360 protein-coding genes, 2 tRNA genes and 2 pseudogenes (1 of these 364 only partly in view) are annotated in these 461,373 nt (G+C 32.9%); 185 read left to right on the forward strand and 179 right to left on the reverse strand.

All coding sequences use genetic code 11. The features are described 5' to 3' along the window. Positions 1-2,337, forward strand: a 2,337-nt coding sequence (locus Q0921_RS15065; protein ID WP_299258247.1) for an Ig-like domain-containing protein, incomplete at its 5' end; no start/stop codon positions are given. Positions 2,338-2,693: 356 nt separating this feature from the next. Here the strand turns inward: Q0921_RS15065 and Q0921_RS15070 are convergent. Then, positions 2,694-3,947, reverse strand: coding sequence for an ABC transporter permease (locus tag Q0921_RS15070; RefSeq protein ID WP_299258249.1), 1,254 nt, complete (start codon positions 3,945-3,947; stop codon positions 2,694-2,696). Between the two features lie 139 nt (positions 3,948-4,086). On the opposite strand from Q0921_RS15070, the gene purH reads away from it, so the two are divergent. The 6 genes from purH to rodA all read left to right on the forward strand — a co-directional run bounded on the left by purH (position 4,087) and on the right by rodA (position 11,275). Next, positions 4,087-5,619, forward strand: coding sequence for a bifunctional phosphoribosylaminoimidazolecarboxamide formyltransferase/IMP cyclohydrolase (purH, locus tag Q0921_RS15075; RefSeq protein WP_299258251.1), 1,533 nt, complete (start codon positions 4,087-4,089; stop codon positions 5,617-5,619). 43 nt (positions 5,620-5,662) lie between these two features. After that, positions 5,663-6,691, forward strand: a complete 1,029-nt coding sequence (locus Q0921_RS15080) for a rod shape-determining protein (RefSeq protein WP_118459234.1) — start codon at positions 5,663-5,665, stop codon at positions 6,689-6,691. Between the two features lie 139 nt (positions 6,692-6,830). Then, positions 6,831-7,658, forward strand: coding sequence for a rod shape-determining protein MreC (gene mreC, locus Q0921_RS15085; protein WP_299258253.1), 828 nt, complete (start codon positions 6,831-6,833; stop codon positions 7,656-7,658). After that, positions 7,651-8,157 (forward strand): rod shape-determining protein MreD, encoded by a 507-nt coding sequence (gene mreD / locus Q0921_RS15090; RefSeq protein ID WP_299258255.1) that lies wholly within the window; start codon positions 7,651-7,653, stop codon positions 8,155-8,157. Before mreC ends, mreD begins: the two co-directional genes overlap by 8 nt. Next, positions 8,154-10,022: a penicillin-binding protein 2 gene (mrdA, locus tag Q0921_RS15095; protein ID WP_299258257.1), complete on the forward strand. Its 1,869-nt coding sequence runs from the start codon at positions 8,154-8,156 to the stop codon at positions 10,020-10,022. The genes mreD and mrdA overlap by 4 nt, the downstream gene beginning before the upstream one ends. After that, entirely contained in the window at positions 10,022-11,275 is a 1,254-nt protein-coding gene (gene rodA / locus Q0921_RS15100) for a rod shape-determining protein RodA (protein ID WP_299258259.1), read from the forward strand. The genes mrdA and rodA overlap by 1 nt, the downstream gene beginning before the upstream one ends. A 4-nt stretch (positions 11,276-11,279) precedes the next feature. On the opposite strand, the gene Q0921_RS15105 is transcribed toward rodA, so the two are convergent. Beyond that, entirely contained in the window at positions 11,280-12,083 is an 804-nt protein-coding gene (locus Q0921_RS15105) for a DNA/RNA non-specific endonuclease (RefSeq protein ID WP_299258261.1), read from the reverse strand. Between the two features lie 471 nt (positions 12,084-12,554). On the opposite strand from Q0921_RS15105, the gene Q0921_RS15110 reads away from it, so the two are divergent. The 4 genes from Q0921_RS15110 (at position 12,555) to Q0921_RS15125 (ending at position 15,107) form a co-directional block, all read left to right on the forward strand. Continuing rightward, positions 12,555-14,150 (forward strand): vitamin K epoxide reductase family protein, encoded by a 1,596-nt coding sequence (locus tag Q0921_RS15110; protein WP_299258263.1) that lies wholly within the window; start codon positions 12,555-12,557, stop codon positions 14,148-14,150. Between the two features lie 31 nt (positions 14,151-14,181). Then, the gene (locus tag Q0921_RS15115; RefSeq protein ID WP_299258265.1) at positions 14,182-14,388 is read left to right on the forward strand and encodes a hypothetical protein; all 207 of its coding nucleotides are present in this window, start codon (positions 14,182-14,184) and stop codon (positions 14,386-14,388) included. A gap of 162 nt (positions 14,389-14,550) precedes the next feature. Continuing rightward, a complete protein-coding gene (locus Q0921_RS15120) occupies positions 14,551-14,757 on the forward strand; it encodes a hypothetical protein (protein WP_299258267.1) in 207 nt (68 codons plus the stop codon). 170 nt (positions 14,758-14,927) lie between these two features. Beyond that, positions 14,928-15,107 carry a hypothetical protein gene (locus Q0921_RS15125; RefSeq protein WP_299258283.1) on the forward strand — a complete coding sequence of 60 codons (180 nt, stop codon included), beginning with the start codon at positions 14,928-14,930 and terminating at the stop codon, positions 15,105-15,107. A gap of 94 nt (positions 15,108-15,201) precedes the next feature. Here Q0921_RS15125 and Q0921_RS15130 read toward each other — a convergent pair whose 3' ends face one another. Together Q0921_RS15130 and Q0921_RS15135 are read right to left on the reverse strand one after the other, a co-directional pair. Next, positions 15,202-16,314 (reverse strand): ABC transporter permease, encoded by a 1,113-nt coding sequence (locus Q0921_RS15130; RefSeq protein ID WP_299258285.1) that lies wholly within the window; start codon positions 16,312-16,314, stop codon positions 15,202-15,204. A gap of 9 nt (positions 16,315-16,323) precedes the next feature. After that, on the reverse strand, positions 16,324-18,459 hold the full coding sequence (locus Q0921_RS15135) for a carboxy terminal-processing peptidase (RefSeq protein WP_299258287.1): 2,136 nt from the start codon (positions 18,457-18,459) through the stop codon (positions 16,324-16,326). A gap of 172 nt (positions 18,460-18,631) precedes the next feature. On the opposite strand from Q0921_RS15135, the gene surE reads away from it, so the two are divergent. The 6 genes from surE (at position 18,632) to Q0921_RS15165 (ending at position 24,418) form a co-directional block, all read left to right on the forward strand. Beyond that, complete coding sequence (surE, locus tag Q0921_RS15140) at positions 18,632-19,414, forward strand: 5'/3'-nucleotidase SurE (RefSeq protein WP_299258289.1); 783 nt, start codon at positions 18,632-18,634, stop codon at positions 19,412-19,414. Next, complete coding sequence (locus Q0921_RS15145) at positions 19,407-19,688, forward strand: hypothetical protein (protein ID WP_299258291.1); 282 nt, start codon at positions 19,407-19,409, stop codon at positions 19,686-19,688. The genes surE and Q0921_RS15145 overlap by 8 nt, the downstream gene beginning before the upstream one ends. A gap of 23 nt (positions 19,689-19,711) precedes the next feature. Beyond that, on the forward strand, positions 19,712-20,821 hold the full coding sequence (gene lpxB / locus Q0921_RS15150) for a lipid-A-disaccharide synthase (RefSeq protein WP_299258293.1): 1,110 nt from the start codon (positions 19,712-19,714) through the stop codon (positions 20,819-20,821). 11 nt (positions 20,822-20,832) lie between these two features. Next, the gene (locus Q0921_RS15155; protein ID WP_299258296.1) at positions 20,833-21,348 is read left to right on the forward strand and encodes a C40 family peptidase; all 516 of its coding nucleotides are present in this window, start codon (positions 20,833-20,835) and stop codon (positions 21,346-21,348) included. Between the two features lie 83 nt (positions 21,349-21,431). Beyond that, entirely contained in the window at positions 21,432-21,986 is a 555-nt protein-coding gene (locus Q0921_RS15160) for a hypothetical protein (protein ID WP_299258299.1), read from the forward strand. A 383-nt stretch (positions 21,987-22,369) separates the two neighbouring features. Continuing rightward, on the forward strand, positions 22,370-24,418 hold the full coding sequence (locus Q0921_RS15165; protein ID WP_299258301.1) for a ComEC/Rec2 family competence protein: 2,049 nt from the start codon (positions 22,370-22,372) through the stop codon (positions 24,416-24,418). 7 nt (positions 24,419-24,425) lie between these two features. Here the strand turns inward: Q0921_RS15165 and Q0921_RS15170 are convergent, their stop codons facing one another. The 6 genes and pseudogenes from Q0921_RS15170 to Q0921_RS15195 form a co-directional block, all read right to left on the reverse strand. Beyond that, a complete protein-coding gene (locus Q0921_RS15170; RefSeq protein WP_299258303.1) occupies positions 24,426-25,715 on the reverse strand; it encodes a serine hydrolase in 1,290 nt (429 codons plus the stop codon). A gap of 255 nt (positions 25,716-25,970) precedes the next feature. After that, a complete protein-coding gene (locus Q0921_RS15175) occupies positions 25,971-26,309 on the reverse strand; it encodes a hypothetical protein (RefSeq protein WP_299258305.1) in 339 nt (112 codons plus the stop codon). A 385-nt stretch (positions 26,310-26,694) separates the two neighbouring features. Continuing rightward, positions 26,695-27,234, reverse strand: coding sequence for a thioredoxin fold domain-containing protein (locus tag Q0921_RS15180; RefSeq protein WP_299258307.1), 540 nt, complete (start codon positions 27,232-27,234; stop codon positions 26,695-26,697). A gap of 153 nt (positions 27,235-27,387) precedes the next feature. After that, positions 27,388-27,885 (reverse strand): annotated as a pseudogene (locus Q0921_RS15185) (oligopeptide:H+ symporter); the annotation flags it as partial. Positions 27,886-27,892: 7 nt separating this feature from the next. Next, positions 27,893-29,284: a peptide MFS transporter gene (locus Q0921_RS15190; protein ID WP_299258309.1), complete on the reverse strand. Its 1,392-nt coding sequence runs from the start codon at positions 29,282-29,284 to the stop codon at positions 27,893-27,895. A 35-nt stretch (positions 29,285-29,319) separates the two neighbouring features. Then, on the reverse strand, positions 29,320-31,491 hold the full coding sequence (locus tag Q0921_RS15195; protein ID WP_299258311.1) for a S9 family peptidase: 2,172 nt from the start codon (positions 31,489-31,491) through the stop codon (positions 29,320-29,322). Positions 31,492-31,741: 250 nt separating this feature from the next. Here Q0921_RS15195 and Q0921_RS15200 point away from each other — a divergent pair, with 250 nt between their 5' ends. The 3 genes from Q0921_RS15200 (at position 31,742) to Q0921_RS15210 (ending at position 37,023) form a co-directional block, all read left to right on the forward strand. Next, positions 31,742-33,058 carry a hydroxymethylglutaryl-CoA reductase, degradative gene (locus tag Q0921_RS15200; RefSeq protein WP_299258313.1) on the forward strand — a complete coding sequence of 439 codons (1,317 nt, stop codon included), beginning with the start codon at positions 31,742-31,744 and terminating at the stop codon, positions 33,056-33,058. Positions 33,059-33,065: 7 nt separating this feature from the next. Continuing rightward, positions 33,066-34,010, forward strand: coding sequence for a GYDIA family GHMP kinase (locus Q0921_RS15205; protein WP_299258315.1), 945 nt, complete (start codon positions 33,066-33,068; stop codon positions 34,008-34,010). Positions 34,011-34,491: 481 nt separating this feature from the next. Continuing rightward, entirely contained in the window at positions 34,492-37,023 is a 2,532-nt protein-coding gene (locus Q0921_RS15210; RefSeq protein WP_299258317.1) for a glycoside hydrolase family 9 protein, read from the forward strand. Positions 37,024-37,100: 77 nt separating this feature from the next. Here the strand turns inward: Q0921_RS15210 and lpxD are convergent, their stop codons facing one another. The 3 genes from lpxD to Q0921_RS15225 all read right to left on the reverse strand — a co-directional run bounded on the left by lpxD (position 37,101) and on the right by Q0921_RS15225 (position 42,489). Further along, positions 37,101-38,090 (reverse strand): UDP-3-O-(3-hydroxymyristoyl)glucosamine N-acyltransferase, encoded by a 990-nt coding sequence (gene lpxD, locus Q0921_RS15215; RefSeq protein WP_299258319.1) that lies wholly within the window; start codon positions 38,088-38,090, stop codon positions 37,101-37,103. A gap of 348 nt (positions 38,091-38,438) precedes the next feature. Continuing rightward, the gene (odhB, locus tag Q0921_RS15220; RefSeq protein WP_299258321.1) at positions 38,439-39,656 is read right to left on the reverse strand and encodes a 2-oxoglutarate dehydrogenase complex dihydrolipoyllysine-residue succinyltransferase; all 1,218 of its coding nucleotides are present in this window, start codon (positions 39,654-39,656) and stop codon (positions 38,439-38,441) included. A gap of 52 nt (positions 39,657-39,708) precedes the next feature. Next, complete coding sequence (locus tag Q0921_RS15225) at positions 39,709-42,489, reverse strand: 2-oxoglutarate dehydrogenase E1 component (protein WP_299258323.1); 2,781 nt, start codon at positions 42,487-42,489, stop codon at positions 39,709-39,711. A gap of 114 nt (positions 42,490-42,603) precedes the next feature. On the opposite strand from Q0921_RS15225, the gene Q0921_RS15230 reads away from it, so the two are divergent. Together Q0921_RS15230 and Q0921_RS15235 are read left to right on the forward strand one after the other, a co-directional pair. Continuing rightward, the gene (locus Q0921_RS15230) at positions 42,604-43,125 is read left to right on the forward strand and encodes an alpha-ketoglutarate decarboxylase (RefSeq protein WP_299258325.1); all 522 of its coding nucleotides are present in this window, start codon (positions 42,604-42,606) and stop codon (positions 43,123-43,125) included. Positions 43,126-43,266: 141 nt separating this feature from the next. Next, positions 43,267-43,638 (forward strand): hypothetical protein, encoded by a 372-nt coding sequence (locus Q0921_RS15235; RefSeq protein ID WP_299258327.1) that lies wholly within the window; start codon positions 43,267-43,269, stop codon positions 43,636-43,638. Positions 43,639-43,654: 16 nt separating this feature from the next. On the opposite strand, the gene Q0921_RS15240 is transcribed toward Q0921_RS15235, so the two are convergent. Genes Q0921_RS15240 through Q0921_RS15250 form a run of 3 tightly spaced genes read right to left on the reverse strand, consistent with a single transcriptional unit; the run spans position 43,655 to position 45,620 of the window. Then, on the reverse strand, positions 43,655-44,281 hold the full coding sequence (locus tag Q0921_RS15240) for a hypothetical protein (RefSeq protein ID WP_299258329.1): 627 nt from the start codon (positions 44,279-44,281) through the stop codon (positions 43,655-43,657). 15 nt (positions 44,282-44,296) lie between these two features. Beyond that, on the reverse strand, positions 44,297-44,653 hold the full coding sequence (locus tag Q0921_RS15245) for a hypothetical protein (protein WP_299258331.1): 357 nt from the start codon (positions 44,651-44,653) through the stop codon (positions 44,297-44,299). Beyond that, positions 44,646-45,620, reverse strand: coding sequence for a polyprenyl synthetase family protein (locus Q0921_RS15250; protein WP_299258333.1), 975 nt, complete (start codon positions 45,618-45,620; stop codon positions 44,646-44,648). The genes Q0921_RS15245 and Q0921_RS15250 overlap by 8 nt, the downstream gene beginning before the upstream one ends. Positions 45,621-45,803: 183 nt before the next feature. Here Q0921_RS15250 and Q0921_RS15255 point away from each other — a divergent pair, with 183 nt between their 5' ends. From Q0921_RS15255 to Q0921_RS15270, 4 genes are read left to right on the forward strand one after another with little or no spacing between them, the layout of a single operon-like run. Continuing rightward, on the forward strand, positions 45,804-46,403 hold the full coding sequence (locus tag Q0921_RS15255) for a TetR/AcrR family transcriptional regulator (protein ID WP_299258335.1): 600 nt from the start codon (positions 45,804-45,806) through the stop codon (positions 46,401-46,403). A 3-nt stretch (positions 46,404-46,406) separates the two neighbouring features. Continuing rightward, positions 46,407-47,771 carry a TolC family protein gene (locus tag Q0921_RS15260; protein ID WP_299258337.1) on the forward strand — a complete coding sequence of 455 codons (1,365 nt, stop codon included), beginning with the start codon at positions 46,407-46,409 and terminating at the stop codon, positions 47,769-47,771. Positions 47,772-47,780: 9 nt separating this feature from the next. Continuing rightward, positions 47,781-48,947 (forward strand): efflux RND transporter periplasmic adaptor subunit, encoded by a 1,167-nt coding sequence (locus Q0921_RS15265; RefSeq protein ID WP_299258339.1) that lies wholly within the window; start codon positions 47,781-47,783, stop codon positions 48,945-48,947. A gap of 5 nt (positions 48,948-48,952) precedes the next feature. Then, positions 48,953-52,456 (forward strand): efflux RND transporter permease subunit, encoded by a 3,504-nt coding sequence (locus Q0921_RS15270; protein ID WP_299258341.1) that lies wholly within the window; start codon positions 48,953-48,955, stop codon positions 52,454-52,456. Between the two features lie 81 nt (positions 52,457-52,537). Here Q0921_RS15270 and Q0921_RS15275 read toward each other — a convergent pair whose 3' ends face one another. After that, the gene (locus tag Q0921_RS15275) at positions 52,538-53,878 is read right to left on the reverse strand and encodes a RagB/SusD family nutrient uptake outer membrane protein (protein WP_299258343.1); all 1,341 of its coding nucleotides are present in this window, start codon (positions 53,876-53,878) and stop codon (positions 52,538-52,540) included. A gap of 10 nt (positions 53,879-53,888) precedes the next feature. Then, the gene (locus Q0921_RS15280; protein WP_299258345.1) at positions 53,889-56,819 is read right to left on the reverse strand and encodes a SusC/RagA family TonB-linked outer membrane protein; all 2,931 of its coding nucleotides are present in this window, start codon (positions 56,817-56,819) and stop codon (positions 53,889-53,891) included. Between the two features lie 244 nt (positions 56,820-57,063). Here Q0921_RS15280 and aspS point away from each other — a divergent pair, with 244 nt between their 5' ends. Beyond that, positions 57,064-58,812: an aspartate--tRNA ligase gene (gene aspS, locus Q0921_RS15285; RefSeq protein ID WP_299258347.1), complete on the forward strand. Its 1,749-nt coding sequence runs from the start codon at positions 57,064-57,066 to the stop codon at positions 58,810-58,812. 66 nt (positions 58,813-58,878) lie between these two features. Further along, the gene (locus Q0921_RS15290) at positions 58,879-60,663 is read left to right on the forward strand and encodes a chloride channel protein (RefSeq protein ID WP_299258349.1); all 1,785 of its coding nucleotides are present in this window, start codon (positions 58,879-58,881) and stop codon (positions 60,661-60,663) included. 95 nt (positions 60,664-60,758) lie between these two features. On the opposite strand, the gene Q0921_RS15295 is transcribed toward Q0921_RS15290, so the two are convergent. Continuing rightward, positions 60,759-62,708: an alpha-amylase family glycosyl hydrolase gene (locus Q0921_RS15295; protein ID WP_299258351.1), complete on the reverse strand. Its 1,950-nt coding sequence runs from the start codon at positions 62,706-62,708 to the stop codon at positions 60,759-60,761. 200 nt (positions 62,709-62,908) lie between these two features. Between Q0921_RS15295 and Q0921_RS15300 the strand changes: the two genes are divergently transcribed. Both Q0921_RS15300 and Q0921_RS15305 read left to right on the forward strand, forming a co-directional pair. Next, a complete protein-coding gene (locus Q0921_RS15300) occupies positions 62,909-63,166 on the forward strand; it encodes a hypothetical protein (protein ID WP_299258353.1) in 258 nt (85 codons plus the stop codon). 83 nt (positions 63,167-63,249) lie between these two features. Beyond that, entirely contained in the window at positions 63,250-63,447 is a 198-nt protein-coding gene (locus Q0921_RS15305) for a cold-shock protein (RefSeq protein ID WP_299258355.1), read from the forward strand. 50 nt (positions 63,448-63,497) lie between these two features. On the opposite strand, the gene Q0921_RS15310 is transcribed toward Q0921_RS15305, so the two are convergent. The 5 genes from Q0921_RS15310 to Q0921_RS15330 form a co-directional block, all read right to left on the reverse strand. After that, positions 63,498-64,277: a hypothetical protein gene (locus Q0921_RS15310; protein WP_299258357.1), complete on the reverse strand. Its 780-nt coding sequence runs from the start codon at positions 64,275-64,277 to the stop codon at positions 63,498-63,500. Positions 64,278-64,304: 27 nt separating this feature from the next. Then, positions 64,305-65,087 carry a hypothetical protein gene (locus Q0921_RS15315; RefSeq protein ID WP_299258358.1) on the reverse strand — a complete coding sequence of 261 codons (783 nt, stop codon included), beginning with the start codon at positions 65,085-65,087 and terminating at the stop codon, positions 64,305-64,307. Between the two features lie 253 nt (positions 65,088-65,340). Continuing rightward, complete coding sequence (locus Q0921_RS15320) at positions 65,341-66,003, reverse strand: 3'-5' exonuclease (protein WP_299258360.1); 663 nt, start codon at positions 66,001-66,003, stop codon at positions 65,341-65,343. Further along, a complete protein-coding gene (locus tag Q0921_RS15325; RefSeq protein ID WP_299258362.1) occupies positions 66,004-67,923 on the reverse strand; it encodes a DUF294 nucleotidyltransferase-like domain-containing protein in 1,920 nt (639 codons plus the stop codon). 16 nt (positions 67,924-67,939) lie between these two features. Beyond that, positions 67,940-68,389 (reverse strand): nucleoside deaminase, encoded by a 450-nt coding sequence (locus Q0921_RS15330; protein WP_299258364.1) that lies wholly within the window; start codon positions 68,387-68,389, stop codon positions 67,940-67,942. A gap of 190 nt (positions 68,390-68,579) precedes the next feature. Between Q0921_RS15330 and Q0921_RS15335 the strand changes: the two genes are divergently transcribed. Beyond that, positions 68,580-70,349, forward strand: a complete 1,770-nt coding sequence (locus Q0921_RS15335) for a 1-deoxy-D-xylulose-5-phosphate synthase (protein WP_299258366.1) — start codon at positions 68,580-68,582, stop codon at positions 70,347-70,349. A 171-nt stretch (positions 70,350-70,520) separates the two neighbouring features. Here the strand turns inward: Q0921_RS15335 and Q0921_RS15340 are convergent, their stop codons facing one another. After that, entirely contained in the window at positions 70,521-73,178 is a 2,658-nt protein-coding gene (locus Q0921_RS15340; RefSeq protein WP_299258368.1) for a T9SS-dependent M36 family metallopeptidase, read from the reverse strand. A gap of 960 nt (positions 73,179-74,138) precedes the next feature. Here Q0921_RS15340 and Q0921_RS15345 point away from each other — a divergent pair. Continuing rightward, entirely contained in the window at positions 74,139-74,591 is a 453-nt protein-coding gene (locus Q0921_RS15345) for a lipocalin family protein (protein WP_299258370.1), read from the forward strand. A gap of 50 nt (positions 74,592-74,641) precedes the next feature. Here Q0921_RS15345 and dgt read toward each other — a convergent pair whose 3' ends face one another. From dgt to Q0921_RS15370, 5 genes are all read right to left on the reverse strand, one after another. Next, a complete protein-coding gene (dgt, locus tag Q0921_RS15350; protein ID WP_299259125.1) occupies positions 74,642-75,985 on the reverse strand; it encodes a dGTP triphosphohydrolase in 1,344 nt (447 codons plus the stop codon). Between the two features lie 84 nt (positions 75,986-76,069). After that, positions 76,070-78,541, reverse strand: coding sequence for a ribonucleoside-diphosphate reductase subunit alpha (locus tag Q0921_RS15355; RefSeq protein ID WP_299258372.1), 2,472 nt, complete (start codon positions 78,539-78,541; stop codon positions 76,070-76,072). A 316-nt stretch (positions 78,542-78,857) separates the two neighbouring features. Then, positions 78,858-79,835 (reverse strand): ribonucleotide-diphosphate reductase subunit beta, encoded by a 978-nt coding sequence (locus tag Q0921_RS15360; RefSeq protein WP_299258374.1) that lies wholly within the window; start codon positions 79,833-79,835, stop codon positions 78,858-78,860. 437 nt (positions 79,836-80,272) lie between these two features. Further along, positions 80,273-81,007 (reverse strand): hypothetical protein, encoded by a 735-nt coding sequence (locus Q0921_RS15365; protein WP_299258376.1) that lies wholly within the window; start codon positions 81,005-81,007, stop codon positions 80,273-80,275. 88 nt (positions 81,008-81,095) lie between these two features. Further along, positions 81,096-82,451: an OmpA family protein gene (locus tag Q0921_RS15370; RefSeq protein WP_299258378.1), complete on the reverse strand. Its 1,356-nt coding sequence runs from the start codon at positions 82,449-82,451 to the stop codon at positions 81,096-81,098. 106 nt (positions 82,452-82,557) lie between these two features. Between Q0921_RS15370 and Q0921_RS15375 the strand changes: the two genes are divergently transcribed. Both Q0921_RS15375 and Q0921_RS15380 read left to right on the forward strand, forming a co-directional pair. Next, positions 82,558-83,100, forward strand: coding sequence for a sigma-70 family RNA polymerase sigma factor (locus Q0921_RS15375; RefSeq protein ID WP_299258380.1), 543 nt, complete (start codon positions 82,558-82,560; stop codon positions 83,098-83,100). Then, positions 83,101-83,835: a hypothetical protein gene (locus tag Q0921_RS15380; protein WP_299258382.1), complete on the forward strand. Its 735-nt coding sequence runs from the start codon at positions 83,101-83,103 to the stop codon at positions 83,833-83,835. Positions 83,836-83,840: 5 nt separating this feature from the next. Here the strand turns inward: Q0921_RS15380 and Q0921_RS15385 are convergent, their stop codons facing one another. The 3 genes from Q0921_RS15385 to Q0921_RS15395 form a co-directional block, all read right to left on the reverse strand. Continuing rightward, positions 83,841-86,516: a CHAT domain-containing protein gene (locus Q0921_RS15385; RefSeq protein WP_299258384.1), complete on the reverse strand. Its 2,676-nt coding sequence runs from the start codon at positions 86,514-86,516 to the stop codon at positions 83,841-83,843. A gap of 219 nt (positions 86,517-86,735) precedes the next feature. Then, positions 86,736-87,389 carry a hypothetical protein gene (locus Q0921_RS15390; protein WP_299258385.1) on the reverse strand — a complete coding sequence of 218 codons (654 nt, stop codon included), beginning with the start codon at positions 87,387-87,389 and terminating at the stop codon, positions 86,736-86,738. A gap of 80 nt (positions 87,390-87,469) precedes the next feature. Next, the gene (locus tag Q0921_RS15395; RefSeq protein ID WP_299258387.1) at positions 87,470-88,039 is read right to left on the reverse strand and encodes a DUF3109 family protein; all 570 of its coding nucleotides are present in this window, start codon (positions 88,037-88,039) and stop codon (positions 87,470-87,472) included. 114 nt (positions 88,040-88,153) lie between these two features. On the opposite strand from Q0921_RS15395, the gene Q0921_RS15400 reads away from it, so the two are divergent. Both Q0921_RS15400 and Q0921_RS15405 read left to right on the forward strand, forming a co-directional pair. After that, positions 88,154-88,726, forward strand: coding sequence for a MarC family protein (locus tag Q0921_RS15400; RefSeq protein WP_299258389.1), 573 nt, complete (start codon positions 88,154-88,156; stop codon positions 88,724-88,726). Continuing rightward, on the forward strand, positions 88,727-88,927 hold the full coding sequence (locus Q0921_RS15405; protein ID WP_299258391.1) for a hypothetical protein: 201 nt from the start codon (positions 88,727-88,729) through the stop codon (positions 88,925-88,927). It abuts the gene before it with no gap. An 18-nt stretch (positions 88,928-88,945) separates the two neighbouring features. Here the strand turns inward: Q0921_RS15405 and Q0921_RS15410 are convergent, their stop codons facing one another. From Q0921_RS15410 to Q0921_RS15430, 5 genes are all read right to left on the reverse strand, one after another. Further along, positions 88,946-89,260, reverse strand: a complete 315-nt coding sequence (locus tag Q0921_RS15410) for a hypothetical protein (RefSeq protein ID WP_299258393.1) — start codon at positions 89,258-89,260, stop codon at positions 88,946-88,948. A 48-nt stretch (positions 89,261-89,308) separates the two neighbouring features. Further along, positions 89,309-89,602 carry a hypothetical protein gene (locus tag Q0921_RS15415; protein WP_299258395.1) on the reverse strand — a complete coding sequence of 98 codons (294 nt, stop codon included), beginning with the start codon at positions 89,600-89,602 and terminating at the stop codon, positions 89,309-89,311. 15 nt (positions 89,603-89,617) lie between these two features. Next, a complete protein-coding gene (locus Q0921_RS15420; RefSeq protein ID WP_366520007.1) occupies positions 89,618-91,180 on the reverse strand; it encodes a S41 family peptidase in 1,563 nt (520 codons plus the stop codon). Positions 91,181-91,200: 20 nt separating this feature from the next. After that, on the reverse strand, positions 91,201-91,632 hold the full coding sequence (locus Q0921_RS15425; protein WP_299258399.1) for a dCMP deaminase family protein: 432 nt from the start codon (positions 91,630-91,632) through the stop codon (positions 91,201-91,203). 83 nt (positions 91,633-91,715) lie between these two features. Next, the gene (locus Q0921_RS15430; protein ID WP_299258401.1) at positions 91,716-92,300 is read right to left on the reverse strand and encodes a HupE/UreJ family protein; all 585 of its coding nucleotides are present in this window, start codon (positions 92,298-92,300) and stop codon (positions 91,716-91,718) included. A 218-nt stretch (positions 92,301-92,518) separates the two neighbouring features. On the opposite strand from Q0921_RS15430, the gene Q0921_RS15435 reads away from it, so the two are divergent. Next, positions 92,519-93,334, forward strand: a complete 816-nt coding sequence (locus Q0921_RS15435) for a mechanosensitive ion channel domain-containing protein (RefSeq protein WP_299258403.1) — start codon at positions 92,519-92,521, stop codon at positions 93,332-93,334. Positions 93,335-93,532: 198 nt separating this feature from the next. Next, positions 93,533-94,942 (forward strand): glucuronate isomerase, encoded by a 1,410-nt coding sequence (gene uxaC, locus Q0921_RS15440; RefSeq protein ID WP_299258405.1) that lies wholly within the window; start codon positions 93,533-93,535, stop codon positions 94,940-94,942. Positions 94,943-95,013: 71 nt separating this feature from the next. Here uxaC and Q0921_RS15445 read toward each other — a convergent pair whose 3' ends face one another. The 6 genes from Q0921_RS15445 to Q0921_RS15470 all read right to left on the reverse strand — a co-directional run bounded on the left by Q0921_RS15445 (position 95,014) and on the right by Q0921_RS15470 (position 109,382). After that, complete coding sequence (locus Q0921_RS15445; protein WP_299258407.1) at positions 95,014-97,431, reverse strand: glycoside hydrolase family 2 TIM barrel-domain containing protein; 2,418 nt, start codon at positions 97,429-97,431, stop codon at positions 95,014-95,016. A gap of 15 nt (positions 97,432-97,446) precedes the next feature. Then, on the reverse strand, positions 97,447-98,646 hold the full coding sequence (locus Q0921_RS15450; protein ID WP_299258409.1) for a glycoside hydrolase family 88 protein: 1,200 nt from the start codon (positions 98,644-98,646) through the stop codon (positions 97,447-97,449). Between the two features lie 12 nt (positions 98,647-98,658). Next, entirely contained in the window at positions 98,659-100,206 is a 1,548-nt protein-coding gene (locus tag Q0921_RS15455; RefSeq protein ID WP_299258411.1) for a RagB/SusD family nutrient uptake outer membrane protein, read from the reverse strand. Positions 100,207-100,228: 22 nt separating this feature from the next. Further along, on the reverse strand, positions 100,229-103,270 hold the full coding sequence (locus tag Q0921_RS15460; protein ID WP_299258412.1) for a TonB-dependent receptor: 3,042 nt from the start codon (positions 103,268-103,270) through the stop codon (positions 100,229-100,231). Positions 103,271-103,510: 240 nt separating this feature from the next. Further along, on the reverse strand, positions 103,511-107,614 hold the full coding sequence (locus tag Q0921_RS15465) for a two-component regulator propeller domain-containing protein (RefSeq protein ID WP_299258413.1): 4,104 nt from the start codon (positions 107,612-107,614) through the stop codon (positions 103,511-103,513). Positions 107,615-107,720: 106 nt separating this feature from the next. Beyond that, positions 107,721-109,382 (reverse strand): hypothetical protein, encoded by a 1,662-nt coding sequence (locus tag Q0921_RS15470; RefSeq protein WP_299258414.1) that lies wholly within the window; start codon positions 109,380-109,382, stop codon positions 107,721-107,723. Positions 109,383-109,860: 478 nt separating this feature from the next. On the opposite strand from Q0921_RS15470, the gene Q0921_RS15475 reads away from it, so the two are divergent. Genes Q0921_RS15475 through Q0921_RS15520 form a run of 10 tightly spaced genes read left to right on the forward strand, consistent with a single transcriptional unit; the run spans position 109,861 to position 119,203 of the window. Next, a complete protein-coding gene (locus tag Q0921_RS15475; protein ID WP_299258416.1) occupies positions 109,861-110,691 on the forward strand; it encodes an SDR family oxidoreductase in 831 nt (276 codons plus the stop codon). 9 nt (positions 110,692-110,700) lie between these two features. Further along, on the forward strand, positions 110,701-111,885 hold the full coding sequence (gene uxuA / locus Q0921_RS15480; RefSeq protein ID WP_299258418.1) for a mannonate dehydratase: 1,185 nt from the start codon (positions 110,701-110,703) through the stop codon (positions 111,883-111,885). Positions 111,886-111,904: 19 nt separating this feature from the next. Beyond that, complete coding sequence (gene kduI, locus Q0921_RS15485) at positions 111,905-112,744, forward strand: 5-dehydro-4-deoxy-D-glucuronate isomerase (protein ID WP_299258420.1); 840 nt, start codon at positions 111,905-111,907, stop codon at positions 112,742-112,744. An 8-nt stretch (positions 112,745-112,752) separates the two neighbouring features. Then, entirely contained in the window at positions 112,753-113,547 is a 795-nt protein-coding gene (locus Q0921_RS15490) for a gluconate 5-dehydrogenase (RefSeq protein WP_299258422.1), read from the forward strand. Next, positions 113,547-114,791, forward strand: a complete 1,245-nt coding sequence (locus tag Q0921_RS15495) for a DUF4861 domain-containing protein (protein WP_299258423.1) — start codon at positions 113,547-113,549, stop codon at positions 114,789-114,791. Before Q0921_RS15490 ends, Q0921_RS15495 begins: the two co-directional genes overlap by 1 nt. Before the next feature lies 1 nt (position 114,792). Then, a complete protein-coding gene (locus Q0921_RS15500) occupies positions 114,793-115,788 on the forward strand; it encodes a sugar kinase (RefSeq protein WP_299258424.1) in 996 nt (331 codons plus the stop codon). Beyond that, positions 115,789-116,454 (forward strand): bifunctional 4-hydroxy-2-oxoglutarate aldolase/2-dehydro-3-deoxy-phosphogluconate aldolase, encoded by a 666-nt coding sequence (locus tag Q0921_RS15505; protein WP_299258425.1) that lies wholly within the window; start codon positions 115,789-115,791, stop codon positions 116,452-116,454. It begins immediately after the preceding gene. 4 nt (positions 116,455-116,458) lie between these two features. Beyond that, positions 116,459-117,439: a TRAP transporter substrate-binding protein gene (locus Q0921_RS15510; protein WP_299258427.1), complete on the forward strand. Its 981-nt coding sequence runs from the start codon at positions 116,459-116,461 to the stop codon at positions 117,437-117,439. After that, positions 117,436-117,897, forward strand: coding sequence for a TRAP transporter small permease (locus Q0921_RS15515; RefSeq protein ID WP_299258428.1), 462 nt, complete (start codon positions 117,436-117,438; stop codon positions 117,895-117,897). The genes Q0921_RS15510 and Q0921_RS15515 overlap by 4 nt, the downstream gene beginning before the upstream one ends. Before the next feature lie 10 nt (positions 117,898-117,907). Then, positions 117,908-119,203 carry a TRAP transporter large permease gene (locus Q0921_RS15520; protein ID WP_299258430.1) on the forward strand — a complete coding sequence of 432 codons (1,296 nt, stop codon included), beginning with the start codon at positions 117,908-117,910 and terminating at the stop codon, positions 119,201-119,203. A 102-nt stretch (positions 119,204-119,305) separates the two neighbouring features. Here the strand turns inward: Q0921_RS15520 and Q0921_RS15525 are convergent, their stop codons facing one another. From Q0921_RS15525 to Q0921_RS15575, 11 genes are all read right to left on the reverse strand, one after another. Beyond that, complete coding sequence (locus Q0921_RS15525) at positions 119,306-123,484, reverse strand: G8 domain-containing protein (protein ID WP_299258432.1); 4,179 nt, start codon at positions 123,482-123,484, stop codon at positions 119,306-119,308. A gap of 763 nt (positions 123,485-124,247) precedes the next feature. Continuing rightward, positions 124,248-126,476 carry an Ig-like domain-containing protein gene (locus tag Q0921_RS15530; protein WP_299258434.1) on the reverse strand — a complete coding sequence of 743 codons (2,229 nt, stop codon included), beginning with the start codon at positions 126,474-126,476 and terminating at the stop codon, positions 124,248-124,250. 81 nt (positions 126,477-126,557) lie between these two features. Continuing rightward, positions 126,558-130,595 carry an Ig-like domain-containing protein gene (locus tag Q0921_RS15535; RefSeq protein ID WP_299258436.1) on the reverse strand — a complete coding sequence of 1,346 codons (4,038 nt, stop codon included), beginning with the start codon at positions 130,593-130,595 and terminating at the stop codon, positions 126,558-126,560. Positions 130,596-130,691: 96 nt separating this feature from the next. Beyond that, positions 130,692-133,409 carry an Ig-like domain-containing protein gene (locus tag Q0921_RS15540; protein WP_299258438.1) on the reverse strand — a complete coding sequence of 906 codons (2,718 nt, stop codon included), beginning with the start codon at positions 133,407-133,409 and terminating at the stop codon, positions 130,692-130,694. Positions 133,410-133,622: 213 nt separating this feature from the next. Next, positions 133,623-135,758 (reverse strand): Ig-like domain-containing protein, encoded by a 2,136-nt coding sequence (locus Q0921_RS15545; protein ID WP_299258440.1) that lies wholly within the window; start codon positions 135,756-135,758, stop codon positions 133,623-133,625. A gap of 85 nt (positions 135,759-135,843) precedes the next feature. After that, positions 135,844-138,090: a polysaccharide lyase gene (locus Q0921_RS15550; RefSeq protein ID WP_299258442.1), complete on the reverse strand. Its 2,247-nt coding sequence runs from the start codon at positions 138,088-138,090 to the stop codon at positions 135,844-135,846. Between the two features lie 43 nt (positions 138,091-138,133). After that, positions 138,134-139,996 carry a polysaccharide lyase gene (locus Q0921_RS15555; protein WP_299258444.1) on the reverse strand — a complete coding sequence of 621 codons (1,863 nt, stop codon included), beginning with the start codon at positions 139,994-139,996 and terminating at the stop codon, positions 138,134-138,136. An 82-nt stretch (positions 139,997-140,078) separates the two neighbouring features. Further along, positions 140,079-143,447 (reverse strand): cellulase family glycosylhydrolase, encoded by a 3,369-nt coding sequence (locus Q0921_RS15560; RefSeq protein WP_299258446.1) that lies wholly within the window; start codon positions 143,445-143,447, stop codon positions 140,079-140,081. A gap of 1,014 nt (positions 143,448-144,461) precedes the next feature. Next, positions 144,462-145,376: a PorP/SprF family type IX secretion system membrane protein gene (locus tag Q0921_RS15565; RefSeq protein ID WP_299258448.1), complete on the reverse strand. Its 915-nt coding sequence runs from the start codon at positions 145,374-145,376 to the stop codon at positions 144,462-144,464. 4 nt (positions 145,377-145,380) lie between these two features. After that, positions 145,381-152,556, reverse strand: a complete 7,176-nt coding sequence (locus Q0921_RS15570; RefSeq protein ID WP_299258450.1) for a BspA family leucine-rich repeat surface protein — start codon at positions 152,554-152,556, stop codon at positions 145,381-145,383. A 213-nt stretch (positions 152,557-152,769) separates the two neighbouring features. Then, entirely contained in the window at positions 152,770-154,287 is a 1,518-nt protein-coding gene (locus Q0921_RS15575) for an AraC family transcriptional regulator (protein WP_299258452.1), read from the reverse strand. 577 nt (positions 154,288-154,864) lie between these two features. On the opposite strand from Q0921_RS15575, the gene Q0921_RS15580 reads away from it, so the two are divergent. Both Q0921_RS15580 and Q0921_RS15585 read left to right on the forward strand, forming a co-directional pair. Further along, the gene (locus tag Q0921_RS15580) at positions 154,865-156,379 is read left to right on the forward strand and encodes an NADP-dependent isocitrate dehydrogenase (protein ID WP_299258453.1); all 1,515 of its coding nucleotides are present in this window, start codon (positions 154,865-154,867) and stop codon (positions 156,377-156,379) included. 223 nt (positions 156,380-156,602) lie between these two features. After that, on the forward strand, positions 156,603-156,890 hold the full coding sequence (locus Q0921_RS15585; RefSeq protein WP_299258454.1) for a hypothetical protein: 288 nt from the start codon (positions 156,603-156,605) through the stop codon (positions 156,888-156,890). 351 nt (positions 156,891-157,241) lie between these two features. On the opposite strand, the gene Q0921_RS15590 is transcribed toward Q0921_RS15585, so the two are convergent. Next, positions 157,242-157,323: transfer RNA gene (locus Q0921_RS15590), tRNA-Leu, on the reverse strand. 156 nt (positions 157,324-157,479) lie between these two features. Here Q0921_RS15590 and Q0921_RS15595 point away from each other — a divergent pair. The 6 genes from Q0921_RS15595 (at position 157,480) to Q0921_RS15620 (ending at position 164,256) form a co-directional block, all read left to right on the forward strand. Further along, entirely contained in the window at positions 157,480-158,421 is a 942-nt protein-coding gene (locus Q0921_RS15595) for a ribose-phosphate pyrophosphokinase (RefSeq protein ID WP_299258455.1), read from the forward strand. 26 nt (positions 158,422-158,447) lie between these two features. After that, complete coding sequence (locus tag Q0921_RS15600; protein WP_299258456.1) at positions 158,448-159,071, forward strand: 50S ribosomal protein L25/general stress protein Ctc; 624 nt, start codon at positions 158,448-158,450, stop codon at positions 159,069-159,071. A 209-nt stretch (positions 159,072-159,280) separates the two neighbouring features. Then, on the forward strand, positions 159,281-159,913 hold the full coding sequence (pth, locus tag Q0921_RS15605; protein WP_299258457.1) for an aminoacyl-tRNA hydrolase: 633 nt from the start codon (positions 159,281-159,283) through the stop codon (positions 159,911-159,913). Positions 159,914-160,122: 209 nt separating this feature from the next. Further along, positions 160,123-161,055: a bifunctional riboflavin kinase/FAD synthetase gene (locus Q0921_RS15610; RefSeq protein ID WP_299258459.1), complete on the forward strand. Its 933-nt coding sequence runs from the start codon at positions 160,123-160,125 to the stop codon at positions 161,053-161,055. Beyond that, the gene (locus tag Q0921_RS15615) at positions 161,052-162,371 is read left to right on the forward strand and encodes an HTTM domain-containing protein (protein ID WP_299258461.1); all 1,320 of its coding nucleotides are present in this window, start codon (positions 161,052-161,054) and stop codon (positions 162,369-162,371) included. The genes Q0921_RS15610 and Q0921_RS15615 overlap by 4 nt, the downstream gene beginning before the upstream one ends. Beyond that, entirely contained in the window at positions 162,361-164,256 is a 1,896-nt protein-coding gene (locus tag Q0921_RS15620; protein WP_299258463.1) for a histidine kinase, read from the forward strand. The genes Q0921_RS15615 and Q0921_RS15620 overlap by 11 nt, the downstream gene beginning before the upstream one ends. 519 nt (positions 164,257-164,775) lie before the next feature. Here the strand turns inward: Q0921_RS15620 and Q0921_RS15625 are convergent. Then, positions 164,776-165,102: a peptidoglycan DD-metalloendopeptidase family protein gene (locus Q0921_RS15625; protein ID WP_299258465.1), complete on the reverse strand. Its 327-nt coding sequence runs from the start codon at positions 165,100-165,102 to the stop codon at positions 164,776-164,778. Continuing rightward, the gene (locus Q0921_RS15630) at positions 165,062-165,268 is read right to left on the reverse strand and encodes a hypothetical protein (protein ID WP_299258467.1); all 207 of its coding nucleotides are present in this window, start codon (positions 165,266-165,268) and stop codon (positions 165,062-165,064) included. The genes Q0921_RS15625 and Q0921_RS15630 overlap by 41 nt, the downstream gene beginning before the upstream one ends. 318 nt (positions 165,269-165,586) lie before the next feature. Here Q0921_RS15630 and serS point away from each other — a divergent pair, with 318 nt between their 5' ends. The 9 genes from serS (at position 165,587) to Q0921_RS15675 (ending at position 174,608) form a co-directional block, all read left to right on the forward strand. Beyond that, positions 165,587-166,858 (forward strand): serine--tRNA ligase, encoded by a 1,272-nt coding sequence (gene serS / locus Q0921_RS15635; protein ID WP_299258469.1) that lies wholly within the window; start codon positions 165,587-165,589, stop codon positions 166,856-166,858. A 279-nt stretch (positions 166,859-167,137) separates the two neighbouring features. Then, a complete protein-coding gene (locus tag Q0921_RS15640) occupies positions 167,138-168,925 on the forward strand; it encodes a tetratricopeptide repeat protein (protein ID WP_299258471.1) in 1,788 nt (595 codons plus the stop codon). A 200-nt stretch (positions 168,926-169,125) separates the two neighbouring features. Then, positions 169,126-169,434, forward strand: a complete 309-nt coding sequence (locus Q0921_RS15645; RefSeq protein ID WP_299258473.1) for a DUF4286 family protein — start codon at positions 169,126-169,128, stop codon at positions 169,432-169,434. After that, on the forward strand, positions 169,431-169,859 hold the full coding sequence (locus Q0921_RS15650) for a hypothetical protein (protein WP_299258475.1): 429 nt from the start codon (positions 169,431-169,433) through the stop codon (positions 169,857-169,859). Before Q0921_RS15645 ends, Q0921_RS15650 begins: the two co-directional genes overlap by 4 nt. A 1-nt stretch (position 169,860) precedes the next feature. Further along, positions 169,861-170,727, forward strand: coding sequence for a 16S rRNA (adenine(1518)-N(6)/adenine(1519)-N(6))-dimethyltransferase RsmA (rsmA, locus tag Q0921_RS15655; protein ID WP_299258477.1), 867 nt, complete (start codon positions 169,861-169,863; stop codon positions 170,725-170,727). Positions 170,728-170,813: 86 nt separating this feature from the next. Beyond that, on the forward strand, positions 170,814-172,169 hold the full coding sequence (mgtE, locus tag Q0921_RS15660; protein WP_299258479.1) for a magnesium transporter: 1,356 nt from the start codon (positions 170,814-170,816) through the stop codon (positions 172,167-172,169). Positions 172,170-172,556: 387 nt separating this feature from the next. Further along, the gene (locus Q0921_RS15665; protein ID WP_366520006.1) at positions 172,557-172,952 is read left to right on the forward strand and encodes an acyl-CoA thioesterase; all 396 of its coding nucleotides are present in this window, start codon (positions 172,557-172,559) and stop codon (positions 172,950-172,952) included. A 16-nt stretch (positions 172,953-172,968) separates the two neighbouring features. Further along, a complete protein-coding gene (locus Q0921_RS15670) occupies positions 172,969-173,334 on the forward strand; it encodes a cupin domain-containing protein (RefSeq protein WP_299258481.1) in 366 nt (121 codons plus the stop codon). 185 nt (positions 173,335-173,519) lie between these two features. Beyond that, on the forward strand, positions 173,520-174,608 hold the full coding sequence (locus Q0921_RS15675; RefSeq protein ID WP_299258483.1) for a Gfo/Idh/MocA family oxidoreductase: 1,089 nt from the start codon (positions 173,520-173,522) through the stop codon (positions 174,606-174,608). 64 nt (positions 174,609-174,672) lie between these two features. On the opposite strand, the gene Q0921_RS15680 is transcribed toward Q0921_RS15675, so the two are convergent. Beyond that, entirely contained in the window at positions 174,673-175,107 is a 435-nt protein-coding gene (locus Q0921_RS15680) for a hypothetical protein (protein WP_299258485.1), read from the reverse strand. Positions 175,108-175,525: 418 nt separating this feature from the next. On the opposite strand from Q0921_RS15680, the gene Q0921_RS15685 reads away from it, so the two are divergent. From Q0921_RS15685 to Q0921_RS15720, 8 genes are all read left to right on the forward strand, one after another. Then, positions 175,526-176,308, forward strand: a complete 783-nt coding sequence (locus Q0921_RS15685; RefSeq protein WP_299258487.1) for a hypothetical protein — start codon at positions 175,526-175,528, stop codon at positions 176,306-176,308. Continuing rightward, entirely contained in the window at positions 176,305-176,922 is a 618-nt protein-coding gene (locus Q0921_RS15690) for a glycoside hydrolase family 19 protein (protein ID WP_299258489.1), read from the forward strand. The genes Q0921_RS15685 and Q0921_RS15690 overlap by 4 nt, the downstream gene beginning before the upstream one ends. 64 nt (positions 176,923-176,986) lie before the next feature. Continuing rightward, positions 176,987-177,949, forward strand: a complete 963-nt coding sequence (locus Q0921_RS15695) for a 2-hydroxyacid dehydrogenase (RefSeq protein ID WP_299258491.1) — start codon at positions 176,987-176,989, stop codon at positions 177,947-177,949. Further along, positions 177,943-178,563: a hypothetical protein gene (locus Q0921_RS15700; protein WP_299258493.1), complete on the forward strand. Its 621-nt coding sequence runs from the start codon at positions 177,943-177,945 to the stop codon at positions 178,561-178,563. The genes Q0921_RS15695 and Q0921_RS15700 overlap by 7 nt, the downstream gene beginning before the upstream one ends. 25 nt (positions 178,564-178,588) lie before the next feature. Continuing rightward, a complete protein-coding gene (locus Q0921_RS15705) occupies positions 178,589-179,005 on the forward strand; it encodes a response regulator transcription factor (RefSeq protein ID WP_299258495.1) in 417 nt (138 codons plus the stop codon). 151 nt (positions 179,006-179,156) lie between these two features. After that, positions 179,157-179,678, forward strand: coding sequence for a DUF4199 domain-containing protein (locus Q0921_RS15710; protein WP_299258497.1), 522 nt, complete (start codon positions 179,157-179,159; stop codon positions 179,676-179,678). Positions 179,679-179,689: 11 nt separating this feature from the next. Continuing rightward, on the forward strand, positions 179,690-180,148 hold the full coding sequence (locus Q0921_RS15715) for a DUF1801 domain-containing protein (protein ID WP_299258499.1): 459 nt from the start codon (positions 179,690-179,692) through the stop codon (positions 180,146-180,148). Between the two features lie 54 nt (positions 180,149-180,202). Then, entirely contained in the window at positions 180,203-180,586 is a 384-nt protein-coding gene (locus tag Q0921_RS15720) for a VOC family protein (protein WP_299258501.1), read from the forward strand. Between the two features lie 270 nt (positions 180,587-180,856). Here the strand turns inward: Q0921_RS15720 and Q0921_RS15725 are convergent, their stop codons facing one another. Next, entirely contained in the window at positions 180,857-181,279 is a 423-nt protein-coding gene (locus Q0921_RS15725) for a hypothetical protein (protein WP_299258503.1), read from the reverse strand. Between the two features lie 312 nt (positions 181,280-181,591). Between Q0921_RS15725 and Q0921_RS15730 the strand changes: the two genes are divergently transcribed. From Q0921_RS15730 to Q0921_RS15750, 5 genes are all read left to right on the forward strand, one after another. Then, on the forward strand, positions 181,592-182,005 hold the full coding sequence (locus tag Q0921_RS15730; RefSeq protein WP_299258505.1) for an NINE protein: 414 nt from the start codon (positions 181,592-181,594) through the stop codon (positions 182,003-182,005). Between the two features lie 85 nt (positions 182,006-182,090). Beyond that, positions 182,091-182,414 (forward strand): helix-turn-helix transcriptional regulator, encoded by a 324-nt coding sequence (locus Q0921_RS15735; RefSeq protein WP_298541941.1) that lies wholly within the window; start codon positions 182,091-182,093, stop codon positions 182,412-182,414. A gap of 34 nt (positions 182,415-182,448) precedes the next feature. Beyond that, positions 182,449-182,934 carry a DUF6428 family protein gene (locus tag Q0921_RS15740; protein ID WP_299258507.1) on the forward strand — a complete coding sequence of 162 codons (486 nt, stop codon included), beginning with the start codon at positions 182,449-182,451 and terminating at the stop codon, positions 182,932-182,934. Continuing rightward, positions 182,935-183,432, forward strand: coding sequence for a GNAT family N-acetyltransferase (locus Q0921_RS15745; protein ID WP_299258509.1), 498 nt, complete (start codon positions 182,935-182,937; stop codon positions 183,430-183,432). Between the two features lie 18 nt (positions 183,433-183,450). Continuing rightward, complete coding sequence (locus Q0921_RS15750) at positions 183,451-183,873, forward strand: arsenate reductase ArsC (protein WP_299258511.1); 423 nt, start codon at positions 183,451-183,453, stop codon at positions 183,871-183,873. A 19-nt stretch (positions 183,874-183,892) separates the two neighbouring features. Here the strand turns inward: Q0921_RS15750 and Q0921_RS15755 are convergent, their stop codons facing one another. The 4 genes from Q0921_RS15755 to Q0921_RS15770 all read right to left on the reverse strand — a co-directional run bounded on the left by Q0921_RS15755 (position 183,893) and on the right by Q0921_RS15770 (position 188,856). Beyond that, a complete protein-coding gene (locus Q0921_RS15755; protein ID WP_299258513.1) occupies positions 183,893-184,690 on the reverse strand; it encodes a mechanosensitive ion channel family protein in 798 nt (265 codons plus the stop codon). Between the two features lie 526 nt (positions 184,691-185,216). Then, positions 185,217-187,025, reverse strand: a complete 1,809-nt coding sequence (locus Q0921_RS15760) for a lysophospholipid acyltransferase family protein (protein WP_299258515.1) — start codon at positions 187,023-187,025, stop codon at positions 185,217-185,219. Between the two features lie 53 nt (positions 187,026-187,078). Further along, positions 187,079-188,332 carry an aspartate kinase gene (locus Q0921_RS15765; protein ID WP_299258517.1) on the reverse strand — a complete coding sequence of 418 codons (1,254 nt, stop codon included), beginning with the start codon at positions 188,330-188,332 and terminating at the stop codon, positions 187,079-187,081. Positions 188,333-188,376: 44 nt separating this feature from the next. Next, entirely contained in the window at positions 188,377-188,856 is a 480-nt protein-coding gene (locus Q0921_RS15770) for a GNAT family N-acetyltransferase (protein ID WP_299258519.1), read from the reverse strand. Between the two features lie 176 nt (positions 188,857-189,032). Here Q0921_RS15770 and fbp point away from each other — a divergent pair, with 176 nt between their 5' ends. The 5 genes from fbp to Q0921_RS15795 all read left to right on the forward strand — a co-directional run bounded on the left by fbp (position 189,033) and on the right by Q0921_RS15795 (position 193,571). Continuing rightward, positions 189,033-190,040 (forward strand): class 1 fructose-bisphosphatase, encoded by a 1,008-nt coding sequence (gene fbp, locus Q0921_RS15775; protein ID WP_299258521.1) that lies wholly within the window; start codon positions 189,033-189,035, stop codon positions 190,038-190,040. A 314-nt stretch (positions 190,041-190,354) separates the two neighbouring features. After that, complete coding sequence (locus tag Q0921_RS15780; RefSeq protein ID WP_299258523.1) at positions 190,355-190,708, forward strand: fructose 1,6-bisphosphatase; 354 nt, start codon at positions 190,355-190,357, stop codon at positions 190,706-190,708. Between the two features lie 17 nt (positions 190,709-190,725). Continuing rightward, a complete protein-coding gene (locus Q0921_RS15785) occupies positions 190,726-191,550 on the forward strand; it encodes a cell envelope biogenesis protein OmpA (RefSeq protein WP_299258525.1) in 825 nt (274 codons plus the stop codon). Then, the gene (locus Q0921_RS15790) at positions 191,537-192,028 is read left to right on the forward strand and encodes a Rab family GTPase (protein ID WP_299258527.1); all 492 of its coding nucleotides are present in this window, start codon (positions 191,537-191,539) and stop codon (positions 192,026-192,028) included. Before Q0921_RS15785 ends, Q0921_RS15790 begins: the two co-directional genes overlap by 14 nt. Before the next feature lie 4 nt (positions 192,029-192,032). Continuing rightward, complete coding sequence (locus Q0921_RS15795; RefSeq protein WP_299258529.1) at positions 192,033-193,571, forward strand: ATP-binding protein; 1,539 nt, start codon at positions 192,033-192,035, stop codon at positions 193,569-193,571. A 37-nt stretch (positions 193,572-193,608) separates the two neighbouring features. On the opposite strand, the gene Q0921_RS15800 is transcribed toward Q0921_RS15795, so the two are convergent. Next, on the reverse strand, positions 193,609-194,040 hold the full coding sequence (locus Q0921_RS15800) for a TerB family tellurite resistance protein (protein ID WP_299259129.1): 432 nt from the start codon (positions 194,038-194,040) through the stop codon (positions 193,609-193,611). A 220-nt stretch (positions 194,041-194,260) separates the two neighbouring features. Between Q0921_RS15800 and Q0921_RS15805 the strand changes: the two genes are divergently transcribed. The 9 genes from Q0921_RS15805 to Q0921_RS15845 all read left to right on the forward strand — a co-directional run bounded on the left by Q0921_RS15805 (position 194,261) and on the right by Q0921_RS15845 (position 209,714). Beyond that, positions 194,261-195,295, forward strand: coding sequence for a ligase-associated DNA damage response exonuclease (locus tag Q0921_RS15805; protein ID WP_299258530.1), 1,035 nt, complete (start codon positions 194,261-194,263; stop codon positions 195,293-195,295). Then, entirely contained in the window at positions 195,292-196,920 is a 1,629-nt protein-coding gene (locus Q0921_RS15810) for an ATP-dependent DNA ligase (protein ID WP_299258532.1), read from the forward strand. The genes Q0921_RS15805 and Q0921_RS15810 overlap by 4 nt, the downstream gene beginning before the upstream one ends. Further along, the gene (locus tag Q0921_RS15815; protein WP_299258534.1) at positions 196,917-199,385 is read left to right on the forward strand and encodes a ligase-associated DNA damage response DEXH box helicase; all 2,469 of its coding nucleotides are present in this window, start codon (positions 196,917-196,919) and stop codon (positions 199,383-199,385) included. The genes Q0921_RS15810 and Q0921_RS15815 overlap by 4 nt, the downstream gene beginning before the upstream one ends. Before the next feature lie 7 nt (positions 199,386-199,392). Continuing rightward, positions 199,393-200,034, forward strand: a complete 642-nt coding sequence (gene pdeM / locus Q0921_RS15820) for a ligase-associated DNA damage response endonuclease PdeM (RefSeq protein ID WP_299258536.1) — start codon at positions 199,393-199,395, stop codon at positions 200,032-200,034. A 9-nt stretch (positions 200,035-200,043) separates the two neighbouring features. Beyond that, on the forward strand, positions 200,044-201,186 hold the full coding sequence (locus Q0921_RS15825; protein ID WP_299258537.1) for an aminotransferase class V-fold PLP-dependent enzyme: 1,143 nt from the start codon (positions 200,044-200,046) through the stop codon (positions 201,184-201,186). A gap of 74 nt (positions 201,187-201,260) precedes the next feature. Beyond that, on the forward strand, positions 201,261-202,058 hold the full coding sequence (locus Q0921_RS15830; RefSeq protein WP_299258539.1) for a tryptophan-rich sensory protein: 798 nt from the start codon (positions 201,261-201,263) through the stop codon (positions 202,056-202,058). A 475-nt stretch (positions 202,059-202,533) separates the two neighbouring features. Then, entirely contained in the window at positions 202,534-205,686 is a 3,153-nt protein-coding gene (locus Q0921_RS15835; RefSeq protein WP_299258541.1) for a T9SS type A sorting domain-containing protein, read from the forward strand. Between the two features lie 188 nt (positions 205,687-205,874). After that, positions 205,875-209,240 (forward strand): transcription-repair coupling factor, encoded by a 3,366-nt coding sequence (mfd, locus tag Q0921_RS15840; RefSeq protein ID WP_299258543.1) that lies wholly within the window; start codon positions 205,875-205,877, stop codon positions 209,238-209,240. Positions 209,241-209,402: 162 nt separating this feature from the next. Further along, entirely contained in the window at positions 209,403-209,714 is a 312-nt protein-coding gene (locus Q0921_RS15845) for a hypothetical protein (RefSeq protein ID WP_299258545.1), read from the forward strand. Positions 209,715-209,781: 67 nt separating this feature from the next. Here the strand turns inward: Q0921_RS15845 and Q0921_RS15850 are convergent, their stop codons facing one another. Then, on the reverse strand, positions 209,782-210,771 hold the full coding sequence (locus tag Q0921_RS15850) for a hypothetical protein (RefSeq protein ID WP_299258547.1): 990 nt from the start codon (positions 210,769-210,771) through the stop codon (positions 209,782-209,784). A gap of 165 nt (positions 210,772-210,936) precedes the next feature. After that, a complete protein-coding gene (locus Q0921_RS15855; protein WP_299258549.1) occupies positions 210,937-211,989 on the reverse strand; it encodes a hypothetical protein in 1,053 nt (350 codons plus the stop codon). A gap of 292 nt (positions 211,990-212,281) precedes the next feature. On the opposite strand from Q0921_RS15855, the gene Q0921_RS15860 reads away from it, so the two are divergent. The 3 genes from Q0921_RS15860 (at position 212,282) to Q0921_RS15870 (ending at position 215,380) form a co-directional block, all read left to right on the forward strand. Continuing rightward, on the forward strand, positions 212,282-213,193 hold the full coding sequence (locus tag Q0921_RS15860) for a helix-turn-helix transcriptional regulator (protein ID WP_299258551.1): 912 nt from the start codon (positions 212,282-212,284) through the stop codon (positions 213,191-213,193). 81 nt (positions 213,194-213,274) lie between these two features. Next, positions 213,275-214,471 carry a serine hydrolase gene (locus tag Q0921_RS15865; RefSeq protein ID WP_299258553.1) on the forward strand — a complete coding sequence of 399 codons (1,197 nt, stop codon included), beginning with the start codon at positions 213,275-213,277 and terminating at the stop codon, positions 214,469-214,471. A gap of 3 nt (positions 214,472-214,474) precedes the next feature. Further along, positions 214,475-215,380 carry a DUF2268 domain-containing putative Zn-dependent protease gene (locus Q0921_RS15870; protein ID WP_299258555.1) on the forward strand — a complete coding sequence of 302 codons (906 nt, stop codon included), beginning with the start codon at positions 214,475-214,477 and terminating at the stop codon, positions 215,378-215,380. A gap of 73 nt (positions 215,381-215,453) precedes the next feature. On the opposite strand, the gene Q0921_RS15875 is transcribed toward Q0921_RS15870, so the two are convergent. The 11 genes from Q0921_RS15875 to Q0921_RS15925 all read right to left on the reverse strand — a co-directional run bounded on the left by Q0921_RS15875 (position 215,454) and on the right by Q0921_RS15925 (position 225,066). Beyond that, positions 215,454-215,624, reverse strand: a complete 171-nt coding sequence (locus Q0921_RS15875) for a hypothetical protein (protein ID WP_299258557.1) — start codon at positions 215,622-215,624, stop codon at positions 215,454-215,456. 88 nt (positions 215,625-215,712) lie between these two features. After that, complete coding sequence (locus tag Q0921_RS15880) at positions 215,713-216,627, reverse strand: SMP-30/gluconolactonase/LRE family protein (protein ID WP_299258559.1); 915 nt, start codon at positions 216,625-216,627, stop codon at positions 215,713-215,715. A gap of 80 nt (positions 216,628-216,707) precedes the next feature. After that, positions 216,708-217,826 carry an AraC family transcriptional regulator gene (locus Q0921_RS15885; RefSeq protein WP_299258561.1) on the reverse strand — a complete coding sequence of 373 codons (1,119 nt, stop codon included), beginning with the start codon at positions 217,824-217,826 and terminating at the stop codon, positions 216,708-216,710. Between the two features lie 271 nt (positions 217,827-218,097). After that, a complete protein-coding gene (locus tag Q0921_RS15890) occupies positions 218,098-218,325 on the reverse strand; it encodes a hypothetical protein (protein ID WP_299258563.1) in 228 nt (75 codons plus the stop codon). A 240-nt stretch (positions 218,326-218,565) separates the two neighbouring features. Then, positions 218,566-219,489 (reverse strand): hypothetical protein, encoded by a 924-nt coding sequence (locus Q0921_RS15895; protein ID WP_299258565.1) that lies wholly within the window; start codon positions 219,487-219,489, stop codon positions 218,566-218,568. Positions 219,490-219,713: 224 nt separating this feature from the next. Further along, positions 219,714-221,108 (reverse strand): serine hydrolase, encoded by a 1,395-nt coding sequence (locus tag Q0921_RS15900; protein WP_299258567.1) that lies wholly within the window; start codon positions 221,106-221,108, stop codon positions 219,714-219,716. Then, positions 221,089-221,565: a DUF4440 domain-containing protein gene (locus Q0921_RS15905; RefSeq protein ID WP_299258569.1), complete on the reverse strand. Its 477-nt coding sequence runs from the start codon at positions 221,563-221,565 to the stop codon at positions 221,089-221,091. Before Q0921_RS15905 ends, Q0921_RS15900 begins: the two co-directional genes overlap by 20 nt. A gap of 56 nt (positions 221,566-221,621) precedes the next feature. Then, the gene (locus tag Q0921_RS15910; RefSeq protein WP_299258571.1) at positions 221,622-222,746 is read right to left on the reverse strand and encodes an AraC family transcriptional regulator; all 1,125 of its coding nucleotides are present in this window, start codon (positions 222,744-222,746) and stop codon (positions 221,622-221,624) included. A gap of 135 nt (positions 222,747-222,881) precedes the next feature. Further along, positions 222,882-223,778: an aldo/keto reductase gene (locus tag Q0921_RS15915; RefSeq protein ID WP_299258573.1), complete on the reverse strand. Its 897-nt coding sequence runs from the start codon at positions 223,776-223,778 to the stop codon at positions 222,882-222,884. A 30-nt stretch (positions 223,779-223,808) separates the two neighbouring features. Continuing rightward, positions 223,809-224,168 carry a YraN family protein gene (locus tag Q0921_RS15920; RefSeq protein WP_299258575.1) on the reverse strand — a complete coding sequence of 120 codons (360 nt, stop codon included), beginning with the start codon at positions 224,166-224,168 and terminating at the stop codon, positions 223,809-223,811. 1 nt (position 224,169) lies between these two features. Continuing rightward, positions 224,170-225,066, reverse strand: coding sequence for an LD-carboxypeptidase (locus tag Q0921_RS15925; RefSeq protein ID WP_299258577.1), 897 nt, complete (start codon positions 225,064-225,066; stop codon positions 224,170-224,172). A 102-nt stretch (positions 225,067-225,168) separates the two neighbouring features. Between Q0921_RS15925 and Q0921_RS15930 the strand changes: the two genes are divergently transcribed. The 6 genes from Q0921_RS15930 to Q0921_RS15955 all read left to right on the forward strand — a co-directional run bounded on the left by Q0921_RS15930 (position 225,169) and on the right by Q0921_RS15955 (position 235,686). After that, positions 225,169-226,713: a DUF1800 domain-containing protein gene (locus Q0921_RS15930; RefSeq protein WP_299258579.1), complete on the forward strand. Its 1,545-nt coding sequence runs from the start codon at positions 225,169-225,171 to the stop codon at positions 226,711-226,713. A 6-nt stretch (positions 226,714-226,719) separates the two neighbouring features. Continuing rightward, positions 226,720-228,354 carry a DUF1501 domain-containing protein gene (locus Q0921_RS15935; protein ID WP_299258581.1) on the forward strand — a complete coding sequence of 545 codons (1,635 nt, stop codon included), beginning with the start codon at positions 226,720-226,722 and terminating at the stop codon, positions 228,352-228,354. A 391-nt stretch (positions 228,355-228,745) separates the two neighbouring features. Next, on the forward strand, positions 228,746-230,206 hold the full coding sequence (locus tag Q0921_RS15940) for a DUF1800 domain-containing protein (protein WP_299258583.1): 1,461 nt from the start codon (positions 228,746-228,748) through the stop codon (positions 230,204-230,206). A gap of 7 nt (positions 230,207-230,213) precedes the next feature. Beyond that, positions 230,214-231,827 (forward strand): DUF1501 domain-containing protein, encoded by a 1,614-nt coding sequence (locus Q0921_RS15945; protein WP_299258585.1) that lies wholly within the window; start codon positions 230,214-230,216, stop codon positions 231,825-231,827. A gap of 192 nt (positions 231,828-232,019) precedes the next feature. Further along, on the forward strand, positions 232,020-234,086 hold the full coding sequence (metG, locus tag Q0921_RS15950) for a methionine--tRNA ligase (protein WP_299258587.1): 2,067 nt from the start codon (positions 232,020-232,022) through the stop codon (positions 234,084-234,086). A 106-nt stretch (positions 234,087-234,192) separates the two neighbouring features. Then, entirely contained in the window at positions 234,193-235,686 is a 1,494-nt protein-coding gene (locus tag Q0921_RS15955) for a hypothetical protein (protein ID WP_299258589.1), read from the forward strand. Between the two features lie 99 nt (positions 235,687-235,785). Here the strand turns inward: Q0921_RS15955 and Q0921_RS15960 are convergent, their stop codons facing one another. Then, positions 235,786-237,048, reverse strand: a complete 1,263-nt coding sequence (locus Q0921_RS15960; RefSeq protein WP_299258591.1) for an MFS transporter — start codon at positions 237,046-237,048, stop codon at positions 235,786-235,788. 191 nt (positions 237,049-237,239) lie between these two features. Between Q0921_RS15960 and Q0921_RS15965 the strand changes: the two genes are divergently transcribed. From Q0921_RS15965 to Q0921_RS15985, 5 genes are all read left to right on the forward strand, one after another. Then, positions 237,240-238,736 carry a hypothetical protein gene (locus Q0921_RS15965; RefSeq protein ID WP_299258593.1) on the forward strand — a complete coding sequence of 499 codons (1,497 nt, stop codon included), beginning with the start codon at positions 237,240-237,242 and terminating at the stop codon, positions 238,734-238,736. A 6-nt stretch (positions 238,737-238,742) separates the two neighbouring features. Beyond that, complete coding sequence (locus tag Q0921_RS15970; RefSeq protein WP_299258595.1) at positions 238,743-239,645, forward strand: histone deacetylase; 903 nt, start codon at positions 238,743-238,745, stop codon at positions 239,643-239,645. 270 nt (positions 239,646-239,915) lie between these two features. Then, positions 239,916-241,391, forward strand: coding sequence for a cellulase family glycosylhydrolase (locus tag Q0921_RS15975; RefSeq protein WP_299258597.1), 1,476 nt, complete (start codon positions 239,916-239,918; stop codon positions 241,389-241,391). Positions 241,392-241,536: 145 nt separating this feature from the next. Further along, the gene (locus Q0921_RS15980) at positions 241,537-241,887 is read left to right on the forward strand and encodes a hypothetical protein (RefSeq protein WP_299258599.1); all 351 of its coding nucleotides are present in this window, start codon (positions 241,537-241,539) and stop codon (positions 241,885-241,887) included. A gap of 1 nt (position 241,888) precedes the next feature. Then, on the forward strand, positions 241,889-242,602 hold the full coding sequence (locus Q0921_RS15985; RefSeq protein ID WP_299258601.1) for a hypothetical protein: 714 nt from the start codon (positions 241,889-241,891) through the stop codon (positions 242,600-242,602). Positions 242,603-242,605: 3 nt separating this feature from the next. On the opposite strand, the gene Q0921_RS15990 is transcribed toward Q0921_RS15985, so the two are convergent. Continuing rightward, positions 242,606-243,076 (reverse strand): CBS domain-containing protein, encoded by a 471-nt coding sequence (locus Q0921_RS15990; RefSeq protein WP_299258603.1) that lies wholly within the window; start codon positions 243,074-243,076, stop codon positions 242,606-242,608. 311 nt (positions 243,077-243,387) lie between these two features. On the opposite strand from Q0921_RS15990, the gene Q0921_RS15995 reads away from it, so the two are divergent. Both Q0921_RS15995 and Q0921_RS16000 read left to right on the forward strand, forming a co-directional pair. After that, positions 243,388-245,790, forward strand: coding sequence for a M28 family peptidase (locus Q0921_RS15995; RefSeq protein ID WP_299258605.1), 2,403 nt, complete (start codon positions 243,388-243,390; stop codon positions 245,788-245,790). Further along, entirely contained in the window at positions 245,774-246,595 is an 822-nt protein-coding gene (locus Q0921_RS16000; RefSeq protein WP_299258607.1) for an NAD(P)H-binding protein, read from the forward strand. Before Q0921_RS15995 ends, Q0921_RS16000 begins: the two co-directional genes overlap by 17 nt. A gap of 45 nt (positions 246,596-246,640) precedes the next feature. Here Q0921_RS16000 and Q0921_RS16005 read toward each other — a convergent pair whose 3' ends face one another. The 3 genes from Q0921_RS16005 to Q0921_RS16015 are packed head-to-tail and all read right to left on the reverse strand — an operon-like array spanning position 246,641 to position 250,085. Next, a complete protein-coding gene (locus Q0921_RS16005) occupies positions 246,641-247,387 on the reverse strand; it encodes a succinate dehydrogenase/fumarate reductase iron-sulfur subunit (protein WP_299258610.1) in 747 nt (248 codons plus the stop codon). Positions 247,388-247,393: 6 nt separating this feature from the next. Continuing rightward, positions 247,394-249,409, reverse strand: a complete 2,016-nt coding sequence (locus Q0921_RS16010; RefSeq protein WP_299258612.1) for a fumarate reductase/succinate dehydrogenase flavoprotein subunit — start codon at positions 249,407-249,409, stop codon at positions 247,394-247,396. Between the two features lie 10 nt (positions 249,410-249,419). Then, entirely contained in the window at positions 249,420-250,085 is a 666-nt protein-coding gene (locus tag Q0921_RS16015; RefSeq protein WP_299258614.1) for a succinate dehydrogenase cytochrome b subunit, read from the reverse strand. A gap of 382 nt (positions 250,086-250,467) precedes the next feature. Here Q0921_RS16015 and Q0921_RS16020 point away from each other — a divergent pair, with 382 nt between their 5' ends. The 4 genes from Q0921_RS16020 to Q0921_RS16035 all read left to right on the forward strand — a co-directional run bounded on the left by Q0921_RS16020 (position 250,468) and on the right by Q0921_RS16035 (position 254,127). Next, positions 250,468-252,159, forward strand: coding sequence for a helix-turn-helix domain-containing protein (locus tag Q0921_RS16020; protein ID WP_299258616.1), 1,692 nt, complete (start codon positions 250,468-250,470; stop codon positions 252,157-252,159). A gap of 181 nt (positions 252,160-252,340) precedes the next feature. Then, positions 252,341-252,499, forward strand: coding sequence for a hypothetical protein (locus Q0921_RS16025; protein WP_299258618.1), 159 nt, complete (start codon positions 252,341-252,343; stop codon positions 252,497-252,499). A gap of 211 nt (positions 252,500-252,710) precedes the next feature. Continuing rightward, entirely contained in the window at positions 252,711-252,908 is a 198-nt protein-coding gene (locus tag Q0921_RS16030) for a hypothetical protein (protein WP_299258620.1), read from the forward strand. Between the two features lie 73 nt (positions 252,909-252,981). After that, positions 252,982-254,127 carry a methionine aminotransferase gene (locus Q0921_RS16035; protein WP_299258622.1) on the forward strand — a complete coding sequence of 382 codons (1,146 nt, stop codon included), beginning with the start codon at positions 252,982-252,984 and terminating at the stop codon, positions 254,125-254,127. A gap of 4 nt (positions 254,128-254,131) precedes the next feature. Here the strand turns inward: Q0921_RS16035 and Q0921_RS16040 are convergent, their stop codons facing one another. Together Q0921_RS16040 and dinB are read right to left on the reverse strand one after the other, a co-directional pair. Further along, a complete protein-coding gene (locus Q0921_RS16040) occupies positions 254,132-254,875 on the reverse strand; it encodes a hypothetical protein (protein WP_299258624.1) in 744 nt (247 codons plus the stop codon). 27 nt (positions 254,876-254,902) lie between these two features. Beyond that, positions 254,903-256,000: a DNA polymerase IV gene (dinB, locus tag Q0921_RS16045; protein WP_299258626.1), complete on the reverse strand. Its 1,098-nt coding sequence runs from the start codon at positions 255,998-256,000 to the stop codon at positions 254,903-254,905. Positions 256,001-256,215: 215 nt separating this feature from the next. Between dinB and Q0921_RS16050 the strand changes: the two genes are divergently transcribed. From Q0921_RS16050 to Q0921_RS16080, 7 genes are all read left to right on the forward strand, one after another. Beyond that, positions 256,216-256,728 carry a hypothetical protein gene (locus Q0921_RS16050; protein WP_299258628.1) on the forward strand — a complete coding sequence of 171 codons (513 nt, stop codon included), beginning with the start codon at positions 256,216-256,218 and terminating at the stop codon, positions 256,726-256,728. A 140-nt stretch (positions 256,729-256,868) separates the two neighbouring features. Beyond that, the gene (locus Q0921_RS16055; protein ID WP_299258630.1) at positions 256,869-257,537 is read left to right on the forward strand and encodes an NAD(P)H-binding protein; all 669 of its coding nucleotides are present in this window, start codon (positions 256,869-256,871) and stop codon (positions 257,535-257,537) included. Between the two features lie 106 nt (positions 257,538-257,643). Beyond that, entirely contained in the window at positions 257,644-258,342 is a 699-nt protein-coding gene (locus Q0921_RS16060; RefSeq protein WP_299258632.1) for a hypothetical protein, read from the forward strand. 71 nt (positions 258,343-258,413) lie between these two features. After that, positions 258,414-259,517, forward strand: coding sequence for a helix-turn-helix domain-containing protein (locus Q0921_RS16065; protein ID WP_299258634.1), 1,104 nt, complete (start codon positions 258,414-258,416; stop codon positions 259,515-259,517). Positions 259,518-259,540: 23 nt separating this feature from the next. Next, on the forward strand, positions 259,541-260,374 hold the full coding sequence (locus Q0921_RS16070) for a DUF2911 domain-containing protein (protein ID WP_299258636.1): 834 nt from the start codon (positions 259,541-259,543) through the stop codon (positions 260,372-260,374). An 81-nt stretch (positions 260,375-260,455) separates the two neighbouring features. Continuing rightward, positions 260,456-260,926, forward strand: coding sequence for a CYTH domain-containing protein (locus tag Q0921_RS16075; protein WP_299258638.1), 471 nt, complete (start codon positions 260,456-260,458; stop codon positions 260,924-260,926). A 287-nt stretch (positions 260,927-261,213) separates the two neighbouring features. Further along, positions 261,214-262,119, forward strand: coding sequence for a hypothetical protein (locus Q0921_RS16080; protein WP_299258640.1), 906 nt, complete (start codon positions 261,214-261,216; stop codon positions 262,117-262,119). Between the two features lie 61 nt (positions 262,120-262,180). Here Q0921_RS16080 and pbpC read toward each other — a convergent pair whose 3' ends face one another. Next, on the reverse strand, positions 262,181-264,532 hold the full coding sequence (gene pbpC, locus Q0921_RS16085; RefSeq protein WP_299259131.1) for a penicillin-binding protein 1C: 2,352 nt from the start codon (positions 264,530-264,532) through the stop codon (positions 262,181-262,183). Between the two features lie 260 nt (positions 264,533-264,792). Between pbpC and Q0921_RS16090 the strand changes: the two genes are divergently transcribed. The 10 genes from Q0921_RS16090 (at position 264,793) to Q0921_RS16135 (ending at position 278,378) form a co-directional block, all read left to right on the forward strand. Then, positions 264,793-267,009, forward strand: coding sequence for a response regulator (locus tag Q0921_RS16090; RefSeq protein WP_299258642.1), 2,217 nt, complete (start codon positions 264,793-264,795; stop codon positions 267,007-267,009). A 501-nt stretch (positions 267,010-267,510) separates the two neighbouring features. After that, complete coding sequence (locus Q0921_RS16095) at positions 267,511-269,730, forward strand: response regulator (RefSeq protein ID WP_299258644.1); 2,220 nt, start codon at positions 267,511-267,513, stop codon at positions 269,728-269,730. A 272-nt stretch (positions 269,731-270,002) separates the two neighbouring features. Next, positions 270,003-270,335: a hypothetical protein gene (locus tag Q0921_RS16100; RefSeq protein WP_299258646.1), complete on the forward strand. Its 333-nt coding sequence runs from the start codon at positions 270,003-270,005 to the stop codon at positions 270,333-270,335. A gap of 288 nt (positions 270,336-270,623) precedes the next feature. After that, entirely contained in the window at positions 270,624-271,172 is a 549-nt protein-coding gene (locus Q0921_RS16105; protein WP_299258648.1) for a hypothetical protein, read from the forward strand. 61 nt (positions 271,173-271,233) lie between these two features. After that, entirely contained in the window at positions 271,234-271,866 is a 633-nt protein-coding gene (locus Q0921_RS16110; RefSeq protein ID WP_299258650.1) for a hypothetical protein, read from the forward strand. A gap of 275 nt (positions 271,867-272,141) precedes the next feature. Next, the gene (locus Q0921_RS16115; protein WP_299258652.1) at positions 272,142-272,645 is read left to right on the forward strand and encodes a GNAT family N-acetyltransferase; all 504 of its coding nucleotides are present in this window, start codon (positions 272,142-272,144) and stop codon (positions 272,643-272,645) included. A 164-nt stretch (positions 272,646-272,809) separates the two neighbouring features. Continuing rightward, positions 272,810-274,558: an alpha/beta hydrolase-fold protein gene (locus Q0921_RS16120; RefSeq protein ID WP_299258654.1), complete on the forward strand. Its 1,749-nt coding sequence runs from the start codon at positions 272,810-272,812 to the stop codon at positions 274,556-274,558. A gap of 201 nt (positions 274,559-274,759) precedes the next feature. Next, positions 274,760-275,626: a DKNYY domain-containing protein gene (locus Q0921_RS16125; RefSeq protein ID WP_299258656.1), complete on the forward strand. Its 867-nt coding sequence runs from the start codon at positions 274,760-274,762 to the stop codon at positions 275,624-275,626. A 116-nt stretch (positions 275,627-275,742) separates the two neighbouring features. Next, positions 275,743-276,126 (forward strand): DUF6597 domain-containing transcriptional factor, encoded by a 384-nt coding sequence (locus Q0921_RS16130; RefSeq protein ID WP_299258658.1) that lies wholly within the window; start codon positions 275,743-275,745, stop codon positions 276,124-276,126. Between the two features lie 692 nt (positions 276,127-276,818). Beyond that, positions 276,819-278,378 (forward strand): response regulator, encoded by a 1,560-nt coding sequence (locus tag Q0921_RS16135; RefSeq protein WP_299258660.1) that lies wholly within the window; start codon positions 276,819-276,821, stop codon positions 278,376-278,378. Positions 278,379-278,428: 50 nt separating this feature from the next. Here the strand turns inward: Q0921_RS16135 and Q0921_RS16140 are convergent, their stop codons facing one another. From Q0921_RS16140 to Q0921_RS16150, 3 genes are all read right to left on the reverse strand, one after another. Next, complete coding sequence (locus Q0921_RS16140) at positions 278,429-283,957, reverse strand: MG2 domain-containing protein (protein ID WP_299258662.1); 5,529 nt, start codon at positions 283,955-283,957, stop codon at positions 278,429-278,431. Between the two features lie 315 nt (positions 283,958-284,272). After that, a complete protein-coding gene (locus Q0921_RS16145) occupies positions 284,273-284,641 on the reverse strand; it encodes a hypothetical protein (protein WP_299258664.1) in 369 nt (122 codons plus the stop codon). 187 nt (positions 284,642-284,828) lie between these two features. Beyond that, entirely contained in the window at positions 284,829-285,809 is a 981-nt protein-coding gene (locus Q0921_RS16150; protein ID WP_299258666.1) for a TIR domain-containing protein, read from the reverse strand. Between the two features lie 222 nt (positions 285,810-286,031). Here Q0921_RS16150 and Q0921_RS16155 point away from each other — a divergent pair, with 222 nt between their 5' ends. The 5 genes from Q0921_RS16155 (at position 286,032) to Q0921_RS16175 (ending at position 295,897) form a co-directional block, all read left to right on the forward strand. Further along, a complete protein-coding gene (locus Q0921_RS16155; RefSeq protein ID WP_299258668.1) occupies positions 286,032-287,105 on the forward strand; it encodes a PA0069 family radical SAM protein in 1,074 nt (357 codons plus the stop codon). A 51-nt stretch (positions 287,106-287,156) separates the two neighbouring features. Next, positions 287,157-288,908 (forward strand): AraC family transcriptional regulator, encoded by a 1,752-nt coding sequence (locus tag Q0921_RS16160; RefSeq protein ID WP_299258670.1) that lies wholly within the window; start codon positions 287,157-287,159, stop codon positions 288,906-288,908. A gap of 243 nt (positions 288,909-289,151) precedes the next feature. Further along, positions 289,152-289,532: a hypothetical protein gene (locus Q0921_RS16165; RefSeq protein WP_299258672.1), complete on the forward strand. Its 381-nt coding sequence runs from the start codon at positions 289,152-289,154 to the stop codon at positions 289,530-289,532. 731 nt (positions 289,533-290,263) lie between these two features. Continuing rightward, positions 290,264-292,279 carry a M12 family metallo-peptidase gene (locus Q0921_RS16170; RefSeq protein ID WP_299258673.1) on the forward strand — a complete coding sequence of 672 codons (2,016 nt, stop codon included), beginning with the start codon at positions 290,264-290,266 and terminating at the stop codon, positions 292,277-292,279. Positions 292,280-292,357: 78 nt separating this feature from the next. Then, complete coding sequence (locus Q0921_RS16175) at positions 292,358-295,897, forward strand: discoidin domain-containing protein (protein WP_299258675.1); 3,540 nt, start codon at positions 292,358-292,360, stop codon at positions 295,895-295,897. A gap of 106 nt (positions 295,898-296,003) precedes the next feature. On the opposite strand, the gene Q0921_RS16180 is transcribed toward Q0921_RS16175, so the two are convergent. The 4 genes from Q0921_RS16180 to Q0921_RS16195 all read right to left on the reverse strand — a co-directional run bounded on the left by Q0921_RS16180 (position 296,004) and on the right by Q0921_RS16195 (position 299,296). Then, on the reverse strand, positions 296,004-296,654 hold the full coding sequence (locus Q0921_RS16180) for an HD domain-containing protein (RefSeq protein ID WP_299258677.1): 651 nt from the start codon (positions 296,652-296,654) through the stop codon (positions 296,004-296,006). Between the two features lie 13 nt (positions 296,655-296,667). Then, a complete protein-coding gene (locus tag Q0921_RS16185) occupies positions 296,668-297,669 on the reverse strand; it encodes an acyl-ACP desaturase (protein ID WP_299258679.1) in 1,002 nt (333 codons plus the stop codon). Positions 297,670-297,679: 10 nt separating this feature from the next. Beyond that, the gene (locus tag Q0921_RS16190; RefSeq protein WP_299259133.1) at positions 297,680-298,423 is read right to left on the reverse strand and encodes a 1-acyl-sn-glycerol-3-phosphate acyltransferase; all 744 of its coding nucleotides are present in this window, start codon (positions 298,421-298,423) and stop codon (positions 297,680-297,682) included. A gap of 462 nt (positions 298,424-298,885) precedes the next feature. Then, positions 298,886-299,296, reverse strand: a complete 411-nt coding sequence (locus Q0921_RS16195; protein ID WP_299258681.1) for a BrxA/BrxB family bacilliredoxin — start codon at positions 299,294-299,296, stop codon at positions 298,886-298,888. Between the two features lie 208 nt (positions 299,297-299,504). Between Q0921_RS16195 and Q0921_RS16200 the strand changes: the two genes are divergently transcribed. The 3 genes from Q0921_RS16200 to Q0921_RS16210 all read left to right on the forward strand — a co-directional run bounded on the left by Q0921_RS16200 (position 299,505) and on the right by Q0921_RS16210 (position 302,403). Next, a complete protein-coding gene (locus Q0921_RS16200; RefSeq protein WP_299258683.1) occupies positions 299,505-300,239 on the forward strand; it encodes a TerB family tellurite resistance protein in 735 nt (244 codons plus the stop codon). 73 nt (positions 300,240-300,312) lie between these two features. After that, complete coding sequence (locus Q0921_RS16205; RefSeq protein ID WP_299258685.1) at positions 300,313-301,356, forward strand: transglutaminase-like domain-containing protein; 1,044 nt, start codon at positions 300,313-300,315, stop codon at positions 301,354-301,356. 15 nt (positions 301,357-301,371) lie between these two features. Next, positions 301,372-302,403 (forward strand): transglutaminase-like domain-containing protein, encoded by a 1,032-nt coding sequence (locus Q0921_RS16210; protein WP_299258687.1) that lies wholly within the window; start codon positions 301,372-301,374, stop codon positions 302,401-302,403. Between the two features lie 7 nt (positions 302,404-302,410). Here Q0921_RS16210 and Q0921_RS16215 read toward each other — a convergent pair whose 3' ends face one another. From Q0921_RS16215 to crtD, 3 genes are read right to left on the reverse strand one after another with little or no spacing between them, the layout of a single operon-like run. After that, a complete protein-coding gene (locus tag Q0921_RS16215) occupies positions 302,411-303,553 on the reverse strand; it encodes a lycopene cyclase family protein (RefSeq protein WP_299258689.1) in 1,143 nt (380 codons plus the stop codon). Further along, positions 303,554-304,180 (reverse strand): carotenoid biosynthesis protein, encoded by a 627-nt coding sequence (locus Q0921_RS16220; protein ID WP_299258691.1) that lies wholly within the window; start codon positions 304,178-304,180, stop codon positions 303,554-303,556. A gap of 4 nt (positions 304,181-304,184) precedes the next feature. Continuing rightward, entirely contained in the window at positions 304,185-305,666 is a 1,482-nt protein-coding gene (crtD, locus tag Q0921_RS16225) for a 1-hydroxycarotenoid 3,4-desaturase CrtD (RefSeq protein WP_299258693.1), read from the reverse strand. Positions 305,667-305,793: 127 nt separating this feature from the next. Between crtD and Q0921_RS16230 the strand changes: the two genes are divergently transcribed. From Q0921_RS16230 to Q0921_RS16240, 3 genes are read left to right on the forward strand one after another with little or no spacing between them, the layout of a single operon-like run. After that, positions 305,794-306,312, forward strand: coding sequence for a GNAT family protein (locus tag Q0921_RS16230; RefSeq protein WP_299258695.1), 519 nt, complete (start codon positions 305,794-305,796; stop codon positions 306,310-306,312). 18 nt (positions 306,313-306,330) lie between these two features. After that, positions 306,331-306,747, forward strand: a complete 417-nt coding sequence (locus Q0921_RS16235; RefSeq protein ID WP_299258697.1) for a hypothetical protein — start codon at positions 306,331-306,333, stop codon at positions 306,745-306,747. A 46-nt stretch (positions 306,748-306,793) separates the two neighbouring features. Then, complete coding sequence (locus tag Q0921_RS16240; protein ID WP_299258699.1) at positions 306,794-307,717, forward strand: DMT family transporter; 924 nt, start codon at positions 306,794-306,796, stop codon at positions 307,715-307,717. A gap of 230 nt (positions 307,718-307,947) precedes the next feature. On the opposite strand, the gene Q0921_RS16245 is transcribed toward Q0921_RS16240, so the two are convergent. From Q0921_RS16245 to Q0921_RS16255, 3 genes are read right to left on the reverse strand one after another with little or no spacing between them, the layout of a single operon-like run. Further along, complete coding sequence (locus tag Q0921_RS16245; protein ID WP_299258701.1) at positions 307,948-308,100, reverse strand: hypothetical protein; 153 nt, start codon at positions 308,098-308,100, stop codon at positions 307,948-307,950. A 39-nt stretch (positions 308,101-308,139) separates the two neighbouring features. Further along, entirely contained in the window at positions 308,140-310,236 is a 2,097-nt protein-coding gene (gene feoB, locus Q0921_RS16250) for a ferrous iron transport protein B (protein WP_299258703.1), read from the reverse strand. 14 nt (positions 310,237-310,250) lie between these two features. Next, a complete protein-coding gene (locus Q0921_RS16255) occupies positions 310,251-310,478 on the reverse strand; it encodes a FeoA family protein (RefSeq protein ID WP_299258705.1) in 228 nt (75 codons plus the stop codon). A gap of 329 nt (positions 310,479-310,807) precedes the next feature. On the opposite strand from Q0921_RS16255, the gene Q0921_RS16260 reads away from it, so the two are divergent. Further along, a complete protein-coding gene (locus Q0921_RS16260) occupies positions 310,808-312,286 on the forward strand; it encodes a hypothetical protein (protein WP_299258707.1) in 1,479 nt (492 codons plus the stop codon). A gap of 84 nt (positions 312,287-312,370) precedes the next feature. Here Q0921_RS16260 and Q0921_RS16265 read toward each other — a convergent pair whose 3' ends face one another. Further along, a complete protein-coding gene (locus Q0921_RS16265; RefSeq protein WP_299258709.1) occupies positions 312,371-313,048 on the reverse strand; it encodes an SCO family protein in 678 nt (225 codons plus the stop codon). Positions 313,049-313,204: 156 nt separating this feature from the next. On the opposite strand from Q0921_RS16265, the gene rseP reads away from it, so the two are divergent. Continuing rightward, entirely contained in the window at positions 313,205-314,518 is a 1,314-nt protein-coding gene (gene rseP, locus Q0921_RS16270) for an RIP metalloprotease RseP (protein WP_299258711.1), read from the forward strand. Between the two features lie 95 nt (positions 314,519-314,613). Further along, positions 314,614-314,687: transfer RNA gene (locus tag Q0921_RS16275), tRNA-Asn, on the forward strand. A gap of 296 nt (positions 314,688-314,983) precedes the next feature. On the opposite strand, the gene Q0921_RS16280 is transcribed toward Q0921_RS16275, so the two are convergent. From Q0921_RS16280 to Q0921_RS16295, 4 genes are all read right to left on the reverse strand, one after another. After that, positions 314,984-320,776: a glycosyl hydrolase family 18 protein gene (locus tag Q0921_RS16280; RefSeq protein ID WP_299258713.1), complete on the reverse strand. Its 5,793-nt coding sequence runs from the start codon at positions 320,774-320,776 to the stop codon at positions 314,984-314,986. 303 nt (positions 320,777-321,079) lie between these two features. Beyond that, the gene (locus tag Q0921_RS16285) at positions 321,080-322,888 is read right to left on the reverse strand and encodes a sodium:solute symporter family protein (protein WP_299258715.1); all 1,809 of its coding nucleotides are present in this window, start codon (positions 322,886-322,888) and stop codon (positions 321,080-321,082) included. A gap of 86 nt (positions 322,889-322,974) precedes the next feature. Next, positions 322,975-323,703 (reverse strand): LytTR family DNA-binding domain-containing protein, encoded by a 729-nt coding sequence (locus tag Q0921_RS16290; protein ID WP_299258717.1) that lies wholly within the window; start codon positions 323,701-323,703, stop codon positions 322,975-322,977. Then, the gene (locus tag Q0921_RS16295) at positions 323,700-324,761 is read right to left on the reverse strand and encodes a sensor histidine kinase (RefSeq protein ID WP_299258719.1); all 1,062 of its coding nucleotides are present in this window, start codon (positions 324,759-324,761) and stop codon (positions 323,700-323,702) included. The genes Q0921_RS16290 and Q0921_RS16295 overlap by 4 nt, the downstream gene beginning before the upstream one ends. Before the next feature lie 212 nt (positions 324,762-324,973). Here Q0921_RS16295 and Q0921_RS16300 point away from each other — a divergent pair, with 212 nt between their 5' ends. The 7 genes from Q0921_RS16300 to Q0921_RS16330 all read left to right on the forward strand — a co-directional run bounded on the left by Q0921_RS16300 (position 324,974) and on the right by Q0921_RS16330 (position 340,905). Then, on the forward strand, positions 324,974-328,096 hold the full coding sequence (locus Q0921_RS16300) for a SusC/RagA family TonB-linked outer membrane protein (protein ID WP_299258721.1): 3,123 nt from the start codon (positions 324,974-324,976) through the stop codon (positions 328,094-328,096). A gap of 30 nt (positions 328,097-328,126) precedes the next feature. Then, positions 328,127-329,662, forward strand: a complete 1,536-nt coding sequence (locus Q0921_RS16305; protein WP_299258723.1) for a SusD/RagB family nutrient-binding outer membrane lipoprotein — start codon at positions 328,127-328,129, stop codon at positions 329,660-329,662. A gap of 95 nt (positions 329,663-329,757) precedes the next feature. After that, positions 329,758-331,668: a glucosamine-6-phosphate deaminase gene (nagB, locus tag Q0921_RS16310; RefSeq protein WP_299258725.1), complete on the forward strand. Its 1,911-nt coding sequence runs from the start codon at positions 329,758-329,760 to the stop codon at positions 331,666-331,668. A 48-nt stretch (positions 331,669-331,716) separates the two neighbouring features. Beyond that, the gene (locus Q0921_RS16315; protein ID WP_299258727.1) at positions 331,717-332,589 is read left to right on the forward strand and encodes an N-acetylglucosamine kinase; all 873 of its coding nucleotides are present in this window, start codon (positions 331,717-331,719) and stop codon (positions 332,587-332,589) included. A 3-nt stretch (positions 332,590-332,592) separates the two neighbouring features. Then, positions 332,593-334,932: a family 20 glycosylhydrolase gene (locus Q0921_RS16320; RefSeq protein ID WP_299258729.1), complete on the forward strand. Its 2,340-nt coding sequence runs from the start codon at positions 332,593-332,595 to the stop codon at positions 334,930-334,932. Positions 334,933-334,996: 64 nt separating this feature from the next. Next, on the forward strand, positions 334,997-336,559 hold the full coding sequence (locus tag Q0921_RS16325) for a carbohydrate-binding protein (protein WP_299258731.1): 1,563 nt from the start codon (positions 334,997-334,999) through the stop codon (positions 336,557-336,559). A gap of 566 nt (positions 336,560-337,125) precedes the next feature. Next, positions 337,126-340,905, forward strand: coding sequence for a T9SS type A sorting domain-containing protein (locus tag Q0921_RS16330; RefSeq protein WP_299258733.1), 3,780 nt, complete (start codon positions 337,126-337,128; stop codon positions 340,903-340,905). A 231-nt stretch (positions 340,906-341,136) separates the two neighbouring features. Here Q0921_RS16330 and Q0921_RS16335 read toward each other — a convergent pair whose 3' ends face one another. The 16 genes from Q0921_RS16335 to Q0921_RS16410 all read right to left on the reverse strand — a co-directional run bounded on the left by Q0921_RS16335 (position 341,137) and on the right by Q0921_RS16410 (position 355,145). Next, positions 341,137-342,027: a thiopeptide-type bacteriocin biosynthesis protein gene (locus tag Q0921_RS16335; RefSeq protein ID WP_299258735.1), complete on the reverse strand. Its 891-nt coding sequence runs from the start codon at positions 342,025-342,027 to the stop codon at positions 341,137-341,139. Between the two features lie 2 nt (positions 342,028-342,029). Beyond that, entirely contained in the window at positions 342,030-344,264 is a 2,235-nt protein-coding gene (locus Q0921_RS16340; protein WP_299258737.1) for a lantibiotic dehydratase family protein, read from the reverse strand. A gap of 17 nt (positions 344,265-344,281) precedes the next feature. Next, complete coding sequence (locus Q0921_RS16345; RefSeq protein WP_299258739.1) at positions 344,282-345,505, reverse strand: lanthionine synthetase C family protein; 1,224 nt, start codon at positions 345,503-345,505, stop codon at positions 344,282-344,284. Between the two features lie 146 nt (positions 345,506-345,651). Further along, the gene (locus Q0921_RS16350) at positions 345,652-345,804 is read right to left on the reverse strand and encodes a hypothetical protein (RefSeq protein ID WP_299258741.1); all 153 of its coding nucleotides are present in this window, start codon (positions 345,802-345,804) and stop codon (positions 345,652-345,654) included. Between the two features lie 243 nt (positions 345,805-346,047). Next, entirely contained in the window at positions 346,048-346,206 is a 159-nt protein-coding gene (locus Q0921_RS16355) for a class I lanthipeptide (protein ID WP_299258743.1), read from the reverse strand. 161 nt (positions 346,207-346,367) lie between these two features. Beyond that, entirely contained in the window at positions 346,368-348,098 is a 1,731-nt protein-coding gene (locus Q0921_RS16360; protein ID WP_299258745.1) for a helix-turn-helix domain-containing protein, read from the reverse strand. Between the two features lie 461 nt (positions 348,099-348,559). Then, positions 348,560-348,742 (reverse strand): hypothetical protein, encoded by a 183-nt coding sequence (locus Q0921_RS16365; protein WP_299258747.1) that lies wholly within the window; start codon positions 348,740-348,742, stop codon positions 348,560-348,562. 171 nt (positions 348,743-348,913) lie between these two features. Continuing rightward, entirely contained in the window at positions 348,914-349,096 is a 183-nt protein-coding gene (locus Q0921_RS16370; protein ID WP_299258749.1) for a hypothetical protein, read from the reverse strand. A gap of 207 nt (positions 349,097-349,303) precedes the next feature. Continuing rightward, a complete protein-coding gene (locus tag Q0921_RS16375; RefSeq protein WP_299258751.1) occupies positions 349,304-349,447 on the reverse strand; it encodes a class I lanthipeptide in 144 nt (47 codons plus the stop codon). A gap of 142 nt (positions 349,448-349,589) precedes the next feature. Next, complete coding sequence (locus Q0921_RS16380; RefSeq protein WP_299258752.1) at positions 349,590-351,314, reverse strand: helix-turn-helix transcriptional regulator; 1,725 nt, start codon at positions 351,312-351,314, stop codon at positions 349,590-349,592. Between the two features lie 86 nt (positions 351,315-351,400). Continuing rightward, positions 351,401-351,787, reverse strand: coding sequence for a thiol-disulfide oxidoreductase DCC family protein (locus Q0921_RS16385; protein ID WP_299258753.1), 387 nt, complete (start codon positions 351,785-351,787; stop codon positions 351,401-351,403). 27 nt (positions 351,788-351,814) lie between these two features. Beyond that, entirely contained in the window at positions 351,815-352,483 is a 669-nt protein-coding gene (locus Q0921_RS16390) for an ABC transporter ATP-binding protein (protein WP_299258754.1), read from the reverse strand. Then, positions 352,480-353,682: an FtsX-like permease family protein gene (locus Q0921_RS16395; RefSeq protein ID WP_299258755.1), complete on the reverse strand. Its 1,203-nt coding sequence runs from the start codon at positions 353,680-353,682 to the stop codon at positions 352,480-352,482. The genes Q0921_RS16390 and Q0921_RS16395 overlap by 4 nt, the downstream gene beginning before the upstream one ends. Positions 353,683-353,771: 89 nt before the next feature. Beyond that, positions 353,772-354,134, reverse strand: a complete 363-nt coding sequence (locus tag Q0921_RS16400) for a TfoX/Sxy family protein (protein ID WP_299258756.1) — start codon at positions 354,132-354,134, stop codon at positions 353,772-353,774. A 136-nt stretch (positions 354,135-354,270) separates the two neighbouring features. Further along, positions 354,271-354,666, reverse strand: coding sequence for a DUF2461 family protein (locus Q0921_RS16405; RefSeq protein ID WP_299258757.1), 396 nt, complete (start codon positions 354,664-354,666; stop codon positions 354,271-354,273). Between the two features lie 116 nt (positions 354,667-354,782). Continuing rightward, the gene (locus Q0921_RS16410) at positions 354,783-355,145 is read right to left on the reverse strand and encodes a VOC family protein (RefSeq protein ID WP_299258759.1); all 363 of its coding nucleotides are present in this window, start codon (positions 355,143-355,145) and stop codon (positions 354,783-354,785) included. Positions 355,146-355,238: 93 nt separating this feature from the next. On the opposite strand from Q0921_RS16410, the gene Q0921_RS16415 reads away from it, so the two are divergent. The 4 genes from Q0921_RS16415 (at position 355,239) to Q0921_RS16430 (ending at position 359,190) form a co-directional block, all read left to right on the forward strand. After that, positions 355,239-356,630 carry a hypothetical protein gene (locus tag Q0921_RS16415; protein ID WP_299258761.1) on the forward strand — a complete coding sequence of 464 codons (1,392 nt, stop codon included), beginning with the start codon at positions 355,239-355,241 and terminating at the stop codon, positions 356,628-356,630. A gap of 302 nt (positions 356,631-356,932) precedes the next feature. Beyond that, positions 356,933-357,967, forward strand: coding sequence for a M12 family metallopeptidase (locus Q0921_RS16420; protein WP_299258764.1), 1,035 nt, complete (start codon positions 356,933-356,935; stop codon positions 357,965-357,967). A gap of 113 nt (positions 357,968-358,080) precedes the next feature. Continuing rightward, on the forward strand, positions 358,081-358,665 hold the full coding sequence (locus Q0921_RS16425) for a hypothetical protein (protein ID WP_299258766.1): 585 nt from the start codon (positions 358,081-358,083) through the stop codon (positions 358,663-358,665). A gap of 6 nt (positions 358,666-358,671) precedes the next feature. Then, complete coding sequence (locus tag Q0921_RS16430; protein WP_299258768.1) at positions 358,672-359,190, forward strand: nuclear transport factor 2 family protein; 519 nt, start codon at positions 358,672-358,674, stop codon at positions 359,188-359,190. Here Q0921_RS16430 and Q0921_RS16435 read toward each other — a convergent pair. The 6 genes from Q0921_RS16435 to Q0921_RS16460 form a co-directional block, all read right to left on the reverse strand. Next, positions 359,187-359,840, reverse strand: coding sequence for an HAD family hydrolase (locus Q0921_RS16435; protein WP_299258770.1), 654 nt, complete (start codon positions 359,838-359,840; stop codon positions 359,187-359,189). The genes Q0921_RS16430 and Q0921_RS16435 overlap by 4 nt on opposite strands. Before the next feature lie 15 nt (positions 359,841-359,855). Next, positions 359,856-362,264, reverse strand: coding sequence for a TonB-dependent receptor (locus Q0921_RS16440; protein ID WP_299258772.1), 2,409 nt, complete (start codon positions 362,262-362,264; stop codon positions 359,856-359,858). 3 nt (positions 362,265-362,267) lie between these two features. After that, positions 362,268-362,987: a DNA repair protein RecO gene (gene recO / locus Q0921_RS16445; RefSeq protein WP_299258774.1), complete on the reverse strand. Its 720-nt coding sequence runs from the start codon at positions 362,985-362,987 to the stop codon at positions 362,268-362,270. After that, positions 362,987-365,254, reverse strand: coding sequence for a two-component regulator propeller domain-containing protein (locus tag Q0921_RS16450; RefSeq protein WP_299258776.1), 2,268 nt, complete (start codon positions 365,252-365,254; stop codon positions 362,987-362,989). Before Q0921_RS16450 ends, recO begins: the two co-directional genes overlap by 1 nt. A 123-nt stretch (positions 365,255-365,377) precedes the next feature. Beyond that, positions 365,378-366,721 (reverse strand): NADP-specific glutamate dehydrogenase, encoded by a 1,344-nt coding sequence (gene gdhA, locus Q0921_RS16455; protein ID WP_299258778.1) that lies wholly within the window; start codon positions 366,719-366,721, stop codon positions 365,378-365,380. Positions 366,722-366,824: 103 nt separating this feature from the next. After that, a complete protein-coding gene (locus tag Q0921_RS16460; protein ID WP_299258780.1) occupies positions 366,825-367,964 on the reverse strand; it encodes a cystathionine gamma-synthase in 1,140 nt (379 codons plus the stop codon). A gap of 162 nt (positions 367,965-368,126) precedes the next feature. Here Q0921_RS16460 and Q0921_RS16465 point away from each other — a divergent pair, with 162 nt between their 5' ends. Next, positions 368,127-368,906 (forward strand): DUF3298 and DUF4163 domain-containing protein, encoded by a 780-nt coding sequence (locus tag Q0921_RS16465; RefSeq protein ID WP_299258782.1) that lies wholly within the window; start codon positions 368,127-368,129, stop codon positions 368,904-368,906. On the opposite strand, the gene Q0921_RS16470 is transcribed toward Q0921_RS16465, so the two are convergent. Next, positions 368,901-369,356, reverse strand: coding sequence for a DinB family protein (locus Q0921_RS16470; protein WP_299258784.1), 456 nt, complete (start codon positions 369,354-369,356; stop codon positions 368,901-368,903). The two genes, Q0921_RS16465 and Q0921_RS16470, sit on opposite strands and share 6 nt — an antisense overlap. A gap of 100 nt (positions 369,357-369,456) precedes the next feature. Between Q0921_RS16470 and Q0921_RS16475 the strand changes: the two genes are divergently transcribed. Beyond that, positions 369,457-369,810 carry an arsenate reductase family protein gene (locus tag Q0921_RS16475; RefSeq protein WP_299258786.1) on the forward strand — a complete coding sequence of 118 codons (354 nt, stop codon included), beginning with the start codon at positions 369,457-369,459 and terminating at the stop codon, positions 369,808-369,810. Further along, a complete protein-coding gene (locus Q0921_RS16480; RefSeq protein WP_299258788.1) occupies positions 369,803-370,696 on the forward strand; it encodes a DMT family transporter in 894 nt (297 codons plus the stop codon). The genes Q0921_RS16475 and Q0921_RS16480 overlap by 8 nt, the downstream gene beginning before the upstream one ends. On the opposite strand, the gene Q0921_RS16485 is transcribed toward Q0921_RS16480, so the two are convergent. Beyond that, positions 370,688-371,164, reverse strand: a complete 477-nt coding sequence (locus tag Q0921_RS16485) for a thioesterase family protein (protein WP_299258790.1) — start codon at positions 371,162-371,164, stop codon at positions 370,688-370,690. The two genes, Q0921_RS16480 and Q0921_RS16485, sit on opposite strands and share 9 nt — an antisense overlap. Before the next feature lie 219 nt (positions 371,165-371,383). On the opposite strand from Q0921_RS16485, the gene Q0921_RS16490 reads away from it, so the two are divergent. The 5 genes from Q0921_RS16490 (at position 371,384) to Q0921_RS16510 (ending at position 378,451) form a co-directional block, all read left to right on the forward strand. Beyond that, complete coding sequence (locus Q0921_RS16490; protein WP_299258792.1) at positions 371,384-372,385, forward strand: bestrophin family protein; 1,002 nt, start codon at positions 371,384-371,386, stop codon at positions 372,383-372,385. Beyond that, a complete protein-coding gene (locus Q0921_RS16495; protein WP_299258794.1) occupies positions 372,385-373,341 on the forward strand; it encodes an alpha/beta fold hydrolase in 957 nt (318 codons plus the stop codon). Before Q0921_RS16490 ends, Q0921_RS16495 begins: the two co-directional genes overlap by 1 nt. Positions 373,342-373,557: 216 nt before the next feature. Next, on the forward strand, positions 373,558-377,196 hold the full coding sequence (locus tag Q0921_RS16500) for a S8 family serine peptidase (RefSeq protein WP_299258796.1): 3,639 nt from the start codon (positions 373,558-373,560) through the stop codon (positions 377,194-377,196). A gap of 104 nt (positions 377,197-377,300) precedes the next feature. Then, entirely contained in the window at positions 377,301-377,810 is a 510-nt protein-coding gene (locus tag Q0921_RS16505; protein WP_299258797.1) for a GNAT family N-acetyltransferase, read from the forward strand. A gap of 476 nt (positions 377,811-378,286) precedes the next feature. Next, positions 378,287-378,451: a LytTR family transcriptional regulator DNA-binding domain-containing protein gene (locus Q0921_RS16510; RefSeq protein ID WP_299258798.1), complete on the forward strand. Its 165-nt coding sequence runs from the start codon at positions 378,287-378,289 to the stop codon at positions 378,449-378,451. Positions 378,452-379,054: 603 nt separating this feature from the next. Here Q0921_RS16510 and Q0921_RS16515 read toward each other — a convergent pair. From Q0921_RS16515 to Q0921_RS16550, 8 genes are all read right to left on the reverse strand, one after another. Then, positions 379,055-379,711: a CoA transferase subunit B gene (locus Q0921_RS16515; protein ID WP_299258799.1), complete on the reverse strand. Its 657-nt coding sequence runs from the start codon at positions 379,709-379,711 to the stop codon at positions 379,055-379,057. A 27-nt stretch (positions 379,712-379,738) separates the two neighbouring features. Continuing rightward, complete coding sequence (locus tag Q0921_RS16520; protein WP_299258800.1) at positions 379,739-380,380, reverse strand: peroxiredoxin; 642 nt, start codon at positions 380,378-380,380, stop codon at positions 379,739-379,741. Between the two features lie 37 nt (positions 380,381-380,417). Further along, the gene (locus tag Q0921_RS16525; protein ID WP_299258801.1) at positions 380,418-381,125 is read right to left on the reverse strand and encodes a CoA transferase subunit A; all 708 of its coding nucleotides are present in this window, start codon (positions 381,123-381,125) and stop codon (positions 380,418-380,420) included. Positions 381,126-381,224: 99 nt separating this feature from the next. Then, the gene (locus tag Q0921_RS16530; RefSeq protein ID WP_299258802.1) at positions 381,225-383,549 is read right to left on the reverse strand and encodes a transglycosylase domain-containing protein; all 2,325 of its coding nucleotides are present in this window, start codon (positions 383,547-383,549) and stop codon (positions 381,225-381,227) included. A gap of 23 nt (positions 383,550-383,572) precedes the next feature. Next, positions 383,573-385,903, reverse strand: coding sequence for a transglycosylase domain-containing protein (locus tag Q0921_RS16535; RefSeq protein ID WP_299258803.1), 2,331 nt, complete (start codon positions 385,901-385,903; stop codon positions 383,573-383,575). 1 nt (position 385,904) lies between these two features. Beyond that, on the reverse strand, positions 385,905-386,399 hold the full coding sequence (locus tag Q0921_RS16540) for a gliding motility lipoprotein GldH (protein WP_299258805.1): 495 nt from the start codon (positions 386,397-386,399) through the stop codon (positions 385,905-385,907). Next, positions 386,386-387,669 carry a regulatory iron-sulfur-containing complex subunit RicT gene (locus Q0921_RS16545; RefSeq protein ID WP_299258807.1) on the reverse strand — a complete coding sequence of 428 codons (1,284 nt, stop codon included), beginning with the start codon at positions 387,667-387,669 and terminating at the stop codon, positions 386,386-386,388. Before Q0921_RS16545 ends, Q0921_RS16540 begins: the two co-directional genes overlap by 14 nt. A gap of 146 nt (positions 387,670-387,815) precedes the next feature. Further along, complete coding sequence (locus tag Q0921_RS16550) at positions 387,816-388,847, reverse strand: rhodanese-related sulfurtransferase (RefSeq protein WP_299258808.1); 1,032 nt, start codon at positions 388,845-388,847, stop codon at positions 387,816-387,818. A gap of 489 nt (positions 388,848-389,336) precedes the next feature. Between Q0921_RS16550 and recA the strand changes: the two genes are divergently transcribed. The 4 genes from recA to Q0921_RS16570 all read left to right on the forward strand — a co-directional run bounded on the left by recA (position 389,337) and on the right by Q0921_RS16570 (position 393,251). Then, positions 389,337-390,350, forward strand: coding sequence for a recombinase RecA (recA, locus tag Q0921_RS16555; protein ID WP_299258809.1), 1,014 nt, complete (start codon positions 389,337-389,339; stop codon positions 390,348-390,350). A gap of 204 nt (positions 390,351-390,554) precedes the next feature. Further along, on the forward strand, positions 390,555-390,974 hold the full coding sequence (locus Q0921_RS16560; protein WP_299258810.1) for a hypothetical protein: 420 nt from the start codon (positions 390,555-390,557) through the stop codon (positions 390,972-390,974). 40 nt (positions 390,975-391,014) lie between these two features. After that, on the forward strand, positions 391,015-391,560 hold the full coding sequence (locus tag Q0921_RS16565; RefSeq protein ID WP_299258811.1) for an RNA polymerase sigma factor: 546 nt from the start codon (positions 391,015-391,017) through the stop codon (positions 391,558-391,560). Between the two features lie 2 nt (positions 391,561-391,562). Beyond that, positions 391,563-393,251 carry a hypothetical protein gene (locus tag Q0921_RS16570; protein ID WP_299258812.1) on the forward strand — a complete coding sequence of 563 codons (1,689 nt, stop codon included), beginning with the start codon at positions 391,563-391,565 and terminating at the stop codon, positions 393,249-393,251. Between the two features lie 122 nt (positions 393,252-393,373). Here Q0921_RS16570 and Q0921_RS16575 read toward each other — a convergent pair whose 3' ends face one another. Further along, positions 393,374-394,114 carry a 1-acyl-sn-glycerol-3-phosphate acyltransferase gene (locus Q0921_RS16575; RefSeq protein WP_299258813.1) on the reverse strand — a complete coding sequence of 247 codons (741 nt, stop codon included), beginning with the start codon at positions 394,112-394,114 and terminating at the stop codon, positions 393,374-393,376. 74 nt (positions 394,115-394,188) lie between these two features. Between Q0921_RS16575 and trpS the strand changes: the two genes are divergently transcribed. Then, on the forward strand, positions 394,189-395,157 hold the full coding sequence (gene trpS / locus Q0921_RS16580) for a tryptophan--tRNA ligase (protein WP_299258814.1): 969 nt from the start codon (positions 394,189-394,191) through the stop codon (positions 395,155-395,157). Between the two features lie 224 nt (positions 395,158-395,381). On the opposite strand, the gene Q0921_RS16585 is transcribed toward trpS, so the two are convergent. Continuing rightward, a complete protein-coding gene (locus Q0921_RS16585) occupies positions 395,382-396,851 on the reverse strand; it encodes a hypothetical protein (protein WP_299258816.1) in 1,470 nt (489 codons plus the stop codon). A gap of 222 nt (positions 396,852-397,073) precedes the next feature. Here Q0921_RS16585 and Q0921_RS16590 point away from each other — a divergent pair, with 222 nt between their 5' ends. Together Q0921_RS16590 and Q0921_RS16595 are read left to right on the forward strand one after the other, a co-directional pair. Continuing rightward, the gene (locus tag Q0921_RS16590) at positions 397,074-397,436 is read left to right on the forward strand and encodes a BlaI/MecI/CopY family transcriptional regulator (RefSeq protein ID WP_299258818.1); all 363 of its coding nucleotides are present in this window, start codon (positions 397,074-397,076) and stop codon (positions 397,434-397,436) included. 1 nt (position 397,437) lies between these two features. Then, a complete protein-coding gene (locus tag Q0921_RS16595) occupies positions 397,438-398,886 on the forward strand; it encodes a M56 family metallopeptidase (RefSeq protein ID WP_299258820.1) in 1,449 nt (482 codons plus the stop codon). A gap of 85 nt (positions 398,887-398,971) precedes the next feature. Here Q0921_RS16595 and Q0921_RS16600 read toward each other — a convergent pair whose 3' ends face one another. The 5 genes from Q0921_RS16600 to Q0921_RS16620 form a co-directional block, all read right to left on the reverse strand. Then, positions 398,972-399,589, reverse strand: coding sequence for a hypothetical protein (locus Q0921_RS16600; protein WP_299258822.1), 618 nt, complete (start codon positions 399,587-399,589; stop codon positions 398,972-398,974). Positions 399,590-399,757: 168 nt separating this feature from the next. Further along, complete coding sequence (locus Q0921_RS16605; RefSeq protein ID WP_299258824.1) at positions 399,758-400,153, reverse strand: hypothetical protein; 396 nt, start codon at positions 400,151-400,153, stop codon at positions 399,758-399,760. Continuing rightward, the gene (gene pheS, locus Q0921_RS16610) at positions 400,154-401,173 is read right to left on the reverse strand and encodes a phenylalanine--tRNA ligase subunit alpha (RefSeq protein WP_299258826.1); all 1,020 of its coding nucleotides are present in this window, start codon (positions 401,171-401,173) and stop codon (positions 400,154-400,156) included. A 1,004-nt stretch (positions 401,174-402,177) separates the two neighbouring features. Continuing rightward, complete coding sequence (locus Q0921_RS16615; protein ID WP_299258828.1) at positions 402,178-402,534, reverse strand: hypothetical protein; 357 nt, start codon at positions 402,532-402,534, stop codon at positions 402,178-402,180. A gap of 75 nt (positions 402,535-402,609) precedes the next feature. Continuing rightward, on the reverse strand, positions 402,610-403,329 hold the full coding sequence (locus Q0921_RS16620; RefSeq protein WP_299258830.1) for a toxin-antitoxin system YwqK family antitoxin: 720 nt from the start codon (positions 403,327-403,329) through the stop codon (positions 402,610-402,612). Between the two features lie 302 nt (positions 403,330-403,631). Here Q0921_RS16620 and Q0921_RS16625 point away from each other — a divergent pair, with 302 nt between their 5' ends. After that, entirely contained in the window at positions 403,632-404,144 is a 513-nt protein-coding gene (locus tag Q0921_RS16625) for a CvpA family protein (protein ID WP_299258832.1), read from the forward strand. A 142-nt stretch (positions 404,145-404,286) separates the two neighbouring features. On the opposite strand, the pseudogene Q0921_RS16630 reads toward Q0921_RS16625, so the two are convergent. The 4 genes and pseudogenes from Q0921_RS16630 to Q0921_RS16645 all read right to left on the reverse strand — a co-directional run. Continuing rightward, a pseudogene (locus Q0921_RS16630) lies at positions 404,287-404,513 on the reverse strand (SulP family inorganic anion transporter); the annotation flags it as partial. Positions 404,514-404,620: 107 nt separating this feature from the next. Continuing rightward, positions 404,621-405,253 carry a carbonic anhydrase family protein gene (locus Q0921_RS16635; RefSeq protein WP_299258834.1) on the reverse strand — a complete coding sequence of 211 codons (633 nt, stop codon included), beginning with the start codon at positions 405,251-405,253 and terminating at the stop codon, positions 404,621-404,623. A gap of 15 nt (positions 405,254-405,268) precedes the next feature. Further along, a complete protein-coding gene (locus tag Q0921_RS16640) occupies positions 405,269-406,861 on the reverse strand; it encodes a SulP family inorganic anion transporter (RefSeq protein ID WP_299259135.1) in 1,593 nt (530 codons plus the stop codon). A 125-nt stretch (positions 406,862-406,986) separates the two neighbouring features. Then, positions 406,987-407,319, reverse strand: coding sequence for a hypothetical protein (locus Q0921_RS16645; protein WP_299258836.1), 333 nt, complete (start codon positions 407,317-407,319; stop codon positions 406,987-406,989). 181 nt (positions 407,320-407,500) lie between these two features. Here Q0921_RS16645 and Q0921_RS16650 point away from each other — a divergent pair, with 181 nt between their 5' ends. Beyond that, positions 407,501-408,706, forward strand: a complete 1,206-nt coding sequence (locus Q0921_RS16650) for a DUF418 domain-containing protein (protein ID WP_299258838.1) — start codon at positions 407,501-407,503, stop codon at positions 408,704-408,706. Between the two features lie 3 nt (positions 408,707-408,709). Here Q0921_RS16650 and Q0921_RS16655 read toward each other — a convergent pair whose 3' ends face one another. The 9 genes from Q0921_RS16655 to Q0921_RS16695 all read right to left on the reverse strand — a co-directional run bounded on the left by Q0921_RS16655 (position 408,710) and on the right by Q0921_RS16695 (position 418,562). Further along, positions 408,710-409,459 carry a tetratricopeptide repeat protein gene (locus Q0921_RS16655; protein WP_299258840.1) on the reverse strand — a complete coding sequence of 250 codons (750 nt, stop codon included), beginning with the start codon at positions 409,457-409,459 and terminating at the stop codon, positions 408,710-408,712. A gap of 12 nt (positions 409,460-409,471) precedes the next feature. Further along, a complete protein-coding gene (locus Q0921_RS16660; protein ID WP_299258842.1) occupies positions 409,472-411,238 on the reverse strand; it encodes a BatD family protein in 1,767 nt (588 codons plus the stop codon). Between the two features lie 10 nt (positions 411,239-411,248). Next, on the reverse strand, positions 411,249-412,127 hold the full coding sequence (locus Q0921_RS16665) for a tetratricopeptide repeat protein (RefSeq protein ID WP_299258844.1): 879 nt from the start codon (positions 412,125-412,127) through the stop codon (positions 411,249-411,251). Positions 412,128-412,240: 113 nt separating this feature from the next. Further along, positions 412,241-413,275, reverse strand: a complete 1,035-nt coding sequence (locus tag Q0921_RS16670) for a VWA domain-containing protein (protein WP_299258846.1) — start codon at positions 413,273-413,275, stop codon at positions 412,241-412,243. An 86-nt stretch (positions 413,276-413,361) separates the two neighbouring features. Further along, positions 413,362-413,868, reverse strand: coding sequence for a flavodoxin family protein (locus tag Q0921_RS16675; RefSeq protein WP_299258848.1), 507 nt, complete (start codon positions 413,866-413,868; stop codon positions 413,362-413,364). Between the two features lie 58 nt (positions 413,869-413,926). After that, entirely contained in the window at positions 413,927-414,931 is a 1,005-nt protein-coding gene (locus tag Q0921_RS16680; RefSeq protein WP_299258850.1) for a VWA domain-containing protein, read from the reverse strand. 2 nt (positions 414,932-414,933) lie between these two features. Further along, positions 414,934-416,589, reverse strand: coding sequence for a DUF4381 domain-containing protein (locus tag Q0921_RS16685; RefSeq protein ID WP_299258852.1), 1,656 nt, complete (start codon positions 416,587-416,589; stop codon positions 414,934-414,936). 13 nt (positions 416,590-416,602) lie between these two features. After that, entirely contained in the window at positions 416,603-417,469 is an 867-nt protein-coding gene (locus Q0921_RS16690) for a DUF58 domain-containing protein (protein ID WP_299258854.1), read from the reverse strand. Between the two features lie 91 nt (positions 417,470-417,560). Beyond that, positions 417,561-418,562, reverse strand: a complete 1,002-nt coding sequence (locus Q0921_RS16695; RefSeq protein ID WP_299258856.1) for a MoxR family ATPase — start codon at positions 418,560-418,562, stop codon at positions 417,561-417,563. Positions 418,563-418,829: 267 nt separating this feature from the next. Here Q0921_RS16695 and Q0921_RS16700 point away from each other — a divergent pair, with 267 nt between their 5' ends. Beyond that, complete coding sequence (locus Q0921_RS16700; RefSeq protein WP_299258858.1) at positions 418,830-419,582, forward strand: SDR family NAD(P)-dependent oxidoreductase; 753 nt, start codon at positions 418,830-418,832, stop codon at positions 419,580-419,582. Positions 419,583-419,666: 84 nt separating this feature from the next. After that, the gene (locus tag Q0921_RS16705) at positions 419,667-420,806 is read left to right on the forward strand and encodes an ATP-binding protein (protein WP_299258860.1); all 1,140 of its coding nucleotides are present in this window, start codon (positions 419,667-419,669) and stop codon (positions 420,804-420,806) included. Between the two features lie 60 nt (positions 420,807-420,866). On the opposite strand, the gene Q0921_RS16710 is transcribed toward Q0921_RS16705, so the two are convergent. Further along, a complete protein-coding gene (locus tag Q0921_RS16710) occupies positions 420,867-421,772 on the reverse strand; it encodes a hypothetical protein (protein WP_299258862.1) in 906 nt (301 codons plus the stop codon). Between the two features lie 244 nt (positions 421,773-422,016). Here Q0921_RS16710 and Q0921_RS16715 point away from each other — a divergent pair, with 244 nt between their 5' ends. After that, the gene (locus Q0921_RS16715; protein ID WP_299258864.1) at positions 422,017-422,745 is read left to right on the forward strand and encodes a metallophosphoesterase; all 729 of its coding nucleotides are present in this window, start codon (positions 422,017-422,019) and stop codon (positions 422,743-422,745) included. A gap of 116 nt (positions 422,746-422,861) precedes the next feature. Next, entirely contained in the window at positions 422,862-423,569 is a 708-nt protein-coding gene (locus tag Q0921_RS16720; protein WP_299258866.1) for a hypothetical protein, read from the forward strand. 70 nt (positions 423,570-423,639) lie between these two features. On the opposite strand, the gene Q0921_RS16725 is transcribed toward Q0921_RS16720, so the two are convergent. From Q0921_RS16725 to hemB, 11 genes are all read right to left on the reverse strand, one after another. Continuing rightward, on the reverse strand, positions 423,640-424,353 hold the full coding sequence (locus Q0921_RS16725) for a 3'-5' exonuclease (protein WP_299258868.1): 714 nt from the start codon (positions 424,351-424,353) through the stop codon (positions 423,640-423,642). Then, positions 424,343-425,497: a serine hydrolase gene (locus tag Q0921_RS16730; RefSeq protein ID WP_299258870.1), complete on the reverse strand. Its 1,155-nt coding sequence runs from the start codon at positions 425,495-425,497 to the stop codon at positions 424,343-424,345. The genes Q0921_RS16725 and Q0921_RS16730 overlap by 11 nt, the downstream gene beginning before the upstream one ends. Positions 425,498-425,959: 462 nt before the next feature. After that, positions 425,960-426,709: a LytTR family DNA-binding domain-containing protein gene (locus Q0921_RS16735; protein ID WP_299258872.1), complete on the reverse strand. Its 750-nt coding sequence runs from the start codon at positions 426,707-426,709 to the stop codon at positions 425,960-425,962. Positions 426,710-426,717: 8 nt separating this feature from the next. Then, positions 426,718-428,685, reverse strand: coding sequence for a tetratricopeptide repeat protein (locus tag Q0921_RS16740; protein ID WP_299258874.1), 1,968 nt, complete (start codon positions 428,683-428,685; stop codon positions 426,718-426,720). Then, entirely contained in the window at positions 428,685-429,161 is a 477-nt protein-coding gene (locus Q0921_RS16745; protein ID WP_299259137.1) for a methylated-DNA--[protein]-cysteine S-methyltransferase, read from the reverse strand. The genes Q0921_RS16740 and Q0921_RS16745 overlap by 1 nt, the downstream gene beginning before the upstream one ends. Beyond that, the gene (locus tag Q0921_RS16750; RefSeq protein WP_299258876.1) at positions 429,161-430,279 is read right to left on the reverse strand and encodes a CNNM domain-containing protein; all 1,119 of its coding nucleotides are present in this window, start codon (positions 430,277-430,279) and stop codon (positions 429,161-429,163) included. Before Q0921_RS16750 ends, Q0921_RS16745 begins: the two co-directional genes overlap by 1 nt. 223 nt (positions 430,280-430,502) lie before the next feature. After that, on the reverse strand, positions 430,503-431,630 hold the full coding sequence (locus tag Q0921_RS16755) for a T9SS type A sorting domain-containing protein (protein WP_299258878.1): 1,128 nt from the start codon (positions 431,628-431,630) through the stop codon (positions 430,503-430,505). A gap of 269 nt (positions 431,631-431,899) precedes the next feature. Beyond that, positions 431,900-432,415, reverse strand: a complete 516-nt coding sequence (locus Q0921_RS16760) for a DinB family protein (protein WP_299258880.1) — start codon at positions 432,413-432,415, stop codon at positions 431,900-431,902. Continuing rightward, positions 432,415-432,810, reverse strand: coding sequence for a c-type cytochrome (locus Q0921_RS16765; RefSeq protein ID WP_299258882.1), 396 nt, complete (start codon positions 432,808-432,810; stop codon positions 432,415-432,417). The genes Q0921_RS16760 and Q0921_RS16765 overlap by 1 nt, the downstream gene beginning before the upstream one ends. Before the next feature lie 10 nt (positions 432,811-432,820). Beyond that, positions 432,821-433,201, reverse strand: coding sequence for a TerB family tellurite resistance protein (locus Q0921_RS16770; RefSeq protein ID WP_299258884.1), 381 nt, complete (start codon positions 433,199-433,201; stop codon positions 432,821-432,823). 19 nt (positions 433,202-433,220) lie between these two features. Beyond that, on the reverse strand, positions 433,221-434,195 hold the full coding sequence (hemB, locus tag Q0921_RS16775; protein ID WP_299258886.1) for a porphobilinogen synthase: 975 nt from the start codon (positions 434,193-434,195) through the stop codon (positions 433,221-433,223). Positions 434,196-434,351: 156 nt separating this feature from the next. Here hemB and Q0921_RS16780 point away from each other — a divergent pair, with 156 nt between their 5' ends. After that, complete coding sequence (locus Q0921_RS16780) at positions 434,352-435,233, forward strand: ABC transporter ATP-binding protein (protein ID WP_299258888.1); 882 nt, start codon at positions 434,352-434,354, stop codon at positions 435,231-435,233. A gap of 2 nt (positions 435,234-435,235) precedes the next feature. After that, positions 435,236-438,835, forward strand: coding sequence for a M1 family aminopeptidase (locus Q0921_RS16785; RefSeq protein WP_299258890.1), 3,600 nt, complete (start codon positions 435,236-435,238; stop codon positions 438,833-438,835). Between the two features lie 253 nt (positions 438,836-439,088). On the opposite strand, the gene Q0921_RS16790 is transcribed toward Q0921_RS16785, so the two are convergent. After that, on the reverse strand, positions 439,089-442,061 hold the full coding sequence (locus tag Q0921_RS16790) for a carboxypeptidase-like regulatory domain-containing protein (RefSeq protein ID WP_299258892.1): 2,973 nt from the start codon (positions 442,059-442,061) through the stop codon (positions 439,089-439,091). Positions 442,062-442,483: 422 nt separating this feature from the next. Between Q0921_RS16790 and Q0921_RS16795 the strand changes: the two genes are divergently transcribed. Continuing rightward, positions 442,484-443,992: a carboxypeptidase-like regulatory domain-containing protein gene (locus tag Q0921_RS16795; protein ID WP_299258894.1), complete on the forward strand. Its 1,509-nt coding sequence runs from the start codon at positions 442,484-442,486 to the stop codon at positions 443,990-443,992. A gap of 233 nt (positions 443,993-444,225) precedes the next feature. Continuing rightward, entirely contained in the window at positions 444,226-445,737 is a 1,512-nt protein-coding gene (locus Q0921_RS16800) for a carboxypeptidase-like regulatory domain-containing protein (protein ID WP_299258896.1), read from the forward strand. Between the two features lie 347 nt (positions 445,738-446,084). On the opposite strand, the gene Q0921_RS16805 is transcribed toward Q0921_RS16800, so the two are convergent. The 9 genes from Q0921_RS16805 to hemA form a co-directional block, all read right to left on the reverse strand. Beyond that, the gene (locus tag Q0921_RS16805) at positions 446,085-446,486 is read right to left on the reverse strand and encodes a hypothetical protein (RefSeq protein ID WP_299258898.1); all 402 of its coding nucleotides are present in this window, start codon (positions 446,484-446,486) and stop codon (positions 446,085-446,087) included. A gap of 161 nt (positions 446,487-446,647) precedes the next feature. Then, the gene (locus Q0921_RS16810; RefSeq protein ID WP_299258900.1) at positions 446,648-447,262 is read right to left on the reverse strand and encodes a hypothetical protein; all 615 of its coding nucleotides are present in this window, start codon (positions 447,260-447,262) and stop codon (positions 446,648-446,650) included. A gap of 160 nt (positions 447,263-447,422) precedes the next feature. Further along, positions 447,423-448,325, reverse strand: a complete 903-nt coding sequence (gene hemF / locus Q0921_RS16815; protein WP_299258902.1) for an oxygen-dependent coproporphyrinogen oxidase — start codon at positions 448,323-448,325, stop codon at positions 447,423-447,425. A 3-nt stretch (positions 448,326-448,328) separates the two neighbouring features. After that, entirely contained in the window at positions 448,329-449,120 is a 792-nt protein-coding gene (locus tag Q0921_RS16820; RefSeq protein ID WP_299258904.1) for an EI24 domain-containing protein, read from the reverse strand. A 71-nt stretch (positions 449,121-449,191) separates the two neighbouring features. Then, positions 449,192-449,689, reverse strand: coding sequence for a hypothetical protein (locus Q0921_RS16825; RefSeq protein WP_299258906.1), 498 nt, complete (start codon positions 449,687-449,689; stop codon positions 449,192-449,194). Beyond that, positions 449,690-450,715, reverse strand: coding sequence for a uroporphyrinogen decarboxylase (gene hemE, locus Q0921_RS16830; protein WP_299258908.1), 1,026 nt, complete (start codon positions 450,713-450,715; stop codon positions 449,690-449,692). Next, a complete protein-coding gene (locus Q0921_RS16835; RefSeq protein WP_299258910.1) occupies positions 450,712-451,374 on the reverse strand; it encodes a uroporphyrinogen-III synthase in 663 nt (220 codons plus the stop codon). The genes hemE and Q0921_RS16835 overlap by 4 nt, the downstream gene beginning before the upstream one ends. Further along, complete coding sequence (gene hemC, locus Q0921_RS16840) at positions 451,375-452,289, reverse strand: hydroxymethylbilane synthase (protein ID WP_299258912.1); 915 nt, start codon at positions 452,287-452,289, stop codon at positions 451,375-451,377. Further along, positions 452,289-453,539, reverse strand: coding sequence for a glutamyl-tRNA reductase (gene hemA / locus Q0921_RS16845; RefSeq protein ID WP_299258914.1), 1,251 nt, complete (start codon positions 453,537-453,539; stop codon positions 452,289-452,291). The genes hemC and hemA overlap by 1 nt, the downstream gene beginning before the upstream one ends. 199 nt (positions 453,540-453,738) lie before the next feature. On the opposite strand from hemA, the gene Q0921_RS16850 reads away from it, so the two are divergent. Next, positions 453,739-454,629 carry an AraC family transcriptional regulator gene (locus Q0921_RS16850; protein ID WP_299258916.1) on the forward strand — a complete coding sequence of 297 codons (891 nt, stop codon included), beginning with the start codon at positions 453,739-453,741 and terminating at the stop codon, positions 454,627-454,629. Between the two features lie 10 nt (positions 454,630-454,639). Here the strand turns inward: Q0921_RS16850 and Q0921_RS16855 are convergent, their stop codons facing one another. After that, the gene (locus Q0921_RS16855) at positions 454,640-454,813 is read right to left on the reverse strand and encodes a hypothetical protein (RefSeq protein ID WP_299258918.1); all 174 of its coding nucleotides are present in this window, start codon (positions 454,811-454,813) and stop codon (positions 454,640-454,642) included. 241 nt (positions 454,814-455,054) lie between these two features. On the opposite strand from Q0921_RS16855, the gene hemH reads away from it, so the two are divergent. The 5 genes from hemH to Q0921_RS16880 all read left to right on the forward strand — a co-directional run. Then, the gene (gene hemH, locus Q0921_RS16860; protein WP_299258920.1) at positions 455,055-456,092 is read left to right on the forward strand and encodes a ferrochelatase; all 1,038 of its coding nucleotides are present in this window, start codon (positions 455,055-455,057) and stop codon (positions 456,090-456,092) included. Beyond that, positions 456,092-457,480 (forward strand): MATE family efflux transporter, encoded by a 1,389-nt coding sequence (locus Q0921_RS16865; RefSeq protein WP_299258921.1) that lies wholly within the window; start codon positions 456,092-456,094, stop codon positions 457,478-457,480. The genes hemH and Q0921_RS16865 overlap by 1 nt, the downstream gene beginning before the upstream one ends. A 167-nt stretch (positions 457,481-457,647) precedes the next feature. Next, positions 457,648-460,758, forward strand: coding sequence for a glycosyl hydrolase (locus tag Q0921_RS16870; RefSeq protein WP_299258922.1), 3,111 nt, complete (start codon positions 457,648-457,650; stop codon positions 460,756-460,758). Then, the gene (locus Q0921_RS16875; RefSeq protein ID WP_299258923.1) at positions 460,759-461,310 is read left to right on the forward strand and encodes a CopD family protein; all 552 of its coding nucleotides are present in this window, start codon (positions 460,759-460,761) and stop codon (positions 461,308-461,310) included. Between the two features lie 21 nt (positions 461,311-461,331). Next, positions 461,332-461,373, forward strand: the 5' end (the start) of a protein-coding gene (locus Q0921_RS16880) for a GNAT family N-acetyltransferase (RefSeq protein ID WP_299258925.1). It continues 513 nt past the right edge of the window; 42 of the gene's 555 nt are visible here — the first part of the coding sequence; the start codon lies at positions 461,332-461,334; its stop codon lies beyond the right edge, outside the window.

Genomic DNA, 461,373 nt, shown 5'->3' on the forward strand with positions numbered 1-461,373 from the left:
TCTGGAAATCTAACCTATACTCCTGCTGCAGATGCTAGTGGATCTGCAACAGTAAATGTAGTGCTATCTGATGATGGGGGAACTGCTAATGGAGGTGATGATACGTTTGCTACACAACAATTTACCATTACAGTAAATACCGTAAACGATGAACCAAGTTTTACAGCTGGTGCTAATGAAAGTATAAATGAAGATGCTAGTGCACAAACCGTAAATGGATGGGCAACTGCTATTGATGATGGAGACTCAGACGCTGCACAAACACTTACTTTTACAGTAACAAATGACAATAACGCATTGTTTAGCACACAACCAGCTATTAATGCATCCGGAAATCTAACCTATACTCCTGCTGCAGATGCTAGTGGATCTGCAACAGTAAATGTAGTGCTATCAGACGATGGGGGAACTGCTAATGGAGGTGATGATACGTTTGCTACACAGCAATTTACCATCACAGTAAATACTGTAAACGATGAACCTAGTTTTACAGCTGGTGCTAATGAAAGTATAAATGAAGATGCTGGTGCACAAACCGTAAATGGATGGGCAACTGCTATTGATGATGGAGACTCAGACGCTACACAAACTATTTCTTTTACAGTAACAAATGACAATAACGCATTGTTTAGCACACAACCAGCTATTGATGCAACTGGAAACTTAACGTACACTCCGGCTACAAATGCTAGTGGTTCCGCAACCTTAGATGTAGTACTATCTGATGATGGAGGTACAGCCAATGGCGGTGATGATACGTTTGCTACACAGCAATTTACCATCACAATAAATACCGTAAACGATGAACCAAGTTTTACAGCTGGTGCTAATGAAAGTATAAATGAAGATGCAGGAGCACAAACCGTAAATGGATGGGCAACTGCTATTGATGATGGAGACTCAGACGCTACACAAACACTTACTTTTACAGTAACAAATGACAATAACGCATTGTTTAGCACACAACCAGCTATTAATGCATCTGGAAATCTAACCTATACTCCTGCTGCAGATGCTAGTGGATCTGCAACAGTAAATGTAGTGCTATCTGATGATGGAGGTACAGCCAATGGCGGTGATGATACGTTTGCTACACAACAATTTACCATTACAGTAAATACCGTAAACGATGAACCAAGTTTTACAGCTGGTGCTAATGAAAGTATAAATGAAGATGCTAGTGCACAAACCGTAAATGGATGGGCAACTGCTATTGATGATGGAGACTCAGACGCTGCACAAACACTTACTTTTACAGTAACAAATGACAATAACGCATTGTTTAGCACACAACCAGCTATTGATGCATCTGGAAATCTAACCTATACTCCTGCTGCAGATACTAGTGGATCTACAACAGTAAATGTAGTGATATCAGACGATGGGGGAACTGCTAATGGAGGTGATGATACGTTTGCTACACAGCAATTTACCATTACAGTAAATGCTGTAAACGATGAACCAAGTTTTACTGCAGGTGCTAATGAATCCGTTAATGAAGATGCAGGAGCACAAACCGTCAATGGATGGGCAACTGCAATAAACGACGGGGATCCTGAAGCTACACAAACACTTACTTTTACAGTAACAAATAGTAACAATGCTTTATTTAGCACACAACCGGTTATTGATGTGATGGGTAATCTAACGTATACTCCTGCTGCAGATGTTAGTGGATCTGCAATAGTAAATGTAGTGCTATCAGACGATGGAGGTACAGCCAATGGCGGTGATGATACGTTTGCTACACAGCAATTTACCATTACTATTGCTGATGCTACATCTCCGACAGTAGGTATTACTTCTACAGAACCTAATCCCACTAGTAACTCCTCATTTGAGGTAACTATTGGTTTTGATGAAGACGTAGTTGGTTTTGATTTAACGGACATCATTGTCGGAAACGGAACAGCCACTAATCTTACCGGTGGAGGATTGTCTTATAATGCTACAATTACTCCAACTATTTCGGGAATAGTAACTGTTGATATAAATGCAGATAGTGTAACCGATTTAGCCGGTAATGGAAATACAGCTGCAACTCAATTTAGTATTAATTTTGACACTACATTAGGTATAGATGATGAAATATTGGCAAATGGACTTACTGTTTATCCTATACCATCTAACAATACCATTAACATAACTGGAGAAATTAGTTTAGCTATAAAGCGTGCTGATATTTTTGATATTCAAGGAAAATTAGTGCTTTCTCAGAAATTGAATACAAGCAGTGTTATCAATACGATTGATATTTCTTCAATTCGTTCAGGTTTCTACTTAATGACTATTCATTCTGAAACAGGATCTGCAACTAAAAGAATAATTAAGCAGTAAAGGTACTTTTAATTTAATATTTAAAAAGTCGAGGTTTCACCTCGACTTTTTTTATCTGCAAGAATTCATAAACCAAAAAAAATAACTCTCAAATGATTTATGCGTAATAGTAAAAGCATCACAACTATATCGAATAAGAATACGTTATTATAAACAAGTATTTCTACCTATTTCCTTAACCTTTGATTCATAGTACCTTTGAACTATGACAATAACTATAATGGCCCCAAACAAAAAAAGAAATATTATGATGAAAGTAATTCCGATTGCCGTTTTGGTAATCATTCTGATCGCTCTAGTTATGAATATTTACCTATTATCGAGATTTGTATAAAAACTCAAGAGATTTATATATTTTACATTCCTGTTCTGATAGCCTCTACAGGATCTAACCTGGCAGCCATCCAAGCTGGAAAAATACCTGCAACCAAACCTATTAAGGTTGACCAAAACATTCCCCAAAACATATTGGAAGTAGAAAGTATAAATTCGAAATCGCCTGTCATGCTAGAAGCTCCTTTTGAGATTAACCAAACCAAAATTAACCCTATTAATCCTCCAAAAACTGCAAGTATTACCGCTTCAAATAAAAACTGAAGTAAAATAAATTTCCTTTTAGCTCCCAATGCTTTTTGAATTCCAATGAGATTAGTTCGTTCCTTTACACTAACGAACATTATATTGGCTATACCAAAACCACCAACCAACAGAGAAAACATACCAATAAAACCACCTATTTGAGACATGGTCCCTGTTATGTTATCTATAAAATCGGTAAACCCTTGTAACTGATTTATGAAAAAATCATCAATTTCATCAGGTTTTAAACCTCTATAAGAACGAACTTTTTGAGTTAAGGAAGCCACAAATTCTGGAACATCACTTCCCGTTTCGGGTTTAATAATGATCATAGGAAACGTAAACTTATTATTATCTCCATAAATTCTTCTCACAAGATTAACAGGCAATATTGCTGAAGTATCTTTGGATTCTCCAAAAAGACCACTCCCTTCTTTCTTTAAAACACCTATTACCGTAAACTTTCTACCATACACACGAATTTTTTTACCAATAGGATCACTGGTGTCAAATAAACTTTTGGCAATCTCATCTCCGATTACAATAACAGGAGCTCCACCATTGGACTCTTGTTCATTAAAAAACCTACCTTTAACTACCTGCAATTCTTCTATATCATAATAATCGTGAGTAACAGGAGCCATGCTCACATTACTAATGCTTTTATCATTGTATTTTATAACCTCCTGACCAACATTCAATAAAAAACTCGCTGCCTTCAGATCGGGCATCGTTCTTTTAACAAGTTGATATTCTTCAAAAGTAACATCCGGAAATTGTTCTCTTTTCCAATCAGGCACATCTGTAGGACCAAACGAAACTCTGGTAAGATATATAGTACTATTATCCAAAGAACTAATACTGCCCTTTATTTCTTTTTCCAAAGAATCAACAGCAGCAAGAACTCCAATGATGGAGAAAATACCAATCGTCACTCCTAACAAAGAAAGAAAAGTTCTTAATTTATTATTTCTAAGAGCATTAATCGCAAAATTAAAACTCTCTTTTAATACTCTAAGATAGATAAGCATGTGCTATTTTTTGAACAATATAAAGATAGGACGTTTTCCTTATAATTTTGTTACAAAATATCTAAAACAATTACTGATAATGGGTTGTCTAATTGGTAACTAAATTGCTACTTTTGCATTTTACTAACTAAAAACTGTCATGAGCAACACAAAAACCGCTAAATCTGCATTAATTTCCGTATTCAGTAAAGATGGATTGGCACCTATCGTAAAAAAATTAGATGAACTTGGTATTACTATTTATTCTACAGGTGGTACTGAAAAATTCATAAAAGATCAAGGAGTTAAGGTCATCCCAGTAGAAGATGTCACTTCATACCCTTCAATTCTTGGCGGAAGAGTAAAAACATTACACCCTAAAGTGTTTGGAGGAATCCTGAATCGTCAAAATAACGATAGTGATGTTGCAGAACTTGAGCAGTATGAAATTCCACAGATTGACATTGTAATTGTCGATTTATACCCTTTTGAAAAAACAGTTGCTTCTGGAGCTTCAGAGCAAGATATTATTGAAAAAATAGACATAGGAGGGATTTCTTTAATTAGAGCAGCTGCTAAGAATTTTGTTGATGTAACCTGTGTAGCTTCAGTTGATGACTATGCAGAGTTTTTAGAAATTATTTCTGAAGGTAATGGTAGTATTTCTCAAGAAGATCGTAAACGTTTTGCTGCAAAAGCTTTTAATATTTCTTCGCATTATGACAGTGCTATTTTTAATTATTTCAACAGTGATCACGAAATTGCTTCACTTAAAATAAGTGAGACCAAAGGAAAAGTATTACGCTACGGAGAAAATCCGCACCAAAAAGGGTTTTTCTTTGGAGATTTTGATGGAATGTTTGAAAAACTACACGGTAAGGAGTTATCATATAACAACCTTCTTGATGTAGATGCCGCTGTAAATTTGATGAATGAATTTAAAGGGGATGCACCAACTTTTGCAATCCTTAAGCACAACAATGCATGTGGTTTAGCGCAGCGCTCTAACGTGCATCAAGCATATATAGATGCATTAGCAGGTGACCCTGTTTCAGCTTTTGGCGGAGTACTGATTAGTAATTCTGAAATTGATACCGCTACCGCAGAAGAAATTCATAAATTATTCTGTGAAGTAGTAATCGCTCCTTCATATAGTGATAAAGCTTTAGAAATTTTAAAAGGAAAGAAAAACAGAATTATTCTGATTCAAAAAAATATTGAGTTGCCAAAAACGCAAGTTCGTTCTTGTCTTAATGGGGCTTTAGTGCAAGATAAAGACTTAAAAACTGATTCGAAAGAAGATTTAAAAACGGTGACTAAAGTTGCTCCAACCGATGCACAGGTAGACGATTTATTATTTGCTTCTAAAATTTGCAAGCATACCAAATCCAACACTATTGTGTTTACTAAAGGAAAGCAATTATTAGCAAGTGGAACAGGTCAAACATCTAGAGTTGATGCTTTAACACATTCTATTGAAAAAGCAAAATCATTCAATTTTGATCTTGACGGAGCTGTGATGGCAAGTGATGCGTTCTTCCCATTTCCTGATTGTGTGGAACTTGCAGACAATGCCGGAATCAAAGCTGTAATACAACCAGGTGGTTCTATAAAAGATCAATTGAGTATAGATTACTGTGATGCAAACGGAATTGCAATGGTAATGACCGGAACACGTCATTTTAAACATTAATTTTAGTACATTTACTCAATTCTAACCCTTTTTATTGTTTTATATGGGATTTTTCGACTTCTTTACTGAAGAAATTGCTATAGATTTAGGTACTGCGAACACCTTAGTTATTCATAACGATAAGGTGGTGGTCGATAGTCCATCTATTGTTGCTCGTGATATTGTTACGGGAAAAATAATTGCTGCTGGTAAAGAAGCGGCAATGATGCAAGGAAAAACACACGAAAATATAAAAACCATTCGACCACTTAAGGATGGAGTAATTGCAGATTTTGATGCCAGTGAAAAAATGATAAGTATGTTTATCAAAGATATTCCAGCATTGAAGAAAAAAATATTTACTCCTGCCCTGCGCATGGTGATCTGTATTCCTTCTGGTATTACCGAAGTAGAGATGCGAGCTGTAAAAGAAAGTGCAGAGCGTGTTAATGGTAAAGAAGTATATCTTATTCACGAGCCTATGGCAGCAGCTATTGGTATTGGTGTTGATATTATGCAACCTAAAGGGAATATGATTGTAGATATCGGTGGAGGAACAACTGAGATTGCTGTAATTGCTTTGGGAGGAATCGTTTGTGACAAATCCGTAAAGATTGCGGGTGATGTTTTCACAAACGATATCATATACTATATGCGTACACAACACAATTTATACGTAGGTGAACGTACTGCAGAAAAAATAAAAATACAAATAGGCGCAGCTACAGAAGACTTGGAATTACCGCCAGAAGAAATGAATGTTCAGGGGCGAGATCTTCTAACAGGAAAGCCAAAACAAGTACAGATTTCATTCCGTGAGATTGCAAAGGCTCTAGACAAATCAATTCTTAGAATTGAAGATGCAGTTATGGAAACACTATCTCAAACCCCTCCAGAACTTGCAGCAGATATATACAATACTGGAATTTACTTGGCAGGTGGAGGATCTATGCTAAGAGGACTTGACAAAAGATTATCTCAAAAAACCGATTTACCAGTTTATATTGCTGAAGACCCTTTAAGAGCGGTAGTTAGAGGAACAGGGATTACTCTGAAAAATATTAATCGTTATAAAAGCGTATTGATTAAATAATAGTTTTCAGAAAATTATAATTAGAATATACCTAAAATCTATTTTTTACGTTATTCTCCTTTGATTGTTTTTAATTATATCAAAACACTATTAAATAATAACGAGATCATTATTTTTAGAATTTAGTACCTCATAACCCATGCAGCAGATTATTAATTTTTTAATACGGAATAAAAACTTCCTATTATTTCTGCTTCTACTATTTTTATCCCTCATTCTAACTATACAATCACATAGTTATCATAAAAGTAAATTTATAAGTTCTACTAATTTCCTTACAGGTGGAGTTTATGGATGGAGATATTCTATAAATAACTATTTTGGACTTAAAAGTAAAAATGAGCGCTTACTAAAAGAAAATGAACAACTACGAAATCAAATAAGTTGGCTTACTGCAGACACCATTGCTACAAAGTTTATAGACACTACATCATTTAGCAAACCTTTTACTTTCATAAAGGGAAACGTATTCAAAAATGATTACAGCAAAATAGACAATTACATTTTAATTAATAAAGGAGAAAAAGATGGAATTGAAGAAGACATGGGAGTCATTACCGATAAAGGTATTATTGGTATTGTAGAAAACACTTCAAAAAACTACAGTAGAGTTATTTCTATTTTAAACAGCAACTCCAAAATTAATGCCGGTTTAAAAAATTCTAATCAATATGGGTCATTAGTCTGGAATGGTAAAGATCCTAATGTCGTGCAATTAGAAACTGTACCTAGACAAGCAGTTTTACAAAAGGGAGACACTATCGTTACCAACGGTCGTTCAACTATATTCCCACGTGGAATAGGAATTGGCACCATACTAAATTATAGGTTGGATCAAAATCAAAGTTATTTTTTAATTGACATACAACTATTTAATGACATGACTGATATTGGGTTCCTATACGCCATAAAAAGTAATGATGTTTTGGAAATCAAGTCTTTAGAAAAACCAAAAACAGATGAATAACAACATCCTTTTATACATTGGCAGATTCTTTAGCTTGGTTTTAGTTCAGGTTTTCATTCTCAATCATATTAATTTTCTGGGATACCTAAATCCATACATCTATATTATTTTTATATTATTAGCCCCAATTAATATAAACAAAAGCTTATTCCTTTTTCTTAGCTTTATTCTAGGGCTTACGATAGATATGTTTGGAGATTCTGGAGGTGTTCATGCTACAGCATGTTTAGTTATAACTTATATTCGTCCAGTTATTTTAAGATCGGTTTTTGGCTTAAGCTATGAATTTCAAACCGTTAAGTTAAGCAAAGTTGGTTTTGGACAGCGATTAGCATATGTAACTTTGATGGTTTTTATGCATCATATTATACTTTTTTCATTAGAAATATTTAACTATTCTCATACACTATTAATAGCAAAAAAAACGTTATTTTCTAGTCTATTCTCAATCATCGTAATTATGTTGGTTTTGGTATTGTTTAGAAGAAAAGATTCATGAGAAAATTATTACTTTATCTTATTATAATGAGCACTGGTATTATTTTTATTGCCAGACTCTTTTATCTGCAAATTTACAACACTTCTTTTTCCGCTCTCTCAGATGATAATGCTATCAAAGTGCTATATGATTATCCTCAGCGAGGAGCAATTTACGACAGGAATGGCAAACTTTTGGTAACTAACCAACCATCGTATGATGTTATGGTAATACCTAGAGAATTAAAACCTTTTGATACGTTAGAATTTTGTTCTATCCTTAAAATAACAAAAGAGAAGCTTGTAAAACAATTGCATAAAGCCAGAGTTTATTCTCCTCGTGTTCCTTCTGTAGTTATCCCTCAGTTAACAAAAGATGAGTATGCTTATTTACAGGAAAAAATGAGAAAATTTGATGGGTTCTATATCCAGAAACGTTCTCTTAGAGACTATCACACGGTAAATGCATCTAATGTACTCGGATATATTGCAGAAGTAAATGATGGATTAATAAAAAAAGATCCTTATTATCTTTCTGGTGATCTCATTGGAATGCAAGGTGTAGAAAAACAATATGAAAACGAACTTAGAGGAATAAAAGGAATTAAACGTATTCAAAAAGATAGATTTAACCGAGATATTGGTCCCTATAAAAACCGTAAATATGACACACTACCTGTTAATGGAAAAGATCTGACTATTACTATTGATGAGGAATTACAGGCATATGGACAAAAGCTAATGGAGAATAAACGTGGTGGTATCGTAGCACTAGATCCTTCTACCGGAGAAATCCTTACTTTAATTACTGCTCCAAGTTATAAACCAGAATTATTAGTAGGACGAAAAAGATCTCCCAATTACACAAGACTACATTATGATTCTATTTCCAGACCATTATTTGATCGAGGTGTAAAAGGTGAATATCCTCCGGGATCTCCATTCAAAGCTATTACTGCGCTAATTGGATTACAGGAAGGCGTTGTAGACACTAAAGAAAGCTTTTCCTGTAATCACGGGTTTCGATATGGAAAAAAGGCCAAACTTGGATGTCACTCTCATAGAAGCCCATTAAGCATGATACCAGGAATTGCACAATCCTGTAATGCATATTTTGCTAATGTATACCTAAGAAGCATTAACAAATACGATACTCCACAAGAAGGCATTGATAGCTGGGAAAAGCACGTAGAAAGCTTTGGGTTAGGAAATTATTTAGGCAACGATTTATCTAGTGGTAGTAAAGGCTTAGTACCCGATTCTAAATTTTATAACAAACAATTTAAATATCCTAAGTATAAATGGTATGCCACGGCTACCATATCAAATGCTATAGGTCAAGGAGCTGTATCCGCAACACCTATACAATTAGCTAATATGACTGCTGCTATAGCTAATAGAGGCTATTATTTCACACCTCATATTATCAAGGCCATTGACGGTCAACCGATAGAAATAGAAAACTTTACGAAGCCAAAATATACCACCATCAATAAAGAACATTTTGAACCAGTAATAGAAGGAATGTATCAGGTATACACCCAAGGTACTGCAAGATCATTACAGGTAGAAGGTATACAAATATGCGGTAAAACAGGTACTGCGGAGAACTACACTAGGATTAATGGCGAACGCATGCAACTTACAGATCATTCCGTTTTTGTAGCTTTTGCTCCTAAAGAAGATCCTAAAATAGCCATTGCAGTTTTTATCGAAAATGGATATTGGGGATCTAGATATGCCGGTAAGATCGCTAGTTTAATGATAGAAAAACACATAAAAGGCCCCATATCTAGGACAGATCTCGAGGATTGGGTATTAACTCATAGTCTTGAAGAGGAATATGCGAAACCATATAGCGGTGAACCTTTTAAAATTAACCAATAATGGCTAGATCTACTATTGTAGCCATAGATTGGTTAACCGTACTTATATTTTTATTATTAATCGGTTTTGGATGGGTAAATATATATTCTGCATCTTATGATGATGAAATTTTCTCTCTAACTGATTTTTCCCGACCATACGTAAAACAATTATACTGGATCGCCCTAAGCGTCATCATTATAATTATTACTCAAGCTATTGAAACCAAATTTTACGAACGATTTGCCGGTCTAATTTTTGTGATATCATTAGCCTCACTTCTAGGTCTTTTTATATTCGGAAAAAATGTAAATGGAGCTACATCCTGGTATGCCTTTGGTCCCGTTGGATTACAACCATCAGAATTTGCAAAAGCGGCCACGGCATTGGCCTTAGCAAAGTTCTTAAGTGATATGCAAACCAATATTAATTTGATTAATCATCAACTAAGAGCATTCTTAATTATAGCGCTACCTGCATTAATTATCATTCCTCAACCGGATCCTGGAAGCGCATTAGTATATGCTGCGTTTTTCTTTCCGTTATATAGAGAAGGCCTAGCAGCCACCTATCTAATTATTGGAGCATCTTCTGCTGCCCTATTCATACTAACTTTATTATTTACACCTTTATGGGTAGTTCTTGGGATTGGAGCCGTTATGCTGTTAATTCTAATTAAAAACAGGAAACAAAAACCAAGATATTCAAGATACTTACTCACCATTATTGTAATTACAGGATTTTGCTTTTCTGTAAACTATATTTTTAATAATGTTTTCGAACAAAGACATCGAGATCGTTTTAATATTGTTCTGGGAAAAGAAGTAGATTCTAAAGGTATTGGTTATAACACAAATCAAAGTCAAATAGCTATAGGTAGCGGAGGATGGACCGGAAAAGGATGGAAAGAGGGCACACAAACTAAGGGTGGTTTTGTACCAGAACAACATACAGATTATATTTTTAGCACGGTCGGAGAAGAGTGGGGTTTTCTTGGCGCATCTGCAGTGATTATACTATTTGCAGGCTTACTTATAAGACTCCTGTATTTAGCCGAACGACAGAAATCTCAATTCAGTAGAGTTTATGGATATAGCGTAGTAGGTATTCTATTTGTACATTTTGTAGTAAATGTAGGGATGGTTACAGGCTTATTTCCTACAGTAGGAATTCCACTTCCATTTTTTAGCTATGGTGGTTCTGGATTATGGGGATTCACACTACTCCTTTTCATCTTTATTAAACTTGATGCTAACCGAGTGAACGAATGGTAGTCATTTAGAATTTCCAGCCATTCTTATTAGAAGATGCTTCAAGTCTAGTTTCTATAGTATCTGGTAATTCCTGGAAGAAATCAATCCCCGTTAATTTTTCAATACTGTCAGTAGTAACAACAAAATCTTCTAATGGTTTATCCGTATCCTTATGAGGCATCAAAAATGCTATCATTTTTAAGTTTTGAGAGTTTTTATTGAGAATTACTTTATAAAAATATTTTGGCACAGAAACCGCTTCATAACCAATTGTCTCAAGATTATCAGTCAAAACCCCACCAGTTACTACATAAACACCATCGTACTTACTTGCCCAATATCTAACTTTTTGTTCTAGACTATTCCAAATACCAGCATTAAATTGGTGATTTTGAGGGGAAACATTAGATGTGAAAAAAGTTTCCTCAAAAGCATCATATGAAAATCTTCTGTCTCCTGCAGGACATAAATGACCTCTGTCATACCCAGAATTTTTATAGTTTCTCCAATCTGCTGAAGACGACCTCACCTTATTGTCTACTTCAAAAAACGGTCTCTTAAATTCATTTTTGACAAGATGTTCTTTTTTTAATTCATAAGCCACCCATTCTGGTTGTTCGTGTTTTTCAGAATAGGATAAAGAGTAGTTATCATGAGACACTACAACATCAGTTGTGGATGTCGGAAGATAAAAAAAACTAAGCTCTTTATTTTTACCCATCTGTTCAGTAGCTTCATTCATTTCAGCTACATCTATATTTTTTTCTATGTAATAGAAGCCAACAGTAACAATAAGAACCAATAACGGATATATAAACTTTCTTTTCAAATTTCAATTTTTTTATAATTTTTCAACAATCGATGCACAAAAGTATCAAAATCGACCCATATTCGGATATGGTTTAATTTTTTTAAACCATAATTAATCAAGAAAGTTATCGTCAGTTATTGAATGAAGCGTAAAGTGTCGAGTAAAATCAAAATTTAACACAAATCAAACGCTGGGTCTTAAGAGTGTTCTTTAAAATCATAAATAATTGATATACAATATTTTAATATATAAAATTAACATAAATAAACTCTAAAATTACGGTTATTCCATTTCTATTTTATGTAGTATCCACGTCGAGTATACGTTTTAAAATCTCTAATTTAGAAGGCTTTTAATTTTGAAAAATTATTTTTCAAAATATCTGATAGAAAAAAATTCATTAGATAAGTTGATATAGGGGCGATCAACTTTTATAGTATCTTTATCAGAAGTTAAGCACACGAAAACAAAATCATCTCAAAAGGATACATGAAAAATAACATTGAAAATATAGTTGAAACTGTTTTAATTCAAAATAGGATTAGCGACTACGACAAAAAGGATTTAGAATTACAATTACAGATACATCCCAATTACCCAAGTTTTCAATCTATTACAGATACACTAGATTATTTTAATATCGACAATATAGCTGTTGAAGTTCCTATAGAAGCTTTGGACCAACTCCCTAAAAGCTTTGTTTCATTAGTACAAAAGGAGAACGCAGAGGAGATTGTTTCCGTTATTAATAAAAATGGTAGTATTCAATTGAAACATACGGATCTTGAAAATACAAAATTTACATATGAAGAATTTAAAAAAATATGGGTTCCTAAGGTAATAGCCGTAGAGCATAACTCTGGAAAAAGTGCTGTTTTCTCAAAAGAATCTCTTATTCAGAATATTCTGTTTGGAGCTTTATTGGTAAGTTCAATTGTAGCCTTAGTCTTTAAACCATTTGATCTTTATCAAATACTATTTTTATTATTATCGATCTCCGGAGTTGTTTTTAGTCTTTTTGCCGTTAGAGAAAGTCTAGGCATACAATCTAATACTATGCATCAGTTTTGTACATCCGTAGGAAATTCTAACTGCGGAGATGTAATTAATAACAACACAGGAAAATTATTTAAGAATTTTTCTTTAGCAGATGCGAGTATTGTATTTTTCGGTATTCTCACTATATATCAACTATTTTATGGCTTTGATAGCACATTGTTATTACCAACACTTATCGGCATTCCTTTTATTGCGTATTCCATTTATTCCCAAGCATTTATTATAAAAAAATGGTGCGCAATATGTATTGCCATTAGCGCCATTTCTACTGGTTTAATTGTAGTTGCTTTGCTCGGTCTTGCTTTTAACTTTAGCTTAGTATCAATTGCTGCTTTTGTCATGGTTTCTGCACTAGCTACATTAGGCTATATTCATATTAAAGAGAATATGGTCGAGAATAAAGATTACAAAAGCGATAATATAAAGCTTAATCACTTTAAGCGTGATAGACAGATATTTGATCATTTATTAAGTATATCGGATAAAATAGAAGATAATACTTCAATTACAAATGAAATTATTCTAGGTAACCCTAATGCAAAATTTAAAATTACAAGTCTAACGAATCCAATGTGCGGTTTCTGTAAAGGCGCTTTTGAAGCCTACACACGCGTATTAAGAACAATGAGCGAGCAATTACAAATCGTTATACGATTAAAAGTATCATTAGATGATCTTGATAATCAAGCGACCCAAATAAGTTTACGATTAATGGAAATATATCACGATAACGGATCTGATAGTTTTATTTATGCATATAGCGAATGGTTTAATGATAGGACTTTCAGTACTTGGATAAAAAAATATGGAACTCCAAAAAACAGTGAGCACCATATTGAAGTTCTCAAAAATCAATCCGAATGGGCAGAAAAGAATAATCTATTCTATACTCCTGCTTCTCTTATAAACACCTCTATATACCCTAAAAAATATAGCTATGATGAATTTTTTCACTTTACTAGCATGATGATTGAAAATCAAAATGAGCACGATTATGAAATAGAAGAAAAATCAGTGGGTGTTTAATTGAAACACAATCCAACTTAAATCTAATTATATGTTATCAAAAATTCTATCAGTAAAAGGTGTTCAGGAACTGAACAAAAAACAACAAAGATCAGTAAAAGGAGGAATTACACTTCCTTCATCAGATGATTGTGGATGTATTGTTATGGGACGTAACGGATATCTTGAAATTATCGCAGTATCATGTAGCAGTACGTGCCCTGATGGTACTGATCCAATTGGTGGTTTAGGATTCTAAACCCTTATGGGTTTCCAAACCCGGAAACGAAACTTTTCTTTTAGAAAAGCTTTATTATGAAAAGAAGTATTGTATACTCTTTTTCTTCACACACTCACTCAGATATTTCCCCGAATATCTTTAAACTTTCGGGGATTTTTTTTAACTCTTAAACCTATAATTATGTTGCAATCAATTTTAAACCTTACAAAAGTTAGAAAATTAAACAAAATACAACAAAAATTAATTTCTGGAGGGTACATCCCTACCTTAGAACAATTCTGTTGTGGACCTCGTTCACAAGGGTGGTGGATTCAACAATATCCTTTTTTAGGAAATGACCCATATTATACTTGTTCAGACAATGTATGTAATGGAGGAGCTTGGTAAGCTATAATTTTTAAACAGAAAATAACTTAATACCAATTAAATAAAATATAGACTGTTTTGTCTTCTCAGTGATCAATTCGATTATAGAGAAGAACACTAGTGTGGTTCTTTATTGCGACGCTTGTTGGATTTACCGCCTTTCAATATCAAAACTCAAAAACCTAAAAATCATGAAACAAATTAAAATGTTAGAAGGAGCTAAATCACTCTCTAAGAAACAACAACAGGATATAACCGGTGGAGTATATATTCTTACTAAAAATCAAAATAGAAGAGGTCGTTGTGATCCTGCATTAAGTTGTTGCTATCACAATGGATATACATGGGTACAAGGACCTCCTTGTTTTTAAAAAGTAATTCGTTTTACTAAACAACAAAACACAATGTTTTGTATACAAGAGACTGAACTATTTGTTTTTAACTCATAATTCAGTCTTTTTTTGTTTACCCCTTTACGTCCAATGCATCTCTTAATGCATTACCGATAAGCATAAACGCCATAACAAGACTCATAATACCTAAACCAGGTATAATTGCCAAGTAAGCTTTTCCTAGAATGATATAAGAATAATGATCTTTAATCATAGCTCCCCAACTAGCCATTGGAGGTTGGGCCCCTATACCTAAGAAGCTCAATCCACTTTCTATTAAAATTGCTCCAGCAAAATTCGCAGCAGAAATTACAATTACCGGTGCTAAACTATTTGGTAACACGTGTTTTGTTATGATCCTAAAATGATCATACCCCAATGCTTTTGCAGCAGTTACATATTGCATTTGCTTTATACTTAAAACTTGCCCTCTAACGACTCTAGCCACCTCTACCCACATCGTAAGCCCAACGGCTATGAAAACCTGCCAGAAACCTTTTCCTAAAGCTAATGTAATAGCTATAACCAAAAGTAAGGTAGGTATAGACCAGGTTACATTAATCAACCACATAATTAAAACATCTGCCTTACCTCCAAAATAACCTGCTATGGCACCTAAAGATATCCCTAACAGCAAAGAAATCAATACCGCGACAAAACCTATTGAAAAAGAAATTCGAATTCCGATAAGCATTCTACTAAGTAAATCTCTTCCATATTTATCAGTACCCAAAATAAAGGTTCGACTTTTAATAAATTCTTGTTCGATTTCTTCTTTCTGAAAGTGATCAGGAAAACTTGCGAATTCAATATTTTTAGTAATCCCTGTAAGCTCTCCTTCGGTATACGGAGTAATTTCTATCGATGTTTCTTTGAACCTATACGCTTCAATAGGGATTTCGGTATCCATGTTTTTAGTGCCAAAGAATACTTTATCCAAGTAAGATTGATCATATCCTGTTCCAGAAGGTATTGTTAACATTTTTACAGAAAAACCCGGCCCTTTGGAATGAATGGATAAATGCATCTGATTTGCATTCTTAGAATTATCAGGTGCCAGCACATAGGCCATAATAGCGAATAATGCACAAATAACAATAAACCAAAAACTCAAAACGCCCCAAAAATTCTTCTTGAACTTTTGGAGCGCTAACTTTGATAATGAATTTGATTTTGTATTTTGCATTAAAGCAAATTAATTCTTTAGAGTAAGTGGATTTTTTGATTTACGTATATTGTTGATCTTCATATCCTCAAGTACACTCAACGCCTCCTCTACATAAACGTCTTTACTTAGGCTTTTATGCCATCTATTTCTCTTTTCTTTAAGGATGGAATCTTTTGCCATAAGATCTTTTTCATATGGTAATGATTCAAAAGTAAGATTAGTTTTGTAATCGTTTAGGCGCTCAAAACGTTCTGCTTGTTTTTCGTTTAATTCGATATTGGCTTTGTATTCATTATAATTTAATGAATATTTATTTATATCTCTCTTTTCTCTTACCCACTTAGCATTTTCTTCAATCAGTTTTAATTGCTCATTAGTAGCCATACGAGCTTTACTATTATTAATAGTTTGATTAAAATCAATATAACCATCCCACAAACTATAATCTGCAGCTGGGATTTTATCCCAAGGAAGTGGATTTTCCTGATCTTTTTCTCCTATATCAATATAACTATAGCGATCTGGAACTACCACATCACTCTTCACTCCTTCTAATTGAGTAGAACCACCATTTACACGATAAAATTTCTGAGTTGTTAATTTTAATGCTCCTAAGTCTCCAAAATCATTACTGCGCATCCATCGATTAAGGTCCATAACATTCTGTACAGTTCCTTTTCCATAGGTTTGCTTACTTCCAATGATAATTGCCCTCTTATAGTCTTGCATTGCAGCGGCTAAAATCTCTGAAGCTGAAGCAGAAAGTTCATTAACCAAAATAACTAATGGGCCATCCCATAAAATATTTCGATCTTTATCACTTAAAACCTCTGGAGATTCTCCTTTCGTTCTAACCTGAACAATAGGTCCTTTATCAATAAATAAACCTGCAATATCTACTACAGTCTGTAAAGATCCTCCTCCATTATCTCTAAGATCTATAACAAGACCTTCCATGTCCTGTTCTTTAAGACGAATAATTTCTTGTTTTACATCTTTTGCAGCATTACGCTGGTTGTAATCTTGCATATTAAAATAGAATTTCGGCAAATTGATTATACCAAAATTCTTATCATTTTTCTTAACTACAGAAGACTTTGCATAGGTCTCCTCTAGTTCAACAACATCTCTCACAATCTCGACATTCTCTATTGTTCCATCTACTTTCTTAACAGTTAAGACAACCTTAGTTCCTTTAGGACCTTTGATCAGACTAACTGCGTCATCAAGCCTCATCCCCACGATGCTTACAGGTTCGGTTTCCTCCTCTTGTTTTACTTTCATAATGAGATCTCCCACCTCTACTTTGTTACCTCTCCAAGCAGGTCCCCCAGAAATAATTTCAACAATTTTTACATTGTCATTTTTTTTCTGCAATCTAGCACCTATTCCTTCTAACTTACCAGACATGGCAATATCAAAGCGATCTTTATCTTGTGGAGCAAAATAGTATGTATGTGGATCAAATTCTTCTACTATAGAATTGATATAGATAGAAAACCAATCTTTTCTCTCTAGATCATCAGCAAACTCGAAATATTCTTTTAATGAAGTCTTTGTTAATTCACGAGATTCTTCTTCTAACAGTACAGCAGATTTTCTTTCAAACTCTTTATTTTTTGTTATAGAATCTACTTGTTCATCAACTTTGTCGTAATAACTGGATAATGCATTGAACTTTAGCTGTAATCTCCAGCGGTTCTTCATTTCCTCTTTATTACTAGCGTATGATAATTTATCATAATCTGTATTTATATCTTCCTTCTTTTCGAAATTAAAAGGTTGTTCTAATATTTCCTTATACAAAGATCTGGCCTCAGTCATTCTTTGTTGCAGTCTTTCATACGTAAGATTAAAGAAATCGATTTCCTTATCTCTGATTTGATCATCGATTAAAGCTTCAAATTTCTTAAATTCTTCTATATCACTTTTATAAAAATATCGTTTTAAAGGATCTAATGCATCTATATAATCAACAAAAACATTCTTAGAGAAATCATCATTAATATCCTTTGCATCATAATGACCTTTACTTAATACATAACTAATTAAATCAATCAGTATTCGATCTTTATCAGGATCATCGTCAACTTTTGTTGTAAAGCTACAAGAAGCAGCTGATACAATTATGGTAAGCATTAATACCAAAAAACTCTTTTTCATACGCTCATTTTTAATTTAGGGGATGTCTATGGCAAAATACACTAAAAATCGTGCCAATATCACGTAATAATACTAAATTTTTCTTAAAAGAACTAATAATCTACACTACTGATTATGAATAATATATTTAGAATAAAAAAAATGTATTTTTACCAGTGAAAAAAACAATTCTATGTCACAAAGAAAACCGTTGATTTTAGTCACTAATGATGATGGTATTACGGCTCCTGGAATAAGGACTCTGATTAGCATCATGAATGAAATCGGCGACGTATTTGTGGTGGCTCCCGACAGCCCTCAGAGTGCTATGGGTCACGCAATTACAATCAACAGCACTTTATACTGTGATCCTATCACTATTGACAAAAATGCACCCCAGAAGGAGTATAGTTGTTCTGGAACTCCTGTGGACTGCGTCAAAATGGCAACCAGAGAGATATTGAAACGAAAACCAGATTTATGTGTTAGTGGAATTAATCATGGATCTAATTCTGCTATTAATGTAATTTATTCAGGTACAATGAGTGCGGCTGTAGAGGCTGGAATCGAAGGGATTCCTGCCATTGGTTTTTCTTTATTGGATTATAGTATGAATGCCAACTTTGAGCCTTCTAAAAAGTTTGTAAAAGCAATCGTAGAAAATGTACTTAAAAATGGACTACCAAAAGGCATTGTTCTCAATGTTAATATCCCAAAGTTAGAAGAAAAAGACATAAAAGGTGTAAAAGTTTGTAGACAAGCAAATGCTCATTGGGTAGAAGAATTTGATAAAAGAACTAATCCTATGGGAAGAGATTATTATTGGCTGTCAGGAAAATTTATTAATGAAGATAAAGGGGAAGACACTGATGAATGGGCATTACACAATGGGTATGTTTCCATTGTTCCCACGCAATTTGATCTTACCGCACACCATTTTATACAAGAACTAAACAACTGGCCATTACATGATTAAAAAAGAAATTCTTATTGGTTTTTTTACAGGAATATTTGCGAATAGTGTTGGTATCATTTTATACATCTTATTATTTTCTGATTTGAGTATCATCGAAACATTAAAAGCTGCACAAGAAAATAATTTCCTAGGAAGTTTAATCGCTTTAGGAGCAATTCTTAATTTGATAATTTTCTTTTTATTTTTAAAACAAAACAAACCATACAGAGCACGTGGCGTGCTTCTTGCTACACTTATAGCAGCTGTTTGTATAGCAATTAGTAAATTTAGTTAATACATGAAGAAAGTATATTGAAGATGAAATATTATCTTATTGCAGGAGAAGCATCCGGTGATTTACATGGTGCCAACCTTATGAAATCAATTCTTAAAGAAGATCCCGACGCAGAATTCAGGTTTTGGGGAGGAGATTTAATGCAATCAGTAGGTGGTACTATGGTTCTGCATTACAAAGAAAGAGCCTTTATGGGGTTTTTCGAAGTTATTCTAAATCTCTTTAAAATTTTAGGCTTTATAAAACAATGTAAAAAAGACATTGAACGATATAATCCAGAGGCACTTATTTTAATAGATAACTCAGGTTTCAATCTTCGTATTGCCGAATGGGCTAAGCCAAAAGGTTATATTACTCATTACTATATTAGTCCCCAAGTATGGGCATCAAGAGCTGGAAGAGTGAAAACTATCAAGGCTAATGTAGATCATATGTATGTCATTCTACCATTTGTGTCTGATTTTTATAAAAAATATAACTATGAGGTAAATTTTGTTGGACATCCACTTATAGACGCTATTGCTGACCATCATCAAGTAACACCAAATCTTTTTAAAAAACAATATCAATTAGATGAGCGGCCAATTATTGCAATATTACCTGGAAGTAGAAAGCAAGAAATAAAAAAGATGCTGGAAGTCATGCTCAGTGTAGTTGATGATTTCCCATCTTATCAATTTGTAATTGCCGGCGCTCCTAGCCAAGAGGAGAAATTTTATGAGCCTTTTATAAAAAAAGAAGGAGTACATTTAATTATGAATCGTACTTATGATATTTTAAGTTTAAGTAATGTAGCTTTAGTAACTTCTGGAACCGCAACACTAGAAACTGCATTATTTAAAGTTCCACAAGTTGTTTGCTATAAAGGAAATACCATTTCATACCATATTGCCAAAAGAATTGTCAATCTGGAGTATATTTCTTTAGTAAATTTAATAATGGACAAACCTGTCGTTGCAGAGCTAATTCAAGATGATTTTAACACAAAAAAATTAAAAGAAGAGCTCACAAAAATATTAGATGATTATAACAGAGCTGTCATGTTTTTAGATTATTATGATTTAGAAAAAAAGCTTGGCGGAAAAGGAGCTAGTGATAAAACTGCTAACCTAATTGTAGAAACCACAAAATAAAGCACCCAAAAATGAATAAGTTATTTTATTTTTTACTTATAATTTGCATAACACTTTCTTCTTGTGGAGGTGCTAAAAAGAGTACTTCTGTTACTCATAGATCTAAAAACACGTCTAGCAAGAAAACACGAGTAAATCCTAAAGGTAAAAAGATCAAAAGTATTATAAACTATGCCAAAACTTTTGAAGGAACCCGATATAAATACGGAGGAACTACTAAAAAAGGAATGGATTGTTCGGGATTGATGTATACTTCATTTAAGAAAGGAGAAGTTGTGCTTCCTAGAACATCTAGAGCTATGTATAAGCAGGGAAATAAGGTTTCTCTAAAAAATGTAACAGTTGGAGATCTTTTATTTTTTAAAACTAATAAAAATAAAAATGTTATAAATCATGTAGGACTGGTAGTAGCTACTGGAAAACGTATTGAATTCATACACGCATCTGTTTCTAAAGGAGTGACTATATCAAATCTGGAAGAAAGATATTGGAATAAATGTTTTGCAGGCATTAGAAGAATTTTATAATAAAAAAATCTATTTCTTATTGACTTTTTTATTATAATCCCCCAAATACTTTTATATTAGTATACTACAAAATCATTTTTATTATGGAATACTCTTTAACACCTTCAGAAGTAAAAAAAATTATCGATGCCAAAGTAAATGGAGAAGAATACAATGAAGAACAATTTATTTACTACCATCTGAATAGAAATCTTTTTAATGTAAAAAAAGAGGTTACCACACTGACCCATTTGATGAGTAATAAATTTAGAGACAATAGAGGGTTCATTTGGGAGGAAGCTCCAAGATTTAAAAATTGGTTTCATACTCCTAAACCACAATATTTTGGTAGTCTTCTAGGATTTCAACCTTATAGTAGAAAATTCTTACGCCCTGATAATGAAACTGGTATTGGTGGTGAATTTGAAATGATCATCCGTCATGATGGAAAAAGAATAGATGCACTAACACACGAAGGGTATCAAGAAACCTATAACTTTGGTCCAACATCAAATTCGTCTCTACACATTCTTCTTGATGTGGATCCTCATGGTCCAAATCCCGATTACACTGTAAAAATTGATACCGGAAGAGTCACGATTATAAACAGAGAAATGAAATTAACAAGAAGAGGTCTAAGACCTGTTAATAGACAATAATTAATAAAAATAAATTATCAATTTCATAATATCTCTTAAAAGTACATACAGGGTATAAAAGGTTTTAGACACAAATTGCCGCAATTATCGCTTTAATTTAATATAGTCGTTGCTATTTAATCAAAAAAACTTTCCCTTCTTTAAATCTTACTTTTCGAGAAGATGCTCAAAAAATGCTCACCTTAAGGACAATTTATATTGGATATATCTCTATATATTGATCAAAAAAACATGTTGAAATTATCTACGTTAATCTAAACTAGAAACTTCTTTTATAACTTCTTTATCAAAAAAACCAAGATTTTACTGGTAACATATGCCTCTTAGATAACACGATTAATTGTAGGGACTAAAAACCCTCCACAATTAATCCTTTAGACTCTGTGCATAAATTACTTAATATTCCTTTTCTGATTCTTACTTTTTCATTGATCATTGGAATCGTCTTTGGTTATTACACTTCGATTAACCTTAGTTTAGCCATCATATCCCAAACAATAATTGTTATAGGTTTAGCAATCTCCTGGTGGCATGCAAAAAAGACATTTCGTAGCTCTTACACTTTTAGTGTTTTTGTAATCATTACTTTTATTTTTTTCGGAATTATCTTAGTACAAATTCACCATCCTAAAAACAGCTCTAACCATTACACGAACCTATCTCCAAAGGAATACCACGAAACTCCAGTAACTATTCGTTTTTACATTAAGGAGAGACTAAAACCCACCTCCTACTATGAAAAGTATATAATTACTGTTCAATCAATCGAAAACAAAAATGTAACAGGAAACCTGTTATTACAAATACCTAAAAACAGCATACAGCAGGCATTTATTACCGGAGAGTCCTATATAACATATACTCAAATATCACCTATACCAAAACCCTTAAACCCTAATCAATTTGATTATGCACATTATTTATCCAAACAATATATTTTTCATAAAGTCACAACGGATCATAGCCAGTTAATACACACGAACACTTCCGTATTTTCTATCTATCGTATAGCCGCTTTTATTAGAACCGACATTAATCAAAAACTTACCAATTATCATTTTAACCAAAAACAATTATCAATTATCAATGCATTACTATTAGGACAAAGACAACAAATTGATAATGAAACCTTTGCTGATTATAGAGATGCGGGAGCTATTCATATCCTTGCAGTTTCTGGTTTACATGTTGGCATACTTCTAATAATACTAAATCTTATTCTTAAACCTCTAAACCGATTTAGGAAGAATGGTAAGATTATCAAAACCATTATTATCATTTTATTACTTTGGTGTTTTGCAATTATGGCTGGTTTATCTCCATCGGTTCTTAGAGCCGTAACTATGTTTTCTTTTATCGCTATAGGAATGCATATTCGATCCAAAACGAGTATCTATAACGCACTAACTGTATCTATGTTTATTCTATTATGCATGCGCCCGTTATTATTATTTTCCGTTGGGTTTCAATTAAGTTATTTAGCTGTATTTACAATTGTTTGGATACAACCATCTTTTGTGAAGTTGTATAGTCCTAAATTTTATATTGATAGAATACTATGGGAAACCTTCACGGTTACAATAGCTGCTCAACTTGGTCTCTTACCTATAACATTATTTTATTTTCATCAGTTCCCTCTTTTATTTTTTATTGCGAACCTCATCATCATTCCTGTATTAGGCATCATACTTGGCTTTGGGATACTAGTAATCGTATTAGCGGAAGTCCAGATACTACCAAATTGGATTGCAGCCTCCTTTGGAACTTGTATCGATGCAATGAATACCATTGTCCATTGGGTTTCAAAACAGGAAGATTTTTTACTTACAGAAATTCCATTTTCGTGGAGAATGCTCGTAATTGGATATATTCTTATAATTTCATTAATATTTATGTTCAAAAAGTTTAAACCAAAGAGCATCATAGCAGTTATAGTAAGTATAGTTTTTTTATTGGTTAATTTGATTTATGAAAAACAACAAAATATTGAGAAAGAAGAGCTTATTATTTTTCACAACCAACGAAACACAACTTTAGGTATTCTGCAAAACCAATATCTCACTATTTACAGTAAAGATTCTGTTTCCACAATCTCCAAAAAATTTTTACTTAATGGTTATTTGATTGAAAATAATTCACGATTTACAGTTAATAAAAAACTAAACAATATTTATAACTATAAAGAGAAAACGATACTAATAATAGATAGTATGGGTATTTATAATATCAAAAAATTACACGCCGATGTCGTTATTTTAACCAACTCTCCAAAAATCCATTTAAACAGGGTAATTGAAACGCTTCAACCCAAACAAATTATTGCGGATGGAAGTAACTACAAAAGTTATCTTGATCAATGGGAATTAACTTGTACACAAAAAAAAGTCCCTTTTCATCGCACTGATAAAAAGGGAGCATATATTTTTAAATAAATATAGGTTACAATATATCTTTTAGGTCAGATACTTCTGCCAATAATTGTTCTTCTGGCATTTCCATTACTTGTTTAACAATTTTGTGAAGGTCAGGAATTACTGTTCTTGCTAATTTCGTAGGGCTATTGAAAAGGATTGTAATTCCAAGATCTTCTTGGGGAAATATAGCAATCTCACTTCTATAACTATTTACGTGCCCTCCATGATGAATCATTCTATTTGATTCTCCTGTTTCTCTGTTTTTAAAATCGTGAATACGCCATCCGTGCGCATAGTGTGATCCTTGATGTCCATCCCATCTCTGATAGTATTTACTTCTACCAGGAAGATTAATCACGGGATTAAAAACATTCTTTAGACCATCTGCACTCATCACACTAGGATTATGACCTAACAAAAATCGCATCCATTTAGCCATATCTGTTACACTCGCATTAACTCCTCCGGCTGGAATAGCATTATAATATTTTTGATTTAATTTTAAGGACTTCCAACGTCTACCATATTTTCTATGAGGCATTGCCACATTAGTAGATACTTTTAAGGAATTATAATCTGTAGATGCGGTATTCATCTTAAGCGGCTTAAAAATCTTTTCAGCGATTGCCTCGCCATATGATTTACCAGTTGCTTTTTCTATCATCTCACCGCTAAGTGCAAACACTGCATTTTGATAACTATATATTTTACCAGGCTTATCAATTGTTCTAATACTTTTAAACTGACCAGCAATTGTATTTAAATCTACACCATCTTCAACCAGATTAGTGAAACTATGATAAGGTAGTCCCGATGAATGAGATAATATATGTGAAAGCGTTACGCTATCGGTCCATTTTCTACTTGCCAACTGAAAAGATGGAACATAATCGTTTACCTTATCTTCCCAATTAAGTAATCCTTCTTCCACGTACATTCCAGAAAGTACCCCTGCAAAACCTTTAGAAACAGATCCAATTCTAAAAAGAGTTTCTTCATTTATTGTATCATTTAGGGAAGCATTTCTTTTTCCAAAACCACCTAAATAGATAACCGAATCACATTTTACTATACCTACACCAGCTCCTATAATTTTATGTTGTTTTAATGCTTGATGAAAATAGGATTCTATAGCCTCCACTAAAAGCTCTTTTTGCATATCCGAAATTGGATTCTTGAAAAAGTTAGTAGGTGGTTGAACTTGACTTAGTTCTTTAGATGGTTTCGAAGGCTCTATCTTATTTGCAGAAATAAGAGGGAAAAGCAATGCAATTAATAACAACATTGAAGGGGCAATGATGAAGCGTTTTTTCATAATAGGTTAAGCTCTGGATAAATATTTAAAACTTTAAAAAAATAGGGAGGGTTTTAAATACTTTAATTAAACGATTTGGTTTACTATTTATTTCAATTATGAACCAAATATAACGATTATATGCAAATATCATCGTTGAAATGCGTTTATTTTTAAAGTTTAACGTTTTACAATTAAAAATTTAAGGTTTTTAGTATTTTTTTGTAAGAAAAATCTTTCTTAAATCTAATTATTACTGTCCTTTTATAAACTGAATTATGCTAATTTAATATCTTCTTTAAAAAGCGTATGAATATATTCTGCGTGAATATCTGCATTATGTTTACTCTCAAGACAGTGAAATAACAAGTGAATTAACCCATAATCACCTAAACAATCACGATACTCATCCTGATCCTTATTTTTTACCCAAAGAATAAAACTACACAAATGCCCTATCTCCCCTAATTTATCGGGCTTCTTTAAACATTTTTTAAACTCATTCAAATCCATAAGAGCATATTCATCATACTTTTGCTTACAAAAGTTATAATCGAATGTGTGCTTATAAGATCTAAGCTTCCTGTTCTGTATTTCATACTTAATACCACTCATAAGGTATATTTCTTTAATTAGGTACTTCTGCTATACATACACTTAGTTTTACTCTACATTAGCAATATGTACTCCATAAATGTATTTTTAAGACTTTTTTAATGAAGTTTAACTAACCTCTAAGATTAGGAATTATTCCGAAACAAAGATACAGAATTAGGAATTATTCCAAGTTTGTTTATGTGTTTTATTTTATAAAGTTGGTTATAAAATAAGATGGAAAGTAGTGGGTTAGTTTAATATCAAACAAGCAGATTATAGCTGCCTTAATTTTCTAGTTAATTAATAAAACACGAACTAGCAGTTACAAAATCAGCAAAATAAAGTTCAAAAAAAACTTCTTTTACCAATTATAGTAAAAGAAGTTTTTTAGATAAAGTTTTTTTTAATTACTAAATGTACTCACAAATGATTGTTCATACTGCTGCCAAGCGTCAGCACTGGTCAATTTTTTATAATCATTAGTATGTATCATTTTTAAATAAATTTCTAACTGTTGTGGTGTCTTATAACCTACAACAGGAGCGATTAGATTTCCTTTTTCATCAAAGAATACTATACTTGGATATCCGCTAATTTTTAATGCATTCGCAAAAAAATGCTGGCTATTTCTTCCTTTTCTATCTGGATTATGATTAGGATTTGTGTAGGTAAAATCATTATAACTAATTTCCTCCGTCCCTTCTCCATTAAACTTTACAGCATAATAATTAGAATTTACATATTCAACTACATCTTTATTATGAAAAGTATTTTTGTCCAATAATTTACAAGGGCCGCACCAATCGGTATACACGTCCATAAAAATCTTCTTTGGAGTTTTCTCTTGTGCCTCCAGTGCTTCATTCATAGACATCCATTTGATTTCTTGTGCCTGAATAGGCAAAACAAAAAGAAATCCAATTAGAAAAAGTAGGTTTTTCATGTGTTTAAAATTTGTATTTACATATTAGTCGAAACAAAAACTGTTCCTTATTAAAAACTTCACCCGTTTTGGGTAACGGGTAAAGTTGTATTTTTAGTATTAACGGATTCCGTGCATTAGCTTCTTTAGCAATGGGTTCAAAACAATAATTAATGCTCCGTCATTCACTCCCATGTAAAATATGGTATACGCACCATCTTTTTTAGCATCATTGCCTTTATACATTTCTGAAATGATAGAAGTAATATTAGGTTTGAATAAACCTGTACCTATCACCAGTAACCCTAATCCAATATATAAAGTGGTTTCCGTTTCGAACGCCATGGAAGCATGACCTAGTGTCATAATCAAACAACCAATCGTAACTGCCCATCGATACCCAGTAATTTTATCTGCAATATAACCTCCTAGTATAGGAGTCAAGTATAATAGCGATGCATAGGTCCCAAATAATGCTAATGCATGTTCTCGTGGCCAATTTGCCCAACCTGGGTTTTCTCCGAACAATGGTTGGGTTAAAAAAATTACCAAAAGAATTCTGATCCCATAGAATGAAAATCGTTCCCACATTTCAGTAAAGAAAAGTACAAATAATCCCGAAGGATGCCCCAAAACCTTATCCTTAAATAAGTTTTCGATATCAGTATTCATAGATATATTATTGGTTGTCTGCTAATTCGAAACCTTCCGCTTCTTCGTTTAAAGTCCCTTCTTTATCTTCTACTCCGTGTGTCAATACTTCCAATTTCTTTCTAAATAACATTACCAAAAGGCCAAATATTACACAAAAAATAGCAATACCTGTAAATATAGTAAACTCCCCTAAACTCTCTGCAGACTCACCTAACAAGCCCGCTAATTTGTTACCAAATCCTGTCATCGCAAAATAAACACCCATCATTAGCGCTCCATACTTAACAGGAGCTAATTTTGTAATAAACGACAATGCAACAGGAGATATACAAAGCTCACCAATTGTATGGAACAAATATGCTAATACCAACCAATACATAGCCGAAGAACCTTCCGATTCAAATTCCATCGAAGCAGCAGTCATAAAAAAGAAACCTGTTCCCATTATAATAAGGCCTAAAATCATTTTAAACAACGAACTCGATACTTTTCCTTTTAATTTCCTATTAGCCCAATACCAAGCAACAGAAGTCCCTAAGAAAATAATAAACATTGCGTTTAAAGATTGAAACCAAGAAGCTGGAACTTCCCAACCCATAAACATTCGATCTGTTTTTCCACTTGCATAAAGATTCATTAACCCCCCTGCCTGTTCAAAAGCTCCCCAAAAAACAATAACTAACAAGAAAGAAATAAGTAAAACTATTATTCTATCTTTTTCAACTTTTGTTAAAGGTTTTTCCATAGCTTCTTTATCTTCAATTTTCTCTGAAGTTCCGAGGAAGTTTCCAACATTTTTCAGATATTTTTGCCCTAAAAGATATTGTAGCAGCCCCAAAGCCATTCCAATTCCGGCAAGACCAAATCCATAGTGCCAACCGTGTACTTCTCCGACATATCCAACAATCAAACTGGACAAAAACGCTCCTAAATTAATTCCTATATAAAAAATTGTAAAACCTTTATCTCTTCTAATATCACCTTGTTTGTACAGACCTCCAACCATTGTGGAAATATTTGGCTTTAACATCCCAACACCGGCTATAATTAAACCAAGTCCAGAATACCAAGCCCACATCTCCTCAATAGCCAAAATACTATGCCCTGCTACCAATAGAACTCCTCCTATTAAAACAGATTTTTTCTGACCCAACAACTTATCTGCTATCCATCCTCCAGGAATAGATGCCACGTAAACCAACATAGTATACCAACCATACAATGATAAAGCTTCTCCAGAAGACCAGCCCAAACCTGCATTTTCATCAATTGTTTTAGCCGTTAGATACAATACAAAGATTGCTCTCATACCATAATAAGAGAATCTTTCCCACATTTCTGTGAAAAATAATATGTATAATCCTACTGGATGTCCAAAAAGCTCTTTTTGATGAGCTGCCTTTACTGTATTTGTCATTATGTTAGTTTAATTAATATGAGTTGTTTAATGATTTATAAGTTCGCTTTAATAAAATTGGTCATCTTATTATATAGATGTAATCGAGTGTTACCTCCATAAATACCGTGATTCTTATCTGGATATATCGCCCAATCAAAATCTTTATTCTTCTGCACCAACGCTTCAATCAAACGCATAGTATTCTGTACGTGTACATTGTCATCTGCGCTACCATGTACTAATAAAAATTTACCTTTTAATCCATCTACAAAATTGATTGGAGAATTATCATCGTATCCTTTTGCATTCTCCTGCGGAGTCTTCAGATATCGTTCTGTATAAATCGTATCATAAAACCTCCAACTGGTAACCGGAGCCACAGCAATAGCCATTTTAAAAGTATCTGGTGCCTTAAACAAACAATTACTAGACATAAAACCTCCATAACTCCATCCCCATATTCCAATTCTTGACGCATCGATGTATTCTAATGCCCCTAACTGTTTTGCCGCTGCGATCTGATCCTGAACCTCTAAATTCCCTAAATCATTTTGCGTTACTTTCTTAAACTTAGCTCCTTTAAAACCAGTACCTCTTCCGTCTATACAAACAACAACATATCCTTGTTGTGCTAGCATCATATACCAATAATCATTACTTCTGTTCCAAGTATTGCTTACTGATTGAGATCCTGGTCCAGAATATTGATACATAAACAATGGATACTTCTTAGCAGGATCAAAATTCTTTGGCTTGATCGTCCACATATTTAATGTTTCGCCATTAATATCTATAGTAGAAAATTCTTTTGGCCTTACATCGTATTCTGTAAGCTTATCTTGTAAACCTTGATTATTTTTTATCTCACGAATCACTTCTCCATTCGCGGCGTTATTTAAAGTAAACTCATATGGAGTAGTAGCACTTGAGAAATAATTAATGTATTGACTGAAATCTGCACTGAAATCTGCATCATTTGTTCCTTCTTTTGTACTTAATCTCTTTTTACTTTTTCCGTCTAAACCAATTGAATAAATATCTCTATTGATATTTTTATTCTCTACACTTTGATATAAGATAGTTTTATTTTTAGCATCATATCCATAGTAATCCGTTACCTCCCAAGAACCGGTAGTAATTTGATTAATTAATTCTCCTGTTTCTTTATAATGGTAAATATGATTATATCCATCTTTTTCACTGGTCCAGATAAAACTATTATCTTCTAAAAAGGTAAGATTATCCGTAACATCAATATAAGCCTCATCTTTCTCATTTAGGACAATCTTTGGAGTTTTCGTTTTAGCATCTACAAAAATTAAATCCAGATTATTTTGGTGTCTATTTAAAACTTGTACACTCAAAATATCTGGATTGGCAGACCATTTTATTCTAGGGATATAGAAATCTTTATAATCTCCCAGATTTATTTTATCTAAAGACATACTTCCTAAGTCCGCTATATGCAATGAGACTTCTGCATTTTTCTCTCCAGCTTTAGGGTATTTAAACACATCCTGTTTTTGGTATAGCTCTGCGCCATATACATCCATAGAAAATTCTGGAACATCTTTCTCATTAAACCTAATAAAAGCCACTTTATTGCTATCTGCGCTCCAATCAAAAGCTCTTACAAAGGCAAACTCTTCCTCGTAAACCCAATCCGTAATACCGTTAATAATCTCATTTTTCTTGCCATCATCAGTTAACTGAATTTCTTCTCCAGTTACAAAATCGAGTACATAAATATTATTATCAAATACATATGCTAGTTTGTTTCCGTTAGGAGACAAAGCTGGGGATTGTATTTTCTTATCACTAATTTTAAAACTACTATTAGATGGGACATCAAAAATATGATATATTCCTCTTGATGAACGGCGATAGATTTGCTCTAGTTCACTAGCAAGTAAGATTCTTTTCTCATCTTTACTAAATTCATATCCCTGAATGTACTTAAGGTCTTCTATATTAGATGATTTAATTAATGTATTTGCTTTTTCTCCAGTTGCATAGTCGTAGACTTCTATGGATGTATCTCCACTAGTATCGTCTCTTTCTAAAACGGAATATTCCTTACCATTATTCATAGAGTGCAAGGATTGCAACCTTTCTGTTCTAAAAGTTCCACCCCATATTTCTTCTAGAGTAAAAGCTTTTTCCTGTGCAACAGTTGTAAGACCTATAAATAATACTATTCCTAAAAAGAATCTGGTAACCCTCATACTTTACTTTTATAAAAAATTTGTTAACGCCAAGAATACTAAAAAATCCGTGAAAAATACAACAATTGACGTTAAATACAATAAAATGGAATACGAGAAACGAATATTTATTAGCATATTATCAATCAAACCTTAAGAATTGATAGAATAATGTACTTTCTAAATAATGCAAATAGTATTTAAGAATTAGCAAAAATCGTTTGAAACAAAACAGAATAGTATCTTTGAGACCTGATAGTAAAAAAATAATATGGCTCCAGTAGTTTCTGGCTTTTCTAAGCTTTCTAAAGATGAAAAAATAAATTGGTTGGTAGAGCATCATTTTAACAATGATCAAAATACGATCGATATACTAAAAACCTATTGGAATTCTGATAATAAGCTCCAACAATTGCACGATGAATTTACAGAAAACACCATTTCTAACTATTACTTGCCATTTTCTGTAGCACCCAACTTTTTGATTAATGGTGAGAGATTCACTATCCCGATGGCTATTGAGGAGAGTTCTGTAGTCGCTGCAGCAAGCAAAGCAGCTAAATTCTGGCAGAATAGAGGTGGATTTAAGGCTGAAGTACTATCAACTGTGAAAGTTGGGCAAGTGCATTTTACATATACAGGAGATTTCAAAAAACTAAAAACATTTTTTGAAAGTATTAAATCTCATCTTATTTCCTCTGCTTCTCATATTACCAGAAATATGGATAAACGAGGTGGTGGTATTATTGATATAGAACTTAGAGATAAATCTTCAGAAATTGAAAATTACTATCAACTACACTGTACATTTGGCACCGCTGATGCCATGGGTGCAAACTTTATAAATTCTTGTTTAGAGCAATTTGCTGATTTTTTAACCAAAGCAGCTTCTAACTATAATGACTTTTCTGAAACGGAGAAGAGCATAGAAATCATTATGAGCATTCTCTCTAATTATGTTCCTGAATGCCTAGTAAGGGCATATGTTTCTTGCCCCATAAATGATTTGCCTAAAGTAGGAGAATTATCTTCTCTTCAATATGCAGAGAAATTTATAAGAGCAGTCCAAATAGCAAAAATAGAACCTTATAGAGCCGTAACACATAATAAAGGCATCATGAATGGTATTGATGCGGTTGTATTAGCGACTGGAAATGATTTTAGAGCTATCGAAGCTGGAGCACACGCATTTGCTTCAAAAGATGGGAAATACACAAGCCTAACAAAGGCTAAAATTGAAAATGATATTTTTCATTTCTCAATAGAAATACCATTAGCACTTGGAACTGTTGGTGGACTAACTGCATTACACCCTTTAGTAAAATTAGCACTACATTTACTAGGAAACCCAAACGCTAAAAAACTAATGGAGATTACAGCAGTAGCAGGTCTTGCACAAAATTTTGGTGCAATCAACTCACTTATTACCACAGGAATCCAACAAGGGCATATGAAAATGCACCTAATGAACATCCTAAATCAGTTTCAGGCCACCAATGAAGAAAAAGAGCAGTTAATAAACTATTTTAAGACCAATACCGTAACACATAGCGAAGTAGTACAACAAATCGAAAAACTGAGACGTTAACAAATTGATGAAAAAATCTTTTTATAGCCACGGTAAACTTCTTCTAACTTCAGAATATCTAGTTCTTGATGGTATCAAAGCACTTGCATTACCAACAAAAAAAGGGCAATGGTTAGTTATAGAAGAAAATGATTCTAAAAGCATTATTTGGAAAAGTCTTGATTACGAAGGTAACTGTTGGTTTGAAACCGAAATTAAGCTGCCTTTGCATCCATCTGAAGGCACTAACACATCCGAAAAATCGATTTTAACCGATGAAGAAGGTCTAGGTATTTCTGAAACACTTCTGGAAATATTACACGTTGCTAAAGAATTGAACCCTAATTTCCTTTCTAACGAAAAAGGATGTACTATCGAAACTCGATTAGAATTTGACCGCAAATGGGGATTAGGCTCCTCTTCTACCCTTATTAACAATATTGCTCAATGGGCAGAGGTAGATGCCTTTTTACTCCTAAAGAAAAGCTTTGGAGGAAGCGGTTATGATATTGCAAGTGCACAACACAAAACTCCCATACTGTACACGCGTAAGGAAGATAAACCTTTAGTTAAAGAAGCCAACTTCAATCCAGTTTTCAAAAGTCATCTATTTTTTGTGTATTTAAACCAAAAACAAGATAGTAAACAATGTATTAAGCATTATCAATCATTACCACTTAAAGATTTTGATAAAGCATCAGAAATAATAAAACAAATAACAGAAACCATATTAAATTGCTCTTCACTAACAGAATTCTGTGAACTTATCGATCAGCATGAAGAAGTGATTTCTAGAATCATTAGAACACCAACTGTAAAATCCACCTTATTTCCAGACTATATGGGCAGTATTAAAAGTTTGGGAGGCTGGGGAGGTGATTTTGTCTTAGCCACAGGTTCTGCATCTGAAATGGAATATTTCGAAAACAAGGGGTACACTACAATAATCCCTTATTCAGAAATGGTTTTATGATCAACTAATTTCGAATAAAACAAGAGTACTTATTATGGCTTTTTTCTTATTAAGTGCATACTTCCTTTATATAAAATATCTTTAATTTAGACATTTCATATCTCTAACATTTTTTTCCGAAACCCCAAATAAACCAGCTAATAAGGGAATTCTCGTTATTCTATTTTTGAAAAAACTATATGTACATAAAATGTTAAGATATTGACATGAATACAATACTATTATTCTTTTTTAACTTTACTTCTTAGCTTAACCTTAATTTTTATTAAATAATGCGCTAAAATGAAATTAAGCAGGGTTTTTTTAAGAAGATAAAAACAAATATTTATTTAAAATTAAACAAGGTCTTTTGTGGTTCTTTAAATTTCACTTTTCCGATGGCCTGCTAATAATCTAATTTTCAATATCAATTATGAAGTGTTAAATAAACTTAAACCAAAATCTTAAAAATCACCCTTAAAATCTTAAAAAAATTATCCCAATGAAAAAGAGAATCCTATTCACTACTGCCTTTTTATTATTTATAGTTCCGTTGATTAACGGACAAATTATCTACAGTGATAACTTTGATGAAGGCATTTTAAGCATTGAATCGTCTAGTTCATACTCATCTTCCCTAATGGGAGGTAATTTAGTAATTGAGGGGGATGGTACAGCTGGAGATTTTGATCCGATTGTTTATACTTTACATAATTCAGGTAATGAAATATCTGTTGATATATCTAACAACATCAAATTCTTTATAAAGGTTTCGGGAACCTCTAATCCCGATTTTAGAATTGATCTTCAAGATGAAGATGGTTTTGTAACCAATGCTAACTCGCAATCTCTTAGAATAAATAATTCATCTACGATTTATGAATTCGATTATACAAACAATTTACAAGATGGAGGTTTTGGGGGTTCTGATTGCACAACTGCTACAGCGCCCTGCCCTGTAGACCCTTCAAAAATAAAATTTGTTCAATTTTTTGTGAATCCAGGTACAAATTCAGGGAAATATGATGGTATTATTACTATAGATTGGATTTCTTTTGGAGAACCATTAGAAGCTATACCTCCTACTTCTGATTTTGATATTCGTTATAATCAAGTATCTTATTTAAAGGGAAAAGATAAAGTAATTAATGTAGTTGCTACGAGTAGTTTTACCAACAAACCATATACTGTTTATGATAGTAATGATAACGTTGTTATCTCTGGAATCACAGGACCTTCTTCCTTATGGAATGGATCTAATGAGTATGTAACGGTAGTTGATGTTTCTTCTGCGGATACAGAAGGTACATACCGTTTTGCAATTGATGAAATGGAAGTTTCATTTAACGTAAGCATAGATGGTTATGCAGAACTTCGTGAAGAAGCGTTTAAATACTATTATTACAATAGAGCATCGACCGCACTAGAAACAGAACACGCGGGAGTTTATGCTAGACCAACGGGAATTCCCGATAATGTTGTGAAAATACATTCTTCAGCAGCCTCGTCTGCAAGACCAGTTGGTACCGAAATCTCTGCACCCAAAGGTTGGTATGATGCTGGGGACTACAACAAATACATTGTGAATAGTGGAATTAGTACGTATACCTTATTAGCAGCGTTTGAACATTATAAAGAAAATTTTGAGGTTTTAGAATATAATATTCCCGAAAAAGGTGGTGATCTTCCAGATATACTAGATGAAACTTTATGGAATTTAGAATGGATGCTTGATATGCAAGATCCTAATGATGGTGGTGTATACCATAAATTGACTGGTCTTAATTTTTCCGGAAATGTAATGCCTCATCAATATAACGAAGAAAGATTTGTTGTACAAAAGTCTACTGCTGCCGCACTTAACTTTGCGGCTGTTACAGCTGTAGCATCAAGAATATTTGCAGACTATGAAAATGTAAAACCAGGATTTAGTGCGCAACTAGAGCAAGCAGCAAAAGATGCATACGCTTGGGCAAAAGCAAATCCAACGATATATTACCGAAATGGTCCAGGAACTGCCATCCCAGATGTTAGTACTGGAGAATATGGCGATGGAAATGTTTCTGATGAGTTCAGGTGGGCCGCTACCGAATTATTTATAACGACAGATGAAAATCAATATAGCAATGATATCAATGTAAACTCTATAGGTGGAGGAACTCCTTCTTGGCCATATTCTGATCCATTAGCATTAATCTCTATCGCACACCATTCAGCTAGCTTATCTGGAGATATTAATGTTACAACTGCGAATAACACTCTAATAGCAACAGCTGATCAATTAAGAAACACGGTTAATAGCTCTCCAATGCAAATCTCTATGTCTACCTCTAATTATGTCTGGGGAAGTAATGGAAATGCTGGAAATCAATTAATAATATTAATAAGAGCATATGAATTGACCGATGATAGTACTTATTTAGATGCTGCATACAAGGCAATGGATTATCTGTTCGGAAGAAACGGAACTGGATATTCTTTTGTTACCGGATTTGGTGATAGACAAGTTTTTGATCCTCATCATAGGATATCAGTATCAGATAATGTCTCTCTTCCGGTACCAGGTATGATTGTTGGAGGACCACAGAATGAAAACAATCCGGACACAGGTGATTGTTCTTCAACCCAAGGATATCCAACTAACTTACCTGCTTCTAAATATTTAGATCACTATTGTTCTTATTCTACAAACGAGATAACTATTAACTGGAATGCGCCTCTAGTGTATGCAATGCACGCATTGCATTTTTATCAAAATCAGTCTGCAACTTTATCAGTAGATGATCTTGAGGAAATCTCAGAAGTCTTTAAGGTATATCCTAATCCAACAAAAAAAACATTAAACATAAAAACTCCTATCTCTAAGGGATCTTCTAGTATAGAATTATATTCAATACAAGGAAAGAAAGTCTTTTCTAAAGAATTAAATAGTAATCAATCCAATCTCGATATTAGCAATTTATCAGCTGGATTATATTTGGTAAAAATCAATAGTAATACCAATAGTTATACAACAAAAATTATAAAGCAGTAAAACTGAATTTAAATACAAAGGGTTCAAAAATAAATTTATTTTTGAACCCTTTGTATTTAACAACCTAGTTATGTACTCTATTTAGACAGTTTACGCAAAGTAACCCATTGCTTAAGCATTTCTCTTGAATCACAAGCAGGATAACCTAAAACAGTTTTCCCAGCAGGAACATCATTCATAACACCCGAACCTGCAGCCACTGTAGCTCCAGAATGAATTGTTACATGATCTTTTATAGAAGCGCTACCTCCAATAACCACTCCATCACCCAAGGTAACAGAACCTGCCAAACCACTACTCCCCGCCATAATACAAAAACGCCCTAATACACAATTGTGGCCGATTTGCACTAAATTATCAATCTTACAACCATCACCTAGTATGGTAGAACTAAACTTCGCACGATCTACACAAGAATTAGCGCCAATTTCTACTCCGTTACCTATAATAACATTACCGATATGAGGTATTTTCATAAGCCCACGACCATCCTCACTAGGAAGATATCCAAACCCATCCGCTCCAATACTGACATTATTATGAAAAATACAATCGTTACCTATTTTAGAACGCTCCCTAATTACCGTACCAGACCAGATAATCGTATTATTACCTATTACAGAATCATCAAAAATAGTTACATTAGGATAAAGTACGACACCATCTCCCAAAACAACATCTTTACCTATGTAACAACCAGCACCAACCTTACTTCCAGCTCCTACAACTGCAGATTCATGGATCACCGCTGTAGGATGAACATCAATATCAAAAACTGGATCTTTAAGACGAAATACTTCTAGCAACTTAGACATTGCAATATCCGCATTCTTGACCATAATAAATGCTCGATCAGGACCAGGTTCAATATCTAAGTTATCATTTACAATGGCAACGCAAGCATTAGATGTGTCCCATAAACGTGCATACTTTATACTTCTGACAAAGGTAATCTGATCATTTTTTGCATTTTTTAATTGATCTAATCCAGTTATTCTTTGACTGGTATTACCTCTTAATTTCCCCTGTAGAATAGTATTAATTTCTTCTATTGTAAACGATATCATTTATTTTTTATTAATTGATTATTGGATTCTATGATCTATCATTTTTGAAAAATTCACGAAGTCGTTATAAACAATAATGCTATAAAAAATAATGAAGTATAAAAAAACAATACAAAAAATTCAATTTAGTTAATTTTTGACAAATATCATTTTAAAACAAAAAAAATGCCTCTTAATTTTAATTTTCCTTAATCATTTATTCATTTCAAAGACAGATTATCAATAACACTTAGAATAAACAACTCATTTATTTAATCATTTCATTTTTTATGATGAACCTATTTTAAATAAAAATACCTCAATCCCTAAAAGGATTGAGGTATTCAAAATATAAGACAAAACTATATATTACATTTCTAGTGCCTTGCTTATATTATTATCCATTAATAATTCTTCCGGGTTTTCTAGCGCCTCTTTTACAGCCACCAAGAAACCTACAGATTCCTTACCATCAATAATTCTATGATCATAAGACAGTGCAACATACATAATAGGAGCTACAACGATTTGACCATCTCTTACTATAGGTCTTTCTACAATATTATGCATTCCTAAAATAGCACTCTGTGGTGGATTAATGATTGGTGTAGATAGCATACTTCCAAAAACTCCTCCATTAGTAATTGTAAAAGTTCCGCCAGTCATCTCGTCTACAGTAATCTGTCCTTCTCGTGCTCTAATCGCCAATCTTTTCACTTCAGACTCGACACCTCTAAAACTTAAGTTTTCAGCATTTCTAATTACAGGAACCATTAATCCTTTCGGTCCTGAAACCGCGATACTGATATCCTGAAAATCAAAAGAAAGCATCTCTTTACCATCTATCATAGAATTTACAGAAGGATACATTTTTAAAGCACGTACACAAGCCAACGTAAAGAATGACATAAATCCTAGACTAACACCATGTTTACTTTTGAAAGCTTCTTTATACTGTTTTCTTAAGTCAAAAATAGGCTGCATATCCACTTCATTAAAAGTGGTTAACATAGCAGTTTCATTCTTAACTGAAACTAATCTTTCTGCCACTTTACGACGTAGCATTGATAGTTTTTTACGGGATTCTCCTCTAGTTCCAGGACCTGGTGTTCCCATCGACGGAGTAGCGTCTACAGCATCTGCTTTAGTAATACGACCATCACGTCCGGTTCCTTTAACCTGAGAAGTATCAATACCTTTTTCTGCTAATACCTTTTTCGCAGCTGGAGAAGCAGTACCTTTTGCGTAAGTTTCTGTTTTCGAAGAAGTTACCGGTGCGACAGGGGCAGAAGCTTCTTCTTTCTTGACCTCTTTTATTGGCTCTTCTGAAGCATCGCCATCTGGTTTAGCAGCATCTGTATCAATAAGACATACAACCTCACCTACAGCAACAGCGTCTCCCTCTTCTGCTTTTAGTGTTATAATACCACTAGCTTCTGCAGGAAGTTCTAATGTTGCTTTATCACTATCTACCTCAGCAATTGCCTGATCTTTTTCTACATAATCACCATCTTCTACAAGCCATTGAGCTATTTCTACTTCTGTAATGGATTCTCCCGGAGAAGGGACTTTCATTTCTAAAGCCATAATTCTAAGTTTATACTTTACATCGCTTTCGCGAAAATATTTCTATTTATAGTTACTTTTTTCTTTTTTGATTGTTCTTTGCTTTGTCAAAAACAAAATCAATTACTTCCTGATGCCTTCTTTTCGATCTTGTAGCACTACCAGCTGCTGGCGCTCCATAAGGTCTTCTACTTGCAAATCTAAATGTAGTCGCATCATCATGGTGCATTAAAATATGACTTAGCGCACCCATATTACGAGGTTCTTCTTGAGCCCAAACAACATCATCTGCCTTATATTTATTGATCAACTTATCCATCTCACTTACAGGAAGTGGAAATAATTGTTCAATACGTACTAAAGCAATATCGTTTCTTTCTGTTTTTCTTCTTTCTTTTAATAAATCATAATAAAACTTACCAGTACAGAAAACTAAGGTCTTAACATCAGAAGCTTTTACTTCTACATCATCTATTACAGTTTGAAAACTACCATCTGTAAAATCTTTTACCGAAGAAACAACTTCTTCATCCCTCAATAAACTTTTAGGTGTAAATACAATTAATGGCTTACGGTATGTTGCTTTCATCTGTCTACGAAGTAGATGAAACATATTTGCTGGAGTGGTTACATCTGCAATAAACATATTGTCTTTTGCACACAATTGAAGATAACGCTCCATTCTAGCAGAAGAATGCTCAGCTCCCTGACCTTCATATCCGTGTGGTAATAATAACACCAGTCCATTTTGTAATTTCCATTTATCTTCTGCAGAAGAAATGTATTGATCTATCATAATTTGGGCTCCATTACTAAAGTCTCCAAATTGAGCTTCCCAAATAGCCAATGTTTTAGGACTTGCCATGGCATAACCATAATCAAATCCTACTACTCCATATTCGGAAAGTAGTGAATTATAGATATAGAAATCACCTTGTTCTCCTTTTAGGTTATTTAACAACAATACTTCTTCTTCACTATCCTCTACCTTAATAACCGCGTGTCTGTGCGAGAATGTACCTCTTTCTACATCTTGTCCGGACATTCTTACATCATATCCTTCTTTAAGTAAGGAACCATATGCTAGTAATTCTCCCATAGACCAATCCAAAGCATCTGTCTCAAAGAACATCTCGTGTCTTTTGTCTACTATTTTCTGTATTTTACGCAGGAACTTTTTATCAGAAGGTAATTTAGTAATTACTTCTGCAATCTCAGTAAGATCTTTTTTAGGATATGTTGTATCCACAACCTCCATCATTTGATCCTCTTGTACTCTTGTAAAACCAATCCATTCATCATGCATAAATGGTGTAATAATGGTCTTTTCTTGTTTCCGAGAATCTTCTAATTCTTCTTCAAGAGAAGCTTTATATTCTTTCTCGAGTTCTTTTACGTGATCCTTATTAATAATCCCTTCAGAAATCAGCTTTTCGGCATAAATATCTCTTGGGTTATTGTGTTTAGCTATCGCTTTATATAACTTAGGTTGAGTGAAACGAGGCTCATCCCCTTCATTATGCCCATATTTTCTATATCCTAATAAATCAATAAACACATCTCGACCAAAATTCATTCTGAAATCTAATGCAAAATTAGTTGCGTGTACTACAGCTTCTGCATCATCCGCATTTACATGTAGCACCGGAGATAATGTTACTTTACCAACATCAGTACAATAAGTAGATGAACGTGCGTCCAAATAGTTAGTAGTAAATCCTATCTGGTTATTTACCACGATATGAATAGTCCCTCCCGTTTTATATCCATCCAATTGTGCCATCTGCACTATTTCATATACCAGTCCCTGTCCTGCAATTGCAGCATCACCATGAACTACAATAGGTAAAACTTGCGAGATATCATCTTTATAATATTTATCTTGTTTTGCTCTAGCTATACCCTCTAGAACTGCACCAACTGTTTCTAAATGTGATGGATTTGGAGCAATATTCATATTAATTGCCTTACCAGAATCGGTTTCACGTTTAGAAGTCCATCCTAAATGGTATTTCACATCTCCATCAAAAACGGCTTCCTCATAATCTTTACCATCAAACTCACTAAAGATATCTTTAGGACTTTTTCCAAAAATGTTTGTCAATGTACTTAAACGACCACGATGTGCCATCCCCATAACAAATTCCTTAACTCCCATATCGGCAGCCTTTTCTACTAAAGCATCCAAAGCAGGAATTAATGACTCTCCTCCTTCCAAAGAAAAGCGTTTTTGACCAACATATTTAGTATGTAAAAAACTTTCGAAAGAAACCGCTTGATTTAGTTTCTTAAGAATATGTTTTTTCTGGTCTGAAGAAAATTTAGTTCTATTGGTATTAAAGTTCACGCGACTTTGTATCCATTCTCTTTCTTCCGGATTACGAATATACATGTATTCAATCCCAATAGCATCACAGTATATTTGCTCTAAATGAACAATAATATTACTTAATGTATTAGGACCCACACCAATAATCTCTCCTGCATTAAAAACAGTATTAAGATCACCTTGACTTAAGCCAAAGTTTTCTAACGCCAGAGAAGGATGATATTTTCTTCGTTCTCTTACCGGATTTGTTTTGGTGAATAAATGTCCACGAGTTCTGTAGGCATCAATAAGACGTACTACCTGAAACTCCTTTTGGACATTTTCGGGAACGGTAACTGTGCCCTTTGAATCTTTTTCTATATAAATGGTTTCCCCGGAGTCATCTGCACTTTCTAATCCAAAATCAAATCCTTGAAAAAATGCTCTCCAACTAGGTTCTACGCTATCTGGGTTTTGCAAATATTGATCATATAAATCTGCAAAAAATGCGGTATTAGCCGCATTCAAAAATGAATATTTATCCATATGTAAGTATTCAACCGTCTTTTTATTATAAAACAACACAAAAATACAATAATTACAGTATATTGAGTATCGAATTATATATATTTATTACAACATTTTTTTAGAAATTTAACAATGAAAGTGTTTCTTATTCAGAAAATCAGATTCTTAATCTTAGTTACCTCAATTTTCTTTTCCTTACAAAATGGGTATTCTCAAGATGATAATTTTTGGTCACATGTTAGAATTGGAGGAAATATAGGAATTGGGTTTACTAACGATACTTTTAATGGCATCATAGCTCCTTCTGCGGTCTATGATTTTAATAATCAATTTAGTACGGGATTTGGACTTAATTTTGGATATACAAATTCTCGCAATTTTACTGCGACCAATTATGGTGCTAGCCTGATCACATTATACAACCCTTTTCCTTCATTGCAATTATCTGCAGAATTTGAGCAAATGGGGGTTAGTAGAAGTTTTGAGATTGAAGGACAAGATATCAATGATGATTATTGGTATCCTGCCTTATTTATTGGAGCAGGTTATAGAATTGGATTTGTAAGTGTCGGTCTTCGTTATGATGTTTTATATGATGATAATAAAAGTATTTATGCCAGTGCATATGCTCCTTTTATAAGAGTGTTTTTCTAAACAAAGTATAATAACATCATCAAAAGTGCGTTTTTTATCTATAAAAAAACACCAGTTATCTAATATCCAAGAGAATAACTAGGGATTTACTGTATTTTCTATATTTTTAGATGTTATTTACCATTAAAACCCCAAAATACAATGAAAAAATATATTCTAATGCTATCGATTGGGATAGCGATGTCATCTTGCTCGAGTAACAAAGAAACTTTAACCACAAAATTTGATCCTGACAACAATCCTTATTTTGTGAAAAAAGAAAAAAAAGGATTGAGTGAAGTAAGCGACCCAAAAGTACAAGGTAAAATTACCACTATCATAGAAAAACACCTTGGTATTTCTATATCTTCTATTGCTATATCTCCTATAACATTAACGGATTCTGGCTATCATTGGAAATTTATGAACGTAAGAAACGGTAAAACTTTTATCGGTTCAACCGATCTTAAGTTTGAGTCAGTTAAAATAATAAAGAACAACAAAAAATCAAATACTCAAATATCTGATTTTTAAAATTATTTAGATTAGACTACCAGATATGAAAAATACATTTAGGTTTTCGATTAGAATAACCATCTAATTTCTTTTCTGCTTTTCTGAGCAATCGATACTTATAACGTATTTCTTCAAAATCCTCAATACATTTGCCGTTTTCAAACGTCAACGTGTTAAAATATTCATGATCCCAATCTGAGAGTTTTTCTCCATGTTTTCTTTCAAAACATACCTTATTAAGGTTGTTTTTAAAAAACATTCTTTGTTCTGTAACTTCAATTACTTTCTCTACGCTTGTTGATGATATTCCTTGGCTACTTTCTTTATACAAAGTATTCATATGCATTTCTTCAGAAATTAAAGTCTTTATTTTCAGCGTATCATTTTCAACAAAATAATTCTCTAAGAATGTTTCGTTACCAAAACCTTGTTTATAAACATGAGTCATTAATGTTAACTCTTCGTTTTGATAATAAAACTCAATTCTTCCGGATAAGTCTTCAGAACATTTATAATATTTGGTTCTATTTTTTATTAAAGTATCCTTATCAGTTATTCTCCCTAAGAAAGCCTCGTAAACGTCATTGGTCTTATCAAAAACCTGCTGACAATAGCCTACATTTAACATGAACAAGAATAAAATACTACTACAAAGCTTCATTGATTTAATAAATTTTTACAATATATTTCTATAATATACTTTTTGCCATTCTCTTTTTAGAATCAAGTATGTAGCATACCGTCCAACAGTAACGCTTTCTTGCGAATTACATTTTTTTATATCTCTTTCTGAAACATCAACAGCATATAACAAATTTAAAAAATCGTTAAATGCATTGTTTATTTTTTCTAAAAGCAATTGTTCAATCTCTAAGAAAAGTTCTTTAAAAGTCGAATTTTTGTTTATTTCATAATCAATACCGGCTCTATTAAGATCTTTCTGAAGTTGTAAAATTAATTGAAGATATAGATCAGATCCAGAAACCTGCTCCATCAACTGCTCAACCGAAACAATATTTAACTGTTTAGACACTTCTATTCATTAATTGTTCTCCAAAAGCCTGCAAAACTTTCTTTTTATCTTCTGAAATAGATAAATCATCTAAAACTTCGAAAGCCTTATTTGTATATTTTTCGATTTCTAATCTTGTTTTTTCTTTAGCTCCAGTGGATTCAAAAATACCCTTTACAGTCTGAATCTTCTCTGAAGGATTTTCAGGGTTTAAAGAAAACAATCCTTCTAACTGTTTTTTCAAACTACCATCAGCATCTTCAATTGCCTTAAGATACAGAAAAGTCTTTTTATTTTCGATAATATCTCCACCAACTTGTTTACCAAATGTAGCAGGATCACCAAACGCATCTAGGTAATCATCTTGTAATTGAAATGCAAGTCCTAACAATCTTCCAAAATCATAAATTGCTGATTTACATGTTTCAGAAGCATCAGCAATGATTGCACCCATTTGCATAGCTGCAGCAACTAGCACAGCAGTTTTATACTCAATCATTTTTAAGTATTCTGGAATAGTAACATCATCTCTGGTTTCAAAATCAATATCATACTGTTGTCCTTCACATACTTCTATAGCAGTTTTAGTAAATAATTTGGCTAGTTCTTTAAACGTATCTCCATTATAGTTCTCGAAAAGCTGATACGCATTAATCAACATAGCATCTCCTGAAAGAATACCTGTATTAATATCCCACTTTTCATGTACTGTTTCCTTACCTCTCCGCAATGGAGCATCATCCATAATATCATCATGTATTAAAGAAAAGTTATGAAAAACTTCTATAGCTAAAGCAGCGTCAAGTGCTTTCTGGTAAGAACCTCCAAAAATTTCAGAGGTCATTAAAACCAATGTTGGCCTAAGTCTCTTTCCTCCAAGATTTAGAATATATGAGATAGGTTCATAAAGGTTTTTTGGCTCTTTTTGTATTGTATTTCTTGATAAGTATTCTAAAAAATATCCTTGATAATCTGAAATGGTATGCACTGTAAATTTTTTATGCTAAAGTAAACGAATCTTTTCAATTGATATATGTTAAAAACGAACTTCAATTCTATTCACTTAATAAACAATAGATTACTTCAATGTTAAAAAATTGTGAAACTTAGGAAACTTTTAATGTTTTTAAAGTTTCCTGACATATATTTGCCAAAATAAAATCACCCTTAGATGAAGGAAAAAATAATTGAAAAAGCAAATGATATGTTTTTGAACTTTGGCTTCAAAAGTGTCACTATGGATGATCTAGCTTCGGAAATGGGGATTTCTAAAAAAACAATTTATGCGCATTTTCAGAATAAAACAAAATTAGTAGAAGCTACTACTGACCATCTGTTTTGTACAATTAGTGGCGGCATTGATAGTATTTTAGAAGAAAACAAAGAACCCATAGAAGAATTATATGCAATCAAAGCTTTTGTGATGTATCACTTAAAAGATGACAAAACATCACCTCAATACCAGCTTCAGAAATACTACCCTAAAATACATAACAACCTGAAAATTAAACAGTTTGAAACCATGCAAGAGTGTGTTATCGAAAATCTGGAAAGAGGTATTAAAAAAGGAGTTTTTAGAGAGAATATTAATATCGAAATTATATCAAGACTCTATTTTATGGGAATGATTGGAATAAAAGATCAGGAAATGTTTCCTATACAAAATTTTCCAGTATCAAAATTAATGGCTGATTACCTCGAGTACCATGTGCGTGGTATCGCTACAGAAAAAGGATTAGAAATTTTAAACAAGCTAATAAAAGAACAATAAATTATGAGAAACAACCTTTGGTCTTTATGTTTCTTTAGCCTATTAACAGTATTTGGTTTTGCACAGGAAACTCCGGTTTCTTCTCAATATTCATTTACACTGGATGAGGCTATTGAATTTGCACTAGAGAATAGTTATCAGTCGATCAACGCTAGGCGTGATGTGGCTAAAGCTTTAAAACAAAAATGGGAAACTACGGCAACGGGGCTACCGCAAATTAGTGCAGCGATTGATTATCAAAACCAACTAAAACAACAACCGATTTTATTTCCAGAAGTAGATCAAACCACAGGACAACCTATTGATGGTCAGTTTCAAGAATTTTTTACTCCTCAGCAACAAGCTTCGGCAACCGCTACATTATCACAACTTTTATTTGACGGATCTTATCTAGTAGGATTAGAAGCTGCTAAAAGTTTTTTGCAATACAGTAATGATTCTGAAGAAAAAATAAAGGTGAACGTAAGAGAAAGTGTTATCAATGCGTATGGTAGTGTTTTGGTTTCTGAAGAAAGTATAAAGATTCTTCAAAATAACAAAGCTGCTTTAGAGAAAAACTACGAGGAGAGAAAAAAGATTTTCGAAAATGGTCTGGCGGAAGAAGAAGATGTAGAACAATTGCAAATTACACTGTTACAAATTACCAATCAATTAAAGAACGCTGAACGATTGACTAAAATAGCATTACAAATGTTTAATCTTACTATTGGCGTAGATGTTGACTCTAATACTATTTTATCCGATAACTTGGATAGCCTAACTGTTAAAAATGTAGATCAATCAGTAGGGAATAAACCTTTTATGATTGAAAATAATATTGATTATCGACTAGGTTATTTACTTACAGAACAAAGAAGACTGGAGCTAAAACTAGAAAAAAGTAAAGCTTTACCTAAATTATCTGCTTTTGTAAATTATGGAACGGCTGCTTTTGATAATGATTTTGTTTTTTTTGAAAGTGATACCAGATGGTTTCAATCCTCTGTTTTAGGAGTTAGTCTTAATATTCCAATTTTTAGTTCTTTAGGAAGAAGCGCGAAAACGCAAAGAGCTAGAATTGCTTTCGAACAAGCCAATACATCTTTTATCGAAGCACAGCAGCAAATACAACTTCAATATAACAGTACACTAAGCGATTATCAACTTTCTTTAGAAACTTATGAAACTTCTAAACAAAACCTTTCGCTAGCAGAAAGAATAGAAAATAAAAATCAAATCAAATATACTGAAGGATTAGCTTCCAGTTTTGAATTAAGACAAGCTCAATTGCAGTTATATAACGTACAGCAAGAAGTATTACAAGCCATGCTGACAATAATAAATAACAAAGCTAAACTGGAATCAATTTTAAATACACCAAAAAACTAAAACATACCCATGAAAAAGATACTTATCATATTATCTGTATTTCTTCTTATCCTTTCTTGTGGGCAAGAAGGCGGAAAATCTATAGAAAAAGTCATCGAAAAAGGTGATTTGACTGCAATTAGAGCTAAAAGAAGCGAAGTAGTTGCAGAACAGCAAGCTGTTGCTGATAAATTAAACCAATTAGATGCAGCAATTGCATCTTTGGATACTATTAAAAAACTTCCACTGATAACTACGATTACCGTTAAGGATACTTTATTCACTCATTATTTGGAATTACAAGGAAGCGTAGAAACTAAAAAAAATATCGTTTTATACCCTGAAGCTTCAGGCACATTAGTTAGGGTTTTAGTAAAAGAAGGTCAACGTGTCTCTAAGGGACAGACATTAGCAAGAATTGATGATGGTGGCCTTAGCCAACAAGTAGCACAAATGGAAGTTCAGTCAGAGTTGGCAAAAACTACTTTTGAACGTCAGAAAAAACTGTGGGAACAAAAAATAGGATCTGAAATTCAGTACCTACAAGCTAAAACAAGTTATGAATCCGCAAAAAATGGAGTTGAACAAATGAAACGTCAATTAGCAAAAGCAACGGTGAGTGCTCCATTTTCTGGAATTGTAGATGATGTAATGGCGGAACAAGGAAGCGTAGTAGCTCCTGGACAAACTGCACTGATTCGAATTGTCAATTTAGATGAAATGTATATAGATACAGAGGTCCCAGAAAGCTATATTGCCAGTATCACAAAAGGTAAAGAAACTCAAGTATATTTTCCAGTTTTAGGAAAAACAATAGACACAAAGATACGTCAGGTAGGAAACTATATCAATCCTAATAATCGCTCATTTACTGTAGAAATTGCCATACCTAATAAAGATGGAGTTATTAAACCAAATCTCACAGCAAAAGTTAAGATCAATGACTATACCAGTGAGAAAGCTATTTTGATTCCGCAAAGTATCATCTCTGAAAACTCAGAAGGGGATCAATACACCTATGTTACTTCTGGTAAAGATTCTAATAATATCGCACAAGCAAAACGTGTTATTGTAAAAACTGGAAAAACGCAAGGAGATTATATCGAGATTCTGGAAGGTATTAAGAATGGTGATGCACTTATAAGTGAAGGTGCCAGAAGTGTTAAGGATGGTCAGAAAGTACAAATCATAAACTAAATCCTATGGAAGTCAATAAGAAAAAAGTAGATAAGGAATTTAGATTATCATCTTGGGCAATAGATAACCCAACCACCATCTATGTGATGATGGCTATTTTCTTCGTTCTTGGATTGTCAGCATATTTTTCTATGCCGAGAGAGAATTTTCCTGAAATTAATGAAACGAAAATATACATTAGCGTTCCATATCCTGGGAACACCTCTGAAGATATAGAAAGATTGATTGTTGATCCTTTAGAGGATAAGCTAAAAAATCTTGGAGGCGTTGTCGAAATAACATCAACATCGCAAGAAGATTATGGAATTATAACTGTAGAATTTGAAGAAAAATTTACCGTTGCAGAAGCGAAACAAAAAGTTAAAGATGAAGTAGATTCTGAAAAATCTAACGAAGATTGGCCTACGTTTAACGGAGCAAAGGTAGAACCTAATGTTTTTGACCTTAGTATCTCTGAAGAAACTCCAATAATGAACATCAATATTACAGGGGATTATACTATAGAAAAGTTGAAATTATTTGGCGAACACTTAGAAGATGAGATTGAAGATCTTAAAGAAATCAAAGGTGTTGATATACGTGGTGCTCAAGAAAAGGAAGTAGAAGTTGCTGTAGATATTTATAAAATGATGGCAGCAAAAGTAAGTTTTGATGATGTTCTAAATACCATCAGAAATGGTAATGTAACCATGTCTGCAGGTAACATGATAACTAGTGGACAACGAAGAACGATTAGAATTCTTGGTGAAATTGATCGCCCTTCTGAACTAGACAATTTTGTAGTAAAATCTCAAGATGGGGCTGTGTATTTACGAGATATAGCAAAAGTAACCTTTAAAGAAGAAGATCGAACAACTTATGCCAGAGAATTTGGTGATAATGTGGTGATGCTAGAAGTAAAGAAACGTTCTGGAAAAAACATGGTAGAAGCAGCTGATAAAATTCTAAAAATTGTTGCTGATGCCGAGGAAAATGTGTTTCCAACCGATCTAAACATAAGTATCGCAAACGACCAATCGTCTAAAACTATTAATCAGGTAGATGATTTGGTAAATAACATCATTTTTGGGATTATTCTTGTGGTTAGTGTATTGATGTTCTTTCTAGGGTTTAGAAATGCATTATTTGTTGGATTTGCAATCCCTATGTCTATGTTCATTTCCTTTATGATTTTATCTCTATTAGGATATACTATGAATACTATGATCCTATTTGCTTTAATTATGGGATTAGGGATGCTCGTGGATAATGGTATTGTGGTTGTCGAGAATGTATTTCGTTTAATGGAAGAAGAAGGGATGTCTCGTATTGAAGCTGCCAAAAAAGGAATTGGCGAGATTGCGTTCCCGATTATTATATCTACATTAACCACGGTAGCAGCATTTGTTCCTTTAGGTATGTGGCCAGGTGTTATGGGACAATTTATGATATATTTCCCTATTACCTTGTCTGTGGTATTAGGTTCTTCCTTATTCGTAGCTATCTTCTTCAATTCCATGTTAGTTTCTAAGTTTATGGATATCGGAGAAAAAGAATTAACCTTAAAACAATTAATTCGCTTAACACTTATTCTATGTGGGTTTGGTATTTTCATTATGATTGTAGGAGGTGCAGCTAGAGGTCTTGGTTCACTAATGATTTTTACTGCTATTATGTTCTGGATTTATAAATATTTACTTAAAAGAATGGCTACTTTCTTCCAAAGAAAAATCTTAGTTTGGTTAGAAAACAGCTATCAGCGTTTCCTTTCTTTTGCTTTGAGAGGCTGGAGATCTTATGGATTTGTTTTTGGCACTTTTCTTTTGTTGTTTGCAGTATTTGCAATGTTTGGTGCTTCTGTAGGAAGTCAACGTACTAAAATTGAGTTTTTTCCAGATAATAAACCAAATCAGATTATTGTATATATAGAATACCCGCAAGGAACGGATATAGAAAAGACCAATAAAATTACCAAAGAAATTGAAGGTCGTGTTTATGCTGTCTTAAATGATAAGGAATATATCGAAGGAGAAGAATACAACTTCTTAGTAGAAGCAGCTGTATCGCAAGTTGGAGAAGGCGCTGGAAATCCCCAAACAGATGGAGGTAGTAGTGCAGAAATGCCACATCGTGCTAAAATCATTGCTGCAATGAGGGAATATAAGTTTCGAAAAAATAAAGATTCCGAAGAATTGAGATTCAAGGTACAAGAAGCCTTAAAAGGAATTTATCCCGGAGTTGCTATTTCTGTAGAAAAAGACGCTGTTGGTCCACCAGCAGGATACCCTATCAATATTGAGATCGAAGGAAAAGATTATGATCAGTTAATTACAGTTGCTGAACGTATGCGAAATTTCATTAATGAAAAGAATATCCCTGGTATCGAAGAACTAAAAATTGATGTTAATAAAGGTAAACCAGCTATGCAGGTAGTTGTTGACAGGCAAAAAGCAGGAGAATTAGGAGTGGCAGCGGGTCAAGTTGGTAATCAATTACGTCGTTCTATTTTTGGAGAAAAAGCTGGAGTCTATAAAAAAGAAGGTGAAGATTATGATATATACGTACGTTTTGACAAAAGTAACCGATATAATACGAGTGCTTTATTCAATCAAAATATTACGTTTAGAGATCAAGCATCAGGTAAACTAAAAGAAATTCCTGTTTCGGCAGTAGCCTCTAAAAAGAACACTTCTTCTTTTAGCGCTGTAAAACATAAAGATACGAAAAGGGTTGTAACGGTATATTCTGGATTACAACCAGGATATACGGATGCAGGAGCGATTGTAACTCAAATACAAACGGAAATGGCAAGTTTTACTGATTTACCAAGAGGAGTTAAAATTGATTATACTGGTCAGATTGAAGAACAAGGCAAACAAATGTCCTTTTTAATGGGCGCATTTTTTGCTGGACTAGGGCTCATCATGTTGATTTTAATTTTTCAGTTCGGCTCTATTTCCAAACCAACCATTATTATGATTGCTATCTTCTTAAGCTTCATTGGTGTGTTTGGGGGGATTTTGATTACAGGTGCAGCATTCGTAATTATGATGACCATGATGGGGATCATCTCTCTTGCTGGAATTGTAGTAAATAACGGAGTAGTATTATTGGATTACACACAATTATTGATCGATCGTAAAATAGTTGAACTAGATCTTCCTGAGAACGAATTATTACCCAATGAAGAAGTAATGAAACTTATCGTGAAAGGCGGTCGAGCGCGTCTTAGACCGGTTATATTAACAGCAATTACTACAGTATTAGGACTGATCCCATTAGCAATAGGTTTTAATATTGATTTCTTCTCACTATTCACTGAGTTTGATCCTAAAATCTATATTGGAGGAGATAACGTAATTTTTTGGGGACCATTGGCTTGGGCGGTTATTTATGGTTTGATTATCGCAACATTCTTAACCTTAATCATTGTGCCTTGCTTATTCTTTATAGTACATAAAGTGAAAGTACGATTTAGCAGTAAAAAAGTCTCAAAAACAGTAACTCCGGCTGCAACAGCAACTGTTTAGTTCTATTTATTTTACTCCCTTTATAAAACTAAAAACGCCGCAAAATTTGCGGCGTTTTATTATATCTAATAACAATTAATATTATTGATTTTCAGATAATGGTATTGGTAACACATTAAATACCTGATCCCCTGCTCTATCGATAGGCAAAGTATTAGACAACCCATATCTTCTCAAATCAAACATTCTATGGTTTTCTGCCCATAAAGAATAACGCCTTTGATTTAAAAGTTCAGTTGTTAAATCTGCAGTATTCTGGAGACCTCCATAATTAGGTAAACCAGATGCATTACGAATTACATTAAGTGCATCCTCTGCATCTTGTAAATTATTAGCCAAAATACTAGCTTCCGCGTAAACTAAAATTAACTCCTCATTTCTAATAATATCGACATCCGATACATTAGAAACATATAACCTAGTCTCATGAGTTCCTGTTAATCCATCCTGAATACTAGGATCTGGTCTAACAGCAGTTTTAGTAGTTACTCTAGTATCACCGGCTTCTGCTTCGTTAATCCAGCTATCATGTACAATGACTTGATCTCCATTATTAGGTTCTGTTGCGGAAACAGATGCAACTCTAAAAACAGGATTTGCTCGATCTCCTCCACCGCCTAATCCAAAAACATGCTTAGGACCTAAATCTAAATCACCTGAAACATTAAAATATGAAGCATTCAAAGCAGTTAAAGCAGCAGTGCCATCGCCATCATAAACTGATGCTACTGACAATGTTGCTCTGTTAAATTGAGCAAACGTTGTTGGTGTATTAAAACCATCAAAACCACTACTTAAAGAAAATGCAAATGACGATCCAGCATTACTTAAATCTGTATTCGCTTCATCCAATAAATTTCTCACAAATGTTAATACGGCTCCAATGTCAAGAAGAGCTCCTAAGTTATTCGGATCAGCTACATCTACTCTAGCCATTCCATAAGACTTCAAAATTTGAACTAATTCATAAGCTATTATCGTCTTGGCATATCCTAAATAACCTGCTCTTTCTTGATCTGTTACTGTTGTTGTATTGCTTGCTGCTTCTATTAAAATATTAGCATTTTTAATACACCTATAGCTTCCATTCCATTGAGAAGTACTGTAAAAAGAATTATTGTCAAGAGATATTCCTTCTTTACCTAATAAATCTCCAGTATTTCTGGGATCTGCATCAAACAAATATAGCTCTCTTGCCATAGTTCCACTTGCTGTGACTTCTACTCCTAAACCATTTCTGGTTGTAGACTCCACACCTACTGCTAATTCATTTAATTGAGCAACAGATGCATTAGTAAGAACTCCTCCAATACTAGGGCCATTAGGGTCAACTACTTCATCTATCGAACAAGAAGTAGTCATAAAAGCGAAAAGGAATAATGCAATTACAAACCTAGTCGCGATTTTAAATATATTTTTCATTTTCTTTCTATTAAAAATTAACATTTAAATGCAAATAAAATTGTTGCGAACTTGGGAAAGGAGTTACCTCTATACCACTAGATAAACCTGCTCCACCATTTACAGAAACTTCTGGATCATAACTACTATAATCAGTTATTGTAAATAAATTCCTTCCAGATAACCCAAGTTTAATATCACTTACGGTATCTCCAAAAAGAGATTTAATACTCTCAGAAGAAATACGATAGTAAATTGCCGCTTCTCTTAACCTTACATATCCTGCAGGCTCAACAAAACGTTCTGCATTTGCAGGGGTTGCTAAACGAGCCTGTCCTTCTGGAGTTTCTAAATCAGGACTAGTCCCTCCTAAATCTGTAAGAAATCTAGATAAATTTAAGTTGTCTCCTCCTTTTTTCCATTGTAATAGAAATGAAACATCCCATTGCTTAAATAAGGTAAGCTGATTATTAAAAGCCATTTGAAAATCTGGCTCTACATTTCCAACCTGAGTAAGGTTCCCATCTATATTACCTACTATTTGTGTTACAGGCTGACCTTCTTCTATAAAAAACGTACCCAATCCTGTTCCAAATCCAGCACCTGGTTGTGCAAAAGCAGGTACATCTAATCTCGTAACTTCGGATCTATTTAAGTAAAATTGAATCCCGGTATTCCAATAAAAATTATCCATATCCAGCACATCCGCTCTCAATGCTAATTCAATACCTTCATTTTTCAAGTCAGCTAAATTAGTTGTTTCCGTAGTAAAACCAGAAGATGCAGGTAAGGATCTTGATAAAATTAGATCCTTAACGTTTTTATTATAGTATGTTGCTTCCACAGAAACTCTACTATTTAAGAACCCAAGATCGAAACCAACTTCAAATTCACTAGCTGTTTCAGGCTCAACATCGGGATCTCCCTTTAATCCAGCTACAGATACACCTCCACTTCCTCCTGTATTAGAAGAACCTAAACTTGTAAAAGTCGCACCAAAAGCAGCTGGGTTTCCAGTTTCACCATAAGCAGCTCTCAGCTTTAATTGGTTCATTGCTTCTAAATTCCAAAAATCAAAACTAGCAACATTTATCGCCAAAGAAGCTTTTGGAAATCCATAAAACTCATTCGGATCACCATTTCTAGAAGATTTATCTAAACGGTATCCTAATGTAGCTATAAATTGATTTTTATAATTAGCTTCTATTTGACCAAAATAACCAAAATCCTCTTCACTAGATAAAAACTGATCTATAACCTGATTTACAGATTGGTCAACATTGGTTTGACCAACAGACAAATCAGCACCTCTACTATTAACCAAATTAGCTTCTTGATCTAAGTATGTAATACCCAATTGCGTTGTTAAATCAAGATCATCACCCAACATATCGTGATCCCAAATAGCAATAGCCTGAGCATTGATTTGAGTAAAATTATTTTTACCTTGAGAGATAAATCCTTCTTGCCCACCTACTTGTGCTTGATGGTCTTTCGGAACAAAAACATAAGTTTCATTTGCTAAGTAATCTAGACCTCCATTAATTAGAAATCGAACTCTATTTCTATCATTGGTAAAAAGCTTTGTATTTAATTTAAATCCTTGGATAATTCTATTATTAGTATCTTCATTTTTTGCTTGATCCCTCACAAATAATGGATTTCCTGGATAATTTGGGTTATTTGGGTAATTCCCATTAGCATCGGGAAATAAATTAACCCAAGGACGCGTAAATGCTAAAGTATACCCATAACTTAGTCCTCCTTCATTCTCATTACCTGTAAAACTTCTGCTTGAGTTACTTCTAACATAGTTAGTGGTAGACGTAAAATCAAATATTTCTGAAATTTTATGATCAATATTTGCTCTTAATGACAATCTATCGAATCCTGTGTTTTTTATAATTCCTTCTTCATCACGAAAAGAACCACCTACATAAAATTGTGTTTTTTCATTCCCACCCGTTACGTTTAATCGTGTATCAGTAATGAAACCGGTATTCCCATAAATTTCATCTTCATAATCGATAAGACCACCATTGCTTAAAGCATCTTCGAATCTTGCTCTCTCGGCTGCATCAAATGTATCTTCAACTGATTGTGCTGTCCAAGGTCTAAGTCCTAATCTATTTTGAATTACCGTAATTCCTGTGTCCTGACTAAAACTAATTTTAGTCTTACCGCCTTTACCTCTTTTTGTTGTAATTATTACTACCCCTGCATTACCTCTTTGTCCATAAATAGCTGCAGCTGAAGATCCTTTTAAAACTTCGATATTCTCGATATCATTTGGATCTAAATCTGCTAACCTATTTCCTGAATTCTCTTCATTCCCTCGGTTTCCACCAGATGCAAAACGCAATCCAGATGGAATCTCTACGTTGTTTATGTATACCCCATCGACGATAATCAATGGTTGATTATTACCATTAATAGAAGAGATACCTCTTAATCGTAATGCAAAACCTCCTCCAGGTGCTCCAGAAGAAGCCGTTATATTTACACCTGTTACCTTACCATATAAGGCTCCATCTACAGTAGTCTGACTCGTATTACCAACTAGTTCTTCAGAAGATACTGTAGAAACTGCATTTGCTAAATTCTTCCGTTTAATAGAAGAACCTAATCCAGTTACAACTATTTCATCCAACGCTTCTAATGATTCTTCCACCTGGATTGTAATTGCCCCCGCATTATCAACGTTAACCTTTTTAGTAGTAAACCCTATAGAAAATACTCTTAATGTTATAGGAAGGTTACCGACAGTAAGTGAAAAATTACCATCAATATCACTCGCAGTTCCGTTATTAGTTCCGTCTTCTACGATGTTAATAAAAGGCACTCCTTCTCCAGTACCTTCGTTAATTACCTTTCCGGTAATTGTCTCTTGTGCCAATAGCACAACCGGAAAGAAAAACAAGAATAGCAAAAGCCCCTTGCTAATTTGTGATTTTTTTTTCATAATGATTTGTTTATAAGTTTGGCTAAATCTATTAAAACATTCTTACAAAAAAAAGTTAAAGCTAACATATGTTAGTTCAGAACTCATTGATTATTAAACCGATATAAGCTTAAACCATAATTAAATTATGTTTAAACCATAATATTTTAATGGTAAATACGTTTTCACTTTACATCTTCATTTTACCTAAAACTCCATATATTTAATATTAAACTTCTTATTTTTGCAGCCTTAACAACTAGCTATGTATAGAAGTCATTCTTGTGGTGAATTACGCACCTCAGATATTAACAAAGAAGTTACCCTATCAGGATGGGTTCAAAAAACACGAGACAAAGGATTTATGATATGGGTAGATCTAAGAGATCGATATGGCATCACTCAATTAATCTTTGATGAAGAACGTACGCCATCGGATGTTGTGGATAAGGCCAAAACTCTGGGTCGTGAGTTTGTAATACAAGTTAAAGGAGACGTTATTGAACGTGAATCTAAAAATCCAAATATTCCTACAGGTGATATTGAGATTTTAGTAACGGAATTACAAATTCTTAATGAAGCACTGGTTCCACCATTTACAATAGAAGATGAAACTGATGGCGGTGAAGATATCAGAATGAAATATCGATACTTGGACATAAGACGAAATCCCGTAAAAAATAGTTTGATGTTTCGTCATCAAGTAGCGATGAAGGTTCGCAACTATTTATCAGAAGCGGATTTTATAGAAGTAGAAACGCCTTATCTAATTAAATCTACTCCAGAGGGAGCTCGAGATTTTGTAGTACCTTCTCGTATGAATCAAGGTCAGTTCTATGCATTACCTCAATCCCCACAAACTTTTAAGCAGTTGCTAATGGTTGGTGGAATGGACAAGTATTTCCAGATTGTAAAATGTTTTAGAGATGAAGATCTTAGAGCAGATAGACAACCAGAATTCACACAGATTGACTGTGAAATGGCTTTTGTGGAACAAGAAGACATCTTGAATATTTTTGAAGGACTTACTCGTCATTTAATTAAGGATATAAAAGGACAGGAAATTAATGATTTTCCTAGAATGACTTATGATGAAGCTATGCGAACCTATGGTAATGATAAACCAGATATTCGTTTTGGAATGAAATTCGGCGAACTTAATTCTGTAGCACAACATAAAGATTTTAAAGTTTTTAATGATGCAGAGCTTGTCATCGGGATTGCAGTTCCTGGCGGCGCTTCCTATACAAGAAAAGAAATCGATAAACTTGTTGACTGGGTAAAACGCCCTCAGGTTGGCGCTCTGGGAATGGTATATGCAAAATGTAATGAAGATGGAAGTTTTAAATCATCCGTAGATAAGTTTTATGATCAGGAAGATTTGTCAGAATGGGCTGAAACTACAGGTGCAAAAGCAGGAGACCTTATTTGCGTACTATCTGGTCAAGCTAATAAAGTTAGAGGACAGTTAAGTGCTTTGAGAATGGAACTAGCTGAGAGACTAGGATTAAGAAATCCAGAAGAATTTGCTCCATTATGGGTAGTAGATTTTCCATTATTAGAATGGGATGAGGATACAGAACGTTACCACGCGATGCATCATCCTTTTACTTCTCCAAAACCAGAAGATATTTCTCTTTTAGATTCTAAACCGGGTGATGTAAGAGCAAATGCATATGACTTGGTCTTAAACGGTAATGAAATAGGAGGCGGATCTATTCGTATTCATGATAAAGAAACCCAAGCTTTGATGTTTAATCATTTAGGATTTACTCCGGAAGAAGCAAAAGAACAATTTGGTTTCTTACTAGATGCTTTTCAATATGGTGCTCCCCCACACGGAGGCATTGCATTTGGATTCGATCGATTAGTTGCTATTCTTGGAGGTCAGGAAACCATACGAGATTTTATTGCGTTCCCAAAAAACAATAGTGGTAGGGATGTAATGATTGATGCTCCTGCCAATATAGATAACGTACAGCTTAAGGAATTACATATTCAACTAGATTTATAAAACAAAACATCCCGCCAAAAGCGGGATTTTTTGTTACCTTTAGTCTGAACCAAGACTAGCCTATACATGCCTACTAAAAAAAAGACACTACTTCATAGGTTTTTGATTTGGCGATACCGTCACATTTCTAATAAAAACTTTGTCCTTATACTAAGCATACTTGTTGGATTCTGTGCTGGCCTCATATCTCTTCTACTCAAGAATATAACACATTTAATCCAAGTAGTTCTGGAAAGTGATATCATTTCTTGGCAAACGTCATTCTATTTTGTCATTCCGATAATTGGACTTCTTATTGTATATATTGTTACTAAATTTATCATCAAAAAGGATGTAAAATCAGCCATTCCATTGATTTTGTATTCTCTTTCCAAAAAAGATGGGAAGATAAAACCATTGAGCGGATATCTGCCGCTTCTTCTCGCTCCCATCACTGTTGGATTTGGAGGTTCCGTTGGATTATTAGGACCTGCAGTAGGCTCGGGTTCAACTTTGAGTTCAAATATTAGTTCGTTATTTAAATTAGACAGTAAAACCCGATTTTTATTAATTGGTTGTGCAGCAGCAGGCGCTATCTCTGCTGTATTTAAATCTCCTTTAGCCGGTTTGGTTTTCGCAGTAGAAGTATTTAGTCTTGATTTGACTTTGGCTTCATTATTGCCCCTATTATTTGCTTCTGTATCTTCGATTATTACCTCCTATTTTTTTCTAGGAGATGAAGTACTATTTAGCTTTGATGTTATAGAAAAGTTTGATATTTATGATACTCCTTTTTATATAATTCTGGGAATTGGAACAGCCTTTGCTTCTATTTATTTCACCAAAATGTATTTTGGGATTCTCCATTTTTTTGATCGCTTTCCAAAAAAAATTCACCGCTTATTAATTGGTGGGGTTGCTATTGGAGTTATGCTATATTTTATCCCCCCACTTTATGGTGAAGGTTTAGGTTTTATAAATGATTTACTCAATGGAAATCACCTAGCCGCAATCGGAAATACTCCTTTTGACAATATGACCAGTAGTATTTGGATGATCATAGCATTATTAACAGGAATCACAATATTCAAAGCTATTGCGATGACCGCGACATTTGCTGCGGGAGGATCTGGAGGAATTATAATTCCTACGATGGTTATGGGCAGTTCTTTAGGCAATGTTGTTTCTAAAATAATAAACAATCTGGGTATGGGTTTTCAAGTATCCGAAGCTAATTTTACCTTACTAGGAATGGCTGGATTAATTGCCGGAGTACTACATGCCCCTCTTACTTCTATATTTCTTATTGCAGAAATTACTTCTAGTTACGAGTTATTTGTACCATTAATGATTACAACTGCAATATCCTTTATTATTTCCAAAAACAGAATTGAACATAATATTTATACTAGAGAACTTGCAGAACAAGGGCACTTACTAACTCACGATAAAGATCAGACTGTGCTTACTCTAATGAAATTAGATGACTGTATAGAAACTAATTTCATCCCTGTAAATCCAGAACATACGCTGAAACACTTACTAAGTGAAGCAGTTGCTAAATCTAATAGAAATTTATTTCCTGTTATTGATGAATCTAATATCTTGATAGGAATCGTGACACTCGATAATATAAGAGATATTATGTTTGACATTTCTTTATACCATAAAACTACTGTCGAAATGGTAATGACCCAAGTTGCTACGGCAATTATTTATGAAGATGATGATCCTAAAACTGCCATGCGTAAATTTCAGGATACTGGAGCCTGGAATCTACCGGTCATTAAAGATGGAAAATATCACGGTTTTATCTCTAAATCTAAATTATTAACCGCTTACAGGAGAAAGTTGATTAATTTCACTAGATAAAATCAGTTTTAATATCCATATAATCGAATTAATTACAAAAAAACCTACCAAAAATTCATCTCAGCAGGTTTTTTCAATACTTAATAAAATCGAAATTAATTTTTAATTAATTGAACTACTTGTGTTCGACCATTAAAAACTATTTTCATCAAATACATTCCTTTTATTAGATTAGGTGTTGCTACATCAATAGTATTTTGTTGAATATTGATCTGCTTATTTCCTAGAACTTTTTTACCTAAAATATCATACATCGCTACTTCTACTTCGTTCAATTTTACGTTCGATATCTGAAAAGAAATTTTTAATGAATTTGTAAAAGGATTAGGCCATGTTTTTACAAAATTTGGATTTGATGTATCGACTTCATCAACTCCAAGAGTTCGAGATGTAGGCTCTCCGATTAGTACTAATCCAAAAGTGGTTCCGAATGTAACTGTTCCATTAGAAACTGTTGCAAACGTCCCAGAAAAGTAATCCTGTAATTCTGTTCCTTCAGTCCAAATACCGAACACATCTAATGCTCCAGTAAAATCATTATCATTGCCCGTATAAATAAGAGCTTCATCATTAAAACCATTTTTAGTATACTCTCTTTTAAAAGTATATGGGCTATCCTGCAATTTACTATGTTTCCCAGCCCCTACAGAAATATGTTCTCTTCTGAATTTGCCTATTTTTTGATAATGTTTCAAAGTTAAAGAAGCTATAGAGTTCGGATTATTCAATTCATCAAAATTCATGTTTGATCTTAACGTGGCATCTCCACTAGCACCTCCGCCAGGATTTAATGTTCTAGCTGTTTCATCTCCATAATAAATCTGCGCTGGTCCTGGAGCTAATAATAGCTTAGTTCCCGCTTCAAAAGTTTTTTGTCGATTTCTATCAAATACCTCCTCAGTATCATGATTTGTCAAAAAATTCATGGCACTTTTACCATCTCCCAACTGGTTTTGTAATAAATTATCATATCTACTAAAGATGCTTTCTAAATCGTCATTGGCATTAAATCTAAACTCAAAGTTGATCAAATTGGCAAAACCATTATCATAGTAATCTACATTAAAACCATCTCCCGTAAAATTTCTCCCCATAGTTGGAGCATTATAATTAAACACTTCACCAGTCATCCAAAAATCGAGGTCATCTAATTTTTTATCAGGATTATTACTCTTCCATTCTCTTAAAGCGATAACTCCTTCAGTTTCTAGTTCTTTCCAAACGGCTTCTTCTACATGTTTTACTGTGTCCACTCTAAATCCATCAACCCCGTATTTCCTAATGTAATCAGTTAACCATTTAATAATATAATTTCTAGGAGATCTAGTTTTCCCTGTTCTTGTAAAAAAACTATTAAGTTCTGTTTCCTGCAACTCTTTTCTACCTTCCTGATTCCATTTATCCAATAACCAATCTGGTAAATTTACATTGTCATTAGAATCCGTTCTAATATCTGGCAAATTATTTACCAATTCACAAGGTATTGTTCCTTCAGGACCTTGAAAATTACAATCAGGATCTCTTCGTACCCATTCGTCTGGCCAAGATTGATTTTGATCCGTGCTTGTATCAGGTCCAACATGATTTAGCACCACATCTAATAATACTCTAATTCCATGCTCATGAGCAGTATCTACAAAAGTTCCGAAAAGTGCATTCGTTCCTAAATTTGCATCTATATTAGTCCAATCTTTTGCCCAATATCCGTGGAACCCATATCCAGCGCCTGGAACAGATCCGTAAATATTTTCAATGGGTGGTGTGATCCAAAGAGCATTTACTCCTAATTCATCAAAATATCCTTCCTCTATCTTATTAATCAATCCCTGAAGATCTCCTCCTTCATAATTTCTTAAAGGCGGTCCATCTTGTGGCCTGTTATATGAAAAATCATTAGTCGTATCTCCATTTTCGAAACGATCCGTAAGAACAAAATAAACCGTTGCGCTTTCCCAAACAAATGGTAAATTCTTATCAGCTTGTGAATAACCCCATTTTAATGCAGAAAACGTTGTCATTACTACGATTAGTAAGTTTTTTTTCATTGTGCAAATTTTTAATTTTAGTTTGTGTTTGATTTATGTATAAAGTCTAATTAGTTTAAATTTGAATCACATTTTAAGTAACTACATGGCTTCATTTAGGAAAACGGCTTTTTTATAAATCTATTAGATTGAGTTTTTACGAAAACCTTTGATTGTTAATAAATTACCTTAAAACCATTAAAAAAAGTAAATCACATACCATGAAATACATTATTCGAATTTTATTCATCGCTATTGTTACTCTTGTCGCTATTGGTTATTATTATAAAAATTCTGGAGATCACACCAATGGAGATAAATGGGTTGGAATCGGAATATTGAGTGCTTCTTTTATTCTAATGCCTCTATTTATCTATCATAGATGGAAAGACAAAAAGGTAAAAGACTATATGTTAACTGAAGAAAATATAAAAAAAATGAGGGATTTTAGCAATGAAGAAAAACCTGATAAAAACTAAAACTAAGCAAAAGTTTACATTTTGATAACAAATTTTATTGTATTAAAAGTTACCTTTATATTTAATATTATTATCTCATTATAATGGAAGGAACAGTAAAATTTTTCAATGAATCCAAAGGCTTCGGGTTCATTACCAACGATGAAACAGGAAAAGACATTTTTGTACACGCCTCAGGATTAAATGGCGAAACACTTAATGAAGGTGACAAAGTAGAGTACGAAGAAGAAGAAGGGAGAAAAGGAATTATAGCAGCTCAGATTCGCGTGATTCACTACTAAGATAAAACCTCTACTCTAAGTTTCACTGGCGCTATCTTATAGCGCTTTTTTTATTCATTTATAGTATATTTATTTCTAAACTTCTCGCTTTGATAAATCAGAAACTCTAGTATTTTTAGATTATCTTTTCTCATAAGAATAAACTTTAAACCTGTTTCTTCATCTAAGAAATCAAGAAAATTATAAAACTCTGTTTCAGGAATTTTCAACTCATTAATAAAAAACTCTTCCTTATAAAAATCTAGTACGTGAGTTTTGAAATCAATTTCTTTTGGTTTTTTGCTAAATGCTCCAGAAATCAGATTAATTAATAATCCCAAATCTATTGATATTGATGCTTGACTATTACCATTTCCTAAAACTAGGTTTTCTACTGGTGATTGTGCGTCAAGAGGTCTAGAGATTCCCATTTTCTTAAGTTGCTTAGCGTTCCAAAAAGGGAGGTTTTTTTCGTAAGTTGGAATATCCTCAATATCTTTCTCTATAACCCCTGATAAAGAATACTGAGATATCCGTACTTCATCTAATTCATTAATCGCTGGTTCCAAAAAAATACGCAAACTACCCGTTTGTAAATCCTCTTCTTTGACAATGTATTTTTGTAATTGAAATTGAACAGAAGAAAACACAATTGCATCCCCGACATTTGCAAGTATTTCAAAGTATCCAGATTCATCATTAATAGCACCTATTTCTTTGGTAAGATTGACAATATTTACGAATTCTAATTCTAATGTAGCCACAATGATTCTTCCTTTAAGTTCAAAAGATTTCTGACTAAAGCTCGAAAAGGTGATTAATAAAAAAGAAACATAAGTAATTTTCTGCATTCGATAATCAAATAAAAGACGGTTGTATCAATCTTTAGCTTTTAGTCTATTATTACTAAAAGTCTTACTTTCTTCAATAAGATATTCCAGTATTGATAATTTGTTTCTGGATTTAAGTATTTCATTTGTTTTAGGTTGTTGATTTATATAATCAAGAAAATTATATACTTCTGTTTCGGGTATTTTCAGCTCGTTAATCAAAAAATCGCCACTATAAAAATCTGATATATCAGGAATACGAACCTCTTTTGATTTCCCAGTATCTTTCTTCTTAAAAATACTTGCAATCATTCTACTGACTGCAATGATATTAATTGGTGTTGCATCCATTTCATCCGTGAGAACTTTATTTTTGACTGTTTTTGCACCTTTTTCGTGAATAAATGGAGTTTCATCTAACACCTTAGCGTTACGTAGTGGTAAAATATCTTCATATGTTTCTATTTTCTTAACATCTTCTTTAGATTCTCCTGAAAGATTATATTGTGAAATCGTAACTTCCTCTAATTCGTTTACTTTAATTTCTAATCGAATCGATAGGTTAGCCTGCTTTATATCTTGTTTAGTAACAATATGTGCTTTTCGTTGATGCTGAACAGAAGAAAAAATAATCGTATCTCCCTTTTTAGCTTCTATCTGAAAAAAACCAAAACTATCGTTAATTGTTCCAATACCTTTAGTAACGTTTATAATGTTTATGGGTTTAGATTGCAGCGTATCCGTTACTATTTTACCACGCAATATTTCTGCATCTTGAGAAAACCCAAAAAAACCTAATAAGGAAATCACAAAATATAGTGCCTTTTGCATTCGAGTTGATTCTACAAAAAAGACGTAGATTCTAAAGCACAGTTGCAAATAGGATTTGATTAACGTGAGTTCGATCTAAGGATTTGGTTTAAAAAAGCCGTCAAATTGATTTCTTGTAGTAAAACGGAAAGAAATTGTATCGAAATTAGGCTTTTGATTGAATATTTACTTGTCTTCGATACGCTTTTCTATCGAAAATCACTCTGATTGACGTAAATTTTCTTACATCGAACTCACGCTAATTATTCAAATATTAGAAAAGAATAGAAACTTTATCCGTTTTATTTACCTTCAATTTTGTTATAATTTTAAGAAATGCCATAGCGGTAATAAATGCGTCTCCAGAGGCGGTATGTCTATCACTTTTAGAGATCATTAGATCATCACATAATTCATCTAAACTGTAATTTGTGTGTTTTCGATGACTACGGTATACTAAGTGTTTCGTTTTACCAAAAAGAACACCTGTATCCAAAAACTTATTCTTTAAGGTTCCTAATCCATGCCTCTGTAAAATCTTATTTATCATATTTCTATCAAAATTAGCATGGTGTGCTATCAAAATAGAATTTCCAATATACTTAATAAACATCTCAATAGCCTGAGATTCTGATACAGTATCTAAACTATTATTTTTTCGAATTCCGTGAATCTCTACAGTATCCGAATTAAAAACATCTTGTTTTAAATATAGCTCCAGCTGGTCCACCACGTCAATGGCAGTATTATTTATAGCAACAGCTCCTATAGACAAAACTCTATCGTCTATATAATCAAAACCAGTAGTTTCTGTATCAAATGCAACAAAACGAACTTTATCAATCGGTAATTTTCGTTGTTTATTATCAAAAAGTGTAAGATAGTCTACCCAGAAACTGGGAACTTCTTTATTATTTTTTCTTGACCACAAACCCATCTACATAAATGTTTTAAGCTGAAAACGGACTCTTAATATTTCTTGTATATCTCGTATAGGTCTAAAGCATCTTTTAAGTCTTAGTTTATCTCTTTTGCTAAGTGTACTTAACTTGATAAATCTACCAGAGTCTTTATGCAGTAACCCTTGACGGGTTCTAAATTTAAGCAACACCCTAAATGCTTTTGCACAACTCTCAAAAAGTTCTTTATTATTAGGCTCTAATTCCGCAAGTTTTTCATAACGAAGTAATGTGTTATTTACTCCTTGTAAGTTATGATACAAGGTTAAAATTCGAGCACCATCAATAAGTACCATCATTGCTCTGGTCTTAATATCAAAAGTATCCTTATGTTCTCCATTTTGCTCTACTAAAAACTGTTTAAAAAACCCTAAAGGTGATGGTTTTTTTAACGCGCTAACTCCCAATAAAGCCAAAAACCTGTTACTTTTATTTACACCATCAAAAACCACATTTGATAGCTGATTTTCCATATTCGAATCTCCATAAACTAATTGAAAATCAAAGAAAATAGATGATAATAATGTACTTTCTTCTGTAGGGATTGTCATCCAGTCTCTAAATTGCGTTTCCCATTCTGAAACAGACATACACCATCTCGGATTACTTGCCATCATTTCTGCTGGGCAATATTCAAAACCAATAGTATGCAAACTTTTAGTGATTTTTCTAGCTAGCTCTAAAAAGTATGCTTGTACGGCTTCACGTTTCTCTTCACTAACATCTTCAAACACAATTGCATTATCTTGATCAGTCACTAATAACTGCTCTCTTCGGCCTTGACTTCCTAACACCAAAAAACTAAATTTTACAGGTATTGGTGAAGACATTTGTTTCAATGACAATTCTATTGTCCTTACTACTAATGCATCATTTATTTCAGAAATAAGATTTAGTATATGTAGTGTGGGTATATCCTGCTCTAAATATGTTTTAAGTAACTTTTCTACTTGTTTTCTTATATAACGAAGTCTTTCTATCTTCCTTACACGTTTAATTTCCTTTATCAGTACCGAAGGATTATTCCCAAAAGACACTAGTAAATCATGGTTAGAAAAAACACCTACCAATTTTGTATTACGGGTTCCGTCTTTAGTAATACACAAGTGACTTATATTATTTTTGATCAACGCAATCTGAGCCTCGGCAACAGTGATTTTCTTAGAATATGTTTTTACAGGAGCGGTCATTATCTCAGTAACTATAGATGTAGCAGGGAACAAACCAGTTGCAACTTTTGCTCTTAGGTTACTATCAGTTATAATACCCAAGGGATATTTATTTTCGTCCACTACCACTATAGAGTTTGCTTTATGAAGATTCATCTTTAAGGCAATATCTTTTACAATGACGTTTGGCGAACAAGTAAGTGGTTTCTTTCGATAAGAAACAGTACGTAATGTAGAAAGGTCTTTTGCTATATCAATCGAAATTGTATTATCAATCTTATTCCCTTTTGCAGTCTCCGTATAATAGTTCCTAGCATGTGCTGCAAAAGTTTCTAACAAGAATTTATTTACTTCTTTATTTTCATCAATAAAAGGTTTAAAAACCATTGATGGAATCGCATATACAATAGACTCTTCGTCTGCCTTGGCCGACATTCGGTAATCTTTCTTTATAATCATAATACGAAGTCCAAAAAGATCTCCAGAATCACATATATCAACTAAATCTTGCTCATTATCAGCATTGCGATATAATCCAATCGCCCCTTCTCTTACAATATAAAACTCATCATGACATTTTTCATCTTGCCTAAAAACATACTCCCCTTTTTCTAAATACAATACTCTAATTTGACTGGAAATCATAAGAAGCTCGTCCTTTTCTAACATACTAAAAGGAGGAAACTGTTTTAAAAAATCCTGAATTCGCTCTGCAATTGTATTTTTCATAGTTTCAAAACTGACATCAATTTAAATTACGTTTTTCAACAAAAAATCGTTTCAGTATATCCCCACACTCTTCCTCAAGTATACCTCCAGTCATTTTGGTTTTAGGATGTAGTTTTGTCCCCATGTTTATACATCCACGTTGCTCATCTCTTGCTCCATATACGATTTTACCTATTTGAGACCAAAATAAGGCTCCGGCACACATTTGGCAAGGTTCAATAGTTACGTATAATGTACATTCTTTAAGATATTTCCCTCCTAAAAAATTAGCTGCCGCTGTAATGGCTTGCATTTCTGCATGAGCAGTAACGTCGTTTAATAGTTCAGTAAGATTATGTGCTCTTGCGATAACTCTATCAGCTACTACTATTACCGCTCCAATAGGTATTTCTCCTTTATCATAAGCCGCCTCAGCTTCCTGAAGCGCTTTTCTCATAAAATGTGAATCGTCATATGGGTCGAACATATATTATTGAATTTTAAGTAAAACTAATAAATATAATCCTTCTTATTTCCATTGAATAAAAGTTTATCTAAACTATTCTATCAATTATTTTCAAACATCTTTCTAACCTTATCTATTATTAGTCCATAAACTACGCTAGTCGTTATAAACTTAATTATAACAGCTCATTTCAAAATAGTACTTTTACGGTATGAAAGACACATTACTTTCGCATATTGATTATCCTGAAGACCTTCGTAAACTTTCTATGGATCAGCTACCTGATTTAGCCAAAGAGTTACGAGATTTTGTGATTAATATTGTAGCAACCAAAGAAGGTCATTTAGGAGCAAGTCTAGGTGTTATAGAACTTACGATTGCTTTGCATTATTGTTTTGATACTCCTAACGACTTATTAGTTTGGGATGTAGGACATCAAGCATATCCGCATAAAATACTAACCGGTAGAAAGAATTCTTTTCATACAAATAGACAATTAAATGGGATTAGCGGTTTCCCAAAGCGTAATGAAAGTGAATATGACACCTTTGGTGTTGGACACTCTTCCACCTCTATTTCTGCTACTTTGGGAATGGCAATTGCTTCAAAATTAAAAGGAGCCATCGAAAAACAACACATCGCCGTCATTGGCGACGCTTCTATTGCAAGCGGAATGGCTTTCGAGGGACTGAATCATGCAGGAGTTACAGATGCCAATATGCTGATCATACTCAATGATAATTCTATCGGAATTGATCCAAGCGTAGGTGCTTTAAAAGAATACTTAACCAAAGCAAAAGTTGGATACAAACCCAAAACGGACAATATAATAGAAGCACTAAATTTTGCATATTTCGGACCTATTGATGGACATGATCTACCTAAACTTCTGGAAACTTTAGAAAAGTTAAAGACCCTAAAAGGGCCAAAGCTTTTGCATATTATAACAACCAAAGGCAAAGGATTAAAGCAAGCTGAAGAAAATCAAGTAACATATCACGCTCCTGGTAAATTTGATGCTGTTACTGGAGATTTACTCCCTAAAAAGAATACACAACAACCCCCTAAATTTCAGGATGTATTTGGATATACCATTATAGAATTAGCAAGAGAAAATAAAAAAATTATTGGTATCACCCCAGCTATGCCAACCGGTAGTTCGCTAAAATATATGATGGAAGAGATGCCAGATAGAGCATTTGACGTAGGTATAGCCGAACAACACGCAGTTACATTAGCTGCAGGGATGGCAACCCAGGGATTAGTTGTGTTTTGTACTATCTATTCTACCTTTTTACAACGTGCTTATGATCAATTGATCCACGATGTTGCTTTGCAAAACCTGCCTGTTATCTTCTGTATAGATCGTGCCGGATTAGTCGGTGCTGATGGAGCAACACATCACGGTATTTTTGATATTTCATATCTAAACTGTATCCCAAATATGCTTATAGCGGCTCCTGCTAATGAAATAGAATTAAGAAATCTTCTCTACACAGCTTCTTTAGGATTAAAACATCCGATTGCCATTAGATACCCAAGAGGAAGAGGTACTATTAAAGATTGGCAAATAGGTATGCAAAAAATGCCTATAGGAAAAGGGAAATGTATTACTAAATCAACATCAGAAATTGCAATGATATCTACTGGCACTATTGGAGCGAACGTTACTGATACTTTAAAAGCTATTGAAGAAAAAGTAAGTCACTATCATTTTTGCTTTATAAAACCTCTGGATTCAGATTTACTAAAAGAAATATTACTAAAATACAAAACCGTTATTACCGTCGAAGATGGCGCAATCAATGGTGGTTTTGGAAACACAATCATAACTTTCGCAAATCAAAACAATTTTTCTGTAAAAATTATAAATCTTGGAGTCCCTGATCAATTCATTCACCACGGAACAACACAAGAATTACAAGAAATTTGCGGTATTTCAGTTAAAGGAATCGCCAATACTATCCTTAAGTATATTTAGTAAATAATCCTCCAGGTAAACCCAATAGGTAATCATTGGGATTTCTCCCTTTTAAACTATTAACGCTTTTACTAGTGCCGAAAACCACAGAATATTTTCCTAATAAAAGAATAAAAAAAGAGGTTGTCTTTACAGACAACCTCTATATATTAAATCATAAGAATACTACCCTTACTGAATTACAATTTTAGAAGTTGAAACGGCAGTACCATTTTCTGCTTCTATTCTTAATAAATAGATTCCAGATCTAAGATTGGTATCTATTCTATGTGTACTCGTAAGTACAGTTTCATCCTTATAGACTACTCTTCCGTTTATATCAAATATTGATATTGTACTATTTCCTACATTTTCAGCAACTCTAATATCAAACGCTCCTGTAGAAGGATTTGGATATATTTGGAATACACCTTCATTTACATCATCAACACCTAAAGTGAAATCAGTACAATCTAATTGAGATGTTGGTGGTAAATCAAAAGCTGGTGTTTGATCAGCTCTACTAGAAGAAAGTCCTTGATCTGCACTAAATCCAACTCCTCTTTTCGCAAATACGCTCCAGATAAGACATTTATTATTATCACTATTTGGCAGTAAATCAGCAGCGGCAAGAATTCCATCTCTACCATCTACAAAACCTGGAGTACACGCTTGTAATTTTAAACCATCAATCACCAACTGCATTGCTAAGTTATTTCCACCTGTTCCATTATAAAGATCTGGATCAAAACCATCTCTGTCAATAAATGCCCATGTCATATCCCATAATATAGAAGCCCATACAGAACCTACTCCGTGAGGTATAGAAAATCTAGTATCATCACTAATACTAGCATAATCAACAGGGTTTGTAGTTGTATTCGTACTATATGGAAAAGGTCTAATTCCTCCTCCGGTAGTTGGCTGCCCTATAGCATAAGTACCAATACCTCTTGCTTCAGCACCTGTATCTCCAGATTGAATAGTCATCATCAATGCAAACCAGTCAGACCAACCTTCACCCATCTGCTCATCACCTCTCAAACAACCTGAATTAGAAGCTCCTCCAGTAAGACGTGTAGAAATTCCATGTCCAATTTCGTGAACTATAATACCATTATCAAATGAACCATCTGCACCAACGATCCAGTTTTCTCTTATCTCAGAAGCCAATGTAACATTTACCGCTCCACTTGCCAATTGTACTACAAGTGCTTCTCCATCTGCTTGATTGATACTAAACGCAGGAATGTTAATGAAATTACTACCATCACCACCCATGACTATATCACCAGGAACATTATTTACAAGTAACAAAGCAACTGCTCCGGCTCGTTGAGCTTCTAACACTTTAGCATCAAAATTACATTCTCCTCTTCTAACCACAGCAATATTCCCATTCATTTCTGCTGTATTTGTAATAACCGAACATGCATCATTCGGATCTGGGGTGGCATTATCATCTACTGTCAATACTAAATCTGCTGTAATCCCAGCAGGCGCAAAAGGTGGCTCAATAGAACCATTGTCAAAAGAATTATTTAGAACTCTATACGAACCTGCTAATGGTGTATTATTTACAGTAAATAAAAATTGATTCTCTGGGTTCCACAAAAACATTTGCATTCTTGGGTTAGCCCCATCTGGCGGAGTTCCAAAATTAGCATTGTTTATACCCGATCCATCTTGTCCATCTGCCAATACCTCATCACCTTCGACTCCTCCTTTACCGTAGTTATTAACCTGAAAATTTCCTGATTCTTCATCGAACCCATACTGATACCAAACATCATGTGTAACGTTACTTACATAAAACATATTCGTTATGGAAGCATCCTGATATGCAGAAATTGGCGCTGTGGGATCAAAAGGATAATCAAATATAAGATTCGCGCCTCCATCTGGTTGATTTCCTGGAGAATTATCTCCATTTAAATCATCTGCAGCCAAAACATTATTACCTTGTGTTGTCGTGAACTCTGCTCCAGCTGCTCCATTTGTATCATGCCATCCGAATGGAGACGCTACTGCATTTGCAGGATTTGTCTCCATAGTTCTACTACCATGATTAGGACTCTCTATTGCTGGAATTTTGAACACATTGTACGTACCATCCATTAATAATGGTGCGCTCTCAGATTTAGTGTTAAATCCAAATGAATTTGCTTTATTATTATTTACTCCTTTTTTAATAGAAGTATTATGATCAAAAGTACATTTAGTCATCCAATTGTCCTTACTAATCATTTCTCCACTGTTAGCATCAATTCTAACACTATACCAATTCTCACCGTCCTTCGCATGTATACTTAAATCCCAAGACAATAATAATTGATCTTCTCTTAATTCATATATCAGCTCTACTGGAATTTCATCAACAGAGATATTAGACTTAGATACCATTACTTTAGAAGCACTTGATTTATTGATAATCGTTATATTACCAATATCCGTAATATTAAGTGCTATTGCAGCTTTTTGAACCGCACTTGTCGCAGATAACTGTGCAGTTCCTGTATTAATCTTGGACTGCAAATCATTAATAAGTTTACCAGAAAAATGTACAACCTTCCCATCTTTAATAGCAAAATTACCTACGGTATTCTTAATAGGAAATCCATTATATTTTTGCACCACATAAACATTCGTTAAGTTCATGCTTTTTGAAAAAGATTGTGACTGTATCTCAAGATCACTAACATCTTTTTGATCCATTCCGGATGTGACTAAATAGTCTTTAATAACACTAACGTTATCCTGATTTTGGGCAAAACCAAAATGTACTCCAATTATAAAAATGAAGAGTTTAAAATAATTTTTATTCATAACAATAAAATAATTAAGTTTCATGAAAAAATATATTTTTAAGAATTGTCTTATCAAAATTTTCTTAAAAAAATACTAAATTTTAATTGCTAAAATATATAATTACCTTTCAATCACCCACTTTTATTGAATATTTTTTTGTCTATAAGCCCAAAAAGCTTTAAAAATTAACATATGTTCAACGAAATACACATAAATCAAAAGAATCATCAACACTCTCGATAATTATGAATAAGTCAAATTAGTTATAGAAGAATAACTAATTATAGACCTTTATATATTTAGTATCAACCATATTATAGCCTCATATATAGACGCAAATACCGCTAAATCTTCTTTGTTATTATCATTTTTAGAACTAGAACACGCAATTATCCTTAATTACATCTTAGACACAGCCATAATTATCAATTAGAAAGTTATTATAATTAAATTTCTAACCCATTAATCTTCTGAAATTTTAATAATGTATTTTCATCCGTGAAACTAATAACATACTTACTAATACTAATTAATCTAATATAAATATCATCGTTTTTATATCCAAAACTACTTCCTCCTGCTTTTAGAATTAACTTGTCATAATTAAAAGTTTTTTCTTCATTAAAATTATGATTTGCAGTACGGTATAGATCTAATAATGTGGCTAGAATCTAATATCTTACAACCTCTTTCTCTACAACCTCTTTCTCTACAACCTCTTTCTCTACAACCTCTTTCTCTACAACCTCTTTCTCTACAACCTCTGTATTTGATATATTTCGGCGATACTAAAATCAAAGACATCATACATTGAATCTTACACTACTTTTTCAAATAATAATAACAACACGAAAATAGGTTAGAAAAATTTCCGTGAAAATTTTTTCAAAAAAAATAGTAACATATTCGTGAATTCATACACTATTTAATGAGAAGATTTTTCAACAGATCAAAAAATACTTATTTCGCCAATTATTAATAAACAAAAACAACTTTTTAATTATGAAAAAGCTAAATCTATTTTTAACCTTACTATTGACAATTACTTTATTCTCTTGTGGTAGTGATGATGATGGTACAACCGAAACTTTTGAAATTACCGAAGCTAATTTAATTGGAGCGTGGAAATTAATTTCCGTAACTGAGAATGGAACAGCAATACAACTTGATGAATGTGATCTGCTTTACTCTGTACAATTATCTGTCGAACAGGGCGAAAATCGTGCTGTTTACACTGAGGCTGGACTTGAGGGTAATTCATGTACGATATTTACGAGTACCGATTATACGTGGTCTTTAACTTCTGATAATATTCTTAATACAGAGACTCTCGAAGGATCCGATCAAGATTCTGAAAAAATAATTGAATTGACAGCTATTACATTAAAATTAGAGTATATAGACACTGAAGGTTCAGATACATTTATTACCGTTGACACCTATACAAAACAATAACTCTCTTTAAAACAAAGCCGTCCTTTTTTATTCATAAAGTGGATGGCTTTTTATACCTGTAATCCACGTATTTTCTGAAATTTCAATAGTGCATTTCCATCTGTAAGACTGGCAACATAATTACTAATACTAATTAATCTGGTATACAGATCATCATTTTTATAGTCGAAATTACTTCCTTCGGCTTTTAGAATGAGTTTATCATAATTAGAGGCTCGCTCATTATTAAAATTATCCATCGCAGTACAATATCGATCCAATAAAGTAGCAAGAATCTCATATCCTGCAATCTCTTTCTCTACAACCTCCGAACTTTGATATATCTTATCTACACTAATCTTAATAATGTCATCAATCTGCGCTTGATACCTACTTTTATCAATCAATGCTATGTCAAAATTCCCTGATAATATTTCCTCCTCGTACTGAACAAAAGTATGTGAAGCTTCTTGTATCAATGTATTAATTGCTAATGCTCTTAAGTAACTCAAACGATCCGCAGTAGTGGTCAGACTGTTATATTTTGAAGTATTAATTGTGTCTTTTACTAACTTAATTAGATATTCTAAAGCGTATTCTTCTTGTATCAACCCTAAATTAATACCATCTTCAAAATCTATAATTGTATAACAAATATCATCTGCTGCTTCTACCAAAAATGTAAGCGGATGACGACTATAGGTCGTTTCATTTCCTATTTGATAAGAAAGCAACCCCACTTCATCTGCTACTTCTTTAAAAAAAGAACTTTCATTCTGAAAATACCCAAATTTCTTATGTGCAATATGCGAAGTTGGTTTCTTTGGCAAAGACTCTTTAGGATACTTCATAAAAGCTCCTAGTGTAGCATATGATAATCGTAACCCTCCTTCTATACCTTGTCTGGATTCAGTTAAAATTTTAAACCCATTAGCATTTCCTTCAAAATCTATAAGATCTTGATATTCCTTAGAGGTTAAAAGTTCTTTATATTTTTTTCCTTCACCTGTGGCAAAATATTCGCCAATAGCTTTTTCTCCAGAATGTCCAAAAGGAGGATTCCCAATATCGTGTGATAAGGAAGCTGCAGCGACAATTGCTCCAAAATCATTAAACTGATATCCATGAATAGTACTAAGATGTGGATGCTTTTCTAAAATCCTTTTCCCTACTACTCTACCCAAAGAACGTCCAACAACAGAAACTTCTAGACTATGTGTTAATCTAGTATGTACAAAACTGGTTTTGGATAATGGAATTACCTGAGTTTTATCCTGTAAACTTCTAAATGCCGAAGAAAATATGATTCTATCATAATCTACTTCAAAACCTAATCGAGTTTCATCTTGTTCTTTACGTAATCTTTTATTCGTATCTCCTTGTCTTTTTAAGGATAGGAGTTGTTCCCAGTTCATCATAATTTTAAGAAAAATCGAATATACAAAAAAGGGAAGCTTCTATACAGAAAACTTCCCTTTTGCCCTATATAAATGGTCTTTTTAAGACCCACACATTAAACAATCATCTCCCTCTGCTTCTTTTGATTGTGCAATAATCGCACGAAGCTCCTCCGGAGTCAAGGCTGTCCCTTCTGCAGCAACTTGCACTGCTTCAGGTTCTGGTTGTGTTTTGGGAGCAGATTGTGCTTCCATTACTTGTGCTGCTGCAACTGCTACTTGTTCTGCTTGCGGCTGTTCTTTCTTTTCCGTTTTAAGTGTAAACTTAATCGCATCTACAGCAGACTTAGTTCTCAGGTAATACATACCTGTTTTTAATCCACTCTTCCAAGCATAGAAATGCATTGAAGTAAGTTTTGCCATTGTAGCACCTTCCATAAATAGATTTAGTGATTGAGACTGATCAATAAAATACCCTCTGTGACGAGACATATCGATAATATCTTTCATACTCAATTCCCAAACTGTCTTATAAAGCTCTTTAAGATCCTGAGGGATGATATCTATATTTTGAATAGATCCATTAGCACGCATAATCGCATCCTTAAGATCATCACTCCATAAATTTAATTGTACAAGATCTTCTAAAAGGTGTTTATTTACTACAATAAATTCTCCTGATAATACGCGCCTTGTATATATATTACTTGTATATGGTTCAAAAGCTTCATTATTTCCTAAGATCTGAGAAGTTGATGCTGTTGGCATAGGAGCCACTAATAATGAGTTACGCACTCCATTCTCTTGTACTTCTTTTCTAAGACTAGACCAATCCCAACGACCACTTAGTTCTTCGTCTTTAATTCCCCATAAGTTATACTGGAATTCTCCTTTAGAAATAGGTGATCCTTCATATGTTTGATACGGTCCATCTGTTGTAGCTTCTTCCATAGATGCAGTAACAGCTGCAAAGTATAAGGTTTCAAAAATCTCTTGATTTAATTTTTTAGCCTCATCACTAGTAAAAGGTAAACGTAACTCGATAAAAGCATCTGCTAATCCCTGCACACCTAATCCAATAGGACGGTGACGCATATTAGAATTTTCAGCTTCTTTTACGGGATAATAATTACGATCAATTACCCTATTAAGATTTTTAGTAACTCTCTTTGTAATTCTAAAAAGTTCTTCGTGATCAAACGTTCCGTTTTTCACAAACATTGGCAATGCAATAGAAGCCAAATTACATACAGCTACTTCATCAGGGCTTGTATATTCTATGATCTCTGTACATAAATTAGAAGAACGGATTGTACCTAAATTCTGCTGATTGGATTTGCGATTTGCTGCATCTTTATACAACATATATGGAGTTCCAGTCTCGATCTGAGATTCTAGAATTTTTTCCCAAAGCTCTCTTGCTTTTATAGTTCTACGACCTTTTCCTGCTGCTTCGAAACTTAAATATGCTTCCTCAAACGCATCACTATGGATATCAAACAACCCAGGACATTCATTAGGACACATTAATGTCCATTCTGCATCATCCTGCACACGTTTCATAAATAAATCCGGAATCCACATTGCATAGAATAAATCACGTGCTCGCATTTCCTCTTTACCATGGTTTTTCTTAAGGTCTAAGAAATCAAAAATATCAGCATGCCAAGGTTCCACATAGATTGCGAAAGAACCTTTACGTTTTCCTCCACCTTGATCCACATAACGCGCTGTATCATTATACACTTGTAACATTGGAACAATTCCATTAGAAGTTCCATTTGTACCTGCAATATATGAACCTGTAGCACGAACATTATGTATAGATAATCCTATTCCACCCGCAGATTGAGAGATCTTAGCCGTTTGCTTTAGCGTATCATAAATACCATCAATACTATCATCTTTCATTGCTAAAAGGAAACAAGATGACATTTGTGGTTTTGGTGTTCCTGAATTAAATAATGTTGGTGTTGCGTGTGTAAAATATTTTTTAGACATCAACTCATACGTTTCTATTGCTGCATCCAGATCATTTAGATGAATCCCAATAGAAACTCTCATTAGCATATGCTGAGGACGTTCTGCAATCTTACCATTAATTTTTAATAAGTAAGAGCGCTCTAATGTTTTAAAACCAAAATAATCGTATCCAAAATCGCGGTTATATATAATCGTAGAGTCTAACTTTTCCTTGTTAGTCATAATTACATCATATACATCATCCGCAATTAGCGGACCTTTCTTACCATTTCTAGGATTTACATATTCATACAAATCTGTAACTACTTCAGAAAATGTCTTTTTCGTATTTTTATGTAGATTCGAAACCGAAATACGAGCAGCCAATTTAGCGTAATCAGGATGGGCAATCGTCATAGTAGCAGCAATTTCTGCAGCCAGATTATCCAGTTCACTAGTAGTTACCCCATCATACAATCCTTCAATCACTCTCATTGCTACTTTCACTGGATCGACAAGAGCATTTAATCCATAACATAACTTCCTTACCCTTGCGGTAATTTTGTCAAACATAATTGGCTCCTTGTGACCGTCTCTTTTTACTACATACATACGCTTTTGGTTTTATAAAATTCTCCTTCTGAAGAACGTGATATTAATTTGTGTTATTTTTCTCCTTTACTGAAATCCGTAATAGATAATTATAAGTGATTCCCCCAGAAATCAGATACTAAAAAGAAACCCCTGATAATAACCAGCGTTATTCTTATTAAGTAAAATATAATTATATGACTTTCGCCTTCTTTCGTTTTTTTTATAAAGCTTATAGAAAGCTTTATCAAACTGAGCTAATCATTATTCAAATAGAAGTTCTATTCTTGATTAGCTCAGAATGAATGTATTTTTATTTTAAAATGAATTTTAAAGCTTAAAAATCAGCATCAAAACTTATTTTATTTTCTCCTGTATCTTTATTAAGCACTCCTGCTTTTTGGTATTCTGAAACTCGTTTTTCAAAGAAATTAGTTTTCCCTTGTAACGAAATCATATCCATAAAATCAAACGGATTAGCAGTACCGTATTCTTTTTCACACTCTAGCTCTACTAATAATCTGTCAGTAACAAATTCTAAGTATTGCGTCATTAATTTAGAATTCATCCCAATCAAACTCACAGGAAGTGATTCAGTAACAAATTCTCTTTCTATATTTAAAGCATCTACTATAATCGAACGAATTCTTTCTTTAGGCACTTTATTTACCAAGTGTTTATTATGTAAATGCACTGCAAAATCACAATGCACACCTTCATCTCTAGAAATTAACTCATTAGAAAAAGTAAGACCTGGCATTAAACCACGTTTCTTTAACCAAAAAATTGAACAAAATGCTCCAGAAAAGAATATCCCTTCTACTGCAGCAAATGCAATTAAACGTTCTGCAAAAGAATCTGATTCAATCCATTTTAAAGCCCAATCTGCTTTTTTCTTAATTGCAGGAAAATTATCTATTGCTTTAAACAAAATATCTTTTTCCTTTTCATCTTTCACATAGGTGTCGATCAATAAAGAATAGGTTTCAGAATGGATATTCTCCATCATAATCTGAAAACCATAAAAGAATTTTGCTTCACTATACTGAACTTCGTTTACAAAATTCTCTGCAAGATTTTCATTTACAATTCCGTCTGAAGCGGCAAAGAATGCTAAAATATGTTTAATGAAATATCGCTCATCATTTGTTAATTTAGTTGCCCAATCAGTAATGTCCTGATGTAAATCAATTTCTTCAGCTGTCCAGAAACTAGCCTCTGATTTTTTGTACCAATCCCAAATATCATGATGTTTGATAGGAAAAATTACAAATCTGTCTTTATTTTCTTGCAAGATCGGCTCTACTGCATTCATCTTTTTTCTTTTAGCTAGTTTTATGTTTTTTTCTTTTCCGCTACGGACTAACAAAGATCAAAAAATGTGCTAGAAGTTTCACAAAAAGTTAGCAAACGTTTTCAACAAAGTTTTCAACACGACGGGAATTAACGGTTAAAATCCAGTAATTAACAAATTATACTTAAATCATTGATTATTAGATTTTTAATCATAAATAAAAAGATATAAACAACGTTGTTAGTAACCTCAGTAATTACTTATTTTTCACCTGCTAACACCGTTTTTTATAGTAAAAAAACAAAACCTAAAAACCATCGATTCTACGGTAAAACCACAGGCTAATAAATGCGAAAAAAAAACATTTTTTTTTAAATATTTATAATAAAAAAAGGAAAAATCATATACAAATGATGTATATAATTTTTCCTAATAATCTTTTTAATACTTTTTTGATTCTAAGGCCAAGAAAAAGTTTCTCCTGTACCATGGTTTGTATACACTCCTGTTCCATTAGATGACCAAACAAAACTTTCCGTTAAAACTCCTGCTTCGTAAGCTTTTATAGATCCAGATTGATCTATTTCATTAAAAACAAGTTCTATTTTGTCATTATTTCCATCTTCTATTGTAAAATTAATGATACTTCCTGTTTTATTGTAAGTCATTGACAAGAACTCTCCATCTTCTCCATTAAACCTTACTTCAAAAAAAGTACCATCTCTACTAATTCTACCTTCATAAAAGTTTCTACGAATACCACCTTCTTCAATATCGTATGTAAAATAATCAAAAGCAGCATCTGATGTTACCGTATAATACAATGTAACTCCACCATAGCTCCATATCCAAGTACGCGTATTTTGACCACTTTTACCAATACTACTTTGTTGTTCTGCATCATTAGGAATTGACAGAAAGATAGATGAATACGCTAACGCCTGCACTTGTAACGATGCTAATGAAAAAACAGCATTGGATGCATAGGTATTTTCTGTGGCGTACTGTTCCATCGCTTCAGGCGCTTCAATATTCTCTATAGATCCCTGATATTGCTCTATACGTTCTTGAATATTTTCTAATTGATTTTCGTTTTCTAAAACTAATCCATCGTCTTCACTACTACAAGATTGAAATATAGCAGCAACGGCTATCATCAATAACATACTTATTCTCTTTACTCTTAAATTCATTGTGTTTTCTTTTAATTGTTAGATAATTTATTATTTAGTGTTTAAGAAACTACTGAGGTAAACATTTGAGAAATTATTTTTAAAAAAATTAAATCTTTTTAAATTCTACTCTTCTGTTTTTTGCCTTAGCCTCTAATGTATTTTCAGCAGCAATCGGGTCACTTTCCCCTTTACCATCCGTTTTCAACCTAGAGGCATCAACTCCAAATTCATTTACAAGTATTTCCTTAACAGATACTGCTCTTTTTTCAGAAAGTTTTTGATTAAAAACATCATCTCCATCTGTATCTGTATGACCTGTGATTAGAACTTTTACATCAGTATGATCAGAAAGAACATTAGCAATTTTTTTAATTGTACCGTAAGATTCCGGTTTTATGGTAGCTTTTCCAGTATCAAAAGTAATTCCATAAGTAACCAACTTACCTTCTGTAATTAGCTTATTTCGCATATCAGGTTTGCCAACTGCATACCTAATATTACCTAAATAGTAAAATGTATTTTCTGGTGTCGTTTCTGAGAAAAATTTTAAATTCTTAATTACTACATTTTTTTCAAATGCCCTAGGTATATCAAACACCTTTTGTTCATCTATATACACTCTCATTCTTTGTTTTTGTTTCCAAATAGAAATGTGCATCTTTTTACCTCTACCATTATTATCTTTATTTAGCTTTCCAAATTTTTTATCAGAGCGTAGATTTAAATTACGATCTGAACAATATTTCTGAATATCAACTTTTCCGCCACCACTTATTCCTCCTCGAATAACGAAAGAGAATCCGTTTTTTCCAGGAGTCCCTTTTTGTAATTCATACCCTGAATTTTTCACATCAGAAAAAACAACGTGGAGATCACGCTTATAAGCATATTTAGACACATCAAAATCAAACACTATATCATATTCTAAAGTAAAATTTTCAGGAAATTCTTCTATAAATTCCGGAACATAAGATCCAGTCCCTGTTCCTATTTGGATAAAGCGACTTTCTTGATTATTAAGAGTAACTACCTCTGCCGAATTAGAAGAGTTCCAACGTGCAGGCAAATCACCGATTTCATCCTGGCTAAAATCTTCGAAGGCAATTATTTTTTCTCCAGCCACAAAATCAAACTTAGAATACGCGGTAAAGGAAGGTTCTCGATTTTCAGTTTCATTTATTGCTCTTTCTTCTTTATTATTAGAAGAAATGACTGCTCCTTTTTTCTTCTTCTTTTTACTCTTGCTTTTCTTCTTCTTTTTGGATTTTCCATCAACTGTATCGTCAATCGTTTTACTTGTCTTTTTTGATACTTTTTCTTCTGTTTTCTTTAGAACGGTTTTCTCAGCAGCTTTCTCAGCAGTTTGCGCCACTTTTTTCCAGAACTGGGCTTCTACTTGCTGAGGGATTAGTAAAAGAAAAAAGATTACCGATATTCCCGTGATATGTTTTATAGTTTTCATAATTCTTATGTTTGGTTTTATCTCTTTGTGTGATTTTTATAAAAAAGGTTAACTTTATCTCCGGAAAATAAGATGAGGCTATTACCCTATAGTAAGGTTACAACGTATGAAGGAAGAACTCTTAACGCTAAAAAAAGGTCATAATCAAGCCTTAGAAAAGATTTACAATGAGTATCGTAATGCTTTTTTGCAGTTTGCTAAAAAATATGATCTAGATCATGATGCTCTTATAGATGTATATCAAGAGGCATTTATTGCATTACGTGAGCATGCAATTAATGGTAAACTAGATCATATAAAAAGTTCTATTAAAACATATTTATTTAGTATTGGGAAATACATGATCTATGATCAGCTCAAAAAACAGAAAAAAACTATTTCTTATGAAAACAGTGTGGATTATACAGAAACTTCTGATACACCAGAAATTTTTGAAGAACCACAGTTAACCCCAGAACAACAATTATTAAGACAGCATTTTAAAAATCTGGGGAAACGTTGTCAAGAAATGTTAACCTTATTCTATTATCGAGGACTAACTATTGATGAGATTGCAGAAAACTTAGGCTATGAAAGTAAAAATGTAGTAAAAAGCCAGAAATCTCGTTGCTTAAAATCCTTAAAAGAATTAATTAAAACCCCCGCATAAATGGAACGAGAAGAGCTAATAGACAAGCATTTACAATCAGAACTGACTCCGGCGGAAAAAGATCAGTTTAACAGCTTATTAGAAAATGATGCATCATTCAGAAAAGATGTTGAATTACATAAAAACTTAAAAGTAGTTTCTGGCACTGAAGATAGAGATCAGTTAAGGAAAAGCATGGCAGCTTTCGAAGCTAAAATTGTAGCGAATGAAACTAAAGTCATACCCTTGTTTAATTACAAAAAATTATTGGTTGCTGCCTCTATATTATTAATAATTGGTATTGGCGGAATAACATTCCTGAATCCTTTTGCAATAGACACTAATGAATTATATGCGGATAATTTCGAACCTTACAAAAACGTGGTAACCCCAATTGTTCGTGGTGAGAATGATGAAAATGAAGAAGTTATTGCATTCACTTCTTACGAAAGCAAAGAATATGAACTAGCTACAGATCAGTTTGCAAAACTGTATGAAACAACGAAAAGACCTTATTTCCTTTTATATCAAGCAAATTCTTTACTAGCATCAGACAATGTGAATGAAGCAATTCCATTATTAGAACAGCATGTCTCACTAAATGATCAACTATCAGAAAGAGGAAAATGGTATTTATCCCTGGCGTACCTAAAAGAAAATAGAAAAAAAGATGCCATCGCCATATTAGAAGAGATGGCTGAAAAAGGAAGTTTTAAAAAGAGTGATGTTGAGCAACTACTAAATCAACTAAGATAAAATCTTTATTTCGAACTTTTTAGTTTCCTGACAATTACTAACAGAACTGGGATAATAAGCAATAACAACCACCAGAAATAAGAAGCACTTGTCTGAAGCGCCGTAGTATCACCCGAAATCATAAACCCTGACCAATAATAAGGATGGGTTAACAACTCATCCTCAGCTGTTTTTAAATACGTTAGTTTTGCTTCGCGCAACGCTTTATCTTTTGAGAATGATGCATCTAGGTTTTTATAAAATTCTTGCATCAACTCTGAGGTAGTCTGATCATTAATTTTCCATAAAGTTGTGACTAGAGATTTAGCACCTGCATAACTAAATCCTCTTGCTAAACTTAGCATTCCTTCACCTTTCTGAAGCTTTCCTAATCCAGTCTGACAGGCACTTAATGTTACTAAATCTGCATTGATATTATACTCGTAGAGGTCTTTCACATACAACAAACTTGATTCACCTTTGTTATTTGGAGCAAATGCAAGGTAGGAATAGTCGGGATGTTCATCATTTGCCGCTGCGTGTGTAGCAAAATGAAGCATATTATACGTTTGAGAATTTTCTAAAAAGGATACTAAAGAAGCTTCATTGCCCGTAACAGCTTTTCCGTCAAAGAATTTCGTTATTTGATCTGCCTCATCTGTATTATACAACAATGGCCCAAAATCAGATCTATCTTGCCGAACATTGACACTCGTTTTACCAAAAGTCGGAGCATATGCCAGTAACCGGTTCTTATCCGTTTTAATTTTATTTTGCTGTTCTTTAAGTAAGGTCGCTGAATTTATATAAGAAATCTGATACTCCTGAATCAAATAATCGGATTGATCTTTTGATGCAGACAATGCATCAAACGGCAAATAATTTAATATATCATCTGGAATTATAATTAATTCTTTGGATTGAATCTTTTTTAAAGGTTCTTTTAGAATATTTTCATATATCGAATATCCTTCTTTATAAATCTCAGATAACTGCTTACTATTTACCTTTGATACTAATGAATAAAATTTAGTAATCCTTTCGCGATCTATATTTCCGAAAGGAATTTTATAAAAGCTTTTTGCGTCATTTTCTATCGTAATCAAAAATAAATCTGTGTCTGTAGAAAAATAACTTAATAGCGCTTTACTTTTGATAAGTTCTGAGGTAATCTCTTCTAAACTAACCACTTCTGCATTATATTTTAGATCATAATACTTAGGATAGTTACGCTCAATATCGGAGATAAAATTATAATACCTATTTTTTAATTGAAATAACGAATCAAAAACTACCATATTAGACTTTTGGCTAAAAAACTTCTTTTCTAAATGAATAATATTTGCTCTAAACTGCTGTTCTCGATCAATTACATCTTCAGGAACACCTCCATAAGAACTAGCCTGTGTACTCCTAGTAGCTTCTAACAACAACACGCTTTTACTTTTCTCCGTAAAGTAAAAAGCATCTGTAATATAAGATGATTCTTTGGTAGTACTAAAAAGATCGTATGCAACTTCTACCATACTATGAAAAGCTGGGTACATCTCTGATAGTAGAAACTGTTTATCAACCTTACTTTCGAACTCAGGTTTTAACAAATCTAACGCTTCTATAATCGCATAAGACGTTGCTAACGCCACCTTAAGATCTTCTAATTCTTTACTTTGCTTGTATAATAACTTTAGTGCTTCTAGTTTTTCTTTAAAAACCTTCACTAGTTCCAATTTAGATAATACTTTTTTGGGGTTAGGATTATCTTTAATATTGGCATTCTCAAAATCCGGTGCCAATTGCATCAATGCTTCTTGATAAAACTGGAGCGCTTTTTTGGGATCACCTTTAGCCACATACAATCTACCTAATCTAGAAAATGCTTCTGCTATGTCCTGATGTTTTTGATTTTGTCTATACGTTTTGGTTTTAGATACGTATGATTGATAGAAATTTTCTGCCTTATCAAATTGCTGATCTGACGTATATATATCACCGTATAAAAGCTCTGCTTTCCGCTCAAAAGCATCATTTTCTGAATAATACTGTTCGCTTTCTTTTAGCGTACTGATTGCTTTTGGAATACTATCCTGAAGCAGATAGTTTTGAGATAGGCGTTGATAAGTAGAGAGAAGGTTGTTTTTAAATCTTGGGTTGTCACTTTGTAAAATATAGTAAGATAAAGATTCTTTAAACAATTGATTTGCATTTTTATAATCTTTTTCTTTTTCAAAAACTCTCGCCAACCTGACTTTAGTTCCGGCAACCCGTAATTTTATACTTTCAATCTGATAATTCTCTCCAATTAAGAGGCCTTTTTTATAAAAATCTTTTGCTAACTTATTCTCACCGGTTGCTTCATTAATAGAAGCCAAATAATTATAAGTACTAAATAAAAGGGTTTTATCTGGAGTTGAAATAGAATCTAACTCTTTATCTATCAACAGAACAAGAAGTTCTTGGAAGCTATTAGCAGCAGCATCATAATTTTTAACCTTAAAATTATAATTCCCTTTTTGTATCAAAAAGTTTTTTATATAATCATTTTTTTCATAGAGTGTATCAAAACGTTTATCAAAATTAACCATCGAATCCATTCGGCGTAAATTCTTTCGTAAAGATTTTAAATTATAATGATAATCGTCGGCGGTAATCAGGTACGTTATGTTAGATAATTTCCAATCAAAACTATCAATGTCGTAAGACAATTTTAAACTTTTGTCAAGATATTTGTGTACACTATCGTTATTAACATACAAATAAGGCAAACCACGATTAAAAAGGTTTTCTATATTGCTTAGGTTTTTCGAACTCTGGCAGAACAAAAAATTAATCCCTAAAAGGAAAAAAAAAGGTGTATATTTCTTTTTCATAAAAAAAGCTCTCAATAATTTGAGAGCTAATTTAATTATTATTTATTTAGGTTACTAAAGGTTAATATTTCCTTCTATAGAATAGGTGATAATATCACCTACTGGTTCAAAAAATTTAGTAATTTGTATTGTCACGTTTCCTTGAAAGTCAATTGCATCATTAATTGAAATTACACTTAATCCAGTATCTTCAAAATCGGAAATGTTTCCGAATTCAGCAATGACTTCCTGATTTTCTGTAAAGACAGTTACTGCAAAACCTTCGTCATTACCTGCTACTAATACTTCTTGAAGTCTAGTAAAATCCAAATTTGTGAAACAACTACAAGGACTCGGTGGTGGTGGTATCGGAGGTAATCTTGGAACTCTTCCTCTGAATGCTACATTCTCTAAGGCACTATCGATTTGCCCATTTAGAAAATTGATTTGCTCTGTGTTGGTTTCTCTTCTTGACTCAAGCTCTTCTAATTGCGCTTGTAAATCCTGATTGTCTGGATCTCCTGCTAACTCTTCTTCGATTGATGTAATCTCTTCGACAATGAGATCATCTTGTCTACTTAAATATAAAACATGAAGATCCTGTTCTAAAAATGTTCCTGTTTCTTCTGCATCAGGAACATCAACATCGGAAACTAAATCATCGTCACTACAGCCAAATGGAACTGCAGCGAGCATAAAAAGTCCGATACATACTTGAATTGTTTTCATAAAATTATTGTTTTGGTTTTTTTATTAGTATCCCTTTTTCCCTAAAAGGTTAACATTTATTACAATAAAAATAATGAAAATTATTTTTTAAGGTCTTCAGCTACTTTTTCTAGTTCCATATACCAATCTTCTCCAAACTTACGGATCAATGCTTGCTTCACGAATTTATACACCGGTACTTGTAGTTCTTTACCAAGTGTACAAGCATCATCACATATTTCCCATTTATGATAATTCACAGCAGAAAACTCTGTATAATCCTGGACTCTAACAGGGTATAAATGGCAGGATATTGGTTTCTTCCAATCCACTTCTCCTTGGTTATAAGCCTCTTCAATAGCACATAATGCTGTCCCTTTTTTATCAAATATCACATAAGCACAATCCGCCCCATCAATTAGTGGAGTTTCTAATTCCTCATGTGGTGTTTTAATATAAGTACCTTGTTTTTCTATTGCTTCGATTCCTTCTTTTCGAAGATAGGGTTTTATAATAGGGTAGATTTCCTTAAGTTTTTGGGCTTCTGACTCTTCTAATGGTGCTCCTGCTTCGCCATCAATGCAACACGCTCCTTTACAAGCGGAAAGATTACACACAAAATCTTTTTCTATGATATCTTCCGAAACTATGGTTTTTCCTAATTGAAACATATCGCTAAGATAGTTTTATGAAAGATATTTTTTACTGATTATTTATCTTTTTATGCTACTTTTACTATGTGAAGTCTATGTATTTTTGTGCCAACTTTAAAAAATCTACTAAAAATGAACTTTGACTTAAAAGAGATACTGACTGCGAGTATGATACTCTTTGCAGTAATTGATATTGTAGGTAGCATTCCTATTATTATTGATCTACGTAAAAAAGTAGGACATATACAAAGCGAAAAAGCCTCCCTGGTAGCAGCCATATTAATGATCCTATTTTTATTTGTAGGTAAAGAGATACTTAATCTTATTGGTATCGATGTGAATTCTTTTGCTGTAGCTGGTGCTTTTATCATATTCTTTCTAGCGCTAGAAATGATACTAGGTATTCAGTTATATAAAGATGATGAGCCAGAAACTGCCGCGGTTGTTCCCTTAGCATTTCCACTTATAGCTGGAGCTGGAACGATGACTTCTATCCTATCTCTTAGAGCAGAATACCAACCGATTAATATCGTAATTGCCATTGTTATCAATATCATATTTGTTTATATCGTTTTAAAATCTTCTGGAAAGATTGAAAAGGTTTTAGGTAAACAAGGAATTAACGTTGTCCGTAAGATATTTGGTGTAATTTTGTTGGCTATTGCTGTAAAACTATTTGCAACTAATATAAAAGGCTTATTCTAGATGAAATATTTTATTTACCTCCTGATTATAGTAGCTACTTCTTTGATGGTATACAATACAACTGTTTTGGATTTTAAAAATCTCCTGGAAGGAGATAGTAAAACTGCGCTCATTAGTATTCTGGCCTCTGCCTGTGTTGTAATTTTACTATTGATTTTATTAGTTTCTAGAGCTATTCAACAAAAACGTGGAACTAGATAAGTAGATTAGTAAAGATCCCTAAGCAATAAATGGTATCAAGAAACAAGCTATGATTACTGGCGGTAGTGATATGACCGCAAGAATCATAAATAGGTTATGTAATTTCCTAAAGACAAGTGCCTTTTTTAAAGACTTTTTTAGTTTTACATCTTCGGTACTCTCAATATGTTCCCTAATTAAATCTCCGGACACATATGAAGAATCCACAAGAATTTCGTTATCTAAAAAAATAGAAGCACTATTATCTAACAATCTAAATGCTACAGCCACAATAAAGAAAAAAAGTGGAGAACAAATTGCAATTGCTATTAGATACTCTGTTAATTCTGACATATTTTGGGGGCTTATATTTATTTACATTTGTATTCTATTTTGCCAAAACTACCCGAAGAAAATATTTCTTGTAATTACCCAACCAATAGTTGTTATAGATACTAGCAAACAAAAATTATGAATATTTCTAATTACAAGAACTCTTTTCAAACTTTTTTTGAAATCTATTTCATTTTCGTTAAAAATATACTTTTTTAGTAATGATCGAGATATGTAAGAGGATTCTATATAAATACTATGCTTAAGCAAAATAGAACCGCTATTATCAATTAACCGAAGTATCGCAGCAGCAATAAAAGATATAAATGCTATAACAACCAGAAAATCATCAGAAATTAACATATCACTTTGTTTTAGTTATGTACTATCGGATATAGATAAAACTTTTTGAATCATTTTATCGTCTTTATTAATAATTTTTTCGAATGCACTGGTTCCAAATAACTGCTGAGCCATAATAGCTTTCAGATATTTCTTTAATTGATCTCTATAATTTTGTAAATTAATATCTACTCCTCTTTTTCTAGTATAAATTAGAAATCCATCTGCAAAATCATCGTCAATTTCTATTTCTTGCTTAAACTGTTCTGGAGTAAGCTTATTATAAAAATCTCTTTTCTTATCGAGTTCTTCGAATATGTATCCACCCATTCTTCCAGATCTTAACATATAATCCAGTGTCTCTCCAACTCTGGTCGTGTCCTTACTTACAAAGATATCAGGTATGATCCCTCCTCCTCCATATACAGTTTTACCTCCTGGTGTTTTAAATCTCAAAGAATCTGCAACTTGTATACTATCTACATTTTGCAATTCACCATTTTTATATCGTTCTAAATATTCATTAAAATACTCTTTATTACCATTCTCATATGGTTTCTGAATAGATCGCCCCGTTGGAGTATAATATCTTGAAATCGTTAGTCTAATCGCACTACCATCTCCTAACGCCATCTCTCTTTGAACCAATCCTTTCCCATAAGAGCGTCTTCCGACAATTGTTCCTCTATCATTATCTTGAATGGCTCCAGCAAAAATTTCGCTTGCAGATGCAGAATTCTCATTAATTAACACATAGACATTTCCTTTTTCGAAACTTCCATTACGCGTAGCGTAATTATTTTCGATGGCTCCCTTTTTGTTTTTGGTAAACATGATAAGCTTATCATTTTCTAAGAACTCATCTGCCATTTTTAAAGCAGGAGCAATAAACCCACCTCCATTATCCCTTAGATCAACAACTAAAGTCTCTGCTCCAAGATCCTGTAAGGAATCTAATGCATTTTTAAACTCCTTATATGTAGTTTCAGCAAAGCGATTTACTTTTATATAACCTAAATTTTCTTTTAGCATATAACTAGCATCCACACTTTTTAGTGGCACTCTGCCTCGCTTAACGACTACATCAAATATACCTTTACCTTTTCTATAAACTTTTAACTGAACCTGACTATTTAGTTCTCCTTTTAGCTTATCTGCTAATCCATCTCTTCTTAAACGCTCTCCATAAAGAGTATCTTTATCTGCCATCAGAATTCGATCACCTGCCATAATTCCTGATCGTTGGCTTGGACCACCTTTTATAGTGTTAATTACAGAAATGGTATCTCTATAAGGATAGTAACTTACTCCAATACCAATAAAATCACCTTGCATGCTTTCTGTGATTCCTTCTAGCTCTTCTGGAGGTATATATACCGAATGTGGATCCAGATTCTCGAGAATCCTGTTTACTGTGACATCTACAATACTATCCGTATTGATTTCATCAACATACTCATAGTCAATGTAATCAATTAGGCGGTTTAATTTTTCTTTTTTTGCATTGTAGGAAAATAACTTAGCAGATGGATTGCTAAAATCGAGTTTACTACCTAAAAAAACTCCCGCTCCCATCGCCAAACCAATAAATAATGGCAAGTATTTTTTTGAATAACCCATTAATCGTCTAAATCACTAATCTTTTCTATTTCTACTCCAGCTTTTTCTAAAAATAAAAGTCCTGAATTATCTTTATATCCTTTTTGATATACTATCCTCTTAATTCCGGCCTGATGAATCAATTTACTGCACTCCTTACAAGGTGATAACGTAATATATAATGTGGATCCCTTGCAAGATTGCGTCGAAGAAGCAACTTTAGATATCGCATTAGCTTCAGCATGAAGCACGTACCATTTAGTATATCCTTCTTCATCTTCACAAGGATTTTCGAAACCTGTAGGAGTTCCATTAAATCCATCAGAAATAATCATTCTATCTTTAACAATAACCGCACCAACTTTTTTTCTCTCACAATGAGATAACTTTCCCCACTCTCTAGCTATTCTAAGATACGCTTTGTCATATTTTAGTTGTTTTTTTTTTGACATATAAAAAATGGATGATATCTATATTTAATAAAATACGAATATATTATGACTATGTGTCAAATACAACCCTAATTGACAATAAATTACCATATTTTGTTTGAAATTATCATCGGAATAACCATCCCTATTACTATTGAAGAAATGACTAGCATCCAATCTCGTTTAGAGAACCTAAAAATCGTTTGAATAATAAAACTAATTATAAGAACTATAATCACTACAATAAGTTGTGCAAGCTCTATCCCTAAAGCAAATTCCATCAATGGTAAAATTTTAGAACTAACATTACTACTAATTGCATTAAAAAAACTAGAAAAGCCTAATCCGTGAATTAGTCCAAAGAAAATTGTAGTGGCATATAGCACACCTATTTTATTTTTACCTGCAGTTTTTCCGGCAGTAAAAACATTAAATATTGCTGCTGCCAAAATTGTTAGAGGGATTAAAAACTCCACGAGTTTAGAGTTTACAGAAACCACATCATACACTGCTAAAAACAAAGAAGTAGTATGACCTAACGTAAATAAAGTAACCAGTAAAAGAATCCTTTTCCAGTTATCAAAAGTGTAAGCAACGGTAAGTACAATTAAGAATAGAATATGATCGTACGCTTGCCAATCTAATACATGGTGGAAACCAAGCTTTAAGTAAAGCCAAAATTCGGACATAATTTTAGGGTTGTTTGATGCTGCCTAATGTACAATTAAAAAGAACAAACCAGAAGTTATGTAGGAACTCTTATCAAAAATTTAGGATTAAATGGTTTTTTAAGGGATCAAATGGTCATTTATCGAATTTTCATTATTCTTAAAGAGCATATTATGTTTTCAAAAACATAAATCATTAATTTTAAGATTCACAAATCATAAATTTTAAAAAGTTATATATGGATATTCAAAAATGGTTAGATAAAGGATTAGATTTTATTGTAGATTTTGGGCCCAAGGTGGTAGGCGCAATTCTAATATGGGTTGTAGGTTCTTGGATCATTAAAAAATTGATGAAAAGTGTTTCTAAACTCATGAAGGCTAGAAATTACGATGAAAGTTTGCAAAAATTTCTTGTCAACCTTGTTGGTTGGATTATGAAAATATTATTAATTCTAGCAGTGCTAGGTACTGTTGGTGTAGAAACCACATCGTTTGCAGCCATTCTTGCAGCTGCTGGTTTAGCGATAGGTTTAGCTTTACAGGGATCTTTAGGTAATTTTGCCGGAGGTGTACTTATTATGATCTTTAAACCTTTTAAAATTGGAGACTTAATAGAAGCCCAAGGAGTTTTAGGTGTTGTAAAAGAAATAGAGATTTTTACCACAAAATTATCAACTCCAGATAACAAAGAAGCTATTATTCCTAATGGAACCTTGTCTAATGGTAATATTATCAATTACTCTTCTCAAGGAACACTAAGAGTGGACCTAAATATTGGTATTGGTTATGGAGATGATATCAAAAAAGCTAAAGACGTTATTATGAAAGTCCTTACGGATAACCCTAAAGTTTTAAAAGATCCTGCTCCTACTGTTGCTGTTAGTGAGCTAGGAGATAATGCTATAAACTTAGTAGTAAGACCTAATGTAATGGTAGCGGATTATTGGGATGTTTACTTTGGAGCTCTAGAAGAATCTAAAAGGGCATTGGATACTGCTGGAATTTCAATCCCATATCCACAACGAGATGTTCATATTCATAATGTAAAATAATCATACAAAAAGAGGCCTCATTATAAGAGGCCTTTTTTTTTGCGATTGGAAGAAACGCTATTAAGTTGATATCATCATTCTAGTCATTTAAATTATAAATATTGCAAGTATTGTACAATTCTCTACCCAAAAATAAATCATTAGATACTACGCCCTAGGTATATTGCAATAGCATAATAAACCAGACCTTCTAGCCATATGAAAGCTATATCTACTTTTATCAACAATGATTTTTTACTACAAAACAAATTCTCCAAAATCTTATATCATTCTTATGCTAAACATCTACCTATCATAGATTATCACAATCATCTATCCCCGGAAGATATTTACAAAAACAGAAGATTTAATACTATTACGGAAGCATGGTTACAAGGAGACCATTATAAATGGCGTGCTATGCGAACATTGGGTATTAATGAAAATTTTATCACTGGAAAATCTGCCGATAAAGAAAAATTCCTAAAATGGGCAGAAACTGTTCCATATACTATACGGAATCCGTTGTTTCATTGGTCACATATGGAACTTGAGAAACACTTTTCGATCAATGAATTACTATCACCGAATACAGCCGAAAAAATTTATGAAGTAAGTAATGAACAACTTCAAAATTCTACTCATTCAACTCAGGAATTACTACAAATGAATAACGTTGATGTAATCTGTACTACAGACGATCCAATTGACACTCTTGATTCTCATAAAGCTTATGCTACTCAAGAAAAATCAATGAAACTCTTACCTACTTTTAGACCAGACAAATCATATGCTGTAGAAAATTCTTTATCTTATGCAAACTACCTTCATAAACTAGGAAAAAAATCCAATATCGAAATTAAAAGTTTTGGGGATCTTCTATTGGCACTAGAAAACAGAATTGATTACTTCCATAATGCAGGCTGTAGATTATCTGATCATGGATTAGAGAACTTATATTTTTTCTCTGCAGGAGCTTATAATATTGACCAAATTTTCAAAAAAATAAAATCACAACAACCACTTAATTTTGTAGAGATTAATTATTTTAAATTCGAGGTTTTATCTTATCTAAGTACTTGTTACCATAAAAGAGGATGGATACAGCAATTCCACTTAGGTGCTATTAGAAACAATAACGAAAGGCTTTTACAAAAGCTTGGCCCAGATACTGGATTTGATTCGATAGGAGATTATTCTCAAGCTAAAAATCTAAGTGGTTTTTTAAACTCTTTAGATAAAACAGACCAATTACCTAAAACCATTATCTACAATCTAAATCCTTCTGACAACGAAGTTTTTGCATCTATGGTTGGTAATTTTAATGACGGAAGCATTAAAGGGAAAGTTCAATATGGCGCGGCCTGGTGGTTTTTGGATCAAAAAGATGGTATAGAAAAACATTTAAACACCTTATCAAATCTTGGTATGCTAAGTTGTTTTGTTGGAATGCTTACTGACTCAAGAAGTTTTTTATCTTTTCCAAGACATGATTATTTTCGTCGTATTCTTTGTAATCTACTTGGTGAAGATGTAAAAAATGGAATGTTACCCACCGATGAAAAGTGGTTAGGGAAAATTGTTTCTGATATCTGTTATCATAACGCCAAAGAATATTTTCCTTTCTAAAAAAGTAGGGAAGATATCAAAAGACACCTTCCCCACAAACAATTCAAAAACTAACAAAATGTGAACTCTAACTATTGTTTTGATATGGTTAAATAAGTTCCTTTAAAACTTTGGTTTAATACCATCATCTCAATAGCAGAGTTTTCTTTATCTGGTATAACTTCAATTTGTGCTATTCCATTAGACATTTTAATGGATTCACTACCCATTGGTGTCCCTAGATACTTCTTAGTTACTCCTCCAGATAAGCATTGAAAATAGACTCTCTCTTCGTAGTCTAAACATCTCAATCCTTCTTTATCTTTTGCAGTAGCGATAATCAGGTAATTACCATTTTTTAATTTTTTATATGATAATGACAAAGATTTAGCTACATCATTTTTCTTGTATCTGTAGTTAACTTTAAGACTATCTGTAACTTTAACTCCATCTTTATATCCTATTGCTTTTAATTGGTTAGCACCCTCTTTAAAAAGCACATCCCAGGTTAGTCCAGAAGCTGGAAACTCATTAATATCTTTTTTCTTTTCTCCTAAAGATTTTCCTTCAAAAAAGAATTCTACCGTATCACAGTTACTAAATACATTCATAGTACGTGAAGTATCCCTAGGTCCTTGCCTTTCTGTCCACGTGTGAGATTCTATATATACAAATGGATCCTTTGCCCAATAACTTTTAAAAACATAATATGAATCTTTAGGATTCCCCTCTCGATCCATTATTCCTTTTTGATTTACATACGGAATATCATTTTCTGGTCTTAATGGCGTTCCAAAATCTTTAAATGCCCATTGTACATTACCCACAAAGGATATATTAGTTTCCGCTATTTTTAAGTGCCAATCGAAAAGATCTACAATATAATTTTCACTCCAATCACCAATCTTTGCAATATTAGTAACCGAAGTCTGTGTTATTGCTTCTGTCCAACCATCAGGATCCATAGCTCCTTGACCATCAATTGGATTTTCGGTATGTCTAGCATAATGACTAGACCCTCCATATTCTGCATGGATAAAATGATCATATTCTTTTATATATTTTTTTAAAGCCTTCTCATAAGTAGTATAACTACCAGAATACCAACCAGACCAAATTGAAGGGGAGAATACATCAACAATATCAGAACCAGCATAATATTTTCTGATAGCCGTCATTCTTGTAGGATCTAAAGTATGCGATAATGTATTTAATTCTTTCAAAAACTCGTTTAGTTTCTCTTCATTATCACCATCTTCAAAATCTGGCAACCAATAAATTTCATTACCCAAAGACCAAATAATCACACTTGGATGATTATAATTTTGGTTGATAATCTCGGATAACATATTTTTAGTGTTGGTTTTCCACTTTTCATTCCCTATTCCTCCTCTGCACCATGGCAATTCATCCCATATTAGAATTCCTAGTTCATCGCACATTTTGTACACCTCTGGATCTTGCGGATAATGTGCCAACCTAATAAAATTAGCTCCCATTTCCTTTATTGCCAAAATGTCTTTACGATGTAATGTATTAGGCATAGCAGCACCATATCCGGCATGCTCTTCATGACGATGTGTTCCTCGTAACAATACTCTTTTACCATTTAAATAGAATGGCCCATTTTTCTTAAATTCGAACCAACGAAAACCAAATCGATCCATTAATTTATCAACTTGCTCTCCGGATTTTAATAATAAAATTTCTACCTTATATAGATTAGGAACGTCAATACCCCAGAGTAATGGTTTAGTTATATTTTTAAAATCTATTGTTAATTGGCTATTATTTACTTTTTTCGAAACAGTTTGTATCTTTTTTCCGCTTGGCTCAAATAATTGAGCTACTAATTCATATTCCTCTTTTACTTTTAAGTCTTCTATTTCCAAATCTAACCTTAACGATGCTTTTTCTTCAGAGACATCTGGAGTAGTAATTTTTAGATTCGAAATATTGGTTATATACTTTTTAATAAACCATACATCTCTGGTAATTCCACCGTAAATAAAAAAGTCACTTTTCTGAGAAGGTATTATTTCCGGATTATAGCTATTATCTACACGAACTAATATTTCATTTTTTCCAATCCTTAATTGATCTGAAATATCAAAAGAAAAACCGATATAACCTCCAATATGTTCTCCGGAAAATTTTCCATTCACATAGACCTGAGTAGTAATGTTTGAACCTTCAAAATATAATTGATGTGCTAACTTCTTATCTATAGTATCTATCTGGATATATCTTCTATACCAACTGGCACTTCTTCTATAACCAGGTCGAAGATCCATGGTATCAAAATTATTCCAAGTGTGCGGTAAGTTAATTGACTCCCAATCAGTTTGTTTATGTACCTGATCTACACTGTTTAAATTTAATTCTAGATACTCCCAATCATTATTAATATTCTCTTTTGATGTATATACTTGTGCAGAACAACATGTAGAGAAAAAAACAAACACTACAATCTTAATTAAATTACAAGAAGACAAAATAGTATTATTCATAAGGTTCTGAAACTTTTATTTAAGATTTTCTTTTCTCAGAACTGCTTCTAAAAAATAATAATCTGCATAACTAATTGGACCATTTATCTCATCATTTTTCGGCCAGTTTCCTGTACTATGACTTAGAATGAATGGTATATTTGATTCATTTTGTATAACATATTTCATTGATGAAAGATTACTCATAATTCGATCAGAAAAATCTAAATATTTTTTATCACCGGTATATTCATACAATTCAATTAATCCTGAAGCAATAATTGCTGCTGCAGAAGCATCTCTAGGTTCACTAGGAATATTAGGCGCATCAAAATCCCAATAGGGTATAGCATCTTCAGGAAGATTTACGTGATTCATTAAAAAACTCGCTATTTTTTTTGACTGCTCCAAGAATTTAATGTTTTTCGTATATCGATATGCCATTGCGTATCCATAAAGTCCCCAAGCCTGGCCGCGCGCCCAGGAAGATTCATTTCCAAATCCCTGATGCGTAACCTTAGATCTTATATCTCCTGTTATGGTATCATAATCTACTACATGATAACTACTATTGTTATTCCTAAAATGATTTTTTAATGTTGTTTTGGCATGCTGTTCTGCTATTTCATAATATTTACCATCCCCAGAATAAGTAGATGCTTCAAAAAGCAATTCCAGATTCATCATGTTATCTATAATAACCGGAAACTGCCATTCTTCTTTATTAAAATCCCACGATCGAATTGATTTAACAGTATCATTATAGCGGGTAGCTAGTGTCTGAGCACTTTCTATAATGATTTTTTTGTAAGATTCATCATTAGTTATCTTGTATCCATTACCAAAACTACAAAACACTTTAAACCCCATATCGTGGGTTTTGTCATTATATTTTTCTTTCTCTATAAATGCAGTCCATTCCTTAGCTTTATCACTGTACCTCTCATCTTGTGTCATTTTATATATAAGCCATAAACTACCTGTAAAAAATCCACTTGTCCAATCTTTTGATGGTACCTTTTTTATTGATCCGTTTCCATCAGTGCTTCTTGGAAAAGCTAACGAGTCTAATGGATACTCTAGCAAGTAAGAAAACCTATCAGAATATTTGAGAACAGTATCTTGCTCTATTGTTTCTTCTTTGTTTTCTGGTGAAGCATCTTTACACCCTACACAAAATGTTAGTATAATTAACAATAGTACAATAGGAGCTTTAATTTTTTTTTGTTTTATCATAGATATCATTAATTAATACCCTGGATTTTGTGGTTCCAAGTTTGGATTCCTTGCTAACTCATCTGCTGGTAAAGGGAATAAATAATCTTGATTTGGATCAAAGTTTGCTTTTGCTCCTTCTAAACCTGAAGCACTAAACACCTCACTACCAAGTCTTCTTCTAGCGATATCATACCATCTTTTAAACTCGAATGCAAGTTCCCATTTACGTTCCTCTAAAATCACTGTTCTCAAATCATCTTGTGATAATCCAGAGATATCTGCAGGAAAATCAGCTCCATTACCACTTCTCGCTCTGGCTCTAACTCTATTTACATATTCGTGGGCTTCATTTGATCCTGGGCTTATTTCATTTAGTGCTTCAGCAGCAATTAATAATACCTCTGCATATCGCATCATCATGTAATTTGCTTCTGATCCTCTGCCGTTTCCAGTAGCAGTTGCTCCGATAGCACGCGTATATTTTGCAATATGTGGACGATCTACACCTCGACCAGCACCGCTTTCTCGAAAAACAGTAAAAGGTCTTTCTTCTAGTGTTTGAACACCTGTAACAGGATCGGTGATATTAAAGAGTCCTGTAGTATCTAAACTAACTTGTTTTCTGTAATCTCGACCATCCCAAGTATTGTATACCTCTAAAGAAGGTACCCCGACAGACCAACCCCCACCAAGACCATATTGTTGATCATCTCTAAGTCCTGTTAATGCTGCTTGATAATCTCTACCATCATCACCATTACTAGCTCCGATAAAATCCAATACAAAAATGGGTTCTAAAGAAGTATCTATTAGAGAAGAATCAAATAAATCTTGAAAATCTGATTCTAAGCCTAGATTATAAGTTCCTTCATTGTCAATAACTCCTTTTGCTTCATCATAAGCTTTCTGATAATCACCTATAGTTAAATGTACTAATGCTAAATAAGAGTGCGCTGCGGATTTAGCAGGTATAGATCTGGCTGCTTGGTTTTCTGGTAACCAGGTTTTAGCAAACTCAAAATCAGCAATAATATTTGCATACACATCAGCAGCTGGAGTTTTACTAATGGAACTTGCTGCTTCCAAATCAGTTACTGGAGTATCTAAATATGGGATGTCTCCAAATTGTCTTACTAAATGAAAATATGCAAACCCTCTTGCAAAATAGGCTAGGGCAGTAACAGGGTTTTTTATTTCATCGGCTACATTTACTTCTTCTGCACCAGCAATTGCTTGATTAGCAGCAGCTATCATTTGATACGTTCTAAGCCAAAACCTATCAATCATTGCGTTATCAGTAGAAACATTGAATTCATCGTGTTCAATTCTTCTTGTTGCTGTTGTTGGGTCTCCAATAGCGACCATATCTCCGCGCAGCATTAATGCTAAAGACATTCTTCTTCCCCAAAAATTTTCATGGGTCATATGGCCATAAGCACCATTTGCTGCTGTTTGTATATCATTTATATTATTAAAAAAACCATCTGGAGCTAATAGCCCTACTGGCTCTTCCTCTAAGTCAGAACATCCTATTATTGATACTCCTATCAATAAGAATAAATATTTATATTGTTTCATAATATATGCTTTAAATTATTGATTAAAATTTTACACCAAGGCTAAAGTTCACAGATCTAACGGTTGGATAATTTCCAAAATCAAACCCATTAAATGTGTTTTGACTTCCTGAACCACCTCCTCCTAAAAAATTCACTTCAGGATCTAATCCAGAGTAATCTGTAAAGGTTACTAAGTTTTGAGCACTTACAGATACTCTGATAGTATCCATACGCAACTTCTCAGTAATCTCTGATGGTAAACTGTAACCTAAAGCTATATTCTTTAATCTTATATAACTTCCATCTTCTACAAAACGAGAAGAGATTTGTTTTCCTCTAAGTTTAGCAGAAGGGATATCTGTATTTGTGTTTGTTGGTGTCCAGGCATTTAATACATCTGTAGTAGCATTAGAATCTCCATTAAATAACTGTACATTGGTGAGATTCATTACATCACCACCATAAGCCCCTTGAAAAAAGATACTTAAATCAATGTTTTTATATGTAAAGGTGTTTGTGATACCTATTGTGAAATCTGGGTTTGGATCTCCTATTATTTGTTGATCATCGGTAGTAATTACACCATCTAAATTACCATCTTCATCCGCTAAATCCGTGAATAATTGATCTCCTGCTTCACCACCTTCAAAAATAGCTGTTCCTTCTGGTAGATCACCACCTTGGTAAACACCTCTGTATTGATATCCCCAAAAAACACCAACAGCTTCACCTTCTCTTAAGATATGAGTACGGTCTATATTAAAATACCCTGGAGAAGCATCTTGAAATATATCCTCACCATTTAATAAGCTAACAAATTCATTCTTATTTGTAGACCAATTAAAATCAGTAGTCCAGCTAAAATTCTCATTACTAATGTTTCTTGTGTTTAAGGTAATCTCAAATCCTTTGTTATTAATCTCTCCTACATTTCTTAAACTAGCTGCCGTTAGAAATCCTAAATATTCTGGTTGACTAGAATCTGCTATGATAAGATCTTTGGTATCGATGTTATAGTAGTCTAATGAAAGAGAAACTTTATTAGAAAATAGCCCTAAATCTAAACCTAGATTGGTTTGATAAGAAGACTCCCATTTTAGATCTGGATTGGCAACTTGATTTGGCGTTACATTAATTACAGTCTGTCCATTAATAGGAGTGAAGACGGAAGCAAAACTTGCTAATGATCCATACGCTACAATTGCTTGATTACCGGTTACCCCATAACTAGCTCTTAGTTTTAGATTAGAAATAGTTTGACTGTCTTTTAAGAAATTTTCGTTTGATATTTTCCAACCAATGGCACCTGATGGGAAGATTGCATATTTTTCATTTTTAGCAAAATTTGATGATCCATCTCTTCTTACGGTAGCTGTTAGTAAATACTTGTCGTCATAATCAAAATTTAACCTACCAAATTGAGATTGGATTTCTATTTCCGAAAAAGACGAGGTAGGTATTAATTGAGTAGAACCTGTTTGCAAAGCGTGATACGAAAAAGAATCCGAAGTAAATCCTTCGGCTCCTGCAGAGAATCTATCTGTAGCATTTTTCTGATAAGAGTATCCCGCTAATAAGGTTAGATTTCCTTTTCCTATTTCTGCTTTATAGGTTAAATAATTCTCACTTAATATGCTTGTGCTTCTAGAATTTGTTATGGTTGCTCTTCCTCCTGTACCATCTCCAGCTGTAGTGATTAACGTTGAAGGACTAAAAGTTCCTTGCGTCCCATTAATAGTACTGAAACCAAATGTGGTTTTGAAAGTAAGATTTTCGAAAATATCATAATTAGCGTACAGATTTGCTCTATAATTATCTGTTTTTGTTTCATCAATACTTTCAGTAGCAATTGCAAATGGATTATCGACATTATCACCTACCGAATTAATTGTATTTAAACCGTTAACATTCTGGATTCCAAGATCTGGTGTAAATCGAAAGAGTAATGAAACAACATCATCTCCGCCACCATTTACGGTAGCACCCGTTGATTGTGTAGGAACTCCATCTTTATTTCCTCTACTACCAAAAAGATTAGCACCTAGCTTTAACTTATTTGTTACCTGCGCATCAATATTAGACAAGAAAGATATTCTTTCGAATTCAGAATTTAGAATAACACCTTCTTGCTTAAAATAGGTAGCAGAGGCATAAAAGTTTATTTTATCACTTCCTCCTGAAAAAGAAAACTGATGGTTTGCAGTGCTACCACTTTTGTATAACAAATCTTGCCAATCTGTATTGGCAGGTCCTTGAACGTACCCCGGATTGATAGTTTGCTGATATGCTGCAAATTCATTAGCGTTTAATAAATCCAATCGATTCGCTGTATTTTGAATAGAATATGTGGTATTCACCTCAACAGATAATTTACCTTTTTTACCCTTTTTTGTAGTTACTAAAACAACACCATTCGAACCTCTAGAACCATAAATAGCTGTAGCCGATGCATCTTTCAAAATCTCTATGGATTCAATATCATTTGCTTGTGGAAAAACACCTCCTACAAATCCATCCACAACGATAAGTGGAGCACTGCTTGCATTAATAGAGGTATTTCCTCTGATTTTAACATTTATAGGAGCACCAGGTTCCCCACCATTATTAGATTGAACCACCACACCTGCTGCACGACCCTGGAGGGCTTGTGCTGCATTTAACACTGGAAAAGCATTTAACTCTTCCGATTTTACTGAAGATACCGAACCTGTTACATCACTTTTGCGCTGAGATCCATATCCTACAACAACGATTTCTTCTAATGCTTCAGAATCTTCTTCCATAGATACATTTAATGTAGTCTGCCCTGATATGGTAATATTTTTTGTGATAAGGCCTATGTAAGAGAATTGTACCACATCCCCCGTATTTACATTTATGGTGTATTTCCCGTCAAAATCCGTTACTGAGCCCGAAGAAGTTCCTATAATAAGGACGCTAACACCTGGAATGGGTGTATTTGTTTCTATTGACGTTACAGTACCTGTTAACTCAATTTGCGCGAATAGCCCTGACCCCAACATTAGTAATAAAATTGGAATACATTTCTTTAATACTTTTAAATATGTAAACTTTTTATCCATGAGTGATTGATTTATGTTAAGTGCATGTCTGTATTTAATACAGATATATAATCAGAAGACAAAAAAATACAATGCACAACGAAAAAAGAAGCTGTAAAAAAATATATCTGTTTTGTTTCCAATTCATACTCAAACCTACTTAAAACACTATATCTAAAAGTTCAAAAAAGGGTATACTTATGTACTAAACGCTGATTACTAATGGATAAAAAGAGATATTCTTATAAAAACCCTCTTTTTTTAAGAATAGAATTTTGATGCGTATTCTGAGGGGGTTTGATCAAAATGTTTTTTGAAACATTTAGTGAAATATTTTGGGTTTCGAAACCCAACTTTGTAGCAAACTTCTGAAATATTTATCTGACCTAATTCTAATAATTGAGATGCTCTTTTCATTCTTATAGAGTGAATAAATTCATTAGGTGTTAAATTTGTCCATCCTTTAATTTTCGAAAATAACATGGTTCTACTTACTCCCAGTTCTGAGCTGAAGTATGGGATATCAAAAGACGTGTTGCTTATATTATCTTCCACGATGTTTACTGCTTTTTTCAACAGCTCTTCATCCATAGAAGTGACTGTAATATCTGTTGATTTAAAGTCATTGGATGAGAATTTTTGCTTTTGTTTTTGTATAGAAGAAAGTATATTTTTTATAGTTAATAAAAATTCTTTTACATTAAATGGTTTATTGATATAGGCGTCTGCTCCGGACTCCAAACCATCAAATTTATATATTAATGAAGTTCTAGAGGTTAACAAAATAAAAGGAATGTGACTCGTTCTTATATCATTCTTAATTTTAGAACATAGTTCAGTCCCTTCCATTTTTGGCATAATAACATCACTTATAATCAGATCCGGTATTTTCTGTAATGCTTTTTTGAAAGCAACTTGTCCATTTTCAGCTTTAATTACCTGATAATAATCATTAAGCATGTCGCTAATAAAATTCCTTAATTCATCATTATCTTCAGCAATCAGAATCAATGGTTTTTGATCATCCTTGTCCACCATTTCTAAGTCTAGATCCTTACTTCTTCTAACCGAAGAGATTTGATTCTCATACTGACTGATATCATCACTTATTTTAAAATCTTTTATGATATCGGATTCGTTCAGATGTTCCTTTCCTGTTTTCAGTTTTACTCTAAAAATAGTTCCTTTATCTACGTTAGTGTCTACAACTTCTATAACTCCTTTATGCAGGTCAACTGCCTTCTTTGCTATAGATAACCCAATACCACTTGCTTGATTAAATTGTTTCTGATAATCCTTATCTCCTGCTATTTCATAAAAACGATGAAACACCTTATCTACAAACTCTTTATCGATACCTTTGCCATTATCCTGTATTTCTACTATTGCATTTTTTCCTTCCTGAAAAATTCTAATATTAATTTCTCCTCCTTCTGAGGTATATTTAAATGCGTTAGAAATTAGGTTGTAGAATACTCTTTCTAATTTATATCTATCAAAATATACTTGAACAATTTCTGAAGAAGCTTCGAATGTATAAGTGTAAGATCCTGCTTTTGCAAATTCGTTGAAGGACAGATAAATTTCTTTTAAATATTTAACTAAATTACCTTCTGCAACTTCGAGCTTTGAGTGCTTATTTTCAAATTTTCTGAAATCCAGCAATTGATTTATCAATTTCAGTAATTGATCGGCATTACGTTCTATAACCAATAAACGTTTATACATTTTATTACTCCCTTGATAATTTTCTATTAGTTGCTGTAGTGGTGCTATAATCAAAGCGAGGGGTGTTCTGAATTCGTGAGAGATATTAGTAAAAAACTCTAATTTAGAAAGGTTCATTTCTTCTTTTCTAATATTTTCTAGATGTTCTAAATCCAATTCATGCTTCAGTTTCGTTTTTGCTTTATTAATTTGGTTTAATCCAAACAACCCTAAAACTATCATTAAGACATATCCAGCAAAAGCAATCGGACTTTTCCAAGGAGCTGGTTTTAATGATATCTTTAATCGTTTTGGCTCATCATTCCAGAGATTATCATTGTTAGCTCCTTTTACTTCAAAAGTATAATTACCTGGTTTTTGTATTGCATAATTTACTTCCGTATTTTTTGTATACTGCCATTGATCATCCAACCCAACTAATCGATATGCATATTGATTGTTTGATGGGTTAATAAAATTGGGCATAGCAAAACTAACCCCAAAAGAAGCCTGATCATGTAACAATGTTAATCTATCAGTATATGAAATACTCTTTTTCAATACTTTATCATCTCCATATGCATCAATCTTCTTTCCTTGAACATTAAAATCCGTTAAAACTACTTGCGGTACGAAAGTGTTCTTTTTTATCTGATTAGGATTCAAAAAAGAGACTCCCGATGGACCACCAAAATAGAGATCTCCATTCTTAGCTTTTAAACATGCACTATTATTAAATTCATTACTAATCAATCCATCTGTTTGATTATAAAGAATCGAAGTTTTTTTATCTGGGTTATATGCAACGATACCTTTGTTGGAGCTTATCCATATAACATTATCATCATACTCTACAATACTAAAAACTGTACTAATTTTTGTTCCTACAACATTAAGTTTTAATCTATTAAACTTATTCCCATCAAACTTATAAATTCCATTTGCTTTGGTTCCAACATAGAGGGCTCCTCTTCTGTCCTCATATATACTTAAAATATCATCTCCCGACAGTTGCTCTTCATTAAAAAAGAAACGCTTTACTTCAATTATTTGTTCATTATTTAATCTATCTTTTCCTATATAATTGAGACCGTTTTGAGTACCAATCCATAAATTAGAGTCTTTATCGACAAGCAAAACTCTAACTCTATCGTTAGAAAGTGATTTTTTATTTATACTATTATTATCTATAAATCTAAAGTCTTTACTTATTAAATTATATTGAATAAGACCTTTTCCAAAAGTCCCCAAGTACATAAAATGTTCGGATTTTTTAATTGTATATATTCCGATATCTTTCAGAAGTACTCGCAAATCTTTACTTAACAAGTTAGTAACAAATTTCTTAGAGTTTATATCGTATAAAGCTACTCCCGCATTATACGTTCCAATCCAAAGTTTTTGGTCATTGAGAAATAATGATTTTACACTAAGACTAGGGAGTTTCTCATCGGAAACTTTTTGAATATCAACAGATTGATCTTTCTTTAAATCTAATATACTAATACCTTTCCCTTCTGTACCGAAATAGATTTTACCGGAATCATCCTGTATAATACTACTAACCACACCATATTCGATATCGGTATTGTTATTCTTTCTAAGCGATATAAAGTTAGAATTAGATTCATCCCAAATATTGATTCCTCCATAATACGTTCCAAGCCAGGTTGAGCCCTTCCTATCGATAAAAATTGTTTTGATTGAATTCCTGCTAAGGCTCTTTAGGTTATTTTGTTGGTGTTTAATAGAAATAATAGAATCATCATTGTTTTTTATGCAAAGTCCATCATAGGTTGCAATCCATAGCACTCCACGATTATCTATAGATAAACTTCTAACATCTTTATTAATTGTTTGATTTTTACTAGTCTTTTTTACGTGAATAAAAGTACCAGAAGTTAAGTCATAATAATTAAGACCCCCATATTTAGTTCCAATCCACAACCTATTTTTATCATCTTCGACAATAGCCTGAATATAAGAATCACTTAAGTTATTTGATCTTTGGCTACTATAAAATCTTTCAAAACTAAAATTCTTCTCATTCTTGTTTTTAAGCTTATTCAAACCATTTGCAGTACCTATCCAAATATCTTTTTTCTTGTCTTCATATATACTTAAAACATAGTTATTAGAAAGACTTGAAGCATTAGTGGGGTCATTTTTAATAGTAATGAATGAATCAGATTCTCTATTATATATCATAAGACCATTAGAAGAGCCGAACCAAAGTTCTCCGTTATCCAACATTTTAATCGACCAGATGGTATTATCCGAAATACTTCCATTTTTACTAGAATGAAAATATGACTTAAACACATTAAGTTTCGGATCATATCTGTTTAAACCATTATATGTTCCAATCCAAATAAAACCTTCTTGATCCTCTTGTATTGATAAAATGTCATTATTACTAATTGAAGTAGAATCATTTAGTCTATTCCTATACACAGTAAAATTATCTCCATCATATTTATTCAATCCATCTCTGGTTCCAATCCACATTCGCCCTAATCGATCCTGATGAATAGCAATTACTGAACTTTGAGATAATCCATCGGAAGTAAATAAATGTAAAAATTTATTGTAAAAATTATCTTGAGCAATAGATGCGACAGAAATAAAAAATAAAAGTAATGCGTATATGTATTTCATCAATTCCCTTAGAATTTTCTCTTAATAACGTTAAGACCCTCCAAATTATTAAAAAAATGCTAATAATTTAACACTTAAAAACTAATTCCTTTATTACCAGATTTTATTAATTTTTCAATCTTCTATTAAGCTGATAGTTATATAATGAAGGAATTAATTTTATATCCTTATTTACGTAATCCACATAAGCATTCGGATCGTAATTAATTGCTAGTTTTTTATTCCCCCAAACACCAATTAATCTAGCATTTGGTCCATCCTTCATACCACCCAACTTCATAAGTTTTTTATATTCTAAAGCATTCAAAAAATTTATTTTAATATTCCAAAAAGTACTGTACGATGCATGTGAAGGTTTCCAATACCCTGCTCCACCTCCAGCAAAAAGAGGGTATGAACTATCTCCTATAATGTCTAAATGAACAGTTATTAAATCAAATAAATTTTGATGATTTACTCCTGAATGCTGATCCAAAACTGGATTTTTAAAAACCTCACAATTATGATAAATACTTTTTGTAGAAAATGTATTAAAACTCAACGGATGCATCACATCATTATATACAGATAAGTTCTCAACTAAAACATTATGTACTCCTCCCATTTGTACCGTATAGTGACCTTTCTTTTTACCAGTAGTCATAACATCCTTAATAGTCACGTTAGCAATAGCTTCTGTTAATATGCCACTGTCAGAATTTTCTATAGTTACATTTTGAACCCAACTATTGAAGACTCTGGTTAGGTAAATACCATTATACCCTTGTTCTACGTGATGAGCAATCCGATTAGAAAAAGGAAAAGTAATTTTAAAATTTTGAATCCCCACTTCTTTTAAATGGTTCCATTCTATTATTCTTACCTTATATTCAGGAATAATATTTATTAATAACGGAGACTTAATAATAACCTGATTCTTAATAATTTTTTCAATTTTTACCTGTTGACGAATTAACGGAAGATTGGGATAGTTCCAATGATGAGACCCAATTTTTAAATTTTTATTATCTCCATATAGCTCTTGCAATATCTTACCATCTTTATCTTTTTTATTAAACCATTGTATTTCTACAACATCTCCTTTCTTTAACCCTAAATCTTCACGAACTTTAAACGAAATTGAACCACGTTTTCCGTTATCGATAGTTCCTAAAATCTTAGGTTCTTTATCATATTTTTTAAGATACGATTTTACCCTAGCGCCAGAAATTCTAGTCCAAAACATACCACCTGACCAAGAATATTGAGAAAAAGGAAGAAAAATATTTTTATCTTCTTCTTTTTGAATCTTATCTAGTTTAACCAGGTATTCTCTAAGTTCTTTTAAATCTTCTGGATCTTTTAAATACATCATTGGTCTTGGACAAAAAATTTCGGTTCCGTTATTTTCTACTCCTTGACCATTAAGTATAATATTACTTCTTTCGAAATATAATACTTCACTTAAAATTATTCTTCCAGCAGGCAATTGAATTAACACTGATTCTTTTATCTGATGTGCCTTTTTGAAGACTCCTAATAAAGCTTTAGAATCATCTTTTCCATCATTCGCAACTACTCCAAAATCAGTTGCTTTTAACACAGTAATATTACCTGGTATTGTTATCTCTTTTTCGCCAAACTGATATCCCGCATAACTATAATCAGGAATATAAGGTCCTTTATTATTTACTAAGTCAGGCAAAGAATATTTGTTCTGCGAAGAAATCTTAACAACCTGTAATAGTAATAAAAACAGGAAAAGAATATTTTTGTTATTTATTCCCATCTACATTTCTTTTCATAATCTTAAAAAATCTCATAATTAAAGAATTAAACGTTTAAAAAAGTACCAACTCTAAAATTTACGCACTTTGGATTAATTTCCTGAAGATTAAGAATAAAATACACCTCAACATTCTTAGAATAGATCTTTCTATCACAACTAATGAATTTAAAAAATGGATTGTTTCAAAACTACCAAAACTTACTATTGTAATAGTCCGCTTTAATGGCTCTAATTGTTCAGATAATCTAAAAAAAGTACCTATATTTTATCATATATTTAATATTACTACCTGTAAACCACACATATACTCAGGTTTTTAAGAAAGTACCCGCTTATCTTAAATAAACAACAAATACCTAATAATCAGGTAATTGTACTTTTATAACCTCATTTCCGTATGATCCTTTTCTAAAAATTAAACCTTAATTGTCATAAAAGCTTCAAATTTGAAATAGATGAATATTTTCTCTTTTTTTATATGGATAATAAAGTAATTGTACTAACCGGTGGTGGCGGTGTTTTAGGTAAAACAATGGCATTGGCTCTAGCAAAAAAAGGCGCTAAACTCGCCATTTTAGATTTGAGAAAAGATGCTGCCGAAGAAGTAGTAAAAGAAATTAAAATACGTGGAGGAGTCGCAATTGGTATTGCTGCAGATGTACTTAGTAAGGAATCCTTATTAAAAGCACGAACGGAAATCAACTCCAAACTAGGAAGCTGCGACATTCTAATCAATGGTGCGGGAGGTAATCACCCTAAAGGAACTACATCCAATACCCATTTGGTTTTAGAAGATCTGGAAAATAAACAAAATGACTTTCAGACTTTCTTTGATTTAGATTCAGAAGGGATTCAATTTGTTTTTAACCTTAATTTTATTGGTACACTATTACCTACTCAGGTTTTCGCTAAAGACATGGTTGGAAAAGATGGTTGTTGTATTCTTAATATCTCTTCGATGAATGCTTTTACACCCTTAACAAAAATTCCAGCTTACAGTGGTGCAAAAGCAGCTATATCAAACTTTACGCAATGGCTTGCTGTACATTTTGCAAAAGTAGGTATTAGAGTAAACGCATTAGCACCTGGTTTTTTTTTAACAGAGCAAAACAGATCTCTGTTAACGGATTCTGAAGGAAATCCAACACAAAGAGGTAAAACTATCATAGAACACACCCCAATGGGTAGATACGGCGAACCTGAAGATCTTATTGGAACCACAGAATGGTTATGTGGAAATGGTTCCAAATTTGTAACAGGCATTGTGGTGCCAATCGATGGAGGTTTTAGTGCCTTTAGTGGTGTTTAATATATACATATGAATTTAGAACAAACATGGCGATGGTATGGGCCCAATGATCCCGTCTCATTATCAGATATAAAACAAGCCGGAGCAAGGGGTATTGTATCCGCATTACATCATATTTCTAATGGAGAAGTTTGGACTATTGAAGAAATACTAAAGAGAAAAGATGTTATAGAAGAATCTGGACTCAATTGGTCGGTTGTAGAAAGCGTACCCATTCATGAGAATATCAAAACCAGATCTGGAAAATATCATGAGTACATAGAAAATTATAAAACTACTATCAGGAACTTAAGTGTTTGTAAAATAAATATCGTTTGCTATAATTTCATGCCTGTTCTAGATTGGACAAGAACCAATTTAGAATATGAAATATATGATGGATCTACAGCATTGAGATTTGATGCAACTGAATTTGCTGTTTTTGATCTATTATTACTTAAAAGACCAAATGCAGAAAAAGAATATACGGATACCCAACTACAGGCAGCAAAAACTTTAGAAAAACAAATGTCTGATGCTCGAAAGAAACTGCTAGTAAACAATATCATTGCAGGCCTACCTGGTGCAGAAGAAGGTTATTCCTTAAAGGATTTTAATACCATTTTAAATACTTATAAAAACATTGGACCTAACGAATTAAAAGAAAATCTCTATTTCTTTCTAAAAGAGATTATTCCGGTAGCGGAAGAAACAGGAGTGCTTATGTCTATACATCCTGATGACCCACCATATCCAATTCTAGGTTTACCAAGAGTGGTAAGTACCCAACAAGACATCCTTGATTTATATCACGCTGTAGATTCTCCAAACAATGGATTAACATTTTGTACAGGATCTTTTGGGCTCCGTCAAGATAATGACTTACCATCGATGGTAGAACGTCTTGGAAATCGGATACATTTCATCCATTTAAGAAGTACTAAGAGAGATAAAGAAGGTAACTTTTATGAAGCTAATCATCTGGAAGGAGACGTAGATATGTATGAAGTAATGAAAGCTTTAATCAACGAACAGAACAAAAGACAAAGGGCTGGCAGGTCCGATCTGAATATTCCAATGCGACCAGATCATGGCCACAAAATGTTAGATGATCAACATAAAAAAACGAATCCTGGTTACTCCGGTATCGGAAGACTAAGAGGATTAGCTGAGCTTAGGGGTTTAGAATTAGGAATTAGAAAATCAATACGATAAAGAAATAAAACATAGAATTATGACTACTGCTTACGAATCCAGATATGCATCTCATCCTAAATCTGTTAAAGCTATGGACACCGCAGAACTTAGAGATGAGTTTTTGATAGAAAACCTAATGCAATTAGGACAAATCAATCTCACTTATTCTCATTACGACAGATATATTGCAGGATCTGTAGTGCCGAAAGACACATTAAAACTAGAGCCTATTGATCCTCTAAAAGCCCAGTATTTTTTGGAAAGAAGAGAACTTGGTATAATCAATGTCGGTGGAAAAGGAGAAGTTGTAGTAGATGGAACTTCTTATGAATTAAATTACAAAGAAGCGTTGTATGTAGGAAAAGGAAATAAAGAAGTTCTTTTTAAGAGTCAGAGTTCGTCTAATCCTGCTAAATTTTATATCAATTCTGCGCCAGCACACCATAGCTATCCAACCGTAAAAGTGACAAAAGAAAAAGCTAACAAAATAGAGTTAGGTTCTTTAGAAACGTCTAATCATAGAACAGTATTACAATTGATTGTTGGTGGAATTGTAGAAACTTGCCAATTACAAATGGGAATGACTGAATTAAAAAAAGGTAGTGTTTGGAATACAATGCCTGCTCATTCTCACGATAGACGAATGGAGGTTTATTTCTATTTTGAAGTACCAAATGATCAATCTGTTTGCCATTTTATGGGACAAACTGACGAGACTAGACATATCTGGATACAAAATGAACAAGCAGTAATTTCTCCTCCATGGTCAATTCATTCTGGCTCAGGAACTTCTAACTATACTTTTATCTGGGGAATGGCAGGAGAGAATTTAGATTATGGTGATATGGACAAATGTGAAATAACGGCTCTTAAATAAATACATCTATGTCATTATCTCTATTTGATTTAAAAGGTAAAAATGCTTTAATAACAGGATCAACTCACGGTTTAGGAATGGCCATGGCAAAAGGATTGGGACTTGCGGGAGCTACTATCATTGTAAATGGTAATTCTTCTCAAGAAAAAATCGATCTCGCCGTAGAAACCTATAATAACTTAGGGATCCATGCTAGAGGCTATAAATTCGACGTGACCAATGAACAAGAAGTAATACAAGCTGTACAGCAAATTGAAAATGAAATCGGAATAATCGATATATTAATCAATAATGCCGGAATAATAAAACGTGTTCCTCTAGAAGAAATGGAAGTAGTCGATTTCAAACAAGTGATTGATGTCGATCTAGTGAGCCCTTTTATAGTTTCCAAACATGTAGTAAAAGCAATGATTGAACGAAAATCCGGAAAGATTATTAATATCTGTTCTATGATGAGTGAATTGGGTCGCAATACGGTCGGTGCCTATGCTGCTGCTAAAGGAGGTTTGAAAATGCTTACTCAAAATATGGCAACAGAGTGGGCAAAGCACAATATACAAATCAATGGCATTGGCCCGGGATATTTCGCAACTGAGCAGACTGCCCCAATCCGAGTTGATGGACATCCTTTTAACGATTTTATCATTAATCGCACACCTGCTGCAAAGTGGGGAGATCCCAATGAATTAGCCGGTACAGCCATATTTTTAGCTTCTAAAGCTAGTGATTTTGTAAACGGTCATATTCTATATGTCGATGGAGGCATTCTAGCTACCATTGGTAAACCTGCAAATGAAACGTAATGAAGCATCTATTTATTCTTATCACCGCATTTCTCTTGATTACTTCTAGCTGTAAAAAGGCCAAAAAGTATACTACAGAACCAAAACACATAAGTTTTAAGAATACGCTAGATATAAAACGTGTCGATGAAAATATTTCTATTCCAAGAGATAAAATAATATCCATACTAGATAGCATCCCAAAAAACAGAGTTCCCATGATGAAAGACTCATCAGGGAAAATAATTCCTTTTCAACTAGATGATTTAGAGAAAAATGGTATTTGGGATGAACTCAGTCTAACTCTTGACTTTAAACCAAACCAATTACTTGATTTAGAATTAACTACTATCGCTCCAGAAAGTATTCCTTCATTCACTCCAAGAACGAATATTAGATTTGGAATTGGAACTAACAAAACGAATGTAAGAGAAGTTTTAGAACAAAAACGCATAGGTGATCCTAGAACTAATGATAGTATCTTTTATCAAATGGAAGGTCCTGCTTGGGAGAACGACAAGGTTGGTTTTAGGTTCTATTTCGATCCACGCAATGGCATAGATATTTTCGGAAAAACTACCTCAGGACTAGTTCTTGACAGAGTTGGTCTAGGGGAGGGAAATTATCACGAATTAGATGATTGGGGAATGGATATTCTTAAGGTTGGTAATTCATTAGGTGCAGGAGCATTAGCAATAAAAAAGAATGATACTTTAATTAGAATAACGGGAAAGGATCAAGCCGAATTCAAAGTCATCGCTGAAGGTCCTATAAGATCGATTTTTGAAATGACTTATGAAAACTCTAAGATTGGAGATCAACGCATAAATGTTATTCATAGAATCACTATTTGGAAAGGGCAATGGGGATATCAAAATGAAGTTTTTTTTAAAGGCATAACGGATCAAATGAAATTAGTAAGTGGTATTGTAAATTTGAAACCCAATAAATTATATTCAAAAATAGTAGAAAACTACCATGCTTTAGAAACATATGGCCCGCAATCAGAGAATAATGACGCACTTGGAATGGCAATCATTGTACCAAAAGAAGATTTTATAGATAACGGCGAAGCTCCAAAGGAAAAAGCAGATATCGTTAAAACATATTACACAGTAATGAATGCTTCAAATAAAAGACCTACGGCTTTTTATTTCCTTTCAGGATGGGAACGATCTCATCAACAGTTTAAAACTTATAACGGATTTGAAAAAATGATTATCAATACGATCGAAAGACTATCAAATCCAATATTGATTCAATAATATGCATAAAAGAGTTGTTACTTTAGGCGAAGTTCTAATGCGTCTCACCACTACGTCTAATGATCGTTTCGAGCAATCGGATACCTATGCCGTGCATTTTGGTGGAGCAGAAGCCAATGTTGCCATCTCTTTAGCAAACTGGAATATTTCTACTGCTCATATTACGGCATTTCCAGATCATACCATAGGAAAGGCAGCCTTTAGTTATTTAAGAAAACATGGCGTAGATACTGATTATATAAAGTTAAGTGATGGAAGAATGGGCCTATATTTTCTAGAAAACGGAGTGATGCAACGATCTTCTAAAATTATTTATGATCGTTTTGATTCTGTATTTTCAAAATTAGACCCAGCCCTTTTTAATTGGGATGAAATTTTAGAAGGAACGGACTGGTTTCACTGGACTGGAATTACTCCTGCAATTTCAGCATCTGCAGCACAATTATGCTTGGACGCAGTCTCCTCAGCTCAAAAATTAGGAATTACAATAAGTGGTGACATCAACTATCGCAGGAATCTCTGGCAATATAGAAAATCGCCTTTAGAAATAATGCCTGAACTTATAAACAAGAGCAATGTCATTATAGGAGGGCTGACAGATTTCGAAAATTGTTTAGGAATATCTGCTAAAAGCTACGAAGAAGGTTGTAAAAAAGTCCAGCAAAAATATCCTTCTGTACACACTTTATCCAATACACATCGAGAAATTATATCTGCTACATATAATAAACTGTCTGCCATACTATGGAAAAATGAAAAACTCCAGTTGTCGAAGATATATGATATGGAAAATATAGTGGATCGAATCGGTGGTGGAGACGCTTTTATGGCTGGATTGATTTATGGACTATTGCATCAAGAAGATAAAGAAGCGCTTGAATTCGCAGTAGCTTCATCGGTGCTGAAACACGGAATTCTTGGAGATTCGAATTTGGTTTCTGTAGAAGAAGTAAAACAATTAGTACAAGGCGATAATACTGGAAGGTTATTACGATAGATGAAATACACACACGAACATATAATTAAAGTTATGGAAGATACAGGATTGATTCCTGTATTTAATCACGTCGATCTTCGTATTACCAAAAAAGTATTGGACGCTTCTTATAAAGCAGGTATAAGAGTATTTGAATTCACTAATAGAAATGAAAAAGCATTAACTGTATTTACTGAATTACATGAATACGCATCTAAATATGATGATCTTGTTTTGGGTATCGGTACTATTTTTACGAAAACTCAAGCACGAGAATTTCTAGATATTGGTGCAGACTTTATAGTTTCTCCTGCCTTGATTCATGAAGTTGCTGATTTTTGCAACATACAAGAAATCCTATGGATTCCCGGATGCGCTACCCTCACAGAAGTATATACTGCTCATCGACTAGGAACAAAGCTTATTAAAGCCTTTCCTGGTAATGTTTTGGGACCTGACTTTATAAAAGCCGTTAAAACAGTTTTACCTTATATAAAAATAATGCCAACAGGAGGTGTACAACCTACATTAGAAAACCTGAAACTTTGGTTTCATTCTGGCGTTAGTTGTGTTGGAATGGGATCGCAACTTTTTAATAAAGAAGATATTAAGAGTGAAAATTTTCTAAAACTAACTAGAGACATCAAAGAAACGCTACAGCATATTCAAAAAGTGAAAAATATATAAACCCATGATGATCAAGAAACTATTATTACTTTTTATAGGATTATTTCTATTAGGATCTTGTTCTACAGAAAAGAAAACTAAAATACTCAGACTTGCACATACTTTGGACACCAAACACCCCGTGCACAAGGCGATGAAAATTTTAGGAGAAAAGCTTGAAAAAAAATCGAATGGCACTCTAAAAGTTAAATTGTATCCAAGTGGTCAATTGGGAGCAGAGCGTGAATGCTTGGAATTATTACAAATAGGAAGTCTTGACATCACTAAAGTTTCTGCAGCGGTATTAGAAAATTTTATAACTGAATATAAAGTTTTCAGTATCCCTTATTTATTTAGAGACAGGGAACACGCGTTTCAAGTTTTTGATGGTACAATCGGAGGTGACATGCTTACTAAGGGAGACAAATATCGATTAAGAGGACTCACTTTTTATGATGCAGGAAGCCGAAGTTTTTATACTAAAGAAAAACCAATAAGTACTCCCGAAGATCTTAAAGGTCTTAAAATTAGAGTTCAAAAAAGCAATATGGCGGTAGCTATGGTTAACTCTTTAGGTGGTTCCCCTACTCCTATTTCATGGGGAGAATTATATACCGCATTGCAACAAGGTGTTGTGGATGGTGCAGAAAACAATCTCCCTAGCTTTTATACTTCCAAGCATTATGAAATATGTAAATATTTTAGCTTGGATCAGCACACTGCTGTCCCCGATGTTCTACTAATTGGTTTAGATAGCTGGGAACGGTTATCTAAACAAGAACAGGCTTGGTTAAAAGAAGCGGCCAAAGAATCTACTATTGAGCAACGTAGATTATGGGCAGATTCTGAAAAAGAGTCTTTGGATGCTATAACTGCATCAGGAGTTGAAATTATAACACCTGATAAAGTTTCGTTTGAAAAACAAACAGAAAGCATTAAAACTATGTTTCGGGATCAACCTGAAATGTTATCTCTGATTAAAAATATCAAAAACACTAATCAATGAGAAAAGTAATTGATATATTTTTAGAAAAGGCTCTGATTCTGATATTCTCTATAATGCTGTTTAGTGTAATATGGCAGGTGTTTTCGAGATTTTTATTGAAATCTCCCAGTACAATTACAGACGAAATCTCTAGCTTTTCTCTGATATGGTTAGGTCTTCTGGGAGCAGCATATGCAACAGGAAAACGCTTACATCTTGCTATAGATTTAATACCCAGCCATATCGTAGCAAAAAAACAACAACTATATGATGGAATCGTTCACGGAGCAGTATTTATTTTTGGATTGTTGGTTATGGTAATTGGTGGCGCAAGACTTTGCTGGCTTACATTCGTATTTCAGCAAAAATCAGCTACGCTAGAGATCCCTTTAGGATTTATTTATTTGGTAATACCTATCAGTGGATTATTAGTTTGTTACTACTCTATGGAAATTCTACTTCGAAAAAAACGATTTTAAAATATATTTTATGAATTATACTGAAGTTTTGATCCTGACCCTTAGTTTTCTGGTATTACTTTCTATACGCGTTCCTGTAGCCTATGCTATTGGGCTTTCTGGCTTGTTTACGCTTATGGTGGCTATGCCATTCATGCCTTCAGTAACGACATTAGCACAACGTATGGCAACATCATTAGATAGTTTTACACTTTCCGCCATTCCTTTTTTTATTCTAGCCGGCCAGATTATGAATAAAGGAGGTATCGCTGTAAGGCTAATAAATTTTGCAAAAGCTATCGTGGGACCTCTTCCTGGAGGTTTGGCTTTTGTAAACATATTTGCTTGTATGCTTTTTGGTGCTATATCTGGATCTGCAGTTGCTGCAGCCTCAGCAATTGGAGGGTTTATGAATCCGATGATGGAAAAAGAAGGATATGATAAACCTTTTAGTGCCGCTGTGAATATTACGAGTTCTACTACAGGCTTATTGATTCCTCCGAGTAACGTATTGATTATATACTCTCTTGCCAGTGGTGGCGTTTCTATTGCAGCTTTATTTGTAGCAGGATATGTACCTGGATTACTTATTGGTCTTGCTCTAATGCTAGTTGCAGGTGTTTATTCAGTAATCAAAAAGTATCCTACGGAAAAGCTGGTGAGCTTTAGAGAATTTTTCAAAAGATTTTTAGATGCATTACCTAGCTTATTGTTGTTAGTTGTAGTTATTGGAGGAATCGTTGCTGGAATTTTTACAGCTACAGAAGCTTCTGCTATTGCCGTGATTTACACTTTTGTATTAGCCTTGGCTTATAAAGAGATTTCTTTTAAAAGTATTGCATCCATACTTCTGGAAACTATAAAAACCTCATCAATTGTATTATTATTGATTGCTACCTCTATCGCAATGTCTTGGGTAATGTCCTATGAAAATATTCCACAGGAAATCAGTAATGCGTTACTTTCTGTTAGTGATAATCCAATAATAATCTTGATTCTTATAAATCTGATTTTACTATTTGTTGGTGTTTTTATGGATATGACTCCTGCAATATTAATTTTTACCCCTATATTTTTACCTATAGTTTCTGACTTAGGTATGAATCCAATTCACTTTGGTATTGTTATGATATTAAATCTTTGTATTGGATTGTGCACCCCTCCAGTAGGTTCTGTGCTTTTTGTGGGGTGTAGTGTTGCCGAATTAAGTATTCAAAAAGTAATTAGACCTTTAATGCCTTTGTTTTTGATTATGATTCTGGTCCTAGTTTTAATTACTTATATCCCAGCACTAAGTCTATGGTTACCAAGGATGTTTGATTTGTAAGCTTTTATTGAAAAACGGGGGTTCTTTTCTTATAGCCAAAAAATTAAATTTTAATGTAAATAACCTCAAGACTAATAAGTCTTGAGGTTATTTGTTATTGCATTAATTAGTTTTTACAACCTTATATATCATAGGATTCATTCGATGATTCTCTATATCGATAATTCGTACCATATAAATTCCCTTAGACAACTGACTGAAATCAATTTCATTTTCCGTTTCATCTAAAGATTTACTTATTTTTTCGGCACCTAGAATATCATAAACCTTAATGAGTTTGTTGGAAATGTTTCCAGATATAAACAACGTATTTTGGACAGGATTAGGGTAAAGCACAATAGGATCTTGATTATTATCCCTATTTAGATTCTCTTTTCCTATCACCTCAAATACCCAATGCTGATTTTGATTTGCATCGTCACTAGCCCATAAATATGCTGATTGATTATTTTCGCCTCCATTATTTCCATCTATTGAAAACGTATTTGCGTTACGTTTTTCAAGACGATACATATTGTTAGCTATGCGTACTTTTAGCCATTGTTGGTTCTGATTAGTAGCATTACAATCCCAAAGTTTAAGATTTTGACCATTTACACCAGAGGCTCCACCATCCATGCAATACGTAGTATTTACTTTTTGATACGAATAATACCCATTACCACGGTCTATTTCTATCCATTGCTGATTGACATTGTTAGGGTTTGCCTGCCATAGTTTAACATTCTGATCGCGTGCTCCACTGCCTCCACCATCTAAGGCAAAATTCGTAGCATTACGTTTACGTATATGAACAATTGGATTGCCATCATTATTGTTATTACTAACTATTTCTATTGTTTTTGTTACCGTCGTAGTTATGCCATCATTATCGGTAGCAATAGCTTTTAATACATAATTTCCGGCTACAAGATTCAATAATCCAGCATCATTTTGACCAGGGTTTGAAGTACCCCATTCATATGGAGTTGCATTTTCTTGTCTTATCAATAGATCATTAATGTATAGTTTTATATTAGAAACAGCTCCACTATTAACAGCAACTACAACACCCAAATCATCACCTTCTTCCAATTGTGTATCCGTAGGACTAGTAAATACAATTTCTGGTGTATTATCACAAGGAGCATCTGATGCATTCGGGCCATGAATATAATCAATAAAAGTATGCCTTGATGCTGATGCATCCGGTGGAAAATCTAATCGAATTTTAGTAATTGTTTTTCCCATCCAAGTATTGAGGCTACTCATATCAAAGATAAGTTCTTCATACACATTAGTAGCTTGCGGATTTACTGTTACGGAGCGAGCTGCTGCAAAGCCAGGTTGATCTGTAGTAGTCCAAAATAGCTGAAAAACACCAGTTGCTTCAGACTTAGCTCTAATCCTTAATTGTGGTACTTGGTTACCTTGAAATTTTAGCCCATTTCTCACAATATGAGGATCATTAGAGTTATCTGCTCTTATTAACCAATATTCATCACTGCTTGTATTTTCAGCAGCTGTATTAAATCGTTGAAAACTTTCCGAGGTTTTATTAAATCCAAAGTTTAAATCAGAAGCATTATTTGGATTACCACAGGTATCCGTTTCCACAATATCTGGTCTTCCATCTCCGTCACTATCATTAGAATTAGCTCCACCAAGATCATTGGTCGTACAAGGAAGAGCAGCCGGCTGAAAACTTCCGTTATTATCCCAATTTAAAGTAACATTTACTCTAGTGTCACCTTCAGCAGCTCTGAATTTAACATATACATCTCCATTGCTGGCTATAAAATACCCATTATTGGTAGCATTTTCTACTGCTACTCTAGAATTTAATCGCGGAGGTCCATTCACTCTAAAATTCCCAAGCTTTCCTAAACCTTTAAAACATGCAAACCCTAGATCTCCTGCGTCACCTCTATTCCAAATAAGCAGTATACTTTTATTTGCAGGAGCCTTATCAAAATAATAGGTGTACTGAAAATCTTCGTTTACGATCATAGGAAATTTATAGGTTCCTGACTCTGATGAACCTGACTCATAAAAACAAACATCATCAGTACCTGGTTTAGAACGAACAATAGACATACGGACCCCACTTTTATTTATTTTAGCCATCCATAGGGATGCAAAGTAATAATCAGATCGAGCTGCATTTCTCCAAGAAGGATGTCTATATTCATGTCCATCCCTAAGAAACGCGACGTCTCTAATTAGTGTACCTGGTTTTCCTAACATTGTTCCATCATAATCTTTAAAAAATTGACCAACTTTTCTGGTGCGGGTAGCAGCTGTGTTGGGCAAAGGGAAAAATCTAAATGGGAAAGGCTCAGAAAATCCTTTAGTGGTTCCTCTAAAGCTAGGATTGAAATTCTCTGTAGCGCCTCCACCAGTAATTTGTTTGATCATTTCAGCATTTGATCGATTCCATCCTTCAAAATGACAATCGATATGTCTTCCTGGTCCATCATAGAATCTAAAGAATTCTCGTGTCCCACTAAAAACACCCAGATCCGTATCCACATTAAAAAGACTATTTTCTATAGTTAGGTCACCAGCAAGCATCGTAACCGTTTTATTGTCACTAAAGGCGCAATTAAAGAAAACTGTATTTTTGTTCTGTCCATTTACTCCCAAACCGGAATAAATTGCTTGATCATTTCCATAGAACAAACCATTTTTAATTAGTTGTCGAGTACCTATATCCCAACCGAAATTTGCTTTTATAGAATGGTCATCGTTCAATTGATCAAAAACATCAAAACCAGTCATACTGGTATGAGCAACAAATCCGTCAAACCTTCCTAACTTATCTTTCCAAGGAAGTGGATTGCCTTTATAATAATCCAATTCACCTGTTGCAAATAATGGCCCATTTGCAGGAAAGGCAAACCAAAATCCAGTTCCTTCCGTTCCTGCAGCGATATTATTCTCAAAGTAATTATTCGGATTGGTGATCCAGTATGATGAAGGTGTTCTGTTTTGCGGAGCATTAAATTGATTATCAGAAGGTGTTAGTTGCTCTCCAGGTTTTGGTCTCCTTGTTACAAACACTACATTGTTTTTGAGTGTATTAAAACGTTCTCCTCCATCTTCAAAAAATATCCCATGTCCAATATGATCATAGGCAAATACTCCATCTACGGTTACATAGTCTGTACCGTGAATGGTTACTGCACGATTAAAAGATTTATGTACACTACTATTTCTTAAATAACTGCCTTGTGCTTTATCTTCGTTTAAATGCCAATGGAATGGATATCTTCCTAAAACTCCTTTTTGACCCATCTTGTAGAGTTCTACATGTTCTGCGTGAGCAGTAGAATTCTTCATTAGCATAATATGACCACCAAATCCAGTTTGTTCATTATTCCCATTCATTTTACCCTGAATCTTGATATAATGCGACAACAAACCTACTTCTCCATAAATATCTACATTCCAAGTTTTTCCATCTCTGGCTCTCGTATATGTTTTAGATCCACCGATATGTTTAAATTTAAGAGGAGATGTGAGTGTAAGAGTTTTTCTATCACCGCTAATAGCCGTTATCTCTCCTTCGTCTACATTGTTCCAAGCTTTAGATTGACTACTGGCTAAACCTGTAGCAGTCAATGCGATTTTATCGCCTACCTCCCAATCAACAGCCTCTTTTAAGGTAATTTGCGTAGCACCGATATTGGCAGTAGTGGCGATGTTTGTCCAACTCATTCTTTTTTTACCGTGTAGCTCTAATCGACCTCCGCCCATTACCATTATAGCTTTATAAGAGGCAGGTGCATTGTTTATTTTATTACCTGTAAGTGTTATTTGACAACTAATCCCGTTATTATTTTGAGTGGCATAGTACGGCTGGGCTTCAGTACCTATTTCTAGATAACCGCCATTGGCTACCATAATACTTTGTGTTTCTAGGTCGATCCACGCTCCTTCCGATTGCCAATTTACAGCACTCAATTTTCCTTGTACTGTGATACTTTTTGCTCTGCATGTACCAACCATAATTAGATTAGTTCCTTGTGGGACTATAACATCATCGTTTGCTGTTGGTTTTATGCCGTTAGGCCATGTAGATGGATCTGTCCATAATCCAGAACTAATTGGTCTAATCGTAGCCAAACTATTAGGAGGTACACAATCATATGAGGAAGTGACTTTGGGAGGTGGAACTTTGTTATTTGCAAAGAGAGTACCAATACAAAAAGTAAAAAATATAAGGACCACTGTAGTTGCGAAAGCGTTTCGTTTTGCTAAGCACTTCAGTATGGATATTGGGATTGTTAGTTTTTTCATGATTTGTTGAGTTTGCTTTATTTTAATTTTAAGGTTTATAATAAGAGTATATTCTTTTAACTATGATATTTATTAATCTTCATCGATATTACACTTTGTCATATTAAAAAATTGTAATCTATATAGTTGAACACAAATCACAGATATTGATTTAATCAACTAAAAAACTATAAAGTTTTAGCAAGATTTAATATTCAATTCTATGTAGCAACCACTAATTTTTAATCTTTTAACTAAATAACATCACCAATCCTCTTTATGAAAAATTCACAAAAGGAATGCCGTATGCGCTAACGCATATTAAATATTAAAGATCTAAGGGAAGAAATATTTTTTTTGGTATTAAATATCTTTTAAAACAACATTTTAAAAACGAATACTACCATATGTAATCTCTTTTAAGTTATAAATATTGTCCCAATAATGTTTGTTTAAAGTATTGTAATATTCATAAAAGAAGAGTCTGGATCTTCTTTTCATAACCACTTAACAATATTAACGAAATTATTGACTTAGTTTATATTAAATCAATCTTCAAAAAACATAAAATACTGTATATCATATATTTAAATTTATTTTTTCAATATTTTTTATAGATTTCGCAAAGAACACTTCTGTGATATTTCGATTAAAAAGTGATATTGTTTTTATTAAAAATGAGTAAATGCTTATACTACAATTAAAATGGTATATTTTTTTGATGAAAATTTAACAACCAAGACACTTAATTCAATAAAATATCCTGGTTGTTATTAGCTCAATTTTATTTTTTAACAAACAATAATGATTCTTTAAACCTAACTGATTTTACTAATAAGAAATAAGAGCCTGAAGGTAATTCTGAAACCTCCAAAACTTCCGTTTCATTCTTTGTACTTATCTCTTTTATTAAGCGTCCATCCAGACTTACTATTTGAAGCGTTTTTAATTCAGATGACATACCTGACACAGTAAATGAAGAAGATAAAATCGGATTCGGAAATGCTTTGATCTGTACCAAATCGTTTTCTGGTCTTTCACGATTACAATTCGGCGCTGTCGGAGAATTGCTAAAGTAAATAGTAGCATCTTTTGTTTTAGAAACTAAGACCATATTTTCTCCATCTCTTGCTACCCAATACGATCCATCTAATCCCTCAAAACCAGTATTATTTAAAGTAACCTCTGGTTGAGCATTCTGTAACTGAAAAGTCATTGTATCTTTAAAATCTACATACCAGTCTGGAGATCCATTATTAGTGTTTATAGCAAATTGATACAGACCATTACTATCTGGCACCCAATTAATCGTAAATTTTCTGAAGTTTCCTAATTTAGGTCCGTTATCCCCTAACACATGTACGTTACTATAAGTGATTTTATCCATAGGGCTTAGACCACTATTCATTGGCGCTCCAAAGGAACATGTATCTCCGCCACCTGAATCTGTTCCTCTTACTGTTAGTGTAAATGTTGCTTGATTGGTTGCTCCATCATTATCCGTAGCAATCGCTTTAAATGTATAAGAACCAGTACCCAACCCATTTATTTCTTGAGGGTTTGGAGAGGTATCATGACCCCATTCGTATGGAGCATTAACTTCTTGGCGCACAAGGTCATTATCTATATACAACTTTACATTAGCTACAGTTCCATCGGAATCAGATGCATTCACAACTGCAGTAAGATCATATCCTTCATCAACCGTAATATTACCCAATGGTAATGCAAAAGATACATTTGGTTTTTGATTATTTGAAGTACCAGTCACTGTTACTGTTATCGACTTACTTGATTTAGCACCATCATTATCAGTTGCTTCAGCTTTGATTGTATGCTGTCCGACTGGTAATCCTAAAAGCTCATTTGCATTATTCCCTTGTCCCCAAGTGTAGGGAGCATTGACCTCTTGACGAATAAAATCGCCGTCTACATATAATTTTACATTACTAATAGAACCATCATTATCAGATGCATTTACAGTAACTTCGAGTTCATCATAACCTTCGGGCAAACTAATATCTCCTGATGGTGAAGCAAAAGAAATGTTTGGTTTTTGATTGGATCCTCCTGTACCAATTGAAGAAGGACATTGACTCTCAGAAGACTCGGAAACACACCAATCAGCAAATCGTACCTGCTCATCATTTAATCCACTCGTTTTTCCTCTATAAACACCCCATTTAGGTCTATTATAATCTGCTCCACTTCTCCATAAATCTATATTAGAATTAGAATAAGAAAAAACAGTTTGTCCATTAGACACTTTTTTCAGCACCACATTGAGTGTTCCATTATCCCCATGTTTTATTTTCACATACCCTTCGATCCATTCTCCTTTAAATCTAGATAGTGGTTCTTGTTTTAGATCAACATAAACAGAATTCGGATTTTTTCTATTATGTACCAACTCAAATTTATCTTTTTGTGCTGATAAAGTTAGTATTGGTGGCTTATCATTACTTCCTCCTTTAGCCTTTAATTGAAAGAAGTGACAAAATCTATTACTAGCTTTATAATTACTTGCTAAACGAAACTTCCACCTATAGTAGCTAGTAGAATTTCTGGGGTGACGCAAAGTATTGGAACTAGCTCCTGGTCCTCCTTTTATTTCAATGCGCACACGATCATCATTTTTACATCGATCATCATCGTCATCGATATGACTATGAAAAACAAATACATTCTTGTCTAATTCATTATCAAACCTTTGGGTAATATGAGGTCCAAAACTCTTGTGCTTACAATCTGGATCTTCTATACCAAACCCATCATTTTTTATAACAGAATACCCACTGCCTGAACTGGAAGTAGCAGAAGAAGTAGTTTGGGATTGAAGCAAGGGTATATTGGCAAATAAGATACACCAAAGGAATGCACCAGACCTATTGATAAATAAATCAGAAAATAATTTTTGTCTTCTAATATTTACATTTAATTGCTGCTCATTAGTAGCGAGATATTCTCGCAACCAAAATAACTTTTGATTAAGTCTTGTTTTAAAATTTTTCATTGTGATTAGCTGTTTTTAACGTGCAGTTATTAGCATTAGGGCATTCTGTTTAACAAAACATCCTAATGCTAATTATAGATTCTATTTTTTTATAAATAACAGTGATTCTTTGAATCGAACTGCTTTAACCGAAAGGAAATAAGAACCTGATGGCAATTCAGAAACATCTATAGTTTCTCTCTCATTTTTAGTAGTAATTTCTTTTACAACTCTTCCATCTACACTTATTATTTGAAGTGTTTTTAATTCTTCAGACATCATCCCAGTAACTGATAAATAAGAATCTAAAACTGGATTAGGAAATGCATTTATTTGTGTAAAATCTGTTTCTGGGTTTGATCTATTACAATTAGGAGCGGTTGCTGAATTACTGAAATAAATTGTATAATTTCCAGACTTAGAAACCAATGCAAAATTAGCACCGTCTCTAGCTACCCAATAAGCACCGTCCAATCCATCAAAACCAGTATTATTCAGAGTAACTTCTGGATTAGAATTCTGTAACTGAAAACTCATGGAATCTTTAAAATCTACATACCAATCTGGTGATCCATTATTTGTATTTATTGCAAATTGGTGTAACCCATTATTCTCAGGTACCCAATTAATGGTAAACTTTCGGAAATTACCTAGTTTAGGACCATCCGTTCCTAACACATGTACATTAGCATACGTAACTTTATCCATAGCAGCCAAACTACTACTTGCAGGAGTTACAAATGAACAAGTACTTCCTCCGCCCGTATTGGTACTCTGAACAGTTAAAGTAAAAGTTATCTCGCTACTTTGTCCTTCATTATCAGTAGCAACAGCTTTTATACTATAAGTCCCGGCAGAACGTCCGTTCAATTCTTCAGGATTAGGTGATCCATCATGTCCCCACTCATAAGGAACTACACTCTCTTGACGAATTAAACTATTATTGATATATAATTTAACATTTGATACACTACCATCAGGATCAGAGGCATTTACAACTACCGTAAGATCATATCCTTCTTGTACTGTAATATTGCCAGAAGGTGAAGCGAAGGAAACATTTGGAGCCTGATTATCCGTTTGTGTTTTAATAATGACTGTTCTAGAAACTTCTGTAGAGAGTTGTTCTTGACCTTGCTCAAAAGCTCTAGCGGCTATTGTGTATGTTCCTGCGGTTGTTGGTGTCCAGCTCACGCTATAAGGAGCTGTTTGATCCTGTTTGAAAAAAGAACTATTAACTTTAAAGTTTACTTTTTCAATACTTCCCTCAGCATCTGATGCATTGGCGCTTAGGGAAATGGTTTCTCCAAGCATATATTCCTGATTATTCTGAGAAGGATTAGTCAATGATACCGTTGGAGCTGTATTTTCAGTTGGATCCGTACTATTTTTAGTTACTACTATTACCCAATCGCTTCCTGTACTGTTAGGTGCGTTTCCTAAAGATCTGTTTCCACCTCCGTTAACATTGATTACAGAACCATTGACTAAATTACCGCCAGTACGTGGGTTATACCATTTAACAGTAAATTGACCACTCTGTCCATTTAAATTAAGATTTGTAGAACCTCCATTTTTTAAATATACTACATAGGCTTCTCCTTGTTTTGCATAACAATAGTCGTTATTATTAGACGATAAAGAATTATTATTTCGCATTTGTGTCAAAGGAAGATCTACAATGTCAAAAAATCTAATTGCATGACGACCATAATCCCACCATTTGTCTCTACTTCTAAAATTCTGTAAAGAAAGATCGGAATCGTCATATCCATAACCAAAATACCATTCATTACCCCATCCACCTGCAAGTAAGGTGCCCCACATAGCATTTTTCCTACCATCCGTATGAGAATTACCTGCATCATTATCTGGTCGAATAGCATTCTCCGCATCTCCGGGTTCATCAACGGCTACTGCCCACTTTTTTCCTGCATTTCTTGATTTATCTACCCATTCTTTTGTCCAACTAAAAACATTTCCAAAACTAGATTGATTCGTCTGCATGGAAAGCCCCGTAAGGTTTGATGTATTCCCTAACAAATCCTCCGGAAAAAAAGAAGGTGCATTATGAATAACGATATGATGACGATATGGATCATTATTCCAGAAATATTGAGTCATTGCTCTTCGTTGAGCAGTACTTTGATTCGTACTACCAAAAGTTCCATTTTCTTCACCAAGATTCCAATTAAGTGCTAAATTATGTCCAAATCTGGCAATTAGTTCACGATAATATAATTTACGTTGTGTTCCTACATTTCCATTATCAAGGAGCATCTCGTTTTCCGTTTCTTGTGTTTTAAAGTGTGCAAAAATTCCATTTTGCTGCATATGCTCAATAACGATAGCCCATTGTGCTAATTTGGAGACATCCATACGAGTACGTTGATTGCTGCCTACATATGGATATACATTGTCATCGTCTCCATCAATATTCATAGTTAAGAACGACATAGCATTTAATCCTTCGCTGGCAATGTAATTTACTGCTCCAATCAATCCTTTTCCTTTTCCGTTCTTCCAGGTTGGATCACCGTTGTCCCAATCTCCTACATGGGGTGCATAATTCTTTCTTCTATTTCCAGCGTTTGGTGTATTATCAAAATCGCTATATGCCAATAAGTTTTCTGGAGAATCAGATCCCTGCTTGATCATATATTTGCCTGTTTCTGCAAAACGTAGATAATGTTCTCCTACATACTGTAAACGCCCTTTTGCTCTAAAATCTCTTCCAGTTTTATCCGATGTATTGATATTTATAGAACCCGTTTCTCCATTCATAAATCCAGCTGCAGTTCCCGCATTCGTGCCATCGTTTACAGCTACATTACTTCCTTTTCTAAAAGAAACTGAATAGTTCCAAGTTCCTGTTTTATCTGGCGCAAAGTGCGCTCTCCATTTATTACCACTGGTTGCAGAAGTTTGCGCTGCATTTCCATCAGCAGCATAATATCCAGGTACTACATAGGATGGAGATCCGCTTTGATGTGTAAATGTTACATTCAATCTATAATCGAGGAATGGATTTTCTCCAGCACTTTCTGAAGTATTTGGGCCATTAAAGGTTAGTGTTATATTATGCCATTTTTTTCGCTCACCTGTAATGGATGCGTTGCTATCACCACCACCAGTATTATCATCACAAAGCGTTTCCTCTAGGGATAAGTTAGTAGCATTTGTGCTTGTGCGGTTTAGTGTTACTCTATCTACAATGTGATGTTTAGAACGGCCAGATATTAACATTGTATATGTACCAGGAGAATCAAATTCTACAAAAACATCGTGAGGATCATTATCACTTACTTTTGATGTCCAAGTCCAGTTTGTCGTTCCTGTAGAATATACTTTAAAATATCCTTCGCTACCAGCTCCTTCAGGATTGGGTGTTTTTCCAGACCCTTTCGGATACACTCTTTCACTTCCTTTTTGTGCATAAAAATCACTAGCATCAGGAAATTTCAACCAAGTATCATTCGCTTCTGTAGCATTATCACCTTCACCCACTTTGGATCTCCATTGGAATTTATATCGTCCTGCAGAATTGATCTTAATTTTTGTATTGATCACTCCATTACCTGGGTCATTAAAATGATCGGGGCCTGTCCATTCTAAGTAACCTGCTCCTGTAAACCCTGATATTGCATTCTTTTTTTGCCAATTTCCTGCTATAGAAAGGTTTTCTGTTTCAATAATAACTAGGCCATTTTTCTCTTCGTAAACAGTATCACAATTATCACCTCCACCAGAAGAACCATTTACTGTAAAGCTTTTTGTGTCTTCATCCGTAGCACCATCGTTATCGGTAACAATTACTTTAATCGTATAATTTCCTGGTTGTGCATTTGCTATAGGATGAGGAGTGTAATCAGAGCCATCAGTATCTACTAATGTTCCATTTACATATACTTGATGTTTTGTAATACTTCCATCAGAATCGTTAGCATTAATATTTACCAGTATATCTGATCCAACCGAGTATGTATTATTAATTCCAATGATGGAGACGGAAGGAGCATTATTATAAGTTTCATCGATTAATTTCTCTCTTGCTATGCCCGAAAAACTGGTACACAGAAATAATATATTAAATACAAGGAATCCAGTGATTCTACTTGTGCTTTTTAAGTGATCTTTCATAATGGTTTTAAGAATATTTGAGGTTAAATTTTTAATAATAAAAACTAATCAATCTGATATTTGTATTTGACTAGTTTAGCGAGTTACACCTATCTCTTATTTAATAAACAATAAGGATTGTTTTGAGTTCTTACTTTTACTGACCAGTAAATATGGGCCAGAAGGAAGTTCTGAAACATCCATAGTTTCTGATGTGTTTTTAGAATTCAATTCTTTAATAATTCGTCCTTGAAGATCCACAACCTGTAACACTTTAATATTAGTAGACAATCCTCTTATATAGATGATATTATCTTTTACAGGATTAGGATAAACTACCATTTTCTCTTCTATGTTTTCAATACCTGAAGATCTATTACATCCTGGTACTGAAGCAGCATTACTGAAGTATAGGGTGAAGTCTTTCGTTTTAGAAACTAACACAAAATTATCTCCATCAGTCGTAACCCAATAAGATCCATCTAGACCTTCAAATCCGGTATTATTCAAAGTGACTTCTGGATTAGAATTCTTTAATTGAAAAGTCATTTTAGCTTTAAAATCTACATACCATTCTGGAGATCCATTATTCGTATTAATAGCGAATTGATATAATCCATTGTTAGACGGAACCCAATTAATAGTAAACTTTCTGAAATTACCTAGTTTTGGCCCATCATTACCTAAGATATGTACATTAGAATAGGACAGTTTATCCATAGTTGCAAGACCACTATTTATAGGAGTACCAAATGAGCAATTATTACTTCCTCCATCAGTGTTACTACTTTGCACTATTAAAGTCCTTGATACTTCTTTAGATAATCCATCTTTATCAATAGCTTTAGCCCCAATGGTATACACCCCAGATGTAATAGGGGTCCAAGTTACACTAAAAGGTCTATCTCGATCTTGCTTGAAAAAAGAACCATTTACTTTAAAATTGACATAATCTAAATTCCCATCAGGATCTGATGCATTCGCTCTTAAAGTAATCGTTTCGCCTAAAGTAAATTCTTGATTATCCTGAGAAGGATTTGTTAAAGCTACAGTTGGTGATTGATTATTTGTTTCTTCTTTTACAATTACTGTTCTGGAAACCTCTGTAGAAAGCCCTTCTTGCTCTTTTTCAAAAGCTCTAGCACCAATTGTATAGGTTCCTGCTTGGGTAGGTGTCCAGGTTACACTATAAGGTGCTGTAGTATCTCCATCATAATACGCTCCATTTACTTTGAAGTTAACACGATCTAAATTCCCATCCGGATCAGAGGCATTTGCGCCTAACGCAATAGTTTGACCTAGAATAAACTCTTGATTATCCTGAGAAGGATTTGTTAAGAAAACTGTTGGTGGTTTATTTTCTTCATTATTAATTCCTAAATCAATAACCTGTAGGTACAATGGTTGCTTATCTCCTGATTTTTTTTCCATCAGATAATAATACAGTTTCCCATCAGTGATATAAGGAACACCATGCCTAAATTTCTTTCCTCCTGTTGGCGCATAGATTCTGGTAAAATTATTTTTACCTCCGTCTGCTTTCTCTACGTAAACACGATTATTATTAATACCAATAATGTAAATATTATTATTATATGTATATAATTGATCCCCTCCTGAAAAATTTGTTGAAGTAATAAATCTTGAACTACCCGCTGGCTTGTACGTATGTACATTTTTGGTTACGTTATTTTTAGTATCTCTAACTTTACCTATGATATGCACATCTCCTCTGTCTGTAACAGTCCAGTCAAAACCTGATACGATATAAACCTCATCTTTTCCTGTTGCTGAAACCAAATTACCAGGTTCATAAACTTTTAATAAATCTGCATTTGCAAAAGGAATACTCACCGAGCTTCCTGAGTGATCTTTCCATTGACTTCTACCACTTTGGTCGTTAGAATACCCATAATAGAAACCATTCTGATATAAGTACTTATCATTTTTGTCAGCACTTCTTCTTTGGAACCCAACTCTTAGTTTACCATTTACATATTTCATACTTCCATAAAGTCCCCAATTAAATTGTTGACCATTATTTTTAGCATTTAATTTATTAAATTGGTTTAGTGTATCCCATTTTGAAGTTCCTGCATTGTATTTACTAAAAACATATGCCCCGTTATCATTACCGCCTCTTCGCATATGCATTAGTAAGTCTCCATCATCATTTAGGAAAAACTTAGGATACGTAAGATCTTGAAACTGCTGAGGATCGGGAGTACCATTTAGACTTACATGGGTGTAGTCATTAGTTCCATCAGGAACAAAGAGACTTAATTTAAAGTCCGAGTCTGGAACTATAGCCGCATTCTTTTTAGAGTATGCGTATCTAAAATAATCATTCCTTGAAAACCCTGTATTACTATATGAATGCATATCATAAAGCATATGGATAGTTCCATTCTTAGGACTAATCCCAACTGCTATTGTGTTATGAGACTCTCCTATCCACCATTTACCATTTAATCCAGTATGAGTATGAGGAAATTCAATAGTTTTAATAACACCAGTATTAGTATTATATCTGGAAAGCATCACATGTCTATTATATTTACCTCCTTTATACCAAGTCATAAAAACAAATTGTTTGTACTTCTTAATACAATCTCCATGGGCTGATATTCTATTTCCAAAAAAATAATCATATCCTGACCCATTGTTTGGAGCATTTCGCCCAACTTTTTCTCCATCGAAAAATAGGCCTATATCCGTAATCTTAGTTTCTTCTTCTAATTGAACTTGTGCTATGCTATAATAACTTGTAAATAAAAAACATACTAAATAGAAAAAGAATGTTTTTGTTTTATTTGAGTTAGTAAAATAATTCATGGTTGTTTCAAGAATATTTTGAGGTTAAAATTTTAATAATGGAAACTAGTTAATCTAGCCATCTGTTTTTGATAGCCAAAAATTGATACAAAACGTAAAATATTATACTACGTCAATGTTACTTTTATTTTATTTTACCATTTAGAATACATAGGTTGACAATCTGCGATCAACCTATGCGTATCTAACTAGTATGATGAGTTATACAAATCCCTATTTCACAAACAATAAGGATTGTTTAGAGTTCTTACTTCTGTTAATCAGTAAATATGGTCCAGAAGGAAGTTCTGAAATATTCAAAGTTTCTGATGTGTTTTTAGAATTCAATTCTTTAATAATGCGTCCTTGAAGATCCACAACCTGTAACACTTTAGTCTTAGTAGACAATCCGCCAATATAAATAACATCTCCTTTTACAGGGTTGGGGTATACTAACATTTTGTCTTCAATGTTTTCAATGTCTGAAGATCTATTACATCCTGGTACTGAAGAAGAATTACTAAAATAGATAGTAAAATCTTTCGTTTTAGAAACTAATACAAAATTATCTCCATCTCTCGTAACCCAATAAGATCCATCAAGACCTTCGAACCCAGTATTATTCAAACTAACTTCTGGGTTAGAATTTTTAAGTTGAAACGTCATGGTACTCTTAAAGTCTATGTACCAATCTGGGGATCCATTATTTGTATTAATTGCGAATTGATATAATCCATTGTTTGACGGAACCCAGTTAATAGTAAACTTTCTGAAATTTCCAAGTTTTGGCCCATCATTACCTAAGATATGTACATTAGAATACGATATCTTATCCATAGCACTAAGACCACTATTGATCGGAGTACCAAATAAGCAATTATTACTTCCTCCACCATCACCGCCACCGTCGTTTCCTTGAACGGTTAGCGTAAAAGTTTTCTGGCTTTGCTTTCCTTGGTTATCAGTAGCAATAGCTTTCACCGTATATATTCCAGCGGCTCTTCCGTTTAATTCTTGTGGATTTGGAGAACCGTTGTGTCCCCACTCATAAGGCACTACACTTTCCTGACGTATCAAACTGTTGTTGATGTATAATTTTACATTAGCAATACTACCATCTGGATCAGAAGCATTTGCTACTACTGTTAGATTGTACCCTTGTTGTACAGTAATATTATTAGATGGTGAAGCAAAAGAAACATTTGGAGCCTGATTATTAGTTTGCGCTTTAATAATTACTGTTCTAGAAACTTCCGTAGCTAATCCTTCCTGTCCATCTTCAAAAGCTCTTGCGCCGATTGTATACGTCCCTGCTGCAGTTGGAGTCCAACTAACGCTATAAGGAGCTGTAAAATCCCCATCATAATAGCCTCCATTTACTTTAAAATTAACACGCTCTACATTTCCATCTGGATCTGATGCATTTGCTCGTAAAGTAATCGTTTCTCCTAAGGTAAACTCTTGATTGTTTTGAGATGGGTTCGTCAATGAGACTGTTGGTGGTTTATTAGGATCAGAAGAACTACCAGAAGGAGTTGCCGCTGCTAAAGTCGTAGCAACTCTCATTTCATCATAATAAGTAGTAACATCGAAGTTACAAGAATTAGCATTGTACGATCCCCATTTTGGATATACCACAGTTCCATCAAAGGTTTTGTGATATGCCCTCTTGCCATCAGAAGACAAGGTTACTTTATAATCCTGAAATCCAGAATTCGTTAAAGTTTGTTTTTCTCCATTATACCAGAATTCTATGTATCCTACATCTTTATTTCTGGACATCTTTATTTTTACAACAAAACTCACCCAGGTATTCTCTGGGATAGATTTATTCCACAAAGTAGTCTTGCGTCTGCTAATAGATCCGCTGCAAGAATTCCAAGATGGATAGCAAGGTCCCCAAGCACTTAAACTCAGATTTCCGTTTCCATATCCCATATTAAGCGGATAGTTTTGGGTATTATTTTGATTACCGGCATCAGTTTTCCATTGCCATACCGCAATTCCGCTGTTAATATTAGGAGTTGAATTTATTTTCCATCGCCATCCATAATATAGTACATCTCCGTCCTTCGGGACATGATTATTGACTGAACCTGTGGTTCTGGCAAATTCTCCTCTTTTCTGACCTTTCGGTTTACGAACCTTCCAAACTTTTCCATATTCTGAATCGGTAGTGGTGGTAGCTGTAGATGAATTGTTTGATTGATTACTACAGTAATCACCAGCATTTCCAGAATCAAATCTTCTGAAGCTACTCTTTACACTTTTATTTGGGTCTCCATACCAAAGCACTTGACTATGCGCATAAACCCCTGCTAATAGGAACATTACTAAGAAAGCAATATTTCTAATTTTATATTTTTCCATAATTTATGATGATATTGATATACATAGGTTGACAATCTGATGAATCAACCTATGTATATCTGACTAGTTTGGTGGGTTATACCTATTATTTAATGAATAAAAAGGATTGTTTTGAGTTCTTACTTTTACTAACCAGTAAATATGGGCCAGAAGGAAGTTCTGAAACATCCATAGTTTCTGAGACATTTTTTGAATTTAGTTCTTTAATAATTCGTCCCTGAAGATCTACTATCTGTAACACTTTAGTATTAGTAGACAATCCTCCTATGTAGATAATATTATCTTTCACAGGATTAGGATAAACTACCATTTTCTCTTCAACATCTTCAATGCCTGATGATCTATTACATCCTGGTACTGAAGCAGCATTACTGAAGTATAGCGTGAAGTCTTTCGTTTTAGAAACTAATACAAAATTATCTCCATCTCTCGTAACCCAATAAGATCCATCAAGACCTTCAAATCCAGTATTATTCAAAGTAACTTCTGGATTAGAATTCTTAAGCTGAAACGTCATGGTACTCTTAAAGTCTACATACCATTCTGGAGATCCATTATTCGTATTAACAGCAAATTGATATAGTCCGTTATTAGATGGAACCCAATTAATGGTGAACTTTCGGAAATTACCTAGTTTTGGCCCATCATTACCTAAGATATGTACATTAGAATACGATATCTTATCCATAGCACTAAGACCACTATTGATCGGAGTACCAAATGAGCAATTATTATTGCCATCTCCATCGCCTCCATTATCATCGTCTGCTGCTACTGTTAAGGTAAAAGTCGCTTCGTTTTGCTTGCCTTCATTATCAGTAGCTACAGCTTTCACTGTATACGTCCCTGCAGAACGTCCATTCACTTCTTGTGGATTAGGAGAACCATTGTGTCCCCATTCATATGGTGATACGCTTTCTTGACGTATGAGACTATTATTGATAAATAATTTTACATTAGATACGCTACCATCCGAATCAGAAGCATTAGCTACTACGGTAAGATCATATCCTTCTTGTACCGTAATATTACCAGATGGTGAAGCAAAAGAAACATTCGGAGCCTGATTACTCGTTTGCGCTTTAACAATTACCGTTCTTGAAACTTCTGTAGAAAGCCCTTCCTGTCCATTTTCAAAAGCTCTTGCGCCGATTGTATATGTCCCTGCTGCTGTTGGTGTCCAAGTAACTGTATAAGGAGCTGTTTGATCTTGATCATAATAGCCTCCATTTACTTTAAAATTAACGCGATCTACGTCGCCATCTGGATCCGATGCATTTGCTCGTAAAGTAATCGTTTCTCCTAAAGTAAACTCTTGATTATTCTGAGAAGGGTTTGTTAAAGCAACCGTTGGCGGTTTGTTTGGCCCGTTATCTGAATCAGAACATCCTGTCCAAACTTTAAAATCATCAAAAAATGTATATTCTGTTCTTGGAGAATGCCAAACAGGATCTGTTCTACTTCCTCCGCGATAGGTATTCATAATCAGAGCATTGATTTTTAAATTACTTTTTCCGGAGTTACGAATTTTGGCATTATTGTCACGATAGGTTTCTTCTCCATCGATCCACATAATCACGGTACCGTTTCTTTGCCCAGGTGTATTCATCTTAATATATTGACGGATGGTATACCACTTGTTATCCTGAAGGTTAGAATATATTCTTTTGCCATCTCCGCAATCTCCATCCACTCTAGGATCTCCATTTGTTTTATCAGCGAAATAGCTATAAAGGATAAGATAAGGTGCATTGGTTTGTGCCCTGTTTCTTCTCCACATCAAACGTGCTGACCATCCATTTTTATTATACTTACATCCAGATGGAATGGTTCCACGACCCGTACTTTCACTATTAATACCACTGGTCGAACCTCCCAACCCTGGTAATTTTCCACCAGTAGCCCAGAAAAAATTATCATCAAATTTTACTCTATACTCTAAATATGCTTCATCTACTCCATCAAAATAGGGGTCAAATAGAAAACCACCAGATCTACCTGAGGCATCATTTTTTAAGTACTGCGCGCGTAAAGTCCCATTGACAATTCTAGTCTCTTGTGGCGTGTTTTCTATCAAATTACTTGCGGCACCAGGGCCTTCCACCCCTCTATAAGTAGATGCAGTCCAAGGTTTTACTTTATTATTAAAATCACTTTTTATGTCTGAAATAGAATATCGCCTGTTATTCCAATTATTAAAATCTACATCAATAATCGTATTACATTGAGCGAAACTATTTTGAGTATTAAAAAGAAGTAAAATTAGCATCATAAGTGATAGCGTAAAAACATTCTTATTTATATCCCGTTTATAAACAATCTTTTCTTTCATGATTATAAAATTTCTAATTAGTTAATAAGTTAAGTTTGTGTAATTAATTTTTTATTAGTTTATATCTTTTAGGATCACTCTTAAAAGATTTTAGCTCGATAAAATAAAGACCTTGGGTTAATGATGTTACATCAATAGAAACCGTATTTTCTTTACCTGGATTTATAGATTTAACTTTCTGACTATTCATATTATAAATCACTATTTCACTAACTGATGGGTCAACACCGCTAAATAAAACTGAACTATTGGTAGGATTTGGGTAATAAGAAAAGTTAGTTATATTATTCTGGTCTGGTCGAGATCTATTACTACACGAAGGAGCCTGATCATCATTACTGAAGTATAATGAGAATCCTTCAGTTTTTGATACCATTACAAAACTATCTCCATCTCTAGTTACCCAATAGGAACCATCTAATCCAGATATTCCAGATTCATTAATTGTTATTGATGGACTAGATTGTCCAAGTGTATGCCTTAGCTTAGTTTTTAGATCTAGATAATAGCTTGGAACTCCATTATTCGTGTTTATAGCAAATTGATATAATCCATTGCCGGCTGCATTCCAATTAATAGTAATCTTTCTGAAATTTTCTAAAGTTGGTCCGTTATTTCCTAAGACATATACCTCAGAAAAGGATGTCTTATTAATACTTGAGATACTATTACTAATAGGAGTATTAAAAGAACAATTATCGCCTCCATCAGTATCTTCACTTTTTACGGTTAACGTAAATGTAGTTTCTGAAGTTAATCCTTCATTATCGGTTGCTACTGCTTTAAAAACATGAGCACCAACAGATAAATTATTTACCTCATCAGGATTTGGTGATGATGCATGACCCCATTCATAAGGAGCAACACTTTCTTGTCGTATCAGGTTATTATCGACATAAAGTTTTACATTACTTATACTACCATCAGTATCAGATGCATTAACCTTAACATCAAGACTATATCCTTCATCAACTATAATATCACTAGTGGGTGTCGCAAATGATATCATTGGAGGTTCATTTGTATCGCCACCATTTCCTCCACCTCCGTTATCTCCACCAGAATTTCCAATTCTTGTCTTTGAGACGATAAAATCATCAAAGTAAGCTTCTAGATCTTTAGTAGGTTGAAAAGTCTCATCACTACCTCCGAAAAAGGTGGATAGATATATAATATTAAGATGAATATCTCCTTCGTCTGCTTGTCTATAATCTCCATTATCTGTAATATCTATAGCCAAATCTCCATTCAACCAACCTCTCATAATCCCGTCATTTTGTCCAGGAGTATTTAGCTTATTATACATTTCGACATGGTTCCATTGTCCTTTTTTAAACTTCACCTGGTCCGCTTGAGGTTCTCCATTTGGTTCATCATAAGGGTCAGTTAGACTCCAGTTAATAGATGCATGCCATCCATCCCAAGTAGGTTCCGTATTATAATGTACATAAAACTCAACGAGTCCATCGTACCTCCACATTAATCGCAGAGACATATTTCGTTCTGAAGTTTGATATGCTAATCCCGGTAGTTTACCTCCTGCCCGAAACTCAAAATCTTCAGGAAAATATATCCAATAACTTATGTATAATTCATCAAATTCACCTTCTACATCAAAGGGAACTTTAGTGTGCATACCACTTTGTCCAGTTTTAACCTGTCCTTTAGGATATTTAACATCTAATACCTTACCACGGTTTTCAAAATCTGAGATATGTACTCTTCCTTCATCCGCTCCTTTGCAAAATGAAACATTTAAAGCTTCTTTAATCTGATCTCTATTGTATTGACCAGAAGATAGATGATCAAAATCATATTGATATACATAGTTTTCCTGAGCAAATAAAAATGAGGCAAAGCTTAATAAAACTATCGTAATACTGTTTTTTATGTATTTGTGATTCATTTTTTTTTGTATGTGTTGAATTATTAGAATAATCATCAGGTAGCTTCTATAACTACCTGATAATTATTTAGGTTAAGGCTAATTATTGCTTAGTAAACAGTACAGATTTTCTGAATTTTAATCCCTTAATAATTAGGACGTACATCCCTGATTTAAGATTAGAAACATCTAAACCTGCTTCTGTATTTTCAATGAATTTTTGCAGTACAATCTTTCCTTGCATATCTGCGACCTCTAATGTTGATTTTTCCTGAGCAATACCGGTTACATTAAGTATGTCATCATTAACAGGGTTTGGAAATAATTTAATATCTACTAACTTTTCTTGATCTACTGGTAATCTATTATCATTACAATTAGGAGGTGTATTAGAATTACTAAAGTAAATTGTAAAGCCACTATTTTTAGAAACCATCACAAAATTATCTCCATCTTTTGCTACCCAATACGATCCATCTAATCCTTCAAAACCTGTATTAGTTAATGTAACTTCTGGGTTAGAATTCGTAAGTTGGAACGTCATTGTGCTTTTAAAGTCTACATACCAATCCGGAGATCCATTATTCGTATTAATTGCGAATTGATATAATCCATTGTTTTGAGGAACCCAGTTTATAGTAAATTTCCTAAAATTATTCAGGGATGGGCCACCATTTCCTAATACATGAACATTAGAAAACGATACTCTATCAAATCCGGGTAATGAACTATTAAGGGGAGTGTTAAATTCACAAGTACTACCACCACCTGTATCTTCGCCTTGAACTGTTAACGTAAAAATAGTTTCAGAAGTAGCTCCTTCATTATCTGTAGCTACAGCTTTAAATATATAGTCTCCAACCGGTAAATTAGTTGTTTCACTAGGATTAGGTGATGTGCCGTGCCCCCATTCATAAGGATCAAATTTTTCTTGTCTTACAAGACTACCATTAATATAAAGTTTTACATTATCTATGGTTCCATTACTGTCAGACGCATTTACTTTAACATAAAGACTACTATATCCTTCATCAACCGTTAAATTACCAGAAGGCGTTTCAAAAGAAACTGCGGGAGGTGTGTTGTCTCCTCCCGTATCACTAGATACGGAAACATTTACATTACCAGAAGTTTTAGTAGCTCCATCGTTATCTGTTGCTCTAGCTGTTAAATTGTAATTACCTGCTTGGGCATTATTAATTGTGTAAGAATAAGGAGCACTGTTGTCTTCACCTAATTTCGAACTGCCTCTAAAAAACTCTACTTTGGTTACCGATCCGTCAGAATCACTTGCATTGGCGTTGATCTGAATATTTGCTCCTGTATTAAAATTAGTTCCATTATTAGGAGATGTAATACTAACAGTTGGATCTTGATTTCCTCCACCCCCTTCACAAGGAATTATATTCCAGCTCGGGCAAGATTCTGTTACGAAATTTATTGTCCCATCGCTTATTGGAAAATCTGGCGAATTTGGATTACGTGTATTATCCCATACATGAATTTCTGAAGGATCTCCTTGTTTTTTTCTTGCTGTCGGAATTTCGTTTGCTCTACTACCTAAATTAAAAGTATTATCAAAAATCGCATTTCTAAAACCTGTATTGAATCCAGTTCCTCTATCTAAGAAATCCACTCCAGCATTAATAATTGTAGATCCGTCCAAATTAAAGGTGTTGTTATATACAAAACCATAAGCTCCTTTAAGATCAATAAATGCATCTGCACTATTTTCTCCAGAAATACCATCTGCAGAGAAAGTACAATCACGTATAATTGTATTTTTAGTACCTTCTTTTACATCTACTCCTTCAGCCGTAACATTAGGACCAACGATACAACCTTCTATGGTGTTATTATCGCAACTAGGATTGTACTTATTGTCAAAAATATCACCAGCTTGTCCAGAACTTTCATGTTGTCCTTTATCAGATCCTACATACAAACCTTCTCCTATGCCTGGTTTTTTAATCCCTACGTTATATACACGACAATTTTTAACTAGATTATTACTAGATCCATCTCTTAGGTGAATTCCTTCTTCTCCTAATTCACGTACTACAACATTTTCAATAATACCATTGTTAGCATTATCAAGAACAAGCCCTTTGGACCCTTCTTCAAGAATTAAATCTTTAAGTATCCAATAATCACCTAGAATAAACATTACATATCCATCATATGTTCCATTTATTCCTTTCAGAATTGGAGGGTTTGAAGGATTTTGAGCTCTTAGCGTAATTGGTTGTGATGCAGTACCATTCTTGTCTGATCCAAATCTTGTTGCCTTATTACCAAAATTAAACTTATCAGGGGCAGTGTACGTTCCCGATGCTACTATAATTTCATCTCCTGGTTGTGCATTTTCCATAGCATTTCTGATACAGTCAACGGTATTACAATTAATCGTTCCACTAGGACCGTCAGGATCACCTCCATCATCTTCTGACCAGTTTTTAATAAGATCTTTTATATAATCACCAGTTGGTGTCAGCTGATCGCTTTTTAATCCATTAATTCCTTTACCCAATTCTACTACAGAAGATCTTTCAGCTCTACTAGGATCGTTATTACTAGGCTTGTCACTAACTGACCAATTAACGTGACTAATACTATTGTCTTTAAAAAATTGCATCCATCTCTCTGTTTCTGGAATTTCTAAAGCTCCATCGCCACTAGCATCAACTGCTCCCCATTCTGTAACGAATAATGCGATACCATTATTCATTGCGGTTGTTGCTTTTTGTCTTAAACCATTTGTATGCGTTCCTGCATAAAAATGCAATGTGTATGCTGTGTTTGAATCATTAATAGGGTTGTTAGAAGCAACATCTACATCCTGAGACCAAGTTGGAGAACCTACAATAATCAAATTATCTGGATCTTCAGATCTAATGGCTGCAATTACAGTTTCTGAGTAACTTTTTACTGTTGACCAGGATTGATTAATGGGCTCATTATAGATCTCGTAGATCACATTGGGTTGATTACCATAAAGAGACGCCATTTCTTTAAAAAAGTCGGCAGCCTCAGAAGTAAAATCTTCTGCCTCGTGGGTATGCCAATCAATAATTACATAGATTCCCTGATCAATAGCAGCATCAATTATTTTTCTGATTTTATTTTTCTGCAAATTTGGACTGTCAATATAACCAGTACCGCCATCCCAATTTTCTTTAACACCCATTGCTGCCCGTATTATTGAGCTATTCCAATTACTTGCTAGATGCCCAACCGTTTCAGCATCATAAAAATCCGAAGTATCTCCTGCATTACTCCAAAACAGGCTGTTCCCAGCTAGGCTAACTTCTTGATTGTTCTTATCAACAATTCTATTTCCCTGCACTTTTAATCTTCCATGTTTTTGGACGACTGTTTGAGCGGTTCCGCCCGCCCAAATAAATAATAGCATTACTAACCAAAATAATTGATTAGTTGAAAAATGTTTCTTGTGTGTGTAGTACATTTTCATAATTAAGTTTAATTGTGTGTGTGTTATTATATTATTTTCAAATCACGTGATGTATATAACCCAAATAGCAATAACTATATAGGTTTCTATACATATTATTACCCAAAGAAGATCTAGGCTAAATCATTAGCAATGGATAGTTAACAAAGTATATTGTGCTTAACTTACTGAAGTTTTAAACCACGCTAAAACCCATTAAATTAGACAATACATCTAAGCTGGTCTATAACCATTACTAACGAGCCAGAAATTCTTCTGGTACGATCCAATATTTAAAAGTGATATATCCAAATTCCGGAAGGGTGGGAGATAGAATTTAGAAATCGATATTTATTTACTACTTGCTTTTTTTGTTCAATTCAGATTATTAGTTTCTGGAGCCATTAAAATTCATAGGTTTTTCTTAATTTTTACTTAATAATTTAATTTCCCAATTTCTGATTAAAGCCTTTATTTTATTCTCTTTTTTTAAAAAGAGAAATCTGCAAATCTTATTATTTTACGTCCAAAAAGGGTAGTAATTTAGACGATCTCCTATTAACTCGTTTTATTTATTTTTAGTATATCCTGAATTTGAAACATTTCAAATGAATAATATACCTAGATATTTTCTTATTCAGTTGTATTCAAGGAACCTTCCTTGGCAATGTAAACATTGTCTATACTTAATGAATAAAAAAATAAATTCACTTTATCAATATATGTGTGAGTCATAGTAAAGGAGTTAATATTTAACGACTGTAATATTATGACTAAATAAGATTTCTATAATACACTTTTAGGGGTAAATAAATACAGATATCTGTATTTCAGATTATTATAAAATTAAAAAAAGGGTGTTTACATATGAGCTTTACACAGATAACACATCATTTTGTCAAAAAATCTTAACACTATGAATACCTAAATTAGTTAAAAGTAAAATCCAGATATTTATAATTTAGATTAATATGATTAATCTTTAAAATTTTGAACTTATGAAATATGCGAAGAAATCCAACTACTATCCAGTCATTAAAATCCTTCACCTGATTTATAAGTAAGAATAAACCCATTCGTGTTATTAAAAGGAGTAGCGCTGCCAAAAGCAGTATAACTATATGCAAAACGCCAATTTTTTAAAAAATAGAGTCCTACTAGTCCATTAAATGATGAACTACTGCGATAACCAGCTCCAATCTCTACTCTATTTTTATAATTTGCAGATATATTAAAATCAAACTGAGCAGGCGCGTCTTCTTCAAACTTAACCAACACACTTGGTTGTATTCGTATTTCTTCAAATCTATTGAGGTATAATCTATAACCTCCGTATAAGTAATAGGGCGTCTGAATGTTTACATTCTGATCAGATGCGATATTATCAGAAAATAAATTTTGAACCGAAAATCCAAGATAGAGTTTATTATGATTATACAAAACTCCAAAACCAAAGGTCGGAACGGTTACATTCACATCATTTTCAAAATTTGGATCGCCTTGTATGTTTAATCTTGTTAGATCTTCATTTAAAAACAATACTCCTGTAGTTAGGCCAAACGATAACATATTTGGATTATAATTCCACCATCTCGCTCGATTGTTATTCTCATCCAACAATATTTTATATGCATATGATGCAAAAATAGTTGTTGCTGATGTTACACCAATTTGATCGCTTATAAAACCGCCACTAATTCCAACATTATTATCAAAAACACTTGTGTTAAGAATTCCTGAAAACGTTCTCGGGCTTCCTTCGAATTCATTTAGATAACCAAAATTACTTATACTTACTTCTGTTTCTGGATGATAACCCGAATGTGCGGGATTAATTAACACTTGATTATAATAATAATCAGCAAAAACTGGTGTTTGTTGAGCTTTTATAGAACTATTAGTTAATGACAAAACTAGTGTTGTCAATATCAGATATATATATTTGGTCATAAGATTATCGTTTTAAAACTAAAAAGCCTTTTAGTTTCTTTAGAGAATTACTTTCGGAGATGTTAATAGCAAAGAAATAGGTGCCTTCTGGTAATTCACCACCTCCTAGATTGGTCAAACGATTAGCGTCTCCTCTGAAAACCCTTGATGTATTATTGTAACCAGAAATTTCGAATACCATATCTCCCCAACGATTGTAAATTGAAACCGTATTTTCTGGATAGTTTTCTATACCATCGATTTCCCAGAACTCATTTATTCCATCACCATCAGGAGAAAATCCATATTTAGTATCATCATCTATTAGAATTATTGGATTTTCTGTAGTAAAACGCTCCTCAGAACATCCGATAGCATCACCAACTAAATTGAATGGAATAATAGTCACAAAAACCTCAGTATTCTCAGGTAACTCAGAAAGTAAGTCAAAAGTCGTTGTATCCCCAACATCCTGATCATTGATAATATCTGTACCTCCAGAACTTGTACCAACTGTTAATCGATATCCTGTAGCATCAGAAACTGTATTCCAACTTATATCTGTGCTAACGGCCACACCAGTGGCTCCATTTGTTGGATCAGACAATATTGTACAACTAGGAAGAGTTGCTATAATTTCTGTAGTAAAACTTTCTTCTATACAACCTGTGGCATCCCCAACCGCGTTATAAGGAATAACGATTACAAAAATCTCAGTATTCTCAGGTAAATCAGTCGGCAAATCAAAAGTAGTTACATTACTAACATCCTGATTATTGATAATATCTGTACCTCCAGAACTTGTACCAACAGTTAATCGATATCCCGTAGCATTAGAAACAGAATTCCAAGCTACATCTGTACCGACAGAAATATCTGTAGCGCCATCCAAAGGAATCGATAACGTAGTACAACTTGGAATTGTAGCTATAGTTTCTGTAGTAAAACTTTCTTCTGTACAACTTGTAGCATCACCAAACGCGTTATAAGGAATAACGGTTACAAAAATCTCAGTATTCTCAGGTAAATCAGTCGGCAAATCAAATGTAGTAACATTACGAACATCCTGATTATTGATAATATCCGTACCTCCAGAACTTGTACCAACAGTTAATCGATATCCCGTAGCATCAGAAACAGAATTCCAAGCTACATCTGTACCAACAGAAATATCCGTAGCGCCATCCAAAGGAATTGATAACGTAGTACAACTTGGAATTGTAGCTATGGTTTCTGTAGTAAAACTTTCTTCTGTACAACTTATAGCATCACCAACCGCGTTATAAGGAATAACGGTTACAAAAATCTCAGTATTCTCAGGTAAATCAGTCGGCAAATCAAAAGTGGTCATATTACCAACATCCTGATTATTGATAATATCTGTACCTCCAGAACTTGTACTAACCGTTAATCGATATCCCGTAGCATCAGAAACAGAATTCCAAGCTACATCTGTACCAACAGAAATATCCGTAGCGCCATCCAAAGGAATTGATAACCTAGTACAACTTGGAATTGTAGCTATGGTTTCTGTAGTAAAACTTTCTTCTGTACAACTTGTAGCATCACCAACCGCGTTATAAGGAATAACGGTTACAAAAATCTCAGTATTCTCAGGTAAATCAGTCGGCAAATCAAATGTAGTAACATTACGAACATCCTGATTATTGATAATATCCGTACCTCCAGAACTTGTACCAACAGTTAATCGATATCCCGTAGCATCAGAAACAGAATTCCAAGTTATATCGGTATCAACAGAAATATCCATAGCACCATCCAAAGGAATCGATAAAATAGTACAACTTGGAATTGTGGCTATGGTTTCTGTAGTAAAACTTTCTTCTGAACATCCAGTAGCATCTCCAAAACTATTATAAGGAATTATGGTAACAAATATTTCTGTGCCTTCTGGTAAATCTGTTGGTATATCAAAAGCAGTTACATTATTAACATCTTGATTATTAATAATATCCGTTGCGCCAGAACTTGTACCAACCGTTAATCTATATCCATCAGCATTAAAACTACTATTCCAAGTTAAATCAGTTCCTATCGAAACGTCTACAGTATTATCTAGTGGAACTGAAAGTGTTGTACAAGCTGGTGGATCATTTAACGTAGATTCTCCAGTTCTGAAACTTTCTTCTGTACATCCAATAGCGTCCCCTACGTCGTTATAAGGTATAATTGTTACGTAGAATGTTCTGTTCTCACTAAGATCGGTTGGAATATCATAGGTAGTTACATTTTCTACATCTATATTATTGGCAATTTCGATACCTCCTTGGGTAGTACCGACAGAAACTAAATAACCAGTTGCCCCATCTACACTATTCCAACTTAAATTTGTATCTATTGCTACATCTGTTGTTCCATTTAAAGGATCCAAAATAGTAGTACAAGAAGGCACTACAGGAATAAGCTCTGTAGTAAAACTTTCTTCCGCACACCCAGTTGCATTTCCCTCTTCGTTGTAAGGAGTTATAGTAACAAAAATTTCGATATCTTCTGGTAAGTCATTGGTTAAATCGTATGTAGTAACATTCCCGACATCTTCATTATTCAAAATATCGTTTCCGCCTGTAGAAGTGCCTATTGTTAAGAAATACCCATCGGCATCAGCAATTGACTCCCAAGAAATATCAGTATCTATTATAACATCAGTTGCTCCAACTATAGGATCTGTTAAGCTTGTGCAATCTGGTACCGTAGGTGGGTTTGTCGATAAAGAAAATGTTTCGGCCACACAACCAGTAGCAGTACCTTCGTCATTTCTAGGCTCTATAAGAACTGTTACGCTAGTAGAACCGACAAGTTCATTCGCCGCAAATTCATAAGATTCTGTAGTAACAGTTGCATTAATTATTGTTCCGCTTGGTTGAAGTGTTATGGTAAGCACGTACTCAGTAGCATACAGTACAGAATCCCAAACAAGATTTGTATTTATGGGTACATCAACATCACCGTCTTCAGGAGATGTTAGCAGTGTACATAAGGGTATAGGACAATCGCGAATGTCTCCAGTAAATGTCCATCCATAAGTATCAATCATAGATTGTCTTTCTTGGATACTATCACAATACAGAAGGGTTTCGGCACCAAGATTAATTCCTGAAGTTAGTGCTTGTTCTGACCAAGCAATTAATGTACTATCATAATTTTCTCGAGTTAGAGCTGTATTATCCAACATATCTAACATGTTACTAACACTACTTATATTCCAATCGCCAAGAAACTGATCAAAAACAGCTGCATTTTCAAACATAGATTGCATGCTAACACTACCAATATTCCACATATTCATTTCCTGATTATAGCTACTAGCGTTTCTGAACATATAATTCATATTCTGAACTCCGCTAACTCTCCAATTATTTAAAGTTTGATTAAAAGACGTGGCTCCATCAAACATATACTCCATCGTAACTACTCCTCTTACATTCCAACTACTAATTGCTTCATCAAAAGAAGTTGCTCCCCGAAACATTCCTTCCATGGTGGTTACTGAAGCAACATTCCAAGAATCCATTGCTTGGTTATAAGATGTAGCGTTTCTAAACATTTCTTCCATAGTAATTACAAAAGAAACATTCCACGTATCTATATTTTGATTAAAAGCTGAAGCTCCACTAAACATCTCTTGAGTATTCTGCAATTCTAAAGTATTCCAGGAATTTAATGGTTCGTCAAAAGCAATAGCTTCTTTAAACATAGCCTGCATATTCGTTACTACTCCAACGTCCCAAGGATTCAAGTTCTGATTAAAAGCTGAAGCCGTTTCAAACATAGAGGTCATAAGCGTTACAGAACTTACATCCCAATTATCCAATGGCTGATTAAATACAATTGCATCATTAAACATAAATGTCATATTAGCCACCGCACTTACATTCCAGTTATTTAAAGGTTGATCAAAACTTGAAGCATTGCTAAACATTTCTGACATATTTACCACCGAATTTACATTCCAACTGTTCAACGGTTGATTGTATGAGCTTGCAGAACGAAACATGCGTTGCATAGAAACGACATTGGTTACATTCCAACTATCGATATTTTGATTAAAACTGCCTGCTGTGCTAAACATGGATGCCATAGTAGTTACATTAGAAACATTCCATTGATCTAGAGGTTGATCAAATTGAGATGCGCGAGAAAACATGCTTTGCATAATTGTCACGTTAGAAACGTTCCAAGAATTCATTGGCTGATTATAGGTTACAGCTCTATCAAACATACTGTTCATATTCGTTACATTACCTACATCCCAACTATCTATATCTTGATTAAAAGCTTCCGCACTTTCAAACATGCTTTCCATATTAGTAACATTACCTACATCCCAATTACCCAGTGGTTGATTAAATAACTCGGCTCTGTTAAACATTCGTGCCATATTAGTAACATTAGAAACATTCCAAGAATTTAATGGAGAATTAAAAACGTTCGTACCACTAAACATAGAAGACATAGTCGTAACGTTACTTACATCCCAACCATCCAAAGACTGATCGAAACTATTTGCAGTATTAAACATGTTATTCATATTAGTAACATTGCTAACATCCCAATTATCTAGAGGTTGATTAAAAGCATATGCCTGATAAAACATATCACTCATATTGGTAACATTACTTACATCCCAATTATTAATATTAGAATTCATCAACTCTACTCTTCTAAACATACGTGATACATCAGTAACCTGAGTGAGATTAGGAACTTCTGTAGTGAGATATTCCATATTTTCACAGAAATAGAATGCTTGTTGCATACTTTGCCATACTTGTGTTCCCCATTGATCAAGAGAAATTAACTTAAGGTTGTCCCTGTTCGAAGAACCGTGAAATGGTGCAGCATAATCACCTATAATTGATAGTGTATAAATACCTGGAGCCAAATATGTATGAATAATGTCACTAGAAACATTGTTATTATATTGACCATCACCCCAGTCAACTGAAAAATCATAGGTCAAATAACCCGGATATCCAGTATTAAGTTCTAATCTGTACTGATTCGTAGCTGTAGAACTATTATCTAAGTTTCTAGTATCTATTGTAATTTTAAAAGCCTCTGGACTATTCACCCAACTTTCAACTACGGTAAAACTGATTTCCGGGCAATCAGTAGCCGGTCCTTCATCGTTATATGGGACCACTGTAACATATACTATATCTCCTGGTGTAAACTCATTGGTAAAATCCAACCCTACGACATTACCAAAATCTTGATTATCATATATTATTTGAGTAGTAGCCCCATTTTCTCTTCGGATACTTACTCTGTAACCCGTAGCGTTTGGTGCTGGAGCCCATCGTATATTAGAATTTGCAGGTACATTAGTATCCCCATCTACTGGAGAAGTTATTTGAGTACAAAATACAAATGAACAGTTGACTATATCCCCGGTGATATTCCAGTTATGATTATCAATCAAATCTTGCCTGGCATTCCTTCCATCACAATAATTTAGATTTGTTGCTCCAAGATTTACATTATCCAAAACATCTTGTCCTGCCCATCCAATCAATATGTTATCATAATTTTCTTGAGAGACTCCACTATTAGATAACATGTTAGTCATATTGCTAACACCTAATATATCCCAAGTACCTAAATTCTGATCAAAGGCTGAAGCACCGGAAAACATAGTACTCATATTAGTCGCTGAAGCTGTATTCCATCCACTGATATCTTGATTAAAAATCGAACTCGAAAACATACCTTGAAAATTTCCGACGCTACTCACATCCCAATTATCAAGTGGTAAATTAAACTGTGAAGCCCTAAAAAACATTGCAGACATATTAGTTACGTTGTTAACATTCCAAGTATTCAACGGCTGATTAAAAACAAGAGTTTCTTGAAACATACTCTGCATATTAGTTACGCTGCTTACGTTCCAACTGCTTATATCTTGATTAAAAACCAATGCCTCAAGAAACATACCTCTCATATTAGTAACATTACTTACATCCCAGCCACTAATATCCTGATTAAACTGTGAGTTTTCTCGAAACATATAGTTCATATCAGTAACGTTGCTTACATCCCAGCGATCTAAGGGTTGATTATAAATTGCTCCCCAAATCCAACCATCAAACATGCTTGCCATATTAGTTACATTACTTACGTTCCACTCATTTAAGGGATGATCGAAAGTTCTATGTCTATGAAACATAAATGACATATCAGTAACTTGGGATACATCCCAAGATTCTATGGGTTGATTAAATTGAGATTCTCTAAACATGGCAGCCATAGTTGTCACATTGCTCACATCCCAATTAGCAATAGGAAAATTGAAAGCAGAACCTTGAAACATTCCAGACATATCTGTCGTATTACTCACATTCCAATTATTCAACGGTCTACTATAATTACCAGTATATCTAAATGTGCCAGACATATTAGTAACTTGACTCACATCCCAATTATTGATATTTTGATTGAAGCTGCTCGTTTCAGAAAAAGTGTATTCCAAATTTAGTACTGAAGCTGTATTCCAATTATCTAGTGGTTCGTTAAACTGCCTTGCTCTGTGAAAAGTATATGACATATCCGTAACTGCGATAGTGTTCCAGTTATCTAATGGCCGATTAAATATTACAGCTTCGGTAAACATCCCCGAAATATCTGTTATAGTGCTTATATCCCAATTATTTACAATACCATTAAAAACACTACATTCTCGAAACATATTTTGAAGACTAGTTACTCTAGATAAATCAGGAGCATCAATTGCATCAAAATTCAAGTTTTCACACCCGAAGAATGCATTTTCCATGGTTTGCCATTCGATAATTCCCCATTCCAGAATCTCTATAATCTTTTGTCTATCTCCAGAATCATTAAAATATATAGCCGGAAAATTACCGCTTATCATGACTGTATATGTCCCTGAAGTGTCATAGATATGTGTAATACCAGCTGTTACACCCGTATCTGTAGAACCATCTCCCCAATCAACTGTATAATTATAAGTGTAGGCTGGATTTATTGGAATTGTAATTTCATTATCTGCAGAAGTACCTGGCCTTGTTGTATCCCAAATGGTAGTAAACTCTCCAACAAAACTAGTGGACTCAGATTCTTCAATAGTATAATTTAAGGAAAACCCATAAGATGCTGGGCTTATTAATAAACCAAAAATTAACAAATACAGTAAAGTACTCAGGTGTATTTTTTTTATCATATGAAATATTTAAAAATCAATTTTTCCCTGTAAACTGAACTAAAATGAACATTCCCTTTATATTCATCTTTTATTTACATAGGCAAAACTAGGATTACCCAATATATAGGTCAACCCTGAAAACCGTTGTTTTTCATTCTGCCTTCTTCAAAACTATGTATAAATGTTAGTGGAGACGTTTCAAATTATAATTTGAAACCTATAAATTGTGTTTTAAGCACTCTTTTTCCTGTATTCAGAAGGAGTAAGACCAACCAAATTTTTGAATGCCCTATTAAAAGAAGTTTTGCTTTTAAAACCAGCTTCATACCCAATTGCTACGATTTTATACTCTTCGTAATTGGGATTGTTCATTAATTTTTTAACTTCATTTATCCTATATAAGTTTAAAAAATTATTGAAATTCTTTTGAAAACATACATTCAGTACTTCAGAAATTTGAGGTATGTTCATATTTAATGCTTCAGCTAAATCAGATTGCTTCAAATCTTCATCCAGATATGGTTTTTGCTCTTCCATATACTGTAATATTCTTTCAGCATAAGCATCTCGATCTTCAGAGCTTAAGGAAGAATTTTGATATTTAGAAGAATTGTCTGATATCGATGTTAGTACAAGACTTTCATTATTTTTTTTCAGCACAGTATTAAGCTTAGCTCTAAGACTTTGGTTTTCATTTTCTAAAAGCTGCTTATATTGTATTAAGTCAGTGGATTGTTTTTTTAACGAAATCCTTCTGTTAAAAAAATATCCCCATACTCCCACAATAAGAATAACACATATTATAGAACCGTAAAAAATAATTTCTTTATTTTGTTTGGATAGTGATTTACTCTGTTCTTTTAAAAGAGCCGTCTGTTCTTCGAGTTCTCTTTCAGCAATAATACGTTTGCCTTCAGACAGCGTATTTAAATAAGAATTTCTTAGTCCCTGGTATTTTTTGTGTTCCTCTACACTCTTTTTCAACTCACCTTCTAATTCATAAGCTTTTGCAAGATATTCATGGACGTGCATTTCTAATTCTAGAAATTGATTATTAACCGCAATTTCTTGCGCAGTTGTAAGCATATGAATTGCCTCCGGAAGCTTATTAAGCCCTAAATATGAAACTCCTATATGCAAATGTGAATCAGCCCTACTTTCTATAGATTCTTTTTCTGTTGTTAATTTTAAAGCTTGTTCTGCATAATTTATAGCTTCTTGGTATTTCTCTAATTTCACATAAGAATCTGCAATGTTATTTAATGCTGTTATTTTTAGATCATTTCTAGAAAGCTTTGTAGCAAAACTATCTACTTTTTGACTATATACTAAAGATTCTTCATATTTCTTCTGATGTATCGCAGTAATACCCAAAGCATTATATGAAGCAATCAATACGCGCTCCGGATTTTCGTGAGTTTTGGCAAGTCTAATAACCTTCTTGAAGGTTTCTGAAGCTTTATCATATTGCCCTAGATTATTATATATATTACCCAAATTAGCCAAAATAATAATTCTTATTTTAGAATCCTCAGGTAGTTCTTTTGCTATATCTAAGGCACTAAGATATTTTTTAAGAGACTCATCATACACATCTATATTACTGTAATAAATACCTTGTCCTACAACGGCTAAAACTTCTTCTTCCAGAAGGTTGTATTCTCTCGCTAATAGCTGCAAAGAATCTACATATTTCTTATACAATTCAAAATCCCCTTTTCTATAAGTAATTTCTGATATCTTTTGCAACTCCTTTACTTTTTTGATCTTAATAGAATCACTATGGAAAGTCTGTGATTGTATCGTATTATAAAAACACATAATCGATATCAGAAAAAGTATTGAACACTTAAACATTAGAACTATTTATAGTATAAATGGAGTGTAATATAAATAAAACTTATCTAAAATAGTAAACCTAACAGATTAGATACTACTTCAATTTATTAAGATGCTACTATAAATAATGATATCGTTCTAAATAAAAACAGTAACCATTTTAGAGTAAAAACATTCTATAAAACCAAACTCAACAAATATTTTTTTTATTAAAAATAGATTCTAAAACTATACATTCTAGCCCCTGATTTTCTTCTATAAATATTTAGAAAAAACTCATTAGTATGCTTGATTAACACATAAAGATCTTACTAAAAAAAACGTAATGTATTGATATCCAATTTCAAAAAACAGGAAACTCTTGTATTCTCTGTATACATTTCTTTTTACACATACATTAAATAAATTTATTTAATTCATAATTTATATAAATAAAAATTTATTATTTAAAAATCAGATATTTGTCCTGTTCATAAAATAAGATAAGATGGAAAATAACACATTAGTTCAAGAATCAAACAAAAAAAGGACTCAAAAAGCTGTAAAAATTGCTATTGCAAAAGGTGATGGTATTGGTCCTGAAATTATGGCTGCCACACTAGATATTCTTAAGGCAGCTGGAGCTAAAATTGAACCTGAATTTATTGATCTAGGTGAGCAGGTCTATTTATCCGGAAATACTGCAGGTATTAATAAAGAATCTTGGGAAATTATTAAGCGCAACAAATTAATACTTAAAGCACCTATAACTACTCCTCAAGGAAAGGGATATAAAAGTTTAAATGTGACTCTTAGAAAATCCTTAGGATTATATGCAAATGTGCGACCTGTTAGCTCTTTTCACCCATTTGTCAAAACTCATTTTCCTACTATGGATGTGGTCATTATACGCGAGAATGAAGAAGATCTGTATGCAGGAATTGAACATCAGCAGACCCAAGATGTAGTGCAATGTCTTAAACTAATTACAAGACCAGGTTGTGAACGAATAGTCCGTTATGCATTTGAATATGCAAAGGCCTATGGAAGAAAAAAAGTGACCTGTATGGTGAAAGATAATATTATGAAATTGACAGATGGGTTATTTCATCAGGTTTTTAAAGAAATATCATTAGAATATCCTAAGATAAAAAGCGAATCTCAAATTATTGACATAGGTTCTGCAAAACTAGCTGCTAATCCAGAAAACTACGATGTTGTAGTAACCTCTAATCTGTACGGTGATATTATTTCTGATATAGCAGCAGAAATTGCTGGATCCGTTGGATTAGCAGGATCGGCAAATATTGGAACTAATGTGGCTATGTTCGAGGCAATCCACGGTTCTGCCCCAGACATTGCTGGACAACAAATAGCTAATCCTTCAGGATTAATCAATGCCGCGGTTTTAATGCTAGCACACATAGGTCAATTAGAGATTGCTGATAAAGTTAAAAATGCCTTATTAACAACAATCGAAGATGGATATCATACTTCGGATATTTATCAACCAAAAATGAGTGAGAAAAAGGTATCAACACAAGAATTCGCCAATGAAGTAATATCCAGATTAGGGAAAACCCCTCAAAACTTAACTAAAAGTAAGCTTATTGAAGGTTCTGGTAGCATGAAAACAGTTGAATATAGACGAAAAAAATCGAAAAAAGAGCTAGTAGGAGTAGATGCATTTATTGACTGGACAGGTACTGATCCTAATGAAATAGGAGATGCTTTATCTAAGATCAATGCATATAATTTAAAACTAAAAATGATTACGAATCGAGGAGTTAAAGTATATCCAAATGGTTTAGAAGAAACATATTGCACGGATCATTGGAGGTGTAGATTCGTAGCCTCGAATTCTGATATACAAAAAACAATTCCAAGTTATAATCCTATTGATCATGAACAGATAATAGCTCTTTTATCCAAACTAAACGGTAAAGGATTTGATGTAATCAAAACTGAAAACTTATATGAATTTGATGGCAAAAGAGGATTCTCACTAGGACAAGGAGAATAGATATTTATAACCATTGTATTAGCTCATCTTAGGCACTTTATTATTCAACAAACTCAACTAATTTTTACAAATGGAATAATTTAGTGCCTACTTTCTTTGGCCTTTCTTCTTAAAAACCATAAACTCTTACTCGCCTGGAATCAAACTCATTTTATAGATACTTTATTTATCAAATCATTTGATAGATGAACCATAATATCTAACAAACAAAAACGCATTCACAATGAACCCTATTAATAACAGCATTAAATTAGTAGAGGGAGCATATTCTCCAATAAACGCTGCCGATGTACTATTATCTTTAATTGCGGATAAAATTAAGTTTCATAACCTACAAATCTTAAGTTCAAAGGATAAAAATGATCCTCATATAATCCACGCAGAAATGAGAATCTTAGAGCTGAAAGCATCACGAGATGTTGTTATAAAATTGATTATACAAGCTAGAGATCAAGGTCTGTATATGAAAATAGACGGAATCGTAAATATAAAGATGTTTAAAAAAATTTAAAGTTAATATTTTAATAAGTAATATAAATGTGTAAATAGTCCCCCTATTTAGTTTAAAGGTGTTTTCATAGTATCCATTTTCCTCAGTTATTATTTTAGAATCAATAGATAAAAAATAGTATAATCAAAGTTGTGACATACAAAATGTCGGAAAGGACTAATTTTTAAAAACTCACTTGAATTTCCAGTAAAACTGAAAAATAGAATTAATAATCCGAATCTAAAAAAATAGTTTTGAATCAATCAAAAAATATTCCTACACGGCTCTATTTTATCAAAAAACAAAAACTTTAAAGAAAGTCCATAAACAAAAAAAACAACCCTTTGATTATCAAAGAGTTGTTCGTTTCAGTACTCAAGGCGGGAATCGAACCCGCACGTCTTGCGACATTGGATTTTGAATCCAACGTGTCTACCAATTCCACCACTTGAGCATTTCTAAGTAAATTGGACGGCAAAATTAAAAAAATATTTGCTCACATCCATTAAATAAGTAATAAAATAAGGTAAAGAGTAGAAATAAATTTTTAAATTTGCACCTTGTTTTTAAAAAATAAGTTTTAACTCATTACAAAACAACATTTTACCCTATGCCTAATTCAATTACAGAAGCAAAATTTTTTGCATGTACTCAGAGTACAGAACTAGCAGAAAAGATAGTATCCGCATATGGGGCAAAATTAGGTAAGGTAATAACATCAACATATAGTGATGGCGAGTTTCAACCTTCTTTTGAGGAGTCTGTAAGAGGATCAAGAGTTTTTATTATTGGATCTACACATCCTAGTTCTGACCATTTAATGGAAATGCTATTAATGTTGGATGCAGCAAAAAGAGCTTCTGCAAGACATATCACAGCTGTGTTACCATATTATGGATGGGCACGTCAGGACAGAAAAGACAAACCAAGAGTTCCTATTGCAGCAAAATTAATTGCTAAAATGTTGGAAACTGCAGGTGCGACAAGAATCATAACTATGGATTTACACGCAGATCAGATTCAGGGATTCTTCGAGAAACCTGTAGATCATTTATTTGCGTCTACTATATTTTTACCATACTTACAATCTTTAAATCTAGAAGATCTTACAATAGCTTCTCCTGATATGGGAGGTTCTAAAAGAGCGTATGCATATTCTAAAGCACTACTAAGTGACGTAGTAATCTGCTATAAACAACGTGCTAAAGCCAATGTAATTTCTCATATGGAATTGATCGGAGATGTAACAGGTAAAAATGTGGTGCTAGTAGATGATATGGTAGATACCGCAGGAACGCTAACCAAAGCTGCAGACTTAATGATAGAAAGAGGTGCAAAAAGTGTAAGAGCAATTTGTACGCATCCTATTCTTTCTGGAAACGCTTATGAAAAATTAGAAAACTCGAAGCTAGAAGAATTAATCGTAACTGATTCTATTCCTCTAAAACAACAAAGTAAAAAAATTAGAGTGATTACATGCGCCAATTTATTTGCGGATGTTATGGATAGAGTTCATAATAATCAATCTATCAGCTCTAAATTTATAATGTAAATTAATAACTATTAATATATTTTAAAATGAAGTCATTAACAATCAATGCATCTCAAAGAGAAAGCGTAGGCAAGAAAGCAACAAAAGCCTTACGTAATGCTGGACAGGTACCTTGTGTAATTTACGGTGGAGACACTATGATACACTTTGCAGCACCAGAAATTGCTTTCAAAAACTTAGTGTACACTCCAGACGTTCATACCGTGGTAATCGCGTTGGATAATGGTACAAAAGTAAATGCTATACTACAAGATATTCAATTTCACCCTGTAACTGATAGAATTTTACATATTGATTTTATTCAAATTTTTGATGACAAACCAATTACTGTAGAACTTCCTTTTAAAGCCACAGGAAATGCAAGAGGAGTTCTTAACGGTGGTGTCTTACGTTATAACCTAAGACGTATCAAAGTAAAAGGTTTTGCTTCTAAATTACCAGACTTAATTGAAGGTGATATCACTAACCTTAAAATAGGAAACAAATTATTAGTTACCAGTATAGCAAGTGAAGATTTCACAATCCTACATCCGGATAACACTGTAATTTGTATGGTGAAAACATCTCGTACTGCTGTCGAAGATGAAGAAGAAGAAGAAGAAACTGAAGGAGAAGGACCAGCTGCAGAAGCACCAGCCGCTGAAGCTTAATTTTTCTTTATTAAGAAAACAATCAAAAAGCATTCTGATTTTATTTTCAGAATGCTTTTTTTATTTTTACAATGATTTTAAGATGGCGTCCCCTCCGTTTTACTTCGGTCGGGCTATTCACTGTATCTTTTTTGTTGTACTCTGAGGCGCTCGAAGAGCATAACAAAAAAGAATGCCGCTGCTATCCCTTACGTAAAACCAATACATATATGCTTTCTATTTTTAGAAAATGGTTTTCACAAAAAGAAGAAAAGAAAGAAACTCAAGAAGAACTCATGAAAAAATTTCTTGTTGTAGGTCTCGGTAATATTGGGCCTAAATACCACAATACGCGCCATAACATAGGATTTAGAATTCTGGATGCATTGGCAAAAGAAGAAAGCTTGTCTTTCGAAACTGAAAAGCTAGGAGACCTCACAACCTATAAACATAAAGGACGTACAATATTATTGTTAAAACCAAATACCTATATGAATCTTAGCGGAAAAGCTGTTAGGTACTGGTTAACTAAAGAAAAAATTCCTGTAGAGAATCTTTTAATCATTACAGATGACATCAACCTTTCTTTTGGCACCATTAGAGTAAAAGCAAAAGGAAGTGCAGGTGGACACAATGGACTTAAGGATATCGAAGCTCAACTCAATACATCTAAATATTGCAGGTTCAGATTTGGTGTTGGAGCAGAATTTAGCAAAGGTAGACAAGTAGATTATGTTTTAGGAGAATGGAGGGCTGAAGAAGAAACTACTATGCCCGAACGATTAGATAAAGGAATTGCATTGATTAAATCCTTTACAACTGCAGGATTAACAAATACTATGAACACCTTTAACGGAAAATAACTAGTAGATCTCGCAACATTTCCTTAATTTTATAGCTAATAATTTTTAATACATTGTCAGCGTATTAAGAATAAAATAAACCTAGATTACAATAAATGGTTTTAAAAAAATCAGTCTTCTTGAAACGAAATACACCTATCAAATCAACGTCAATTACAGTGTATACTAATGAATCCCTTCTGACAATCGAAAATAAATAAAGACGAAGGATGAAACGCTATACAGACGCTAAAACATATGATAATCAAACACCTTCGGTTGTTACTATTGGAACTTTTGATGGAGTTCATATTGGACATAAAAAAATAATTGAAAGATTGGTTGAAGCTGCCAAGCGAAACAATCTAGAATCAGTAATTCTTACCTTTTTTCCTCATCCACGAATGGTGTTGCAAAAAGATACAAATATCAAGCTAATCAATACTATCGAAGAGCGAATACAGATATTAGAAAAAACGGGGTTGGATAGTTTAGTAATCCATCCTTTTACCAAAGAATTCTCTCGCCTTTCAGCTAAGGAGTATGTTGAAGAAATGTTAGTCAACAGACTAAATCTACGTCACGTTATTATTGGCTACGATCATCGTTTTGGGCGTAATCGTAATTCCAACATTACGGATCTGGCCTCTTTTGGTATTCAGAATGATTTTACAGTAGAAGAAATCTCAAAACAGGATATAGATGATGTAGCCGTTAGCTCCACTAAAGTTCGTGAAGCTTTACTTGACGGAGATATTATAAAAGCTAATAGGTATCTCGGATACAATTTTATGCTTACAGGAAAAATAATAAAAGGAAAAGAACTAGGGCGTAAATTAGAATACCCAACAGCTAACCTACACATAGAAGAAGATTACAAACTAATTCCAAAAAAAGGGGTGTATGTTGTAAAATCCCAGATTAATAATAAAACATATTTTGGGATGATGAATATTGGTAATAATCCAACCGTAAATGGGAAACACCAAACCATCGAAACCCATTTCTTTGATGCTTCATTTAACTTATACGAAAAAAAGATTCAAATTGAAATGCTCATCCGCATTAGAGATGAGAAAAAATTTGATTCTATAGAGGCTTTAAAAAATGCAATGCAAGAAGATGAAGATTATTCTAGAGAGTATATAAATTCTATGGTATGATCAATCGTTGGTTATTTACACAAATAGATAATAGCGCTTTAATCATATTTAGAGTTTTTTTTGGGTTTCTTATTACAGCAGAATCCTTTGGAGCTATTTTTACAGGTTGGGTCAGAAGAACTCTTGTAGAACCACAATTCACCTTCAATTTTATTGGTTTTGAATTTTTGCAGCCTCTTCCTGGTAATGGTATGTATTACTATTTTGCATTGATGGGTGTTTTTGGCATATTAATTATGATAGGTTTTAAATACCGATGGAGCATGATTGCCTATACAATTCTCTGGGCGGGTGCTTATTATATGCAAAAATCGTCCTACAATAATCATTATTATCTATTACTTTTACTATGTATTCTTATGAGTACTTTACCTGCTGGAAATTATTTTTCTATGGATGTAAAGAAAAATCCGGCGCTTAAGAGAATATCCATGCCTAGATGGTGTGTTTTATTTATTATTATTCAATTATGGATTGTATACACATATGCATCTGTTGCTAAGTTATATCCAGATTGGTTAGACTATACAGTAGCTAGAAATTTAATGCTCTCTAGGGCAAATTATCCAATTGTTGGAGAATTGTTACAACAACATTGGACACATTTAAGTATTACCTATTTTGGAATTTTATTCGATCTACTAATCATTCCGTTATTACTTTGGAGAAGAACCCGTCTCACGGCTTTTATAATTAGTATATTTTTTCATCTATTTAATTCTATCGTATTTCAGATTGGAATATTTCCATACTTATCATTAGCTTTTACTGTATTTTTCTTTTCTAAAGAACGTATCCATCGCGTTTTTATGCCAAAAAAAGAATTTTATACTGGAAATAAGACGACTGTGCCTTCTTACCGGAAATTTTTAATCCCAGCATTGACTATTTGGTTTGTGATACAACTTGCTTTACCAATCCGTCATTGGTTCATTCCGGGTGACGTTTTATGGACAGAAGAAGGTCACAAGCTAAGCTGGAGAATGATGCTTCGTGGACGATCTGGATTTACTAGTTTTTATATTGAGCATAAAGATAATCCAGGTAAAAGATTGAAAATAGATAAGAACCAATACCTTTCTAAAAAACAACGCCGTTTGGTTAACACTAAACCCGACGCGATCTGGCAATTCGCCCAATTCCTTAAAAAAGAACAACTAAAAGAAGGAAAAGACATAGAAGTATACGTCCGTAGTAATGTATCCGTTAATGGGAAAAAATCAAAAACCTTAATTGACCCTGACACAGATTTAGCAAGCGTAAAATGGAACTATTTCACAACTAATCCGTGGGTAATTAAATACGATGAAGAATAAACATCTTTATATTTTTATCATATTGATTTCCTTTTCTGTTAATGCTCAGGAAAAGAAGGACTGGTACTCTACTTTTGGTAAAATTCCCACTCTCGTAGACACTTATCTTTATAATGAGTTAAAAAATGCTGAAGATTTTCAGAAAAGAGCAAAACTAATAGATACCATTGCATCTATTCATATCCAAACTGGAATTACGGATTCTATAGTATATTACGGAAATCTTCTTCAAGATGAAGTACTATTGCAAAAAGAATTACTTTTAAATCGTAATTTCTATCTATCTAAAGCTTATCATATTCTCGGAAAAGGAAAACTGGAGAAAGGGCTCTATGATGATGCCATGAAACATTATCTCGATGGTATTGCTATCTCCCCTGCTTCCGAAATGAGTAAAATGCACTATACTCATCAATTAGGACTAGGAGCTGTTTACCTTCATCAAAAAGAATATGACGCCGCTTTATCGATATTCGAAACTATTATAAAAAACACTGAAAACAATGAGGTATTAATTTTAGCAAAAAAATCTTTAGCAGATGTATTCTTTGCTAAAAAAGATGTTTCGAAAGCAAAAGCTAACTACCTCGAAGTTCTAAACGATTTAAGAATTTACGAGAATAACAAAATTAGATTAGAGACTCAATTAAAATTAGGTAGAATAGACATATTCGAAGACAATCTTAGTCATGCGCTAGAATATTTTAGATCTGTAAAAGAGGTTGCGCTACAAAGTAAGTTTTATGATCTCTATATAGATGCAGTTATCCAAATGGGAATCATATATTATAATCAAGGACATCTACAAGATGCTGAAATAATTTTATCCTCAGCATATGTGAATTCTATACAATGGAATAAACTTGAGTTACAGCGAGATGTTATTATGGTACTTAGGAATATAAAAGTTGCAGAAAAAGATTATGAGAATGCTTATAATCTTATGACTCAATACCTCTCTATTTCTAACCAAATATTAAAAAATCAGAATAAAGAGATTGTAAAAGACTTGGAGATTAAATATCAAACATTACAAAAAGAAAAAGAAATCTTATCTCTGAAGGAAGAACAGCTACTTAAAGAAAGTGAGATTAAAAGACAACGAACCATCAAAAAAGCATTTTTGATTGGTTTTCTAGTTGTATTGATTCCGGTAATTGCCTTGTTATTTTTATACTTTCAGAAATTAAAAACACAAATAGCATTAAACAAATCTCAAAAAGAGGTAAACTCACAAAAAGTGTACGGATTGATGAAAGATCAAGAGCTCAATCTGGTTAAGGCAACTATGGATGGACAAAATAAAGAGCGTAAACGTCTTGCCAGAGAGTTACACGATAGCATTGGAGGTAATCTGGCTAGCATTAAATTACAACTTTCCTCACATACTAGTAAAAATGAAAACACACAAACGAAAATATTAAATCAAATAGATGAAACCTACCATCAGGTGCGCGATTTATCTCATAACCTTGCTTCAAAAAAGTTTCAAAACAATGGAATTTCTACCTTAATAAAAGAATACGTGAATAATATTGAACAAGGTAGTAATCAAAAAATTTCTTTCAATCCTCATCCGGAAGAAAAGATTAATGAGATAGAAAACCCCTTAAAAGAGGAACTTTTCAAAATCATTCAAGAATTATTAACTAATACTTTAAAACACGCAAAAGCAGATCAAATAGATATTTATCTTAATCAATATCAGACGATACTGCAGCTTCTTTTCGAGGATAACGGCATCGGTTTTAATTCAGAAAAGATGGCTGAAGGTATTGGTTTTAAGAACATCAAAAACCGACTTCATTCCCTATCAGGTAATATGGTCATCGATTCTACTATTGATAGAGGCACTGTAATCAATATAGAAATTCCTGTACCCTAACGAATAAAAAAATCTTCTAGAGATCTATCAATTACAAACAGGGTAATATTCGTTCTAATCATTCGTCATGAACCAATAAAAATAAAGATTACAAATCCAAACTATCGGATTGTTTAATAATATTTCAGTTGGTCGATAGTAAATTGGATTTGATCTACAGAAACTTTACTTCTATCCAATTCTAAAGAAATATTAAGAAGACCTATACTATTTTTACATCAGAGAAAATAACAAAATAGTGTGGTTAGTATGAAACATAAAATAAGTAACTAGGATTTTCCTCTAAAAAGAAACATATAATACAAACTTAAAAATATTGGCCCCAAACCTCACATCGTCATATTACCCAAAAAGCTATGCCTCACAGCATAGCTTTTTATTATAAATCTAACATCAAAACACCAATTCTACAGAAAGAATTCTTTTAAATAAAAATACGATTTACGCTCTCAACCAAGTATCTGGATCTAAATAAAACATTTTTCGATTTCCTTGTATAATATCAGGATCTCGTAACCATCAATATGAAAAAGGTGTCGTGATCGCATAATGTAAATGTGGTAGTTTACCTACCACATTATCTACTGCTACTAATTTAGTTCCAAATGCTACAGGCTGAAACAGAAACGCATCGATCGCATCAAGATGCGCATAATAATGAAACCACCATTTGGGACCAAGCACCATAACCGTCTTCCCACCTTTACCTCCTTCGTACATGTAGATCACAATACCGTAAGTTGATGAGATTGCATCCGTGCCTTTTTCTTTAAAATATCGATGCCTTATGAGATATAGAACTCCTTCAAGGATGTGCCCAAAAGGACTCATCATCCAAGTCTGCAATAGTAGTTCCTTTTACAGGAATACTTATTTTTTGCAGCAACAAAAACCCTAAACCGACTACTAATATCGGTATTAACGTAAATCTTCGAGTTCTTTTATTCCTATATAACGAACCCATAAAAATTAAAAGTGAATTCAAAAAACGTCTAGTTGTTGTAGTGATCATATATTAAATATAACAACAATATATTATAACAATAATCGTACGATAATCGTTAAAGGAATTCCCTTATCAAAATATATAAAAAGAAGCTACTTTTCTAAATATTTTAGATCGTTTTGATTTTCAGTTAATTAATTACACTCTGATTATCATTAAATAAGACAAAGGTATTACGCTGTTATTAATTATACTTTAGATTATACTCTTTTTACTATTCAGAAAACATGCTTTTCTTTAAATTTGCTGCTTTAACGCGAATGAGATTGCAGTTCTTTGATAAACTCGGAAACTGCTTATATTCTTTCGCCCAAAACACATCAAATGTTACTTGTACAACAAATCATAGCAAACAAAGAGGAGTATATTAAAGCGCTGACCAAAAGAAATTTTGACGCTGCTCCTATTCTAGAAAAAGTAATTAATCTAGATGAAGAAAGACGTGCTACTCAAGCAAAACTAGATAACACGCTTGCTGATTCTAATAAATTATCCAAAGAAATTGGAATGCTATTTAAAAATGGTGAAGCTAAAAAAGCTGCTATTTTGAAAGAAAAAACAAGTCAACTTAAGGATAGTTCTAAAGATTTGTCAAGCAGACTATCTAGTATCCAAGATGAATTAATAAATCTATTATATACAGTTCCTAATATTCCGCACACTTCTGTTCCTGATGGACAAAGTGAAGAGGATAATGAAGAGGTTTTTAGAGAAGGTGACATCCCTATTCTGGAGAATGATGCACTACCTCATTGGGAATTAGCAAAAAAATATGACATCATTGATTTTGAGCTTGGTGTGAAAATTAGTGGAGCTGGATTCCCAGTTTATAAAGGGAAAGGTGCTAGATTACAACGCGCTCTGATCAGTTATTTTCTAGATAAAAACACAGAAGCAGGTTATACAGAATATCAGGTTCCGCATTTAGTCAATGAAGCATCCGGTTATGGTACTGGACAATTACCAGATAAAGAAGGACAAATGTATCACGTTACTGCAGATGACCTTTACTTAATTCCTACCGCAGAAGTACCAGTTACTAATATGTTTAGAGATGAATTAGTAAATGAAAACGATCTTCCTATCTGTTGTACGGGATATACACCTTGTTTTAGAAGAGAAGCCGGCTCTTATGGAGCTCACGTGCGTGGATTGAATCGTTTACATCAATTTGACAAAGTAGAGATTGTACGTATCGAAAAACCTGAAAATTCATATAAGGCATTAGATGGAATGGTGGATCACGTAAAAGAGATTCTTAAAGAATTAAAATTACCATATCGTATCTTACGCCTTTGTGGAGGAGATATTGGATTTACAGCAGCCCTAACCTATGATTTTGAAGTGTTTTCTACAGCTCAAGATCGTTGGTTAGAAATAAGTTCTGTCTCTAATTTCGAATCCTACCAAGCTAATCGATTGAAATTGAGATTCAAAGATACTAATATCAAAAATCAATTGGCGCATACTCTTAATGGAAGTTCGTTAGCGCTACCAAGGGTATTAGCGGGTATTTTAGAAAACTATCAAACGCCTAAAGGTATTAAAATTCCTGATGCTTTAGTACCATACTGTGGATTCGAATACATAGATTAAGTCGACGACTTATAATCGAAATTAAGTGATTTTGTATTAAAAGTTAAGAACATTCGTATTTAACAGTCTGGACAAACGCTTTTATAGATTTTACGGCTCTTTTGGGTGAATGTCTCTTCAAAAGAGAAGTTTTTTAGCCCTCTCTTTGAAGGAAGGGCAGGAGATAACTATTTTTAGCATAAAATTTAATTTATTTTTAAAAGCGCTAGCCCTGGTTTAACAGTCCCTGTAACATATTATCAAAGCGCATTTTGCTATATTTACAAAAAAACTCGTAGTATGCGCTTTATCTTATTCTATATAGCCCTATTTTTTGCTGTTCCTATGTTTGGTCAATCCGAGCAGTTAGCAAAGAATTATATGCAGCAAGGTAAATACGAAAAAGCGCTTTCTGTATATCAACGGTTGTATAATAAAAACCCCAATCGTACTACCTATCTTTTGGGATTGGTGGAATCACACCAACAATTAGAACAATTCGATAAGGCAGAAAAAATCCTACAAAAACAAATTGAAAAAAAACCCAAAAACGCACAATTACTTGTCGAATTAGGTCATCATTATGAAGTTCAAGAAAATGCTACAAAAGCAAAAACATATTATGACAAAGCTATAAAAACGTTTAATAGTAATAATGTTAATGCTGCATATTCTCTTGCCCAAACTTTTGAAAAATATAATCTCCTCGATCAAGCAGCCTTAATCTATGAAAAAGGAATGGCTTCTAATCCTGGTTCTAATTTTAATGTCCAACTTGCTAAAATTTACGGTGAACAAGGAAATTTAGAAAAAATGTTTGATAGCTATCTTTCGCTACTTCAGTTGCAACCTAACTATAAGAATATTGTTCAAAGAAACTTTAATCAATATATCACTGATGACTCATTAAACGAAGCCAATACCATTTTCAGAAAACTACTTATAAAAAAACTCCAACAAAATCCAGATATTATTTACAATGAAATGCTTAGCTGGCTTTTTGTACAGCAAAAAGATTTTAAAAAAGCTTTTGTACAAGAAAAAGCCATTTATAAACGTAAAGATGAAGGATTACAAGGTATTATTGGACTCGCTAGAATTGCTATAGGAGCTAAAGATATAAAATCTGCGACACAGATTTTAGATTACATTCTAGAAGCTCCTGCCGGAAACGATATGAAACTAACCGCTCATAAAATTATCCTGAAAGCCAAAACTGACCTTGCTGACAAGAAAGAGTATAAAGCAATTAATCAACAATATAATGTGATTTTCGAGACCTACGGAAAGTCCAGAGAAACTATTGGATTACAAATTGATTATTCACATTTCTTAGCCTTTAATCAAGATAGAAAACAGGAAGCTGTTGATTTTCTTAAACGGCTATTAGATCAAGAAAAACTTTCCAGATTTCAATCTTCTCGAGCTAAAATGAAAATTGCAGATATTCTTGTTTTAGATCAAAAATTCAACCAAGCACTTATTTATTACACTCAGGTACAAAATGCTTTAAAAAATAATTTCTTAGCCCAAGACGCTAGGTTCAAAGTAGCAAAAACAAGTTATTACAAAGGTGATTTTGCTTGGGCTCAAACCCAATTAGATGTTCTGAAATCATCTACTTCGCAATTAATTGCCAATGACGCAATGGAACTGAGCCTTATTATAAGTGATAATTCATTAGAAGATTCTACGCAGACCGCATTAAAGATTTTTGCGAAAGGTGATTTATTAGCTTTTCAAAATAAAAATCAAGAAGCCATCGCCAAGTATGAGGAAATACTTGTTAATCATAAAGGTGAAAAAATTGAAGATGAAACATTTCTAAGACAAGCTAAATTGTTCGAAAAAGAAAAACAATTCGAAAAAGCGAAAGTAAATTACCTAAAGATTATACAATTCTATCCTGATGATATTCTTGTTGATGATGCTTATTATTGGCTTGCGGAATTATATGTAAATGTACTAAGCCAACCAGAAAAGGCTAAAGAATTATACGAGAAACTAATCTTTAATCATGCGGATAGTATTTATTTTGTAGATGCTAGAAAAAAATACCGAACCTTACGAGGTGATGCTATTAATTAGTAGTTAAATAGGGTATCCTACATTTCTGCTTATATATTGTAATTAGGAAAAAAATTCTTCTTCAAAAAATATACTATAAAGAAGTGCTAATATTTTCTAAAATAAGTAACCGACTCCTACAGGTATAACGAAATGATAACCATTATAATTTCGTTTCTTTGCACCCTAAAACACTATCAACGATAAACCAAAAATTATAGATGTATATTTATAACGTTACGATCAATATTGAAGAAACCAAACATGAAGAATGGTTGGACTGGATGAAAAACGAACATATTCCAGATATGCTGGCCACAGGAAAATTCAGCAAAGCTTTAATGAGTAAAGTTCTAGTAGAAGAAGAAATGGGAGGACTTACTTATTCTGTACAATATACTACAGATAATAAAATGACACTCGAACAATATTACGCTCAGGATGCTGAACGCCTCCGAGCTAAAACAAATAGATTTGCAGGGCATTTTGTCGCTTTCAGAACAGAATTAGAAATCATTAACGAACAATGAAACAATATCGACCAACATTTCTGTATGCAATTAAGATTTTTGGTCTTGTAGTTGGTGCTGGTTTTTCTATTTTTATCATTAGTATATTTCTAGATATTGTTACTTTTTTTGTAGAAAGCTCATTTTTTGAAAAAGCAATATTTACACTCCTTATTGTAGCTTTTGTTTTCGCTGCATTTTTAATCATACGATCTAATAGACCAACGATTAGTTTCTATAACGATTATATGATCATAGGACGTCAAGAAGTTACTTACGATATTATTAAAAATTTCTATCCCGCTAAAGGAGGTTCTGAACCTTATATTGTGACCAAAGATGAATATAAAATTGATCTTGAAATTTCATGGTTTAGAAAAAAAGATCGTGCTGAAATAGAAAAAATTATTTTAGAAAAAATCCAACCACTTACAAAACAATCATAGGATGTCCTCCAAATTCAAAAAAAACAAAACCCAATCCTCAAATTATAAAGGACGCCAAGAAAAGACCGCTGTCCGTGCAAAAAAACATTTAGGTCAACATTTTTTAAAAGATGAAGACATTGCAAAAAAAATTGGAGATACGCTAACCTTAAACAACTATAACAATGTAATTGAGATCGGTCCTGGTATGGGAGTCCTTACTAAATACATACTCCAAAAGGACATACATCTAATTGCTATGGATTTAGACACTGAATCTATTGAGTATCTCAACACCAATTTTCCATTAGAACATCCCGAAATCAGAAACGGTAAAGGAACGTTTCAGGTAATCGAAGCGGATTTCCTAAAATATGATCTTGACACATTATTTGATAATGAGTCATTTGCAATTACTGGTAATTTTCCATATAACATTTCGTCTCAAATTGTTTTTAAAACCTTAGAGAAACGTCATAGAATTCCTGAATTCACAGGAATGTTTCAGAAAGAGGTTGCCCAACGTATTTGTGAAAAACCTGGGAGTAAAATCTATGGTATCTTGTCTGTATTAACTCAGGCATTTTATGATGCTGAATATTTATTTACCGTTCCACCATCTGTTTTTAACCCACCTCCCAAAGTAGATAGCGGTGTATTACGCTTAATTAGAAAACCAATACAAACACTGCCTTGTGATGAAAAACTCTTCTATAAAGTAGTGAAAACTGCTTTTGGACAACGAAGAAAAACATTGAGAAACAGCTTGAAAACTTTTCAATTAATCGATAAAATTAAAGAAATGGACATTTTAAGTAAAAGGCCGGAGCAATTAAATGTTGATCAGTTTATAGAACTAACATTACTTATTGAAAAATCGGTAAGCTGATTTCATTTAACACCTATCTAAACTGCAATTGATTTCTTTGGTTATCTTTGTGAGCATTTGTAAAGAAATCCATAAACAAGTATTTTATGTCATTCGAGATTTCCAATAAACTTATCGAAAAAGTGAAGCACCTCATTAATGATGAAGGTGATACTCAGTTGCAAGAAATGCTTAAAGAAATTCACTTTGCTGATTTTGCGGAAATAATTGAAGAGCTGAACCTTTATCAAGCTACTTACCTCATTAAATTATTGGATAGTGAGAAAACTTCTGAAGCTCTTATGGAGTTAGAAGAAGACTTTAGAGAACGTATTCTTGATAACCTATCTGTAAAAGAAATTGCAGAAGAGTTAGAAGAAATGGATACTGATGATGCCGCCGATATTATTGCAGAGCTCCCTGAAGATCGTGCAGAAGAAGTAATTGCAGAGATAGAGGACTCAAAACATGCCGAAGATATAAAAGAGTTACTCTTGTATGAAGAGGACACTGCAGGAGGATTAATGGCTAAAGAACTGGTAAAAGTAAAAGAAACCTGGACCGTTGCGGGATGTGTACGAGAAATGCGCCGTCAAGCAGAAAATGTTACTCGGGTACACTCTATCTATGTTATAGATAAAGATGGGAAGTTAAAAGGAAGGTTATCTCTAAAAGATTTACTAACTGCCTCTGCGAAAACACATATTAGTGAAGTTTATATCCCTAAAGTTGACTATGTCAATGTAGACACCGAAGGCGAAGAAGTTGCCAGAATTATGCAAAAATATGATCTGGAAGCCATTCCAGTTGTAGATCATGAAACTGTTTTGGTCGGTCGTATTACTATCGATGATATGGTAGATTTCATTAAAGAGGAAGCTGAAAAGGATTATCAGATGGCAGCAGGTATATCTCAGGATGTAGAAGCAGATGATAATGTTTGGGAACTTACAAGAGCACGCTTACCATGGTTAATATTAGGATTGTTTGGAGGATTAGGTAGTGTATTTATTATGCAAGGTTTTGAGGATGTTATGACGAATCCAAGAATACGTGACTTATTTTTCTACACACCACTTATTGCTGCGATGGCAGGGAATGTAGGTGTTCAGTCATCAGCAATTATAGTACAAGGTTTAGCTAATGATAATGTAAAAGGTAGTCTTTGGAATCGATTACTAAAAGAAGTGGGGCTTAGTTTAATTAATGGAGCTGCATTAGCTCTTCTGGTCATATTATTTGGGATCGTAATGGGGTATGAAATTTCATTTAGCCTAACGATTGCAACAGCTCTTATGAGTGTTATCATAGTAGCTGCATTAATCGGGACCTTTGTGCCTATAATTCTTGACAGAAGAGGAATTGACCCAGCAATTGCAACAGGTCCATTTATAACAACCAGTAATGATATTTTTGGAATTTTCTTGTTCTTCTATATCGCAAAATTAATCCTTGGTTTTTAACCAAAAAAAAAGAAATCAAATAGTTCTAAAGCTTTCTAATAGTAATAATGTCATTGAAAAATTTTAGAACTATTAATGAATTTCTTAACAAGTATACACTTGTGGACAAGAAATAAATTCACTGCAATAATATGGCCCCTTAAAGCCTCACTGCAAGAACAAGCGCATAATGACAAGCCTATTCCAGCTTGTCCTTTGATCATCGTTTGACACTCTCTAGAAAGTATCTTAACACCAGCAATGTTTAAAAGATTTGATTTCATGGAGTATGTATTTTAAGTTAATGTATTCATTTATGATATCCCTTAGCTGTTTAAAAAGCTTTTAACCTTTTTATAAAATCATTTAGAGTATCTTATCAAAAAAAACTTTAACATTACTTACATAATGAACTCTAAAACATTCGAATCACATATTATAGTCCCTAAATCGGCAATCGATGATATGAATCATGTGAATAATGTTATGTACCTGCAATGGGTACAGGATATTGCCAAACAGCACTGGGAGACTCATACAAATAAAGAAATAAGAAACACCTATGTTTGGGTAGTATTAAATCATTTTATAGAATATCATAAACCTGCTCTAGAAAACGATGAGTTAACTCTCCAAACGTGGATTGATCATCATTACGGAGCCAAAAGTGAACGACGCACTAAAATTATAAATACTTCTACCCAAAAAGTAATTGTTACCGCAAAAACCATGTGGTGTTTACTCCATAAAGAAACGTTAAGACCTACCAGAATTAATCAAGAAATAAGTACCTTGTTTTTATAAATTTAAGTTGAAAAACATGGAAGCGATTAACATTAGCGATAAACTTTCAAAATTTGATAAACACTGGCATCCACATCGAATTGCTACAGTGGATGACAATCAAGTGTATCTAGCAAAAGTAAGTGGTGATTTTGTATGGCATAAACACGATCACGAAGATGAACTTTTTCAGGTAGTAAAAGGTACACTTTATATGAAATTTAGAGATAAAACGGTAAAGGTCGAAGCTGGCGAAATTATTGTAGTGCCTAAAGGAGAAGAACACTGCCCGACTACAAAAAACAATGAAGAAGTACATCTTCTTTTATTCGAAAAAGCAAGCACTAAACATACAGGAGAAATAACATCTGACCGTACTGTTTCCGAATATATTGACATTTAATAACTTTTGAAACTTTGTTCGAATTAGGAACTGATAAGACTTTAAAAGTTAGTTGGACTTTTCTGTAAAAATACCAGTTGTTTGAATTTATTGAAAAATAAAATTAAGATTTTTTATCTCGGTGAGTAGGAACATTTTATTCCAGTAAATTCAAATGACAAATGGTGTAAGATAAATCTTATATTATGAGTCTGGACAGAAGAACTTTTATAAGAAATACAAGTTTATTATTGGGAGGCAGCCTCCTTCCCTACTCTAATTTATTAGCCAATTCAAGTCAGAAACAGTTAGGTGTATGTCTAGTTGCATTAGGCAATTATAGCGCTACAATCCTTGCCCCAGCATTACAACTAACAAAATACTGTCGATTAGCCGGAATAGTTACCGGAACACCTTCTAAAATACCTATCTGGCAGAAAAAATATAATATTTCAGATAAAAACATATACAGCTATGATACGATGGATCGTATTGCTAACAATTCTGATATTGATGTAATATATATTGTATTGCCTACAGGTTTACACGCAGAATATGCTATCAAAGCAGCAAATACAGGAAAACATGTCTGGTGCGAAAAACCCATGGCAAAAACTGAAGAAGAATGCCTTTCTATTATAAAAGCTTGTCACAAAAACAAAGTAAAACTTTCTATAGGATATAGAATGCAGCATGAACCTAATACACAACAAATTATAAAATGGGCCACTACAAAACCTTACGGAAATATTAAAACAGTGTATGCTGAGATAGGTTACAATGTACGAAATCCACAAAAAAGTTGGAGATTGGATGCAGAATTAGGGGGAGGTACTATGTATGACTTAGGTGTATATTCTTTAAATGCCGCCAGATATGCAACAGGTGAAGAACCTATATCTGTTATAGCAGAACAAATAACTACTAGACCCAAAGTATTTACAGAAACTGATGAAACCACACATTTTACATTAGAATTCCCATCAGGAGCTGTCGCTCATGGAAAAACCAGTGTAGGACAAGACATGCATAGACTACGAATAGATAGCACTAATGGATGGTATCAATTACAACCTTTTTCTATGTACACTGGCGTACAAGGAGCTACCAGCGATGGAACACTTCTCAACAACTATATAGAAAACCAACAAGCTAAACAAATGGATGATGATGCGTTATCTATACTTAATAATACTAATGTCCTCGTTCCTGGTGAAGAAGGAATGAAAGATATTAGAATTTTAGAAGCTATTTATAACTCTGCTAAAAGTAAGCGTAAAATCAATTTGATATAATAGCTATACTGCTAATCATATTCCGTAATATTCTGGCCCAAATGGATATTTTTTTTGTTCCAAACTACAGTTCATCCTTACAAGAACGCACAGATTCATAAAAAAGGCGATAATCAGTGCTGGTTACCACTTCTCCTTTGGTACTAAGAATAACCGTACCTTTTTTTGCTATTTCACTATATGGAACTTGTTTTTTCACATATCCTTTATAAACAAATTCAAAATAGCTATCTGCTTTCATTTTACTAGGATTTATTAAAAAATCATATAATCCATCTTCATCAGTATAGGCCTTCATACAAGTATTTTCATCAACTACCAGTTTTACAGCAACGTATTGCATTTTCTTTTTTCTCTTATCTAGTACTTTACCAGTAAGCAATTCATCCTCTGTAATATTTTCAATATCTTCATTTCCACTCAAGGTATCGCTTTTTTGCTGAGACTTGCAAGAAGCGAGAAGGATAATAATAAGTAATGATAGTAATGTTGATCTCATAGTGTTTTAGTTTTGGGTTTTATTAAAATAATTTGATAAGGTTCAATAATATTACTTTACTATTTCTCGATCAATTTACAAAATAAAACTACTTGTTTCACATAAGGAGTAGAGTGTTTTTTTATAATTCATCAAGACTAGGTATTATTCTGTATTAAAACGCTACATAAACCTAAAAGGAATCGCTCTATATAAAGAGGTTTTTTTTTAGTTTACACACCTAAACTTAATCTAATTTTTACCATTCTTAGAAATGATTGCAGATAATAGTAAGGCTGAAAACTACTAGAAACTGACTAATTAATTCTTCTTTAAAAGCAATTCAAAGAGTTAAAAACAGGTATAAATACTATGTTTTTGCTGATATAAATTTTATAGTTTTAAGGCACTAAACAATTAGTTTTCAAAATCCAAAATTATGGCTACTGCAACCGATACAAGTAAAACCCCAGTCAAGACAACTAAAACAATTCCTCCAAAACCAGAAATTGTTCCAGGGATATCTAAAGAAATTATTGATGAGTTAAGCCATGATATAAATAATATGCTTTCGTTTGCGATTTATAATGGTATGACTATCAATACAGAGGTTAATACTCTTATCCAAAATAGTTCTGTAGATGATTTAATAAATGCCCACAATTTATTGTGTAAAAATATTGCTCCAGCAACTCCTAAATCCATTGAATTTACTAAAAAACTATATCAACAAGGGAAAGAAAAAACATTATTCAGTAAGCTTCCTCTTGTAAGAAATTTAATATTTCTGTCAATTTTTTTTCTTACTGCATTTATTATTACCGGTCTTTCTCCTGACGTAAACAACGATTCCTTAGACAAAGGGATTATGGACAATCAAGGAATATCTCTACTTCTAAACCTTGGATTTCTAACGGCTATCTCTGGTTTGGGAGTTATTTTCTACCTGCTCAAAAATGTAAGTGCTTCAGTAAAAAATGGCACTTTAGTACCAGAAGATACAATCTATTACATAGCATTAATTGTACTAGGTGTTATTGCTGGCCTGATTTCTTCAGAAATCATCTCTTTTTATCAAAAAGACCCTAAGGACATCAATCTATTTAATAAAGGATTAATGGCTCTTATTGGTGGGTTTTCATCAGATGCCATTTTTAGCATTTTACAAGGTATTATCGATAGAATCAAAGCAATTTTCATCCCTTCAATCTCAACATCATGATTACACAAGAAAATTTCAAGACTTTAATTTCAGATGTAAACTGGAAGTATGCCAGTAAATATGCGTCTTTATTTGATAATGTGTTACCGAAATACGATATCAATACTCCTTTAAGAAAAGCACATTTTCTTGCTCAAGTAGTTCATGAAAGTGGTGGTTTTAAATTTGTATCAGAGAACTTAAACTATTCCGAAAAAGCATTATATGGAGTTTTTAGAAAATACTTCCCCACACTAGAAGCTACAGATGGTTATGCTCGACAGCCAGAAAAAATTGCAAATAAAGTATATGCAAATAGAATGGGAAATGGAACCGAATCCAGCGGTGATGGATGGAAATATAGAGGAAGAGGTTTAATACAATTAACCGGAAAATCAAACTATCAAGCTCTTTCTAACACTACCAAACAGGATTTTATATCTAATCCTGATAAAGTTTCTGACCCAAAGTGGGCATTAACTTCTGCCTGTTGGTATTGGCAAAAAAGAAACATCAATAAATATGCTGATACCGATGATATCCATATGGTCACTAAACTTATTAACGGCGGGTACAATGGATTACAAAACCGACAACATTTCTTAGAAGAATTTAAAAAGCTATTTAAGCTATAATTATACTTTCGTTAAAAACATTTCATCTTTTATTGGTTATTTTTGAAATACCAATAAACGAATCATGAAAATACTTCACATAGATGCCAATCATCCATTGTTAATTAAGCAACTAAGTGATATCGGTTTTGAAAACGAAGAAGATTATACTTCGACCAAATCAGAAGTCGAAGCAAAAATTAATCAATATCACGGTATTGTTATCAGAAGTCGTTTTAAGATAGATCAAGCTTTCTTAGATCAGGCAAAGAATCTAAAGTTTATTGGTCGTGTAGGTGCAGGGTTAGAGAGTATCGATACCGAGTATGCAGAAAAAAAAGGAATTAAACTTTTTTCTGCACCTGAAGGAAATCGTAATGCTGTGGGAGAACATGCGCTAGGAATGATTCTTTCACTATTCAATAAATTAAACACTGCAGATCATCAAGTAAGAAGTGGCCAATGGAATCGCGAAGAAAATCGAGGAATAGAACTCGACTTAAAAACAGTTGGCATCATTGGCTATGGTAATATGGGTAAAGCTTTTGCACGTAAACTAAGAGGTTTTGATGTAGAGGTTATCTATCATGACCTCAAACCAGATATAGAGAATAGTGATGCTACCCAAGTAACATTAGATGAACTTTTCCAAAAAACGGATGTCTTGAGCTTACACACACCCTGGACACACTTAACCGATAAAATGGTTAATACTGAGTTTATCAATAAATTCAAAAAACCTTTCTGGCTTATAAATACCGCAAGAGGAAATAGTGTAGTCACTAAAGACTTGGTAGAAGGACTAAAATCCGGAAAAATCTTAGGCGCTGGATTGGATGTGTTAGAATATGAAAAATCTTCTTTTGAAAACCTGTTCGCTGCTAAAAAAGATATCACATCAGGCGCTGTCCAGATGCCGGAACCCCTTAAAAAACTCCTAAAAATGGATAATGTAATATTAAGCCCCCATATTGCGGGTTGGACATTAGAATCCAAAGAAAAACTTGCTCAAACCATTGTTAATAAAATCAAAGCAGAATTTTGCTAAAAGAAGTTTTTATATCACTTGTCTCTAAATATTCAATAGATAAAGAATATGTGAATTCTTTATGGAATGAAATTGTTAAAAATCATAGTAAGAAAAGTCGACATTACCATAATCTATCACATCTGGAAAACTTATATCAAAACTTACTTTCGATAAAGCAAGAAATTTTGGATTGGGATATTATTCTATTTTCAATATTCTATCATGACTTTGTGTACAATGTTTTAAAACAAGATAATGAAGAACAGAGCGCACAAAAAGCTATAGATATACTTATTACATTATCCATAGACTCAGAAAGAATACAACTATGTAAAGAAATTATCCTTGCAACAAAAGTGCATCAAATTTCAGAACATAAGGACGTCAATCATTTTACTGATGCAGACCTTTCTATTTTAGGGAGTACTTGGCCGGATTATGAAACATACTATAGAAATGTAAGAAAAGAATACAAATACTATCCCGATTTTATGTATAACAAAGGCCGAATTAAAGTATTGAAACACTTTCTAGATATGTCTAAGATTTTTAAAACCGACTATTTCTACAAAACGTTGGAAAATCAGGCTAGAAACAATCTAAGGCAAGAAATAAATTTACTGTCTAAATAAACCTCAGTTTTATTAAATTTATATCGTGAGGAAAACCATATTCATCTTCGGAGCTTTAGTTGTAGCATTATTGATACTTTTTAAGTTAAGTGCATATAGTCTTGTTTCTGGTAATACCTCGATAGAGTTTATTATTTCCGGAATCGCCATTATCTTTTTTATAATCGGAGTTATTATCAATAAAAGAGTGCTACATAAGCACAAAAGCATAACTAAAGAGATCGATCACGAAAAAATAAAATCCATAGGACTTAGTAAAAGAGAATATGAGGTATTGTGTGAAATAGCTTTGGGGTTATCAAATAAAGAGATTGCAAAAAAGCTTTTTGTTTCAGAAAGTACCATAAAAACCCATGTATCTAACGTGTTAGTAAAATTAGATGCGAAACGTAGAACCCAAGCAATACAAATTGCTAAAGAGTTTCAAATAATTCCTTTGTAAAAGCTTTTCACATAGGGGTACTATGTAATTCATCTGCTTTTGCCGATGAGTACTTTCTTTTTTGAAAATCTGATAATTTCATACTTTAGTATGAGTGTTTTTTCTATTTTCAAAGATACTTTTGATTTAAATTTTTAAAATAAACATACAAATGAAAAATACTGTTTTACGATATGGAGTATATGGAGCAATAACTATATCTATACTATTCATATTGGCATTGTTCTTAGGTAAAAATCTATCATACGGTTTACAAGAAGTTATTGGTTATACCACCATGGTAGTATCTTTAATTTTCGTCTTCTTTGGGATAAAACACTATCGAGATAAAGAAAATAGTGGAGTGATCTCTTTTGGAAAAGCATTAGTAATAGGTGTCCTTATTTCTCTGTTTGCTGCGATCGCATTTGGACTCTTAGACGTGATTTATATAAAATATATCAATCCTGATTTTACCACAGAATACTACACTCGAATGGTCGAACAAATCTCAAGTTCTGTTCCTGAAGCAGAATTTAAAATAAAACTAGCCGAATTAGAGGCTCAAAAAGAGATGTTCTCCAGCCCACTAATGAATTTTTTATTAATGTCGGCTACTGTACTTATTATAGGTTTTATAATTTCACTAATTTCAGGACTCATTCTGCAACGAAAACCTTCAACAAATAATTAAAAACGAACAGTATGCAATATAAAGCCAATACACCAGATGAGTATATTGAGGCAATTCCTGAAGAACGGAAAGAAGCAATGCAAAACCTTCGGCAAGTTATTTTAGACAATTTACCAAAAGGATTTTCTGAAGTAATTAGTTATGGAATGATCGGTTATGTAGTTCCACATAAACTATATCCTGATGGATATCATTGTGATCCTAAATTACCATTACCTTTTATGAATATTGCTTCTCAGAAGAATTTCATCGCCCTGTATCATTCTGGAATTTATGCTGATAAAAATTTAATGGATTGGTTTGTTCGGGAATACCCTAAATATGTGAAAACTAAGTTAGATATAGGCAAAAGCTGTATTCGATTTAAAAAAATCGATCAAATACCATTACAGCTAATTGGAGAGTTAACAACAAAACTCTCAGTTGATGAGTGGGTAGAGATGTACAAAATTAATGTGAAAAAGAAGTAAACAAGGACAGTTTATTTATGTCCTCAAGGAAATAATCATTAAAAAATAAAACCAATGAAAAGAGTAACAGGTTTAGGAGGGTTCTTTTTTAAAACAAAAGATCCAAAAACAACAAAAGAATGGTATGGTAAACATTTAGGTTTACCGGTAGATGATTATGGTTGTACCTTTTGGTGGAAAGACGAAAAAGGTAACGACTGTTCTACACAGTGGAGTCCCTTTAAAGAAGATACCACCTATTTTTCTCCCAGTAAAAAGGAATTCATGATGAATTTTAGAGTGGAGAATCTAGTAGAACTCTTAAAAGTACTGAAAGAAGAAGGAGTTACAGTAGTTGGTGAAATCAAAGAATATGAATATGGTAAATTTGGGTGGATCGTGGATCCCGAAGGCAATAAGATTGAACTATGGGAACCTATTGACAAGGCATTTTTATAGATTAATTCAATAAAAATAGCAGGCTCATCAATGGATAAGCCTGCTATTTTATTAGTCAAGAAAACAAATAACCTTACAGAACATAATTGCTAGGTAATCAACAAGAAAATAGTTTTTTAAAATTTTTCTGCAAGCCTACTTAGTCGGCAGACAGATTTCGAAGTACTAAATCCAATTATACATTTTGAGTGCATTGTTGTTTAACTTTTCAAAATAGAATTTTATCAATAAGTCCGTAGGGATATAGAAATCCAATAATCTCAGCTATTACTATGTAAAGAATAATATAGAAGCAACAATCATCCAGCAACCAACTATAATTCCTAAGATTCCTAGCTTACCTTGTTTTGGTGCTAGTTTCTCTCTAAGGCGATTCGCTTTCTCTTTTGCAGCTTCACTTTTAGATAAGAAGTATTTACTGATAAGACCAAACCCAAGCATAAAACCTAATGTTGCTGACACAACATTTCCTGCTAATAAGGTTATCCACCAAATAGGATAAGTAGTAAGCCATCCCAGGTTTAAAATTGCTGAAATGATACCCCAAACGCCCCAGATACAAAATATAAATCCAATCCAACCTTGATAAGGTTCGATTTTTTCTAAAAGCTCTTTTGCATTTGGTTTCTTAGAAAGTAGTAATGACGGCACTGCAATAATACTTAATACGATTAACGAAATTCCCCATATCATAGTTCTTAAAATTTAAATGGTTAGTATTAATTTTTATTCAAAAGTTGTTACTCAAATATAAGAATAATTACGAGGTATCAAAATTAACAATATCAAGACTTAACATTATAATAAAAATCAATGACGCCGAATACTCTTCCATATCCTTTGGTTAGTAACAATTATTTTATTGTGGTTTCTAAGTATAAATAATTCCTATATAAAACAATTGTAAAGAACAACACTAGTAACTAAATTTACTATCTCCTTTAGTAGAGTCAAGATGTTTTTGTAACTTTCTACGCATTAATCAATTATATATAAAGTATACTTATGAGTGAAGAAAACAACAACTTGGGTGATGATTTAAAAAAAGGAGCGGAAGACGCAGCAAAAAAAGCAGGTGATTTTACTGAAGAAGCAAAAGAAACCGCAGAAGAATTTGTTGAAGAAGTAAAACAAACATTTAACGCTGATAATGGCGAGAACAAAAAAGTTCTTGCAGGAGTTTTAGGTATTGTACTAGGAGCTTTCGGCGTTCATAAATTTATTCTAGGTTATAATAAAGAAGGGTTTATTTTACTAGGAGTTTTTCTAGCTGGTTTTGTTCTTTCTTGTTTCCTGATAGGGTATCTTTTTATCTGGGTTCCTGGTGTAGTTGGTTTAATTGAAGGAATCATCTACCTAACCAAATCAGATGATGAATTCTACCAAACTTATCAGGTTGGAAAAAAACCTTGGTTCTAAAATATATGTAAAAAGCTAGAAAATAATACTCTAGCTTTTTTATTTCATTTTATTATCGTAATATTGCGATATTAAAATATAAAGCATGGGTATTACCAAAACTCAAATTTTTGATCAAAGACAGAATGAGCTCGCTCAGCTCTTTAAAATACTAGGTCACCCTGCACGCATTGCTATACTGCAATATATAAGTAAACAAGATGCTTGTATATGTAATGACCTAGTAGAAGAAATTGGACTAGCGCAGGCTACCATATCTCAACATCTTAAAGAATTAAAAAGTATAGGATTATTAAAGGGAGAGATCGAAGGAAAAAGCATGTGCTACTGTATCAATATTGACAAATGGAACGAATTACAACAAAACCTAAACTCATTTTTTAACACAACAAAACAAAATTGTTGTTAGAACCAACAAGGAATTAATTCTAAAAACAAACGTTATGAATACATCAGAATTTATCTCAATACTAGGAGAACATCAAGATAAATCATTACTCTTTGAGTATGCTCCCGGAATGCTAGTCGGTGCTAATTATCATATCACGGAAGTCAAACATATCTCTATTGATTCAGTAGATTGTGGAGCAGGAACAGACTCCTGGAAAGAAACGATTATTCAATTATGGGAAAGCCCAAGCGAACTAGGGAAACGAGACTACCTAAATACCTATAAAGCCTTGGGCATCCTTCGTAAAGTTGGAAAAATGAAGGCATATGAAATGGATGCACCAGTAAAAATCGAATATGGAAATGCTATGTTTCACACAGCTCATTTACATGTTACCGGTTTTACAATTAATGAAGGACAACTGATCATAAAACTAGCGGTTCAACCAACAGATTGTAAAGCCAAAGAAACCTGTGGTGTTCCAGAACAATCTGCTGTAGCAGCTAATTCTTGTGCTCCAGGAAGCGGGTGTTGTTAAATGAATCCTGAAACTACAATACAACATTTTAATCAACCAGATTGGTCACATATTTCGCGAATCTACAAAGAAGGAATTACTACAGGCATGGCAACTTTTGAAACCCAAGTGCCTGATTGGAGTCAATGGGATCAGACTCATATTAGATCTTGCAGATTAAAAGCAATTATAAATGATGAGATTGTCGGTTGGGCAGCTTTAACGAGTACTTCTAAGAGGAATGTATATAAAGGCGTTGCAGAAGTTAGTATTTACATAACATCAAAATGTCGAAATTTAGGTGTAGGAAAACTACTTTTAGCAAAACTTATTGAGGAAAGTGAGCAAGAAGGATTCTGGACATTGCAAGCAGGTATTTTTAGTAATAATACCGCTAGCATCAAATTACATACCTCTTTAGGATTCAGAATTATTGGATATCGGGAAAAAATAGGCAAGCTAAAAACAGTCTGGTATGACAATACAATTTTAGAACGAAGAAGTAAAAAAATAATATAACCACAAAACATTACGAAAATGAACATTTTAGTACTATGCACAGGAAACTCTTGCAGAAGTCAAATGGCAGAAGGCTATTTAAAGGATTTTGCCAAAAACAATGCAACCATTTATAGTGCAGGAGTAGAAACTCATGGAGTAAACCCAAGAGCCATTGCAATTATGAAAGAAGATGGAATTGATATTTCTAACCATACATCTAACAATCTTGAAGAATATTTGAATATAAACTTTGATTATATTCTAACGGTTTGCGATAACGCAAAAGAAAGATGTCCTTTCTTTCCGGGTAAAGCAGAACGTTTACACTTCAACTTTTTTGACCCTTCAAAAGTTAAAGGAACAGAAGAAGAAATTCATACTGCTTTTACTAAAACAAGGAATCAAATAAAAGAGTATTGTAATAAATTCGTAAATAACAGTATTATGAAAACTACTTAGTTTTTTTCAATTCCAAGACTTATTTTTCGATTTTAAACCCTGGTTTAGTATAATTTTCCGGAATATTTGATGGAGGAACAGCAAGTGTGTTCCCGTCTCTAACCGCTTGATAATGCGGAGATAAAATTTCTATACCTGCTTGATGTAACTCATTTTTAATGTTTTCATGCAATATCGAATAAATAACTGCTGATTTTTCAGGATTTTTAGTGTATACATTCAGCTCATAGTTCACATAAAAATCATCTAAACTTTTAATTAAAACAAAGGGTACAGGCTGAGCTAATATTTGGTCTGTATTCTTTGCTCCTTGTTTTAAAGCTTCTATTACTGCATTACTAGATACATCGTATCCAATCGTGACCGAAGTATGTAAAATAACACCTACATCCTCAGAAGCATTCTTGGTAAAATTAATAATATGATTCCCTAAAATTGAAGAATTAGGGATTGTAACATCTAAATTCTTAATCGTTCGGATTCTAGTCACCAATAAACTTCTCTCAGTAACATCTCCTATAGTGTTACCTATCTCTACTCTATCACCTACCTTGAATGGTCTCATATAAGTAATCACTACACCTGCAACAATATTGGATATTGCAGAAGTAGAACCCAAAGAGAATAAAATACCAAAGAAAATTGATAATCCCTTAAAAGCTGGAGAATCAGAACCTGGGATATAAGGAAAAACGATAATAAGGGCAAAAGCAATAATGAATACCCGTAATAAATTAAAAGTAGGTCTGGCCCAATCCGCATGAAAACCGTCTAATCTAACTGCTTCTTTTTCAAGTTCTGTAGTAACATATTTCAAAAACCTAATAAGATATTTAGTTACAAAAAAGATAACAATAATAAAAAACAAGTTAGGTATGAAACCAATCAAACCTTCATATAAAAAAAGTAAGGGTTTCTTTATATACCCTAAAACAACATCAGCATATTCTTTTGTTTGAGGCACTAGGCTAAACAGGAAAGGAAGATAGAAAACCAAAAAAATGATGATAGTAGTAATCTTTAATAAACGTATTACAAATGAGAGAATATGTCTCTCTCTTCTAGGGGTAATAAACCTGAAAAGTTGAGAAAACTTTGTTCTCCTAAAGAAAATATTATTCTCTAATTTGCTTATTTTACTCTGTAACCATTTAAAAAGCTTTTTATTAAGAAATAGAAATAATATTATGCCTAATAAGGCAATAGAAAAATAGATATATTGTATCACCACAGTTAGATAGTTTAATCCTCAAATTAGGAAAATATATCAGTATTTAAAAAAAATAAAAGAGAAAAAAAAGGGAATATTACGATTAACTACACAAAAAAACTATCAATTACATCTACTTATCACCATTCTTAAAGTACTTCTGCTCTAATTCAGCCTGAAACTCTTCCATAACAGGTTTTACCGTACTATCAGGAAGATCTGCTATACGAATATACATCAAACCATCTACGGCGTTATTAAATAATGGATCCACATTAAATGCCACCACTTTTGCATTTTGCTTGATATATTTCTTTATTAAAACAGGTATGCGAAGGCTTCCTGGTTCGATTTCATCAATAATCTTATCGAATTTGTTGAGATCACTCCTACTCTCATCAAACACAAAGTCTTTATCAGCATCTTTAAGTTTTACCTTGAACTCCTTTTTCGGTCTAACATATTGGGCCACATATGGGTCATAATAATGAGACTTCATAAACTCAATCATCAATGATTTGGAGAAATTACTAAACTTATTGCTAATACTTACTCCGCCAATTAAATATTTATGATCAGGAAAACGGAGTGTACAATGTACAATCCCTTTCCAAAGTAAAAACAATGGCATAGGGCGTTGCTGATATTCTTTAATAATAAAAGCCCTACCCATCTCAATTGACTCACTCATCATTTTATGAAGTTCAGGTTCGAACCTAAATAGATCTTGTAAGTAAAACCCATCAATACCAAAATTAGTATAGATTTCATTACCCATCCCCATACGATAAGCACCTGCTATCTTCTTTTCTCCCATATCCCACAAAAACATATGATGATAATAATCATCAAATGGATCTAAATCGATAGATTGATTCGTTCCTTCTCCAATTTCCCGAAAAGTAATCTCTCGTAATCGACCTATTTCATGAACTATATTAGGAATACATTCTTTTTTAGCCAGAAAAACTTCGTAGTTTTTACTAGTTAATAAACGCTTATCATTTTCACGGCAATATTCTAGTTCCAGCTCTATAGAATTAATACTTCCTCCAGAGGCAATTTCTTTGGGAAACTTAGGAAGTTTTAAGTTCTGTGGGATAGATTCCATCAAAGTTTTTTTCTCATAAGGATTTGCTAACATATATGTTTTCTTCCTTAAAAAGTTTGTGAAATCTTCTAAATTACCATATTCTTCTTGATCCTTAACAGAAACAGGATTACCTATTCTCACTTTAATTACTCTATTTTCTTGTGAAAAAACTTCACTTGGTAATTTCGCAGTTCTCAAGGTGTCATTTATGGATGCTAGTTTATAAAACAACCTACTATTTCTTGCGTGAAAATATATTGGTATAACAGGAACCTTAGCTTTTTTTACCAATCGCATCGCTCCAGGTTCCCAAGGCTTATCTACAATGTTTTTGCCATCTTTATGCGTAGACACTTCACCTGCAGGGAAAATCCCTAAAGGCATCCCTTCTTTAAGATGCGTAATTGCTTCTCTAATTCCTTTAAGACTAGATTTAGCCTCCTTTCTTTTTTCAAAAGGATTAACGGGCATAATGTACGGCTTCAAAGGAGTGAAATTATGTAAAAGAAAGTTCGCTATTATCTTATAATCAGAACGATGTTCAAACATCAATTTAAGCAACAAAATTCCATCAAGCCCGCCAAGCGGATGATTAGATAATGTAATAAAAGCGCCATTTTTAGGGAGTCTTTTAAGATCCTCTGGTGGAATCTCGAAAGTAACTCCATACAAATCTAACACGCTATTTACAAAGTCTTTACCTTCTAAATGGCTAATACTATCATACTGCCGATTAATCTTCGATAACCTAGTGATTTTAAGGATCATCCAGCCAACAAAAGTGCCAATAAAGCCAAGTTTATCTAATTTAAGCCCTTTGGCTACTTCTTTTGAGGTGACTACCGCCATTAAATACGTTTTGTGCTAACTACAAATATAACAAAATCATTCAATAGGACATCTTACTGTTTTGCAATCATTTGATAGGTTTCTTTTGTACTTTGTTTAAGCAAAATATCCTTGTTTTCTTCTAAAGAATGTATTGCTTCCTCATCAAAGTGTCTAATCGTGTATAAGGAGACATTTTCTTCATATACAACGCTGAATTTTGCTTTTAAATGTGACAATAGTTTTTCGAAATTATTAAATTTATCATCTAGGCATACAGAAAAGCTTATTGCCGAATTCTGGATAAGATCTACTTTTAATTGATAGGCGTGGAAGAGGCTAAAAATTTCACTAATATTATCTTCTACAATGAAAGAAAAATCTAGTGAAGAAAGTGATAATAATATTTGATCTTTCTTTACAATAAAACAAGGTATGTGGGGGACCAATCTTAGCCCTTTTTTAACAGAAGTGCCATCATCTAATGGATTAATAAATGATTTAACATAAAGAGGAATCTCTTTTCGTTGTAATGGTTGTAAGGTTTTTGGGTGAATAACTGAAGCTCCATAAAAAGCCAATTCTATGGCTTCTTCATAAGAGATTTGTGAAAGTAACTTAGTATTCTCAAAAACTCTTGGATCTCCATTAAGTACTCCGGGAACATCTTTCCAGATAGATACACTATTAGCATTTGTACAATATGCAAAAATCCCAGCGCTGTAATCACTACCTTCTCTACCTAATGTAGTTGTAAAATTATTTGCATCGGATGCAATAAAACCTTGCGTAATTGTCAATCCTTTTTTATCTACCTTTTCCGTAATATTTTGTTGAGTCATCTCCCAGTTAACTGCTGCATCTCGATAGATATCATCTGTCTTAATAACCTCTCTGGCATCTAACCAATTATTAGTATATCCTGCTAATGACAGATACTCACTAACTACTGTTGTAGCAATTAATTCTCCGTAGCAAACTATTTGATCATATACGTAATCATACTGTACAGACTTATTTCTTTTTAGAGTGGTCTCCATATCCGAAATAAGCGAATTAACCTTCTCAAAAACTGGATGTTGTTTATTTTCGAAAAGATCCTTTAATATTTCGATATGATATTTCTTTATAAAATCTGTGGAGTTTTTAAGCTCTCGATTATTATTTAAGTAATGACTTACAACAATTTCTAAGGCATTTGTAGTTTTACCCATTGCAGAAACAATAATCAATATATCAGAATTACCTACTTTCTTTAATACTTCAATTACATTTTTTACTCCTTTAGCATCTTTTACAGATGCACCTCCAAACTTAAAAACTTTCATCTATAAAATAGTTTCATGATCAACTCAGACTCCAGAAATCAATATTAAATTTTCGAAACAAATTCATTTAATCCTTGTTCATCCATTTGTACAACTTGCCATCCTTCCAGAATTTTAGCACCACTTTTTAAGTAAAAATCAACTGCTGGCTTATTCCAATCTAAAACATTCCACTCTACTCTTCTTACTCCTTTTTCTTTTCCATATTGCATGACCCTTTTATATAACGCCATTCCTATACCAGTTCCTCGCATAGATTCTCTAACAATAAGATCCTCAAGGTGTACTGTTCTTCCTTTCCACGTAGAAAATCTAAAATATACTAATGCTAAACCTACAATTTCATCCTTTGTTTCGGCAACAAAGCAATGAAACAATGGTTGTGCTCCAAAACCATCTTTGATCAAATCTTTAACTGTTACATCTACAGCATCAGGTTCTTTTTCAAATATTGCTAATTCTTCTATAAGTGTTAGTACTTGCGGCATATCATCAGCCACAGCATCTCTAATTATATAATCCATAAGTCAAAAGTTTATCAAAACTATAAAATATGTATTAGAAACCAGACAATTTTACAATGTAATACTAATCTAATTTCAGTTTTTACAATTCTTGAAAAAGTTTAATAAATTAGGATGACGAAAACGTTATAGTTATCTAAAAAATAATACTTTTGCACAAAATCAACATAACCAAGATGGCAAAAAAAAACCAAACCTTAGGAGAGTTTATTATTGAAAACCAAAAAGATTTTCCATATGCAAGTGGAGAACTTTCTCGATTGATCAATTCAATTCGTTTGGCGGCAAAAATGGTAAACCACGAGGTAAACAAAGCTGGCTTGGTTGATATCACAGGAGCGATTGGCGAAACTAATGTGCAAGGAGAAGATCAACAAAAATTAGATGTTCTTGCTAATGAAACTTTTATCAATACGCTTACTAATCGAGAAATTGTCTGTGGGATCGCCTCTGAAGAGAATGATGATTTCATTACCATTAAAGGGCAAAAAAGTGATCACAGAAACAATTACGTTGTTCTCATGGATCCCTTGGATGGTAGTTCTAACATCGATGTTAATGTTTCGGTTGGAACGATCTTTTCGATTTACCGGAGAGTAACTCCAACAGGCACACCCGTGACTATTGAAGACTTCCTTCAACCTGGTAATTTACAGGTTGCTGCGGGTTATATAATTTATGGGACTTCAACCATGCTCGTATACACTACAGGACACGGTGTTAACGGTTTTACACTAAACCCAGCTTTAGGAACTTATTATTTATCACATCCTAATATGACATTTCCGCAGGATGGCAACATTTATTCGGTAAATGAAGGCAATTACATTCATTTCCCTCAAGGGATTAAAGATTATATAAAATACTGTCAAGAAGAAAAAGAAGACCGTCCATATACTTCTAGATATATTGGATCATTAGTAAGTGATATACACCGTAATATGATCAAAGGTGGGATTTACATGTATCCGAGTACATCTAAATCTCCTAATGGAAAACTTCGTTTATTATATGAATGTAATCCTATGGCTTTTATAGCAGAACAAGCAGGAGGATCGGCTACTGATGGATTCAGAAGAATTTTAGAGATCAAGCCAACAGAATTGCATGAGCGTACTCCTTTTATTTGTGGTAGTAAAAACATGGTAAAGAAAGTGAAATCTTTTATGAAAGTATCCGAATGATTTAGCCGAAGAACCCAACTGTTCTTTTTAGCACCATCTTTTCTATTTTGGATGAATCGACAAAAGGTGTTTACAAAAAAAAGAGTCCAAGATCCATTAAGTACTGTTATTTTTATTATCCTTGCACAATAGATGGTAAAAAAACCAAAAGAGTTCTCCCCTATACCCACTTTAAGCTCTACGGTTAAATAAACCTATTTTACTCGTCATAAAAGCAAACAACATTTAACATTATCGATGCATAACCCTTGTTTTTAATGTTTTTATGTTAAATTTACCTATAGCTCATAAAACAAAAACAAAAATTAACGAAAATGGCGAAAGAAAATAAGGCTATTGAAGAAAAAGTAGTAAACGATCCATCTTCAAAAATAGAAGCAATAAAGAACTTAATCTTCGGAGAAAATATCGCTGCTTATAATTCTGAATTTGATTCAGTAAAAAAAGATATTTCTTCTAAAAAAAAGGAGCTTGAAGATTTCATCCAAGATACTAGTAAAGAATTAAACCTGGCAATTGATAATCTTAGTACTGATATAAATATTAGAATTACAGAATTGGAGGACAATCTAACGGACAAGTTAGAAATGCTGGATGACAAAAAAGTGGATAGAAAAACATTAGGTGATCTCCTGATCGCAATGGGAGAGAAAATTAACAAGAAGTAATCTGTTTATCCAAGATTATGGAAGAGCAGGATAAACTTAAAATTCTCAAAGAACTTCTCCTTACTGAAGAGAAGGAGTATGCAGACTCCATTGCAAAAAAAGTTGATGAGCTAAGCAAAATTGTTCATCAAAAACAGGAACTTTCTCATAAGGTTGATCCTATCATAGATGACAAATTAGAACAATTTGTGCGAGAAATCCCTAAAACCCTTGGACCAACCATTACAGAAGCTTTAAAAGAAGAAATCAAGAACTCACAAGATGCTGTGGTCGAAGCTTTGTTTCCTATTATCGGTAAAATGATAAAGAAATATATTGCTCATGAAATGAAATTACTGAGTGAAAATATTAATAGAAAAACCCGACAGGCTTTCTCTTTTAAAAATTGGTTTAAAAGAACCAAAGCTAGAGCACAAGGAATTAGTGGTGGTGACTTAGTGATAACAGATTATGCAAAACCAAGATTAATCCAAATGTTTGTCATTGAAAAAGATTCTGGATTATTGATAGCAGACTACAGCCCATTATCCGAAAATACTGTGGACAAAGATATGGTTGCTGGAATGCTAACCGCTATTAAAAGCTTTGTAGAAGATGCTTTTCAGGGAGGAAATCAAAACCTCGAAACAATCGAATACGAGTTATATACTATTCACGTACAAAATTTTTATTCTTATTATATTGCCGCTGTTATTTCTGGCGCATATAATATGATGTTTAAAGAGGTATTAGAAGATCAAATTATTAATTTTGCTCAACATAATATTTCAAAGAGAGATCTAGAAAATAACGAGCTTTTTACCAAAAAATTAAAAAAACATTTTGAAGATGAAATTGTCTAAAAAAGTAGTGCTTTTAGGACACTTTGGTGTTGGAAAAACGTCCTTATTCAGACGTTTTGTCGACAACGAATTTTCTGAAGATTATAAAGTAACACTTGGTGTTCAAATAAAAAAGAAAGTGATTGAAATGCCCGATGGGCGTGAACTATCTATGATCATTTGGGACACTGAAGGTCACACTGAGATAGAAGATACGAGAAAATCATATCTATTAGGGTCTAATGCTTTTATTTATGTATTTGATCTGACCAGAATTGACACCTATAAGGATCTTAATAAAGATCTGGCGTATTTAGCTAAAAATCATCCAAAAGTAACGATTAAGGTTATAGGTAATAAATTAGATTTAGTGAACGAAAAGGAAACTTTATCAAAATTTAAGGAACAAAACATTGTTGTTGATTGTTTAACGAGTGCAAAAACTAATAAAAACGTTCAGGATTTCTTCTTAGATCTTGCAAATGAAATAACTGCCTAGTATTATGACATATCAAGAAGAAAGGTTGCTATTTAATCAAAAAACACAATGCACCGTAGTTCATCATGATGGAAAAATTAAGGAAACCGATGCGAATATCTTCAAGTGGAAAGTTGGAACTTCTATCTATGATGCACATCCTTTTTTTGAAATATTAAATAGCTTCATCGAGATATTCGAAAAAGAAGAAACTACTTATAGTTTCCCTTGTATTCATCTAGAAGATGAAAAAATTGAAAAAATTTGTGATATAACTCTAAAGGTAAACGCTCAGGAAGTTATCATTCTTTTATTCGATTATTCCACAAAATATCATGAGCTTAATAAGATAGCTCAGCAGAAAAACGAATCCATACTTAAGAGTAAAGAATTAGAACTCAAAAATCAATACCTTCTTGAAAAAGAGAAATTTAAAAATAGTTTTATTTCTAATATAAATCATGAAATAAGAACTCCCTTAACAAGTATTTTAGGGTTTGTCGAAGTATTAGAGAAAACAAAGCTTAGTTTTGAGCAAGAAGAATTAGCCAGAATTATAAAAAGACAGAGTCTTCATCTCAACTCCTTGATTGAAGATATGGTTGATATTGCTAAGATAGAATCCGGTAAAATAAAAATTGTGGACGAACGATTTTTATTTATCAATCTTATGGAAGGTTTTAAGGAAACCTATTCTAAACTAGCTGAAGATAAAGGAATACAATTCGAAACATATATTGATCCCAACATTCAGGAATATCTTATCGGAGATAGAACTCGTGTATTTCAGATTTTAAACAACATCCTTAATAATGCTTTTAAGTTTACCGAAGAAGGGAAAATAAGTCTTTCGGTCACTAAAAATTATCAACGCACCAACAAATTAAGTATTAATTTTAAGATTGAAGATACTGGATTAGGAATACAGGCAGAAAACCTAGAAAACATTTTTGAAAGATTTACACGTTTTAATGAGGATAAACAGGTTTCTGGCACAGGATTAGGTTTAGCAATTGTAAAAGATTTGGTGGATCTACTAAGGGGAGAAATTAAAGTAACTAGTCAACCAGATCAAGGAACCACTTTTGATATTAAACTCCCTTTTAAATTTGAAATCACAAAATCTGCCCCTGAAAAGAAAAAGAAAAAATACAGTTTACCAGAATCTAAGAAAAAATTCAGAATCCTTGTTGTAGAGGATGAAGAATCAACTCAATTTTTAATCATGAAAGTACTTATTAGCCATGGTAGTTTCTTTGTTGATGTAGCTATTAATGGAGAAGAGGCCGTCAGCTATCTAGAAAGAAGAAATTATGATCTGGTCTTAATGGATTTAAAACTTTCTAAAGTAGATGGGTATCAAGCGACACATATAATAAGAAACAACTATGGGGATAAGGTAATTTCTGAGGTTCCGATTATTGGATTTACTGCAAAAGCTACAGAAGCTGAGCGGGACAAATGTCTTCGATCTGGAATGGATGACTTTATTACCAAACCATTTGAGCAAGAAGACTTAATCTATAAAATAGTTAAACAAATAGCTAAAAAAGCCGCTTTATAAAGCGGCTTTTTTTATATAATTTATTAAAACGATAAAATTATCGATTCATTTTTTTAATCTCGTCTGAAAAAGCATCTCCATCTGCACCTTGATCAACTAATGAAAGTGCTTTATCGACCACTTGCTTAACAGTATCCGGATCAAAACCTAATCCAATACATAATTTTTCTAATAACACTACTTGATTATCACCTTTTATATGATCCGCATATACCATTCTAGATAAATCAAACAACCTTTCTAATCTTACATCATAACTCGTAGGAGGATTAATCGGATGTGTATTATAATCCTTTAATATTTCTTTATAATCGTTATCAGAAATACTAAGATTTCGAGCTAATCGATCTAAAAAAGCTTTCTCATCATCAGTTATTACCCCATCACTCATAGCTACCTTTACAATAGCAGCAAAATGATCTTGATTTCGTTTTTGAAAACCACTATCAAATAAATCAGATATAGACATCATTTACTTTTTTTTAATTTGGCGCAAATATAACTAAACTCTACACCTTTTAAAATTTAAAATACCAGATTTTTATAATCAAAGTACATTAATCGTGTATTCCTTGAGAATGACTAATATTCGTAAAGTCAAAAAAGTAAAACAGTTACTAATATTTTCAAAAACACACATGGTAATAAAATCTAATCCTTAACTTTCTGATGTTATTTTAATTCTAAATATGATTATAAGTAAAAAACCTTTACTAGAATTCACTAAAAAGGGTATTTACTGTGCTGAAGCCGATGTATTTCTAGATCCCTGGAAACCTGTAGACAAAGCTATTATTACTCACGGACATTCGGATCATAGTCGATGGGGGCATAAACAATATATTACCCATCACACCAATATTCCAATCATTAAACATCGATTAGGAGACATCAAAGTTATTGGAAAAAAGTATGGAGAGGTATTCGTAATAAATAATGTGAAATTTAGTTTTCATCCTGCTGGACATATCATCGGGAGCTCACAAATAAGAGTTGAACATAAAGGAGAAGTCTGGGTCTTCACTGGAGATTACAAAATAGAAGATGATGGCGTTTCCGTTCCCTTTGAACCCATAAAATGTAATACATTTATTACAGAATGTACTTTTGGATTACCAGCGTTTAAATGGATTCCTCAGAAAGAGGTTTTCGAAAATATTAACCAATGGTGGGTAGAAAATAAAGATGAAGGTAAAACCTCTATCCTCTTCGGATATTCTCTCGGAAAAGCACAAAGATTATTAAAAAATCTAAACCCTGAGATTGGTAAGATTTATACACACGGTGCTATCGAGAATATGACAAATGTTATACGGCCAATGATAGATTTTCCAGAAACTACCTTAATCACAAAAGAAACTAAAAAAGAAGAGCTTCTAGGAAATATAGTTCTAGCCCCTCCAAGTACACATGGCGGTACTTGGATAAGGAAAATGGTTCCTTATGTAACAGCATCAGCTAGCGGATGGATGACGTTTAGAGGTGCTCGCCGAAGAAGAGCTATTGATAAAGGATTTGTGCTTTCGGATCATTGTGATTGGGATGGATTATTAACTGCTGTAAAAGAAACTGGAGCTACCAAAATTATAAGCACTCATGGATATACCGAAATATTCTCTAAATATCTTCGAGAAATTGGTTATGACGCTCGAACAGAGAAAACTCAATATGAAGGAGAGCTCGCTGAAATGGAATCTAAAAAAGAAAGTGAGGTAGTTGAATGAAGCAATTTGCAAATCTTGTCAAAACTTTAGATAGTACCAACAAAACCACCTTAAAAGTCAATGCTTTAGCATCCTATTTTGAACAAGCACCAGAAGACGATAAAGTTTGGACTATTGCTATACTCTCACATCGTAGACCTCCAAGACCTGTAAATACAACTTTGCTAAGAACATGGGCTTCCGAATTAGCAAATATCCCGCTTTGGTTATTTGAAGAATCATATCATATTGTAGGAGATCTGGCAGAAACTATAGCGTTAGTAATTCCTGCATCAAAAGAAAGTTCTACAAAGACACTTACACAATTTCTAGAAGAGATGATCGCTCTTAAGAGGCAATCCGAAGAAGAAAAAAAGACATATTTGCTAAAAAACTGGAAAGTACTTAACTATTATGAACGCTTTGTATTCACCAAACTAATTACTGGTGGATTCCGGATTGGCGTAAGTCAAAAATTAATGACTCGTGCTTTATCTAAAGCCACACAAATTGATGAAGATATTTTAGCCTATAAATTAATGGGGAACTGGGATCCTAATACCATTTCATTTCAGGATTTAATTTTAGAAGAAAAAGAATCTGACTTTCTATCAAAACCATACCCCTTCTACCTTGCCTATGCAGTAGAAAATGAAGTTTCGAACTTAGGGGATGTAGACGATTGGTACGCCGAACATAAATGGGACGGTATTAGAGCACAAGTTATTATACGAAACAATGAACTATTTACTTGGAGTCGTGGCGAAGAATTGGTAACGGACAAATATCCTGAATTTCAGAAGTTTTTAAATATCATACCCAACGGAACTGTATTAGATGGTGAAATCTTACCTTTCCCTAAAGGAGAAATTGGAACTTTTAATGATTTACAAACTAGAATTGGTAGAAAAACAGTTTCTAAAAATTTACTCGAAAAAACTCCTGTAATCTTAAAAGCATATGATCTTTTAGAATGGAAAGGAAAAGATATTAGAAAACTTCCTTTTTCCGAGCGTCGAGAATTATTAGAAAAACTGTTTAGGGGCACTTTTCATTCTGGATTTAATCCAGAATCCAAGATACCGATGCATCTTTCAGAAAAAATGATATTCACTTCTTGGGAGGATGTAGCCAAAGAACGTGAACGATCTCGAGAGCTACATTCTGAAGGTTTAATGCTAAAAAGAAAAGATTCTCCTTATTTAGTTGGTCGTAAAAAAGGAGATTGGTGGAAATGGAAAGTAGATCCCTTAACTATAGATGCAGTGCTAACCTATGCAATGCGCGGACACGGTCGTAGGTCAAATCTTTTTACAGATTATACTTTTGCCCTTTGGAATGAAGAAAAAACAGAGTTAGTCACTTTTGCGAAGGCTTATTCTGGCCTCACCGATGCCGAATTCAGAAAAACAGATAAGTTTATAAAAGCAAACACTTTAGAACGTTTTGGCCCCGTAAGAAGTGTAACTCCCGAGTTAGTTTTTGAAATTGCTTTTGAAGGAATCGCACTATCTAAAAGACATAAAAGTGGTATTGCTACTCGTTTTCCAAGAATTCTGAGATGGCGACAGGATAAAAAAATAGAAGAAGCGAATACTTTAGAGGACTTAAAAGCTTTAATTCCTAATTTAAAGAAAGGATCATGACGCAAAAAGAACTCTTCAATATTGCAGAATCCTGGTTTCAAGAACAAAATTGGAAATCCTTTCCGTTTCAGAAACAAAGTTGGAAAGCATTTCTGCAAGGAAAACATGGATTGTTAAATGCTCCAACAGGAAGCGGAAAAACATATGCGCTTTGGATTCCTATAGTTTTAAACTACATAAAAAGTAATCCCGATTATCAAACTAAACATAAAAAAGGACTTAAAGCCATTTGGATCACACCATTACGTGCATTATCTCAAGAAATCAAACAAGCAACAGAAAGATTTGCTGAAAATTTAGGCACACAATTAACTGTTGGAATCAGAACAGGTGATACTTCTCAAAAAGAACGAGCGGCACAAAAGAGATCCATGCCGGATTTGTTAATTACTACACCTGAGAGTTTACAACTACTTTTAGCATCAAAGGGATATGACAAAACCTTTAAAGACTGTACCGCTGTTATTATTGATGAATGGCATGAATTGTTAGGAACCAAAAGAGGTGTCCAAATTGAATTGGCATTATCAAGACTAAAAACAATTTCTGAAAATCTTAGAATTTGGGGAATTTCCGCAACTATTGGTAATCTAGAACAAGCTCGTGAAGTGCTGTTAGGACATCGATCAGATGCTTTAGAGAACTCCATATTAATTAAAGCAAATATCAAAAAGAAAATTAAGGTAAAAAGTATCATCCCTAAAGAAATGGAAACTTTTCCCTGGCGGGGACACTTAGGAATTCATTTATTAGATGAAGTTATACCTATTATCAAAAGAAGTAAAACCACCTTACTTTTCACAAATACACGGAGTCAATGCGAAATCTGGTTTCAGAAAATACTACAAAAATATCCAGAATTTGCCGGAGAAATGGCCATGCATCATGGGAGTATCAACAAAGAAACACGTCTTTGGGTGGAGCAAGCTATTCGCAATGAATCCTTAAAAGCAGTGGTATGTACTTCAAGTTTGGATCTTGGTGTTGATTTTGCTCCGGTAGAAACGATCATCCAGATCGGAGGGCCTAAAGGAGTGGCTCGATTTTTACAACGAGCAGGTCGTAGCGGACATCAACCTGGTAAAACGAGTGTAATTTATTTTTTGCCAACACACGCCATTGAATTAATTGAAGCTTCTGCTTTACAACAGGCTGTAAAGCATAATACAGTCGAAGATCGTATTCCATACCTTAACAGTTATGATGTGCTCATTCAATACCTTACTACACTTGCTGTTTCTGATGGATTTTATCCAGCAACTATTTATAAAGAAATCAAAAGTACATTTTGTTATCAGGCTATTTCTGAAGATGATTGGAGATGGATACTAAATTTTATAACCATAGGTAGTCAAAGCTTGCAAAGCTATGATGAGTATAAAAAAGTAGAAATCCTTGAAAATGGTTTATTCAAAGTAAATAATAGAGGTATCGCTATGAGACATCGTCTACAGATCGGAACCATTGTTAGTGATGCAGTTTTAACCGTTAAATATATTAAAGGAGGATATATAGGGAGTATTGAAGAATGGTTTATCTCTAAACTCAATCCGGGAGATATCTTTACCTTTGCAGGAAGAAATTTAGAACTAATACGCATCAAAGAAATGCAGGTTTTAGTCAGAAAATCTTCCAAAAAGACTTCAAAAGTGCCTAGTTGGATGGGCGGTAGATTGACGCTAACATCACAAATGTCTGAAATGCTTCGTGATGAATTGTATAAAGCCTCTTCTAGTGACATAGCAACTAAATCAACAGAATTAAAGGCACTTTCGCATATATTCGAGAAACAACAGGAAGAAAGTATCATTCCGGGATCTGATGAATTTCTGATCGAAACGTTTAAAACGCGAGAAGGATACCACGCTATCTTTTACCCTTTTGAAGGTAGATTCGTTCACGAAGCCTTAGGAAGTTTATTAGCCTATAGAATCAGCCTCCTATTTCCTATTTCTTTTTCTATAGCATTTAATGATTATGGTTTTGAATTACTATCAAATCAAGAAATTGATATGCAACAGGTAATTGATAACGATCTTTTTGCTACCGATCATATGCATAATGATCTTCAAAAAAGTCTGAATGCTACAGAAATGGCAAGACGTAAATTTAGAGATATCGCAGTAATATCAGGAATGGTGTTTACCGGATATCCAGATAAAATGCTAAAAAGCAAACATCTACAATCCAGCTCACAACTACTATTCAATGTATTTAGAGATTACGAACCTGAAAACCTGTTATATCAACAAGCTTTTATTGAAACCTTCGAACATCAATTAGAAGAAGGAAGATTACAAAAAGCCTTAGAAAGAATTGAGCAGCAATCCATTATATGGAAACCTTGTAAAAAAGCTACTCCTTTTTCATTTCCTATTATTACAGATCGATTACGAGAAAAATTATCAAGCGAAAAACTTGAAGATCGTATTAAAAAGATGGTAGCTTTGTTATCTAAAAAATAGGAAGTCCTTGAAATCAAAAACTATACAAGTACAAAATCAGAGCTTTATTCTACATCCTACTGGTGCAATGTTTTGGAAAGAAAAAAACATGCTTTTGATAGCGGATTTGCATTTAGGAAAAATATCCCATTTCAGAAAACACGGTAGTGCAGTGCCGCAAGAAGCCATCATAAAAAACTTTGATCAATTAGATACTATATTCAAAGTTTTTAACCCTTCTAGAATATGTTTTTTAGGAGATCTATTTCATAGTTTTATTAATAATGAATGGATATTATTTTCAGAATGGGTATCTAAAGCAAATGCAGAATTTCTTTTGATTGTAGGGAATCATGATATTATTTCTCCCCACAAATATGAAGAACTAAGTGTAAAATTAGGGTCAGAATTAATTTTAGATGATTTTCTACTTAGTCATCATCCTGAAGAAAGAGAGGGGTTTTTCAATTTCTGTGGTCATATCCATCCTGGAGTACTTCTTGGTGGATTGGGCAAACAACGTTTACGCTTACCTTGTTTTTATCAGAAAAAAAACCAACTCATCCTTCCCGCCTTTGGAGAATTCACTGGTAATCATACACTAGAACCTACAGAAAAAGTTAAAATATATGCTATCACAAAAAAGGAAGTTATTTTAGTACATCAATAATAGAGCAGCATGCAAAACCAAAAACACCTTTTTGATCTATCGGAAGAAATCACCTATCTCAATGGGGCTTATATGGCTCCGCAATTAAAATCAGTTACTGATATAGGGCTACAATCCGTAAAAAGAAAAGCACGTCCTAATGAAATCTTACCTGAAGATTTCTTCAATCAAAAAGAAGTTCTGAAGCAACGCTTCGCAACATTGATTGACGCTCCTGATTATAAAAATACAGCTATAATTCCATCAGTATCCTACGGAATCGCCAATGCAGCCAATAATGTTCCTATAAAAAAAGGCGATGAAATCATTTTGGTAGACGAACAATTCCCTAGCAATGTATATATCTGGCAAGAAGTTGCAAAGAAAAACAATGCTATTATCAAAATTGTTTATCCGCCTAAAAGTTTTGAAAACCGTGGAAAAGTATGGAATCAAAACATTTTAAATGCGATTTCGCAAAATACAGCAGTAATCTCTTTACCTCACACTCACTGGGCAGATGGAACTTTATTTGATCTAAAAGCTATTCGTGAAAAAACAAAAGTGGTGAATGCAATGTTAGTGATTGATGGTACTCAAAGCGTTGGAGCATTACCATTTTCTATTCAAGAAATTAAACCTGATGCGTTAGTTTGTGGTGGATACAAATGGTTATTAGGGCCCTACGCTATTGGAATGGCTTATTATAGTGATGCTTTTAACAATGGTACACCAATCGAGCATAATTGGATGAATAGATATAATAGTGAGGACTTTTCTGGACTCACCAAATACGAAGATCGATATCAAGAAAAAGCCGCTCGATACTCTGTAGGAGAATCCAGTAATTTTGTACTAACACCAATGATGACAAAAGCCATCGAACAATTGATTACATGGCAACCAAAAAACATTCAGGAATATGGAAAAAGTATTTCTAAAAGTACTGTTCAAAAACTCCGAGAATTAGGATGTTTTATCGAAGATGATATGTATAGAGCCCATCATTTATTCGGAATCTATCTTCCCGAAAACATAAATTTAGAAAAGTTAAAAACGAAATTTAAAAAAGAACAGATTTTTGTCTCTTTTAGAGGAAATGCAATGAGAGTTTCTTGCAATGTCTATAACACCGAGGAAGATTTTGAAAAATTATTAAATTGTTTTGAATAGCGGTAACTTTTCTTTCTTTTGAATTAAAATATATGAGTTCATTACGTTAATTTTAAAGGCACAAAAACAATTTCATGAAGAAAATATTAGCACTACTTAACTCCATATCAGTTCTATTTGTAATTGGTATAAATTATGTTTCTCAGGCGATGCGTTTTAATAATACTACCGTAGGAGAGCTTAGTAATAAGTATGATAACCTGTTTACACCTGCAAGTTATGCTTTTGCAATATGGATATTGATTTTTTCAGGTCTTATCGCTTATTCAATTTATCAAATCAGAAATGCTTTTTTCAAACCGGAAAAAGCAGATCATATACTACAGACAGGATACTGGTTTTTAATTGCTAATGTATTGACTGGCTGTTGGGTCTTAGTATTTACGTATGAATACTTTGGTATATCAGTGCTTATAATGTTGGGTATTGTTTTCTCTCTGAGTAGAATTGTTATCAAGACCAAAATGGAACGCTGGGATGCTTCTTTGGGTATAATAGTGTTTGTATGGTGGCCTATATGTCTATTTATAGGATGGATTTCGGTAGCGACAATAGCTAATTTAGCTATTTATTTAACCAAAATTAATTGGAGTGGATTTGGTTTAAACGACATTACCTGGACTATAATTATGGTAATTGTAGCTGTTCTACTTAATTTATTTATGGTTGTTAAAAGAAATATGCGAGAATTTGCATTGGTTGGTGCTTGGGCATTAATAGCAATATATGTACGACATAATGGTGATTATAATTCCATTGCTTATACAGCACTTATAGGTGCTATTATATTAGTACTTTCAGCTGGTGTTCATGGGTTTTTGAACAGAGCCACTAATCCAGGTAAAAAATTGATGGAACGATTTAGATCATAATTTTTTGTAAAGATTCAAACGTGAAAATTTATTATATCCTTTCTAAATAAACGAATTCTATCAAAGAACTATTCAATTTCACATTATATACAACAGATAATAAAATTCTTGTTTTTAGGAATTTAAAAACAATAAATTAGAAATCTCAAATCAACATCCTAAATGTATGTCTAGCACTACTTTTTTTGCTGTAAAAACAATTACTCTTTTTAAGATAATTGATCATTTCAATCTCCCAAAAATACAATATCTAAACATCATTAAACAATTCTTTTCATCAACTTCTTCTGTAATTAAAGTAGTTTAATTACACATTTCAAATTTATAAGTCACTATGAATCATTTCATAACGACAGCAGCTAGTGTGTGTTCTATAAAATACAACTATGTTCGATCCATTATACAATCTGTCTTTTGGACACGATATCAAGTATCATCATATATTAAATCAAAATTAACTACAACTTCAATTCAAATGAAACAACAAAAATCTTTTAATTTATTATTTCTAATGTTCCTTCTCACTGGAATACTTAGTGCTCAAAACATTTACGTATCCAAAACTGGTAGTAACAACAATGATGGGACTTCAGAAAACAATGCATTACTTACCATACAAGCTGCAGTAGACCAAGCAAACCCTGGTAATACTATATTAGTATCACAAGGCTCTTATAATGAAAAAGTGCTTTTTGAAGGTAATGAAGACTCTGGTAATACCGGAAATTATTTAACATTAAAGGCAGCATCTAATAACGTTATTATATCAGGAGCAGGATTACCTGTATCAGGAAGAGAAGGACTTATCACAATTCAAGATGTAAAATATATCAAAATAATCGGTTTTGATATTAAAGATTTTCAAACGTCAAATAACAACCAAAGCCCCATAGGAATTTTTGTAATTGGCACAAATTCTAATATAGAAATTGCTGAGAACAAAGTCCACAATATAAGACACAACAATGAATGCACGGGTTGTGGTGTAGGAGCGCACGGTATTGGTGTTTTTGGCAATACCATAGGTGGTATAAAAAACATTACCCTACGTGATAATCAAGTATATAATAATATACTACAAAGTAGTGAAGCTTTCGTTATAAATGGTAATGTTTCCAACTTTATTGTTAAAGACAATTATGTGCACGATAACAATAATATTGGATTTGATTTTATTGGATATGAGGGTGAATGTGGTAGCTGTCCTGAAGCAATCGATAGAGTCCGCAACGGTTTGGTGACAGGTAATATTGCTGAAAACAATAGCTCTACAAACAATCCCTGGTATAGTGGTGAAGCCAGTGCTGGAGGTTTTTATGTAGATGGTGGTACTCATATCATTTTTGATCGTAATATCTCTACAGGTAATGATTTAGGATTCGAATTTGCCAGTGAAAAACAAGGCAAAAAAACCGAAAACATCATTATGTCCAATAACTTAGTTTATAAAAATACACAGTTGGGTGTAGCTATGGGTGGATACAATGCAAATAGTACCGGTAGTGCTGAGAATATTGCTATCACCAATAATACTTTTTATAAAAATGATGCTGGATGGGGTGCAGAAATTACTTTTCAATATAAAGTAAAAAATACTAGGATCGCTAATAACATAATTGTAGGGTCCACCGGTGTTGGTGATAACTACGAAGGTTTAAACAATAGCGGTAACACAGATATAGTATTTAACAAAAACCTATGGTGGGGTAATACAACATCGGGGCAAAACAATTTACCAGGTATAACCGTGGTTTCTAACCCTAGATTTACAAATATTTCTGCGGTCGATTTTACAGTTTTATCAAACTCACCGGCTATAGATGCTGGATCAATAACAGGAAGCGTATCCAATTGGTCTGATCCGTTCTGGGAAGATTTTTATCCAAATGGGGTAATTCCTTTAAATGGTGAAAATGATTTAAATGATAACAATAGAATAAAAAATACTATAGACCTAGGTGCATATGAGTTTGCATCGATCATAGTGACTCCTCCAACTGCTCCATCTAACCTTAGTGCAAGTCTAAGTGATTCAAACAGTATATCACTAATATGGAATGATAATGCAGACAATGAAACCGAATATCGTATTGAAAGATCACAAAACAACAGCAACAATTTTGAGCAAATTGATGTAGTAACGGCAAACACCAATACATATCAAGATACAAATCTAGCATTAGAAACTACATACTACTATAGAGCTAGAGCATACAACACTACAGGTGTCTCTGTTTATAGTAATACCGCACAAGCAACCACGGCATCGGCAAATACACCACTACCTTCACCGTGGAATAATACCGATATAGGTAACCCCGTAATCAGTGGAAATGCTTCTTATTCAAACGGAACCTTTACGATCAATGCAAGTGGAGCCGATATATGGAATAATTCTGATCAATTTCACTTCACTTATCAACCCCTAAAAGGAGATGGAGAAATTATCGCCCAAATTAATTCTATTAGCGCTACAAATCCTTGGGCCAAAGGTGGTTTAATGATTAGAGAAACATTGAGTCCTACATCTAAGCATGCTATGTTAGTAGCAAGTTCTTCTCAAGGAATAGCATTTCAAAGAAGAAATATAACCAGCGGCAGTACTGCACATACAGGCATAAACGGTGAAGTTCCGGTATGGCTTAAATTGGTAAGAGCTAATACCACAGTAACAGCATATCAATCCGAAGACGGTACTAATTGGATAAAAGTTGGAGAAGATGAAATTGCTATGGAAAATGATGTATATATAGGTTTAGCGCTAACCAGTCATAACGTAGGAGCAGTCTGCACCGCAATCTTCAATAATGTTCTTGTTACGAATATTGATACCACTAATCCAATAGAAATCACGGTTGATGGAAATAATTCTGATTGGACCAACTTGACAGCAATTTCTACGCAAGGCAATGGAGATTTAACATCCCTAAAAGCCTATGACGATACCGATTATATCTATATTTTGGCCGAAGGAACAACCGACACAAACTACATATTCTTCCTAAACACAGATAATACCAACTCGACAGGCTATCAAAATGGCCTTTGGTTACCAGAAGGGAGCGATTATAGCATTGAAAATGGAGAGTTGTTTAAATACAGCGGAACTGGAAATAATTGGAGCTGGAATTCTCAAGGTACCTCAGCAATAACAGCTGTTAAAACTTCTAATTCTATAGAACTTAGAATTGCTAAATCTTTTATTTCCAATATAGGAGACAGTATAGGAATAGGACTGGATATCGAAACGAGTTCCTGGAATACGGTAGCAACCATACCTACATCAGGTGCTCCTTTAGCATATTATACATTAAACAGTGCCTCTGGAAACAGAAATGCAGGCAGTATTGATAAAACTATTATTGTTAAAGGGTCACACCCTAATCCATTTACTAATAATATGACTATTGACGTACAAACTGACAACCCTACAAAAGTGTCTATTTCTATTTTTAATATACAAGGTAAAAAATTAAAAAAATTAAAAGGAATCCCTACTTCACCCAATATGTATAGCTATAACTGGGATGGGAATAATAAAGAAGGTTTATTATTACCTGCTGGAATTTATATCGCAAAAGTCATTGTAGGAAAGGAGTTAACTACCATTAAAATCATCAAAAATTAAATTTGACACATTTTGATCTAATTTTTAGATATAAAGTAGTTGATGCTTAAAAATTATTTAAATCCCTCTTAAGAATAAGTTGTTTAAGAGGGGTTTAAATATAAGATCTACAAAATCAAAATATCTGAGCAATGAGTAGTTCTATATAAATAAATAAGAATGTTATATTTGCTTAAAATCATTGCTACGTGAGTAAAAATGTAATCACGCAAACCTTTGCACAGTCTCCGCAATTGCAGAAACTGGGGAATGCTATTGGCCAATCTGAAAGTAAGACACATCTACAAGGTCTTATCGGCTCCTCTTTATCCTTTGTGATTTCAACTGTTTTTGAGCAGGCAGACAAACCCTTTTTGTGTGTTTTTGATGATAAAGAAGAAGCTGCATATTATCTTAATGATTTAGAGCAACAACTTGGAGATAAAAATGTCTTGTTTTATCCAGGAAGTTATCGCAGACCATATCAAATTGAAGAAACGGATAATGCTAATGTACTATTACGTGCAGAGGTACTGAATCGAATCAATTCTAGAAAGAAACCTGCGCTAATTATTACCTATCCGGATGCTTTATTCGAAAAAGTAGTTACTAGAAAAGAGCTAGAGAAAAACACCCTGAAGATTGCGATTGGCGATACCTTATCGTTGGATTTTGTCAATGAAGTACTGTTCGAATATCAATTCCAACGTGTAGATTTTGTTACCGAACCAGGAGAATTTTCGGTTCGTGGGGGTATTGTAGATGTATTTTCATTCAGTAATGATGAACCGTATCGTATAGAGTTTTTTGGGGATGAAGTCGATAGTATCAGAACTTTTGATGTAGAAACGCAATTATCAACAGACCAGATCAAAAAGATTTCTATCATCCCTAATGTAGAAAATAAAGCAATGCAGGAAACTCGCGAAAGTTTCCTGAAATATATTGCTTCTAAAACTGTGGTTTTTGCTAAGGATATTGACCTGCTTTCTGATAGAATTGATAAGAATCTTGAAAAAGCCAAAGAAGCTTTCAAAACGCTTTCTGAGGATATCAAACATGGAACTCCAGAAGAACTATTTGCTTCTTCGGGATTAATCAAAAAGCAATTACTAGATTTCACATTGGTCGAAATAGGAAATCGACCACTGACTAAAGCTGATTATGCGATTAAATTTGACATTAAACCACAACCTTCTTTCAATAAACAGTTCGATTTACTCATTGAGAACCTAAATGAAAACCACGAAGAAGGCTATAAAAATTATATCTTCTGTGTAAGTAATCAACAAGCTAAACGTTTTCATGATATTTTTGATGATGCAGATCTGGATGTAAAACAATATGAAACGATTGTGTTTTCTGCGTTTCAAGGATTTATCGATCATGGTCGTAAAATAGCATGCTATACTGATCATCAAATTTTTGAACGGTATCATAAGTTTAATTTGAAGAGTGGGTATGCAAAAAAACAAGCTATTTCGCTCAAAGAACTTACCAACCTCGAAGTTGGTGACTACGTAACGCATATCGATCATGGAATTGGTAAATTCGGTGGATTACAAAAAATTGATGTCGAAGGTAAAAAACAAGAGGCCATCAAATTAATCTATGGAGAAAGAGATGTATTATATCTTAGTATTCATTCGCTCCATAAGATTTCAAAATTTAATGGTAAGGATGGCAAACCGCCACAGATATATAAGTTAGGTTCTAAAGCCTGGAAAACATTAAAACAAAAGACCAAAGCAAGAGTAAAACATATTGCATTTAATTTGATTCAGCTTTATGCAAAACGGAAATTACAAAAAGGTTTTCAATACAATCCAGATAGTTACTTACAACACGAATTAGAAGCTTCTTTTATTTATGAAGATACGCCTGATCAGAGTACAGCTACGGCAGATGTAAAAGCCGATATGGAAAGTGAACGACCTATGGATCGATTGATCTGTGGTGATGTTGGTTTTGGTAAAACCGAAGTTGCTATCAGAGCCGCATTTAAGGCTGTTGATAACGGAAAACAAGTTGCTATACTGGTTCCTACTACGATTCTTGCATTTCAGCACGCTAAAACTTTTAGGGAACGCCTGAAAGATTTTCCAGTAGTGGTAGATTATGTGAATCGCTTCCGAACGGCAAAACAAAAAAGAGAAACCCTAGAAGATTTAGCAGCTGGCAAAGTTGATATTATCATAGGAACTCATCAATTGGTAAATAAAAATGTAAAATTTAAAAACCTGGGATTACTGGTTATTGATGAAGAACAAAAATTTGGTGTTTCGGTAAAAGATAAATTGAAGACGATCAAAGAAAATGTTGATACGCTTACCCTGACCGCTACACCTATACCAAGAACCTTGCAATTTAGCTTGATGGCGGCTCGAGATTTATCTACCATCACAACACCTCCACCCAATCGATATCCGATAGAAACCAATGTAATTCGATTTACTGAAGAAATCATTAGAGATGCTGTGAGTTATGAGATACAACGTGGTGGACAGGTATATTTTATTCATAATCGTATTGAAAATATTAAAGAAGTTGCCGGAATGGTACAACGTTTGGTTCCAGATGCCAAAGTTGCTGTAGGTCACGGACAGATGGAGGGCAAAAAACTAGAAGGTTTGATGCTTTCCTTTATGAACGGAGAATTTGACGTATTGATTTCTACAACAATTGTAGAAAGTGGACTGGATGTACCGAACGCCAATACCATTTTTATTAATAATGCTAATAATTTTGGACTGTCAGATCTACACCAGATGCGTGGTCGTGTTGGTCGAAGTAATAAGAAAGCATTTTGCTATTTCATCACTCCACCATATTCTGCAATGACCGATGATGCCAGAAAGCGTATCACCGCATTAGAAATGCATTCTGATTTAGGTAGTGGATTTAATATCGCTATGAAAGATCTGGAGATTCGAGGTGCAGGAGATTTATTAGGTGGTGAACAGAGTGGGTTTATTAATGAAATTGGTTTTGACACTTATCAAAAAATACTAAACGAAGCAATCGAAGAACTTAAAGAAAATGAGTTTGCAGATTTATATGAAAACGATCAAAAAGAAAAAACATATCTAAAAGATACACAGATTGATACTGATTTCGAATTATTATTCCCGGATGACTATATCAACAATATTACCGAGCGTCTCAATCTGTATACAGAACTCAATGAGATAAAAGATGAAGAAGCATTGCAAGCCTATGAGAAACGATTAATAGATCGTTTTGGAGAAATCCCAGATCAAGCAGTAGATTTATTAAATTCTGTACGTATCAAGTGGATTGCTACCTCCATTGGATTAGAAAAGATTATTATGAAACAAGATAAAATGATTGGATATTTCATCAGTGATCAACAGTCGAGTTTTTATCAAAGTCCTATGTTTTCTAAGGTATTACAATTTGTACAGAAAAATCCTAGTAAGTGTAAAATGAAAGAAAAAAACACCAGAAATGGATTGCGATTGTTGTTGACTTTTGAAAGCATAAATACAGTTAATAAAGCATTAAAGGTTTTACAACCATTACAATTTGTTAATAGGAATTCTGAAGATTCTTGAGTAGCAGAAATACAAGTGCATTTTACAACAATTAACTCTTTTCGTCGATACAAAAAAGCATTTCACCGATACTTTAACTATTAATCATCTTTAAAAATTTAGAAAATACTAGTTTTATTCTTAGCTTTATTTCGAATTATAAATACAAAACCAACTTAGATTATGAGACGAAAAGAAGAATTTAGTTTTTTGAAAGGGTCTTCAACAAAAAAATTGAATAGTAAAAAAAATCAATTTATTGAGCGTGAATATAACCACAAACTTTATGCAATTAATTATTCGAATGTCGAAAGAAGATTTGCTGAAGAATTAGAGAACTATAAAAATTACCCTGAACTTATCGATATAGAAGAATTTTCTATGAATTATTCGTTTGGTTATCATTGCAGCAATGACATTGATGATATTCATAGTAAAGAAGCTATGTTTATAGAGGTTAAAAGTTATCTGAAAAACCTAAGAATGTGTGCTTAAAATCTTTAAAAATTTTATGACAAAACAGGCAGTCCAAAAACCACCTGTTTTTATTTTTAAATTGACTTTAATTCAACCAGAAATCTCTCATACCAGTATTTGGCTCTCCTGTAATATTATCTCTTATCCAACCAAAATGGAAGCTAGTAGCATTGGTTTTCTTTTTTCTTTTAACCTTATCTTTTGATACATTTCTTTTCCAAACGTCTGCCTCACCAGTACCTTTGCTTGTTTTTATCTCTACACTTACCCTTCCTGTAGATCGATCATGCTCTCCTGTTTCTAAATAATCCCCGATTTTACCATCATCTCTCATTGGTTGCCATCCTCGACTAGCTCTATTTATCTCTGTAAGAGTTCCTCCTTTAGCCTTTGTTGCAAATACATTAACATACTCTTCGTTCCAACATTTCCATCTAATTCTTGCAGTTTGAATATTCCCAAATTGAGTTTCTTTATAACGCACGACTTCTGGATAATTAAAGTATTGTGTATTTTTTCCTTTGGCAAAACCTTCTTCCAGTTTTCTTTCATATACTTTCTTTGAGGTAGGACTCTTAAAATCATAATCCTTTAACTTGGACAAATCATTAGAATTTTTGTAAACCAATTCAGTTTCTTTGAGATCTTCTTTCCCGGATAATCCATAATAAAGATGAAGTTCCCAATCATTCCGATTTTTTGATTTTTTATAAATAGCTTCTTTGGTAGCTTTGAATACCTTATCACCTATTTCAATAGAATAATTTTTGTTAAATACGGCTATCTGAAAAGGATCAAAATAATGAGATAGATCCTCATACATTTTTTTGTTTAATGTAATCGTTTGGTTTGAAGAATCTTCTAACTGATCCACATAATCATCGTGTTCATCCAAAGATGTAAATGAGTGCGACTCTACTTCTAAAGTAGGGTCTAATAGTACGGTAATAAACGTATCATCTGCTATTTCGTAGGTTGTTTTTTCTAAACTTACGTATTCATCTCCTGTACTTTCGGTTTTAGAGCAGGAAAGTATAACAATACTTAATAAAGATAATAATGCTGTTTTTTTCATCTTTTGTGTTTTTTAATAATAACAATTGACCTATTTATTTTTATACAGATCATAGGATATTATCTGTGTTTTGAGAACCTTACCAAAAAAATGATGAGATGGTATTCAGGTGTAGCGGCTAACGTTATTGGTATATATGAAACTAATAATAATCGTCATTCATTTTCAATCAATGTATAAAAGATCTACTCCAGAATTTTTTGTTTTTATACCTGTTTTAGTCTGTGACCAAAAAATCCCGTTTCTAAAAGCATAATATATATTACTAGAACTATTCCCTTCATATACCAATATCACTTGAGTTCCATTAGTAGCAATTCCTGGACGCTGATCTGTTTTAGCATAATCCCTCAGTCTGACTTCTACTTTTTGGAAAGTGGTAGGGATTAAGGAATTGCCAAAAGAAGATGTCCACATTTCGTTTTTATCTGTTCTAATCACAACATGATTCAATCCTCTGGAATCGGTTCTTGAGGTTATGGCAATATCCAGAGCATTACCAGGAGACTGAAATGCAGGAAAAGGAATACTAATATTAATGTTTAAGTCTTGAAAAATTAACCCATCTACACTACGTAAATAATTTAGATGCACACTACCTATCATAGCCAATAGAAATACTCCATTTTTTTGTATAATGTCAAAATCGTTAAAACTCATGCTTGGAGTCACTGGCCTACTCGACGTCCAACTAGTACCATCAAATTTGCTCATGAAAATACGTCTGGTCGATGTTCTTCCCGTATGAAACACATATAATTCTCCGTTTTTGGATACCGTTCTAATTAATCCTTTCTCAGATGTTAGTGCACCAGGAACTGTTCTTTCTGTGCCAAAATCAGTTCCATTATTGGAAATGGTATAATAAATTTTACCGGTATTACTACGACCTCTATACACAATGGCTACCCTACTTCCGAATTGAATGCCACTAATATGTGTTTTAGTAAGACCTGCTCCAGGAACATATCTACCAGATGTCCAGCTTCCCGTTCCTGGAATGCTATTAGAACTAATGATCCTATCATTTCCGCTAGCTCCGCAATAAAATTGAAATCTATTTGGTAATGTTGTAGTCTTTTGTGAGACTGTCGATATTTCTATAGAATCTTCCTCAAAAGAAAGTTCTTCCTGATTATTGTCACAAGAGGTAACAATCATTATAGATAAAAAAACTCCTAATATCTGAAGCAGTTTTGATGTTGTTATTTTTTTCATTTTATAAAGGTTTAAAAAAGTTAATGCCTGAATATTTTATCGACAATCAGGTTTTTGTCTCCTCTTCGCGAATGAGGGTAATTACTATCAAGTTCCTCTTCTAAATTTTTGTTACCCACTTATTCAAAAAAGTAGGTTCATATACTAGAATAATTCCTATATTTCTAACTTAAAATAAAAATACAAAACTCCTGAAGCCCCTTATTATACTAAAGTGTCAGGTTAATGTCGGGTCAAAGTCAAGTCTAAAAATTTGAGATTTTATCTCTTACAACTAATATTGCTGTATCAAATGAAAACAAGTTCTAGTAATTCTACTGCAGAGAATACTACTTCAACGGAAACTAAAAACTTAAAAATCATGGAACAGCCAGCATTAGGTATTAAAATATCTGAGTTAAGAAAATCGAAAGGACTTACCCAAGAAGAGTTAGTCCAACAATGTAATATTAGTGTTAGAACCATTCAAAGAATTGAAGCCGGTGAAGTAACGCCAAGAAGCTACACAATAAAAACAATTTTATCCGCACTGGATTACGATCTAGAAAAAATACAAACTGAAAAATCTAAAATAGCAAATGAATTTAAAAGGATATTTCTCTTAGAAATAGATGATGAAAAAGAAGCTAGTTTTCTGACAAGACAATTAAACATTTCTTGGATTAGCGGTATTATCTATTTTCTGGTTGGTTTTGTAGAAGTTGTAGTCGACTATTATAGACATCAGGAAGGTGAAATGGTCATACACGAACTTGCATATATTTTTCTAAAAATAATATTATTAATTTCTATTGTGCTTTTTACACGTGGCTTTGTTCTCACTGGAAAAATCTTCAAAAATTACTTGCTAAGAATAACTGCTTTTATGTTCATTTTTATCACCATCCTTTTTTATGGTTTTGATATCGTTTCCTTATATATCGGTAATTTTGATTATCATATCGTTATCGGTGCAGAGGCTATGACCTATGGAATCATAGGAATCTTATTTGGAATATCTGTTTTTAGGCTTAAGAATGCTTTAGGAGCCATTGCCACGGTAACAGGGGTTTTCGAAATTATTACCTATGCATTTATGACCACGATACTCTTGTCTATAGTTGGTTTGGTATTGCTTACACCCACCGTTTTGTTAGAAATCATCCTCCTTTTTAAAGTCTGTGAGATGATTAAGGCCAAAGAAAAAACGCTAGCCGCAGAATAATCCACCTCTTATTATTTCTAAAATACCATTGAATCTGTATTCAATGGTAGGAAACCTTACACCCAATTTTAAATAAAAACTATGAAAAAATGTATTATAATTGCATCTGTATCTTTACCAATACTAATCATATGCTTCTTATTTTTTGAACCTATAATCATCTATACATCTGGCTGGAATACTTTTCCTAAGACTAGCAAATTACAGCCTATTAAACATCACAATGATGAAAATTTAAAAAAAGCTGATAGTATTTTAAATGAAATGTTTATTCGTCTTAAAGCACCAGGATTATCCGTCGCTGTCGGAATGAACGGAAACGTAATCTGGTCTAATGCTATTGGGTATGAGGATATCGAAAATGCTAAAGAACTACGTTTGGACACAAAATTTAGGATCGGAAGTACATCAAAAGCAGTAACCTCATTAGGAATCGGTGTGCTTCTTCAAAATGGTAAACTAAATATCAATTCTAAAGTCAAAGAATTTGTTCCCTATGCAAACGAAAAAATCTCTGAAATAACACTAAAACAGTTAGCATCACACACCTCAGGAATACGTAATTATGGTACTTGTTTTTGTTTTCCTATTTGGGAACATCTCAATAACGATGAATATACCTCAGTTCAGGAAAGCGTAGAAATCTTCAGCGATTCGTCACTACTTTTCCCTTCTGGTACTGATTTTAGTTATAGCTCCTATAATTTCACATTGTTAAGCGCCATGATAGAAGGTGCTTCTGGTAAAAATTTTCTTAGTTTTATGAATACCTCTGTTTTTACTCCTTTGGGCCTGGATCATATAAAAGGAGAAACGGCTTCTTTATCATCAAAAGATATTTCGAAATTTTATGAAGTTGATGAAAACATGTATAAGGAAGTCTTTAAGGTCAATAACAGCAATAAATGGGCGGGAGGCGGATTTATTGCTACTCCAACAGATCTTGTAACACTTGGCAATGCTTTTCTAAATTATGAACTCTTAGATAAAGAAACCACAAAAATTCTTATACAACCGGTTCCATTAGATAATGGTCAGATAAATAAACAACAGTATGCGATTGGATGGCGTAATAGCTTTACCGAAACCATGTTTGGCAATAACCACAAAGTACAAATACTACATCACGCAGGAACTGCTGCAGGATCTACCTCTGTCTTTATTTTGTTTCCTGAATATAATCTCTCGATATCCATATTAATGAACCGTAGCGGCACTACATCCGTTTTATTTGCCTACGCATACGAATTAGCAAAAACATTTATACTTAAAAACTAACATATGAAAAATTATAGTATCTCTACCTGCATCGCTGTACTGATGTTTTCATCAGTAATTGCTCAAGAAAAAACCCATAAAGTCCTTTTTATGGAGGAATATTATACAGAATATATCACTGTCGCTAAGAAAAATAATGAAAACCTAAAAGATGTATATCTGGAAAAAGTGAGATTTCCTATTTTTAATAAATTCTTTATGAAGAGTGAATACGCTCCTTTTGTATACGAAGATCTGGCCAAACCATCATTAGATATTCCTTATCTAAAAAAAACCCTCAAAGGCATTACAAATCATCAAAAAAAGATCGAAAAAATAATTCTAGAAGCACTTCAACAATCAAATACACTACTTAAAAATGAGGGCATCACTGTATATGTCTTACCTCCTAGTTCTGAATTACGAACGATGACAGAAACTATGCATGGCGTTTTTGGATTTACAGCAGGAAGCAAACAAGTGCTAATCAATATTGACACCGCTATTAATGGTTGGAAAGAGGCACTTTCGTATTCCGTAGCTCATGAGTTTAACCACACGTATTGGACAAAACAAAATTTAGCTTCAGTAACAAAGTGGACGCTGTTAGATTATTTAGTTTTTGAAGGAAGAGGAGATTATTTTGCTAAGCTCTTGTATCCGAAAGCTGAAACGAAATGGACAGAAGCATTAGGCAAAGAGAAAAAGCAAGAACTATGGGCAACTATACAACCTCATCTAGAAAATCAAGATTTTAGTTTTCAGGCAGAAGTAATGTTTGGTTCAGACAAATTTCCTACTTGGGGAGGGTATAGTTTGGGGTATGATATTGTACAAAGTGGATTATCTAAAGACACATCCATAAAACCAGAAATATGGATCAATCTTAGTGCAGAAAAAATATTGGAATCCAGTACATATGCTAAATAGCAAAAAAAAAAATCGGAATCTTAGGATTCCGATCTTTTTATCATTTTAATTATTCTAAAAAATCCGTCAGGAATTAAAATGGTCCACCAACTGGTCTACATAAGCATCCAGCACAGATAAATGGATGATCACAATCACTATCTGAGTGACATTCAGAGTTTAAACCTCCCCCTCCATTAACAGATTGTTGTTGTTTTTTGTTTAATTCTTTTACTCCTTGTTGAGTTAAAATTGATTTTAACATAATAATTTGATTTTAAGATTAATTTGCATTGTGAGAGTAAGTTACAAAATAAAATAGAAAAATTCCCCTAATTTATTGATGATCTAAATTAATACTCGATACTATTTTCAATAATTCTTAAGTTTTTAGTCCCTGCATCCGACACATATAAAACTTTACCATTTGGACTTGCTAATATTCCATTTGGAAAATTAAACGTAGCTTCAGAAACGTCTCCATCATCGTTACCCAAAATACTTCCTGCGAATACCTCAACTTCATTTTCTTTATTAAGATTGATTTTATAAATCTTATGCTCTCCAAGCTGAGTAGCAAAAAGAAAACCTTTCGCATATGTCAAAAATCCTAAGAAATTAGCATTTGGTGCTCCAGCAGGGAGTTCAGCAATAAAAGTCAGGTTTCCATCTTTGTATTTATAAATTTTTCTGTCGTTAAAATTTCCTATATATATATTCCCCCTTCTATCAAAAGCAATTCCGGCAGGTCCATTAATGGGTGTTCCTTCATGTAGTTTAGTAATAGTATTGTCTTCTGATAGTATATTAATCGTATTGGTATTGTATTCTACAAATAACATATCATTAGTTCCTGGAATTCGTTTTATACCTGCTGGAGATACTGCCGGAATACTATCCAATTGTGTACCATCATCTGAATACTTAAAAATAGCGTTCCCAAAATTATCACAAACATAAACTTCGCTATTCTTATTAATTCCGATTCCGTTCGGAGAGACTAAACCACTTGCAAACACTGTTACTTCTTTTGATGGACTCACTTTGTAAACTGTGTTTCCATAAAAATCTGACCCATACAAATTTCCTTTGCGATCTAGAGCCAACCCATCAGAAATTGAACTATCAGCTACTGTCTCTACAGTAGTTTTTATATTGGGCACCTCTCCAGGTTTACAGGAAATAAGAAATAAAATAAGAACCGGTACCGTGATTAAAGTATATCTCAATTCATTGACTGTGAAAAAATAATTGACTGTTCGTTTCATTTGATTTAATTTTAAAGTTATCTTCAAAATTGAATCAAAAGCGTTTAATAATCGACCGTGTGTATCCTCTAAAACGTTTTTTAGGAAATTTTTAATCTTTTGATATAATTACTTGGGGTATCATTCTTAATCATTTTGAAAGCTTTGTTAAAAGTTGATTTCGAATTAAACCCTGAATCTAATGACAAGGCTAAAATAGTATGGCTAAAATGTTCTCCCTTTTGAATTTTAGAAATAAACTCTTGGACTCTATACTTATTTATATAATCATAAAAACTACACTTATGTATATTATTAAGTAGCCAGGATACATTATTAGTAGAAGTGTCTAATTCTTTAGAAAGATCTTTTAATGTAAGTTCATTATTAAGGTATATTTTTTTATGAACCATAAGGTCTTCCAATTCTTTCTTTAATGTTTCTAATTCTTCTCCATCCAATCGTTCTTTCTGAACTTTCTTTTTCTTCACAATTGGCATTCTAAAAATTTCCGGTTGTTTCAAACTAAAAAAGCCTACAATGTAAATAAATATTGGTATTGAAATCCAAATTAAATTGTAACTAATAAAATATAATTCTCGCAGTCGCATAAAATAATTAGCATAACTTATAATCCATAGAACTAAGAACACCGAAACTCCCAACAAAAAAATCGATAGAAAGGTTTGTACTTTCGGCGAATATGATAGATTATTTTTCTCTTCTTTCTTATAAACTCTAATTAATTGATATGACAAGAAAACATATAAAATATTGGATAACAAGCCAATAGTCTCTACTATAAAATAGATTAGATTAAAATTCCCTTTATCAATCATGTTTTTTATATCCTCAGAGGAATAAATCAATGTCCAACTGAAAAAAACTACATGGAAAATAGCTGGAATAAAATGATACCAAGGAATCTTATAATCAGGAGATTCATAAAAGGTCTGTCTTCTTATGTAAGTATATAATAGAGGTCCAAAAACAAAAATTAATGTATCAACAAAAGCTGCTACTCTAAAAAAAAATGTTCCGGTAAATCTTGGATAAAAGATTCTGCCAACAAGCATCAAAGAGGCTATTAGTAATATAAAAGATAATACTCTATTAGCTGGTTTATTTTTGTTATGTACTAAAGAAAGTGTAATTGCCAAAAAAACACCTTGACTAATTCCCAAAAACAATACCAGATCTACTATTCCAAAAGAGTTCATATATATATGGGTGAAAGTTATATTTCAAATCTAAGTAAATTTAGAAAAATCAGCGACCGATTGGGTACACAGATACTTCTTACCATAAAAAATATTATACTAAAAAAGTTACAATTGTTCTTAATTTAATAATTAATAATTTAGTTTTAAGATTAATTTACATACCGCAATAGGATATAAACAAAAGAAGAAAATTCCCTTTTTTTTAGAGAATTTTCTATAAAAACCTGAAGAATAATGAACTATTCTTATTCTTCAGGTTTTGTTTCATTTATGATGCTCCTGCCATAGAAGGTGCTTCATTACATTGAGCTCCTTGTCCATTGCAGATTCCGCCCATCATTTGTAATGCCTCACCAATTGTGGCACCCTCAATATAGGTAGGCATTCCTCCTCCACTAAACCCGCAGGTACATCTAATTGTACCTCCAGTAATCACTTTTTGTTTACTCTTTGTTAATACTTCAATGCCTTCTAATTTTAAAATGTTTTGTAACATAATTTTTGATTTTAAAAATGATTAATTCCCGAACATTTTATAGACAGTCAGGATTTTGTCTACTCTTCGCGAATGAGGTTTGTTACTTAAAAGTTCCTAATACTATTTTTTGTTACCCATAAATAAAAAAAGATCGAGACCTGAAGATTTCGATCTTTTTTAATATTCGAATTAGCCTTACATTAATTAAACAGGTTCACCAATTAGTCTACAGAAACTCCTTTACCTTGTAATACAGTATTAATAAGGTTTTAAATCAATTTTACGTAGTCCTCCGACTCCCGTATATTCTGAAATATATAATGTTTTTGTTCTTTTATTTGCTGCTATACCATTAGGATTACTAAAAGATGCTTCTAGTAATAGTCCATCTACTTGCGCAGCTTCTCCATTACCTGCAATTATTTCAATTTCTCCATCCATGGTTACTTTGTAAACGTAATTCACAGCAATTCCAGTAGCAAAAATAACGTCGTTAATTACGGTGATATAACCGATACCAAAATTCTGAATAACGATATCAGGAATATTCGCTATTAGTGAAATTTCACCATTTTTATCGATTGAATAGATGTCGGCTGTATAAAAATTTGCCACGATTACATTTCCTTTACTGTCTAAATCAATTCCAACTCCTCCTAATAACCTTGGATCGTTCGCATATTCTATCACTTCACCTGTAGCAGAAATTTTATGTACGGTTGGTGCAGTATAATTAGAAATATAAAGATTGTCCTGTCTATCAATTGTCATACTACTAGGCCAACCATCAATTGTAGTAATCACTTCTCTTTCTCCTGTAGGTGTAATTTTTAGAACCTGGCCATTAATCGTATTATTTGCATTGTTTACAAATAAATTTCCTTTAGAGTCTTTTGCTGTACCCATTGGACCAGATAAACCTTGTATTGTGTCTAAGATTCTTCCTGTAGCATCTAACTTAAAAACTCGAGTTCCACTGCCGCCAGTATCAACGAATCTGCCGTACTCTGAAACGTATACATCTCCATTTCTGTCAACAGATACAGCCCCATTCGCTGCAAAATTGCTGACAATTGTTTCTACTTCTAATTTAGGATCAATACCATCTCCATAACAAGAAATTAGCGCTATTAGCACACTGCATAAGGAAATCCATTTGAATGTTCTTTTAAAATGTTTCATAATAATGATTTTAAAGTTTCTCCAATATTAATTCCTAATCATATTATAAATCAACGCTTTGGGCACACTAGGAGGTGTTTTGGGCACATTAAGACCTAGCTTTTCTCATTTTTTATCTATTCCCATAATTTGTAGACACATAGGAAGTAAAATCATCTAGTAGAAATATTTATCTTTAAAACCAAAATCTCAAATTTATATGTATATACTATTTTTGAAGTTCACTACTTTTGTTTAAGCCCTTCTAATTCTACTATATTTTCACTTGTCAAAAGTTGAAATTTTATTTCATTTTCTTCTTCGATAAACTTGAAATAGATCTCATAAGGGAGTGCAAAAAACTTATTTTTTGATTTTGGAAATAGCTTTAACCTAGGAAAAACATCACTTTCAGTAATAAGAGTATTCTCTAATTTATCAAAAGTTATAGAAAATTCTCTATCCGTAAGATATGTACCCGAATATTTTGACAATAACTCATCTTCTATAGTTATTTCTTCAGGTATCTCATTATCCCAATGAAGACCTTCAATAATACTAACCCCATTAATCATTATTTCTTTTGTAATGGTATTTGTTATACCTGCACCATTATCACTATTAACAAATACAATGATTCCATTTTCATTTTTTGGTAATAAAATAAGTGTTGTAACAACACCTGGATCACCTCCATCGTGATTTATAACTATCTCATCGTTAGGTAAATCATTATAAACAACCCACCCTAACCCTTGATTGATTTTTTTATTTATTGCAGACTGTGGTTTTACCATTTCATCATAAATAGATTTTTTAAGTAGTGTTTGATCCATGATAGCTTGACCAAATAATGCCAGATCTTTTACGGTTAGAATCATATCATCCGCAGCATTAATTTTTTCAGTTTTATGAGGTATTTGATGAAGTATTCCTTTACTATTATACCATTTTGCAAATCTCGCAGTATCTCCATCCTTAATCCAACCCATAGTAGCATCTTTCATTTTTAGAGGTTTGAAAACGAGAGAATCAACAATTTTTTCTAACCCAATACCAAATTTACTCTCTATCGCACGTCGCAGATATTCCATTCCTTCTCCAGAATATTGAAATTTTTCTCCAGGTTTAAAATTAAACTGCAACTTCCCATTTTCCTCATCCCATCTCCAATTCTTAAATCCAGTAGTATGACTTAAACAATGTCTAGTTGTTATCATTCTAGAAAGACTATCTTCTTTAACATCACGATCCACATAAAACTTATAAAGCGGTTCATCGAGATCCCAATTCCCTTGTTCTACTAATTTTAAAACTGCAGTTGCCACAACTGGTTTCGTAATACTGGCAATATTGAATAAAGTATTTTGGGGTGCTTTGATCCCTTTTTGATGTTCCCCATATACTTTTATAAACTCAATTTCGCCTCTGTTTATAATACCAACACCAACTGATAGTGCTTTATATTCTAACAAAAGATTAGGTATAAGTGAATCTAATTTCTCGCCATATCTATCCTTAAAAACAGAGGGTTTAGCCTTTTTATGATTTTTATTCCCCTCATTACAAGAGCTTGTAATAATACACAGTAGTACGAAAAAAAATAACGTTGCTCTCATATTATAAATCCTTATGGTCATAACTGATAGCACGTTTTACAATCCAAATAGTATCTTTTCTTTCCCATATAGTAATAAATTTAGCGGCCTCCACCTTTTTATCATCTACATAAAAGTTGTGTATCCCTTTTTGAAGAGCACCATAATCTCCTAAAGGGTGAATCGTATGAGAAACTAATCTTCTAGTAACAGAAAAAGGTTTTGAGCATTTATCATTAAACGAGGCTAGCTCCTTTTTTAGAGAAGTGTTTAAACCTGATCGATCATCATAAAACTCTATATCTTCTGTCAAAATAGTTTTGAAAACTTCTTTATTACATCTATTAAACCCTACCTGAAAAAGTAAACTGTCCATTTTTCTTATTTTAACTTCTAAAGAAGAAATGTTTTTTTGAGCCACTGTTTTCTGAGAAAAAAGAATACTAAAAGGCAACACAAACATTACTAAAAAATAACTTTTGATTTTTGATTTTTTCATTGATTTTATTTAATGATTGATAACAGGTTATTCTTTTTCATTCTAAAACAAAAGACTTAAACACTGGACATTTTTTTTATGTAATTACTAGGTGTGTCTTCTAATATCGTCTTAAAAGCTTTGTTAAAAGTTGATTTCGAATTAAATCCGGAATCAAATGACAATGCTAAAATAGTATGTCGCTCATGTTCTCCTTTTTGGATCTTGGCGATGAACTCTTGTAACCTATATTTATTGATGTATTCGTAAAAGTTACACTTATGTATTTTGTTTAGAAACCACGACAAATCGTTAGAAGATACTTTTAGTTCTGCAGCTAGTTTTCTGAGTGTAAGATTTGGATTCAGATAAATTTTATCAACAATTAACAAATGCTCTAATGAACTAGTAAGTGTTTCGATTTTGTCTTTCCCAAGCCTATTTCTGGTTAGATCTTTTTTGGGATAAAAAATAGGTACTCTAAAAATTTCCGGTTGTTTGAAACTATAAAAACCTACAACATACATTATTATAGGAACACATAACCAAACAATATTGTAATTAAAATATGGGTTATATACGTTTATAACAAAACTTATTGTCAGGTTTAAAAACCAAAAGAACGTTAAAACAGAAAAAACCACCACCAATGTAATCAGATAAAAATATATTTCTTGATGAAAAGATAGGACTCGTTCTTCTGCTAATCGAAATCTTCGTAATAGCATGAAACATTTTACTATATAGGTTGTAAATACAGTGATAATAGAAATCTCTACTATAAAATACGGAATTACAAAGAAACCATCATGGTACATCTCTGAAATTTCATTCATAGATAAGCTATAAGTCCACAATACATATATCAAGTGTAATCCAGATGGAATAAACGCTACCCATTTTAGAACAGGCTTTTCCTTGGAACTGACTATCATTCTCCTAACGTACAAATATAATAGAGGTCCAAATAAATATATTGTACTATCTACTAGAATTCCTAATCGCCATAAAAACTCACTGCCCTTAAAAACAAAATAATATAGCCTTCCTACTAATATAATTGAAGAAAAGAATAAAATGATGGACAAAATGAAATTTGCAGAGCGATTTTTACTTGACAACAATTGTAATGTAATAGCCAAAAAAACACCTTGACTAATTCCTAAAAACAACATTAATTCTATAATTCCAAATGAGTTCATATACAAGGTTAAGAGTTCGCTTTCAAATCTAAAAGAATCTAAAAATATAAACGACCGATTGGGCACAATCATACGATTTATTACATCGTTAAACGCTTAACTGTGTATCTTTTAACTACAAAACCCTCTTTTAAATCATAAATGATTTACATATTGATTTGGTTTCAGGTTATTTTGAAGTAATACTAATTCTTCACCTGACAACCTTTTAAGATTTGAAACTAAAGCACATTCTAGTAACTGTTCTTTAGTTCGAATACCAATCACTGAAGAGGTTACAGAACTGTTTTCTAATACAAATTGAATAGCCGTTTGGCACATTGATCTATTATCTCCTGATAAGTTTTTCACAAGATCAATCGTCTTTTTTACTTCTGAAGTAGTATAAGATAAATAGTCAGTTGGCGATTTTCCAGCCAATAAGCCTTTTGCTATGGATCCTCTTGTTAGCACTCCGATCTTATTTTCTTGTAATAAATGTAAACAGGATTGTTCTGATCTTCTATCAAGAAGACTGTATTGTAACATTACACTAGAAATATTACCACGTTTCACATATTCTCTAATCACATTTGGTCGTATAGACGAGATCCCGTAGTATCTTATTTTACCTTCCTTTTTTAATTTTTCAAAAGCGTCTATAGTTTCGTCTATGGGGTCATCAATAGTACCGCCGTGTAATTGATAAAGATCGATGTAATCTGTTTGTAATCTTCTTAAACTTTCTTCAACCGATTGTATAATATATTCCTTACTAGGATTCCAATCCCATCCATTACCATCTGTTCTTGGTTGATTACCAACTTTTGTCCCAATAATTACCTTGTCTCTAAAATCTTTAACAGCATTACCCAACATCACCTCATTTTGACCATTTTGATATATATCGGCAGTATCAAAATAATTAACCCCTCTATCAAAAGCCAAATGAATTAATTTATTAAAAATATCGACATCTTCTTCTAGGGACATACATCCAAAAGACACCTCACTAATCTTCAATTCGGAATTACCAAGTTTGCGATAGTTCATTTCTTTTAACCTATTAAATTTCAAATACCATTAAAAATGATAAAAAGCATCCTCCAAATGTTCAATTCTAGTTCCTAGTTTATTTTTTATAATTGCAACAATATCAAAACGGACTTCCACATCCAAATCATTCTCCACTACATAATGATCAATTGCTTTTACCAGTAGTTGTATTTGTTTTGGTTTCACAAAATCCTGCGGATCTCCAAACTCAGGAGTACTTCTTGTTTTAACTTCTATAACTATTATAATATCTCCTTTTTGGGCAATAATATCAATTTCAGCTTTTTGGTATCTATAATTCGTTTCCAGAATATTATATTCATGATCCCGCAGAAATTTTACTGCTAATTTCTCACCTTCTTTACCCAGTGTATTATGTTCTGCCATATTACATATATTTTAAGGTTATTGAATCCTGATGCATTTCTAAAGAAACCTCAGCTCCTAGAACTAATGCTCTATTATCTTCTATATGACCTATTGGAAAATCAAATATTACGGGAAATTCATACTCTTTTACAACATCCAATATAATTTCCTTAACATTTTTTCCAAAAGAAATATTATTGTCGTGCATTTTGGTCATACCGCCAACAATCAGCCCCTTTAACTCATCAAAATATCCATTCCTTTTTAGATTCTGCAGCATTCTATCAATATGATACAAATATTCATCTAAGTCTTCGATACAAAGTATTTTACCTTTAGTATCTATAGAGGAATTAGAACCACAAAGTGAATATAAAATCGACAAATTTCCACCAATAAGTGTTCCTTTACAATTACCGGATTTGTTTTTTTTTGAAGCGGGAATGATATAATCCACCTTTTTTCCATACAAAGTACTCTTTAGTGACTGTCTCGCATCTTCAGAACCTTTGTGAATATCAACAGGCATCGCAGCATGTATTGTAGAAATCTTAAAGTTATGAATATGAGCGTGTAATACAGTAATATCAGAATATCCTATGATCCACTTGGGGTGTTTAATAAAAGTAGAAAAATCTAGAAGATCAATTATTCTCACTGTTCCATAACCTCCACGTGCACACCAAATAGCTTTGATTTCGGTATTATCCAGCATTTTCTGAAAATCCTGTCTTCGCTCTTCATCAGTCCCTGCAAATTGATTACTTTCTAACCCAATAGTAGCACCAATCACAGGTTCTAAATCCCATTTTTTTAAAACCTTAATCGCTTCATCAATCTCTTTTTTGATAATCTTTCTTGCTGTAGAAATTATGGCTATTTTATCTCCTTTTCTTACAAATTCAGGCTTCAACATTTCTTAAAATTTCATTTTATCATACTAATTAACAAATGTTTTCGTTCTAAACTATTATATTACAGTGAAAATTGTCCCATAACACTAATAAACCTATTGCCTATGATCTCTGATACTTCTTGTAACTTAGCATCCTTGGACCCTTATGTTCCCACTTCTGAGAACCCTTGGAATGTAAGTAAAATTAATCACTTATACCGCCGAGTTGCTTTTGGAGCTACTAAAACTCAAGTAACAGATGCTTTAAATCAAAATGACCCATCAGCATTGATAGATTCTCTAATTGATGCTGCTATTGCTTTGGTTCCTTCTCCTGCTCCTGAATGGGGTTTCTGGGATCGAGATCAATTCGAGGCTGCGGAAGAAGCTAATGAAGATAATGACATCAATTTTTATCAAGATGAAGGTAAAAGACAAATGATATTTGATTTTCTTCAAAACGGATTGAGAGATCGATTAACATTATTTTGGAGCAATCATTTCGTTACAGAGGATCAAAGCTACAGAAGCCCTGCCTATCAATATCAATATTACAATCTATTACAGTTTCACGCACTTGGTGATTTTAGACAATTTGTATATGATATAGGTATTTCTTCTGCCATGTTAGTTTATCTAAACGGTGATGAAAATACAAGAGATAGACCTAACGAAAACTATGCTCGAGAACTGTATGAATTATTTACACTTGGTGTAGATAATGGATACAATGAAAACGATATTATCGAAACTGCTAAAGCAATTACGGGTTGGGTAGAGACTAATGATATCCCTTGGGGACCTATTACTTTTAATCCTGCTCGGTTTAGTAATGATACTAAAGATATTTTTGGGCAAACTGCCAATTTTGGATATTACGGTCTTGGCAGTCCTGATGACGTAATCGCTCATCTATTTACGCAAAGACAAACACTAATTGCTAATTATATTTGTAGCAAACTTTATATTTACTTTGTTAGTTCTACTTGCAATGAAGCAATAGTAGCTCAAATGGCACAGACATTTATTGATAATAACTTCGAAATTGCACCCGTACTTCGGCAACTATTTAAAAGTGAACATTTTTTTGATCGAGAAGCAATCGGTGCAATTATCAAAAGTCCTATTGATTTATTCGTTTCCTTTTTTAACGAATTACATTTCGAATCACCACCTACACTTGATTCGCTAAATTCCTTATTGGGTAGAACCACTACTATAGGGCAAGAAGTACTTAATCCAATTGATGTAGAAGGATGGCAAGGAAATGAAGATTGGATTAGTCCGGATTATTTGATTGGTAGATGGGAAGGTGTTCAAAACATTCTTAACACTTCTTACTCCCAAGACCAAGCACAATTTAGTCAATTCTTAAATCAACTTCCTATTGGCACCTTAGCAGATGGTTTCGTAAACAATACTTTACAAGGAGAACAGGTAAACATAGTGGTAAAAGCAATTCTAGATTATTTTCTACCAAGAGGTTTAGAAGATCAAATACTATTTGATGAAGCCTTAGCAATTTTTAAGGAATTTTATCCAGAGAATTATTATGAACCGGGTGCAGTAGCCCCTACTCTTTGGACCTTAGATTTGTCAGGAGTTCCTGATCAATTTTATGCGCTACTTAGTCATATCGATGAATTGCCTGAATTCCAACTTAAATAATAAACTATGTGTAATACGCATCATCCCAACAATATAAAAGCAACGAAGAAAACAACTAAAGAAGGTGTTTGTAATACCGATGATCATAAAAAATGGAATCGTAGATCTTTTTTACAAGCGCTAGGACTTGTAGGAGGTGGTTCTATGATGTTAGCAAATACAAATCTTACTGTTTCTAAACCCTCACCATTATCACAAGCCTTAAGTCAGGCTGAAACTGATAACATATTAATTATTTGCAGATTTGGTGGAGGAAACGATGGTTATAACACCATCATTCCCGTAAATCAATATGATATTTATGCAAATGCTAGACCGCTAATTAAAATTCCTCCTAGTGAATTCATTAACCTGGAAGAAAATGAATATGCGATGCCTAAACCTATGAATAAATTAGAAAATTTATGGGGCGATGGACAGATGAAAGTGGCTCATGGAGTCGGTTACGAAGATCAGACATTATCTCATTTTAGAGGAACAGATATTTGGGCAAATACTAATCTGACTGAAGAAGAACGATCCGGATTTATGGGTAGGTATTTTCAGGATTTATATCCTAGCTATATCACTGATCCACCTCCAAGTCCACCATCTATTCAGATTGGTAGTCTTGGAAATCTAATTTTTAGAGGTCCGGAAAATGATTTCTCATTTGCTATTTCTGATCCAGGACGATTAGAGCAATATATTGAGAGCCAAGGATACAGCTTAGATCCTGCTCCTGATTGCACCTATGGTGATCGATTAAATTTTATAAGAGAAAGTACCAATGTAACATACACCTATGCTGAAGCAATTTTTGATGCCTTTAACCGATCCACTGATTTTGGAGGATATTTAGAAGATGATAATTTTGCTAGACAAATGCGTATTGTTGCCCGCCTAATTAAAGGAAATCTCGGCACTAAAGTATATATGGTTACGCTAGGTGGATTTGATACCCATAATAATCAAATACAAAGACACCAGCAATTACTGAATTCTTTTTCTGAAGGGATTAGTAATTTTTATGCAGATCTACAAGGTTCCGGATGGGATGATAAGGTATTAACTATGACGATTTCAGAATTTGGAAGAAGGTTAGTTGAGAACGGTTCTTTAGGAACAGATCACGGTACAGTTGCTCCTATGATGTTTTTTGGAACAGGACTTAATGGTAATGGTTTTATAGGAGATCACCCTGAGCTCCCAACAAACCCAACCGTAGGGTATAATGCTGAACAAACAAATGATTTTAGACAAATCTATTCTACCGTAATGAAAGAATGGTTATGTATCCCTCCGGATACAGTAAACGAAGCATTACTTGGTGCTGAGTTTGAATCATTGGATCTAGGATTTACTTGTGGAGGGGTTAGCCCCAATATACCTGGGGATGGAGAAACGCTTTCGCATATAGTAACCTATGACGGAGGGCAAACCTTTATCAATATTAATAACCCAGAGACAACTCACGTAGACATTACATTGTTTAACATCATTGGGCAAAAAGTAGCTACGTTAAGAAATGAAATGCTTCTGGAAGGAGATCATATTATAGACGTAAAAGAATCTGCCGGCACCAGATTAAGTACTGGTCAATATGTATATAGAATAGAAACTGGAACAGGTGAATTTAGTAGATCACTGATGATTTCTTAGAAAGAAAAAACACAATTTTTAATAAGCACTAATTATTTATTTATAATTAGTGCTTTTTTATTTTAAAATAAGCTGAGGGATCAAAAATAGTAAAACCTTGTTTTTAAGAAAATTATAAGTCTTTTTAACGTTTTTTAACCCTCTAAAAACTACTCAGAAAACGAATACTCACTCATTAGCGACGTATACTAAAAGCATACTTGTAATCACTCACTAAATCCATAAGTTTAAATCAATTTTAGTTATAAGTAGCAGTGTTTTGTTCTTATAACAAACAAAATCAAAAATTTTCATAATAATGACTAAATGTTTCTTAATAAGAAACTAACTATCAAATAATTACGTTTCAAAAATTAAACTAACAGAAAATTCTTAACTAACACAAACTTTTATGATGACAACAAATACTTCATGTAATGTTGCTTCACTAAATGTCTATTCTCCAACTAATACAAATCCCTGGAATAGACAAAAGATTAATCATTTGTATAGAAGACTTGGTTTTGGTGCTACTCCTGAGATGGTGGACATTGCTCTTAATCAAAACCCTTCAAATTTAATTGATAGTCTTATTGATGAAGCTTTAAATCTAAACCCAACTCCAGCACCAGAATGGGGTTATTGGGTAAAAGATGACTTTGATGCCACACCAGAAAATCCTTTTTCATATAGAAGGGATTGGAAAAACCAAATGGTAACAGATATGTTTCAAAATAATCTCCGAGACCGTCTTACTTTATTTTGGAGTAATCATTTTGTAACAGAAGATAATACATATCAAAGTCCTGCTTATATGTTTCAATATTATAATCTTCTACAATTTCATTCTTTAGGTAATTTTAAAGACTTTACTACAGATATTGGTCTTTCTTCTGCTATGTTGATTTACTTAAATGGTTATGAAAACACAAAAAATAGACCTAATGAAAATTACGGAAGAGAGCTTTATGAGCTCTTTACTTTAGGTGTAGATAATGGATACACACAAAATGATATTGTCGAAACTGCCAGAGCACTAACCGGTTGGAATAAAAGAGAGCAACGTTGGGGAGCTATTACTTTAGACAATGACAAGTTTGATAATGAAAGTAAAATAATTTTTGACCAAGAAGGTAACTGGGATTATAACGACGTTATCCGTATTTTGTTTGAGCAAAGACCGACACAAATTGCAAAATTCATTTGTGGTAAATTCTATCGCTATTTTATTAGTCCTTCTACAAACCAAGATATTGTTGATCAACTTGCACAGACATTTTTGGATAATAACTTCGAAATCGCACCGGTATTAAGACAATTATTCAAAAGTGAGCATTTTTTCGACGAAAAGAGTCAAGGCGTGCTTATTAAAAGTCCTACCGATATACAAGTCAATTTCTTTAAAGATTTAAATTTCGAATTACCAGCAGATTTTGAATTTAATAACAAAATACGAGGTGGGTGTCAGGAATTAGGGCAAGAATTACTAAAGCCCGCAGATGTTGCCGGTTGGCAAGGAGATAAAGATTGGATTGATTCTAGTACCTTAACTACAAGATGGGACAGGATTGGCTGGTACTTATGGAGATCGTGGCGACATAATGAAGAACAGTTTAGAACACTTGCAATAAGTATTATGGGCAGTAACTCTAATGATGTGGAGCTTGTATCAAAATCAATTTTAGATAATTTCCTTTCTAAGGAGTTACTAAGTGCCACAGAATATAGCCAAGGATTAGTGATTTTTAAAGATCAGGTTCCTGAAAACTATTTTGAAGATGGTACTTGGAGTCTCGATTGGGATACCGCTCCTAGACAAGTCTACAGGCTTTTAGAATTTCTTATAACGATTCCCGAATTCCAACTTAAATAGAAAAATCATGTGCGATACTCATTATAAAAACTTCACTCCTAAACCTGATAGTTGTAATAATCAGGAACATAAAAAATGGAACAGACGCTCATTTCTACAAGCTTTAGGTATTGTGGGAGGAGGAACTGTAGCATTAGCTAACACAGCATTATCCGTATCAAAACCCTCGCCTCTATCGGCTGCTCTTAACGAATCTGAAACAGATAGAGTGCTTATTATTATTAGACTTAAAGGAGGTAATGACGGATTAAATACTGTAATCCCAATTAACCAATATGATACTTATGCTAATGCTCGCCCGAATATAAGAATACGAGAAAATCAGCTATTCAATCTTAATGATGATTATGGCATGCCTAATTATGCTACTAAATTTGAGCAATTATGGGGTGATGGCAAGATGAAAATAGTTCATGGTGTTGGATACGAGGAAAGTGCACTATCGCATTTTACAGGTTCTGATATTTGGGCAACTTCTGATGTTACAGATCAAGAAAGTACTGGATGGATGGGAAGATATTTTGAAAATCTATACCCTGACTACTTATTAAACCCTCCAGAACGTCCGGCAGCGATCCAAATAGGAAGCAGTGGTAATCTTATATTTAATGGAGACCAAAATAATTTTGCTTTTTCTGTAGCTGATCCTAAAAAACTCTATGAAATTGCTCAAAATGGATCTCTCTATGACCTTAACAATCTTCCTGATTGTACACACGGAGAAAAGGTAGGGTATCTAAAAGGTGTCGCTAATACTACATTTACGTATGCAGGTGTAATCAATGATGCTTATGAAAGTACATCCGACTTTGGAAACTATCCTGATAATTCATTGTCACAACAATTGAGTGTGGTTTCTCGATTAATAAAAGGCAACTTAGGGACTAAAGTATATTTTGTTACTTTAGGCGGTTTTGATACTCATAATGACCAGATAAATAGACAGGAACAGCTTCTAACTCAACTATCAGAAACAATGTCTCATTTTTATGATGATCTTAAAGATGCAGGATGGGATGATAAAGTTGTAGCTATGACTATTTCAGAATTTGGCAGAAGGGTAAAAGAAAATGGATCTCGTGGAACGGATCACGGTACTGCTGCACCTATGATGCTTTTTGGAACTGGATTAGATGGTAATGGTTTTATAGGAGAGCATCCTGATTTATCTAACTTGAATAGAAATGGAAACCTATACAACACTAACGATTTTAGGCAAGTCTATGCTTCGATAATGAAAGAATGGTTATGTATAGACGGCAATCTTGTAGATCAAGTTCTTCTAGATCAAGAATATAATTCTCTCGACTTAGGATTTAATTGTAGTAGTCTTGGTACAGATGAAGAAATCACTGATTTTCAAAAATTTAGTCACACAGTCACTTATACTGGTAGTCAATCTTTTATTCATTTAAGCAATACCCAAGTAGGGCACGTAAATATTGACCTATATAGTATTACTGGACAAAAAATAGCTACTCTAAAAAATGAAATCCTCTTAGAGGGAGAACATGTTATTAATGTAAAAGAAGCAGCTAACACTAGATTGTCTGAAGGGTTTTATGCGTATAGGATAACAAAAGGCAAGCAACAATATAGCAAGCCAGTAATGATTTTATAACTGGATTCAATATCCTCTTTTTATGTTAAACAGTATCGGATTAATTTCTGATACTGTTTTTTTATTCTATGCGTAAAAGATCCTATAATACCTTTAGCAATTGCACATTATTTAAGTTTTACATTAATTAAATAAAGCCTCCTTATTTTATCTCCGTGTTTAGTACCTTTGTCGCTTATTTTTACAAGCATTATGAGCGCACCAAAGAGATATACAATTACATCAGCCTTACCATATACAAACGGACCTATTCATATTGGACATTTAGCAGGAGTTTACGTACCCGCAGATATCTATTCCAGATACCTTAGAATCACTGGAAACGATGTAGCGTTTATTTGTGGTAGTGATGAGCACGGTGCAGCCATCCCAATGCGTGCAAAAAAAGAAGGAGTTTCTCCTCAAGTAATTATAGATAAGTATCACGCAATTATCAAAAAATCTTTTGAAGACTTCGGAATTACGTTTGACAATTACTCCAGAACCTCTGCCCCTATTCATCACGAAACAGCTTCAGAATTTTTTAAGAAATTATATGAAGATGGTAAATTTATCGAAGAAACTTCAGAACAATTATATGATCCTGAAGCAAATCAGTTTCTTGCAGATAGATTTGTAACTGGTACCTGTCCAAAATGTGGAAATGAGGAAGCATATGGAGATCAGTGTGAAAATTGTGGTAGTTCTTTAAATGCAACAGACTTAATAAATCCTAAATCAACTATCTCTGGGGCAAAACCAACTTTAAAACAGACCAAACATTGGTTTTTACCACTAGATCAATATGAAGATTTTCTAAGAGAATGGGTATTAGTTGGTCATAAAAAAGATTGGAAAACCAATGTATATGGTCAGATTAAATCTTGGGTAGATGATGGACTAAGACCAAGAGCAGTAACCCGTGATTTAGATTGGGGAATCCCTGTTCCTGTAGAGGGTGCAGAAGGAAAAGTACTCTATGTATGGTTTGATGCACCGATTGGATATATATCTTCTACTAAAGAATGGGCTGCCAGAGAAGGAAAAGATTGGGAACCTTATTGGAAAGATAAAGATACCAAGCTTGTACATTTTATAGGTAAAGATAATATCGTATTTCACTGTATCATTTTTCCCAGTATGCTGAAAGCTGAAGGAAGTTATATTTTACCAGAAAACGTTCCTGCTAATGAATTCTTAAATCTAGAAGGAAATAAACTTTCTACTTCTAAAAACTGGGCTGTTTGGTTACATGAATATTTAGAAGATTTTCCAGACAAACAAGATGTATTGAGATATGCATTAACGGCAAATGCTCCAGAAACGAAGGATAATGATTTTACCTGGAAGGATTTTCAAGATAGAAACAATAATGAACTAGTAGGTAATTTCGGTAATTTCATCAACCGCATTGTTGTACTAACTAACAAATATTATAATGGTGTAGTTCCTACTCCAAATGAATTTTCTGAAGTTGATTTACAAACATTGACTGAATTAAGAGCATATCCAAATGTCATTAGTAGCTCTATAGAAAGATATCGTTTTAGAGAAGGTTCTCAGGAATTGCTAAACGTTTCAAGGTTGGGTAATAAATACCTAGCAGACGAAGAACCTTGGAAGCTTATTAAAACAGATCCAGAACGTGTAAAAACTATTATGTATGTTGGTTTGCAAGTTGCGGCGGCTTTAGCCACCTTATCAGAACCGTTTTTACCATTTACATCTCAGAAATTAAAGAATATTCTAGCTGTTAATTCCGACGACTTAAAAACAAATTGGAACGAAATTGCAACCAAAGAAATGTTACTTCCAGCAGGTCATATAATAGAAAAAGCAGAATTATTATTCTCTAAAATCGAAAATGCCGATATCCAAAAGCAACTGGACAAGCTAGAAGCTACAAAAAAAGCAAACGAAGCTGAAAACAAAACTATAGAACCACAAAAAGACACAGCAACTTTTGAGGATTTCACTAAAATGGATCTAAGAGTTGGAACCATCATAGAAGCAGAAAAAATGCCAAAAGCTAAAAAACTGCTAGTTCTTAAAGTCGATACAGGAATTAATACTAGAACGATCGTTTCAGGTATTGCAGAACACTTTAAACCAGAAGATCTTATCGGTAAAAAGGTTACAGTATTAGTAAATCTTGCTCCCAGAAAACTAAGAGGTGTGGAAAGCGAAGGAATGATTCTTATGACGGAAACTCCAAATGGAAAGTTAGTATTCCTAAATCCAGATGAGGATGGAGTGAATCCAGGAGCCCTGATTAGTTGATTTTTTAAAATTATTGTTTTTGAAAGTAACATTTTGACTCTTTAAGGCACTTACTATATAGAGCACGTCAGTATCAATTCGATAAATGACACGATAAATTGAAATTATGCTACAAAAAAGCCTTTTATTTCTAATACTACTAGTATTTGTAAATATCAATAGTCAAACTAGTACTTCATTAGCAATTCTGGAAAGTCCAGAATACAGTGATCAATATAAAAGTAAAAATATTTTATCTATACATACCACAAAATCTGGATACACTGGTATTATAAGAGAGAGCAAGAAACACTTTCTATTCGATATTTTTGATAAAGATTTGAAAAAGGTATTTTTTCAAATTATAGAAAAAGAGAAAAGAGAAGATTTTGCAGGTGAGCTTTTTCATGGAGATGAGATTAAATTCTTTACTGTGTATTCTCCAAAAAAAACAGAGCGAATTTTGTATTGTCATACCATAAATCTAAAAGAAAAAACATATAAAAAAGTTTCATTATTTGAAAAAACAGTGACTAAAAAACATAATTTGTTTTCTGGCCGAAAAAGACATCACGTTAATTTTACAGTTTCTGAAAACGGTGACTATTTTGCATTAGCGGCTGATAATATTAAAAAAAGCCTGAACTCTCATACCATTTATGTATATAATTCAAAAAACTTAGAACTTCTTTTCAAAAAAGAATATGGAAAAAATGGTGAACGCTACTTTGAACATAATGATATTTCTATAGACAATAATGGAATCGTATATACTTTAGGAAAGGTTTTTGCGCAAAATGTATCCATACAAACCTTTAATGAAAAACCAAATTATACTTTTTCCTTAAATAAGATTACCAAAGACAGCATCAGTAACTTAAATATTAACGGAACAGATAAACATATTGAATCCTTGTCGATTTCTGGTAAAAATGATCAATTACACCTTATAGGTTTCTATTCTGATAAAAATGTTGGTAGAATAAAAGGTGGATATAATTTCATTATTGATCCTGATCAACTCTCTATTGTTGACACAAAAATGCACGAACTACCGATAGAAGTGTATGAAAACTTATATGGATATAGAAAAGCCGAAAAGAAAAAAAACAAAGAACTTACTAGATTTAATATTGACTATGTGATAGAGGATGATGCTGGTAATACTTTCTTACTTGCTGAGGAATTTTTTATAACTACCAACTATGTTAATACTGGAAATATGGGTGGACATTGGCAGACGGTATATCATTATAATGACGTAATTATTCTAAAATATAATGTTTCTGGAAAATTAGATTGGGCGAGCAGTATTTTTAAAAGAGCCCATACCCATTCCTATAATGCTTTTATAAAAGGAGATGAGCTACACGTAATTCTAAATTCTGGTGAAAACTTAAAAGAAAAAAAAGATGGAAGAATAAAAGCTTCTAAAGGTTTCTTTGAGTCTACAGCTTTATATGATTTTGAATATTCAAAAGAAGGAGAAGTATCCTATAATAAAATTCAAAATAATCGAGCTAATACACTTTATCTTCCAAATCATGGAACATTCGAAAATGAAACATTTATTATGATGAGTTCTGGAAAAAGAAAAAAACAATTCATGATTTTAAAATAACCTCCGTTTGATGTAAATTTTAATACTTTTTATAACTAATTGATATACTAAAGAAAGATTATTAAGAAAATTGTGTGATCAGTTGATATTAAGATAATATTAGTTATTTACGTTTTCGTCTATATCTTTTCTAAGGTCCAATTTCCTAAAGGCTGGAGAAATAATAGATGTAAAAATTACTGTAATTAATGTCATACTGCCACCAAATACAACCGCAGTTACTACACCCATATATTTAGCAGTAATGCCGCTTTCAAAGGCACCTAACTCGTTTGAAGACCCTACAAACATAGAATTCACAGAAGAAACTCTCCCTCTCATATGATCGGGAGTTTTGAGCTGTAATATCGTTTGCCTTATCACCATTGATATTCCATCTGTAATTCCACTAAAAAATAAAGCGATTACAGAAATCCAAAAAGTAGAAGATATTCCAAAAATTATAATACTTACTCCAAACCCAAAAACGGCTAACAATAACTTGATTCCTGCATTTTTATTAATTGGAAAATAAGCGGTTGTGAACATAATTATAAAAGCTCCTACAGCTGGAGCAGCTCTTAAAACACCAAAACCTTGAGGTCCAACTTTGAGAATATCCTGAGCAAAAACAGGTAGTAATGCAATCGCTCCTCCAAAGAGAACAGCAATCATATCTAAAGTAAGAGCTCCTAAAACAGCTTTGGTCTTAAAAACGAATCTTAATCCCTCTTTTAAACTTTCAAATATAGGTTCCCCTATATTGGGGTTCATTATTGGTTTTTTAGGGATTTTAAATAAACAAACAAAAGCTAGTGTAGCCCAACCAATAATCACTAACATCGACCAATGTACATCAATTAAACCAATAGTAAATCCTGCAAGTGCTGGTCCTGCCACAGCTGCTATTTGCCATGTCGAACTACTCCAAGTAGCGGCATTAGGATACACCTTTTTGGGAACCAATAATGCTAGAAGAGAAAATATAGTGGGACCTAAAAAAGCTCTTACAATACCGCCTAAAAAAACGAGAAAGTAAATTCCGTATAAAACAGTAGATTCAACCAAAGAATTCCTAATACTAGGTAATGTTAATAGAAACAAACCTAAACTAATTGCCAAAAACCCTAGAATACATATAAACAATAAGCTTTTTTTCTCTTTTTGATCAACGATATGACCTGCAAACAAAGCCAAAGAAACGGCAGGAACTACTTCCATTAATCCAATAATACCCAAAGAAAGAGGATCTTTCGTGAGGCTATACACTTCCCATTCAATTACTATAAACTGCATGGTCCAAGCCATTACCAGGGACAACCGTATTAATAAAAAAATAGTAAACTCTTTATATCGTAATGCTGAGTAAGGATCATTTTTCATTAAAAGGTAATTAGTTTTTTAACAAAGATAGTATCTTCGTTTACATAATATAAAGATTGTTGTCTTATCTAAAATGCTAAAAATAATATATCGCCCTAGTACACAAACTTGTATTAAATAGTATATTTTTTGATAATTAGATGTGTGATATCACCTAAACTATTAACACGTAAAGCAACTTATTAATAAAAATGAAACGATATATAATACTCCTTAGCTTACTATTGATATACTTTTTATCCAGTGCACAAGAAAAAGTATTTGAATTAGAGGGTGGTTTTCTGAAATTCCAATCTAAAAAGGAATCTTATGCGTTACCAAATCAACTCACCGGTGATTTAATGCTTTTACTAGAAGAAGGTAGACAGTTTCACGCACATTTATTAGATAGTAACTATGCTAGTATATCTAAGATTACTACCAAAACAATTCCTTCTAAATACAGATATATCCTAGGATATAATGTAGATGGTAATATGTATTCTATTTTCTTCAGTGATAGTTGGAACACTAGATTTGGCGCACAAACTTTTAATTTTGAAACAAAAACTGCTACTAACACTTTCTTAGACTTTAAGATTAAAGGGGAGAAGTATGTAGAAAGCGTAGTTTACAATAATAAAATTCATCTAATCACAATTACAAAAAAATCTTCTGATCTAAATATCTACACTTTTGATAAACAATTTACACCTACTAAAAACATAATTTCTCTAAAAGAATTAGAATATCCAAAGGCTGGAAGCAGAAATAACACTATAAACGCTTACGATTTGTTACTTTCGGATACAGGTGGAATGACACGCTCCGTTATAGATATTGAAAAAATAGAGGGCAGTAACCCAAATGTTATCGAAACTACTTCAAAAGAAAACAAACTTTATCAGTTTAACAACCAACTGATATTTAGTTTTGATTATAGTAATAAGAAAACTCAATTGAGTTTTATTGATTTAGAAACTTTTGAAGCTCTTATAAAATCTTATGACAAACCATCAGAAACCGAAGAAGGATATCGTAAAAGTAATTCTTATATTTTCGACAATAAGCTTTTTCAAATAGCTAGTTCTAATCAAAAAATGAAGTTTACTGTTTTAGATTTACGAATCGAAGAAATAATCAAAGAATATAAAGTAACGAAAGAAGATACCATTCGATTTAAAAACTCACCTATCATTCAGGAAGGCGGAGGCATACTTCCTGGTTTTTCGGAAAATCGAGTTAGAGAAATGGAAAAAACATCTAAATATCTTAGAAAAATTTCTTCCTCTGATTTAGGAATATCGGTATACAAAGTTGATAACGAATATAATATTGTGCTTGGAGGTACTAAAGAAATTACTACTGGTAATGGATATAGTGCAATGAATGGTTTTGGTGGTAGTTTTGTTGTAGGAAGTACTATTGGTAGTTCTACTGGTGCCTTGATAAGCTTTAATCCGACTTTCTATAATTACAGCAGCTATACAACCACAAAATCTACCTATATCAACTGCCTGTTCGACAATAATTTTGATCATATACAAGGCGATATTAAGAAGAATGGCTATGATAGATTATTTGAATTTGAAGACAATTTAAATATCAAAACAAAAGCTGTCAATATCTTTTTACATAAGGACAGATTACATTACGGTTTCTTTGATCCCAAGAAAAGAATCTATGAATTATATAGCTTCAAAGAATAATTCCTTATGCTTAAGATAGCATACCATCCTATATACAAACACCCATTACCAGAAAGACATCGTTTTCCGATGATTAAATATGAATTATTACCTAAACAATTACTTCACGAAGGTACTTGCATAGAAGAAAACTTTTTTAAGCCCCAAATACCCGATTCTCAACCTATTTTAGCTGTTCACACCCAAGAATACTATAAAGAGCTCACACAGCTTACTTTAGATCCAAAAGCGATACGCAAAATTGGATTTCCATTATCTCAAGAACTCGTAGATCGTGAGGTAATCATTGCCGATGGTACCATTAAAGCCTCAGAATATGCAATAAACCATGGAATCTCTATGAATATAGCAGGTGGAACTCATCACGCCTATACAGATCGTGGTGAGGCTTTTTGCTTATTAAATGACCAGGCGATTGGAGCAAGACATTTATTGCAAAAGCACTTGGCGAAAAAAGTTTTAATCGTGGATTTGGATGTACATCAGGGTAACGGAACTGCGGAGATATTTGAAAATGACACTGATGTGTACACATTCTCGATGCACGGAGCCAGTAATTATCCTTTTAAGAAGGAACAATCTGACTTAGATATCCCTCTTGGTAATGGAACTGAAGATTCGGATTATTTAAAAATATTGAAAGAAACTCTTCCTACCCTTATCGAAAACCAAAAACCAGATTTTATTTATTATCTCTGTGGTGTAGACATTTTAGCTTCAGATAAGCTAGGTAAACTAGGTTGTACTATTGATGGCTGTAAAGAAAGAGATCGCTTTGTTCTGCAAACCTGCAAAGATCTCTCGATCCCAGTAATGTGCTCTATGGGTGGCGGATATTCTCCAGATATTAAAACTATTCTTGAAGCACACGCTAATACCTTTAGATTAGCTCAAGAAATCTATTTTTAATAAAGTTAAAATGTACAATAGGTAAAAATTGTAAGTTTTATACTATATGTTTCTGTAATACCAAACTTACAATTAAAAAAACCCAATAATTCCATTTAATAAATTCGCAAACAACATGAAGTTTATGTGCATAAAATTCTTAAAATCAATACTATTAAAAGTTTTTTAATAAAAATTATATTTATCAAAAATAGAATCAATAATGAAATACTAAAAGTTTTTACGCAATCGTTATAGCAGTTATACAAATCATAACTAAGCTTAACTAAAATGAAAAAAATTTATATCCTGTTTCTGATGACAATTTTAATGTCATCGGAATACGTTATTTCTCAAGAAAATTGTCCGGGTAATTGGTTAACTGTAAACGGCAACAAATTATTAGATGCTGACGGAAATGAAGTAATACTAGCCGGTGTTAACTGGTTCGGATTCGAAACACAACTCAGTAGTTTTCACGGGATCTGGTCTAGAGATCACAAAAGTGTATTACAACAGTCCAAAGATCTTGGCTTTAATTGCTTTAGAATACCTTGGCATAACATGATGTTAAGAGATGGTGCTTCTATAAACATCAATTCTTATGGCTCTGATCCTTATAGTGGAGTAACACCTATGAATGAAGAAGAATCAACTTTTACAACTCCATTAGAGCTATTAGATAGAGTTGTAAGTTGGTGCCAAGAGAATGATATGAAAATAATTCTGGATTGTCATTCTAGAAATCCTGATGCATATCTGGTTGAAAAATTATGGTATACAGATAATGTTCCAGAACAACAATGGATTGATGACTGGGTATTTTTAGCAGATCGTTATAAAGAGTACGATGCAGTTATCGGAATGGATATTAATAATGAACCAAATGGTAAAATTGATAATCCAGAAGGTGCTAGATGGGGAACCAATGACGCGTTCGACTGGCGCTTAGCAGCCGAAAAGTGTGGTAATGCTATCTTAGATGTAAATCCAAATGTATTAATTATGGTTGAAGGGATTGAAGCATATACAAAACCCGATGGTACAGAAACATCGTATTGGTGGGGAGGAAATCTGCAAGGAGCCAGAGATTATCCTATTACTTTAAGTAATCCAAATAAATTGATGTATTCACCTCACGAATATGGCCCTACAGTTTTTGAACAGGAATGGTTTTCGGCACCAGATTTTCCGGACAATATGCCTGGAATCTGGGAAGAACAATTTAACTTCTTAAATACAAACGGAACTTCTCCTCTGCTCGTTGGGGAATTAGGGATTAAAGGCCAAGGAGGACTAGATGAAATCTGGTTTGCCAAGTTTATAGACTTTATCAAAGAAAAAAAATTACACTTTACCTTTTGGGCATTAAATCCTAATTCTGGTGATACTGGAGGTATTTTGGCGGATGATTGGAGTACTGTAGTACAATGGAAAATGGATTATTTACAGCCAATTTTATCAAATCCAATCCCTAACTGCTCTGCAGGCAATGTATTAAGTGTAGATGATCTTTCTGATATTTCCTTTAGTATTTACCCTAATCCGGCATCCCAAACGTTAAACTTTAATTTTAAAGAAGGAACTATTGCATCGATAGGTATTTACGATCTTAACGGAAGAGAAGTAAACATATTTGATGATAAAGTATTATCTTCTAACAGCTACGCATATGATGTTTCTCAACTAGCTGCTGGGATATATCTGTCTAAGATTACGCTTACAAATTCGAAAGAGACATTCACAAAAAAAATAATTATTCAATAATAGATTCTGCTAAGCTAATGTAAAAGCAACTAGTCTAGTGACTAGTTGCTTTTTTTGATTATAACACTTAAAAAAGAGTATGCATAGAAACCGTTTACAAACGATTAAATCGGATTATTGTATATTGCTTAGTAAATAAAACGCTATGCAAAAAGACTGTCCGGAATGTGGTGAAAAAATTATCGGTCGAGCCGATAAAAAGTTCTGTAGTGATTACTGCAGAAATGCTTTTAACAACAAAATCAATAAGGATAGTAAGAACCTAGTAAGAAATATTAATAATCGCCTCAGAAAAAACTATAGGATACTAGAAGAACTTAATCCCAACGAAAAAACAAGGACTACCAAATCAAAACTAATTGCTAAAGGCTTTGATTTTCAACATTTCACCAGCATTTATACTACCAAAGTAGGTACGATATATTATTTTGTATATGACCAAGGGTATCTTCCACTAGAAAACGAGTATTACGCCTTAGTTAAAAGAAATAGCTAGTATGTCACGTAATCTAATTCCTTTTCAAATAAATTCTAACGGCTATTTTTTAATAATGATCTTTATATTAATCATTGTTATAGCAATCTTTATTGGATATTATTTTAGCCATAAAAACAGAGTTCTCCGAAAATTAAAACAAGCTAACATAAAAAGAATTCAGCTTGTCAAGGATAAAGAATACATTAAAGTAATTGGGAAAGTACAGAACATTAAAGAACCTCTCATTTCACCTATAGGAAAAAGAAAATGTGCCTATTATCAGATTATAGTTGAAGAAAAGCACAGTGGTAAAAATAAATCTTGGCATACCATTATAAAAGAAGACAAAGCAGTAAATTTTATAATAGAGTCTTCTGGAGAAAGAGCTATAGTTTTAGTAGATACATCTCCAAAAACTAAAATGGTTTATTTAGTTAAGGATGTAAAACACGTATCAGGAACCTGGAACGATCCTCCTAAATACTTAGAAACATATCTACAATCACACGGTAAAGATAGTACCGGATTATTTGGTTTTAACAAAAGCATACGTTATCGAGAAGGAGTTATTGAAATAGGAGAAAAAATCACATTATTGGGAACAGGACATTGGAAGGAGTCCGATCATACTCTCGATCGATACTCTTCTAAAAGTTTATACATATCCGGTGATAGTGAAAACAAACTAATCATTACAGATGATCCTAAGTCACAAGAATTAAAAAAGAAATAAAACCTATTTATCTCTCCAATTCTGGCTATTCATTTTTAGGGCTGCTTTCATTACATCTTTTTGACTGATCTGTCCTACTAACTTGCCATCTTCTAAAATTGGAAATCGTCTTCTTTTAGTTTCTAAAAACTTATTTGCAGCGTCAAAAATGCTAATGTTCCCATCAATAGTTTCTACATTTTTCACCATAAACCTTTCTACATTGGCATCATCAATAGGCATGTTATAGTAACGACTTTCATTTAATTGTTTGATACAATCTCCCTCAGAAATAATTCCTAATAATTCATTTTGCTCATTAACAACTGGACCACCCGAAATTTTGTTTTTTACTAATGACTCCATTACTTCCAAAACAGACTGTTTCGGAGAAAAAGTAATCAAATTTCTGGACATATAATCCGAAACCTTAATCGGTGTATTATCCTGTTTTTTTACCTTAGATCTAGCGCCCTGAAAACTTATAATTCCCATAATAATAGTGATTTAGTGAATCTTAAATATAGTCATTTTGTATTACTTATTAAGTGAATTTTTAACATTTATAATGGTAAAATCTTATTTTATTACCTTTATCACAACCAATAAAATAGATAAATATTAGTTATTAGTAAAAAAACTAACGCTCGTGACAGTTATCTTAATAGATATTAAATAAATGAGGCAAATAGGAATTAAATTGATAAAAGCGAGTTTACTAACATTTCTTTTCCATGCTTCCATTTTTGCTATAAAATCTTTCCATATATCTCTTCATACAAACTAATGCAAACAACCAATAACTGATGAAAAAAGTTCTTTCAGTACTCACTCTTATATTAATTGTTTTATCTGTTTGGTATACTTTTTATAGCAGTATGTCTCAACAAATTTCTGGTCTCAATACTCCTGAACAAGAATTTTCCACTTTGAGAGCACTAGAACATGTCAAAAAAATCTCCGAAAAACCCCATTACTTAGGTAGTCCAGCACACTCCGAAGTAAAGGATTATATTATAGAAGAGCTCAAAAAACTAGGCTTGTCACCAAAAATTCAGGAAGGTTTTTCTATCGGCGATAAGGGTAGTATGAGCAAACCTCAAAATGTGATTGCTAAAATCAAAGGCACATCAGAAGAAGGTAAAGCATTACTCCTTCTCTCACATTATGACAGTAGTCAACATTCTTCTTATGGAGCAAGTGATGCGGGAAGTGGAGTTGCGACTATTTTAGAAGGTATTAGAGCATATATAACTCAAAACAAAACTCCTAAAAATGATATTATCATATGTATTACGGATGGAGAAGAGTTAGGTCTAAATGGAGCTAATTTATTCGTATCAGAACATCCATGGATGAAAAATGTAGGTCTTGTGCTAAATTTTGAAGCTAGAGGAAGTGGAGGAAACTCCTATATGCTGATGGAAACCAACGGCAAGAATGGTAAAATGATTGAAGAATTTATAAAAGCAGATCCTCAATTTCCTGTAACAAATTCACTAGCCTATAGTATTTATAAATTATTACCTAACGACACTGATTTGACCGTTTTTAGGAGACACGGAGATATTGAGGGATATAATTTTGCTTTTATTGATGATCACTTTGATTATCATACCGCTAATGACACCTGGCAAAATCTAGATCTTAATACACTACAACATCAAGGTAGTTATTTAATGCCTTTATTAAGCTATTTTTCTAATTCTGATATTACAAATCTGAAATCAGAAGAAGACTTTTTATATTTTAACGCTCCAATATTTAAAGTTATTAAATATCCTTTTAGCTGGATTTATCCATTACTTGGTTTAGCAGTTTTCCTGTTTATAGGTTTCATAGTGTATGGAAAAGCTAGATTTCGTATTAAATTAGGAGAAATTGGAAGTGGGTTTTTAGCATTTCTTATTTCTGTAGGTTTAGCAGGGGGTCTAGGTTTTGGGCTTTGGAAATTAGCATTGATCATTTATCCAGAATACAATGATATTTTGCACGGTTTTCCATATAATGGATATTACTACATAGCGGGAGCTGTATTAATTGCTATAGCCGCTTTCTTTAAAGTATATAGTGTTTTTGATAATGAAGAGGAGTTGCCTAGTATATTGGTAGCACCCTTGTTTTTTTGGATAGTAATTTGTGGAGGTGCTGCTGTTTATTTAGAAGGTGCCAGTTATTTTATTATACCAGTACTACTCTGCCTTTTATGTCAGTTTGTATTGATTAATCAGAAAAGACCATTCCCGATATTAATGCTCATTTTATGCCTTCCTGCTATTTTTATGATTGTACCGTTTATCGCTACTTTTCCAGTTGCTTTAGGATTAAGAATAACTTTTGCCTCATCAGTATTAACAGTTTTACTTTGTACGCTCTTACTGCCTGTAGTTGGTTTTTATACTAAAAAAAGCATGTTAGGGACTATAGTTTTCATATTAGCATTGGTATGTCTTGGAGCATCTCACTTTAAATCTGATTTTACGGAAGAAAGACAAAAACCGAATAGTTTAGTATACATAGTGCATGAAGATCAAAATAAAGCCTATTGGGCATCTTATGACCATACTTTAGATTCATGGACTAAGAATTATATCGATCGCCTTAAAAACCTAGCTAAAGATTGGAATCAAAATACTATAGAAAGTAAATATAGTAATGCTTTCAACTATGTGAATAATGCTCCCATGAAAGATATTAAGTCTATAAAAGTTGAAACCTCTTTTGATAGTATACAGGGAGATAAAAGAATACTGGATATTTGCTTACGTCCTCAACGTGATATTAGCAGAATCGATTTGTTTATGCGTAAGTCTTTTAATTTTAAAAGTTTATTGGCAAATGGAGTTGCTCCAAAAAATGTAACAGATAAAGATGGATCTGTATACAATGCCTTCACTAATCGTTGGAGTAACCGTTTATTGACATATCACCTAAGAGATAATGAACCTTTAGAATTAAGAATGCAATTCCATAAGGATTCTGTGCCAGAAATTGTTATATATGAATCTTCATATGACTTACTAGAAAATGATCAGTTTTCTGTTCCAAAACGATCTGAAACGATGATTCCAAAACCCTTTGTACTTAATGATGCCATTACAATTAAGAAAACTTTGAGATTCGAGTACACTGAAAAACTTCAGGATTCTACATCTTTGCAAACAGATCAATCTACAAATTTATCAAAAGATAATGAGCAAACAGATTAGTATCCTGGGTACAGGCTGGTTAGGTTTACCATTGGCAAAAACCTTACTCAAAGAAAAATATAGTATTAAAGGTTCTACAACCTCAGCGCATAAATTAACAAGTTTAAAAGAGCTAGGCCTTGATCCATATATAATAAACGTTACAGAAAACGGCTCCAAAGGCTCCATTGATTCTTATTTGGAAGGGAGTGAAATTCTTATTATCAACATTCCTCCAGGCTTAAGAAAAAATCCAGAAAGCAACTTTGTGGGTAAAATTCAGCATTTAATTCCATTCATTGAGCAGTCAACTATCCAAAAAGTTCTTTTTATAAGTTCTACATCAGTTTTTGCAGATCTCGAAGGCTTTCCTTTAATTACATCAGAAACGCATCCAAATGCCATTTCAAATGCAGGTAAACAATTAATAGAAACTGAACAAATCCTGCTGGATAATCAAAACTTTAAAACTACCATTCTTCGTTTTGCTGGTTTGTTTGATACTAGAAGACATCCAGCAAGTATGCTTTCGAAAAGAAAAAATATCAAAAATCCGCTTGCGCCAGTAAATCTAATTCATAGAGAAGATTGTATAGGTATTATTAAAAAAATAATAGAAACTGATAGCTGGAATGATGCTTTTAACGGATCTTATCCAGAGCATCCAGAAAAAGCTAAATATTACAGTGCTATATGTGAGGAAATGGAACTTTCAATTCCGAATTATAACTATGAAGTTCCTTCAAAAGGGAAGATTATTGATTCAAAAAAGATTTTAGAAATTTTAGGGTACAATTTCGAGATAGACTTAAAATTAAAACTCTAAATCTTTTCAGATTTAGAGTTTTAAAGTCATTTATATTTTAAAAAGTTACCCTTTCAAACTAGCTTTCATATACTCACGATTCATACGAGCAATATTCTCTAAAGAAATTCCTTTTGGACACTCAATCTCACAAGCTCCAGTATTGGTGCAGTTACCAAATCCTTCTTCATCCATCTGATTTACCATAGCCATCACACGCTCTGTCGCTTCCACTTGCCCTTGAGGCAATAATGAAAACTGTGACACCTTTGCCGAAGTAAATAACATCGCAGATGCATTTTTACAAGCAGCTACACAAGCACCGCAACCAATACAGGTTGCTGCATCCATTGCCTCATCAGCATCCTCTTTACGTATAGGAATTGCATTAGCATCAATAGTATTACCTGAAGTATTTACAGAAATAAATCCTCCTGCTTGCTGTATACGATCAAAAGAACTTCTATCGATCATCAAATCCTTAACAACCGGAAATGCCTTTGCTCTAAATGGTTCGATAAAAATAGTATCTCCATCATTAAACTTACGCATATGTAATTGACAAGTAGTTACCAATCTATCTGGACCGTGAGGTTCTCCATTGATCTGTAAAGAACAAGATCCACAAATACCTTCTCTACAATCGTGATCAAATACTACAGGTTCTTCTCCTTTAGTGATTAATTCTTCATTTAACACGTCTAGCATTTCTAAAAAAGACATATCCCCTTCAATTCCTGAGATTGGATAATCTACTATCTTTCCTTTTGATTGAGCATCTTTCTGACGCCATATTTTTAATGTAAGATTCATAGCTTTTTATTTATAAGAACGTGTTTTTAATTCAATGTTTTCATATACCAAATCTTCTTTATGAAGCACAGCATCTTTAGGTTCTCCTTTATACTCCCAAGCAGATACATACTTAAAGTTTTTATCATCCCGTAATGCTTCTCCTTTTTGTTCACCGGATTGCTCTACTGATTCTTCTCTAAAATGCCCTCCACAAGATTCATTACGATCCAAAGCATCTTTTGCAAATAACTCTCCTAATTCAAGAAAATCTGCTACTCTTCCTGCTTTTTCTAATTCTGGATTCATACTATTAGCAGCTCCAGGAACTTTTACACTTTTCCAGAAATCTTCTCTCAAAGCAGCAATCTCATTAATTGCCTCTTTCAATTCTTTCTCATTACGAGACATTCCGCATTTATTCCACATGATCTTACCTAATTTCTTATGATAATAATCAACAGAATGTTCTCCTGATCCTCCCATTAGCTTTTCGATCCGATCTTTTACATCTTTCTCAGCTTGATCAAATTCAGGCGTATCTGTTGATATTTCACCAGTACGTATATCGTGCGATAAATAATCTCCAATAGTATATGGTAATACGAAATATCCATCTGCTAATCCTTGCATTAATGCAGATGCTCCCAATCTATTTGCTCCGTGGTCAGAGAAATTAGCTTCTCCTGCAGCATAACATCCAGGAACAGTAGTTTGTAGATTATAATCTACCCAAAGACCTCCCATTGTATAATGTACCGCAGGATAAATCATCATTGGTGTTTTGTACGGATTCTCATCCACAATTTTCTCATACATCTGGAATAAGTTACCATATTTCTCTTCGATAACCTTTTCTCCAAATTCTAATATTTGTTCTGCCGTAGGGTTATGAATACCAGAAGTCAATGCTTTTTCTTTACCGTATCGCTGGATAGCAGCAGCAAAATCAAGATACACAGCTTCTCCAGTTTTATTTACTCCAAAACCAGCATCACATCTTTCCTTAGCAGCTCTAGAAGCTACATCACGTGGCACTAAGTTCCCAAATGCCGGATAACGACGTTCTAAGTAATAATCTCTTTCCTCTTCGGATAACTGTATTGGTTTTAATTTACCGGCACGAATCGCTTCTGCATCTTCTATTCTTTTTGGCACCCAAATTCGACCATCATTACGCAAGGATTCAGACATCAATGTTAATTTAGACTGATGATCTCCCGATACTGGAATACAAGTTGGGTGAATCTGCGTATAACAAGGGTTTGCGAAGAAAGCTCCTCTTCTGTGCGCTCTCCAAGAAGCCATCACATTACTTCCCATTGCATTGGTACTTAAGAAAAATACATTTCCATATCCACCTGTTGCTAATACAACCGCGTGAGCAGAATGCCTCTCAATTTCTCCAGTAACTAAATTACGAGCAATAATTCCTCTTGCTTTTCCATCAACCTTCACAAGATCTAACATCTCATGACGATTAAAGGCTTTTATTTTCCCTCTATTAATCTGACGGTTCATTGCGGAATAAGCTCCAAGTAATAACTGCTGACCTGTTTGTCCTTTAGCATAAAAAGTACGAGATACTAATACCCCACCAAACGATCTATTATCTAATAATCCACCATATTCACGCGCAAAAGGTACTCCTTGCGCCACACATTGATCAATAATATTTCCAGAAACCTCTGCTAATCTATATACATTTGCTTCTCTGGAACGATAATCTCCTCCTTTTACAGTATCATAAAAAAGACGATAATTAGAATCTCCGTCTCCCTGATAATTCTTCGCTGCATTGATTCCTCCTTGTGCTGCAATTGAGTGCGCACGACGAGGAGAATCCTGATAACAAAATGTTTTTACATTATATCCAAGTTCTGCCAATGTAGCAGCAGCACTTCCTCCTGCTAATCCTGTACCAACAACTATAATATCGATATTACGCTTATTGGCAGGGTTCACCAGGTTAATTGTATTTTTATGTTTTGTCCACTTATCTGCCAGTGGACCTTCTGGTATTTTAGAGTCTAAAATTGACATAATAGTGGTTTTAGTGATTATGATTAAAATGAAGTACTAAGGATATGATTATAAACCCTAGAGGGATTACAATCGCAAATACCTTAGCAAACTTAGTAGCTCCAACAGAAAATTTATTATTGAAACCAACGGATTGAAAAGATGATGCAAATCCGTGCCATAAGTGCAATGCCAAGAAAACAAAAGATAAGACATATAATCCGGTACGTACTGGGCTTACAAATTTCTCTGTTAGCTCATGGTAGTAACGTGATGGGTCTTCTGGTGCAAACTCTATATACTTATGCACTATTTCTGGAATCCAGAAATCGTAGAAGTGTAATCCTAAAAATGCTAAAATCACCAATCCCGAAAGAATCATGTTTCTAGACATCCAAGAAGCACCAGCTCCTCCATTATAATTAGCATATTTAACTGCTCTAGCATTTCTGTTTCTTATTTCCAAAACAAATCCCATAACAAAATGGAAAACCACTCCAAAAATTAATACTGGCTGCAGTGCAAACTGAACTACTGGATTTGTCCCCATAAAATGTGATAATTCGTTAAAAGTATCTGGGCTAAAAACAGAAGTAAAATTGATGGTAAAATGCTGTAATAAGAAAAATACTAAGAAAAGTCCCGAAAGTGCCATTGCAACTTTTCTAGCTATTGAAGATTTTATCAATCCACTCATTATAAAGAATGTTTAAAAATTTGATTAGCAAAAATAAGCTTCAAACTTGTTTTTAACAAGATTTTGAACCAGTAATACAGTATTTATAATGAATTAAAATAGATTTCAAATTTTGTTGAGTTTTCATTACGAAATCGTTTGAAATAAAGGGACAACTTTAAACAAAAAACAATGTTTTTCCTGCAATTCTATTAATCTGACCTCATAAATCATATAAAATTCATACTTCCATCTATTTCATCAACATTATTAGACTCACATTTCAAAACTAATATTGCTAAAAGAAACTCTAAAACAGTTGGTTATCTATTCTATAAATTAGGAAAAGCCGAAAAACACTACTTTTGAATAATGATCATCCTTTAAATACATTACTTTTTTGGTGAAACAATTTCAACTAACATTTATTCTTTTAGTACTTCTATTTAATTCGGAGAATACAGTAGCAACCACACTTCAATCAATTATTCCCGATAGTTTAAAAACAAAATCGCCTGAAGAATTAATAGCGTATCTACAGTTTTCAAATCCTACAGAAAGTAAAATATATGAAATTGTTCTTTCCAATCTTTCTATTGACAACTCCATTTTAGCAGAACACTTTTATAGTGTTTCTGATAGTTTTTATGAAAAAGGACAATACGATCGTAGTATTTACTATTTAGACAAAGCAATCAAATCTGTAAGAGACATTAAAAATGATTCACTTCTATGCAAGTATTTTATCGCATCCGGCAATTCATATTTAAAGGATTGGAAGAATCAAAAATCACTTGATTACTATAACAAAGCCTTAAATATTGCTCACAATAATGGGTATATTAGAAATGAATTTATTACAAATTCGAGCATATCCATTATTTTAAGAAGAATGGGGCAGCTTGAAAAAGCTTTAAAAGTTTGTAAAAAATCATTAAAACTTACGGAAAACTCAATTGATAAAAATACCGAAAATCATGTTAGACTTCTTAATATAATAAGTGAAATTTATTTGGATCAAAAAAAATACGATTCGGCTAATCATTATGCAGACATTGGTTTAGAAATGTCGAAATCATTAGATTTCTCTATTGGATCGATTGATTTATACACAAAAAAAGGGGTTGTATATTCTCACAAAAATGAAGCTTCTAAAGCATTATTGTGCTTTCATAAAGCTGAAGAAATTCTCATTAACAAGAAAATTACTCAAAAAAAATCGATTTTAAATGTTAATTATTTTCTCGCAAATTATTTTTATAAGGAAAAAAAATATAAAAAAGCAATTACTTATTTAAATAATATTATATCGATTTTAGAAGAAAAAGACGCTCGAAACATAAGAGTTCTTGAGACCTATATATTATTAGCAAACTGCTATTCTGAAATAGATAAAAAGAATGAAGCCATGCATTGGTTTCAAAAAGTTGTTATGCTACAAAATCAGTTTCAAGAAGCAAAAAATCAAACGATAACAAAATTACATAATCAAGATATCGGTGATTTAGAAAATCAAATGAAGTTGCTTAAAAGCAAAGGAATAAAACAAGAATATTACAAAGAATTGATATTCTATATTTTATTGGTAGTCTCTCTTATTTTGATATTTTTTGTTTTTAAATACTTCCAAAAACAAAAAAGTAATACCCAACAATTTAATCAATTGATAGAAAAAATAAACTCGTTAGAATCAAAAGAAAAAAACATTCCGCAAACCGTTATAATTAATGATGAAAAAGTAAATGCTGTATTGGAAGGGTTACATAAACTGGAAAATCAAGAATATTTCCTGAATACGGATTGTGATCTTAGATCTATGTCAAAAAAAGTAAAAACAAACACTACTTATTTATCAAAAATTATCAAAACACATAAGGCAGATAGTTTTAACGATTATATTAACGATCTAAGAATCGAATATGCGCTTAAAAGATTAAAAAACGATAAAAAATTCAGGTCTTTTTCTGTGAAATCAATTGCCTTAGATATTGGTTATAAAACTGATAATTCTTTTACCAAACATTTCAAATCTAAAACAGGATTAAACCCTTCCTATTATATCAAAAAAATAAATAACCAGGATCAAAACCGTTAAAATTTCATAGCATTAAGCAAATTCTTCTAAAAGATAAAAACATTACTAATTAGCTCATAATTCTTACCTTAATTTCTTTAAAATACGGTTATCTATTTATGAATTCCCGTGTATAAAAAGTACCTTGAAAATATACTCATTGGAGTACATATAAAAAAAGTCATTCAAAAAGATTAAGATTATGAAAACAAAACAAAAAAGCACTATTACCCTAAAAAAGCTTACTATAGCTAAGATCAATCATGATACAATGGTAAAAATAAAAGGCGGAGAGTGTGATCCTACAAAACCTGACACAGGAAGTCATTGGACTCACTGCAATTGTCCTGATGTGTTCTAAAACATAGTACAAATAAACCTACTTGGTTTACTACTATTTTTACATCCGTATTTTACACAAAATACGGATGTTTCATTTTTTTACACCTTGATTTCGATATAACTTGAGTTGAAAATCAACATACGATGCGTACTTGATTTTTGACAAGGGCAGACCGAAAACCTTTTAATAGAGTAGGCAAATAATTTTAATAATTTAAAAACTCAAAATTATGTTATCTAAAATTCTAGAATTAAAAAATGTTGAACAGTTAGACAAAAAACAGCAAAAAGGCATTAAGGGAGGTACTATACAATACCCTATTGGTTGTCAAACAAGAAGAGATTGTTTTATAGTGACTGGAGAGTTTGATTGGTCTTGCGAAATAGCATATCCATATGCACTACATAAAATCTGCAAACCTTTATAAACATTTATTTCTTATCTATAAACCCTGAAAGTTTCGGGGTTTTTTTATACCTTCTTTTTTTGATTTAAAACTTATGAGGAATATCCACACAAAATTGCCAAACGTATCTACTACGATTTTTACTATAATGAGTAAAATGGCCGCAGAACACCAAGCGATTAATCTATCTCAAGGATTTCCAAATTTTGAAACTGATAAAAAATTAATTGATTTAGTTACTGTAGGAATGCAGCAAGGATATAATCAATATGCCCCAATGTCAGGTTTATCGTCTTTAAAGGAAGTAATTGTAGAAAAAACAAATTCACTTTACAGTAGTGATTACCATCCTGAAACAGACATAACTATTACCTCTGGTGCCACACAAGCTATTTTTACGATTGTTTCGGCATTTATTCGTTCTGGAGATGAAGTTATTATTTTTAAACCAGCCTATGATTCTTATGAACCTTCTATAGAATTATTTGGCGGAACGATCATTCCAATTCAGTTATCAGCACCTAATTTCTCTATTGACTGGAAGGAAGTTGCCAATAAAATTACTTCTAAAACAAAAATGATCATCATTAACACCCCTCACAACCCAACAGGAACTGTTTTATCAAAAAACGATATGTTTCAGCTGGATACTTTATTAAAAAACACAGATATCATTTTACTAAGCGACGAAGTCTATGAGCATATAATTTTTGATGGTCAAGAACATCAAAGCATCGCCAGGCTTCCTGGATTAGCAGAAAGAGCTTTTATCACTGCTTCTTTTGGTAAAACGTTTCATACAACTGGCTGGAAAATGGGATATTGTATAGCTCCAAAAGAGCTGATGATAGAATTCAGAAAAGTACATCAATTCAATGTATTCTGCAGTAGTCACCCTATGCAATATGCATTAGCTGAATATTTAAAAACTTCAAATCACTATTTATCGTTGCCTAGTTTCTATCAGGAAAAAAGGGATCTATTCTTATCACTAATCAAAGATTCCAGGTTTTCTTTTACACCCGCGGCAGGAACATATTTCCAATTATTGGATTATTCTGCTATTACTGACGAAGGCGACGTGGTTTTCGCCAAAAGATTAACAAAAGAACACAAAATTGCTTCTATCCCTGTTTCTGTATTTAACCTAGATCAACAAGATGATAAAGTCTTGCGATTTTGCTTCGCAAAGACAGAAGATACTCTGAAACGCGCCGCGGAAATTTTGTGCAACATATAAAATCTTATCGATTTCCTTTCAGCGCATTATAGTTTATCAAAACAACTTCGACTTTTTCATCATTCAGAATCTTTTTGGTAGTGAAAAAATCTATATTAATGAAAGGAACCAGTATCCAAATATATTTTCTGCGATTCGGGAAATGTTCTTTTATTATATGATAATCACGATGATTTGTAGAAATGCCTATTGCTGGTTGTTCACTGATGTTTTTTTGAATCTCTAGTATTGTGGTGAGCAGTTTATCTCCATCTCTTTTCCTTAAATCATATGGCAAATAATAACTAGTTTTAAACCCTTCTTTGGTAAATATTGGTAATGCTTCCGGATAGCGAGTTTCGATTAAAATATTTTGCAAAGGATAATTTCTTTTTCTAAAAATCCGAAGTAACTTATCTAATATATCATTAGCTTCAACCTTATTCAGGTTTTTAATATCTAACCACAACAATGGATATTGTTTTTCATCCAAAGTGTTAAGATAATCTTCGAACTTTAGACCTACCGATTCTGAAGTTGAATGATTTACATCGAAAAAATCTCCTTCTGTATCATATATTAAGTCTAATTCTATTCCTTTAAAATATCGTAATGCCGAATGAAGTTTTTCTGTACTATTAGCTCTATGCGCCCATATTTTATTATAGTGGCCAAGAAATTCTAATTTATATGGACTTAGATGATACAATAATAATAGTATCAATAATACAACTGTAATAACAACTCTAAACTTGGTCTTTTTAATCATAATCTTGATACGTGCAAATTATAGTTTCTAAAAATCAAACCTTAACTGAATAATCTCTACTTCTTGTTTCTCTATTTTCTTTTGGTCTTTCTTAGCTGTATTTAAATTAGAGAGCGAAATCCCTAACAAGCGCACTGAGTTCTTCATTTCTGATTGATACAATAGCTCCTTTGAAGTCTCTAAAAGTATATCTGCATCACTTACAAAGTAAGGCAATGTCTTACTTCGAGTCTGAAGTGTAAAATCGCTGTATTTAATTTTTAGCGTTACCGTTCTTCCTGCTACTTCACTTCTTTTTAAACGCTTTTGTAATTCCTCAGCAATATTTTCCAATCGTTCCAGCATATATATTTCTGAAGAAATATTCTCACTAAAAGTCCTTTCTGCGGCAAGAGATTTTCGTTCTCGATTTGGTTTCACTTCACTCAAGTGAATTCCTCTAACAATTTTATAGTAATGCCCTCCTGATTTTCCAAAATGTTGAGTCAGGAACTCTTCTGATTTCGTTTTTAAGTCCTTTCCAGTATAAATACCTAATTGGTACATTTTAGCTCGTGTCACTTTTCCTACTCCATAGAATTTTTTAACATCCAGATCTTCCAAAAACTCTATGACTTCTTCCGGGTTTACAGTTTTCTGACCATTAGGCTTATTATAATCACTAGCAACTTTGGCAATAAATTTATTAATAGAAATTCCTGCCGAAGCGGTCAATCCTACTTCATCAAAAATCCGTTGTCTAATCTCATGAGCCATCAAAGATGCACTCGGATTTCCTTTTTTATTCTCGGTTACATCAAGATACGCCTCATCAAGTGATAAAGGTTCCACTAACTCAGTGTACTCAAAAAATATTTTACGGATTAATTTCGAAATCTCCTGATACCGATCAAACCGTGGCCTCACGAAAAGTAAATCAGGACATAACTTTCTAGCAGTAAATCCAGGCATTGCCGAACGAACCCCGTATTTACGTGCTTCATAACTCGCAGCGCTAACAACACCACGTTTTCCACCACCACCTACCGCCAGAGGTTTTCCTTTAAGCTCTGGATTGTCCATTTGCTCAACAGATGCATAAAATGCATCCATATCTACGTGTATGATTTTTCTCTGACTTTTCATTCTTTGTGTCCCACAAAAATAGTGGATATAAACTATTCAAAAAGAGTTCACAATCAATTGATTCTAAATTATCATTACAAAAATATCTTAGTAAAGATTTTAGCATTAAATACTTCTAAAAAATGATATTCATATATTTGTAAGGGTTTTATCAGATAAAAATAATATCTTGCTTTATTGATCCCAATCAATTTGAACTAAATTATATTTAAAAAATGAAAAATTACACCCTACTTATACTTTTTGCTTTTATTTGCTGTAAATCAGAGAGCAAATCTTCTGACGACCTTAATAAATTAAGTGAAACCAACCAGACACAAGTAGCTGAAACTACAAATGAAAAAAACAGTGATGTAGTAGCTACTCAGAAAACATACACAGCCACTCAAAAAGATGCTAATGGTACTATTACCCAGAAGTTATCAGTTTCTTGGTTATCAGAAGAAACTATACAGTATACATTTGTATTTGAAAATCAGTCCTGCAAAAAAACAACTATTAAAGGAAGAGCAACAGCGTTAAAACCTAAGAAAGAACCTTTTATGGATAGTTATAACGGAAAAGCTTTTGAAGTTAAAAGGTATCAAGAAAGAAAACAAGGTTATAAAATTCTATTGCACATAGATTCTACAAATAAAGACAAAGCTGTTGTTGACCTGCGTCTTGGAGAGGATGATGAAGATGAAGACTGCAAAGCAAGTAGTATCGTAATGGTAGAGCAAAAATAACGCTAACATCGTTTTTTTTATTGTAAAAGATTTTCTCATTTCATTTTCTTAGAGGATGTTTAACGTATTCTAAAAAAGATATGCAAGATTGATTTTGTTTATCTAGTAAGACCTATGATTCTTCTTGTTAAATTTGTAGGATGGCTAAAACAGCAATCATATTAGGAGCAACAGGATTAACTGGAGGAATTCTTTTAAAATCTCTACTTAAAGATAATCGGTATAGCAAAATCAAGTTATTTTCTAGAAAAACTGTGGGAATCTCGCATCCTAAAATAGAAGAACATTTAATTAATGTACTTCAATTAAATACTATTGCTTCAAATTTTATCGGCAATGAAGTGTTCTGCTGCATTGGAACCACCAACGCTAAAACTCCAGACAAAGGATTATATCGTAGCATCGATTATGGTATTCCGGTAACAGCAGCTGAACTTTGTAAGCAAAATAACATTAAAACTTTTATAGTGATCTCTGCTCTAGGTGCAGATTCAAAAAGTAACGTATTTTATAATCGCACCAAAGGCGAAATGGAAGAAACAGTTTTAACACTGGAAATTCCTAAAACACATATCTTACAACCATCATTAATCGGTGGTAAAAGAGATGAAAAAAGAGTTGGAGAATATTTCTTTAAACAATTGATGAGGATCATTAACCCCTTATTGATTAGTCCTTTAAAAAAATACAGATCCATTAACCCTGAAACAATCGTTTCCGCCATGGTATGGTTAGCAAATAATGAATTCAATAGAAAAAGAATAGTTTCTGATGAAATTAAAGAAATTCATACGAAAAAAGGTTTCTAATTGGTTCATATACCGTATCCGTATCTTTCTGAACTTCTATAATTGCTAAATATCCATAACAGCTTCTACATTTGTTTTAAAATTATAAATCATTAAAAAACAAACAATGAAGTTATTAAAAAACCTCACCCTATTCTTATTAACTTGTATATTAACAACAAGTCTTGTTGCTCAATCTAATGTAAAATCCTTTAGTTTCAAAAAAGGAGAAATTTTAGATATTCTTCTATTAACTACCAAATCAGACACTAATAAAGATTTTGACAAATACAAAAAAACTGTCTTTCCGGTTGGATTAGAAAAAACATATAAACCATTACCTGGATTCGGTATTAAAGAAACTACTCAAGGAAATATTCAACCTACAAGTTTTATACTCGGGAAATGGAATGACCTAAAAAATCGTGAACAATTTATTGCAGAAATCGAAGAGAAAGTCCCTGATTTTCATATTCAACGTAGAAACATCTGGTCTTTGTTTAACCTAACCTATTACGAAATGCCAAAAGATATTTCTTTCAAAATAGATAGAAGCAAATACAATGTTGCTACTTCTTACTGGAAAAAAGATGCTGCCTCTTTTAAAAAATTCACTGAGCTTTGGTTAAAAAAATCAACAGTAAAAGGAGGAAAAAAAATTCTTCAGCTTACCGACGGAAAATCACCGGTCGGATATTATCATAACCCCGACTTACTAGTAATCACTCAATGGGAAAGCAAGTCAGCATTTGATGCTTTTTACAAAGAAAACCTTAAAATGAATCACAAAGGTGTGTTACATGTAAATCAGTTTGTATTAAACTAGTATATTAAACCCGATGTATGCTTTAGAATATATTAAGCATCCATCGGGTAAAAAACCAGATCATTACGAATATGCAATCATTCCTAAATCAATTAGTTTATTTCGGATATTTCCAAAGCTTGTTTTTACTGTTTATTTATATTTTTTCTCCTAAAAAAAGAAAAAGTATCAATAAATATATTGCTTTTTTAGTATTGGTTTTAGCCATAGGATTAAGCGGTCGTATATTATATATCTCTGGATACTTTGGAGACAATTATAGATGGGTTATTTTTTCTGAATTCGCAACACTACTGTTTGGTGCTACGATCTACCTATTTACACGATCTAGCTTATTAAACAAGAAGTTTTCGTATAAAGAATTACTTCATTACATACCCGCTTTGGTATACAACATATTTGTAACTATTGCTTTTATCCTGCCATCTGACATAGTATTACAGGAAAGATTAGAAAGTGGGGAAAAATTTAGATTTACACTATTTTTTATTGCTATTGGGTTACTATTTAACATCACCTATTGGATTTTAAGTTTTAAGATCTTTCTAAAATTCAGAAAAGACATCCAGAACGAATTAAGTTATACAGTAAAATCTCGATTTTTTCTGAATTTCCTGATAGCAATAGGAGTCTGTCTATTCTGTTGGTTTAGTATGTTTATCTACTGGGTGTTGGGATTTCCATTATTAGATAAATCCGCATGGCAGATAATATGGATAAGCATCGCTCTTATTATTCTATTTATTACATTTTATAGTATAAAAGAACCTCAATTATTCAGAGTTACCGAGCTAGTAACTCCTAAAAAATATGCGCAATCCAAATTATCAAACCATGAGTTAGACAATTTAAAATCTCAACTAGAAGGTTTAATGAAGGAAAGAAAACCGTATTTAAACAGAAAGCTTCTTAAATCAGAACTAGCCGAAATGTTAGGCGTAAGTAACCCAGAAATAGCACGTTTACTCAATGAGCGTATAGGAATGAATTTCTTTGAATATGTGAATTATTATAGAATCAAAGAATTTATAGTCTTAGCAAAAGAAGATCAAGCTAAAAACATGACTTTCTTTGGGCTTGCCCAAGAAGCAGGTTTTAATTCTAAAACGACATTTAACAAATCGTTTAAAGATTTAATGCGAACTACACCAAAAGAATATTTTTCTAATCTTTAATCTTATCAAAATTTCAATAAATTATGTTCAAAATATTTTTTATCAGTATTATTACTGTAGTAACAGTTAATGCACAACTTACCATTCCTGCACTTAGTCCAACTTCAAAAACTACACAAACCGTTGGATTGACAGAAATCAAAATCGAATACTCCAGACCAAGTAAAAGAGATAGAATTATTTTTGGGGAAAATGGTATCGTCCCTTATAATGATCTATGGAGAACCGGTGCTAATGCCGCAACTAAGATATCTTTTACCGATGATGTTACCATTTTTGAAACAATTATAAAAAAAGGGTCCTATGCTATTCTTACAAAACCAGGAAAAAACACTTGGGAAATATATTTTTACACCTATAAATCTGGCAATTGGAATACCTATGTAGATCAAGTACCTATTGCCACTTTTAACGCTAAGCATATCAAATTAAATGAAATTTTAGAAACATTTTTAATCTATATTGATCAAATTACTTTGGATAGCTCTCAATTGATTTTCGCTTGGGATCAGTTTAAAATTACATTACCACTAAAATTTGATACACATAAAAAGACAATGGTAAGTATCGAAAAAACCATTTCTGGACCTTCTAATTTTGATTATTTTCAGGCTGCGCTATACCTGCATGAAGCGCAAACAGATTTAGATAAAGCTTTGGCTTATATTCAAAAAGTTACAAAAGCTGAAAACCCATTGTTTTTTCAGGTGTATAGAGAATCATTAATCCTAGCCGATCTTGATAAAAAACCAGAAGCTATAGTAGCTGCTAAAAGGTCTTTGGAATTATCCAAAAAAGAAAAAAATAAAGATTTTATCAGATTAAATGAGAAAAACATCAAAAAATGGTCTCGATAAAATCATTTTGTAGATTCAAGATATTAGATTTGAAAAATACAATATTTTGAATCTACATTTAAAAAAAATCAAGTATTATAAATGATTGAAATAGAACGCAAATTTTTAGTTACATCTGAGATCTATAAGCAAGAAGCTAAAAAAAGTACTAGTATCGTGCAAGGATTTCTAAATACTGATCCTGAAAGAACGGTTAGAATTCGAATTAAAGGAAAGCAGGCTTTTATAACTGTAAAAGGTATTGGCAATACGTCAGGTACTACACGCTTTGAATGGGAAAAGGAAATCCCTATTAATGAAGCAGAAGCACTTATAAAAATTTGCGAAATAGGAGTTATCGAAAAAAGAAGGTATGAGATTTCATCCGGGAATCATATCATCGAAGTAGATGAGTTTTTTGAAGAAAACAAAGGATTAACTATTGCAGAAATTGAATTGAGCGATGAGAATGAAACTTTCATAAAACCTAATTGGTTAGGAAAAGAAGTTACGGGAGATGCGAGGTATTATAATTCTCAATTAAGTAAATACCCTTTTAGAAACTGGAATTAAAATCTTTAAAAAATACTTTCAGAAAGTAATATAGTAAAACTCACAATTAAATGTTATTTTTTGTTGGGTCATAAATCTTAATAAAAAATCAATTCTTCATAAATTGTTTACTTTTTTTTTAAAAAAGCAAAAATTCCCCATAAAAATCTCTTCCAAAATAAGAAATATTTAAAAAAGAGTCTTAGAAAATAGCAGTACTTGAATTAACATATTCTTTGCATTTTTCCTATGTTAACCTAAGTGATATTTCCCGTCTAACACTTCTTATTAACCTAAAAACATATTTCATGTTACACAAATCAATAATGCGCTACATTTTAGGGCTTATGCTATTTTGCCCACTTTTTACTGCAATTGCTCAATTTCCGATCAATGGATTTTACTCTGAAAAAAAGACATTGACTGTTGCTCCAAGTTATTCTTACAAAAGTTATGATCAATTCTATCGAGGTTCTGAATTATCAGAAGGAAATCCTGCTGGATTAGGAGATATTTCCTCCTATATTTTTTCTTTGTATGCTTCTTATACGGTAAATGATTGGTTATCTACTGTTGTAACATTGCCATATATCACTACCAAAAGTCAGGATGGCGTTCTTGATCCGGTACTGGAAACAGATGGCGTAGATGGTCTTCAGGACTTAGGAGTTTTTGCTAAAGCAAAGATTTTAGAGAAATCATTAAACTCTAGTTCTAAAGTAACGTTGGGAGGTGCGGCAGGAATCACATTTCCAGTAAGTAATTATGAAGGAGCCGGTGTGCTCTCTTTAGGAAATCAAGCAACCACTATCAATGGTGCAGTAATCTTACATTACATCAGTTCGCTTAACATTTTTACAGAAGTTCAAGTAGGATATAGTAATCGAGATAGTAAGGATTTTGACATTCCCAATGCTATATTATATGGATTCAAATTAGGATACTATAATCCATTCTTTTACATCCACGCTAATTTAGAGATACAGGACTCCATGTCTGGATTAGATATTGGAACACCCGAATTTGCAGAAGCAGGAGGTCCTAACATACTTCCAGAAACCGAAGTAGATTTCACAAATCTTTCTTTTAATTTATATATTCCCATATATAAAAACAAGCTAGGTGTTTCTACAGGATATACAAACACTTTAGATGGACGTAATTTTAGTAAAGAATCTGCATTAAGTTTCGGCTTGGTATATTCTTCATTATAACTATTTCTAAATTAAAAAGCAGCCATAGAATTGTAATTATTCTATGGCTGCTTTTATGATATTATTCTTTGATTTCTATCATCCTTTGCAATTCATTACCCTTTTCATCCAAAACAGTAATAAGGTGTTCTCCGGGCGCTGGTTTTACAGCCATTTCGTGAAACTGTTTGGTCACACCTACAAATTGATTATCTATATACCAGAACACCCTTGTTTCTGCCTGAGTATGTGCTATTTTCAGAATTACTTCATTTGTTTTTCCATCAAAGCCTTTTGGTAAATAGACACTACTATTACCTTTGGGAAAAATAAAATCCATACTACCTACAGATTCCTTTATACAATCAGATCGATATGAAGGCAAGGATCTATAATCGGCATTTTTAGTTTTAAAGTAATATTCCTGTAAAGGAGGCAATACAAACCAAGGTTCATGAATCATCGTATCTACCGATTCACAAGAAGAATTCACCCTATATTGTTTTGTGGGGTCTAAATGCACTAGTTGATGATATGGACAAGGTTTTCCCTTAGTTCCAGCGGTAGGAATATACATTTCCTTACTCGGACATTCTTTTCCAGCTAAAAACCCACTTTTGGTACAAACATCTACTTGTACCAAATCATCATATGGAACAGGAAACCATTTAGAATTAGGTAATAAATTAATTACATCAAACAAAACAGGTGCCGCCGAGTTTAATCCTGTGAGTTCCGGTCTTCCTTCCCCATCTGCATTACCAACCCAAACACCTATCACATAATCTTTACTCGCACCGACTGCCCAGGCATCTCGATTACCGAAACTAGTTCCTGTTTTCCAAGCAATTTCTCTTGATGAATCGTAAAACTCCCAAGATTCATCTCCTTGCGGACGATTCACTTTTTTCATAGCCTCAAAAGTTAACCAAATACTTCCTGCTCCAAATATTGGTTTTTGTTTTACTTTTTTACCAAAATCAACCTTTTTGTCAGCAAGAATTACAGGTTCTGTAAATTCATTTGTAAAATATTCACTTGAGGTATTTTCGTAATGATTTAATGTTCCAGCAAATCCAGCATACGTTTTACATAAATCCCAAAGATTTCCTTCGGCACCACCAACAATTAGTGATAATCCATAATGATCTGCGCTATATGAAAGATCGCTAATTCTAAAAGCATGTAACTCATCTCTAAATCGCTGTAATCCATATTTTTGCAGTAATCTAACTGCAGGTATATTTAATGACCTTGCCAAAGCTCTATTCGCAGGAACGGCCCCGCTAAAGGTTTCATCATAATTCATAGGAGCATATCCTGCTATAACTGTAGGCACATCAGAAACCAATTGTTCTGGTAATAATTCGCCTTTATCCATCATAGCAGCATACAATAATGGCTTTAGCGTGCTTCCTGTACTTCTACCCGCTTGAATGATATCCACATCTTTTTGATGTGTCTTGTCTGTTGGTGTATTACCAACATAACTTAAAACCTCTCTGGTTTTTATGTCTAACACTAGAACCGCCATGTTATATACTTCATTTTGACGTAAAATATTATAGTGCCTTTTTACTTGTTGATTTACCTGCTGTTGTAATGATGCATCAATCGTAGTTTGTAATCGTTGTCCATTATTCTTTCTAGCCAATCGATCTAATAAGTGAGGGGTGGTTTGCGGAAGACTATATGGTTTTTGAGGTAATGATTCACTTATAGATACATCGTAGGTTATAGAATCAATTGTTTTCTGTTCTAATAATGTTTTAAGTAATCGGTTTCTTTTTTCTAATAGTTTTAGTTGGTTTTTTCCTGGATAAATTAGTGAAGGAGCATTTGGTAAAACGGCAAGCGTAGCACTTTCTGACCAAGATAATTGGTAGGCAGGAAGGCCAAAATATCTCCACGAAGCCATATCAATACCTACTACATTTCCACCGAAAGGCGCATGAGAAGCATAAAGTTTTAAAATTTCTTCTTTAGAAGTTCCTAATTCCAGTCTTATAGAGAGAATTAGTTCAATTAATTTTTCAAAATAGGTTCGTTTTTGTCCTTTTCTAGCTAATCGTATTACCTGCTGTGTAATGGTACTACCTCCTCGAACAACTTTTCCTGCTTTTATATTTTCACTAACAGCCTCTATCATAGAAACCGGATTGAATCCAACATGTCTATAAAATTGTTGATCCTCAAATGCTAGAATACAGTGTTTAAATTTATCTGGGACACTATCCGTTTCTGGAAACCTCCACTGTCCATCCAAAGCAATTTTAGCGCCTAGTAACTCACCGTTTCTAGTTTCGATTACTGTTGCTGTGGGATCATCAAACAATGGCTTGGGTAATGAGAAATAATACAAAACCATCAATACCGAAATAATGACAAACCTCTTAGGGCGTTTTTTTAAATAATTTTTAATAGTATTCAACACTATCGTTAACAATTAATATATTTAGACAATGGTACTAAAATTTATGTAATTAAAAGATTCTTTATAATCTTTGAAAAAATTCCTTTGATACATTTTTCTTTCTTAATTTTAACAAAAAAAGATATAAATTCCCTAACTTATCACTTTTTTGCATTTATCAGGTATTATTCTTCACACGAATCCTTTTGATAATAACAATTACTGCAAGTAAGCATCTGTAAATTTAAGGTCTGTTATCCATTTGATAAAATCGTTTTGTGTTGAAAAAATATTATTTTCTATTTATAGTTTTTATTTCCTATTCTTCTTTATCACAGGAAAATGTTTCTTTTGAAAAAAATGACAGCATCAATTATTTATTAAAAACTGCAGAAGAGTTAAGCTACAAAAATGATATGTATAAGGCTTTAGAATATGCATTTAAAGCTGTTAGTTATGCACACGAAGTACAAGATAATTATTACATATCGAGCTCTTATATGATGATGGGCACAATTCAATATGAAATTATAGATTACAAAAGCGCTAAAAAAAACCTATTGAAATCTTTAGAATACACAGAAAAAACAAAAGATAAAATACTCCTACCTGGCATACTACATAGTCTCGCTAATATATATTATGACGACAATCAGGATTACAAAAATGCTTTGATTTATTACAAAAGAGCACTAGAACTAACTAATAAAAAACGCTATCCAGATAACTATCAGATTACTTTACATAATTTGATATGGACCTATATGGATCTGAATAGATTTAACGAAGCAAAACCTTATCTTAAAAAAGCAGATAGTATTGAAAAAACAATTCCGGATAGCTTACAAGTGGATAGGAGTTCCTTGTTTCTTCTTAAAGCAAGAGATTATGCTAATAATAAAGAAATCAATAAAGCTGAAGACGCTTTTAATGAGTCTTTTAAGCAATTAGAAAAAGAAAGCTACTGGGTTAAAGGTAAAAGTTATTTTTATGACTACAGATCACAAATGTATGAGGATATAGGAGACTATTTCAAAGCTGCACAGGATCTTAAAAAATTATTAAAAAATGAACGTAAAGTTTTTGAAAACGCCAAAACCAAAAATGAGGAAATTGCAAAGTTCAGATTTAAGGTAGATGAATATGAAAGAGAGCTTGAGGCAGCCAAAAGGGAAAAGGCCTTGTTACTAGATATTGATAAAAACAATAAAATCATTATTTTCATCTCCTCCGCAGCTTTATTACTATTGATTGGAGTATTATTTTTCTATTTTAGAGCCTACCGATCTAAGAAAAAAATTAGTGAAATTCTTGAAGTAAAGAATACAGAACTTTATGAAGCTAAAGCTCAAGCCGAACAACTAAGTAAGATTAAATCACAATTTATCTCTACAATTAGTCACGAACTAAGAACCCCATTGTACGGCGTTGTTGGTATTTCGTCAATTTTATTAGAAAATAGCACTAAATCAGAAAAAGATAAAAAATTAATAGACTCATTAAAGTTTTCTGCGGATTATTTGCTCGATTTAGTTAATAAAGTATTAAAAATAAGCAAAATAGACTCGGAAGAAAAAGAACTTATTAAAACGCCTACTGATCTATTTTCTTTATCTCAAAACATTATACAATCCTTTGAATACCAAGCTCATAAAAAGGATAATGAATTAATTCTAGAACATAATCATAATATCCCTAAACTAGTTAATATTGATGCATTACGAATATCAGAAGTTCTAATTAACTTAATAGGTAATGCTATTAAATTTACGGATAAAGGAAAAATATGGCTCAGAATAAAACAGTTATCTATAGATACCGAAATTGTAAGGATTCGTTATGAGGTAGAAGATACCGGTGTAGGAGTACCAGACGACCAAAAAGAATATATATTTGAAGAGTTTTCTCAAATAGGTAGTGTATATGACAATAAGCAAGGAACTGGTTTAGGGTTATCTATTGTTAAAAATCTGGTTCAGGTAATGGATAGCCAGATTCATTTCAAAAGTAAAAAAGGTGTAGGTTCTACCTTTTATTTTGATTTGGACTTAGAAATTTTGGATAGTCTGAAGAATACAGAAGATGACTCATCATTCTCAGAAAAGACAGACAGTATATCTGCAAAAATTCTTGTTGCAGAAGACAATAAGGTAAATCAATTAGTGACTAAAAACCTATTAAAAAATATTGGTTGTGATTGTACGATGGTAGAAAACGGATACGAAGCCGTTCAAATTTTGAAGAAACAAACTTTCGATTTAGTTCTAATGGATATTAATATGCCTGTCCTAGATGGTATGCAGGCAACGTTACAAATTCGGGAGTTTGATAAAATCACTCCTATTATTGCATTGACTGCTTCGGAATTAAGTGAAGTAGGAGATGAATGTAAAAAAGCAGGCATGGATGACCTAATTAATAAACCATTAAATAAAAACGATCTTAAAGATGCAATCCACAAAAATTTAATCGTTCATGGTTCTAAAAGCGAAATATAAACTATAGATTTATAATCTGTAACAATAACAAATTGATGTAAAAGTTTCTCCCCCTTCTTGATTGTTGCTTGTATACATCCAATTTCATTATCTTTTATTGTTTTCCTATATCTTTTTGAGTAAATCAAGATTCATATATCTACTCACTAAAGTAATGATCTTTTGACCGCTTCAAAATTTTTTGTAACAAAAACCTATTTAACTACTTAAAAATCAAATAACTAAAAATATTAGAGATCTGTTTAATTCATTCAACTACAATTATTAAAAAAAGAGGAAATATCCCCTTTTTGGCTAATAAAAAAAACTTACAATCGTTAGTTTTCTTTTAAATCATAACAGAAAAACCCTATAATTTCATTAAATTATATCACTCTTTAAAAAAAAACAGCTGTAAACCCTGTTCAAATCTAACTCGAAATATCGTGGCTTATGTAATATAAAATGGGATATAAAACTTGTTTGTTTACGTTATCTTTTTTTATCAAAAATTGTTTTGCATTGAAAAGAAATACTATTTACATATTTATTTTTATTCTTTCATTAAATTCCTTTTCACAAGAAAAACCGTCTTTTGAAAGAATTGACAGTTTAGACACTCTATTAAGAACTTCAGAAAAACTCCGACGGGATAGTGATATGTATCAGGCATTAGAATATGCCTTCAAGGCTGTTAATTATGCCAGAGAACTCAATAATGATCATTATATCTCTCATGGATATATGCTAATGGGAACTGTTCAATACGAAATCATTGATTATGAAAACGCGACAAAAAACTTTTTAAAATCACTAGAATATACAGAAAAAACAAAAGATAAAATTCTCTTACCATACATTTTGCATAGTCTCGCTAATATATATTATGACAGTAATAATGATTATGAAAGTGCCTTAAAATATTATCAAAGAGCTGTAGCATTGGGAAAAAACAATCCTCATATACAGCAATATCAGATTCCATTGCACAACCTGATCTGGACCTATATGGATCTTGATAGATTTGATGAAGCTTCTATATATCTTAAGGAAGCGGATAGCATTGACAATACGATTTCTGATAGTATACAAATAGACAGAAGTAGTCTTTATCTTTTAAGAGCTAGGAATTATGCACATAAAAACGAAATTGAAAAAGCTGAAGAAAATTTTGACAAATCATTCGAGTACCTAAAAGATGAAGTGTATTGGCCAAAAGGTAAAAGTTACTTTTATCAGTATAGATCAAAAATGTACGAAGATATTGGCGATTATGCCAAGGCTATTGCTGATCTAAAAGAACTAAATAAAAACGACCGCAAAGTTTTTGAAAATGCTCGATCCAAAAGTGACAAGACCACAAAAATAAGGTTTAAGGTAGATCAATATGAACAAGAATTAGAGGTTGCAAAAAGAGAGAAAGTATTGTTGTTAGATATCGATAAAAACAACAAAACTATCATTTTTATTTCTACTGCAGCTCTACTACTACTAGCAGGGGTGGTCTTCTTTTATTACAGAGGATATCGATCTAAGAAAAAAATTAGTGAAATTCTTGAAGTAAAAAATTTCGAACTCCAAGAAGCTAAGGCTCAAGCTGAACAGTTAAGTAAGATCAAATCACAATTTATATCCACTATCAGTCATGAGTTAAGAACTCCTTTGTATGGCGTGGTTGGAATCTCTTCCATTTTATTGGAGAATGATGCAAAGACGGAAAAAGATAAAAAACTACTTAATTCACTGAAATTTTCTGCAGATTACTTATTAGATTTAGTAAATAAGGTTCTGAAAATAAGTAAAATAAACTCCGAAGAAAAAGAGCTCATCAAGACTCCCACAGATCTATTTTCATTGTCTCAAAACATTCTGCAATCTTTTGAGTATCAATCTCAAAAAAAGGATAATGAATTAATTCTAGATCATAACAATAGCATCCCTAAACTACTGAATATCGATGCATTACGAATATCCGAAGTTTTGATTAATTTAATCAGTAATGCTATTAAATTTACAGATAAAGGAAAAATCTGGCTCAGAATTAAACAATTATCATCAGATAACAAAACCATGAAAATTCGTTTTGAGATAGAAGATACGGGTATGGGAGTACCAGAAAACCAGAAAGAATACATTTTTGAGGAGTTTTCTCAAATCGGCAGCGTATACGACAATAAACAAGGAACTGGCTTAGGTCTATCCATTGTTAAAAATCTGGTTCACGTAATGGATAGTCAGATTCATTTCGAAAGTAAAAAGAATATAGGATCTATGTTTTATTTTGATCTAGATGTGGAGATTGAAGACTGTTTAGATGATATAGAAAATAATTCACAAAATCCAGAAAAGACAGATAGTTTATCTGCAAAAATCCTTGTTGCAGAAGATAATAAGGTTAATCAATTGGTTACTAAGAATTTATTGAAAAATATTGGTTGTGATTGCACGATGGTAGAAAACGGATATGAAGCCGTACAAATTCTGAAACACCAAGCTTTTGATCTAGTGCTGATGGATATTAATATGCCTGTGCTAGATGGTATGCAAGCAACATTAGAAATTAGACAATTTGATACAACTACTCCTATTATTGCCTTAACTGCTTCAGAACTAAGTGAAGTCGGTGAGGAATGCAAAAATGCTGGGATGAATGATTTGATCAATAAACCGTTGAACAAAAACCATCTAAGAAACGCTATACATAGAAATTTAATCGTTAACAATTCTGAAACTAAAACCTAATCAATCTAAGTTTACCGCATCAAAACCTATTCTTAATCCAGAAAATAAAATACAAAACACCTTTTCCATATCAATCTTATTTTGTGATGTAGCGAATTTTACGTTACTTTCTGAATGTATACTAAAAATGAACCCCAAAATTAGACGTTTGTTATGCGTTTGTAAATAGTTATATCTGGATATATAAAGGAAATATGCTCAATAATAAGCATATAAACGTGTTGTGCGCCATTTGAGAAAATCATGCTAAAATGAAAAGTCATTGTATTTAAATGAAAAAATGGATACTAATAATTGGAGGAATTATCCTGATTGGAATTGGAATTAAAATTAATTCAGATTTGAATGACGTTGTGGAAGCTTTTAACTCAGAACATTCTCTAAACGAGCCGAATTTGATAATCCTCTTGGACTCGATTTCACCGAATAAAAATTATACGTATTACAAATATAAATTTGACAAAGGTGGATTAGGTTATTCCCGAATTTTTTGGTCAGTTACTAAAATTGACAAAAACGAAAATGAACTTGAAAAAGGACTAATTCCAAATGGATATAAAATAATTGGTTGGACCGATACAAGCGGATTGAGTTTACAAAAATGAAAACCACATTATGAAACAGATACAGCATATGAATTGAAAGACAAAACGGAATTTAATGGAATTGAAATAAATGTGGTGGAATAAAAACGAACGCGCAACACGATATATGTGATCATAACAGCTAAGTGACGAATCGATTGGTTCTTGTATTTTTGGTAAGGCGCAATGCTTACAGAAAGTAGAAGTTAGCAACCAATGGGCAAGAAAAATCAAAAAGCAAAGTAACAATTCAACAAGCTACGACAGATATATTAACCGCTATGTGTAATTATATAAAACTCCGATTTAATGAACATTATTCAAGAATTGACAGAAAAATATAGTGGAGAATATTCAGAGGATTTGATTAAAAATGTGAATAGTCCATTAGGAAAATATATTTATCAACCGAAAAACGGAACTATTACCATTGGCGGAACTAAAATTAGCGTAAACCTTAATGAAGTTGGAGGAGCAATGCCTGTATCGGAACCGTTTCGAATTACTCTACATTTGGACAAAGTTTACGAAACTGAACTGACAATATTCCCAAAAGATTTGCGTAATAAATTTTTGGATTTTATTCTGCCAAAACGTAGATCATTTGTCCCTAAACCGATTTTAAAACAATTTTGGTTTGGTGGAGATAAAAATTTATTTAAACAGCTCGTATCTGACAAAACTTTTGCTGAAAACATAATAAACGAAAGAATTTATATAAAAACTGGAAAGAAACCAACTGATCGAATTGTTTTAACGCCTGAATATGGAATTAAAAACATTGACCAATTTGAAAAGTTTATTTCTGTTCTAAAACGCATTGAAAGCAAAATAAAGACTACATATAACATAATATAGCTGCCCTGACGGACAACAACGTTTTGTTATATTTATCGTTGTAACTAATTAAACCAAAAACATGAAGATAATATTAAGTAATCTATTCCTATCATTATCAATAATTACAACTTGTATTGGGCAAGAAAAAGAAGAAAAATTAGTTCGAGAATCATTTAACAGTTATAAAACTTCAATCTTAAATGATAAAGGAGAAGAAGCTGTAAATTTTGTTGACAGTAGAACAATATCTTATTATAATAAAATTCTTGAAACAACAAAAAAAGCAGATTCTTTGACTTTAAATTCATTAGGAATTCTTGATAAGTTAATGGTTATATCAATCAGATATAGGACATCAAAAAAAGACATTTTATCATTCGATGGGAAAGAACTTTTAATTTATGCTATAAAAGAAGGAATGGTAGGAAAAAACAGTGTAATAAATACAGAAATTGGAAGCGTTGAAATCGATGAGGATTTTGCTAAAGGGCAATTTATTTCAAATGGAAAGAAAGCCCCCTTTTACTTTCACTTCTATAAGGAAGATAATAATTGGAAAGTTGATTTAACGTCCATATTCCCTGTTGGTGCAATGGCATTCAAAAAAATGATTGAAGACAACGGAGAAGAAGAAAACAAATATTTACTTCAATTATTAGAACTGATGACAGGTAAAAAACCGGTAAATGAAATTTGGAAACCGATAATATAAAACGCCTTACAACAATACCTATAATTATATGGGTATACAAAATTTAGAAAAAAATCAAAGGATTGGAAATTTAGTAGCTAAGACGATAGTTGTAAAAAATAAAGATCTTAAAAAATTGGAATAAAAACTACATACAATACGGTATATAAAAATTCCTGATATTTTACTTAATCAAAGACAATTACACGTTTACTAAGTCTGAATTTCCTTCGAAAATTCCTCGCACGTAAACTCGTAAATTTCCATATACATTAACATAGGCAAACATTAAAAAAATGATTGAGATTAAAAAAGTTTGTGACTCAACTAAATTTAAAATTATAAAAAAATTAGCGATTGAAATTTTACACGAAGTTTATGACCCAATAATTCCGGCTGAACATACCGATTATTTCTTAAAGGAATTTCAATCTGAAAATGCGATTGAAAAACAAATTAAAAATGAAAACTTTAGCTATTTTCTATTAAACTTTGACACAAAAGATGTAGGATATTTAGGAATTCAAAAACTAAATGAAAAACTGATTTTAAGCAAGCTATATATTTTGAAATCGTTTCGTGGATTAAAAATTGGTAAAACAGCGTTGGAATATGTTAATGGATTTGCAACAGATAATGCTATTAAAAAAATTGAATTAATTGTTAATCAACAAAACAAAGAAACGATTGACATTTATGAAAAAAACGGATTTAAAATTGTGAAATCAATGGTGAATTCGTTCCCAAATGGACATTCTGTTGAAAATTATAAAATGGAAAAGATATTAATTACAAAATAAAAAGTTTTGGCTAAGTACTTAAACGAAAATTCAGTAATTTTAATTTCCATACTAATCATTGCCGAGACTTTCTTGTAAAGAAGGTTGGATAAACACCTACCTGTCGTACTATTTTGTAAAAAATCAAAAACGTGAATCAAGTATATACCAAAACTAACAACAAAATGAAAAAACCTGACATCACATTCACAAATGTATTCTTGCTTGTTATTTTGCTCATTACCCCATTTTTTTTCTCTTGTTCTAATCCTAAAACTTCAGAAGATATCCAATTTTCCTTTCCAACAGAACATTATAATGAAGCACTGGATGGAAGATTAATTGTTTTGATTTCAGAACAAATAGAAAAGGAACCTCGATTTCAGCTTAGGGACGACTCTAAAACTTGTCAAGCATTCGGAATGGATATTAACGGCTGGAAACCCGAAGAGTCGATACAGTTCGACAAAGAAGCTTTTGGATACCCAATTCGTAGCTTTAAAGAGATACCATCAGGTGATTTCTTCGTACAAGTCTTGTTTCATAAATACGAAACCTTTAAACGGGCAGATGGGCGTATAGTAAAATTACCTATGGATAGAGGTGAAGGACAACAATGGAACAAAGCGCCAGGCAATCTCTATTCTACTCCTCAAAAAATCACGATCAAGAATGGACAATTTCCTTCTATCGCTATAAAATTAGATCAGAAAATACCTCTAATCCCTGAACCTGACGACACAAAGTATGTAAAGCATATAAAAATTAAAAGCAAGTTGTTGAGTGATTTTTGGGGAAGAGATATGTATTTAGGAGCTCACATACTGTTACCTGAAGGATGGGAAACGCATCCCAATGTAAAATACCCACTTGCAATCATGCACGGACATTTCCCAAAAGATTTTGGGGGATTTCGAACAACTCCTCCCGATCCCAATTTAAAATCGGAATACAGTGAGCGTTTTAATATTGAAGGGTATAATTTGACGGTCGAACAAGAAGCGTATGATTTTCATCAAACCTGGACAGGTCCTGATTTTCCAAGAGTTATTGCCATTAAAATCCAACACCCAACACCATACTATGATGATTCATATGCTGTTAATAGTGCCGCACAAGGACCTTATGGAGATGCAATTACTTATGAGCTTATTCCGCATATCGAGCAAAAATTTAGAGGAATAGGAGAAGGTTGGTCGCGATTTGTTTATGGAGGAAGTACAGGTGGATGGGAGTCTCTTGCTGTTCAAGTGAAATATCCCAAAGAGTATGGAATGTGTTTTGCTGCTTGTCCGGATCCAATTGATTTTAGAGCGTATTGCTTGGTCAATATATACGAAGACAAGAATGCATACTACAAGGAAGGTACATTCAGAAAAACACTGGTTCCTGGTCATCGAGATTATTTAGGAAATGTAGATGCTAGCTTAAGAGATATGAATTATCGAGAACTAATATTGGGCACGAAAGGTAGGTCAGGACAACAATGGGATATTTGGGAAGCAACTTATTCGCCAGTAAATGAAGAGGGATATCCTAAAAGAATCTGGGATCGTCTAACTGGAGAAATAGATAAGGAAGTAGCTTCATATTGGAAAGAAAACTACGACCTCTCTTATATTTTGAAACGAGACTGGGCAAAAAACGGTAAGGATTGGGAAAATAAAATTCATCTGTATTGTGGAGATATGGACAATTATTATCTCAACAATGCAGTATATCTCGCCGAAGAAATCCTATCAGAAACCACTGCTCCTTATTATAATGGTGAAGTAGATTATGGTGACAGAGCAGAACACTGTTGGAACGGGGATCACGATAATGGAAATCATATTAGTAGACTGCGCTATCACCGTATGTTTATCAAAAAATATGTAGATAAGGTTCATAAAGTTGCTCCTAAAGATGCAGACTTGAAAAGTTGGAGGTATTGATTTTTTTCTTAGCAGAAAATGTTTTGATGGAGTAGATACTAATTAGATAACTGTTTATCTCAATGAACACTGTGAATTAATTTATGAGTAATGAATTACACTGAAAGAAATTCGAATGGAAACATAAACAACAAACTGACAATAACGTATAGTTGCTATTAAAACGAACGTTTATACCAAAGGTTGTAAACCATTAATGAAATGAAAATATCTCAAAATCTATTGCACAACAATACACCTCGATGTAGGGAGCTTGAGATAATATCGACTATCACAATAAAAAATAATCGCTTAGTTGAAGATTATTTTTTAGATTATAAAACTCAAGCCAAATTAAATTGGTTTATAAATGATAGAAAAGGGGAACCTATATTTTTTAATGAAAACGATTGTGAATGGTTAACCCCTACTTTTATCAGAAGTAAGAATGAACTTTATGGGTTATCACTCATTGAAAAAAGTAATTCTACAAAACTTTTTTTAACACAAGTAAAAACTCAAATAGATTTTGATTCATTCGAAGCCATTGGAAGGTTTTACGCAAAAGATAAGAATCATTTTTATTTTGGCCCTGGAGGAAAAAAGATTAAAGAAGATTACTTAGAATTATTTTTTGATGAAACATATAAGAATGAATGGGGAAAATCAAATCCTGACAGAAATATTCTCCTAGAAACTAATCTTTGGAATTCGAAAATAGCAATTTCTAAAGAAAAGGTTTATTGGGAAGGTAGAATTACAAAGGGTATTGATCCTAGTCTAAAAAGGATAAGTCAATTTTTTTGGGCAGATAAGTATTCTGTATTTGAATATAATTTACAACGACTAAAGAAAATAGATAAGTTCGATAGACAGACATTGATTTATAAAACTTTTATCAGAAACGGTTCACTAGTTAGTCTTGTTACTGATTTAAAGAAACCTGCACATTGTTATTGTAACGATTGTATACCAGATAACAAGTATGATTTTAAAAGATTTACTCCACTTTTTGAGGAGTTAAGAGGAGTAATAAGTAATGAATATTGGTGGTATCAAATGGAAAACCGATTGCAACACGGTATATAGAACAGAACTAGTAAGTATTAATCCGAAAAATTAGTATCCTATTACACAATATCTTTCATATGCAAACCTTTATACATAATAGCCAATAAGTTGTCTGAACAAAAATAGAATACCTAATGAATCATAAAATTTTTGAACCACAACAGATTTTAGCAGAATGGGTTAAATGTTATTGGACATTAGAAAGTACTTTTGAAAATACGCCCTTAAAAAACACTATTATTCCAAATGGAACAATGAAACTGATTTTTCATTATGGAGATACCTATAAACATCACCCAAGCGATAAAGAAAGTATAACCCTCCCAAAATGTTTTTTAATAGGACAATTGACGCGCCCATACGTTGTTGAGCTACTTGGTACCACTGGTTCTTTTGTTGTTCGATTTCAACCAAACGGATTTTCACCTTTTGCAAACATAAGTATAAAAGAAATTCAAAACACCGCTGTACCATTGGATAAACTATTTGGAAAAGATGGAGAGAAAATTGGAGAGTAAATTTTAAAAGCAAATTCTACTTCTGAAAGAATAAATTTAATCGAGACATTTTTACTAAAAAGATTGACTAACAAAAATGCTATTGACAATATTGTAAAATCAACGGTTGACACAATTTTAAACGCTAACAAACAATTTTTAGTAAAAACACTTGTAACGGAGGATAATCAAATCAATCAACTAGTTACCTAAATTAATTAAAGGACATTAGTTGCCCTTACAATATTTCGGAAAATCGAATTGAAGCTGTATAAATCTTAAAAAAAGATTTCGATCCAATTCTATATGGATATTAATATGCGAATTATGGATGGAATTAAAGCCACATTAGAAATTAGGGAATTTTATAAGACTCCACCAATTAATACACTAATAGCTTCGTAACGCAGCGAAGTTGAAGAAGAATGTAAAAAGACAAACATAAATGATTTAATTAATAAACCTTTGAACAAATAAAATCCTATAAATTGTACTATTAAACACCATAGCTAAATCATTATTAAGAGAAAATTCCCCCAAAAATTTATATTCTTATTGAATATTAACAATACCTTTGCCAATACCTTTAAAACAATATTTTTACAACAAATAAATTAGGGGTTTGACGTAGTTAGCTGTTTTTAATATAAATAACCCCTATTAAAATTTAAAAAAACCCACGCAAATTACTTAATTTAAAAACTCAACTCCCCTTGAAAAAAATTACTTTATTGCTTGCAATTCTTGCACTCCCCTGCATATTGCATACACAACCCAAAGAACAATTTATAAAAATTGACAATCCAGATACGTTAATTAAAATCATTGATCATTTTCGTTTACAATCACAAAAAGAAATAGAGTTTCTTAACAATAACAAATCTCAAGATCAAGAAACAGCAAACATTCAGTTTAGAGTTGAAGAATATAAACGTAAACTAAAAGTTAGTCAAAGAGAGAAGGATCTATTATTAAACATTGATAAAAACAATAAAACTATTATATACATATCGATTGTGGGCCTTATCCTTCTCTTTGGGGTAGTTTTCTTTTATTTTAGAGAATACCATGCTAAAAAGAAAACAAGTGAAATTCTTAAGTTAAAAAACATAGAATTATCAGAAGCTAAGACTCAAGCAGAAAAACTAAGTAAAATAAAATCTCAATTTATTTCTACTATTAGTCATGAATTAAGAACTCCTTTGTATGGTGTTGCTGGAATATCTTCTATGCTATTGGAGAATAAAACGAGACCAGAAAAAGACATTGAACTACTAAACTCTTTAAGTTTCTCAGCTGATTATCTCTTAAGTTTAGTTAATAAAGTTTTAAATGTCAGCAAAATAGATTCAGAAAAAATTAGTTTAAGATATTCGGAGGTCAACTTATCTTCTCATTTAAAAAACATTATACAAACCCTAAAATATCAATCCGCTCAAAAGCTAAATGAACTTAAACTAGAATACGATTGTAATTTACCTGAAACCGTTCAGATCGATGCTATTAGAATATCCGAAGTATTAATTAATTTAATTGGTAATGCTATAAAGTATACTGAAAATGGTACAATAACACTTAAAACAAAACTAATAAAAAAAGATAACGAAAAAATTACTATAGGATTTGAAGTACAAGATACAGGTATAGGAATACCCGAAGATCAAAAAGATTATATTTTTGAAGAATTCTCTCAATTAGGTAGCGTTTATGACAATAAACAAGGGACAGGGTTAGGTTTATCGATTGTTAAAAAGATACTGAAACTTATGAATAGTGAAATTCATTGTCAAAGCGTAAAAGATATTGGTTCCAATTTCTTTTTTAATTTAACTCTAGACATAAATGAAAATTCCATATCAAAGGCTATTGAAAAGAAAGATACACAATCGGTTAATTCTTCTTTACCAACAAAAATATTGATAGCCGAAGACAATAAGATCAATCAAATTGTAACTCAAAACTTATTAAAAAATATTCATTGCGAAAGTTATATTGCAGAAAATGGTTTAGAGGCTGTAGAAATGCTAAAACATGATACTTTTGACCTAGTTCTAATGGATATCAATATGCCTATTTTAGATGGTAAACAGGCGACATTAAAAATAAGAGAGTTTAACCAAAGCACACCAATTATCGCATTAACGGCTTCAGAATTAAGTGAAGTAGAACTCGAATGTAGAAGCGCTGGTATGAACGATTTAATCAACAAACCGCTAAATAAAAATGATCTTAAAATTGCTATAGAAAATAATTTAAGAAAATTATCTAATTAGTCTATAATCTTCTTTTCAAAAGATTATAGACTAATTAACCCATTTAAACATTATTTCACTACTTCAATCCATTTACCTTTAGTACGCACTAAATAATCATTATCGTACATGGCTTCGCATTGAATACCCGGTAAATAATACTTTCCTAAATAAGAAGCATTAAGAAGTAACGTGACCGTTTTACTTTCTTTTGGTTTTAGGTCAAAATAGAAATTAACCCGATCGTCTCGGATATCTGTATAGGTAACCTTATTCGTCTTAAAAGATCCAAAATCCGTAAAACGTGTATTAACTACTTCCCATCCTGATGGAAAAATCTCTGTTAAGGCGATATCTTTTACCTCACTTCCAGAAGTATTGGTAATGGTTACTTCTGCTACAAAATCTGTTCCTTGTGATAACTGATTCACATCAACGATTCTTCCTTCTCGGTTTTTATAGTCTACAATGGCTTTAAAATTACTTTGTATCACTTTTTCCTTGCCGACCGGCAGAATTCCACTAGTTGCTAATTGTACAAAAATGGTATTATCCTTATTATTTTTCAGCAATAACTTATTATCTTTTGTAATAGATAATTCACCAGAGGAAAACAAAGTTTTATTGGTGTTTGCACTATTAGATTTACCGTTAAGTGCGTAATTAACTTCTATTCCTTTTCCTCCCACATATGTTGCATATTTAGCCATCGCCATTAAAGCATATGAACTCGTCTGGGTACTCATCCAACGTTTAGAAGATAATTCCTTAGCTAATGCTGATGCCACTTTTTGCGCTTTCGCTTTTTCATCCAACAATACTAATGTCTCTAAAGCCATGGCTCTATTTCTATCTGTAGATCCATAGGTATGATAATAGTTTTTTCTCGGTTGAAAATCAATATTCGCACTATTCAATAATTTTTCTGCTGCACTCTTCTGACCAATTAATCCATAGGCAGCCGCTAATCTTAATTTAGCATCGTTAGAAAGATCAGATGTCTCTCTTAATCTATTCATAGATGATAAGTCAGGACTTCCTGCTAAAGCTAGTGTATACAATCTATATGCTTGTGCAAGATCACTTCCTCCACTTCTCCATCGCTTTGCTTGTTGTTGTTGATAATTGATCCAATTGCTTTTAAAACCAATTGGTAAGACATATCCTTTTTTATTAGCTTCTAATAAAAAGTGTCCGGCATAACTTGTCCCCCAATCATTGGCATTACTGTATCCTGGCCAATATGACATTCCACCATTGGGTTGGATAAAGCTTTTTAGCCTATAGATGGCAGCTTCCATATTTCGCTGAATTTTATTTTTCTTCTCTGAAGGCAACGTAAATACATCACCTAAATATAACTGCGGAAATGCTGCGGATGTAGTTTGCTCGACACACCCATGAGGATATCTGATTAAATACTTTAATCTACCTTCGAAATTCATCGGTGGTAACGAAGAAAGTTCGATTGTAGTACTATTACTTCCATCAACACCAAAAGATGCAAAATCTAATTCTTGCTCGCTATTAGGTTCCAAAACTATAGATGTAATCTCTGTAGTCATTGGATTCGGGTTTATAATATCGATAGGGATACTATAAGAAGCTTTTTCTCCATTTCCGCTGGCAACTACTTCTATATCCGTAATAGAAGCTCCTTCTATCACCTCAATATCAAAATATACCATTTTTTCATCAGGTTGCGAGAAATTAAGACGCTGGCTGGTTTCTCCTACAACCGTAAATCCTTTATTTGGTTTTAGTGTTACGTTTACATTCTTCACTTTGTTTTCCATAGCAAAAACAGTAACGGGAATAGTTACTTTTTCACCCGGTGTAATTTTTCTAGGAATTGAGGTCAATACCATTAGTGGTTTCCTTACCGGAGTGGTTTTTTCGGCACTTCCATACGCTGCGTTTGTAGCGTCAGAAGCCACAATCATCGTTCTAACTGAACCAATATATTTTGGGATCTTAATTTTATGAGATTTAGTTTCTCCTTTTTTAAGTTCAAAAGGCCCTTTATAAACAACCATCGGTTTAAATCGGTTTGCTTTTTTAGACTTACTACCAGCAGCTTCTCCATCACCACCGATGCTAAAGATTTGGTTGATACTACCTCCGTATGCTCCAATTACATCATCATATACATCCCATGTTTTTACTCCCAATGCTTCTCTAGCGTAAAAAGTATTCCAGGGGTTAGGTGTTTTAAATCGAGTTAGATCTAATAGCCCTTCATCTACGATTGCTATCGAATAGGTCATTGCTTTTCCGCTGGTTTCGCTAATTTTTACATCAATAGTCTCTTCCGGACGCAAAACATCTGGCATTTTCACAATAGGTGTAACCCTTGTAGCAGGGTTTTCTACAGAAATAGGAATCACGCCATACAATCGTATCGGTAAATCATTAGCCGTAGAACTATGAGGTTGCAACAATGTAATGTGTATATATACATTTGGTGTATATAAGTTCTCTATTGGCAATTCGAATTTGGTTTCTCCTTTTTGAGGAGTTACCCATAATGATGATAATACTTCAGTCCCATTTTCTACAGTAACCAAAGCTCTTCCTCCTTCGCCAGATGGAAATGTCACTGTTGCCGTTTCTCCAACATTATACGTGCTTTTATCAGCAGAGAACATTAACATCGTTGCTGCAGATGGATCATTTTTATTAGCTCTACCAGCCCAACCTGGCCAATCTACATAAATTGCTTTTCCAGTTGCATGGCCTCCATTCGGATCTACAACTCTTACTAGATACCTTCCCCATTCTGGATATTTAATTTCGAAATTAAAATTGGCTTTACCGCTACCGTTGGTCGTCACTTTAGTTTTAAATACTTCGTTACGATACGATCCTCGATTATAAGAGGATAGATTATCTTCTGAAGTATCCCACCACCATCTCCAGTTTACCTTGTAAACATAGACTTCGAGATCTTTAACTGGTTTAGGATTTCCTTTTTTGTCCACAGAAACTACTTCAAAATTATGCTGAGTATCCGTTAGTAGCATTCCACGTGCTTTATCCCCTTTTGGAACATTTAATCCAATATAAGTTTCATAAGGTGAAAAGTCCTTTGAAATAACATCGGTACTAAAATCTCCACCAGTTTCATACACTTTGGTTATAAATGAAGCTCTCAGCATCCCGGCTGCTTTACTTTCTAATGTAGGTTTCATAGAAAAGTTCACTTTCCCTTCTGAAGAAAGTTTACCTCTAAATACTTCTTGTTCATCTGTACCAAATCTCCTTGATGGATCATCGAAGATATATCCAGGAAACGTATTGAAACTTGTTCTTTTTGGACTAAAACGAGCATTAATATCGGTCTGAAGATTCTTAGCTATTGCTCCGTGCAGCCATAATACTTCCAGATCACCCGTTATACTTTTATTTGCTCCTAGCACTTCATCATCAAAATTCGCTTTGATCTTAAGTCGATTAGGTTTAATCGTTTCAATTTTTAAAGATTTAGCAAAGCTTGCTCCTCCAACATTTACCTGAGCTTGCCAGTTTCCCGTAGGTGCTTCATCAGAAGTTTCTACTATAAACTTATAGAAATTACCAATTCCATCTGTCTTGGTTTCCTGATGTATTACTTTTCCGTAAGGATCTTTTAATTCAAATTTAACCGGATGTCCTTTTGGTAGCTTATTAGCATTATCATTAAGCATAAACGAAAGGAACAATGTATCTCCAGGACGCCAAACACCGCGTTCTCCGTAGACATATCCTTTAATTCCTTTTTGTAATCGCACTCCGGAAACATCAAACTTACTTACCGACAATGCATTACCATCATTTAATTTAACATAGGCTTGTTGCTTTCCTGATGTAGCAACCGCAAAAAATGCAGGTTTATCAGCATCATATCCTGACATGCCTTGCGCATCTGTAGTAGCAAATCCAATTTCTTGTTGCTGATAGTTATAAAAGGCAACTTTTACATCAGGAATTGGATTTGTGGTAAGAATGTCATTAACAGTAACTGTATATGAATTGTTCAATCCTTTTTTTATGATTACTCCCAGATTAGAGGCCAGTACATTTGCCGCAACCTTTTTATTTCTATAAAACGAATTGCTACAAGGATTATCTCTTTCGTTCCAATCATAATCATAATATTCATCATAATAATATTGAGAACTATCCCAGAAACTAGATTCGTCTTCTTCGGCATCATAATTTTCTGAAAGTTGATCAATAGAGGTCTCATCTGCCGCAACTCCATCACATTTATAAAGAGAATATGCCTTATTATACTTTAACTCTACTCTATAAATAGCTCCTGGATCTGGCGAAATCAATTCTTTTAGATCTATAGCAAAGGCGTTCCATTTACTTAAATTTAACGAGGCATTTTCCTGAAGATTTATCAGTTTTTTAGCAACTGGTCTAGCAACACTTCTTAAATTGCTCGATCCATCGAGGTTGTTATTTTGTAAAAATTGAAGCACATTATTCTCAAACATTTTAACGACCTGAACCTCTACTGCGCGTAAATTTATTGCTTCGAAATTAAACTTTAGATTCTCTGAAGTTGGCAGAATTACACCGCTCTGTAATAATTTAACTTCCGGCTTGGGTTGCTGAAACGAAATATTTTCGGAATACGTATTTTTTAGTTTGTAGTTATCAACACTTTTAATTCCTTCAAAAACAGTTACTCCTAATGTTCCTTTTAGCTCTTGCTTTGGATATACCTTTAGATTCTGGCCTTTCACTGTATACTTTAGATCCCTTGCTCCTGCTATCGTTACTAAACCATCAAAGTTTTGATTTTTTTTCAATGGATCTGAAAAATTAATCTCTACATATTGTCCTTCAAAGTTAGAAACAGAAACACTTATTACAGAAAAGTTATTTTTACCTGGCACATTCAGTACATCTTCTCCTTCTGTATCTATATTGAATGATTTTCCTGACCATTTTATAGCTACTTCTGAATCTTCCTCGAAACGTTGTATACTGTCTATTCTAAAACTAAACTGACGACTTTTATCAAGTGATTCTCCAAAAGTAACAGAAACATTCTTCCCTTTTTGTTTAGCAGTAATTAGCTGTTTTGCTGTATCAAAACTTAATTGATCGCTTGCAGAAATTGTTCCATTAATATATTGCCAATCTTTACTATAAGATTGTAAATTATCCGTGATTATGGAGAACTGTTGCTTTAATGTTTTAATACTAAAAACAAAATCTCCATCCAGATCATCCTTTAAATCTTTCACTAAACCTTCTAAATTCAATGTAAAGGTGTATTCTGTATCTTCTTTAAAACCTTTTTCTGGTTGAAAAGCAATAGTTTGATTATTTACAGCAAATACTCTTCCTTCTACACTTGGTGAAATCGAAAGTATTTTATCAGAAAGCTCTTGGTTATCGTCCCATCCCTCTACAGGTGTTTGTAAAACCACGTATACATTATCAAGAACCGAAATTACTCCAGTGGATACATCCGAAATATACTCTTGATATTTATTTAGTTCCGAGGCATTTGCTTCGGCTATAGCCTTGGCATCTTTCTTTTTACAAGAAAAAATAAATGCAATAAATAATAAAAAATATAGGATACGTGATAATCGCATATTGAATGATTTTAGTTGACCTTATAAATGTAAGGCATTTTTAAACGCAGTTATCCCCTGAATATGGTGAATTTTGAATTTTAACCTAGATTATCCATAAAAAAAACTATTACATCTTTCAACAGTCATAAAATATATCGTTTCATTATATTTTTATGGCGGTTAAAATCTTTATAACAAAGTTTTATTATATGATCGGGTTAATGAATAAATACTATGATTACATTTAGATTTAGTGCAATACTGTTTTGTGGGTAAGACAGTTTTTTATTTGACAAAAATCCGATTATTATCAGATTTTATTGGGTATCTAATTTATTGTATTATGTTACTAATTACCGCTAAATTGAATAATCGTCTTCCTAAATTAGTGAATTCCTCTTTGGAAGTATATGAAGAAATACTAGTAATGGATTCCATTTTATCAGTAGTAAGAGTTACCATATCATAACGCCAATACATTAACTGTGATAACGATTTATTATCTAAACTAATTTGTCGATTTTCTATATCTACCTTGTCAATACCTATAAATGTATTACATATTGTATTTTCCTGAAAAGAAAGGAACTTACTCTTAATCCCTAATTCTACATCAGGATTATGGTCCAAAACCTCTATTGCTTGTGCGCTTAAAATATGTTGTAATCCTATTACAAAAAATATCAAAAATATCATTTTCATAATAATAGAACGCGTTTGGCACCTCCGAAACTATTAAAAATTTGTTAAAATTACGGGTTTAACGTATTTAAGATTCTTTTAACAACTAATTAACTATTAAATCAGACTTCTTCCACTTAATATCTATAATACAAGATCCACTCACGATGCTCTAATTAGAACGAGCTAATTGTATACAAAATTTGTTTTATTTGACATCCTTATAAAAATCAATTAAAGCAATTCTACCATGAAAAAACCGAAATGTTACGTGCATGATATTTCCTCCATTATCTTCTAAAGTGATCGCTTTATTAAGTTCAAAACCGTATGGTTGATCCTTTCCTCCTTCGACAGCAATATTATCAGCATATAAACTTAACTTTTTATCGGGCTTCAATATGGGTTCTACTTTACCCGAGATTCCAGGAATTTGACCCGACTTATTGATGATAACCGAACCTGAGTTATTAGATTTTTCTATAGTAACTTCGATATCTTCCTTTGGATTCATATTATAGAAAATTACGGCTGGATATTCTGAATGCGCTATAAGAACTGTATATAACCTTCTGGTTCTAATTACGAAATGTGCTAATCCATTCTCGTCCGCATAACCTTCTATGTAAGTAGAATTATTGGCCACAAGCACCACTTTTGCATGTGTAACCAATTGCTTTTTTTCATCTACCACTTTAATAGTAAAAATAAAAGGTTTCGGGTTAATCATCGTAGAGAGTTTCGACCACCGGTTTCTAAAAAATGTCTGATCCTTTTTTAACTTATTTTCGATAAGAATGGCTAATTCTTCAGGAGTCTTATTTTCCAGATTTATATAACCGATTGTTTTAAGAATTCCGGGGATTTCTGTATTATCAAATCTAGCAGGTAATATATATTCCCTACTTTCCTGAAATGCTCTCGCTTGCATCGAAACTCTCTCGTGATTTGTCCATAATTTTTTATTATAAAAGCTGGATACAAACAATACGGTATATCTTGCTTTATTTTGATAAATCTCTGACAAATACTCATATAAATTTTTCCCCCACAAATTAGCTTCTTCAAATAAATCATAAAACACCTTAACGCCTTTAACTTTCAAGCTATTTGCTACCTCCTCTACATATGCTCTATTCTCTCCTGCAAAAGATAAAGCCACATCATATTCATAACTTTTATTCTTCATCACTGACTATTTTTTTAACCTAAAACTGACCAATTGAACTCATCCAGACTTCTTCATTTCCTGCAAAACCATCTTTCGCATTTAGATGAAGGCTTTTTCGGTTGGATGAAGAAGTTCAAATGAGCTCATTACAAAATTACTCTCTTTATTTGGAATTATTCCATTTTTTATTGGAAATATTCCAACAAAAGTTTTACTTTTAAACCGTAAAAATCAAAGCTTTTGGAACCAAAAAAATTTATAAAAGGAAGAGGAGCACAGGCAAAAGCGCATAATCGTTTTTCTGAAAATCATTATGAACTAAGGGATGACTTTCTTAATTATCTTCAAAAAGAAGGAGAATCTCTTAATAATCATAAAACCACTTTTATCGAAACTTTTCCTAAAACGATCGTAAACAAAGTGAGCAGTCCCGATGTTGGCATGATGTATTCTCTCAATCCATATCAGGGATGTGAACATGGGTGCGTGTATTGCTATGCGAGAAACTCTCACGAATATTGGGGATTTGGAGCCGGATTAGATTTTGAAAGCAAAATTTTAGTTAAGAAAAATGCTCCCACATTACTGGAGAAAAAACTAAAAAGTAAAAATTGGAAAGCATACCCCATTGGACTGTCAGGTAATACTGATTGTTATCAACCCGCAGAAAAAAAACTTAAAATAACCAGACAACTTCTCGAAATATTCCTGAAATATAAACATCCTGTCGGTATCATTACCAAAAATGCGCTAATACAAAGAGATATTGATATTCTTTCTAAACTTGCAGAAGATAACCTGGTATCAGTGTTTTTATCTATAACATCACTTAACGAAGAAACAAGAAGAATATTAGAACCCAGAACTGCTAGTATTAAAAAACGGCTAGAAACCTTAGAAAAACTGAATGAATTAGGAATACCTACAAACGTTATGATGGCGCCAATTATTCCATCTATCAATAATCATGAGATCTTAAGTCTTTCTAAAGAAATTTCAAAACGAGGGGCAAAAAGTGTAGGATATACCGTTGTGAGATTAAACGGCGCTATTGGGCAAATTTTTACTAAATGGCTAGAAAACACACTTCCTGATCGTAAAGATAAAATTTTAAATCAGATTATGGAATGTCATCAAGGTAACCTTAATGATAGCAACTTCGGAAGTAGAATGAAAGGCTCCGGAAATATAGCTAATCAGATTCATCAAATGTTTGCCATTGCCAGAAAAAAGTACTTCTCAGAAGAAAATAAAACATCTTTAAACTGTGATTTACACGAATCTTATAAAGATGGTCAATTGAAGTTATTTTGAAGCTTTTTTAGTTATTTTTGAAACTTCACCAAAGGTTATAAGTCATTCTTTATGAGATTGCATCGTCTATTTATCTTTTCTGCTATATTATTTTTTAACAACGTAATTGCCCAGGTTGATGATATTATAGTTAAAAAAAATGCAGAAAACATTCGTCTTCAAATAGAGACCCTGGATGAAAGTAAAGTAGACGAGATTATCTCTTTGAGCAACATCTTATACAAAATAGCTTTTAAAAACAATGATACTAAAGGTATGATCGATGCCTTAAGACATTTAAGCATTGCAAACCTTAATTCCGGAAATAATAGTTTAGCAATAGAGTATCTAGAAAATGGAGCTTCTATCGCAGTAGATAACGAAATGGATTTTGAAGAAATGTATCTTACTAATCTAAAAGGAAATCACTACTTTGATATTGAGGAGTATGATAATGCAAGTATAGCCTACTCTAAGGCTTTGAATATAGGTCAGAAATTAAATAATGAAGACTTCATTTCTGGAGTAAAAAGTAACTTAGCTTTTATCAAGCTTAGAACTGGAGATTATAGAAATGCGCTAAAAGAACTACAAAACAGTGAGAGAAATCTACTTAAAAGAACCTACAGCGCATCAGAAAAAAGAATTCAGGAAGGAGTAATGCTTTTCAACGCTCGAATCTCTGAAGCTTACATTAAATTAAATCAATTAGATTCTGCGTTATATGCAAATAATAAAGGATTAGCGCTTACAAAAAAAGTAAAGGTTGATAATATACATATTGACCTACTCATGCATCGAGGGATTATTTATCAGAATAAAAAAGATTATACAAATGCACTTATTTTTTTAAATCAGGCAAAAAACCTTTGCTACAAGGCTAATGACATTGTATTTTTAGGAAAGATTCTAAATTTAACCGGAGCATGTAAACTAGCGCAGAAAGATTATGAAAAAAGTATCGATGTACTCTCGGAATCCCTAGAAATTTTAACCAAAAAATATAGTAATTCTGATGAGATAAGTAAATGCTATAAATTACTTGGACAAGCTTATAAAGAGAATGGTGATATCAAAAAATCAAATGAGTATTACGAAAAACACATTTTAAGTCTAAGCAAATTAAATAATAAAAAATCATTAGCATCTAGAAAAGTTCGGGATATCGCGCTAAGTGATTATCAAAATGAGATTTCTAGTCTCGAAAATCAAAAGCAGAGACAGAAAAATAAACTAACATATGCTCAAATTGGATTTGTTATTGTTCTGGTAGGGTTAATTTTGTTTATTTTCTTTTTTCAAACTGTTAAAAAAAATAATAAAAATAAATTTGAAACCTTACTTGCTAAAATAGAAAAACAAGAAAGTAAAGACTATTCTATTTTGGCAATTAATGATACGAATAATCCCATTATAGACACTAAAGACGCTACATTAGAATCGCAATCAAATCAATTAGACATTAGTGATGAATTATATGAACAAATCCTTCTTGGATTAAAAAAGGTGGAGTCGCAAGAATATTTTCTAAAAACAGAATGTAATCTATATAATTTCGCTAAAAAAGTTAATACAAACACTTCGTATTTATCAAAAGTAATTAATGCACATTTTGGCAAAAATTTCAATACCTACATCAATGATTTAAGGATAAACTATGCCATCCTTAGATTAAAAAACGATTCTAAATTTAGGTCATATTCTATAAAATCAATCGCGGAAGAAGTCGGTTATAAAACGGCAGATTCTTTTTCTAAATACTTTAAAATTCATACAGGACTTTTTCCTTCTTTTTATATCAAACAACTAAAATCCAAAAAATAGTTTTTTGTTTTAAGGTTAAAAATCACCTGAAACACCCTAGATTCATAAATTTCGGGTTCACACTGCTTTTTCTAGCCCATAATCCCTAAATCAATTTAAATAATTGAAAATCAAATATTTAAATCCAAAAATACAACCCTACTTTCTTAAAAATGGGTTTCATCCTCTTGTTATTACTGTTATTTTAAAGGTACTTTGTCAAAGTAACGTTCAAAACATGGGTTACGCCAAAAGACATTAATAATGAAAAAACAAATTGTTTTATTTTCTATTGGAATAGTGGCTGGGATTTTAGCTTATTCAATATACTATGGCAATAAAGTAGAAGATAAATCAAATGCGATTCTAACGATTTTACAATCAAATTGCGAATGTGATCAAATTAAGCAATTCTTATACGTAAAAGGTTTAGCTATTTCTGAAAAAGGAATTTCTACCGAAACCGCGGAATATGAATTAAAGAACTGTAAGTATTCTGATTTGAACGCTGAGGCCAAAAGGATAAATCAATTATTAATAAAAAAAGTTGATGGATATCAAGAAATTGACAGATTTACTTTGGAATTTGTAAATCGACATTCATCAAAACTTGTAACAATCAATAACGGAACTATAAATCATTAAACATGATAGCGCTCACAAAAATTTTAATTGACTTCATTCTTAACTATTTCCTTTTTGTAGTAGAGTTTGTAGCTAACATTTTCGCATAATCAAAAAACGAACAATCAAATTAAATCAAAAAACGGATCGTTGGAATACGATAAGTAGGTAGACAATTCATCAACGTCTACCTATTTCTTAAATAACTGAGAGTTCAAACTACACAATTTATATCTCTTCTTCACTAGGTATTTTAATATATGAGTTAACAATTATTTAACTCAATTCTTCATGATCCTCATAATAAAACCTTAATTTTGGTTAACCAATACAGGTGACTCAACCAGTTATCTAAAATACTAAATATCAAACCTCAAAACCTCTTAAAATGAAAAGCTATTATTATTCCAAACATTTTTCCCTCTCTCGATAAACAACTGATTTATTGAAATTTACGAGCCTAAACAACAACTTCATTCCTTAACAAAAATAACTTTTGAAATAAACATACCGATACATAACTGACTTGTACGACCAGTTGTTCTTTAGTTCATCAAAAAACACTTGAACAGACTTATACTAAAGAATTACAAACTGTATCAGTAAATATTATGATATCCAAATCCGAAAATTTTTCTAAACTACCCAATTAGAACCGCAGTTTAGTCTTACAATTAATTAGAATACTTGATGCTATTAGTAAGGATCAAGTATTCCATTTTGAATTCAATATAAATCTTAAAACCAAACCTATGAGAAGTATTTTTACATTTCTTGTCATTTTATTAATGACATCATCTTTTGTCGTTCAATCCCAGAACATAAAACCAAAACATCAGGTTAAATTCGCAAAAATTTCTGGTAAATCCTTCAAAGAAGTATCTCTTTTTGACCTGAAAACCGAAAAAAGTAAAGTATCCATTCCTAAAGAATTTAAAAATTATTCTATTCTTTCGCTGCAATCATCGGAATTAAAAAATCTTATTAGTTCCTTACCAGAAGTCATAAATTTTTCTTTACCCGGAAAAAAATCATCAATGCTTCTAGAACTTATAAAAGTAGAAGTAAAAACTGATAACTTTTCTATAGTCGAAATGCCTTCAGGAAAAATAATCAAACCAAATAATGAAATCATACATTATCGTGGAATCGTAAAAAACAGTCCTAACTCAATTGCTGCCATCAGCATATTAAAAGGAGAAGTGTCTGGAATCATTAGTATAGAAGGAGAAATAGGAAACCTTGTTCTTGGTAAATTAGATCACAGCAAAGACCATATTCTATATGAAGATAGAGACATAAGTCACTTAAATGATTTTGTTTGTCAACTACAAGATGTTCACAAACATCAAAACCAAGAAATTAATACTACTGATTTTTCAAAAACATCTCCTTCAGAAAATCAAGTCAAATGTCCTGAGATATTTTTTGATATTGGTAATGATGTAGTTCGTGATAAAGGAGGAAGCCAAGCAGCTGCTAATTTTGTTGAAGCGATGTTTAATCAAGTAGCTATTTTATATGCTAATGAAGATGTCAAAATAAAACTATCAGGTATTAGATCATGGACATCATCCAATCCATTTAATGATTTAGATAGTTATCGAAGTTACAGGAATCAAAACGGATTTAACGGAGACCTTGCCCATTTTGTTACCTACAACTATTCTGGTGGAGTAGCTTGGCTAAATGCACTTTGTGGCTCATATCGGTATGGATTATCTGGCATCAATCGTAGCTATGAAAATGTCCCAAGATATTCGTGGAACATTTCTACCATTGCTCATGAATTAGGGCACAATTTTGGATCTAACCATACGCATTCTTGTGCTTGGAATGGTAACAATACTGCTATTGATGGTTGCTATAACACCGAAGGCGGATGCAGTAAACCCGGAATACCTTCAGATGGAGGAACAATTATGAGTTATTGCCATTTAACCAGTGTGGGAACCAATCTAAGAAAAGGATTTGGTTCTCAACCTAGTAATGTAATTAGAACAAATATTCGAAGAGCAGACTGTATTAGCACTTGTAACGGAAATGGAGACGGTGATGGAGATCAAGTAGACTGTACAGGAATAAACGAGTGGTCTGACAGTGTCGATTATACCGCTGGAGATAAAGTAGTCTATTTAGGAAGGCTATTTGAACGAACACCAGCCAATGATTGGGATGATCTAGGAGAATGCAGCCCCGACCTATGCGCTATAGCGGTACAGTGGGCAGAAAATACAACGTATGCTCCTGGAGATGTCGTTATTTATCAAGGTAATGTATGGTTAAGAATTGAAAATAATGACTGGGAGGCGGTAGATTGTGATATCGTCACGAATGACCCCTGTTTAGGTATAAATGCCTGGTCTGGAGACGCTAATTATAGTGCTAATGATCAAGTAGTTTATGTAGGAAAAGTTTTTGAATGGAATGGAACAGAATGGATCGAAATCGCAACTTGTCTTGAAAACCCAACGGCACCAGGCAGTAGCGCAATTGCCTCTCTCATAAAAAACAAGAATATTATAATTTATCCAAACCCCGCTAGGAACTTTGTTACACTAGAAATGGAAAGAGTTATGAGTGACAAAATAATAATCACTATTAAAAATCTGAATGGTAAAAATGTTTTTTCTAAAACAATAAAGCAAATGGACCCTATTATACATCTAAAAGAAATACTTGATGTCCAGTCTTTACAAAATGGTATATACTTTATACAAATTATAGACGGTAACAAAATAAGTACCAAAAAGATTCAAATTCAGTAACATTATAACATATATGTTAAGGCTGGGGGATCTGTGATCACCGATACTCCTGCCTTAACACTTAAAACATAAAAACAGATGACTCAACTAAGAAAAATATCTATACTAGGAAGTTGTAAATATCTACTGATATTTCTTTTCGTAGGCTGCATGTGTCAACAAAGTTTTGCACAGGAACTATACGAACTTCTTCAAGAAGAAAACCTGAAAGTAAGCAAATTAGAACGTCTTGGCACTAAATATTATAAAAATCACGACAAGGGTAAAGGAAGCGGATACAAATTGTATATGAGAAATTTATATTGGGCAAAACGAAATGCAAATACAGGTGGTCGCGTAATTAGTGATGCCAAAGTGGTAGATGAATGTAAAAAATTCTATTCCTCTTTTAAGGATAATACAGATCCTATCCTTAAAAGCGAGCAAAGAAATAGCAATTGGCAAGAACTTGGTCCCTTTAATTGGAGGCGTACTTCTAGCTGGTCACCGGGGCTGGGAAGAATTACAACAATAGCAATAGAACCAAATCAACAAAGACTAATATACGCAGGATCACCTGGAGGAGGGATCTGGAAATCTCTTGATGCTGGGCAAAGCTGGACTCCATTAGGTGATCGCATGTTGAATATGTCCATATGGTCTATTGCAATTGATCCTAATAATATCAACATCGTATATTTAGGAAATTCTGCAGGACAAATTATGCGATCGATTAACGGAGGAAATTCCTGGTCAGAAATTTACCGTGTAAGTGGCACTCCCAGAAGAATTCTCATTCATCCTAACGGTAATAGTATATTTATAGGCACAACAAAAGCATTATACAGATCCACAAATAGCGGATCTAGTTTTAGTGTGGTGTTAAATAGTACAGCAGAAGATGTAGAATTCCAACCTGGTAATACAAATGTAATTTATGCGTGTGGAAGCAGTTTTTATAAATCTACTAATGGAGGAAGCTCATTTAATCGAATTATTAACGGAATAGATAGAAGTGAACGGATGAAAATGGCTGTTACTCCAGCTAACCCTAATGCAGTATATCTTGTCCAAAAAAGAGGAAGTAGTTTCGGGTCGCTATATAGATCTTTAAATGGAGGCTCTAGTTTTACAACACGTGCAAATTCTAGTAGCACGAACCAAGTATATTTTACGCAAGCTTCTCGGGATATGGCGATTGCAGTTTCTAATACTGATGCTAATGAAGTACATCTTGGGGGAATGAATTATTCCAGATCCCTAGATGGAGGAATTACATTTTCTACTCTGGCAACCTGGAGTGATCCAGGAGATCGGTCATACGTGCACGCTGATATAGAAGTGATGCAATACTTAGACGGAACTTTATATGTTGGTAGTGATGGAGGTATTTTTAGAAGTAAAGATAGAGGGAACAACATGAGTGATCTTACTCAAGGAGGTCTTGCTGTTAGGCAATACTATCGTTTCGGAGGATCTTTTACAGATGCCAATATGATCGTTGGAGGCGCCCAAGACAATGGAACCAATATCATGAATGGAGCCAATCGAGAGTTCAAAGAATGGTTGGGTGCTGACGGCATGGAGTGTTTCATAGACCACAAAAACAATAATATCGTTTATGGAACGGTGCAATTTGGATCTTTATATAAAAGTACGAATGGAGGAAATAGTATCGGAAATATAAGTAAGCCAGGAAACTTTAGTGGAGAGTGGGTTACTCCTTTTATGATGGACCCAATTGACAATAAAAAGATTTATGTTGGCTATAGTAATTTATACCGAAGCAGTAATGGCGGAAGTAATGGTAGTTGGAGAAATATTACTGCAAATATTAATATAGGTGGTAATCTGGATGAAATGGCAATTGCTGCATCTAATAATAATTATATTTACATTGCTGAAGAAGGGACCGTATGGAGAACCAAAAATGGACAAAGTAATAATCCAACTTGGACTAATATTAGTAACTTTCGTGGAAATGTGAATTTTATTACCGTGGACCCTAACAACCCTGAACGTGTTGCTATTGCCGCAACAGGATCTAGAATTTATGTTTCCACGAATGCTGGAAATAGCTGGACTAGTATTAGAGGTAACCTTCCCAATATCTCGGCACAATGCCTTGTTTTTGATGATACTCAAAATAATGGGCTTTATGTAGGTATGCAATCAGGTGTTTACTATACCAATGATTTGCTAGATTCATGGGTTCCATTTTCCACAAATTTACCAGGAGTGCAAACTACCGAACTAGAAATTCATTATCCAACCAGAAAAATCCGCGTTTCTACATACGGTAGAGGAATTTGGGAATCTGATTTATATAACGAAGATAATATACCCGATGAAATTACTCCTCCCAGCAATCTTTTAGCTCAAGTAAATCAAAATGAAGTACGTTTAAACTGGGATGATAATTCTGATAATGAAAGCGGTTTTACTATTCAGAGAAACGACGGTAATGGTTTTGAACGGATTGACTTCGTAGAATCAGGAGTTGAGACATATACAGATCAAAACCTTGAAATCGGCACGTATACATATCGAATTAGGGCGTATGATAGTGACGGCTATTCCGAGTTTTCTAATGTTAGGGAAGTAATTATTAAGAATATAGATCCAAACGAGATCATTGCACCAAGTGATTTAACCGCTCTATTAAACCAAAATAGTATTACGCTTACGTGGAAGGATAACTCTAACAATGAAAATGGTTTTACTATCCAAAGAAATGATGGTAATGGGTTTGAACGAATTGACTTTGTTGGATCAGGTATTGAAACCTATACAGATCAAAATCTTCAAAATGACACTTATACCTATCGTGTTAGAGCATATGATAGTGATAGCTATTCTGAGTTTTCGAATACTACTCAAATAATTATTAATGATGTACTGGACGATTGTAATGGCTGCATTGTTTATGACACGAATAGTGAGGAAACTACGAATGCAGACCACTCAAAAGAAAAAGCTGCAGATGGCAATCCAAATACTTACTGGCATTCTAATTGGTATGATGATAATACCTCACATCCACATTTTATTGCTATCGATCTTGGTGAGACACGAGAATTGGTTGGGTTCTCCTATCAGGGAAGACAAACTGGCACTACAGGAATGGTAAAAGATTACATACTATTCGGTTGGGATGGCGCTAATTGGAAACAACTATCTACTGGTACTTTTCAAAAATCTTCTCTAAAACAAATAGTTGATTTTGAAAAATTTAGTTGTCGTTACGTTTATTTCAGAGCACTTTCTGAAGTAGATGATAAAACATGGGCTTCAGTTGCAGAATTCACTGTAAGATATACACCTTTACAAAACACAAGTAGATTAGTAAACAATCAACTTATACATGCTTCTCCTCCCTCGGTAGATCTTAGTGATTTTGATGGTATAAAAGTATTTCCGATTCCATTTAAAAATAAAATAACGATTAAAGGAGTTCTATCTAAAAAAACGCTGCATTCTATGGAACTTGTTGGAACAAACGGTGTAATTCAAAAAACAAAAACTTCTTTTAATGAAGATCAAATAATTATTGACACCCAAGAATTAGCAAAAGGTTTTTATATTTTACACATTAAAAAGGATGGGGTTGAAAAAAGAATAAAAATTCTTAAACAGTAATAACAATTAAGAAATTTTTACCATTTTACAAACAACTACACTGTTCAGGGTCAAAATATTTTTGACCCTGAACTTACGTTAAAAAGATAATCCGAACAAAAGGGTTTTATTTACCCTCCCATTCCTTAAAAAATTGTCCTAAAAACTCTTCCATAAAAAGATGCCTATCTTCGGCTATTCCTTTACCAGTTTTGGTATTCATTCTATCTTTAAGAAGCAATAGTTTTTCGTAGAAATGATTAATTGTAGGAGCAGTAGAAGTTTTATATTCTTCTTTTGTCATATTTAAATTAGGTGCTATTTCTGGATCATATAGCGTTCTGTTCTTAAATCCTCCGTAATTAAAACACCTAGCAACTCCAATAGCTCCGATAGCATCCAGACGATCTGCATCTTGTATAACATCTAATTCGGGAGAAGTAAACTTCTGGATAGTATTTCCTCCTTTAAAAGAAATATTTTCTATAATAAGAATAACATGATCTATGATGTTTTTATCAACTTCTAGGCTTTCCAAAAACTTACTTGCCATTTTAGGGCCAACAGTTTCATCTCCATTATGAAATTTAGAATCAGCAATATCGTGAAGTAATGCTCCCAAAGAAACTATCAAAAAATCAACATCCTCATCTTTGGCTATAGTTTGTGATGTTTTAAACACCCTCTGGATATGAAACCAATCGTGTCCTCCTTCTGCTCCACGAAGTGTGTTTTTTACGAAATCTATAGTCTTACTTATGATCTGATCTTCAATCATATGTATTTACTACTTATTTAATCAATGCAGGTTGCACCCACTTAAACTCAAAAACTTCCTCTGGAACAACTATTCTTTCACTGATTCTCTGCATTCTAGCTGGTAATTTCATTACAAAATCACGCGCTTTCTCTGCTTCGTCTGTAAGATCTACTAGTTTGTCGATCTCCCACTTATCAATCAGACGTTGCATAATATCTATATAGTCCTGAGCAGTATAAACTCCTAATCGTTGAGCTGCATTAGAAAACTCTTCGAAAGCACTACCAATAGTATTTCCAGATTCTCTCAAAAATACTGCTGGCATTACAATTTTATGCTTCATCATATCACTAAATGCTACCATCATTTGGCTAGGATCTACCTCGAAGATGTTTTTCACAAACTCACTATAGGCATTAAAATGACGCATTTCATCACCTGCAATAATCTTACACATTTTAGCAAGTGATTTATTTGAATATCCTCTAGCTAACTTAGCCACTCTACTATGAGAGATATTTGTAGCCAATTCCTGGAAACTGGTGTATATAAAATTCTTGTATGGATCCCTATCCGTACCAATATCAAAACCATCATTAATTAGGTGTTGTGTAGTACGTTCTACCTCTATCATATTTACTCTACCTGATAGGTACAAATATTTATTCAAGGTATCTCCATGTCGATTCTCTTCACTCGTCCAATAACGTACCCATCTAGACCAACCATTTCCTCTTTCACCTTCATGCTGATTTACTCCCTCAACGTCCATTAACCAAGATTCATAGGTAGGAAGTGCCTCTTCGGTAATCGTGTCTCCTACTAAAACTACCCAAAAATCATATGGAAGTTCTTTGGCTAACTCTCTCAATTCTTTAACCTCATCAAAGAACGTGTCTTCATTCTGCGAATCAGGTAAAAAATCAGTTGGCTGCCATACACTGTCTATTGGAATCAGAAATCTATCAATATAAGACTCTATCTTCTTTTCCAATAATTGCATTACTTCTAATCTAATATTATCTATAGCCATGACTATTTATTTACGTTTTTATAGTAGAAATCACTCTCTTTTCCGTAATTTCTAATAACTCTTCTATCGTTTTATTGGCAGTCTCGACAGGTTCTTGTACCTCTAAAGTAAGGTGTATTCCTACTCCCATTGGGAAATTACCAAATCGAACCAACTTCCAACTATTATTAATGGTAACTGGAACCACTAAAGCTTCTGGAGCATTCTTAAGCAATATTTTTAGTCCTGTGTGAGCAAATTCCTTTGGTTCACCATTTCTGCTTCGTGTCCCTTCGGGATAAATTACTGCTGCAAACTTATTTTCAGCAATAGACTTTCCGAATTTAGAAATTTCAGGTATCGATTGTTTTGCATTCTTTCGATCAATTAAAGCATGTCCACCATTTCTTAAATTAAAAGAAATACTTGGAATTCCTTTACCCAACTCAATTTTTGAAATAAATTTTGGTTTATGGCTATGCAAATACCAAGATATTAAAGGTACATCAAACATACTTTGATGATTCGAAACAATAATCAATGAACGATCTTTGGGTAACTTATATTGGTTTTTAAAACTTATCCTTACTCCCAAAACATGCAGGCAGCGCAATAAACAAAGATTCATCAAGTTTATTACACCTCTATGGGTTTTTGCCCCGCCTAGTTTGACTCCAAGCCACTGCAATGGTTGAAAAACACACAGTGTTAATCCAAAAAACAAATAGAAAACTATCGAAAGCGGATATGAAATTATCCTTTTTAAAGCCCCCATATCTTCTCTTAGCAATTAATAATTTTTGACTTATGTTACTATAGCGCAAGGTCTGATATTATTTTTAGTTAGCCAATTGTTTAGTCCATAAAATTAAAGAAGCATATCACTTAAAAGTTGATTAAATAATATTACAATAACAACTCACTACTTAATATTAACAAATAATTGAGGCCTCAAGCAAACAAAAATCATAATTTTAGAATCATTAATATTTATTAACTTAATTATCAAAAAATGTTAAAAGAAATTTTAAATTTAAAAGGTGTTGAAGTATTAGACAAAAAAATCATGAAAAAAATTAAAGGTAATGGAGGTTGTGGTTGTGGTCCAAATGGCGGTGGAACAAATCCTTATTATGGAGGACCACCTTGCCATATGTGCTAAGTTTAACATTAAAAAAAAACAGCTGCATAAAACAGCTGTTTTTTTTAATGTTAAACTCAGACTAAAAAGCCTCTATTAGCAATGCTCATTATAAGCATCCTTTAAGTTTTCTGCAATCATGTCTGCTGGTCTTCCTTCGATATGATGACGCTCTAGCATATGCACTAGTTCTCCATTCTTAAACAAAGCCATTGATGGTGATGAAGGTGGAAATGGCACCATATACCCACGTGCTTTATCTGTTGCCTCACGATCAACTCCTGCAAAAACAGTTACTAAATTATCTGGTTTTTTATTATTCGCCAAAGATGCTTTTGCTCCTGGTCTTGCATTAGCTGCTGCACAACCACATACCGAATTCACAACCACTAGCGTAGTCCCTTCTTTTGTAATTGCAGCTTCTACATCTGCTGCTGTTTGTAATTCATTAAAACCTATATTAGTTAGGTCCTCACGCATTGGTTTTACTAAATCTGCTGGATACATATTTCTTAACTATTTTTTATTTAAAACTTTGATGTAAAGATACAAATAATGTACCACATCCATATGACTGCCAAGTAGTCGGAAAAGACTTCTAATACTATCTTATTATTATTTTTAGTAACAAAACTCAATAGTATCTTACTAATAGTATATAAATGAAATTGTGTAAATAATTGAATTATCTTTACACCTTCAAAATTAAACATGAATGATTAAATGGATTGCTGCTCTAGTAGGAGGTATATTTTTCAGATTTCCTGGAGCGATACTAGGTTTTATTTTAGGCAGCTTATTAGATGCTACAAGAACTAAAGGAAGTAAAGGTTTTACAAAAGTATTTACTCAAGAAAAACAAGTAAGTCCGGGTGATTTCGAACTTAATTTACTTTCTCTTTCATCTATTGTAATAAAAGCAGATGGTCACATTAATCAAACAGAACTAGATTATGTCCGACAGTACTTTGTAAGCGCTTACGGTAAAGAACGTGCTAATGCTACCTTTAGAACATTTAACGAAATCATAAAAAACAGAGAGATCTCTGCGCAGCGAATTTGTATGTTTCTTACGCAACGCACACGATATGCTGCTAGACTCCAGATTCTTCATTTTCTATTTGGAATTGCCAATGCAGATGGAAGTGTAAGCGAAGCAGAAGCCATAGAAATTCAAAAGATGGCCGGTTTTATGCGCGTGAATTTTAGCGATTTTGAAAGTATCAAGGCAATGTTCTTTAAAACCGGTGATCACGCCTATAAAATTCTAGAGATTGAAAAAAATGCTTCAGATACCGAAGTGAAAAAGGCGTATCGAACGATGGTAAAAAAATACCACCCTGACAAAGTACAGCATATGGATCCCGTTCATATTAAAGGTGCTGAAGAGAAATTTAAAGAAGTACAAAAAGCTTACGAACAGATTCAAAAAGAACGTGGCCTGATATAACTACTAGTTCTTTTTCAGAATTAAACTATTAATTGTAACTTATTTGGTTTAATAAATGATGCTAAAATAATATATGCATAAGCTGATATTTCTTATTTTATTTGGTTTACTATCTTTTTACCAATCCAATGGTCAAGACTTTGACAGGATTGATTCTATTGTGAATCTATATCCTAAAAAATTTAAGACTTCAAAAAAGCTTGCAGATCAAATTTCAAAAGACTTTGATTCTGAATTAGATAAAGCGAAAGCGATATTTTCTTGGATAACAAAAAATATATCGTATGATTATAAAGAATCTGGAAAATATTATACCGATTATGCTAATTCGTACAAATCAGTTCGACATAATCCTTTTCCTAGTTTTCGCTCCACTAACTATATGGATTATGACAAAACAAAATCAGGATCTAAAAAGCATTTAAAAACTGAAAAAAAGTACAGAGAAAAAATTTCTAAAAGAGTTATATCAAACGGAACTGCTGTTTGCGAAGGTTATACTCAACTGTATAAGGATCTTTGTGACCATCTTGAAATCACTTGTTTTTATGTTTTAGGAAAAGCTAAAAATCAAATAAATCATATAGGAAAAGAATATCGGATCGATCACGCATGGAATATCATAGAAATTAATTTCAAAAAGTATTTAATTGATGTTACATGGGGAAGTACTGGTTATTATGACATTGACGATAAAAAATTTGTAGAAAAACCTAATTATTTTTACTTCGGAACAGCTCCCGAAATGTTTATAAAAGAACACTATCCAGATTTTTATGAAAATAGTTTGTTAACAGAAAATATTAACAAAGAAACATTTTCTGAAGTCCCATTATTCTATAACCACAAAAAAACGCAAGATTTTAATCTAATTACTCCTTCTACAGGAATTCTTAACAAAGAAGACAACACCATTCAAGAGTTTGTTATTGAGTATAAACAACCCGTATACTCAATTGTATACCTCATAAACAACACACAGTTCAATTACACAGGAAAAATAGCATACAATGAAGGACAAATTGAATTTAACATTGATCTAACTGTGATTCCTAATGCTAAAGAACTTATCATAGTTATAAATGAAATCCCAGTGGTTGGTTTTAAAATAGAATAATATCCACTAAACCTAATGAATAAACAATTATTTCTTCTATTCACATTACTTATATTGTCATTTACTTTATATTCTCAGAACTTTGGTAAAATCGACTCTATTGTTTATTCCTATCCTATACGATATAAACATCCAAAAAAACTTGCTGATCAAATCGCTAAAGATTTTAATACAGACATAGAAAAAGCAATGGCTGTATATTCCTGGATTACCAAAAATATCTCTTACAGCTATAAAGAGTTATGGAAAAACAATTCTGATTATAATAAAGCTTATTATGCCACACAAGATAATTACTACCCTTCTTATTATTCATCTAATTATGTATCATATAGCAAATCATCCAAATCTGGATTCAAAAAGCATTTAAAAACCGAAAAGAAATATAGAGAGAAAATTTCAAAAAAAGTTATCTCTAAGGGTTATGCAGTGTGTGAAGGATATTCTCAGCTTTTTAAAAACACTTGTGATTACTTAAATATATCTTGTTTTTATGTGGTTGGAAAATCGAAAACTAAAATTAACAATATAGGAAACGTAAAATCTTCCAATCACGCATGGAATATAGTAGAGATAAATTTCAAAAAATATTTAATAGATGCCACCTGGGGCGCTGGTTCTTATGATCAAACTACTCATAAGTTCACGAGCAAACCAGATACGTTCTATTTTGGCACTGATCCTAAAATTTTTATAAAGAAACATTATCCAGATTTTTACGGAAATAGCTTGTTAAAAGAACAAATTAGTCCAGAGGAATTTTCTAACTCACCTCTATACTATAGTAATAAGAAATCTTCAATTTTTAATATTATAAAACCTGCTAACGGAGTTTTCTATAGAGAAAGCCAACAGGTTCTTTTTACATATGAACAAACAATTCATTCTATAACTTATAAACTTGATGATAAGGAGTTTATTTATAATAAAGAAATTGAATATAATGAAGGCGAAATTGGACTAAAATTCGATTTATCAAACACCAAAGCTAAAGAACTAGTCATATTTTTTGATCACACTATGGTTATTGGTTTTAAAATAGAATAAATCAATTTTATTTAAGTAACCTATTCCATATTATTTTTAAGAACTTTACGATTGGCATAGTCGACATAATTTTTATGTCTTCTAAAAAAGATGTTTCCTCATCCAAAAACTTAAGAATCTTACTTGTCTTATTTCTTCTAAATAATCTCGAAAATAGAGCAGCTCCATTTTGATTTTCTTTTGACAAAAAATCCAGTAATAAAAGATCATAGTACCAAAATTTGGTTCGTTTTTCAAATCGAGATAGATCATTATTCTTCTTAAGAAACGCAACAAGTTTTCTTACTCTTTTCTCTGAATTATGGAATGTAAAACCGGTACTGGGTTTTGTCCATCCACCTGCTGTTCCTATATGAATTATATTTGTAGAATTTTGTTTCCTAAATTCATAACACGTCATTGGAATACAACCTTTCTCTTTTTCCGTAATTTGATATTCTTTGATTCCTTTGGACTCTAAATATGCTTTGATTTCTGTTTCGTATGCCGATTTAGAAAGAAGGTTCTTAGAGAATAACGTATACTCAAACAAGGCCTCAGTTTCAGAAATTGGCAAAAAGTACATAAACCGTGTATTATCGTTCTGATCTACCGTGAAATCCATAAAAGTAGCGGTTTCCCTATCAAAAACCGGAGTTTCAGTCTTTATAAACCATCCTATAAAATGCTGATTTAATAGTGGGTATTTTTGTTGTGTTTCATACGATGAAGATAGCAGAACACTATTAAAAACTTTATCACCTAAGTATTTTTTTTGATCCGTTTCTACCTCTACAATGCCACCTTCGTCAACAAGACCAATTACCTTTTCTTGTACCAAAGTAACATTAGATTTTTCCTGTAAAAAAACAAAAATAAAATCGTAAAAATCCTTACTTCGAATAAGTTTGTATCGATAAGGAGAAATATCTATAGTATCAGAAAAATCCTGGCTACCAAAGAAAATACGATTCCAATTTTTACTAACTATGTGATCCCAGATTCCTTTTTCTTCTTCCCAAAAACACCAAGTGCGATCATTTTGATTCTTTATGTCTTTATCAATTAAGAGTATCTGTTTTTGATCAAAAAAACTATCCGTCAACATCTGATATATCAGCATCAAACCTGATGCTCCTGTACCTGTGATGATGTAATCATATTTTTGCATCTAATAGAATAAAAATGTGGTGAAAAAGATAAATATAGCTATGAAAATATGAATCGATACACCATACTGAAAGATTTTATAAACTTTTTGAAATAAAAGATGTGCGATAAATGCAGTGACTAACCATCCAATATAGTTTTGTAAAGGAACTACTCCATCCTTAAACTCCCAAAAATCAAATCTTGGTGCGGAAACTTCAATAATAATATCCAAAGCTACCATTAATATTGCCCCGATAAATGACGAAATTACTAAACTACAATGTATTTTTTTTGAAATAGCCGCAGTACAATAAACTAATAAAGCCCAATTTATCCCTATAATCCAAGGTACTCCTAAAACTTTAATTCCTAAGTTTTCACCATATTGATAATCACCAAAAATCAATCCATAATTCACTCCTAAATATTCTGTAATCATTCCAATACTAAAGGGAATCAACAGCCCTAAGATCAAAATTTTGTTGATTTTAGAATTCCAAATAATCAGCCCTAAATAAAGCAATAGATTAAGAGGTGTCAATGGCAAAAACCAATCTTCATATCCAATAAGAATCCCAATAATTCCTGAAATATTGAATAACCAAATTAGTATAATAGAAATAAGTAGCTTTCTTTCTGAGCGCATGTTTTTAGGATTTAAAATCTTTCTGTATTAACTCAGAAACTATTTTCCCAGACAGTAAGCATAACGGAATCCCACCACCTGGATGGACGCTGCCTCCGCAGAAATAAAGATTCTTGATATTTTTTGAAAAATTAGGATGTCGTAAAAAAGCAGCATATTTATTATTGCTACTTGAGCCATACAAAGACCCTTGATATGATTGAGTGTTATGCTCTATACTTCTTGGATCCAAAATTTGTTCTGTTTGGATTAATCCCTCAATATTACTGTGTAAAATTTCTGAAAGTTTGTCCAAAATATTTTTTCTAGATTGCTTAATGATCTTATCCCAATCTTGCCCCTCATTACCGGGAACATTTATCATTACGAACCAGTTCTCACATCCTTTTGGAGCATCATTTGATTCATTTTTAGACGTAATATTGATGTAAACAGTAGGATCATTAGACACTTGTTTCTTTTTGAAAATATCCTGAAACTCTTCTTTGTAGTTTTTTGAGAAAAAGATATTATGTAGATCCAGTTCAGGAAACTCTTTTTTTATCCCCCAATAAAAAATCAACGCAGAACTTGATCTAGGTTGTTTTAGTGTTTTCTCTGGAGGTTTCTGATCAGGCAGCAGTTTCCGGTAGGTTGGAACCACATCCATATTTGATATTACAATATCAGCTTCTAGATACTTATTATCTACTATAATTCCTGTTGCACTTTTCTTTTTTACAACGATCTGATCTACTTTGGACTCAAAATGAAAGACAACACCAAGATCAAGTGCTAATTGATACAGACTTTTGGTAATACTATGCATCCCTCCTTTTGGAAAAAAAGTTCCATAGTGTTGTTCTAAATGAGGAATCATTGACATAATTCCTGGAGTGAGATAAGGTGACGATCCATTATATGTTGCAAATCGATCAAAAAACTGAACCAGCTTTGGATCCTTAAAACTGCTACTATTAAGATTATGTAGACTAGTATTTATTCCCAAACTATTTATTCTTACAATAGCCTTTATAGTATCAAAAGATAGATATGTAGTTAATTTGTGCAGTGATTTTTCAAGAAATAGAGATGAAGTTAAATCATATTTCAGCTTACTATTATTAAAATATCCAAGTATTTCAGTTTCCTCTACATCAAATACCTTTTCTGCTTCATTTGCAAATTTTTTGGTATCTGCAAAAGCTGAAAATCTGGTCCCATCTTCATAAAAGTAATTACAAACCAATTCTTTCTTTGCATACTCAAAATAATCCGTGGCTTTTTTCTTAGCATTAGTAAACAACTCAGTTACGAATTGAGGCATTGTAAATAATGAAGGGCCACAGTCGAAACGATAGCCATCTGTATGGACTTCGGTTAATTTACCGCCAGGATACGTATTGGTTTCATAAACCTCTACATCAAAACTTTGGTTGCGTAAACGAATTGCTGCAGCAAGTCCCGCAATACCAGATCCTATAATTATTACTTTCTTATTTGACATATTCTGTGCATAAAGATATTAGTAAAAAACAGAAAGTGATTATATTTTGAATAATTTGGTATGGTTTTTTATCTATCTTTAATTTTAAATATAGATCTATACGCAAATTATCAATAGTTTTACTAATTTGGAAGATCAAAAAATTAAAATAAGAGAATTAGAATTATCGGATAAATCACAGCTAGCAAGACTTGCTAACAATGAGAATATCTGGAATAATTTAAGAGACTATATTCCTCTTCCTTATCATGAAAAGGATGCAGAATTCTTTATTAACCTAACAAAAGCGCAAAACCCAAAACAAAGTTTTGGTGTTGAATTTAAAAATGAACTTTGTGGTGTAATAAGTTTGATAATACAAGAAGATATTTACAGAAAATCCGCCGAAATTGGATATTGGATTGGCGAACCATATTGGGGAAATGGAATTGCTACAGAAGCTGTAGGCCTAATAACTAAATATGGGTTTGAAAAATTAGATTTAATAAGAATCTATTCTGGAGTATTTCAGCATAACACGGCGTCCATGAAAATATTAGAGAAAAACGGATATAGTAAAGAAGGAATATTTAGAAAAGCTGTTTTTAAAAAAGGTAGCCTTCTAGACGAACACAGATATTTTATATTAAATAATAACCAAAAATAAAAAAATTACTTAATCATAATGAAAAGACTCATCTATTTACTTTTAGTTTTTAGTCCTATTTTTATACAAGCTCAAAACACTACTAAAAAGGCAACCCCTCCTAAAATAATTACTAAACTAAAAATAGGTAAGAAAGCTAATTTTGAAACCAAAAGCATACAGTTCATAAAAGTAACTGAAGATTCACGTTGTCCAACCTATGTTACCTGCGTTTGGGAAGGGCAAGCAAAAGTTCTAATTGGAATATATGAGAACGATACTCTTTTAGAACAAAAACAAATAATTATTGGAGCTAAAGGAATTACTCCTGACAATAATAAAGAAATTTTAAAATCTGGAAACCAAACTATATACGGATACAACCTAAGTCCACATCCGTCTGGTGATCAAAAAACAGATCCTTCTGATTATTATCTTGAGATGGTTGTTAAATAAATGTTACAACCACTATCAATCTTTCTTTATTTAGTTCATTTGCTAAATGATTTCCAATAAAGCAAAAGCTCATATTACATTATTATGTGTTAATATGATCTATGGAGCCAATTATCTTATTGCAAAAGGATTAATGCCGGATAAAATTGGTGCTTCTGCTCTTGTTTTTCTTAGAATTAGCGGAGCCGGACTCTTGTTCTTTATTCTAAAGCTTTTTATAAAAGAGCAAGTGCAAAAAAGAGATATCCCTAGATTACTGCTTTGTGGGTTATTGGGTGTTGCTACCAACCAATTCTTCTCTATGAATGGGTTGAGTCTGACTTCTCCTGTAGATGCCGCCATTATTGTTACAGCAATGCCAATATTCACAGTCATTATTAGTTACTTTCTATTAAAAGAACCGTTAACACTGCCACGGATTATTGGCATATGTATTGGTGGAGGTGGCGCAGTTCTACTCATTTATTTAGGCAACTCCGGCTTAGGAACAGGATCCTTAAAAGGAAACATATTTATTGGAATGAATGCATTGTCATTTGCTTTCTACCTGGTTCTTGTAAAACCACTAATGTCTAAATACAAACCTATCACTGTTATTGTTTGGACTTTTTTCTTTGGTTTTATCTTTATGTTCCCTTTTTGTGTTGGTCAATTGCTAGATACAGATTTTGGATCTTACGAAACTTCTAATTGGATATCCTTATTCTATGTGATAATTGGACCCACATTTTTAGCATATTTATTGAATATGTTTGCCTTACAATTTGTAAAACCTACTGTTTCTAGTAGCTATATTTATGTACAACCAGCTGTGGCAATGTTATTAGTCGCTGGTATAGCCTATTTTGTAGTTAATAGTCAGTATAAAGGTGACATTACCATTGCAAAACTGTTATGTTGTGTTTTAATTTTTGCTGGTGTATATCTGATTAGTAGTAACGGCTCCTTAAAATGGTTGCGAAGGAAATAGATTATTTTTTAGCCAAATGCCTTACTAATAAACTTACTGGAATCACAATTCCAATTGCTAAAACAGCATATAGAATTGCTAGATTTAGGACAAAGTATAACAAAGAAAACGTAAGAAGTAAAAATAGCAGAAATAATGATCCTCCTCTTAGATCTGAAATAAACTGCTTTTTATTTGACTTATAATCAAACCAGTACGCTATCAAAATAATTACAATTGTCATCATTTAATTAGTGACAACCACAACCACCTTTACCACAAGAACCTGGTATTTTTTTATTTACAGAAGAAACCTGAGGCTTCCAAAAGAATTTTTTGATCAAAAATCCTATTGCTATTGTAAATACAATAAGTACTAATATGTTTTGGATAATAATATTCATATTAAATCAGTCGAATAAAGATACAAAAACTAATATTTTTTATTTTAAAACTTGATACGCTACTAATGCCACGCCATATGCTAAGATACTCATAAATATAAGTTGTGCCATTGGCCATTTCCAACTATTGGTTTCTCGTTTCACTATAGCTAGGGTACTCATACACTGCATAGCAAAAGCATAAAACAATAATAGAGAGATTCCACTAGCCAGATTAAACAATGGACCACCAGTTACTGGACTTACCTCAGCAGCCATTCTGTTTTTTATGGTTTCCTCTTCATCACTACCAACACTATAAATTGTAGCCAGTGTTCCCACAAAAACCTCTCTAGCAGCAAAAGAGCTAATAATTCCAATACCGATTTTCCAATCATACCCCAAAGGCGCCACTACAGGCTCTATAGCCTTACCTGCATAGCCAATAAATGAATATTCCAACTTATAAGAAGCTGTTTTTTGATCCAATTCTTCTTGTGAAAGATCTGTATATTTAGAGGCTATTATTTCTTCAGCATTATTAAAGTTTTCGTTAGGCCCAAAACTCGCAAGAACCCATAAAACTATAGAAATTGCTAAAATTATTTTTCCGGCTCCAAAAACAAATGCTTTCGTTTTTTCGACCACATTAATAACTACATTTTTAAATAAAGGTATTTTATAACCCGGCATCTCAATAACAAAATAGTTTTTGCTTTTAATCTTAAGCATCTTATTCAGTAACCAAGCGGATCCGACGGCTGCTCCAAAACCAATAAAATACAATAGCATTAGAGTTAGACTTTGATAACTAAATATCCAGCCTACTTTTTTATCAGGAATAACTAAAGCAATAATGATTAAATATACGGGTAGTCTAGCAGAACAAGTAGTAAACGGAACCACCAAAATTGTAATAAGGCGCTCTTTCCAGTTCTCAATATTTCGGGTGGCCATTACTGCTGGAATTGCGCAAGCTGTTCCCGAAACTAAAGGAACTATACTTTTTCCGCTTAATCCAAAACGACGCATCACTCTATCCATAAGAAACACGACACGACTCATATATCCACTTTCTTCTAGAATGGAAATAAAAAGAAATAAAAACGCTATTTGTGGTATAAAAATTACGATTCCTCCTAATCCTGGTATAATACCTTCTGTGATTAAATCTACAAACGGTCCTGATGGTAATGCTGATTTAGTCGCTTCACTTAGCCAAGCAAACCCTTCATCAATTAAATCCATTGGATATGATGACCAGTCGTAAATTGCCTGAAATATTAATAATAAGATAGCAAAGAAAATAAAGTATCCCCAAAACTTATGTGTCAATACTCTATCCAATTTAGCACGCATCCCAGTTGCTGCTTTTTCATCAACAACCAACCCTTTTTTGAGCACTTCATTTATAAACTGATATCTTTTTATAGTCTCTTTTTGTTGAAATCGCTTCAGTTCACTCTCGGATTTAATCTCAAAATCTGGCGTTACTGAAGGTTTCTGCTTATCAACCTTTCTGAAGTTTACATCTTGTGTAATTACCAACCAAAGTTTATAAAGTGACTGTTTAGGAAATGCTTTCTTGAGCCTCTCAAAATATTCTGGAGCAAAAGTTAATGCATTAACACACGGTTTAGTTGGTAGAGAATTATAAGTAAGAATTAGTTTTTTTAGCTCATCAATACCCTCATTTTTTCTAGCACTTACCAAAGCTATTTTGGTATTTAATTCTTTTTCGAGTAGAGGAATATCTAATGAAATTCCTTTTCTCTTCATACGATCAGCCATATTAATGACTAGAATGGTTGGAATCTCTAAATCCTTTATTTGAGTAAAAAGCAGTAAATTCCTTTTCAAATTTTCTACATCACTCACTACAATAGCGACATCCGGAAAATCTTTATCTTTTTTGTTCAGAAGAATTTCTATGACTACATTCTCATCTAATGAGGATGCATTAAGACTATATGTTCCTGGTAAATCGAGTATATGAGCTTTTACTCCACGAGGTAATTTACAAACTCCTTCTTTCTTTTCTACTGTAATACCAGGATAGTTACCGACTTGCTGATTTAATCCTGTTAGCAAATTAAAAACAGATGTTTTACCTGTATTTGGGTTTCCGATAAGTGAAACTTTAATCTGCTTGGCCATAAAAAGTAATCCTGTTAAATAATTTCAATCTCAATCTGTGAAGCAATTTCTTTACGAATGGCAAGATGACTGCCATTAATAATAAGGTACATAGGACATTGAAAAGGTGCTGTCTGCAACAACTGCACTTCATTACCTGGTAGACACCCCATTTCTAATAACTTGAGAGGGATAATATCCGAGGTTATTTCCTTAATCAATGCACGCTGACCCTGTTTGAGATTTGCAATAGTTATTTTCAAATGTTTATTTAGATTAATTTTAAACAAGGCAAAAGTAGTGGAAAAATATGTATTGAAAAAGCTATCTAATGGAAAAACCGATAACGAATAGTTAAAAAATAACCTTTATGCTCTCCTTTCTATATTGGGGCTTTCAAAATCACAGTTTTTACACCTATCCAAATAGGGTAAACAACCCAAAATCAGTCCGGAATCTTTGAATTTCAAAATTCTCGGACGTTCATCAATACTTCTACTTCTAATTTCGTCTTATCTAAATTTAGAAAAGGCGGAAACTGAAAAGCCTTACAAAAGAGTAAGTAAATAACAACTCATAAAACCTTACAATAATGAGAAATTTAAAATATAGCATTTGGTTGTATTCATTTATCTTACTTCTGGTTTCTTGCGAGAAAACTGATATTAATGAATCCAAAACCACCAATTTAGAACAGCTTTCAAAAATTTCAGATTCTAAAGCTAGGATCACCTTATCGAATGGAAATACAGTTCGCTTTCAAAAAATTGATGATGGAGAACTTAAGGGAACTTTCATATTAGAAGAAAGTGATTGTGATGAATGTTCCGTATTAGAAAATATTACTAAACTCACAGGAAAAGAATTATCAGAGGAAGAAGCATTTTGGGCTCTTTCTGAACCAGGAACTCTGATTCCTTCTTTTCTAAAAATAGAAAATAGAGAAATCTCCGCTAAAAACGGTGAATTGCAGCAACAAGGATGGGCAAGAGGAGTTACTGCAGACTTTCCTATAGGAAATGAGGGCAATCCTAGTCGAATAATTGCTTGTAAGAATAGTAATTTTACTAGTTCAATTGCTTATGGTTTTTTAGGAATCCCAGAATTTATAGCACTGGATAAGACTCCTAATAATTACTTCGGTTTTATAAATGATTGCGCTAGTATCCCGGCATCATACTGCAATAAAGGACCAAGATATAAGCTGCAGGCTGTGATGAATGGAATCAAAAAATGGAAAGGTAAGATCTGTAGTAAAGCAGTTCAAAACAGGGACAATGATCATATTACTTCAAATATATCTGGTGGTTTTTGTGAAAGCCCTCCTTGTGATGGATATGTGGGACCTGAATTATATTTTGAATACTATTCTGGTGGAAAATGGAAATCAATGAAAAATCCAAATGGATTATATCCAGAAGGTTTTGAAGTTCCTGCAAACACTACCAAAGTATATACATATTCCTGGAAAACAACAAAAAACACCTCATTTCGCCTTCGTGTAAAAAATGCAATGGGTAAAGATCAATTCGATTTTATGATGGATAAACCAGATCCAGTGATTGATCCTCCAGGAGGAGGTGGAAATGGTGACGGAAACGGAGATGACGGTTCAGTTATACCTGATTACATAGATCTTAGTAATGATTCTTACATGATTATTGACTTTACTTCTATAGCTGATGATCAACCGAATCCTCAAATTACAATCCCAACTTCGGCATTAGAGGAATATTTTAATAATGAAGGTGGAATTGTTATACCAGATACATTTTGTGGAATCAAAATCGTAGAAGCAGATAATTTTCAATGGATGAATAGTAATAATGAAGTTGTAGAAAATGCTATGTTTAATCAAGCTCTTGATTTATATAATTTTGGGGACTATAATGAGTTTTATTATCTTAATGGAATTCAATTTACTGGACCTCTCGATAATTGTGATGATAATCTAGTCAATTGGGATTTTCAATTTCCGTTAACTAATAATAGTCCAACAATATTTACGGAATCTCTTAAACTAGTGATTCAATTACTAGATATAGATTCGGAAGTAATCTTTTTAGAGTAAAATGATATAATAATGACTCGTCCTAATTAACCTGTATCGATTATTTAGGACGAGTCAAAACTTTAAAAACTCTTGTTTTCGGGATTAGTCTTTTGGAGATTCTAGCTTCAATACTTCTATATCTTCAAGCAAACGCTCTATTTCTTCTTCTTTAGTACCGTCATAAAAACCACGGATACGTTTCTTTTTATCTACTAAAACAAAATTTTCTGTATGGATCATATCATACGGTCCACCATCTCCATTTGTTTTGGCAACCAGGTACGACTTTCTTGCTAAATCATAAATATGCTTTTTATCACCAGTAACCAAATTCCATTTCTTATCATCAACTCCTTTCTCCAGAGCGTACTTTTTTAATTGAGGTACATCATCAGTCTCAGGAATAACAGTATGTGATAATAATAATACTTCTGAATCACTTTCTAGTTCCTCTTGAATTGTTTTCATATTTCCTGTCATAATCGGGCAAATTGTTTGACAAGTGGTAAAGAAAAAATCCGTTATGTAGATTTTATTTTTATAATCTTCTTGAGTTACTTTCTCACCGTTCTGATTTAATAAGCTAAAATCCGCTATTTTATGATATTTTCGAACGTGTTGTACGGTACTATCAACCAATTCTATACTAACCATATCTGGTTCATACACTCTAAGGACGCGCTTTGGTTTTAGAATAGAATATATAATAGAAATAATAATCGCAGATAGAATAAATAAAACTACAGCAAAGAATTTGTACTTAGCAAAGAATCGAAGCATACCAATATTTTAGAGTTACAAAATTACAAGGATTATCTTTTACAGAATTACAGTTTTCCCTAAAAAAATATTAAAACCTCAATCTGTAGACTAGATTTCTTTCATAAGCTACTCTAAAAGGTTACTTTTGCGTGATTTAATTTTGAATAAGGCCATATGAGTCCCATTATTGTAAAAGCATTACAGCTACTATTAAGTTTGTCCATTCTAATCGTTCTTCACGAGTTAGGACACTTTATTCCAGCTAAATTATTTAAGACCAGGGTAGAGAAATTCTATTTGTTTTTTGATGTAAAATACTCACTATTTAAGAAAAAAATTGGTGAGACGGTTTATGGTATTGGATGGCTACCTCTAGGTGGTTATGTAAAAATTGCCGGGATGATTGATGAAAGTATGGACAAAGAGCAAATGGCTGGTCCACCTCAACCGTGGGAGTTTAGATCTAAACCCGCTTGGCAACGATTAATTATTATGCTTGGTGGTGTAACTGTAAATATTGTTCTTGGATTTTTAATATACATGGCAATCATTTTTACATGGGGAACTTCTTATGTTACTACAGAAGATATTCCTGATGGATATGAAGTTGCAGAAATCTTTGAAGGATATGGCTTTCAGGATGGTGACCGAATACTTAAGGTAAACGGAGAAGATTTTAAAGATGCCAGAGATATAAATATGTATCTTTTCTTAAGAGATATAAATAATATCACTGTACTATCCGCTGATGGAAATACGAAAACAATAGATATTCCAGAAAATATTGGTCAAACAATGTTCGAGGAAGGTGTTATGAAGCCATTTGGCATTAGAACACAAACGGTATTAGACACTGTGGTTGTTGACAGACCCGCGTATGCTGCAGGACTTAGAAACGGGGATAAAATTGTATCTGTTAACGGAAAAAATATCACTTGGTGGCACGAATTTAAAAAAGAAGTGAGTGCTAATAAAGAGACAGAAATCAATATTACCTATATAAGAAATGGATCCGAGAATATTATTACCGTTAAAACTGATGAAGAGGGTACAATAGGCGTATTACCTGTTTTTTACAAAATAAATCGAGAAGAATATTCATTTGGTCAAAGTATTAGTGAAGGATTCAACTACAGTTACTGGAAGCTTCATGATTACATTGCTCAATTTAAGTATGTATTTACTAAGAAGGGAGCTACACAAATTGGTGGGTTTGCTGCCATTGGTAATCTATTCCCTCCTGTATGGGATTGGGCTGCATTTTGGAGCACAACGGCTTTTATTTCGATTATTTTAGCTTTCATGAATATTTTACCTATTCCAGCATTGGATGGAGGACACGTAATGTTTTTATTATATGAAATTATTGCTGGCAGAAAACCCAATGATAAATTTATGGAGTATGCGCAACTAGTTGGTTTTATTATCCTAATTGCTTTATTACTTTTTGCAAATGGGAATGATATTTATCGTGCTATCTTCGAATAGTAATAAAAAATCAAAAAAATCTTTTTGTGTTTTAAAAAATAGTATATATTTGCACTCGCAAAAGAGAAAAACACTTCTCAATTGTAAAGAGATTTTCCTCCTTAGCTCAGTTGGTTAGAGCATCTGACTGTTAATCAGAGGGTCCTTGGTTCGAGTCCAAGAGGGGGAGCAAAATAAAGCCTTAACTTATTAAAGTTAAGGCTTTTTTGTTTTACTTACCTTTATTTTATCCCACCGATTATGGGATCAAGATGGATCGGATCAAGTCCAAAACTTGTGGGATTTAGTATTTAGGCAAAAATAGTTGATAATCTAAATAAGAAGAAGTCTACGTTTCTTACACCTCTAAACTGTGCTCTAAATGCTTTTATCTTGCTCAAGAAGTAGTTGTTAATAGCAAAATTCACCTCTCATCATTTTAAACGTAGACGAGAGGTGAATTTTTTAAAATATTAGGGGGAAATGCTACTGTTTAATCAGTTTCATTGTTTTTATTTCTTTACCCATCCAGATTTTTAAGAAGTAGATTCCATTTGGAATACCATCCGTATCCCACTGCATGCTATGATTTCCAGAAGAAAGCTTTTCGTTTTCTTTTAATACGGCAATCTTCACACCGATCTGATTATATACAAATGCGGTAACTGGTTTATTATTATTCAGCTTGAACGTAATGTTGACGTTAGAAGTAAATGGATTAGGATACATCTTCAAGCTTTCTTTTTCCAGTAATTCTTGTTCCGGAGCTCTCTGATCTAAAGCATCTAAATATGCTCTATGAGGATTAGAGAATCCAAAACCATTTGTAATATCCCAGTTAATAGACCAAGTCATCAGTCCTCTAAAATTGGCATAGCCTGAGGGCTTCACCATCGTATAACTTCCTCCAAAAGATTGTCCTTTAATAATGTAATCCAATGCTCTATGCACTTCTGCTGGTACTGTATATCCACTTCCTGCTGCACTTGGACTAGCTGGTAATCCTATGGCAACCTGATCAGGTCTTAAAGCAGGAAACTGTTCTCCTGTACTTAATGTAAACCCTTGTAATAATACTTCGGCCATCGCTACATGAAAATCTGCATTTCCGGCAGAATATGCTTTGCCATCTAATGCTAGCATACTACCTGTATTATAATGCTGAACGTGTATGTAATCCATTTCAGTACGTAGCGCATATATTAATGGAAGATATGCACCCCAAATACCACCGTACTGGCCAATTGCTCCCTGAACATAAGCAGTTTCAGGAGCCATTGATAAGATAAATTTAGACATGTCATATTGAGAAAGGATCGATCTGAAAGCAGTAATAAGATTTACAACTTTTGGAGAAGTCGGATTTGATAAACTAGTATCTCCTGGTGCCAAAGCAATTGAAGTACCTTCAAAATCAATATCCATTCCATCAAATCCGTATTCATCGATAATACGTATCATAGAACTACTGAAAATCTGAGCATCTGCCGAGCTATCTACATCAACTGCTCCCGTAGCACCCCCCATAGATATTAGCACCTTTTTACCTCTGCTCTGTAAGACTTTTACATCATCCTTAAACTCCTGTACAGAAGAATAAATAGAATTATCAGGAATAAATTCCATATCTGCACCTAATTGAACTTTAGGTATTGCAAATGATACATTAATTACATCCCATTTATCAGATACATCTCTCAACTTAGGAATAGCTGCACCGTTATTAAAGTTGTGCCAGTATCCTACTAAGATTCTTTTTGGTAAATCTCCACTTGGTGGTGTTACAGATCCTACAGAAATACTTACTGTAGACTCTCCCATAGCATTATCATCATCAGCTGCTTTTGCCGTTAGTGTATAATTTCCTGCAGAAGCATTGTTCCATGTAAAACTATAAGGGCTAGTAGTATCTTCTCCTATTAAAGTTCCGTTTCTAAAGAACGCTACTTTTGTTATATTTCCATCAGTGTCTGAAGCTGAAGCATTAATTGTAATTATACTTCCTTCAGTAAATAATTGTCCGTTTGTGGGTTGTGTAATAGATACGGTTGGCGCTTCATTTCCTCCTGTATCTCCATCGCATTCTCCAAGTTCTTTCCACGCATTAGGCCAAGCCCATCCATTTTGATCACCTGGAGCGTATGGACCACCTACAGTGCACCATCCACCTACAATACATTCATATTCTTTACCAAAGTTTTGTACTTTATCACCTGTATTATACTGTGATCCATCGACATACTGCTGGGCATCACAACCTCCGCTAGTATCATTTTGAACTGTGATATTAATCGCTACAGAAGTCGTCCTTGCATTATCATTATCAATCGCTATTGCAGTCAAACTATGGTTCCCTACTGTAGAAGTCCAATTTGCCGAGTACGGGGCAGAAGTATCTTCACTAATTAGATTTCCGTCTACGTAAAAAGACACTTTGGTTACGTTGCCGTCAGTGTCATTTGCATTAGCCTCAATATTAATAGTATCACCATCATTAAAAGAAGCTCCATTGGACGGGCCTGTTATATTAATAGTAGGAGCAGTATTATTACCACCAGTAACTGTGATAGAAACTCCGGCCGATGTTGTAACGGCGTTATCATTATCCGTAGCCTGTGCTGTAATTGTATGATTACCCACTATAGCAGTCCAATTCGTTGTGTATGGCGCAGAGGTATCTTCACTGATTATATTTCCATCGACATAGAAAGCAACTTTGGTTACAGTACCATCCACATCTGATGCGTTTACATTAATACTAACATTATTCTCGACTATAAATGGTGCCCCGCTAACCGGAGATGTAAGATTTACCGTAGGAGCTACATTATCTGGCTCACAAGGGTTACCTGCCACCTGATTTATTGCTTTAAGTAAGGAGGTTGATTGATCGTTGGTATCATGAGATAATTCCCATATCATAATACCTCCTGCACGATCTAATGCCATTTGTGTTTTCGCTTTAATGGTAGGAATTCCATTATAATTTCTGCCTTGAAAAGAATCACTATTTGGATCAGCACCCATTGCCAATAAATTTGCATAACTTTCTGGCTGTGGTCTACAATAAAAAGGCACTCCTAATATTGCTTTTTCTTTTGGTAACCCTCTTCCTAACCAATAATCTAATCCACCTTGAGCCTGACCCATTGAACCGTGATCTGGGCCATCATAAGCCATTATATTCAAGAAATCTACATCATCAAAAACACCACTTAACACTCCATCAGCGTTCCATCCTGAAACTACTACGGCGGCAGTCAACAATTTACCTCTACTGTGCATGGCTTGTCCTAACTCTTGCATCAATAGTTCAAAATTTTGGGGTTCATTGCCTTCACGAGGATATTCCCAGTCCATATCTACCCCATCCAGATCATATTGGTTTACAAAATTGACTAAGTTATTTATAAAAGCAGTTCTCGTAGCAGGATTTGCTGCCAAAGTGGTGAATGGAGAATCATTACCATCCATCCATCCTCCTACTGCGATCAACACTTTTACTCCCTGAGCATGACCCAAAGAAACGAGTTGTTGCATTTTTGAAACATTCTCCAAAGGGCGCAGACTACCATCACTGTTAGGTAATAAAAAAGAATAATTGATATGAGTTAATTTATCATACTGAACAGCATTAGCTGTTCCTTGCCAACTAGGCATATATCCTACTACTTTAAAGCTATTACTACCAGTACATCCACCATCAGAAGTAACACTTATACTAACTGCTGTTGAAGTAGTAGCTTGGTTGTTATTATCAGTTGCCTTTGCTGTAATAGTATGATTACCCAAAGTAGCTATCCAGTTTGTTGTATAGGGTACTGAATTATCCTCAGATACAATGGTGCCATCAACATAAAATGTTACTTTAGAAATCGTACCATCAGCATCTGATGCATTGGCACTAATCGAAACTGTATTACCTTCTATAATAGATTGTCCGCTTGTTGGAGAGGTAAGAGATACTTGTGGAGCACTTTCTCCACCACTGCAAGGTCCTATTAATTTCCATACATTCTCGAGATTGGTCACAGGATCATTATTCTGTGTCCACCATTTAGCTTCATATTCATTTCCTTGATATGATACTTTATCACCTCCTACGTATATTTGTCCAGTAACATAGGCTGGTGTTGTACAAGAATTATCCTCTGTCACTGAAATAGAAACTGAAGAAGCTCCTTCACCGTTTTCATTATCAAAAGCTTTTACTGTAATCGTATAGTTACCTTCAGCTATGTTTGTCCAATCATAAGTATAAGGAGCACTAAGATCTTCACCAAGCATCGTATCGCCATTGTAAAACTCAACACGATCTACAGTTCCATCAGTATCTGAAGCATCCGCAGAAATAGTAACTGTTGCTCCGACTGTAAACGATGTCCCCAGAGCGGGTGATGTAATAGTAATGACTGGTAACTCATTCCCACCTATACTCGTAACAGAGATATTTACCGTTGCTGTAGCACTGGCTCCTTTATCATCATATGCTTTTGCTGTAATAACCTGATTTCCGGCTGACACATTATTCCAGGAATAAGAATAAGGCGCTGTTATATCTTCTCCTAATAACGTGGTTCCCTGATAAAATTGAACTCTAGCAATGCTTCCATCGGCATCACTTGCGTTAGCAGTAATATCTATTGTGCTACCTTCTTCAAATACGGCCCCATCACTCGGGGACGTAATTGATACTAAAGGAAGTTGATTACCTACTCCTCCACTGGCGAACACCTCATTAATCTTATTTATTAAAGGTGATTTTACATTAGACCATCTTTTTAGTTTTGTGCCGAATGATTGTGCTGACCCAGAGAATTCAAGATCTCCAAAGACTGTCCAAATAATTGTTCCTGCCAGATTATTAGCATTAATAAATTTAGCTTTTTCTGTTATTGATTCTTCATCATCATAGCTGAGAAAAAAATTACCCTTAATCATATAAGGCACTTTTGCCTGATCATCCCATTTTCTAGTCCAACCACTTCCTGATCCTGTTTTTTGTTTGATAAAAAAGTAATTAGGAGTTCCGTCATATACCTCTTGAGGCCAATTTGTATAATCTGCAGCTGTACTCACTGGACCATCTGGCTGAATAGTAACATTTCTCTTTACGGTAGGAGCATTCAAATCTGCAGTCCCATCAGTAACAACACCTCTACCATAAAATGGAGCACCAAAATTAATCTTAGAAACGGGCACTCCCATTCCTTTCATTTTATCCAATAATGTTTGCCAGTTAAAATCAGGAGCTTCTGCACCATCATATGGATATACAGGTGCATTATGCCCAGCTATATTAGAAAAACCTCCATTAAAATCATAGGTCATCATATTAAAATAATCCATGGTATTGGCTAATCTAGACCAATTGAAACCCTCTAGTTTCTTATAATCAGCTGCCATCGCAGCCGTTATTAATTTATCCGGTCCTATAGCATCTCTAATCTCTTCTACTAGGTTTTCGAAATTAGCATAGTCTGCATTTGTTCCTGTGAAATTCATTCCCGGAAATGGTCCTGGATATTCCCAATCCAGATCAATTCCATCAAATCCCATATTGATAAGCTTTTTACAGTCTTCGATAAAACGAGCTCTTTTTACAGGGTCGGCTGCCATTTCTGGAAAATGTTTACACATACTCCATCCCCCAAGAGAAGCCATTACTTTTACTCCATTTGCTTTTGCTAGTTCTAATAAACCTTTGGCATCACTACCTTCTTTTGGTAAGGGTAATGGCAAAACACCACTAAGCCCCCATTCAGGATGCGACCAGGTGGTACCACCTACTTCTACTAAATATCCCAGAGCTTCAGCTCTTTGTTTTACTGCTTCGTTGATCCATTGTATAGGTTCTATTTCACCAAAAAGGATATGAAAATCCCAACTGCTATAAACATCTCCGTATAAAAGATCACCTGGTTGTTGTATAGCTCCAGACTGCCAGATATCCTTATTTCTAAGATCTCCACTATGTAAAGAACCATCTACCGCTACTCCAAAAAAAGAATAGTTTAAAATAGTGTATTTCGAGTAATCTATATTTAATTGTGTTAATGCTCCTGCAGAGGGAACTCCAGCACTAGCTGCTTTCCATGCATCCCAGTTTGTAATATACCCGATCACTTGTTTTTGATGATCGGAAGTTGTCGCTGTTCCTCCTGTATTTACTTGCCCCCATGTTAAATTGAATAACAAGGAGCAAAAAATTAATAATGGTATTTTTCTGTGGCCGAAATAAAAAGAAAATCTTTTAAATAAAGGTTTTAATAGTTTCATGATGATTTGTGTTTATGTTTGTGAAAAGTTTATGTTAAACTGATCTTAAAGTAAAAAGAACAACTTAGCTCTAAAAACTAATTAGATAAATGACATCATTTTGTAGATATTATGAGGCAAAAATCCTATAACCGTAATTTTTGTGATATTCTAATAAATTGCTTTATAGGATATCATCACAATTAATTATTTCTTTACTTAGTTATACTAAAAATCATAAGAAGTGTACCATTAAAAAAGAAAATAGCACTGAGAAATCTCAATGCTATTTATTACAATATTTATAAAGAATCTATATAATTACTAAACCACAAGATTCTTACCAATCTTTTTCCAAACCATGATTAACAGAACTCCTGAAATAATGGTCCCTGATCCTAAAATCAATGATTCTTGTAGATTTCCATAAATAATATGCCCTGTAGTAAACAATACTCCATATACCAAGAAACACCCTAGTAACAATGCCAAAATCCCTGATGGCACACTCCAACCCTCTATATTATTTACCAGCTCTATATTGTTGTGCTTTGCCTTTACAATAACACGTTCCCAACCAGGTCCTCCAGGCTGTATTTTTTTGTAAAAATTTTGTAAAACGCTATCGTTTTCAGGTTTTGTCAAAAACGTTACACTTATCCATGTAATAGTTGTTATAAGTACAATACAAGGGAGCTTTGCCCAACCTGGCATAATTGCATCATCTCCAAACACATAATCACCAATTGATGAAGAGAAGATTAACGAAACAACTCCCGAAATAATCATTGCAGAGATTTCACTCCAAGAATTGATTCGCCACCAAAACCATCTTAGAATAAAAATAAGTCCAGTCCCAGCACCAAACATTATAATGATATCAAAAAGTTGTTTTGCATTTTTAAGATATAATGCAAACAAAGCACTCAATACCATCAAAACAACTGTTGATATCCTTCCAACCATTACCAACTCTTTCTCTGATGCATCTTTCTTTATTTGTTGCTTGTAAAAATCATTAACAATATAAGAAGACCCCCAATTAAGATGTGTAGAAATGGTACTCATATATGCTGCAATAAGCGACGCAAATACCAAACCTAATAACCCACTTGGCAATTTTGCTAACATTGCCGAATATGCTAAATCGTGCCCTAACTTATCTTCAGAAACATTTGGAAAAGCTTCTTGAATACTAGCTATATCCGGAAATACTATGAGCGAAGCTAGTGCAACTAATATCCAAGGCCAAGGTCTTAATGCATAATGCATAATATTAAAAAAGAACGTTGCCCCTATTGCGTGATTTTCATTTTTAGCAGCAAGCATACGTTGCGCAATATAGCCTCCTCCTCCGGGTTCTGCTCCTGGAAACCAAGAACTCCACCATTGCACTGCTAACGGTATAATTAATAATGTGATGAGTGCTTCTTTATCATTAAAATCTGGTAATAAAGATAATTTATCAGATACATTAGGATGCTCCATCAAACTTTTAAGCCCACCAACTTCCGGTATATTTACTAAATAATATGCTGCTCCTATTGCACCCGCAATCGCTATAAAAAATAATAAAAAATCTGTGTACACAACACCTTTAAAGCCTCCAAGAGCACTAAAAATAACAGTAATTATTCCTGCATATACAATAGTCTCCCATGGTTCTAAACCTAACATAATACTTCCTATTTTGATCGCAGCAAGAGTAACACCTGCCATCGCAAAAATATTAAAAACAAGGCCCAGATATAGCGCTCTAAATGATCTTAAGAAAACAGCTGGAGCTCCCCCATACCGTAACTCATAAAACTCAATATCCGTACTCACATTAGATCTTCGCCAAAGTTTAGCATAGATAAAAACAGTTAGAAGACCTGTAATCAAAAACGCCCACCACATCCAATTTGAAGAAACACCATCCTTTCTCACAATATCTGTTACAAAGTTCGGTGTATCCGTAGAAAATGTTGTTGCCACCATAGAAAACCCTAATAACCACCAAGGCATGTTTCTCCCTGATAAAAAGTATTCTGAAGTATTCTTTCCTGCTTTTTTTGATACTATCAAGCCTATCAAAAGTGTAGTAAGCAGAATAACTATTATAATTGAGTAATCGAGTGTACTTAGTTTCATGTAAATATGTTTGCGGTATTATTAGTTATGCCAATGTATGGAAAAGACTGTTCTATTTTTATTAAAAAAGGGCTCTATTTCTATTCTCATCCGTTAAGTAGGTTCCCTTTGTTTTTTAATATTTGTTTTTTAGCGTGAATTGAATAGTTACGACCTATAGGGATTCTTTTGTCTCCAATCTCTACAAGATTACCTTCTACAGATTTTACTTTATCTATTGCTATAGCATATGATTTATGTATCCTAATAAAATTTTCGGATGGCAATTCCTCACTTATACTAGCCAGCGATTTATGAGATATATAGGTTCCCTCTACACTACGCAATTTTATATAATCTTTTAGACTCTCTATATAAAGAATATCACGAAGAAAAATCTTGATTAATTTTTTATCTACTTTCAAGAAAACATGGGGAGCTTGTTCAAAATCTGCAAAAGGCTTTCCTTTATCTAATGTAATAAGTCTTGCCATTAATTTATTAATTGATTTTAAGAATCTACTAAAAGGTATAGGTTTTACTAAATAATCAAGCACTTCTAGTTCATAACTTTCAATTGCATACTCTTTGTATGCTGTTGTAATTATGATTTGAGGATACTCTTTAAGAGTTTTCAAAAACTCTAAACCATTCATCCGTGGCATATTAATATCTAGGAAGATCACATCAATACCTCCATTTTCTAGCAAAGGCAAAGCTTCTAAAGGATTTTTAAACACGCCAACAACTTCGATGTTTTTAAATTCTTTTAGATATGATTCAATAATGCTTATTGCCAAATGTTCATCATCAATTATGATACTTTTTATGGTCATGTGGTTGGGATTTTAAGGGTAATCTTATATTGATTGTTATCATTTGATATCATCAATTCATAGTTTTTGTTATACAAAAGCTGTAATCTTCTTTCAACATTTTTAATTCCAATTCCGTTTTTAGATTTTAAAGATGCATGCTCATCATAGCTATTTTCTGATATAAAAATCAATGTTTCATTTCTTACTTCAAATGATACTAATAGAATCATTTCACCTTTGTCCTTAAAACCGTGTTTGAAAGCATTCTCCACAAATGGCAAGAATAAAAGGGGAGTTACTAATACATCATCTATACATCCTATTATATCAATTTGTGTCTCAATTTGATTTCCATATCTTATATTTTCAAGCTCGATGTAGTTATCTATGTATTGTATCTCTTGCATCAAAGGAACTTTTCTTTTACTCGCATCATATATTATATACTGCATAAATTCTGATAATTTAACAACTACCTCTGATGCCTTAGAGGATTTTTGTATAGTTAACGCATATAAATTATTTAACGTATTAAAAAAAAAGTGTGGTTGGATTTGTGCTTTAAGATATTGTAACTCTGTTTTGTATTGTAAAGCAGTAAGTTGTTCGGTTTTATTTCTTTCCATAATAAAATCAATGCTAATTTTTATAGAAAAAGTAAGTGCCAGCACATATAATTCACCTAATACTACGGCTACGATATGATTAAGTCCGAATTGTTCATTTTCTCCTTGGGCTTCTGGCCATATATTTTCTGTAATCAACCAATAGTTCAAACCGGATCGTACTACATAATGTATTATTAAACTCAATAATAAAAAAGTCACATATCCTGTATATTTCTTCCTTAATAAATATCTTGGTATTAGATAATATATGTTAAAATAAACTATGACTAAATGTAATGGAAATTCTATCAAGTTAGATCTAAATGAATACCAATAATCGTTAAAATAACTCCCCCATCTAATTACATTAAAAAGAAAGTATATCATCCAAAAATAGAAATGATACTTCTTCTTAATCACTCTTTTTGTAACATCCTCATGGATTACATTTTCTTCAATTTTTGACACAGAATGATATTAAATTAGTTAAAAAACTGTGAAAAAGTATCATTAAAAAACAAAAAAAACAAAAAAAAGTTTAGCAACAAAAACTTGTGACAACGGTTATCTACAGTTATATGTCGTTCATTATCAAAATGCTGTTGTTCGGATAAAAAAAAAAAAAGAAAACCTTCAAACTGTTAATTTAGAACAACACAAATAATCAATAAAAGGAAAACATGAGGCAAAAAAAATTCATTTTAATTTCATTTTTATTTTTAGTAATTGGAGTTATCGCCCAAGAAAAAAACATGTCAGGTACAGTAACTGACGTAGTTAACAATACTCCTCTTCCTGGAGTTAATGTAATCGTAAAGGGAACTTCCAACGGAGTACAAACTGATTTTGATGGTGCTTATAGCATTAACGTTTCTCAAGGAGATGTTTTGGTATTTTCATACATTGGATTTACCACTATAGAAAGATCTATTGACTCATCAAATACTATAAATGTTAGTCTAGAACAGGATACAGAACAATTAGAAGATGTAGTGGTAACAGCTTTTGGTATCCGGCAAGAATCGAAAAAATTAGGATATTCAGTACAACAAATCAAGTCTGAAACAATCGCACAAACGGCAGATCCTAACGTGGGATCGGCGATCCGTGGAAAATTAGCAGGTGTTAATATCAATTCTAATTCTGGAGGAATTGGATCTTCAGTTTCTATTAATGTTAGAGGAATTAGCTCTTTAGGAAGTAATAACCAACCTCTAATAGTACTAGACGGAGTTATTATAGACGATAACCAAGGAGGGCAGGGAGATTTTGCTTCGGGGATTGATTATGGTAATACTTTATCAAATTTAAACCCTAATGACATTGAAAACATATCTCTATTAAAAGGTGGAAACGCGACTGCGTTATATGGGTTTAGAGGAATCAATGGTGTTTTAGTAATTACAACAAAAAAAGGGCGTTCTGATAAACCAACCGTAGAAATAAATGCTGCAGTCACTGCAAATTCTCTATTAGTATCTCCAAAATTCCAAAATGAATATGGTCAAGGTTTATTTAATACATCAACAAATCAATTAGTATATGATATTACTAATGGGAATAGTTTCGGACCTAGATTAGACGGATCACAAAGAGAGCGTTTTGATGGTGTAGGAACAGCCAGTTATGCTGCCAATGACAATGATTTTAAAGATTTTTTTAGAACTGGATTTTCGTTCTTGAATTCTGTTTCAGTATCACAAGGAACAGAAAAATTTGATTATAGGTTTAGTTTTTCCAGATTAGACGATGAATCGATAGTACCTGGAAGTAATTTAAAAAGACAAAATTTTAGTATCAAGGCTGGGGCTTCAATCACCGACTGGCTAAAGATTGTTGGAAAAGTAGATTACATTCATCAAGATGCTCAAAACCGACCAGAACTTACGGGAGGACAAACGAATATAACGCGTGCACTTTCTTTAAGACCCAGAAACATTTCTAACTCATTATTAAACAATAATTTTTTAGAACCTGATGGAACACCCAATAATTGGGCTGGAGCATTTATCACCAATCCATATTATACTGCAAACACCCTGCTTAATGAAGATGAAACTGATCGATACATTAGCCTTTTAGAATTAAATATAGATATCGCACCTGGATTAAAAGGTCTTATGAGGCTTTCTCAAGATCACATCACAACCAACCAACAAATTTTCAATCCATTTGGTGCGTTTGATATCGCTGGTAACGGAAGATTTTCTGACACAAACTCTACCGCGAGAACAAATAATTATGATCTTATTTTTAGATACAATACAGACTTAGGCAGTAATTTTAACTTAGGAGCTACACTAGGTTTTAGTCATTCTGATGTATCATTTAAATCTATACAAGCCATTGGAGAAACATTTTTACTCCCTAATTTTTTCTCACTTAATAACTTCGAAAGCATTAGTGTAGTACCTGGCAACGCCAGAAACTCATCCAATTCTGTCTTTGGATCTATGACTATAGGGTTTAATAACTATTTATTCGCAGAATTTACAGCCAGAAATGATTGGAGTTCTACATTACCAATAAATGATGCCTCGTTTTTCTATCCATCTGTTGGTTTAAGTTTTGTGCTAACAGATGCTTTTCCTTCACTACAGGATAATGAAATACTATCTAATCTAAAATTAAGAGGAAGTTTTGCGCAGACAGGTAATGCCACTAGTGCTTTTTCTTTGGTAAATACCTATAATGTATCCTCTAATCTATTTAATGGGCAACGTTTTTTCTTTTTTGGAAATGCAGAAGAAGGCGCAGGAGCAGGTCCCGAACTTAATAATCCGGACTTGGTTCCAGAAATATCAAACTCCCTTGAATTTGGTTTAGATGCTCGCTTCATTAATAATAGAATAGGACTTTCTGCAACTTATTATACCGTAAGAACCGAAGATCAAATATTACGTTTAACACTTCCTCCAGCGAGCGGAGCGGCTAATCAGATCATAAACGCAGGTTTGGTAACTAACAAAGGACTCGAGCTTTCTTTGGATGCCGATATCATTAAAACCGATGATTTTAGCTGGTCTACTACAGTAAACTTTACTACTAATGAAAATAAAGTTGAAGAATTAGCACAAGGAGTAGAAAGAAACATATTAATACGTCAATTTAACGACGTCGTACAAGTAGCTGCAGAAGTAGGCTCAAGTGCTCAGGGATTATTTGGTACTACATTCACGAGAGATGAAAGTGGAAATCTTGTCTATGATCCCAATGGATTACCAGTAATTAATACCGAAATATCTCGGATTGGCGATGTTGCGCCAGATGCATTTTTAAACTGGGGGAACACCTTTACTTATAAGCAATTCTCTTTAAGTTTCTTATTTGATGCAAGATTTGGTGGTGATGTATTTTCATTATCAGAAATACAAAGACATACGCAAGGTACGGCTATAGAAACACTAGCAGGAAGAGAATTCTTTTCTGGTGGACAAGGTATTGCATTACCTAATAATGCGGTCATTGATGGCACATTAGATCCTGATGTACAACAAAGAGGAGTAAATCCTCAAATATACTGGGGTAGAGTCGGTCAAATTGCAGAAAACTGGGTCTATGATGGCAGTTTTGTCAAGTTTAGAGAATTAACATTTGGATATAGTTTTCCTGAAAAAACTATTCAGGGACTACATCTATCTAAGCTATCTATAAGCTATGTAGGAAGGAATCTAGCCATACTTCATAGCAATACCGACAATTTTGACCCAGAAACAGGATTTAACACAAATTTCGGAGGTATAGAGTTTTTTGGAATTCCTTCTGCTAGTAGCCACGGACTTAGAGTAAACCTTACTTTTTAAATGAATATTGATATTAATAAACAAAGAATTATGAAAACTCAAAAACACATTCTAAAACTATTTGTTGGTTTTCTTATACTGATAATCGTACCTATTTCGTGTACAGAAGATTTTGAAGAAATAAACATCAATCCTACCGATCCACAAACTGCAACAGTAGAGGGAATCATGGCTGGAGTACAATATTTTGAATTCGCAGAACCTCGATTCCTTTCTTGGAGAGGGAACTTAATATATACAAGTCAATTTGCACATCAGTTTAGTTATAATGCAGAAGGTTCTTGGTTTGCAGGTGATGCTTATCAAAACAATCAAGGTTGGACCAACGCTATATTTGATGCATCTTATCAAAAAGTCTCTCTAAACATTAGAAACTTACTTGGTACTTATAATGATTTAGGAGATGAAAATGGTGCAGCCGTTACAAAAATCATGATGTCTTGGTTTTACCAAAAAATGACCGATATCTATGGAGATGTTCCTTATAGTGAGGTTATTGGAAACCAATTGATCTTAGATAATCCACAGCCCAAATATGATACTCAAAAAGAAATTTATACGGGTCTTATGAATGATCTCAAAGCGCAAATGGATCAAATTGGTTCATCATCAGAAATAATCGCTGGTGCTGAAGGAGATTTTATTTATGGTGGAGGTCCTCAGAAGTGGAAGGCATTTGCCAATACATTACGATTGCGAATTGCCATCAGATCCAGAGATGCCTTTATACAAGCCAATGAACAGTCATTTATAGATACCGTTATTAATGACTGTCTGAGTAATACCTTAATAAATAGCTCAAATGAAGCTCTAGTAAGAAAGTCAGAATCCGCACTGATATTATCATTTCTCGATGGAAGTTTCGAGGATGTTTATTGGGGATTTGATGGGTTAGGTTCTAAGTGGGTATTCTCTGATCGTTATATCAATTTATTAAACGACAATAATGATCCTAGAGTTTATCAAATGGCAGATCCATCTCCAAATAACACTTATGAAGGGACATCAATCTCGATGCGAGGAATCATACCTAGAGATAATCTTGCACTTCCATCACAAAAAATCATTGGAACTTCTACAACCGATGTTGCTAATGTTTTACCAACACAAATACTAACCGCAGCTGAATCTTATTTTTTACAAGCAGAAGCAGCTCTTTTAGGATACTCAGGAAATCCACAAGCACTCTATGAAGAAGGAATTAGAGCAAGTATGAACTTCTGGGGTGTAGACGCTACTGATATCGAAACGTTTATAGCTAGTGAATCTATCGCTACTTTATCCGGATCCACTGAACAACAATTAGAGGCTATCTGGAACCAACGATGGTTAGCACTATTAATGAATGGATATGAAGCATGGTCTTTAGTTAGAAGAACCGAGCTTATTCCAGCATTAACAGATGATACCACATTCTTCGTTTCAGAACCTAATAACGGAAATGTGCCCAAAAGGTTACAATATTCAACTACAGAATTAGTAGCCAATGAAGCAAAAGTAAAAGAAGCCATAGAAAGACAAGGGCCCGACGTAATGACTACCAATATATGGTGGGACATCGAATAGATCTAGTATGGAACCCCCAGTAACCAACCATAAACAAGTATCATAACATTTTGAAAAAGAAAATTTAAATCATCTTAAAGCTTAAAAAAAGAAAAATGATTAAAGAAATTAAATTCAGGCAAGTTGGCAAGTTTGAGGATACCAAATTCGAAAAAATCCATAATGAAATATTTCAGGATTCTTCTTATGCATCTAAACTAGTAGCTGTAGAAATTTCAGATTTAATAAAACAAAAGCAAAAAGAAGGTAAGCCCTGCATATTGGGTTTAGCTACAGGATCCTCTCCGATAAAAGTATATGAAGAACTAGTAACATTGTATCGTTTAGGAGAACTCAGTTTTAATAATGTGATCACCTTCAATCTTGATGAATATTATCCAATGGATACAGATAATCAACAAAGTTATTATCATTTTATGCATCAGCATCTGTTTGATCATGTTGATATAAACCCAGAAAACATAAATATTCCTTCTGGAAATATTAACGCAGAAGAAATTGATCAATATTGCATCGATTATGAAATGAAAATAAAAAAACTTGGTGGACTAGATTTTCAGTTACTAGGTATTGGTAGAACAGGACATATCGGTTTTAATGAGCCAGGATCCCATCGCAATTCTGGCACTAGAATTATAACATTAGATCATATTACCAGAAGAGATGCTGCTTCAGATTTTAATGGTTTAGAAAATGTTCCCAAAAGAGCTATAACTATGGGGATCAGCACGATTATGAAGGCTAAACGTGTTCTTCTACTCGCGTGGGGACATAAAAAAGCATCGGTTGTAAGAAAGACTATTGAAGGTGAAATAGCTTCACATATTCCAGCTTCTTTCTTACAAGAACATAAAAACATTACCGTGGTTTTAGACAGTGAAGCTGCCGCAGATCTTACCAGAATTAAAACTCCTTGGTTAGTAGATCAATGCATATGGACGCCAAAACTTAAGCTGAAGGCAGTAACCTGGTTAAGTCAGGAAGTCCAAAAACCTTTGTTAAAATTAACCGATAAAGATTATAATGACCACGGTATGTCTAGTCTTTTAACATTAGAAGGATCTGCATATGAATTAAATATCAAAATGTTTAATCACTTGCAAAATACTATCACTGGATGGCCAGGCGGAAAACCAAATGCCGACGATACCAAACGTCCTGAAAGAGCCAATCCTGCTCAAAAAAGAGTACTTATTTTTAGTCCGCATCCTGATGATGATGTAATTTCTATGGGAGGTACATTTTCTAGACTTATTGATCAAGGTCACGAGGTACACGTTGCATATCAAACCTCTGGAAATATTGCAGTAACTGATCAAGAAGCCTTAAAATTTGGTGAAGTAGCACAATGCTTATCTAAGGATAATACCATTTTTAATACTATAATAGATGCCATAAAATCAAAAAACATTAATGATATTGATTCTGCCGAAGTAAGATTAACAAAAGGACTTATCAGAAGAATGGAATCTTATGGTGCTACAAGGTATCTAGGGCTTCCAGATCATAAAGTCCATTTCTTAAATCTTCCCTTTTATGAAACTGGAAGGGTAAAGAAAAAACCTATTGACAATGCTGATATTGATATTATAAAAGATATTATTACTCACATTAAACCACATCAGATTTATGCCGCAGGAGATCTCGCAGATCCACACGGAACTCATAAACTTTGTCTTGATGCAATCCTCGAAACAGTTTCTATATTAAAACAAGAAGAATTTATGAAGGATTGCTGGCTATGGTTATATCGAGGAGCTTGGCACGAATGGGATATCCACGATATTGAAATGGCCGTACCCTTAAGCCCAGATGAAGTAAATCGAAAGACTAACGCAATTCTTTTTCACCAATCACAAAAGGATAAAGTGATGTTTCAAGGAGAAGATTCTAGAGAATTTTGGTTGAGAGCAGAGGAACGAAATAAGAATACAGCAGAATTATATGACAGCCTAGGACTAGCTGATTATGAAGCTATTGAAGCTTTCAAACGATATTATTTTTAGTCCTCTTATTAATAGTTAACTACCATTAAATTATAAAGATTAGAATATATGATATTAATAGCTGATAGTGGTTCTACGAAATGTGATTGGATTCTAATTGACAGATTGGGAAATCAATTGTATTCACAAACAACAATAGGTATCAACCCGTTAAATATATCAGAGAGCACAATTAAAAACATAATATTAGAGATTTCTGAAGTGTTAGAAAAGCGAAACTTGATTGATGAAGTACATTTTTATGGTGCAGGTTGTGGTACGGAAAAATCAAATCAAAAAATCAAATCATCTTTCAGTTCTGTCTTTAAAAATTTAAAATTAATAAAGGTTGAAGAAGATATTATTGCCGCTGTACATGCCACTACAATAACTCCAGGAGTTATTGCTATTTTAGGTACAGGATCTAATTGTTGCTACTTCGATGGTGAAAAAATAATACAGCACGCCCCATCTTTAGGATATTTGCTTGCAGATGAAGGCAGTGGTAATTACTTCGGAAAAGAACTATTGAAAAGCTTTTACTTGCAACGCATGCCCGCTAGTCTTGCTAAAGATTTTGAAACAATGTTTGGCTCAGATTTAGAATCTCTTTTTTATAATTTATATGACTTACGACAACCTAATACATATTTGGCGTCATATGCAATTTTCTTGTTTCAACATCGAGGTCATCCTTTTATAGAAAACTTACTATATGACGGAATTGAAACCTTCATTGACAATTATCTGATGCTTTATAGTAAAGAATTAGAAAATTACTCAGTACACTTTGTGGGTTCTATCGCATATTATACACAAGACATAATTAATAAAACATTGATTTCTAAAGGTTTTTCTGCAAAAAGTTTTATTAAAAAGCCTATCAATAACCTTATCAAGTATATCATTTCTAACAAGTATGCATTACAAAAAACAACATAAAAAATGAAGAAATCCATTTTCTACATATTATCTATAATGATTCTTTTAATCTCTTGTCAGGAAAAACGCAAAAAAATAACGGCTATAAATACAACTCCTAGAATTATACCAATGCCTCTTTCATTAGTAGAAAAACAAGGAAGTTTCACTATTGACAAGGAGACCTCTTTATTTATAAAGAAAAATAAAACAAAGGGCATAGCATTATTTTTTGCCGATATTATCCACGAAAAAACAGGACTACGTCTTAAAACATCTAATCAAAAAAAGAAAAACTCAATTCATTTATTAATAGATACCTCATTGCAATTAAATGAAGAAGGATATTTATTAAAAACCTTTGAAGATTACATCTCGATCACTTCCAAAACTACTAAAGGATTATTTTATGGAGTTCAGTCTCTAATACAATTGCTACCGCTGATTTCAAATGATAATTTTAAAGAAGATCTACAAGTTGTAATTCCTTCTGTAGATATTAAAGATGAACCAGCCTTTAAATGGAGAGGTGTATTACTTGATGTGTCAAGGCATTTTTTTACCGTAGAATTTATCAAAAAACAACTGGATTTTTTGGCAACATTAAAAATAAATAAATTTCATTGGCACCTTACAGATGATCAAGGCTGGCGAATAGAAATAAAACAATATCCTAAGTTAACGGAAATTGGTGCTAAAAGAGGAAATACGGAAAGTGTTGTTTATCAAGGATATTATACGCAAGAGGAAGTAAAAGAAGTTATCGCATATGCTAAAGAACGATTTATTGATGTCGTCCCTGAATTTGACTTACCTGGGCACGCTAAAGCAATTCTTGCTTCATATCCAGAATTTGCTTGTGTTGAAAAATCCTTTGAAATAAGAGAAATATGGGGTGTAGATTATAACATCTTATGTGCCGGAAAGGAAGATGTATATGTTTTTGTTGAAAACGTAATACAAGAAATGGCAGCTTTATTCCCGTATAAATATTTTCATGTAGGAGGAGATGAAGTACCAAAACGTAATTGGGAAGAATCTAAATTATGTCAAAAACTAATGAAAAAAGAAGGATTAAAAGATGAACAGGAATTGCAAAGTTACTTCATGGCTCGAGTAGAAAAAATTCTTCACAACCATAATAAAATAATGATCGGATGGGATGAAATTCTAGAAGGAGGAATCACTGAAACTGCTAATATAATGTCTTGGCAGGGCGAAAAAGGAGGTATTAAAGCTGCAAATGAAGGCCACGATGTAATTATGACTCCATTAGATTATGTATATCTTAATTTTTATCAAGGTAGTAAACAAGTAGAGCCAATGGCGTTTGGTGGACATACTCCACTACAAAAGACATATCATTACAATCCTATTCCCAGTTTAATAAAAGAAGATAAAAGACATCACATTCTTGGATTACAAGGAAACTTGTGGGCAGAGCAGACGGATAATAATAAAATTGCGGAATATCAATTATACCCTCGATTAATAGCTATTGCAGAGACAGGGTGGACCATACAAAGCAACAAAAATTTTAATAGTTTCTTAAATCGTTTAAATAGTATATATCCAATTCTTGATCACTATAATATAAATTATCACATCCCTTTACCAGAAGGGCCTTCATCCGATTATATCGCATTCCTGGATAGTGTGACTTTACCATTTCATACCACACATCCGGTGAAAATGGTATACACTACTGATGGATCAGAGCCTACAAAGAATAGTAAAGAATATTCAACAGCCCTTACTTTTAATACTACAACTACTTTAAAAATAGCCTCAGTATTATCTCATGGTAAAATCAGTAAAACAAGAACTATTAATATTGCAAAAGAATCATATCTCCCATCAATATCAGAAACGATAGATTTATCTCCAGGATTGAAGATCAAAACAATAAAAGGTCATTTTTTGAGCATAGATGAAATTCAAACAGAAATCCCAATTGAGGTAGCGGTAGTTCAGAATATTAAAGAGGCAAACCATACTTTTGATTGGGGTCACGAAGTTAAAAAGGAAAATTTTAAAGCAGTATTTTTAGAAGGATACATTGATATCCCAGAAGATGGAATATATTATTTTTCTAGTACACAAGATCAAATATGGATTGGTGATCAATTAGTTATTGATTATAAAAAAACGATAAGAAAACATCCCGAAGAAAGCTCTATTGCTCTTAAAAAAGGAAAACACAAACTCAAAATAATTTACCTTAATAATGTTGTTAAAGGATGGGCATCAGACTGGAATACAGTACAATTAAAATACCGAAAAGAATTTGACAAAGAATATAAGATAGTAAATGAAGCAATGATTTTTTATCAAAATTCTAAAGGAGCTCTCTCACTTAAATAAAAGTGATGTGAACTATGAATTAGAAGTCTAATTAAACTTAAAACTAACACAAATACAAACTCTTATGAATACATTCAAAAAACTCACTACCTGCATCCTGCTATTTTCAATGTTGTTTATATCTTGTACTAATGAGAGTTTTCTTGATGAAGAAAACTTTAAGGAAATTACTCCCGGAATTAATCGCGCAGCACTCACAGAACCCATTATTTTAGGATATTTCCCGTCATGGTCAGAAAGTTGGACTACTACAGGGCAAGGATCTAAACTTAGAGATATTCCTGAGCATGTTACACATGTTTTTTTAGCTTTTGCAAAACCAAACTTAAGATACCAAAAAGGATCTCTAGATATCACAGGAACTGGAATCCAAACTCCTTATGGAGGTCAGACTCTTAAGGAATCTGTATCTATTCTTAAAACCAAAGAAATTAAAGTAATACTTTCTATTGGAGGAGAAACATACTGGGGATCCAATGCAGCGTATGACATTAACTACCAAGATATCAAAGATTTAGTAGATGATATCGGTTTTGAAGGAATTGACTGGGATTTTGAGCCTAATGGTGGGTTCCAAACTATTGGAGAATCTATCAATGTACAACGATTTATTACTTTTTTTAATGAATCCAGAGCATTGATGCCCAAAGGACAGTATATTATTGCTTGCGCTCCAGCAGGAGCAGGAGCTTTAGGAGGTCTTAACAATGATGATCCGTCTTCTCCCTTTGCTCATAGTGAAAGGAATACTGTTACAGGAGAATCGGATGCTAATCTATTCAATGCTACATTACCAAATCAGGCGATCAGTTTATTTGGATTTGCCTCTACTGGTCACATGATTCCTGTAATAAAAGCAGTAGGTAATAAAATTGATTTAATTGCTTATCAAGGCTATAATACAGGTGCTGCGAGTAACAGAGCTATTATTTATGACTCCTACAAACATTATGCAGACCAATATGGTTTTTCAATAGCAGCTGGAACCCATTATCCCGATGAACCTTGGGGGCCTTACTTTACATATAATTACCAAAATATGGCAAAACTTTCAAACCATATTTCTTCAAAAAGTACAACAGATGGCATCATGATTTGGCAAATGTTACTTGAAGGAGCTTCATCTTCTGCCTATGGATATTTATACGTGTCTAGCCAGGTATTAAATGGTATTTCTCAATCTCAAGCAATTGCTAATGCTGAAAACTATCCCGAATCTCCCTACAATGGTGACGGCGACGACGGAGGAGACAACGGCTCTGGTTGTTCTGCAAGTCAGTGGAACTCGGCTACGGCTTACACAAATGGAAATGAAGTGATTCATGAAGCTTCATTATATAGAGCTAAATGGTGGACACAAGGAGATATTCCTGCTACAAATACTGGAAATGGAAAACCATGGGAGTTTATAGAAAACTGCAATGGAGATACCGATGGTGATGATGGAGGAGGAAATGAAGACAACTGTTCACAATCACAATGGGATTCCTCTGCATCCTATATTGGTGGAGACGAAGTGGTTTACGAAAATACCATTTACAAAGCTAAATGGTGGACACAGGGAGATGCTCCTACTACAAATACTGGAAATGGAAAACCGTGGGAGTTTGTACGAAATTGTAATTAGCCATTATAAAAAAACGACATTTTTCTCAACTAAGTATTTATTGTTATGTGTAATAGTAAAAAACCATCTAAAAAAATTTAGATGGTTTTTTTTACACTTGCAGCATCTTAAAGTGAAGTATTCGGAATCTCTTGAAAATAAGTTGTTATTATTTTTATCAAAGAGTTTATATAGCTTTTATATCATATATTTTACAGCAATTAGTATCGCATCATTTTTCTTCAAGCTTTAGATATTAGATCATCTTGATACATATAAACAGAACCTTTATCCTCTTCAATTTATAATAAAATATTAATATTATTTTATTTTGTCAACCAAAAACTAAATTACTAATTTTGCCGAAAAGTAGTAAACCAAAACAAATTATCAAATATCCCCCCTCTAGGTAATTATAATACTACTCTTAAAACCAAAACTAAAGAGAACCTAAAAAATTCTCTAGGATCACCCTTTTTATATAATTGGTTTGTTATCTGTAATAGTATTATTTAAATAATTGTATACAAAAGCATTTGTAATCAGACTCTATATTTTATAGAGTAAACGGCTATATTTGGAATAAGATGATAAAAAATCTAATATGTATTTATTTACTGCTTATCTTAGGAAATCAACTGCTATTTTCGCAAGCTGATTACATAAGCTGGGAGTTTAAAGGAGGAAGTCTTCTAAACAATCCTGATGGCACTTCTACTGGACCAGGTCCTGAACCTGCAGGATTAGATATAGCTACAACACCTAACACATCTATAACAAGAGGTCGCTTACGCTCTGCAATACTAGGAGACCTAGACAATGATGGCGATCTAGATTTTATTTCTGGTAGTCAAGGAGGTACTGTACATTATTTTAAAAACGAAGGTACAATAACATCTCCTAATTGGGTAGCAGCATCTATACCAACTTTGGACACTATTTGGATTGATAGAGATCTAACCGTAAGAAATCAAAATAGACCTCAACTCACAGATATCGATGATGATGGAGACCTAGATTTGTTTATAGGTACCGACTATGATTATGAACGAGATCGTAATAATGATATACTTTTCTATAGAAACATAGGCACACCAGAAATTCCTGTTTTTGAATATATCCCAGATGGTTTACCAGGACTTAATGATCAAGAGATAGCCGAATTTCCAGGTTTGGGTTTTGTAGACCTTGATAATGATTCAGATCTAGACCTAGTAGCATTAGGTAGTGATAAATTAACTTACTACAAAAATATTGGCGCTAGAAATAATCCCATATTCGAACGTCAGTCCGAAGCAGACAGCCCTTGGATTGATGAAAATGCTTTTAATAATATGGATGTTCCGATACCTGTGTTTGAAGATTTTGATAAAGACGGGGATTATGACATGTTTTTTATGACTGATACTGGTTTCGTTAGATGGATAGAAAATATTGGTACAACAACAATTCCTAGTTTTGCTTCTACCCAAAACGTATTTAATGGTGAATTAACTCGTGGAGAAATTGGTAGTTTTTCTACCATAGATTTTGGGGATGTGGATGGAGATGGTCTAAAAGATGCTATCTTGGGTAGCTTTAATGTAGCGCGATTTGCTTGGTTTAAACAGATTCCCGTTTGCATAAATCCAACTATAACAGATGTAGTTGCGGCAACTGAATTGTGTGAAGGTGACACTACTATGATTACCATATCTGGTAACCTCAATAGTGGATCAACTTGGTCTATTTATACGGATTCTTGTGGAGAAAATTTATTAGGGACTACCACTACAAACACTTCAACTTTTGAAGTAACTCCTACTATACCAAGTACCACTTATTACATACGAGGTGAAGATAGTGATCTAGGATGTATAGATGAAACTATAGCCACCTGTACAACAATTACAATAATGGTTAATACTTTAGATGATCCATCTTTTAATTATAACCAGGCTCTCTATTGTACAGATGCATCAAATCCTACTCCAACAGTTACTGGGTTGGCTAATGGTACATTTTCAAGCACTACAGGTTTGGTTCTAGATCTTGCTTTGGGAACTATTAATATCACAGACAGCACACCTGGAGAATATACTGTGACCTATACAACTAATGGAACTTGTCCGAATACAAGTGATGTAACTGTAACTATCACCGAACTTGACGATCCTAACTTTAGTTATGCTGCAGCACTTTATTGTACAGATGCGTCAAACCCTACCCCAACAGTTACTGGATTGGATGGTGGTACATTTTCAAGCACTACAGGTTTGGTTCTAGATCCTGCTTTGGGAACTATTAATATCGCAGACAGCACACCTGGTGAATATACTGTGACCTATACAACTAACGGAACTTGTCCAAACACAAGTGATGTAACTGTAACTATCACCGAACTTGACGATCCTAACTTTAGTTATGATGCAGCACTTTATTGTACAGATGCATCAAATCCTACTCCAACAATCAATGGATTGGCTGGTGGTATATTTTCAAGCACTACAGGTTTGATTCTAGATCCTTCTTTGGGAACTATTAATATCGCAGACAGCACGCCTGGTGAATATACTGTGACCTATACAACTAATGGAACTTGTCCAAACACAAGTGATGTAACTGTAACTATCACCGAACTTGATGATCCTAGCTTTAATTATGATGCAGCACTTTATTGTACAGATGCATCAAATCCTACGCCAACTATCAATGGATTGGCTGGTGGAGTGTTTTCAAGTACAATAGGTTTAGATTTAGATCCTTCTTCAGGAACTATTAATATTGCAGATACTACTCCTGGAGCATATGTTATTACTTATACAACCAATGGAACTTGTCAGAATACAAGTACAGTAAATGTAACCATCACTGAACTTGACGATCCTAGCTTTAATTATGATCAAGCTCTTTATTGTAAAGATGCAGCAAATCCTACGCCAACTATCAATGGATTGGCTGGTGGAGTGTTTTCAAGTACAATAGGTTTAGATTTAGATCCTTCTTCAGGAACTATTAATATTGCAGATACTACTCCTGGAGCATATGTTATTACTTATACAACAAATGGAACTTGTCAGAATACAAGTACGGTAAATGTAACCATCACTGAACTTGACGATCCTAGCTTTAGTTATAATCAAGTTCTTTATTGTAAAGATGCAGCAAATCCTACGCCAACTATCAATGGATTGGCTGGTGGGCTGTTTTCAAGTACAATAGGTTTAGATTTAGATCCTTCTTCAGGAACTATTAATATTGCAGATACTACTCTTGGAGCATATGTTGTTACTTATACAACCAATGGAACTTGTCAGAATACAAGTACAGTAAATGTAACCATCACTGAACTTGACGATCCTAGCTTTAGTTATGATCAAGCTCTTTATTGTAAAGATGCAGCAAATCCTACGCCAACTATCAATGGATTGGCTGGTGGGCTGTTTTCAAGTACAATAGGTTTAGATTTAGATCCTTCTTCAGGAACTATTAATATTGCAGATACTACTCCTGGAGCATATGTTGTTACTTATACAACCAATGGAACCTGTAGTGATTCATCCACTTTTAATATTATTATTAATGCTCTAGATAATGCATCATTCTCATATATGGCGACTTCTTATTCAACTGCAGATTCAGATCCGACTCCAACAGTAGATGGAATAACAGGTGGTACCTTTACATCTATGCCTGCAGGATTGGCAATTAATGGTAGTACTGGAGAAATTGATATATCCGCTTCAATACTTAATATGTATACAGTTACATATACAACACTTGGAATCTGTAGTAACTCGTCCAGTGTAGGTGTAACTATCGCTGATATAACACCTCCAACAGTAAGCATAACCTCTACGGAATCTAATCCAACCAGTAATACTTCATTTGAAATCACTATTAGTTTTAGTGAAGATGTAACTGCTTTTGATTTAAACGATATCATTGTTGAAAATGGAGTAGCTACAAATCTTTCTGGTGGAGGGCTATCCTATAATGCTACAATTACAGCAATTACATCCGCAACCATAACTATTAATATTAATGCAGACAGCCTAAGAGACCTGTACGGAAATGGAAATACTGCAGCAGCTCAATTTAGTATTGATTTTGATAACACTTTAGGAATAGATGATGAAAACCTCACAAATGGTATTAGTATTTACCCAATACCATCCAATAATATAATCAACATATCGGGTGAAATCAATCTATCATTAAAACGTGTTGAATTTTTTGATATTCAAGGTAAATTAATACTTTCTAAAAAACTAAATCGTGGCAGTATTACCAATAGTATTGATATTTCTTCAATTCGTTCTGGTTTATATCTAATGATGATATACTCTGAAAGAGGGTCCACGACTAAAAAGATACTGAAAGAATAGCGTTCTATAAAATTGAAACGTAAGCTCGTAATCGTAATTCAGCTATATAAATATGTACCAAAAGGTTTATAGTAAATTTTCCTTTGGTTAATTTGATTCTTTTTTTTGCGTGAGCGATTGTAATAGAAATCCCACAGCCTGACTGAAAGGAAGTGGGAGGAATTGAAATGTAAAGCGCGACCCTTGTGGTCACGCCCAAATCCAGAAAAAACAAATTATGCCTTACACTTGTTAAGTGGATTCTGTTTTATTTTTAAATTTTCTAATCCCCCAATCGACTTTGTAGGTTCTATATAGTAAATCATAGATTACCATTTCGTGTAAACGGTTTTTAGATCTAAATAACCTATTCATAAGCATATGAATATAACTACCCATCATATCATCTAATTCAGGTTTACTTACAACAGATAGAATCTTTCTAACCAAAGGCTCACTATTTTTACTCTTTTCCTCCAAAACATCAATAATAGGAGCATAATCAGCATCTGTTTCTCTTTCGAAATTTAAAAAACTCTTAATTTTATCATGCTCATTCCTGAATTTCTTATCCAGCTGTTTTTTGAGACCTTTATTCATTCCAAATTCGGCTCCAAAACCTAGCTTTAATCGTTCCATTAAAACCATTTTTTCATCTTCATTATAACCAAAATCTTGGAGTTTTTGATCTATTGCTCTTGCTCCAAATAACCATCTTAGTTCTTCTCCTTCATCTCCGTCAATCATATCCAAAAAATCTACGATCATCTTACTATCCAGAAAAAATAATTCTTCAGACTCCCTCATGGTTTTTACTCCATAGCGTTCTATTTCTCTTTGATATGTATCCAATTGTATTTTCCAGATCAGGTCCTCATCAGAAAACTCCTTGAGTGAACTATATAAAGCATTAATAACTCCAGCCACGTTCTCTGGATTTTCATAATGGAATCTCACTCTAATATGATGCTTTGGATCGTTATACCGAATGAAAAACCATTTATCGATGATATCATTTTCTAATAAATGCATCGCAGTAGGTTTAATAATATCTGTAAGAACCAAATCTGAGGTTTTTGGCCCTGTATATATTTTATAATACAACCATTCACTACCAACTATAAAAGATCTTTTTACGTCCATTATTAATTCTGTAAGTTTTTTAATTTCTTTTCATTGTAAAATGATATAACAACCTGATTTGTAAATACTTTCTCTCCTTCTTTTGTCAAACTTTCATTGATGTGCAAAAATTCTTTGAGTTTAAATCTACTCCTCTTTTTTACAGTATTCAACAACATTTTTACAGATGTAGTATTTTTAGAATTGATTAGTAATTCATTATCGCCATCTACCAGAAGTACGAACTGAGGTAACCTTTTACTAGCCAAAAAGTTCTCTAATTCTTTACAAAATTTATCTTCATCATTCAGATTCTTTAATAATGGTTGAATATCTGATGAATCGATATTCCAAATTGCATTAGAAAATATGATATCTCTATATTCTACTCTTGGCAAAAAATCATGCTCTTCTGCAAATGGTCCCCAATCAAACGCGATTCCTCCTCTTTGGTTTTGAGTTTGCATATTGGCCAAAAACTGATAAATCGGTAATGCGTTACTAGAAAAGTTATGCGCATTAGTTAAGTGTGGAATTACTTCTTTATTAAACTTTTTAGACCTCAATATTACCTTTCCGTTAGGGCTAGCAGAAATCATTAAGTCATCTAACAAAAGTTGATTTTCATCATTCAGGATAGACTTTGCTAGGTATGGGATTTCATACTTTCTAAAGTTAGGTCTCATCAAAATATTTCCTACTCGAGATTCCGGTAAATGCACAATTTCTGCAAGAATTTTATCAGGATTTAACTTTGTTTCTATATCAACTATTTCTTTCGTATAGGCGTCTAAATCTTTATCTCCATGACAAAAGCGTCCTAAAAGGTTTGCCGCACTCGAGCCTCCACAACTAGACATAATAATTTTTTCAGTATCATCTACCTTTACCAATTCGATCATAGTAGAAATAGTATCCGGTAAATCTTCCCAATTTTCCTCGAAATCATTAAAGTCTTTGTCTGTTAATACCAAAGTGCTTTGCCGTTCCTTAATACACGCTAATAACCTCTTATTCAGCACCGCATGTATTGGTGACCATTTAACATCTCTTATCGTTGTTTTTTCTTGTTTAAATGGCAGTAAAAGATCGTCAATTATTTGACTTACATCTCCTGAATCTTTATCCTGCAAAAATCCAATTCCAAGTTCTACATCAAGTGCTTTTGATAAAGAAACTTCTCTACCTTCATAACGCTCATAAAAAGCTGCTTTAAACCTAGAATTAAGCGTTTCTTTTGGTAATAATGTAAGTTTATTAAGTAATGACAATCCTTTCTTTATCTTCCTTACGGTTTCGTGACTAATTGTATTCGTTTCTAAAGAAAGGTTCATATCCGTCTGAAACATATACTTCAATTCGAAACCAGTTCCCAATTTCTTTAAAGATTCACTGAGGTCAATGTATTTTTTTGCTGGGTTTCCTATATTTTCATCTATCTGCTTAAGTATTAGCTGTACATTTTCTAACTCAGAAATGATTTGTTCAGTACCTGATAATTTTTTAAGAACTGGAATTATTTGATCCAAAAACTCAGGTCCGGAAACGGATGGTTCTAACTCACTAATCAACAATTGACTTTCTACTAGTTGATCTATAAATCCAGATGCTTCTTCAATACTAATTTCATCGTCTACCAATAACTCTGCTAAATCACAAAGCTGAGATCCTTTTCTCCCTTCAGAAAGTACTTTTTGTAAATATTCAGAATCTTCGACCGCTACAATATGATGTACTCTTTTACTTTCTACATAAGTATACTCTACATACCTGAGTTGTTTTCCTGCTTTATAGACACTAGTATTCGGATAAAATAAAAGTTGATCCCTTATCATTTTATCTTTAACAATATCCTGAGATAGTGCCACCAGATAATTCATATCCAATCGGGTATGACGATTATTTTTTGAATTATCTAAAAGCTCAATGCTGGTGGTATCCGAAAAATCTCCGACTGCTGTTCCGGCAAAAAGTCCGAAAGGTGTGCAGCGTGAGGACATTCTACTAATGTATTTTAATACAGAATACATCATACGCTCTGATGCTGCCTTTTCTTTAATATCGCCTTTCAACCATTTTTCAAACTCCTGATATAAAGAAGGAGATGCTAAAAAAATAGCTTCTTTGATAATTTCATCAGAGCAAATTTGTTTTAACTCTTCTTCTTTCAAGGTTTTATTTTGAGTTAGCTCCTTATAGAATGAAAAGGAAAATAGAGGTGTACGTAAAACGTATTTCGGAAAATTTTTATAGCTCATAATATTGCTATTCTGAATTAACTAATTAGTAAACATTCATCCCACTTCGTTTCAAATGGTGCCAAATATGAGATGATACATAGCCCTATTCCTGCAATACCTTCGAGTAAGTTCATTTCGTTTCTCCAACCTTCTTTTTCTCCTCCATACCACTGTTTATATCCAACATATCCGTCTGTATGTGTATCCATTTTAAGCCCTTGTTCCATCCAATAATCAGCTGTTTCTTTAAATATTAATTCTTTTGTTTCTTTATACATATGATTATAAATCTGAACCATACCAAAAGTACCGTGGCATAAACCATTATCTTTTACCTTAGTTTCTTCAAGATCTCTACGTTTACAGGAGTTTTTAACTGTATTCATTCCTTTTTGTATAACTTTTTCATCTCGCAAGACTTTTCCTGCTTTCCATAATGTTAAACCAATTCCTAAGTCTCCATAACACCAAGCCAATCTTTCATTACTCTTTTCATCCATACCATCATAAACCCAGCTAGGAAACATAGAAGAAGAGGATATATCTTTATCTTCATTACTTAATATAAATTGGGTAGCTTTATATAACATTGGAATTACTTCATCATAAAAATCATCATACATTGCTAAACGGGATAAAAAATTTATAATACTGGCCATTCCATGAGACAGGCTTAGATTATATCCCCTAAGTTCTTCTTTTTCATTAAGATTGCTTTGCCATTTTATCATGTCATCCTCCTCTATAGAAGATCTTTTAAGAGAAGCTACAATTTCTAGAAGTTTTACTTTATAATCATTTTTTAAGGCTGTAGACTTTGTGCCTCGATATCTTTTAAAGAAATAAAAACCAATCCCAATTGCTCCATGTAAAAAATCATAGAAGTTATCTTTCTCTCCCATCTGTTTATTAGCAAGGCTTAAATAATCATCTAAATTAGATAATAAGTCATCACTATCAACATCGATAAAACCTTCTTCATCCAATAATTCAATAGCCCAACCTGCTCCTGCGATTCCAGTACAAAAAGTAGGAAAGCTATATCCTTCGTTAATTTTTTCTATAACAGAGGATATCATTTCTACTCCTATATCCGCATGTGATTCTTTTTCAATAAACTTAGAATAATAAAATTGAAACAAAGCAATTCCGGAAATCCCAGATAAAACACCAACATGTTCATTAGTATTATAGTTTTCAGAAAGGATGTTGCTAATTTTTTCTAATTTATCTAATAATATAGGTTTCAAATTACTCATTTTTTTTCTTAAAAAAACTGCGATAAAAAAACTGCCTAAAATCTAGGCAGTTTTTGTGTTTAAAGTATTAAAAAAACTTGTATTAACACATATACTTTGAGATTATTTTAAAAAAGCATTTCACAGTATACGTTCTTTAGTTTTTTTTAGAAACATTGCATTCCTCGAGGAGGACAACTATTAAGAGCATCTAATGTAGGACAACAGTGCGTCGGATCAATACCACCTTTGATCTTATTTAGATTTAAGTCACTAATTGTTTGTTTTTTAAGCTCCAATTTTTTCAATGATTTTTTCATGATACTTATAGTATTTTAAAATTACCTACTCTTTTTAAGGTTTTCGGCTTTCCCTTTTTTTAGAATTAGTTATAACTTAATACTTGTTATTTTTTTAATTCTAATCAAGAATTTCTCTTCTCTAAAACTATTGACAAAATAGGGTGATACAAAATTTAACATACGTATTTTGAACAAAATAAGGCATAAAAAAAAGCCTCATTACTGAAGCCTTTTTATACCTTATTCCGTATTCTTTTGGAACTAAAAAACGTTTAATGTTGGTTCACAAATCACATATGAATTACCTTCGTGTTCTGTAGGCAGACAATCCCCTCCTTTTACTTTCCTCATAGCATCTAGGTTGATTCTAGCTATAGTAAGCTTTTTTAGCGTAATTGTGTGTTTTTGTTTATTCTTCATGAGTGTACGTTTTGTGCTTTATTCATTCTCCTAAAAAAAGAGTACTAATAAATAAAAAGTTATATACAAGAAATATACTTTTAATAGAGGTCAAATCATAATTAGCAAACCTCATTTTGTTCAAAATGAGGTGTTTTTTATTGATATTAAACATGTAACGCTTAATTATTCAATTTTTCTATATTCTTGATATAATACGAAGGATTAAGTCCTGTTTTGGCTTTAAAATGTTTTGTGAAAGAATTATCGCTTTTATATCCTATTTCTGATGCTATTGAAGTGATTGAAAATGACCTGAATTTTTTATCATTCTTTAATCTTTTAAGCACATAATCAATTCTTAAATCATTGATGTAATCATTAAAACTTTTCCCTTTATACGTATTTATTATTTTAGATAGGTACGTAGCATTTGTCCTAACTTTTTTTGCAATAGATCTTAGATTACACTCTAAGCTTAAAAAATATTCTTGTTGTTCAATCTTGCTCAATCTTTTTAATACTTCATTAATTTTTTCATCATCAATGACTATTTCTTTACCTATATCTCTTATTTCCTTCGATGCTACCTTATCCTTAGTTTCTAAATTAGATATTTTTTTAATCAAATCATTAAATACTATTTTATTAGCTTTTTGTTTTCTAAAATACACTATAAGGATAATAACCATTATAAAAAGCACTATCAAAAAAGCACCTAAGATATACTTCTTATACTTTTGTTCTTTTATTCGTTTACTTTCTAGTTTTTTAATTTTATCATCTAATTTTTGTGTATTCTGATCATATATTTTGCTTACTGTTTCATCTTTGTTTTTCTGAAATTGATCTTGTAATTCCTGATGTGCAGTAAACCAATGTATAGATGCTTTTATGTCACCAGTTTCCTTGTAACTTTTTGCTAGAAGCATATGTGCATCTATTACTCTATTCTTTCTTAGATCATTTTCTTCTAATACATTTAATGTTTCCTTTAGATAGCCAATAGCTTTATCATAAGATTTTACTTCATAAAAATAACTGGCAAGAAAATAATTAACATTGATAGCTTGGTTAGATCTACCACTGATTCCCAATCTGGTTAAAATATCTTCTGCTTTGTATAAAAAATCTAATGCTTTATCGTAGTTTTTTCTTTGGTAGAATACTATTCCTTTTTTAATATACAAATCAGCAATTCCAATCTGATAATCTAAAGATTCACTTATTTTTAAACCAATTTCAGCGTATTTCAGTACTGAATCAAGTTTTTCTAAATCTAAATATACCTCGCTTATAATTGTAAGCACATTTACATGGTTCCTACCATTCTTGAAGGATGTTTTGTCAATAAAACTCAATAATTTATTACAATCTTCTCTAGCTTTGTCTAATTGATTCATTCTTCTTAGAACAATCACTATGTTAGATTTAGCAACAATCTCATTCTTAAGATCGCCTTTTTCTTGTGCTATTTCCAAAACGTTTTGATAAGAATCCAAGGCTTTTTGATTTTGCCAATCTTTTAGATACGAGTTTCCTTGTCTTAAATAGGCCTTACACAGAACTTCATCAAGTTCATTTTTTTTAGCCATTGAAATAGCTTTATCTAGATACGATATACTTCGTTCAGATTCTTCTTGCTTATAAAAATGATATCCTATTTCAGAATATATTTGAGCAAGATCAACTTTTAGGTTTTGATGGTTTATAAGAGCATTTTCATAGGCAATACTCTCACCGGGAGTAGCAATTTTTATCAACTGAATTAATTCTTCAATTGTTTTATTTTTTAAACTATCAGGGATCGTTACTCGCTGTTCTTGCCCATATGTCTTTATTAAAAAAAATACAGATGTAAATATGTAATAAAGTAAATGTCTCGATATACATCTATTAGCAAAAAAAATCATTTGGATAAATATTGTGTGATGCTCCAAATGTAATGATTAGATTAGGTATCAAGCAATTAAATTCTACAAGCACGCGTAGCTAAAAAAGAAAAGAAGCTATTCCAAAAAGTACAATATTTACAATACCATCACATTATGCGAAGTCGAAATATACTGAAAATCAAGGATAGTTATTTCTCGAATCTTCTTGAAATAACAGAGAAATCTACTTTTTAGACAGCCTCTTTTTAAAAAATAAAATATGTATTATGGGATTAATGCATATGTATAGGTTGGCAATCAGGACCGCCCAACCAAATACAGTGTGGATAATTGTTTCCTCCTTTTACGGATTGTTGTTGGTTCTTTTCTATGATTGAGACATTTTTCATCTCTAAAATTTTATCTAACATATCTACGTGTTTTTATGTACCTACTCTGTTATAAGGTTTTCGGTTTGCCCTTTTAAATAACTTTTATTGTTAGTGCTCAATACAAACAGGTCTTGTACCAGGTCCGGTTTGTGCTGTATTACCACAGGCATTCATTTGTGAAGGAGTACATGTTACTACTGAAGTAAAACCCCCTCCTCCTTTAACTTTAGTAAGGTTTAGGTTACTAATCGTTTGTTTTTTTAACTCTAAATTTTTCAATGATTTTTTCATGATAATTATAATTTAATCCATACTATTTGAAAACAAAATGAGACTATATAAAAAATGTATCATTTATCGGTCTGAACCCATCGAAGGCTATATAAAAACCAATCGTTTAAAACTTCTACAAGTTTGGTATTACATCAATAATTTATTTATTACACTATCTCATTTTTTGTGTTAATGTAATATTTGATAACAAGTTCCATTTGGAGAACAGGTTCCAGCACACGACTGTAGGCATTCATAAAATTCATCACCTGGGCAAGTTGAACATCCATCTGGTCCTGCAGCAATAATAGATTGTTGCTCGCTTCTATTTAGTTTTGATACTCCTTTTAATTCTAAAATGTTATTAAGCATGATTATATGTTTTAAGTACCTACTCTATCTTAAGGTTTTCGGTTTCCCCTTGATCAAAATCAATTGTCGACATCGCTTTGATTGTGAGACTAAGCTAGATTGAAAAAAAGAGGATAAAAAACAAAGCAACCCTGTTTTGGATAAAACAGGGTCATAAAAAAACCCTGCAAAGGTTGCAGGGTTTTTAAACAATTTTATTAGTATTAATCAAGGTTCTATATTACATTTATCTGGAAATGTTTCAAAAGTAGGAAGGCTACTACCTCCTTTAATTTGATGCATCGCATCTATATTGATTCTGGCAATCGTTAGCTTCTTTAAGCTGATTTTGTTGTTTTGTTGTTGCTTCATAAACAATGTAATTTAGTTAGTATTTCTTTCTGTTTTTTGGATTTTAAGAACCCCAATACATATATTCTTAATTGAAATATATTTTATCTGAAAGACTAATCACAATACACTTACCCTGTTTTAGACAAAAACGGGTTGTTTTTTATACACTTTTTGTAACGTTATCCTCTCGTTGTAACTTTTCTATATTTTTAATATAATACGATGGATTTAAACCTGTTCTTGCTTTAAATCGTTTAGCAAAAGCATCATCACTTTTATAACCTACTTCTGCAGCAATTGATTTAACAGAAAAGGCTCTGAATTTTTTATCATTTTTTAGTCGCTGTAATGCATACTCTATTCTTAAATCAGCTATATATTCATTAAAGTTCTTTCCTTTATGTGCGTGAATAATCTTGGTAAGATAGGTAGTATTCGTTTTTACCTTTTTAGCGATTGCGCTTAGGTTACATTCGGTTTTTAAAAAATATTCCTGATCTTCTAACTTATCCAAACCTTTTAATATTGCTGTAACTTTATCATCATCAATTACAATTGTTGCGCTATTATTTTTTGAGTCTTTTTCACTTTTTTGCACCTCTAAAAGATTGACTTTTTCAACCAATTCTGAGAACATTAGCTTATTCGACTGTTGTTTTTTATAATATGTAAACCCTATTAGTAATAAAGTTAAAGAAATGGTAATAGAACCAATCAATAGATAACTTGAGGTGTTTTCTTTACTTTTTAGTTTTGCTATTTCTTTCTCATACTTTTCAGTTTCTTTCTCATAAATAGTATCTACGGTTTTATTTTTTTCTTCCTGATAATTCTCATTTAAGTTTATATAAATACGCTCCCAATAATGTCCTTGTTCAAAATCTTTCTTTTTAAAATAACAATTAGCCAGTAATAAGTGTGATTGGATTACTGGTAGTTTACTTACATCCTCTTCCTTAATAAAATCCATGGTGTTACATAAATACAAAATTGCCTGGTCATAGTTTTGCTCCTCATAATAGCAAGCTGCCAGATAATAATTTATTTTCACCGATGGGAAAAACTTATTATCAATATCATAATTATCCAAAATACCTTTAGCCTTATGTAGATTATCAAAAGCCTGATCAAAATCTTTTTTGTAATAGTAAGCAATCCCTTTTTTAATATACAAATCCACCAAACCTTCTTTAAAATCTAGCGATTTGCTTAGTTTAATACCTTTATTAGCATAATGTAGTACCGAATCATATTGTTCTTTATCTAAATATACTTCATTGATATTAGTAAGTATTCTTACATGGTTTCTACCATTTTTAAAAGATGTTTCATCAATGGCATGTAACATTTCTTTAGAAATTTCTAAGGCTTTATCTAACCTATTCATTTTATGTAATACGAGTACAAGGCCTGAATTAGCATTAATTGAATTTCCTAAATTTTCTTGCTGTTGTGAGATTTTTAGTGCCTTATGATAGTTGTCAAATGAATTCTGATGTTTTCCTTCTCTAAGAAATGTAGCGCCATTTAATATATAACTCCAAAATGACAAGTTTTTATCATTTAGTTTATTTCCTATTTTATGCACCCTATTTCCATATTTGATACTCCTTTTAAAATCTTCTTTTCTATAAAAATGAAACCCCAATCTAAGATAAAACTTGGCTGAGACTGAATCGTCCTTATGAAAACTCTCCAATACTTCTTCATAGACTTCTATCTGATCAGCATCAGAAGATCTAATTAAATTAACCAGTTGTCCAGGAGTTTTAGTTTCTAGGCTATCGGGTACCGCCAATTTGGTCTCCTGTGCATCCGTAAAAACGGGTATTATAATAAATAGTAATAAGAAAAGGAAAAGTATTTGTGTTTTAAAAAAAGCCATTACAATAATTGAGAAGTATACTCCCAAATGTAATCATTCTTTTTAATCTGTTTTTTGAAGTAATTAGTCTTAAAATAAAGAGAAACTTATCTAAAATTGATCGTACAGCTCTGGGATTGTCCAAACCACTTTACTCGATTACGAGAAGCTAGTCTATAGATTCCATCCCGAATCATTCTCGGAACAAATGCTAACAAAGCTGCTACGCGTTTCCATTTTGGGATTTTGGATATAATTTTCAGAAAACCATCCGAATGCGTATGCGATCCATATTCATCAATAAGGATTACTGTGTCTAAACGTTCCGTTGGATATTCATATTTTCTGAGTAACTTTTGCCCTTGAGGAGATTGAAAAGGAACAAAATGAAAAAGATCTTCTGGAGCAAACTGCATTAACCAACCCACAACACCATTACATAGATTACACTCGCCATCAAATATAATAATACTTTTATCTAAGGAAGTTTCCATTTTATTGATTTTTAAGTTTTTACACGATTATAGTCGTATAGAACCGTCAATCATTTCAATACTACAGTGAGAATTTTGATAAATTTTAGAATCATGCGTTGCGATTACCACTGCTTTATTTCTAGATCCTGCTATTTCTTTGAGCAACTCAAAAATTAACTCAGAGTTTTTTTGATCTAAATTTCCAGTTGGTTCATCAGCTACAATCAAAGAAGGGTCATTAATTAGAGCCCTAGCAATAGCCACCCGCTGTTGTTGACCTCCAGAAAGTTGATATGAAGGTCTTTTTGCAAAAGCTATCATACCGACTTCATCTAATAAACTTAAAGCATTTTCCTTAATCTCCTCTTTGCTTTTCTGAGATAATTTCATCGCTGGGAGCATTACATTCTGTAGCACACTAAATTCTGGAAGTAAATAATGAAATTGATACACAAATCCGATGTGTTTATTTCTAAAATCGGTGAGAGCCGAAGATCCCAAATTTTTAATATCCTGATTATATATGTACAACTTTCCTTCGAAATCAGTATCCAGAGTTGATAAAATGTACAATAAAGTCGATTTCCCGCTTCCAGATTCTCCATACACGGAGACCAGCTCTCCTTCAGAAATTGATAAAGAAACATCTTTTAATACCTGATGCTTTTCTGGTTCCAAAAAATACTTATTTATATGTCCTGCTTCTAAAATCATACTCCTCTAATAATCGTTACGGGATCTACTTTACTTGCTTTTTTTGAAGGAAAATATCCTGCAAAAATAGTTGTCAATACTCCAAAGAAAAATCCTAACACATAGTATGACATTTTAAAATTAATTGGATAGGTATCCACAATTATAAAGTCTGACGTATCTAAAGGAGTAGTAGAAATTAGATAACTAATCAAATATCCAAAAACGCTCCCTAAAACAGCTCCTAATACACCAATAATTATGGATTGAACTAGAAAAATAAACACAATATCATTACTAGAATATCCAATTGTTTTTAGGACTGCAATATCTTTTCTCTTCTGGATTACTGTAATATTAAGAATATTATAAATTCCAAATCCTGCTACTAAAAGTAATGCAAAAGAAACAGACCAAGTAAGAATATCACGAACCTTATTTCCTATCACAATCGTCTTGTTACTATCTTTCCAATCTTCTGTAGCAATTCCATCAATATTTTCACTTAGATAAGCTTTTAAACGAACGTTATCTCTCTCTTTTAGTTTTATGTGAATATTCGTAATACCATTTTTTTGATCTAATAAATTCTGCAAGGTAGTTGAAGAAACATAGGTTCTTACATTATCTATGGTCGTAATCCCAAAACTAAATATACCCGAAACTTTTAGTATTGTACTCTTACCGTTAGGGAGTATCATTTTTATCTGATCTCCTGTAGAAACTTTCAATCGGTTAGCAAGACTAATTCCTAGTAAAATAGTATTCTCTGCTAACAAACTTTGGAAACCTTCTCCTTCTATTAATCGTCTTTCTAGGTCTACCATATTACGCTCCTGATCCGGGAAAATACCATTAATACTGCCGGGGAATTGTTTAGCATCACTAATCAAAATTGCTGGTGAAATGATTTGGTGTGCAAAAAATTGAACATTTTTATCAGTTTTCAGAACATTATCAATCTTGTTACTGTTTTTTATGTAATTAGATAGTATAGTAGATTGTTTTTTAGACTTTGCGCTAACCATTATATCAGGACTTCCATTAAAAACTGCATCATCAAGAAAGTCGTTGACCCCTGTCATAAAGTTGATCATGACAATAAAAGTTGTTACGCCCAACAAAACTCCTATCGCTGCTAAAAAGCTTTGCTTTTTTCTTGCCAATAAGTATTGTAACGCTATAAATATGTTTGTTTTATTAAAAACTTGCGTGGACATATTTGATAGGTCGAGAAAGCATGGATAGGATTACAGAAGTATGTTAAAAGAAATAAATCTAATAATTCGAAAATTTTATCAGTTAGAAATTATTTTTTCTTTTTACTCTTTTTTGCCAAAGGATTAAAATTCAAGCATAATTGTATCCAGTATTCCAAATCTTCATCCAGATCAAACCCATCGGCAGTAACAAAAACATATCCTCTCATTGGTCTGCCTGTAAAATCCATAGGATGACAACCTTCTCTTTTTATAGCTTCTGTATATGCTTCTTCTCCTATACGAGCCATCAAAAGATCTGTTTCTTTCTTTTTATCATAATGGATTCCGCAACACATCTTATCATCTACCATAAAGCAAAGACCTCCCATCATTTTTTTAGCATAGAAATTCGCTCTTTTTTCGTGGAGAATCTGATGAATGCGATCTGCTGTATATTCACTATATGCCATTATTCAATTGCTTTTGTTAAATACTCATTTACAAGGTGCATCACTTTCCAATAATTCATAAGTTCATTGATAAGAGACTCATTTGTAATAAGAGATGGAGCTTCTTCGCCTACAAAATAAAATTGTTTGTTGGCAATCAAAGGTTCCTTCCCGTAAGCCGCTTTCCATTCTTAGGAATTCGCTTTAAAGCGCTCCCTTTGATCTCTTCAAATGTTTGAACAAAAGCCTTATTATCTTCTACTAATTTTCTAAATCCTGAGGGATTTTGGCCAATTATAATTCTTACATTATGTAATCGCTCCTTCGAAATACTAAAACATCCTCCCATAATTCCTACCATCTCTGGAGAAAAACGTAAAAAAATCCCCGGAACACTCTTATTTTTACGACCACCTCTGGATATAAATGCAGTATAGTGTAAATTATATGGTGATTTGTCTTTAGAAAAACGAATACCTTTATGAATACGAAGTATACAATCTTTAGGTTCGATCTTTAACTTAGGATCATATTTTTGTATTTCCTTAATCATTTAAATATAATCAAACTGTTCGTTAGCGTGAAATCAAAACTTGAGCGCTATGGTATATACTATAATTTAAAAATTATTTTTTCTTGACTTCACTCTAAATCACAGCTAACAAAATACTAAAAAATAGAGTGAAACGCTACTCGATTTCCTTCTGTATCCAGAAAAATCGCCATAAAACCATTTTCTCCAATAGACGTTTTTGGCATTAAAACTTTTCCGCCTGCTTTCTCTACACGAGCTAATGGAACAGACAAATCGTCTCCTCCATTAAGGTACGCAAATGTCCCTTCTTGAGAAGGTGTGTTTCCATTTCCATGTGTTACGCAACCACCTACTCCTCCATCTTTGTAAGGAAAAAAAGCCATCTTAAATTCCATATCCATCGGTTGAAGCTTTGTTTCTAATAATTCACTGTAAAACTTTACTGCTCTTTCAAAATTGGTACTTGGTATTTCAAACCAGCTAATTGCATTTGACATAATGATGTTTTGTATTGATTAAGAATATCTCAAAGGTATAGGATAGAAGTCAGCAAGAAAAACATTATTTTTGAAAAAACATAGGTTTCTAAAATGAAAAAAAATGAAGAATTATTCTTTTTGATAAAATCATTAACCAAAAGCGAAAAACGTTATTTCAAAGTAAATATAAAAGGAAATGAAACATCAGAATACATAACATTATTTAATGCAATTGATGCGCAAAAAAAATATAACGAATTCGAAATTAAAGAGTTGTTTAAAAACAAAGCGTTTACGAATCAATTAACAACTATAAAAAATTACTTAAAGCAACGCATTTTACAATCTTTAAGAAATTATCACTCGAGAATTTCTATAAAAGCGGAGTTAACGGATATTCTACGTAATATAGAAATTTTGTTCCATAAAGGCTTATACACCATTTGCGAGAGCGAACTAAATCGTGCAGAGAAGAAAGCAGTACATTTTCAGCAGGATGTATTATTATTTCAGCTTAGGGATTGGAAAAGAAAAGTACATCAAGCCTTATACCCGCAGGATTTCGAAACTTTAAAACATATCGTTACAAAACAAAAAACTTCTCTAAACTCCACCGTAGAATATATCAATCTTCTACTAGCGAATACTGATCCTATAAATTTCTCATTATCTCACAAAAAAACACATCGTATTCAAAACAAAACACTAAAAACCCTTCATTTATATCGAAAACAGCTTGCTGGAAAAAACTATGAAAAAGCTAAACAAACTATAGAAAAACTGATAAAAGAATGGGAACAAAATCCAGAACTATTAAAAGAGTATTTCACAACCTATTTTTCGGTCTGCAATAACTATCTCGGGTATCTTGTCTTTAAAAAGCTGCACAAAGAAGCTTTTGTTCGGATTTTACTATTAAAACAAAAAGCAAAAGAAATCACTACTTCTTCGGCCTCTTTAATAAAAGAAACCCTACGCCTTTATAACATTGAACTAGAGATTCACAGAAACCTTAAAGACCTTCATAACACACAAGAGGTTATTGAGAACATTCAGGACTTCATCACCAATAACAAAACAATGATCCCAGCAAATTACTGGCTTTCTTTCCGATTTCAATTTGCTAATATTTACTTTCAGAAAAAAGATTATAAAAAAGCATTACACTGGATCAATGCTATTCTTAATTATCAAACCAAAAAAGATCGAAAGGATCTGATCACCTACACATATTGGCTTAATCTATTAGTTCATTATGAACTCCAAAACGAATTTACCTTGAGACACCTAATTAATGCTTTCAAAAAATATTTAAAAAAGCACAAAAACATAGATTTCTATGAAAAATTATTATTAAAGTTTTTATCAAAAACAGTTGAGTATCCAGATAAAGAAAAGAAAAAAGCATTTGAACAACTTTCGGAACAATTAAGAGAAAATCCTATCCCCATATTTATTTTAGGTTATGTAGATTTTAAAGACTGGATCGATCATAAATATTAGTGGAATCGCTAGTTTAGAATCCAGTAGCAAAATTTTTAGTTTAGAAGTTTGTTGTCGTTTCGGAAGTACTAGGACAGCAGCAGTCGAAGCAAGAATGTTTAGTAACAATTGATCAGAATGAACTTATTTTGTCTAATTTTAGAGAAGATAGTTTTTTTCAGGATTTCAATTTCAAAATACTTCTAAATTAAGTTTAACATTTTAACCATTTCTTTTAATCAAAAGTTAATTAGTTACAAAAAAGTAATATTTAGTAATCATTTGGGTTTAACATACTGTTAATAACTTAAACACAAACTCAAATGAAAATTAACAAATCAATTTTATTGATGGGTACAGCTTTAGCTATACTCTCATGTTCAGAAAATGAACCAATTTCTGAATTAGAAAATCTAGAACCGGACAACCAGGTCTTTGATGGTGCCGAAAGAGCTAATTTTTCGGAAACTGGAACGATTAAAGAAGGGTTTTATGCAGGATTGCCTATCACCTATGAGTCTATAGATGAAGACAATATTTTTGAAGGAGATATTATTCTTCCAAAAGATGAAATCTATACAGAGAGTTCTAATTTTGTATTAGAAAATGGACAAGATCCTTCTCTAAGTAGAAGTGTCGGACGAACTTCTGGTAGATGGCCCAATAATACTGTTTACTATACAATAGCAAATGATCTTCCTAATCAATCAAGAGTCACCAATGCTATAGCAAGTTGGGAAAACAATACCAATCTTACTTTTATACAAAGAACTAACGAATCCAACTATATCAATTTTAGACCTGGTAGCGGATGTTCTTCAAGTGTAGGAATGGTTGGTGGAAGACAAAACATCAATTTAGCAAGTGGTTGTAGCACTGGAAATACCATCCACGAAATTGGTCATGCTGTTGGACTATGGCACGAACAAAGTAGAGCTGATAGAGATCAATATGTTACCATTAATTTTCAGAACATACAATCTGGTAAAGATTTCAACTTCAAAACCTATGTAGAACAAGGATATGATGGAGATGAATACACCAGTTCTTTAGATTTTGGATCTATTATGATGTATGGAGCATATTCTTTTTCTAATAATGGTCAACCAACAATTACCAGAAAAAATGGAAGTACATACTCCGTTCAAAGAAATGCATTATCTACAGGAGATTTAGAAGGAATCGAAAAAATGTATCCGGATGGCGGTGATGGTGGCGGTGAACCAACTTACGAAAACGGACAATATTATACTGTTTATGGGTTAAGAGTATATAGATACAATGATAAATGGTACTACTATAGTTCTCAAGGATGGAGAGAAGTAGTTTATGTCAATGGTGCTTGGTACTACGCATAAAATATAATCTAACATAGTCATCAATTTTTTTAAGCCTTAGGTAAATTTACCTAAGGCTTTTAATTTTTAGTTGCAACGATATTCCCTATTTTTGGTCTGTTATTGAAAATCTTATGATGAGATCATTGTTATCCTTATTACTAATACTAACTATCATCTGTCTTGGGTGTAAAAACGAGAATACTGTTAGTACCGAAAAGGAAATTGAAATTATTCAACTTGATAGTTTATCGAAAGAAAAAGCCGATATTGATGTACTAAAACTTTCCGTTCAAACAACAAAAGATTTAGAAAACTTTGAAGATTTCCAAAATCTTAAGGCGTTAATACTATCTATGAACAAGTCAAATCCTTTTGACATCAATAAATACGCAGATAGTGTTGATTTATTAGTACAAAATTTCAAAGAAAATTTATCCGAGGATTTAAAAGTGAATCCTATAAATTCCAGAATTGCAGTATTGGCTACAGAATCTGGATTACTATTACAGCTAACACAAAAGCAAAATCAAGATGCTCAGAAACTAATGGACGCCAATATCAGGTTGCTTACAGCTTACAATAGTTTAATTATTCAGTTAAATGAGTTATCACTAGCAATACCAGAAGATATTGAAAAGGAACTGCTTAGAGAACGAGATATTTTAAGAGATTCTATTCTAAATCCGGAAGAAAAGAACATAGAAATTGAAGAGTAAGTTATTATGAAAAACATTGCCCTTTTTATTTGTTTAGCCATCACCATTGTTTGTAAAGCTCAGACAAAGGATACTAAAATCATAGATACAAAAAAAGAAATCAACCAGATTTTAGAAAAATGGCATAAAGCAGCTGCCGATGCTTCGTATGACACATATTTCGGGTTAATGACAGTGGATGCAATATTTATTGGAACTGATGCTACCGAAAATTGGGATTTGACATCTTTCAAAGCATTTTCTAAACCTTATTTTGACAAAGGAAAAGCATGGAGCTTTAGTACTTTAGAAAGAAATATATTTACACAAACCAAAGCGAACCTGGCTTGGTTTGATGAGCTATTGGACACACAAATGGGTATATGCCGAGGAAGTGGTGTATTAGAAAAAACAAAAGAAGGTTGGAAAATAAAACACTATGTGCTTTCTATTGCTATACCTAATGAAAATGTAAAAGAAATCACTGCTCTCAAAAAAACCTTTGATACTGATTTAATGAAAAAACTAAGAAGTAAGCAGAACTAAAACAACGTTTTTGTAAATTCTTCTATATTAGCATAGCACTTGGTCGCTCCGCTCTCTAATAGCTTTCCTTTATTTTTATTTCCTATTCCAACAAAATCTAAGGATAAATTCTGAGCTGTTTTTAAATCCCAAAGCCCATCTCCTACAGAAACGATATTTGTAAAAACTGGTTTTTTATAAAAAGTTTTCGCTCTTTCTACTGCATCCATAACAAACCCTTCTCTTGATTCGTGTGTCATAGAAGTGGCTAGTAACGATTCATCATACCAAATATCACATTGCTCTAACTTAAGCATTGCTGGTTTAGGTAATGCTCCAGTCGCAAAACAAAATGGTATAGAATTATCCCTAAAAAGCTGTATTAAAACTTTAGCGCCTTTAATCTCTTTTACGGGATGGAACTCAAGCATCTGTTTAACCAAATTATCCTCAAAAGGCTCTAATAGATCATTCGGAAACTCATCCTTAAAATTACGTTCATAATTATAGCGAAGCGCATAACTATCCGTATGGTGCTTATAATTATTATAATCGGTATCTACATTTTTAATTCCAGAACTAATCATTGCTTTAGTAACAGAAATAAGATACATAGCTACACTATCTGTTAAAGTTCCATCAATATCAAATATGTATAATGTATCTTTCAATAGCATGATTTTAACCTATAAAGAATATTTTAACGATAAAATAAAGTTTCTTCCAGCCCCTGCAATACCTGATGAGTATGGCCTATATCGTTGATCAGTAACATTCTCAATTGTTAAGGTTGTCTGTAAACTTTTAGTAAACTGGTATCTTGATCGTATGTTCAGTATATACCATGAAGGAGAATATGGGTTGCCATTTTCATCAAGAGCATATAAAAAGTCATTATTTTGCTGCGATGGTGCTAATTCTTCAAAATCAAACTGACCATTATATATAGCAGAGAAATCGATCATCCATTTATCCTTTGTATAGGTAAGATTAGTACTTCCGAATTGAGGAGCTACATGTCTTGATGGTGAAATGGATCCATCATCCAATTCTTCCTCTCCTCCAGTAAAAGTATATTTTGAAGAAAGGTTGAAATTTTTTATAAAATCATAACTCATTCCAGCTTCAAAACCATAAATCTGTGCATTTGCAGCATTCTGAATCGCTTGTACATTACTCGGTTCTCCGCCAAAAAGAATTTCAGTCTCTCCATTAAGTGCAAAATCTCTACGAACCAATGCATTATCCAGCTGCGTGTAATAAGTAGCTAAATCGATTTTAAAATTTTTACCCACATTTGCCGTTACTCCTATTTCACCATTATATGCATATTCTGGTTCTAAATCTGGATTAGGCACAACCACTGAACCTGGTTCAGAGTCAAATATTTTACCAACATCATCAATATTAGGTGCCCTAAATGCTGTTGAAAAATTTATTTTCCATTGCAAAATTTCATTCGGCAACCAACTAATCCCTGCTGTCCCCGTAAATGCTTCTGTATCTAAATTAGCCTCAGTAAACGGAAAATCAAAAAATGAATCATCAAATTCGGAATACAAAATGATTCTATTATATCGTATACCTCCTTGAAACCTTAATTTTTCACTTAATTTACTTTTTAGACTAGCATAAGCTGCTATAGACTGCCAAGTAGATCCATCCGGATATCTGGAAGGTGCAGCTACAATTTCACTAGTTAAAATATTAAGCGTCGAACCTTCAGAAGATACTTGGTTTAATATATATTCTAATCCATAATACACAGATGTCTTTTCATCAAACGTTTTTTCAAAATCAAGATTTGCGGAGTATGCATCCACTTCTTCTTTTGTTCTTGATAATATTTCTTCTCCAAAATCACGATCGTTTCTACTTTCTTGAAAATTTTGATAAGCTGCTGTAAATTTAGCCTTATCATATAATCGATTTTTCCATTTATTGGTTAACTGAACATTCCCCATTAACCATTTTTGAGGGCCGTAATACCATTCTGCAGATCTCAGGTTTTCATCTCTAAGACGAATCAAACGATCATATCTTGGGTAATCTGATGTTTTTGTATAAATAAAACCAGCATTAATATCCCATTTTTCATTAGGTATAAAATGTACTTTTTGTAAAAAATTCATTTGATCATATCCCGTGAATTTTTGAGTTTTCGAATCATCATTTTCTATTACAGTATCTACACCGTCAACAGTTTGCACAAATTCACTACGCAAATAATCATCCGGGCCATGGCTTCCCATTTTTAGATCATCGAAATCAGTATAGCTCACACTTGTTAAAAAAGCCCATTTTTCTAAACCAATATTAAAATCAATATGACCGGTTTTCTCATTACTAGCACTGGCATATCTCATTATTGCATTACCACTCAATTTATTCTTACCACGTATCGCTATCTTTGGCTGAGCTGTATAAAAATTCATTACGCCACCCACAGCATCACTCCCATACACTACAGATCCTGGACCCAATATTACTTCTGTTCTATCAATAGTGAAAGGATCCACAGATATTACATTTTGCACGTTTCCTCCTCTAAAAATTGCATTATTCATACGCACTCCATCTACCGTAAGTAATAGTCGATTCGTAGAAAATCCTCTGATTATTGGACTACCCCCTCCTAATTGACTTTTTTGTATAAATACTTGACCACTACTTTGTAAAAGGTCAGCAGACGTTTGTGGTGTAGAAAAAGCTATTTCATCAGAGGTGATGCTAACAATCTTTTGGGTAACATCTTTTTTATCTTGCTCCCACTTAGAAACCGAAATAACAACTTCTGATAATTGATTTTCGTCTACTTCAAGATATACAACACTTGAAGAGGCAATAATTTCTGATTTAGTTGATGTAGAGGTGATATGAGAAATATGAACAAAATAAAGTGTTTCTGTATCCAAAAAAGTGGAAATATCTACTATTCCATCAAAATCCGTGATAGCTGTCTTTGATTTTGTTTTATTGTGAATTGTGACACTAGGGATTGGCTGATTATTTGACCTACTTAGTACCGTGATACTTTGAGCAGCATTATCTGTGACAAAAAACAAAGTGAATACAACAACTAAAAATAAGCGCATTACTTAACTAAAAATTTCATTCAAAATAGAAAGCGATTTCGGCTTTTTAAAACCGTGCAAATGTAGCTCAAAATATACTAATAACATGCTAAGAATTTCATTTCTTACTATTCTAGACATTTTAATACTCATACTTTCTTCAAATGTCGTGCCTAAAAACTCCTTGAACATCAAAACACTATATCCTTCTAAACAATAAACATTAGAATTATCATCCTGAAAACGGCCTTCATGCATATTAAAAACAGATAAGGAAATATCCGATATGTCAGGATAAAAACCTAAATACTGTGTAAGTTTTATCAAAAACGAAATATGAAAATTACCAATATTATCGTGAGAATCTAACCACAAAAAGGTGGTTTCCAGGTAATGAAAAAGTTCTTCGTTTACTTCCTCTTCGCGAATTGTGTTTTTTAATACTTCTGAAAGAAAAAACACTAATGAACTTTTAACAAAATCCGTATGTAATGATTGATATGGAATCAGAATTTTAGCTTCTTTAATTCTTTCTAAAGTACCCTTATCTTTATGGTTAGCTTCTATCTCTAATAACGTCAAAGGCTGAAACAATGATGATCTTATTTTTCCACGTTTGGATTTTAATATGCCTTTTAATAAATAAGAGCGTAATCCGCTAGTTTTTGTCAACAAAGAGACTATTAAATCACTTTCTCCATAACGCAAAGAGTGAATTACTATAGCCGAAGTCTGCACAATCATTACCTAACAATCAAAAGCTTAGAAACAGTCGTTTCGGCCTGATCTTCTCCGGTAACCAAAATAAGATAGACTCCTGAAGCTACTTTATGTCTTCCAAAGGCAGTAGTATCCCATTGAATACTTCCTCCCTCACTAATCTCTTCATACACTAAGTTACCTTCAATATCCGTAATTTTTACATTTGCTCTACTTGTTAATCCTTTTATAGTAACTCGCCCACTAAATCCTGGCCTTACAGGATTAGGAAACGCTGCTACATTATCTAGATCACTTTCAGGTCCTGTTGCAGTTCCTTTATATTCAAGTAACCCTAGTCCTGTTGCAAAATAAACTGACCCTGTAGAATCATCTACAGAAATATCTCTAACATTATTTGTAGGTAAAGGAGAATTATCTTTAGTAAAATGAGCTAACGTTTCCTGACCATCAGCAGAGAAATAAAACACCCCTGATGATGCAGTTGCCACCCACTTATTATTAGATCCATCCACCTCAATATCTGTTATTGTTTGATCAAACAAAAGTTCCTGAGGAACACCTTCTTCATCCAAAATAATAATCTGACTTGCTTGTGGATTGTTTTGTTGGAATGCTCCAGAAGTATTAAACAAAACCCTGATTCCTCTAAAAGTACCTATCCATAATTGATTATTTCGATCTACCTCTAAAGCCAAAATATAATCACTAGGTAAATTAGAACCTTCTGCTTCTCCTGATAATTGAATGAGGTTTCCAGTATTAGAATTATAACCAATCACTCCAGAATTCCAACCTCCAAAAAATAAATTTCCTTCTCTATCAATTACCGTATCAGAAAAACCAAGATTATCTCCAGGATTCGGTATAAATTCACTTACATCTACATTTAAAATTTGTGATGAGCTTGGTGAAAATCTTCTTAAACCGTTATCAATTCTGGAATTATTAATCCACAAATTTCCTTCATTGTCAAATACCGAACCATTTAATCTTAGAGCATCACCAAAATCACTATTAGTCTCATTATACAATTCAGTGACAACGTTGTTATTCACCTCTAACAAGCCATCCTCATAACTACTAATAAAGACCTGATCTTCATTATTAGGATTTATAGTGACATGAGATAAAGATGTAACTCCAAGCACCTCATCTTTAGGAATATTAAACCATCCACCTGCTGTAAGTTTACTAATACCACACTGCTTAAGTGGTCCAAATCCAAATGGATTAAAATTCACATCATAACGACCAAAAACCACCCATAAATTATCGTTTAAAGCCTCTAAACCAAAAGCCGAATTAAGCAATGGCCCCTCTGGAGTAACGGAGGTTTTAGTATTTAAGTTGTTTAAATCGATCTCTAATAATCCTCTACTTCGAGTTCCGATGTATATATTATTATCAAAGGTCAATGCCGAATTAAGTAAAAAAGCATCTTCTGCAGTACTTACAACTGATGCTATCTCCTGAAAGGTCGAATCCACTACTAAAGCACTATCAGATGTAGCCAGAGTTAAACCTTCTGAACTAACAGAGACATCTATAATATTATCAGAAGCTGTAACGACAGTCGTTAATATTGCACCTTCTAATCTACGAACCAGGTTATTAGTTTCCCAAACAAGAATTTGATCATTAAACAATGTAATCCCATTATACCCTCCAGGAATCAAAGTAGTCCATTGGTTAAAATCGACTAGGTTTGGATTACTAATATCTGCTATTAATATACCATTACCAGTAGTAGTTGCATATATAGAATTGTCTGATACGGTTGTTCCCGTAATATTTATTTGTGATCCTGCTGGGCCAACAAAAAACGTATCTCCAAATTCAATTCTTTCTAAATTAAACTCTACAATCCCAAACTCTGTAGAAATAAATAGTTTATCCTGATCTTCAAAAAAGTGATTAATTCTTTTTTGTGTTGGAGGAATTGTTGGTTTTTCTAAAATATCAATAAACGTTCTAACTTCATCATCAATCACTAATTCCAACAATCCATTTTCATAACCAATAACCGTAATATCATATATTGAACTGTGATAAATGGTAGAAATAACTTCTCCAGATAAACCATTTATAGTTGAAAAATTTTCTGAAGTTCTAGTATCTGTATCATAAATAAAAACAGCATTTTCAGAAGCTACATAAACTTTACTGTCGATTGCATATGTATCCCTAACCTGAAAATACGAATAATGTCCTGTCCACTGATTACTAAAATCTTGAGCAAAAAGACATAGTGGAAAAATTAGGAGTATTAATTGTCTGAAATATTGCATAATTTATGAGTGATATTAGCCTGGCTTGATAACACGCTAAAATACTAAATATTGCTTTTAAATAATGAAAAAAGCCGTTCTAATCTAGTAAGAACGGCTTTCGTTATAAATCCTTATTATTATTTACACAACTCCTTGTGCAAGCATAGCATCAGCTACTTTTACAAAACCAGCAATATTTGCTCCCTTGACATAATCAATATAACCATCATCATCGGTTCCGTACTGAACACATTTTTCATGAATATCATTCATAATTTGCTTCAACTTATCGTCAACCTCTTTTCTAGTCCATTTAAAACGTAACGAGTTTTGAGTCATTTCTAATCCTGAAGTAGCTACACCACCTGCATTTGATGCTTTACCAGGTGCGAAAAATATCTTAGCTTTATGAAAAGAAGCCACAGCATCTGAATCACAAGGCATGTTTGCTCCTTCACTAACACACATACAACCATTATCTATCAATAATTTGGCATCATCTCCATTTAACTCATTTTGTGTAGCACAAGGCAATGCAATATCGCATTTTTCACCCCAAGGAGTTTTTCCCTTATGAAACTTAGCAGAACTATATTTATCAGTATACTCACTTATACGCCCTCTTCTTTCATTCTTAAGTTCCATAACGAACTTAAGTTTTTCTTCATCAATTCCATCTTCATCATAAATATATCCAGAAGAATCTGAAAGAGTAACAACCTTTGCACCTAATTGGATTGCTTTTTCCGTAGCGTATTGCGCTACATTACCTGATCCAGAAACCGCAACAGTTTTTCCTTCAAAAGAATCGTTTTTAGTTTTTAGCATATTTTCTGCAAAGTATACCGTACCATAACCTGTTGCCTCTGGACGAATCTCAGAACCTCCCCAGCTCAATCCTTTTCCTGTTAAAACTCCTGTAAATTCGTTTCGCATTTTGCGATACATACCAAACAAGAAACCTATTTCACGTGCACCTACTCCTATGTCTCCTGCAGGCACATCTGTATTAGGGCCAATATGCCTAAAAAGCTCACCCATAAAACTATGACAAAAACGCATAATTTCATCGTCAGATTTTCCTTTAGGATCAAAATCAGATCCTCCTTTTCCTCCTCCCATCGGAAGTGTAGTCAAACTATTTTTAAACACTTGCTCAAAGGCTAAGAATTTCAGAATACTAATATTCACAGAAGGATGAAAACGTAATCCTCCTTTGTATGGACCAATAGCAGAGTTCATCTGAATACGATACCCTCTATTTACATGTATTTCGCCTTTATCATCAACCCAAGATACACGGAACATAATCGCTCTCTCTGGTTCTACCATTCTTAATAGAATGTTTTTTCCATTATAAATTTCCTCTGTAGCTATATAAGGGATAACAGTTTCAGCTACTTCTTGTACTGCTTGTAGGAACTCTGGCTCATGCGTATTACGAGCTCTTACTTCTTCCATAAATGCATCTATCTTTGCTTGCATATGTTAATAGGATTAAAAGATTCTTGTTTAAAGGTTGGTTTAACGCGTCAAATATATGTTATTCTCAAAAAAATATATCTATTTTTTTGAATTTAATAATGCTTTATCCGATTGCTTGTTCTAAATCTGCAATCAAGTCATCTACATCCTCTATCCCAACGCTTAATCTGATCAGAGAGTCTACTACTCCTGTTTTCTCACGTTCTTCTTTTGGAATTGATGCATGTGTCATACTTGCGGGATGTCCAGCTAAACTTTCTACACCACCAAGCGATTCTGCCAAGGTGAAAATCTTTAAGTTTTCTACTATTTTAATTGCTTCATCAAAATTACTGCCTTTGGGAACAAAAGATATCATACCTCCATATCCGTCCATTTGTTCTTTAGCTATATTGTGATTAGGATGCTCTTCAAACCCTGGCCAATACACTTTTTCAATCTTAGGGTGGTTTTTAAGATATTTAGCAATCGCCTCTCCATTTTCGCAATGACGCTGCATACGAATATGCAATGTTTTAATTCCTCGAAGTGCTAAAAAACTATCCTGGGGCCCACAAACAGCTCCACTTGCATTCTGAATAAAGTACAAACGTTTCGCAACCTCATCATCTTTAACAATTAAGGCTCCCATTATCAAATCACTATGTCCACCTATATATTTTGTAGCACTATGCATTACGATATCGGCTCCAAGATCTAAAGGGCGCTGTAAATATGGCGTTGCAAATGTATTATCCACAGCTAACAAAATATTATGCTTTTTTGATACTTTAGCAACTCCTCTTATATCAATAATATTCATCATCGGATTCGTAGGTGTTTCCACCCAAATCAATTTGGTGTTTTCATTTATATACGATCCAACTTTATCAGCATTATCCATTCCAACAAAATGAAATTTGATTCCGAAACCTTCAAATATCTTAGTAAATAATCGATAAGTCCCTCCATACAAATCACTAGTAGAAATAACCTCATCTCCAGGTTTTAGTAACTTAATCACTGCATCAATAGCAGCCAATCCAGATCCAAACGCCAAACCATACTTTCCATTTTCTATACTTGCAAAAGAATTTTCCAATGCTTTTCTCGTTGGATTATGCGTCCTACTGTATTCAAATCCTTTATGCCCTCCAGGTGTTGTCTGAGCATATGTAGAAGTTTGATATATCGGAGGCATTACTGCACCGTAAGCAAGATCAGGTTCTTGTCCTCCGTGTATTGTTTTGGTATTAAATTTCAATACTTTGAATTTTTAAAATAATTCTTAATTTTTTGAAGTTCCTTTAGCGAACTATTATATTTTCGAACAGAAAAAATTAACTTACGGCTTTTTATGTTAAAAAGCTGAACAAATGTATGATTTAATTCGTTCTAATCATATCTCAATGAATACCTTTAGTAGATGATTAACACAAAACCTAACACTAAATTGAAGATCACTTTTTTTCTAGTGATTCTAGTATGTTTTAATAGTTGCGAGACTAGTGAATTTTTTACTTTCCAGAAGCGAACAGTAGCTATTGATGATTTTTTTGACTGTCAGGTAACGGATTGTGCCATTACAGAAATCTTCCTCTTAGAATCTGTAAGCGAAAGTGAAATTTCAAAAAGTATCAATGTAGAAATTGAAAAAGCCGCATGCGCTCTCCTAAATATGGAAGATGACGTCTCTTTAAACTCGATGGAGAAAGCTCTTAAAAGCTTTAATATCTCTTATCAAGAGATAAAAAAAGAGTTTCCAGATGAAATCGTTCCATATGAAGCGAGTATAAACTGTGATATAAGTTTCCAAAACGATAATATACTGTCCGTACTTGTGGATTCTTACATTTTTACGGGAGGCGCTCACGGAAGTGGCAATTCTACCTATCTAAACATAGATTTAAAAACTGGCAAGGTCATAGCAAACAAAAAATTAATAAAAGATTATAATGAGTTTTCAAGTTTTGTACAAAAAGCTTTCCGAAAAACCCATGAAATCCCTGAAAATCAATCCATAAATAGTACTGGATTCTTTTTTGAAAATGACAGATTTGTTCTTCCTGTTAATATTGGTTTCACTGAAACTCATCTCGTTTTATTGTATAACCAATACGAAATTAGTTCATATGCGGAAGGACTTATAGAATTAAAATTCGATAAGGAAGAGGTAGCAGAATACTTCTCGGCAAATATATTATAACGACTTTTTAAGTGCTAAAATATAGCCAAGGTGGATTCCTTCATGAAAATTATTAAAGCTCATAGCATCTTTTACAGATTTTAATACAAAACCGGTACTCGTTGGGTATTCTTGATACTTCTTAAAAATCCCCGCACTAATATCTTCTTCTGTTTTATCCAAAGTAGAAAATAATAATTCCCTAATTGTATTCACTTCTTCTTGCGATACTGTTCTTTCCGTTTTGGTTCCTTTCTTATAAAGACTTATCATTTCATCATCAATCATTAAAGGCAATCCACTTAATTTATAAACAAGTAACTGTTGTGTAACTACTACGTGTGCTATATTCCAGATCAAATTATTAGAAAACCCCTCAGGAACTTTATTGAGATCTTCTAATGAATACTTATCCATTATTTTAGTTAACAATCTTCTATTCGTTTTGGTAATTTCTAATTGATCTTTCATATCTACTTAGTAAATGTTCTTAATTTTTACCCAAAAATATGAGTTTTCATTGTGAAATGAATTTCCTTTGTGCTGATTTTTGATATTTAAAAAACCATCTGTGAAAAAAACATACTATTTATCCACTTGTGATACCTGTAAACGGATTTTAACCGAACTAAATCTTTCTTCAGATTTTGTTTTACAAGACATTAAATCAGAAGCAATTACCCCTGAGCAATTAGAAGAAATGAAATCCCTTTCGGGTACTTATGAATCTCTTTTCAGCAAAAGAGCAAGATTATATAAAGAAAGAGATTTAAAGAACAAGCTTCTTACTGAAGACGATTATAAGAATTTAATACTAGAACATTATACATTCTTAAAACGTCCAGTAATTCTATATGAAAATCAAATATTTGTTGGAAACAGTAAAAAAATTGTAGAAGCTGCAAATACAGCTATTAATGGATAAAAGAACAGTAGCATTACTTGCAGCATTTGGTGCCAGTTTGATCTATGCGATTAACCACACCTTGGCAAAAGGAATAATGCCTACACATATCAAACCTTTTGGTTTTATACTTCTTAGAGTTATTGGTGCCGCGACACTTTTTTGGTTAGCTTCTATCTGGGCTCCAAAACAAAAAATTGAACGTAGTGACTGGTTAAGAGTATTTGGTTGCGCTATTTTTGGTATGGTGATTAATATGTTAATGTTCTTTAAAGGGCTTCAACTATCAACTCCAATAAATAGTTCTGTAATGATTACCATCTCTCCTATTTTGGTATTCATTTTATCTGCTATTTTTCTAAGTGAAAGAATAACGATTCTGAGATCCGTAGGTATTTTATTAGGCTTTTCTGGAGCATTAGGACTCATCCTTTTTGGTGAAGAAACCAGACAAGATGCTCCTAATATACCTTTGGGAAATATCTTATTTATTATTAACGCAGCTTCTTACGCTATTTATCTTGTATTAGTAAAACCGTTAACAGCAAAATATCATCCTTTTACTTTAATGAAGTGGTTTTTTCTGATCGGTGTTATCATTAATTTCCCGATTACAATTTCAGAATTTAGCGAAGTGCAATGGACAGCCCTTCCTTATGATGTGATATGGAAAATGGTTTTTGTCGTAATAGGAACTACTTTCTTTACCTATTTACTGAATGTGTTTGCCTTAAAGACGTTAAAAGCGTCAACGATAGGAGCATTTATTTACCTACAACCTTTATTAGCGATTAGTTTTGCTATGGCAATGGGTGCTGATTCCTTAAACCTTGTTAAGATTTTATCTGCCCTACTAGTATTCTTAGGTGTATATCTAGTTACAAAAAAACCGAAAAAACTAGCTTAAATCAACAGGTATTTTTGCAAATTTTCTAGTATCATCTTTGGTTAAAATTTTAAAGCTATCGGGACGTTCTACTTTGTCCATAAACTGAAGCATTTCTTCAGGAAGGGGTATTAATTTTCGAGTTTTTAGATCTAACCATGCTCCCATCATTTCGCAACGTGCAAAATTTCTCCCTTTGTAATCATAAAAATTATGTACAAATTCAAAGAATTTTCCATCTTCACTCATTCCTGCTAATTCTAAAGAAACTTTGACTGGTTTTCCATAAAAAACTTCTTTAAAATAGTAGATATGTTCGTAAAACGTAATAGGTCCAATATTAAACTGAGCTAGAAGTCTTTGATCGAAACCCATATCAAATAAAAATGACATCCGTGTATGAGCAGCATACTCTATATATGTTTTGTTTCCTAAATGCCGATTTGCATCAATATCATTCCATCTAATCTCAAATTCTTTTAAGTACATATCCATTAATTTTACGACGCAAAAATACAAAACACTTAGTATGCCTGCATAATAAACTCCTATTAAAAATTGTATATTTAATCCAATACGGAAAGACATTTCTAGAGATTGAAATTTACACCAAGTTTTCAATTTTGATTGATTACTTTAAAAAAGAATTATTATGAGCTAGGCTTTGAAAACCAGTATGGTCTTCTTATTTTAGAACAAAATTAGTTTATGTATATAAAACGTAATATTGGCTGGGGACTTATCCTTCGTTTTGCTTGGAAAAACTTACTCTTCTTCTCCTTTTATACTGCTAGTATTTTTTCGCTGTATTATTTTTTAGATTTAAAATTTATAGACATCCCATTTCAACCATTATCGTTGATTGGTATAGCTGTTGCCTTTTATATTGGTTTTAAAAATAGCCAGAGTTATGATCGCTTCTGGGAAGGGCGGAAAATTTGGGGTGGTATAGTGAACTATAGCAGAACTTGGGCAAATCAGGTTTTATGCCTCGTTGATGATACTACTGAAACTAAAAGAATATTGATTTATCGCCATATCGCTTGGATTAATGCATTACGCATACAATTAAGACAACCTACTTCTTTTTCCATTAAAGAAAATGCAGCTGTAGAACGCCTCTTTAACAAACACGCAGAACGTAATCCTGCATGTGATGTTACCAAAGGTTTTGTATCTAATGAAGAATATATTGATTTACTTCAAAGAAAAAATGCTGCGACTCATTTAGTAAAAAATCAAGGATTACACATTAAAGAACTACTAAATTCAGAAAAAATAACAGAATTTGACAAACAGCTTTTTCATGGAATATTAGAAGAATTATACAATCTCCAAGGAAAATGCGAACGTATTAAAAACACCCCTTTTCCTAGACAATATGCATACTTTAGCACCGTTTTTACCTGGATTTTTGTTTTACTATTACCTTTTGGGTTATTAAATGTTTTTGAAAATGAACTTAGTGAAATGTCTCGGCATTTACAACCGTGGTTTATCTTTTTGATGATTCCATTGTCTGTTTTGGTCTCCTGGATATTTACCACTATGGAAAAAATTGGTAGTAATAGTGAAGATCCTTTTGAAGGTAGAATTAATGACGTTCCGATGACCGCTTTATGCAAAACTATTGAGATTGATCTTAGAGACATGTTAGATGAGAAAGACCTTCCTGAAAAAGAAAAACCAAAAGATAATATTTTGTATTAATGCCTATAGTATCCTCACAATATTCGCCACCATATATTTTTAAAAACGGCCATTTTTCTACCATATACCCCAATTTATTAAGAAAAATTAATGGAATAAATCAACAACGAGAACGGATAGAGTTAGATGATGGTGATTTCATAGATATAGATTGGAGTTTTGGAGTCAATCCGGAATCATCAAAACGGGTTGCTGTATTGATTCATGGACTGGAAGGTAATGCTCAACGACAATATATTATGGGATTAGCCAAACATCTAAATCATAATCATTGGGATGTAGCTGCAGTAAACCTTCGCAATTGTAGTGGAGAAGTAAATCGATTATACAGATCTTACAATGCTGGGGTAAGCGATGACTTAGATTCCATTATTACACATATTATTGAAAAAAATTATGGTAGTATTTCTATTTGCGGATTCAGTCTTGGAGGAAATATTGCACTAAAATATTTAGGAGAAAGAACAATTCCTTCTCAAGTTAAATCTGCTGTAGCTGTATCCGTTCCTTGCGATCTTTACGATTCTTTAACAGAAATCAATAAGCCCAAAAATTTTATATACCAACAACGTTTTATTAGAAGTTTAAAAGAAAAATTAAGAGAACGACAAGAGGTTTTTCCAGACAGAATTAGTAAATCAGACATTAGTTTGTGTAAATCTCTAATTGATATTGATGACCTATACACTAGCAAAGCGCATGGATATATTGATGCTATTGATTATTATACAAAATGCAGTAGTAAGCAGTTTTTAATGGGTATAGAGATACCTACACTTATCATAAATGCTAAAAATGATACTTTTCTGGGAAATGCATGTTATCCTATTAAAGAAGCTAAAGAAAACTCTAATTTATTTTTAGAAACACCAAATTACGGAGGTCATGTTGGGTTTTATCTTCGCGGAGAAACTTACTACAACGAACAGAAAACCGTAACATTTTTACAGAAATAGTAAAAAATCATAACGTTTTTACCATATTTAGTAATAATAATCCTACATATTGAAATACGTGAAACAAACGTTAAGTCAATGTTAAGGTTTTGTGTGGTAAATTTCAGTCTTTTCGTCGAATTTTTTTTTTTAATTAGGAATATTTTAAGAGTTTTGGTCGTTTCCTTATAGAATCATCAAGGAAATTTAATAATAGCTAACTCAAACTCAATAAAAATGAAAAAACGTTACAAAAACCTTACTGGGGTATTTGGCTTTATGCCAAAAAGGTTTGGAAAACTACACACACTAGTTTTTTCCACAATGTTTCTCCTTTCTACTGCAGCATTTGCACAAACAGAAACAGCTAAATTAAAAATTAGATCAGAGAGTAATATTTCTAAATTAAATCAGTTGCAGGCGCAAAATACCGAAAAAGCTGCACTATTGAAAAAAGAAGCAATACAGGCCGCTAAGCAAAACGGATGGCCAATTACGACAACACTAAAAGACGGAAGTTTTGTAGAATTACAAAGACTAGCAGAAGATGGAAGTGCTATTTATTATGCTACAAGTAATGTTGCTGCAGCTAGATCTACAAGAGCAAATCATCTTAATATCGGAGGATCTCTTGGCCTTAACTTAGATGGTCAAAACATGACTGCCTATGTATGGGATGGTGGTCACGCGAGAGCATCTCACCAAGAATATGATGGTACTGGCGGTAACAATCGTGTAACTATTCAGGATACTTCTACAGAAGGAGGTCTACAACTTAACTTTCACGCTGCTCACGTAACTGGAACTATTATGGCTTCTGGTGTACAAGCGAATGCGAAAGGAATGGCTCCACAAGCAAAAGTAAATGGGTATATGTGGAACAACGATGTTGCTGAAGCTACTGCTGCCGCTGCAAACGGAATGCTTCTTTCTAACCACTCATATGGTTTTAGAAGTGATTTAGTTCCTGATCAGTATTTCGGAGCTTATATCGATGAATCAGAAGCTTGGGATGAAGTAATGTTTAACGCACCTTATTATCTTATGGTAGTTGCTGCTGGTAACGATGGTAACCAAAATAGTTATAATGGCTCTCCACTTGGAGGAAATTCTTCTTATGATAAATTAACCGGACACTCAACTTCAAAAAACAATATGGTTGTTGCCAATGCTCAGGATGCAAGTATAAATGCAGATGGCTCTTTGAGTAGTGTTTCAATTAACAGTTCTAGTAGTGAAGGACCTACTGATGATTTTAGAATCAAACCAGATATCACTGGTAATGGTACAAGTGTATATTCAACCTATGAAAGTAGCGACACTGCATACGCTAGTATTACTGGAACCTCAATGGCATCGCCAAATGTAACTGGTTCTTTATTACTATTACAACAGCACTATAATAACTTAAACGGAAGTTTTATGAGAGCTGCAACCTTGAAAGGGTTAGCACTGCATACTGCAGATGATGCAGGACCTTCTGGCCCTGATGCTGTATACGGATGGGGATTAATGAATTCTAAAGTTGCTGCGGAAACTATCTCTGTAAACGGAAATGAAAGTAAAATTGAAGAATTAACTTTAAATAGTGGTCAAACATATTCGATCACAGTTGATTCCGACGGAAATAGTCCATTAATGGCATCTATCTCTTGGACAGATCGTGCGGGTACTGCAACAACTGCTACCAATTCTAATACTGCTATGTTAGTAAACGATCTAGATATTAGAGTTACTAAAAACTCTACAACCTACAGTCCTTACCGATTAACAGGAGTAACAACAAATGGAACTGGTGATAACACTGTAGATCCATACGAAAGAATCGATGTAGCTAATGCTTCTGGTTCTTATACAATTACAGTTACTAACAAAGGATCTCTAGTTGGAGGAAGTCAAAATTTCTCTCTTATAGTTACTGGATTGACCGGAACACCTGTTGTTTGTAATGCTACCGTTCCTGCGGGAATAGGATCCTCTAATGTAGGTTCGGATACTGCGACAATTAACTGGACTGCAGTTCCTGGAGCATCTTTTGATGTAAGATATCGTCAAACAGGTACTTCAACTTGGACTACTCAAGCTGGTGGTGGAACTTCTTACGTAATTTCTGGTTTAGCTGCTACTACTTCGTATGAAGCACAAGTAAGAAGTAATTGTTCTGATGGATCAACTTCTTCTTATAGCACATCAACAACCTTTACTACTACAGAAGTTCAATTAAATTATTGTGCATCTAATGGTAACAGCGTAGCTGATGAACATATTGGTAATGTTCAATTAGGAACAATCAACAATGTATCTGGTGCTGGAAGTGGTGGTTATACAGACTTCACTTCTATTTCTACATCAATTGCAAAAGGAAGTTCAAATACAATTACTGTAACTCCAACTTGGAGTGGCACAACTTACAATGAAGGATACAGCGTATGGATCGATTATAACCAAAATGGTGTATTTACAGATTCTGGAGAACAAGTATGGACTCAGGCTGCTACACAAACTACACCTGTTAGTGGAACTTTTACAGTTCCATCTAGTGCTGTAAATGGGGATACAAGAATGCGAGTTTCTATGAAGTACAATGGAGTACCAAGTTCTTGTGAATCTTTTGATTATGGCGAAGTAGAAGATTATACTATTATAATAGGAGCTTCGCAAGGGGATATACAAGCACCAACAGCACCTGCTGGATTAGCTGCATCTAATGTTGCAGAAACTACTTTAACTTTATCTTGGACAGCTGCTACTGATAATGTGGGAGTAACGGCATATGATGTCTATCAAGGAAGTACAATCTTAGGAGAAGTTACTAGTACAACAGCTAATGTTACTGGATTAACTGCAGATACTGCATACCAGTTTAGTGTAAAAGCAAAAGACGCAGCTGGAAACGAATCTGCATTTAGTAATACTGTTGATATTACTACAACTGGTGGATCTACTGGTGGTGGATGTGCCTCAGGTATTTCTTCTTTTCCTTATAATGAAGGATTTGAAAATACACTTGGATCGTGGACGCAATCTACCGCTGATGATATTAATTGGTTAGTTGATGCTAGTGGAACACCTTCTGGTACTACAGGACCATCTTCTGCAACGCAAGGCACATATTATATTTTTGTAGAAGCCTCTGGTAATGGAACTGGGTATCCTAACAAACAAGCAATATTAAACTCTCCTTGTTTTGACTTATCTGGTCTTTCTGAAGCAAGTTTCTCTTTTAGTTACCATATGTACGGAGCTGCAGATATGGGAAGTATCGCAGTAGATGCTAGTACTGATAATGGAGCAACTTGGACAAATCTATGGAGCGAAACGGGTAATCAAGGAAACTCTTGGTTAGATGCTAGTATTGATCTTTCTGCTTATGCTGGTGGAAGTGTTCAATTACGATTTAACAGAATTACTGGATCTACTTGGCAGGCTGATATTGCAATAGATAATGTATCATTAACCAACACATCTGGTGGTGGTGGATCTACAGATATCTGTGATGGAGTTTCGGAATGGAATAGCTCTCAATCATACCAAACAGGTGATAGAGTTACATATCAAGGAAGTCTATACGAAAGAACAGCTACAGGATGGATTAATTTAGGAGTTTGTGGAACTACAACATCATTTACTACAACATCTGATGATCCTCTAGGCCCACCGACTCAGCTATTATCTGTATACCCTAATCCATTAGAAGGAGCAATTCTTAATGTAAATGTTCGAAATACAGCAACAAAAGAATTTTCAATTCATAATATATTAGGCCAAATAGTTCTTAAAGGGACTTTCTCTAACACTATAAATGTTCAAGCATTAGAAGCTGGCGTATATATGTTAAAAGTAAATGAGGAAATGGTTCGTTTCATAAAAAAATAAAAATTATAGATCGATAACCTTAATTTTTAACAAAGCCCTGAAGCAAAATGTTTCAGGGCTTTTTGTATACTTGTTATTTATAAACTAGCTTATTCTAATGTTCAATGAAATACTTCAAAACTGACAGACTTCTATTAAAACCTGCTACCATAGAGGATGCAACATTTTATCTTGAACTCCTTAATTCTCCAAAATGGCTACAAAATATTGGAGATCGAGACGTGAAATCCGTAGGAGATGCAGAACGTTATATCACAGAAAAGATGACACCTCAACTAGAACGATTAGGATACTCTAATTATACCGTAATCCGTAAGTCAGATAAAGTAAAATTAGGTTGTTGCGGTTTATATGATAGAGATGGAATTGAAGGAGTAGATATTGGTTTTGCTTTTTTGCCTGAATACGAAGGAAAAGGATATGCTTTTGAAAGTGCACTAAAAATAAAAGAAGTTGGGGTTGCAGAGTTTGGCATCGAAAAGATAAGTGCGATCACCATACCAGAAAATAAGTCTTCACAAAGACTATTGGAAAAATTAGATTTTACGTTTATCAAAATCATTAATATCCCTAATGATGATGAAGACCTTATGTTATATGAGTATCATATTTAGACAAAAAAATTCAGGCTATAGATGTTTTTTATATAAATATAAATGTTCAAGACCAGTTTGTAAACGTTCATCAAAAAAAAAAGCACTTCGTTTCTATCATATATACATTGTAGTATCAATTAAATCTAATACTATGAATACTCTTATAACAGATAATTTGTCAAAAACACACCCAAATATTTCTATTTAAATTTATAACGGAACGGAAAATATCTCAATACCCATAACATTAAAACGAAGAAAAATTGTATCTGAATTAGGCTTCTGGTTGAAAATTTACTTGTCTTCGATACTATTTTCTATCGAAAATCACTCTGACTCATATAAACTTTCTTAAATCGAACTAACTGGACTAGTAGTTTCAAAAATAATGAACATATAAAATAACTAATTACATCCCGCTCAATGCTCTTAATTGATTAACAAGTTCAACTAAATCTAATTAAGAATCACCCAATATTCATATAAGAAAGATTATGACACATCAAACTCTTTCTTCAATAGAAGAATTACTTCCTAAAGACCTAATCATGAAAGCACACAAATCTTTTATTATTTCGAAAAATAAAATCTTATTAATAGAGGGGAATCTTATTCAAATTAATGAGCATAAAATACCTATAGGTAAAAAGTATCGTTAAAAGGTACATTGATTAATTTCTTAATTTGAAGACACTGTTTATTTAAACAAAAAACCTGTTAAGCTCAATAGACTAACAGGTTTATTCATCGCGACTTGGGGAGTTACGATTAATTAACAACAAAAAATCACAAAACAAAAATTATCTTTTTTGTTAAAACAAAAATACTTTTTTTGCTAAATACATACAGTTAGAAATCAACTCGATCGTAGGCTTAACTGATTTCTGTAGACGATTTATACGTTTTTTCATAATAGGGCAAAGTGTGAGGGTTAAAACTTAATTAATATTTTAAAAAGAGAACAATTAAAAAACCGTACTTCTTTATAGGGACTGCTAATATGCAAATTATTTTTGGAAACAACGTTTAAACACCATTAAAATCGATAAAATACTCAAAATTTTAACATTTAAGGTGATTTCTGTAGTGTTTGTAGGTTGAAGCAAAGGTTTAAGTAAGTAAAAACAGTAGTTTAAAAGTAGTCTTTTTCTTACTTTATGAGTAATTATGATGCCTTTTTTATGATAACGTTTCCTTTTCTAATTTATTATTCGTCGTAGTTGATTTAATAATCGTTTACCTTGATGTAGAATTTGATTAAATCAATCTAAAACCATTTCAGGTACATTTCCATCAATAATCAGCCTTCCTTCGGTTGCATTTTTAATATCCTCTACACTCACTCCTGGAGCTCTTTCTAACAACTTAAATCCATCATCAGTAATTTCCAAAACCGCCATGTTAGTAACCACCTTCTTAACGCACGCTACACCAGTTAATGGTAGGGAACATTTTTTAAGAAGTTTAGATGCTCCTTCTCTATTGGTATGCATCATGGCTACTATAATATTTTCTGCACTAGCAACGAGGTCCATAGCACCACCCATTCCTTTCACCATTTTTCCTGGAATTTTCCAATTTGCAATATCACCTTTCTCAGAAACTTCCATAGCCCCTAAAATGGTTAAATCTACATGCTGACCACGTATCATATTAAAACTCATAGCAGAATCAAAAAAAGAAGCGCCTGGCATGGTAGTAATTGTCTGCTTACCAGCGTTAATGATATCAGCATCCTCTTCTCCTTCAAAAGGAAATGGTCCCATACCCAATACACCATTCTCACTCTGAAACTCCACTTCTATTCCGTTAGGGATGTAATTTGCAACCAATGTAGGGATACCAATCCCTAGGTTGACAAAATATCCATCATCTAGCTCTTTAGCTATTCGTTTTGCTATTCCATTTTTATCAAGCATATTTATTTTCTTCTAATTTTATAAGAATTAATTCCCATTAGGTTGCGGAGTCATTCTTAAGTAGGGTTTGATCTCTGTATGTCCCTTAGGAAACAATACAGGTATTTCTTCATTACTTACCGAAGGAGATATTACACAATCTTCTCCTTGATTCCAGTTAGCAGGAGTAGCCACCTTATGATATGCCGTTAATTGTAACGAATCTACAACTCTTAACAACTCATCAAAATTTCGTCCAGTAGATGCTGGATATGTAACCGTCAATTTTATTTTCTTATCCGGTCCAATTACAAAAACAGAACGAACCGTCAGTTGGCTATCAGCTTTAGGATGGATCATATCATATAATTCGGACACTTTTCTATCTTCATCAGCAATAATGGGAAAATTGACCGTTGTATCTTGAGTTTCATTAATATCTTTAATCCATCCACGATGTGATTCTAACCCATCAACACTCAATGCGGCAACCTTTACATTTCGCTTGTCAAATTCCTCGGTATACTTTGCTACCGTTCCTAGTTCTGTTGTACAGACAGGCGTATAATCTGCGGGGTGTGAAAACAAAATCCCCCAACTATCTCCCATCCAATTATGAAAATCAATTTCTCCTTCTGTTGTTTGTGCTTTGAAGTTTGGTGCTTCATCTCCCAATCGTAATACTGCCATGATGTTTGTATTTTAAGTTTTAAAAGTTTTCTGTCGCTTATTCTTGTTCTTTCTTCCGAACGGTTCGTTGTTCTATTCTTTTCTCATATCTTTCCCCCTTAAAAATCCTTTGCACAAAAATCCCTGGAATATGCACGTGATCCGGATCTAAGGTTCCAGCAGGAACTAATTCTTCTACTTCTGCTACTGTAATTTTTGCAGCTCCACACATACAAGGATTAAAATTTCTGGCCGTACCTTTAAAAATTAAGTTTCCTGCTTCATCTCCTTTCCAAGCCTTTACAAAAGCAAAATCTGCATCAAAAGCTTTTTCCAATATATACATCTTGCCATTAAACTCTCTGGTCTCTTTTCCTTCAGCTACTTCGGTACCATAACCTGCTGGTGTATAAAATGCAGGGAAGCCTCCTTGAGCCGCCTTACATCGCTCCGCCAAAGTACCTTGTGGAATAAGTTCCACATCCAGTTCTCCACTTAACATCTGACGCTCAAATTCATCATTTTCGCCTACATAAGAAGAAACCATTTTTTTAATCTGTTTTTGCTGAAGTAATAGTCCTAATCCGAAATCATCAACACCCGCATTATTAGAAATACAGGTCAATCCTTTTATATTTTTCTTTACTAATTCTGCAATAGAATTTTCTGGTATTCCGCAAAGCCCAAAACCTCCAAGCATAAAAGTCATGTTGTCTTTTACGCCTTCTGTAGCTTCAACAACTCCACCCACTGTTTTACGAATCATAGTGTTCAATTTTAGCAGATTAAAAGTACTAAAAAAATAGTACTAAAACGTTTGAACACTTATAGTTTTAGAAATATTTAATGATATTTATATAAGATACTAAAAACCAAGTTCGTCATCTACCTTATTCCTTTTTTCATAGATTTCACAATCTAACTCAATAGAAAGGTTTTCAGGTTTTTCAAACTCGGATTTTGAAACATTCAAATTATCATCTCCATAACATTTTTTCATGTAGAGCGCCCAAATAGGAAGTGCCATAGTTGCACCCGCTCCATAAGCAGTAGATTCAAAATGTGTAGATCTATTATCTCCTCCTACCCAAACTCCAGTGCATAGATTAGGAACAATACCCATAAACCATCCATCACTCTGATTTTGGGTTGTTCCGGTTTTTCCTGCAATTGGATTGGTAAACCTATATGGATGACCAGTAACTACATTCTTATAAATATATTGATTAGAAGCCTCTGTTCTCAATCTTTTACCAGATCCAGTTTGCGTAACACCTTCCATCAAATTAAGAGTCACGTATGCAGATTCTTTGCTAATTACGTCTGTTCTTTCAGGAAAATTATCATACAATAGTATTCCATTTTTATCCGTAATATGAGAAATTATGAAAGGTTTGACATATATTCCTTCATTTGCGAAAGTACTATATGCTCCTACCATCTCTGATAACTTAAGGTTTTCAGTTCCCAAAGATATCGATGCTACTGTGTCTATATCCGATTGTATCCCTAATTTTTTAGCCAAATTGATAACTGGTTCCGGCCCGATCCTATCAATCAATCTTGCTGAAATAGTATTAACCGATTCTGCCAATGCATCTTTAAGGGTTACAGAACCTATATAATTCCCATCTGTATTCGTTGGAGTCCAATCTTTTCCTGATACCCCATGCTTTCCGACAGGTATAGTTACTTTTGCTCTTGGTATTTTATAACAAGGTGAATATTTTAATTGATCGATAGCGGTTGCATATACAAATGGTTTAAATGTAGACCCCACTTGCCGCGTTCCCTGATTTACATGATCGTATTTGAAATATTTGTGATTAATACCTCCGATCCAAGCTTTCACTTCTCCAGTTTGAGGGTTCATAGACATCAATCCAGTATGTAAAAACTTTTTGTAATACAAAATAGAATCGCGCGGAGTCATTACCGTATCTTTAACTCCTTTCCAAGAAAACACTTTCATTTTTGTTTTCTCATCAAAAGAAGTTAGAATTTCTTTTTCACTTTTACCCAAATCAAGCATTTTTCTTCTTCTTGAAGAAGTTCTGATGGCACGATCTATAATTTGATCTGTTTGTTTCTTCGAAATATCCCGAAATGGTGAAGCAACATTATTTCTTTCTTGATTATCAAATTCTTTCTGTAGGTTACTCATATGTTCTATAACTGCTTCTTCTGCATATTTTTGCATACGAGAATCGATAGTCACGTAAATTTTTAAACCATCACCATAAATATCATGGTATTCTAATTGGTCTTCTTTGTTTTTCCCCTTAGGCTTTGATTCAATCCATTGTTCCACCCATTGTTTTACTTGCCTTCTAAAATAAGTAGCCTTACCTTCTGAATATCCTTCTGATTTGTAATTAAGCGTTAAAGATGTTTTTTGCAAACTATCTTTTTCTTGAATTGTTAGATACCCATATTTCGCCATCTGGCTTATTACCGTATTCCTTCTATCTTTGGAATTTTTTAATCTATTTTTTGGATTATATATGGTTGCACTTTTTAACATTCCAATAAGCACTGCTGCTTCTTGTATATTTAAATCTTTAGGAGTCTTATTGAAGTAGATTCTTGATGCCGATCCTATACCAATAGCTTGTCTGGCGAAGTCATATTTATTTAAATACATGACTATAATTTCATCTTTTGTATATTGCCTTTCTAAACGAGCAGCAATTACCCATTCCCTTATTTTTTGAGTATATTTGTCCCAATTTTTCGATCGGAGACCTATAAAAAGTAATCTTGCCAATTGTTGTGTGATCGTACTTGCTCCTCCTTTTCTGCCAAGCGAAGAAAACGCTCTCATAGTACCACGTGCATCAACCCCAGAATGCTTATAAAAACGAACATCTTCTGTAGCGATTAAAGCATCGATTAAGTGTTGTGGTAAATCATCATACCTAATTGGAGTTCTATTCTCATTAGGTTTAAAAATAGTTCCTAATTGCTCACCGTCAGAAGATATAATCTGAGCAGCTAAATCATTCTTAGGATTTTCCAATTGCTCGAAGGTTGGCATTTCACCCAAAAAACCCCAGCTAGCCAAAAGAAATAAAAAAATTACAATAGTCAAAACGGCAATGAAACCAATCCAAAAATACCTAACATATTTACGGGTATTGAAATTTACTGGTTGTCTATTGCTTTTTGCTTTAAAAACCGATTGCTCCATTCTACTAGCTCAATGATTATAATCTAAAGACCAAACTCATCTTCTATAGGATCCTCTATTTTTATGTTTTTCTTAAACTCTTTGCAATCCACTTCTATAGTTAGATTCTCTGGTTTTTTAAACCCTTCTTTTGACACTTTAAGTGTTTTATCAGCGTAACACTTTCTCATATATAATGCCCATATTGGCAATGCCATAGTAGCTCCTTGTCCATATCTTACAGAACTAAAGTGAGTAGCACGATCATCTCCTCCTACCCAAACACCAGTACAAAGATTAGGAACTATACCCATAAACCAACCATCACTTTGATTCTGTGTCGTCCCCGTTTTACCAGCAATTGGATTGGTAAATTGGTAAGGGTATCCAGTAATCACATTTTTGTAATCGTATCTATTAGAGGGTCCAGATCTCAGACGTGCTCCAGATCCTGATTGGGTAACTCCTTCTAAAAGGTTTAGAGTTACATAAGCTGCTTCTTTACTAATCACATCCCGTGTTTCTGGTTCAAATTGATACAATGTAGCACCATTTTTATCTTCAACACTAGTAATCATTACTGGTCTATTATAAATACCTTCATTAGCAAAAGTACCATACGCACCTACCATCTCTGATAACTTAAGATCTACAGACCCTAATGCTATAGAAGCCACTTCAATAACTTCTGATTGCACTCCAGATTTCTTAGCTAATCTCACAATAGGTTCTGGCCCAATTCGATCCATTAAACGTGCAGAAATAGTATTTACAGACTTTGCAAGCGCTTCCTTAAGGCTTAAATACCCTGTATACTTAGCATCACTATTCTTTGGAGTCCAATCTTCCATCACACCGTGCGATCCAGCAGGAATTGTAATCTGTGACATGGGTAATGTATCACAAGGAGATAATTTAAGTTGATCTATCGCTGTAGCATATACAAAAGGTTTAAAAGTAGAACCCACCTGACGCGCTCCTTGATAAACATGATCATACTGAAAATGCTTAATGTCGACACCTCCAACCCAAGCCTTAACCTGACCAGTCTGTGGCTCCATCGACATCATTCCTGATCTTAAAAATCTTTTATAGTACAAAATAGAATCTCTAGGAGTCATAATAGTATCTATATACCCTTTCCAGGAAAATATTTTCATCTCAGTTTTAACATCAAAAGATTTCAAAATATCTTTTTCACTTTTATTTTGAGATAACATTATTTTTCTTCTTGCAGAACTCCTGATAGCTCTTTTAACTATTCCTTCGACTTCCTTCTTAGTTAAATCTCTAAAAGGTGTCGTCTTATTTTTCTGTTCCTGTTTATCAAACTCTTTTTGTAAGTTAGACATATGTTCCTGAACAGCTTCTTCAGCATATTTCTGCATTCTTGAATCAATGGTAACATTAATTCTTAAACCATCTCTATAAATATTATAAAACTGAGTATTACCATCTTCATCTTCTCCTTTTGGATTTTTTTTCACCCAATTTCCCATCCAACTTCTTACATACTCTCTAAAATAAGTAGCAATCCCATCAGAATGTCCTTCTGGCGCATAATCCAATTTTAGTGGTAATTGTTGTAAACTATCCTTTTCTTGAGCGGTAATATATTCATATTTTGCCATCTGAAACAAAACAACATCTCGCCTCTTTTTTACCAATTCTGGTCTTCGCAACGGATTAAAAAGCGCAGAATTCTTTAGCATCCCGACTAGCACCGCTGCTTCTTCTTTCTTAAGGTCATTTGGTGTTTTATTAAAATAAATACGAGAGGCAGAACTTATTCCAATCGCCTGATTAAGAAAATCATACTTATTAAGATACATTGCCATGATCTCATCCTTGGTATACTGTCTTTCCAATCGAGTAGCGATTACCCATTCTTTAATTTTTTGGGTATATCGTTGCCATCCTTTTGATCTTGTTCCTGTAAAAAGAAGTTTTGCTAACTGCTGTGTAATGGTACTTGCACCTCCCTTTTTCCCTAAAAAGGCAAAAGCACGTATCGTTCCTCTGGCATCTATACCAGAGTGCTCGTAGTAACGAGCGTCTTCGGTTGCCACTAATGCATTCACCAAATCTGGAGCCAAATCTTCAAAATTAACAGGAGTTCTATTTTCTTTAAAAAAAGTTCCTATTTGTTTGCCATCAGAAGAAATAATCTGAGTTGCCAAATCGTTTTGAGGGTTTTCTAAATCATCAAACCCTGGCATTTCTCCAAAATATCCCCAACTAGCAAAAAGGAAAATTAATATTACCAAAAACATTCCGGATGCAAAAATGATCCAAAACCACTTTATGTACTTAATCACATTTAATTGAGGGGTTTTTGATGTTTTTCTTGTTGATTTTGGTGTTGCTTTAGCCATACTATTTAGGGTTTTCTGCAAATTCTATTCTAAAACCTATATCTGTAATTCCTTCCAAAGAATTTATTCCGAGTGTTTCTCCATTCTTTCTCATTGCGTGTTGAAGTACCACTTTATACTCTCCTTTTTCTACAAAATTTACATTTGCTTTATACCAGAGTTTACTTTCTTTTAGATCCGTAAAACCAACACCGAGCCATTCCCCGTTTGGTTCTGCCATTTCATATTCTAAAGTATCTGTAACTATTTTGCCGTTCGGAAACTCCATTTCGCTAATTAGAAACAAATTACTAAACTTATAGTCGTTCTTGTTTCTTACATTGATGAATAAGTTATATCGCTGTAATGAATCAAGTTCGGGTAAGGTAAAACGTATCTTCTCGTTTTTTTCCCAAGAGCCTGACACTGTTCTATATTCATCAAAAACCCTTGCATCATCACAAGAAACAATACTTACTAACAGAAAAAGTAATGTTAAAAACCTAAGATTTATCATTATTCTTGCGCTGCTGTGGTTTACGTTTTTTATTGCGTTGATTGTTATTTTTCCTATTTGAATTTTTGTTCTCAGTATTTCCTTCTTTTGATTTTTGAGAAGTAGGATTTTGCTTTTCTACAGAAACTTTCTTTTTATTTTTATTCCGATTTTTATTCCTCCTCCTATTGCTTCTTTTTGGCTGATCAAAGCGCGTTAGACTATCCTGTCCTACAACGTTTTCAAATTCAACTTTAGTATCCTCAATAAGCTCTGAAGCAAAATCTTCTAGGCTAGCTACCGCTTCTTTCTTTTTATTTGATTCAATAATCTCATTAGCATGATCGGCAGAAATCTTGTGCCAATTCATCCATTCTCCTTCATAAGCGTACCATAAATACCCTTTGAATATATCAATTTTCTGACATACAGCTGTACCTTTTTCGGTATGGAGCTTAACTTCGGTCTTAGGAAACTCTTTTAAAGCATCAATATAAGCATCTAATTCATAATTAAGACAACATTTTAGTTTACCACATTGACCTGCCAATTTCTGAGGATTTAATGATAATTGCTGATATCTAGCAGCACTGGTGTTCACAGATCTAAAATCGGTGAGCCAAGTAGAACAACATAATTCTCTTCCACAAGAACCTATACCACCTAATCGAGCAGCTTCCTGGCGAAAACCTATCTGACGCATTTCTATTCTGGTACTAAATTCTTGTGCAAATTCTTTAATCAATTGTCTGAAATCAACTCTGTCTTCCGCTGTATAATAAAAAGTACATTTAGAACCATCACCTTGAAACTCTATATCAGAAATTTTCATCTGTAATTTTAGACGAATTGCTATTTCTCTAGAACGAACCTGTATTGCTTGCTCACGATCCCTTGCTTTTTGCCAAATATCAATATCTTTCTGAGAAGCCTTTCTATATATCTTCTTAACCTCTTCGCTATCTACATCTACTTTTTTCTTTTTCATTTGGATACGCACCAATTCTCCTGTAAGTGTAACAATACCTACATCGTGTCCTGGAGAAGCCTCTGTAGCAACAATATCTCCTATGCTTAATGAAAGATTTTCTGCGTTCTTGAAAAAGCTTTTACGTCCGTTTTTAAAACGAATTTCTACACAATGAAAAGGTGCTACACCGCTAGGTAGCGACATATTTGATAACCAATCAAAAACAGTTAATTTATTACAACCATCTGTACCGCACGTACCATTATTCTTACAGCCTTTTGGTTGTCCGTCTTTCCCGGAGGAACAACTACTACACCCCATATTCTCTTGCTATATTGAAATTTGCCTGTGATAAAACACAGCAAACATGATTCTTACTTGGGTCAGGTGTTTTACACATCCGACATCTTAATCGATAAAGATACTATGATTTCTTTTAAAACCATAGTATCTAAATCATTTTAGCATTACTGCTTATATTTTAAGACCTCAGAACGGCCTTTCTTAAAGATTTTATTACTATTTCCTTTACCTTTCCTCAGTGCTTTTTGTTCTTCATAGGGCAAGCTATTAATCTCTTTACATTCTAAAGAACAACAACTATCCATTGCAGTTGCACATTCTTCACATTGAATGAACAAAAGATGACATGCTTCATTTTCGCAATTAACGTGAGTATCACAAGGTTTTCCACATTGGTGACAATTAGAAATAACATCTTTAGAGATTCGTTCAGATCTTCGATGATCAAAAACAAAATTCTTTCCTAGATATTTATTCTCTAACCCTTTTTCTTCTACCTGTCTAGCATATTCTATAATTCCACCTTCTAGTTGAAATACATTTTTAAAACCTTTGTGCTTATAATATGCACTTGCTTTCTCGCATCGAATTCCACCAGTACAATACATCACTAGTTTCTTATCCTCTTTATGCTCTTTTAAATTTTCCTCAATAATATCCAAAGAATCTCTAAAAGTATCAACATCAGGAGTTACTGCTCCCTGAAAATGACCGATCTCACTTTCGTAATGGTTACGCATGTCAACTAATACAGTATCTGGATCTTCAATCAATTGATTAAACTTCTCTGCATCGACATGAACTCCTTTATTTGTAACATCAAAAGTTTTATCATTTAAACCGTCGGCAACAATTTTTTTACGAATCTTCACTTTCAATTTCAGGAAGGATTTAATATCCTGTTCCCTGGCAATATTCAAGCGTACATTTTCCAAAAAAGAAATACTATCTAAATGTTTTTTGAATGCTTCAAAATTTGGTGCAGGAACGGACAGTTGACCATTAATCCCTTCATTAGCAATATATATTCTTCCCAGAACGTCCAGTTCGTCCCAATGTATAAAAAGATGATTTCTGAAAATTTCGGTATTACCGATATGTGCATATTTATAAAAAGAGAGTGTAAGACGGTCCGTACCTGCCTCATCAATAAGAGTAGCTCTCTCCTTTGCACTTAATTTATTGTACAGTTGCATGCTATACTAATTTTTTAAGTTAAAAGATTTTTTTACAAAAGTACAAATCATAGTGTAATATGCAAGAACAGTTCGGTTTTGAATAAAAAAAATGCCTTGAAAACCACTTCAAGGCATTTTTTGGGCTAATTCGTTATTTAATTAATTTACTTAATCTAAAAGACTAAAAATTAAATAACGAAGCTAGCCACCTTCAACCATACAATTACTAATACTAGTAACTGTACAGCCATCAAGGTTGTGTCTTACGACTCTTTTAAGAAATTTCATCTACATCCTCCTTCATCATAGTTTGTTCAAGTTTTGCTTTCTTTAAAGATGCAGTAATAGAAAAAAGGTTGCGTATATTTTTAAAAAAAAATAAACTATTACTCTATTAAGCTAATAATCATTGTTAATAAATTAGTCAGATAAGTATATTTTTTGAAATGGGTTTGCAAAAAACTTGTAGTATTTTAGCCAAAATCAATTACAAAAGAAAGTAAACGCATGAGTACGGATAAAGAAAAAGATGCAAAATTAAAAGCGTTAAAACTAACTTTAGACAAACTAGATAAGTCCTACGGAAAAGGCACCGTGATGAGGATGGGGGATTCTGCAGTTCAAGAAGTAGAAGTAATTTCTACAGGATCACTAGGACTAGATTTAGCTCTTGGTGTAGGAGGATATCCAAGAGGTAGAGTGATCGAGATTTTTGGCCCTGAATCTTCGGGTAAAACCACGCTTACAATTCACGCGATTGCACAAGCACAAAAAGCTGGTGGAATTGCTGCTTTTATAGATGCGGAGCATGCATTTGATCGTTTTTATGCAGAAAAACTAGGCGTAGACATTGATAATCTTATTATTTCTCAACCTGACAATGGAGAACAAGCATTAGAGATTGCCGATAACTTAATCCGATCAGGGGCAATTGATATTATTGTTATTGATTCTGTAGCTGCATTAACTCCAAAAAGTGAGATTGAAGGGGAAATGGGAGATTCTAAAATGGGACTTCACGCACGATTAATGTCTCAAGCTTTAAGGAAATTAACTAGTTCTATTAGCAAAACAAATTGCACGGTTATATTTATTAACCAGCTTCGTGAAAAAATCGGAGTAATGTTTGGTAATCCTGAAACTACTACTGGTGGTAATGCCCTTAAGTTTTATGCTTCTGTGCGTTTGGATATTCGAAGATCTACTCAGATTAAAGATAGTAACAGTGAAGTGCAAGGTAATAAAACTCGTGTAAAAGTTGTGAAAAACAAAGTGGCTCCGCCATTTAGAACAGCAGAGTTTGATATTATGTATGGTCTAGGAATCTCTAAAACAGGAGAAATCATAGACATTGGAGTAGATTATGAAATTGTCAAAAAGAGTGGTTCATGGTTTAGTTATCAAGACACAAAACTAGGTCAAGGAAGAGATTCTGTAAAATCATTACTAAATGACAACCCTGAACTTATGGAAGAATTGGAAGAAAAAATCAAGGAAGCCATAAAAATTGTTAGTGAATAAAGTTACTCTGATAAACAAATACTAAAATCCCGAGCCTTCGGGATTTTTTTATACCTTATATCCAAGTTCTATATAAAAATCGTGCAAAGAAATTTAAAGTTACACAATGTCTCCTAAAAATTATCTTGTGCGAACGCAACCAAACATCAATAATTACATCTATATGATACAATTTGGTATGTAGAACCCCAAAATTATTTTAGTATGAAAAGGATAAGAATAATTGCATTGATTATTTTTTCAAGTTGTTTGACAGGTTGCTTAAATGATGATAATGGAATCATTTTTTCGTATGAAAGAGTTCCCATTGAAGAAGTAGATATTGCAGATCAATTTACAAGAGGTGAAACTTATGACATTACAGTTTCTTATTTTAGACCTTCTGACTGCCACTCTTTTAGCGGATTTGATTATGACCGACTATCAAACGAACGTACAGTTTCTGTAGTTAATGTTGTGGTTAATGATCGTGTGTGTGACGATCTTGAAGAAACAGATTTGATTGACGCTTCAATTAACTTTTTTGTTGGATCAGAAGACTCTTATGTTTTCAGATTTTGGCAAGGCAGAAATGATCAAGGTGAAAATCAATTTTTAATTATAGAAGTTCCTGTTGTAGAATAATGCTTTGATAATATAGTATGAACCAAAACAAAAACTGTTCGTGAGTTTAGACCAACTCATAAAAAAATGTAAGAAACAAGATGCTAAGGCGCAAGAACAGCTGTATAGATTATATGGTAGTAAATTATTTTCTATATGTCTCAAGTATTCTAACAATTATGCAAGTGCTGAAGACACATTGCAGGATGCCTTTATTACAATTTTTGAAAAAATAGAACAGTACAAAAATAAAGGTTCTTTTGAAGGATGGATAAAACGAATTACTATCAATACTGCATTACAAAAATACCGAAAACAAAAAGTTTTTGAAATTATTGGTGAGGATCAGATAGAAGAAGTAGAAGTAGAAATAGATGAGGACAATGTTCCCTTGGATTATCTTCTAGAAATTATTCAGCAATTACCGGATAGATATCGATTGGTATTTAATCTTTATGTATTAGATGGCTATTCTCATAAGGAAATTGCAGAAATGCTTACTATTTCGATAGGGACCTCTAAATCCAATTTGGCACGAGCCAGAAACATTTTGAAAGAAAAAATAGAAACTAATCATGAGCCACGCGTTCAATCAATTGAAGGATGAAGATGAGTGATAAAAAAAATATAGATAGATTATTTCAGGAAAAGTTCAAAAATTTTGAAGTTACACCTGATGATGCTATTTGGAAAAAAATTCAAGATCGGAAAAACAAGGATCGGAAACGAGTAATTCTTATACCGTTTTGGTATCGCATTGCCGGAATTGCTGCACTAGTAGCGGTAATTTTATCTGTTGGATCCGTTTTACTAACAGCGGACAGTACTGAAGACTCTATAGTTGTTACTAAGGACTCGGAAAACACTGATAATTTATCTACTGAAAATCAAAACAGTAACACAATCATTCCTGATGATGGCCTTGTAGACACTCCAAAAAATAAAAAGTCAAACTATAATGATGGAGCTTCAGAAAGCTCCAATGAGAATAACGAAGCTATTACAAATAATTCCTTAAAAAATAATGATAAGAAAGATACTCCTTTTGATATAACTTCAGATCCTAAATCTAAGATTTCAAATACTTATAAAAACCCTTCTGCAAATAAAAATGCTACCAATAAAAAGCTTATAACAACAACAGAGACATCCAATAACGAAGCGATTTTGTCAAATAGAGGTCATCAGAAAAAAGACGACATCCTATTGGAACAAAAAGCGACAACTTTTAATACGGTAACCGAAACACAAAAAGCTAGTGCTTCTGAAATAAATAAAGAGAAAGTTTCTGTTGCAGGTACCGCTATTATTGCTAAAAATGACATAGTAGAAAATAATAATTCTACTAACAATCAATCCGAAAATATCACGGAAAAAGAACACGCATATTTTCAAGATCCTACCAATAAAGAAAATGGCGTTAATGAGTCAATTGTTGACAACCAAGAAACATCTAATAATTTAGGTAAAGAAGAAGTTTCAGATCAAAATCAGGATAGTGGAAAAAAATCAATTTTTGAGGCTATTAAAGAAAAAGAAGAGAAAGAAAAAATCATTGCAGAAACTAAGTCAGGTAAAAGATGGAATATAGTACCAAACGTTGCTCCTGTATATTACGATTCATTTGGTGGATCTTCTATCGATCCGGAATTTTCGGATAATAACAAACAAGGACAAGTTAACCTTAGTTACGGTATTCAGGTTGCTTATTCAATTAATAAAAAATTAAGTGTTCGATCAGGAGTTAATAAGGTTGATGTTGGGTATAACACAGAAGATGTAGGTTTTGGAATTTCTTCTGTAGGTAGAGGAGACAATAACAATAACTTTACAAATACCCAAAGTGTTATTGTATCGGATTTTCAAGCTCCACAAGCTAGCTTTACTCCTTCTCCTCCAGATATTAATGGCGAAGTTTTAGTGAAATCTCAAAATCCTGGACTACTTAATCATAGTATTGGATATATCGAAGTACCACTAGAGCTTAAATATTCGTTAACAGATTCTAAAATTGGAATTCATATGATTGGAGGAGTCAGCACACTCTTCGTAGAAGATGAGGAAGTATCCATCATTGCAGGTAATTTTAGGAATGAAAATGTAGCAAGAGATGAAACTGTAAACGACATTAGTTTTAGCGGAAATATTGGTATAGGATTTGATTATAAATTATCAGATCAATTTAGGATTAATATGGAACCTATTTTTAAATATCAATTTAATGGATTTAAAGAAAGTGCAGAAAATTTTAAACCCTACTATTTCGGTATATACACCGGAATAAGTTTTAAATTTTAAGACAACGAAAAAGAAAAGTGATTAAATGTGTTTTAGGCATTTTAGTTGGTTAGGTTGAATTATTGCTCTAGGGAAGCAATAATGACAAAGCTGTTTCTGGGGAGGAACAGCTTTTGTTTTTTTTAAAACCGATGTGATTTTAATTTTTCCAAAATAACATTACGCGCTGTTATATTTAGTTCTTTCTTCTGTTCTTGTGTCAGCCCTTTAGTTGGAATTTCTTTATGAACAAAAGCTCTCATTTTTCCTGGACTTCCACTAAAAAAAGTATATGAAAATCGCTTCTTATTATCAAGAAATGTTAGTGGTAATATTGGGATCTGATGGTCAATTGCTAATCTAAAAGCTCCATCCTTAAAACCATCCAGTATAACAGATTCGTCATCTGGAACACCCCCTTCTGGAAATATGCAAATACTAGTTCCATCGCGTAATCTGGCTTGCGCTCTATCGAAAACTTCTTTCCTACTTTTTTGACTATTTCTATCGACAAGTATACAAGTTCGTTTGTAAAAAAAACCGAATAACGGAATCTTAGCCAGTTCTTTTTTCCCAACAAATACAAATGGATTCTTTACACAATAAAACATTAACATAATATCAGCCATCGAAGTATGGTTCGCGATAAACATGTAACTTTTATGAGTGTCTACCTTTTCCTCACTTTTTACTTTAGGAACAAAACCACTGCCATACAATACAACCTTAGCCCAGAATCTGGCGACTACAAAAAATTGTGGATACCATTGTTCTCTTGATGTCAATATCAATAGAATAGGAAATAAAATAATAATGGGAATACCCATCATTATATAGAACCAGATACGCCAAAGAAGAATCAATATATTTCTAATGATCAACATAACGGCAAAAATACACAATTGGTTTGAGGTATCTGAACAAAAAAATTACCTTTGCGACAAACTAAAAAATTACTATGGCAAGAATTCTAACAGGAGTCCAAAGTACAGGAACACCTCATTTAGGAAACTTATTAGGAGCTATCATTCCAGCAATTCATATGGCTAATCAGCCAGAGAACGATTCCTTTTTATTTATTGCGGATATGCATTCATTAACACAGATTAAAGATGCTAAAACGTTAAGAGAAAACACTTACTCTACCGCTGCAACCTGGCTGGCTTTTGGTTTGAATATAGAAAAAACAGTTTTTTATCGCCAGAGTGATATACCTCAAGTAACAGAGTTGTCTTGGTATCTTAGCTGTTTCTTTCCATATCAGCGGTTAACGCTAGCGCATTCGTTTAAGGATAAAGCAGATCGATTAGAAGATGTCAATGCGGGATTATTCAGCTATCCAATGCTTATGGCCGCAGATATCTTATTATATGATGCAGAAGTTGTACCGGTGGGAAAAGATCAAGAACAACATATAGAAATGACCCGAAATGTTGCAGAACGTATGCATAATCAAGTTGGAGAACTTTTTGTATTGCCAAAAGCACAATTTCAGAAAGAAACGATGTATGTTCCAGGAACAGATGGGTCTAAAATGAGCAAATCCAAAGGTAATACGATCAACCTCTTTTTACCTGATAAAAAATTACGAAAGGCTATTATGGGTATTCAAACAGACAGCACCCCATTAGAAGAACCTAAAAATCCTGATACTTGTAATGCGTTTGCTCTATATAGATTAGTAGCTACAGAAGAGCAATTATCAGAAATGCGAGGAAATTATTTAGGAGGAAATTATGGTTATGGTCATGCAAAACAAGCGTTGTACGAACTCCTAATTAGTAAATTTTCTAAAGAGCGAGAACGCTATAACTACTATATGGACAACCTAGAAGAAGTAGATAAAGTGCTGGCAATAGGTGCTAAAAAAGCATCAGAAGTTGCAAATAAAGTGCTTTCTAGAGTACGTGAAAAAGTTGGATACTAAATATTATTGATTCATTTTGGAATTAATAATTCTGAAAACAAAACTTAAAAAAATGCAATCTCTTTATAAGTAGATTGCATTTTTTTTTATAATTATTGTTTAGAGTCTCCTCTATATATTTTAATTCAGGTTTCATTCTTCTTAATGCTAGAAGGAATTTGTATATGAGTTCGTTGCGCGTTAAAGAACTAATTTAGTAAATAATCACTTGCCAAAGCAATTAGCTATCGCACAGTGTTAGGCAACTTTTTTATTGTCTTTTTCGTAAGCTCAAGTTCAGGATATTTATTACTTAATTCCAGTAAATTAGAGTGTTTATCTAATAAATACAAGTCAAAAAATTGTAATACTATGTTTGTAGTTACCTCATATGCTTTCCTTGGATGTATTGTTCCTGCTTCATTTATAAATGGTAAATTAATCATTAACGGAATATCCATAAAACTAGAATGTCCAGAATTCAAGATTTTAGCATTGTAAAAATCAGAAGAGCTTCCATTATGATACGCATGTATATTTAAATTTGGGTGTAAGTCATCCCATTCAGACGAAATTAAAGTAAATGGTTTGGTCATTTTTGTATCTATTATTTTTCCCCATTGCATACCATCAACGTTAATTCCAGCTTTTATTCTGCCGTCATCAAGTAATGCTTGACCTGCAGCAGCACCTCCTTGAGAATGACCAAATACACCAATTTTTGTTGTATCAAGATGATGCGCTAAAAAAGTAGATGTATTCCATTTTTTTAATTCATCTATAACCAAAGAAATATCGTTGCTATATCGCTCAGTTAGTTCAGCGCCGTAATAATTTAGAATAAGATTATGAACAGTCTTAAATTGTTCTTCTGGTGTTGTCGCCTTATTATAGTCTTGCATGGCATTCCAAGCCATTTCAGCCATTTCTTGATTATTCTGTTTTCTATCATATTCAGAATTAAAAAGCTTTATTTCCCCATCAGGAAAAAGTGTTCCTGTACTTTCATATGTATGATTTATATTTAATACAATGTACCCATGACTTACAATTTCTTCTATTAAAGCATAATAACCTGAAGCTTGAGAATAACTCCCATGAGAAAAAATTAATACAGGAAATTTACCTATAGCTACAGACGGCTTAATGTATGTATGTGTTTTGACAATATCTAAATAATTAAATATGGTTTTTGGTAATCCATGTTTTACTGCAAAGCTCACTCTGTCGCCTTCATTAAGATAAGATTCTGTTTTCTCATTATCCAGGATAGCAGGATACCACACCTTTATCATCAATTCTCTTTTATCTCCTACATCAGAGGTCATTATTTCGTCTTGGGTTGATTTTAAGTGAATATATTGAGAGCCAATATTGTGTTTTCCAGTAGGTCTAGGTAAGTTAAAAACGGGTAGAATATAGGGTAACGCCCAACCAAATAGCAATAATAAAATTAATGCTATTCCTCTTATAGTTTTTCTAATCCAACCTCCATCAAAAAATGGATATTCTTTATACAAACACCAAACTAAAATTAGAGTTAGTAAGTAAGTAGGAATCATTTGCCATCGGTATCCGTCGATTATTAGGTGTAGCAAAACAAGTCCCGATAGGAAAAACATTATATTTTTCTTTGCTATTTTTTTTAAAAATCCTCGTTTCAAAAATGGTAAAATGGTAATTATAACTAACAAAATAATCTCTAGAGTTCTCATTTTTTTAAAAGTAAAAAGGTTATTTCGCAAGTTTCCTGTTTTTTTTTAGAGATAGAATTTTTATCGTCAAACAACATGTTTAGAGAGCTTTTCTACCCTTTTAAAGCTTCCAAACTACAGTGTTTTAAAAATTAAAACTAAAAAAATAGTTCAAACTAAAAAAATAGTTTAAATTAGCAATCTCAAACTAAAATTTTAGTTTGAATTCTTAAAAAGAAAAGAATGAAACAATTAACGAAAGCAGAAGAAGATATTATGAAAATCCTATGGGGTTTACATGAAGGCAGTGTCCAAGAAGTTCTTGAACAATTACCAGAACCTAAACCTGCATATAATACAGTTTCTACAATTGTAAGAATATTAGAAGATAAAGGCTTTGTTAATTATAGAAAACAAGGAAGAATCCATATTTATATTCCTCTTGTAAAAAAAACAGAGTATAGCAACCAGAGCATCAACAAATTGATTGATGGTTATTTTCAAGGATCTTTTAAGAGCATGGTTTCTTTTTTCATGAAGAAAAACGATATCAGTATAGCTGAGATGGAAGCAGCAATGAGAGAAATAAATAAAGAGGAAGAATAACATGATACATTACATCCTACAAATCATTGCGCTTCAACTACTATTTTTAGTAACCTATGACCTATTTCTAAAAAAAGAAACATTTTTCAACTGGAATAGAACATATCTTCTCATAACTCCAATTTTAAGTTTTTTACTTCCTTTGATTCGATTAGATTTTATAAGTCAAAATATACCCGCAGCATACATCATACAATTACCAGAAGTACTTATCACGAATTCTCCTATGCAAGTTCATCTTTTACCAGAAGTTGTAATCGGATCAGAGAGCAACCTATCAAGTTACATTTCTATGATACCAATTTTTGGGTATTTATGGTACCTAGGAATCACAGCAAGCTTATTTTTATTTCTTTATAAAGTTTTTAAAATCTTTAAATTAAAAAAAACAGGAACTAAGATAAATACCAAAAACATCACACTGGTTTCATTACCAAATACAACCACTGCATTTTCTTTTTTCAATACAATTTATATTGGGACTAATCTTTCACAGAATAAAAAAACCAATGTCTTACTTCACGAAAAAATTCACGTAAGAGAATATCATTCTATAGACCTTATTTTCTTTGAAATATTGAGAATTCTATTCTGGTTTAACCCATTAATTTATATATATCAAAATAGAATGACTATGCTTCAGGAATATATTGCAGATGCTAAGGCTATAGCAGAAACCAGTAAAAAAGAATATTATCAGGACCTATTATCTCAGGTTTTCCAGACAGAGAAAATTTCATTTATCAATACATTTTTTAATCATTCATTAATCAAAAATCGACTTGTTATGTTACAAAAATCAAAATCAAGAAAAATCTTTCAATTAAAGTATTTATTATTAGTACCTGTTGTTTGTTCTATGCTTATATACACTTCTTGTACGGAAGATGCGAATGCACAATTAACAGACAATTCTAAGAGTATTTCAAAATCTGAAGGTACAATCTTAAACAACATCGCTGAACTAAAAGAATCCATTGCTGCAAAAGGAGAAATGACTGAAGAAGAAAGAAAAGCATTAAAAGAATTGTTATTATTAACTACAAAAAATGGTTTTTCAGAACCATTCTTTAAAGATGTAATAGCCGATGCAGAAATTCCATTTGGAGTTATAGAGAAGGTTCCTGTTTATCCTGGTTGCGAAAACCTCTCCAAGAAAGAGGCAAAAAAATGTTTCTCTAAAAATGTTGCTCAGTTCATTGGGAGTGAGTTTAATACAGGAATTGGAAAAGAACTGAAACTTAGTGGACGTCAAAAAATTCTTGTGAAATTTAAGATAGATAATTTGGGTAATATTACAGATGTTCATGCACGAGGGCCATTACCAACATTAGAAGCCGAAGCAGTACGTGTTATTAATCAATTACCTAAGATGACACCCGGAGTGCAAGATGGAGTGAATGTTGGCGTAATGTATTCTTTACCAATAGTTTTTGAGATAAAAGAATAAAAATCTCATTACAGATCAAAACTAAAGGGCTGGTTATCGTAAATTCTAACCAGCCCTTTTTATTGCCAACCTTTATCAATTAGTATTAGCGTTCGAATCCTTTTTCTACAGCTAAAATGACATTAAAAGTTCCATTTTCCTTATTAGTAATTACTGGATATTTTCCAGCTTTTACCACATTGCCTTGCAATCCCAGTTCTTTGGAAATTTCTGCGTCAAGAATCAATGAATCTTCTACTATAAAGACATTATCCTTAAACAAACCTTCCTCTTGATAAAACTGCAATCCTGCTATTTTTTCATTTAAAGCAAAGGGTATAGAAACTTTTCTTGGATCTATGTCTACTTCTAATTTATCTCTAAAAGACAGAAAGTCCCTTGGATCAAGTTTTTCATAAATTATCCAAGGTTCCCAAATATCAATCCAACAAGGTACAAACCAGCAAGGATCGTAAAAGATAGGAATGCATATTTTTTCGAAACCACATATTCCATTAAGCGAAGAAAAACACCTCCCTTGAAACCTTAGTCCTCTTTCGAAAATATAGTAACATCTATAGGAAGCCCATTTACCTTCCATATCTGTTTGGTTATTACTTTCATTTACCTCTACAATAGAATTTGTTTCTTCTACTGTTTCTTTTTCACAAGCGTAGAATACCCCAATTGTAATTGCTACGACTAAAAAAAATACTTTTTTCATATTATTTAGGTTTTAAGATTAAAAAAATCCCCATTACAATTGGCTGTTGGCATTCCAATTGTTGCGGGGAAGTATGAAGCTAAAGTAAAGTCAATTAGCGTATTAATTAAGGGGTATTAACCTGTTTTTCTACAAGTTATTTAACTAATAATTATATAAAAATGAAGTTTATGAAACCAATACTCCTCGTTGTTCTATTACAGGAAGATCCCGAAAAGCGTTTTCATTAATTGTATTTTTTCTGAAAACATATTTCTTATCGAATAGTTTACCATCAGCAAAGAAAGTAACCGAAAATTCATTGTTCATAACAAATAATTCTTCCTGAATCATTTCGATTTTAGCAGAGGATTTGGCATCAACTGTTCCGATACTATGCCTAAATATAGAAGTTTTTCTTTCGGTATCGTATCCTTTGGTAACTACCATTACCATTTCTATTGGAGTTTCTTGATCATTAATAATATATGAATTCCAATCCTCTCCACCGAACTCTTTATTTTGCTCTTTGACAACGGCTACGTAGACATTTTGTACTACTGGTATTTCTATATCTTTTTTCAACTATAAAGCAGACTTAAATTGTTCTAAGAAACGTACATCGTTTTCGCTTAACATACGGATATCCGAAATTCCATATAACAATAGCGCTATACGATCGATTCCCATACCAAAAGCAAAGCCACTATATTCTTCTGGGTCAATATTACAGTTTTTCAATACGTTAGGATCTACCATTCCACAACCCATAATCTCTAACCAACCTGTTCCTTTGGTCATTTTATAATCTGTTTCTGTTTCTAATCCCCAATATACATCTACCTCTGCACTTGGTTCAGTAAAAGGAAAGTAAGATGGGCGCAATCTAATCTTAGACTTCCCAAACATTTCTGTAGTAAAATATTGTAATGTTTGCTTAAGATCAGCAAACGAGACGTCTTTATCAATATATAAACCTTCTACTTGATGAAAGAAACAATGCGACCTAGCAGAGATTGCTTCATTCCGATATACTCTACCTGGAGAAATAGTTCTTATTGGTGGTTTATTTTCTTCCATATATCTTACCTGTACAGAAGATGTATGCGTACGTAATAAAATATCAGGATCAGTCTGGATAAAAAACGTATCCTGCATATCACGTGCAGGATGATACTCTGGTAAGTTAAGTGCTGTAAAGTTGTGCCAGTCATCTTCAATTTCCGGGCCTTCACTTACATTAAAACCAATACGAGAGAATATATCTGTAATTTGATTTTTTACTAAAGAAATTGGATGACGAGATCCTAAAGCAATCGGTTCTGCAGGACGTGTAAGATCTCCATACGCTCCCTTTTCTTCATCTTTGGACTCTAGCTCATCTTTCAAAGCTTTTACCTTTTCTTCTGCTGCAACTTTTAGAGCATTTATAGCCTGACCAAACTCTTTCTTTTGATCATTCGCAATATTCCTGAATTCAGCAAAAAAGTCATTAACCAAGCCTTTTTTACCAGAAAACTTAATTCTAAATGTTTCAACTTCTTCTTTAGTCTTAGCTGAGAAATCTTCAACTTCTGAGATATATTCTTTAATCTTATCGATCATGATCTTTTTCTTATAGTAGAGGGCAAATTTAAGATTTGTACCTCATTAAATTGTACACGGTGTCTAAAAAATGTGTTATTTTAATAATAAAACGTGTTATTTCCAGAAAAATCACCCTTTAGAAAGGACTTTATTTTGTTTTAGATTATCTAGATAGGTGTATAGCATCAAAAAGAAAACCGAGATTCCTCTAAATAGATGGCATAACTAATGCGCTCCCATATAGAAAAAATCAGTTTCCCAGAACGTATCCGCACTTCTAAAACTTATGGCTATAACAAAAAATACAAAAACTGAAAACAAGTGACACTTTGGATTTTTCATACTCTAGCAGAGAAGTAAATTATTACAAATAAAAATACAAGATTACTAATTGTATTAAACGGCTCTACTGGTAGCCTACCTATGATCGTTTCTTAGTAAGTTTTTCCGGTATCATTATGAACAATGAGATCCTTTATAATATCTAAAATATATTTTTTTTTATACTAAATCTAAAAAAACACCTCCTAATTGATCAGTATTGGCAAATAATAAATCTTAAAAGCAACAAAACAATAATATTCTTATAATCAGATAAATACCTTTTTTTAAGATTCTTTAAGAAAAACAATTAACAAGTACGTTAAAGCACGTTAAAAACCTTGATAAAACTGTAGATATTAACTATTTTTAGATTTAGTATTTAAAAACTAAGATTTTTTTAAATACTATAAATTTTCGCCTTAAATCTTCCCAAAATAACATCTCATAACCAATACATGCAAACAAATGGTATGTGACTAAAAGCTAGTCATTATTTAATGTTTAATTAAAAAAAATGTCGATATGAAAAAGTTATTTTTTGGAATCCTAATCATAGATATGAAAGGATTAAGAGAACTGATAAGTAATCTTCCCTCGGCTTCTTGGTATGCAATGAGAAGATAACTACATTATCAATAATATTCAAAAAAAGATGCTCACTTAAGCATCTTTTTTTGAATTATAGCTCTTTGACAATATTAAAAAATATATTCACTTGTCAGAAAATAACTAACGATAGCTTCTTTCATTAAGACAGACTGCTCTCCTGCTTTGAGATTAGGTAGTTGTTCTTTTACAATATAATGTGGCCATCCTTGCTCATCAAAATAATCGAATTCATAATAACCGTATGGTTCTAACAACCTACAAATAGCAATATGCATTAGATCTAATTTTTCATCTTTTTTAAATTTTCGATGCACCTGACCCAATTCTTGTACTCCGATTAGATAGATAATAGCATCCAGATCTAACGTATCTCCATCCGCAAATTGATTTGATAATTTAGTTACCAACTCTTCCCATCGTTCTTTTAATTTTTCGTCTCTAGCCATGCAAAAATTTTTTGCAAAAATACAACTTGATATGCTTATTTATGGTTCTAAACTAAAAGCTTTCATGTTGATTACTTAAAATCTCTTTTTAGAGACAACCATTCCATTTATGTCAAAATATTCCCAGATTCCAGAAGGATTGTCTGATTCATATTTTCCTTTTTCGGCTATATTACCATTTGGATAATATTTTTCATAGGTTCCGTGCCATAATCCATCCTGATAGCTGTAAGTTTCTTTTAATAATCCATTTTCATAATACTCTTTCCATTCTCCATCAAGTTTTCCACTATGATATTGACCTATTATCTGGAGCTCCCCGCTTACATAAAATTCTTCAGTTTTACCATGTTGTTTCCCACTATCATCATATTGAGTAATCATTTTAGGAGTTCCTTCTACATAGTAATAAATAGATTCTCCTACTCTATTTCCTGATTTAAACGTTTCTCTAGAATGCAGTGCATTACCTTCGTGATATGATTCCCAAACACCTGTTTCTTTATCATCTATATATTGTCCGTTTTTATCTAATTGCCCTACTCGTAAATCATAACCTTTAAACCAACCATTTCTCACTCCATTAGCATATTGAATAGAATCCACTCTGGTTCCTAATTCATCATAAAAAGCCCAAACTCCAACTTTTTTACCATTATTAATGTTCCCAATTGATTTAATATCACCACTCTCATAGCGTTCTATTTGTAAATTATCTTTAGAAGCGCAACTGATGTAGCAATATCCTAGAACAATAAAAAATAGTACTAGTGTATTTATTTTTCTCATATTCATGATATCTATTTTAAATATAGCTTTTATTTTCAATAATAATTCAAAAACTAATTGCTTAAATGTTATATCAGAACAAGTATAATCTTCAAATTAGTGATACTAAACATACTTCCCAAAGAGTTATCTTTCTTGTAATCTGAACTAGATTTAAAGCTTGTTGATATTCAATTTTTTATCTTCAATTAGATTTCATCTATTTCTTTTCTCGAATCGAATTCAGGTTCCTAAATTTATTTGAACCTATTGTTCGATGATACGCAATTTTGATTTAAAATAGTATCTTAGTCCAAACAAAAGTTTTCATGAATTATATAGATATCATCCTAGGTATACTCTTACTTTGGGGATTAATAAAAGGGTTTAGCAAAGGCTTGTTTGTTTCCCTTGCTTCTTTAGTTGCTTTGGTTGCCGGAATTTATATCGCTGTACATTTTTCGCACCTTATAGGAGAATATCTAGAACAGTACGTTGATTGGGGAGATGGAGCTCTTAAATTAACCGCATTTGCTATAACCTTTATTATTGTGGTTATATTAATTTCTCTTGCTGGAAAATTATTGACCAAGATTGCAGATTTTGCTTCACTTGGTATTCTTAATAAGCTACTAGGAGCAGCATTTGGCGTATTAAAGTTTGCATTTATTGCTAGTGTAGTTATCATTTTTGTAGATGCTGGAAATAGGTCTCTAAATATAATTAAGCAAGAAACATTAGATTCTTCAATACTTTATTCTCCTGTAAAAAAGTTAGCACCGATGGTACTACCTAGTATTTTAAAAAGTGATCGAAGCGATAATTCTGACACTACGGTTTAATTGTTTTTATAATAAACTCACTAAAAAGATTGCTCATTTTAACCATCCAAAAGCTCTTTATTCCGCTCTTTTTCAAATAGTTTAAACAACTTGTAAAATCTTTAAAAATACTAGATTCAGGAATAAAGTCAGGGATGATATCAATAACTGCCATACTTACTGCTGTCCTCGGTGTCGTTAGTCCAGAAATCTGAGTATTAGTTCCTCCAAATAACGCTATAAAAAACTAGTAAAAATGGCGCCATATAATCTAGCAGTTGGTCCTAAACCTGAGGATACTCCAAACGCTAACACTTGTGGCAATGCTACAATACCAGCAGTTAAACTGCCGAATACATCACCTATAAGATTTTCAAAAAATCCTTTCATCTTTCTAGATTGTATCGTGAACAACAATAGTGAAACTATTAGGGTTGACGCAAAAAAGGACTAAGTCATCATAACTTAGTCCTTTTTTTAAAACAGTTTTAGCATTTTTAGCCTTCGAAAAAGGTTACACTACCATCGTTAATATCATACATACCACCAATAACTAGTATTTCTTCATTGTCTTCCATTTCTTTTAGTACACTACTCTCTTTTCGAATATTATCAATCGTCATATGTACATTTTTAACAGCTACTTCATTGACAAATTCGATATTCTTAGAATTTCTTAACGATTCATCAGATGGTTCAGCTACTGCAGCTACCGCTGGTTTTATTTTACTTAATAAAGCAGTAAGGTTTCCCAGTTTTGCATCATCACACGCTCCTTTTACGGCACCACAAGCGGTGTGTCCCAAAATCAGCACTAATTTAGTTCCTGCTAGTTTACAAGCAAACTCCATACTTCCTAGGATATCCTCATTTACAAAATTACCTGCTACTCGCGCACTAAAAACATCCCCTATTCCTTGATCAAAAATTAATTCTGAAGAAACCCTAGAATCAATACAACTTAAGATTGTTGCAAACGGAAACTGACCACTTTTAGTGTCATTTACCTGATCCAAAAGATCACGATCTGCCATATGTTTCTTCTGAAATCTTTGATTTCCTTCCTTCAATAATTGTAATGCTATCTGAGGGGTAATTCCTGCTTGTGTTTCTTTAGTATGTGCTTTCATAATTATTCCTTTGATTTATACTGTTTTTGGTCTTAATTTAAAAAATTGAATATAGTCATCTGGGTTTTCTGCAACTCCCCGTTCAGATATTAAATGAATATCAATATTTCTATTTTTAGCCTTTTCAGAAAAATCTTGTAGTATTTCGATGATATCATTGTCTAAATATCTAGTGTTTCTTACATCCAAAGTAAGATCTGTATGTTCTGGTAATCTATCTAGTTCTTTTAGGATTGCTCCTTTATTAAAAAAAGTAACCTCTTCTGCCAAGGTCATTTTAATTTTATGCTTTCCATTACTCTTATCCTCAATGTGTAAAAAATGAGAATTCTGATAACTTTTAAATAATATAATTACTATTCCTACTGCTAACCCTAATCCTATTCCTACTAATAAATCAGTAAATACAATACCCAAAATTGTTACGATGAACGGAACAAACTGTTTCCAACCGGCGTTCCACATTGCTTTAAATGTTGATGGCTTAGCTAGTTTATATCCAACGATAAAAAGAATTGCAGCTAATACAGAAAGTGGAATCAGGTTTAATAATGTTGGAATTAAAATAACCGAGATTAATAGAAGGAATCCGTGAATAATGGCGGACATTTTACTTTTTCCTCCCGACTGTATGTTTGCAGAACTACGAACAATAACTTGCGTTATTGGCAGCCCTCCAATCAATCCAGAGATCATATTACCTGTTCCCTGAGCTAGTAGTTCACGATTAGTTGGTGTTACTCTTTTTTCCGGATCTAGTTTATCCGTTGCTTCTACACATAATAAAGTCTCTAAAGAAGCAACTAATGCAATAGTAAAAGCAGTAACCCATATATCTCCTCTACCAATAACAGCAAAATTTGGAAAAGCAAATTGTCCTAAAAAACTATCAAAATTATCTGGCACTGGTACTGAAACCAAATGATCAATTGTGATACCTATCGAGCTACTTTTGGTAAATACATAAAAAAGTATCCCTATTACTACCGCTACTAAAGGGCCTTGAACTATTTGAAAAAATTTTCCTTTTTTAGATAAAACGTTACTCCATAGAATTAAAATACCTAGCCCTAAGAGTGCTACAACTGCAGCTCCAACATTAAAGCTTCCACTTAAAAGTGCATTCAGAGTCTTTAGTAATTCTGTAAAAGTATTTTCTCCATCTATTTGAAGAAACGCAAAATCACCTTCTGGATTTGCATCAATACCGAAAAAATATGGTATTTGTTTTAAAATTATTATAATTCCTATTCCAGTAAGCATGCCTTTAATTACGGAAGAAGGGAAATAATATCCGATAATCCCAAGTTTTAATATTCCAAAAACCAATTGAATTAAACCTCCTAAAAAAACCGCAACCAAGAAGTTTTCGAAACCACCAAGAGTTCCAATAGAAGTTAGTACGATTGCAGCTAATCCCGCCGCTGGTCCACTCACACCAATTCCTGACCCACTCAGAGCTCCTACTATTATTCCTCCTATTATCCCTGCTATTAGACCAGAGAAAAGAGGAGCGCCACTTGCCAACGCGATTCCTAAACATAACGGTAGTGCCACGAAAAACACCACAATACTCGCTGGTAGGTCGCTTTTTATATTTTTTAAAATACTCATAATTTTAATGATTAAGTTAATGCCTAAGATTAGGCGATTGAGGATTAGATTAATTTCAAAAATCTAGAAGATATATTCCCTTTATGGAAATAATGAGATAAAGGTTACTTAATAAAAAATTATGAAAACTCTGGAGGAGGTGTTGTAAACTCCAGATATACAGATGATTTTACGTAATTTATTTCTGGATAATCTTTTAAAATTAAAATAGAGACTCTCGTGCTTTTTTCATCAATATATTGAGAAATCTTGCCCTTTTCTTTAAGATCCTCTTTTTCTGAACTGTCTTTCTCTTTCGATTCGGATTGTTCCTCAGTATCATCTATGATATGAGCGATAGCGTCTATATCCCCGTTATAAAAATTAAATAACTCAATTGCATAATTTCCCAAATGGAATAGGAAACCTGATATAATCAAAAATTTTGCTATTTTAATTTTTATAGTACGCATAAATTTTTTTAATGGGTCATAAAAATAATAGTAATACTTTCAAAATTTGTTAAATGAATTGTAAAATTAATTAACTGAGCAATTATTTACAAACACTTAAAAATAAATGAACTCAAAACATTAGTAAAATTTAACTTTCAGTCTTTGCTTAAGCAACTTCAATAAAGTAATTTTAGTCATCTTGCAAAACCTAACTTCTAATAGAATTTTAATTATTGATGCTTTACGAGGTTTTGCATTAGCTGGCGTATGTTTAGTCCATATGAATGAGCAATATATCGCATCTCCACCATCCGAAAATCTAATGGAAGTCACGAATAGTATTTTTGATCAAATACTAGGAGGAATTATTAGTTTCTTTATTATTGGTAAGTTCTTTGCACTGTTTTCAATTCTTTTTGGTCTTAGTTTTTTTATACAAATGGATACCGCAGCAAAAAGAGGGGAAAACTTTGGAACACGTTTTCTATGGAGAGCCTTTTTATTATTGATCATTGGTTTTATACATCAATTATTTTACAAAGGAGATATTCTAACTATATATGCAATGTTAACTCCTTTCCTCATTCCATTTTATCGTTTACAAAAGAAATGGATTCTTTTAGTTGCCGGTTTGTTTTTAGTAAGTATCCCTAGATTCATATTATACGCAATTTTAGGCAATGAAAGTGCTTTTGGACTTCCACCAATTATGGATGGGAATAGTACAATAAATATAGCGTACATATCAACATTAAAAGAAGGTAGTATTATCGAAGTGTTTACGGCAAACACTGGTGAAGGAATGCTACAAAAAATGGATTTTCAAATTGGTATATTTGCAAGGTTATATTTAACATTTGGGTACTTTCTGATTGGTTTATGGCTTGGTAAAATTGGGCTATTTCACAATGTAACAGAAAAAATACCGTTGGTGAGAAAATGGCTTAAAATAGCTTCTATTTCTTTTTTGATTGCTCTGGCTGCAACTGCTGGAATATTTGCACTATCACCAAAACCTGTTGATTTTAAAAGTTGGTTACACATATTAGCTATTAACACCTACGATTGGTCTAATATAGCACTTACGACAATCATTCTTTTGGGCTTTATTCTTCTATATCAAAAAAAACGAGGTTATAAATTTCTTTCTCTTTTTTCCTCATACGGCAGAATGGCGTTAACCAATTATGTTCTACAATCGATTATTGGCACCTTTTTACTTTTCGGTTGGGGATTAGGTTTTTTAGGACAATTACAGACAATCTATCTTGTTATTATCGCTGTTGTTCTTATTTCATTACAAGCCATAGGAAGCAAAATATGGTTAGAAAATTTTAGATATGGGCCATTAGAATGGTTATGGCGCAGTGCTACCAAGGGCAAAATTCAGGCTCTTAGAAAATAAATTTTATAGTTCTTTAAGGTCTGTTGCTGGAATCCACCCTATTTTTCCATCCGCAAGTTTAATTTTTTTCCAGTCATTTACCGTTTCGGTTACTTTGACTTTTGTTCCTTCGTGGAGTTCAAACACCTCTTCGCTACGCAAATTAGGCTCACTTTTTATAGTAGTTTCTTGAGCAAAAATAATAGCGTATTGATTATTTTCTATAAAATTATACTGCTTAAATGCAAAGAAAATCCCAAACAAACTAACAATTAATGAAACCCAAGATCCCAGAAAAAATAATCGTTTCTTAGAAGATATTCTAGTTGAATAGTACAATATAAATAATACTACAAAGAGAACTACACAAAATACAGAAATCCAAGCCCATGTATCAAAACTAAACATATTAGTAAAACTACTAATAGTCCTGGAAATCACTCCTTCTGGTATTACATCTATAGCATCAATGGTCGCATTATTAGCAAAAGCAAGATTGTTCATAATATCCTCGTCATTAGGAGCTAGTTCTAATGCTTTCTCATAATAATAAATACTTGAACCTATATTACTCAGTTTATAATTAGCATTTCCCAGATTATAATATAACTCAGCAGATTCCTGACCTCGATCTATAATAGATTTATATGCATCAATGGCTTCCTGATACTTTTCTTGATTATAAAAAGTATTTGCTTTTTCGAATATATCATCATTCTGAGCTATACTTATCATACTCACTAGAAAAACAACTATTATTACTAAATTCTTCACTACTTTCAATATTTATAATTGTTTATCAATTGCTGCTATTACCCTAGATGCTTTATCATAATCCTGTTGCATAGCCGAAGTTGATGATGGAGTATATCTGGCGAACTCGCAACTTTCTAACAAGGCGATAAATTCTATGGAAGTTGTGTCCTCAACTTCTCTCTCCTTAAGTAGTCGCTGAATACGATCTTTACTCATATCACTTGTCTGAATATGAAGTTTTGCTTTTAAATAATTATGTAATGCTCGCTCCATCGCGATATAAAACTCCTTCTGGTTTCCTAAGTTCTTTTTAGCTTCTGAAAGATACTTTCTAGCAAGCTTATCGGCTTTTCTCACCCTATTACCACTCACATCACTTAATCGTTCTTCTCTTTTTTTGCCAAAAAATAAGAATAATGGAATTGCAAACAACGGTGCTGTCAACGCAATCCAATATCCACTAGATTTAAAAAAATATTCTTTCTCTAGTGGTTCTAAATTGGCATTAAGTTTTAAAAATCTAAACTGACTTCCTGTTTGCGTTACTGTTTTTTTGGTAGTTCCTGAAGTTTCAGAATTAGTTACTATACTACCACTATCAGGCCCGTTTTTTACATTGATCACAATTTCTTCTGATGTAATTCTCTTATATGTTTCGGTTTTTAGGTCGAAATATGAAAAAGAAACTGGTGGAATTGGATATGTCCCTTTAAATTGTGGTACCAACGTATATGAGTCAGAAATATTACCAGCCATACCGGTGAGGTTTGTACGAACTCGTTCATTGTGTTCTGGTTCATATTGTTCCAATCCATTAGGTACATTAAGTTTTGGTAAATCAAAAAGTTTTAGATTTCCATTCCCAGAGACTAAAACTTTTGTCTCTAAAGACTCTGTTGCATCTAATTCTGTTCTGTTAGGAGTTACTTTAAAATCAAAAGATCCTACTGCTCCGGAAAAATCATCTGGTTTACCTTGCTCTGGGAGAGGTTTTACATTAATTGTTCTTGTACCAGCAGCTACCGTTTTATTTACTGTGGAATATAGTTTCCCTCCAAAAATATCACGGCGATTCGTGGGAACATCTACTGCAATGGACAATGTAAGAGGCTCAATCTCTAGTTTTCCTGTTTTTTGCGGATATAACACTGTCTTACCACATACCACGAAATTATAAGGTTCTCCTTTAAACTCTCCTCGTTCTACTTTTAGCTGACCAATTTTAATAGCTTGACTCCAAAAATCACTGTATTTTGGATTGTCTATCTCTCTTAAATTGCTAATCTGTATTCTCGGACTAACATATAGCTTATATATTACCGTAATAGCTTCATTAAGATATGGATTCGACTTAGAAACTTCTGCCACCAAGTGTAAATTCTCACTAGCCACATAATCCGCATTGTTTCCGTCTTTTGGTTTTTGAACCGCTGCAGTGACCTGAACTTTTACTGGTAATGTTTTATATGTCTGTCCATCAATTTCTATGGTCGCCTGTCCAATTGTATAATTTCCTCTCTTAGTAGGGGAAAGAAAATAACTAAACGTCTTAGCATATGATCTTTTTCCATTAATCCATGAATTACTTATAGATTGATTAGGTCCTCCAACAACTGTAAAACCCTTAAAACTAGGTTGCATAAAGTTATCGCCGTCTTGATTCATTTCAAAATCAACACGCAATCTTTCGTTAATACCCAGCTTTTTCTTACTCACCTTAGCTTCAAACTTAACCTGAGCCATGCTTAGATGAGTTATTGCTATAAATAGTGTTAGAAAAATTAATTTTAGTTTCATCTGTTATTTATTACCAGTCCTTCTCGGTTTTTGTTTTCGCTCCTTTTGCTTTTTTAGCATTTATCTTATCCTGCACCTTCTTTTCTTCATTATTCATAGCTTCTAACAAACTTTTTACTTGCTGAGGAGATAACTGCCCCTGAACTTGCTGAGGTTGTTTCTTTTGTTCTTCAGGTTTTCCTTCACCTTCTTTTTTATCTTCCTTCTTATCTTTTCCTTCATCTTTTGGATCCCCTTTCTCATCTTTTTCGTCTTCTCCTTTTTGATCCTTTTTATCCTCTCCTTCGTCTCCCTTTTTATCCTTATCGTCTCCCTCTCCTTTTTTATCTTCTTTATTCTCGCCTTCTTTATCTTTATTGTCCTTATCCTTATTTTCGTCCTTGTTATCCTTGTCCTTATCTTTATCTTTATTTTGATCGTTTTGCTTCTGCTCTTCTTCTAGCATTTTCTTTGCTAGTGCAAGATTATATCTAGTCTCATCATCTTTAGGGTTATTACGCAAAGCATTTTTATAGGCTCCTACAGCTTCTTTATATTTTTTTTGTTCCATATAAGTATTGCCTTGATTATGGAATGCTTTATGTTTTTCAGTTTTTGATTCAGCAATTTTCACCGCTTCTGTATAGCGTTGTGTAGCCTCATCATATTTTTCGGTATTGTAATATGAATTAGCTAAGTTATATTTTGCTTTAGCATCTACCGGATTCTTAGAAATTGCCTTTCTATACTCGCCCTCAGCCTTTGGAAAATTACCATCCTTAACTAGCACTTCATTAGCTGTTGCTACAAATCGGTTCGCCTCGGCAACAATTTCTGCTCTATCCTCCTCGTCTTGCGAAAAACCAACTCCGAATTGAAAAAACAACAATATGATTAGTAAATTCTTCATAACATTTTTAATTTTTATACTTCTACAATGCCTATCTCGAACTTCTTATATAAGCGAACACAGTGTTGAATGGCTCAAAACGCTCAATACACTAACGTTCTATTATTTATATCCTATTGCTCATTAAACAAGTTTAACTTCTTAAGCCAAGATGTTTTTCTTTCTAATAAGAAAACATCTAAAAACAGTAATAACAAACCAGCTCCCAAAAACCACTGAAACTGATCTTTGAAATCTGCAAACTGCTTTGCTTCGAATTCTTTCTTATCCATACCTTGCAATAACTCTGTAACATTTTCTACTACTGCACTTGTACTTGTACCATCAATGTATGTGCCATTTGCTTGATTTGCAATTTCCTGTAAAATTGTCGTATTCAGCTTAGTGATAACCGTTTCACCCTGACTATTTTTCTTATAATTCTGTACAATTCCATTACGCTTAATTGGGATTGGCCCCCCTTTTGTAGTTCCTACTCCTATGGTAAATATTTTAATACCTTCTTTAGCCGCATCTTCGGCCATAGATGCTACATTTCCTTCATGATCCTCTCCGTCACTTATAATAAACATCACGCGATTGGTTTGCTCTTCATCATCATAATATGTTTTTGCTAATTCTATAGCTTCATTGATTGCTGTTCCCTGAGAGGAAAGCATATCTGTATTCATAGATTGTAAGAACATTTTAGCAGAGCCATAATCTGTTGTAATCGGTAACTGAGGAAATGCACTAGCGGCATATGCAATAATACCGACGCGATCACTTGCCAAATTATTAATAATTTGAGTTACCAATTGTTTAGATTTCTCTAACCGATTGGGAGCAATATCTTCTGCGAGCATACTTTTTGATACGTCAATAGCGAATACAACATCTACTCCTTCTCTCTTTACAGTTTCTAGTTTAGTACCAACTTTGGGATTCACCAAAGCCACAACAAAACAAGCAAGAGCTAAGCTAATAATGATTACTTTAAGTATTGACTTAAAAATCGACTGGTTTGGACTTAATTTTTCTAACAAGTCTTTATCCGCAAACTTTTTCTGAGTTGCTTTTTTCCAAATCAAAACACCTAGAAATAATAGGATCAGTATAGGTATCACCAATAACAACCAAAAATATATTTTTTCTTCTAGTAAGTACATTCTTTTTATTCTTAGTCTACAGTTTAATACTGTAATTTAAAATACACTTCGACAAGCTCAGTGTGACAACTCAGTGTTATATTTTCTCAATTCTTTATTTTTAATGCCAGCGCATCTATTTTCTCCTTTACTTCTAAAGGAATCTCTTTATTAGTAACCCAAGCGTGAACATCACCCAGATAATCCATTCCTAAATACGCTGCACTTCGAGAAAAGGGAAGATTAAATTCATCAACTCTATCATTATCATTACTACAACTTATCATTGCCATCTCTTTTCCTCTAAGCATCCTTCCAAAATCTTTCTCTTTATACAAATAATCCGAAATCCTGTCTAAAAAAACTTTCATAATTCCACTCATTGTATACCAATATACTGGTGTGGCTAAAACTATAGTTTGATAATTCTGCACCATATTTTTGAAAATCACTTCAAAATCATCCTCATTTTTAAACTCATAATCAAAGTAGTTTATTTCTCTTTGGTTTAGATCTACTACATCAAAACCTGTCATATTCTTTAAGTAAGAAACTACAATATTTGTATCTCCATCACTTCTAGAACTTCCCTGAATTATGATTCCTTTTTTCAAAACGCTTTAAGTTTCACAGACCTGTCTGGTTAAAAACCAGACAGGTCTCTTGTTCAAATCAAATAAAACTTCTAAATATTGTAAATTTCAATAAAAATTCAATCAATAATAACAAACCTGCCAATAATACCAATGGCCTGAATTTCTCTTCATAATTATAGAACTTAAATTCCTCTACATCTGTTTTTTCGAGCTTATCTATTTCTTCGTATATCTGTTCTAACTTTTTATTATTAGTTGCTCTAAAATATTTTCCTTTGGTAACTTTAGCAATTTCTTTTAAAAGTTCCTCATCGATCTCTACTTTTACATTTCCATATTGAAATGATCCATTAGGTCTTATAGCAACAGGTGCTAACGCCATACCATTTGTTCCAATACCTATCGTATATGTTTTGATACCATACTCTACGGCCAATTCTGATGCAATTTTAGGATCTATAAAACCTGCATTATTAGAACCATCAGTTAGTAAGATAATCACTTTGCTTTTTGCTTTACTATCTTTTAATCTATTGACAGAGGTGGCAAGTCCCATACCGATAGCAGTTCCATTTTCTAATAGATTATTATATTCAATTTCTTTCATTGCACTAAGTACAATGGCCTTATCACTTGTTATTGGTGTTTTAGTAAAGCTTTCTGCAGCATACATAACTAAACCAATTCTATCATTGGGTCTTCCTTGAATAAACTCTGCAGCCACATCCTTTAAAGCCTCTAACCGATTAGGTCTTAAATCTCTGGCCAGCATACTGGCAGATACATCAATAGCCATGACAATGTCAATTCCTCTGGTTGTTTTCGTTTTAGTTGAAATATCAACCGTCCTAGGCCTAGCCATAGCAGTAATAATGAGTGCCAAGGCAATTAGCCTTACCAAAAGCAATAATGGCCTAAGTTTAGATAACCAACTGCCAGAGACTTTAAATCCTTTTATACTAGAAATTTTAAGTTCTGCCTGCTGCTTATTTCGTTTCCAGATATAATAAGCAATGGCTAATGGTAGTATTAAAAACAACCAAAAAAACTGTGGATTCTCAAATGTGAAATTTTCAAACATAGTTATTTGGCATTTTTAAGTTCTACTGAGTTAATAATGCGCTGGGCAACCTCTTTAGCATATCGATCTTCTTTATCATACACCACCATAATCTGTTGAAAACCTCCACTTTCTGCAAAATTAAGCATCAAATAATCACTTTTTTGTTCCTTCTTAGTTACCGTATTCGTTACTTCTAAGCTTCCGAAGACTTTTATTCCCTTAGCTCCTGCTAATGTTTCATATTCTTCATCTTTGACAGTAATATTCTTAGCTCCCTGAGATTCAAAATTACCTACAACACCTTCTACTATTTTGTTAAGATCTACCTCTGTTTTTTGATTATATTGTATTGTAGAAACAGTAATATAAAAGTTTCCGATTAGACTACCATAAACAAAAGTCTCGTTTCCTTTAAGAATTTGTTTTTGCTCTTCTGTAAGTTGAAAATTATTTCTAATCAACACTTTAGGAGTAGAAATAGTAACTGGTGGAGAGCCATAAGCACTGCTTATCCATTCTGTTTCTGCTAACTCCTTGGTTGGATGCCCTAAGAGCGAATCCTTTACAACATCATAGCCTTTAACAAAAATAAAAACTGTTAGCGTAATTACTATTAAACTAATACCTGTTAAACTTCCAAATATTATCTTTTTTCTTAACTTTTTCTCTGCTGCTGTTTTTCGATACTCTTCATCTGCTAATAACTCTTCTTCTGTTGGTTCTGGAATTGCATCTTTGGTTTCATTTATCACTCTTTCAATTACATTTCTATCTGCTTTAGCAGTTCCGATATCTGGTTTAGATTTCGCGAATTTTGCCATATCTGCAGTCTTTAAAACATTTTTAAGCTCTTCGATAGTTTGTTTATCCAGATTTAACGACCCTGTTTTTATTTCCTTATCAAGGCGAGCAATCAATTCGTCTGTAGTACTCTCCATTGCATGATCATACACTTCTTCATCGATATACTTACGTGCAGTATCACTTAATTGAGAGTAGTACTCCTTATGCGAGTCTTGTTCTAACAGATGTGATTCATCAATTCGTTTTAATGCCAAGAGTGCTCTTTCATAAGGTGGTAATTCATTTTCTTTAGCTTCTTTTCGTTTTTTCCTTCTTAAAACAAAGAAAGTAATCAGCCCGATCAGTACTATGACAATTATTATCCACCAAATATATTTTTTCCAATTAAAAAAAGAAGCATCTACATCTACCAATGGCTTGATCTCATACATCTTTTGCTTTGTAGTATCTACCAGTACATCTCGCACTTCTACTTTTAGAGAATCCGTTAGAAAAACCTGATCTCCTATCATCACTTTTTGCCTAGGAATTGTGTAAAATCCTGAATCAAATTGTGTTAATGCATACTCCTTAATTAAACTAAATCGATTACCATTCTTGGTAGTATCGGTTTTATAGGATTCTATTACTTCAAGTGGTGAAAATGTCTGTCCTTCTGGAAAAATCACTATTTGAGTAGAATCTGCCTCTACCTGCATTTTATACCTGATTTCTTCTCCAATCTGAATCGAAGTAGAATCAATACCTGCAGAAACTTGAGCGAACACTGAACAGGAAAGAAAAAGGATTAAAATAAAAAACATCCCCTTTACCCTCTGCAAAGAGGGAATACTACATTTCATATTTATACTTAGTAATTTATAATTCTTCATTCTTAATGGTCGCCTATCCTCTTCGTTTAAAATATCCTAACAACTTTTTTACGTAACTTTCGTCCACACGACTGCTTAACGATCCCGCACCGCTTCTGTTAAAACTATCTCTAAAATAATTTATGCGTTCCTGATAGTATTTAGCATAGTTCACTCTCATTTTCTTAGAGCCTGTATTTACCAATAGTAATTCTCCTGTTTCTTCATCTTCCATCTGCACCATTCCCAAATTCGGAATTTCTTCTTCATGACGATCATAAACTCTAATACCCGTAACGTCGTGTTTTCCACCTACAATTTTAAGTGTTTGCTGATAATCATCAGTAATAAAGTCAGATAGTATAAAAACTATCGCTTTTTTCTTCATTACATTAGATAAAAATTTTAGTGCTTCAGTAATATTTGTTTTTTTACTCTTTGGTTCATGCTCTAATAACTCCCTAATGATTCTAAGTACGTGAGATCTTCCTTTCTTTGGAGGAATAAAAAGTTCAATCTCATCAGTAAACAAGATCAATCCAATTTTATCATTATTCTGAGTAGCTGAAAAAGCTAAAGTTGCGGCAATCTCTGTTATAATTTCTTTTTTGAACTGTTGTTTGGTTCCAAACAATTGTGATCCAGAAACATCTACCATCAACATCATTGTCAATTCACGTTCCTCTTCAAAAACTTTGATATATGGCTCGTTATATCGAGCGGTTACATTCCAATCTATATTACGAACATCATCCCCAAATTGATATTGTCGAACTTCACTAAAGGTCATACCACGTCCTTTGAAGGTAGAATGATATTCTCCTCCAAATATATGATCGCTCAAGCGTCTAGTCTTGATTTCAATTTTTCGAACTTTTTTTAGTAACTCTTTGGTATCCATGTACTCGCCTTTTGGCTCGTTAGTATTAAGTTAGTAGCACAAAGTATTAAAGTACAAAGATTTAGTGCTTTGTACTGATGCAAAACATCTACTAAGGTACTTCAATCTCGTTTACAATCTTATTAATTATATCTTCAGAAGTTACATTTTCAGCTTCAGCTTCATATGTAATACCAATACGATGACGCAATACATCATGCACTACAGCACGAACATCTTCTGGAATAACATATCCTCTTCTTTTTATGAAAGCAAAACATTTAGCAGCGGTAGCCATATTAATACTTCCTCTTGGCGAAGCTCCAAAACTGATAAGAGGTTTTAATTCTTCTAAGCCATATTTCTCAGGAAAACGAGTAGCAAAAATAATATCCAAGATATATTTTTCAATCTTTTCGTCCATATATACTTCTCTTACGGCTTCCTGAGCTCTAAGAATCTGCTCTACCGAAACTACAGGATTTACTTTTTCAAAAGACCCTTTAAGATTTGCACGAACGATCAATTGTTCATCCTCTAATTTAGGGTAATCAATCACTGTTTTTAGCATAAAACGGTCTACCTGTGCTTCTGGTAGTGGATACGTTCCTTCTTGCTCTACTGGATTCATAGTTGCCATTACCAAGAAAGGCTTATCTAATATGAAAGTCTCGTCACCAATTGTAACTTGTTTTTCCTGCATTGCTTCTAATAAGGCACTCTGCACCTTGGCCGGAGCACGGTTGATCTCATCTGCCAATACAAAATTTGCAAAAATAGGACCCTTTTTGATCGAAAAGTCATTTTCTTTCATATTAAAAATGAGTGTCCCTGTTACATCTGCTGGCAATAAATCCGGTGTAAACTGGATACGACTAAAACTACCATGAACCGCTTTTGAAAGGGTGTTTATAGCCAAAGTTTTTGCTAGTCCGGGAACACCTTCAAGCAAAATATGTCCTTGTCCAAGCAATCCAATTAGTAACCGTTCGACCATATGCTTCTGGCCTACGATTACTTTATTAATCTCTAAAGCAAGTAAATCTACAAATGCAGATTCTCTTTGTATTTTCTCATTGATTGAAGCAATATCAATAGAACTATTTTCTTCCATCTATTCTTTTTTTTAAAGCCGTGAATTTACCATTCATGTTTCAGCATTGCAAATTGTTAAAATATTTTTCTTTTTGTTGTTAATTATAGGTTAAATGTATCCTCTAAAAATACGCTTACGCCCAAATTTTACAGTATATTTAGATCTTTTTACTGATAAAAACGGACGTAACAATTTTCATCGGCTTTCGCGATGATGTTTTTAAAAGACGAAAGTTTTTTTTAAGTGTTGCAAAAATCCCTATTAAAAACTTATTACTTCTATATCATGAAAACAGCATTAATTACCGGAGCAACTAGTGGAATTGGAAAGTCAACAGCCTATATATTTGCTAAACACGGTATAAATCTAATACTTTGCGGAAGAAGACAAGAACGTCTAGAAGAATTACAAACTGAATTATGTGAAACAGTAAAAGTACATACACTCTGTTTTGATGTACGTAATAAAGACCATGTTTTTAAGAGTATCGATGAACTTCCACAAGAATTTAGTTCTATCGACATATTGATTAACAATGCTGGAAATGCTCACGGTCTTGATCCTATTCAAACTGGAAACCTAGATGACTGGGACGCTATGTTAGATATTAATGTAAAAGGATTATTATATGTATCGAAAGCGATTATACCAAAAATGATTTCACAAAAATCCGGTCATATTATCAATATTGGTTCTATTGCAGGAAAAGAAGTTTATGCTAACGGAAATGTATATTGCGCAAGCAAACACGCCGTTGATGCCATCAATAAAGGAATGCAAATAGACCTTAATAAGCATGGAATCAGAGTTGGAGCTATTCATCCAGGATTGGTAGAAACTGAATTTAGCAATGTTAGATTTAAGGGGGATGACAATAGAGCTGATACTGTTTATAATGGTTTTGATCCATTACGACCAGATGATATTGCGGATATTATTGCTTTTGTAGTCACTAGACCTTATCATGTAAATATTGCAGATCTGGTAGTTTTACCAACGGCACAAGCCAATAGCACCATTATAAATAAAAGTTTATAATTTCTTTATTATTAACACATTGCATACCCAATAAAAATTCCTAAGTTTATATGGGAAAAGAATGTATTGCTATTAGTAAAAGGAATGATTAACAAACGGCTTTTAATAAAAAATCTTTTAGCGCATAATGACGAGAATAGTTTTTATGATAAGAAACGAAAGCTCAATATTGGCGAAAAAGAAGGAAAAGCCAAATTTCTAAAGCATATCTGCGCACTTTCTAATTCTAACCCAAAAAACAATTCTTATATCGTTATCGGAGTTGAAGATGAAGATAATCAGATTATTGGAGTTGATTTTTTTGATGACAGCAAAATCCAAAACCTAGTTAATGCCTACCTTTCTAATCCTCCCATAGTCGCTTACGAAAATATCCCTTTTCCTCATTTATCAAGTGATAAAGTTGTAGGATTGGTTTCCATACGTTCGCAAGAAGGTAAGTTATGTTCTATGCGTAAAAATATCTGGAAATATTATGGAGGCACAGTATTTTTTAGAGATGGTAGCATCAGTATGCCAAAAGTATTTGATATTGAAATTAAAGATGTAAATTCTGAAATCGTAGAATCTATAGAGAGTCATGCTCAAAATAATATCGAACTTACATTGGATGGTGTTTTTGATTTTATGAATTCTAGAAAAGATTATAATCCAAATTACAAAGTTTTTAAAGAATATTTTGTAGTCTGTTGGTCGGCAAAAGAGAAGCGTGTAAAGGATGAAATATATTACTCAAGAGTAGATATAGCATTGATAAATGAGCAAGTTAAATTATTCTACTCTCAGTTTGATGAAGTTAGTATTTCTATTACTGATGAAGAATTTAAAATTATAGAATATGTGCAACTGGGCTTACAAGATACTTATGATTATTACCCCTTAGAAGAAGTTACTATCAAGTTTAAAAACAATGTAAGTTACGATATAGAAAGTAAACTATTATTTGAACCTCCACAATTTGACAGAAAAACCTTATATCATTTATACAATAGTAATAATTCACTGATAGAGAAGCTAAAAAAGAAAATGCCACTAACAAAAAGCGAACAAAAAGATCTTTTAAATCTACCTGTAACTTATCTTTTATGTTATTTCAATGATTTTAGCGAGGCAAAAGACAAATTAGAAGAAGCAAAACCTTACTTAAAAAGTTATATTGATGAAAAAGTATACTCATTATATAAAGAAAGTATTAGAATATTAAGAAAAGTGAGGTACAATTAGTAATTATACCTCACAAAATAAATACTAAATAAAGTAGTATGCTTACCCTTCTACCCTTAACTATTGTTGCAATAGATCAAAGACTTGTTGCGGATACTGTCCATCAAACATAGCTCCATGACCACCTGTATCAATCTCAATCACTTTCGCCATTCTATTATTAAGAAATGTTATTTCTGAAGTTAACAATCCTCCTGTTTGAAAATCATCTTTAGCAAACACATAAATCACATTAGATAAATTCATAGTTGTAATTTTTGAAGAAAAACGCTCGCTACCAATAGCCCCCAGAAACGAAAAAACCGAAGAACAAGATTGTCTTACCATATTATATTCTTCTACAAGTTCTGTTCTATCCTCTTCTGTGGGTGTAGTTCCATTTAAAAAATAATAAGGTCTTCCTTCTAAGAAATTATTTGGTACTTCTGGTTGCATATCTAAACGAGCAGCCATAATTACAAATTTATCTGCCGTACTATTTCCTTTCTCAGCGATATATTTTGTGACTAAAAACCCTCCAAAAGAGTGCCCCATCACAAATACCTTCTTCCCTTTGGATTTAAAATTCTTAATCACTCTATCTAACATTTCTACACTAATTCTATTTTCTAAATCAGCTTGTTCTTTTTTCAATGCATCTTCCATACATAGGTCATTGTTAAAAGTAAGTGCTTGATGCATATATACCCTATAATAATCCTTAAATAGCTCGCTGTAATCATTGTTGAAACTACCGTTAAGTTCAAAATATTGATCATCTAATTCTTTATCCGGCCCTCCTTGTTCATATATAATAACGGTGTTGGTATTCTCATTCCCCTTAGCACTATACAATTTTGTAATATCATCTGGTATTTTTGTAAGTGCATTTTGTAAATCTGGTCTTTCTAGTGGTAATGCATCATCATCGCTATTACAACCGATTAACAATAAAGAAACCGTGAATACATAAAATATCTTTTTCATATTAAATAAATTTTAGTTTTAGTCATTTTGACTTTTAATTATACTTTATTCCAAAACAAATAGCTCTTGAAATACCCTACAGAAAACTTGAAACATTTATATGAGCAACAACCAAACACTAAATAAAGTACTGACATACAATACAATGAATTAATTTTTACAAAAAATTATAGCTCAACAATAATTTAATAACATTTAAAACTTTGTAAAATAGTATCTTCAAAATCTATTAAAATAAATAACGATGAACAGAACTCTTGTAATCGGAGATATGCATGGAGCTTTAAAAGCTCTTCAACAATTAATTGAAAAAGTAAAAGTCACAACTGATGATACCCTAATTTTTTTAGGTGATTATGTGGATGGGTGGAGTGATAGTGCTCAGCTTATTTCATTTCTCATCGAATTACAAAAAACGTATACTTGCATTTTTATTCGAGGTAATCACGACGAGCTCTGCTACACTTGGTTAACGGAGAAAGAATACAAGCCCGAATGGATGAAACACGGAGGTCAGGCAACTATTGACTCTTACAGTAAGGTATCTAAACAAGAGATGGATATTCACCTGGGATTTTATGAAAATCTTACTAATTATTATATAGATGATCATAACCGGCTGTTTCTACATGCAGGTTTCACAAACCTTCACGGACCTCATCGAGAATATTTCAGCAAACTATTTTACTGGGATCGAACCTTGTGGGAAACAGCGCTATCAATAGATCCTAAACTTAAAAAAACAGATCTTACTTATCCCAAGCGACTTTTACTTTTTAATGAAATCTATATTGGCCATACTCCAGTCACAAGAATTAACAAAACTACACCCGTGAATGCTACTTGTGTTTGGAACATTGATACTGGTGCTGCTTTTAAAGGCCCTCTTACAATTATGGATATTAACACCAAAGAGTTTTGGCAAAGTGATCCTGTTTATAAACTCTATCCAAACGAAAAAGGAAGAAATTAATAACTAAATCTGTTTGCTTTTTAGTTTCAAAATCGCTCCAAAGAGCGATTTTTTATGTTTCATGTTTACCTAATCAAAGATTATGACACAAATAGGAAACTGTAAAACGCAACAAAATGAAAAACGTAACCCAAATACTGAGACAAATATGCTTTATACTAATCATCTTCGCTTATACTTTCATAAATGCCCAAAACAATTGTAGTCAATTTTATCCTTCAAAAGCAGGAACTACGATTACGATACATCACTTTAATCATAAAAATAAACTAACCTCTAAAACCAGTTACGAAGTTTTGGATGTCAATTCTTCAGGTTCCAGATCCAAGATTACTATGAGTATGTATTTAAGCGACGCTAAAAAACAAAAAAAAATTACTGAAGCCCAATTTACAGTAACTTGTGATGGAGGTACTACAACTTTAGATCCAGAATCTATAATTTCTCCTAATTTATTTAACCAGTACAAAAATATGAAATACAGTATTGAAGGAAAAGGGATTGATATTCCCAACTCACTCTCTGTCGGACAAGAATTACCAGATGGTCAAGTAACTATGTCCATTGATGCTGGTGTAATGAGCATAGATATGACCGTAGATCTCAAAAAACGAAAAGTAGAATCACAAGAAATTATTACTACTTCTGCTGGATCATTTAATTGTTATCTCATCACATACATAAATGAAACCAATATGAGCATGGGTATGAAACAAACTTTTTATATAAAACAATGGATTGCAAAGAATATCGGTTTGGTACAACAGGAGACTACAAAACCAAATGGGAAACTAATTAGCAAATCTATATTGGCTAAATTATGATAGCGTTCTTTTGTTCTAATTATTTGAACAAATCACAAATGAATTGATCAAGCTTATTATTTCTATGACTCTATACTGAAACCACCTCAGCATCATCTAATAGTTCTTCTTGTCTCAAACGTAAAAGAATTTGGGCAACAGCAACGGTATCTTTTTCACAATAGATTACTATACGATCAATATCATTTTCCTCATAATACACTTCTCTTACCTGACTACCATCAATGTCATCCTTTGGAGAAGGAATGCCTAAAACATTTGTCAAAAGCTTAAGAGAAGTATAGTGTTTATAATCTCCAAATTTCCATAAATCCAAGGTATCCAAATGCGGAACTTCCCAAGGTTTTTTACCAAATAAATTTAGTTTAAAAGGTAAACTAATATCGTGAATAATCATTCTTCTAGCGATATATGGAAAATCAAATTCTTTACCATTATGTGCACAAAGTAAATGATGAGGATGATTAAAGTGTGTTTCTAATAAGTTTTTGAAATCTATAAGCAGTTGCTTCTCATCACCAAAAAAAGAAGTAGTTCTAAAAGACCTTGTTTCTACTTTAAAAGTAAAATACCCAACTGAGATACAAACGATCTTTCCAAATTCTGCCCAAATACCAGCTCGCTCGTAAAATTCTTCTGGAGAGAACTCCTCTTTGCGCTGATATTTAGTTTTATCAGCCCATAAATATTTCATTTCACCTGTTAGGGCATCAAAGCTTTCTTGCTCCGGAACTGTTTCGATGTCTAGAAACAAGATGTGTTCTAAGTTAATCTTATGAAGCATTCTCTAACATTTTATAAGCTTCCTCAATATATATAAAGAAATCTTCGCTAAAAGATCCTTGTGGTCCTCCACGATGATGTCCTAAACGAACAATAATAACATCATCTTGAGGAATGCTAATCACATATTGCCCTAAAATACCTCGCATCACAAATATATCCTTATCAAGATGATTAGATAGCCAAAATCCATAACCGTACATGTCATCTTTCTCAAAGCGTTTTTGAGTAGCCAGTTTTGTAAACTCTTTAGGTAATATTTGTTTCCCTCCAAACTTTCCATCATTTTTAAACAGTACTCCAAAACGAGCAAAATCTCGAGCATTACTAGCGATACAGCAATACGATTTTTCCATTCCACTATCTTCACTATCCACTTGCCACAATGCATCCTGTTCCATCCCCATAGGTTTCCAAAAACTCTCGCTTAGATACTCTGATAAACTTTTACCGGTTGCTTTTTCAACTACCATACCCAATAACTGTGTATTACCACTTAAATATCTAAATTCTTTTCCCGGCTCATCTACAATATCTAACCCATTCATCACCTCTCTTAATTCGGGATCATAATAAGCTCGCGCTGTTATTGAAAATGGACTTGTATAATGTTCTGTCCAATTTAATCCAGATGACATTGATGACAAATCTCCTACAGTCACTTTAGCCGCTAAACCTTCTGAGAACTTAGGTAGAAAATCTCCTATTGGTTGATCTAAGCTTTTGATATATCCATCCATAACGGCTTTTCCTAATAAGGCACTTGTAATGCTTTTTGCCATAGAAAAAGAGTTCGTTTTAGAGTCTTTACCATAACCTTCAGCATACTTTTCATACCAAATTTCATCATTTTTGACAATCATAAATGCTACGGTTCCCATTTCTTTGTTGATAATATTTAACTTTTCGGTAGGAGTAACTCTATTATAATTGGCGTGTAATTTCCAAGGAATCAGTGTACTACTTTTTTCTACAACATGATTGTCAAAATATGTATAATCATCTATATATGCAGTTTTATGTCCTGTCATATATACTACACGTACTCCTTTTAGGATATAATCATAATCAAAAACATATAATAAAACCACACAAAGTAAAATAATACCAACGAGACCTATAAGAAGTTTTTTGAGAATTTTCATTTGCTTTTTGAAATTTTAAAGCCCTAAGGTAAGAAAATAAAATATCTGTTTAGAACAAAAAAAATGCCCGGAAAAACCGAGCATTTTAATAAAGATAAACAATTATTATGACGATAATTTAATTCGATTAAGTTACAATAGTGATAGTATACAACTTATAAGAATACTTGTTGAGTTTGTGTATTTTTATCCAGAACATCAGTTTAATGTTCCGCATTTTTTAATTATTAAGTTGCATCTAAAAACAGAAATCTATAATCAGGGCATTTATTACAAAATAAAGTTTCACCAAATTAATCTAAATAAAATAAAGACTATTAATCGTTATTTCAAATTTAGTGGTTATTTGTTTCAATTCTTTTTGGGAATATTTTTTTGGTATGATCTAATGTATAAAATGTATATTTTAATGTACGAGTAGACAATTTTTAATCGTGTTCAAAAAATAATACTCTAAACAAATTAAATTACATTAAGCTTCTGATATAATTCTTTTTTAGAATCTCTTGCTATGGGTAATGATTTCTCATTCGACATAACTACATACCCTCCTTGTTCTTTTACCAGAGTATTTACATGATCCAGATTAATTAAGTAAGATCTATGAATCCTAAAAAACCCAAAAGATTGTAACTTAGATTCAATATATTTTAGATTCTTTGATATTACTATTTCTTTCTCATTTTTTCTAATAAAAGTAGTGTAGTTACCATTGCTAATACAATAAAGTACACTAGGTATTTTTATAACATGCGTACCTTTAGAATCTGTTATGGAAATTTTAGGAACTTCATGAATTTTAGCATAAAGTTCATTAAAATTTGCTATTGGATCTTCTTTATTTTCATTCTTTTCTTGTAAAGGAATAGCCTTATCTATTACTTCTACTAACAACTTAGGATCTATAGGTTTTAGCAAATAACCTAATGCGTTATATTTATATCCATCTACGGCATATTGATTGAAAGCGGATACAAAAATGATTTTGAAGTCAATTTCTTCAAGTTCATCTAGAATATCAAAAATTGTAATAGACCCTAATTGCACATCCAAAAAAACCACATCAGGGTTTAGACCAGATAATCCTTCAAGTATAGATTTTTTATCACCTGCTTCACCTATGATTTCTACTTGAGGACAATATGCATTAAGTAAAAGACTAATGTTCTCTCTAGCCTTTTTCTCATCATCAATGATAAAACATTTCAACATTTGATCCATTATTTCTTGATCTCTTTAATTATAGGCAATGTAATGATCACTTCTGTTCCTTGTGATTTACCATTAGTATCATATAAATCATTAATAACAATGTTTGATTGTCCGTTAACTACTTTATTTAAAATACCTAATCGTTCATTAGTGTTTTCTGTTGCAATAGACAAATGGGATACATCTGTCGCTTTTTTCTTAAGTCGTTCAGAGGCCTCTCTACCTATTCCATTATCGACAACTTTACAAATAACCATGCCTTCCTCTTTTCGCAATGTTATATTTAACTGTCCTGAAATTGAGGAATGCGAAAAACCGTGAATTATCGCATTCTCAATAAAAGGTTGTAAAATCATAGAAGGTATTCTAGGGTTACTATCTAATAATATAGGATCTACATGGAAAGTAGCTTCAAATTCTTCCTGAAATCTTCCTCTTTGAAGATTTACGTACGACTTTACAATCTCCAATTCTTTTTTAAAACTAATATATACACTGTCGGAACTATTCAAAACATTTCGGATTAATCCCGAAAGCTCTGTCATATATTCGTTGGCTCTAATATTATCATTTTTTAAAATATAATTCTGCAATGTATTAAAGCTATTGAACAAAAAATGTGGGTTCATCGAAGATCTTAATGAAGTTAATCGTGTATGGGTTAATTTTTCATTTATTTTATAATATTTAATACGATTAATATACCCTCTATATACCAACACCACTACAGTAACTACTAATAATAGCCCAAGAAAATAACTTTGCCATTTCGTCTTACTAACCTCTTTTTCTATCTTTAAATTTTTCTCTTCCAATCCAGAAATAACTTTTTCCTTCGCCAATAATAAATTTTTACTCTCACTTTTCGCTAATTCTTTACTTACCTTAACCTTTAGTTGCCTAGACTCTAGCGATCTAATATCTCGTAAAGCCTGAATACTTGCTTTTAAGTCTCCTTTTGTTTCATACAACTTTGATAAATCTTCTTTTACAGTAATTAAATCAGAAATATCATTTTTCTTTTCAAAATTACTTTTTGATATTAAAAAATATTCCAGTGCTTTATCATAGTTTCCTAACTCATATTGTATGGCACCCATAGTATGCATTAATCCTGGATATAAATCATCTCCATCCTTGTATGTCAAATTATCATTATCCCATTCTATGTTAGTTCGTATTACTTGTAATGCTTCTTTAGGCATCTTTTTTAAATAATACGCCCACGCAATATTATTATACACCATTATACAATGTCTTGTGGACAATGAATTCTTTTCACAACCTACAGCTGCTAATCTGGAATAATATAATATAGAATCAGCTTGCTTATCATTAAAAGTAGCAGATAAATTTAGGTATGTAGTTCCTTTCCTCTTCTTAGTATCTTCAGGATCGATATGTATTAAAGCTCTTTTGAAATCAATTTTAGCTTGATCGTGATCACCAATATCTAAGAATAGTACCCCCCTATTTAATAAAATATCCCATTGGTAATCCGAATTATCATCCTTAGAAGCCAACGTTAATGCATCTCCATAATACTCTAACGCTTTAATATATTCTCCAATTCTATTGTGTAATAATCCTAATCTATTGTTTACGTACATCAAACATTTCTGATCGTTCTGATCTGCGCAATATTCGCTTAAAAAATTAAGTACATTCATTGCCCTAAGATATTCTCTCGTACTATCTGTAAAAAAACGTTCGATTTTATAAATCATCTTTTTTACACTATCGATATCTGAGCTATTCTGAATTAATTCAAAAGCTTTATCATACTCTTTTTTTGCATTTGTAATATCCTTAGTTTTAAATAAGCTATCTCCTCTTCGCAATAGTTTTTGCAGAGATTCTTTTTTCAGGATTATAGGTTTATTTAACTCTTTGTCTAGTGCTTCTTGCGATGTAACAGCAAAACATCCCAAAAAAAGAATGTTAATACAATATAAGAAAGATTTAAAAAAAGCCATTAAAAAAGAGATTGCTGCTTTACAGGATTTTCGTGCTCTAGTAACCATTTCTTTCGCCATAGACCTCCAGCATATCCGGTAAGAGAACCATCACTGCCGATTACCCGATGACAAGGCACTACTACCCACAACGGGTTTTTACCGTTAGCGGATGCCGCTGCTCTTATACATTTCGGATCTCCTAATTGTTTTGCAATATCTAGATATGTTACAGTTTTACCAAATGGAATTTTGGATAGTTCTTTCCATACCTTTTTCTGAAAATCAGTACCAGAAGGATTGAGTTTTATCTCAAAAGTGTTTCTATTTCCTTCGAAATAATCTAGTAATTGAATTACTACTTCTTCCAGCACATCTGGAATATCTACAGAAAGTTTTTTTTTAGAATCTTCTGTGATAGAAATCTTTGTAATACCATTTTCATCTCCCGCTATAGAAGCAATACCTAAAGGAGTTCTTATGAAAACGGTTTTGATCATCCTTCTTTTTTATCGTCTAGAATTCCGAGTCTTCTTGCTCTAGCTTCCCAGTTTTTGCGAGCTAGAATCTGCATATCCGTTTCTGTATCGCTTTCATCTACAATTTCCAGCCCTAATAGAGTCTCGATTACATCTTCCATCGTTACTAATCCACTTACAGAACCATACTCATCTACTACCAGCGCGATATGATTTTTAGTCTGTATCAACTCATTAAATAGTTCCGGAATTGGCAAGTTTCTGTTTGTAAATATGATCGGTCTTTTTATTTCTCCAAGAAGTTTATGACCATTTTGATTGGCCATTTCTTTAAAAATTTCATCTTTTAATACCTGCCCAGTTATGTTATCTGCTTTATCTTTATACACTGGTATTCTAGAAAAGCGAAGGTTTTGATTCTCATTAAAGAATGCTTCTACAGTAGTATCTTCTGATGCAGTTTTAATAACTGTTCTGGGCGTCATCACGTCTTTTGTAAAAATCGCCTTAAAATTAAGTAGGTTTCTAATTACTTTGGATTCTGACTCTTCAAAAACACCTTCTTCTTCAGCAATATCAGCCATGGCAGTAAAATCTTCTCTACTTAACACAGATCCATGGTGACCTTTACCTCCAATAAGCTTAGTGGTTAATTGTAACATCCAGAGAATCCCAGTCCATTTTAAGGGCCAGATCAAAACATTTAATGCTTTAGAGGTAAAATTAGCTAACTGTTTCCAAAACGTAGCTCCGATAGTTTTAGGTATAATTTCTGACAAAACTAAGATGAAGATAGTCATAATAGAAGAAACAACTCCAACCATTAAATCTTCTGTAATCTCTATCCCAAGAATTGTACGTGTCTCAGATCCATACATTTCTGCATAGGCTACTTTTGCCTGTACACCCACTAATATTGCTCCAACAGTGTGTGCTATGGTATTAAGCGTTAAGATCGCAATAAGTGGTCGATCTACGTCTTTCTTTAGTTTTTCTAAAGTAGTTGCATATGCTTTTCCTTCTTTTTTATTAACATTAATAAAAGTTGGAGTAATACTTAATAAAACTGCCTCCAGAATTGAACATAAAAACGAAAAGAAAATGGATACGACTCCATATACAATAAGTAATGCCATGGTATAAGATTAGTTCTGCTAAAGTAATAAATAATTTCAGTAGGAATACGATTAGTAGACACTAAGAATCAAAAATGTATATATTCTAAAAAAGAATTAATCTAGACACGAATCCTTTATATAAATGGAGCTCTAAAATGGACTACATATAATCTAACCCTACAAAATCTGAAAAAAAATTCATTACGTTTCATGGGATTAAATAATATTTTGACTTCAATATTTATTCTATTTTTAATATTTTAAAAACCTGATTATCAATATTCAACAAATATATATTTGGTTTTAGCTGTGATAAATCAATTTGTTCCTTTTTTGTGTTAATTCTTCCGCTAACCAAATGTTCACCTAATACAGAAAATATTTTATATCGCTTAGAAATAGTAAAATTACTTTCTACTGTAACATAAGAATTTGCTGGATTCGGATAAATACGCGTTGTCAATTCATCATTGCTATCTATTTCATCAATGGACAATGTTTGGCAAGAAGTATTTGTATCAAATGATGATGCAGTTGATGGATTGTCTAGCAGTTGATCATTAATTAATGGACAATAACAACTGTCGTTACTAAGCTTTAATTTTAACCAAGAAATAGCTAATTTCCCTACGTTTCCTTCTGCCCCGGCTGGAGTATTTGCTACAGAATGATTCCCGTTTTTAATTTCATATAATAGTTTATCAGTAGTCTCCGATGTTTCGTTATAATGAATATTAGCATGCTGAGATGGTTGTGCTGTTGTATCATTCTGTCCACTAAAGATGAGTACAGGAGCGGCATGATTGAGTTCTGGTGTACTGTTTGTCGGTAACCAAGGACATAAAGCAACTACTGCTTTTATTCTAGAATCCAAAACTGCGGCTCTTTGGGCTCCTCCTCCTCCCATAGAATGACCACTAGTAGCAAACTTCTCCACATCAATTTGTCCTATTATTGGAGAAGATGCCCTTGTATTCTCTTCTCGTAATGTTTCTAAGGCATCTATCAAAGCTCTTGCTCTTACATCTGGAAAATCAAACCCACTATTTGTACCTATAACAATCGCAATAATTCCGTGAGAAGCATAATATGGACCCCACGCCCTAACAGCTGCTGGAGTGCTGGTAAATCCTGGTACAATTGCAATACTTGGATATGGTGGTGTTCCATTTGTAGGATAATATACCGTCCCTCCAGAATAGTCTGGTCCATTTCGCAAACCATCGGATTCTGTTAAAGTTTCGACATCATATGGTCCTGGATTAGAAATAGATTGTAAAGTAACATCATTGCATTGTGCATAACTAGAATGGAAGCCTGTTAGCGTTACCACTACAACTAGTAGTAACACTTGTAAATTTTTAATCATGAGTTTGTATTGTTAGGTTGAAAAGAATAATTTGTGAATACGTGATTTAATAATATGCTTAGTTGAGAATGAAATATATACTTATTCTTTTAACTATGAATCTTTATTTTTATTATTCGTGCATAACAAAATAGTATTTGCAACGATCCATATGGCAGATGAATTTAATTCATCCGCAATTATTTAAAATATTGAAGTTTCACTTTGGTTACTAACGTTGTCCTAAAAAAGTCGTTTGTAACCAACTGAGTAAAGATTAATTCTATAATTTACCAACCTACATATTTAGGTGGTTCAATTTTATTGAGATTTAGATATACAATTAATTGCCCTCGATGGTGCGTTACATGATCCTGAAGTAAATTTAGAATCTGAAGTTTGGACTTTGGACCCGCAAAAAAATCTACTTTGTTTTTTAATGATTCATCTTTAGCATTTTGCACTCGTTCGTAAACAAGATTAAATGATTTTTCGAGCAACTTAATAACCTCCGTTTTAGAATCAGGAGCATTTTCTGAAAGTTTTTTACGATCAAATACTTCTTCAGAAAAATAGGTCGTACTGAGCCATAGCATATTTCCGCATATATGAAGTAATTGATTTTTAAAATCCATTTCACGTTCCGTAGGGGTATATGAATACTTATTTTCGGGCATGGATTCCGCTATTTCCAGTAAATATTCTTTAGAGTTGTTCCATTTTTCCAAAAAAGCAGATTTAGGAGTTACTTGTTGCGACATTATGGGATATGAAATAAAAAAAAGAAGAAAGAATATTTGTTTCATTACTTAGCAGTCACTTCATTCATATAGAATGCTATCGCTTTCAATTCTTCATCAGTAAATTTTTCTAAGCGAGCAAAATTAGTTTTCATCACTGCATAATTATCAGGATCTACAATAGGATCTTTTTTTTGCCTCAAAAAGCCAATGATATCCCCGTTTTGTTCTTTGTAGATTTTCATGATCTCTGTAATACTTGGACCTATGGATTTCTTATCCACTCGATGACAGGAATAACAATTTCCTTTACCTTTAAACAGTTTTTTACCCAAATCAAATTCAGGAGACGACTTTTTCTTCGAGCCAATTACAATTTTTTCTTTTTCAGACTTTTTTTCAGAATTACAACTCGTAAATACAAAAGCAATGCTTAGGAGTATTAAAAAAAAATATTTCATTTGTATGATCTTATGAATTAAATAAATTATCAATGTCTTTTTTGAATCTTTCTAAAAGGTCTTTAGAAAAACTATTAATTACTTTTTCTTCTTTAGAACCTATACCATCTTTTGCTTCTGCTATTTTGGTTAAAGCATAAATCATAAAGTCATATTCTTCATCTGGTCCATTGTCAGAAAATACTTCTATAACCTTCTTATATAGGGTTTCGATATCATTATCATTAGCATTTTCATAATCAAAAGACCATTTAATCTCTTGCCCTTTTGGGTGTGCTTTTAATATTTCTTCCAACGTATGTACTTCTTCCTTCTGAATCACACCATCACTCGTGGCAATTACATATAATAATTCTCCAAATGTCTGATATAATCGATCCCTACTTACCATAGCTATTTTCTATTTAAATTTAACCCAAAAGTTTAATCACATCTTTTGCAAAATAACTTGCAATTATATTTGCTCCTGCTCTTTTAAAAGCAATTAATTGTTCCATCATAATCGCATCGTGATCAAGCCATCCTTTTTCTGCGGCTGCTTTTAACATTGCATACTCACCACTTACTTGATACACCGCTACAGGAACATCTACAGCATCGCTGACATCTCTTAAAATATCTAGATAAGCCAATCCAGGTTTTACCATTACAATATCAGCCCCTTCATCAATATCTATTAACGTTTCTTTAATCGCTTCATCTCGGTTAGAGAAATCCATTTGATATGTTTTTTTATCTCCAAAACCGGGTGCAGAATCTAATGCATCTCTAAACGGTCCATAAAAGGCTGAAGCGTACTTAGCACTATAGCTCATAATACCTGTATTCTTATAATTTTCAATTTCCAGAAGCTCTCTAATTGCCAAAATCCTACCATCCATCATATCACTAGGCGCTACAAAATCCGCTCCTGCTTGTGCGTGTGATAAGGACATTTTTGCTAAAACCTCGCAAGTAGGATCGTTAACGATATACCCATCCTCCACAATACCGTCGTGTCCATATGAAGAATAAGGGTCTAACGCTACATCCGTCATCACCAGCATTTCTGGCGCTACATCTTTTACTATTTTAATAGCACGCTGCATTAATCCTTCTGGATTCAATGCTTCGGTTCCTTTATTGTCTTTAAGATTATCAGGCACTTTAACAAACAACAAGACTGCTTTTAAACCCATCTCCCATAACTCCTTCACCTCTCCTTTAAGCAAGTCTAAACTATACCTGTAATATCCTGGCATCGAAGCAATTTCCTGCTTTATAGTATTGCCTTCAACCACAAAAAGTGGGACTAAAAAATCATTTGGGGTAATGGTATGTTCTCTAACTAAAGATCGGATTGATTCGGTAGTTCGTAATCTTCTATTTCTACGTAGTTGATGCATTAATTTACTGGTAAAATTTATAAGAGACGTAAATATACCAACTTATAACGTAATTAAGGGAGGATCGTTTTCACAAAATTGAATCAATTCTGTAACAAACTCCTATCATAACATACTAACTATTTAATAGATAAAAATTGCTAAATCCTATTTTATATGCTAATAATAAAAAATCTCAATAAAACGTATCCTAACGGAACACAGGCATTAAACAATGTCAATCTTACTTTAGAAAAGGGAATGTTTGGTCTGTTAGGTCCTAATGGGGCTGGTAAATCTACCTTAATGAGAACTATTGCCACGCTACAATTAGCAGATTCAGGATCTATCAATTTTGATGATATTGATGTTTTTAAACAGCCCGAAGAATTGCGAAAAGTGTTAGGATATTTACCGCAAGATTTTGGAGTATACCCAAAGGTTTCTGCAGAAATGATGTTAAATCATATTGCTAAAGTAAAAGGAATTACAAATGCTACTGAGCGAAAAGGGTATGTCGCCGATTTATTAAACAAGGTGAATTTATATAAGTTTAGAAGTCGTAATCTTGGAGATTTTTCTGGAGGAATGCGACAGCGTTTCGGAATTGCACAAGCCTTATTGGGAAATCCAAAACTCATTATTGTAGATGAGCCTACTGCCGGTTTAGATCCTTTAGAACGTAATCGCTTTCATAATTTATTAAGTGAATTAGGTGAAAATGCAGTAGTAATTTTATCTACCCATATTGTAGATGATGTGACAAATCTATGTGAGCATATGGCGGTTTTTAATGAAGGTAGCATCCTTGCACAAGGAAATCCACAAGAACTATCTAGTACTTTAGATAACAAAATATTCAAAAAGCAAATTGAAAAATCGGAATTGGAGCACTATCAGCATGAATATACCGTACTGTCTAATTATCTAAGAGGTGGTCAGTTTTTTGTTAATATATATAGCGAAAGCACTCCTGGTGATGGTTTTGAGCAAATGGACAATGGTTTAGAAGAATTTTATTTCTATAGTATTAATCAGAAGCAAGAACAAGAGGCGTAATTATGAAAGAAATATTTTTATTTGAATTACAATATAGGTTTCGCAGACCCGCTACTTGGATTTATGCTGGATTAGGTCTTTTGATGGCCGGTCTATGGGGATATTTTCAGGAATCCTCTACTGCACAATTTGTAAATAGCCCGAATAACATTGCCGAGATTATTGTTCCTATCTCTGTTATTTCCATTTTCTTTTATGCAGCTATTATGGGGGTGCCTATTTTTAGGGATCAGGATCATAAAACCGCGCAAACTTATTTTACATTTCCTATCACTCAGAAATCCTATGTGTTAGGAAGGTTTTTTGGAAGTTTTACCATTGTCACCTTGCTGAATCTTTTTATAGTAATAGGAGCTATCATAGGACTTACCTTTGGCATGTTTGCAGAAAGACCCGATTATGGAGCATATGATGTTTTTAATCCATCATCTTATCTGATTCCTTTTATATTTATTCTAGAAATTAATGCATTTCTAATAGGGTCTCTCTTCTTTTGCTTAATGGCTTTTTTTAAAAAAATGCCTATTATTTATCTTGGGGGAATATTCTTATTCTTATTATATAGTATCTCAGGAAACTTACTCGGAAGCATAGACAATCAATGGTTAACAGTATATTTAGACCCATTTGGTGGTAGGGTGTTTTCTTTTGTGAAAAAATATTGGTCCATCAACGAACTAAATACAAATCAACTACCTATCTATGGTAAATTCTTATTGAATAGAATGCTTTGGTTAGCTTTAGGCTCCCTATTCTTTTTAATTACCTTATTTCGATTTGATTATAAAAAATTTCTGGTTTCTGGTAAAAAAGAAGGCAAAGTTAAAAATGATAAATTTGTTCCTTCCATATTAAAACCTATTCATCAAGTTTTTAATAAAAAGACTGACAGAAACAACTTGTTATCTTTAAGCAAAATCGAATTCGTTTCTATCGTTAAAGACCCCGTTTTTATCGTATTGATTCTTATTGGAATTATCTTATCCTTAATTACTATTTTTAATGCTAATGAGATCTATGGAACTCCCAATTTACCACTCACAAGATTTGTAACCACCTATATCTCTGGAGGTATTACACTTTTATCTATTATTATTCTAATTATTTATTCTGGAGAAGCGGTGCATAGAACTCGTAAAAACAAAACCTTTGTCTTTTATGATGCATTGCCTATTAACAATACAAGTTTGTATTTCTCTAAAGTAATATCTTTGATTGGTGTAGCGATTATTTTGGCTTTCGTCAATATTATAATTGGTATTTTATTTCAAACATTCAATGGGTATTTTGGATACGAACTAGGGATGTCAGTGATTTATAATTTCGCATTAATAATTCCCAGTTTTATTACTACAATCTTCTTATGTTTCTTTATTCACGTATTGGTCAACAATAAGTTTTTAGGGCATTTTATCATTATACTCTTATATATAGGACTTCCATTATTGGTAGCTTTTGCTTTTAAAAGTAGTAATCCGCTTCTTATTTTTACAGGTTCTACTCCAATTTTTCTTAGTGATCTTAATGGCTTTGGGCATTACTTGCACGGGAACTTTATGTTAAGTCTCTATTGGGCATTAATGATGGCCATACTATTAGTAATCGGAACTTTATTCTGGAATCGTGGCTTCTTTTCTACTGCCAAAGAGCGATTGACGCTTGCTAAAAGAAGATTGAGTTTTAAGATGATTGGAGCACTAACAATGATTATCATTGCTTTTATATCCGTGGCTGGCTATAGCTATTACAATCTAAAAGTATTAAATACCATAGAAGGTGGTAATTACTATAATGAAATTGCCGCTGAAGCTGAAAAGAAATATTCTAGATTAATCAACCAAGCGCATCCACAGGTAACGGATCTTAAAGCCTATATTGATGTTTTTCCAGAAACTAGAGCATTAAAAGCAAAAGGAGAGTTTACATTAGTCAATAATTATGATACTCCTATTGACACCTTATTACTAAATGTTCAATATCCTGCGGAACATACTCAATTAGGAGAAATTATCTATAATGGTGTTCCAATAAAAGCTGTAGTTTCTGACTCTGTTAATAGAATGTATTTTTATAAATTACCTAATACATTGCAACCTAAAACGACAGCAAAATTGTCAATTTCTATGTCTGCAGAAACTAAAGGTTTTTCCAATACTATGGAAACTCAGGTACTGAGCAATGGTACTTTTCTAAATCAAACTATATTTCCAAGCTTTCATTATGACAGAAGTCTTAGTGATAATGGAATCCGAAAGAAGTATGGATTGGAGAAATTAGATTACTTATTGCCACCTAGAACAGATTCTACTGCGCTAAAGAAAAATTTATTCAATGAAGATGCAAACTATATCAATTTTGAAGCTGTGGTAAGCACCACAGCTGATCAAATAGCTATTGCACCCGGTAAGCTAATAAAGGAATGGAAAGAAAATGACAGAGCCTATTTTCATTATGACTTAGAATCTCAGACCGATTTATTTTTTAATGTAGTTTCTGCCAGATACGATGTAGAGAAGTCCAGTTGGACCGCACCTAGCGGTAAAAAAGTGGCTATAGAAATCTATCATTCTCCAAAGCATAAGAGAAATTTAGAACACTTTATCAATGGAGTAAAAGTAGCTTTGGAGTATTGTTCTAAAAATTTCTATGAATATCCTAATTCAATTATCAGAGTAGTAGAATTTCCTGCACATTCTCAGTTTGCACAATCCTTTGTCACGACCATTCCGTACTCAGAAGATTTTGGGTTTGCAGCGGATTTTGAAAAAGCAGAAGATTTTAACTATGCTTTCCGCGTAACCACTCATGAAGTTGCACATCAGTGGTGGGGACACATTGTAACTCCTAGTAAAACATCTGGAGCCAATATCATTTCTGAAACCTTGGCGGAATATTCATCACTGATGACTATGAAACAAGAATATGGAGAAAATGGTATCAAAAACTTCCTTAAATACTCTTTGGATAGTTACTTAAGAAGTAGAGCTTTTAGCTTTAAACCGGAGCGCTCTTTACTCGACGTAGAAATCGGTCAACATATTTGGTATCGCAAAGGATCTATGGTTATGTATGAATTACAGGATATTATTGGTGAAGAAAAAATCAATACTGCCTTAAAAGGATTCTTGGAAGAATACAAAAACTTTGAAAAAGGTGTGTATCCTACTTCAGAAAATTTATACAATGCAATTTATAGCGTAACTCCCGATTCTCTTAAATATGCTGTAGAAGATGGTTTTAAAAAGATTGCATTATATGAAAACAGAGTCAAAAAAGCTACCACCAAAAAACTGGATAATGGAACCTATGAAACAACCTTTACTGTAGATTCTAAGAAGATTTATTATAATGATAAAGGAAAAGAAGAGCGTACAGATGATTCAACAAATTATATAGAAGTTGGTTTGTTTGGTGAAGATATTATAGATGATCAAGAAGTACCTCTTAAAAATCCGTATTATCTGGAGCGAAAATGGTTACAGCCTGGCGAAAACACATTTACCATCATAACAGATAAAAAACCAGAAAAAGCAGGGATTGATCCCTATAATAAATTACTAGACAGAAACTCTAATGATAATCTAGGAGGTGTAGAAGAGTAAGGTGCAAATCTGTATTCTTTGTTTTTTAATTAAAAACAATATCCTTCCCCAACCCTTCCTTCGAAGGAAGGGAGATATAGAGGAATATTCTAATAAAATTTAGTTAGTTAGTTAAATGCTGAAAATCACGATAAGAAGTAGCTGTCTTTATCGTGATTTTCTTTTATTATTAAGCAGAAGTTCGGGCTTCGAAAATAAATAAATATTAATTCCACAAACTGTAGTTATAACACCACGTTTTTTACCTAAAGTCTTATAAGATTATTTTATCTAATGTTACTTTTTCTTTTTGGTTATAGAGGTTAATACACTGTACTTTCTTTGTCTCATTAGGCAGACCATAATTAGTATACACTGTATATTTCATAAATGCAGGGTTTAAAGCTGAAGCATCACCAAATGATTGGACATTTATAATCCATTCCCCAGGCATTGCATTATCAATTATGAACTCTTTAGACGATACTCCAGACTGTACTTTAGACAATAGTTCTTCTTTGTTTTCTTTAAATACATGTTTCCATTTAGAAAACTTCTTTTCCGGACTTACAAACTGAAGTTCAAATTCTGATTGAGGATCACTCCATTGAAAAACAAGACGCACTGGTACTCCTTTTACCGCTAAAAATTCATCGGGTACATCCTTATAAGTAAGCTCTGATCTATGAAAGTTTAATAACCTCCTAATTTCTGACTCTGCTTGTTCTGCAATTTCTTCAAAGTCCATTGCAGACTCCTTGTTTTGCAATATTTTTTTGTAAAGTTCAAAAGCTAGTTTATATTTTCCGATCGAAACATAGATTCGTGCCAGGTCCAAATGAGATTGCGCCGCATCCGGAGCTAAATCTAAGATACGTGCATACAAAAACGCTGCGTTATGGTATTCCTCTATAGCTTCTAACTTAAAAGCTAAGACTAATAATGCCTGTGGATTATCAAATCCAATTTCAGAAATATTAGATAAGACTTGATCCGCAAATACCGTATCCCATCTCTTAAAATAAGTAGCACTATAGCTATAAAAAGGTATGCTTATAGCATACTTCTTTCTAAGGTTGTAATATATTTCTTTTGCTTCTTTGTAACTTGTACTATTCCACAAGTTATCTAAATAAGAAGGTCTATTGTGATTAACATCTAATAAAAAAGTAGATGTTGTGTATTCATTCCCTTTCACTAATAAATGATTAGCTGGCTTATCTTCTTCATTATTTGATATATCACCATATTTAGTGGTAATGATAAAAACTCCACTTCTTCCGTCTCCACCATATCTAGCAGATCCCGATAAACCAGTAATGGCAGATATTGATTTTATCTGCGTAGGAAATAAAAAGGTTGGTGGAGTTGTACCAAATTGTAAACCATCCACTACAAATATAGGTGGTTCAGGTCTGCGCATTCGGTAAACTGCATCATCTCCCCAACCAAACACTTGGACTCCCGGAAATTGACCTCTTATTAAATCCGACAAATATATAGCAGACTGTTGAAAATCTTTTTCTTCTAATGTGTACATAGCAACACCCAGTGATTTCTTTTTCACTTTATTACCGAATACATCTTCTACTATTTCATCTTGTTCATTATTATCTTTAGTCTCTACTAAGATTTCGTCCAAAACAGTGTAATTAGAAATAAGATCCACATTAATATTTTTTGTTGCATCCAAAGTAATTTCTTGAGATTCCATTCCAAAAAAACCAAACATTAACACATCTTCCTTATTAGCATCTATAGAAAATGATCCATTAGCATCAGTAATTGTCTGGATCAACGTTCCTTTTACAGAAACCTTACAACCTTGCACAGGTTTACCACTAGAAGTAACTAAACCTTGTATCAATTCCTCGGTTTTATCGGTCTGGTATATGTTATTATCCTCTAACTCATATACTATATTAGACAAGGCTTGATCAACAGAGATCTTGGTAAGATTAAGATAGTATCCTTCACTTTGTATAGCAGCTTTATGTAGTAACAAATCATTGGGATTTGGTGTGTGATTAATATAAAAAACCGGAACGTCATATACTTGTTTGGGCTCCCCAAAAGTGGCTTGACCATCACTAACTACCATATAGTGATCAGGCCTATTTTCTTCCTTAAAAAGAGCTGAAAAATTAGTAGCTCCATTATAAGTCATATTATTAAGTGATGCTACAAGTTGATTACTTTTACCATTTCTTATGACAAACTTTTGTTGGCCATGAGTCGCATTAGAAAAGGGTATCAGTGTTACAGTAGTATTTTTTATTTCTTTTAAATACTCTTTTAAAAATTGGTATGTATATGTCGGATCATGGTTTGCCGCAGAAAAAGAAGTATCCCAATAAATTACAATATCATTAGGGGTTTCTCTTTTTCTTAGTTGCGTTTTTTCTTTAGGGTAGGATATGTCAACACTAAATGCCATTCCTACATCTTTGTTTACATCCCATTTGTCCTGACTTACATACCGCAAATAAGACCTTCCATCCGGAGAAGCACTGACAGAAAATTCTATTTCTTTTCCATATACCTTTATCAACTCTAAGCTGACCATAACATCATCATGAACTATAATATTGTAGTCAGAAAGATCTATAACTTCCATTCCTTTTTTCCTAGAGATTGTATGATAAATATTACTAGTCAGAATATTTCTACCAGGAACCTTCCTTTTGGATTCATAGACATTCACTCTCACTAATAAGCTGTCCGTAATGTTCTCCAACACATTAAATTTTAGTTGGAGTAGCTTGGAGTTCCTATGACTAATTTTAATTCTGGTTCCAATCTCTGCGCCTAAAGCTTTGGCATCTTTCCAGTATCCCATAAGGCCAATTCCTTGTAGATTACCAATAGTTTTTTTGTTTCTTTTTTCTGCCGTTACAGTTGCTGCTTCCAAAGCGTACACAGACGGTTCCATAAAAATAGTATTATTATTTTTTAGGAGTTCAAACAATTGTTGTGATGATAACTGTATGGTTTTATATCCTAGACTAGAAAGTTGTAAGGTACTTTGTAGTCCTATCTTTTCTTCATCATATTGCATAAAGATATGACCGTTCTGATCACTCACTGTTCCTATACCTTTATCCAAAAAACCAACATTTACATAAGGAATAGGTTGCTGCGTATCTCGATCCAAAATATAAGCATCTATGGTAATCTCATATTGGGCAGATATCAATCCGCTTATGAATAGTGTATTTATAAATAATAAAATTATTTTTGATTTCATAGGCCTATAATAATTTATTAAAACAAAGTTATAAATCATATACGTTTTATTAGGCATAACAATCTATAAATTAGTGTTATAAAACTATAATTTACGACCGCAGATATAAGATTTTATATAAACATTAACACTGTTGTCTACTACAAGCTTTATAATCCAACATTAAAAATCTGATTATTATTTCTACATTAATACTATTTTTTCTTCTTGTAACATTTCACCTTTATATACGTCTTCTCCTTAAAGTATCCCTGTGCTAATAAAATTAAATAACATATAGCTCAGGCAACTATTGTAAACGTATTTGCGTCTATATAAATATCAGTCTAAGCCTGCCGAAGAAAACTCAACCAAACAATAATTCCACTTCGACAAACTTAGTATTACAATGATAAAAAATCAAAAAACGAAATCATCAAATAATGAATACAAAAAAAATTGCTGTTGTATCTATTGCTTTTCTATCGAGTTTGTCGATATCTGCACAAACCATTAGTTCTACTATAGTAGATAAAAAAGCAAATACACCTATTCCTTATGCTACCATACAGCTTTCAGAACATAAAGGAATCATTAGTAATGAAGAAGGAAAATTTAGCATTACTCTAGACGAGCGATTAACACAAATAGATTCTATCTATATCTCTTCTATGGGATATGAAAAAGTTGGTGTCGCATTAAACTCCATTGCCGATAGCATTATCTATATAACACCAAAAGCTATAGAATTGAGTGGCGTTTTTATCTCTAATAAAAATCTAAGCATCGATGAGATTATTGATAATATAAAAGAGAGCATAGACCAAAACTACAGTAAGGATTTGTCTCATAAAAAGCTTTTTTACAGACAATCAGATTTTAGTGAGCTACATAAAATGAATATAAAATTCAAAAAATCTACGATCAAAGAGTTTAACAAGAAGTTTATAGATAGCGTGATATCGATAATACCCAGAAAATCTGCTTACTACACAGAAGCGTTATGTGATCTCTATGGCAATTTTGATAAACAAAAATTAAATATTATAAAAGGGGCAGAACTCTATGACAAAAGTAATGATGGTTCTATGGAGGCACTCTCTGATAAACTTGAAGAAATTTTAAAAAAGAACGTAAAACCAAACTCATATCTAAAGATAAAATCAGGTTGGATTCTAGGTACTAAAGTACAAATGGACTCTATTTTTGATGCTAATGAAGAAGCCGCAGAAGTAAAAAGTGAGGTAGAGAAACCTAATAAAAATGAGGAAAACTATTTTCTTAAATACAGAAAATCATCCATACAGGATTTGCTATCCAGTATGTTTTTTCAGGAGGATTCTAAACTCAATTTTATCGATAAATCCGGACGATATAAGTTTGAACTAATTGATTATACTACTATAGATGATAGTAGCGTATATATTATCAATTTTGAGCCTAAAAGAGGGGCGGATTTTAAAGGAACAATGTATGTTAATACACAGGATTTTGCAATTATGAGAGTTGATTATGAGAATGTAAAAAACCTTCAAAATTTTGGTTTATTAGGCGTTAGTTTTCACGATACAATGTATAAAGGAAAAACGATTTTTGCTAAAGGTCCAAATGGTAAATATAGTGTACGTTATATAGAAAAGACAAGAGGAAATGTTTTTGGGATTGATCGTCCGCTTAAAATTATCGAAAAAAACAAGTTTGTAAAAGGAAGACGTAAACAAAACGAACTATCGTTAGGACTCGATATTGGAGCCGGCGAAATCAGTAAACACGAAGTAATTGTTTTTGATTCTCAATCTATTACAGAAAGTCAGTATGAAAGTAGTAAAGAAAATAAAACCATCAAACCACAGTACCTCTCTAAGTATGATCCAGAATTCTGGAAAGGATATAACATCATAGAGCCTAATACAGCGATTAAACAGTTTACGGCGATTGAAGGTGGATTATAGATCCAATTAGATCTCGATAGTTCTACTGAGCTCGTTGAAGTACAATCAAAACTATCATAAGAATCACTTGATATAAAGGAAATTTTATTTAACTCATTTGTTATAAATCAGTAAGCATCTCGTCTTATTTTAAGAATATATTACCATAATTGTATTCTTTTTCGTTGTAACTATGTAATAGATAAAATGGAATCTATACTTTTATTGTGTAATTTTATGAAGCTATTGATGCTATGAAAATGAATAAAATTGTGTTATTAATCCTTAGTGTATGGATCATTTCTTCTTCTATAAAAGCTCAAACAATTAGCTCTAAGGTTGTTGACAAAAAAACCAATCAACCTATACCCTATGCTACCATACAAATTGGAAAAAATCAAGGGGTAGTGACTAACGAAGAAGGAAGTTTTAGCATTACACTAGACGATATGCAGTCTAAAATAGATTCCATATACATTTCTTCTATGGGTTACTCAACAGTAGGTGTCGCTGTAACAAGTATTACCGATAGTATTATATACATACAGCCTAAAGCTATAGAATTAAAAAGTGTTTTTATCTCTAATAAAAACCTTGATATCGATGACATTATTGACAATGTAGATGATAACATGGAAGATAATTATAGATCTACTCTTGCTAAGAGCAGGTTGTTTTTTAGAGAAACCAATACTAATTTCATCAAGAAAATGGATATTGAGTTTAAGAAATCTACTATAGAGGAAATTGATAAAAAACTGGTAGATAGCATATCTCGTGTGATTCCGAGAAATTCAGTTTTTTATGCGGAAGCTTTATGCGATTTTTACGGAAATACTGATAAACAAAAACTAAACGTAATTAAAGGAGCCCGTCTATATGATAAAAATAATAATGGATCTATAGAAGGGGTGTTCAAGAAAATGGAGAAAATCTTTAAAGATAATGTAAAACCAAATTCATATTTAAAAATAAAATCTGGCCTCTTCAGTCAAAAAGTGCAGGTAGATTCGATTCTTAAAGCCAATCAGGATGCTCAGGATATCGCAGATGGAATTGATAATCCTAAAGAAAATTTCTTCTTTAAGTCAAGAAAAATGAATCTCAAAAACCTGTTTAATGAAATATTATATCAGTCAGATACTAAATTGAATGTGATCAAAAATTCAGGTAGATATATTTTTGAGAGGATAGATTATACAATATTAGAAGATGTGGGAGTATATGTAATCAAATTCACACCAAAAAGAAGAGGTGATTTTAAAGGTACCCTATACGTAAATACAGAAGATTTTGCGGTGATACGTGTTGATTATCAAAATGTAAAACGCCTACGTAGTTTTAACCTATTAGGTGTTAGTTTTGAAGAAAATGGATATAGTGGCACTACAATTTTTCAGAAAGGATCAGATGGTAAATACGGGATAAAGTTTATCGAAAAAGTAACCGAAAATAAATTTGGCGTAGATCGCCCATTAAGTATTATAGAGAAAAACAAATACGTCAAAGGAAGAAATAAGCAAAATCAGTTATCTCTTAAGCTAGATGTCATTAGTTATGCTAAAAACAAGTATGAAGTAATTGTTTTTGATGCTAAAAATATTACTGAAGCAGAGTATAAAAGCGGTAAGGAAAACAAAAACGTACAATCTACTTATTTATCACAATACAATCCGGATTTCTGGAAAGGTTATAACATTATAGAACCTAATACCGCAATCAAACAGTTTAAAGTTATTGAGGAAAATGAAGATATAGAAGAATAGGAAGAAGCAATTGCCTTTACCTTAGTAGCTTTAAGATGAGCCTAAATCCTTAGAATAGCTGTCGCCTTATATACTCCAAGTATTTTTTTAAACACATTAAATCGCATCAAGCATTTGAATTCTATTTTGGATTCCAATCTACACAGGAACGATAATTCTTTGTAAATTTTCGAAGTCATTCTAGTATGACATACTAAGCTTTTTTTAAATTAAGGTTAAAATTCATCTATCTAATAAACAATAACTTAGATCAAAATTAAATCTGTTATATGATGATCTCAGCTCATATATTCATAGGTTGAGGGTATCGAAGTCGGTTCGAAATAGTAAGTGTATAAAAACATATATTATTGTTTATTTAACTTCAATGTCTTTAATAAAATTTCAAAATAATAACTTTCTTGCTCTGGGATAATAGTCGTTTTATAAGCAGTATTCTTTACCACGTAAAAGGACGAAGACTCAATATCCTTATCATCCTTATGTAAATTGACAATCTTCTGAATAAAATTATTAATTAATAGTACTTCATCATAAGTGATCTCACGTCTTATTGTGGGTTGGTCACTTTTATACACTAAGTAATCATCTCTGAAGCTTATGGATTTATTTGTTTTTCCGATTTGATGAAACTCAAAGGTAAAATCCTGAGAACTAAATATCTTATTGATATTCTCTACAGTAGGTTCTACATTGCGAGCGCAGCTAGTTATAAAAATGAGTGCAAAAAATATTAAAAAATTTCTCATCCTTTTCGTGTTTAAAATGTGTGTTCGAGTAAGAGTTTGAGATAGTTGATTTTAACCTAAACATTAACCTAACTATAATAATATAAAAAAGGTATTGATTAAATAACCAATACCTTTAAAGTTTTGTATGAAAACCCAATTAACATAATTGGTATACTGTTTTATTTCACAGCTAATCTTTTGATAGAATTTTCAAAATCTACATTCTCAAGATTACTTATTAGTAACCCTATACCACCCGTTTTAGAGGCAACAATATACTCTGCCTGATATTTCTTTTCCATTTTATACCCTTTAAGGTATTTTAACTTCACAATTTTGGAAGTTGGAGTAAAGAAAAATCTTCCGTGGATTCTTTTATAACGCACTTCCTGAACATTTGCTTCATCCTTTAGTTGTCGACTTAACGCTTCTACAACTGTAGCTGCTCTATGCTCATCTAATTGATAAAAATCACACGCATAAATAAACACGTAGTTTTCTACGTTCTTCTCATCAACAAATAACTGAAAATCAACATTTTTATCTTCGATTTTTTTCAATTCCTCTAAAGCTATCTTTTTAAATTTAGGACTATCGGTTAATGAATCTAACCGAAATTTAAATTGATCAGGACTTGTTTTTTCATACCCCTTAGTAAGCATTATCGTATTCTTACGAAACTCGATTGTGTTCTTATTGGAGAAATTTGTAAACTTAGATTTCTGCTTTCCATCCTGGAAATATTGACATCCAGTCAGAAGGATTACAGTTAACAATAGTAGAATTTTTTTCATAGGGTTCTGGGTGTTAATTGGTTAAAAATTTATTCAATAAGCCCCAATATGTGCGCAAGTTAACAAAAAAAAACAAATAAACAACCTTTTGTCCTGATTTTTTGCACTTTAACCGATTTAAATGAAGAGCCCCTCGGTTTTTATCCGTTTTTTGGTAGGATTACACCCACTCTTTCGGATTCTTTAAAATTTCTAGCAATCGTTCTTCTTCAGAGCCCGGTTCCGGATGATGATCATAACGCCATTGTACCTGCGGTGGTAAGCTCATCAAAATACTCTCTATTCTTCCGTTTGTTTTTAGTCCAAACAACGTTCCTTTATCATGTACCAGATTAAACTCCACGTATCTACCACGACGAATCTCTTGCCAATCTTTTTGAATGTTAGTATAACCTATATTTTTTCTTCGTTCTACAATAGGTACGTATGCCTCAAGAAAACTATTACCTACTTCGGTTACAAAATCATACCAATTTTGCATAGTCATAGTCTCAGTTTTCTTACAATAGTCAAAAAACAAACCTCCTACTCCACGGCCTTCTCCTCGATGGGCATTATAGAAATATTCATCACATTTCTTTTTATAAAGAGGATAAAAATCAACATCATGTTGATCACAAGATGCTTTACATACCCGATGAAAGTGTATTGCATCCTCATCAAACAAATAGTAAGGTGTAAGATCCTGTCCACCGCCAAACCAACTATCTACAACAACACCTTCTTTATCATACATCTCAAAATACCTCCAATTGGCATGTACTGTTGGTACCATTGGACTTTTAGGATGTAACACCAGTGATAATCCGCAGGCAAAAAAGTCCACATCTTCTACATTAAAATAGCTCTGCATTGTCTTAGGTAATTTGCCATGAACTCCAGAAATATTAACTCCTCCTTTTTCGAACACAGCTCCATTTTCAATAACTCGTGTACGACCCCCGCCACCTTCAGGACGTTTCCAGAGATCTTCTTTAAATTTAGCTTGACCATCAATCTCTTCTAATCCAGATGCGATCTTATCTTGTAAATCTTGTATATATTGGTAGAATTTTTCTTTCATGTTTTATGCTTCCATTTTAGAAACTATATTAGAACCTTTTACTTCAATCAGTCCTTTTTCATTTAGAATTTTAACCGTTTCAGTAGAGGCAGCAACTACAGATATCGGAAGTACTATAATAATTCCAACAATAGGAATTAATAGTACCAGCATAAATACAATTCCGTTTCCAATAGCAGTTCCTTTATGCTTTCTTACAAACTGAACACTTTGTTTATACTTAAAATGACGTTCCATAGTGTAATCCATATTACCAAAACCTACATAATATGCTTGTATCGCAAATATTAATATAGTAGCTACAATTCCAATTACAGGAATAAGACTTAGAATTAATAAAGGAATGATAAATAGTAATTCTCTAAAAAGGTTTCTTACATTAATACGAATCCCACGCATCAATTGTTCTCTAAACGAAGTATTACGATGTTGATGATCCTTATGTTGATCTCCCAAAAGGTGTATTTCGACTTTTTCCGAAACAGGGCTCATAAAAGGTGCAGACAGCGCCATGATAATATGTTTATACAACACTAATCCTATTGCCAGTATAAGTAGAATACTAAAATACTTACTAATAACAGCAAATGTTTCTGATCCCCAATCCCAGACCCAAGCTTTGGCTATAAATCCTCCTAGTGGATCCGATAAAAACCAAGCCGAAAACATAAAGAGGATCCCGGTTAAAAAACTAATAAGAATCGGAACAGCGAAATATTTCCACAATTCCAGTTTAGAAATTAAAGCAAAACCTCCAAAATATGCTTTGATACCGTTAATGATGTTCTTAATCATGATCTTATGAATTGGTTAACTTCTTATAAGTAGTCTTTTTAGGAGTTTTGTTTCAAAATTTATACAAAATATTAGTCATTTTCATCAGAAAGATGAACCAAATCATCCTGAAACTGCTTTACTCCTTCTATATCTTTTATCAAATTAGCATTCTTTGTTTTTTCTTTTAAAAAAGCAACTGTTTCTTCTTCAGAAGCACTGCTTAAACTCTTAAAATATAATCTTCCTAATCTGTTATTATGCAAATCCATCGCCTCTGCTATGGCTTTATTTGGTGCTAACTTTTCGTGTAAATCAGTAATTTTTTGAGTCCAAACAATGGATTTTTTTTCATTTTTAGAATGTATATAGGTCTTTTGACAGATCAATATATTCCACAGGGCATGTCTAAATGCATTTGCTTTTCCATTCTTATGATGTGCTTTTCCAAACAAGGAATCACAAATAATCATTGTTCTTTTAGTAGCTCTTAACGTAGGAATTATATACCACGGATTCTGAAGTAATAGTCTCGACAATCTAAATAACTGTCTAATGCTAAACCGTTTAATAATATTCCTAATCTTCATTTACACCCTATATTCCTTTACAGCATCTACAAAAGCTCTAGCGTTTTCAACAGGGATGTTTGGTAAAATTCCATGTCCTAGATTCGCAATATATCGGTCTTTACCAAATTCATCGATCATCTGTTTCACCATCTTTTTAATCTCTGATGGAGGTGATAACAATCGAGAAGGGTCAAAATTACCTTGCAATGTTATATTTCCACCAGTAAGATATCGAGCATTTCTGGCAGAACAGGTCCAATCTACTCCTAATGCAGCAGCCCCTGAGTTAGCCATTTCATTCAATGCAAACCAGCATCCTTTACCAAATACAATGACCTCTGTTTCATCTTTTAATGCATCAACAATTTGCTGAATATATTTCCAAGAAAACTCCTGATAATCTACTGGAGAAAGCATTCCTCCCCAACTATCAAATACCTGAACCGCATTGACTCCGGTAGCTACTTTCTTCTTTAAGTAAGCAATTGTAGTATCCGTAATTTTCTGTAACAACTGATGTGCAGCCTGTGGCTGAGTAAAACAAAATTCTTTGGCTTTATCAAAATTCTTAGAACCTTGTCCTTGTACCGCATAACATAATATGGTCCAAGGTGATCCTGCAAAACCAATTAAAGGAACTCTGTTATCGAGTTTTTCTTTAGTCATCTTGATTGCATCCATCACATATCCTAATTCTTCATCAATATCCGGAACGATCACCTGATCTACATCTGCTTGTGATCGAATTGGTTTTGGTAACCAAGGACCAATTCCATCTTTCATTTCCACTTCTATATTCATGGCTTGCGGAATTACTAAAATGTCACTGAATAATATAGCAGCATCTGGACCTATAATATCAATAGGTTGTACTGTGATTTCTGATGCTAGCTCGGGTGTTCTGCATCGAGTAAAGAAATCATATTTCTTCTTTAACGCCATAAATTCCGGTAAATATCTTCCCGCCTGACGCATCATCCATACTGGCGGGCGATCAACAGTTTCTCCTTTTAAAGCTCTTAAGAATAAATCGTTTTTTATCATATCCGTTTATCAAAGTATTTAACTGCCTGAACGATCACATTCTCTACAGTTGGTTTGTTAGCAACAATAATATTGTTTGTATAATTTTTAGCTTCAGAAGCTGTAGTATTTCCAATACAAAAAGCCGTACTCGTATCCATTATATTATTAGAAATATAACTCTGTATTCCTGATGGACTAAAAAATAATATTCCATCAAATTTGCGATCAAACTTCTTAGATTTTATATGTGTTTTATATACCATTACCTCCTCCATTTTAATCTTATTTTCTTTTAAAATTAATGGTAATTCGTCTCTTCTCAGGTTTCCACAAAAAAAATAAAATTGTTCGTTTTTATAGTTTTTTGCAATAATTTTGCCTAATTCTGAAGCATTTTGAGCCATTTCTACAACTTTTTGCCCATTTTTTTCTAAAAATTTTTTAGTGTTTGCTCCTACACAGAAACAATTCTCTATATTTAAATCTGAATTATGAATAGCCTTTACCGCATTTTTGCTGGTAAAAATAGCGCACGCTATATCACGATTAAATTCGATATCCAGTAACTCAATTTCAATTGCATTATATTCAACAAATCCGATTCCAGAATTTAGTAACAACTCTTTTTGAGCTGTAGCGAGTTTTTTTGTGGATAATATGGAGTAATTAGAACTCAATTATTTTAAATCTGCTTTAATCTTCTTCATTAATTGTTTTCCTCCATTATTTAAAACCTCTATAGCGCATTGTTTCCCAAAATCTATTCTATCCTCAATCTCAACTATTTTATTAACCTCAATTTTATCTTTTCCATCCAAACTGAATAAAACTCCTGTAAAATGGATTTGATCTCCTCTAATTTCAGCTAAAGCACCAATAGGAGCTGTACAACCGCCTTCTAATTCTCTAAGAAATTCTCTTTCTATATGCACACAAATTTTAGAATTTGTATGATCCAGATGCGAAAGCGCTTCCAAACAATACGAATCTTTTTCTTTGGCAACAACCAGCATCGCTCCTTGCGCTGGAGCCGGAGTCATCCAATCTAGATCCACATACTCTTTAGGCTTTAGGTTTATTCTTTCTAATCCCGCAGCAGCAAAAATAGCTCCATTCCAGTCACTACTATTTAACTTTTGGATTCTGGTATTTACATTACCTCTTAAATCTACTACTTTATGATTGGGAAATTTATGTAACCATTGTGCTTGTCTTCTTAAGCTACCTGTAGCGATAGTTCCTTCTCCATCTAGGAAATCTAACCCTTTATGCAAAAGAATATCCAGTACGTTAGCACGTTCTAAAACCGCTGCTTCGACAATACCTTTTGGCAAAGCCGTTGGAACATCTTTCATAGAGTGAACCGCAATATCAATATCATTATTGATCATTGCAATATCCAGAGTTTTTGTAAAAATCCCTGTAATTCCTAATTCATATAATGGTTTATCTAGGACAATGTCTCCTGTAGATTTTACAGGAACTAAAGTTGTATGATAGCCTAGGTCTTCTAGTGTATTCTTTACTGTATGAGCTTGCCAAAGTGCTAACTCACTATCTCGGGTACCAATGCGGATTGTTTTATCTTGCACTATTTATTCTGTATTTGGAATACTTTCTGAATCAGTTCAATGCTTTCATCACAAGAGGTGTTTTCATCCTTTAGATGACTAGCGAAATGATTTGTAATTTTTTGGATAATGCGATCACTAATAATTGTAGCCTGCTCTTCATTAAAATCAGAAATCTTTTTTCGTTGTAAATTAATTTCTGCTTCTTTAAAAGAAGCTAGTTTGTTTTTTAGTGCTTTTATAGTTGGCGCAAATTTTCTAGTTTCCATCCAGCTATCAAATTCTGATCTAACTTCATCGATAATAGCTTCTGCTTTAGGGATATGGACTCTTCTGCGCTGCAAAGTATCATCTGTTATTTTAGATAAGTCATCCATATGTACTAAAGTCACATTTGGTAACTCTGTAACATTAGTATCCACATTTTTTGGCACAGATAAATCCAATATAAGCATTGGTTTATCGGTGCTGATACTATCTTTAGTAATAGTAGGTTTTTGAGCACCTGTTGCTACGATTAGCACATCAGAATGGTTCACCTCTTCTTTCAGGTTATCAAAATCTTTAACTACAAGATTAAATTTTCCTGCTACTTTTTCTGCCTTATCTCTTGTCCTGTTAATTAAAACAATATGATCATTTTTGGTATGTTTTACTAAATTTTCACAAGTGTTTCTCCCAATTTTTCCAGTACCAAAAAGTAATATGTTCTTATCTGTTACATATGGTACTCTAGCAAGAATATATTGTACTGCGGCAAAACTTACTGAAGTAGCTCCGCTAGAGATTTCTGTTTCGTTCTTAATACGTTTACTTGCCTGAATAACTGCATTAGTCAATCGTTCTAAAAACGGGCTGATCATTTGTATTTTTTTCGATGCTTTAAAACCAGTTTTTATTTGGCCTATGATTTCAAAATCTCCTAAAATCTGGCTATCTAATCCTGTTCCTACTTTAAAAAAGTGTTCTACAGCCTTTCCGTTTTTATGTACATAGGCAACTTTTTCGAATTCTTCAACAGTACCGTGTGTATGTTCACATAAAAGTTTTATTAACTGAAAAGGATGTTGAGCAAAGCCATATAACTCTGTACGATTGCATGTAGACATTACCAAAAGGCCTTCAATTCCTTCTTCTTTTGCTTGTTTTAAAATAGTCGTTTTTGCCTCCTCGTTTATACTGAAATGTCCACGTATTTCAGCATCAGCTTTTTTATAGCTAAGACCGATTGTATAAAAATTTGCTCCTTTGGTACGTAGATGAGACTCCATTGGGTTATTTCAATTTTTCCGTAGCAAAAATATCCCAGATCAGGTTTAAAAAATAACGCTAGGAGTTTTTTAAGTATCGAAAAGCGTTGTTTGCACCACCAAATATGTAAAATCGGGTAAAAACACCTATTTTTGTATGAGTCCCAAAGATTATCATTTAAATTGTTTAGATTTATTCTAAATAAATACTTTAACAAACATGGAGATACAGCTAAAAAATAACGCTTCAGGAATTCTAGAAGAGACCATTATAGAAGAGGGTTTTTATATTCTCAAATTTCAAAACGAAACTAATGATAATCAGCGTATTATAAGAGATATTAATAGTAGCTATATTCAGTTTCACTTCTGTGTAAAAGGTATTATGAAGTTTAATTTTAACAACGGAAGTTACGCAATACCTTTATCAGAAAAAAAATCACTTTTACTCTACAATCCTCAACGAGATCTACCTATGAATCTAGAAATGGAAAAGGATTCTTGGTTAGTATCTCTTTTGATTTCTATTAAAAAGTTTCATTCTTTGTTTTCGAGAGAAGCAGATTATATTCCATTTCTTGGAGAAGGCAATCGTGATAAAAAATACTACACCGATGCTGACATTCCTCCCTCTATGACCGTGGTTCTTAACCAAATACTAAGTTACAACTTACACAAATCTATTAAGTTATTATATTTTAAAGGTAAAGCCTATGAATTATTAAGTCTATACTTTAACAAGCCAGAAGATGCAGATATAGATCAGTGTCCATTTCTGGTTGATGAAGAAAATGTTCTTAAAATTAAACAGGCTAAAGAAATTATTATTTCTAGAATGGCAGAACCTCCTACTCTCCAAGAATTATCAAAAGAAATTGGATTGCCCCTAAGCAAACTTAAAGATGGGTTTAAACAAATATATGGAGAACCCGTTTATGCTTTTTTATTTGATTATAAAATGGAAGTTGCTCGCCAATTACTTGCCACAGGAAGTCACAATGTTAACGAAGTTGGGTTAAAAGTAGGATATAGCACCGCAAGCCATTTTATAGCTGCTTTTAAAAAGAAATTTGGCACCACACCTAAAAAATATGTGATGAACTTAAGTTAATTACAAATCTTTAGGATTTGTTAACAGGAATTCCCTCTCCTTTTTGTAGTGAAACTATCGAATCATACATTCCTCTATCATTTTCTTCTTTATCCACTAATACGGATACAAACTCGAAATTCTCCAATAATTCTAAAACAAAGGGTAATTTGTCCTTTTCGACGTCTACAATAATACGTTTCATTTCATTGCTTTTTTGATCTTATAAAAATAAGAAAATATTATTTGGGAACTTCTAGTTTATAATATTTTAACTTGGATAATAAGTTTCTTTATATTTAAGAATATTAACCTGTTTAAAAAATCTTTTTGATATTTAATTTAACTATCAAATACATGATACAATTATCAATAAGTCTTATTATAATTTTATGATCTATCCATAGAATAGTTTGTATTTTTACCCTTCGAAAAAGAAAAAATTTATGAGTAAAGGTGTACTTCTTGTCAACTTAGGTTCTCCCGATAGTACTAATCCAAAAGACGTAAAGAAATATCTTGGTGAATTTTTAATGGATCCTAGAGTTATTGATGTTCCATTATGGGCAAGAACGTTGTTGGTAAAAGGAATTATTCTGAATACAAGGCCGAAAAAATCTGCTGCTGCCTACAAAAAAATATGGTGGGATGAAGGTTCTCCTTTGATTGTTCTTTCTGAAAGATTACAGAAAAAAGTTGCAGAACGAACACCAATTCCGGTTGGTTTAGCAATGCGATATGGTGCTATGAGTATCAAAAAAGGATTGCAAAAACTGCACGAAAAAGGAGTTGATGAAGTTTTAATCATTCCATTATATCCACAGTTCGCGATGGCAACTACAGAAACAATTTTGGTACTTGCGGAAGAACTACGAAAAGAACATTTTCCTCATATGAAGTTGGCAGATATACCTGCTTTTTATAATAAACCATCTTACATAGAAGTACTATCCAAGAGTATTGCTGAAAAAATAAATGATCTGGATTACGAACATTTATTATTCTCATATCACGGTGTTCCCGAAAGACATATCAGAAAAAGCGACATTAGCAACGGAAACTGCAAAATGGACGGGAAGTGTTGCTTTAAAAAAGGATCAGTACAACACGAGTTCTGTTATCGTCATCAATGTGAGATAACAACGGTACAAGTGGCTAAAAAATTAGGTCTTAAAAACGGCACTTATTCTACCTCATTTCAATCTAGACTAGGATTTGATCCTTGGTTACAACCCTATACTGACAGAACTATTGAAAGAATGGGCAAAGAAGGCATTAAAAAGATGGCCATTGTCACTCCTGCATTTGTATCTGATTGTCTAGAGACTTTAGAAGAAATAGCTATGGAAGGTGAAGAAATCTTTCACGAAGTTGGAGGAAAAGAATTCACCACAATTCCTTGCCTAAATGATCGTGATGATTGGGCTTATGTAATAGGAAATTGGATAAATGAATGGGTAGAAGTTAAAACTCCCGTCCTGTAATGGCGAAAGTAAGCTCTGAAGCTTTAGGAACACAACCTATTGGTAAACTTCTAATCCAACAGGCAGTTCCTGCATCTATTGGAATATTAGTCATGTCCTTAAATATGATTGTTGACACCGCTTTCTTAGGTAATTGGATAGGTGGACTCGCTATTTCAGCAGTGCAAGTAGTGCTTCCATTTACCTTTTTTATTGGAGCTATCGGTTTAGCAATTGGTATTGGTGGTAGTTCAGTATTATCTAGAGCACTAGGCTCTGGTGATCATGATAAAGCTCTAAGAGTTTTTGGAAATCAAACAACGCTTACTTTTTTAATTTCTGGTTCACTAGCGCTGGTAGGATTAATTTTTCAAGATTTTTTTATTAGTTTTCTGGGAGCTGATGACTCTTTTAAAGACTACGCTCTTATCTATTACAGAATTGTTCTGTATGGAATTGTTATGCTATCCATGTGTATGATGGGTAATAATGTTATTCGTGCAGAAGGTAAACCAAAATTCGCAATGGTAGCCATGATATTACCGGCTATCGGTAACATTTTTCTAGACTACCTCCTTATTAATATAATGGGATATGGCATGGAAGGAGCAGCTTGGGCTACTTTTATTAGTTATGCAATCTGCTTTGGTTTTATTCTCTGGTTTTTTATTGCTAAAAGTGAACTACGACTAAACTTAGAATGCATTAAATTAAAAAAGAATATTGTAAATGAAATAAGTGGTCTGAGCTTCGTTACCTTAGCCAGACAGGGTACTATAGCAATACTTGGAATTCTTTTAAACAACGTTCTTGGTACTTATGGTGATGAACTAGATATTGCATCCTATGGAATTATAAGAACTGTACTCATGTTTGCTTTGTTTCCAGTAATTGGAGTTAATCAAGGCTTTATGCCCATTGCCGGATTTAACTATGGCGCTAATAAATTTCAAAGAGTACGAGAATCTATTAACACTTCTATTACCTATGGAGGAATATTGGCGATTTTGATATTTATTATTATTATGGTGTTCCCTCAGGAATTTATCTCAATTTTTGTTAGCACAAAAGAGTCACTAGATCCCAAAACACTTGCTGACAATAAAGAAATTTTAAGACGAACTCCTTCAGCATTGAGATTAGTATTCCTCGCAACCCCAGTGATCATAGTACAACTTATAGGATCTGCGTATTTCCAATCCATAGGAAAAGTAATACCTGCATTATTATTGAGTCTTACCAAACAAGGGTTCTTTTTAATTCCACTTATCCTACTATTACCTTCATTTCTTGGAGTTTTAGGAGTTTGGATTGCATTTCCAATAGCAGATGTACTCTCGACAATTCTTACAGGCTATTATCTAAATAGAGAGGTAAGAAAAACGTTAGCACTCCCTAAAACTGCTTAATAAAATTCCTTAAGAAATAAGCTAGAAATTAAACACGGAAAACTACTAAGGTTAAATTTACGTGAAAATCTTTCTCAATAGCCATTTATTCCAGATTTTAGTAGGCCATCAAATCTACTTATTATGAATTTTTACTACGCTAAGGCCTAAACTATAAACTCAACTAGATGTACTCAAAAATTTTGAAACTCACATTGCTTGCCTTTCTTATAATCGGCAATTTCTCATCATTAAACGCACAAACGTATAACAAGGAGTTATATAATGCATTAGAATATCGCTTAGTCGGCCCATTTAGAGGTGGTCGTAGTGCTGCAGTAACCGGGGTTCCTGGTAAACCAAATCTATTTTATTTTGGCGCCACTGGTGGTGGAGTATGGAAAACAAACGATGGTGGTCGTACCTGGGAAAATATATCTGATGGTTTTTTTGGTGGATCCATTGGTTCAATTTCAGTTTCTAAAAGTGATCCTAATGTAATCTATGTTGGTGGTGGCGAAAAAACACTTCGGGGTAATGTATCTTCGGGTTATGGAGTTTGGAAAAGTGTTGATGCCGGAAAAACTTGGATCCAATCTGGTCTTCCTAAAAGTAGACATATACCAAGAATAGCAATTCATCCAACCAATCCAGATATAGTATATGCTGGAGTTTTAGGAAACATCTATAAACCCACTCAAAATCGTGGGGTTTATAAAAGTATTGATGGAGGAAAAACTTGGAACAAAGTATTATTTGCCAATCAGGATGCCGGAGCGGTTGATCTTACACTGGACCCTAATAATCCAAGGATTTTATACGCTTCTACTTGGAATGCAAGAAGAACACCTTACAGTCTAAGTTCTGGAGGCAATGGCTCTGCTTTATGGAAAAGTACAGATAGCGGAAAAACATGGAAAGAAATATCAAAAAATAAAGGTTTTGCAAAAGATACCTTAGGAATTATGGGAGTAACTGTTTCTCCTGTTAATAGTGAAAGAATTTGGGCAATTGTAGAAAATAAGGAAAAAGGAGGAGTTTATCGAAGTGATGATGGTGGCGAGACTTGGAGCCAACTTAATAGTGACCGTAGTCTTCGTCAACGTGCCTGGTATTACAGTCGTATATACGCAGATCCTAAAGATAAAGATGTGGTATATGTCGTAAACGTATCGTATCATAAAAGTAAAGACGGCGGAAAGAATTTCAGTAGCTTCAGAGCACCACATGGGGATCATCATGATCTATGGATTGCACCCGAAAACCCATCACGAATGATTATTGGCGATGATGGTGGCGCACAAATAACCTATGATGGTGGTGAGACGTGGAGTACTTATCACAATCAACCTACTTCTCAATTTTATCGTGTGACTACCGATAATAGTTTCCCTTACAGAATTTATGCTGCCCAACAAGATAATTCTACTATTAGAATTAATCACAGAAGTACTGGATGGTCTATATCCGAAGACGATTGGGAATCTACAGCTGGTGGAGAATCTGCTCATATTGCTATAGATCCAAAGGATAATGATGTCGTATATGGTGGTAGTTATGATGGTTTTTTAACTAGAGTAAATCACAAAACCGAAACCGTAAGATCAATTAGTGTTTGGCCTGATAATCCAATGGGACATGGTGCAGAGGACATGAAATATCGTTTTCAATGGAATTTCCCTATTATGTTTTCAAAACATAATCCAAATAGACTATATACTTTTTCGAATCAAGTTCACGTAACTGAAAACGAAGGTCAGAGTTGGGAAGTAATAAGTCCTGATCTTACCCGAAATGACCCCGATAAACTAAAATCTTCAGGAGGTCCAATTACTCAAGATAATACTTCAGTAGAATATTACTGTACAATTTTTGCTGCCGCGGAAAGTCCTCTTAAAGAAGGCTTATTGTGGACGGGAAGTGATGATGGTTTAGTTCATATAAGTCAAGATGGTGGGAAAAACTGGAATAACGTAACTCCTAAAGGTATGCCAGAATGGATGATGATTAATAGTATAGAGCCAAGTAGTTTTGATGAAGGCACTTGCTACATTGCTGGTACACGTTATAAATCAGGAGATTTTGCACCCTATCTTTACAAAACTACTAATTATGGAAAGTCTTGGACAAAAATTACAACAGGAATAAATAGTGAACATTTTACCAGAGTACTTCGTGCTGATCCTAAAAGAAAAGGACTACTTTATGCAGGTACCGAAACTGGAATGTATATTTCTTTTGATGATGGCTCTAATTGGAAATCGTTTCAATTGAATCTTCCTATTGTTCCTATTACGGATTTGACTCTAAAAGACAACAATTTAATAGTTGCAACGCAAGGAAGAAGTCTTTGGATCATTGACGATCTTACAGTTATTCATCAATTAAATAGTAAAATAGCAAATCAAGATAATGTACTGTTTAAACCAAAAGACACGTATCGAATGAGTGGCGGTAGCCGAAAAGGTTCTAAAACTGAAGGGATTAATCATCCTAGTGGAGTAATTACGTATTTCAATCTTAAAAACTTTGACAAGAAAAAAGATACTATTTCGCTTACTTATTTTAATAAAAAAGGAGATACTATTAAATCATTTGCCACAAGTGCTAAAGAGAAGAAGGACCAGTTAGTTGATTTAAAAAAGGGAGCCAACCAATTTAACTGGAATATGCGTGGTGATGGTGCTGAAAAACTAAAAGGAATGATTTTATGGTGGGCAAATCTTGATGGCCCTAAAGCAGTTCCCGGTACTTACAAAGTGAATCTAAATGTAAACGGAACAGTAATTTCTCAGCCATTTACAATCCTTCCTGATCCTCGAGCAGAAGCTACTCCACAACAAATGCAACAGCAATTTGATTTTATAACTAGTGTAAATAAAACAGTGGATAAAGCTCATCAATCCATCAAAAAAATTAAAAAAATTAATGACCAATTAAAATCATTCTCAACACAGTATAAAGATGATGAGAAAACAAAAGATTTAGTTGTAAAAGCTAAAGATCTTCAGAAACAATTTGGTGAAATTGAAAAAGCATTATATCAAACTAAAAACAGTAGTGGTCAGGATCCTTTAAATTTTCCTATTAAACTAACTAATAAGCTTGGACATCTAAATTCGTTAGTAGGAATGGGAGATTTTGGACCGACAGTACAGGATATTGCAGTAAAAAACGAATTAACGCAACAAATCAATGAACAGCTTACCGCTTTTGACAAATTAATTTCTGAGGAAATAAAAAGCTTTAATTCAGAATTCAATACCTTGCAACTTAATTATCTTTTTGTAGAAGAATAAATGCAAGAATACTATAACTATATAAAAGCCCTGCATCTTATCTTTGTGATTACATGGTTTGCAGGGCTCTTTTATATTCCAAGATTATTTATATATCAGATCGAAGCTTCGCAAAAACCTTCTCCTGATAAGGAAATACTAGGCAATCAACTAAAACTAATGGCAAAACGTCTCTGGTATATCATTACTTGGCCATCTGCAATATTAGCAACAACCTTTGCTATTTGTTTATTAATTTTGAGACCTATTTTACTAGAACTGCCTTGGATGCACGTAAAATTGGGCTTCATTGTTTTGCTTTTTTTCTATCATTTGAAAAGCCATCAAATTTTCAAACAACTCCAAATTGGTATTATAAAATGGTCTTCTAACCAAATGAGATTATGGAATGAAGGAGCCACTATTATCCTCTTTGCTGTTATATTTTTAGTAATCGTTAGAGACGCTGTTAATTGGATTTATGGAGTTATTGGAATTTTGTTACTTGCTGTTTTATTAATGTTAGGTATAAAATTGTACAAAAGAATAAGAGATAAAAATCCAGATGCGTAAGATAAATTTTGAATTCTAGAGTTGAGTTTCCTTACAAAAACATATAAAGCTAAGAATGGGCAG

The organism is uncultured Aquimarina sp. (assembly GCF_947496855.1).
Classification (GTDB): domain Bacteria; phylum Bacteroidota; class Bacteroidia; order Flavobacteriales; family Flavobacteriaceae; genus Aquimarina.

Bases quoted from the DNA above. Each gene is read 5' to 3' on its own strand.
- rsmA (WP_299258477.1), top strand. From the start codon at position 169,861: ATGTCCTCCAAATTCAAAAAAAACAAAACCCAATCCTCAAATTATAAA.
- Q0921_RS15925 (WP_299258577.1), bottom strand. From the start codon at position 225,066: ATGTTGAAGCCTGAATTTGTAAGAAAAGGAGATAAAATAGCCATAATT.
- Q0921_RS16740 (WP_299258874.1), bottom strand. From the start codon at position 428,685: ATGGCTTTTTTTAAATCTTTCTTATATTGTATTAACATTCTTTTTTTG.
- Q0921_RS16320 (WP_299258729.1), top strand. From the start codon at position 332,593: ATGAAGAAATCCATTTTCTACATATTATCTATAATGATTCTTTTAATC.
- Q0921_RS15630 (WP_299258467.1), bottom strand. From the start codon at position 165,268: ATGATCACTACAACAACTAGACGTTTTTTGAATTCACTTTTAATTTTT.
- Q0921_RS16495 (WP_299258794.1), top strand. From the start codon at position 372,385: ATGCCTATAGTATCCTCACAATATTCGCCACCATATATTTTTAAAAAC.
- Q0921_RS16695 (WP_299258856.1), bottom strand. From the start codon at position 418,562: ATGGAAGAAAATAGTTCTATTGATATTGCTTCAATCAATGAGAAAATA.
- Q0921_RS16560 (WP_299258810.1), top strand. From the start codon at position 390,555: ATGAAAAGGATAAGAATAATTGCATTGATTATTTTTTCAAGTTGTTTG.
- Q0921_RS16500 (WP_299258796.1), top strand. From the start codon at position 373,558: ATGAAAAAACGTTACAAAAACCTTACTGGGGTATTTGGCTTTATGCCA.
- Q0921_RS16260 (WP_299258707.1), top strand. From the start codon at position 310,808: ATGAGAAATTTAAAATATAGCATTTGGTTGTATTCATTTATCTTACTT.
- Q0921_RS16805 (WP_299258898.1), bottom strand. From the start codon at position 446,486: ATGAGAAATTTTTTAATATTTTTTGCACTCATTTTTATAACTAGCTGC.
- Q0921_RS16530 (WP_299258802.1), bottom strand. From the start codon at position 383,549: ATGGAGCAATCGGTTTTTAAAGCAAAAAGCAATAGACAACCAGTAAAT.
- Q0921_RS16350 (WP_299258741.1), bottom strand. From the start codon at position 345,804: ATGAAAAAATCATTGAAAAAATTGGAGCTTAAAAAACAAACAATTAGT.
- Q0921_RS16410 (WP_299258759.1), bottom strand. From the start codon at position 355,145: ATGTCAAATGCAATTAGCTGGTTTGAAATACCAAGTACCAATTTTGAA.
- Q0921_RS16725 (WP_299258868.1), bottom strand. From the start codon at position 424,353: ATGCTTCATAAGATTAACTTAGAACACATCTTGTTTCTAGACATCGAA.
- Q0921_RS15645 (WP_299258473.1), top strand. From the start codon at position 169,126: ATGTATATTTATAACGTTACGATCAATATTGAAGAAACCAAACATGAA.
- Q0921_RS15825 (WP_299258537.1), top strand. From the start codon at position 200,044: ATGCAAAACCAAAAACACCTTTTTGATCTATCGGAAGAAATCACCTAT.
- Q0921_RS15670 (WP_299258481.1), top strand. From the start codon at position 172,969: ATGGAAGCGATTAACATTAGCGATAAACTTTCAAAATTTGATAAACAC.
- lpxD (WP_299258319.1), bottom strand. From the start codon at position 38,090: ATGATATCGTTTACAATAGAAGAAATTAATACTATTCTACAGGGGAAA.
- Q0921_RS16850 (WP_299258916.1), top strand. From the start codon at position 453,739: ATGGAGATACAGCTAAAAAATAACGCTTCAGGAATTCTAGAAGAGACC.
- Q0921_RS15310 (WP_299258357.1), bottom strand. From the start codon at position 64,277: ATGCAGAAAATTACTTATGTTTCTTTTTTATTAATCACCTTTTCGAGC.
- Q0921_RS16030 (WP_299258620.1), top strand. From the start codon at position 252,711: ATGTTATCTAAAATTCTAGAATTAAAAAATGTTGAACAGTTAGACAAA.
- Q0921_RS15335 (WP_299258366.1), top strand. From the start codon at position 68,580: ATGAAAGACACATTACTTTCGCATATTGATTATCCTGAAGACCTTCGT.
- Q0921_RS15435 (WP_299258403.1), top strand. From the start codon at position 92,519: ATGGATATTCAAAAATGGTTAGATAAAGGATTAGATTTTATTGTAGAT.
- Q0921_RS16760 (WP_299258880.1), bottom strand. From the start codon at position 432,415: ATGAAACAAATATTCTTTCTTCTTTTTTTTATTTCATATCCCATAATG.
- Q0921_RS15300 (WP_299258353.1), top strand. From the start codon at position 62,909: ATGAAATACATTATTCGAATTTTATTCATCGCTATTGTTACTCTTGTC.
- Q0921_RS16220 (WP_299258691.1), bottom strand. From the start codon at position 304,180: ATGCGCTCAGAAAGAAAGCTACTTATTTCTATTATACTAATTTGGTTA.
- Q0921_RS15980 (WP_299258599.1), top strand. From the start codon at position 241,537: ATGCAAAAAGACTGTCCGGAATGTGGTGAAAAAATTATCGGTCGAGCC.
- Q0921_RS15240 (WP_299258329.1), bottom strand. From the start codon at position 44,281: ATGAAGCTTTGTAGTAGTATTTTATTCTTGTTCATGTTAAATGTAGGC.
- Q0921_RS15570 (WP_299258450.1), bottom strand. From the start codon at position 152,556: ATGATAAAAAAAATACACCTGAGTACTTTACTGTATTTGTTAATTTTT.
- pth (WP_299258457.1), top strand. From the start codon at position 159,281: ATGCTTTCTATTTTTAGAAAATGGTTTTCACAAAAAGAAGAAAAGAAA.
- Q0921_RS16365 (WP_299258747.1), bottom strand. From the start codon at position 348,742: ATGAAAAAATCATTGAAAAATTTAGAGTTAAAAAAACAAACGATTAGT.
- hemH (WP_299258920.1), top strand. From the start codon at position 455,055: ATGAGTAAAGGTGTACTTCTTGTCAACTTAGGTTCTCCCGATAGTACT.
- Q0921_RS16505 (WP_299258797.1), top strand. From the start codon at position 377,301: ATGAAATACTTCAAAACTGACAGACTTCTATTAAAACCTGCTACCATA.
- Q0921_RS16625 (WP_299258832.1), top strand. From the start codon at position 403,632: ATGAATTATATAGATATCATCCTAGGTATACTCTTACTTTGGGGATTA.
- odhB (WP_299258321.1), bottom strand. From the start codon at position 39,656: ATGGCTTTAGAAATGAAAGTCCCTTCTCCGGGAGAATCCATTACAGAA.
- Q0921_RS15145 (WP_299258291.1), top strand. From the start codon at position 19,407: ATGATTAAAAAAGAAATTCTTATTGGTTTTTTTACAGGAATATTTGCG.
- Q0921_RS15525 (WP_299258432.1), bottom strand. From the start codon at position 123,484: ATGAAAAAACTAACAATCCCAATATCCATACTGAAGTGCTTAGCAAAA.
- Q0921_RS16785 (WP_299258890.1), top strand. From the start codon at position 435,236: ATGAAAGAAATATTTTTATTTGAATTACAATATAGGTTTCGCAGACCC.
- Q0921_RS15565 (WP_299258448.1), bottom strand. From the start codon at position 145,376: ATGACCAAATATATATATCTGATATTGACAACACTAGTTTTGTCATTA.
- Q0921_RS15800 (WP_299259129.1), bottom strand. From the start codon at position 194,040: ATGTCTATATCTGATTTATTTGATAGTGGTTTTCAAAAACGAAATCAA.
- Q0921_RS16685 (WP_299258852.1), bottom strand. From the start codon at position 416,589: ATGAAGAATTATAAATTACTAAGTATAAATATGAAATGTAGTATTCCC.
- Q0921_RS16170 (WP_299258673.1), top strand. From the start codon at position 290,264: ATGAGAAGTATTTTTACATTTCTTGTCATTTTATTAATGACATCATCT.
- Q0921_RS16705 (WP_299258860.1), top strand. From the start codon at position 419,667: ATGATTAACAAACGGCTTTTAATAAAAAATCTTTTAGCGCATAATGAC.
- dinB (WP_299258626.1), bottom strand. From the start codon at position 256,000: ATGAAAAGTCAGAGAAAAATCATACACGTAGATATGGATGCATTTTAT.
- Q0921_RS15790 (WP_299258527.1), top strand. From the start codon at position 191,537: ATGAAATTGTCTAAAAAAGTAGTGCTTTTAGGACACTTTGGTGTTGGA.
- Q0921_RS16600 (WP_299258822.1), bottom strand. From the start codon at position 399,589: ATGAAAAAAGTATTTTTTTTAGTCGTAGCAATTACAATTGGGGTATTC.
- rodA (WP_299258259.1), top strand. From the start codon at position 10,022: ATGGCTAGATCTACTATTGTAGCCATAGATTGGTTAACCGTACTTATA.
- Q0921_RS15785 (WP_299258525.1), top strand. From the start codon at position 190,726: ATGGAAGAGCAGGATAAACTTAAAATTCTCAAAGAACTTCTCCTTACT.
- Q0921_RS15975 (WP_299258597.1), top strand. From the start codon at position 239,916: ATGAAAAAAATTTATATCCTGTTTCTGATGACAATTTTAATGTCATCG.
- Q0921_RS15500 (WP_299258424.1), top strand. From the start codon at position 114,793: ATGCATAAAAGAGTTGTTACTTTAGGCGAAGTTCTAATGCGTCTCACC.
- Q0921_RS15865 (WP_299258553.1), top strand. From the start codon at position 213,275: ATGAAAAAATGTATTATAATTGCATCTGTATCTTTACCAATACTAATC.
- Q0921_RS15685 (WP_299258487.1), top strand. From the start codon at position 175,526: ATGGCTACTGCAACCGATACAAGTAAAACCCCAGTCAAGACAACTAAA.
- Q0921_RS15695 (WP_299258491.1), top strand. From the start codon at position 176,987: ATGAAAATACTTCACATAGATGCCAATCATCCATTGTTAATTAAGCAA.
- nagB (WP_299258725.1), top strand. From the start codon at position 329,758: ATGATTAAAGAAATTAAATTCAGGCAAGTTGGCAAGTTTGAGGATACC.
- Q0921_RS15255 (WP_299258335.1), top strand. From the start codon at position 45,804: ATGAAGGAAAAAATAATTGAAAAAGCAAATGATATGTTTTTGAACTTT.
- Q0921_RS16150 (WP_299258666.1), bottom strand. From the start codon at position 285,809: ATGAAGAATAAAAGTTATGAATATGATGTGGCTTTATCTTTTGCAGGA.
- Q0921_RS15370 (WP_299258378.1), bottom strand. From the start codon at position 82,451: ATGAAAACTATAAAACATATCACGGGAATATCGGTAATCTTTTTTCTT.
- Q0921_RS16670 (WP_299258846.1), bottom strand. From the start codon at position 413,275: ATGTACTTACTAGAAGAAAAAATATATTTTTGGTTGTTATTGGTGATA.
- lpxB (WP_299258293.1), top strand. From the start codon at position 19,712: ATGAAATATTATCTTATTGCAGGAGAAGCATCCGGTGATTTACATGGT.
- Q0921_RS15320 (WP_299258360.1), bottom strand. From the start codon at position 66,003: ATGGGTTTGTGGTCAAGAAAAAATAATAAAGAAGTTCCCAGTTTCTGG.
- Q0921_RS15830 (WP_299258539.1), top strand. From the start codon at position 201,261: ATGAAGAAAATATTAGCACTACTTAACTCCATATCAGTTCTATTTGTA.
- Q0921_RS15945 (WP_299258585.1), top strand. From the start codon at position 230,214: ATGTGCGATACTCATTATAAAAACTTCACTCCTAAACCTGATAGTTGT.
- mgtE (WP_299258479.1), top strand. From the start codon at position 170,814: ATGTCATTCGAGATTTCCAATAAACTTATCGAAAAAGTGAAGCACCTC.
- Q0921_RS15395 (WP_299258387.1), bottom strand. From the start codon at position 88,039: ATGTTTCAATTAGGAAAAACCATAGTTTCGGAAGATATCATAGAAAAA.
- hemA (WP_299258914.1), bottom strand. From the start codon at position 453,539: ATGGAGTCTCATCTACGTACCAAAGGAGCAAATTTTTATACAATCGGT.
- Q0921_RS16440 (WP_299258772.1), bottom strand. From the start codon at position 362,264: ATGCGCTTATTTTTAGTTGTTGTATTCACTTTGTTTTTTGTCACAGAT.
- Q0921_RS15845 (WP_299258545.1), top strand. From the start codon at position 209,403: ATGAGACGAAAAGAAGAATTTAGTTTTTTGAAAGGGTCTTCAACAAAA.
- Q0921_RS15415 (WP_299258395.1), bottom strand. From the start codon at position 89,602: ATGTTAATTTCTGATGATTTTCTGGTTGTTATAGCATTTATATCTTTT.
- Q0921_RS15290 (WP_299258349.1), top strand. From the start codon at position 58,879: ATGCCTACTAAAAAAAAGACACTACTTCATAGGTTTTTGATTTGGCGA.
- Q0921_RS15815 (WP_299258534.1), top strand. From the start codon at position 196,917: ATGACGCAAAAAGAACTCTTCAATATTGCAGAATCCTGGTTTCAAGAA.
- Q0921_RS15325 (WP_299258362.1), bottom strand. From the start codon at position 67,923: ATGAAAAATACAATTGCAGAGCGAATTCAGGATTTTTTAAAACAGTTT.
- Q0921_RS15600 (WP_299258456.1), top strand. From the start codon at position 158,448: ATGAAGTCATTAACAATCAATGCATCTCAAAGAGAAAGCGTAGGCAAG.
- Q0921_RS16100 (WP_299258646.1), top strand. From the start codon at position 270,003: ATGAAAAAATGGATACTAATAATTGGAGGAATTATCCTGATTGGAATT.
- Q0921_RS15530 (WP_299258434.1), bottom strand. From the start codon at position 126,476: ATGAAAAATTTTAAAACAAGACTTAATCAAAAGTTATTTTGGTTGCGA.
- Q0921_RS15205 (WP_299258315.1), top strand. From the start codon at position 33,066: ATGAAAAAATCTTTTTATAGCCACGGTAAACTTCTTCTAACTTCAGAA.
- Q0921_RS16620 (WP_299258830.1), bottom strand. From the start codon at position 403,329: ATGAATATGAGAAAAATAAATACACTAGTACTATTTTTTATTGTTCTA.
- Q0921_RS15760 (WP_299258515.1), bottom strand. From the start codon at position 187,025: ATGGCGGTAGTCACCTCAAAAGAAGTAGCCAAAGGGCTTAAATTAGAT.
- Q0921_RS15360 (WP_299258374.1), bottom strand. From the start codon at position 79,835: ATGAATGCAGTAGAGCCGATCTTGCAAGAAAATAAAGACAGATTTGTA.
- Q0921_RS16385 (WP_299258753.1), bottom strand. From the start codon at position 351,787: ATGGAAACTTCCTTAGATAAAAGTATTATTATATTTGATGGCGAGTGT.
- Q0921_RS15475 (WP_299258416.1), top strand. From the start codon at position 109,861: ATGGATAATAAAGTAATTGTACTAACCGGTGGTGGCGGTGTTTTAGGT.
- Q0921_RS16110 (WP_299258650.1), top strand. From the start codon at position 271,234: ATGAAGATAATATTAAGTAATCTATTCCTATCATTATCAATAATTACA.
- Q0921_RS16105 (WP_299258648.1), top strand. From the start codon at position 270,624: ATGAACATTATTCAAGAATTGACAGAAAAATATAGTGGAGAATATTCA.
- Q0921_RS16570 (WP_299258812.1), top strand. From the start codon at position 391,563: ATGAGTGATAAAAAAAATATAGATAGATTATTTCAGGAAAAGTTCAAA.
- Q0921_RS15110 (WP_299258263.1), top strand. From the start codon at position 12,555: ATGAAAAATAACATTGAAAATATAGTTGAAACTGTTTTAATTCAAAAT.
- Q0921_RS15430 (WP_299258401.1), bottom strand. From the start codon at position 92,300: ATGTCCGAATTTTGGCTTTACTTAAAGCTTGGTTTCCACCATGTATTA.
- Q0921_RS15970 (WP_299258595.1), top strand. From the start codon at position 238,743: ATGCTTAAGATAGCATACCATCCTATATACAAACACCCATTACCAGAA.
- Q0921_RS16185 (WP_299258679.1), bottom strand. From the start codon at position 297,669: ATGGCTATAGATAATATTAGATTAGAAGTAATGCAATTATTGGAAAAG.
- pheS (WP_299258826.1), bottom strand. From the start codon at position 401,173: ATGATCGATAAGATTAAAGAATATATCTCAGAAGTTGAAGATTTCTCA.
- Q0921_RS16370 (WP_299258749.1), bottom strand. From the start codon at position 349,096: ATGCTTAATAACATTTTAGAATTAAAAGGAGTATCAAAACTAAATAGA.
- Q0921_RS15580 (WP_299258453.1), top strand. From the start codon at position 154,865: ATGGAAAATAACACATTAGTTCAAGAATCAAACAAAAAAAGGACTCAA.
- Q0921_RS16075 (WP_299258638.1), top strand. From the start codon at position 260,456: ATGATTGAAATAGAACGCAAATTTTTAGTTACATCTGAGATCTATAAG.
- Q0921_RS15190 (WP_299258309.1), bottom strand. From the start codon at position 29,284: ATGACAAATACAGTAAAGGCAGCTCATCAAAAAGAGCTTTTTGGACAT.
- hemB (WP_299258886.1), bottom strand. From the start codon at position 434,195: ATGCATCAACTACGTAGAAATAGAAGATTACGAACTACCGAATCAATC.
- Q0921_RS15715 (WP_299258499.1), top strand. From the start codon at position 179,690: ATGCAATATAAAGCCAATACACCAGATGAGTATATTGAGGCAATTCCT.
- Q0921_RS15915 (WP_299258573.1), bottom strand. From the start codon at position 223,778: ATGAACTATCGCAAACTTGGTAATTCCGAATTGAAGATTAGTGAGGTG.
- Q0921_RS16315 (WP_299258727.1), top strand. From the start codon at position 331,717: ATGATATTAATAGCTGATAGTGGTTCTACGAAATGTGATTGGATTCTA.
- Q0921_RS15180 (WP_299258307.1), bottom strand. From the start codon at position 27,234: ATGAAAAACCTACTTTTTCTAATTGGATTTCTTTTTGTTTTGCCTATT.
- Q0921_RS15195 (WP_299258311.1), bottom strand. From the start codon at position 31,491: ATGAGGGTTACCAGATTCTTTTTAGGAATAGTATTATTTATAGGTCTT.
- Q0921_RS15935 (WP_299258581.1), top strand. From the start codon at position 226,720: ATGTGTAATACGCATCATCCCAACAATATAAAAGCAACGAAGAAAACA.
- Q0921_RS15365 (WP_299258376.1), bottom strand. From the start codon at position 81,007: ATGAATTTAAGAGTAAAGAGAATAAGTATGTTATTGATGATAGCCGTT.
- Q0921_RS16060 (WP_299258632.1), top strand. From the start codon at position 257,644: ATGAAGTTATTAAAAAACCTCACCCTATTCTTATTAACTTGTATATTA.
- purH (WP_299258251.1), top strand. From the start codon at position 4,087: ATGAGCAACACAAAAACCGCTAAATCTGCATTAATTTCCGTATTCAGT.
- Q0921_RS16395 (WP_299258755.1), bottom strand. From the start codon at position 353,682: ATGTCCACGCAAGTTTTTAATAAAACAAACATATTTATAGCGTTACAA.
- Q0921_RS16215 (WP_299258689.1), bottom strand. From the start codon at position 303,553: ATGCAAAAATATGATTACATCATCACAGGTACAGGAGCATCAGGTTTG.
- trpS (WP_299258814.1), top strand. From the start codon at position 394,189: ATGGCAAGAATTCTAACAGGAGTCCAAAGTACAGGAACACCTCATTTA.
- Q0921_RS16010 (WP_299258612.1), bottom strand. From the start codon at position 249,409: ATGTCAATTTTAGACTCTAAAATACCAGAAGGTCCACTGGCAGATAAG.
- Q0921_RS16345 (WP_299258739.1), bottom strand. From the start codon at position 345,505: ATGAGTAATTTGAAACCTATATTATTAGATAAATTAGAAAAAATTAGC.
- Q0921_RS15640 (WP_299258471.1), top strand. From the start codon at position 167,138: ATGCGCTTTATCTTATTCTATATAGCCCTATTTTTTGCTGTTCCTATG.
- Q0921_RS16125 (WP_299258656.1), top strand. From the start codon at position 274,760: ATGAAAATATCTCAAAATCTATTGCACAACAATACACCTCGATGTAGG.
- Q0921_RS15740 (WP_299258507.1), top strand. From the start codon at position 182,449: ATGAATACATCAGAATTTATCTCAATACTAGGAGAACATCAAGATAAA.
- Q0921_RS16575 (WP_299258813.1), bottom strand. From the start codon at position 394,114: ATGTTGATCATTAGAAATATATTGATTCTTCTTTGGCGTATCTGGTTC.
- Q0921_RS15955 (WP_299258589.1), top strand. From the start codon at position 234,193: ATGCTACAAAAAAGCCTTTTATTTCTAATACTACTAGTATTTGTAAAT.
- mrdA (WP_299258257.1), top strand. From the start codon at position 8,154: ATGAGAAAATTATTACTTTATCTTATTATAATGAGCACTGGTATTATT.
- Q0921_RS16710 (WP_299258862.1), bottom strand. From the start codon at position 421,772: ATGAAAAAGATATTTTATGTATTCACGGTTTCTTTATTGTTAATCGGT.
- Q0921_RS16360 (WP_299258745.1), bottom strand. From the start codon at position 348,098: ATGATTTTTTTTGCTAATAGATGTATATCGAGACATTTACTTTATTAC.
- Q0921_RS16165 (WP_299258672.1), top strand. From the start codon at position 289,152: ATGAAAAAACAAATTGTTTTATTTTCTATTGGAATAGTGGCTGGGATT.
- Q0921_RS15890 (WP_299258563.1), bottom strand. From the start codon at position 218,325: ATGTTACAAAACATTTTAAAATTAGAAGGCATTGAAGTATTAACAAAG.
- Q0921_RS16550 (WP_299258808.1), bottom strand. From the start codon at position 388,847: ATGCAACTGTACAATAAATTAAGTGCAAAGGAGAGAGCTACTCTTATT.
- Q0921_RS15130 (WP_299258285.1), bottom strand. From the start codon at position 16,314: ATGCAAAATACAAAATCAAATTCATTATCAAAGTTAGCGCTCCAAAAG.
- Q0921_RS16510 (WP_299258798.1), top strand. From the start codon at position 378,287: ATGACACATCAAACTCTTTCTTCAATAGAAGAATTACTTCCTAAAGAC.
- Q0921_RS15455 (WP_299258411.1), bottom strand. From the start codon at position 100,206: ATGAAACAATATAAATATTTATTCTTATTGATAGGAGTATCAATAATA.
- Q0921_RS16065 (WP_299258634.1), top strand. From the start codon at position 258,414: ATGCAATCATTCCTAAATCAATTAGTTTATTTCGGATATTTCCAAAGC.
- Q0921_RS16730 (WP_299258870.1), bottom strand. From the start codon at position 425,497: ATGAAAATTCTCAAAAAACTTCTTATAGGTCTCGTTGGTATTATTTTA.
- Q0921_RS16795 (WP_299258894.1), top strand. From the start codon at position 442,484: ATGAATACAAAAAAAATTGCTGTTGTATCTATTGCTTTTCTATCGAGT.
- Q0921_RS15995 (WP_299258605.1), top strand. From the start codon at position 243,388: ATGAAAAAAGTTCTTTCAGTACTCACTCTTATATTAATTGTTTTATCT.
- Q0921_RS15400 (WP_299258389.1), top strand. From the start codon at position 88,154: ATGAACTTTGACTTAAAAGAGATACTGACTGCGAGTATGATACTCTTT.
- Q0921_RS15120 (WP_299258267.1), top strand. From the start codon at position 14,551: ATGTTGCAATCAATTTTAAACCTTACAAAAGTTAGAAAATTAAACAAA.
- Q0921_RS15855 (WP_299258549.1), bottom strand. From the start codon at position 211,989: ATGAAAAAAATAACAACATCAAAACTGCTTCAGATATTAGGAGTTTTT.
- Q0921_RS15770 (WP_299258519.1), bottom strand. From the start codon at position 188,856: ATGGATTATATAATTAGAGATGCTGTGGCTGATGATATGCCGCAAGTA.
- Q0921_RS16430 (WP_299258768.1), top strand. From the start codon at position 358,672: ATGAAAAACATTGCCCTTTTTATTTGTTTAGCCATCACCATTGTTTGT.
- Q0921_RS16000 (WP_299258607.1), top strand. From the start codon at position 245,774: ATGAGCAAACAGATTAGTATCCTGGGTACAGGCTGGTTAGGTTTACCA.
- Q0921_RS15875 (WP_299258557.1), bottom strand. From the start codon at position 215,624: ATGTTAAAATCAATTTTAACTCAACAAGGAGTAAAAGAATTAAACAAA.
- Q0921_RS15175 (WP_299258305.1), bottom strand. From the start codon at position 26,309: ATGAGTGGTATTAAGTATGAAATACAGAACAGGAAGCTTAGATCTTAT.
- Q0921_RS16380 (WP_299258752.1), bottom strand. From the start codon at position 351,314: ATGGCTTTTTTTAAAACACAAATACTTTTCCTTTTCTTATTACTATTT.
- Q0921_RS16770 (WP_299258884.1), bottom strand. From the start codon at position 433,201: ATGGTAAGTAGGGATCGATTATATCAGACATTTGGAGAATTATTATAT.
- Q0921_RS16160 (WP_299258670.1), top strand. From the start codon at position 287,157: ATGAGATTGCATCGTCTATTTATCTTTTCTGCTATATTATTTTTTAAC.
- Q0921_RS15390 (WP_299258385.1), bottom strand. From the start codon at position 87,389: ATGAAAACAATTCAAGTATGTATCGGACTTTTTATGCTCGCTGCAGTT.
- Q0921_RS16130 (WP_299258658.1), top strand. From the start codon at position 275,743: ATGAATCATAAAATTTTTGAACCACAACAGATTTTAGCAGAATGGGTT.
- Q0921_RS16615 (WP_299258828.1), bottom strand. From the start codon at position 402,534: ATGGCTAGAGACGAAAAATTAAAAGAACGATGGGAAGAGTTGGTAACT.
- Q0921_RS15200 (WP_299258313.1), top strand. From the start codon at position 31,742: ATGGCTCCAGTAGTTTCTGGCTTTTCTAAGCTTTCTAAAGATGAAAAA.
- Q0921_RS16800 (WP_299258896.1), top strand. From the start codon at position 444,226: ATGAAAATGAATAAAATTGTGTTATTAATCCTTAGTGTATGGATCATT.
- Q0921_RS16690 (WP_299258854.1), bottom strand. From the start codon at position 417,469: ATGGATACCAAAGAGTTACTAAAAAAAGTTCGAAAAATTGAAATCAAG.
- Q0921_RS16120 (WP_299258654.1), top strand. From the start codon at position 272,810: ATGAAAAAACCTGACATCACATTCACAAATGTATTCTTGCTTGTTATT.
- gdhA (WP_299258778.1), bottom strand. From the start codon at position 366,721: ATGCAAGCAAAGATAGATGCATTTATGGAAGAAGTAAGAGCTCGTAAT.
- Q0921_RS16680 (WP_299258850.1), bottom strand. From the start codon at position 414,931: ATGTTTGAAAATTTCACATTTGAGAATCCACAGTTTTTTTGGTTGTTT.
- Q0921_RS16265 (WP_299258709.1), bottom strand. From the start codon at position 313,048: ATGCTTCGATTCTTTGCTAAGTACAAATTCTTTGCTGTAGTTTTATTT.
- Q0921_RS15930 (WP_299258579.1), top strand. From the start codon at position 225,169: ATGATCTCTGATACTTCTTGTAACTTAGCATCCTTGGACCCTTATGTT.
- aspS (WP_299258347.1), top strand. From the start codon at position 57,064: ATGTATAGAAGTCATTCTTGTGGTGAATTACGCACCTCAGATATTAAC.
- Q0921_RS15230 (WP_299258325.1), top strand. From the start codon at position 42,604: ATGAAAGTGTTTCTTATTCAGAAAATCAGATTCTTAATCTTAGTTACC.
- Q0921_RS15260 (WP_299258337.1), top strand. From the start codon at position 46,407: ATGAGAAACAACCTTTGGTCTTTATGTTTCTTTAGCCTATTAACAGTA.
- Q0921_RS16865 (WP_299258921.1), top strand. From the start codon at position 456,092: ATGGCGAAAGTAAGCTCTGAAGCTTTAGGAACACAACCTATTGGTAAA.
- Q0921_RS16200 (WP_299258683.1), top strand. From the start codon at position 299,505: ATGATTAAATGGATTGCTGCTCTAGTAGGAGGTATATTTTTCAGATTT.
- Q0921_RS16375 (WP_299258751.1), bottom strand. From the start codon at position 349,447: ATGAAGCAACAACAAAACAACAAAATCAGCTTAAAGAAGCTAACGATT.
- Q0921_RS15725 (WP_299258503.1), bottom strand. From the start codon at position 181,279: ATGATATGGGGAATTTCGTTAATCGTATTAAGTATTATTGCAGTGCCG.
- Q0921_RS16080 (WP_299258640.1), top strand. From the start codon at position 261,214: ATGTTACACAAATCAATAATGCGCTACATTTTAGGGCTTATGCTATTT.
- Q0921_RS15080 (WP_118459234.1), top strand. From the start codon at position 5,663: ATGGGATTTTTCGACTTCTTTACTGAAGAAATTGCTATAGATTTAGGT.
- recA (WP_299258809.1), top strand. From the start codon at position 389,337: ATGAGTACGGATAAAGAAAAAGATGCAAAATTAAAAGCGTTAAAACTA.
- Q0921_RS16405 (WP_299258757.1), bottom strand. From the start codon at position 354,666: ATGATTAAGGAAATACAAAAATATGATCCTAAGTTAAAGATCGAACCT.
- Q0921_RS15730 (WP_299258505.1), top strand. From the start codon at position 181,592: ATGAGTGAAGAAAACAACAACTTGGGTGATGATTTAAAAAAAGGAGCG.
- Q0921_RS15235 (WP_299258327.1), top strand. From the start codon at position 43,267: ATGAAAAAATATATTCTAATGCTATCGATTGGGATAGCGATGTCATCT.
- Q0921_RS16195 (WP_299258681.1), bottom strand. From the start codon at position 299,296: ATGTATCCAGCAGATTTAGTAAAACCAATGCGTGAGGACCTAACTAAT.
- Q0921_RS15520 (WP_299258430.1), top strand. From the start codon at position 117,908: ATGAATTATACTGAAGTTTTGATCCTGACCCTTAGTTTTCTGGTATTA.
- Q0921_RS15495 (WP_299258423.1), top strand. From the start codon at position 113,547: ATGAAGCATCTATTTATTCTTATCACCGCATTTCTCTTGATTACTTCT.
- Q0921_RS16535 (WP_299258803.1), bottom strand. From the start codon at position 385,903: ATGGCTAAAGCAACACCAAAATCAACAAGAAAAACATCAAAAACCCCT.
- Q0921_RS15315 (WP_299258358.1), bottom strand. From the start codon at position 65,087: ATGCAAAAGGCACTATATTTTGTGATTTCCTTATTAGGTTTTTTTGGG.
- Q0921_RS16340 (WP_299258737.1), bottom strand. From the start codon at position 344,264: ATGAGCTATAAAAATTTTCCGAAATACGTTTTACGTACACCTCTATTT.
- Q0921_RS16050 (WP_299258628.1), top strand. From the start codon at position 256,216: ATGAAAAATTACACCCTACTTATACTTTTTGCTTTTATTTGCTGTAAA.
- Q0921_RS15555 (WP_299258444.1), bottom strand. From the start codon at position 139,996: ATGAATCACAAATACATAAAAAACAGTATTACGATAGTTTTATTAAGC.
- Q0921_RS15720 (WP_299258501.1), top strand. From the start codon at position 180,203: ATGAAAAGAGTAACAGGTTTAGGAGGGTTCTTTTTTAAAACAAAAGAT.
- Q0921_RS15280 (WP_299258345.1), bottom strand. From the start codon at position 56,819: ATGAAAAAAAAATCACAAATTAGCAAGGGGCTTTTGCTATTCTTGTTT.
- Q0921_RS16305 (WP_299258723.1), top strand. From the start codon at position 328,127: ATGAAAACTCAAAAACACATTCTAAAACTATTTGTTGGTTTTCTTATA.
- Q0921_RS15135 (WP_299258287.1), bottom strand. From the start codon at position 18,459: ATGAAAAAGAGTTTTTTGGTATTAATGCTTACCATAATTGTATCAGCT.
- Q0921_RS16735 (WP_299258872.1), bottom strand. From the start codon at position 426,709: ATGTTGAAATGTTTTATCATTGATGATGAGAAAAAGGCTAGAGAGAAC.
- Q0921_RS16335 (WP_299258735.1), bottom strand. From the start codon at position 342,027: ATGGACGTAAAAAGATCTTTTATAGTTGGTAGTGAATGGTTGTATTAT.
- Q0921_RS15910 (WP_299258571.1), bottom strand. From the start codon at position 222,746: ATGAACTCATTTGGAATTATAGAATTAATGTTGTTTTTAGGAATTAGT.
- Q0921_RS15545 (WP_299258440.1), bottom strand. From the start codon at position 135,758: ATGGAAAAATATAAAATTAGAAATATTGCTTTCTTAGTAATGTTCCTA.
- Q0921_RS16545 (WP_299258807.1), bottom strand. From the start codon at position 387,669: ATGGGGTGTAGTAGTTGTTCCTCCGGGAAAGACGGACAACCAAAAGGC.
- Q0921_RS15160 (WP_299258299.1), top strand. From the start codon at position 21,432: ATGGAATACTCTTTAACACCTTCAGAAGTAAAAAAAATTATCGATGCC.
- Q0921_RS16810 (WP_299258900.1), bottom strand. From the start codon at position 447,262: ATGAAAAAAATTCTACTATTGTTAACTGTAATCCTTCTGACTGGATGT.
- feoB (WP_299258703.1), bottom strand. From the start codon at position 310,236: ATGGCCAAGCAGATTAAAGTTTCACTTATCGGAAACCCAAATACAGGT.
- Q0921_RS15735 (WP_298541941.1), top strand. From the start codon at position 182,091: ATGGGTATTACCAAAACTCAAATTTTTGATCAAAGACAGAATGAGCTC.
- Q0921_RS16870 (WP_299258922.1), top strand. From the start codon at position 457,648: ATGTACTCAAAAATTTTGAAACTCACATTGCTTGCCTTTCTTATAATC.
- Q0921_RS15620 (WP_299258463.1), top strand. From the start codon at position 162,361: ATGAAGAATAAACATCTTTATATTTTTATCATATTGATTTCCTTTTCT.
- Q0921_RS16290 (WP_299258717.1), bottom strand. From the start codon at position 323,703: ATGACCATAAAAAGTATCATAATTGATGATGAACATTTGGCAATAAGC.
- Q0921_RS15450 (WP_299258409.1), bottom strand. From the start codon at position 98,646: ATGATAAAACAAAAAAAAATTAAAGCTCCTATTGTACTATTGTTAATT.
- Q0921_RS16420 (WP_299258764.1), top strand. From the start codon at position 356,933: ATGAAAATTAACAAATCAATTTTATTGATGGGTACAGCTTTAGCTATA.
- Q0921_RS16470 (WP_299258784.1), bottom strand. From the start codon at position 369,356: ATGAAAGATCAATTAGAAATTACCAAAACGAATAGAAGATTGTTAACT.
- recO (WP_299258774.1), bottom strand. From the start codon at position 362,987: ATGATTGTGCAGACTTCGGCTATAGTAATTCACTCTTTGCGTTATGGA.
- Q0921_RS16140 (WP_299258662.1), bottom strand. From the start codon at position 283,957: ATGCGATTATCACGTATCCTATATTTTTTATTATTTATTGCATTTATT.
- Q0921_RS15665 (WP_366520006.1), top strand. From the start codon at position 172,557: ATGAACTCTAAAACATTCGAATCACATATTATAGTCCCTAAATCGGCA.
- Q0921_RS15595 (WP_299258455.1), top strand. From the start codon at position 157,480: ATGCCTAATTCAATTACAGAAGCAAAATTTTTTGCATGTACTCAGAGT.
- Q0921_RS16540 (WP_299258805.1), bottom strand. From the start codon at position 386,399: ATGATAAATCTTAGGTTTTTAACATTACTTTTTCTGTTAGTAAGTATT.
- Q0921_RS15610 (WP_299258459.1), top strand. From the start codon at position 160,123: ATGAAACGCTATACAGACGCTAAAACATATGATAATCAAACACCTTCG.
- Q0921_RS16055 (WP_299258630.1), top strand. From the start codon at position 256,869: ATGGCTAAAACAGCAATCATATTAGGAGCAACAGGATTAACTGGAGGA.
- Q0921_RS15885 (WP_299258561.1), bottom strand. From the start codon at position 217,826: ATGAACTCTTTTGGAATAGTAGATCTGGTATTGTTTTTGGGAATTAGT.
- Q0921_RS15465 (WP_299258413.1), bottom strand. From the start codon at position 107,614: ATGAAATACATATACGCATTACTTTTATTTTTTATTTCTGTCGCATCT.
- Q0921_RS16180 (WP_299258677.1), bottom strand. From the start codon at position 296,654: ATGATTGAAGATCAGATCATAAGTAAGACTATAGATTTCGTAAAAAAC.
- Q0921_RS15225 (WP_299258323.1), bottom strand. From the start codon at position 42,489: ATGGATAAATATTCATTTTTGAATGCGGCTAATACCGCATTTTTTGCA.
- Q0921_RS16425 (WP_299258766.1), top strand. From the start codon at position 358,081: ATGATGAGATCATTGTTATCCTTATTACTAATACTAACTATCATCTGT.
- Q0921_RS15380 (WP_299258382.1), top strand. From the start codon at position 83,101: ATGGAACGAGAAGAGCTAATAGACAAGCATTTACAATCAGAACTGACT.
- fbp (WP_299258521.1), top strand. From the start codon at position 189,033: ATGGCAAAAAAAAACCAAACCTTAGGAGAGTTTATTATTGAAAACCAA.
- Q0921_RS16520 (WP_299258800.1), bottom strand. From the start codon at position 380,380: ATGGCAGTATTACGATTGGGAGATGAAGCACCAAACTTCAAAGCACAA.
- Q0921_RS15355 (WP_299258372.1), bottom strand. From the start codon at position 78,541: ATGTATGTAGTAAAAAGAGACGGTCACAAGGAGCCAATTATGTTTGAC.
- Q0921_RS15920 (WP_299258575.1), bottom strand. From the start codon at position 224,168: ATGGCAGAACATAATACACTGGGTAAAGAAGGTGAGAAATTAGCAGTA.
- Q0921_RS16280 (WP_299258713.1), bottom strand. From the start codon at position 320,776: ATGAAACTATTAAAACCTTTATTTAAAAGATTTTCTTTTTATTTCGGC.
- Q0921_RS15425 (WP_299258399.1), bottom strand. From the start codon at position 91,632: ATGTCAAAAAAAAAACAACTAAAATATGACAAAGCGTATCTTAGAATA.
- Q0921_RS15170 (WP_299258303.1), bottom strand. From the start codon at position 25,715: ATGAAAAAACGCTTCATCATTGCCCCTTCAATGTTGTTATTAATTGCA.
- Q0921_RS15780 (WP_299258523.1), top strand. From the start codon at position 190,355: ATGGCGAAAGAAAATAAGGCTATTGAAGAAAAAGTAGTAAACGATCCA.
- surE (WP_299258289.1), top strand. From the start codon at position 18,632: ATGTCACAAAGAAAACCGTTGATTTTAGTCACTAATGATGATGGTATT.
- Q0921_RS15515 (WP_299258428.1), top strand. From the start codon at position 117,436: ATGAGAAAAGTAATTGATATATTTTTAGAAAAGGCTCTGATTCTGATA.
- uxaC (WP_299258405.1), top strand. From the start codon at position 93,533: ATGAAAGCTATATCTACTTTTATCAACAATGATTTTTTACTACAAAAC.
- rseP (WP_299258711.1), top strand. From the start codon at position 313,205: ATGAGTCCCATTATTGTAAAAGCATTACAGCTACTATTAAGTTTGTCC.
- Q0921_RS15680 (WP_299258485.1), bottom strand. From the start codon at position 175,107: ATGAGATCAACATTACTATCATTACTTATTATTATCCTTCTCGCTTCT.
- Q0921_RS16450 (WP_299258776.1), bottom strand. From the start codon at position 365,254: ATGCAATATTTCAGACAATTAATACTCCTAATTTTTCCACTATGTCTT.
- Q0921_RS15675 (WP_299258483.1), top strand. From the start codon at position 173,520: ATGAGTCTGGACAGAAGAACTTTTATAAGAAATACAAGTTTATTATTG.
- Q0921_RS16190 (WP_299259133.1), bottom strand. From the start codon at position 298,423: ATGGGGGCTTTAAAAAGGATAATTTCATATCCGCTTTCGATAGTTTTC.
- Q0921_RS15405 (WP_299258391.1), top strand. From the start codon at position 88,727: ATGAAATATTTTATTTACCTCCTGATTATAGTAGCTACTTCTTTGATG.
- Q0921_RS15965 (WP_299258593.1), top strand. From the start codon at position 237,240: ATGAAACGATATATAATACTCCTTAGCTTACTATTGATATACTTTTTA.
- Q0921_RS15210 (WP_299258317.1), top strand. From the start codon at position 34,492: ATGAAAAAGAGAATCCTATTCACTACTGCCTTTTTATTATTTATAGTT.
- Q0921_RS15860 (WP_299258551.1), top strand. From the start codon at position 212,282: ATGAAAACAAGTTCTAGTAATTCTACTGCAGAGAATACTACTTCAACG.
- Q0921_RS15125 (WP_299258283.1), top strand. From the start codon at position 14,928: ATGAAACAAATTAAAATGTTAGAAGGAGCTAAATCACTCTCTAAGAAA.
- Q0921_RS16240 (WP_299258699.1), top strand. From the start codon at position 306,794: ATGATTTCCAATAAAGCAAAAGCTCATATTACATTATTATGTGTTAAT.
- Q0921_RS15895 (WP_299258565.1), bottom strand. From the start codon at position 219,489: ATGAAACATTTTAAAAGAACATTCAAATGGATTTCCTTATGCAGTGTG.
- Q0921_RS15505 (WP_299258425.1), top strand. From the start codon at position 115,789: ATGAAATACACACACGAACATATAATTAAAGTTATGGAAGATACAGGA.
- Q0921_RS16490 (WP_299258792.1), top strand. From the start codon at position 371,384: ATGTATATAAAACGTAATATTGGCTGGGGACTTATCCTTCGTTTTGCT.
- Q0921_RS16855 (WP_299258918.1), bottom strand. From the start codon at position 454,813: ATGAAACGTATTATTGTAGACGTCGAAAAGGACAAATTACCCTTTGTT.
- Q0921_RS16720 (WP_299258866.1), top strand. From the start codon at position 422,862: ATGAAAAACGTAACCCAAATACTGAGACAAATATGCTTTATACTAATC.
- hemF (WP_299258902.1), bottom strand. From the start codon at position 448,325: ATGAAAGAAAAATTCTACCAATATATACAAGATTTACAAGATAAGATC.
- Q0921_RS16400 (WP_299258756.1), bottom strand. From the start codon at position 354,134: ATGGCATATAGTGAATATACAGCAGATCGCATTCATCAGATTCTCCAC.
- Q0921_RS15155 (WP_299258296.1), top strand. From the start codon at position 20,833: ATGAATAAGTTATTTTATTTTTTACTTATAATTTGCATAACACTTTCT.
- Q0921_RS16780 (WP_299258888.1), top strand. From the start codon at position 434,352: ATGCTAATAATAAAAAATCTCAATAAAACGTATCCTAACGGAACACAG.
- Q0921_RS15270 (WP_299258341.1), top strand. From the start codon at position 48,953: ATGGAAGTCAATAAGAAAAAAGTAGATAAGGAATTTAGATTATCATCT.
- Q0921_RS16755 (WP_299258878.1), bottom strand. From the start codon at position 431,630: ATGATTAAAAATTTACAAGTGTTACTACTAGTTGTAGTGGTAACGCTA.
- uxuA (WP_299258418.1), top strand. From the start codon at position 110,701: ATGAATTTAGAACAAACATGGCGATGGTATGGGCCCAATGATCCCGTC.
- Q0921_RS15460 (WP_299258412.1), bottom strand. From the start codon at position 103,270: ATGGATAAAAAGTTTACATATTTAAAAGTATTAAAGAAATGTATTCCA.
- Q0921_RS16525 (WP_299258801.1), bottom strand. From the start codon at position 381,125: ATGATTCGTAAAACAGTGGGTGGAGTTGTTGAAGCTACAGAAGGCGTA.
- Q0921_RS15990 (WP_299258603.1), bottom strand. From the start codon at position 243,076: ATGGGAATTATAAGTTTTCAGGGCGCTAGATCTAAGGTAAAAAAACAG.
- Q0921_RS16355 (WP_299258743.1), bottom strand. From the start codon at position 346,206: ATGAAGAATAAACAAAAACACACAATTACGCTAAAAAAGCTTACTATA.
- kduI (WP_299258420.1), top strand. From the start codon at position 111,905: ATGACTACTGCTTACGAATCCAGATATGCATCTCATCCTAAATCTGTT.
- Q0921_RS15750 (WP_299258511.1), top strand. From the start codon at position 183,451: ATGAACATTTTAGTACTATGCACAGGAAACTCTTGCAGAAGTCAAATG.
- Q0921_RS15585 (WP_299258454.1), top strand. From the start codon at position 156,603: ATGAACCCTATTAATAACAGCATTAAATTAGTAGAGGGAGCATATTCT.
- Q0921_RS15540 (WP_299258438.1), bottom strand. From the start codon at position 133,409: ATGAATTATTTTACTAACTCAAATAAAACAAAAACATTCTTTTTCTAT.
- Q0921_RS15835 (WP_299258541.1), top strand. From the start codon at position 202,534: ATGAAACAACAAAAATCTTTTAATTTATTATTTCTAATGTTCCTTCTC.
- Q0921_RS15615 (WP_299258461.1), top strand. From the start codon at position 161,052: ATGATCAATCGTTGGTTATTTACACAAATAGATAATAGCGCTTTAATC.
- Q0921_RS15115 (WP_299258265.1), top strand. From the start codon at position 14,182: ATGTTATCAAAAATTCTATCAGTAAAAGGTGTTCAGGAACTGAACAAA.
- Q0921_RS16515 (WP_299258799.1), bottom strand. From the start codon at position 379,711: ATGCTTGATAAAAATGGAATAGCAAAACGAATAGCTAAAGAGCTAGAT.
- Q0921_RS16825 (WP_299258906.1), bottom strand. From the start codon at position 449,689: ATGAAGATTAGGAATATTATTAAACGGTTTAGCATTAGACAGTTATTT.
- Q0921_RS15905 (WP_299258569.1), bottom strand. From the start codon at position 221,565: ATGAAAAAATCAAAAATCAAAAGTTATTTTTTAGTAATGTTTGTGTTG.
- Q0921_RS15535 (WP_299258436.1), bottom strand. From the start codon at position 130,595: ATGAAAGATCACTTAAAAAGCACAAGTAGAATCACTGGATTCCTTGTA.
- Q0921_RS16700 (WP_299258858.1), top strand. From the start codon at position 418,830: ATGAAAACAGCATTAATTACCGGAGCAACTAGTGGAATTGGAAAGTCA.
- Q0921_RS15870 (WP_299258555.1), top strand. From the start codon at position 214,475: ATGAAAAATTATAGTATCTCTACCTGCATCGCTGTACTGATGTTTTCA.
- Q0921_RS15510 (WP_299258427.1), top strand. From the start codon at position 116,459: ATGATGATCAAGAAACTATTATTACTTTTTATAGGATTATTTCTATTA.
- Q0921_RS16325 (WP_299258731.1), top strand. From the start codon at position 334,997: ATGAATACATTCAAAAAACTCACTACCTGCATCCTGCTATTTTCAATG.
- Q0921_RS16645 (WP_299258836.1), bottom strand. From the start codon at position 407,319: ATGCGTACTATAAAAATTAAAATAGCAAAATTTTTGATTATATCAGGT.
- mreC (WP_299258253.1), top strand. From the start codon at position 6,831: ATGCAGCAGATTATTAATTTTTTAATACGGAATAAAAACTTCCTATTA.
- Q0921_RS16390 (WP_299258754.1), bottom strand. From the start codon at position 352,483: ATGATTTTAGAAGCAGGACATATAAATAAGTATTTTTTGGAACCAGAA.
- Q0921_RS15410 (WP_299258393.1), bottom strand. From the start codon at position 89,260: ATGTCAGAATTAACAGAGTATCTAATAGCAATTGCAATTTGTTCTCCA.
- Q0921_RS15940 (WP_299258583.1), top strand. From the start codon at position 228,746: ATGATGACAACAAATACTTCATGTAATGTTGCTTCACTAAATGTCTAT.
- Q0921_RS16790 (WP_299258892.1), bottom strand. From the start codon at position 442,061: ATGAAATCAAAAATAATTTTATTATTTATAAATACACTATTCATAAGC.
- Q0921_RS15340 (WP_299258368.1), bottom strand. From the start codon at position 73,178: ATGAAACTTAATTATTTTATTGTTATGAATAAAAATTATTTTAAACTC.
- Q0921_RS16875 (WP_299258923.1), top strand. From the start codon at position 460,759: ATGCAAGAATACTATAACTATATAAAAGCCCTGCATCTTATCTTTGTG.
- Q0921_RS15765 (WP_299258517.1), bottom strand. From the start codon at position 188,332: ATGAAAGTTTTTAAGTTTGGAGGTGCATCTGTAAAAGATGCTAAAGGA.
- Q0921_RS16330 (WP_299258733.1), top strand. From the start codon at position 337,126: ATGATAAAAAATCTAATATGTATTTATTTACTGCTTATCTTAGGAAAT.
- Q0921_RS16035 (WP_299258622.1), top strand. From the start codon at position 252,982: ATGAGGAATATCCACACAAAATTGCCAAACGTATCTACTACGATTTTT.
- Q0921_RS16585 (WP_299258816.1), bottom strand. From the start codon at position 396,851: ATGAGAACTCTAGAGATTATTTTGTTAGTTATAATTACCATTTTACCA.
- hemE (WP_299258908.1), bottom strand. From the start codon at position 450,715: ATGATAAAAAACGATTTATTCTTAAGAGCTTTAAAAGGAGAAACTGTT.
- metG (WP_299258587.1), top strand. From the start codon at position 232,020: ATGAGCGCACCAAAGAGATATACAATTACATCAGCCTTACCATATACA.
- Q0921_RS15375 (WP_299258380.1), top strand. From the start codon at position 82,558: ATGAAGGAAGAACTCTTAACGCTAAAAAAAGGTCATAATCAAGCCTTA.
- Q0921_RS16025 (WP_299258618.1), top strand. From the start codon at position 252,341: ATGAAAACAAAACAAAAAAGCACTATTACCCTAAAAAAGCTTACTATA.
- Q0921_RS15810 (WP_299258532.1), top strand. From the start codon at position 195,292: ATGAAGCAATTTGCAAATCTTGTCAAAACTTTAGATAGTACCAACAAA.
- Q0921_RS15690 (WP_299258489.1), top strand. From the start codon at position 176,305: ATGATTACACAAGAAAATTTCAAGACTTTAATTTCAGATGTAAACTGG.
- crtD (WP_299258693.1), bottom strand. From the start codon at position 305,666: ATGTCAAATAAGAAAGTAATAATTATAGGATCTGGTATTGCGGGACTT.
- Q0921_RS15795 (WP_299258529.1), top strand. From the start codon at position 192,033: ATGACATATCAAGAAGAAAGGTTGCTATTTAATCAAAAAACACAATGC.
- mreD (WP_299258255.1), top strand. From the start codon at position 7,651: ATGAATAACAACATCCTTTTATACATTGGCAGATTCTTTAGCTTGGTT.
- Q0921_RS16145 (WP_299258664.1), bottom strand. From the start codon at position 284,641: ATGAAAATGATATTTTTGATATTTTTTGTAATAGGATTACAACATATT.
- Q0921_RS16205 (WP_299258685.1), top strand. From the start codon at position 300,313: ATGCATAAGCTGATATTTCTTATTTTATTTGGTTTACTATCTTTTTAC.
- Q0921_RS15305 (WP_299258355.1), top strand. From the start codon at position 63,250: ATGGAAGGAACAGTAAAATTTTTCAATGAATCCAAAGGCTTCGGGTTC.
- Q0921_RS16210 (WP_299258687.1), top strand. From the start codon at position 301,372: ATGAATAAACAATTATTTCTTCTATTCACATTACTTATATTGTCATTT.
- Q0921_RS16660 (WP_299258842.1), bottom strand. From the start codon at position 411,238: ATGAAACTAAAATTAATTTTTCTAACACTATTTATAGCAATAACTCAT.
- Q0921_RS16115 (WP_299258652.1), top strand. From the start codon at position 272,142: ATGATTGAGATTAAAAAAGTTTGTGACTCAACTAAATTTAAAATTATA.
- Q0921_RS16595 (WP_299258820.1), top strand. From the start codon at position 397,438: ATGATACATTACATCCTACAAATCATTGCGCTTCAACTACTATTTTTA.
- Q0921_RS16040 (WP_299258624.1), bottom strand. From the start codon at position 254,875: ATGATTAAAAAGACCAAGTTTAGAGTTGTTATTACAGTTGTATTATTG.
- Q0921_RS16235 (WP_299258697.1), top strand. From the start codon at position 306,331: ATGAAAAGACTCATCTATTTACTTTTAGTTTTTAGTCCTATTTTTATA.
- Q0921_RS15960 (WP_299258591.1), bottom strand. From the start codon at position 237,048: ATGAAAAATGATCCTTACTCAGCATTACGATATAAAGAGTTTACTATT.
- Q0921_RS16245 (WP_299258701.1), bottom strand. From the start codon at position 308,100: ATGAATATTATTATCCAAAACATATTAGTACTTATTGTATTTACAATA.
- Q0921_RS15560 (WP_299258446.1), bottom strand. From the start codon at position 143,447: ATGAAAATGTACTACACACACAAGAAACATTTTTCAACTAATCAATTA.
- Q0921_RS16635 (WP_299258834.1), bottom strand. From the start codon at position 405,253: ATGAAAGCACATACTAAAGAAACACAAGCAGGAATTACCCCTCAGATA.
- Q0921_RS16665 (WP_299258844.1), bottom strand. From the start codon at position 412,127: ATGAAGAATTTACTAATCATATTGTTGTTTTTTCAATTCGGAGTTGGT.
- dgt (WP_299259125.1), bottom strand. From the start codon at position 75,985: ATGAACTGGGAACAACTCCTATCCTTAAAAAGACAAGGAGATACGAAT.
- Q0921_RS16015 (WP_299258614.1), bottom strand. From the start codon at position 250,085: ATGAGTGGATTGATAAAATCTTCAATAGCTAGAAAAGTTGCAATGGCA.
- Q0921_RS15470 (WP_299258414.1), bottom strand. From the start codon at position 109,382: ATGGGAATAAATAACAAAAATATTCTTTTCCTGTTTTTATTACTATTA.
- Q0921_RS15295 (WP_299258351.1), bottom strand. From the start codon at position 62,708: ATGAAAAAAAACTTACTAATCGTAGTAATGACAACGTTTTCTGCATTA.
- Q0921_RS16175 (WP_299258675.1), top strand. From the start codon at position 292,358: ATGACTCAACTAAGAAAAATATCTATACTAGGAAGTTGTAAATATCTA.
- Q0921_RS16590 (WP_299258818.1), top strand. From the start codon at position 397,074: ATGAAACAATTAACGAAAGCAGAAGAAGATATTATGAAAATCCTATGG.
- Q0921_RS16715 (WP_299258864.1), top strand. From the start codon at position 422,017: ATGAACAGAACTCTTGTAATCGGAGATATGCATGGAGCTTTAAAAGCT.
- Q0921_RS15745 (WP_299258509.1), top strand. From the start codon at position 182,935: ATGAATCCTGAAACTACAATACAACATTTTAATCAACCAGATTGGTCA.
- Q0921_RS15550 (WP_299258442.1), bottom strand. From the start codon at position 138,090: ATGAAAGAAAAGATTGTTTATAAACGGGATATAAATAAGAATGTTTTT.
- Q0921_RS16285 (WP_299258715.1), bottom strand. From the start codon at position 322,888: ATGAAACTAAGTACACTCGATTACTCAATTATAATAGTTATTCTGCTT.
- Q0921_RS16300 (WP_299258721.1), top strand. From the start codon at position 324,974: ATGAGGCAAAAAAAATTCATTTTAATTTCATTTTTATTTTTAGTAATT.
- Q0921_RS15490 (WP_299258422.1), top strand. From the start codon at position 112,753: ATGTCATTATCTCTATTTGATTTAAAAGGTAAAAATGCTTTAATAACA.
- Q0921_RS15900 (WP_299258567.1), bottom strand. From the start codon at position 221,108: ATGACCATAAGGATTTATAATATGAGAGCAACGTTATTTTTTTTCGTA.
- Q0921_RS16485 (WP_299258790.1), bottom strand. From the start codon at position 371,164: ATGTACTTAAAAGAATTTGAGATTAGATGGAATGATATTGATGCAAAT.
- Q0921_RS15710 (WP_299258497.1), top strand. From the start codon at position 179,157: ATGAAAAATACTGTTTTACGATATGGAGTATATGGAGCAATAACTATA.
- Q0921_RS15985 (WP_299258601.1), top strand. From the start codon at position 241,889: ATGTCACGTAATCTAATTCCTTTTCAAATAAATTCTAACGGCTATTTT.
- Q0921_RS15265 (WP_299258339.1), top strand. From the start codon at position 47,781: ATGAAAAAGATACTTATCATATTATCTGTATTTCTTCTTATCCTTTCT.
- Q0921_RS15275 (WP_299258343.1), bottom strand. From the start codon at position 53,878: ATGAAAAATATATTTAAAATCGCGACTAGGTTTGTAATTGCATTATTC.
- Q0921_RS15805 (WP_299258530.1), top strand. From the start codon at position 194,261: ATGATTATAAGTAAAAAACCTTTACTAGAATTCACTAAAAAGGGTATT.
- Q0921_RS16465 (WP_299258782.1), top strand. From the start codon at position 368,127: ATGATTAACACAAAACCTAACACTAAATTGAAGATCACTTTTTTTCTA.
- Q0921_RS16070 (WP_299258636.1), top strand. From the start codon at position 259,541: ATGTTCAAAATATTTTTTATCAGTATTATTACTGTAGTAACAGTTAAT.
- Q0921_RS16005 (WP_299258610.1), bottom strand. From the start codon at position 247,387: ATGAATCTTACATTAAAAATATGGCGTCAGAAAGATGCTCAATCAAAA.
- Q0921_RS15345 (WP_299258370.1), top strand. From the start codon at position 74,139: ATGAAAAAGCTAAATCTATTTTTAACCTTACTATTGACAATTACTTTA.
- Q0921_RS16820 (WP_299258904.1), bottom strand. From the start codon at position 449,120: ATGATTAAGAACATCATTAACGGTATCAAAGCATATTTTGGAGGTTTT.
- Q0921_RS16415 (WP_299258761.1), top strand. From the start codon at position 355,239: ATGAAAAAAAATGAAGAATTATTCTTTTTGATAAAATCATTAACCAAA.
- Q0921_RS15850 (WP_299258547.1), bottom strand. From the start codon at position 210,771: ATGAAAAAAACAGCATTATTATCTTTATTAAGTATTGTTATACTTTCC.
- Q0921_RS15880 (WP_299258559.1), bottom strand. From the start codon at position 216,627: ATGAAACGAACAGTCAATTATTTTTTCACAGTCAATGAATTGAGATAT.
- Q0921_RS16480 (WP_299258788.1), top strand. From the start codon at position 369,803: ATGGATAAAAGAACAGTAGCATTACTTGCAGCATTTGGTGCCAGTTTG.
- Q0921_RS15070 (WP_299258249.1), bottom strand. From the start codon at position 3,947: ATGCTTATCTATCTTAGAGTATTAAAAGAGAGTTTTAATTTTGCGATT.
- Q0921_RS16765 (WP_299258882.1), bottom strand. From the start codon at position 432,810: ATGAAATATTTTTTTTTAATACTCCTAAGCATTGCTTTTGTATTTACG.
- Q0921_RS15445 (WP_299258407.1), bottom strand. From the start codon at position 97,431: ATGAATAATACTATTTTGTCTTCTTGTAATTTAATTAAGATTGTAGTG.
- Q0921_RS15650 (WP_299258475.1), top strand. From the start codon at position 169,431: ATGAAACAATATCGACCAACATTTCTGTATGCAATTAAGATTTTTGGT.
- Q0921_RS16750 (WP_299258876.1), bottom strand. From the start codon at position 430,279: ATGGCATTACTTATTGTATATGGAGTCGTATCCATTTTCTTTTCGTTT.
- serS (WP_299258469.1), top strand. From the start codon at position 165,587: ATGTTACTTGTACAACAAATCATAGCAAACAAAGAGGAGTATATTAAA.
- Q0921_RS15330 (WP_299258364.1), bottom strand. From the start codon at position 68,389: ATGTTCGACCCATATGACGATTCACATTTTATGAGAAAAGCGCTTCAG.